The 461,373-nt window shown below is 73.2% G+C and carries 383 protein-coding genes and 2 pseudogenes (2 of these 385 cut by a window edge); 215 read left to right on the top strand and 170 right to left on the bottom strand.

Going from position 1 to position 461,373, the window contains the following annotated elements; translation table 11 throughout:
- On the bottom strand, nt 1-1,317 hold the 5' portion of the coding sequence (locus tag ACQP2P_RS24975; RefSeq protein ID WP_433604565.1) for a cation:dicarboxylate symporter family transporter. 69 nt of this gene lie to the left of the window's left edge; 1,317 of the gene's 1,386 nt are visible here — the first part of the coding sequence; its start codon is at nt 1,315-1,317; its stop codon lies beyond the left edge, outside the window.
- Between the two features lie 54 nt (nt 1,318-1,371).
- On the opposite strand from ACQP2P_RS24975, the gene ACQP2P_RS24970 reads away from it, so the two are divergent.
- Genes ACQP2P_RS24970 through ACQP2P_RS24960 form a run of 3 tightly spaced genes read left to right on the top strand, consistent with a single transcriptional unit; the run spans nt 1,372 to nt 3,958 of the window.
- Nucleotides 1,372-2,961 carry a sensor histidine kinase gene (locus ACQP2P_RS24970; RefSeq protein ID WP_433604563.1) on the top strand — a complete coding sequence of 530 codons (1,590 nt, stop codon included), beginning with the start codon at nt 1,372-1,374 and terminating at the stop codon, nt 2,959-2,961.
- Nucleotides 2,958-3,635 carry a response regulator gene (locus ACQP2P_RS24965; protein ID WP_433604561.1) on the top strand — a complete coding sequence of 226 codons (678 nt, stop codon included), beginning with the start codon at nt 2,958-2,960 and terminating at the stop codon, nt 3,633-3,635. Before ACQP2P_RS24970 ends, ACQP2P_RS24965 begins: the two co-directional genes overlap by 4 nt.
- Nucleotides 3,623-3,958 carry a TraR/DksA family transcriptional regulator gene (locus ACQP2P_RS24960; protein WP_433604559.1) on the top strand — a complete coding sequence of 112 codons (336 nt, stop codon included), beginning with the start codon at nt 3,623-3,625 and terminating at the stop codon, nt 3,956-3,958. The genes ACQP2P_RS24965 and ACQP2P_RS24960 overlap by 13 nt, the downstream gene beginning before the upstream one ends.
- Before the next feature lie 75 nt (nt 3,959-4,033).
- Here ACQP2P_RS24960 and ACQP2P_RS24955 read toward each other — a convergent pair whose 3' ends face one another.
- Nucleotides 4,034-4,423, bottom strand: a complete 390-nt coding sequence (locus tag ACQP2P_RS24955; RefSeq protein ID WP_433604557.1) for a hypothetical protein — start codon at nt 4,421-4,423, stop codon at nt 4,034-4,036.
- A 117-nt stretch (nt 4,424-4,540) separates the two neighbouring features.
- On the opposite strand from ACQP2P_RS24955, the gene ACQP2P_RS24950 reads away from it, so the two are divergent.
- Nucleotides 4,541-5,557, top strand: a complete 1,017-nt coding sequence (locus tag ACQP2P_RS24950; protein ID WP_433604555.1) for a polysaccharide deacetylase family protein — start codon at nt 4,541-4,543, stop codon at nt 5,555-5,557.
- Between the two features lie 126 nt (nt 5,558-5,683).
- Here ACQP2P_RS24950 and ACQP2P_RS24945 read toward each other — a convergent pair whose 3' ends face one another.
- From ACQP2P_RS24945 to ACQP2P_RS24930, 4 genes are all read right to left on the bottom strand, one after another.
- Nucleotides 5,684-7,027, bottom strand: a complete 1,344-nt coding sequence (locus tag ACQP2P_RS24945; RefSeq protein ID WP_433604553.1) for an IS701 family transposase — start codon at nt 7,025-7,027, stop codon at nt 5,684-5,686.
- A gap of 65 nt (nt 7,028-7,092) precedes the next feature.
- Nucleotides 7,093-8,070, bottom strand: coding sequence for an ABC transporter substrate-binding protein (locus ACQP2P_RS24940; RefSeq protein ID WP_433604551.1), 978 nt, complete (start codon nt 8,068-8,070; stop codon nt 7,093-7,095).
- 14 nt (nt 8,071-8,084) lie between these two features.
- A complete protein-coding gene (locus tag ACQP2P_RS24935; RefSeq protein WP_433604549.1) occupies nt 8,085-8,840 on the bottom strand; it encodes an amino acid ABC transporter ATP-binding protein in 756 nt (251 codons plus the stop codon).
- Complete coding sequence (locus tag ACQP2P_RS24930) at nt 8,840-9,730, bottom strand: amino acid ABC transporter permease (RefSeq protein ID WP_433604547.1); 891 nt, start codon at nt 9,728-9,730, stop codon at nt 8,840-8,842. Before ACQP2P_RS24930 ends, ACQP2P_RS24935 begins: the two co-directional genes overlap by 1 nt.
- Nucleotides 9,731-10,083: 353 nt before the next feature.
- Here ACQP2P_RS24930 and ACQP2P_RS24925 point away from each other — a divergent pair, with 353 nt between their 5' ends.
- From ACQP2P_RS24925 to ACQP2P_RS24910, 4 genes are all read left to right on the top strand, one after another.
- Nucleotides 10,084-10,272 (top strand): DUF3072 domain-containing protein, encoded by a 189-nt coding sequence (locus ACQP2P_RS24925; RefSeq protein WP_433604545.1) that lies wholly within the window; start codon nt 10,084-10,086, stop codon nt 10,270-10,272.
- Between the two features lie 225 nt (nt 10,273-10,497).
- Nucleotides 10,498-12,591, top strand: a complete 2,094-nt coding sequence (locus tag ACQP2P_RS24920; protein WP_433604543.1) for a PQQ-dependent sugar dehydrogenase — start codon at nt 10,498-10,500, stop codon at nt 12,589-12,591.
- Nucleotides 12,592-12,701: 110 nt separating this feature from the next.
- Nucleotides 12,702-12,986 carry a CATRA system-associated protein gene (locus tag ACQP2P_RS24915; protein ID WP_433604541.1) on the top strand — a complete coding sequence of 95 codons (285 nt, stop codon included), beginning with the start codon at nt 12,702-12,704 and terminating at the stop codon, nt 12,984-12,986.
- Between the two features lie 74 nt (nt 12,987-13,060).
- On the top strand, nt 13,061-14,452 hold the full coding sequence (locus ACQP2P_RS24910; RefSeq protein WP_433604539.1) for a M36 family metallopeptidase: 1,392 nt from the start codon (nt 13,061-13,063) through the stop codon (nt 14,450-14,452).
- A 75-nt stretch (nt 14,453-14,527) separates the two neighbouring features.
- Here the strand turns inward: ACQP2P_RS24910 and ACQP2P_RS24905 are convergent, their stop codons facing one another.
- Entirely contained in the window at nt 14,528-15,910 is a 1,383-nt protein-coding gene (locus tag ACQP2P_RS24905; RefSeq protein ID WP_433604537.1) for a short-chain fatty acyl-CoA regulator family protein, read from the bottom strand.
- A gap of 152 nt (nt 15,911-16,062) precedes the next feature.
- Between ACQP2P_RS24905 and aceA the strand changes: the two genes are divergently transcribed.
- From aceA to ACQP2P_RS24880, 5 genes are all read left to right on the top strand, one after another.
- Complete coding sequence (gene aceA / locus ACQP2P_RS24900; protein WP_433604535.1) at nt 16,063-17,331, top strand: isocitrate lyase; 1,269 nt, start codon at nt 16,063-16,065, stop codon at nt 17,329-17,331.
- Nucleotides 17,328-18,899, top strand: a complete 1,572-nt coding sequence (aceB, locus tag ACQP2P_RS24895) for a malate synthase A (RefSeq protein WP_433604533.1) — start codon at nt 17,328-17,330, stop codon at nt 18,897-18,899. The genes aceA and aceB overlap by 4 nt, the downstream gene beginning before the upstream one ends.
- 120 nt (nt 18,900-19,019) lie before the next feature.
- On the top strand, nt 19,020-20,684 hold the full coding sequence (locus tag ACQP2P_RS24890) for an ABC transporter transmembrane domain-containing protein (protein WP_433604531.1): 1,665 nt from the start codon (nt 19,020-19,022) through the stop codon (nt 20,682-20,684).
- On the top strand, nt 20,681-22,393 hold the full coding sequence (locus tag ACQP2P_RS24885; protein WP_433604529.1) for an ABC transporter ATP-binding protein: 1,713 nt from the start codon (nt 20,681-20,683) through the stop codon (nt 22,391-22,393). The genes ACQP2P_RS24890 and ACQP2P_RS24885 overlap by 4 nt, the downstream gene beginning before the upstream one ends.
- A gap of 370 nt (nt 22,394-22,763) precedes the next feature.
- Entirely contained in the window at nt 22,764-24,161 is a 1,398-nt protein-coding gene (locus ACQP2P_RS24880) for a carbohydrate-binding protein (protein WP_433619249.1), read from the top strand.
- A 61-nt stretch (nt 24,162-24,222) separates the two neighbouring features.
- Here the strand turns inward: ACQP2P_RS24880 and ACQP2P_RS24875 are convergent, their stop codons facing one another.
- The 3 genes from ACQP2P_RS24875 to ACQP2P_RS24865 all read right to left on the bottom strand — a co-directional run bounded on the left by ACQP2P_RS24875 (nt 24,223) and on the right by ACQP2P_RS24865 (nt 27,817).
- Complete coding sequence (locus ACQP2P_RS24875; protein ID WP_433604527.1) at nt 24,223-24,708, bottom strand: hypothetical protein; 486 nt, start codon at nt 24,706-24,708, stop codon at nt 24,223-24,225.
- An 84-nt stretch (nt 24,709-24,792) separates the two neighbouring features.
- The gene (locus ACQP2P_RS24870; RefSeq protein ID WP_433604525.1) at nt 24,793-27,237 is read right to left on the bottom strand and encodes an AAA family ATPase; all 2,445 of its coding nucleotides are present in this window, start codon (nt 27,235-27,237) and stop codon (nt 24,793-24,795) included.
- A gap of 4 nt (nt 27,238-27,241) precedes the next feature.
- Entirely contained in the window at nt 27,242-27,817 is a 576-nt protein-coding gene (locus ACQP2P_RS24865) for a carboxymuconolactone decarboxylase family protein (RefSeq protein WP_433604523.1), read from the bottom strand.
- Nucleotides 27,818-27,944: 127 nt separating this feature from the next.
- Here ACQP2P_RS24865 and ACQP2P_RS24860 point away from each other — a divergent pair, with 127 nt between their 5' ends.
- From ACQP2P_RS24860 to ACQP2P_RS24850, 3 genes are all read left to right on the top strand, one after another.
- The gene (locus ACQP2P_RS24860) at nt 27,945-28,523 is read left to right on the top strand and encodes an adenylate kinase (RefSeq protein WP_433604521.1); all 579 of its coding nucleotides are present in this window, start codon (nt 27,945-27,947) and stop codon (nt 28,521-28,523) included.
- Nucleotides 28,524-28,625: 102 nt separating this feature from the next.
- The gene (locus ACQP2P_RS24855) at nt 28,626-28,991 is read left to right on the top strand and encodes a VOC family protein (protein WP_433604519.1); all 366 of its coding nucleotides are present in this window, start codon (nt 28,626-28,628) and stop codon (nt 28,989-28,991) included.
- Nucleotides 28,988-29,356: a Gfo/Idh/MocA family protein gene (locus tag ACQP2P_RS24850; protein WP_433604517.1), complete on the top strand. Its 369-nt coding sequence runs from the start codon at nt 28,988-28,990 to the stop codon at nt 29,354-29,356. Before ACQP2P_RS24855 ends, ACQP2P_RS24850 begins: the two co-directional genes overlap by 4 nt.
- Here ACQP2P_RS24850 and ACQP2P_RS24845 read toward each other — a convergent pair.
- From ACQP2P_RS24845 to ACQP2P_RS24835, 3 genes are all read right to left on the bottom strand, one after another.
- A complete protein-coding gene (locus ACQP2P_RS24845) occupies nt 29,353-29,532 on the bottom strand; it encodes a hypothetical protein (RefSeq protein WP_433604515.1) in 180 nt (59 codons plus the stop codon). The two genes, ACQP2P_RS24850 and ACQP2P_RS24845, sit on opposite strands and share 4 nt — an antisense overlap.
- A gap of 4 nt (nt 29,533-29,536) precedes the next feature.
- Nucleotides 29,537-30,508 (bottom strand): helix-turn-helix transcriptional regulator, encoded by a 972-nt coding sequence (locus ACQP2P_RS24840; protein ID WP_433604513.1) that lies wholly within the window; start codon nt 30,506-30,508, stop codon nt 29,537-29,539.
- Between the two features lie 87 nt (nt 30,509-30,595).
- A complete protein-coding gene (locus ACQP2P_RS24835; protein ID WP_433604511.1) occupies nt 30,596-30,895 on the bottom strand; it encodes a hypothetical protein in 300 nt (99 codons plus the stop codon).
- Between ACQP2P_RS24835 and ACQP2P_RS24830 the strand changes: the two genes are divergently transcribed.
- Nucleotides 30,884-31,420, top strand: a complete 537-nt coding sequence (locus ACQP2P_RS24830; protein WP_433604509.1) for a DNA-3-methyladenine glycosylase family protein — start codon at nt 30,884-30,886, stop codon at nt 31,418-31,420. The two genes, ACQP2P_RS24835 and ACQP2P_RS24830, sit on opposite strands and share 12 nt — an antisense overlap.
- A gap of 99 nt (nt 31,421-31,519) precedes the next feature.
- On the opposite strand, the gene ACQP2P_RS24825 is transcribed toward ACQP2P_RS24830, so the two are convergent.
- Both ACQP2P_RS24825 and ACQP2P_RS24820 read right to left on the bottom strand, forming a co-directional pair.
- Nucleotides 31,520-32,377, bottom strand: a complete 858-nt coding sequence (locus ACQP2P_RS24825; protein WP_433604507.1) for a flagellin — start codon at nt 32,375-32,377, stop codon at nt 31,520-31,522.
- A gap of 129 nt (nt 32,378-32,506) precedes the next feature.
- Nucleotides 32,507-33,565 carry a serine hydrolase domain-containing protein gene (locus ACQP2P_RS24820; RefSeq protein ID WP_433604505.1) on the bottom strand — a complete coding sequence of 353 codons (1,059 nt, stop codon included), beginning with the start codon at nt 33,563-33,565 and terminating at the stop codon, nt 32,507-32,509.
- A gap of 157 nt (nt 33,566-33,722) precedes the next feature.
- Between ACQP2P_RS24820 and ACQP2P_RS24815 the strand changes: the two genes are divergently transcribed.
- Nucleotides 33,723-34,241 carry a GNAT family N-acetyltransferase gene (locus ACQP2P_RS24815; protein WP_433604503.1) on the top strand — a complete coding sequence of 173 codons (519 nt, stop codon included), beginning with the start codon at nt 33,723-33,725 and terminating at the stop codon, nt 34,239-34,241.
- Between the two features lie 33 nt (nt 34,242-34,274).
- Here the strand turns inward: ACQP2P_RS24815 and ACQP2P_RS24810 are convergent, their stop codons facing one another.
- Together ACQP2P_RS24810 and ACQP2P_RS24805 are read right to left on the bottom strand one after the other, a co-directional pair.
- Entirely contained in the window at nt 34,275-35,048 is a 774-nt protein-coding gene (locus ACQP2P_RS24810; protein WP_433604501.1) for an NAD(P)H-binding protein, read from the bottom strand.
- A 174-nt stretch (nt 35,049-35,222) separates the two neighbouring features.
- Nucleotides 35,223-35,993 carry an EcsC family protein gene (locus ACQP2P_RS24805; protein ID WP_433604499.1) on the bottom strand — a complete coding sequence of 257 codons (771 nt, stop codon included), beginning with the start codon at nt 35,991-35,993 and terminating at the stop codon, nt 35,223-35,225.
- Nucleotides 35,994-36,264: 271 nt separating this feature from the next.
- Between ACQP2P_RS24805 and ACQP2P_RS24800 the strand changes: the two genes are divergently transcribed.
- The gene (locus tag ACQP2P_RS24800) at nt 36,265-37,071 is read left to right on the top strand and encodes an SAM-dependent methyltransferase (RefSeq protein ID WP_433604497.1); all 807 of its coding nucleotides are present in this window, start codon (nt 36,265-36,267) and stop codon (nt 37,069-37,071) included.
- Between the two features lie 12 nt (nt 37,072-37,083).
- Here the strand turns inward: ACQP2P_RS24800 and ACQP2P_RS24795 are convergent, their stop codons facing one another.
- Nucleotides 37,084-37,668, bottom strand: coding sequence for a TetR/AcrR family transcriptional regulator (locus ACQP2P_RS24795; RefSeq protein ID WP_433604495.1), 585 nt, complete (start codon nt 37,666-37,668; stop codon nt 37,084-37,086).
- Between the two features lie 72 nt (nt 37,669-37,740).
- Nucleotides 37,741-38,451 carry a hypothetical protein gene (locus ACQP2P_RS24790; RefSeq protein ID WP_433604493.1) on the bottom strand — a complete coding sequence of 237 codons (711 nt, stop codon included), beginning with the start codon at nt 38,449-38,451 and terminating at the stop codon, nt 37,741-37,743.
- Nucleotides 38,452-39,060: 609 nt separating this feature from the next.
- On the opposite strand from ACQP2P_RS24790, the gene ACQP2P_RS24785 reads away from it, so the two are divergent.
- Nucleotides 39,061-40,350, top strand: a complete 1,290-nt coding sequence (locus ACQP2P_RS24785; protein ID WP_433604491.1) for a M20/M25/M40 family metallo-hydrolase — start codon at nt 39,061-39,063, stop codon at nt 40,348-40,350.
- A 163-nt stretch (nt 40,351-40,513) separates the two neighbouring features.
- Here the strand turns inward: ACQP2P_RS24785 and ACQP2P_RS24780 are convergent, their stop codons facing one another.
- A complete protein-coding gene (locus ACQP2P_RS24780; RefSeq protein WP_433604489.1) occupies nt 40,514-41,200 on the bottom strand; it encodes an FhaA domain-containing protein in 687 nt (228 codons plus the stop codon).
- Between the two features lie 426 nt (nt 41,201-41,626).
- Here ACQP2P_RS24780 and ACQP2P_RS24775 point away from each other — a divergent pair, with 426 nt between their 5' ends.
- From ACQP2P_RS24775 to ACQP2P_RS24730, 10 genes are all read left to right on the top strand, one after another.
- On the top strand, nt 41,627-42,787 hold the full coding sequence (locus ACQP2P_RS24775; protein ID WP_433604487.1) for an LCP family protein: 1,161 nt from the start codon (nt 41,627-41,629) through the stop codon (nt 42,785-42,787).
- A gap of 153 nt (nt 42,788-42,940) precedes the next feature.
- Nucleotides 42,941-44,086: an ROK family transcriptional regulator gene (locus ACQP2P_RS24770; RefSeq protein WP_433604485.1), complete on the top strand. Its 1,146-nt coding sequence runs from the start codon at nt 42,941-42,943 to the stop codon at nt 44,084-44,086.
- Between the two features lie 31 nt (nt 44,087-44,117).
- Nucleotides 44,118-44,879, top strand: coding sequence for an ABC transporter permease (locus tag ACQP2P_RS24765; protein ID WP_433604483.1), 762 nt, complete (start codon nt 44,118-44,120; stop codon nt 44,877-44,879).
- The gene (locus ACQP2P_RS24760) at nt 44,876-45,649 is read left to right on the top strand and encodes an ABC transporter ATP-binding protein (RefSeq protein ID WP_433604481.1); all 774 of its coding nucleotides are present in this window, start codon (nt 44,876-44,878) and stop codon (nt 45,647-45,649) included. The genes ACQP2P_RS24765 and ACQP2P_RS24760 overlap by 4 nt, the downstream gene beginning before the upstream one ends.
- Complete coding sequence (locus tag ACQP2P_RS24755; protein ID WP_433604478.1) at nt 45,646-46,632, top strand: aliphatic sulfonate ABC transporter substrate-binding protein; 987 nt, start codon at nt 45,646-45,648, stop codon at nt 46,630-46,632. Before ACQP2P_RS24760 ends, ACQP2P_RS24755 begins: the two co-directional genes overlap by 4 nt.
- Before the next feature lie 26 nt (nt 46,633-46,658).
- Nucleotides 46,659-48,116 (top strand): sulfatase-like hydrolase/transferase, encoded by a 1,458-nt coding sequence (locus ACQP2P_RS24750; protein WP_433604476.1) that lies wholly within the window; start codon nt 46,659-46,661, stop codon nt 48,114-48,116.
- A 1-nt stretch (nt 48,117) separates the two neighbouring features.
- A complete protein-coding gene (locus ACQP2P_RS24745) occupies nt 48,118-49,515 on the top strand; it encodes a sulfatase family protein (protein WP_433604474.1) in 1,398 nt (465 codons plus the stop codon).
- A 2-nt stretch (nt 49,516-49,517) separates the two neighbouring features.
- Complete coding sequence (locus ACQP2P_RS24740; RefSeq protein ID WP_433604472.1) at nt 49,518-50,462, top strand: formylglycine-generating enzyme family protein; 945 nt, start codon at nt 49,518-49,520, stop codon at nt 50,460-50,462.
- 8 nt (nt 50,463-50,470) lie between these two features.
- A complete protein-coding gene (locus ACQP2P_RS24735) occupies nt 50,471-51,061 on the top strand; it encodes an HIT family protein (protein WP_433604470.1) in 591 nt (196 codons plus the stop codon).
- 242 nt (nt 51,062-51,303) lie between these two features.
- The gene (locus ACQP2P_RS24730; protein ID WP_433604468.1) at nt 51,304-52,344 is read left to right on the top strand and encodes a LacI family DNA-binding transcriptional regulator; all 1,041 of its coding nucleotides are present in this window, start codon (nt 51,304-51,306) and stop codon (nt 52,342-52,344) included.
- Nucleotides 52,345-52,502: 158 nt separating this feature from the next.
- On the opposite strand, the gene ACQP2P_RS24725 is transcribed toward ACQP2P_RS24730, so the two are convergent.
- A complete protein-coding gene (locus ACQP2P_RS24725) occupies nt 52,503-53,510 on the bottom strand; it encodes a LacI family DNA-binding transcriptional regulator (RefSeq protein ID WP_433619247.1) in 1,008 nt (335 codons plus the stop codon).
- A gap of 306 nt (nt 53,511-53,816) precedes the next feature.
- Between ACQP2P_RS24725 and ACQP2P_RS24720 the strand changes: the two genes are divergently transcribed.
- Genes ACQP2P_RS24720 through araA form a run of 7 tightly spaced genes read left to right on the top strand, consistent with a single transcriptional unit; the run spans nt 53,817 to nt 62,124 of the window.
- Nucleotides 53,817-54,812 (top strand): ABC transporter substrate-binding protein, encoded by a 996-nt coding sequence (locus ACQP2P_RS24720; RefSeq protein WP_433604466.1) that lies wholly within the window; start codon nt 53,817-53,819, stop codon nt 54,810-54,812.
- A 21-nt stretch (nt 54,813-54,833) separates the two neighbouring features.
- Nucleotides 54,834-56,339 (top strand): sugar ABC transporter ATP-binding protein, encoded by a 1,506-nt coding sequence (locus tag ACQP2P_RS24715; protein WP_433604464.1) that lies wholly within the window; start codon nt 54,834-54,836, stop codon nt 56,337-56,339.
- Entirely contained in the window at nt 56,336-57,373 is a 1,038-nt protein-coding gene (locus ACQP2P_RS24710; protein WP_433604461.1) for an ABC transporter permease, read from the top strand. Before ACQP2P_RS24715 ends, ACQP2P_RS24710 begins: the two co-directional genes overlap by 4 nt.
- On the top strand, nt 57,370-58,374 hold the full coding sequence (gene yjfF / locus ACQP2P_RS24705; protein WP_433604459.1) for a galactofuranose ABC transporter, permease protein YjfF: 1,005 nt from the start codon (nt 57,370-57,372) through the stop codon (nt 58,372-58,374). The genes ACQP2P_RS24710 and yjfF overlap by 4 nt, the downstream gene beginning before the upstream one ends.
- Nucleotides 58,371-59,984 (top strand): ribulokinase, encoded by a 1,614-nt coding sequence (locus ACQP2P_RS24700; protein WP_433604457.1) that lies wholly within the window; start codon nt 58,371-58,373, stop codon nt 59,982-59,984. The genes yjfF and ACQP2P_RS24700 overlap by 4 nt, the downstream gene beginning before the upstream one ends.
- Entirely contained in the window at nt 59,981-60,646 is a 666-nt protein-coding gene (locus tag ACQP2P_RS24695; RefSeq protein ID WP_433604455.1) for an L-ribulose-5-phosphate 4-epimerase, read from the top strand. Before ACQP2P_RS24700 ends, ACQP2P_RS24695 begins: the two co-directional genes overlap by 4 nt.
- The gene (araA, locus tag ACQP2P_RS24690) at nt 60,643-62,124 is read left to right on the top strand and encodes an L-arabinose isomerase (protein ID WP_433604453.1); all 1,482 of its coding nucleotides are present in this window, start codon (nt 60,643-60,645) and stop codon (nt 62,122-62,124) included. The genes ACQP2P_RS24695 and araA overlap by 4 nt, the downstream gene beginning before the upstream one ends.
- A gap of 604 nt (nt 62,125-62,728) precedes the next feature.
- Here araA and ACQP2P_RS24685 read toward each other — a convergent pair.
- Both ACQP2P_RS24685 and ACQP2P_RS24680 read right to left on the bottom strand, forming a co-directional pair.
- On the bottom strand, nt 62,729-63,259 hold the full coding sequence (locus ACQP2P_RS24685; RefSeq protein WP_433604451.1) for a hypothetical protein: 531 nt from the start codon (nt 63,257-63,259) through the stop codon (nt 62,729-62,731).
- Between the two features lie 1,052 nt (nt 63,260-64,311).
- The gene (locus tag ACQP2P_RS24680) at nt 64,312-66,672 is read right to left on the bottom strand and encodes a hypothetical protein (RefSeq protein WP_433604449.1); all 2,361 of its coding nucleotides are present in this window, start codon (nt 66,670-66,672) and stop codon (nt 64,312-64,314) included.
- A gap of 50 nt (nt 66,673-66,722) precedes the next feature.
- Between ACQP2P_RS24680 and ACQP2P_RS24675 the strand changes: the two genes are divergently transcribed.
- The 4 genes from ACQP2P_RS24675 to ACQP2P_RS24660 all read left to right on the top strand — a co-directional run bounded on the left by ACQP2P_RS24675 (nt 66,723) and on the right by ACQP2P_RS24660 (nt 70,081).
- A complete protein-coding gene (locus ACQP2P_RS24675) occupies nt 66,723-67,109 on the top strand; it encodes a VOC family protein (protein WP_433604447.1) in 387 nt (128 codons plus the stop codon).
- Between the two features lie 1,060 nt (nt 67,110-68,169).
- A complete protein-coding gene (locus ACQP2P_RS24670; RefSeq protein ID WP_433604445.1) occupies nt 68,170-69,000 on the top strand; it encodes an alpha/beta hydrolase in 831 nt (276 codons plus the stop codon).
- A gap of 35 nt (nt 69,001-69,035) precedes the next feature.
- Nucleotides 69,036-69,392: a tetratricopeptide repeat protein gene (locus tag ACQP2P_RS24665; protein WP_350619296.1), complete on the top strand. Its 357-nt coding sequence runs from the start codon at nt 69,036-69,038 to the stop codon at nt 69,390-69,392.
- An 89-nt stretch (nt 69,393-69,481) separates the two neighbouring features.
- Nucleotides 69,482-70,081 carry a hypothetical protein gene (locus ACQP2P_RS24660; RefSeq protein WP_433604443.1) on the top strand — a complete coding sequence of 200 codons (600 nt, stop codon included), beginning with the start codon at nt 69,482-69,484 and terminating at the stop codon, nt 70,079-70,081.
- 558 nt (nt 70,082-70,639) lie between these two features.
- On the opposite strand, the gene ACQP2P_RS24655 is transcribed toward ACQP2P_RS24660, so the two are convergent.
- Nucleotides 70,640-71,821, bottom strand: coding sequence for a cytochrome P450 family protein (locus ACQP2P_RS24655; RefSeq protein WP_433604441.1), 1,182 nt, complete (start codon nt 71,819-71,821; stop codon nt 70,640-70,642).
- 66 nt (nt 71,822-71,887) lie between these two features.
- Between ACQP2P_RS24655 and ACQP2P_RS24650 the strand changes: the two genes are divergently transcribed.
- Together ACQP2P_RS24650 and ACQP2P_RS24645 are read left to right on the top strand one after the other, a co-directional pair.
- On the top strand, nt 71,888-72,286 hold the full coding sequence (locus ACQP2P_RS24650; RefSeq protein WP_433604439.1) for an SRPBCC family protein: 399 nt from the start codon (nt 71,888-71,890) through the stop codon (nt 72,284-72,286).
- A 266-nt stretch (nt 72,287-72,552) separates the two neighbouring features.
- The gene (locus tag ACQP2P_RS24645) at nt 72,553-73,200 is read left to right on the top strand and encodes a hemerythrin domain-containing protein (protein ID WP_433604437.1); all 648 of its coding nucleotides are present in this window, start codon (nt 72,553-72,555) and stop codon (nt 73,198-73,200) included.
- Nucleotides 73,201-73,572: 372 nt separating this feature from the next.
- On the opposite strand, the gene ACQP2P_RS24640 is transcribed toward ACQP2P_RS24645, so the two are convergent.
- The 5 genes from ACQP2P_RS24640 to ACQP2P_RS24620 all read right to left on the bottom strand — a co-directional run bounded on the left by ACQP2P_RS24640 (nt 73,573) and on the right by ACQP2P_RS24620 (nt 84,186).
- Nucleotides 73,573-77,565: a BTAD domain-containing putative transcriptional regulator gene (locus ACQP2P_RS24640; RefSeq protein WP_433604435.1), complete on the bottom strand. Its 3,993-nt coding sequence runs from the start codon at nt 77,563-77,565 to the stop codon at nt 73,573-73,575.
- A 776-nt stretch (nt 77,566-78,341) separates the two neighbouring features.
- Nucleotides 78,342-79,280, bottom strand: a complete 939-nt coding sequence (locus ACQP2P_RS24635; protein ID WP_433604433.1) for a ribose-phosphate diphosphokinase — start codon at nt 79,278-79,280, stop codon at nt 78,342-78,344.
- Nucleotides 79,281-79,309: 29 nt separating this feature from the next.
- Nucleotides 79,310-80,608: a glutamate-cysteine ligase family protein gene (locus tag ACQP2P_RS24630; RefSeq protein WP_433604431.1), complete on the bottom strand. Its 1,299-nt coding sequence runs from the start codon at nt 80,606-80,608 to the stop codon at nt 79,310-79,312.
- 1,519 nt (nt 80,609-82,127) lie between these two features.
- On the bottom strand, nt 82,128-82,508 hold the full coding sequence (locus ACQP2P_RS24625) for a CAP domain-containing protein (protein ID WP_433619245.1): 381 nt from the start codon (nt 82,506-82,508) through the stop codon (nt 82,128-82,130).
- 538 nt (nt 82,509-83,046) lie between these two features.
- Nucleotides 83,047-84,186: a hypothetical protein gene (locus tag ACQP2P_RS24620; RefSeq protein WP_433604429.1), complete on the bottom strand. Its 1,140-nt coding sequence runs from the start codon at nt 84,184-84,186 to the stop codon at nt 83,047-83,049.
- Between the two features lie 11 nt (nt 84,187-84,197).
- Here ACQP2P_RS24620 and ACQP2P_RS24615 point away from each other — a divergent pair, with 11 nt between their 5' ends.
- The 6 genes from ACQP2P_RS24615 (at nt 84,198) to ACQP2P_RS24590 (ending at nt 88,703) form a co-directional block, all read left to right on the top strand.
- Complete coding sequence (locus ACQP2P_RS24615) at nt 84,198-84,614, top strand: hypothetical protein (RefSeq protein ID WP_433604427.1); 417 nt, start codon at nt 84,198-84,200, stop codon at nt 84,612-84,614.
- A 284-nt stretch (nt 84,615-84,898) separates the two neighbouring features.
- Entirely contained in the window at nt 84,899-85,348 is a 450-nt protein-coding gene (locus ACQP2P_RS24610; protein ID WP_433604425.1) for a hypothetical protein, read from the top strand.
- A gap of 875 nt (nt 85,349-86,223) precedes the next feature.
- Nucleotides 86,224-86,562, top strand: a complete 339-nt coding sequence (locus ACQP2P_RS24605) for a hypothetical protein (RefSeq protein WP_433604423.1) — start codon at nt 86,224-86,226, stop codon at nt 86,560-86,562.
- A 67-nt stretch (nt 86,563-86,629) separates the two neighbouring features.
- Nucleotides 86,630-87,385 (top strand): PP2C family protein-serine/threonine phosphatase, encoded by a 756-nt coding sequence (locus ACQP2P_RS24600; protein WP_433604421.1) that lies wholly within the window; start codon nt 86,630-86,632, stop codon nt 87,383-87,385.
- A gap of 105 nt (nt 87,386-87,490) precedes the next feature.
- Complete coding sequence (locus ACQP2P_RS24595) at nt 87,491-88,411, top strand: helix-turn-helix domain-containing protein (protein WP_433604419.1); 921 nt, start codon at nt 87,491-87,493, stop codon at nt 88,409-88,411.
- 130 nt (nt 88,412-88,541) lie between these two features.
- Nucleotides 88,542-88,703, top strand: coding sequence for a DUF397 domain-containing protein (locus tag ACQP2P_RS24590; protein WP_433604417.1), 162 nt, complete (start codon nt 88,542-88,544; stop codon nt 88,701-88,703).
- A gap of 3 nt (nt 88,704-88,706) precedes the next feature.
- Here the strand turns inward: ACQP2P_RS24590 and ACQP2P_RS24585 are convergent, their stop codons facing one another.
- On the bottom strand, nt 88,707-89,279 hold the full coding sequence (locus tag ACQP2P_RS24585; RefSeq protein ID WP_433604415.1) for a TetR/AcrR family transcriptional regulator: 573 nt from the start codon (nt 89,277-89,279) through the stop codon (nt 88,707-88,709).
- Nucleotides 89,280-89,367: 88 nt separating this feature from the next.
- Between ACQP2P_RS24585 and ACQP2P_RS24580 the strand changes: the two genes are divergently transcribed.
- The 3 genes from ACQP2P_RS24580 to ACQP2P_RS24570 all read left to right on the top strand — a co-directional run bounded on the left by ACQP2P_RS24580 (nt 89,368) and on the right by ACQP2P_RS24570 (nt 94,393).
- A complete protein-coding gene (locus ACQP2P_RS24580; protein WP_433604413.1) occupies nt 89,368-90,549 on the top strand; it encodes an FAD-dependent monooxygenase in 1,182 nt (393 codons plus the stop codon).
- Between the two features lie 345 nt (nt 90,550-90,894).
- Entirely contained in the window at nt 90,895-93,237 is a 2,343-nt protein-coding gene (gene lon, locus ACQP2P_RS24575) for an endopeptidase La (RefSeq protein ID WP_433604411.1), read from the top strand.
- 73 nt (nt 93,238-93,310) lie between these two features.
- The gene (locus ACQP2P_RS24570; protein ID WP_433604409.1) at nt 93,311-94,393 is read left to right on the top strand and encodes a DNA glycosylase AlkZ-like family protein; all 1,083 of its coding nucleotides are present in this window, start codon (nt 93,311-93,313) and stop codon (nt 94,391-94,393) included.
- Here the strand turns inward: ACQP2P_RS24570 and nth are convergent.
- From nth to ACQP2P_RS24555, 3 genes are all read right to left on the bottom strand, one after another.
- Complete coding sequence (gene nth, locus ACQP2P_RS24565) at nt 94,386-95,084, bottom strand: endonuclease III (protein WP_433604407.1); 699 nt, start codon at nt 95,082-95,084, stop codon at nt 94,386-94,388. The two genes, ACQP2P_RS24570 and nth, sit on opposite strands and share 8 nt — an antisense overlap.
- Before the next feature lie 68 nt (nt 95,085-95,152).
- On the bottom strand, nt 95,153-96,142 hold the full coding sequence (locus ACQP2P_RS24560) for a malate dehydrogenase (RefSeq protein WP_433089628.1): 990 nt from the start codon (nt 96,140-96,142) through the stop codon (nt 95,153-95,155).
- A gap of 70 nt (nt 96,143-96,212) precedes the next feature.
- A complete protein-coding gene (locus ACQP2P_RS24555) occupies nt 96,213-97,001 on the bottom strand; it encodes a class I SAM-dependent methyltransferase (protein ID WP_433604405.1) in 789 nt (262 codons plus the stop codon).
- A gap of 35 nt (nt 97,002-97,036) precedes the next feature.
- Between ACQP2P_RS24555 and ACQP2P_RS24550 the strand changes: the two genes are divergently transcribed.
- The 20 genes from ACQP2P_RS24550 to ACQP2P_RS24455 all read left to right on the top strand — a co-directional run bounded on the left by ACQP2P_RS24550 (nt 97,037) and on the right by ACQP2P_RS24455 (nt 117,880).
- Entirely contained in the window at nt 97,037-97,282 is a 246-nt protein-coding gene (locus ACQP2P_RS24550; RefSeq protein WP_433604403.1) for a hypothetical protein, read from the top strand.
- Nucleotides 97,283-97,571: 289 nt separating this feature from the next.
- Nucleotides 97,572-98,426, top strand: coding sequence for an STAS domain-containing protein (locus ACQP2P_RS24545; protein ID WP_433604401.1), 855 nt, complete (start codon nt 97,572-97,574; stop codon nt 98,424-98,426).
- Nucleotides 98,426-98,827, top strand: coding sequence for an STAS domain-containing protein (locus ACQP2P_RS24540; protein ID WP_433604399.1), 402 nt, complete (start codon nt 98,426-98,428; stop codon nt 98,825-98,827). Before ACQP2P_RS24545 ends, ACQP2P_RS24540 begins: the two co-directional genes overlap by 1 nt.
- A complete protein-coding gene (locus ACQP2P_RS24535; RefSeq protein ID WP_433604397.1) occupies nt 98,820-99,239 on the top strand; it encodes an anti-sigma regulatory factor in 420 nt (139 codons plus the stop codon). The genes ACQP2P_RS24540 and ACQP2P_RS24535 overlap by 8 nt, the downstream gene beginning before the upstream one ends.
- Complete coding sequence (locus ACQP2P_RS24530; RefSeq protein ID WP_433604395.1) at nt 99,236-100,273, top strand: ATP-binding protein; 1,038 nt, start codon at nt 99,236-99,238, stop codon at nt 100,271-100,273. The genes ACQP2P_RS24535 and ACQP2P_RS24530 overlap by 4 nt, the downstream gene beginning before the upstream one ends.
- Complete coding sequence (locus ACQP2P_RS24525) at nt 100,270-101,973, top strand: ATP-binding response regulator (RefSeq protein WP_433604393.1); 1,704 nt, start codon at nt 100,270-100,272, stop codon at nt 101,971-101,973. Before ACQP2P_RS24530 ends, ACQP2P_RS24525 begins: the two co-directional genes overlap by 4 nt.
- Nucleotides 101,970-103,547, top strand: a complete 1,578-nt coding sequence (locus tag ACQP2P_RS24520) for a SpoIIE family protein phosphatase (RefSeq protein ID WP_433604391.1) — start codon at nt 101,970-101,972, stop codon at nt 103,545-103,547. Before ACQP2P_RS24525 ends, ACQP2P_RS24520 begins: the two co-directional genes overlap by 4 nt.
- A gap of 66 nt (nt 103,548-103,613) precedes the next feature.
- On the top strand, nt 103,614-103,874 hold the full coding sequence (locus ACQP2P_RS24515) for a Prokaryotic metallothionein (RefSeq protein ID WP_433089646.1): 261 nt from the start codon (nt 103,614-103,616) through the stop codon (nt 103,872-103,874).
- A gap of 92 nt (nt 103,875-103,966) precedes the next feature.
- Nucleotides 103,967-104,728 carry a polyphosphate--glucose phosphotransferase gene (ppgK, locus tag ACQP2P_RS24510; RefSeq protein WP_433604388.1) on the top strand — a complete coding sequence of 254 codons (762 nt, stop codon included), beginning with the start codon at nt 103,967-103,969 and terminating at the stop codon, nt 104,726-104,728.
- A 146-nt stretch (nt 104,729-104,874) separates the two neighbouring features.
- Nucleotides 104,875-106,377, top strand: coding sequence for a serine/threonine-protein kinase (locus tag ACQP2P_RS24505; protein ID WP_433604386.1), 1,503 nt, complete (start codon nt 104,875-104,877; stop codon nt 106,375-106,377).
- Nucleotides 106,378-106,808: 431 nt separating this feature from the next.
- Nucleotides 106,809-107,828 carry a LacI family DNA-binding transcriptional regulator gene (locus tag ACQP2P_RS24500; protein ID WP_433604384.1) on the top strand — a complete coding sequence of 340 codons (1,020 nt, stop codon included), beginning with the start codon at nt 106,809-106,811 and terminating at the stop codon, nt 107,826-107,828.
- Between the two features lie 143 nt (nt 107,829-107,971).
- Nucleotides 107,972-109,624, top strand: coding sequence for an ABC transporter substrate-binding protein (locus ACQP2P_RS24495; RefSeq protein ID WP_433619243.1), 1,653 nt, complete (start codon nt 107,972-107,974; stop codon nt 109,622-109,624).
- 99 nt (nt 109,625-109,723) lie between these two features.
- Nucleotides 109,724-110,848 (top strand): ABC transporter ATP-binding protein, encoded by a 1,125-nt coding sequence (locus ACQP2P_RS24490; RefSeq protein WP_433604382.1) that lies wholly within the window; start codon nt 109,724-109,726, stop codon nt 110,846-110,848.
- Entirely contained in the window at nt 110,845-111,825 is a 981-nt protein-coding gene (locus tag ACQP2P_RS24485; RefSeq protein ID WP_433604380.1) for an ABC transporter permease, read from the top strand. The genes ACQP2P_RS24490 and ACQP2P_RS24485 overlap by 4 nt, the downstream gene beginning before the upstream one ends.
- A gap of 1 nt (nt 111,826) precedes the next feature.
- Nucleotides 111,827-112,870, top strand: a complete 1,044-nt coding sequence (locus ACQP2P_RS24480; protein WP_433604378.1) for an ABC transporter permease — start codon at nt 111,827-111,829, stop codon at nt 112,868-112,870.
- A complete protein-coding gene (locus ACQP2P_RS24475; protein ID WP_433604376.1) occupies nt 112,867-113,880 on the top strand; it encodes an ABC transporter ATP-binding protein in 1,014 nt (337 codons plus the stop codon). The genes ACQP2P_RS24480 and ACQP2P_RS24475 overlap by 4 nt, the downstream gene beginning before the upstream one ends.
- A gap of 47 nt (nt 113,881-113,927) precedes the next feature.
- Nucleotides 113,928-115,322 (top strand): GH1 family beta-glucosidase, encoded by a 1,395-nt coding sequence (locus tag ACQP2P_RS24470; protein WP_433604374.1) that lies wholly within the window; start codon nt 113,928-113,930, stop codon nt 115,320-115,322.
- A 40-nt stretch (nt 115,323-115,362) separates the two neighbouring features.
- On the top strand, nt 115,363-116,553 hold the full coding sequence (gene dinB / locus ACQP2P_RS24465; protein ID WP_433604372.1) for a DNA polymerase IV: 1,191 nt from the start codon (nt 115,363-115,365) through the stop codon (nt 116,551-116,553).
- Between the two features lie 15 nt (nt 116,554-116,568).
- Nucleotides 116,569-116,886, top strand: a complete 318-nt coding sequence (locus tag ACQP2P_RS24460; RefSeq protein ID WP_433604370.1) for a hypothetical protein — start codon at nt 116,569-116,571, stop codon at nt 116,884-116,886.
- A gap of 58 nt (nt 116,887-116,944) precedes the next feature.
- Nucleotides 116,945-117,880: a phosphotransferase gene (locus tag ACQP2P_RS24455; RefSeq protein WP_433604368.1), complete on the top strand. Its 936-nt coding sequence runs from the start codon at nt 116,945-116,947 to the stop codon at nt 117,878-117,880.
- A gap of 186 nt (nt 117,881-118,066) precedes the next feature.
- Here the strand turns inward: ACQP2P_RS24455 and ACQP2P_RS24450 are convergent, their stop codons facing one another.
- Together ACQP2P_RS24450 and ACQP2P_RS24445 are read right to left on the bottom strand one after the other, a co-directional pair.
- Nucleotides 118,067-118,489, bottom strand: a complete 423-nt coding sequence (locus tag ACQP2P_RS24450) for a hypothetical protein (protein ID WP_433604365.1) — start codon at nt 118,487-118,489, stop codon at nt 118,067-118,069.
- Nucleotides 118,490-118,540: 51 nt separating this feature from the next.
- A complete protein-coding gene (locus ACQP2P_RS24445; protein WP_433619241.1) occupies nt 118,541-119,911 on the bottom strand; it encodes a KamA family radical SAM protein in 1,371 nt (456 codons plus the stop codon).
- Nucleotides 119,912-120,121: 210 nt separating this feature from the next.
- Between ACQP2P_RS24445 and ACQP2P_RS24440 the strand changes: the two genes are divergently transcribed.
- The 18 genes from ACQP2P_RS24440 (at nt 120,122) to ACQP2P_RS24355 (ending at nt 136,438) form a co-directional block, all read left to right on the top strand.
- Entirely contained in the window at nt 120,122-121,309 is a 1,188-nt protein-coding gene (locus tag ACQP2P_RS24440) for a nitrate- and nitrite sensing domain-containing protein (RefSeq protein ID WP_433604363.1), read from the top strand.
- A gap of 3 nt (nt 121,310-121,312) precedes the next feature.
- Nucleotides 121,313-122,371, top strand: coding sequence for a sensor histidine kinase (locus tag ACQP2P_RS24435; RefSeq protein WP_433604362.1), 1,059 nt, complete (start codon nt 121,313-121,315; stop codon nt 122,369-122,371).
- Entirely contained in the window at nt 122,368-122,775 is a 408-nt protein-coding gene (locus tag ACQP2P_RS24430) for a roadblock/LC7 domain-containing protein (RefSeq protein WP_433604360.1), read from the top strand. The genes ACQP2P_RS24435 and ACQP2P_RS24430 overlap by 4 nt, the downstream gene beginning before the upstream one ends.
- Nucleotides 122,768-123,163, top strand: coding sequence for a DUF742 domain-containing protein (locus ACQP2P_RS24425; protein ID WP_433604358.1), 396 nt, complete (start codon nt 122,768-122,770; stop codon nt 123,161-123,163). Before ACQP2P_RS24430 ends, ACQP2P_RS24425 begins: the two co-directional genes overlap by 8 nt.
- A complete protein-coding gene (locus ACQP2P_RS24420) occupies nt 123,144-123,707 on the top strand; it encodes a GTP-binding protein (RefSeq protein WP_433604356.1) in 564 nt (187 codons plus the stop codon). The genes ACQP2P_RS24425 and ACQP2P_RS24420 overlap by 20 nt, the downstream gene beginning before the upstream one ends.
- A gap of 67 nt (nt 123,708-123,774) precedes the next feature.
- On the top strand, nt 123,775-124,785 hold the full coding sequence (locus ACQP2P_RS24415) for an L-erythro-3,5-diaminohexanoate dehydrogenase (RefSeq protein WP_433604354.1): 1,011 nt from the start codon (nt 123,775-123,777) through the stop codon (nt 124,783-124,785).
- A complete protein-coding gene (locus tag ACQP2P_RS24410) occupies nt 124,782-126,287 on the top strand; it encodes an amidohydrolase (protein WP_433604352.1) in 1,506 nt (501 codons plus the stop codon). The genes ACQP2P_RS24415 and ACQP2P_RS24410 overlap by 4 nt, the downstream gene beginning before the upstream one ends.
- 16 nt (nt 126,288-126,303) lie before the next feature.
- Nucleotides 126,304-127,848 carry a lysine 5,6-aminomutase subunit alpha TIM-barrel domain-containing protein gene (locus ACQP2P_RS24405; protein ID WP_433604350.1) on the top strand — a complete coding sequence of 515 codons (1,545 nt, stop codon included), beginning with the start codon at nt 126,304-126,306 and terminating at the stop codon, nt 127,846-127,848.
- Entirely contained in the window at nt 127,848-128,579 is a 732-nt protein-coding gene (locus ACQP2P_RS24400) for an OAM dimerization domain-containing protein (protein WP_433604348.1), read from the top strand. Before ACQP2P_RS24405 ends, ACQP2P_RS24400 begins: the two co-directional genes overlap by 1 nt.
- Complete coding sequence (locus ACQP2P_RS24395; RefSeq protein WP_433604346.1) at nt 128,579-128,959, top strand: hotdog domain-containing protein; 381 nt, start codon at nt 128,579-128,581, stop codon at nt 128,957-128,959. The genes ACQP2P_RS24400 and ACQP2P_RS24395 overlap by 1 nt, the downstream gene beginning before the upstream one ends.
- Nucleotides 128,956-130,152, top strand: coding sequence for a glutamate mutase L (locus ACQP2P_RS24390; protein ID WP_433604344.1), 1,197 nt, complete (start codon nt 128,956-128,958; stop codon nt 130,150-130,152). Before ACQP2P_RS24395 ends, ACQP2P_RS24390 begins: the two co-directional genes overlap by 4 nt.
- A 628-nt stretch (nt 130,153-130,780) precedes the next feature.
- On the top strand, nt 130,781-132,442 hold the full coding sequence (lnt, locus tag ACQP2P_RS24385) for an apolipoprotein N-acyltransferase (RefSeq protein WP_433604342.1): 1,662 nt from the start codon (nt 130,781-130,783) through the stop codon (nt 132,440-132,442).
- On the top strand, nt 132,439-133,242 hold the full coding sequence (locus ACQP2P_RS24380) for a polyprenol monophosphomannose synthase (RefSeq protein ID WP_433089681.1): 804 nt from the start codon (nt 132,439-132,441) through the stop codon (nt 133,240-133,242). The genes lnt and ACQP2P_RS24380 overlap by 4 nt, the downstream gene beginning before the upstream one ends.
- A gap of 16 nt (nt 133,243-133,258) precedes the next feature.
- On the top strand, nt 133,259-133,768 hold the full coding sequence (locus ACQP2P_RS24375; protein WP_433604340.1) for an FxsA family protein: 510 nt from the start codon (nt 133,259-133,261) through the stop codon (nt 133,766-133,768).
- Nucleotides 133,765-134,394 carry a uridine kinase gene (locus tag ACQP2P_RS24370; protein ID WP_433604338.1) on the top strand — a complete coding sequence of 210 codons (630 nt, stop codon included), beginning with the start codon at nt 133,765-133,767 and terminating at the stop codon, nt 134,392-134,394. The genes ACQP2P_RS24375 and ACQP2P_RS24370 overlap by 4 nt, the downstream gene beginning before the upstream one ends.
- Before the next feature lie 65 nt (nt 134,395-134,459).
- Nucleotides 134,460-135,017, top strand: a complete 558-nt coding sequence (locus tag ACQP2P_RS24365; protein WP_433604336.1) for a hypothetical protein — start codon at nt 134,460-134,462, stop codon at nt 135,015-135,017.
- A 229-nt stretch (nt 135,018-135,246) separates the two neighbouring features.
- Entirely contained in the window at nt 135,247-135,909 is a 663-nt protein-coding gene (locus tag ACQP2P_RS24360) for a GNAT family N-acetyltransferase (protein WP_433604334.1), read from the top strand.
- 151 nt (nt 135,910-136,060) lie between these two features.
- Nucleotides 136,061-136,438: a hypothetical protein gene (locus tag ACQP2P_RS24355; RefSeq protein ID WP_433604332.1), complete on the top strand. Its 378-nt coding sequence runs from the start codon at nt 136,061-136,063 to the stop codon at nt 136,436-136,438.
- Nucleotides 136,439-136,564: 126 nt separating this feature from the next.
- On the opposite strand, the gene ACQP2P_RS24350 is transcribed toward ACQP2P_RS24355, so the two are convergent.
- Both ACQP2P_RS24350 and ACQP2P_RS24345 read right to left on the bottom strand, forming a co-directional pair.
- Nucleotides 136,565-137,125: a DUF1062 domain-containing protein gene (locus ACQP2P_RS24350; protein WP_433604330.1), complete on the bottom strand. Its 561-nt coding sequence runs from the start codon at nt 137,123-137,125 to the stop codon at nt 136,565-136,567.
- A 512-nt stretch (nt 137,126-137,637) separates the two neighbouring features.
- Entirely contained in the window at nt 137,638-139,080 is a 1,443-nt protein-coding gene (locus tag ACQP2P_RS24345) for an MFS transporter (RefSeq protein WP_433604328.1), read from the bottom strand.
- Between the two features lie 65 nt (nt 139,081-139,145).
- On the opposite strand from ACQP2P_RS24345, the gene ACQP2P_RS24340 reads away from it, so the two are divergent.
- Nucleotides 139,146-139,490 (top strand): STAS domain-containing protein, encoded by a 345-nt coding sequence (locus tag ACQP2P_RS24340; RefSeq protein ID WP_433604326.1) that lies wholly within the window; start codon nt 139,146-139,148, stop codon nt 139,488-139,490.
- Between the two features lie 458 nt (nt 139,491-139,948).
- On the opposite strand, the gene ACQP2P_RS24335 is transcribed toward ACQP2P_RS24340, so the two are convergent.
- The 3 genes from ACQP2P_RS24335 to ACQP2P_RS24325 all read right to left on the bottom strand — a co-directional run bounded on the left by ACQP2P_RS24335 (nt 139,949) and on the right by ACQP2P_RS24325 (nt 143,010).
- A complete protein-coding gene (locus ACQP2P_RS24335; RefSeq protein ID WP_433604324.1) occupies nt 139,949-140,944 on the bottom strand; it encodes a pentapeptide repeat-containing protein in 996 nt (331 codons plus the stop codon).
- 269 nt (nt 140,945-141,213) lie between these two features.
- Nucleotides 141,214-141,558: an RNA polymerase-binding protein RbpA gene (locus ACQP2P_RS24330; RefSeq protein ID WP_223092257.1), complete on the bottom strand. Its 345-nt coding sequence runs from the start codon at nt 141,556-141,558 to the stop codon at nt 141,214-141,216.
- A 237-nt stretch (nt 141,559-141,795) separates the two neighbouring features.
- Nucleotides 141,796-143,010 carry a hypothetical protein gene (locus ACQP2P_RS24325; protein ID WP_433604321.1) on the bottom strand — a complete coding sequence of 405 codons (1,215 nt, stop codon included), beginning with the start codon at nt 143,008-143,010 and terminating at the stop codon, nt 141,796-141,798.
- 765 nt (nt 143,011-143,775) lie between these two features.
- Between ACQP2P_RS24325 and ACQP2P_RS24320 the strand changes: the two genes are divergently transcribed.
- Nucleotides 143,776-144,213: an endonuclease domain-containing protein gene (locus tag ACQP2P_RS24320; RefSeq protein WP_433604319.1), complete on the top strand. Its 438-nt coding sequence runs from the start codon at nt 143,776-143,778 to the stop codon at nt 144,211-144,213.
- A 385-nt stretch (nt 144,214-144,598) separates the two neighbouring features.
- Here the strand turns inward: ACQP2P_RS24320 and ACQP2P_RS24315 are convergent, their stop codons facing one another.
- The 5 genes from ACQP2P_RS24315 to ACQP2P_RS24295 form a co-directional block, all read right to left on the bottom strand.
- The gene (locus ACQP2P_RS24315) at nt 144,599-146,401 is read right to left on the bottom strand and encodes a hypothetical protein (protein ID WP_433604317.1); all 1,803 of its coding nucleotides are present in this window, start codon (nt 146,399-146,401) and stop codon (nt 144,599-144,601) included.
- Nucleotides 146,398-147,624, bottom strand: coding sequence for a CaiB/BaiF CoA transferase family protein (locus ACQP2P_RS24310; protein ID WP_433604315.1), 1,227 nt, complete (start codon nt 147,622-147,624; stop codon nt 146,398-146,400). Before ACQP2P_RS24310 ends, ACQP2P_RS24315 begins: the two co-directional genes overlap by 4 nt.
- A gap of 20 nt (nt 147,625-147,644) precedes the next feature.
- Nucleotides 147,645-147,833: a hypothetical protein gene (locus tag ACQP2P_RS24305; RefSeq protein ID WP_433604313.1), complete on the bottom strand. Its 189-nt coding sequence runs from the start codon at nt 147,831-147,833 to the stop codon at nt 147,645-147,647.
- 396 nt (nt 147,834-148,229) lie between these two features.
- Nucleotides 148,230-149,879, bottom strand: a complete 1,650-nt coding sequence (locus ACQP2P_RS24300) for a cation:proton antiporter (RefSeq protein ID WP_433604311.1) — start codon at nt 149,877-149,879, stop codon at nt 148,230-148,232.
- A gap of 24 nt (nt 149,880-149,903) precedes the next feature.
- On the bottom strand, nt 149,904-150,749 hold the full coding sequence (locus tag ACQP2P_RS24295) for an SDR family oxidoreductase (protein WP_433604309.1): 846 nt from the start codon (nt 150,747-150,749) through the stop codon (nt 149,904-149,906).
- A gap of 78 nt (nt 150,750-150,827) precedes the next feature.
- Here ACQP2P_RS24295 and ACQP2P_RS24290 point away from each other — a divergent pair, with 78 nt between their 5' ends.
- Nucleotides 150,828-151,946, top strand: coding sequence for an acyltransferase family protein (locus tag ACQP2P_RS24290; protein ID WP_433604307.1), 1,119 nt, complete (start codon nt 150,828-150,830; stop codon nt 151,944-151,946).
- A gap of 10 nt (nt 151,947-151,956) precedes the next feature.
- On the opposite strand, the gene ACQP2P_RS24285 is transcribed toward ACQP2P_RS24290, so the two are convergent.
- Nucleotides 151,957-152,622 carry a winged helix-turn-helix transcriptional regulator gene (locus tag ACQP2P_RS24285; RefSeq protein ID WP_433604305.1) on the bottom strand — a complete coding sequence of 222 codons (666 nt, stop codon included), beginning with the start codon at nt 152,620-152,622 and terminating at the stop codon, nt 151,957-151,959.
- A 120-nt stretch (nt 152,623-152,742) separates the two neighbouring features.
- Between ACQP2P_RS24285 and ACQP2P_RS24280 the strand changes: the two genes are divergently transcribed.
- From ACQP2P_RS24280 to ACQP2P_RS24265, 4 genes are all read left to right on the top strand, one after another.
- Nucleotides 152,743-153,546, top strand: a complete 804-nt coding sequence (locus ACQP2P_RS24280) for a class I SAM-dependent methyltransferase (protein WP_433604303.1) — start codon at nt 152,743-152,745, stop codon at nt 153,544-153,546.
- 602 nt (nt 153,547-154,148) lie between these two features.
- Nucleotides 154,149-155,360, top strand: coding sequence for an acetyl-CoA C-acetyltransferase (locus tag ACQP2P_RS24275; protein WP_433604300.1), 1,212 nt, complete (start codon nt 154,149-154,151; stop codon nt 155,358-155,360).
- A 65-nt stretch (nt 155,361-155,425) separates the two neighbouring features.
- Nucleotides 155,426-157,477, top strand: coding sequence for a 3-hydroxyacyl-CoA dehydrogenase NAD-binding domain-containing protein (locus ACQP2P_RS24270; RefSeq protein ID WP_433619239.1), 2,052 nt, complete (start codon nt 155,426-155,428; stop codon nt 157,475-157,477).
- 122 nt (nt 157,478-157,599) lie between these two features.
- Nucleotides 157,600-157,764 (top strand): hypothetical protein, encoded by a 165-nt coding sequence (locus ACQP2P_RS24265; protein WP_433604298.1) that lies wholly within the window; start codon nt 157,600-157,602, stop codon nt 157,762-157,764.
- A gap of 45 nt (nt 157,765-157,809) precedes the next feature.
- Here ACQP2P_RS24265 and ACQP2P_RS24260 read toward each other — a convergent pair whose 3' ends face one another.
- From ACQP2P_RS24260 to ACQP2P_RS24240, 5 genes are all read right to left on the bottom strand, one after another.
- Nucleotides 157,810-158,403 carry a TetR/AcrR family transcriptional regulator gene (locus ACQP2P_RS24260; protein ID WP_433604296.1) on the bottom strand — a complete coding sequence of 198 codons (594 nt, stop codon included), beginning with the start codon at nt 158,401-158,403 and terminating at the stop codon, nt 157,810-157,812.
- A 244-nt stretch (nt 158,404-158,647) separates the two neighbouring features.
- Nucleotides 158,648-158,968, bottom strand: coding sequence for a DMT family transporter (locus tag ACQP2P_RS24255; RefSeq protein ID WP_433604294.1), 321 nt, complete (start codon nt 158,966-158,968; stop codon nt 158,648-158,650).
- 275 nt (nt 158,969-159,243) lie between these two features.
- Complete coding sequence (locus ACQP2P_RS24250; RefSeq protein WP_433604292.1) at nt 159,244-161,202, bottom strand: hypothetical protein; 1,959 nt, start codon at nt 161,200-161,202, stop codon at nt 159,244-159,246.
- Between the two features lie 542 nt (nt 161,203-161,744).
- Nucleotides 161,745-163,337, bottom strand: coding sequence for an MFS transporter (locus ACQP2P_RS24245; protein ID WP_433604290.1), 1,593 nt, complete (start codon nt 163,335-163,337; stop codon nt 161,745-161,747).
- Nucleotides 163,338-163,708: 371 nt separating this feature from the next.
- Nucleotides 163,709-164,173, bottom strand: coding sequence for a MarR family winged helix-turn-helix transcriptional regulator (locus ACQP2P_RS24240; protein ID WP_433604288.1), 465 nt, complete (start codon nt 164,171-164,173; stop codon nt 163,709-163,711).
- A gap of 481 nt (nt 164,174-164,654) precedes the next feature.
- On the opposite strand from ACQP2P_RS24240, the gene ACQP2P_RS24235 reads away from it, so the two are divergent.
- From ACQP2P_RS24235 to ACQP2P_RS24225, 3 genes are all read left to right on the top strand, one after another.
- Nucleotides 164,655-166,994, top strand: a complete 2,340-nt coding sequence (locus ACQP2P_RS24235; RefSeq protein WP_433604286.1) for a HelD family protein — start codon at nt 164,655-164,657, stop codon at nt 166,992-166,994.
- A gap of 416 nt (nt 166,995-167,410) precedes the next feature.
- Nucleotides 167,411-168,046: a class I SAM-dependent methyltransferase gene (locus ACQP2P_RS24230; RefSeq protein ID WP_433604284.1), complete on the top strand. Its 636-nt coding sequence runs from the start codon at nt 167,411-167,413 to the stop codon at nt 168,044-168,046.
- Nucleotides 168,047-168,048: 2 nt separating this feature from the next.
- A complete protein-coding gene (locus ACQP2P_RS24225) occupies nt 168,049-169,014 on the top strand; it encodes a tyrosine-type recombinase/integrase (protein WP_433089733.1) in 966 nt (321 codons plus the stop codon).
- A gap of 908 nt (nt 169,015-169,922) precedes the next feature.
- Here the strand turns inward: ACQP2P_RS24225 and ACQP2P_RS24220 are convergent.
- Nucleotides 169,923-171,608, bottom strand: a complete 1,686-nt coding sequence (locus tag ACQP2P_RS24220; RefSeq protein WP_433604281.1) for an acyl-CoA dehydrogenase family protein — start codon at nt 171,606-171,608, stop codon at nt 169,923-169,925.
- A 65-nt stretch (nt 171,609-171,673) separates the two neighbouring features.
- Here ACQP2P_RS24220 and ACQP2P_RS24215 point away from each other — a divergent pair, with 65 nt between their 5' ends.
- The gene (locus ACQP2P_RS24215; protein WP_433604279.1) at nt 171,674-172,858 is read left to right on the top strand and encodes a winged helix DNA-binding domain-containing protein; all 1,185 of its coding nucleotides are present in this window, start codon (nt 171,674-171,676) and stop codon (nt 172,856-172,858) included.
- Complete coding sequence (locus ACQP2P_RS24210; RefSeq protein WP_433604277.1) at nt 172,855-173,796, top strand: endonuclease/exonuclease/phosphatase family protein; 942 nt, start codon at nt 172,855-172,857, stop codon at nt 173,794-173,796. The genes ACQP2P_RS24215 and ACQP2P_RS24210 overlap by 4 nt, the downstream gene beginning before the upstream one ends.
- Here ACQP2P_RS24210 and ACQP2P_RS24205 read toward each other — a convergent pair.
- The 9 genes from ACQP2P_RS24205 to ACQP2P_RS24165 all read right to left on the bottom strand — a co-directional run bounded on the left by ACQP2P_RS24205 (nt 173,776) and on the right by ACQP2P_RS24165 (nt 184,969).
- Nucleotides 173,776-174,690 (bottom strand): RNA polymerase sigma-70 factor, encoded by a 915-nt coding sequence (locus tag ACQP2P_RS24205; RefSeq protein WP_433604275.1) that lies wholly within the window; start codon nt 174,688-174,690, stop codon nt 173,776-173,778. The genes ACQP2P_RS24210 and ACQP2P_RS24205 overlap by 21 nt on opposite strands.
- Before the next feature lies 1 nt (nt 174,691).
- Entirely contained in the window at nt 174,692-175,054 is a 363-nt protein-coding gene (locus tag ACQP2P_RS24200) for a DoxX family protein (RefSeq protein ID WP_433604273.1), read from the bottom strand.
- 23 nt (nt 175,055-175,077) lie between these two features.
- The gene (locus ACQP2P_RS24195) at nt 175,078-177,060 is read right to left on the bottom strand and encodes a hypothetical protein (RefSeq protein ID WP_433604271.1); all 1,983 of its coding nucleotides are present in this window, start codon (nt 177,058-177,060) and stop codon (nt 175,078-175,080) included.
- The gene (locus tag ACQP2P_RS24190) at nt 177,057-178,208 is read right to left on the bottom strand and encodes a purine phosphorylase (RefSeq protein WP_433604269.1); all 1,152 of its coding nucleotides are present in this window, start codon (nt 178,206-178,208) and stop codon (nt 177,057-177,059) included. The genes ACQP2P_RS24195 and ACQP2P_RS24190 overlap by 4 nt, the downstream gene beginning before the upstream one ends.
- Nucleotides 178,205-178,927: an NUDIX hydrolase gene (locus ACQP2P_RS24185; protein WP_433604267.1), complete on the bottom strand. Its 723-nt coding sequence runs from the start codon at nt 178,925-178,927 to the stop codon at nt 178,205-178,207. Before ACQP2P_RS24185 ends, ACQP2P_RS24190 begins: the two co-directional genes overlap by 4 nt.
- A 121-nt stretch (nt 178,928-179,048) precedes the next feature.
- Nucleotides 179,049-179,750 carry a thymidine kinase gene (locus ACQP2P_RS24180; RefSeq protein ID WP_433604265.1) on the bottom strand — a complete coding sequence of 234 codons (702 nt, stop codon included), beginning with the start codon at nt 179,748-179,750 and terminating at the stop codon, nt 179,049-179,051.
- Between the two features lie 11 nt (nt 179,751-179,761).
- Nucleotides 179,762-182,764 (bottom strand): AfsR/SARP family transcriptional regulator, encoded by a 3,003-nt coding sequence (locus ACQP2P_RS24175; RefSeq protein WP_433604263.1) that lies wholly within the window; start codon nt 182,762-182,764, stop codon nt 179,762-179,764.
- Nucleotides 182,765-182,819: 55 nt separating this feature from the next.
- The gene (locus ACQP2P_RS24170) at nt 182,820-184,217 is read right to left on the bottom strand and encodes an MFS transporter (protein ID WP_433619237.1); all 1,398 of its coding nucleotides are present in this window, start codon (nt 184,215-184,217) and stop codon (nt 182,820-182,822) included.
- The gene (locus ACQP2P_RS24165) at nt 184,208-184,969 is read right to left on the bottom strand and encodes a glycerophosphodiester phosphodiesterase family protein (protein ID WP_433604260.1); all 762 of its coding nucleotides are present in this window, start codon (nt 184,967-184,969) and stop codon (nt 184,208-184,210) included. Before ACQP2P_RS24165 ends, ACQP2P_RS24170 begins: the two co-directional genes overlap by 10 nt.
- Before the next feature lie 104 nt (nt 184,970-185,073).
- Between ACQP2P_RS24165 and ACQP2P_RS24160 the strand changes: the two genes are divergently transcribed.
- Nucleotides 185,074-186,561, top strand: a complete 1,488-nt coding sequence (locus tag ACQP2P_RS24160) for an Hsp70 family protein (protein WP_433604258.1) — start codon at nt 185,074-185,076, stop codon at nt 186,559-186,561.
- 69 nt (nt 186,562-186,630) lie between these two features.
- On the opposite strand, the gene ACQP2P_RS24155 is transcribed toward ACQP2P_RS24160, so the two are convergent.
- The 4 genes from ACQP2P_RS24155 to ACQP2P_RS24140 form a co-directional block, all read right to left on the bottom strand.
- On the bottom strand, nt 186,631-187,386 hold the full coding sequence (locus tag ACQP2P_RS24155; protein ID WP_433604256.1) for a hypothetical protein: 756 nt from the start codon (nt 187,384-187,386) through the stop codon (nt 186,631-186,633).
- Nucleotides 187,387-187,397: 11 nt separating this feature from the next.
- The gene (locus tag ACQP2P_RS24150) at nt 187,398-189,317 is read right to left on the bottom strand and encodes a dynamin family protein (RefSeq protein ID WP_433604254.1); all 1,920 of its coding nucleotides are present in this window, start codon (nt 189,315-189,317) and stop codon (nt 187,398-187,400) included.
- Entirely contained in the window at nt 189,314-190,159 is an 846-nt protein-coding gene (locus tag ACQP2P_RS24145; RefSeq protein ID WP_433604252.1) for a nucleotide exchange factor GrpE, read from the bottom strand. Before ACQP2P_RS24145 ends, ACQP2P_RS24150 begins: the two co-directional genes overlap by 4 nt.
- A gap of 64 nt (nt 190,160-190,223) precedes the next feature.
- Nucleotides 190,224-191,738 carry a dynamin family protein gene (locus ACQP2P_RS24140; RefSeq protein ID WP_433072826.1) on the bottom strand — a complete coding sequence of 505 codons (1,515 nt, stop codon included), beginning with the start codon at nt 191,736-191,738 and terminating at the stop codon, nt 190,224-190,226.
- A 227-nt stretch (nt 191,739-191,965) separates the two neighbouring features.
- Here ACQP2P_RS24140 and ACQP2P_RS24135 point away from each other — a divergent pair, with 227 nt between their 5' ends.
- A complete protein-coding gene (locus ACQP2P_RS24135; protein WP_433604250.1) occupies nt 191,966-194,491 on the top strand; it encodes a helix-turn-helix transcriptional regulator in 2,526 nt (841 codons plus the stop codon).
- A gap of 152 nt (nt 194,492-194,643) precedes the next feature.
- On the top strand, nt 194,644-195,195 hold the full coding sequence (locus ACQP2P_RS24130) for a LuxR family transcriptional regulator (protein WP_433604248.1): 552 nt from the start codon (nt 194,644-194,646) through the stop codon (nt 195,193-195,195).
- A 28-nt stretch (nt 195,196-195,223) separates the two neighbouring features.
- Here ACQP2P_RS24130 and ACQP2P_RS24125 read toward each other — a convergent pair whose 3' ends face one another.
- From ACQP2P_RS24125 to ACQP2P_RS24090, 8 genes are all read right to left on the bottom strand, one after another.
- Nucleotides 195,224-196,363: an RNA polymerase sigma factor gene (locus tag ACQP2P_RS24125; RefSeq protein WP_433604246.1), complete on the bottom strand. Its 1,140-nt coding sequence runs from the start codon at nt 196,361-196,363 to the stop codon at nt 195,224-195,226.
- A 45-nt stretch (nt 196,364-196,408) separates the two neighbouring features.
- On the bottom strand, nt 196,409-196,819 hold the full coding sequence (locus ACQP2P_RS24120; RefSeq protein ID WP_433604244.1) for a YciI family protein: 411 nt from the start codon (nt 196,817-196,819) through the stop codon (nt 196,409-196,411).
- Nucleotides 196,820-196,956: 137 nt separating this feature from the next.
- Entirely contained in the window at nt 196,957-197,739 is a 783-nt protein-coding gene (locus ACQP2P_RS24115) for a lysophospholipid acyltransferase family protein (RefSeq protein WP_433619235.1), read from the bottom strand.
- A 395-nt stretch (nt 197,740-198,134) separates the two neighbouring features.
- A complete protein-coding gene (locus ACQP2P_RS24110; protein ID WP_433604242.1) occupies nt 198,135-198,920 on the bottom strand; it encodes a hypothetical protein in 786 nt (261 codons plus the stop codon).
- Between the two features lie 107 nt (nt 198,921-199,027).
- Nucleotides 199,028-199,429, bottom strand: coding sequence for a hypothetical protein (locus ACQP2P_RS24105; protein WP_433604240.1), 402 nt, complete (start codon nt 199,427-199,429; stop codon nt 199,028-199,030).
- A complete protein-coding gene (locus tag ACQP2P_RS24100; protein WP_433072842.1) occupies nt 199,426-199,689 on the bottom strand; it encodes a ribbon-helix-helix domain-containing protein in 264 nt (87 codons plus the stop codon). The genes ACQP2P_RS24105 and ACQP2P_RS24100 overlap by 4 nt, the downstream gene beginning before the upstream one ends.
- A gap of 249 nt (nt 199,690-199,938) precedes the next feature.
- Entirely contained in the window at nt 199,939-200,292 is a 354-nt protein-coding gene (locus tag ACQP2P_RS24095) for a nuclear transport factor 2 family protein (RefSeq protein WP_433072844.1), read from the bottom strand.
- Nucleotides 200,293-200,441: 149 nt separating this feature from the next.
- On the bottom strand, nt 200,442-200,807 hold the full coding sequence (locus ACQP2P_RS24090; protein ID WP_433604235.1) for a hypothetical protein: 366 nt from the start codon (nt 200,805-200,807) through the stop codon (nt 200,442-200,444).
- Nucleotides 200,808-200,960: 153 nt separating this feature from the next.
- Between ACQP2P_RS24090 and ACQP2P_RS24085 the strand changes: the two genes are divergently transcribed.
- Both ACQP2P_RS24085 and def read left to right on the top strand, forming a co-directional pair.
- Nucleotides 200,961-202,358, top strand: coding sequence for an IucA/IucC family protein (locus ACQP2P_RS24085; RefSeq protein WP_433604233.1), 1,398 nt, complete (start codon nt 200,961-200,963; stop codon nt 202,356-202,358).
- A 34-nt stretch (nt 202,359-202,392) separates the two neighbouring features.
- On the top strand, nt 202,393-202,890 hold the full coding sequence (gene def / locus ACQP2P_RS24080) for a peptide deformylase (RefSeq protein ID WP_433604231.1): 498 nt from the start codon (nt 202,393-202,395) through the stop codon (nt 202,888-202,890).
- Here def and ACQP2P_RS24075 read toward each other — a convergent pair.
- Nucleotides 202,862-203,974, bottom strand: a complete 1,113-nt coding sequence (locus tag ACQP2P_RS24075) for a type III PLP-dependent enzyme (RefSeq protein WP_433604229.1) — start codon at nt 203,972-203,974, stop codon at nt 202,862-202,864. The genes def and ACQP2P_RS24075 overlap by 29 nt on opposite strands.
- Nucleotides 203,975-204,021: 47 nt before the next feature.
- On the opposite strand from ACQP2P_RS24075, the gene ACQP2P_RS24070 reads away from it, so the two are divergent.
- From ACQP2P_RS24070 to ACQP2P_RS24050, 5 genes are all read left to right on the top strand, one after another.
- The gene (locus tag ACQP2P_RS24070; protein ID WP_433604227.1) at nt 204,022-205,227 is read left to right on the top strand and encodes a hypothetical protein; all 1,206 of its coding nucleotides are present in this window, start codon (nt 204,022-204,024) and stop codon (nt 205,225-205,227) included.
- A gap of 703 nt (nt 205,228-205,930) precedes the next feature.
- The gene (locus ACQP2P_RS24065) at nt 205,931-209,485 is read left to right on the top strand and encodes an SNF2-related protein (protein WP_433604225.1); all 3,555 of its coding nucleotides are present in this window, start codon (nt 205,931-205,933) and stop codon (nt 209,483-209,485) included.
- Between the two features lie 103 nt (nt 209,486-209,588).
- Nucleotides 209,589-210,254 carry a hypothetical protein gene (locus tag ACQP2P_RS24060; RefSeq protein WP_433604223.1) on the top strand — a complete coding sequence of 222 codons (666 nt, stop codon included), beginning with the start codon at nt 209,589-209,591 and terminating at the stop codon, nt 210,252-210,254.
- A gap of 141 nt (nt 210,255-210,395) precedes the next feature.
- Entirely contained in the window at nt 210,396-211,880 is a 1,485-nt protein-coding gene (ahcY, locus tag ACQP2P_RS24055; protein WP_433604221.1) for an adenosylhomocysteinase, read from the top strand.
- 491 nt (nt 211,881-212,371) lie between these two features.
- On the top strand, nt 212,372-212,911 hold the full coding sequence (locus ACQP2P_RS24050; RefSeq protein WP_433604219.1) for a dihydrofolate reductase family protein: 540 nt from the start codon (nt 212,372-212,374) through the stop codon (nt 212,909-212,911).
- A gap of 90 nt (nt 212,912-213,001) precedes the next feature.
- On the opposite strand, the gene ACQP2P_RS24045 is transcribed toward ACQP2P_RS24050, so the two are convergent.
- Nucleotides 213,002-213,493 carry an ATP-binding protein gene (locus ACQP2P_RS24045; RefSeq protein WP_433604217.1) on the bottom strand — a complete coding sequence of 164 codons (492 nt, stop codon included), beginning with the start codon at nt 213,491-213,493 and terminating at the stop codon, nt 213,002-213,004.
- Between the two features lie 160 nt (nt 213,494-213,653).
- Between ACQP2P_RS24045 and ACQP2P_RS24040 the strand changes: the two genes are divergently transcribed.
- Nucleotides 213,654-214,286, top strand: coding sequence for a DUF1275 family protein (locus ACQP2P_RS24040; RefSeq protein ID WP_433604215.1), 633 nt, complete (start codon nt 213,654-213,656; stop codon nt 214,284-214,286).
- 49 nt (nt 214,287-214,335) lie between these two features.
- Nucleotides 214,336-215,205 carry an NAD(+)/NADH kinase gene (locus ACQP2P_RS24035; RefSeq protein WP_433604213.1) on the top strand — a complete coding sequence of 290 codons (870 nt, stop codon included), beginning with the start codon at nt 214,336-214,338 and terminating at the stop codon, nt 215,203-215,205.
- Here the strand turns inward: ACQP2P_RS24035 and ACQP2P_RS24030 are convergent.
- Entirely contained in the window at nt 215,202-215,471 is a 270-nt protein-coding gene (locus ACQP2P_RS24030) for a UBP-type zinc finger domain-containing protein (RefSeq protein ID WP_433619233.1), read from the bottom strand. The genes ACQP2P_RS24035 and ACQP2P_RS24030 overlap by 4 nt on opposite strands.
- An 88-nt stretch (nt 215,472-215,559) precedes the next feature.
- On the opposite strand from ACQP2P_RS24030, the gene ACQP2P_RS24025 reads away from it, so the two are divergent.
- From ACQP2P_RS24025 to ACQP2P_RS24010, 4 genes are all read left to right on the top strand, one after another.
- Entirely contained in the window at nt 215,560-217,221 is a 1,662-nt protein-coding gene (locus ACQP2P_RS24025; RefSeq protein ID WP_433604211.1) for an FAD-dependent oxidoreductase, read from the top strand.
- Nucleotides 217,218-218,651, top strand: a complete 1,434-nt coding sequence (locus ACQP2P_RS24020; protein ID WP_433604209.1) for an ATP-binding protein — start codon at nt 217,218-217,220, stop codon at nt 218,649-218,651. Before ACQP2P_RS24025 ends, ACQP2P_RS24020 begins: the two co-directional genes overlap by 4 nt.
- A gap of 243 nt (nt 218,652-218,894) precedes the next feature.
- A complete protein-coding gene (locus tag ACQP2P_RS24015; protein ID WP_433604207.1) occupies nt 218,895-224,381 on the top strand; it encodes a carboxyl transferase domain-containing protein in 5,487 nt (1,828 codons plus the stop codon).
- A 92-nt stretch (nt 224,382-224,473) separates the two neighbouring features.
- Entirely contained in the window at nt 224,474-225,517 is a 1,044-nt protein-coding gene (locus ACQP2P_RS24010) for a DUF4037 domain-containing protein (RefSeq protein WP_433604205.1), read from the top strand.
- A gap of 92 nt (nt 225,518-225,609) precedes the next feature.
- On the opposite strand, the gene ACQP2P_RS24005 is transcribed toward ACQP2P_RS24010, so the two are convergent.
- Nucleotides 225,610-226,527: a L,D-transpeptidase family protein gene (locus ACQP2P_RS24005; protein ID WP_433604203.1), complete on the bottom strand. Its 918-nt coding sequence runs from the start codon at nt 226,525-226,527 to the stop codon at nt 225,610-225,612.
- An 18-nt stretch (nt 226,528-226,545) separates the two neighbouring features.
- Between ACQP2P_RS24005 and ACQP2P_RS24000 the strand changes: the two genes are divergently transcribed.
- From ACQP2P_RS24000 to ACQP2P_RS23975, 6 genes are all read left to right on the top strand, one after another.
- Nucleotides 226,546-227,298 carry a M15 family metallopeptidase gene (locus ACQP2P_RS24000; protein ID WP_433604201.1) on the top strand — a complete coding sequence of 251 codons (753 nt, stop codon included), beginning with the start codon at nt 226,546-226,548 and terminating at the stop codon, nt 227,296-227,298.
- Nucleotides 227,299-227,365: 67 nt separating this feature from the next.
- Entirely contained in the window at nt 227,366-228,898 is a 1,533-nt protein-coding gene (locus tag ACQP2P_RS23995; protein ID WP_433604199.1) for a PQQ-binding-like beta-propeller repeat protein, read from the top strand.
- 99 nt (nt 228,899-228,997) lie between these two features.
- On the top strand, nt 228,998-230,086 hold the full coding sequence (locus tag ACQP2P_RS23990; RefSeq protein WP_433604197.1) for a sugar ABC transporter substrate-binding protein: 1,089 nt from the start codon (nt 228,998-229,000) through the stop codon (nt 230,084-230,086).
- A 41-nt stretch (nt 230,087-230,127) separates the two neighbouring features.
- Complete coding sequence (locus tag ACQP2P_RS23985) at nt 230,128-230,901, top strand: ATP-binding cassette domain-containing protein (RefSeq protein WP_433604195.1); 774 nt, start codon at nt 230,128-230,130, stop codon at nt 230,899-230,901.
- Nucleotides 230,898-232,157, top strand: coding sequence for a sugar ABC transporter permease (locus tag ACQP2P_RS23980; RefSeq protein WP_433604193.1), 1,260 nt, complete (start codon nt 230,898-230,900; stop codon nt 232,155-232,157). The genes ACQP2P_RS23985 and ACQP2P_RS23980 overlap by 4 nt, the downstream gene beginning before the upstream one ends.
- Nucleotides 232,158-232,218: 61 nt before the next feature.
- The gene (locus tag ACQP2P_RS23975) at nt 232,219-233,421 is read left to right on the top strand and encodes an ROK family protein (RefSeq protein ID WP_433604190.1); all 1,203 of its coding nucleotides are present in this window, start codon (nt 232,219-232,221) and stop codon (nt 233,419-233,421) included.
- On the opposite strand, the gene ACQP2P_RS23970 is transcribed toward ACQP2P_RS23975, so the two are convergent.
- The 3 genes from ACQP2P_RS23970 to ACQP2P_RS23960 form a co-directional block, all read right to left on the bottom strand.
- Entirely contained in the window at nt 233,418-234,668 is a 1,251-nt protein-coding gene (locus tag ACQP2P_RS23970; protein ID WP_433604188.1) for an MFS transporter, read from the bottom strand. The genes ACQP2P_RS23975 and ACQP2P_RS23970 overlap by 4 nt on opposite strands.
- A complete protein-coding gene (locus tag ACQP2P_RS23965) occupies nt 234,668-235,960 on the bottom strand; it encodes a type III PLP-dependent enzyme (protein ID WP_433604186.1) in 1,293 nt (430 codons plus the stop codon). Before ACQP2P_RS23965 ends, ACQP2P_RS23970 begins: the two co-directional genes overlap by 1 nt.
- 282 nt (nt 235,961-236,242) lie before the next feature.
- Nucleotides 236,243-238,891, bottom strand: a complete 2,649-nt coding sequence (locus ACQP2P_RS23960) for a putative bifunctional diguanylate cyclase/phosphodiesterase (protein WP_433604184.1) — start codon at nt 238,889-238,891, stop codon at nt 236,243-236,245.
- 667 nt (nt 238,892-239,558) lie between these two features.
- Between ACQP2P_RS23960 and ACQP2P_RS23955 the strand changes: the two genes are divergently transcribed.
- The gene (locus ACQP2P_RS23955; protein WP_433604182.1) at nt 239,559-243,533 is read left to right on the top strand and encodes a fibronectin type III domain-containing protein; all 3,975 of its coding nucleotides are present in this window, start codon (nt 239,559-239,561) and stop codon (nt 243,531-243,533) included.
- A 304-nt stretch (nt 243,534-243,837) separates the two neighbouring features.
- On the opposite strand, the gene ACQP2P_RS23950 is transcribed toward ACQP2P_RS23955, so the two are convergent.
- From ACQP2P_RS23950 to ACQP2P_RS23935, 4 genes are all read right to left on the bottom strand, one after another.
- A complete protein-coding gene (locus ACQP2P_RS23950) occupies nt 243,838-244,062 on the bottom strand; it encodes a hypothetical protein (protein ID WP_433604180.1) in 225 nt (74 codons plus the stop codon).
- A gap of 261 nt (nt 244,063-244,323) precedes the next feature.
- Nucleotides 244,324-244,683, bottom strand: a complete 360-nt coding sequence (locus ACQP2P_RS23945) for a histone-like nucleoid-structuring protein Lsr2 (protein ID WP_433604178.1) — start codon at nt 244,681-244,683, stop codon at nt 244,324-244,326.
- A gap of 575 nt (nt 244,684-245,258) precedes the next feature.
- The gene (locus ACQP2P_RS23940) at nt 245,259-246,194 is read right to left on the bottom strand and encodes an acyl-ACP desaturase (RefSeq protein WP_433604176.1); all 936 of its coding nucleotides are present in this window, start codon (nt 246,192-246,194) and stop codon (nt 245,259-245,261) included.
- A complete protein-coding gene (locus ACQP2P_RS23935) occupies nt 246,191-246,916 on the bottom strand; it encodes a lysophospholipid acyltransferase family protein (protein WP_433604174.1) in 726 nt (241 codons plus the stop codon). The genes ACQP2P_RS23940 and ACQP2P_RS23935 overlap by 4 nt, the downstream gene beginning before the upstream one ends.
- Nucleotides 246,917-247,075: 159 nt before the next feature.
- Here ACQP2P_RS23935 and ACQP2P_RS23930 point away from each other — a divergent pair, with 159 nt between their 5' ends.
- From ACQP2P_RS23930 to ACQP2P_RS23920, 3 genes are all read left to right on the top strand, one after another.
- Nucleotides 247,076-248,149: an AI-2E family transporter gene (locus ACQP2P_RS23930; protein ID WP_433619231.1), complete on the top strand. Its 1,074-nt coding sequence runs from the start codon at nt 247,076-247,078 to the stop codon at nt 248,147-248,149.
- A gap of 36 nt (nt 248,150-248,185) precedes the next feature.
- A complete protein-coding gene (locus tag ACQP2P_RS23925) occupies nt 248,186-248,524 on the top strand; it encodes a hypothetical protein (protein ID WP_433604172.1) in 339 nt (112 codons plus the stop codon).
- 281 nt (nt 248,525-248,805) lie between these two features.
- The gene (locus tag ACQP2P_RS23920) at nt 248,806-249,441 is read left to right on the top strand and encodes a nucleotidyl transferase AbiEii/AbiGii toxin family protein (RefSeq protein WP_433604170.1); all 636 of its coding nucleotides are present in this window, start codon (nt 248,806-248,808) and stop codon (nt 249,439-249,441) included.
- Between the two features lie 277 nt (nt 249,442-249,718).
- On the opposite strand, the gene ACQP2P_RS23915 is transcribed toward ACQP2P_RS23920, so the two are convergent.
- From ACQP2P_RS23915 to ACQP2P_RS23900, 4 genes are all read right to left on the bottom strand, one after another.
- Nucleotides 249,719-249,979, bottom strand: a complete 261-nt coding sequence (locus tag ACQP2P_RS23915; RefSeq protein WP_433072914.1) for a hypothetical protein — start codon at nt 249,977-249,979, stop codon at nt 249,719-249,721.
- A 304-nt stretch (nt 249,980-250,283) separates the two neighbouring features.
- Nucleotides 250,284-251,663 (bottom strand): ATP-grasp domain-containing protein, encoded by a 1,380-nt coding sequence (locus ACQP2P_RS23910; RefSeq protein WP_433604168.1) that lies wholly within the window; start codon nt 251,661-251,663, stop codon nt 250,284-250,286.
- Between the two features lie 520 nt (nt 251,664-252,183).
- Nucleotides 252,184-252,840, bottom strand: a complete 657-nt coding sequence (locus tag ACQP2P_RS23905; protein WP_433604166.1) for an alpha/beta hydrolase — start codon at nt 252,838-252,840, stop codon at nt 252,184-252,186.
- A 466-nt stretch (nt 252,841-253,306) separates the two neighbouring features.
- Complete coding sequence (locus tag ACQP2P_RS23900; RefSeq protein ID WP_433604164.1) at nt 253,307-253,549, bottom strand: PspC domain-containing protein; 243 nt, start codon at nt 253,547-253,549, stop codon at nt 253,307-253,309.
- 309 nt (nt 253,550-253,858) lie between these two features.
- Here ACQP2P_RS23900 and ACQP2P_RS23895 point away from each other — a divergent pair, with 309 nt between their 5' ends.
- Nucleotides 253,859-254,389: a general stress protein gene (locus ACQP2P_RS23895; protein ID WP_433604162.1), complete on the top strand. Its 531-nt coding sequence runs from the start codon at nt 253,859-253,861 to the stop codon at nt 254,387-254,389.
- A gap of 329 nt (nt 254,390-254,718) precedes the next feature.
- Here ACQP2P_RS23895 and ACQP2P_RS23890 read toward each other — a convergent pair whose 3' ends face one another.
- On the bottom strand, nt 254,719-256,707 hold the full coding sequence (locus ACQP2P_RS23890) for an MDR family MFS transporter (protein WP_433604160.1): 1,989 nt from the start codon (nt 256,705-256,707) through the stop codon (nt 254,719-254,721).
- A gap of 161 nt (nt 256,708-256,868) precedes the next feature.
- Here ACQP2P_RS23890 and ACQP2P_RS23885 point away from each other — a divergent pair, with 161 nt between their 5' ends.
- The 4 genes from ACQP2P_RS23885 (at nt 256,869) to ACQP2P_RS23870 (ending at nt 261,508) form a co-directional block, all read left to right on the top strand.
- Nucleotides 256,869-258,506, top strand: a complete 1,638-nt coding sequence (locus tag ACQP2P_RS23885) for an ABC-F family ATP-binding cassette domain-containing protein (RefSeq protein ID WP_433604158.1) — start codon at nt 256,869-256,871, stop codon at nt 258,504-258,506.
- Nucleotides 258,503-258,886 (top strand): pyridoxamine 5'-phosphate oxidase family protein, encoded by a 384-nt coding sequence (locus ACQP2P_RS23880; RefSeq protein WP_433604156.1) that lies wholly within the window; start codon nt 258,503-258,505, stop codon nt 258,884-258,886. Before ACQP2P_RS23885 ends, ACQP2P_RS23880 begins: the two co-directional genes overlap by 4 nt.
- A gap of 11 nt (nt 258,887-258,897) precedes the next feature.
- A complete protein-coding gene (locus tag ACQP2P_RS23875) occupies nt 258,898-259,407 on the top strand; it encodes an NUDIX hydrolase (RefSeq protein ID WP_433604154.1) in 510 nt (169 codons plus the stop codon).
- Between the two features lie 280 nt (nt 259,408-259,687).
- Nucleotides 259,688-261,508 (top strand): tetratricopeptide repeat protein, encoded by a 1,821-nt coding sequence (locus ACQP2P_RS23870; protein ID WP_433604152.1) that lies wholly within the window; start codon nt 259,688-259,690, stop codon nt 261,506-261,508.
- Between the two features lie 48 nt (nt 261,509-261,556).
- Here ACQP2P_RS23870 and ACQP2P_RS23865 read toward each other — a convergent pair whose 3' ends face one another.
- The 4 genes from ACQP2P_RS23865 to ACQP2P_RS23850 all read right to left on the bottom strand — a co-directional run bounded on the left by ACQP2P_RS23865 (nt 261,557) and on the right by ACQP2P_RS23850 (nt 267,105).
- The gene (locus tag ACQP2P_RS23865) at nt 261,557-261,712 is read right to left on the bottom strand and encodes a DUF6131 family protein (RefSeq protein WP_223092164.1); all 156 of its coding nucleotides are present in this window, start codon (nt 261,710-261,712) and stop codon (nt 261,557-261,559) included.
- A gap of 80 nt (nt 261,713-261,792) precedes the next feature.
- Entirely contained in the window at nt 261,793-263,745 is a 1,953-nt protein-coding gene (locus tag ACQP2P_RS23860; protein WP_433604149.1) for a vWA domain-containing protein, read from the bottom strand.
- A 2-nt stretch (nt 263,746-263,747) separates the two neighbouring features.
- Nucleotides 263,748-265,157 (bottom strand): sigma 54-interacting transcriptional regulator, encoded by a 1,410-nt coding sequence (locus ACQP2P_RS23855; protein ID WP_433604147.1) that lies wholly within the window; start codon nt 265,155-265,157, stop codon nt 263,748-263,750.
- Between the two features lie 136 nt (nt 265,158-265,293).
- Nucleotides 265,294-267,105: an MFS transporter gene (locus ACQP2P_RS23850; protein WP_433604145.1), complete on the bottom strand. Its 1,812-nt coding sequence runs from the start codon at nt 267,103-267,105 to the stop codon at nt 265,294-265,296.
- 495 nt (nt 267,106-267,600) lie between these two features.
- On the opposite strand from ACQP2P_RS23850, the gene ACQP2P_RS23845 reads away from it, so the two are divergent.
- The gene (locus tag ACQP2P_RS23845; protein ID WP_433604143.1) at nt 267,601-268,356 is read left to right on the top strand and encodes a hypothetical protein; all 756 of its coding nucleotides are present in this window, start codon (nt 267,601-267,603) and stop codon (nt 268,354-268,356) included.
- A 458-nt stretch (nt 268,357-268,814) separates the two neighbouring features.
- Here ACQP2P_RS23845 and ACQP2P_RS23840 read toward each other — a convergent pair whose 3' ends face one another.
- Nucleotides 268,815-269,369, bottom strand: a complete 555-nt coding sequence (locus tag ACQP2P_RS23840; protein WP_433604141.1) for a hypothetical protein — start codon at nt 269,367-269,369, stop codon at nt 268,815-268,817.
- A gap of 65 nt (nt 269,370-269,434) precedes the next feature.
- On the opposite strand from ACQP2P_RS23840, the gene ACQP2P_RS23835 reads away from it, so the two are divergent.
- Both ACQP2P_RS23835 and ACQP2P_RS23830 read left to right on the top strand, forming a co-directional pair.
- The gene (locus ACQP2P_RS23835) at nt 269,435-269,809 is read left to right on the top strand and encodes an FKBP-type peptidyl-prolyl cis-trans isomerase (RefSeq protein ID WP_433604139.1); all 375 of its coding nucleotides are present in this window, start codon (nt 269,435-269,437) and stop codon (nt 269,807-269,809) included.
- 821 nt (nt 269,810-270,630) lie between these two features.
- Nucleotides 270,631-271,290 (top strand): adenylate kinase, encoded by a 660-nt coding sequence (locus tag ACQP2P_RS23830; protein WP_433604137.1) that lies wholly within the window; start codon nt 270,631-270,633, stop codon nt 271,288-271,290.
- Nucleotides 271,291-271,363: 73 nt separating this feature from the next.
- Here the strand turns inward: ACQP2P_RS23830 and pgm are convergent, their stop codons facing one another.
- The gene (gene pgm, locus ACQP2P_RS23825) at nt 271,364-272,995 is read right to left on the bottom strand and encodes a phosphoglucomutase (alpha-D-glucose-1,6-bisphosphate-dependent) (protein ID WP_433604135.1); all 1,632 of its coding nucleotides are present in this window, start codon (nt 272,993-272,995) and stop codon (nt 271,364-271,366) included.
- A 60-nt stretch (nt 272,996-273,055) separates the two neighbouring features.
- On the opposite strand from pgm, the gene ACQP2P_RS23820 reads away from it, so the two are divergent.
- Complete coding sequence (locus ACQP2P_RS23820) at nt 273,056-273,571, top strand: DinB family protein (protein WP_433604133.1); 516 nt, start codon at nt 273,056-273,058, stop codon at nt 273,569-273,571.
- 169 nt (nt 273,572-273,740) lie between these two features.
- Here the strand turns inward: ACQP2P_RS23820 and ACQP2P_RS23815 are convergent, their stop codons facing one another.
- Nucleotides 273,741-274,175: an SPW repeat protein gene (locus tag ACQP2P_RS23815; protein ID WP_433604131.1), complete on the bottom strand. Its 435-nt coding sequence runs from the start codon at nt 274,173-274,175 to the stop codon at nt 273,741-273,743.
- A gap of 358 nt (nt 274,176-274,533) precedes the next feature.
- Between ACQP2P_RS23815 and ACQP2P_RS23810 the strand changes: the two genes are divergently transcribed.
- The 3 genes from ACQP2P_RS23810 to ACQP2P_RS23800 all read left to right on the top strand — a co-directional run bounded on the left by ACQP2P_RS23810 (nt 274,534) and on the right by ACQP2P_RS23800 (nt 278,210).
- Entirely contained in the window at nt 274,534-277,467 is a 2,934-nt protein-coding gene (locus ACQP2P_RS23810; RefSeq protein WP_433604129.1) for a glycoside hydrolase family 48 protein, read from the top strand.
- A gap of 93 nt (nt 277,468-277,560) precedes the next feature.
- On the top strand, nt 277,561-277,872 hold the full coding sequence (locus tag ACQP2P_RS23805) for a hypothetical protein (RefSeq protein ID WP_433604127.1): 312 nt from the start codon (nt 277,561-277,563) through the stop codon (nt 277,870-277,872).
- Nucleotides 277,869-278,210 (top strand): MmcQ/YjbR family DNA-binding protein, encoded by a 342-nt coding sequence (locus ACQP2P_RS23800; RefSeq protein WP_433604125.1) that lies wholly within the window; start codon nt 277,869-277,871, stop codon nt 278,208-278,210. Before ACQP2P_RS23805 ends, ACQP2P_RS23800 begins: the two co-directional genes overlap by 4 nt.
- 29 nt (nt 278,211-278,239) lie before the next feature.
- Here the strand turns inward: ACQP2P_RS23800 and ACQP2P_RS23795 are convergent, their stop codons facing one another.
- A complete protein-coding gene (locus tag ACQP2P_RS23795; RefSeq protein ID WP_433604123.1) occupies nt 278,240-279,364 on the bottom strand; it encodes a PQQ-binding-like beta-propeller repeat protein in 1,125 nt (374 codons plus the stop codon).
- A 90-nt stretch (nt 279,365-279,454) separates the two neighbouring features.
- On the opposite strand from ACQP2P_RS23795, the gene ACQP2P_RS23790 reads away from it, so the two are divergent.
- The 3 genes from ACQP2P_RS23790 to ACQP2P_RS23780 all read left to right on the top strand — a co-directional run bounded on the left by ACQP2P_RS23790 (nt 279,455) and on the right by ACQP2P_RS23780 (nt 281,953).
- Nucleotides 279,455-279,811: a YciI family protein gene (locus ACQP2P_RS23790; RefSeq protein ID WP_433604121.1), complete on the top strand. Its 357-nt coding sequence runs from the start codon at nt 279,455-279,457 to the stop codon at nt 279,809-279,811.
- 60 nt (nt 279,812-279,871) lie between these two features.
- Entirely contained in the window at nt 279,872-281,080 is a 1,209-nt protein-coding gene (locus ACQP2P_RS23785) for an RNA polymerase sigma factor (RefSeq protein WP_433604119.1), read from the top strand.
- A 63-nt stretch (nt 281,081-281,143) separates the two neighbouring features.
- Complete coding sequence (locus tag ACQP2P_RS23780) at nt 281,144-281,953, top strand: polysaccharide deacetylase family protein (protein WP_433619229.1); 810 nt, start codon at nt 281,144-281,146, stop codon at nt 281,951-281,953.
- A gap of 33 nt (nt 281,954-281,986) precedes the next feature.
- On the opposite strand, the gene ptsP is transcribed toward ACQP2P_RS23780, so the two are convergent.
- The 9 genes from ptsP to ACQP2P_RS23735 are packed head-to-tail and all read right to left on the bottom strand — an operon-like array spanning nt 281,987 to nt 288,905.
- Nucleotides 281,987-283,627, bottom strand: a complete 1,641-nt coding sequence (ptsP, locus tag ACQP2P_RS23775; protein WP_433604117.1) for a phosphoenolpyruvate--protein phosphotransferase — start codon at nt 283,625-283,627, stop codon at nt 281,987-281,989.
- The gene (locus ACQP2P_RS23770; protein ID WP_433604115.1) at nt 283,620-283,898 is read right to left on the bottom strand and encodes an HPr family phosphocarrier protein; all 279 of its coding nucleotides are present in this window, start codon (nt 283,896-283,898) and stop codon (nt 283,620-283,622) included. The genes ptsP and ACQP2P_RS23770 overlap by 8 nt, the downstream gene beginning before the upstream one ends.
- Before the next feature lie 10 nt (nt 283,899-283,908).
- Nucleotides 283,909-284,949, bottom strand: coding sequence for a zinc-dependent dehydrogenase (locus tag ACQP2P_RS23765; protein WP_433604114.1), 1,041 nt, complete (start codon nt 284,947-284,949; stop codon nt 283,909-283,911).
- Nucleotides 284,946-285,380, bottom strand: a complete 435-nt coding sequence (locus tag ACQP2P_RS23760; protein ID WP_433604113.1) for a PTS sugar transporter subunit IIA — start codon at nt 285,378-285,380, stop codon at nt 284,946-284,948. The genes ACQP2P_RS23765 and ACQP2P_RS23760 overlap by 4 nt, the downstream gene beginning before the upstream one ends.
- Nucleotides 285,373-285,681, bottom strand: coding sequence for a PTS lactose transporter subunit IIB (locus ACQP2P_RS23755; protein ID WP_433604112.1), 309 nt, complete (start codon nt 285,679-285,681; stop codon nt 285,373-285,375). Before ACQP2P_RS23755 ends, ACQP2P_RS23760 begins: the two co-directional genes overlap by 8 nt.
- A gap of 3 nt (nt 285,682-285,684) precedes the next feature.
- Nucleotides 285,685-286,827: a mannitol-specific PTS transporter subunit IIC gene (gene mtlA / locus ACQP2P_RS23750; protein ID WP_433604111.1), complete on the bottom strand. Its 1,143-nt coding sequence runs from the start codon at nt 286,825-286,827 to the stop codon at nt 285,685-285,687.
- 12 nt (nt 286,828-286,839) lie between these two features.
- Entirely contained in the window at nt 286,840-287,790 is a 951-nt protein-coding gene (gene pfkB, locus ACQP2P_RS23745) for a 1-phosphofructokinase (RefSeq protein ID WP_433604110.1), read from the bottom strand.
- Nucleotides 287,787-288,548 carry a DeoR/GlpR family DNA-binding transcription regulator gene (locus ACQP2P_RS23740; RefSeq protein ID WP_433604109.1) on the bottom strand — a complete coding sequence of 254 codons (762 nt, stop codon included), beginning with the start codon at nt 288,546-288,548 and terminating at the stop codon, nt 287,787-287,789. Before ACQP2P_RS23740 ends, pfkB begins: the two co-directional genes overlap by 4 nt.
- A gap of 9 nt (nt 288,549-288,557) precedes the next feature.
- Entirely contained in the window at nt 288,558-288,905 is a 348-nt protein-coding gene (locus tag ACQP2P_RS23735; RefSeq protein ID WP_433604108.1) for a hypothetical protein, read from the bottom strand.
- 139 nt (nt 288,906-289,044) lie between these two features.
- On the opposite strand from ACQP2P_RS23735, the gene ACQP2P_RS23730 reads away from it, so the two are divergent.
- The 5 genes and pseudogenes from ACQP2P_RS23730 (at nt 289,045) to ACQP2P_RS23710 (ending at nt 291,623) form a co-directional block, all read left to right on the top strand.
- Nucleotides 289,045-289,563: a hypothetical protein gene (locus ACQP2P_RS23730; protein WP_433604107.1), complete on the top strand. Its 519-nt coding sequence runs from the start codon at nt 289,045-289,047 to the stop codon at nt 289,561-289,563.
- A 472-nt stretch (nt 289,564-290,035) separates the two neighbouring features.
- Nucleotides 290,036-290,158, top strand: a pseudogene (locus ACQP2P_RS23725) (histidine kinase); the annotation flags it as partial.
- Nucleotides 290,159-290,327: 169 nt separating this feature from the next.
- On the top strand, nt 290,328-290,795 hold the full coding sequence (locus ACQP2P_RS23720) for a LuxR C-terminal-related transcriptional regulator (protein WP_433604106.1): 468 nt from the start codon (nt 290,328-290,330) through the stop codon (nt 290,793-290,795).
- Nucleotides 290,796-290,820: 25 nt separating this feature from the next.
- Nucleotides 290,821-291,144, top strand: a complete 324-nt coding sequence (locus ACQP2P_RS23715; RefSeq protein ID WP_433604105.1) for an ArsR/SmtB family transcription factor — start codon at nt 290,821-290,823, stop codon at nt 291,142-291,144.
- The gene (locus ACQP2P_RS23710) at nt 291,141-291,623 is read left to right on the top strand and encodes an SRPBCC domain-containing protein (RefSeq protein ID WP_433604104.1); all 483 of its coding nucleotides are present in this window, start codon (nt 291,141-291,143) and stop codon (nt 291,621-291,623) included. The genes ACQP2P_RS23715 and ACQP2P_RS23710 overlap by 4 nt, the downstream gene beginning before the upstream one ends.
- Nucleotides 291,624-291,636: 13 nt before the next feature.
- Here ACQP2P_RS23710 and ACQP2P_RS23705 read toward each other — a convergent pair whose 3' ends face one another.
- Complete coding sequence (locus tag ACQP2P_RS23705; RefSeq protein WP_433604103.1) at nt 291,637-293,244, bottom strand: methyl-accepting chemotaxis protein; 1,608 nt, start codon at nt 293,242-293,244, stop codon at nt 291,637-291,639.
- Nucleotides 293,245-293,381: 137 nt separating this feature from the next.
- On the opposite strand from ACQP2P_RS23705, the gene ACQP2P_RS23700 reads away from it, so the two are divergent.
- On the top strand, nt 293,382-296,525 hold the full coding sequence (locus ACQP2P_RS23700; protein WP_433604102.1) for a glycosyl hydrolase family 95 catalytic domain-containing protein: 3,144 nt from the start codon (nt 293,382-293,384) through the stop codon (nt 296,523-296,525).
- A 65-nt stretch (nt 296,526-296,590) separates the two neighbouring features.
- Here ACQP2P_RS23700 and ACQP2P_RS23695 read toward each other — a convergent pair whose 3' ends face one another.
- Nucleotides 296,591-298,162, bottom strand: a complete 1,572-nt coding sequence (locus tag ACQP2P_RS23695; protein ID WP_433604101.1) for a putative Ig domain-containing protein — start codon at nt 298,160-298,162, stop codon at nt 296,591-296,593.
- Nucleotides 298,163-298,291: 129 nt separating this feature from the next.
- Complete coding sequence (locus ACQP2P_RS23690) at nt 298,292-298,975, bottom strand: RraA family protein (RefSeq protein WP_433604100.1); 684 nt, start codon at nt 298,973-298,975, stop codon at nt 298,292-298,294.
- Nucleotides 298,976-299,375: 400 nt separating this feature from the next.
- Between ACQP2P_RS23690 and ACQP2P_RS23685 the strand changes: the two genes are divergently transcribed.
- Entirely contained in the window at nt 299,376-302,705 is a 3,330-nt protein-coding gene (locus ACQP2P_RS23685; protein WP_433604099.1) for a glycoside hydrolase family 3 C-terminal domain-containing protein, read from the top strand.
- Between the two features lie 107 nt (nt 302,706-302,812).
- On the opposite strand, the gene ACQP2P_RS23680 is transcribed toward ACQP2P_RS23685, so the two are convergent.
- A complete protein-coding gene (locus tag ACQP2P_RS23680; protein ID WP_433604098.1) occupies nt 302,813-303,373 on the bottom strand; it encodes a cysteine hydrolase family protein in 561 nt (186 codons plus the stop codon).
- 124 nt (nt 303,374-303,497) lie between these two features.
- Nucleotides 303,498-303,935 carry a MarR family winged helix-turn-helix transcriptional regulator gene (locus ACQP2P_RS23675; protein WP_433604097.1) on the bottom strand — a complete coding sequence of 146 codons (438 nt, stop codon included), beginning with the start codon at nt 303,933-303,935 and terminating at the stop codon, nt 303,498-303,500.
- Nucleotides 303,936-304,234: 299 nt separating this feature from the next.
- On the opposite strand from ACQP2P_RS23675, the gene ACQP2P_RS23670 reads away from it, so the two are divergent.
- Nucleotides 304,235-305,683: an MFS transporter gene (locus tag ACQP2P_RS23670; RefSeq protein ID WP_433604096.1), complete on the top strand. Its 1,449-nt coding sequence runs from the start codon at nt 304,235-304,237 to the stop codon at nt 305,681-305,683.
- Between the two features lie 16 nt (nt 305,684-305,699).
- Here ACQP2P_RS23670 and ACQP2P_RS23665 read toward each other — a convergent pair whose 3' ends face one another.
- The 4 genes from ACQP2P_RS23665 to ACQP2P_RS23650 are packed head-to-tail and all read right to left on the bottom strand — an operon-like array spanning nt 305,700 to nt 310,957.
- Nucleotides 305,700-307,397 (bottom strand): glycoside hydrolase family 13 protein, encoded by a 1,698-nt coding sequence (locus ACQP2P_RS23665; RefSeq protein ID WP_433604095.1) that lies wholly within the window; start codon nt 307,395-307,397, stop codon nt 305,700-305,702.
- Nucleotides 307,394-308,239, bottom strand: a complete 846-nt coding sequence (locus tag ACQP2P_RS23660; protein WP_433604094.1) for a sugar ABC transporter permease — start codon at nt 308,237-308,239, stop codon at nt 307,394-307,396. The genes ACQP2P_RS23665 and ACQP2P_RS23660 overlap by 4 nt, the downstream gene beginning before the upstream one ends.
- On the bottom strand, nt 308,236-309,720 hold the full coding sequence (locus ACQP2P_RS23655; RefSeq protein WP_433604093.1) for an ABC transporter permease subunit: 1,485 nt from the start codon (nt 309,718-309,720) through the stop codon (nt 308,236-308,238). The genes ACQP2P_RS23660 and ACQP2P_RS23655 overlap by 4 nt, the downstream gene beginning before the upstream one ends.
- Before the next feature lies 1 nt (nt 309,721).
- Complete coding sequence (locus tag ACQP2P_RS23650) at nt 309,722-310,957, bottom strand: sugar ABC transporter substrate-binding protein (RefSeq protein ID WP_433619227.1); 1,236 nt, start codon at nt 310,955-310,957, stop codon at nt 309,722-309,724.
- 204 nt (nt 310,958-311,161) lie between these two features.
- Between ACQP2P_RS23650 and ACQP2P_RS23645 the strand changes: the two genes are divergently transcribed.
- The 3 genes from ACQP2P_RS23645 to ACQP2P_RS23635 all read left to right on the top strand — a co-directional run bounded on the left by ACQP2P_RS23645 (nt 311,162) and on the right by ACQP2P_RS23635 (nt 316,360).
- Complete coding sequence (locus ACQP2P_RS23645; RefSeq protein WP_433619225.1) at nt 311,162-312,169, top strand: LacI family DNA-binding transcriptional regulator; 1,008 nt, start codon at nt 311,162-311,164, stop codon at nt 312,167-312,169.
- Nucleotides 312,170-312,555: 386 nt separating this feature from the next.
- Nucleotides 312,556-314,109: a glycoside hydrolase family 13 protein gene (locus ACQP2P_RS23640; protein WP_433604092.1), complete on the top strand. Its 1,554-nt coding sequence runs from the start codon at nt 312,556-312,558 to the stop codon at nt 314,107-314,109.
- A gap of 154 nt (nt 314,110-314,263) precedes the next feature.
- Nucleotides 314,264-316,360 (top strand): carbohydrate-binding module family 20 domain-containing protein, encoded by a 2,097-nt coding sequence (locus ACQP2P_RS23635; protein WP_433604091.1) that lies wholly within the window; start codon nt 314,264-314,266, stop codon nt 316,358-316,360.
- 314 nt (nt 316,361-316,674) lie between these two features.
- Here the strand turns inward: ACQP2P_RS23635 and ACQP2P_RS23630 are convergent, their stop codons facing one another.
- Complete coding sequence (locus ACQP2P_RS23630; RefSeq protein WP_433604090.1) at nt 316,675-317,169, bottom strand: MarR family winged helix-turn-helix transcriptional regulator; 495 nt, start codon at nt 317,167-317,169, stop codon at nt 316,675-316,677.
- A gap of 378 nt (nt 317,170-317,547) precedes the next feature.
- Between ACQP2P_RS23630 and ACQP2P_RS23625 the strand changes: the two genes are divergently transcribed.
- From ACQP2P_RS23625 to ACQP2P_RS23610, 4 genes are all read left to right on the top strand, one after another.
- Nucleotides 317,548-318,336 (top strand): tetratricopeptide repeat protein, encoded by a 789-nt coding sequence (locus ACQP2P_RS23625; protein WP_433604089.1) that lies wholly within the window; start codon nt 317,548-317,550, stop codon nt 318,334-318,336.
- Between the two features lie 231 nt (nt 318,337-318,567).
- Complete coding sequence (locus tag ACQP2P_RS23620) at nt 318,568-319,221, top strand: hypothetical protein (RefSeq protein WP_433604088.1); 654 nt, start codon at nt 318,568-318,570, stop codon at nt 319,219-319,221.
- 10 nt (nt 319,222-319,231) lie between these two features.
- Complete coding sequence (locus tag ACQP2P_RS23615; protein ID WP_433604087.1) at nt 319,232-321,160, top strand: GAF domain-containing sensor histidine kinase; 1,929 nt, start codon at nt 319,232-319,234, stop codon at nt 321,158-321,160.
- Nucleotides 321,157-321,807, top strand: coding sequence for a response regulator (locus tag ACQP2P_RS23610; protein ID WP_433604086.1), 651 nt, complete (start codon nt 321,157-321,159; stop codon nt 321,805-321,807). Before ACQP2P_RS23615 ends, ACQP2P_RS23610 begins: the two co-directional genes overlap by 4 nt.
- Before the next feature lie 12 nt (nt 321,808-321,819).
- Here the strand turns inward: ACQP2P_RS23610 and ACQP2P_RS23605 are convergent, their stop codons facing one another.
- Nucleotides 321,820-322,440: a GNAT family N-acetyltransferase gene (locus ACQP2P_RS23605; protein WP_433604085.1), complete on the bottom strand. Its 621-nt coding sequence runs from the start codon at nt 322,438-322,440 to the stop codon at nt 321,820-321,822.
- A gap of 162 nt (nt 322,441-322,602) precedes the next feature.
- Here ACQP2P_RS23605 and ACQP2P_RS23600 point away from each other — a divergent pair, with 162 nt between their 5' ends.
- Together ACQP2P_RS23600 and ACQP2P_RS23595 are read left to right on the top strand one after the other, a co-directional pair.
- The gene (locus ACQP2P_RS23600) at nt 322,603-322,932 is read left to right on the top strand and encodes a nuclear transport factor 2 family protein (protein ID WP_433604084.1); all 330 of its coding nucleotides are present in this window, start codon (nt 322,603-322,605) and stop codon (nt 322,930-322,932) included.
- 112 nt (nt 322,933-323,044) lie between these two features.
- Nucleotides 323,045-323,464, top strand: a complete 420-nt coding sequence (locus ACQP2P_RS23595) for a DUF1810 domain-containing protein (RefSeq protein WP_433604083.1) — start codon at nt 323,045-323,047, stop codon at nt 323,462-323,464.
- A 67-nt stretch (nt 323,465-323,531) separates the two neighbouring features.
- Here the strand turns inward: ACQP2P_RS23595 and ACQP2P_RS23590 are convergent, their stop codons facing one another.
- Complete coding sequence (locus ACQP2P_RS23590) at nt 323,532-324,185, bottom strand: lysophospholipid acyltransferase family protein (protein WP_433604082.1); 654 nt, start codon at nt 324,183-324,185, stop codon at nt 323,532-323,534.
- Between the two features lie 115 nt (nt 324,186-324,300).
- Entirely contained in the window at nt 324,301-324,903 is a 603-nt protein-coding gene (locus ACQP2P_RS23585; protein ID WP_433604081.1) for a TetR/AcrR family transcriptional regulator, read from the bottom strand.
- 717 nt (nt 324,904-325,620) lie between these two features.
- Here ACQP2P_RS23585 and ACQP2P_RS23580 point away from each other — a divergent pair.
- The 4 genes from ACQP2P_RS23580 to ACQP2P_RS23565 all read left to right on the top strand — a co-directional run bounded on the left by ACQP2P_RS23580 (nt 325,621) and on the right by ACQP2P_RS23565 (nt 328,737).
- Nucleotides 325,621-326,091: a DUF427 domain-containing protein gene (locus tag ACQP2P_RS23580; RefSeq protein ID WP_433604080.1), complete on the top strand. Its 471-nt coding sequence runs from the start codon at nt 325,621-325,623 to the stop codon at nt 326,089-326,091.
- A 706-nt stretch (nt 326,092-326,797) separates the two neighbouring features.
- Nucleotides 326,798-327,211: a TetR/AcrR family transcriptional regulator gene (locus tag ACQP2P_RS23575; protein WP_433604079.1), complete on the top strand. Its 414-nt coding sequence runs from the start codon at nt 326,798-326,800 to the stop codon at nt 327,209-327,211.
- A gap of 15 nt (nt 327,212-327,226) precedes the next feature.
- Complete coding sequence (locus ACQP2P_RS23570; RefSeq protein WP_433604078.1) at nt 327,227-327,568, top strand: hypothetical protein; 342 nt, start codon at nt 327,227-327,229, stop codon at nt 327,566-327,568.
- Nucleotides 327,569-327,678: 110 nt separating this feature from the next.
- Nucleotides 327,679-328,737 carry an IS630 family transposase gene (locus ACQP2P_RS23565; RefSeq protein WP_433604077.1) on the top strand — a complete coding sequence of 353 codons (1,059 nt, stop codon included), beginning with the start codon at nt 327,679-327,681 and terminating at the stop codon, nt 328,735-328,737.
- Nucleotides 328,738-328,748: 11 nt separating this feature from the next.
- Here ACQP2P_RS23565 and ACQP2P_RS23560 read toward each other — a convergent pair.
- Nucleotides 328,749-329,983, bottom strand: a protein-coding gene (locus tag ACQP2P_RS23560) for an IS3 family transposase (protein WP_433604076.1) whose coding sequence is annotated in 2 segments (ribosomal slippage) — nt 328,749-329,704 and nt 329,704-329,983 — 1,236 coding nt in all. Because the reading frame shifts where the segments join, the coding sequence is not laid out codon by codon here.
- Between the two features lie 103 nt (nt 329,984-330,086).
- Nucleotides 330,087-330,878 (bottom strand): expansin EXLX1 family cellulose-binding protein, encoded by a 792-nt coding sequence (locus ACQP2P_RS23555; RefSeq protein ID WP_433604075.1) that lies wholly within the window; start codon nt 330,876-330,878, stop codon nt 330,087-330,089.
- Between the two features lie 33 nt (nt 330,879-330,911).
- Here ACQP2P_RS23555 and ACQP2P_RS23550 point away from each other — a divergent pair, with 33 nt between their 5' ends.
- Both ACQP2P_RS23550 and ACQP2P_RS23545 read left to right on the top strand, forming a co-directional pair.
- Nucleotides 330,912-331,622, top strand: coding sequence for an HD domain-containing protein (locus ACQP2P_RS23550; RefSeq protein ID WP_433604074.1), 711 nt, complete (start codon nt 330,912-330,914; stop codon nt 331,620-331,622).
- A 19-nt stretch (nt 331,623-331,641) separates the two neighbouring features.
- Nucleotides 331,642-331,956 carry a hypothetical protein gene (locus tag ACQP2P_RS23545; RefSeq protein WP_433604073.1) on the top strand — a complete coding sequence of 105 codons (315 nt, stop codon included), beginning with the start codon at nt 331,642-331,644 and terminating at the stop codon, nt 331,954-331,956.
- Between the two features lie 69 nt (nt 331,957-332,025).
- Here ACQP2P_RS23545 and ACQP2P_RS23540 read toward each other — a convergent pair whose 3' ends face one another.
- Nucleotides 332,026-333,615: a HEAT repeat domain-containing protein gene (locus ACQP2P_RS23540; protein ID WP_433604072.1), complete on the bottom strand. Its 1,590-nt coding sequence runs from the start codon at nt 333,613-333,615 to the stop codon at nt 332,026-332,028.
- A 19-nt stretch (nt 333,616-333,634) separates the two neighbouring features.
- Between ACQP2P_RS23540 and ACQP2P_RS23535 the strand changes: the two genes are divergently transcribed.
- Nucleotides 333,635-333,913, top strand: a complete 279-nt coding sequence (locus ACQP2P_RS23535) for an SCO0607 family lipoprotein (RefSeq protein ID WP_433604071.1) — start codon at nt 333,635-333,637, stop codon at nt 333,911-333,913.
- Here ACQP2P_RS23535 and ACQP2P_RS23530 read toward each other — a convergent pair.
- The 4 genes from ACQP2P_RS23530 to ACQP2P_RS23515 all read right to left on the bottom strand — a co-directional run bounded on the left by ACQP2P_RS23530 (nt 333,910) and on the right by ACQP2P_RS23515 (nt 339,848).
- Nucleotides 333,910-336,051, bottom strand: coding sequence for a DUF4132 domain-containing protein (locus tag ACQP2P_RS23530; RefSeq protein ID WP_433604070.1), 2,142 nt, complete (start codon nt 336,049-336,051; stop codon nt 333,910-333,912). The genes ACQP2P_RS23535 and ACQP2P_RS23530 overlap by 4 nt on opposite strands.
- Complete coding sequence (locus tag ACQP2P_RS23525; protein WP_433604069.1) at nt 336,048-336,698, bottom strand: hypothetical protein; 651 nt, start codon at nt 336,696-336,698, stop codon at nt 336,048-336,050. Before ACQP2P_RS23525 ends, ACQP2P_RS23530 begins: the two co-directional genes overlap by 4 nt.
- A gap of 11 nt (nt 336,699-336,709) precedes the next feature.
- Entirely contained in the window at nt 336,710-339,079 is a 2,370-nt protein-coding gene (locus ACQP2P_RS23520) for an FtsX-like permease family protein (protein WP_433604068.1), read from the bottom strand.
- Between the two features lie 82 nt (nt 339,080-339,161).
- Nucleotides 339,162-339,848, bottom strand: coding sequence for an ABC transporter ATP-binding protein (locus tag ACQP2P_RS23515; RefSeq protein WP_433604067.1), 687 nt, complete (start codon nt 339,846-339,848; stop codon nt 339,162-339,164).
- A 152-nt stretch (nt 339,849-340,000) separates the two neighbouring features.
- Here ACQP2P_RS23515 and ACQP2P_RS23510 point away from each other — a divergent pair, with 152 nt between their 5' ends.
- Both ACQP2P_RS23510 and ACQP2P_RS23505 read left to right on the top strand, forming a co-directional pair.
- On the top strand, nt 340,001-341,275 hold the full coding sequence (locus ACQP2P_RS23510; protein ID WP_433604066.1) for a sensor histidine kinase: 1,275 nt from the start codon (nt 340,001-340,003) through the stop codon (nt 341,273-341,275).
- Complete coding sequence (locus ACQP2P_RS23505) at nt 341,272-341,958, top strand: response regulator (RefSeq protein ID WP_433604065.1); 687 nt, start codon at nt 341,272-341,274, stop codon at nt 341,956-341,958. The genes ACQP2P_RS23510 and ACQP2P_RS23505 overlap by 4 nt, the downstream gene beginning before the upstream one ends.
- A gap of 21 nt (nt 341,959-341,979) precedes the next feature.
- Here the strand turns inward: ACQP2P_RS23505 and ACQP2P_RS23500 are convergent, their stop codons facing one another.
- Nucleotides 341,980-342,705, bottom strand: a complete 726-nt coding sequence (locus tag ACQP2P_RS23500) for a laminin G domain-containing protein (protein WP_433604064.1) — start codon at nt 342,703-342,705, stop codon at nt 341,980-341,982.
- A 99-nt stretch (nt 342,706-342,804) separates the two neighbouring features.
- On the opposite strand from ACQP2P_RS23500, the gene ACQP2P_RS23495 reads away from it, so the two are divergent.
- Both ACQP2P_RS23495 and map read left to right on the top strand, forming a co-directional pair.
- Complete coding sequence (locus tag ACQP2P_RS23495; protein WP_433604063.1) at nt 342,805-343,611, top strand: alpha/beta fold hydrolase; 807 nt, start codon at nt 342,805-342,807, stop codon at nt 343,609-343,611.
- A 43-nt stretch (nt 343,612-343,654) separates the two neighbouring features.
- Nucleotides 343,655-344,425: a type I methionyl aminopeptidase gene (map, locus tag ACQP2P_RS23490; protein ID WP_433604062.1), complete on the top strand. Its 771-nt coding sequence runs from the start codon at nt 343,655-343,657 to the stop codon at nt 344,423-344,425.
- 180 nt (nt 344,426-344,605) lie between these two features.
- Here map and ACQP2P_RS23485 read toward each other — a convergent pair whose 3' ends face one another.
- Nucleotides 344,606-344,995 carry a VOC family protein gene (locus ACQP2P_RS23485; RefSeq protein WP_433619223.1) on the bottom strand — a complete coding sequence of 130 codons (390 nt, stop codon included), beginning with the start codon at nt 344,993-344,995 and terminating at the stop codon, nt 344,606-344,608.
- 62 nt (nt 344,996-345,057) lie between these two features.
- On the opposite strand from ACQP2P_RS23485, the gene ACQP2P_RS23480 reads away from it, so the two are divergent.
- Nucleotides 345,058-345,495 (top strand): VOC family protein, encoded by a 438-nt coding sequence (locus ACQP2P_RS23480; protein ID WP_433604061.1) that lies wholly within the window; start codon nt 345,058-345,060, stop codon nt 345,493-345,495.
- A 183-nt stretch (nt 345,496-345,678) separates the two neighbouring features.
- Here ACQP2P_RS23480 and ACQP2P_RS23475 read toward each other — a convergent pair whose 3' ends face one another.
- The 4 genes from ACQP2P_RS23475 to ACQP2P_RS23460 form a co-directional block, all read right to left on the bottom strand.
- Nucleotides 345,679-347,976, bottom strand: coding sequence for a glycoside hydrolase family 3 N-terminal domain-containing protein (locus ACQP2P_RS23475; RefSeq protein ID WP_433604060.1), 2,298 nt, complete (start codon nt 347,974-347,976; stop codon nt 345,679-345,681).
- Nucleotides 347,977-348,247: 271 nt separating this feature from the next.
- Nucleotides 348,248-348,976, bottom strand: a complete 729-nt coding sequence (locus tag ACQP2P_RS23470; RefSeq protein WP_433604059.1) for an ABC transporter permease — start codon at nt 348,974-348,976, stop codon at nt 348,248-348,250.
- Nucleotides 348,973-350,574, bottom strand: a complete 1,602-nt coding sequence (locus ACQP2P_RS23465; protein WP_433604058.1) for an ABC transporter permease subunit — start codon at nt 350,572-350,574, stop codon at nt 348,973-348,975. Before ACQP2P_RS23465 ends, ACQP2P_RS23470 begins: the two co-directional genes overlap by 4 nt.
- Nucleotides 350,571-351,503, bottom strand: coding sequence for an ATP-binding cassette domain-containing protein (locus ACQP2P_RS23460; protein WP_433604057.1), 933 nt, complete (start codon nt 351,501-351,503; stop codon nt 350,571-350,573). The genes ACQP2P_RS23465 and ACQP2P_RS23460 overlap by 4 nt, the downstream gene beginning before the upstream one ends.
- A gap of 86 nt (nt 351,504-351,589) precedes the next feature.
- On the opposite strand from ACQP2P_RS23460, the gene ACQP2P_RS23455 reads away from it, so the two are divergent.
- Nucleotides 351,590-352,252 (top strand): response regulator transcription factor, encoded by a 663-nt coding sequence (locus ACQP2P_RS23455; RefSeq protein ID WP_433604056.1) that lies wholly within the window; start codon nt 351,590-351,592, stop codon nt 352,250-352,252.
- A gap of 20 nt (nt 352,253-352,272) precedes the next feature.
- Nucleotides 352,273-353,364, top strand: a complete 1,092-nt coding sequence (locus ACQP2P_RS23450; RefSeq protein WP_433604055.1) for a sensor histidine kinase — start codon at nt 352,273-352,275, stop codon at nt 353,362-353,364.
- An 87-nt stretch (nt 353,365-353,451) separates the two neighbouring features.
- On the opposite strand, the gene ACQP2P_RS23445 is transcribed toward ACQP2P_RS23450, so the two are convergent.
- Together ACQP2P_RS23445 and ACQP2P_RS23440 are read right to left on the bottom strand one after the other, a co-directional pair.
- Complete coding sequence (locus ACQP2P_RS23445) at nt 353,452-355,728, bottom strand: ATP-binding cassette domain-containing protein (RefSeq protein ID WP_433604054.1); 2,277 nt, start codon at nt 355,726-355,728, stop codon at nt 353,452-353,454.
- A 9-nt stretch (nt 355,729-355,737) separates the two neighbouring features.
- Nucleotides 355,738-356,487, bottom strand: coding sequence for an aminoglycoside adenylyltransferase domain-containing protein (locus tag ACQP2P_RS23440; RefSeq protein ID WP_433604053.1), 750 nt, complete (start codon nt 356,485-356,487; stop codon nt 355,738-355,740).
- A 358-nt stretch (nt 356,488-356,845) separates the two neighbouring features.
- Here ACQP2P_RS23440 and ACQP2P_RS23435 point away from each other — a divergent pair, with 358 nt between their 5' ends.
- Complete coding sequence (locus ACQP2P_RS23435) at nt 356,846-357,436, top strand: TetR/AcrR family transcriptional regulator (protein WP_433604052.1); 591 nt, start codon at nt 356,846-356,848, stop codon at nt 357,434-357,436.
- Between the two features lie 25 nt (nt 357,437-357,461).
- Here ACQP2P_RS23435 and ACQP2P_RS23430 read toward each other — a convergent pair whose 3' ends face one another.
- Entirely contained in the window at nt 357,462-358,778 is a 1,317-nt protein-coding gene (locus tag ACQP2P_RS23430) for a pectate lyase family protein (protein WP_433604051.1), read from the bottom strand.
- Nucleotides 358,779-358,932: 154 nt separating this feature from the next.
- Here ACQP2P_RS23430 and ACQP2P_RS23425 point away from each other — a divergent pair, with 154 nt between their 5' ends.
- The 3 genes from ACQP2P_RS23425 (at nt 358,933) to ACQP2P_RS23415 (ending at nt 361,738) form a co-directional block, all read left to right on the top strand.
- On the top strand, nt 358,933-360,180 hold the full coding sequence (locus ACQP2P_RS23425) for an MFS transporter (protein ID WP_433604050.1): 1,248 nt from the start codon (nt 358,933-358,935) through the stop codon (nt 360,178-360,180).
- 189 nt (nt 360,181-360,369) lie between these two features.
- Nucleotides 360,370-361,272 (top strand): OmpA/MotB family protein, encoded by a 903-nt coding sequence (locus tag ACQP2P_RS23420; protein ID WP_433604049.1) that lies wholly within the window; start codon nt 360,370-360,372, stop codon nt 361,270-361,272.
- Nucleotides 361,273-361,282: 10 nt separating this feature from the next.
- A complete protein-coding gene (locus ACQP2P_RS23415) occupies nt 361,283-361,738 on the top strand; it encodes a flagellar basal body-associated FliL family protein (protein WP_433604048.1) in 456 nt (151 codons plus the stop codon).
- Nucleotides 361,739-361,790: 52 nt separating this feature from the next.
- On the opposite strand, the gene ACQP2P_RS23410 is transcribed toward ACQP2P_RS23415, so the two are convergent.
- From ACQP2P_RS23410 to ACQP2P_RS23385, 6 genes are all read right to left on the bottom strand, one after another.
- A complete protein-coding gene (locus ACQP2P_RS23410; protein ID WP_433604047.1) occupies nt 361,791-363,404 on the bottom strand; it encodes a glycosyltransferase family 39 protein in 1,614 nt (537 codons plus the stop codon).
- Nucleotides 363,394-364,806: a glycosyltransferase family 2 protein gene (locus tag ACQP2P_RS23405; RefSeq protein ID WP_433604046.1), complete on the bottom strand. Its 1,413-nt coding sequence runs from the start codon at nt 364,804-364,806 to the stop codon at nt 363,394-363,396. The genes ACQP2P_RS23410 and ACQP2P_RS23405 overlap by 11 nt, the downstream gene beginning before the upstream one ends.
- Nucleotides 364,807-364,911: 105 nt before the next feature.
- Complete coding sequence (locus ACQP2P_RS23400; RefSeq protein ID WP_433604045.1) at nt 364,912-366,981, bottom strand: GtrA family protein; 2,070 nt, start codon at nt 366,979-366,981, stop codon at nt 364,912-364,914.
- Complete coding sequence (locus ACQP2P_RS23395) at nt 366,978-370,874, bottom strand: PA14 domain-containing protein (RefSeq protein WP_433619221.1); 3,897 nt, start codon at nt 370,872-370,874, stop codon at nt 366,978-366,980. The genes ACQP2P_RS23400 and ACQP2P_RS23395 overlap by 4 nt, the downstream gene beginning before the upstream one ends.
- A 349-nt stretch (nt 370,875-371,223) precedes the next feature.
- Complete coding sequence (locus tag ACQP2P_RS23390; RefSeq protein ID WP_433604044.1) at nt 371,224-373,101, bottom strand: ricin-type beta-trefoil lectin domain protein; 1,878 nt, start codon at nt 373,099-373,101, stop codon at nt 371,224-371,226.
- A gap of 71 nt (nt 373,102-373,172) precedes the next feature.
- Complete coding sequence (locus tag ACQP2P_RS23385; protein ID WP_433604043.1) at nt 373,173-373,463, bottom strand: hypothetical protein; 291 nt, start codon at nt 373,461-373,463, stop codon at nt 373,173-373,175.
- Nucleotides 373,464-374,065: 602 nt separating this feature from the next.
- Between ACQP2P_RS23385 and ACQP2P_RS23380 the strand changes: the two genes are divergently transcribed.
- A complete protein-coding gene (locus ACQP2P_RS23380; RefSeq protein WP_433604042.1) occupies nt 374,066-375,679 on the top strand; it encodes a methyl-accepting chemotaxis protein in 1,614 nt (537 codons plus the stop codon).
- Between the two features lie 213 nt (nt 375,680-375,892).
- On the opposite strand, the pseudogene ACQP2P_RS23375 reads toward ACQP2P_RS23380, so the two are convergent.
- Nucleotides 375,893-376,315, bottom strand: a pseudogene (locus ACQP2P_RS23375) (hypothetical protein); the annotation flags it as partial.
- Between ACQP2P_RS23375 and ACQP2P_RS23370 the strand changes: the two are divergent.
- Nucleotides 376,284-378,218, top strand: coding sequence for an elongation factor G (locus ACQP2P_RS23370; RefSeq protein WP_433604041.1), 1,935 nt, complete (start codon nt 376,284-376,286; stop codon nt 378,216-378,218). The pseudogene ACQP2P_RS23375 and the gene ACQP2P_RS23370 overlap by 32 nt on opposite strands.
- 104 nt (nt 378,219-378,322) lie before the next feature.
- On the opposite strand, the gene ACQP2P_RS23365 is transcribed toward ACQP2P_RS23370, so the two are convergent.
- From ACQP2P_RS23365 to phzG, 4 genes are all read right to left on the bottom strand, one after another.
- The gene (locus tag ACQP2P_RS23365) at nt 378,323-378,538 is read right to left on the bottom strand and encodes a hypothetical protein (RefSeq protein ID WP_433604040.1); all 216 of its coding nucleotides are present in this window, start codon (nt 378,536-378,538) and stop codon (nt 378,323-378,325) included.
- Nucleotides 378,539-378,548: 10 nt separating this feature from the next.
- A complete protein-coding gene (locus ACQP2P_RS23360; RefSeq protein WP_433604039.1) occupies nt 378,549-379,361 on the bottom strand; it encodes an SAM-dependent methyltransferase in 813 nt (270 codons plus the stop codon).
- A gap of 129 nt (nt 379,362-379,490) precedes the next feature.
- Nucleotides 379,491-381,905, bottom strand: a complete 2,415-nt coding sequence (locus ACQP2P_RS23355) for a SpoIIE family protein phosphatase (RefSeq protein WP_433604038.1) — start codon at nt 381,903-381,905, stop codon at nt 379,491-379,493.
- Between the two features lie 78 nt (nt 381,906-381,983).
- The gene (gene phzG, locus ACQP2P_RS23350; RefSeq protein WP_433604037.1) at nt 381,984-382,589 is read right to left on the bottom strand and encodes a phenazine biosynthesis FMN-dependent oxidase PhzG; all 606 of its coding nucleotides are present in this window, start codon (nt 382,587-382,589) and stop codon (nt 381,984-381,986) included.
- Nucleotides 382,590-382,701: 112 nt separating this feature from the next.
- Here phzG and katG point away from each other — a divergent pair, with 112 nt between their 5' ends.
- Both katG and ACQP2P_RS23340 read left to right on the top strand, forming a co-directional pair.
- Nucleotides 382,702-384,903: a catalase/peroxidase HPI gene (katG, locus tag ACQP2P_RS23345; RefSeq protein WP_433604036.1), complete on the top strand. Its 2,202-nt coding sequence runs from the start codon at nt 382,702-382,704 to the stop codon at nt 384,901-384,903.
- A gap of 79 nt (nt 384,904-384,982) precedes the next feature.
- Nucleotides 384,983-385,387 (top strand): nitroreductase family deazaflavin-dependent oxidoreductase, encoded by a 405-nt coding sequence (locus ACQP2P_RS23340; RefSeq protein ID WP_433604035.1) that lies wholly within the window; start codon nt 384,983-384,985, stop codon nt 385,385-385,387.
- 91 nt (nt 385,388-385,478) lie between these two features.
- On the opposite strand, the gene ACQP2P_RS23335 is transcribed toward ACQP2P_RS23340, so the two are convergent.
- Nucleotides 385,479-386,591 (bottom strand): hypothetical protein, encoded by a 1,113-nt coding sequence (locus tag ACQP2P_RS23335; RefSeq protein WP_433604034.1) that lies wholly within the window; start codon nt 386,589-386,591, stop codon nt 385,479-385,481.
- A gap of 86 nt (nt 386,592-386,677) precedes the next feature.
- The gene (locus ACQP2P_RS23330; RefSeq protein WP_433604033.1) at nt 386,678-386,899 is read right to left on the bottom strand and encodes a hypothetical protein; all 222 of its coding nucleotides are present in this window, start codon (nt 386,897-386,899) and stop codon (nt 386,678-386,680) included.
- A 106-nt stretch (nt 386,900-387,005) separates the two neighbouring features.
- On the opposite strand from ACQP2P_RS23330, the gene ACQP2P_RS23325 reads away from it, so the two are divergent.
- Both ACQP2P_RS23325 and ACQP2P_RS23320 read left to right on the top strand, forming a co-directional pair.
- The gene (locus tag ACQP2P_RS23325; RefSeq protein ID WP_433604032.1) at nt 387,006-389,837 is read left to right on the top strand and encodes a GH92 family glycosyl hydrolase; all 2,832 of its coding nucleotides are present in this window, start codon (nt 387,006-387,008) and stop codon (nt 389,835-389,837) included.
- Nucleotides 389,838-389,912: 75 nt separating this feature from the next.
- Nucleotides 389,913-390,794 carry an alpha/beta fold hydrolase gene (locus ACQP2P_RS23320; protein ID WP_433604031.1) on the top strand — a complete coding sequence of 294 codons (882 nt, stop codon included), beginning with the start codon at nt 389,913-389,915 and terminating at the stop codon, nt 390,792-390,794.
- On the opposite strand, the gene ACQP2P_RS23315 is transcribed toward ACQP2P_RS23320, so the two are convergent.
- Entirely contained in the window at nt 390,752-392,065 is a 1,314-nt protein-coding gene (locus ACQP2P_RS23315; protein ID WP_433604030.1) for an MFS transporter, read from the bottom strand. The two genes, ACQP2P_RS23320 and ACQP2P_RS23315, sit on opposite strands and share 43 nt — an antisense overlap.
- A 44-nt stretch (nt 392,066-392,109) precedes the next feature.
- Between ACQP2P_RS23315 and ACQP2P_RS23310 the strand changes: the two genes are divergently transcribed.
- From ACQP2P_RS23310 to ACQP2P_RS23300, 3 genes are read left to right on the top strand one after another with little or no spacing between them, the layout of a single operon-like run.
- Nucleotides 392,110-392,760, top strand: a complete 651-nt coding sequence (locus ACQP2P_RS23310) for a TetR/AcrR family transcriptional regulator (protein ID WP_433604029.1) — start codon at nt 392,110-392,112, stop codon at nt 392,758-392,760.
- Between the two features lie 33 nt (nt 392,761-392,793).
- Nucleotides 392,794-394,098: a flavin-containing monooxygenase gene (locus ACQP2P_RS23305; RefSeq protein ID WP_433604028.1), complete on the top strand. Its 1,305-nt coding sequence runs from the start codon at nt 392,794-392,796 to the stop codon at nt 394,096-394,098.
- Nucleotides 394,089-394,904, top strand: a complete 816-nt coding sequence (locus ACQP2P_RS23300; RefSeq protein WP_433604027.1) for an SDR family NAD(P)-dependent oxidoreductase — start codon at nt 394,089-394,091, stop codon at nt 394,902-394,904. The genes ACQP2P_RS23305 and ACQP2P_RS23300 overlap by 10 nt, the downstream gene beginning before the upstream one ends.
- A 12-nt stretch (nt 394,905-394,916) precedes the next feature.
- Here the strand turns inward: ACQP2P_RS23300 and ACQP2P_RS23295 are convergent, their stop codons facing one another.
- The 3 genes from ACQP2P_RS23295 to ACQP2P_RS23285 form a co-directional block, all read right to left on the bottom strand.
- Nucleotides 394,917-395,207 (bottom strand): hypothetical protein, encoded by a 291-nt coding sequence (locus ACQP2P_RS23295; RefSeq protein WP_433604026.1) that lies wholly within the window; start codon nt 395,205-395,207, stop codon nt 394,917-394,919.
- The gene (locus ACQP2P_RS23290; protein ID WP_433604025.1) at nt 395,207-395,509 is read right to left on the bottom strand and encodes a DUF1905 domain-containing protein; all 303 of its coding nucleotides are present in this window, start codon (nt 395,507-395,509) and stop codon (nt 395,207-395,209) included. The genes ACQP2P_RS23295 and ACQP2P_RS23290 overlap by 1 nt, the downstream gene beginning before the upstream one ends.
- A 362-nt stretch (nt 395,510-395,871) precedes the next feature.
- Nucleotides 395,872-396,252, bottom strand: a complete 381-nt coding sequence (locus ACQP2P_RS23285) for a MarR family winged helix-turn-helix transcriptional regulator (protein ID WP_433604024.1) — start codon at nt 396,250-396,252, stop codon at nt 395,872-395,874.
- 83 nt (nt 396,253-396,335) lie between these two features.
- Here ACQP2P_RS23285 and ACQP2P_RS23280 point away from each other — a divergent pair, with 83 nt between their 5' ends.
- The 4 genes from ACQP2P_RS23280 (at nt 396,336) to ACQP2P_RS23265 (ending at nt 399,910) form a co-directional block, all read left to right on the top strand.
- Nucleotides 396,336-396,758 carry a MarR family winged helix-turn-helix transcriptional regulator gene (locus tag ACQP2P_RS23280; RefSeq protein ID WP_433604023.1) on the top strand — a complete coding sequence of 141 codons (423 nt, stop codon included), beginning with the start codon at nt 396,336-396,338 and terminating at the stop codon, nt 396,756-396,758.
- A 108-nt stretch (nt 396,759-396,866) separates the two neighbouring features.
- Entirely contained in the window at nt 396,867-398,063 is a 1,197-nt protein-coding gene (locus tag ACQP2P_RS23275; protein WP_433604022.1) for an acyltransferase family protein, read from the top strand.
- A gap of 63 nt (nt 398,064-398,126) precedes the next feature.
- Nucleotides 398,127-398,648: a SigE family RNA polymerase sigma factor gene (locus tag ACQP2P_RS23270; RefSeq protein ID WP_433604021.1), complete on the top strand. Its 522-nt coding sequence runs from the start codon at nt 398,127-398,129 to the stop codon at nt 398,646-398,648.
- Entirely contained in the window at nt 398,645-399,910 is a 1,266-nt protein-coding gene (locus tag ACQP2P_RS23265; protein ID WP_433604020.1) for a hypothetical protein, read from the top strand. Before ACQP2P_RS23270 ends, ACQP2P_RS23265 begins: the two co-directional genes overlap by 4 nt.
- A 1-nt stretch (nt 399,911) precedes the next feature.
- Here the strand turns inward: ACQP2P_RS23265 and ACQP2P_RS23260 are convergent, their stop codons facing one another.
- The gene (locus ACQP2P_RS23260; RefSeq protein WP_433604019.1) at nt 399,912-402,161 is read right to left on the bottom strand and encodes a S8 family serine peptidase; all 2,250 of its coding nucleotides are present in this window, start codon (nt 402,159-402,161) and stop codon (nt 399,912-399,914) included.
- A gap of 113 nt (nt 402,162-402,274) precedes the next feature.
- Between ACQP2P_RS23260 and ACQP2P_RS23255 the strand changes: the two genes are divergently transcribed.
- Genes ACQP2P_RS23255 through ACQP2P_RS23245 form a run of 3 tightly spaced genes read left to right on the top strand, consistent with a single transcriptional unit; the run spans nt 402,275 to nt 404,882 of the window.
- Nucleotides 402,275-402,664, top strand: a complete 390-nt coding sequence (locus ACQP2P_RS23255) for an NADPH-dependent FMN reductase (protein WP_433604018.1) — start codon at nt 402,275-402,277, stop codon at nt 402,662-402,664.
- A complete protein-coding gene (locus ACQP2P_RS23250; RefSeq protein ID WP_433604017.1) occupies nt 402,661-403,758 on the top strand; it encodes an AAA family ATPase in 1,098 nt (365 codons plus the stop codon). Before ACQP2P_RS23255 ends, ACQP2P_RS23250 begins: the two co-directional genes overlap by 4 nt.
- 29 nt (nt 403,759-403,787) lie before the next feature.
- Complete coding sequence (locus ACQP2P_RS23245) at nt 403,788-404,882, top strand: cytochrome P450 (RefSeq protein WP_433604016.1); 1,095 nt, start codon at nt 403,788-403,790, stop codon at nt 404,880-404,882.
- Here ACQP2P_RS23245 and ACQP2P_RS23240 read toward each other — a convergent pair.
- Entirely contained in the window at nt 404,852-405,655 is an 804-nt protein-coding gene (locus tag ACQP2P_RS23240) for an SGNH/GDSL hydrolase family protein (RefSeq protein WP_433604015.1), read from the bottom strand. The two genes, ACQP2P_RS23245 and ACQP2P_RS23240, sit on opposite strands and share 31 nt — an antisense overlap.
- A 195-nt stretch (nt 405,656-405,850) precedes the next feature.
- Between ACQP2P_RS23240 and ACQP2P_RS23235 the strand changes: the two genes are divergently transcribed.
- Nucleotides 405,851-406,438: a hypothetical protein gene (locus tag ACQP2P_RS23235; RefSeq protein ID WP_433604014.1), complete on the top strand. Its 588-nt coding sequence runs from the start codon at nt 405,851-405,853 to the stop codon at nt 406,436-406,438.
- 105 nt (nt 406,439-406,543) lie between these two features.
- On the opposite strand, the gene ACQP2P_RS23230 is transcribed toward ACQP2P_RS23235, so the two are convergent.
- Nucleotides 406,544-406,864 carry a PadR family transcriptional regulator gene (locus ACQP2P_RS23230; protein WP_433604013.1) on the bottom strand — a complete coding sequence of 107 codons (321 nt, stop codon included), beginning with the start codon at nt 406,862-406,864 and terminating at the stop codon, nt 406,544-406,546.
- Between ACQP2P_RS23230 and ACQP2P_RS23225 the strand changes: the two genes are divergently transcribed.
- A complete protein-coding gene (locus tag ACQP2P_RS23225) occupies nt 406,863-406,988 on the top strand; it encodes a hypothetical protein (RefSeq protein WP_433604012.1) in 126 nt (41 codons plus the stop codon). The genes ACQP2P_RS23230 and ACQP2P_RS23225 overlap by 2 nt on opposite strands.
- Nucleotides 406,989-407,142: 154 nt before the next feature.
- Here the strand turns inward: ACQP2P_RS23225 and ACQP2P_RS23220 are convergent, their stop codons facing one another.
- Complete coding sequence (locus ACQP2P_RS23220) at nt 407,143-407,520, bottom strand: winged helix-turn-helix transcriptional regulator (protein ID WP_433604011.1); 378 nt, start codon at nt 407,518-407,520, stop codon at nt 407,143-407,145.
- Between the two features lie 107 nt (nt 407,521-407,627).
- Between ACQP2P_RS23220 and ACQP2P_RS23215 the strand changes: the two genes are divergently transcribed.
- On the top strand, nt 407,628-407,993 hold the full coding sequence (locus ACQP2P_RS23215) for a DoxX family protein (protein WP_433604010.1): 366 nt from the start codon (nt 407,628-407,630) through the stop codon (nt 407,991-407,993).
- A 38-nt stretch (nt 407,994-408,031) separates the two neighbouring features.
- Here ACQP2P_RS23215 and ACQP2P_RS23210 read toward each other — a convergent pair whose 3' ends face one another.
- On the bottom strand, nt 408,032-409,150 hold the full coding sequence (locus tag ACQP2P_RS23210) for a M48 family metalloprotease (RefSeq protein WP_433604009.1): 1,119 nt from the start codon (nt 409,148-409,150) through the stop codon (nt 408,032-408,034).
- A 107-nt stretch (nt 409,151-409,257) separates the two neighbouring features.
- On the opposite strand from ACQP2P_RS23210, the gene ACQP2P_RS23205 reads away from it, so the two are divergent.
- A complete protein-coding gene (locus ACQP2P_RS23205) occupies nt 409,258-410,178 on the top strand; it encodes a TerC family protein (protein ID WP_433604008.1) in 921 nt (306 codons plus the stop codon).
- Here ACQP2P_RS23205 and ACQP2P_RS23200 read toward each other — a convergent pair.
- Complete coding sequence (locus ACQP2P_RS23200; RefSeq protein WP_433604007.1) at nt 410,144-411,025, bottom strand: LLM class flavin-dependent oxidoreductase; 882 nt, start codon at nt 411,023-411,025, stop codon at nt 410,144-410,146. The genes ACQP2P_RS23205 and ACQP2P_RS23200 overlap by 35 nt on opposite strands.
- Before the next feature lie 158 nt (nt 411,026-411,183).
- A complete protein-coding gene (locus ACQP2P_RS23195) occupies nt 411,184-414,009 on the bottom strand; it encodes a tetratricopeptide repeat protein (protein WP_433604006.1) in 2,826 nt (941 codons plus the stop codon).
- Nucleotides 414,010-414,031: 22 nt separating this feature from the next.
- Between ACQP2P_RS23195 and ACQP2P_RS23190 the strand changes: the two genes are divergently transcribed.
- The 4 genes from ACQP2P_RS23190 to ACQP2P_RS23175 all read left to right on the top strand — a co-directional run bounded on the left by ACQP2P_RS23190 (nt 414,032) and on the right by ACQP2P_RS23175 (nt 417,437).
- Complete coding sequence (locus ACQP2P_RS23190; RefSeq protein ID WP_433604005.1) at nt 414,032-415,060, top strand: DNA glycosylase AlkZ-like family protein; 1,029 nt, start codon at nt 414,032-414,034, stop codon at nt 415,058-415,060.
- Between the two features lie 179 nt (nt 415,061-415,239).
- A complete protein-coding gene (locus tag ACQP2P_RS23185) occupies nt 415,240-415,791 on the top strand; it encodes a hypothetical protein (protein ID WP_433604004.1) in 552 nt (183 codons plus the stop codon).
- Nucleotides 415,792-415,888: 97 nt separating this feature from the next.
- Complete coding sequence (locus ACQP2P_RS23180) at nt 415,889-416,863, top strand: aldo/keto reductase (protein WP_433604003.1); 975 nt, start codon at nt 415,889-415,891, stop codon at nt 416,861-416,863.
- Between the two features lie 10 nt (nt 416,864-416,873).
- Complete coding sequence (locus ACQP2P_RS23175; RefSeq protein ID WP_433604002.1) at nt 416,874-417,437, top strand: TetR family transcriptional regulator; 564 nt, start codon at nt 416,874-416,876, stop codon at nt 417,435-417,437.
- 36 nt (nt 417,438-417,473) lie between these two features.
- Here the strand turns inward: ACQP2P_RS23175 and ACQP2P_RS23170 are convergent, their stop codons facing one another.
- The 3 genes from ACQP2P_RS23170 to ACQP2P_RS23160 all read right to left on the bottom strand — a co-directional run bounded on the left by ACQP2P_RS23170 (nt 417,474) and on the right by ACQP2P_RS23160 (nt 420,361).
- A complete protein-coding gene (locus ACQP2P_RS23170; RefSeq protein WP_433604001.1) occupies nt 417,474-417,869 on the bottom strand; it encodes a (R)-mandelonitrile lyase in 396 nt (131 codons plus the stop codon).
- An 11-nt stretch (nt 417,870-417,880) separates the two neighbouring features.
- Nucleotides 417,881-418,750 carry a zinc-binding dehydrogenase gene (locus ACQP2P_RS23165; RefSeq protein ID WP_433604000.1) on the bottom strand — a complete coding sequence of 290 codons (870 nt, stop codon included), beginning with the start codon at nt 418,748-418,750 and terminating at the stop codon, nt 417,881-417,883.
- A gap of 198 nt (nt 418,751-418,948) precedes the next feature.
- Nucleotides 418,949-420,361, bottom strand: coding sequence for an NAD(P)/FAD-dependent oxidoreductase (locus ACQP2P_RS23160; RefSeq protein WP_433603999.1), 1,413 nt, complete (start codon nt 420,359-420,361; stop codon nt 418,949-418,951).
- Nucleotides 420,362-420,484: 123 nt separating this feature from the next.
- Here ACQP2P_RS23160 and ACQP2P_RS23155 point away from each other — a divergent pair, with 123 nt between their 5' ends.
- Complete coding sequence (locus ACQP2P_RS23155) at nt 420,485-421,150, top strand: TetR/AcrR family transcriptional regulator (protein WP_433603998.1); 666 nt, start codon at nt 420,485-420,487, stop codon at nt 421,148-421,150.
- Nucleotides 421,151-421,200: 50 nt separating this feature from the next.
- Here the strand turns inward: ACQP2P_RS23155 and ACQP2P_RS23150 are convergent, their stop codons facing one another.
- The 3 genes from ACQP2P_RS23150 to ACQP2P_RS23140 form a co-directional block, all read right to left on the bottom strand.
- The gene (locus tag ACQP2P_RS23150; RefSeq protein ID WP_433603997.1) at nt 421,201-422,382 is read right to left on the bottom strand and encodes a low temperature requirement protein A; all 1,182 of its coding nucleotides are present in this window, start codon (nt 422,380-422,382) and stop codon (nt 421,201-421,203) included.
- Between the two features lie 122 nt (nt 422,383-422,504).
- Nucleotides 422,505-428,822, bottom strand: coding sequence for an RHS repeat-associated core domain-containing protein (locus ACQP2P_RS23145; protein WP_433603996.1), 6,318 nt, complete (start codon nt 428,820-428,822; stop codon nt 422,505-422,507).
- A gap of 14 nt (nt 428,823-428,836) precedes the next feature.
- Nucleotides 428,837-432,253, bottom strand: a complete 3,417-nt coding sequence (locus tag ACQP2P_RS23140) for a LamG-like jellyroll fold domain-containing protein (RefSeq protein WP_433603995.1) — start codon at nt 432,251-432,253, stop codon at nt 428,837-428,839.
- A gap of 128 nt (nt 432,254-432,381) precedes the next feature.
- Between ACQP2P_RS23140 and ACQP2P_RS23135 the strand changes: the two genes are divergently transcribed.
- Entirely contained in the window at nt 432,382-433,686 is a 1,305-nt protein-coding gene (locus ACQP2P_RS23135; protein WP_433603994.1) for a hypothetical protein, read from the top strand.
- On the opposite strand, the gene ACQP2P_RS23130 is transcribed toward ACQP2P_RS23135, so the two are convergent.
- A complete protein-coding gene (locus ACQP2P_RS23130; protein WP_433603993.1) occupies nt 433,655-434,422 on the bottom strand; it encodes an ATP-binding protein in 768 nt (255 codons plus the stop codon). The two genes, ACQP2P_RS23135 and ACQP2P_RS23130, sit on opposite strands and share 32 nt — an antisense overlap.
- 218 nt (nt 434,423-434,640) lie before the next feature.
- Here ACQP2P_RS23130 and ACQP2P_RS23125 point away from each other — a divergent pair, with 218 nt between their 5' ends.
- The 4 genes from ACQP2P_RS23125 to ACQP2P_RS23110 are packed head-to-tail and all read left to right on the top strand — an operon-like array spanning nt 434,641 to nt 441,067.
- On the top strand, nt 434,641-435,147 hold the full coding sequence (locus tag ACQP2P_RS23125) for a sigma-70 family RNA polymerase sigma factor (protein ID WP_433603992.1): 507 nt from the start codon (nt 434,641-434,643) through the stop codon (nt 435,145-435,147).
- Between the two features lie 8 nt (nt 435,148-435,155).
- On the top strand, nt 435,156-436,280 hold the full coding sequence (locus ACQP2P_RS23120) for a hypothetical protein (RefSeq protein ID WP_433603991.1): 1,125 nt from the start codon (nt 435,156-435,158) through the stop codon (nt 436,278-436,280).
- Nucleotides 436,277-440,743, top strand: coding sequence for an FtsK/SpoIIIE domain-containing protein (locus tag ACQP2P_RS23115; protein WP_433603990.1), 4,467 nt, complete (start codon nt 436,277-436,279; stop codon nt 440,741-440,743). Before ACQP2P_RS23120 ends, ACQP2P_RS23115 begins: the two co-directional genes overlap by 4 nt.
- A gap of 51 nt (nt 440,744-440,794) precedes the next feature.
- Nucleotides 440,795-441,067 (top strand): hypothetical protein, encoded by a 273-nt coding sequence (locus ACQP2P_RS23110; protein WP_433603989.1) that lies wholly within the window; start codon nt 440,795-440,797, stop codon nt 441,065-441,067.
- Nucleotides 441,068-441,094: 27 nt separating this feature from the next.
- On the opposite strand, the gene ACQP2P_RS23105 is transcribed toward ACQP2P_RS23110, so the two are convergent.
- Complete coding sequence (locus tag ACQP2P_RS23105; RefSeq protein ID WP_433603988.1) at nt 441,095-442,243, bottom strand: epoxide hydrolase family protein; 1,149 nt, start codon at nt 442,241-442,243, stop codon at nt 441,095-441,097.
- A gap of 98 nt (nt 442,244-442,341) precedes the next feature.
- Between ACQP2P_RS23105 and ACQP2P_RS23100 the strand changes: the two genes are divergently transcribed.
- Nucleotides 442,342-444,486 carry an ArnT family glycosyltransferase gene (locus tag ACQP2P_RS23100; protein WP_433603987.1) on the top strand — a complete coding sequence of 715 codons (2,145 nt, stop codon included), beginning with the start codon at nt 442,342-442,344 and terminating at the stop codon, nt 444,484-444,486.
- Nucleotides 444,487-444,494: 8 nt separating this feature from the next.
- Here the strand turns inward: ACQP2P_RS23100 and ACQP2P_RS23095 are convergent, their stop codons facing one another.
- The gene (locus ACQP2P_RS23095) at nt 444,495-445,070 is read right to left on the bottom strand and encodes a TetR/AcrR family transcriptional regulator (RefSeq protein WP_433603986.1); all 576 of its coding nucleotides are present in this window, start codon (nt 445,068-445,070) and stop codon (nt 444,495-444,497) included.
- An 80-nt stretch (nt 445,071-445,150) separates the two neighbouring features.
- On the opposite strand from ACQP2P_RS23095, the gene ACQP2P_RS23090 reads away from it, so the two are divergent.
- A complete protein-coding gene (locus ACQP2P_RS23090) occupies nt 445,151-446,641 on the top strand; it encodes an MDR family MFS transporter (protein WP_433603985.1) in 1,491 nt (496 codons plus the stop codon).
- Nucleotides 446,560-447,666 (top strand): FAD-dependent oxidoreductase, encoded by a 1,107-nt coding sequence (locus ACQP2P_RS23085; RefSeq protein WP_433603984.1) that lies wholly within the window; start codon nt 446,560-446,562, stop codon nt 447,664-447,666. The genes ACQP2P_RS23090 and ACQP2P_RS23085 overlap by 82 nt, the downstream gene beginning before the upstream one ends.
- 36 nt (nt 447,667-447,702) lie before the next feature.
- Here ACQP2P_RS23085 and ACQP2P_RS23080 read toward each other — a convergent pair whose 3' ends face one another.
- Nucleotides 447,703-448,008, bottom strand: coding sequence for a WXG100 family type VII secretion target (locus ACQP2P_RS23080; RefSeq protein WP_350617783.1), 306 nt, complete (start codon nt 448,006-448,008; stop codon nt 447,703-447,705).
- Between the two features lie 20 nt (nt 448,009-448,028).
- Nucleotides 448,029-448,907 carry a hypothetical protein gene (locus ACQP2P_RS23075; protein WP_433603983.1) on the bottom strand — a complete coding sequence of 293 codons (879 nt, stop codon included), beginning with the start codon at nt 448,905-448,907 and terminating at the stop codon, nt 448,029-448,031.
- A gap of 459 nt (nt 448,908-449,366) precedes the next feature.
- On the opposite strand from ACQP2P_RS23075, the gene ACQP2P_RS23070 reads away from it, so the two are divergent.
- From ACQP2P_RS23070 to ACQP2P_RS23055, 4 genes are all read left to right on the top strand, one after another.
- Entirely contained in the window at nt 449,367-456,464 is a 7,098-nt protein-coding gene (locus ACQP2P_RS23070) for a hypothetical protein (protein ID WP_433603982.1), read from the top strand.
- Nucleotides 456,461-458,836, top strand: a complete 2,376-nt coding sequence (locus tag ACQP2P_RS23065; RefSeq protein WP_433603981.1) for a right-handed parallel beta-helix repeat-containing protein — start codon at nt 456,461-456,463, stop codon at nt 458,834-458,836. The genes ACQP2P_RS23070 and ACQP2P_RS23065 overlap by 4 nt, the downstream gene beginning before the upstream one ends.
- Nucleotides 458,823-459,620, top strand: a complete 798-nt coding sequence (locus tag ACQP2P_RS23060) for a ricin-type beta-trefoil lectin domain protein (RefSeq protein WP_433603980.1) — start codon at nt 458,823-458,825, stop codon at nt 459,618-459,620. Before ACQP2P_RS23065 ends, ACQP2P_RS23060 begins: the two co-directional genes overlap by 14 nt.
- 116 nt (nt 459,621-459,736) lie before the next feature.
- Nucleotides 459,737-461,373 carry the beginning of a ricin-type beta-trefoil lectin domain protein gene (locus tag ACQP2P_RS23055; protein WP_433603979.1) on the top strand. 1,846 nt of this gene lie beyond the right edge of the window, so the window shows 1,637 of its 3,483 coding nt (coding positions 1-1,637); the start codon lies at nt 459,737-459,739; its stop codon lies beyond the right edge, outside the window.

Here is a 461,373-nt window from a genome sequence, read left to right as displayed (position 1 = left end):
GTGGTCGTCGACCATGGTGCGCTCGTCGAACGGCAGGCGGCCCGCCAGGACCTCGTCGCAGCGGGCGCGGTCGAAGTCGTGCGTCCACCGGCCGATCAGGATCGTGGCCACCGCGTTGCCCGCGAAGTTCGTCAGGGCCCGCGCCTCCGACATGAAGCGGTCGATGCCCACGATCAGGCCCACGCCGTCGACGAGCTCGGGGCGGTGCGCCTGCAGGCCGCCCGCGAGGGTCGACAGGCCGGCACCCGTCACGCCCGCGGCGCCCTTCGACGCGATGATCATGAAGAGCAGGAGGGAGATCTGCTGGGGGATGCTCAGCGGCCGGCCGAGCGCGTCGGCGATGAACAGCGACGCCATGGTCAGGTAGATCGCGGTGCCGTCGAGGTTGAAGGAGTAGCCGGTCGGCACGGTCAGGCCGACGACCGTGCGCGAGACGCCGGCGTGCTCCATCTTGGCGATGAGCCGCGGCAGCGCGGACTCCGACGACGAGGTGCCCAGGATGAGCAGGAACTCCCGCGCGAGGTACTTCAGCAGCAGCAGGATGTTCACCCCGGCCACCGCGCGCAGGATGACGCCGAGCACCACGAACACGAAGATCGCGCAGGTCAGGTAGAAGCCGGCCATGATCTGCAGCAGGCTCTCGATGGCGCTCCAGCCGCCGGCCCCGACGACCGCCGCGATGGCGCCGAACGCGCCGATCGGCGCCAGCCACATGATCATGGCGAGGACGCGGAAGACGAGCTTCTGCAGGTGACCGATGCCGGCCAGGATCTTCTGGCCCGACTCGCCGATCGCGTGCAGGGCGAAGCCGGTCAGCAGCGCCACGAGCAGCGCCTGCAGCACCTGGCCCGAGGTCAGCGACGAGAAGAAGCTGGTCGGGATGACGCCGAGCAGGAAGTCGGTCGTCGAGCCGGAGCCGCTCTGCGCCTGCTTCTCCGCGGCCGCCTTCGCCGCCGCGGTCAGGTGCAGGTTCGCGCCGGGCTGCAGGATGTTGCCCACGACGAGGCCGATCGCGAGCGCCACGGTCGACATGACCAGGAAGTAGCCCAGGGCCAGGCCGCCGACCCGGCCGACCCGGGCCAGCCGGCGCACCGAGCCGATGCCGAGCACGATCGTGCAGAAGATGATCGGGCTGATCATCATCCGGATGAGGCTGACGAAGCCGGTGCCGAGGGGCTTCATCTTCAGCGCCGCCTCGGGCGCGAGGAGGCCGAACGCGGCGCCGGCGACGACCGCGACGATCACGGCCAGATACAGCAGATGGGTTCGGTCGCGCCGCCGGGCGGGGGCGGCCGCGGTGGTGTCTGGGGGCGTCATACCGCGAGCATGGGAGCCGAAGTGACCGGGGTCACCATTAAGTACATTGCGTACATGTCCCCGCGCCGTTGGAGCCTCGCCCGTCAGCTGCTCGGCCTCCAGCTGACCGTCATCACCGTGCTCGTCGCCGGCACCCTCGGCGGCGCGTACGTGCAGGCCGAACGGGCCAGCCTCGACGCCGCCCGGCAGAAGGTCCTCGGCATCGCGTGGAGCGTCGCCGACTCGCCCGCCGTGCGCGACGGGCTCGCGGCCCCTGACCCGACCGCCGTCCTGCTGCCGCTGGCCGACCAGCTCAACCGCGACGCCGAGACCGACTTCGTGGTCATCATGACGACGGGCGGCATCCGGTACACCCATCCGGACCGCCGCCAGATCGGCGGGCACTTCCTCGGCACCATCGACCCCGCGGCCCAGGGCCGCCCCCTCACCGAGACCTACACGGGCACGCTCGGCCCGTCGATGCGGGCCGTCGTCCCGGTGCGCGCCGCGGACCGGATCGCCGGGCTGGTCTCGGTCGGCATCCGGCTCACCTCGGTCGCCCGCCAGGTCCGCGGCCGCATCCCGTCGCTGCTCGTGACCGCCGCGCTGGCGATGCTGCTCGCCGGGGCCGGCTCCTGGCTGGTGAGCCGGTGGCTGCGCCGGCAGACCCACGACCTCGGGCCGGCGGAGCTGGCGCGGATGTACGAGTTCTACGACGCCGTCCTGCACGCCGTGCGCGAGGGCCTGCTCCTGCTCGACCGGCACGGCCGCCTGCTGCTCGCCAACGACGAGGCCCGGCGACTGCTCGCGCTCGGCGAGGACGCGCTGGGCCGGCCGATCGGCGCGGCCGGGCTGCCCGCCGCGCTCGGCGGTGCGCTGGCCGAGGGCCGGGCCCGCACCGACGAGCTCCACCTGGCCGGCGACCGGGTGCTCGTCATCAACCAGGCGCCCGCGAGCACCGCCGGCGCCGGCGCGCCGCTCGGCACCGTGGTGACCCTGCGCGACCACACCGACCTGCAGGCGCTCACCGGCGAGCTCGACTCGGTGCGCGGCTTCGCCGAGTCGCTGCGCGCCCAGGCTCACGAGGCCGCGAACCGCCTGCACACCATGCTCTCCCTCATCGAGCTGGGCCGCACCGGGGAGGCGATCGAGTTCGCCGCCAACGAGCTCGCGGTCGCGCAGCGGCTCACCGACCGGGTGGTGGGGGCCGTGCGCGAGCCGGTGCTGGCGGCGCTGCTGCTCGCCAAGGCCGCGCAGGCCGCCGAGCGCGGCGTGGACCTCGAGGTCGCGGCCGATGCGGAGGTACCTGAGTCAGCCCTGCCACCCGGCGACCTCGTGACGATCGTGGGCAACCTGCTCGACAACGCCATCGACGCCGCCGTCGCCGCCCCGCCCCCGCGCCGGGTCGAGTTCGCCGCGCTGCACCGCGACGGCACGCTGGTGCTGCGCGTGGCCGACAGCGGCCCCGGCCTCGACCCCGCCGACGTCACCCACGCCTTCGAGCGCGGCTGGTCGACGAAGCCCGCGGCCGGAGCGCTCATGGGCCGCGGCCTCGGCCTGGCCCTCGCCGGGCAGGCGGTGCACCGCCACGGCGGCGGCATCGACGTGGACGGGGCCGCGTTCACCGTCCGGCTGCCGATGCGCACCGCGGCGGTCGCGCCGTGATCCGGGTGCTCGTGGTCGAGGACGAGCCCATCGCGGCCGATGCCCACGTGATGTACGTCGAGCGCGTCCCCGGCTTCGCGGTGGCGGCCCGGGCCGCGACGGCCGCGGAGGCGCTGCGCGTGCTCGTGAAGGAGCGGGTGGACCTGGTCCTGCTGGACATGAACCTTCCGGACATGCACGGGATGGACCTGGTGCGCGCGATGCGGGCGGGCGGCCACCCCGCCGACGTGATGGCCGTGACCTCGGCCCGGGACCTGGACGTCGTGCGCGCCGCGGTGTCGCAGGGGATCGTGCACTACCTGCTCAAGCCGTTCGCCTTCGCCGCGCTGCGGGAGAAGCTGGAGCGGTACCGGCAGTACCGGACCCAGATCGCGCGCACGGAGTCCGTCGCGGACCAGGGCGAGGTCGACGGGCTGCTGCAGACCCTGCACGGCCAGTCCCCGAACCACCTGCCGAAGGGCATGAGCCCCGAGTCGCTGGCGGCCGTCGCGGACCTGATCCGCACGGCGTCCGGCGGCCTCTCCTCCGCCGAGGTGGCCCGGTCGCTGCAGGCCTCACGGGTCACCGCGCGGCGGTATCTTGAATATCTGGCCGAGCGCGGCGCCGCGGCCCGCCACCTGCGCTACGGCACCGGCGCGGGCCGCCCGGAGGTGGAGTACCGATGGATACCGTGATGCGCGAGGAGCTGCGGCACCGCCGGGACGCGGCCGCGGCCGAGATCGTCGCGCTCGAGGCCGACCTGCGCGCCGTGTTCGAGGCGTCCCGCGAGTCCAACGCCGACGACGAGCACGACCCCGAGGGCAGCACCATCGCCTACGAGCGCGCCCAGCTCACCGCGGTCCTGGACGCCACCCGCCGGCGCCTCGCCGACCTCGACGACGCCCTGGCTCGCCTGGACGCGGGCACCTACGGCGTCTGCGAGCGCTGCGGCCGCCCGATCCCGCCCGAGCGCCTGCTGGCCCGCCCGGCCGCCCGCACCTGCGTCGCCTGCGCCTGAACACGCAGCACGGCCGGTCACCCCTCCACAGGAGACCGGCCGTGCTGCTGCTGCGGGGTCGTCACGCCGGGGCGGTCAGTTCGCGGCCTCGAGCTCGGCGTTGCTGCCGCTGAACGTCGTGGCGCCGGCGAAGCCGGAGGCGAAGCGCTCCTTGAGCGCGTCGAACCCGGCGAACTGGGCCTGGTGCGAGGACTCGGAGCCCTCGGCGGCGAAGACGTGGTCGTCGACGGACGCGTCGTGGGAGTAGTTGGTGTAGTCGTCCGACTCGTAGTGCACGGCGCCGGGGGCGTCGTACTCGACGTGGTGGCCCTGCGAGAAGGCGGTGGACTCGGCCGCGGAGTGGCCCTGCTCGTACACGCCGAACTGGCTGCTGAAGTCGGCCTCGGAACCCGCGGCCTGGTGCATCTGGTCCAGCTCGCCGCTCTCCTGGCCGGCCTCGTACTGCCCGTAGTCGACGTCGCTCATGTCTCTATCTCCCTGCTGCGGAATGTTCGTGTCGCTGTTGAGAAGAACGTTAGGGCGCCCCGGAACGCGTCAAATCCCGGAAACGTGCCACCCGCCGGCGCACCTAGACTGCTTCGCATGGTGTTCGCCGGAGTTGCCTGGACCGCCGACGGGTACGAGATCGAGGTGGCCGGCGAGGACGGCCGGACGCTCGCGCGGCTGCGGGCGCGGACCCCGGGCGAGGTCGTCGCGGCGCTGCTGGCCGTCGGGCGCGACGTCGCCGTGGTCTTCGACAGCACCAACGGCACCGTCGAGGGGGGACTGCTGGGCGCCGGTTTCCAGGTGTACCGCGCCGACCCGGCCCAGCTGCCCGGGCGCCCCGCGTTCGGCTCGGTCACCGCGGCCGCGCTCGCCGACGCCGGCCGCCGGTCCGCGGCCGGCCTCGCGCGCATCGCGCCCGGCGGCGGGGCGATCGACGGGCGCGGCGAGGAGTACAGCCGCGGCATCGCGGCCAGCGCGGCGGCCGAGGCGGCGCTGGCCCGCTCGGGAAGGTTCCTCGCGCACGGGGCCCGGGACCGGCCGCAGATCGCGCTCACGTTCGACGACGGGCCCTGCCCGCCGTACACCCGCGGGGTCCTCGACGTCCTCGAGCGCTACGACGTGCGCGCCACGTTCTTCTGCGTCGGGTTGCACGCCGCCGCGCACCCGGACGAGGTGGCCCGCACCGTCGACAGTGGACACCTCGTGGCCAACCACTCGTGGTCGCACCCGTTCCTGCCCGACCTCTCGCGGCCCGAGCTCGCCGGGCAGGTCGAGCGGACGAGCGAGGCGCTGGCGCGGGCGGGCGCGGCGGCCTCGGCGTACTTCCGGCCGCCGTACGGCTCCCGCACGCCCGAGGTGCTCGGCTGGCTCGCCGCGCAGGGGTCGGTGGTCACGCTGTGGGACGTGGAGTCCAGCGACTGGGCGTGCCCGGGGGCGGACGCGATCGCCCGCCGGACCCTCGACAGGGCCACGGCGGGCTCGATCGTCCTGCTGCACGACGGGGGCGGCGACCGCTCCCAGACCGTGGAGGCGCTGCCGGCCATCATCGAGTCACTGCTGAGCGACGGCTACGACCTGGTCACCGTCGACCGCATCGCCCAGGCCCGGTGCTAGTAGGGCTTTGTTAGGTTTGTCGATGTCTGTTGCGGCGTAACGGTTTGAGCTTTTGGTGGCAGGTGGGGCATGCGCCGGTCCAGGTTGCGAGCAGGAGTTGCAGCTCGTGGATGACCTTGTAGAGGGTCAGGCCGGCGCATCCGCTTTTGGGTCGAGTCGCAGTGTGGTGATGAACAGGTGCGCGGCGGTGACGAGGGTGACGTGGCGGTGCCAGCCGGTGAAGGAGCGGCCTTCGAAGTGGTCGAGGCCGAGGCTGGTTTTGAGTTCGCGGTAGTCGTGTTCGATCCGCCAGCGGATCTTTGCGTGGCGGATCAGGCCGGCGGCTGGGGTGTCGGCGTCCTGGCTGGACAGCCAGTAGGTGGCGGGTTCGTCCTCGGTGTCGGGCCATTCGGCGATCAGCCACCGTTCGGGCAGGGTGCCGTCGGGGTCGCGGGTGATGCGGTGCCCGGCCGGACGGACCCGTAGGAACACGAATTGTGAGGTGAGGGTGCCTTTGCTGCCTTCGCGCCAGGAGACGGTGATCGCCGCGGCGCGGCCGGTGTCCTGGACGTGCTGGGCGAGGCTGATCGCATCGTCGGGGTAGTCCGGGCGGGTGCGGGTCGGTGGGCGGCCCCGTCCGGACCAAGTGCGTGGCACGGGTGTTGCGTCGGCGGGGTGGGCGAGGGTTTCGCCTTTGACCTGGACGCTGTAGGAGATGCCGCGTTCGTCGAGGGCGGCCCGGAACGGGCCGCTGTCGCCGTAGCCGGAGTCCGCGGCCACCAATGGTGGCCGCAGCCCGTGCTCGGCGAGCCCGTCGAGCATTTCGATCGCCAGCATCCACTTCGGACGGTGACCCTCATCGTCCGGGATCGCGGACTTGCGGCGCCGTTGCCGCGCCGCCTCGGTCACCGCCTCGACATCGACCTCAACGGCAGCGGGCGCGGCCGGCACGGCGGCCCGCGGGGCGTTCTTCAACGTCTTACGCCGTTTGGCTTTGGCGGCTTGCACCGCTGCCGGTCCGGCTTTGGTCACGTCCCACGACTCGGGCAGGAACAACCGCCAATCGAGGGGGCACGACGCCGTATCGGTGACCGCGTGGACACTCACCCCGATCTGACAGTTGGCGACCTTCCCCAGCGTGCCGGAGTACTGCCGGGCCACCCCTGGCGAGCCGGCACCGTCCTTCGGGAACCCGGTGTCGTCGATCGCCCACGCGGCCGGCTCGATCAGCTCGACCGCCCGGGCGGCCAGCCGCGCCCGCACCGCCGCCGTGTCCCAGGTCGAGGTCGTCACGAACTGCTGCAACCCCTGATGATCCACCCCCAGCCGTGCCGCCATCGGCTGCATCGACTTACGCCGCCCGTCCAGCAACAACCCACGCAGATACGTCTCACCCTTCGCCCGCTGATCCGACCGAGACAAAGACGCGAACACGTCGGCCGCGAACGCCTCAAGGCGTTGCCGCACAAGCGAAAGCTCATCAGGGGTCACCAAAACATGAAACTACCCGCACCCGCCCAGCGACCCCACGACACGCCGAACCTAACAAAGCCCTACTAGGCGTCGGACTTCGGCAGGCCCGGCGGGTTCACCAGCGAGGTCGGCACGGCCTCGGTCTCGAGGTTGTACGCGGCGAGCCACTGCTGGTACTGGCCGTTCTGGATCAGGTAGTTGATGGCGTCGGCCACGGCCTTGATGAGCCCGTTGTCCTTCTTGGTGGTCGCGGCGATCAGCCCCTGCAGCGACTCGCCCGCGCCCGAGTAGACCCCGGCGTTGCGCACGGCGTCGGCGGTGCCCTGGGTCTGGGTGATCTGGAAGGCGATGCTGGGGTTCGGGCCGAAGTACGCGTCGATCTGCCCGGACACGAGGGCCTTGAACGTGCTCGGCGTGTCGGCGAAGTACTTGATGTCGAGCGTCTTGCCCGCGGCCTTGAGCTTGTCCTGCCAGGCGACCAGGATCTTCTCCTGGTTGGTGCCCGCGCCGACGGCGACCTTGAGCCCGGCGAGCTTCGTGTAGTCCTTGCCGAAGGTCCAGGTGTTGCTCGCCTTCACCGCGAAGCCGAGGTTGTCCTGGCGGTAGGAGGCGAAGTCGTACTTCTCCTTGCGCTGCTCGGTGTCGGTGATGTTCGAGAAGCCGACCTCGTTGCGGCCCGAGTCGATGCCGACGAACAGATTGTCCCAGGTGTCGTTGTTGAACTCGGGCTTCAGGCCGAGCACGGCGGCGACGAGACGGCCGAGGTCGGGCTCGGCGCCGGTGACGGTCTTGTCGTCGTCGCCGACGAGGGCCAGCGGCGGGAAGCCGGTGGGCAGGGCGCCGATGCCGATCGTGAGCTTGCCGTCGGCCTTGATCGCATCCGGTACCTCGTCGGCGATGTTCTGCTGCTTGGCGACCTTGAGCTCGGCGGGCTTCCCGATGCCCTTCGCCTGCGCCCCGATGCTCACCGTGCCCGGGTTCTGCCCGTCGGACTCGGCCTGGGCCCCGGTGCCGCAGCCGGCCAGCAGGACCAGGGACAGTAACGCTGCCGCGCGCTTCATGGCTCTCCTTGGGGTTACAGCACTTTGGCGAGGAACTCGCGAGTGCGGGACTGTTGGGGGTTGGCGAGCACCTCGGCCGGCGGCCCCTGCTCGACGATCACGCCCTCGTCGATGAAGACGACGGTGTCGGCGACCTCGCGGGCGAAGCCGATCTCGTGGGTGACGATGACGAGCGTGGTGCCGGCCTCGGCCAGCCGCCGGATCACCGACAGCACCTCGCCCACGAGCTCGGGGTCGAGCGCGGACGTGGGCTCGTCGAACAGCAGCAGGCTCGGCTCCAGCGCCAGGGCCCGGGCGATCGCGACGCGCTGCTGCTGGCCGCCGGACAGCTGCCTCGGGTAGGCGTCGCCGCGGTCGCCGAGCCCGACCTGGGCCAGCAGCCCGATCGCCCGCTCCTGCGCCCGGGGCTTGTTGTGGGCCACGAGCGGCTCGGCGACGTTGTCGCGGGCGGTCAGGTTCGGGAACAGGTTGAAGCTCTGGGCCACGAAGCCGATCCGGGTGCGCTGGCGCCGTACCGCCCGCTCGGGAAGCTCGTGCAGGTGCGTGCCGCGGACCTCGACCCCGATGAGCTCGCCGTGCACGGCGACGTAGCCGAGGTCGGGCCGCTCGAGGTGGTTGATGGTGCGCAGCAGCGTCGACTTGCCCGAGCCCGACGGCCCCAGGATCGCGACCGTCTCGCCGGGGCGGACGGTCAGGTCGACGCCCTTGAGCACCTCCCGCGGCCCGAACGACTTGTGCACGTTGCGGATCTCCAGCGCCGGCCCGGCCATCAGAACCCCCTCCGCGCGGTGCCCCGGGCGAAGTACCGCTCGACGTAGTGCTGCACGACGGACAGGGCGGCGGTCATGACGAGGTACCAGGCCGCGCCGACGATGAGGATCGGCACCAGCGACTCGGGGTGGCGCGACTCCAGCACGAAGACCGCGCCGAACAGGTCCAGCAGCGACACGTAGTACACCAGCGAGCTGGCCTTGATCAGGCCGATCAGCTGGTTGCCGTACGCCGGGACGATCGAGCGCAGCGCCTGGGGGAGCACGATCCGGCGCAGCTGCCGCGCCTTGGACAGCCCGAGCGCGGTGGCCGCCTCGATCTGGCCGTGCTCGACGGACAGGATGCCGCCGCGGATGACCTCGGCCGCGTAGGCCGCCTCGTTCAGGCTCAGCGCGATGACGCCGATGGCCAGCGGGGTCAGGCTGCTCGTCTGCACCTCGGCGAAGACGGGGCCCCAGGGGATGCCGACGCCGAGGCGGGGGTAGAAGTACGAGAAGTTGAAGGTGATGATCAGCAGCAGGGGCAGCGGCAGGGCGCGGAAGAACCACACATAGGCCCAGGCCAGCCCGCCGAGGAGCGGGTTGCTCGACAGCCGCCCGAGCGCGACGACCACGCCGAGCAGCAGCCCGAAGACCGCGCTGAGCCCGACGACCTGCAGCGTGACCACGACGCCGTCGAGGATCGACTCGCGGGTGAAGAACGACCAGAACTTGGGCCACTCGTAGTGCTCGTTGGTGAACACGCCCACGACGAACTGGGCGAGCACGACCAGCACGGCGGCGCTGACGGCCCACCGCCACGGCCGCAGCCGCGGGGTGACCCGGCGCTGGGCCAGGATCGGGTCGAATCGGTCCTTCGGGGGCGACGGCAGGGTTGCGGTCTCGCTCATGCGAGTGCTCCATCCGGGTACGGCCGGGTTGCTGGAGAGTGCGACGGGGGGCGACGGCGCAGGGCCGGTCGCGGGAGGCGTCAGGCCGAACGGTGAGCGCGACACTGCGCGGCGTTCATGGCATCGCCCCTTCGTCGACGCGGACGCCGTGGTCGCATCCGCTTACCGGGCAACTTAAGGAGCGCGGTGCTAACTTGTCAATCCCTATCGGAAAACTAGTATTTAGGACGGCGGGCCATCGCGCGGGCGGCGGTCCATGGTGGACGGGTCAGCAGGCGGGCGCGGTGCCACCGGTCCATGATTCACGCTCGCGGCGGCGGGTATGCAACAGGTGTTCGAGAAGGAGGAGTATCGTGACCGACCGCAACCCCGAGAAGGACCCGGCGGACTGGGTGACCGGCGACGAGCCGATGACCGGCCCGCAGGAGTCCTACCTGCACACCCTCGCCCGCGAGGCGGGCGAGAACGTGCCGGAGGACCTGACCAAGGCCGAGGCGTCGGAGCTGATCGACGAGCTGCGGCAGGAGACCGGCCGCGGCTGACCCCCGCGCCGCCCTGCCGTGGCGGCCGCTTTAACGCCGCGTTTGCAGATCCTTATTTCTCGTCCCCGCGGTTGACATGCGGGGATCGTGCAACTTCGATGGTGTCTGTCCGGATGCGTGGGGCGGTCCGCCAGCCGCTCCCACGCCCGGGCTTACTCGCAGCGTTGCGCGCCCGGTGCGCAGGGTGCCGCGGCTTGGTCGCGGTCGGGGTTGGCTGGAGGCCTGATGCGACCTGCTTCGCGTTCGTGGCGCGACCGTGCCGGGGTGCGGTCCGGCCGGCGGCGGCTGGCTGTCGGAGGTGCGGCGCTGCTCGTCGCGGTCGGCGGGGTCACGGCCGCCGTGCTCGTCCCCGCGCAGGCGGCGGCCGGCGGCACCATCGTCGGTGCCGGCTCCGGGCGCTGCCTCGACGTGGTCGGGCAGAGTCACGCCGACAAGACCGGCGTCAACATCTACGACTGCAAAGGGCAGGACAACCAGGCGTGGACGTTCACGGCGGCGGGGGAGCTGCGCGTGTACGCCTCCCCGAAGTGCCTCGACGTCGAGGGGCAGGACACCACCTCGCCGGCGAGGCTGCAGATCTACACGTGCAACGGCGGCGCCAACCAGCGGTGGCGCATCAACGCCGACGGGAGCATCGTCGGCGTGCAGTCGGGGCTGTGCCTCGACGTCGACGGGGCGGGGACCGCGAACAGCACGCCGGTGAACCTCTGGACCTGTAACGGGCAGAGTAATCAGCAGTGGCGGACGAGCCTGGGCTCCGGGGACACGCAGGCGCCGACTGTCCCGGGGAATCCGCGGGTCAGCGGCCTGGTGTGCGACGCCGTCACGTTCTCGTGGGACGCGGCGAGCGACAACGTCGGGGTCGCGTTCTACGACGTGTACCACGACGGGCAGCTCATGAAGTCGGTACCGGGGACGACCCTGTCGACCGGGCTGACCGTCGTCGCCGGGGTCACCTGGGGGCTCTACGTCAACGCGCGGGACGCCGCCGGGAACGTCTCGCAGGCGAGCACGACGGTGCCCGTCACGCCGCCGCAGTGCCAGCCCGACTCGCAGGCGCCGACGGCTCCCGGGAGCCTCACGGCGACCGCGAGCGGCACGTCGGTCAGCCTGGCGTGGGCGGCGGCCTCGGACAATGTTGGCGTGCGGGCGTACGACATCTATCGCGACAACGCGAAGGTCGCCACGGTCACGGGCGCCACCGCGACGACGTTCATCGACAGCGCGCTGGCACCGAGCACGACCTACCGGTACTACGTCGTGGCCCGCGACGCCCAGGCCAACGTCTCGCCGCACAGCAACACGGCGACCGTCACCACCGGCGCGAGCTGCGGCAGCCCGGTGTGCGCGGTGACGCAGGTCGGCACCGACAGCGACATCCCGTGGGGGCTGGTCACGCTGCCCGACGGCAGCATCCTCTACACGCGGCGCGACGCCCACGACATCGTCAAGCTCAACCCGGCGACGGGCGCGAAGACCGCTGTGGGCGCGGTCCCGAACGTCGAGAACACCGACGGCGAGGGCGGGCTGCTCGGCTTGGCGATCGCGAGCACCTTCGCGACCGACCACTGGCTCTACATCATGCATACCTCGCCGACCGACAACCGCATCGTGCGCATCCAGCTCGACGGCGACCGGCTCGGCACCGAGCAGGTGCTGCTCAGCGGCATCCTGCGCAACAAGTTCCACGACGGCGGGCGGCTGCGCTTCGGGCCCGACGGCAAGCTCTACGCGGCCACCGGTGACGCGCAGAACGGCGACAACGCGCAGAACACCGGCAGCCTCAACGGCAAGGTCCTGCGGCTCAACCCGGACGGGTCGGTGCCGTCGGACAACCCGTTCGGCAACTACGTGTGGAGCTACGGTCACCGCAACCCGCAGGGTCTCGCGTTCGACTCGCAGGGCCGGCTCTGGGAGCAGGAGTTCGGCAACTCGATCATGGACGAGACGAACCTGATCACGCGGGGCGGCAACTACGGCTGGCCCGCCTGCGAGGGGACGTCGGGGACCTGCGGCACCGCCGGGTACATCGCGCCGAAGCGGACGTACCCGACGGCCGAGGGCTCCTGCTCCGGGCTGACCGTCGTGCGCGACGTCGTCTACATCGCGTGCGAGCGCGGGACCAGGCTCTACCGCGCCCCGATCGGCGGCACCGGGCTGCAGACGCCGCAGGTGTACTTCAACGGCACCTACGGCCGCCTGCGCACCGTCGAACCCGCTCCGGACGGCGGCCTCTGGCTGACCACGTCCAACCTCGGCGACAAGGACAGCATCCCGAACAACAGCGACGAGAAGCTCTTCCACGTGCAGCTCGGCTGACCCGCGGGCGACGATGGGCGGGCGGCGGCCGGAAGGGTAGGCTCTGATCATCGTCACCGACCCGTTCCAGCGCCTGTGTCCCGCCGCGGTGATCTTCCCGGCGGGCCGCGTTGGCTGAGCGGACGCCCCGCGGGATCGTGGACACGCTCGCGGACGCGCAACGGTGGCGGCTGCCCGCCGCCGCGTGGATTCTGCTCGACGGGCTCGCCGCCCGCGTCGACCGGGCGCTGCGCGACGACGATCCGGCCGCGCTGCGGGATGCCCACCAGCGCCTCGAACTGCTGCGGCCCGGCTCGACGCCTTCGATCGGCGGCCACGGTACGTCGCTGTGCCCGCCCGCCCTCGCGGAGAAGATCGACACGCTCATCCGCCGCGTGCGCGCCGGCATTTCCTGACCCCTCGTCGACCCCCTCGCAAGACATCAGCACATGCGGATGTGTTCTAGGGTCGCGTCATGATGCGACGACGCGTGAATCGATGGCTGGCGGCCACGGCCTCCGGCGCGCTCCTGGTCACCGCCGCGGGCACTGCGGCGCACGCGGCGCCGCCGCCGGTGCCGGACGGGCTGCGGCCGGTGCAGGTGCGCCAGTCGCTGCTCGGCACGCACACGTGGTACCAGCAGCTCTACCACGGCCTGCCCGTCCTCGGCGGCTTCTTCGCCACGCACACCGACTCGGCGACCGGCGAGGTCACGGTGCAGGACGGCCGGCTCGAGGTCCGGGGCCTGGCGAGCGAGACGCCCGGCGTCGCCGCCGACCACGCCCGCGCCTCGGTGGCCGGGCGCACCGGCGGCCAGGCGGCGCGCTCCGAGCTGGTCGTGGTGCCGGGCGCCCCCGCGAAGCTCGCGTGGGTCGTGGTGACCCGCACGGGGCACGGCTCCGTGCGCACGGTGCTCGACGCCGGCAACGGGGCCCAGCTGGAGGAGAAGAACCTGGTCAAGGAGGCCTCCGGCACCGGCACGGTGTTCGCCCCGAACCCGGTCGCGGCGCTGCAGAACGAGAACCTCACCGACCGCGACGACGCCGACTACCCGGCCCTGCGCGCGGCGTACACGACCGTGACCCTGGACCATCTCGACGGCCGCGGTACCACGCTGCAGGGGTCGTACGCGAACAACATCAGCGACGGCGCGGTCCGCTCGGCCCGGCGCACGTTCGCCTACAACCGCTCCCAGCCCGGCTTCGAGCAGGTGATGGGGTACTACAGCATCACCTCCGCGCAGGAGTACCTCCACACGCTCGGCTTCGGCGACGTGAACAACGAGCCGCAGGACTACTCGACGACCGGGCTGAGCGACGACAACTCCTTCTACGACCCGGACACCGACGGCATCACGTTCGGCACCGGCGGGGTCGACGACGCCGAGGACGAGGAGGTGATCTGGCACGAGTACGGCCACGCCATCCAGGACGACCAGGTGCCCGGCTTCGGCGAGGCGATCGAGGCCGGCTCCATCGGCGAGGGCTTCGGCGACTACTGGGCGTTCACGATGTCGCAGGCGACGAGCCCCGACACCCGCCGCACGCCGCTGGCCTGCATCGCGGACTGGGACTCGACCGCGTACACCGACGACACCCCGCACTGCCTGCGCCGGGTCGACGGCACCAAGATGTACCCGGCCGACCTCGAGGGCGAGGTCCACGCCGACGGCGAGATCTGGTCGCGGGCGCTGTTCGACGTCAACACCGCGCTCGGCCGCACCCGCGCGAACCGGGTGATCATCGAGGCCCACTTCGGCTTCGACCCGAACACCACGATGCCGGCCGCGGCGCGGCAGACGGTCAAGACCGCGAAGGCGCTCTACGGCCAGGCGGCCGCGGACAAGGTGCGGGCCGCCTTCCACGCCCGCGGCATCCTCTGACCGCTCGGGTCAGGACCTGGCGGCGGGGGCATTCCGGCCGCCGTCGCCAGGTCGCCACCTGGTCCCGGCGTGCGCTCAGCGGCCCTTGAGCGGGTAGGGCACGAACGTGCTGCGGTTCTCGTCGAGGTCCAGGTGCCGGCTGATCGGCGGCGCGGCCCGCTGGGGGCACGTCGCGCGCTCGCAGGTCTTGCAGCCGGGGCCGATCGGCATCGCGGCGGCGGCGTCGGTCAGGTCCATGCCGGTGGAGTAGACCAGCCGCGAGGCGTGCCGGATCTCGCAGCCCAGGCCGATCGCGTAGACCTTGCCCGGCTGGCCGTAGCCGCCGTGGTGGCGCGTGATGGTGCGGGCGATCCACAGGTACCGCTGGCCGTCCGGCATCGCCGCGATCTGCACCACCGCGCGGCCCGGGGAGCTGAACGCCTCGTACACGTTCCACAGTGGACATGTCCCGCCGGTGCGTGAGAACGGGAAGCCCGTCGCGGACTGGCGCTTGGACATGTTGCCGGCGCGGTCGACGCGCACGAAGGAGAACGGCACGCCGCGGGCGCGGGGGCGCTGCAGGGTGCTCAGCCGGTGGCAGACGGTCTCCCAGCCCATCGCGAAGTGCTCGGTCAGCAGGTCGATGTCGTAGCGGCGGGTCTCGGCGGCGGCCAGGAACTGCTCGTACGGCAGGATCAGCGCCGCCGCGAAGTAGTTGGCGAGCCCGACGCGCGTGAGGATCTGCGTCTGCACGTCCTCGAAGTGCTCCTCCTCGACGATCTCGTCGATGACGTCCGCGTACTCCATGAGCGCCAGGTGCGCCGCCATCCGCATCGCCTCCTGCCCGGCCCGCAGCGCGCTGGTGAGGTGCAGGGTCTGGGTCTGCGGCCGGTACCGGTGCAGGTCCCCCTCGAGCGAGTCGTCGCGCACGATGCGCACCCCGTGCCGCTGCGCCAGGCGGTCCCGCAGCGCCGGGCGCACCTCGCCGCGGCGCAGCCCCATCCGCGCGGCGAGCGCCTCGGCGGCCTCGTCCAGCTGCGGCACGTAGTTCTGGCGGCGGTAGAAGAACTCGGTGACCTGGTCGTGCGGGCTGCGCCCGAGCTGTCCCCGGTCGCCGACGAGCTCGGTGAGCTGGTCGGAGACCTGGCGGTACCGCCGATGCAGGTCGATGATCGCCTCGGCCAGCTCCGGCAGGCGGGTGGCCAGCTCGCTGAGGTCGGCGATGCTCCCGGTGCCGGCGAGCGCCTCGCGCAGGCCGGCCACGAGCTGCGGGGTGTCGTGCGGCGCGAACACGGCCGGGTCGACGCCGAACAGCTCCGTGGCGCGGATGAGCACCGGGGCGGTCAGCGGCCGCACGTCGTGCTCGATCTGGTTGAGGTAGCTCGGCGAGATGGCCAGGTGCCGGGCGAGGTCGGTCTGGCTCAGCCCGTGCTCCTCACGCAGCCGCCGCAGCCGCGCGCCCGCGAACACCTTTGCCATCCTCAAGAAATAGCACCAATGTCAAATTGTGATTTCGCAACTTGGCAAAGTCGCCCGGAAACTTGGCAAGACTTGGCTTTTTCCGCCCCTCGACCGGCCCGTTCGCCCCGTGTGACCGTGGGCGGAGAAGCACCGAACGAGGGAGTGGAATCATGAGTGACGCCGTTGAGCGGTTGCGACAGGAATGGGACACCGACCCCCGCTGGCACGGCGTGCGGCGCGACTACGACGCGGCGGACGTGGTGCGGCTGCGGGGCGCGATTCAGGAGGAGCACACCCTCGCCAGACGCGGCTCCGAGCGGCTCTGGCAGCTGCTGCACGACGAGGACTACATCCACGCCCTCGGCGCGCTGACCGGCAACCAGGCCGTGCAGATGGTCCGGGCCGGTCTCAAGGCCATCTACCTCTCCGGCTGGCAGGTCGCGGCCGACGCCAACCTCTCCGGGCACACCTACCCGGACCAGAGCCTCTACCCGGCCAACTCGGTCCCGGCGGTCGTGCGGCGGATCAACAACGCGCTGCTGCGCGCCGCCCAGATCACCACCGCCGAGGGTGATGCGGAGACTGAGTGGCTCGCCCCGATCGTCGCGGACGCGGAGGCCGGCTTCGGCGGGGTGCTCAACGCGTACGAGCTGATGACCGGCATGATCGTCGCGGGCGCGGCCGGCGTGCACTGGGAGGACCAGCTCGCGTCCGAGAAGAAGTGCGGCCACCTCGGGGGCAAGGTCCTCATCCCGACCGGGCAGCACATCCGCACCCTGCAGGCCGCGCGGCTGGCCGCCGACGTCGCCGGGGTGCCGACGCTGATCGTGGCGCGCACCGACGCGCAGGCCGCGACGCTGCTCACCACCGACATCGACGAGCGCGACCAGCCGTTCGTCACCGGCGAGCGGACCGCCGAGGGCTTCTACCGGTGCCGCAACGGCGTGGACGCGTGCATCGCGCGAGGGATCGCCTACGCGCCGTACAGCGACCTGCTCTGGATGGAGACCAGCACCCCGGACCTCGAGGTCGCGCGGCGCTTCGCCGAGGCCGTCAAGCGCGAGCACCCGGACCAGATGCTGGCGTACAACTGCTCGCCGTCGTTCAACTGGCGCAAGCACCTCGACGACGCCACGATCGCGAAGTTCCAGCGCGAGCTCGGCCACATGGGGTACAAGTTCCAGTTCATCACCCTCGCCGGCTTCCACGCCCTGAACTACTCGATGTTCGACCTGGCGCGGGGGTACGCCAACGAGGGCATGACGGCCTACGTGGCGCTGCAGGAGCGCGAGTTCGCCGCGGAGGCGCACGGCTACACGGCGGTCAAGCACCAGCGCGAGGTGGGCACGGGCTACTTCGACCTGATCAGCACCGTGCTCAACCCCAAGGGCGAGACCACGGCGCTGCACGGATCGACGGAACAGGAGCAGTTCGCATGAGGTACAAGATCAATGGCGCGCTCGCCGATCGCTATGACGAGGTGCTCACCCCGGACGCGCTGAATTTCCTCGTCGCCCTCGACGACCGCTTCGCCGCCCGCCGGGTCGCGCTGCTGGACACCCGCCGCGCCCGTCGGGCCCGCTTCGCCGCCGGCCAGCTGCCGGACTTCCGGCCCGACACCGCGCGCATCCGCCAGGACGACACGTGGCGGGTCGCGCCGCCGGCCCCCGGGCTCGAGGACCGCCGGGTCGAGATCACCGGGCCGCCCGAGCGCAAGATGACGGTCAACGCGCTGAACTGCGGGGCCAAGGTGTGGCTGGCCGACTTCGAGGACGCGACCGCACCGACCTGGGACAACGTCATCGGCGGGCAGCTCAACCTCATGGACGCGCTGGACCGCAACCTCGACTTCACCGACGAGCGCGGCAAGCGGTACGCGCTCGGCGACGAGATCGCCACCATCGTGGTCCGGCCCCGCGGCTGGCACCTGGTCGAGAAGTGGATCGTCGTCGACGGCCGCCCGATCTCCGCCAGCCTCGTGGACTTCGGGTTGTACCTGTACCACTGCGCCGGGCGCCAGCTCGACGCCGGTTCGGGGCCGTACTTCTACCTGCCCAAGCTCGAGGACCATCGCGAGGCGCGGCTGTGGAACGACGTGTTCGTGTTCGCGCAGGAGTACCTCGGCCTGCCCCGCGGCACCATCCGCGCCACGACGCTCATCGAGACCATCACCGCCGCGTTCGAGATGGACGAGATCCTCTACGAGCTGCGCGAGCACTCGGCCGGCCTGAACGCGGGCCGGTGGGACTACATCTTCAGCATCATCAAGAACTTCGGCCAGTGGTCGGACTTCGTCCTGCCCGACCGCGCCGAGGTCACGATGACGGTGCCGTTCATGCGGGCGTACACCGAGCTGCTCGTGCGCACCTGCCACCGGCGCGGCGCCCACGCCATCGGCGGCATGGCCGCGTTCATCCCGAGCCGCGACGAGGCGGTCAACGCGACCGCGACCGCGAAGGTGCGCGCCGACAAGCAGCGCGAGGCGGCCGACGGGTTCGACGGCTCCTGGGTGGCGCACCCGGGCCTCGTCGACGTGTGCCGCGCGGCCTTCGAGCAGCCCGACCAGCTCTCGGTGCTCCGCGAGGACGTCGAGGTGACCGCCACCGACCTGCTCGCCGTCGATAAGACGCCGGGCCAGGTCACGGCGGCCGGGCTGCGCTCGAACATCTCCGTGGCGCTGCGGTACATCGACGCCTGGCTCGGCGGCACGGGCGCGGTGGCACTGTCGAACCTCATGGAGGACGCGGCCACCGCCGAGATCGCCCGCTGCCAGGTGTGGCAGTGGCTGCATCACCACACCCCGCTGGCCGGCGGCGGCACGGTGACCGAGGAGACGGTGCGGGCACTGCTCGCCGAGGAGCTGGCCGCGCTCGTCGAGGGACGCAGCGGAGCCGAGCTCGAACGCGCCCTGGCCGCGGCCGGGATCGTGGAGCGGGCGGCGCTCGACGAGCACCTGCCGCCGTTCTTCACCACGGACGCGTACGCCCACCTGGCCCCGTCGGCGTAGCACCGGGGGGCTGTCCCGCGCCCCGGCCGACGAGGCCGGGGCCACCCCGTCCGTGGACATCGGCAAGAGGGCCGGCCCGCGGGTCCCCGCGCGGGGCGCCGCATCGGCGATGATGAACGGATGCGGACACGGGGGCCCGGGTGGTATCTGGGGTGGCTGGTAGGGCGGCAGAAGCGGCGGATCGCGCTCGGCGCGGTGTGGAGCACGCTGTGGATGCTCAGCCTCGCGATCACGCCGTACCTGCTCTCCCAGGCGGTCGACCGCGGCCTGCGCCCACGGCAGGCCGGCCCGCTGCTCGCCTGGGCCGGCGCGATCTTCGCGGTGGGCGTGGCGAACGCGGTGCTCGGCATCCTGCGCCACCGGACCATGACCAACATCCGGCTGGACGGCGCGTTGCGCACGGCGGACGCGGTCATGGCGCACGGGGTGGCGCTCGGGGCCGCGCTGCCCCGCCGGATCACCGCGGGCGAGGTCGTCACCATCGGCATCGGGGACGTGTGGCTCGTCGCGCGGGCGCTGACCGTGACCGGGCCGGGCGTGGGTGCCGTCGTCGCCTATGCGGTCGTGATGACGCTGCTCGTGCGGGTGTCCGGGATGATCGCGCTGGTGGTGGCGGCCGGGGTGGTCGTGCTCGCGCTGGTGCTCGGGCCGCTGCTGCGCCGGCTCAACACCGCCGGCGGCGAGTACCGCGAGCGGCAGGGGCGCCTGGCCACGCGGCTGGTCGACGTGCTCGGCGGCCTGCGCATCCTCAACGGGCTCGGCGGCAAGGACGCCCACCTGCGCCGGTACGCCGCGCAGTCCGACGCCGTCCGGGCCGAGGGCTACCGGATGGGCGGCGCGCTGAGCTGGATCTCCGCGCTCGGCGACGGCCTGCCGACGATCTTCCTGGCCGCGGTGACGTGGCTGGCGGCGCGGCTGACGGTCCGCGGCGAGCTCACCGTCGGCGAGCTGGTCGCAGTCTACGGCTACGTGGCGATCCTCGTCGTGCCGACCTGGATGCTGATCTTCAGCGCGGGTGACGTCAGCCGCGGGGTGATCGCCGCCCGGCGGATCATCGCGTTCCTGCGGCTGCCCGTCGAGGAGCCGGGCGACGGCACCGCCCCGGGGGGCCCGGCCGTCCTGCGCGACCCGGAGTCCGGCGTGGTCGCCGAGCCCGGGCGCCTCACCATGCTGGCCTCGGCCCGTCCCCACGACGCGGCCGCGATCATCGACCGGCTCGGCCGGTACGCGCCGACCGCCGCCTCCTGGGGCTCCTACCGCATCGCCGAGGTCGCGAAACCGGCGGTACGCGAGCGGATCCTGGTCGCCGACCACGACGCGGACCTCTTCGCCGGGACGTTGCGGGACGTGGTCGCGGGCTGCACCGGGGCCGGCGACGACGCGATCCGCCGGGCGATCGGCGCCGCGGTCGCGACCGACATCGCCGGGCTGGACCACCTCGTCGAGCGCGACGGCCGCAACCTCTCCGGCGGCCAGCGGCAGCGGGTCCGGCTGGCCCGGGCGCTCGCCGCCGACCCGGAGATGCTGCTCGCGACCGACCCCACCTCGGCGGTGGACGCGCACACCGAGGCGGCGGTCGCCGAGCGGCTGGCCGCGGCCCGCGCCGGCCGCGGCACCCTGCTGTCCACCACGTCGCCGGTGCTGCTGGACCGGGCCGACGTCGTGCTCTACCTCGTCGACGGCCGCGTGGCCGCCTCCGGCACGCACCGCGAGCTGCTGGAGCGCGAGCCCGGGTACCGCGACCTGGTGAACCGGACCTTCGCCGCGGCCCCGGAGGCGTCGTGAGCGCCCCGGTGCTGCCGATCGCCGACGCTCGCCGGGTCGCCCGGGCCGCCGGGCGCCTGATCGCCGCCGACCGGTGGGCCGCCGCCGGCATCCTCCTGCTCAACGTCCTGGCCGCGGTGGCCGCCCTCGGCGCGCCGTACCTGCTGGGCCGGATCGTCGACGCGGTCACCGGGCCGGGCGCCGCGGCCCGCATCGACCTGCTGGCCGGCGCCGTCGTGCTGTGCGCCCTGGCCCAGACGGTGCTCGCCCGGACGGCGCTGCTGCTCGGGTACCGCTTCGGCGAGCGCACCGCGGCCCGCATCCGGGTCGGCTTCCTGAGCCGCGCGCTGAGCCTGCCCGCCTCGGTGGTCGAGCGGGTGCCGCCCGGGGACCTGGCCGCCCGTGGCACGACCGACGTGGACGCGGTGGCCGGCACGCTGCGCGACGTGCTGCCGGGCGTGTTCGTCGCCGGCGTGCAGGCGCTGTTCCTGGTCGGGGCGGTGCTCGTGCTCGACCCGCTGCTCGGCGTGGCCGGTCTTCTCGGGCTCTCCGGCATCGTGGTCACCGGCCGCTGGTACCTGCGCCGGGCTCGCGGCGCCTACCTGGAGGAGGGGGCCGCGAACTCGGAGCTGGCGGAGGAGCTGGCCGCGACCACCGCCGGGGCCCGCACGATCGAGGCGTTCCGCCTGCACCGGTCCCGGCTGGCGGTGGGCCGGGCCGCGATCGCCCGGACCAGGCGCAGCCGGCTGGCCACCCTGCGCCTGCGCTCGGTGTACTTCCCGGCCGCCGAGGGCTCCTACAACATCCCGGTCGTCCTGGTGCTGCTGATCGGCGGGCTGCTCCAGCGCGACGGCCGTGTCACGCTCGGCACGGTCGTCGCGGCCACCCTGTACCTGCGCCAGCTGATCGGGCCGATGGACACCATCCTGATCTGGCTGGAGCAGCTGCAGAGCAGCGGCGCGTCGTTCGCCCGGGTCGAAGGGCTGGCCGCCGTGCCCGCCGAACCGGCGACGGCCGCGGCCGCCCCGGACGGCGACCGGATCGAGGTGCGCGGCGTCAGCTACGCGTACCCCGGCGGCCCGGACGTGCTGCACGACGTGGATCTCACGGTCCAGCCCGGCGAGCGGCTGGCGATCGTCGGCCTCTCGGGGGCCGGCAAGTCCACCCTGGGCCGGCTGCTGGCCGGCGTGGATCGTCCCCGCACCGGCACGGTCACCGTCGGCGGGGTCGCGGTCGCCGACCTGCCGCCGGACCTGCTGCGCCGGCAGGTCGTGCTGGTGACGCAGGAGCACCACGTCTTCCGCGAGACGGTCCGGGACAACCTGATCGTGCCGGCGCCGGACGAGCGGCTGGCCGCGGCGCTGCGCACGGTCGGCGCGGACTGGGCCGACGACCTGGACGCCGACCTCGGCGAGCACCCGCCGACGGGTGCCCAGGCGCAGCAGCTGGCCCTCGCGCGGGTGCTGCTCGCCGACCCGCACACGGTGATCCTGGACGAGGCGACCGCGCTGCTCGACCCGCGCGCGGCCCGGGCGGCGGAGCGGGCACTGGCCGCGGTGCTGCACCAGCGCACGGTGATCGCCATCGCCCACCGCCTGCAGACGGCGCACGACGCGGACCGCATCGCGGTCATGGACGGCGGCCGGATCATCGAGGTGGGCACCCACGACGAGCTGATCACGCACGACGGCCCGTACGCGAGGCTCTGGCGGCAGTGGCACGGCGGGTGACGGCGGCCCGGGTGCCGGTGTGGCTGCTCGGCGTCGACGGGGTGATCAACGTGCGCGGTGCCTCGCGCGGGGGCGGTGTTCGACGAGCTGACCGGGGGCGGCGGCCTGCTGATCCGGCCGCACCCTCGCCGCGGTCCGCGGCCCCGGGACCTCGACCGCATCGAGGCGTTCGCGCGTGCGAGGAGGGCGCGGCGCCGCCGGGACGCGGCATCCGCGGCTCCCGACTCTTACATTTAATAATGTTAACTGCTAGCGTTCCTCACCATCGATCCATCGATGGTGAGGAGCTCCATTGAGAACTCGACGTCGTAGATTGGCCCTGGCAGGGGGCGCGGCACTGACCATCGCGGCAACCCTCTTCCTCGTGCCCATGCTCCACGCGGAGGCCGCCAGCACCGCCGCCCTGGCCGCGTGTACCGCCCCGAACTGGGCCGAGGGCAACACGTACACCGTCGGCACCCAGGTGACGTACCAGGGCCACACGTACCAGGCCCTGCAGACGCACACCGCCTACCCGGGCACCGGCTGGAACCCCGCCGCGACGCCGTCGCTGTGGAAGGACCTCGGCGCCTGCGGCGGCGGCCCGACCACGCCCCCGCCCACCACGCCGTCGGGCGTGCCGTCCGCCCCGGGCAACCTGCGGATCACGGCCACGACCAACACCAGCCTCGCGCTGGCGTGGAACGCCTCCACCGGCACCGTGACCGGGTACCGCGTCTACGAGGGCACCACGGTGAAGGCCACGGTCACCGGGACCAGCACCACGGTCTCGGGCCTGGCGGCGGGCTCGACGCACACGTACACGGTGAAGGCGTACAACGCCCAGGGCGAGTCCGGGGCGTCGAACAGCGTCACCGGCACCACGACCGGCGGCACCACCACCCCGGGCGGCGGCACCGCGGCACCGTACCTCTACATGGGCTGGGGCGACCCGCCGAACCCGCAGACCGTCCAGTCGGCGACCGGCATCAAGTGGTTCACGATGGCGTTCGTGCTGTCCAGCGGCGGCTGCACCCCGGCCTGGGACGGCAGCCGGCCGCTCACCGGCGGCGTGGACCAGACCGCGATCAACCAGATCCGCGCCGGCGGCGGCGACGTCGTCCCCTCGTTCGGCGGCTGGTCCGGCAACAAGCTGGGCCCGAACTGCTCCACCCCGCAGGCCCTGGCCGGCGCCTACCAGACCGTGATCAACGCGTACGGCCTCAAGGCGATCGACATCGACATCGAGAACACCGACGAGTTCGAGAACGACACGGTGCGCAACCGGATCGTCGACGCGCTCAAGATCGTCAAGCAGAACAACCCGAGCCTGAAGGTCATCGTCACCTTCGGCACGGCGACGACCGGCCCCGGCTACTACGCGCAGCAGCTCATCAGCCGCGCCGCGTCGACGGGCGCCAACATCGACGTCTTCACGATCATGCCGTTCGACTTCGGCGGCGGCGCGAACATGTACCAGAGCACGGTGAGCGCCTCCGAGGGCCTCAAGACCATGCTCAAGTCGGCCTTCGGCTGGGACGACGCCACCGCCTACAAGCACATGGGCATCTCCGGCATGAACGGCCTGTCCGACCAGCAGGAGAACACCACCCCCGCGCAGTGGCAGCAGATCCGCGACTACGCGCAGAACAACCACCTCGCCCGCCTGGCCTTCTGGTCGGTCAACCGCGACCGGCCGTGCCCGGGTGGCGGCGTCGTGTCGAACTGCTCGGGCATCTCGCAGAACACCTGGCAGTTCACCCAGATCACGGCCACCTTCACCGGCTGAGATCCCACCCGGGGGGCCGGCGCCGCGGCGCCGGCCCCCCGGCCCGGTGCGCCCGGGCGGCTCAGCCGTCGCCGGCGCTCAGGGTCCAGGGCTTGGCCAGCACGCCGCCCCGGGACCGGATGTCCTCGGCCAGGCGGCGCTGCGTCGCGCCGTGCACGCCCGGGGCGTCGGCCGCCTCGAGCTCGTGGCCCTCGCAGCGGTACCAGCGGGGCCCTTGCAGGTCCGCGTAGTCGACGCGGAGCGCGACCAGGCCCTGGTCCGTGGTGAGCAGGACGGTCACGCTGCCGTCCCGGTCGCCCCACGCGTCGGCGCCGTGGTCGAGGACCTCGCACCGGCTGATCCGGCCGTAGGGGGAGAGCGGGCCGACGAGAGTCCTGCCCGGCTCGGCGCCGCAGATGCCGTCGCTCGCCTCGTGGACGGCGCTCAGGTGCATCACGTAGCGCACGCCGGTGAGCACCAGGCCCAGCGCCGCGACCGGCGTGAACAGGACCAGCAGGATCAGCGCGGCCGAGCCGACCGGCGTTGTCCGGCGTTCGCGGACGAACATGGACGCAGCCTAGCGCCGCCATGGACGCGGGGAACCTGACCAGGGCCGCCGGCACCGTGCGGGCGGCCTTGACACGAGGGGGCGTCAGGGCTGGGCGTCGAGCAGCCCGCGGCGGCGGGCGACCGTCGCGGCGTCGGTGCGCGAGTTCACGCCGAGCTTCGACAGGATGTTCGTGACGTGCACGCCTGCCGTCTTGACGGCGATGGACAGCGCCTCGGCGATCTGCCGGTTCGTCCGGCGCTCGGCCATGAGCCGCAGCACCTCCAGCTCGCGGTCGGTGAGCCGGGCGGCCCCGGGCTCCAGCCGGCCGCTCTTCTGCAGCGCCGCGGCCTGCTCGGCGAGGGGCCGGGCACCGAGCCGGTGCACGATCGCGGCGGCCTCGCGGGCCCAGGCGACCGCGGTGGACTTGTCGCGCGCGGCGCGCCCGGCCCGCACGAGGGTCTGGGCGACCCGATACGGCTGGCCGGCGGCCCGCCAGGCGGCGATCGCCTCGTCCCACCGGCGGGCGACGGTCAGGCTCGCGGCGCGCTGAGCCGGCCCGTTGACCGGCAGCCGCTGGGCGTAGCGGCGGTCCGGCTCGGGCTGGGCCAGCAGCAGGGACCAGGCGAGCGCGGGGTGGGCGGGGATCTGCCGGTCGTCCAGCGGCGCGTCCTGGCCGAGCAGGACGCGCAGCTCCCACAGCGGGATCAGGAACTGCCGCCCCGTGTAGCGCTCACCCAGCAGGTCCTCGGCGGTGCGCGCGGCGTGCTCGGCGCGCTCGCGGTCGCCCTCGAGCGCGTCGAGGCGGCCGACGGCGATGGTGAGCACCGCGCGGTACAGCTGCGGCGGCGACGACGCGAGGGCCGCCTCGGCGACCGCCCGGGCCCGCGGCCACTCGCCGAGCGAGGTGAGCGACGCCGTGAGCGCGGCGGCGAGCATGGCCCCGCGCAGCGCCCGGGATCCGGTGCGCCGGGCGGTCGCCAGCCCGGCCTCGGCCACCTCGGCGGCGGCCCGGGACTCGCCGGCGGCCTCGAGCGCGCTGGCCTCCACGACCCGGCCGAGCAGTTCGGTGTCGTCGTCGCCGGCCTCGCGGGCGAGCCCGATCGCCTCCCGGGCCCGGCTCACCGCGATGCGGGAGCCGCTGGTCCCCGGGTCGGCGCCCGGGCCGGGGTCGCTCGCCTCGGCCGCGAGGGTGACGAGGGCGAGGGCGCGCACGGCCGGGTCGCGGTCGTGCGCGGCCTCCTCGGCGAGGGCCTGGGCCTCGGGGGAGCGGCCCAGCGCCTCCAGCCGGCTCGCGAGCGTCGCCCGGATGCGGTGGTTGCGGGGCTGCTGGGCCAGGGCGGCGCGCAGGTCCTCGATGCCGTCGCCGCCGCCGCGCTCCCGCAGGTGGCTGCGCGTCTCGAGCAGCGGCGCGATGCGGGCCGGGTCGCGGGTGTCGGCCAGCGCCTCGGCGGTCAGCGCCAGCCCGCGGTCGAGGGCGCCGGGGTGCAGGGCGGCGGCGTGCAGCGCGGCGACGGCGGCGGCCATGAGCACGGCCACCCGGTCGGTGCGGGTGCGGAACTCGGGGTCGAAGACCTGGCCCCAGGTGGCCGCGACCCGTTCGAGCATGCGCAGGCGGCCCGCGTGCGCGGAGCGGGCCACGGCCGCGGCCCGCCAGGCGGCGTCGAAGGCCCGGTCCACGTCGCCGGCCGCGTGCCAGTGCTCGGCGAGCTCGACGAGCGCGGCGTCGGCCGGGCGGAAGCCGAGCGAGGCGGTGATCGCGTCGGCGGCGAGGCGGTGCAGCCGGGCGCGTTCGGCCGGGCGCAGGTCCTCGTACACGGCCTCGCGGACGAGCTCGTGCCGGAACCGGTACTCGCCCTCGAGCAGCCCGGCCTCGACGGCGGGGCGCAGGCGCTCGCCGGGCGCGCCGACGATGCGCTGCAGCAGGGCCGGGTCGGCGGCGCGGCCGAGGACGGCGGCGACCCGGACGGCGGCGCGGCTCTGCGGCGGCAGCGCGCGGAACGGGGCCAGCAGCGGCTCGGCGAGCAGCCGCAGCGGATTGCCGGCGGCCCGCCGGACCCGGTCGGGGTCGGGGTGGCCCAGCAGCGCCGCGGCGTCGTCGTCGGCGAGCGGGCCGAGCCGGATGCGCTCGGCGCCGGGCACGTCGTCGGCGGGGCCGCCGTACGTGGCGATCACCAGCACCCGGGGCCGGCTCAGCGCCGCGGCCAGGTAGGCCAGCAGCTCCCGGCTCGCCTGGTCGGCGCGGTCGAGGTCCTCGAGCACGAGCACCACCGGCGCGGCCGCCTCGATCCGCGCCAGCGCGGCCGCCCGCGACGGCTCGACGTCGCCGAGCGCGGCCAGCAGCGGCGCGTAGGGCTGGGCGTCGCCGCCGAGCACGGGGGCCTCGCCGACCAGGACGGTCGCGTCGGCGGTCGCGGCGAAGGCGGTCACGAGCGCGGACTTGCCGATGCCCGCCTCGCCCTCGACGAGGACGACCCCGGGCCGGGCCCCGGCGGCCTGCCAGGCCTCGTTCAGCAGGGCCAGTTCGCGATCGCGACCGATGAGATGCACCCCATCAATCTAAAGACCCCGTCAGGGCGCGCCGCAGGTCGGGCTCCAGGGCGGTCTCGTAGGCCGGATCGGGCCGCGCCCCGACCGCCGCGATCACGGTGCTGAAGAAGCAGCGCGCGGCCGCGGTCAGGGCCACGTCGAGGATCTCCGGGTCGCTGAGGCCGTGTCCGCGCAGCACCTCGACCTCCGCGGCGGTGATGCCGTTCGGGTCGCCCGCGACCCGCTCGGCGAAGTCCATCACCGCGGCGTCGGCCGGCGACAGGCCCGCCGTGGCGTGATCGCCGGCGATCCGGGTCACCGTCTCGGCGTCGTAGAAGTGCTCGCGCAGGACGGCGCCGTGGGCGAGGCTGCAGTACCGCGAGCCGAGCCGCCGGGCCGCCGCGAGGGTGGCCAGCTCGTAGCGGCGCAGGTCCATCGTGGACTTGATCGCCCCGTTGAGCGCGGCCCACGCCGCGACGGCGGACGGGCGCCACGCCAGGGCGCGGGTGTAGTTGGCGACGTAGCCGAGCCGGTGGCGGTCGGCGGCGTAGAGGAGCTCGACGTCCGGGTCGGACTCGGGCGGGTCGGCGAGGTAGGACATGCCGGGCACGCTAGGGCGCGCCGCGGCGCCCGCGCATGGGTGAAGCTGCCCATGTTGGCTACTCCGGCGACGCACGGCGCGGCGTCGCCGCGTCGCTGCGAGCCCTGACGTGCGTTAGGGTCGGCGCGTGCGGGTGTTGATGGTGGCGCCGCCGGGCGCGGGCAAGGGCACGCAGGGCGCCGTGATCGCGGAGCACTTCCACATCCCGCGCGTCGCTGTCGGCGATCTGCTGCGCCGCAACGTTGCCGAGGGCAACGACCTCGGCCGGCGGGTCGAGCCGCTGCTCGGCCGGGGCGAGCTGGTCCCCGACGAGATCGTCCTCGAGCTGCTGCGCCAGGGGCTCGAGCAGGCCCGGTCGGCGGGCGGCGGCTACGTCCTCGACGGCATCCCGCGCACGATGGAGCAGGCGCTGGCGGCGTACCGCGTGGCCCGCTCCCTCGGCATGACCGCCGACGTCGCCCTGCACCTGCGCGCGGACGACGACGAGCTGATGCGCCGCCTGCTGAAGCGGGCCGCGGTCGAGCACCGCGCGGACGACACCGAGCCCGTGATCCGCCAGCGCCTCAAGCTCTACCGCGAGGTCACGGCGCCGGTCCTGACCTTCTACGAGCGGCGCGGCATCCTGCTCGAGGTCGACGCGACGCGCTCGGTCGAGGCCGTGAGCGCCGACGTGCTCGCGGCCCTGCGGGCCCGCGCCGGAGCCTGAAGCCGCCGTCGCGGTGGGCTACGCCGCCAACGAGGTGCCCGGCCCCGGCTGCTCGCCGCGCTCGCGGCGGCCGGCCGTCCGGGCGCGTGTGATACTGCGCGCATGAGGCTGGTGCAGATCGCGCAGCGGGCCGAGGATCTCGGGCGGGCCACCCGGTGGTACGCCGAACTGCTCGGAGCCCGGCCGGTCGCCGTGTTCGACCCGCCCGGGATGGTCTTCTTCGAGGTGGGCGGCACGCGGCTGCTCCTCGATCGCAACGCCCCCGCGGCCCTGCTCTACCTCGCCGTCGACGACATCGAGGGCACCGCGGCCCGGCTGCGCGACGCCGGCGCCACCGTGCGCTCCGAGCCGCACCTCATCTTCACCCACGCCGACGACACCCTCGGGCCGGCCGGCGCCGAGGAGTGGCACGCATTCGTCGAGGACAGCGAGGGCAACCTCGTGGGCCTGGTCGAGCAGCGGCGGTGAGCCGGCCGCTGCGCGTCGGGATCCTCGGCGCGCCAGGCGCGCTGGTGAAACCGGCCCGCGAGGTTCCCCTGGTGAAGGTCGCCGCCGTCGCCGCCCGCGACCGGGCCCGCGCCGAGGCGTTCGCGCCGCGGCATCGCATCGGCACCGTGCACGCGGGCTACGCCGAGCTCGTCGCCGACCCCGGCCTCGACGCCGTCCACATCCCGCTGCCCAACGGCCGGCACCACGAGTGGACGCTCGCCGCGCTCGCCGCCGGCAAGCACGTGCTGTGCGAGAAACCGCTGACCGCGAACGGCGCCGAGGCCCGTGCGGTCGCCGACGCCGCCGACGGGTCGGGGCTCGTGGTGATGGAGGCGCTGAGCTAGCGGCGGGCGCCGCGCAGGAGCAGCACCAGGCCCACCACGGCGACGATCGGGCCGATCACCGCCCACCGCGTCGAGCCGCTCATCGAGCTGCCGCCCAGCACGCCGAGCCCCTGCAGCGTCCACACGATCCCGGCCAGCAGTGCGAGCACGCCCACGACGACGAAGACCCAGCGCATGCGCTCAGCCTGCTCCACCATCGCCGCCGGCACAATGGGCGTCATCGTCCGGTAAGGAATACAGGGCCGCGACGGCGAGGGCCGCCTCGCGCAGCGCCGCGCGCAGCGGTGCGGGCGAGCGCACCTCCAGCCGGGCGCCCAGACCGAGCAGACTGCCGACCGCGTGCTCGACCCCGTGGAACGACAGCTCCAGGCGCGTGCCGGAGCCGCCGGTCAGGTGCCGGGCCAGCACCCGGCGCGCGAGGGCGGCCGCGGCCGGGTGCGCCTCGGCGACGACGTGCAGGTCCCGCGGGCGGGACTCGACGCCGCAGCGCAGCGCGGCCCACGTCCCGGGCAGGTCGAAGCCGTCGGGGCGGTCGGCCGGCTCGGGGCGCACGGTGCAGGACTCGACGCGGGCGACGCGCAGCAGGGCGGGCTCGGCGGTCACCAGATACCAGACGCCGGCCTTGGCCACCAGGCCCGCCGGGTCGACCGTGCGGCGGGTCCGGTCGCCCTCGCTGTCGCGGTACACCACCTCGATCCGGCGTCCCCGCAGCAGCGCCTCGTGGATGGCCGGCAGGTGCGGGACCGGCTCGCCGGAGCGCATCCACGGGTCGACGTCGACGAGGACATGGCTGCGGCCGTCGGCCAGCCCGCCGCGCAGCGCCCCGCCGCCGGCCCCGGTCAGCTTCTCCAGCGCGGTGTCGAGGGCGTCGCCCAGTCCCAGGTCGCCGGCGAGACGCGCCTGCCCGACGGCCAGGCCCGCGCCCTCGGCCCGGCTCAGGTGCGCCAGGCCCGCCCGGTAGGTGTCCAGGAGCCGGATGCCGCCGTTGCGCCCGCGCTCGGTGTAGACGGGGATGCCCGCGCCGCTGAGCGCCTCGACGTCACGCAGCACCGTGCGGACCGAGACGCCGAGGCGTTCGGCCAGGTCGGGGGCGGCCGCGCCGGGCCGCGCCTGCAGGAGCAGGACGAGCGAGAGGAGGCGGTCGCCGCGCATGATCACACGGTACCGCCGAAAACATGACAACACGTGTCCTGTTTCGGGCCGCAGGATGGGCGGCATGCACACACGCATCACGGGGCCCTACGACATGGCCCGGCAACAGGAGTTCTTCGGCGGCTGGGTGCGCCCCGCCGACGACCCGCGCTCGATCCTCATGGCGTTCCCGGTCGAGGGCTGGGCGGACTCGGCCGCGGTGCTGCTGCGCCAGGACGGCGACGCGGTCACCGGCGAGGTGGCCGGCCCGGCCGGGGCCTGGGAGCAGGCGCTGGCCACGCTCTCGCTCGACGAGGACGGCGGGGCTGGGCCGCGGTCGGCGAGCGCGACCCGGTCATCGGCGCGCTGCAGCGCGAGCACGCGTACCTGCGGCCGGTGCTGTTCCACTCGCCGTACGAGGCGGCCTGCGCGTTCGTCATCGGCCACCGGATTCGCGTCACCCGGCAGCGGGCCATCCGCGCCCGCATCGCCCGCGAGCACGGGCCGGCGATCGAGGCCGGCGGCCGGGTCGTGCACGCGTTTCCGGCGCCGCAGGTGCTGCGCGGCCTGGCCGAGCTGCCGGGCGTGGACGCGGAGAAAGTGGCGCGGCTGCATGGGATCGCCGACGCCGCGCTCGACGGGCGCCTCGACCGCGCCCGGCTGCGGGCCATGCCGCTCGCCGAGGCCTACGCGGACGTGAAGCGGCTGCGGGGGATCGGCGACTTCTTCGCCACCGGGATCGTGCTGCGCGGGGCCGGGCGCGCCGACGCCGTCCCCGCCGAGGGGTTCACCAGGTCCGGGATCCGGCGGCTGTACGGCCTGAGCCACGAGCCCACCGACGCCGAGATGCTCCGGATCGCCGAACCGTGGCGGCCCTACCGCATGTGGTGCTCGGTGCTCGTGCACGCGAGCGAGCGCCGCGCACAGTCGTGAAGCTGGACGATGCTCAGCAGCGGCCAGGGCTTCGTCCTTGCAAGACCGCGGCGGGGAGCGGACGCCGCTGTCCGCTCCCCGCCGCCTACCCGCGCAGGGTCAGCGCAGCAGGGACAGCACGTTCTGGGGTGCCTGGTTGGCCTGGGCCAGCATGCTGGTGCCGGCCTGGGTCAGGATCTGCGAGCGGGTGTACGACACCATCTCCTGCGCCATGTCGGTGTCACGGATACGCGACTCCGACGCGGACAGGTTCTCGACCGCCACGTTGATGTTGTTGATGGTGTGCTCGAACCGGTTCTGGTAGGCACCGAGCGTCGCCCGGGCGGTCGAGACGCCCTTGATCGCGGTGTCGATCGCGGCGATCGCGGCGGTGCCGGACGTGGTGAGGTCCAGCGACGCCACGCCGAGCCCCGCGGAGTCGAACCCGGTCACGCCGGTGACGCTGCCGAACGCGGCGGTGCCGAGGTCGACGGCGATCTGGTCGGACGACGAGCCGTTCGCGCCGACCTGGAAGGTGCCGGTGTAGGAGCTGCTGCTGTCCAGCAGCTTCTGGCCACCGAACGCCGTGGTCGAGGCGATGCGGTCCAGCTCCTGGCCCAGCTGCGAGAACTCGGTCTGCGCGGCGGCCCGCGCGTCGGAGTCCTGCGAACCGGTGGAGGAGGCCTGCACCGACAGGTCACGCATGCGCTGCAGGATCGAGTGGGTCTCGGTCAGCGCACCTTCAGCGGTCTGCACGACGGAGATGCCGTCCTGGGCGTTGCGCACGGCGACCTTGAGGCCGCCGATCTGCGAGCGCAGGCCCTCCGAGATCGACAGGCCGGCCGCGTCGTCCGCGGCCCGGTTGATCCGGTAGCCCGACGACAGCTTCTCCAGCGACTTGCTCATCTGGGTGTCGGTGACCGACAGGTTCCGGTACGCGTTCTGCGCGGCGATGTTGTTGTTGATGCGAAGACCCATGGTGTCCTCCTTGGATCGGGTCAGGGCCGGTGGCCGTCCTTGGCCGCCGTTGCCAGTGCCATCGCCCGCCCGGCGCCCGGGCTGAGGAATCGGCGGCGGAACTGCCCGATCGGATGACAGGACCGCGGGTCAGCCGAGCGCTGCGGGCCGGTCCAGGACGTCCTGCACGAGTCGCAGCGCCCGCGCGTCCATGGCCGCCCGGAGCCCCGGGTCGGCCGGGGTCGTGGTGCGGTACAGCACGACGCACCGCGACCCGTCGTCGTTCACGCCGTTGCAGGAGGCGGTGCCCGGCGCGGCCCCCGGGTGCGCCCAGAAGCCGCCCGAGCGGGACGGCACCCGGAAGACTCCCAGCCCGAACCCGAGGCCGGGGAGCACCTGCTGATACGTCTGCGCCGGCACGACCCGGTCCAGCTCGGCGAGCCAGTCCGGGCCGAGCAGCTCGCCGCGGCGCAGCGCGCACCAGAACCGGGTCAGGTCGGCGGTGCTGCTCACCAGGCCCCCGGCCGCGTCCAGGGCGGTCGGGTTCAGCTCGGTGACGTCGACCAGCGGGCCGCCGGGCCACTGCTGCTGGTAGGCGCGGGCGGAGGAGCGCGGCAGCGACGGGTGGTCGTACGGGTAGTAGGTGTCGCGCAGCCCGAGCGGCCGGGCGATGTGGTTGCGCACCTGCTCGGCCCAGGAGCGCCCGGTGACCGCCCGCACCACGAGACCGGCCAGGACGTAGTTCGTGTTGGAGTACGACCACCCCTCGGTCCGCGGCCCCCGGCTCAACGCGACGAGCTCCTCGGGGTCGCGGTGCGCGAACCGGGGGCCGCCCGCGAGCGCGCCGAGGTAGTCGGGCCGGCCGCTGGTGTGCCGCAGCAGGTCCCGCACGGTGGTGGCCGCGTCCAGGCCCAGGCCGGGCAGGTGCGAGGCGACGGCGTCGTCGAGCGACAGGCGACCCTCGGCGGCGAGCCGCAGGACGACCACGGACGTGAACGTCGCCGTCGCGCAGCCGATCCGGAACCGCCCCGCGGCCGGCATGAACGATGTCCCGTCGTAGTTGGCCCAGGCCCGCGCGGACACGTCCCGCCCGGCGTCGTGCACCTGCCCCTGCGCCCCCGTGGCGCCGAGCCGGCAGAGGTCGTCGAGCGCGTCGCGCAGCAGCTCGTGCAGCTCGTGCCGTTCGGCGACGGCGATGGTCTCCCGCATGCCACCAGCCTGAACCGCGGCGGCACCCGAAGCGATCCCGCCACCATGTCGCACGAAGGTAGGGCTAGCCGTACCTCCAGCGCCTCGATCCGCGTGAGCGTGACTGCAGCTCGTACCCCACCGGGTGACGGTTCCGGGCGACGGACCATGATGGGGTGTGACCTTTCGCGTAGCCGACGCCGCCGACGTGCCCGTGATCGTCGCGCTCGTGCAGTCCGCGTACCGCGGCGACGCCAGCCGCGCCGGCTGGACCACCGAGGCCGACCTGCTCGACGGGCAGCGCACCGACCCGGCCATGGTCGCGGCCGCGATCGCCGAGCCGGACAGCGTCGTGCTGCTCAACCTGGACGGCGACGCCGTCGTGGCCTGCGGGCAGCTGGAGCGGCGGGACGGCTACGCCTACTTCGGCATGTTCGCCGTGGACCCGGCCCGCCAGCGCGGCGGCTTCGGCGCGGCCCTGCTGGCCGAGGCCGAGCGCCACGCCCGCGACGCCTGGGACGCGGCGGAGGTGCGCATGACGGTGATCGTGCAGCGCGACGAGCTCATCGCCTGGTACGAGCGGCGCGGGTACGCCCGGACGGGGGAGATCAGCCCGTTCCCCTACGGCGACGAGCGCTTCGGCGTGCCCCGCCGCCCCGACCTCGCCTTCGAGACCCTCGTCAAGAAGGTGGCGTGAGCCTGTTCGCCGGGCGCATGGGGCCGCCGGACCTCATCGTGTGGCGGCCCTGAGCACCTCGGCGATGCCGGTCGGCGCGCGGCCGAGCAGCGACTCCAGGTCGCCGGTCTGCCGCTCCAGGCGGCCCGCCTTCGCCAGGCCGTGCAGGTACGCCATCGGGCCGGGCGGGGGCTCCTCGCGGTACGCCACGCCGAGCAGGCGCGCCAGCTGCGGGTAGGTCCACAGTGGACCGGTGAGGTCGTAGGCCCGGCCCTCGTGGCCGCCGGTGGTCAGCACGGCCGCGGCGGCCGCCGCCAGGTCGGCGCGGGTCGCGGTGTTCAGGCCGCGGCCGCCGGTGCCGCTCGTCAGCTCGGGAAGCGCCGGCAGGCCCGGGTGGACGAAGGCCTCGGTGTAGAAGGGGTTGCGCAGCATCGTGTACGGCCCGCCGCGCTCGCGGACCGCGGCCTCCGTCGCGTGGTGCGCCTCGGTGACGCCCGGGCCGGGCTCGTCGGCGCCGAGGAAGCTCGTGTACGCCAGCAGCCCGACGCCGGAGGCGGCGTCGATCGCGTTGCGGTGCTGGGCCAGCCGGCGCGCCGGGTCGAGCTCGGGGGAGGAGATGAGCAGCAGCCGGTCGACGCCCTCGAAGGCGCGCCGCAGCGACCCCGGCTCGTCGTAGTCGCCGTGGCGGGCCTCGACCCCGTCGACCCGCCCGGGGTCGCGCACGACGGCGACGACCCGCGACGGCGGGACCCGCCGGAGGAGTTCCGCCAGCACCAGCCGGCCCAGTGCGCCCGTCGCGCCGGTCACTGCGATCAAGTCCGTAGCCACCCGCCAAGATTCACACGGCCGTCAACGCGTTTTCGCGCCGGCCGCCCGGCCGCTGCCGCTTCTGCCGGTGCCGGCGCGATCGTGCTGGTCGGCGGGTTCACGCGCGCGTCAGCGAACCTTCCGATGCCCCGCCCAGGGGCTCCGGGGCCCGGAGCGGAACGGATTCGGGGCGGATCAGCGCGCGGGCGGGAGCTGGCGCGGCGGGTGATGGGCCATGTGCGGATGGGTGAGCATGGGCGGTCGGCGGTACATGGTGATCGCCCGGCCACCGAGCGCACGCGTCGCGTTGCCGTTGGTGACGCCGCCGAGGATGATCCCGAGCCCCGGAATGACCTTGGCCGCCATCTTCTTCACCGCTCGCACGCCCGCCATCTGCGCGAGCTTGAGCCCGAGGCGCATGAGCACCTTGCGCATCTCGGGACGGTCGGCGGGCAGCAGGGCGTCGACACTTTCCCGCCCTCGCGCGACGGCGAGCGCGGTGCGGGCCGTCTGCGTGTACTTGTGGATGCCCTGCAGCACCAGGAGGTCCACGGCCCGGTCGGGGTGCGCGGGATCGACGCCGTAGTTGGCGGCGAGCATGAGCACCATCCGCGCCTGCGTCCAGGCCAGCACGCCGACGTCGAGGAGGGTGCCCGCGACCGGCACGGCGCCGCCGACCGCCCCGGAGAGCCGCGACTGGTTCACGTACCGGTAGATGATCATGTCCGCGAGCGCGTCGGCGGGGGCGCCCGGGTTCTGGCCTTTGAGCTTCGCCAGCTCGACGGTCATCCTGGGGCCGAGCCTGGTGACCGCTTCGAGGGCGAGGTGCTCGGGCGCGTACTCCGGGTCCGCCTTCATCTTCGCCCAAAGCCCCGGCGGCGGCCCCTCGACCTTCGGTGCGCCCGGGTCGCCGCGCCCCTCGCTGCCGGCGTCGGCCTCGGCCGCCGGGTCGGATGCGACCGGCACTGCGGAAACCGGCACCCCGGCAGTCGGCACTGCGGAAACCGGCACCCCGGCAGTCGGCACTGCGGAGATCGGCGCTTCGGGAGTCGGCTTGTCGGCGGTCGGCGTCGGCCCGTCGGCCGCGGGTTGCGCCGGGGGAGTCGGGCCCGCGGCGGGTGCCGTGAAGGATGGCTCGGTCACCCGCCCAACGGTAATCACCACGTGCCACGTCACGGAGTCGGGTTCCCGATCGCCACAAGACCGTGACATGTGCAACGGCCGGTACGCTGATCGCGTGAGCCTGCCGGAGTGGGCGCCCGAGGGCGTCGATGTGACGGTTCCCAATGCCGCCCGGGTGTACGACTACGGCTTGGGCGGCTACCACAACTTCGCCGTCGACCGCGAATTCGCCGAGCAGCTCATCTCGGCCTGGCCCGGCATCCTGCAGGTCGCGCACACGAACCGGGCATACCTGGGCCGCGTCGTGCGCTGGCTCGCGGCGCAGGGCGTGCGGCAGTTCCTCGACATCGGCTCCGGCATCCCCACGCGGGGCAACGTCCACGAGGTCGTGCAGGCGATCGATCCCGACGCCAGGGTGGTCTACGTCGATGTCGACGACGTCGCCGTCTCGCACGGCCAGGCGATCCTGGCGGGCAACCCGCACGCCGCGGCCATCGGCGGCGACCTGCGCCACCCGGCGGGCATCCTCGGCCACGAGCGGGTCCGCGCCCTCATCGACTTCGACCGCCCGGTGGCGGTGCTGCTGGTCGCGGTCCTGCACTTCCTCAGCGACGAGGACGACCCGCCGAAGCTGGTGCGCGAGCTCACCACGGCGCTCGTCCCCGGCAGCTACGTCGCCGTCTCGCACTTCACCGCCGTCGACGATCTCGGGCGCGAGCACGAGGAGGTGACGAAGCTGTACGACCGCACGCCCACCTCGGTGCGCACCCGCGATCCCAAGCAGGTGGCGGGTATCCTGGCCGGCCTCGAGCTGGTCGAGCCGGGAGTGGTGCCGATCACGAGCTGGCACCCCGACCCGCAGGAGCCGGCGGAGCACGAGCAGCGCTCGGTGCTTGGGGCGGTCGGCCGCAAGCCCGAGTAGGCCCGCATCCGGTCAGCGCTCGGCACCGGGCTGCGCAACCAGGCGTACCAGCGTGTCGACGAGCTCATCGGCATCGGTCTGCCACTTCTGCGCCGTGAGGTGCCCGGCGAGCTCCAGCCCCGCGATCCCGTGCGCGCTGGTGAGCAGCAATGCACCGTAGCGCCGGGCGTCCGGTTCCCCCACGATGGCCGCGACGATCCCCAGGAACTCGTCCTGGCTGCGCGAGGCCGCCCGCAGGACCGCTTCCGGGTTGCTGGATGGCCGGGTGAACATGAGTTGGTACAGGTGCGGCTGCTGCCGGCCGATGCCGAGCATGGCCAGGAGCGCCCCGCGGAGCCGCTCGGACGCGGACAGGCCGGAATCCGCGCGCAGGGCCTGAAACCGGTCGCCGACGCGCTCCCAGCTCTCGGTCGCGATCGCCGCGAGCAGGCTCTCCTTGTCCGGGAAGTGCCGGTACGGCGCTCCCCGCGAGACCCCCGCCCGAGCGCCGACCTCACGGAGCGTGACCGCCTCGGGGCCGCCGACGTCGAGCAGCTCGGCGGCCGCGTCCAGGAGGGCGCGACGGGTGGCGGCAGCGGACTCCACGCGGCTGATCACGTGCCCCAGCATACAGTTGACAGCGTCATCCGAGTTTGCCGCCGCGTCGCCCGGCCGGCCCCGCGGTCTGTGTCAGGTGGTCTTCGTGGGGCGCGGGTTCGCCGGGCGCTGACCGTTCCCGCCATTGCCCTGACGCAACAGGCTCACGTCGGTGACCTCCGTGGCCGTGGCAGTGCCGCCGGAGACGGTGCCGACCACGGTGACGGTGGCACCGGTCTTCACGTCGGCAATCGCGGCCGCGCCGTTGTTGACCTTCGTGGACTCGCCGACCACGAACGTCGAGGAGAAGCCGTCCTCGCTCTTTGCCGTGATCGAGGTGGCACTCACCGCCGTGACGGTGCCCGTCTGGAGGCGCTCGGTGACGTACTGTCCGTTGCTCCCCCTCACCACGAAGTCCCCGTGCAGCGCACCACCGAGCGTGGTCATCCCGCCACGGCCGAACCCGCCGCCCTGTGCGCCGATGCCGCCCTGGTTGCCCCGCGGACCCTGGCCGTTCTGGCCGTTCTGACTGCCCGGACCGCCCGGGAGGCCCTGGCCGCCGCCGCCGGGGAAGCCCTGGCCGCCCGGTCCCTGGCTCTGCGTGGCGTTGTCGTCACTCGCGGCCTGCGCCACGGCCACCCCGCCGCCGATCACGATGACGGCGGAGACGGCGGCCACGATGCCCAGCTTGAGCCGCGACGAACGCTGCGGGGCCGCCGAGGAACCCACGCCGGCGGCCGCCGGGCCGAACGGCGCACCCGAGGCCCAGGCCGGCGCCGCCACGAAGCCGGGCGGGCCGGACACCGGCTGTGAGGGTGCCCCCTCGGCCCAGACGGGAGTCGCGGCGGGAGCTGGCTGGCCGGCCGCCGGTTGCGTCGCCGCACCGGCGGCAATCGGCTCAGCCGGGGCGGCCGGGGGCTGTGCCGGGGCTGGGTGAGCAGGTGTCGTAGCGGGCTGTGCGGGGTCCGCTACGGACCAGGTCGGGGCCGTCGCGGGCAGGAGCGGCGACTGTGGTGCCGCCGGGGTCCCGTCCGGTGCCGGGCCGGCGGCGGAAGCAGGCGCCGGGCCAGCGGCGGGAGTAGGAGCCGGGCCCGTGGTGGCGGGAGCGGGTGCCGGGCCGGTGGTGGCGGGAGTAGGAGCCGGGCCCGTGGTGGCGCGAGCGGGTGCCGGGCCACTGGCGGGAGCGGGTGCCGGGCCGGTGGCGGGAGCTGGTGCCGCGTCAGTGGCGGCGGGAGCGGGTGCCGGGCCGGCGGCGGGCGGAGAAGCCTGGTCGTCGTGGGCTGAGCTCATCGCGCTAACTCCTGCGGAGAAGTCGGACCTGTGCTGACGACCGTGCGCGCCGGAGCTGGCACCGCACTCCCACCCGCCTGGCAGGTAACTGTGAATTCACAATTCGCTACTACCGTTGTGATCATGAGTGAGGTCGTGGAGCTGGCGCGGGCATTGGTGCGGTACGACACCACGAACACCAGCGACGATGGAGCCAGCGGGAACGAGCGGGCCGCGGCGGAGTTCGTGGCCGAGCGCCTCGCCGACGCCGGTTTCCAGCCGGTGTACCTCGAGGCGGCGCCCAAGCGCGGCAACGTCGTCGTGCGCCTGCCCGGTGCCGACCCGCAGCGCGGCGCGCTGCTCGTGCACGGCCACCTCGACGTGGTCCCGGCCGACGCGTCCGAGTGGTCCGTGCCGCCCTTCGCGGGCGAGATCCGCGACGGCTACCTGTGGGGACGCGGCGCGATCGACATGAAGCACATGGTGGCCATGGCGCTGTCGGTCGCGCGGAAGTTCAAGCGTGACAACGTGGTACCGCCCCGTGACATCGTGTTCGCGTTCGTGGCCGACGAGGAGGCGGGCGGCCGGCAGGGCGCGGGCTTCCTCGTCGATCAGCACCGCGAGCTCTTCGACGGTGTCACCGAGGCGGTCAGCGAGGTCGGCGGCTTCTCGTACACCGTGCGCGACGACGTGCGCGCCTACCTCGTCGAGACCGCGGAGAAGGGCGTCATGTGGCTGCGGCTCAAGGTCCGCGGCACGCCCGGGCACGGCTCGATGCTGCACACGGACAACCCCGTGGCGAAGCTGACCACGGCCCTGGCCCGCCTCGAGGCGCACGAGTTCCCGACGGTCCTGCACCCGGCCGTGCGGGAGTTCCTCTCCGGGGTGAGCGAGCTGACCGGCGTACCCTTCGACGCCGACGACCCGCAGTCCGCGATCGCCCGCCTCGGCTCGCTGTCACGCATGATCGGTGCCACGCTGCGTGACACCGCGAACACGACGATGCTCAAGGCCGGGTACAAGGCCAACGTCGTGCCGTCGATCGCCGAGGCCACGGTGGACGGCCGGATGCTGCCCGGCCGCGAGCGCGAGTTCGAGCGCGAGCTGGCCGCGGTCCTCGGCCCCGACGTGGAGATGGACTGGGACCTGCTGCCCCCGGTCGAGACCACGTTCGACGGCCGGCTCGTCGACGCGATGGCGGCCGCGATCGAGGCCGAGGATCCGGGCGCGCGCCTGCTGCCGTACATGCTCTCGGCCGGCACCGACGCCAAGTCCTTCCAGCGCCTGGGCATCCGCCACTTCGGCTTCGCCCCGCTGCGCCTGCCGCCGGACCTGGACTTCACCGCGCTGTTCCACGGCATCGACGAGCGCGTGCCGCTGGACGGCCTCGAGTTCGGCGAACGCGTCCTGGAGCGCCTGCTGCGCACCTGCTGACTGAGGTCGGTGGGGCGGCGGGCACGCTCCCTGACCAAAGCGGCGGGCACGCTCCCTGACCAAAGCGGCCGGTCGGGCTCACGCACGGACATCGCGCGTGGGTGTGTCGCCGTTCGGGCGAATCGGCGGACGCGGCCGCTCGGCCGCATCCGCCGTCGTCGCGTCAGACCCGGAACGACAGCCGTGTCGTGCCGATGACGATCTCGTCGCCCGGATGCAGGATGACCGTCGTGTCCACGCGGCGGCCGTTGACGATCGAGCCGTTGGCCGAGCCGAGGTCGGTGAAGACCGCGCGGTGGCCGTCGTACTCCACGCGCGCGTGCTGCCGCGAAGCGCCCACGTCGGCTAGGCGCAACGACGCCTGCTCGCCGCGGCCGATGATCGTCGCGCCCTGCGCGAGCGGGTAGTTCTGGCCGTCCTCGGTCACGAGCCGTACGCCGTGGCCCTCACCCGGAGCGACCTCGCCGCCGGTGTAGACCTGCGCGCTCACGCGGAACAGGCCGGTGTCGAGGTCGTCACCGCGGGTGATCTCGACCACGATGTCGCCGTAGACGGCCCAGCCCTGCTCCCCGACGTACTCGGCCTGTGACTGCGCGAGCTCCTGCGCCAGGGCCGCCGCGAACGGCGCGAGCCGCGTGTGGTCGGCGGGCGCGAGGGCGATGAGGTACCGGTTGGGAACGAGGATCCGCCCGCCCGTCATCTGGGTCTGGTTGGTGTTGGCCTCGCCCTGCATCGCGTTGAGGATCTCGACCGGGTGCACGACGCCCTTGAAGACCTTGGCGAAGGTGCCTTCCACCATGCCTTCCAGCCGCTTCTCGAACCGCTGCAGCGCGCCCAACTCGTCCCCCATTCAACGTGACCGGCAGCAACTGTGTATCACGCCGGTGGTATCGACGCAGCCGCGAGGACGACGTGCCCCGGACCCGTGACGGAGATCATTGCGCGGACCTGCGCGATGGCTGGCCAGCACCGGCCCCGGCGACTCATGGCAGCGCGCCGCCGGGCGAGATGGTGCCGCGCACGGTGACACCAGGCGTCGATACGAGCCTGGTCGAACCGCCACGACGCGGGGCAGCGGCGGTAGCGCGAAGGGCACTGGTCGCGAAGACCGGGCGCACGCCGCGGACCCGGGGCCGGCGGAGCGGCCGGAATTCTGAGAAACGGCTGAAACTGCAACCAACCGCTGTCCTGAATCCGTCTTCAGGGACGAAACACGGTCGCACACTTCGGGGGGATATTGTGACCCGCCGAGGGACACCTGGTGCCGGGGAGTGGTATGGCGAAGAAGCGTGGGAAGAAGGACCCGTTGTGGGCGCGGTTGTCCCTGGTCGGAGGGGCAGTCCTGCTGCTGCTCAGCGGAGGTTCCCTCGTCGGTGGCAATCTGTTGCTCAATCACTACAGCGACCAGATCACCCACGAGGGCGGCCTCGGTGAAGCGGCCTCGGGCGCGACCATCGACGGGCCGATCAACCTGCTCCTCGTCGGCATCGACGAGCGGGTGAACCAGGAGGCGATGGGCGCGCGGGCCGACTCGATCATCGTCGCCCACGTGCCGGCCTCGCACGACGCGGTCTATCTGATGTCGATTCCCCGGGACACCAAGGCGGCGATCCCGGCGAACAAGAAGACCAAGTACAACGGCGGCACCGACAAGATCAATGCCGCGTTCCAGTTCGGCTACCAGAACGGCGGCGGGCGCGACGGCGGGCTGGCGCTGCTGGCCGAGACGGTGAGCGCGATGGCCGGCGGGGGACTGAAGTTCAACGGCGCCGCGATCGTGAACTTCGACGGGTTCTCGGGGCTGGTGAAGGCCCTGGACGGCGTCTACATGTGCGTCGATGAGAAGACCACGTCGATCCACACCGGGTGGAACACCAAGACCGGGGCCGAGGGCGTGCCGTACAACTTCAACGCCGACGGCATCCCGACGAGCCTGAAGCCGAACATGCGCCCGATGATCTACGAGGTCGGCTGCCGGGACTTCGCCGCGTGGGAGGCGCTGGACTACGTGCGCCAGCGCGACAAGCTCGCCAACGGCGACGGTGACTACGGCCGCCAGCGCCACCAGCAGCAGTTCATCAAGGCCATGGTGAAGAAGGCGATGAGCGCCGGCGTGCTGGCCAACCCGATCAAGGTCAACGAGGTGCTGAACTCGGTCGGCAAGGCGGTGTCGTTCTACAACAACGACGTCTCGCTCGCCGACTGGATCTTCACGCTCAAGGGCATCAACCCCGACGGCATGATGACCCTGCGCACGAACAACGGGCAGTTCAAGACCGAGATCATCAACGGGCAGTCCTTCGAGGTCCTCGACCAGACGGCGATGGACCTGCTCAAGGCCTACGGCAGCGACAGCGTCGGCCCGTTCGTCGCGGCCCATCCGGAGATGGTCGCCAACGACGCGGCCACCCCCGCCGCGGCGCCCTCGAACAAGTAGCCACACCAGGGCGGCCCCGCTCCCGGCCAGGGATGCGGGGCCGCCGCCGTGTTTGCGGACGGGGCTCAAATCCGGTAATACCTATCTCATTAGCAGAGAATAATTCTGTCGGACTGTTGACGGAAAAATTCGCCGACGCCTACCGTGTCTTCCGTGTCCGTTCAGGGAGTCCATGCGCTGGTCAGGCGCGCGCACGAGGCCCGCGTCCTGCGCGTGCTGCGTGAGCACGGTGCCCTGAGCCGCGGCCAGATCGCCACCAAGGTCGGCCTGTCGCGCACCACGCTGTCGGAGATCACCGGCGACCTGCTCTCCCGCGGGGCCGTGGTCGTCGTCGACACCGACGCGGCCAAGCGGGCCGGCTCCGGCCGCCCGGCGGAGCTGCTCACCCTCGACCCGAGCTCGGGGCAGTTCCTCGGCGTGGACCTCGGCCACACCCGGGTCCGCATCGCCGTCGCCGACGCCGCGCACGACATCATCGCGGCCGGGCACGCCGCCTACCCGGCCGAGTCGGGCTGGCAGGAGCGCCTCGCCGCCGCGTTCGCGCTCATCGACCGGGTCGCGGCCCGCACCGGGGTGAGCTTCCGGGCGCTGCAGGGCGTCGGCGTCGGGGTGGCCGGCCCCCGGGCCGCCGCGCCCGAGCTCGCGCAGCCGTTCGGGGAGCGGTTCGCCGCGCCCGTGGTCGTCGACAACAACACGCGCTTCGCGGGGCTGGCCGAGGCCATGACCGACGGGCCCGACGTGCACGACGTGCTGTACGTCCGCCTCTCCGACGGCATCGGCGGCGGCCTCGTCGTCGGCGGGCGGCTCGTCGCCGGCGCGGACGGGGTGGCCGGCGAGTTCGGCCACGTCACCGCGCAGCCCGGCGGCGACCCCTGCCGGTGCGGCAAGCGGGGCTGCCTGGAGACGGTCGCGTCCATCCCGGCGGTCCTGCGCAGCTGCACCCGCCGCGGCGTCCCGGTGGCCACCATCGACGAGTTCGAGGCGGCCCTCGGCCGCGGCGACACGGTCGCGGCCGCCGTGCTCGACGAGGCCGCCGCCGCGGTCGGGCGGGTCGTGGCCATCGCCGCGCTCGTGCTCGACCCGGCGCAGGTCGTCATCGGCGGCCGCCTGCCGCAGAGCGCGCCCGCGTTCGTCCGCCGCGTCGAGGAGATCCTCGCCGGCGAGCTGTGTCCCGTCGGCGGCGCCCGGCCCGCGGTCCGGGCCGCCCGCCTCGGCGACGACGACGGCGCACTCGGCGCCATCGCCGCCCTGTTCCGCCAGTCGCCGCTCCTGGACGGCTACCCCGAGCCCGTCCACTGAGGCGTCGACCACCCCCGCCGCAAGGAGTCAGATGAGCGTGCCCAAAACACGAAAACCCACGCTGCTCGCGTTGAACGTGGCCTCGGCCCTGGCCGGCCTCGGCGTGTGGTGGATCTGGTCGGTGACGGCGCAGAACGTGCCGACCCCGGTCGAGGTCGCCCGGCGCATGGGCGAGCTCTTCGCCGACGGCACCCTCGAGGCCGACATCCTCGCCAGCCTCCAGCGCGTGCTGATCGGCTTCGCGCTCGGCTGCGCGGTGGCGATCCCGGTCGGCTTCCTCATGGGGTGGTACGCCGTCGCCCGAGCCGTGTTCGAGCCGTGGGTGCAGTTCTTCCGCACGGTACCGCCGCTGGCGCTGATCCCGCTCGTCGTGGTGCTGCTGGGCATCGGCGAGGAGCCGAAGATCTTCGTCATCTACGTGGCCGCGTTCCTGTCCTGTGTCATCGCGACCTTCCAGGGCGTCGTCGACGTGGACCGGACCCTGCTCAACGCGGCCCGGGTGCTGGGCGCGCCGACCCGGACCATCTTCGCCCGGGTGGTCGTGCCGGCGTCCATGCCGTACATCCTCGTCGGCATGCGCGTCGGGCTCGGCTCGGCGTGGGGCACCCTCGTCGCCGCCGAGCTGGTCGCCGCGCAGGAGGGCCTCGGATACCGGATGCAGAACGCCCAGATCTACGTCGACCGGCCCACCATCTTCGCCGCGCTCATCTGCATCGGCATCCTCGGCCTGCTCATGGACCGGGTGCTGCTGCTGGTGGAGCGGCGGGCCACGTCCTGGCAGGAGCGCCGATGAGCAAGGACATCGCGATCCGCGGGGTCGCCAAGACCTTCCCGCACAAGGACGGCCGGTTCACCGCGCTCGACGACGTCTCGCTGGACATCGGCGCCAGTGAGTTCGTCGCGATCGTCGGGCCGTCCGGCTGCGGCAAGAGCACGCTGCTCAACATCGTCGCCGGGCTGGAGCAGCCCACCAGCGGCGAGGCGCGGGTCGGTGGCGACGTGGTCACCGGCCCCGGGCCCGACCGCGGCGTCATCTTCCAGCAGTTCGCGCTCTTCCCGTGGCTCACCGTGCGCAAGAACGTCGAGTTCGGGCTGCGCACCGCGGGCGTGCCGAAGGCGCAGCGGCGGGCCCGGGCCGAGCACTTCATCGAGCTCGTCGGGCTCAGCCGGTTCGCCGACGCGCTGCCCAAGACGCTCTCGGGCGGCATGAAGCAGCGCTGCGCCATCGCCCGCGCCTACGCCGTCGACCCGCAGATCCTGCTCATGGACGAGCCGTTCGGCGCGCTGGACTCCCTCACCCGGGTCCGGCTGCAGGAGCAGCTGCTGCAGACGTGGAGCCAGGACCAGCGCACCGTCATGTTCATCACCCACGACGTCGACGAGGCCGTGTTCCTCGCCAACCGCGTCGTGGTCATGGCCGCCAACCCGGGCCGGATCGTCGAGATCGTCGACGTGGACCTGCCCTATCCGCGCACCGAGGACGTCCGCCTCGGTGCGCAGTTCGCCGCGTTGCGCAACCGCGTGTGGAGCGCGGTACACCATCAGGAAGGAACCCCCGCATGACCTCCCGCCGCGCACTCCTGGGCCTGCTCGCCGGCAGCGCCGTGGCCACCTTGGCCGGCTGTGGCAACGACGATTCGAGCACCAGTGGCACCGCCAAGATCACCTTCGGGTACATCGGCGACTACAACGGCAGCAGCCTGCCCGCCATCGCCAACAAGCTCAAGCTCTGGCAGCAGCACGGCCTCGACGCCACGCTGAAGGTCTTCACCACCGGCCCGGTGCAGATCCAGGCGATGCAGACCGGGGACCTCGACTTCGGGTACATCGGCCCGGGCGCCTTCTGGCTCCCGGCGTCCGGCCAGGCGAAGATCATCGCGATCAACACCCTCGGCGGCGCCGACCGGGTCATCGCCCAGCCCGGCATCACCTCCATCGAGCAGCTGCGCGGCAAGAAGGTCGGCGTGCCCGAGGGCACCTCCGGCGACATGATCCTCACCCTCGCCCTGCAGGCCGCGGGCCTGACGAACAAGGACGTCCAGCGCACCCCGATGGACGCGGCCACCCTCACCTCCGCCTTCGCCTCCAAGCAGATCGACGGGGCCGGCTTCTGGTACCCGGCGATCGCCGCCATCAAGAAGACCGTGCCGAACCTGGTCGAGCTGGCCGACGACGACACGTTCAAGGACAAGGTGCAGTTCCCCAACGCCTACATCGCCGGGAACAAGGCCGTCTCCGACAAGCCCGACGTCGTCAAGAAGGTGACCCAGGTGCTGCGCGAGGCCAGCGACTACCGGGTGCAGCACCCGGACGAGGCCGTCGCGGCCGTCGCGGAGCTGACCAAGCAGCCCGCCGACGCGGTCAAGGCCGACGCGGCGCTGAGCAAGGCGATGAGCACCCAGGAGCTGGACCAGCAGACCGCCGACGGCACCGTCGCGAAGTGGCTCACCGGGATGGGCGACTTCTTCGTCAGCGCCGGCAAGCTCAAGGAGAAGGTCGACCCGAAGACGTACTACCTGGGCGAGCAGTGGACGGCCGCGAAGTGAGCTCCCCCCGCAACATCCTGTTCCTCATGACCGACCAGCACCGGGTGGACACGCTCGGCGCCTACGGCAACCCGCTCGCGCGGACCCCGGTGCTGGACGAGCTCGCCCGGACGGGAACCCGGTTCGACCGGTGGTACACCCCGACCGCCATCTGCACCCCGGCGCGGGCGAGCCTGCTCACCGGCCAGGCCCCGTTCCGCCACAAGCTGCTGGCCAACCAGGAGCGCAACGTCGGCTACAGCGAGGACCTGCCCGACGGCACGTGGACGTTCCCGCAGGCGCTGCGCTCGCGCGGGTACAACTGCGGGCTCGTCGGCAAGTGGCACGCCGGCACCGCGAAGACCCCCGCGGACTACGGCCTGGACGGCGTGCACCTCCCGGGCTGGCACAACCCCGTCGACCACCCGGACTACCTCGCCTACCTCGCCGAGCGGGGGCTGCCGCCGTACGAGATCAGCGACCGCATCCGCGGCACCCTGCCCAACGGCCAGCCGGGGAACCTGCTCGCCGCGCGGCTGCACCAGCCGGTCGAGGCCACCTTCGAGCACTATCTGGCCACGCGGACGATCGAGATGCTGCGGTCGTACGCCGAGCAGGGCGCCCCGTTCTTCCTCGCGCTGCACTTCTTCGGGCCGCACCTGCCCTACATCGTGCCCGACGCCTACTTCGACCTGGTCGACCCGTCCACTGTGGAGCTGCCGCGCTCGGTCGCCGAGACGTTCCACGGCAAGCCGCCGGTGCAGCGCAACTACAGCGCCCACTGGACGTTCGACACCATGCCGATCGAGGTGACCCGCAAGCTCATCGCCGTCTACTGGGGCTATGTCACGCTCATCGACGAACAGCTCGGCCGGGTCCTCGCGGCCCTGGCCGAGCTCGGGCTCACCGACGACACCTCGGTGTTCTTCACCTGCGACCACGGCGAGTTCACCGGCGCCCACCGCCTGCACGACAAGGGCCCGGCGATGTACGAGGACATCTACCGCACCCCGGGACTCATCCGGGTCCCGGGTGCCCCGGCCGGCCAGGTCCGCCGCGAGTTCGTCAGCCTCACCGACTGCACCGCGACCATCATGGAGCTGGCCGGCATCCCCGCCGAGGAGCCGGTCGACTCCCGCTCCCTGCTGCCGCTGGTGCGCGGCGAGGAGCCGGACTGGCAGCCCGACGTGGTCGCCGAGTTCCACGGGCACCACTTCCCCTACCCGCAGCGCATGCTGCGCACCGACCGCTACAAGCTGATCGTGAACCCGGACTCGACCAACGAGCTCTACGACCTGCAGCTGGACCGGGACGAGCTGCTCAACGTCTACGAGCTGCCCGAGCACGCGGCGCTGCGCTCGGCCCTGCTGCGGCGGCTGTACTCGCTGCTGCGCGCCCGCGGCGACAACTTCCACCACTGGATGGCCTCGATGTACGACGTCGGCGACCTGACCTACGACCCGACGCTGAGCGGGCTGGACGAGTCCACCTACGCCGGGACCTGACGTGCGGCCCGACATCGTCATGATCCTCACCGACGACCACGCCGCGCACGCGATCTCCGCGTACGGCTCGGTCGTCAACACCACGCCGCGCATCGACGAGATCGCCCGGCTCGGCTGGCGCTTCGAGCACTGCTTCGCCACCAACGCGCTGTGCTCGCCGAGCCGGGCGTCGATCCTCACCGGCACCTACAGCCACGTCAACGGCGTCACCACGCTCGTGACCCCGATCGACGCGAGCCAGCCGACGTTCGTGCGGCTGCTCAAGGAGGCGGGTTACCGCACGGCGATGGTCGGCAAGTGGCACATGGGCGACGGGCCGGGCCACGACCCCGAGCACTTCGACTACTGGGACGTGTTCATCGAGCAGGGGGAGTACCACAACCCGCGGCTGCTGTCCCGCGACGGGCTGCGCACCGTCGAGGGCTACGCCACCGACATCGTCACCGACCTGGCGCTGGACTGGATGTCCACGGTGGACGGGCCCGTGTGCGTGCTCATCTACCACAAGGCGCCGCACCGCCCGTGGGAGCCGCCGGGCGCGGTCGCCGCGGAACCGGTGGCCGTGCCGGCGACCTTCTTCGACGACTACGCCACGCGCTCGTCGTCGGCGCGGCGGGCCGCGATGCGCATCGCCGAGCACCTCAGCCGCGAGGACCTCAAGGCCGACCCGCCGCCCGGGCTGTCCTACGAGGACGAGGCGCTGTGGAAGTACCAACGCTTCATGGCGGACTATCTCGCCTGCGTCGCGTCCGTGGACGCCAACGTCGGACGGGTCGTCGACTGGCTGCGCGAGCGCGGGCGGTTCGCCGACACGCTGCTCATGTACGCCTCCGACCAGGGCTTCTTCCTGGGTGAGCACGGCTGGTTCGACAAGCGGTTCATGTACGAGGAGTCCCTGCGGATGCCGCTGGTGCTGTCCTACCCGCGCCGGTTGGCCGCCGGCGGGGTCTTCGGCGACATCGTGACCAACGTGGACTGGGCGCAGACGATCCTGGACGCGGCCGGCGTCGGGCACCACCCGCGGATGCAGGGCCGCAGCTTCTGGCCGGACCTGCTCGGCAGCCCCGCGGCGCCCCCGGCGAGCGGGATGTACTACCGCTACTGGGAGCACGACGACGTGTTCCACAAGGCCCCCGCGCACTACGGCTACCGCACCGCCACGCACAAGCTCATCTACTTCTACAACGACGGGCTCGGGCTGCCCGGCACCGGGGCGTTCACCTATCCGCCGGAGTGGGAGCTGTACGACCTCGTCGCCGACCCTTCGGAGACGAACAACGTGTACCACGACCCCGCCTACCGGGCCGTGCGCGAGGAGCTGACCGCGGCCATGTGGCGCGAGCAGGCCCGCCTCGGCGACGCCCCGCACCCGAGCCAGCCGCGCCCGGCGGGGGTGTGACGATGTCGTCGTCGTGCTGCCAGCCGCCCGGCCCCGCCCGCGGGTCGCTGCCGGACGCGGTGCCCGGCGGCGGTGCGCCAGGCGGCGGTGTGCACGGCGTTGGTGTGCACGGGATCGAGCAGGTGCCGGTGCCCGCGCAGACGTTCGCGATGGGCGACGCGCACGGCGACGGCGTGCGGCCCGACGGCGAGACCCCGGTGCACCCGGTGGAGCTGGACGCGTTCAGCATCGACGCGACCGCCGTGACCGTGGCCGACTTCGCGCGGTTCGTGGCCGCGACCGGCTACCGCACCGAGGCCGAGACGTTCGGCTACTCGGCCGTGTTCCACCTGTTCGTCGCGGCCGGCGAGGACGACGTCCTGGGCCGGCCGCCGCAGACGCCGTGGTGGCTGGGCGTGCGCGGGGCCGACTGGGCGCACCCGTTCGGCCCGCGGTCCACTGTGGAGGGTGCCGAGGACCACCCGGTCGTGCACGTGTCGTGGAACGACGCCCGGGCCTACTGCGCGTGGACCGGGCGCCGGCTGCCGAGCGAGGCCGAGTGGGAGTGCGCGGCCCGCGGCGGCCTGGAGGGGCTGCGCTACCCGTGGGGCGACACCGCCGACGCGGGCCGGTGCAACATCTGGCAGGGCACGTTCCCGGCGGTGAACACCGCCGAGGACGGGTTCGCGGCCACGTCCCCGGTGCGCACCTACACCCCGAACGCCTACGGGCTGTGGCAGCCGGTCGGCAACGTGTGGGAATGGTGCGCCGACTGGTTCGATCCCGGCTACTACGCCCGCTCCCCGCGCCACGACCCGCGGGGACCCGAGCAGGGCACGGCCCGGGTGCTGCGCGGCGGCTCCTACCTGTGCCACGACTCCTACTGCAACCGGTACCGCAACGCCGCCCGCTCCTCGAACACCCCCGACTCGTCCATGGGCAACGCGGGGTTCCGCACGGTGGCATGATCTCGGGCATGGCCGATCGATTCCTCACGCACCTGCCCATCGGTGAACCGCCCGTGCCGTTCGACGGCGGCATGCCCGGCTGGGAGATCTTCCCGTTCGAGGGGGAGCTGCGGGTCAAGACCCTCGACCCGCCGGTCGTGCCCGAGCCGCCCCGCGACGGCGAGGACGGCCCCGAAACCTGCTTCATCTGCAAGGATCCGCTGGCCCAGACGATCTGGTCGGACGAGCACTGGGTGCTGCGGCACACCGCCGAGCCCAGCGCCGTCCCGGTCGTGGTCCTGCTCTGCCCGCGCGAGCACTACGACTTCGTCGAGCTGCCCGCCGGCCTCGCCGCCGAGCTCGTCCCGCTCCAGCAGCGCATCGAGCGGGCCATCCACGCCCTCGGCGGCGTCGCCCGCGTGCACATCGAGAAGGTCGGCGACGGGGCCCGGCACCTGCACTGGTGGTTCATCGCCCGTCCCGAGGGCCTCACCCAGCTGCGCGGCTCCTGCCTGGTGATGTGGGACGACGTGCTGCCCAAGCAGCCGGTGGAGCAGTGGCGCACGGTCCTGCGCGAGCTCGCGACGCACCTGGCCGAGGGTGGCGGCACGGTCCACTGAGGACGTGGGGCCCGACGACGTCGACGGGCGCCCGCTCGGTGCCTGCAACCTTCCCCGGCGAACGCTTTTTCGGTGCTGGGAGCGTTACCGGCCCCGTGTTGGTTTTCGTGCCGTTCCGGTGGGTGGTGTGCAAAGGCGCGGGGCCGCATCAACCGAACGGGCAAACCCGTGACCGGCGCCACGCCGAGGGTGTCACACAGGCATATCGTGGCAGCGCTAACATCAACATCGGGGGGAGGGACATGCGCGCAACCAGCCACAACCGGGCCGCCGTGATGAACGACGTGGCGCGGCTCGCGGGCGTCTCACATCAGACGGTGTCCCGCGTCCTCAACGACCATCCGAGCGTCAGTCCGGCCACCCGGGAACGGGTGCTCGAGGCCGTGCGGCAGCTCAACTACCGCCCGAACGCGATGGCTCGCGGCCTAGCCGGGCGCCGCTCCCGGGTCGTCGGTGTCGTCTCGTTCGACACCATCCTCTACGGCCCCGCCTCGACCCTGCTCGGCATCGAGCACGCCGCCCGGACCGCCGGATACGGCGTCAGCATCGTGACCCTCGAACGCGTCGACCACGCCGGCATGGTGTCCGCGCTCAACGCGCTCGCCGACCAGTCGGTGGCCGGGGTCGTGGTCATCGCGCCGCAGACCGCCGCGGCCGCCGCCCTGCACAACATGCCGCTGGGCATGGCCGCCGTCGCCGTGGAGTCCGCGGTCGGCGGCGGGGTGCCGGCGATCTCCGTGGACCAGGTGACCGGGGCCCGGATGGCCGTGCGGCACCTGCTCGAGCTCGGCCACGAGAAGGTCTGGCACCTGTCCGGCCCGCGGGACTGGCTCGAGACCCACGGCCGCATCGAGGGCTGGCGCACGACCCTCGAGGAGGCGGGCCTGGCGGCGCCGCCCCTGATGACCGGCGACTGGAGCGCGCGGTCCGGATACACCGCGGGCCTGGAGCTCGCGTCCCGCGACGACGTGACCGCGGTCTTCGCCGGCAACGACCAGATGGCGCTGGGCCTGATGCGGGCGTTCCACGAGCGCGGGATCCGCGTCCCCGACGACGTAAGCATCGTGGGCTTCGACGACATCCCCGAGGCCGAGTTCCTCTCCCCGCCGCTGACCACGATCCGCCAGGACTTCGACGAGGTCGGCCGGCGCTGCATCGCCGCGCTGCTGCGCGTGATCGAGGCCGACCTGCCGGAGGGCCCGGACCGCCCGTCCCCGGACCCGAGGGTGGCGCCGACCCTGATCGTCCGGGCCAGCACCGCGCCACCGCGAGCCGGACGGTAACCGGACACTCGCACACCGTGACTCGGACCGAGATCGGTTAGGTCGCATGGTGTACGGTGAATCAAGCGGAACGCCACCGGAGCCGCGGTTGCGCCATCGTCTCACGGCGCCGCACTGCTCGTTCGGCGGCGCGTCGGTCTCATGGCGTCGCGTTGGTCTCATAGCGGCGCGCGTTGGTCTCGCGGCGCCGCGTTGGCCGAGGCCCGCACCACGAGATGCGGTGAAAGGTACACGGGCCCGGGGTTCGCGACCGCCGCCCCGGCCAGCTGCGCCACGAGCAGCTCGACGCTGCGCCGGCCCAGCTCCGCGAAGTCCTGGTGGATCGTGGTCAGCGGCGGCAGGAAGAACCCCGACTCGGGCGTGTCGTCGAAGCCGACCACGCTCACCCGGGCCGGCACGGACCGCCCGGCCTCGTGGAACGCCCGCAGCACCCCCAGCGCGATGTGATCGTTGCCGCAGAACACCGCGGTCACCCGGGCGTCCGCGGCCAGGCGCTGCCCCCGCAGATACCCCGACCGCGCGCTCCAGTCGCCCGGCTCGATCGGCGGCACCGGCGCCCCCGCCGCGTGCAGGGTCTGCCGCCACCCGTCGATACGGTCCCGCGCCTCGGGCCAGTCCGCCGGCCCCGGCACGTGGTGCACGGTCTCGTGCCCGAGCTCGAGCAGATGGCTCGTCGCCAGGCACGCGCCGCGCACGTTGTCCACGCGCAGCATCGGCACGAACCCGTCGTCCGCGCCGCCCACCCCCACCGCCGGCGTCCCCGCCGGCACCTGCGTCAACGCGTCGGCGACCGAGTTCTTCGGCGCGATCGCGATGATGCCCTCCACCGCCTGCGCGCACAGCTGCTCGACCGCGTCGAGCACCGCATGGCGCTCCAGCGAGCGCACGGTCGCGATGCTCACGTAGTACCCGGCCTCGCGCGCGGCCTTCTCGATGCCGTAGATCATCGACGCCGGGCCGGCCAGCGTGGTCTCGAAGCCGATCAGGCCGATCGTGCGCGAGCGGGACGTGACCAGCGTGCGCGCGGCCAGGTTGCGGCGGTAGTTGAGCACCCGCACGGCGTCCAGCACCCGCTGCCGCGTCGCCGCGCTCACGTTCGGCAGGTCGTTCAGCACCCGCGACACGGTCTGATGCGACACGCCCGCCAGCCGGGCCACGTCACGCATGCCGACCCTGCGCAACGGCGGCTCGACCGCGTCCACGTCCGGCCCCAGGTGAGAGTGCGCGACGGGGCCGGGCCGGCCACGGTCCGGCCCGATGACAGCTGCAGCCACGGAGTGTCTCCTTCCGGCAACATCTCGGCCGCCGCTACTTGACGCCCGGGATGAGAACGCTAACACTCTCGAAATACAACCGCGACGGCCAATGCAATAGGGCCGCACGCGGCCTCAGGTCACCGCCAAACACCCCTGGCGTGTGGCCATCTGCCTGTAGATGTGAACGTTCACGCTATCTCCGAAGGGACAGACGCAGTGCTGAAGAGATGGTCCGCCGCCGTGGTCGGTGGTGTGCTCCTGCTCGGCGCGCTCGGTGCGTGCGGCGGGGAGAAGAGCGACGATGCCGGCAGCGGCACCGCGCCCAAGGGCGACAAGAAGATCGTGATGGGCTTCGCGCAGGTCGGCGCCGAGAGCGGGTGGCGCACGGCGAACACCAAGTCGATCCAGGAAGCCGCCGCGGCCGCCGGCATCGACCTGAAGTTCTCCGACGCGCAGCAGAAGCAGGAGAACCAGATCAAGGCCATCCGCAGCTACATCGCGCAGAAGGTCGACGTCATCGCGTTCTCGCCGGTCGTCGAGTCCGGCTGGGACACGGTGCTCAAGGAGGCCAAGGACGCGAAGATCCCGGTCATCCTGACCGACCGCGCGGTGGACTCCAAGGACACCTCGCTCTACAAGACCTTCCTCGGCTCGGACTTCGTCGTCGAGGGCAAGAAGGCCGGCGACTGGCTGGTCAAGGAGTACCAGGGCAAGACCGACCCGGTGAACATCGTCGAGCTGCAGGGCACGACGGGCTCGGCCCCGGCCAACGACCGCAAGGCGGGCTTCGCCGACGCGATCAAGGCGGCCCCGAACATGAAGATCATCGCGTCGCAGACCGGTGACTTCACGCGGGCCAAGGGCAAGGAGGTCATGGAGGCGTTCCTCAAGGCCAACCCGAAGATCGACGTGCTGTACGCCCACAACGACGACATGGCCCTGGGCGCCATCGAGGCGATCGAGGCGGCCGGCAAGAAGCCCGGCACCGACATCAAGATCATCTCGGTCGACGCGGTGAAGGACGGCATGACCGCCCTGGCCGCCGGGAAGATCAACCACATCGTCGAGTGCTCCCCGCTGCTCGGCCCTCAGCTGATGGACCTCGCCAAGAAGGTCGTCAAGGGCGAGACCGTCGAGCCGCGCATCCTCACGGTGGAGACCGAGTTCACGCCGGAGCAGGCCAAGGCCGCCCTCCCCGACCGCAAGTACTGACCGAAGAGCGCTGACTGAACCATGCTGACCATGACCGGCATCACCAAGCAGTTCCCGGGTGTCATGGCCCTGCAGGACGTGGACTTCCGCCTGTTGCCAGGCGAGGTCCACGCCCTCATGGGCGAGAACGGCGCCGGGAAGTCCACCCTGATCAAGGTGCTCACGGGGGTCTACAGCAACGACGCGGGCGAGATCGTCCTCGACGGCACCCCGGTGAGCTTCACCGGGCCGCTGCAGGCCACCCAGGCCGGCATCAGCACGGTCTACCAGGAGGTCAACCTCTGCCCCAACCTCTCGGTCGCCGAGAACATCTTCATCGGCCGGGAGCCCCGCACCTTCGGCCACATCCGCTGGGGCACCATGCGCAGGCGGGCGACCGACCTGCTGCACCGCCTCGAGCTCGACATCGACGTCTCGGCGCCGCTGTCCGAGTTCTCGCTCGCGGTGCAGCAGATGGTCGCCATCGCCCGCGCCATCGACGTCGAGGCCAAGGTCCTCGTGCTGGACGAGCCCACCTCCAGCCTCGACGCCGGCGAGGTCAACCAGCTGTTCCGCGTCATGCGCCAGCTCAAGGGCGAGGGCATGGCGATCGTGTTCGTGTCGCACTTCCTCGACCAGGTCTACGAGATCTGCGACCGGATGACGATCCTGCGCAACGGGCGGCTGGTCGGCGAGCACGTCGTGGCCGACCTGCCCCAGCTCGAGCTCGTCAGCCTCATGATCGGCAAGGACCTGGCCATCCTCGAGCGCCTCGAGGACCAGCCCAAGCGCCGCCTCGACAACGCCGAGCCGGTCGTCGCGGCCGAGCACCTGGGCCGGGCCGGGGCCATCGCGCCCTTCAACCTGACCATCCACAAGGGAGAGGTCGTCGGGCTCGCCGGGCTGCTCGGCTCCGGGCGCACCGAGGCCGCGCGGCTGTTCTTCGGCGCCGACCGGGCCGACAGCGGCACGCTCACCATCGACGGCAAGCCGGTCGCCATGCACGGGCCGCGCACCGCGATGCAGCACGACATCGCGTTCTGCTCCGAGAACCGGCGCACCGAGGGCCTGGTCGAGGAGCTGTCCGTCCGCGAGAACATCGTCCTGGCCCTGCAGGCCGCGCGCGGCTGGTCCCGCCCGCTGTCCAAGCAGCGCAAGGACGAGCTCGTGGACAAGTACGTCAAGGCCCTCGACATCCGCCCGGCCAACCCCGACCTGCCCGTGCGGAACCTCAGCGGCGGCAACCAGCAGAAGGTCCTGCTGGCCCGCTGGCTCATCACCGAACCGCGGCTGCTCATCCTCGACGAGCCCACCCGCGGCATCGACGTCGGCGCCAAGACCGAGATCCAGCGCCTGGTCACCGAGCTCTCCGACGGGGGCATGGCGGTGCTGTTCATCTCGGCCGAGCTCGAGGAGGTGCTCCGCCTGAGCCACAAGATCGCGGTCCTGCGCGACCGGAAGGTGGTGGCGGAGCTGCCCAACACCGACGACGTCGACACCGACCGCCTGATGGCCGCCATCGCCGAAGGAGGAGGTGGTACCGCATGAAGCGCTTCACCTGGCCGCTCGCCGTGCTCGTCGTGCTGCTCGTCACGAACGTCATCCACACGCACACGTTCTTCAACGTCGAGCTGCGGGGCGGCCACCTGTACGGCAGCCTCATCGACATCCTGCGCTCCTCCGCCCCGCTGGCCCTGGTCGCGCTCGGCATGACCCTCGTCATCGCCACCGGCGGCATCGACCTGTCCGTCGGTGCCGTCGTGGCCATCGCCGGCGCCATCGCGTGCCTGCGCATCAGCGACCTCGGCGACCAGGGCAGCGTCGCGGGGGTGCTCGCCGCCGTCGGCGTCGCGATCGCGCTCGCGCTGGTGCTCGGGGTGTGGAACGGGTTCCTGGTCGCGACCATCGGCATCCAGCCGATCATCGCCACCCTGATCCTCATGGTCGCCGGGCGCGGCCTCGCCCAGCTCATCACCGACGGGCAGATCATCACCGTCAACAGCGGGCCGTACAAGATGATCGGCGCCGGCTACTGGCTCGCCCTGCCGCTGTGCGTGCTCATCGCCGCCGCGGTCATCGCCCTGGCCGCGGTGCTCGTGCGCCGCTCCGCGCTCGGCATGCTGCTGGAGGCGGTCGGCGGCAACGCCGAGGCGTCCCGGCTGGCCGGCATCAAGTCGCGCTGGCTGATCCTCGGCGTCTACGTCTTCGCCGCGGTCTGCGCCGCCGTCGCCGGCCTGATGATCAGCTCCAACGTGTCCAGCGCCGACGGCAACAACGCCGGCCTGCTCATCGAGCTCGACGCCATCCTCGCCGTGGTCATCGGCGGCACGTCGCTGTCCGGCGGCCGGTTCTCCATCGCCGGCACGGTCCTCGGCGCCGTCATCATCAAGACCCTCGACATCACCATCTACACCATCGGCGTGCCGCCCGAGGTGACGCTGCTGTTCAAGGCGATCGTCGTCATCGTGCTGTGCCTGGCGCAGTCGCCGAAGTTCCGCACGGTGTTCAAGGCCGGGTACCGGCGCCGCCGTTCGGTCCCGGTCGCGGCGCGGGCCGAGGAGAAGGTGCAGGTGCGCGCATGACCACTGTGGACACCCCCGGACGCTCGGTCGGCCGGGTCGCGGGCAACTGGCTGCGCAAACCGGTGATGGCGACGGCGATCCTGCTGTGCGTCATGTACGGCGCGGGCGTGGTGCGCTACGACGGCTTCGACGACACCCAGATCGTGCTGAACGTCTTCATCGACAACGCGTTCCTGCTCGTGGTCGCGGTCGGCATGACCTTCGTGATCCTCACCGGCGGCATCGACCTGTCCGTCGGCGCGGTCGTCGCCCTCACCACGATGATCGCCGCGTCGCTGCTGGAGAAGGGCGTCAACCCCGGCCTCGTGATCCTGGTCGTGCTCGCCGTCGGCGGCATCATCGGCCTCGGCATGGGTGCGATCATCCACTTCTTCGACATCCAGCCGTTCATCGCGACCCTGGCCGGCATGTTCCTGGCCCGCGGCACCTGCTACGTGATCAGCACCGACTCGATCCCGATCACGAACGAGTGGTGGAACACCATCGCCTCGGACAAGCTGCGCTTCGGCGGCTTCCACATCGGCTGGAGCGTCGTCGTCTCCGCGCTGGTGGTCGCGGTCGCCGCCTACGTGCTGGCCTACACCCGCTTCGGGCGCAACGTCTACGCCCTCGGCGGCAACCAGCAGTCGGCCCTGCTCATGGGCCTGCCCGTCGGGCGCACCCGGATCGGCGTCTACACCATCAGCGGGCTGTGCTCCGCCCTCGGCGGGGTGCTGCTCACCTTCTACACCCCGTCCGGCTACGGCCTCAACGCGCTGGGCATGGAGCTCGACGCGATCGCGGCGGTCGTCATCGGCGGCACGGTGCTCACCGGCGGCTCCGGGTTCGTGCTCGGCACGGTGCTCGGCGTCGGCGTCCTCGGACTCATCCAGACCATCATCACGTTCCAGGGCACCCTCAGCTCCTGGTGGACCAAGATCGTCATCGGCGCGCTGCTCTTCGTCTTCATCGTGCTGCAGCGGACGGTGACCAGGAAACAGAGCGCGCGGAGAACCAGATGACCCAATACGTAGTCGGCGTCGACTTCGGCACCCTGTCCGGACGCGCCCTCGTGGTCCGGGCGGACGACGGGGCCGAGGTCGCCACGGCCGTCCACGAGTACCGGCACGGCGCCGTGGAGCGCACGCTGCCGGCGACCGGGGACCCCCTCCCTCCACATTGGGCACTGCAGATGCCGTCGGACTGGGTCGACGTGCTGCGCACCGCCGTCCCGCAGGCGGTCGCCGAGGCCGGCATCGACCCCGCCGACGTCGTCGGCATCGCGACCGACTTCACCGCGTGCACCTTCCTGCCCACGCTCGCCGACGGCACCCCGCTGTGCGAGCTGCTGCCGGCCGAGCGCCACGCCTACCCGAAGCTGTGGAAGCACCACGCGGCGCAGGGCCAGGCCGACCGGATCAACGCGCTCGCCCACGAGCGCGGCGAGCCGTGGATCGGCCGGTACGGCGGCAAGCTCTCCTCGGAATGGCAGCTGGCCAAGGCGCTGCAGACGCTGGAGGAGGCGCCGGAGGTCTACGCGCGCGCCGAGCGGTTCATCGAGGCCACGGACTGGATCGTCTGGCAGCTCGCCGGGGTCGAGACGCGCAACGCCGGCCTGGCCGGGTACAAGGGCGTCCTGCAGGACGGCGCCTACCCGTCGAAGGCGTTCCTCGAGGCGCTGCACCCCGCGTTCGGCGACTGGGTGTCCAAGGTGGACGGTCCGCTCGCCCCGATCGGCGGGCGGGCCGGCTCGCTCACCGAGCAGGCCGCGGCCTGGACAGGGCTGCCGGCCGGCATCGCGGTCGCCGTGGGCAACGTCGACGCCCACGTGACGGCGCCGGCCGCCAAGGCCGTCGAGCCCGGCCGGCTCGTCGCCATCATGGGCACCTCGACCTGCCACGTGATGAGCGGCGCGGAGCTCGCCGACGTGCCCGGCATGTGCGGCGTCGTGCAGGACGGCATCATCCCCGGCCTGTGGGGCTACGAGGCCGGCCAGTCCGGCGTCGGCGACATTTTCGGGTGGTACGTCGAGACGCTCCTCGGTGGCGCCCTCACCCACGAGCAGCTCACCGACCGCGCCGCCGCCCAGCGCCCCGGCGAGCACGGGCTCGTGGCCCTCGACTGGCACAACGGCAACCGTTCGGTCCTCGTCGACCACGGCCTGTCCGGGGTCATCGTCGGCCAGACGCTGCACACCCGGCCCGAGGACATCTACCGGGCGCTGGTCGAGGCCACCGCCTTCGGCACGCGAACGATCGTCATGGCGCTGGAGGCGGCCGGGGTCCCGGTGACCGAGTTCATCGCCGCCGGCGGGCTGCTCAAGAACCGTTTTCTCATGCAGGTGTACTCCGACGTGCTGCGCCGACCGATCTCCGTCATCGGCTCGGAGCAGGGCCCGGCGCTCGGCTCCGCCCTGCACGCCGCCGTCGCCGCGGGCGTCTACCCGGACATCCGGGCCGCGGCCGAGGCGATGGGCAAGGTCGAGCGGGACGTGTACGTGCCCGACGAGGCCGCCGCCGACGTCTACGACCGGCTCTACGCCGAGTATCTGGCTCTGCACGACTACTTCGGAAGGGGAACCAACGACGTGCTGCACCGGCTGCGGACGCTGCGGGAAGAGGTCGCCCGGTGAGCACCGTCGACACGCTGCGGGCGGAGGTATGCGCCCTGCACGCCGAGCTCACCCGCTGGGGCCTGGTCACGTGGACCGCGGGCAACGTCTCGGCCCGCGTGCCGGGGGAGGACCTGCTCGTCATCAAGCCCTCCGGCGTCTCCTACGACGAGCTGACCCCGGCCACCATGGTCGTGTGTGACCTCAAGGGCAAGCTGGTCGACGGCGAGCACTCGCCGTCGTCGGACACCGAGGCGCACGCCTACGTCTACCGCAACATGCCCGAGGTCGGGGGAGTGGTGCACACCCACAGCCCCTACGCGACCGCCTGGGCCGCCCGCGGCGAGCCGATCCCGTGCTCCATCACCGCGATGGGCGACGAGTTCGGCGGCGACATCCCGGTCGGGCCGTTCGCGCTCATCGGCTCCGACGCCATCGGCCGCGGCATCGTCGAGACGCTGCAGGGGCACCGCTCGCCGGCGGTCCTGATGCGCCAGCACGGGCCGTTCACCATCGGCAGAACCGCCAAGGCCGCCGTCAAGGCGGCCGTCATGTGCGAGGACGTGGCCCGCACCATGCACTTCGCCCGGCAGCTCGGGGAGGTCGACCGGCTGCCCGCGCACGCCGTGGACTCCCTGTACGACCGCTACCAGAACGTATACGGCCAGAAAGGCGCACGATGACGCACGAGATTTGGTTCCTCACCGGCAGCCAGGGACTCTACGGACCGGAGACCCTGCAGCAGGTGGCGTCGCAGTCGCGCCAGATCGCCGCGGCCCTGGACGAGTCGCCGGCCATCGGCCCGCGGGTGGTGTGGAAGCCGGTGCTCACCTCGGCCGGCGACATCCTGCGGGTGTGCCTGGAGGCCGGCACCGACCCGAACGTGGTCGGCGTCGTCGCGTGGATGCACACGTTCTCCCCGGCGAAGATGTGGATCGCCGGCCTCGACGCGCTGCGCACCCCGCTGCTGCACCTGCACACGCAGGCCAACGTCGCGCTGCCCTGGGCCGAGATCGACATGGACTTCATGAACCTCAACCAGGCCGCCCACGGCGACCGTGAGTTCGGGTACATCCAGTCCCGCCTCGGCGTCGCCCGCAAGACCGTGGCCGGGCACGTGTCCGACCCGCGCGTGGCCCAGCGCATCGGGGCCTGGGCCCGCGCCGCGACCGGCTACGCCGAGATGCGCTCGCTCAAGCTCGTCCGCTTCGGCGACAACATGCGCGACGTGGCCGTGACCGAGGGCGACAAGGTCGAGGCCCAGCTGCGCTTCGGCGTCTCCGTGAACACCTACGGCGTCAACGACCTCGTCGCGGCGGTCGACGCCACCCTGGACGCCGACGTGGACCGGCTCGTGAAGGAGTACGCCGACACCTACCGCGTCGCCGCCGCCCTGCTCGGCGACCGCGCGGACGCGCTGCGCTACGCCGCCCGCATCGAGCTGGGCCTGCGCGCGTTCCTCGAGGCCGGCGGATACAAGGCCTTCACGACGAACTTCGAGGACCTCGGCGGCCTGCGGCAGCTGCCGGGCCTGGCCGTGCAGCGCCTGATGGCCGACGGCTACGGCTTCGGCGGCGAGGGCGACTGGAAGACCTCCGTGCTCGTGCGCACCCTCAAGGCGATGGCCCCCGGCGGCGGGACGTCGTTCATGGAGGACTACACGTACGACCTCACGCCCGGCAACGAGGTCATCCTCGGCGCGCACATGCTCGAGGTGTGCCCGTCGATCGCCGCGGACACCCCGTCGTGCGAGATCCACCCGCTCGGCATCGGCGGCCGCGAGGACCCGGTCCGCCTCGTCTTCGACGCCGCCGCCGGCCCCGCGGTCGTGCTCGGCCTCGCCGACCTGGGCGAACGGTTCCGCCTGGTGGCCAACGAGATCGAGGTCGTCCCGCCCTCGGCGCCGCTGCCGAAGCTGCCGGTCGCCCGCGCGGTGTGGAAGCCGGCTCCCGACCTGGCGACGTCGGCGGAGTCGTGGCTGACGGCGGGCGGCCCGCACCACACGGTGCTGTCGCAGGCGGTCGGGGTGGAGGAGCTGCACGACCTCGCGGAGATGGTCGGCACGGAGCTGCTGGTGATCGACGGGGACACCACGCCGCGGCAGTTCGCCAAGGAGGTCCGGTGGAACGCGGCGTACTACCGGTTGGCTCGCGGCTTCTGAGCGGCGGTCTTCGAGCCCGGGCTTCCCGCCACTTCCCGGATTCGGCTGACGGGTGGCGGCTTGTTCCTGGCTAGTCCCTGTGTCGCCGGCGTGGTTGGTTGGTGGCTTGGCGGCCCGGTGTCGCCGGCGTGGTTGGTTTGTGGCTTGGCGGCCCGGTGTCGCCGGCGTGGTTGGTTTGTGGCTTGGCGGCCCGGTGTCGCCGGCGTGGTTGGTTTGTGGCTTGGCGGCCCGGTGTCGCCGGCGTGGTTGGTTTGTGGCTTGGCGGCCCGGTGTCGCCGGCGTGGTTGGTTTGTGGCTTGGCGGCCCGGTGTCGCCGGCGTGGTTGGTTTGTGGCTTGGCGGCCCTGTGCCGCCGGGGTGGTTGGTTTGGGGCTCGGCGGCCCTATGTGGCCCGGCGGCGCATCCGGTCGCCGGGCCCCGTCCGGTGGGCGGATGCGCCGACCTCCTCGGCCGTCCGCAGCCGACGGTCCCTCCGGCCGGCGGCCCCGTCGGCACTGCGCGCGTTCTGCGCGTCCCGTTCGGGCGTGTCAGCCGCGGCCGGACGCTTGGTGCAGCCGCCGGCCCCCTGCGTTGCCGGCCACGCCCGCACCGTCCGCGCTCGCCACCTAACCGTCAGTGCGGCGCATCGCCTGCCGGGCCGCGTTCAGGTGCCGCGCCTTCGCGGTCACCGCGTGCTGACGACGGGGCGTGCCCTTGATCCGCACTCCGTCATACGTCATGAAGAACGACCACGCGACGATGAGCACGAGCGGGGCGCCGATCGTGCCCAGGAACAGCAGCCAGCCCGGAGGCCCCTCCAAGCTTGAGGGGACGGACTCGTCACGGACGGGCGCATTGACGAAATACACCACCGTGGCGATGAACGCGGCAAGCGCCGCGACCGCGACGACCGCCGCGAGCGCCCGGACCAGCATGCGCCGCCCGACGCTGGCGACGGTGAGCGGCAACTTCTCGCCGCACGCCCCGCACTTCTGCTCGGCCTCGATGCTGCCACGGGGCGGCCGGCGCACCTTGATCGGGAACGCGTGGAAGCGGGTCAGCCTGTAGCGGCCTCGCACGAGATTGCCGCCGTACTCCCGGTCGACGACGTGCACGAGCGCCGAGCGCTGCGGAAAACCGGGCTTCTGCCCTGACATGCTGCCGAATCGTACCCGCGAGTGGCTAGTAGGCGATACAGGACAGCGGGCCCCCGACCTCCGTGTTCCGCTCGTGCACGGTCCCGCCCTGGCGCTCGTGACCGCCTCCTCGGCTGCGGCGTCGCCGAGGCGGTGCGCATCGGGCTGGAGGCCGCCGGGGGCAAGCTGATGCCACCCGGGACTGAACCGCAACACACCGCGCGGCTCGCACGAACCGTCTGCACTCGTTGTGGCCGCGCGTGGTCGACGGCCGATCGCAAGCACCTGGCCGCCGCGTTCGAGGCTGCCGACGTCGACTATGCGCATGGATTGGCCTCGTACCGGCTGCCGAGGAACAGTTGCCGCTCTCCGTGGTCGCCGTTCCGCGACGACGAAGCTCCTCGACCGCCTCTACGACGGCCCGCCGTTTCGCGACGGCTGCGGTTGCGCGACGGCCCGCCGTTCCGGGAGGGCCGTGGCTTTCGCGAGCGCCGTGGTTTCGCGACGGCCGCCGTTCCGCCAGGGCCGCGGCTTCGTGAGGGCCGCGGTTTCGCGACGGCCGCCGTTCCGCGAGGGCCGCGGTTTCGCGACGGCCGCGATTTCGCGCCAGCCCCGTCTGCCATGCGACGTCGGTGCCGCGCTGTTTGCTATGCGACGTCCCGGTGCGGTGCCGTCCGTCATGGCCACGGTTCCACCACGACCGCGATCTGCCGCAGACGGCCGCCGCCCGCCACTCATTGGTCGCACCCGTTGCTCGCAGTCACCGCGGCACTGTCGGTCGCCCTCCGTAGCCGCGGTCACCGCGCCACCATTGTCGCCACCCGTTACCCGCGATCACCGCGTCACCATTGGCCGCCGCCCGTTACCCGCAGTCACCGCGCCGCCGTCGGGCTTCACCCGTTGCCGCAGCCCTCCGGCGTCCGCAGGCACCCGTCGTGGCCACCGTCGGCCTGCGCCGTCACGGAGCGGAGTCGAGGCCCGAATTATCGTCGGGTGATTGCAGGTAATCGGTAATCCAGTAATTCGCCAATCCGGCCGCCGGCGTACGACCCAGTGAGAGGACCGGCCCGCGGCTACTCGTCGCCCATCTCGGCGACCTCGGTGATCCAGGTCCGGGCCGCGGTCGGCAGCTGCGACGCGCCCTTCGCGTACGTGGCGATACCCGTCATCAGCCCCGGCCACAGCGACCCCCGCCACCGCCCGCCGAACGGCTGCAGCAGTACCAGCCGGCGACCGTTCCACCAGCCGTGCGTCTCGGTGCCGGCGGCACCACGCACAGTCACGTGCGTGTCGGGGAAGTCGCGCAGGAGGTCGAGCACGAGCAGCGTGGTACGCCGCGGGTCCTTCGACGTGTCCACGAGCACGCCGCCCGCGTCGGAGCGCTGGACGGTACCGACCGACTCCGGAATCGCATCGACCGCGTCATCGAACGCAGAGCGCACGAGCAGCTCCCCGGCGTCGGCGGCGATGCCCTCCGCGCTGAACTCCGTGCCGAGCACGTCGCCCGCAAGCCCGGCGGCGTAGCGCGCGACGAGCTCGGCCGGCGGGTCGGAGTCGAGCCGCACCTGCGCGCGCAACTCCTCGAATCCGCCGAGCGGTGACAGCAGGTGACCGTGATGTACCGCTGCGATGCCCACCGTCGCGAGTGCCGCCTGCTCGCCCGCGAACGCCTCGTCGTCGGCGGCGATGAGCGAGTCCAGCCCGGCCGCCACGAGCGGAGTCCAGTCCTGCGGCGCGGGCCACAGCCCGGCGGCGGCGAGCACGAGCACGATCCGGAACGCGGCCAGCCGCGGCGGCAACGGCCAGCCCGCGGCGGCCCCGCCGAGCCGCAGCACCTGCTGCCGCAGGCGCTCGATCTGCCCGGAGTCCATGCCCATGACCGCGATCGCGAGCTCGTCGGCGGCGTCCACGGCCGCCCGTCCGAACGCGAAGTCGAGCAGCGCCGGGCCGACGATGGCGCGCAGCCGCTCCTCCTCGGCGGCGCGACGCTCGGCCGCGGGCACCCCGTGGCGCGGGGTGCGGCCGGACGCGAGCTGCGCGACCGCGGCGAAGAGCGCCTCGAGGTCCGCGGCGTCACCGAACACGTTCGCCAAGTCCCGCATCTCCAGCGGCGACGGGTGCGTGTAGCGGGTCACGGCCACGGCCACGTCGCTGACCACGGCGGTCCCGAGCTGCGTGCCGTCCGCGGCGCCAACCTGCGCCGACCGGCCCGCGAGCCGAGCGCCCTCCGCCATGTACGTGTGCAGCCGCCCCTCCGCCCCCGTCCACGGCAGCTTCACCGACGTCTCACCGGCGGTGACCACCAGCCCGTCGGGCGCCGTCGAACCGGCCGCGACCAGGCTCGCCTCGACCCGATCGGCGTGCACACGCAGCGCAAGCACCCGCGCCGCGGCGGGCGGGACCGATTCGGGCGTGCGCACAGCGAGCGATGCATCACTGATAGCGACATCGCGTGTCTCCCGCTCGTCCAGCAGCGACTCGGTCACCTCCAGCAGCAGCGCGAGCTCGCAGTTGCCGCCCGGGTCGGCCGCCGTCACCAGCAGGGACTCCGGCGTGCACTCCAGGCCACCGGTGACGAGCACGCCGGTATCGCCGGTCCACCACTCGACAACCCCGGCGCCGCGGTACCGCCCGTCCGTCGTCGTCTGCAGCAGCACCTCGCCGGTCTCGTCGAAGCCGCCGACCTCGTCGAGCGCGGCGGTCAGCCCCGAAATGTCGCACCGCACGCCGGACGGCACCAGCAGGCGCACCTGCAACGCGCGCACCGCGCGGGCGATCTCGCCGAACGCGCGCCCGGCCGGGTCGAACGCGTTCGCCGCGATGCCGAGCCGGTCCGCGCCCGCGGCGAACGGCAGCTGCTCCACGATCGGCACCTGGTCGTTGGCGAGCAGCAGCGGCTCGTCGGCCTCCGCGGCGTGCGGCCGGGCCGTGAGCAGCGCCGCGACCGCCTCGAGGCGCTCCACCCCGACGGGCTCGATCCACAGCAGGCCGGGCAGGCGCCGCAGCCAGTCCGCGAGATCCGTGATCAGCGTCGGTACCGTCGCGCCGTCCGCCACCAGATGCGTCCACACCTCCGCATCGCGCCCCCAGCCGCCGGGCGTGGCGTCGCCGGAGCCGATCGACACGGTGGCCGCGCTCGGTGACGCCGCGATGATGATCCGGGCACGGAATGTGCCCCCGGAGCGGCACACCACGGGGACGGGCAGCACCTCGCGTACCGCCGCCACTCCGTCACCCACCGTGGCCCCCGCGCCCGCGTCGAACAGCACGGTGGTCCGGGCGCCGGCCGCTCGCGCCTGCCGCAGGCAGGCCTCGGCGAAGTCGAGATCCGCCGAGCTGGTCAGCACGAGCACTTCCTCGGCGCCGCTCAGCAGCGGCGCGGGCGTCTGCGGGCTGTCGGCCGAGGCCGTCCACGCCGGGCCAGCTGTCAGCAACCTTCGGCTCCCTTCGGCGGCAACACCGCTGTCACATATACCTTGACGCAATGACCGTCCGCATCAGGCACATCACGATCGACTGCGCCGACCCGTACCGCTTGTCTCTCTTCTGGAGCGCGGTCACCGGATATCAGGAGGCTCCGAACGATCCCAATCTGCCCACGCATGATCAGGCGCTCATCCTCGCCCCGGACGGCTCTGCCGGCCTGCTGTTCATTCGCGTCCCCGAGCCCAAGAGCGTCAAGAACCGCATCCACTTCGATGTGCAGCCGCTGGACGCGAGCCGCGACGAGGAGGTGGAGCGCGTGCTTGCCCTGGGCGCCTCTCAAGTCGACGATTTCAGACGTCCAGACGGTACCGGCTGGGTCACGCTCGCTGATCCTGAGGGCAACGAGTTCTGCATCGAGCGCTCGGCTGCTGAGCGCGCGGAGTAGCGCTTCAGTCACTCCTGGCTCACGTACCCGTCGCCATACTCTCAAGGCGCTCCCCGGTCACTGCGGGTGACCGGCGCGTCGCCCGAGACGGCGCCGGTCCTGGACCAGGGTGCCGCTCCGCTCTGGGTGCGATTGGTGGCAGGCGGCCGGTGGTGTGGAGCTGGCTCGTGCTCCGCACGGGTAGCCACCGGCTCGCGCTCCACACCGGTAGTCACCCGATCGTGCGCACTTGTAGTCGGTGACTCGGCCGAACGTGGCCGGCGGCGTGCATACGGCACGGCAGTGTGCACGCTGCACGACAGTGTGTATGCGGCACGCAGTGTGCACGGTGCACGGCAGCGTCACGCTCCACGACAGTGTGCACGCTGCACGACAGTGTGCACGCTGCACAGTGTGCACACTGTTGGCGGCCAGTGACGCGTCGTGAGCTTTGGTGTGCGAGGCGATTGACGGTGCGCGGGTGGCTGCATGTGTTCGGACGTCGCCCACCGTGGTCGCAAAGCGACCGGAGAACGGGCCGTGGCCGCGAGCCGCCATGGCCAGCATTCCCTGGCACCCAAGCGGCGACGGCAGGCGGCGACGTGCCTGGCCCGCTCGCTGCCGACCGCCCAGCCGACGCCGAGGTCATCTTCTTGGCCGAGGCCACCTCAGCACCAGGCTGGGCCAGCGCGGTAGCAGGCCGCGGCCAGCGCGGCAGCACGCCGGCGCCACCGCTGCAACAGACGGTGGCCAGCGCGGCAGCAGGCCGGGGCCACCGCAGCAGCAGACCGTGGCCAACGCGGCGGCAGGCCGGCGTCGCCGCAGCAGCAGACCGTGGCCAGCGCGGCGGTAGGCCGGCGCCGCCGCAGCAGTGGACCGTGACCGGCGCGGCAGCAGGCCGAGGCCGGCGAAGGCGGCCGCGAGCTCGTGAGAAGGGACCCGGCGCGGCTGCCCGGCGACTCACGGTGACGACAGCCACGAGCCGCGACGCCCAGGCGAACCCCAAGCGCACGGTGACCACTCGGCCACGACATAGCGCCGCGTGCTTGCGATGCGCGCACGAGCGGCGGACCATGCTGCCATGCAGCGGGAAGAACTCGCCCTCACCGGCGGTGGCGGCGTCCGGATCGTGTACGACGCGTGGCAGCCCGAGGCCGGCGCGACCGGAGTCGTGGTGCTCGCCCACGGGATGGGGGAGCACGCACGCCGGTACGACCACGTCGTGGAGCGGCTCGGGGACCTCGGCCTCGCCGTGTACGCGCCCGATCACCGTGGGCACGGACGCTCCGAGGGCAAGCGGCTGCTGGCGCGGAGTATCAGCGAGTACACACGAGATCTGCATGTGCTCTTCAACGAGGTGCGGGGCCGCCATCCCGGGCAGGTGCCGTTCCTGATCGGGCACAGCATGGGTGCCATGATCGCGCTCGCGTACGCGCTGGACCACCAGGCTGACCTGCGCGGATTGGTGCTGTCCGGCACGCCCGTGCTACCGGGCAAGGGCATTGCGAAGCCCGCCATCGCGGTCGCGAAGGTCCTCGGCCGCATCGCGCCCGGCACGCCGGTGCAGACGCTGCCCTCGAAGCTGATCTCGAAGGACCCGGCGGTGGTCGCGAAGTACGACGCGGACCCGCTCGTGCACCACGGCAAGGTCCCGGCCGGCCTCGGCGGCGCGATGCTCACGCAGATGGCCGTCTTCCAGCGCCGCCTGCCCGAGCTGACGCTGCCCACGCTCGTGCTGCACGGCTCCGAGGACGGCCTGGTCGACGCCGAGTCGAGCCGCCTGATCGCCGAGCGTGCGGGCGCGGACGACCTGACGCTACACCTCTACGAGGGCCTGCACCACGAGGTCTACAACGAGCCCGAGCGGGATCGCGTGCTCAATGACCTGATCGGGTGGCTCCGAGCCCATTGAGGAAGGTTTCGTACCTCCCGTGCGTTGACGGTGCCATGAACGACATGATCGCCGAGTACCGCAGGGGAGTCCTCTACTTCGACGCCGGTGACCCCATCGAGGCCGCCAAGATCCTGTCCACCGTGCTGGACGAGGAGCCGGGCAACGCCGAGGTGCGGCTGTGGCTGGCCCGCGCCTACTTCGCGTCCGCGCAGCTCAACCGGGCTGAGACGCATCTGCGCGCGCTGGTCGACCGCGATCCGACGGACCACTACGCGTGCCACCTGCTGGGCCGCACCCTGGAGCGGCAGAGCCGCCCGCGTGAGGCACTGCCGTTCCTGCGCCTGGCCGCCGCGATGTCCTCGGTTCCCGACTATTCGGCAGCGGTACAGCGGGTAGCCGGCACGATCTGACGCGTAGCCCCCGGAGTTTGACCAGCTCGAACACGTGCGGCCAACCCGGGGGCAGCGCCGGGCCCGTTGATCGCCTACGGTGCTCACTCGTGAGGCACTATCCGTGGCGCTCGTTGCTCAAGGGCATCTGGCGGACGCTCGTCGCCCTCGTCGTGACGACGGCACTCGTCATCCTCGCCGGCATCCTGGCCGGCGGCCCGAGCTTCAAACTGCTCGCGGCCGGCCTGTTCCTGGCACTGTTCGCGGCCGTGCCCGGATACCTGCTCTACCGCGCCGGCGCCCCCGACCACACGGCCGGCAACCGCGTCGTGATGCTCCTGGCACTCATCGCCGCCTCGGTCCTGGGCGCCGTACTCGTCCTGCCCGTCTACATGTCCCGCGAGGGCGTCCCCACCGACGCCCAGGTCACGCAGGTCGTACGAGCCGTGAGCAGCGTGTCGGAGAAGCGCTTCCCGGCCTACCAGGTCACGGACCGTGCAACGGGCGAGAACCTGGGCCGCCTGCGGTTCCTGGACACCGAGCCGAAGGTCGGCGACACCGTACGTGTTCGCAAAGACCCCCACGGCTGGTTCAACGTCACGGTGGCCGACCCGACCGGCCGCTTCACCAAGCTGGCCGCCCTGATCGTCGCCGTCCTGGGCCTGGCCGCGCTCCTCCTGGGCGCGGGCGGCCACATGCCGGAGGACTGACCCGCCGGTTCCCGACACCATCGGCCCGTTGCTCTTGTTTCCGCCCGGGCGCCAGTCACCGACGGGCACAAGTCGCCGTCGGCCTGGTCCGTTCCTCGTGTTCTGCCCGGGAGGCTGTCGCCGGCGGAGCGCGAGTCGCCGTCGGCCTGGCCCGTTGCTCTTGTCCTGCCCGGGTGGCAATCACCACGGAGCGTGAGTCGCCTTCGGCCTGGCCCGTTGCTCTTGTATCCGCCCGGGCGGCTGCCGCCGACGGGAGCGCGAGTCGCCGTCGGCCTGGGCACCTAGCTCTCGTTTCCGCCCGGGCGGCAATCACCGACGAGCGCGAGTCGCCGTCGGCCTGGCCTGTCGCCGTTGTTCCCGCCGAGGCGGCAACCACCGACTTCGACGCCGCGACCTCCTGAGCGCAAGCCGCCACCGAGCCCGGCCCGGCCCGTCACGACCGTTCCGGGCTCAGGGGCCCTCGTTCCGCATCCCCACCATCACCTGGCGCAGTCAGCTGGCCGTTCGTTCTCGGCGGCGGCCGTGGTGCCCTCGTCGTGGCGCCTTGGTTGCGGTCAGTCAGAGCGTCACCGGCAGCGCGGCCGGCCCGTGGATCAGAATGCCCGTCCGCCACACCACCTCCCGCGGCGGCACCGCCAGCCGCATCCCCGGAAACGCCGCGAGCAGATCGGTGAACGCGATCTGCGCCTCCAGCCGGGCGAGCGGCGCCCCGAGGCAGTAGTGAATCCCATGCCCGAACGCCAGATGCTGGTTGTCCCCGCGGTCGAGCACGAACTCGCCCGGCTCCGGAAATCGCTCTGGGTCACGGTCCGCGGCAAGCAGTGAGATCGCCACCATCGATCCGGCCGGAATTGTGACGCCACCATACGTGACCGGTTCGGTCGCGGTCCGTGTCGTAGCCGTCTCGACGGGGCTCTCCAGGCGCAGGAACTCCTCCACCGCCGCCGGCACGAGCGAGGGATCCTCCCGCAGCCGCCGGTGCGCCTCCGGATGCGTCAGCAGCGTGTGCATCCCGTTGCTGATCAGGTTCATCGTCGTCTCGTGCCCGGCGAGCAGCAGCAGGAACGCCATCGACGTGAGCTCGTCCTCGTTGAGCCGGTCGCCCTCGTCGCGAGTCGCGATCAGCCCACTGAGCAGGTCACCCGCCGGAGCCGCCCGCTTACGCTCGATGAGCCCCAGGAGGTACCCGAGGAACGCGGCCGCCGCCTCGGGCACACCCGGCCCGCCGGCCGATGCCGAGACGAGCACCGAGGTCCACCGCCGGAAGTCGGCCTGATCCTCGATCGGCACCCCGAGCAGTTCACAGATGACCTGAATCGGCAGGTGCACCGCGTAATCCTCGACCAGCTCCGCGTCGTCGCGGCCCCGCAGCGCCTCGATCAACGCCGCGCTCAACTCTCCGACACGAGGCCGCAACTCCTCGATGCGCCGAGCCGTGAAGGCCTTCGACACCAGCCGCCGCAACCGAGTGTGATCGGGCGGATCGTACGCGAGCAGGTGCTTGGTCAACGGCGTGCTCGTCGATGCCCTGAGCTGCCGCGCGTTGTCCCCGGCCCCCTGGCGCTTCGACAGCCGCGGGTCGGTCAGCGCCGCCTTGCAGTCCGCGTACCGCGTGACGAGCCAGACCTCGATCCCGTTCGGCAACATCACCGGGTGCACGGGCGCTTCCTGGCGCAGCTGCGCGTACACGGGATGGGGGTTGTTCCAGAATTCCTGCGTGAACTGCACCGGCGTCGTCACACATCAACGGTAACCAATCAACGTCGCGGCCGGGAGTTACCGACCCGATCGTGGCAGGATGGGCGGATGGCGAGCGAGTCGAAACACATCAGCGTCCACATCGCGCGCTCGCCCGCCGAGGTCTACGAATACGCCAAGAATCCGGCCCACCTGCCGCAATGGGCGCCGGGCCTGTGCAGCGCCGTCGAGCGCGAGGGCGGTCGCTGGTTCGCGGTGTCGGGCGACAGCCGCGTCGAACTGACCTTCGCCGCCGACAACCCGTTCGGCGTGCTCGACCACGACGTCCATCTCCCGACCGGCGAGGTCTTCCGCAACCCGGTCCGCGTGGTCCCGCACGACGACGGCAGCGAACTCACCTTCACGCTGCGCCGCCGGCCCGACATGTCCGACGCCGACTTCGCCCGCGACGGCGCCCTGGTCCTGGCCGACCTGGAAGCCCTGAAGCAAATCGTCGAGTCGCGCTGAGCGCACTCCAGCCGCATCTCAAGCCACGCGGTTCGCCACTGATGCGGGTCAATTGCCGCGTTGACCGCGGTTGGAAAGCACCACGGGCGGGATGGGCGCCGCTGTTGTCAGGATCATCATCAAGACCGTCCCCGACTACGACCTGATGCGGCCGGACGCCCTGAGCGCGGCGCAAGTCGTGCCAAGCTGATCGCCGCCGAGCGTGCGAGACACCCACCAAGCCGCCATTAAGTGATCGCCAACCGTTGTGCCGTGTGCTGTACGGCATGAAGCAATCCGCGCCCAATCTCCTCGGCATCACCATCAACCACCGCTCGATGCGCGGCGACGCCCGCCGTTTCGCCGACGTCACGCGCGGCATCGCGGAAGGCCGGGTTCCCGCGACTCCCGCTCGCGCCAAGGCTATCCACCAGTACCTGACCACGCTCTGCAACGGCATCCACCACCATCACCAGGCGGAGGACGACATCCTGTGGCCGGTGCTGCAGGCCACCGCCGGCGCCGAGATCGACCTCGCTGAGCTCACCGACGACCACGCCCAGCTCGACCCGCTGCTCGACCGCATCCGCACACAGTCCGCTGCCCTCGCCGCGACGCCCGGTGACCGTGACACCGCCGCACGGCTGGCGGACTCACTGGCCACGCTGCGTGACCTCCTCGACGAGCACATCGAGGACGAGGAGCGCACGATCTTCCCGGTCATCCGCCGGTACGTCTCCGGCGAGCAGTGGCAGCGAGTCGAGGCCGGCGTCCGCAAGGGCGGCAAGATCGGCTTCGAGCTGCCGCGCATCGAGCGCTACGCCACCGCCGAGGAACTCGCCGAGCTTCTGCGCGAGGCCGGCCCGGTCCTGCGCCTGATCCTGGCGACCGTCCGCCCCGGCTTCCTCCGCCGCGAGAAGGCGATCTTCGGCTGACGCTCCCGCGGTCGCATTGCCCTTGCGGCCGTATCGCTCTCGGGGTCGCATCGCCCTCGCGGTCGCATTGCCCTTGGGGTCGCATCGCCCTCGCGGCCGTATTGCCCTCGGGGTCGCATCGCCCTCGCGGCCGTATTGCCCTCGGGGTCGTATTGCCCTCGCGGTCGCACCGCCCTCGCGGTCGCATCGCTCTCGTGGCCGCATCGCTCTCGTGGCCGCATCGCCCCTTCGGCCGCACCGCCCCGCGTGACACGAACGACACCGTCCGGCCGCCGACCAGGAGAAAGCCAACGGCCTCCGAGGCTTTCTCCGCAGCGGCCGGCCCCGGCCCCTCCACCACCACGCTCCGGTGCACCGAGGGTTTCGACCGCGTCACATCCAGGGCGTCGCGCCGGTGCGAGCGGCCAGCTCCTTCGCGGCCTCGAAGTGCGCATCCGCGGGCCGGCCGAGCGCGACCGCGAGTTTGCCGAGCACGAGATCGACCGGCGGCCCGGGCACCGTCCCGCTGGCCAGACCCACGAACTGCCCGGCCCACGGCAGCAACTGCGCGTAGCACTCAGCAGCCACCGCGACGTCACCGAGCGCGGCCGCATTCTCCCCGCGCAGCCCCATCATGGCCAGCCAGTAGTAGTCCTCCCGCACCGGGGTGTCCGGCCTCCACACCGCCCGTGCCTCGTCGAGCCGCCCGGCGTCGACGTACGCGCGGGCAATGAACTCCCCGGCCTCGGACTCCGCAGTGGACAACGTCCGTAGTGGCTCGAGCACAGGCAGGTACGTGTGCCCGAGCCCCTGCGACAGCCGGACGAAGAACACGCCGATGATGCTGACCAGGTACGCGTTCGGCTGCCCGGCCGCCTCGATCCGCTCCCCGAGCTCGGTGTAGATCCGCTCCGCGGTCGCGTGGTCCCCGGCGAACACGGCCCGGATCGCGCCGAGGATCGCCATCACGGAGAGTGTCACGCCCAGCTGGCCGGCCGTCGACTTCTCGAGCGCGCGGTCAAGGTGTTCCTGCGCGAGCCGGAGATCGTTGCGCTCCAGCGCCGCCTGGTACAGCACGTGATGCGCCTGCGCCTGGAACCCGAGCAGCCCGGCCTGCTCCGCGACCGCGAGCAGTTCCGCCCCGACCGCGGGGAGCTCATGCCGCCGCTGCGGATTGAGCACCGCGAAGTACCGTGCGTTCAGTGCCTGGCACAACACCAGAGCGTCACCTTCGCTCCTGGCGATGCGCAACGCCTCCGCGCTGGCCTCGTCGCACCGGTCGACCTCGTCGCCCTCGAGCTCGTACACCAGCGTCACGAGGATCCGCGCGCGCAGCCCGGCGGGAAGGTCGTCGCGGGCGAGGGTCCGTTCGAGCAGCTCGACGAGCGGCCGGTCGATGGCCCGGGCAACGCGGATCGACCACGCGACGGGCGCGTCGAACGCCGCGAGCGCCCGTGCGAGCGGCTCGACGTTCGCAACCGCGGCCAACGCCCGCACGAACGACTCCGACTCGCCGAGGTCGGCCGATGACCGTGCGTGCTGGCCCGGATCGCCGACGGTGTTCCAGCGTTGCGCAGCCGCCTCCGCGGCGGCCGGCCCATCGGCCGGAGAAACGGCTTCGCTACCGGCCCGTCCACGCCGGTAACCCCCACTGCGCCCGGCAGCCAGGTCCCCGGTTCCACTGCGCCCGGCAGCCAAATGCCCAATTCCACCGCGCCCGGCGCCCGGATCGGCGGCCCCACCGAGCCCGGCGCCCGGATCGATGGACCTACCGAGCCCGGCACCCGCAGTTGCGCCCCCGCCACCGCCCCCGCCGGTCAAGCCGGCGACGCCGCGAGGTTCGATGCCCGTCACCGCGGCCGCCGCCAGCACCGCGTCCCATCGCACCGTGCGGGCCCCGATCGCATCGCCGGAGTTCGCACGCGCGGACGTCAGCCCGCACAACAGATCCAGGCGCAGCGACGCGGTGTCGGCGCCCTGGTCGCCCGGCCCCGGCCGCTGCAGCCCGAGGGCATCCAGCGCCGCCGCGTACAACTGCGCCGCCTCGCGATGCGCGAAGTACGCCGCCGCCTGCCGCGCCGCCGCCGACCCGTGCCGGGCGGCGCGCACCGCCGAGGCCGGGGTCGCCGCGGCGAGCGCGTGGTGGCCGAGCGCCGCGACGTCGCCGGGGTTGGTCCGCTCCAGCACATTCAGTACGCGCTCGTGCAACCGTCGGCGACGAAGCTGTGGCATGTCGTCGTAGAGCACATCCCGTAGCAGTGCGTGACCGAAGCGGACACGGCCGGGCGAGGGCTCCTCCAGCAGCCCGGCCAGCACTCCCGCCTCGAGGCCGTCGAGCACGGCGTCCTCGTCCTCGGTGAACGCCTCCGACAGCACGTCGATGTCGACGTCACGCCCGAGGATCGAGGCATGCCGCAGTACCGTCTGCGCCGCCGCCGGCAGCCGCGCCAGCCGTCGCCGGAGAACGTGCCCGATGCCGGCCGGAATCGCCCACACCGCGCTGCCCGCGCCCTCCGCGGAGATCAGCCGTGCCGTCTCCGCCAGGAACAGCGGGTTCCCACCGGTGCGCTCGTGCACGACCGCCGCGACCTCGGCATCAACCGGCGCGCCGAGATGCCCGGCCAGCACCCGCGCCGCGGCGTCCGCCCCGAGCCCGCCGAGCAGCAGCTCCATCGACCGCGGGCCGGCCAGCGCGGCGCGGGCGGCCCCGAGCTGCGGATGGTCTTCGCCGGTGCGGAACGTGGCGACGATGAGCACGGAGCGTCCCGCGAGGGCGACGGCGACGTGCCGCAACACCTGCAGCGTCTCACCATCGGCGCGGTGTACGTCGTCGAGCACGACGAGCAACGCACCGCCGGTCCCGAGCCGCTCGCCGACGGCCTGTGCGAGTTGGAACTGATCCGCTGCGGCGCGTACGCCCGGCCTCGTCGCGCCCGCGAACCGGCCCGCCCCGGAGGACCCGTCGGACGGCGACGTCGATCGCAACGCGTCCGGGGGGACGCTGCCGCGCGGCGACGGTGAGCGACGGGACTGGGCGCCGTCACCGTGTGCCGGGGTGGCGGTGGGCCGGCCCGCACTCGTTGGCCCGCCCGGCAGCGAGGCGGGGCGGAACGGGTCCGCCGCGGTGCCTCCGGCCGGCTCCGGCGAGCGACTGGACCGGGCCGCGCCGGCGCGCCCCTCCGGGAGCGGTGAGAGCCGTTCGTCGCCCATCGCGCCCTGAGCGTCCGACTCCCAGCCGGCGAGTACCTCGGTCCAGGCCCAGGCCGGCGGCGCCCCGTCGACCTCGGGGCAGCGACCCCAGGCGACCTGCCAGCCACGCGCCGCCATCGTCGCCGAGAACGTCCGGACCAGCGTGGACTTCCCGGCGCCCGCCTCCCCGCCGACCCACACGATCCGCAGGCCGTCGCGCTGCACCGCCTCCGCGGCCGCGCCGAGGGCCGCGAGCTCCGCGTCGCGTCCGACGGCCTCGGTGCCCTGCGGCGACTCGGGCGTCTGGCCGTGGACGGCGACGGCGTCCTCGCGCCCGCCGGGATCGCTCCGCGTGGCCGACGGCTCGCGCTCAGCGTCGATCGTGACGTCCGGCCGGCGATCCGCGGCGGGCGCGGACGGCGGTGGCGGAGCGTCGGCGGACAGGTGCTCCGCGTGTGCGAGGACGTCCGCTTCGAGGGCGCGAAGAGCCGGGCCAGGGTCGACGCCCAGCTCGTCGGCGAGGCGGTCGCGGGCCTGCCGCAGCACGGCGAGGGCCTCGGCCTGCCGTCCCGCCCGGTACAGCGCGGTGGCCAGCACATGCACGGCCTCCTCGCGCAGCGGGTGCTCCTGTACGTGCCGGTCGAGTTCCGGCACGACGAGGGCCGCCCGCCCGAGCCGCAGGGCGACGCGCCCGGCCGCCTCCACGCAGGCGAGGCGCAGCTCCTCGAGGCGGGCCGCCTCGGGGGTCGCCCAGCTCTCGTCGGCGAACTCGGCGTACGCGGGACCGGCCCACGCGTCGAGCGCCGCCCGCAGCAGCCGGTCCGCCTCCCGCGGGTCGGACTCGCTCAGCTCGCTCCCGCGTCGCAGGAGCGACTCGAACCGCCACGCGTCGACCTGCTCGTCCGGCAACCGCAGCGCGTACCCGGGCGCCATCGACACCACGACCGTCGCCGGTGTGCGCGGGGCGCGTCCGGGTTCGAGCGCGCGGCGGAGGTTCGAGACGTACACCTGCAGGGCCGCGAGCGCCTTCGGCGGCGGCTCGCCCTGCCACAGGTCGTCGATGAAGCGGTCCGTCGGCACGACGTGTCCGCCCGCGGCCGCGAGCCGGGCCAGCACCGCCCGCTGCCGCGGCCCGCCCGCGTCGGCCGGGCTGCCGCCGACCTCGATCCGCAGCGGCCCCAGCACGTCGACGCGCACGGTCAGTGTCCGGTTACTCCCCGCCGCGCGACCGGAAGCCGCGGCCGATCCGTCAAAGCGGTCACCGCCGCGCGCCGCATCAATCACGGAACGTCACGAACATCGGAGCTCACTTACCGTCGGCGCCAGAAACAGGTATCTCCCGGCATCCGATCATGGTCCCACCGTGCGGACAACCGATCTGCGGAGATCGGACACCCGCTTTGCCCCGGCGCGCGCAGATCCGGCTCGCCCAGCGGTGCGCAAGTGTCCGGTGTGGCAACCCGAAGCGCGCGATCCGTGACGCGGCGTGACGCGGCGTGACGCGGCTCGCGCACCGGACTCGGAGAACACGGTGCGTGCGTGCCGGAGTGCGGCTGGAACGGAGCGTGCACGCCGGAATGTGGACGAAACCGGAGCGTGCCTGTGCCGGGGAGGCGGAGAAGCCCGGACTCCCTGCGGAGGCCGAGCCCGGCAACGCCTCGGGCCGCGAAGTGCCATGCACGGCACGATCACCCGTTGGTGCCGGTCGGCGTTCACCCGTCCGTGTTCCAGGTGATGCGGCGCCGGGCGGGCGCAGCGACATGACCGACCCGGGGAGAGCGGCGCGGCCTGGCAGCACGGCGAACCGGCGGACCGGCCGCGAGGCTCAGCCGAACGGACCTGACCGCCCGGGGAGCAGCGCGAATCGGTGGAGCGAACCGACCCCCGGGGAGCAGCGCGAATCGGTGGAGCGAACCGACCCCCGGGGAGCAGCGCGAATCAGTGGAACGAACTGCCCGCCCCGGGAGCGCGGCTCAGTGGAACAGCGAACTGACGGACTCGCCGTTGTGGATGCGGCGCATCGCCTCGGCCATCGCCGGCGCGATCGACAGCACGCGGAGCTTCGGGACCCATTTGTCCTTCGGCAGTGGGACGCTGTTGGTGCACACGATCTCCAGGACGTCCTCCTGGGCCTGCAGGCGTTGCAGAGCGTCAGCGGTGAAGAGACCGTGCGTACACGCCACCCGGATGCTCGCCACGCCCCGCTCGCGCAGCCGGTCGATGAGCTCGAACACCGTGCTGCCGCGGGCGATCTCGTCGTCCAGGACGATCACGTCGCGGCCCTCGATGTCGCCGATCACGGTGCTGATGACCACGCGATCGTCGGAGAAGCGTTGCTTGGCGCCGGCTGCAACCGGTACCGACAACATGCGCGCGAATGCCGAAGCGGGCTTCGCGTTGCCCAGGTCCGGTGACACGACGACGGCGTTGGACAGGTCGTGGCCGCGGAAGTGGCCGGCCAGCTCGCGCAGCGCGTGCAGGTGGTCGACCGGGACCGAGAAGAAGCCGTGGACCTGGGGCGAGTGCAACGTCAGCGTGAGCACGCGGCTCGCACCGGCGGCCGTGAGCAGGTCGGCGACCAGGCGCCCGCCGATCGAGATGCGCGGTTCATCCTTTTTGTCGGATCGGGCGTACGCGTAGTGCGACATGACCACCGTGGTCCGCGCGGCCGACGCGCCGCGTGCGGCGTCCAGCATGAGCAGCAGTTCGACGAGGTGCTCCTGCACCGGCGGCACCAGCGGCTGGATCAGGAACACGTCCCGCTCGCGGCAGTTGGCCCGCAGTTGTACCTCAAGACAGTCATTGGCGAAACGATCTACCCGAACGGGCAGCAGCGGCACCTCGAGCTGCGCGCAGATCTCCTCCGCGAGCTCGGGATGCGCGCTGCCACTGAACACGGCGATGTCGCGCACGAGCGGGACTCCTCGAAGCCGGGGCGTGGTCACCCCGTTGATACCACACCCATTCGGCGTGCTCGCTGCTGCGGCGCATCGTCTGCCGGGCAGCGTCCTCGCAGAACGTAACGGTCGACGAACTGGGCCACGGCGTCACGCACCGGAAGCGGCGCGCCACTGCGGGCGAGCACCGATTGGGCCGCCGTGAAACATGCGAGCGCGGCGGCCGCCGTCGCCGGGTCGGCGAGGCCGTCGCGGGCGGCGGCGAGCCAGTCGCGGTGCCGGCGCAGCGGCGAGCGCAGGTGCTCGGTGGCGTCGGCCGCGGCCTGCGAACCCTCCGGATCGTCGAGGAGCGCGGTGACCACGGCCGCGGGCACCACCCAGTCGTCCCCGGCCTGCTGATCGATCATCCGCAACTCCAGGTAGCCGCGCGGTCGCACCGGCGGTACCAGGGTGCCGAGGTGGCGCTCCAGGTCGGTGAGCGTCACGGGGCGTGGGCCGTGCCCGCGCAGCCAGTCACGCATGGTCAGCCCGTTGGGCACGTGCCAGCGCTCGCCCGGCCCGGCGGCCGGGTCGTCGTCGGCCGGCGCGACCATCGCGACCTTCGCGGCGAGCGCGTAGCGGGCCCAGGCCTTGCGCGGGTCGTCGGTGCGCCGCGGCGCGCGGGTGCGGCTGGCGTCGGTGCCGAATCGCAGGGCCTGGCGGTAGGAGGCCCAGCGGCGCCCGGCGCGGGTGACGTGCGGGGAGTTCGCGAAGGCCGCCATCATGACCGGGCCGATCGCGTCCGCGAGCCACCAGCGCCGCGCGAAGTGCGACCAGTCGTCGGTTTCGGCGCCCGATCCATCGGTACCGGCGTCAAGGCACACCTGGATCGAAGCGGAATTGGTCATCACGGTGCGTCCCCGGGGGCCCGAGCGGTCGTGGTACTCGGCCAGCGCCACATAGCGTGGATGATCCGTCACCAACCGCGGCCGGCGCACCGTGTCGAGGCCGGTCCCGTCAAGGTGCAGCCCCTGCTCGGCCAGCGTCGCCCGGACCAGCGCCAGGTCGCCCGCGAGCGCGCTGAGGCACTCCGTCAGCGACGCGCCAACCGCGCTGGACAGCTCCAGCTGGCCGCCCGGCTCGACCGTCACCGCGCTGCCGCCCGGCAGCGGGTTGCCCAGATGCGCCACCAGCCCGAGCAGCCGGGCCGGCGCCGGGCGATGCAGCGGCCGACGCGGATCACGCACGCAGTACTCGAGCTCCACCCCCACGCGCCCGACCGGACCGACCCGGAACCCGGCGGCGGCGACGTACGCGGAGGCGGTCGTCTCGGTGAGGAGGATGGCGGATGTCGTGTCGTTCACGGCGGCCTCCCGGAAGAAGGGTGCGTGCTACCCAGGGTGGTGTTACGGATGAGGTAAGTGATCGTTCAGGTGCGACCAGCCAGGCGGCGGGGCGTCGCACATGGGAAGGCGGTGCGGCGGTGCATCTTGGTAAGTGGCGGGGTGTTACGCGCGAAGCGGGCGGGTTGGAGCGGTAAAGCGGTGGTCGGTGCAGGGTGCGGCGGCGAACCCGGCCGGCGGCGGGGTGCCGGGCGAGGTGCATTCAATTAGGGGGTCATTCGGGCGTTCTGTCCAGCGCTCGAGGGCAACGTGCGATGAACTCTGGATGGGAAGCCGCTGGAAGTCGGCAAGATCTGCGGTCCTCGCCCCCGGCCGCGCCAGATCTTGCACCGACCGCGATTTCGTGTCAACCGCGCGCCGTTGATCGATGTTCATCGGTGTAGAAGAATCGATTTCCGGGCGGCCCGTGAAAGCGTTTTCTCTGGTACCGCCGCTGCGCATCCCGGTCGCCGGACCGGCCGGAATTCACGACAGCTGAATTTCTCGGGTGACGTATTTGGATGCATTCCAGAACAACATTTCCGCGAGCATTGCGGAGCGTATCGACTCCGGCACTTCAGGCGTTCGCGTCTCCTCTGCCGCGCCCACCTTGCACGCCCGTGCCGTCCGTGATGGTCCGGTCGCACGGCGCGTCCTCGGCGGCTTGCCTTGTGTCGTGGGTCTGGATCGCGGACGGTCCTCGGTTGTGTATCGCGGCGCGGCGCGCGCCGGACCCCGGTGTGTCGTGCTCCCGGATCGCAGACAGTCCTCGAACGGCGTCTCACGGTCGCGGTGCCGTGCGGTGTGCGCTGACCGCCGCGAGTGGTGGGTGTGCTGGGCCGCCCGCACCGGGGCGACGAAGCCATCTGGCGACCGCGCGGTCGAGGGGCGCGCTTGGGCTGACTTGAGCCCGCCCGGTCTGAGCTCCGATTCGTCCGGGTCCCTGGTGTGACTTGTCCGGCTCCAGCACGACCTCGCCGCCGTCGGTTCCTGGTCCGACTCATTCGCATCGCGATCGCCAGGCCGGCCACATGGTCCCCGGTCGGCGGTGACTGAGCTCGCGGTCGGGCGTGTTGGCGCCATCGGGTGGCGGCTCCTTGATGAGCACTACCGCCCGGGCACCCTCGCCGTGGAGGCGGCCCGCACCGGCTGGGTACCGCCCGACGTGCGGCACGTCCCGGCGGCTGCGGCTGGCCGGCTGGCCGGGATTGTGTGGCCGCCGCCCCGGTGCGACCGTCCAGCGGTGTCGAACGCGTCAGCGTCCTACGGCGCCGAATGCGCCAGCGTCCGACATCTGGCCGACCGCGCGGCCAGGTTCATCACATCATGTAGTAGTCAACAAACTACTGATCGTGTTGAGAATGTGGGCGACCGGCAATTCGCCGACGTGTTCAGCCGGTACTTCCCTCACTACATCCGGCCGACACATTCCCGTTCCCGGAAATTTCGCCCGTCGCCCGGCCCCGAGGGTGGTGTCCCTCCGGGGCCGGGCCCGTGGGCACTACCAGGGACTGGCGAAATCCTGGGTCCAGAAGGGCACGCCGCGGGAGTTGTAGACCACGGCGACGCCGACGTTACGGAACCGGCAGTTGAGGATGTTGGCCCGGTGGCCGGGGCTGTTCATCCACGCGTTCATGACGGCCCGTGCGTCCCGCTGGCCCCAGGCGATGTTCTCGCCGTAGGAGGACCAGCGGTACCCGGCGGCCCTCACCCGGCTGCCGGGTGAGCCGCCACCGGGCGACCCGTGCGAGAAGTAGCCACGTCCGGCCATGTCCCGCGAGTGCGACCACGCGGCGGAACTCAGGCGTGGGCTCGAGGTCACCGGCCCGCAACCGGCCCGTGCGCGAACGCTGTTGGTCAGGGCGATGACTCCACGAGCCATACCGTAGTCACCGGCGAACGCCGGCCCGGCTTGGACCGACGCACCCGCCGCGACCGCACCCGCGACGAGCGTCATGGCGACACCCTTCCGGAATCCCATCTCACCTCCACGAAGTAGGGCAGATGGCCTGAAAGTAAGCAGGATTCGACTTTCCGTACCGAGTCTTGGTGAAATGCCGCGTTCGCACTTTTGGTGCGCTAAGGAGCGCTTGGCGGACGCCCTGCCGCGGCTCCGGATTTCACTCGTCAGGGTGACGCGCCGGCTACGACAGGTAGCCCTAACTTCGGCCGACTGCCGCGGCCGCCGCAAGCACCATCGGTGGTGGCGACGTTGCCGACGGTTAGGGTCGAGGCGGCGAACAGTCGGCGTCCGGGGCGCGCCGGCGTTGGATAGCCGGGCGGCGTCAGCGATGGAAGGAACCTCCGTCCCGCACCGGGTCCGGCTGGCCGTCAGGTCACGATGCGCTCCGGGACGCGGCGGCATCGGGGGAGTCGGGCGGGCGTCGGCGGTAGTTGAGGCCGCCGTTCCGGCAACGTGGTCAGCCGACGGCGGCGGTCACGATGCGCTCCGGGGCCACGCCGGCATCGCGAAGCCGGGCGGCGTCCGCGGCGGTCGAGGCCGCCGTCCCGGCGACGAACGCGGTGTATTCGGACCAGTCGCGGCCGTCGCCGGTGAAGTGGTCGCGGATGACGTGGGTGCCGGGCGGGGCGAGGTCGGCCAGGCGGTACACGTCGCGTTCGATCGGCGTCGGCCAGTGCACGACCACTTCGCGCTCGGTGCTGGCCGGTGCGGCGCAGCGTAGCGCGATCAAGGTGGCTCGGATCGGGGCGATGGCGTCACGGTCGGCGATCAGGAGCAGCGGACGGTGATCGTCCAGCGGTGCCGGGTCGCCGACGGGGAGGTGCAAGGTGACGCGGTCGCCGGGGGTGGTGCGCTCCACCAGGTCGGCGCCTACGGGATCGTCGCGGTGGAGCGGGATGTGCAGCTCGACGGTGCGGTCCGTGTTCGGCAGGTTGCCCACCCAGCACTCGCGCCGACGGCCGGGGAGGCGGCGGACCTCGGCCACGGCGCGTGTGCCGGGTGGACACGGGTACGGCAGATAGGTCCGCAGTCGCAGCACCGCGAGGTCGGCGCGCAGGCGGTCGTGACTGGTCACGACGGCGCTCCAGCGGACCGGTTCGTGGGCCGCGCCGGTCGCGCCGCCGGCCGTCCAGCGGGCGGCGAGTCGTCCGGCGTCGCGCAGGGCCGCCTCTTCGTCGGCGCGGAGTGCAGGGGCGGGCGGGTTGGCGCGCAGGGCGTCGATGAGCAGGATCGCCAGGGCCTCGAGGCGCTGGGGCGGTACGCCGAGGGCGGTGATCGCGGGGCCCAGGTCGGCGCAGCGGGCGGCCACCACGCCGGGGTTGCCGAGGTTGTCGACCAGCCAGGTCACCGCCTCGCGGACCGTTTCGCGGCGAGCCGCGGGGTCGGTCGGCAGGAGGGCGTGCAGGTCGTCGAGGGCGTGCCGTTCGCTCGGTGCCGCCAGGCCGCCGATGGATTCCCAGGTGCGGGTCGGCCGGCCGCCGCGGACCAGGGTGAGTGGCGAGTCGACTCGTGGCGGGGCCGGCGGTCGATCGCCGGTGTCGGTGGGCTGGGTGGGTGTTCGGTCCGTAGTGCCGATGCCTACCCAGGGTGCCGACAACCGTGACAGGCGTGGATTGGCTGTCTCAGGAACAATCGGTGTCGATGCGGGCGCGGAGGGTGACGGATCAAGCCGGGTGTCGGGGGTTGAGGTCGGATCGGTGGTGGTTGCTGGGGCTGGCGGCGCTGGAGGTGGTGGTGGAGGTGATGGCGGTCGTGAGGCGGATGGTGGCTGCGGCGTGGACGGGAGTGGCTGAGCCGGCGCGGAAGGTGGCTGTGAGGTTGGCGAAGGTGGCTGCTGCGGGGATGACGGCGGCTCCGGCTCCGTCGGCGGAGGCGGCGGGAGTGGTGACGGTGGAGAAGTGGTGGGTGCAAGGGGAGAGGGTGGCACAGCGGCCGGCGGGAACAGTGGTGGTGGGGAAACGGCGAGTGGCGGTGGTGGCGGTGGGGAAGTGGCCGGTGGCAACGGTGGTCGTGAGGAAGCGGTGAGTGGCGGTGGTGGTGCGGGGGAAGTGGCCGGTGGGAGTGGCGACAGTGGGGAAGCGTTCGGTGACTGTGGGGTGAGTGGGGGAGGGGGTGGCGTTGGGAGAGTTGGGCACTGGCGCGGGTTGCGTTGCGGTGTCGTCAGTCTCGCCAGGATTTGGGTCAACGCCGCATCCATCGCCTGGTTTGAGCGGTCCAGGAGGTCGGTCAGGACGTGTTGGAGCATTGCCGCACCGGTGGGAGTTCCGGTGCGGAAGCCGTCTGTGGAGGCCGGAGGACGGGAGGCGGCGGTGGAAGTCGACGCGGCGGCCGAGGTGGAGGCGGCGGTCGGGGCCGAGGTGCGACCCGGGGTGGCTGCAGAGCCGGCAGCGGAAGACGGCACCCCAGCGGAAGACGGGACCCCAGCGGAAGACGGGACCCCAGCGGAAGACGCGACCCCGGTGGAAGACGAGCCGGCGGCCGAAGATGGCCGAGTGGTGGAAGGTGGGACAGCGGCAGATGGCGCGCCGGCCGCCGAGGATGGGCCGGCGGAAGCAGACCAGCCGGCCGCCGTAGGCGGGCCGGCGGAAGCAGACGGGCCCGCCGCTGCAGGTGGGCCGGCAGCAGCAGACAGACCCGTGGTGGCCGAGGACCGGGCCGTGGAGGGGCCGGGCGCGCTCGAAGAGCCTCCGGTGATCGAACGGGCCGGGCCTGGCGAGCCGGGCGGGCCTGCCGTCGGGCCGATCATGGTCACCCTCTGAGTCTGCGACGCTGTGATCTTCGGCGACGAAGGAAGACGAGAGAAGGCGAGAGAAAGGGCGCAACCCGGCCGGTGTCCCAGCGCAGAGGCCGCAGCGCCGTCCGAAGTCGCGCGTGTCGGCGTGCGGCGAACAGCGGCACCTGGTCGTCCACGCCCGTCCTGGTGCCGAAGCGGGTGAGCGCTCGCGTAGTCCCCAGCCGGGAGTGCCGCCCGCAGAGCGTCCTGCGTCGCCGTTCGTGCCGGTCGCTCGCACAGCGGCGTCGGGGCCGCGATCTCCCGCCGGACCACGTCCGCCGCGCCCAGCAGCGCCGCCGCGTGCCCGGGTCCGCGGACCGGAGGCGGCACTCGGCCAAGGCCTCCAGGGCGCTCGCCGTCCGCCAGCGGTCGCCCACCCGCCGGTGGATGGCCAGGCTCGCGTGCAGCCGCTCGGCGGCCGGCGCCAGACGGTCCTAGATCGACCCGCGCCAGCAGGTCCTGGGCGAGGCGCACGAGCATCAGCGGTACATCGGCCACGGAAGCGGCATCGAGGGCTTCCAGTGGCGTGTCGAAGCCGCTCAGGTCCGGGCGGCGGGCCACGCCGAGCGCGCCGAGCACGAAGCCCGCCGGGTCGCGGCTGTCCATCGTGGACAGATCCACGAACCGCACCGGGCCGGGCGCGGCGGCCGCCACGGCGATCGCGAGGCGGGTCTTGCCGCTGCCGGCCGGGCCGGCGAGGGTCAGCAGGCGGCCGTCCGCGCCGAGCAGACGGGTGGCGAGCCGCACCTGGGCATCCCGCCCGACCGGCGAGGTGAGCGGGGCCGGAAGGCTGGCCGCCGGATCCGGCCGGAGACTGTAGCGTTGCGGGTATGAAGATCGCGATCGCTTCCTGAGGGCGCCGTGGCGTTTCTGGTGGAGATGCCCGACGGCGGGTACCTCGAGGTCGAGGAGCGCGACGGCGTCGCCCCCGAGGACGAGCGGGTCGTCGGGGTGCTCGCCGCCTCGCCGCTGGAGGGCACCGGGCTCATCACGTTCGGTGCCGTCGTGCGGGCTGGGCTCAGCGAGTCGGAGCAGGACGAATTCGCCGACTGGCTCTACGACCGCGTCGTGATGTTCGCCGAGCTCGGCGGGGAGATCGACGGATGGTCACCGCGGGAGGACGGTACGTGGGAGATCCGCGCATTGTCCCCGCTGGGCGATCCTCCGGACGCGCTGCCCGGCAGCGACGAACGTCACTGATCCGCGCTGAACGGAGGATGAACACCGGGCCACCCGGACGGCGTGGCACCGATTACGCTGGCGGTCGATGGCGATGACGATCGAGGTCCAGGGCGCGGGGCGGCAGCTCAGCGTCGGGGCCGCCACCGACGTCGGCCGGCGGTATCCGGCCAACTTCGACGTGCTGCACGCCGCCGAGCTGCAGCGCCGTCCGGGGTTGTGCGCGGTCGTCGCCGACGGGATGGGCGCCGGCGAGGGCAGCCGCACCGCCGGGCGCATGGCCGTCGACATCTTCACCGCGGCCGTGCAGCAGCACCGCGGCCCGTTCGAGCCGACGCCGCTGTTCGCCGCCATCGCCGAGGCGCAGCGCCGTGTCCGCGCCGCCGGGCAGGAGCTGCGCGAGCTCACCGGGTGCACGCTCACCGCCCTCGTCGCCGACGCGACGGGCGCGTGGGTCACGCAGATCGGGGACAGCCGGGTGTACCGGCTGCGCGGCGGCCTGCTCGAACTGCTCACGGTCGATCACACCGCGGCGTGGCTCGGGGCCGTGCACGGCTGGTATCCGGCCGACTCCCCGCAGGCGGCCGCCGCGCGCTATCAGCTGCACCGGTTCATCGGCCACCCCGGGCTGCCCGAGCCCGACGTGCTGAGCGTGACCATGTTCCCCGGCGACGTGTACTGCCTGTGCACCGACGGGATCGCGGAGCAGGTGCCGTACCAGGTCATGGAACGCACCCTCGGCTCCGGGCAGTCCCCGGACGTGATGGCCTCGGCCCTGGTGGCCGCGTCCCTGGAGGCGGGCGGGCGGGACAACGCCACGACGGTCGTGGTGAAGGTCGCCTGAGCTGTTGCGGGCCGGTCGCTTCCTCGCGGTGCGGCGTGCGGCTAGAGTGGCGTGCGGGTTGATCTGCATATGGCGGATCGGATAGAGCCACTCGGAAGGATCGCGATGTCCGACGGACCGGACCCGGCGCTGGCGCGGCGGCGGCTCATGCTGACGCTGCGCGGCTTCCGCAGCGGCGCGGGCGCCACCCAGACCGAGGTCGCGGCCGACATGGAGTGGTCGCAGTCGAAGGTCGTGCGGGTCGAGAACGGCGAGGTCGGCATCTCGGCCACGGATCTGCGGGCGCTGCTGTCGTTCTACGGCGTGACCGACCACGACACGATCGACGAGCTGCTGAGGCTGGCCCGGGCCGCGCGCAAGCAGCCGTTCGCGCCGTTCGCCGACGTGCTGTCCGGCGACTTCAAGCGCTACCTGGGCTACGAGGCCGCGGCGCAGACCGTCTACCACTTCGAGCTCAGCGTCATCCCGGGCCTGCTGCAGACCGCGGCGTACACGCGCGCCGTCATCCAGATGTACAACCCGGACGAGCCGGAGCCGCGCCGCCGCAAGCGCGAGGAGCTCAAGGCCAAGCGCCAGGAGCTGCTCGACCGCGACGAGCGCCCCGAGCTGTGGTTCATCCTCGACGAGGGCGCGCTGCGCCGGCTCGTCGGCGCCGAGGCGGGCTCGCCCGCGCTGATGCTGGAGCAGCTCGACCACATCGTCGCGCTCGCCGAGCGCCCGCGCTGCCATGTGCAGGTCGTGCGCTTCGACGCCGGTGCGCACCCGGGCATGGCCGGGCCGTTCGCGGTGCTCGAGTTCGCGGACTCCTCCGACGAGCGGATTCTCTACCTCGAGAACGCCAACGGCGACGTGACCATCCGCGACGCGACCGAGCTGACGGCGCGGTACCTCGACGTGTTCCGTGAGCTGCAGGACCGGGCCACGGCGCCGGGCAAGCTCCGCGACGTGATGTCGGAGATCAAGGCCGCGCTCGTCGCGGACGCCGAGGCCGCGCTCGTCGCGGACGCCGAGGCCGCGCGGCACTGACTCAGCCTTTCGGGCCACCCATTCCGGGTCCGGGCGCTTCTACGATGAACCAGGCCATCGAGAGTGGTCGTTGGATTCGTCGGGCGGACGGGGGAACGTGGTGGACGAGCGGGTGAGGAGCCGTGGCTGGATGCGCAGTTCCGCGAGCATCAACGGCAACTGTGTCGAGTTCGCGCAGGACGGCCGGGAGGTGCTGGTGCGGGACTCGAAGGCGCCCGGCGGGGTGCTGCTGCGCTTCTCGGGCGAGGCGTGGAACCGGTTCGTGCGGGCCGTGGCCGCGGGCGTCCTGTAGGCGTCACAGGCTCCCGGCGACGACGCGCATCGCCGCCGTCAGGTCCTGGGCGGTGGGGGCGTCGTCCTCGTCGATGAGCACCTGGGTCAGGACCCCGCTGATGAGGGCCTGGTAGAACGACCCGACCTGGGCGGCGCGGGCCGGCTCGGCCTCGGGGTCGATGCCGTGGAACACCTGCGCCCAGAGGCCGCGGGCGTCGCGCATGCCCTCGACGAGCAGCCGCCGGACCTCCTCGGACCGGTCCATCTCCAGGAATGCGTCGAATGTCGCCATCATCAGCGGGCGGTGCTGCTTGACGCTGTCGATCATGTACTCCCAGTATCGCTCGAAGCGCTCCGCGCCGGTGAGCCCGTCGGCGTCGGCCGACATCACCGCCTGGGCCAGTGACATGCCCCAGTTCTCGACCGCTCGCTCGAGGGCCGCCGTCATCAGCTTCGCCATGCCGCCGTAGTGGTAGCCGATCGAGCCGAGGTTGGTCCCGGACGCCTCGACGACGTCGCGCGCGGTGGTCCGGGCGTAGCCCTTCTCGTAGATGCAGCGAACCGCGCCCTCGAGCAGGTCCTCGCGATGTCCCATGGCCGTGATCATACTGGACACCCGTGCTATACATCCGTGCTACACGCACGTTCTATACAACCGTGTAGAACGCGTGTATGGTCTCCCCATGGACATCCTCATCTCAGGGGCCAGCGTCGCGGGGCCCGCCCTGGCGTTGTGGCTGCAGCGATACGGCCACGACGTGACCGTCGTGGAGAAGGCACCGGCGCTGCGGGGCGGCGGCTACGCGGTCGACTTCCGCGGACCGGTGCACCTGCGGACCCTGCAACGCATGGGCCTGCGCGACGCCCTCGAGGCGCGCGCCACGCACATGGGCGACATCGCGATCGTGGACGCCACCGGGCAGCGGGTCGCGGCGCTGCCCGCCTCGGTGTTCAGTGGCGACCTGGAAGTGCTGCGCGGCGACCTCGCCGAGGTGTTGTACTGCGCGACCCGCGACCGGGTGCGATACCGCTTCGGCGACCAGATCACCGCGATCGAGCAGGACGAGCACGGGGTCGAGGTGGCCTTCGGCAGCGGGGCGGCGGAGCGTTTCGACCTGGTGGTGGGGTGCGACGGGGTGCACTCCGGGGTGCGGCGGCTCGTGTTCGGCGACGATCCGGCGCACCGCCGCCCGCTCGGGGTCTACGGCGGCGTCTTCACCATGCCGGGCACGATGGGCCTGCGGCGCAGCGGGGTCATGTACAACGAGCCCGGCCGCGCCATCACGGTGACGTCCCCGCACGGTGACCAGATCGTGTCGATGAGCTTCTACGAGCCCGGGCTCGAGTTCGACCACCGCGACGTGGACGGGCAGCGGCGGATCGTGGCCGAGCGGTTCGCCGGCGCCGGGTGGCGGACGGCGGAGCTGCTCCAGGCGATGGGGCGCGCCGAGGACTTCTGGTTCGACTCCACCACCCAGATCCACCTGGACCGCTGGTCACGGGGGCGGGTCGTGCTGCTCGGCGACGCCGGCTATGCGGGCGGGCCCGGCGGCAACGGCACCGGCCTGGCCGTCGTCGGTGCGCACGTGCTCGCGGGCGAGCTGGACCGGGCGCGGGGCGAGCACGGGGTGGCGCTGCGCCGGTATGAGGAGCTGATGCGGCCCTATGTGGCGACGTGCCAGCGGCAGAGCGGCGGGAGTCCCGACTTCCTGGTGCCGACGAGCTGGAAGAAGATCGCGCAGCGGAACCGGTTCTTCAGGGCGATGCGGTATGTCCCGGTGGCGCCCCGCCTCGTCCGGCACTTCGCGACGAAGACGGCCACGGCGTTCGACCTGCCCGACTACGACCTGCCGGCGCTCGTCTGACCGGCACCCGAGGGCTTGCCGGCGAAGGGCGGCTCGACGGTCGCGTCGCCGGCCGTGAGCGAGCCCTTTGTGAGTGGCGTGACGGAGAAGCGCACCGTGCTGCCGGCGCCGCGCCGGGGCCTTGGTGGCGGCCGGGATCGTGGTCGTCGCGGTGCGTCGGTGACCGCGGCGCTCCGCCGCACCCCGGCGAACGCCGGACCGGGCGGGCCGGGCGCCGGTCAGGCCGGGCGCCGGTCAGGCCGATCCGAGTGGCCTGGCTCACACGCAAGGTGCTCGCGGGAACAAGGGGCACCGTTTGTAACTTAAGCCTGACACGCTCAACCTACTGATGGCAGGTGTGTCCTGATGGCAACGCTCCCTGTTCTTCCGCTCAACGACGACGTCCTGCTCCCGGGCATGGTCATTCCCGTGACGCTCGACGCCTCCACGCAGGCTGCCGTCGACGCGGCTCGGGCCGGCGGCGACCAGCGGGTCCTCGCGGTGCCGCGGGTCGACGGCGCATACGGTTCGCACGGCGTCATCGCCGTGCTCGAGAAGGTCGGGCGGCTGCCCAGCGGCGAGCCCGCGGCCGTGATCCGCGGCGTGGACCGCGCGCGGATCGGCGCGGGAGTGCCCGGGCCCGGGGCGGCGCTGTGGGTCGAGGCGACGCTCGCCAGCGAGCCGGCGCCGGCCGGGAAGGCGCGGGAGCTGGCCCGCGAGTACAAGGCGCTGGTCATCGGCGTGCTGCAGGAGCGCGGCGCGTGGCAGGTCATCGACACCGTCGAGAAGATCACCGACCTGTCCGAGCTCGCCGACTCCGCCGGCTACGCGCCGTGGCTGACGCTCGCCCAGAAGGTCCAGCTGCTGGAGGCGCCCGACGTCACCGCGCGGCTGGAGCTGCTGGTGGAGTGGGCCCGGGCGCACGCGGCCGAGCAGCAGGTCAACGAGAAGATCAACCACGACGTGCGCGAGGGGCTGGAGAAGACGCAGCGCGAGTTCCTGCTGCGCCAGCAGCTCGCCGCGATCCGCAAGGAGCTCGGCGAGGACGAGCCCGACGGCTCCGCCGACTACCGGGCCCGGGTCGAGGCCGCCGAGCTGCCCGAGAAGGTGAAGGAGGCCGCGCTGCGCGAGGTCGGCCGGCTCGAGCGGGCCAGCGACCAGTCGCCCGAGGCGGGCTGGATCCGTACCTGGCTCGACACGGTGCTGGAGATGCCGTGGAACGAGCGGACCGAGGACAACACCGACCTCGCAGCCGCGCGGGCGGTGCTCGACGCCGACCACGCCGGCCTGGCGGACGTGAAGGACCGGATCCTCGAATACCTCGCGGTGCGCAACCGCCGCGCCGAGAAGAACCTGCAGGTCGTCGGCGGCCGCGGCTCCGGCGCGGTGCTGGCCCTCGCGGGCCCTCCCGGGGTCGGCAAGACCAGCCTCGGCGAGTCCGTCGCCCGGGCGCTGGGCCGCAAGTTCGTGCGGGTGTCGCTCGGCGGCGTGCGCGACGAGGCCGAGATCCGCGGGCACCGGCGCACCTACGTCGGCGCGCTGCCGGGCCGCATCGTGCGCGCCCTGCGCGAGGCCGGCTCGATGAACCCGGTCGTGCTGCTCGACGAGGTCGACAAGCTGGCCGCCGGCTACGCCGGCGACCCGGCCGCGGCCCTGCTCGAGGTGCTCGACCCGGCGCAGAACCACACCTTCCGCGACCACTACCTCGAGGTCGACCTCGACCTGTCCGACGTGCTCTTCCTGGCCACGGCGAACGTGGTCGAGACCATCCCCGGCCCGCTGCTGGACCGCATGGAGCTGGTGGCGCTGGACGGGTACACCGAGCAGGAGAAGGTCGCCATCGCCCGCGACCACCTGCTGCCCCGGCAGCTGGAGCGGGCCGGGCTCGAGGCCGCGGACTTCACGATCACCGACGAGGCGCTCGGCCGCATCGCCGGCGAGCACACCCGCGAGGCCGGCGTCCGCCAGCTCGAGCGGGCGCTCGCGAAGATCCTGCGCAAGGTCGCCGTCGCGCTCGCGACCGACCCGGCGCCGGTGCGGGTGGGGGTCGACGAGGTCGCGACCTACCTGGGCCGGGCCCGGTTCACGCCCGAGTCCGCCGAGCGCACCGCCGTGCCCGGCGTGGCGACCGGCCTGGCGGTGACCGGGGCGGGCGGCGACGTGCTGTTCATCGAGGCGACCTCGATGGAGGGCGAGCCCGGCCTGACCCTGACCGGCCAGCTCGGCGACGTGATGAAGGAGTCGGCGCACATCGCGCTGTCCTACCTGCGCTCCAACGGCCGCCGGCTCGGCATCGACCCGAACCAGCTCGCCGGCCGGCGCATCCACCTGCACGTCCCGGCCGGGGCGGTGCCGAAGGACGGGCCGAGCGCGGGCATCACCATGGTCACGGCGCTGGCGTCGCTGGCCACGGGGCGGCCGGTGCGCCCGGAGTTCGGGATGACCGGCGAGGTCACGCTGGCCGGCCGGGTCCTGCCCATCGGCGGGGTGAAGCAGAAGCTGCTCGCCGCGCACCGGGCCGGGCTGACCGAGGTCATCATCCCGAAGCGCAACGAGCCCGACCTGGACGACCTGCCCGAGGAGGTGCGCGGCCAGCTGACCGTGCACGCCCTGGCCGACGTCGCCGACGTGCTGGCGCTGGCCCTGCGGCCGGCGCCGGAGGACAGCGACGGCCCGGCGGTCCCGGACTTCGTGCCCGCGGCCGTCTGACCGCTCACCTGACCGGCCCGACACGGCGCCGTGCCCGAAGGGGCGCGGCGCCGTGTCGCGTACGGTGACGGGCGTGACGACCTCGTGCACCTGGGACGCCGTGCTCACGTGGCGCAGCCGGCAGCAGTGGCTGCACCGCCCCGCCGAGGCCGCCGACCCCGTCGCCGTCGTCGAGCGCCTCGCCGGCGTCCAGGCGCAGGTCACGTCCGCGGCCGAGCAGGCCGTCGCCGCCCGCCGGCCCGAGCCCGGGTCCGGCGGCGAGGACGTGCGGGCCGCGGTGCGCGAGCGGCGGCTCGTGAAGACGTGGGCGGCCCGGGGCACCCTGCACCTGCTCGAGGCGCGCCAGGCCCCGGCCCACCTGGCGCTCATCGGGGCCGCCCGGACCTGGGAGCAGGGCTCGTGGCAGAAGACCTTCGTGACCCTCGCCCAGATGGAGAAGCTGGCCGCCGCCGCGCACGAGGCCCTGGACGGCCGGGTGCTCACCCGGGAGGAGCTGACCACCGCGGTCGTCGAGCACGCCGGCGACCCGGACCTGGCCGAGCATCTCGCGTCCGGCTGGGGCACGGTCCTCAAGCCCCTCGCCTGGCAGGGCGTGCTCGTCCACGGCCCGAGCGCCGAGGACCGGCGGGTCACCTTCACCCGGCCGGACACGTTCGTGCCGGGCTGGACCGGGCTGCCCGATCCGGCCGAGGCGGCCCGGGTCCTCATCCCGGCGTACCTGGGCGCCTACGGCCCCGCGTCGGCGGTGACCTTCGACCAGTGGCTGTGCCGCGGCGCGTCCCGCAAGGCGGCGCTGCGGCAGTGGTTCGCGGGCCTGCTGGCCGACGGCGTGCTCGCCGAGGTCGACGTCGAGGGGGAGCGGCTCTTCGCCCGGGCCGGGGACCTCGAGGCGCTGGCCGGTGCGGCGGACTTCGACGCCGTACGGCTCCTGCCGGCCTTCGACCAGTTCGTCCTCGGCCCCGGCACCGCCGACCCCCGGGTGGTCCCGCCGGAGCACCGCGCGAAGGTGAGCCGGGCCGGGGGCTGGATCTCCCCGGTGGTCGCCTACCGCGGCCGGGTCGCGGGCGTCTGGGACGGCGCCGAGGTCACCCTGTTCGACGAGCGCGTCCCGAAGGACGGCATCGAGGCCGAGCAGCGGCGGCTGAAGCTCATTTGAGCAGGGCCCGGGCCTTCTCGGGGTCCTGCTCGCCCAGCGCCGACGACGGGCACTCGCGGGCCAGCGGGCACGCCCCGCACGCGGGCTTGCGCGCGTGGCAGGTGCGCCGCCCGTGCAGGATCAGCAGCTGGTTGACCGTCACCCAGTCCTTCTTGTCGAACCGGGCCTGGATCGCCGCCTCCGCCGCGTCCACGTCCTTCTCGGGGCACCACCCGAGCCGGTGCGCCACGCGGCTCACGTGCGTGTCGACCGAGATCGCCGGCACCCCGAAGGCGTTGCCCAGCACCATGTTCGCGGTCTTGCGCCCGACCCACGGCAGCGCGATGAGCTCCTCGAGCGTCTCCGGGACCGCCCCGCCGTGCCGCTCGACCAGGGTCGCGGCGAGTTTGATGACGTTGCGGGTCTTCTGCCGGTAGTACCCGACGGGGACGAGGATCCGCTCCATCTCCTCCTGCTCGGCGCCGGCCAGGTCGGTCGCGGCCGGGTAGCGCTCGAACAGCACGGGGGTGACGGCGTTGACGCGCTCGTCGAGGGTCTGCGCGGCCAGGGTGGCCGCGACCAGCAGCTGCAGCGGCGAGTCGAAGTCGAGCTCGAGGCGGTGGTCCGGGTAGCGGGCGAGCAGCAGCTTGAGGACGCGCCGCGCGCGGCGGGTCTCCGCGATCGGCAGGGCCGACGGCGCCGGGGAAGTCACCGCCGAAGCCTACTGCGCAGAGCACGGTGGGGACGGCCCCGCAGGACCGTCCCCACCCGAAGCGGTGCTCAGATGAGGCCGAGGCGCTCGACGGCCTGGCGCTCCTCGTCCAGCTCCGCCACCGACGCGTCGATGCGGGCGCGGGAGAAGTCGTCGATCTCCAGGCCCTGCACGATCTCCCACTTGCCGCCGGAGGAGGTGACCGGGAAGGAGGAGATGAGGCCGGCGGGCACGCCGTAGGAGCCGTCGGAGACGATGGCGGCCGACGTCCAGTCGCCCTCGGGGGTGCCGTTCACCCAGTCGTAGACGTGGTCGATCGCGGCGGAGGCGGCGGAGGCGGCCGAGGACGCGCCACGGACCTCGATGATCTCGGCGCCGCGCTTGGCCACCCGCGGGATGAACTCGTTCTCGAGCCACTGCTGGTCGCCGACGGCCTCGGCGGCGTTGCGGCCGGAGACCTCGGCGTGCACCAGGTCCGGGTACTGCGTCGCGGAGTGGTTGCCCCAGATGGTGACCTTGCGGATCTCGGTGACCGGCACCGACAGCTTGCGCGACAGCTGGGAGATCGCCCGGTTGTGGTCGAGGCGGGTCATCGCGGTGAAGCGCTCGGCCGGCACGTCCGGGGCGTGGCGCTGGGCGATGAGGGCGTTGGTGTTGGCCGGGTTGCCCACGACGAGGACCTTGATGTCGTCGGCGGCGCCGGCGTTGATCGCCTCGCCCTGCGGCTTGAAGATGCCGCCGTTGGCCTCGAGCAGGTCGCCGCGCTCCATGCCCTTCGTGCGCGGGCGGGCGCCGACGAGCAGGGCGACGCTGGCGCCGGAGAAGGCGGCCTTCGGGTCGTCGAACACGTCGACGCCGGCGAGCAGCGGGAACGCGCCGTCCTCGAGCTCCAGGGCCGTGCCCTCGGCGGCGCGTACGGCCTGCGGGATCTCCAGCAGGCGCAGCTTGACGCGGGTGTTCGCGCCGAGCAGCTGCCCGGAGGCGATGCGGAACAGCAGCGCGTAGCCGATCTGGCCGGCCGCACCGGTCACGGTGACGTTGACGGGCGAATCGCTCATGAGAAGTCTCCTGGCAGCAACGGCGGGTGTGCTTCTGTGCCAAAACTATCCCCGCCGCCGAATCGGGCGTTCACCTTCCGTCCACTCCGTGTGGCTTACGGCACTCGATCAGGTACCGCGTCGTCGTCGCGACGAAGGAGCCCTCGCGTCCGATCAGCTCGTGCATGGCCTCCAGGCGGCGGCGGTACCGCGCGATCGTGAAGCCCGGCACGATCCAGATCACCTTGCGCAGGTAGACCGCGACCGCCGCGACATCGAGGAACTCCAGGCGCAGCGTCGCCGTGCGCACGTCCACGACCTCGAGGCCCGCCGCCTCGGCGCCGGCCCGGGCCCGCTCGACGCTGCGGCCGTCGCCGACCGGCTGCGGGCCCATCATGAAGTCGGTGAGCGCGGCCGCGGTGCCGACGCCGACGTGCTGGGCGAAGTAGGTGCCGCCGGGCGCGAGCACGCGCCCGAGCCCGGCCCAGCCCACGACGGTCGGGTGCCGGCTGCTCACCAGGTCGAACGCGCCGGCCGGGAAGGGTAGCGGCGCGTCGTCGGCGACCTGCGCGACGGTCGCGCCGAACGGGGCGAGCGCGGCCCGGGCCAGCGCGGCGTTGGGCGGCCACGACTCGGTGGCGGCGACCGTGGCGGGGCCGGCGCCGGCGGCGTGGGCGGCGCCGAGCGCCTCGGCGAAGACCTCGCCGCCGCCGGTCTGCACGTCCAGGGCCGCGGTCGCGGTGTGCAGGCGCTCGCCGAGGCGGCGGGCGTAGCCCCACGGCGGCCGCTGCTCGGTGGCGCGCCCGGTGAACCACGCGAAGTCCCACCCGTCGACGGGCGCCGCTTCGGCCTCGTCGAGCAGGTTGTCGAGGCTGGTCACGGTTGCACCCTCCGTTGCCGGGGCATCACCCAGGCATGACGATCATTGCGCAGAACGCCCCGCTGTGGCTGGCGACCATGGCGGAGAACGAGGTCCAGGCCGGCCGGGTGATCGGCTGGCAGACCGACCACGTGCAGCCGGTGCCGCTGGTGGCGTGGACGGACGAGACCGGCCAGCTGCACCGGGTCGGGCACCCCGTCACCCCGGTGGTGTGGCTGGGCGACACCCGCGGCGAGGCGATCGAGTCTGCCCAGCGCGAGACGCGGCTCGCAACCCTATAACGTCTTACCACCTAGGTTCCTAGGATGCTCAACGGAGTGTGACGGCGGCGCGGACCGTCATCAGGGTCGCGCCGCCACCGGGGAGCGGCCCCTGCAGAGCTACCGCGACGTCCGCCGTGGTGCGGACCGTTACTCCCGTGGCCTCACCCTCCGCGGTGGGGCGCGGTCGCGGCCGGGCCCCACCGCGCCAAAACGTTGTCTTATGACAAACAGGTGCCGCGTTCGCCCGGGTGAGCGGCGGGCGGTACCGTCCTTTCCGAATCACGAAACGTGTAGAGGGAGTGGACGGGTGAAGGTGAACGCCGAGGCCAGGCAGCGGCTCAGTGCGCTCCTGCGGTCGCACGAGGACGAGATCCAGCGGCGCTGGGCGCAGATCGCCGCGCGCACGCTGCGGGGCCGCCTCACCGACGCCGAGTTGCAGCGGCAGGTTCGCGAGGTGTACGCGGCGCTGCTGGCCGCCCTCGAGGGAACCGGCGACGGTGACCTGACCGGGTCCGGCGGCGGAGAGACCCGCGGGGCGCTCGCCGACCTCTCACGCTCGTGGGCGCGGCAGGGCTTCACGCCGACCGAGACGGCGAACCTGGTGTTCACCGTCAAGGAGGTCATGCTCGGGCTGTCCGAGTCCGCCGACGCCGATCAGGTGCCGGCCGACTTCCTCGTGCTGTCGCGGCTCGTCGACGAGATGGGCCTGTACACGTTCGAGACCTACGCGAAGGCCCGCGAGGAGATCATCGCCGACCAGACCGAGCAGCTGCTGGAGCTGTCCACGCCGGTGGTGAAGCTGTGGGAGGGCGTGGTCGCGGTGCCGCTGGTCGGCACGCTGGACTCGGCCCGCGCCCAGGTGGTGATGGAGAAGCTGCTGCAGACCCTCGTCGACACCGGCTCCGCCTACGCGATCGTCGACATCACCGGCGTCCCGGCCGTGGACACCCAGGTGGCGCAGCACATCCTCAAGACCGTGGTGGCCGCGCGGCTCATGGGCGCGGAGTGCATCATCTCGGGCATCCGGCCCCAGATCGCCCAGACGGTCGTCGCGCTCGGCATCGAGTTCGGCGACATCGCGACCAAGTCCACGCTCGCCGACGCGCTCGTGCACGCGCTGCGGGCCAGCGGCGTCGAGTTCTCCAAGCGCAAGGCGAGCTGATGGACCGGGTACCCGTTCTGAAGATCGGCGACATCCTGCTCGTGTCGATCCAGATCGACCTCGACGACCAGTCCGCCATGCAGCTGCAGGAGGACCTGTCCGACCGGATCGTGGAGACCGGGGCGCACGGGGTGGTCATCGACATCTCGGCGCTGGAGATCGTCGACTCGTTCATCGGCCGGATGCTGTCCACGATCGCGGCGGTGTCGCGGGTCCTCGACGCCGAGACGGTGGTCGTCGGGATGCGTCCCGCGGTGGCGATCACGCTGGTGGAGCTGGGCCTGTCGCTCAACGGCGTCCGGACCGCCCTCAACGTCGACAAGGCGCTGGAGATCCTGGCCGCCTCGAAGCACATCCAAGGTGTCGGCGTGCTCACGGGGGTCGAGGACGACGGTGCCTGACTTCGCCCCGGGTCAGGAGCCGCTGCGGCTGAACATCGGCGACGACAAGGACGTCGTGCGGGTCCGGCAGGCGGTGCGCGTCGCCGCGGTGGAGGCGAAGCTGCCGCTGGTCGACCAGACGAAGCTGGTGACCGCGGCCAGCGAGCTCGCCCGCAACACGCTCATCCACGGCGGCGGGGGACACGCGGTGATCGCCGGGGTGCACAACGGCCGGCGGGCCGGGGTGCGGGCCGAGTTCGTGGACTCCGGGCCCGGCATCGCCGACCTCGGGCTGGCGTTCACCGACGGGTACACCACCGGCAACGGCATGGGGCTGGGCCTTTCGGGGTCGCGGCGGCTGGTGGACGAGTTCGAGATCGACTCGACGCCGGGCAGCGGCACGCGCATCACGGTCACGAAGTGGGCTCGGTGACGACCGTCACGGCACCGCCGACGGTCGAGGAGCTGGGCTGGGTCGCGGTCGACGACCCCGGGGCGGCCGGCGTCGCCCGCCGGGTCGCCACCGACTGCGCGCACCGGCTCGGCTTCGGTGAACAGCGCGCCGGTGAGGTGGCGATCGTCGCCGCCGAGCTGGCCTCGAACCTGCACCGGCACGCCGACGGCGGTGCGCTGTCGGTGCGCTGCCTGCGCCGCGGGGAGATCGGCGGCATCGAACTCGTCGCGGTCGACTCGGGGCCGGGCATGCGGGACCTGCCGTTCAGCTCGGCGGACGGGCATTCGACGGCGGGGACGCTCGGGATCGGTCTCGGCGCCGTCCAGCGGCTGTCGGACTCGGCGAGCGGCTACTCGCTGCCGGGCCGGGGCACGGTCCTCGCGGCGCAGCTGTGGCCGGGGGAGAAGCGGCGGCCGGTGCGCTCGCCGGTCGCGGGGATGTCCCGGCCGATCACCCGCGAGAAGGTGTGCGGGGACCGGTACGCGGCCCGGGCGAGCGGCGACGGGGGGCTGCTGGTGCTGGTCGCCGACGGCCTCGGGCACGGCTCGCTGGCGGCGGCGGCCTCGGCGGCGGTCGCCGACGGGTTCCTGGGCTCGTCGCTGGAGGCGCCGGGGGCGATCGTGGAGCACCTGCACCGCACGGTGTCGCACACGCGCGGTGCGGCGGTGTCGGTGGCGCGGATCGCGGGCGGTTCGGTGGTGTTCGCGGGGCTGGGCAACGTCGCGGGGACGATCGCGTTTCCGGATGGGGACCGGCGGGGCATGGTGAGCATGCCCGGCATCGTCGGGCACCAGTCGCGGGGTGTCCGCGAGTTCACCTATGAGCTGCCGCCGGAGGGGGTCGTGGTCATGCACTCCGACGGCGTCTCCGATCGGTGGAGCCTGCGGGACTACCCGGGCCTGTCGCGGCAGGATCCGCTGCTCGTAGCGGCGACGCTGCTGCGCGACGCGGGGGTGCGCCGGGACGACGCGTGCGTGGCCGTGGCCCGCGACGCGGCCGGTGAGCCGGCGTGACCGGCGACGGGACGCCCATCCTGCGGATGGTGCTCGCGGGCGAGCAGGACGTGTTCGTGCTGCGCCAGCGCGGCCGGGAGGTGGCCGCCGCGCTGGGCCTGGAGTACCAGGACCAGGTGCGCGTGGCGACCGCGCTGAGCGAGATCGGCCGGGATGCGCTCGGCGCCGAGGTGACGTTCTCGACAACCGCCGGACCCCGCCCTCACCTGGTCATTGTTGTGTCGTCAGCGGCCGTGGGTAACCAGGCTCTCGAGGGAGTCCGGGCGGCCGGGCGGCTGATGGATGAGGTGCGGGTGGAGGACGAACGGATCGTGTTGTCGCGGCGGCTGCCCGCGCAGGTCGACCCCGAGCGGATCGAGCAGGCGCGCGACGAGCTGGCGGCCAGCACTGCGACGACGGCGCTGGACGAGCTGAGCGTGCAGAACCGCCAGCTGGTCACGGCGCTGGAGCAGGTCCAGGCCCACCGCGACGAGCTGCTGCATCTCAACGCGGAGCTGGAGGAGACGAACAAGGGCGTCATGGCCCTCTACACGCAGCTGTCGGAGGAGCTCGAGCAGACCAACCAGGGTGTGGTCGCGCTCTACGCGGAGCTGGACGAGCGCTCGGCGCAGCTGCGGGAGGCCAACGAGGCCAAGAGCCGGTTCCTGGCCAACGTGTCGCACGAGCTGCGGGCGCCCGTGACGGCGATCATCGGGCTGACGCGGCTGCTGCTGGACCCGCGTTCGGAGCCGCTGACGTCGGAGCAGACGCACCAGCTGGAGCTGGTGCAGGGCTCGGCGGCGGATCTGCTGGCGCGGGTCAACGACCTGCTGGACCTGGCCAAGGCGGAGTCGGGGCGGATCGAGCCGAGCTGGGGGCCGGTCGACCTGGCGGCGGTGTTCGGGCAGCTGCGCGGGACGCTGCGGCCCCTGGCCCGCCCGGAGGTGCGGCTGGAGGTCGACGAGCCGCCGGCGGCCGGGCTGATCTCCGACGAGCTGCTGCTGACGCAGATCCTGCGCAACCTGCTCACCAACGCGCTGAAGTTCACCGACCGGGGGACGGTCGGGATGGGGGCGTGGGTCGACGCGGACCGGTTGTACATCGCGGTCGCCGACACCGGGATCGGGATTCCGTTCGCGGAGCAGGCGCGGGTGTTCGAGGAGTTCCATCAGGTGCGCGGGGCGCGGCAGGCGGGCGGGACGGGGCTCGGGCTGCCGTACGCGCGGCGCCTGGCGGCGCTGCTGGGCGGGGCGCTGACGATGGTGAGCGAGCCGGGGGAGGGCAGCACGTTCACGCTGTCGCTGCCGCTGCGCCCGGCGGTGCCGGGGGACGCGCCGGACGAGGGGCCCCTGCCGCAGGTCGAGCGGGCCCTGGTGGTCGACGACGATCCGGCGGCCCGGCACCTGCTGCGCCAGCTGCTGGCCGGGATCGCCGACGAGGTGCACGAGGCCGCCGACGTGCGCTCGGGGCTGGCGATCGCGGTCCGGGAGCGCCCGTCGGTGATCTTCCTGGACCTGCGGATGCCGGGTGGTGACGGCACGGTGCTGCTGGGCGATCTGGCGGGGCTGCCGGACGTCGCCGGCATTCCGGTGTTCGTGGTGACCGCGGCCGACGTGACCGACTTCGCGCCGCAGGAACTGGCCCATGCCCGCTCGGTGCTGACGAAGGAGCAGCTGACCCGCCGTGCGGTCGTCGACCTGGTCGCGGGCCTGCGTCCGTGACCCCGGCGCGGGCCGCCGACATTCTCGTCGTCGATGACAGCCCGTCGAAGCGGTACGTGATCACCAGCTGGCTGCGGCGGGAGGGGCATCGGGTGACCGAGGCCGCGACCGGCGAGGAGGCGCTGGCGCTGCTGCACGGCGGGGGCGCGGCCGTGGAGCTGGTGGTGCTCGACGTGCGGCTGCCGGACATCGACGGGTTCGAGGTCGCGGAGCGGATCAAGGACGATCCGCGCACGACGGCGGTGCCGGTGATCCACATCTCGGCGACCGCGGTGCACGCGGTGGACCGGACCGAGGGGCTGATCCGGGGCGCCGACGCGTATCTGGCGGAGCCGATCGACCCGGACGAGCTGCTGGCGACGGTGGGGGCGCTGCTGCGGTACTCCCGCGCCCGCCACCGCGCCGAGCGCCTGGCCGGGCGGCTGACGCGCCTGGTGGAGACGACGGCGGCGATCAACGCGGCCACGAGCCTGCCGGAGCTGCTGCGCCTGGCCGCGGTCGGGGCGTCGCGGGTCTTCGACGGGGCGGCGGCGGTCGCCGCGGCGTCGCCCGAGACCGGGGCCCTCGGGGTGCAGGTGGACGCGGCCGGGGCGGTGCCGGTGGTGCGGGGCGCGCACCGGGAGCAGTTCGAGGCCGACCCGCTGGAGGGTGCGGCCGGGGCGGCGCTGTTCGGGCAGGAGGGCGGGCCGTGGTGGGACGGGCCGGTGTTCCGGGTCGTGGCGCGGGCCAAGGCGGGGCGGGAGCCGCTGCACATCGCGGTGCCGGCCGAGGGGTTCACCGACGACGACCACGACGTGCTGCGCCAGCTGGGGCAGGCGATCGCGCTGGCGGTGGAGGCGCTGCGCTCCTACGACGAGGAGCGGCGCACGGCGCTGACGCTGCAGCGCAGCATGCTGCCGGCGTCGCTGCCGCCGGTGCCGGGCTACGACATCGCGGTGCGCTACCGGCCGGCGAGCGACCACGTGTACGTGGGCGGCGACTTCTACGAGATCGTGGCCGTGGAGGGGCACATCGTCGCGGCCATCGGTGACGTGGCGGGGCACTCGCTGCGGGCGGCGACGATCATGGCGGAGGTGCGGCACGCGCTGCGGGCGTATCTCGCCGAGGATCACGCGCCGGGGCTGACGCTGGAGCGGCTGAACCGGATGATGCTGCGGTTCCTGCCGGAGGAGATCGTGACGATGTGCCTGCTGCGCATCGAGCTCGCGTCCGGGGAGATCCGGCTGGCCAACGCCGGGCATCCGCCGCCGCTGCGGGTCGCGGCCGGGCGGGTGACGCCGGTGGAGGGGCGGGTGGCGCTGCTGGGCGTGCCGACCGTGCACGACGCGGAGACGGTGTTCACGCTCGAGCCGGGCGAGTCGCTGGTGATGGTGACGGACGGGCTGATCGAGCGGCGGGGCTCGACGTTCAACGAGGGGCTGGAGCGGCTGCAGCAGGCGCTGGCGCAGGGTCTGGGTGCCGACGGCGGCGACGGCGATCTCGAGGCGGTCTGCGACGAGCTGCTGCTCGGCCTCGGCGACGAGTCCGACGACGACCAGGCGATGCTGGTGATCCGCCGGGGGATTTGCCCCTGATCCGGTTGCGGCGGGCGCGGCGGGCGGTGACGCTGACCGTGACGGCTTGCGACGGGGGGATGTGCCATGGCGGTCTGTGTGACGTGCGGCAATGACTATTACATGACGTTCGAGGTGCGGACGGTCGGCGGGGGGTCGTACACGTTCGACTCGTTCGAGTGCGCGATCCAGAAGCTGGCGCCGGTGTGTGAGCACTGCGGGACGCGGATCGTCGGGCACGGCGCGGAGGTGTCCGGGAAGTTCTACTGCTGCGCGCACTGTGCGCGCACGGCCGACGCGTCGGCCGGTTTCGAGCTGCGCGACGCGGTGGGGGCCTACCCCGGCTGATCTCGTTGCCCCGGTGATCTTCGCCCGCGCGCGACATGATTGGGTGACCCGCAGGCAATGTGCGGAGCCCTCGTGCGCGTGAAGGAGCAGCTGTGGTCGTCCTGGGAATCGACATCGGCGGATCGGGCATCAAGGGGGCTCCGGTCGACCTGGCCACCGGGGCGTTCACGAGCGACCGGGTCCGGATCGAGACGCCGCAGCCGGCCGACGTCCCGAGCGTGGTGAAGACGGTCGCGACGGTCGCGGGCTCGTTCGAGGCCGCCCAGAGCATCGGGATCACGTTCCCGGCGGTCGTGCAGCACGGGGTGACCAAGACGGCGGCGAACGTGGACCGGTCGTGGGTCGACGCGCCCGCCGAGCAGCTGTTCTCGGAGGCGCTGGGCCGGCCGGTGACGGTGCTCAACGACGCCGACGCGGCCGGGGTGGCCGAGGTGGAGTACGGGGCGGGCCGCGGTGTGCCCGGTCTGGTCGTGATGGTCACGTTCGGCACCGGGATCGGCACGGCGCTGTTCATCGACGGCACCCTGGTGCCGAACACGGAGTTCGGGCACCTGCAGATGAGCGGGCTGCACCTGCACGGCGGCGACGCGGAGGACTACGCGTCGGACCGCATCCGCGAGCAGGATGGTCTCGGCTGGCCGGAGTTCGCCGAGCGGGTGCAGACCTACCTGCGGCACCTGCACGCCCTGCTGTGGCCGGATCTGATCATCGTCGGCGGCGGGGTGAGCAAGAAGGCCGAGAAGTGGCTGCACCTGGTCGACGTGCCGACGCGGGTGGTGCCGGCGGCGCTGCAGAACAACGCGGGCATCGCGGGCGCGGCGCTGCTGGCGGCCCGCAACGCCGGGATCGCCTGATCGTCGGCGCGCCGGACGGTCCCCGCGGAGGTCGCCTCCGCGGGGACCGTCCGCTGTGCGGCCCCGGACCGGCCCGGCTGACCGAATTGTCGGCCGAGGGCGGGTTGGTGGCGGCTCGGGTGCGCGGGTGAGGCACCATTGCTGGCATGGGTGACTCGCCCGCGCCGCTGCGTGCCGAGGACCCGGCCTCGGTCGGGTCCTACCGGCTGCGCGGCCTGCTGGGCGTCGGCGGGATGGGCACCGTCTACCTGGCCGAGGGGGCCGACGGGCGGAAGGTCGCGCTCAAGGTCATCAACGCGGCGTTCTACCACGATCCGATGTTCCGGCACCGCTTCGCCGCCGAGGCCGCGGCCGCCTCGCGGGTCGCCGGGTTCTGCACGGCCAGGGTGCTCGACGTGGCGCTGGACGGGCCGGTGCCGCACATCGTGACCGAATACGTGCAGGGGCCGTCGCTGCACGACTACGCCACCGTGCACGGGCCGCTCGCGGGGCAGGTGGAGGCCGTCGCCGTCGGGGTGGCGGCCGCGCTGACCGCCATCCACGCCGTCGGGCTCGTGCACGCCGACCTGAGCCCGCGCAACGTGCTGCTCTCCCCGTTCGGGCCGAAGGTCATCGACTTCGGGGTGGCGCGGCTGCTCGGGCACGGCGCGGCGCACCAGCCGAACTTCGGCACGCCGGGCTGGCTGGCGCCGGAGCAGGAGCGCGGGTGGCCGCCGAGCCAGGCCAGCGACGTGTACGCGTGGGGCCTGCTCGTCGCCTGGGCCGGCACGGGCACCATGCCGCAGGCCGGCTCCGAGCCCGCGCTGCCCGGGCTGGACGCGTCGCTGGCCACGATGGTGCGCCGCGCGCTGCGCGCGGATCCCGCCGCGCGGCCCACCGCCCGGCAGGTGCTGCTCGCGCTGGTCGGGCAGGACGATCCGGCCGCGGCGCAGGTGGCCGCGACGGTGCGCGCGTCCGGCTCGGCGCGGCCCGCGCCGGCGGCCATGTTCGTGCAGGGCGCCGCGGCGGTGCACCGGCCCACGCAGCAGCTGCGCACAGGGACGCGCCGGCTCGCGCCGCCGCTGCCCCCGCCCCCGGCGCCGCCGCGCCGGCGGCCGCGCCGGGCCGGGCGGGCCGTCGCGACCGGGATCGGGCTCGTGGCGCTGCTGGGGTGCCTGCTCGGCGGGCTCAAGCTGGCCGAGTCGGCCGGGAAGGGCGGGGCGGGCGCCCAGGCCGGCGCGCCCACGACGTCCCCGACGCCGTCGCCCTCGCCGACGCCGAAGCGCAGCCCGGTCGCGTCCGACGGCCGGATGCGGTTCACCCTGGCCGGGTTCGCGTGCGGCAAGAAGGAGCTCGGGGACTGGCCGCTGACCCGCAAGCCCGGCGGGCAGTACTGCCTGGCCGACCTCAAGGTCGAGAACACCGGCGACAGCAAGGGCCGCATCTGGGTCGGCAACCAGAAGCTGCGCGACAGCGGCAAGGAGTACGGCCCCGACGAGTTCTCGTGGGTGTACTACGACAAGTCCCGGCCGCTGTTCGGCGAGATCGGCCCCGGGGACTCGGTCACCGGCACGCTCGTGTTCGACGTGCCCGACGGGCTGACGTTCACCGAGCTGCGGGTGCGCTCGGGGCTCGTGGGCGGCGACAGCAGCGCGATCAAGCTGCGCTGAGCCGACCGGCCCGCGGGCCGGCCGCGACGCAGCGTGCGCGGACGCGCAGCGTCGTGCGCCGTGACCAACGGCGGACGGTGAGGCCACGGGAGTAACGGTCCGGACCCTCGCGGACGTCGCGGTAGCGCTGAGAAATCTGCCCTCGGAAACGGCCCCGGCGGTGGGGAGCAGACCGTGAGAGCGCTCCATGGGAGCGGTTCCGAGCGGATCGTGCCGGGATTGCCGGCGAGTCCGCGTTCGCATCGACGGTGGTCCCGAGCAAACACCATGGAAAGCCGCTTGGCAAGGGTTGCCGCAACGTTAAGTTTCGTTACCACCGTGTTATTGACACCACTGTCCGCGATCGGATTTAGTGTGCCGGAACCGGTTGCGGAACCGGTTCCAGAACACGCTCTCTTGCCAGAAAGCGCTCTCACCGGAAGGATCGCGGCGTGCCGATCACCATCGCCGATGTGGCGGCGCGAGCGGGGGTCAGCAAGACCACCGTCTCGCGTGTGCTCAACGGCAAAGGAGAGGTCGACGAGGCGACCGCGGCACGGGTACGCACGGTCATCGACGAGCTGGGCTACGTGCCCAGCGCGCGGGCGGTCAACCTGGCCCGGGGGCACACCCGGGTGATCGGGATGCTCGTCCCCTCGCTGACGTGGCCGTGGATGGGTGAGGTCGTGCAGGGCGCGGTCGACGTCGTGGAGTCGGAGGGATACGGGTTGCTGCTGTTCACGTGCAACCGCGGCGCCGAGTCCATGCGCCAGTTCTCCGCGCAGGTCTCCGGCAAGTCGTTCGACGGCCTGCTGGCCATCGAGCCCGAGGGCACCCTGGACTACCTCGCCGACCTGTATGCGGGCGGCCTGCCGGTGGTCCTCATCGACGACCGCGGCGACAAGCCGCTCATGCCGTCGGTGGCCACCACCAACCGGGCCGGCGGCTCGCTCGCCGCCCGGCACCTCGTCGAGATCGGCCGGCGACGCCCCCTCGTCATCACCGGCTCCGAGAAGTTCGGCTGCACGCAGGACCGGCTCGGCGGCTTCGCGGACGTCTTCGCCGCGGCCGGCGCGCCCATCGACCCCCGCCTCGTCGTCGAGGGGGACTTCACCTACGAGTGCGGCATCGTGTCGGTCCAGCGGGCCCTCGCCGAGGGCATCGACTTCGACGCGGTGTTCGCGCACAACGACCTGTCGGCCTCCGGCGCCCTCCAGGCGCTGCGGCTGGCGGGCAAGGCGGTGCCGCAGGACGTCTCCCTCGTCGGGTTCGACGACATCCTGCACGCGTCCCACACCGAGCCGCCGCTGACCACCGTCCGCCAGCCCATGCGCCAGATGGGCGAGATGGCGGCCCGCCGGCTCATCGCGCATTTCGACGGCACGCCGCTCACGGCCGAGCCGAACATCCTGTCCACCACGCTCGTCGTGCGCGGCTCGACCGTCGCGGCGCAGCCCGAGCGCACCACCTGACGCCTCAACGCTCCACGGGCGGCGCCGACCCGAACCGCACGGCGCCGTCGTCATACCGCGAAATGTTCCTGTCCGCCCCACCTGTCGATCCAGGTACCAAAGGAGACACCCCCGTGTTGACCAGACGCTCCGTACTGCTCGGCATGGCCGGTCTGCTGGCCACGTCGACCACCTTGGCCGCGTGCGGCGATTCGCCGAACGACAACAAGGGCGGCGGTGCCAAGACGACGGTCCTGACCGTCGGCATGCCCAACGGCCCGCTGACCGAGAACGAGAACCCGTTCCTGACCACCTCGGCCGGGGCCAAGGACGGCTACCGCTGGGTGATCTACGAGCCGCTGATGATGTGGAACCCGGTCAAGCCGGCCGACCCGATGAAGGCGTGGCTGGCCACCAAGGCGGAGTGGAACAAGGACTACACCTCGGTCGTGCTGAACATCCGTGACAACGCCACCTGGTCCGACGGCCAGAAGCTCACGGCCGACGACGTCGTGTTCACCTACAAGCTGGTGCGCGACAACGAGGCCCTCAACTCCGGTGGTGTGCCGATCGCGGACGCGACCGCCAGCGGCTCCGACGTGACCATCACGTTCAAGTCGTCGCAGTACGTCAGCCAGCAGAAGGCGATCGCCCAGATCCCGATCGTGCCCAAGCACATCTGGGAGAAGGTGGCCGACCCGAAGACCGAGGCCAACAAGAACCCGATCGGCTCCGGGCCGTACACGCTGAAGTCCTTCACCCCGCAGACCACGACCCTCGTGGCCCGTGACAAGGGCTACTGGCAGACGCTGCCGCAGGTCAAGGAGCTGCGGTACACGTCCTACAACGACAACAACGCGCAGACCACGGCCCTGGCCAACGGCGAGTGCGAGTGGAGCTTCGTCTTCATCCCCAACGTGAAGACGGTCTTCATCGACAAGGACGCGGCCAGCCACAAGATCTGGGCCCCGCCGGTCCTGGGCATCCACGGCCTCTACATCAACACCACCAAGGCGCCGTTCGACGACCCGAAGCTGCGCGTCGCGATGGGCATGGTCATCAACCGCGACGACATCTTCAACACCGCCGAGGCCGGCTACTTCCACCCGCTGGTCAAGAGCGTGACGGGTCTGCCGTCGCCCGCCGGTGACGCCTACATCTCCGACGAGTACAAGGGCAAGGACTACAAGGTCGACGTCGAGGGCGCCAAGGCGCTGCTCGCGAGCGCCGGCTACAAGCTCGAGGGCACCACGCTGAAGGACAAGACCGGCAAGCCGGTCACCCTGACGCTCACCGACCCGGCCGGTTGGTCGGACTACCAGACGTCGCTGGAGATCGTGAAGGCCAACCTGGCCCAGATCGGCATCGCGGCCACGATCGACAAGGCCAACCAGGACGCCTGGTTCAAGAACATCGAGGCCGGCCAGTTCGACGCGGCGTTCCGCTGGACCGACGGTGGCTCGACCCCGTACGACATCTACCGCACGGTGATGGACGGCGACCAGCTCAAGCCGATCGGCACCGCGTCCCCGGCCGCGAACTTCGGCCGCTTCAACAGCCCGGAGGCGACGGCCGCGCTGCGTGCCTACGCCGCCGCCACCGACGACGCGGCCCGCAAGACCGCGCTCGCCACGCTGCAGAAGATCTTCGTCGAGCAGGCCCCGATGATCCCGGTCGGTGCCGACAACATCGGCGCGGCGTACAGCGCCAAGAACTGGACGGGCTGGCCGGACGACGCCAACCCGTACGGTGCCGCGCAGCCGACCCAGGCCAACGCCCTGGACGTCATCCTGCACCTCAAGCCGGCCGGCTCCTGACGACCGGATCGTACTGACACCGCTCCCCGGGCGGCCCTTGCGCGGGTCGCCCGGGGAGCGGTATCCCATGACGAACACCCCGAGACAGGATCGACGGCAATGACGTTGAGCGAGAGCCCGGCGGCGCCGGTCGGCGAGGTGGTGCTGGAGGCCGAGGGCCTGACCAAGCATTTCCCCGTCCGGCGGAAGCTGAGCGACATCATCACCGGCAAGCGGGCGGTCGTCCACGCCGTGGACGACGTGTCCCTCACCCTGCGCCGAGGCAGGGTCACCGCACTGGTCGGCGAGTCCGGCTCCGGCAAGTCCACGGTCGCCCGGCTGTTCGCGCAGCTCTACCCGCGCACCGGCGGCGACCTCCGCCTGCACGGGCAGACGACCCGGGTGCACGGCGGGCGCCGGTTCCGCGAGTACGTCAGCCGCGTGCAGCTGATCTTCCAGGACCCGTTCGGCTCGCTCAACCCGGTGCACACGGTGCGCTACCACCTCACCCGGGCGCTGAAGATCCACGGCAACGCGGGCAAGACCCCCGAGGAGCTCGAGGCGGCCCTCGCCGCGCTGCTGACCCGCGTGTCGCTGACCCCGCCCGAGCGCTACGTCGACAAGTTCCCCCACGAGCTCTCCGGCGGCCAGCGCCAGCGCGTCGCGATCGCCCGCGCCCTGGGCGCCGACCCGGAGGCCCTGCTCGCCGACGAGCCGGTGTCGATGCTCGACGTGTCGATCCGCCTCGGCATCCTGAACCTCCTGCGCGACCTCAAGGAGCGGCTGAACCTCGCCATCCTCTACATCACGCACGACATCGCCTCGGCGCGGTACTTCGCCGACGAGACGATGGTGATGTACGCCGGGCGCATGGTCGAGGGCGGCGACAGCGAGTCGGTCACGCAGAACCCCGCGCACCCGTACACGCGCCTGCTCATCGACTCCGCCCCGGACCCGGACCGCATCGCCGGCGTGGCCGACGCGGCCGCCGAGGACCGCGGCAACGGCGAGCCGCCCAGCCTGATCCGGCCCCCGGCCGGCTGCCGGTTCCACCCGCGCTGCCCGCACGCGATGCAGCGCTGCACCGTCGAGCTCCCGCCCCGTCTCGAGGTCGGTGAGCCCGGGCACTGGGCCGCCTGCTGGCTCTACGACGCGGACACCGTCGCCAAGGAGGGCGTCGGCTCGGCCGCCGATCCGTCGATCCCCACGCCGCCGGCGCATCACCAGCCGGAGGAGGCACGATGAAATTCCTGCTGCAACGCCTCGCCTTCTACCTGTTCACGGCCTGGGCCGCGATCACCATCAACTTCTTCATCCCGCGGATGATCCCGGGCGACCCGATCAGCTCGTTCCTGGCCCGCAACCAGGGCGCGGTGTCGTCGGACTCGATCCACTCCCTCGAGGTGCTCTTCGGGCTCGACAAGCAGCAGAGCCTGTGGCAGCAGTACCTCGACTACTGGGGCCAGCTGTTCCACGGCGACCTCGGCCTGTCGTTCACGTTCTTCCCCTCGACGGTCAGCGAGGTCATCAGCTCGAGCCTGCCGTGGACGATCGGCCTCGTCGGCATCACCACGATCCTGAGCTTCCTCATCGGCACGACGCTGGGCATCGGCGCCGGCTGGCGGCGGGGGACCTGGATCGACGGGCTGCTGCCGGCCACGACGTTCCTGTCGTCCATCCCGTACTTCTGGCTCGGCCTGGTGTTCATCGCGCTGTTCACCGGCAACGGCAGCTACTTCCCGTCCTCCGGCGGCTACACGCCCGGCCTGGTGCCCTACTGGGACGGCACGTTCATCGGCTCGGCGATCAACCACAGCGTCCTGCCGGCGTGCACGATCCTGCTGTCGTCGATGAGCGGCTGGATCCTCGGCATGCGCAACATGATGGTGACGGTGTCGGCGGAGGACTACATCACCGTCGCCCACGCCAAGGGCCTCTCCGAGCGGCGGGTCGCGTTCAGCTACGCCGCCCGCAACGCGCTGCTGCCCAACATCTCGGCGTTCGCGCTGTCGCTGGGCTTCATCGTCGGCGGCACCCTGCTGGTGGAGATCGTCTTCTCCTACCCGGGCGTGGGCTTCCAGCTCTTCCAGGCCGTCGGCGCGCACGACTACCCGCTGATGCAGGGCATCTTCCTGGTCATCACCATCTCGGTGCTGCTGGCCAACCTGCTCGCGGACGTGGCCTACACGCTGCTCGACCCGCGCACCCGAAAGGCAGGCTGAGATGACCGTCACCCCCTCGAGCATCGAGCAGGTCATCCCCGTGCAGGGCGCCATGGCCCAGCCCGACGCCGCGCCGAGCGGCAAGAAGGCCAAGCGCAAGCGGTTCCGGTTCATCGCCAACGGCAAGGCCGCGACCGGCCTGGTGATCCTCGCCATCTACGTGCTGTTCGCGATCATCGGCCCGTGGGTCGCCCCGTACGACCCGGACAAGATCACCTCGGACGCGATCCAGGCGCCGTCGGCCGCGCACTGGTTCGGCACCACGCACCTCGGCCAGGACATCTTCAGCCAGATCCTGGCCGGCACCCGCAGCGTCGTGTTCGTCGGCGCGGTCGCCGGGATCGTCGCCACGATCCTGTCGATCCTCGTCGGCGTCACCGCCGGCTACCTCGGCGGCCTCGCCGACGAGATCCTCTCGGTCCTGTCCAACGTCTTCCTGGTCATCCCCGGCCTGCTGCTGGTCATCATCATCTGCACCTCGCTGCCGAAGGTGAACGACCTGACCGTCGCGCTCGTGATCGGCCTGACCAGCTGGTCGTGGGGTTCCCGCGTCCTACGGGCCCAGACGCTGTCGCTGCGCCGGCGCGACTACGTCGACGCCGCCCGGGCCACCGGCGAGAAGACCTGGCGGATCATCTTCTTCGAGATCCTGCCCAACCTGACCGCGATCATCGCCTCCGGCTTCGTCGGCACCGTCATCTTCGCGGTGCTCTCGGAGATCACGCTCGCATTCATCGGCATCTCCTCGGTGTCGTCGTGGAACTGGGGCACCATCCTGTTCTGGGCCCAGGGCCAGCAGGCCCTCGCCCAGGGCGCCTGGTGGTGGTTCGTCCCCGCGGGCCTCGCCATCGCCATCCTGGGCACCGCGCTGAGCCTGGTGAACTTCGGCATCGACGAGTTCGTCAGCCCGCGGCTGCGCACCTCGGGCGCGGGCAACAACAAGGGCCCGAACGGCGAGAAGGTCCGGATGCAGGTCGGCTTCACGCCCGTGCTGCGCCCGGTCGAGCCGCCGGCGAAGATCGAGATGGACGGTGCCAAGCGATGACCCAGGTCCTCACCCGGCCGCTGCTGGAGATCAAGAACCTCAACGTCGACTACGGCCTCGGCACCGACGCGGTCCGCGCGGTCCGCGACGTCGACCTCACCATCCACCGCGGCGAGGTCGTCGGCCTCGCCGGGGAGAGTGGCAGCGGCAAGTCGACCCTGGCCTACGGCGTGACCCGGCTGCTGCCCCCGCCCGGCGTGGTCTCCGGCGGCACCGTGATCTACCACCCGGAGCGGGGCGAGCCGTACGACGTGCTCAGCCTCAGCCACAAGGAGCTGCGCAAGTACCGCTGGGCCGAGACGTCGATCGTGTTCCAGGGCGCGATGAACTCGCTCAACCCGGTGCACAAGATCGACGTGCAGATGATGGACGCGATCAAGGCCCACGAGCCGGGGCTGTCCAAGGCCGCGCGGCTGGAGCGGGCCAAGGAGATGCTGCGGCTCGTCGGCATCGCCGAGGACCGCCTCGACGCCTACCCGCACCAGCTCTCCGGCGGCATGCGCCAGCGCGTCATGATCGGCATGGCGCTCGCGCTGCAGCCGCAGCTGGTCATCATGGACGAGCCGACGACCGCCCTCGACGTGGTCATGCAGCGGCAGATCCTCGGCCAGCTCGTCGAGCTGCGCGAGCGGCTGGGCTTCTCGGTGCTGTTCATCACCCACGACCTGTCGCTGCTGGTCGAGTTCAGCGACCGGATCGCCATCATGTACGGCGGGCGGATCGTCGAGGAGGCGCCGTCCGCGGACATCTACCGGGAGCCGCTGCACCCGTACAGCGGCGGCCTGCTGCGCTCGTTCCCCGCCCTGCGCGGCGAGCGGCGCGAGCTGGCCGGGATTCCCGGCTCCCCGCCCGACCTGCGCGGTATGCCCAGCGGCTGCGCGTTCCACCCGCGCTGCCCGAAGCGCTTCGAGCCGTGCGACACGGTGATTCCCGTCCTGGGCAAGCCCGACGACCACGTCGGACCGGCCCGCACGGTGGCCTGCCACCTGCACCCGGTCACCGCCGGGTAGCAGCAGGCCGACCGACACCAACCAAGCTGAACAACCCCAGGAGAACCATGGACACGACCGCAGCGCCCCTCGATCGAGCCAACCCGATCGCCACGCTTCCGCCCTCGTTCCGCTGGGGCGTGGCGACCTCGGCCTACCAGATCGAGGGCGCGGTCGACGAGGGCGGGCGCACCCGGTCCATCTGGGACACGTTCTGCGAGGTGCCCGACGCGGTCGCCAAGGGCGACACCGGCGAGGTCGCCTGCGACCACTACCACCGGATGCCGCAGGACGTGGCGCTCATCCGCGACCTGGGCGTCGACCTGTACCGCTTCTCCGTGGCCTGGCCGCGCGTGCAGCCGCGCGGCCGGGGCCCGGTGAACCCCGAGGGCATCGGCTTCTACGACCGGCTCACCGACGAGCTGCTGGCCAACGGCGTCGAGCCGTGGATCACCCTGTACCACTGGGACCTGCCCCAGGAGCTCGAGGACGCGGGCGGCTGGCCCAACCGCGACACCGCGTACCGCTTCGCCGACTACAGCATGATGGTCTTCGACGCGCTGCAGGACCGGATCACCACCTGGACGACGCTCAACGAGCCGTGGTGCTCGGCGATGCTCGGCTACGCCTACGGCGACCACGCCCCGGGCCGGCGGGACTTCGCGGCGGCCATGTCGGCGGTCCACCACCTGCTGCTCGGCCACGGCCTCGCGACCCAGCGCATGCGGGAGGCCTCCGACGGCCGCCACCAGTTCGGGATCACCCTGAACATGGGCGTCTCGACGCCGCAGACGGACTCCGAGGCCGACCGGGACGCGGCCCGCCGCGCCGACGCCCTCGGCACCCGCATCTACCTCGACCCGCTCGTGCACGGCCGCTACCCGGCCGACCTCGTCGAGGACCTGGCCCAGCGCGGGATCACCCTGCCGGTCCAGGACGGCGACCTCGAGGCCATCAAGGCCCCGCTGGACGTGCTCGGCGTGAACTACTACTTCTCCGAGACCCTCTCCGGCGTCGACGAGGACGGCAACGCCACCGACGTCGACGGGCTGCCGGTGCGGCGGGTCATCCCGACCGGCCGGCCGATCACCGCGATGGGCTGGGAGATCGTCCCCGAGGGCTTCACCCAGCTGCTCGTGCGGCTCTACACCGACTACCGGCTGCCGATCTACGTGACCGAGAACGGCTCCGCGTTCGACGACGAGCCGGACGAGACCGGGTTCGTCGACGACGCCGACCGTGTCGCCTACTTCGACTCGCACATCGGCGCCGTCGCGCTCGCGCGGCAGCAGGGGGCCGACATCCGCGGGTACTTCGCGTGGTCGCTCATGGACAACTTCGAGTGGGCGTACGGCTACGACAAGCGGTTCGGGATCGTCCGCGTCGACTACGACACCCAGCAGCGCACGCCGAAGCGGTCGGCGCACTGGTACCGCGACATGATCAAGGCCCTGCGCGCCTGACGTATTCCCTGGTAGCCCCGTCCTGTGCGAACATGTGTTCGTGTCGGACGGGGCTACGATCCTGCACGCCGATCTCGACGCCTTCTACGCGTCCGTCGAGCAGCGTGACGACCCCCGCCTGCGCGGCCGCCCGGTGATCGTCGGCGGCGGGGTCGTCCTCGCGTGCAGCTACGAGGCGAAGCGCCGCGGCGTGCGCACCGCGATGGGCGGCCGGCAGGCCCGCGCCCTGTGCCCCGAGGCGATCGTGGTGCCGCCGCGGATGCACGCGTACTCGGCCGCGTCCAAGGACGTCTTCGCGATCTTCCGCGACACCACCCCGGTCGTCGAGGGCCTGTCGATCGACGAGGCCTTCCTGGACGTCTCGGGCCTGTTCCGCATCGCCGGCGCCCCGCTCGGGATCGCCGCGCGGCTGCGGCAACGGGTGCGCGCCGAGGTCGGGCTCGCCATCACCGTCGGCGTCGCCCGCACGAAGTTCCTGGCCAAGGTGGCCAGCGGCGTCGCCAAGCCCGACGGGCTGCTGCTGGTGCCGCCCGCGGACGAGCTCACCTTCCTGCACCGGCTGCCCGTGCAGCGGCTGTGGGGCGTCGGCACGGTCACCGCGGCCAAGCTGCACGCCCACCGCGTGACGACCGTCGGGCAGGTCGCCCGCCTCGGCGAGGCCACCCTCGTGTCGATGCTCGGCGAGGGCCAGGGCCGGCACCTGCACGCCCTGGCGCACAACCGGGACCCGCGCCCGGTCGTGACGGGCCGCCGGCGGCGCTCGATCGGCGCGCAGCGGGCCCTGGGCCGCGGCCCCCACCCGCACGCGTTCCAGCAGGCGGTCCTGGCCGAGCTCACGGACCGGGTGACGCGGCGGATGCGCGCGGCCGGCCGGTCGGGCCGCACCGTGGTGCTGCGCCTGCGCTTCGCCGACTTCACGCGGGTGACGCGCTCGCGCACCCTGCCGCGCCCGACGTCGCACACGCAGACGATCCTGGACGCGGTCCTGCGCCTGCACGCCGCGGCGGTCTCCGACATCGCCAACCGGGGCCTGACGCTGGTCGGCATCGCCGTGTCGAACCTGGACGGCGACGGCGCGTCGCAGCTCGAGCTGCCCTTCGACGTGTCCTCGGGCGACTCCCTGGATTCCGCGCTGGACCAGGTCCGCGACCGCTTCGGCTCGGCCTCGGTGACCCGCGCGTCGCTGCTCGGCCGCCGCCAGGGCCCCACGGTGCCGCTGCTGCCGGACTGAGCGAGGATCGTGCGCATGGCCACGCGCGTCCTCGCGATCTTCCCCGAGATGGACACCACGGCGCGGCGGCCCTGCTGGTCGAGCGGGCGCGAGCAGGTGCGCCGGCTCCACGAGTCCGTCTACGAGCGGGCTCTGGCCGGCGTGGCGCGGCCGTCGTCGTTCGTGCCGCACATGACCATCGGCCGCAGCGCCGGTTTCGGGAAGGCGGCCGAGCTGGCATTGCCGCTCGCCGGCCGGGCTCAGGCGCTGACCGTCTACCGCCGCGACGAGGACGGGCGGCGCGTGCGGGAACTGGAGCTGCCACTCGGCCCTTCCCTGCCGCGGTCCGGCTGAGCACACCTGCGGGGCAAAGCGGGTGCGTCGGCGATCTGCCGGCTCTAGGTTGCGTGGGATGGATCTCGCACGTCTCGGCACGCCGATCGGTCCGATGGTCCGGGTCCACGGCGGCTACGCCAACCGGATGTACCGGCTCGACACCGACCAGGGGTCGTTCGCGGTGAAGGAGCTGAACCTCCTGGATCGCCGCCGGCCCTACCGCGCCGCGGACGTGTTCGGGTTCGAGCGGGCCGCCTTCGCCGCCGGCATCCCGATGCCGGAGCCGATCGCGGCCGACGGCCGGACGCTCGTGCACCGGTGGGTCGAGGGCGAGCGGGTGCCCGAGGCGCCGGTGCCGGAGGCGTACGCGTTCGAGGTCGGCGAGATCCTCGCGCGCATCCACGCGCTCGACGTCGCGTGGACCGACGTCCCGGCCGAGGAACCGCCGTCATGGGACTGGCCCGAGCTCGCCGAGCGGGCGACGGCGACCGGTCAGCCCTGGGCCGGCGAGCTCGCCTCCCGGGTCGGGACGTTCCTCGCGATCGCCCGCTTCGTCGAGGCGTGCGAGCGCCCGGGTCCCGCCGTGGTGACGCACCGGGACATCCAGCCGTGGAACCTGCTCTCCCGTGCGGGCCGGCCGGTGGTGCTCGACTGGGAGCTCTCGGGGGTGCTCGACCTCTCCGGCGAGCTCGGCTCGACGGCGCTGAGTCTCGCGAAGGGGCCCGGCTTCGACGACGTGCGGCCCGCCGTCTTCCGCTCGGTCCTCGACGGCTACGTCGCCGGGGGCGCAGCGCTGCCGCCGTGGGGGCCGAGCTGGTTCGTGTATCTGGTCGGCGGCTGGCTGGGGCACACGAGGTGGAACATCCTGCGCTGCCTCGCCGGTGTCGAGGCCGGCACCGGCCCCGACCTCGCGCTGTCGCATGAGGCCGTGCGCGGCGGCGTGCGCGGACTGCCCGTCCTCTTCGGTCGGCTGCCGCAGCTGCAGCAGCTGCTCGGCCCTCCGCAGCACTGATCCTAGTGTCCTAGGACGCGCTACGCGCGTGGCGGCAGCGGTGGTCCGGCCGTCGTGGCCTGCGAAGATACGCTATTCCTAGCATCCTAGGACGGCTTACACGACGTGGCTACGCCACGTCCGAAAAGCAATACCTAGCCGCTACGCGGCTGACTTAGGTTTTTGCGTTTCGCGCCGCCGGCTGCCTCAGCTGGTGGCGGGCTCGGGGCCGGCCGATCGCTTGACCTGGCCCTGGCAGGCGACGACGGCGTCGAGGTGCCAGCCGAGGGTCTTGTCGGCGCGGAAGGTGAGCACGGCGACGGTCTGGGCCTTGGCGTCGAAGCCGATGTCGACGCGGTCGTCGCTGTCGAAGAGGCGGCGTTTGCCGGCGACGAGGCCGGGGTTGCGCGCGTTGGCCCAGGCCTCGGCGAGCTGGTCGGGGGTGCGGGTCTCGCGGGCGGTGGGCGCGGCGGTGGCCTGGGCGCCGGCGATCTGGGTGCCGCGGGCGCAGTGCAGCTGGGCGGCGGGGTCGAAGCGGGCGGCGTCGCGGTTGCCGGCCCAGTTGACGTAGGTGACGAGCGCCGCGGCGGCGAGGGCGATGCCGAGCAGGCGCAGGATGGTGCGGCGCACGGTTCCAGCGTGCGCCGCGGGGCGTGTCTTCGGTGCGGGTTTCGGGGAAGGTCAGGTGGTGTGTTCCTTGCGCCACCAGTCGGCGCCGGTGGCGGGGAGGGTGTCGATGGGGTCGTAGTACGGGTAGGTGCGGTCGAGCTGGGTGGCGTCGTCCTCGATGCTGGTGCGGTAGTTCTTGGTCCAGTAGCTGATGCCGCGTTCGCGGTCGTATTCGGTGACCATGTGGACCCAGCGTTTGCCGACGTAGGGGACGTCGCAGACGATGCGGGGGGTGGCGTATCCGGGCAGGTAGCCCATGATGTCGTGCTGGAGTTGCTGGGCCTGCCAGACGGCGACGCGCCAGTGTTCGGCGTTGGGGATCATGTCGCACATGTAGAAGTAGTAGGGCAGGATGCCGGCCTCGCCTTGCAGGGCGAAGCAGAGGTCGAGGAGGTCTTCGGCGGTGGCGTTGACGCCGCGGAGCAGGACGCCCTGGTTGCGCACGTCGCGTACGCCGACCTCGAGGGCGGTGTGGGCGGCGCGGGCGACGAGGGGGGTGAGGGATTGGGCGTGGTTGACGTGGGTGTGGATGGCGAGGTTGACGCCGCGGCGGGCGGCGGTGCGGGCGACGCGTTCGAGGCCTTCGACGACGGTGGGTTGCAGCCAGTGCTGGGGGAGGCCGGCGAGGGCTTTGGTGGCGAGGCGGATGTCGCGGATGGTGTCGATGGCGAGCAGGTGCATGAGGAACGTTTCGAGTTGGTGCCAGGGGAGGTTGGCGACGTCTCCGCCGGAGACGACGACGTCGCGGACGCCGGGGTGGGTGCGCAGGTAGTCGAGGATGGCGGTGTGGCGGTCGGCGGGTTTGCTGGCGAGTTTGAGTTTGGTGACGGTGGGGGTGTTGTTGCCGACGAGGTCCATGCGGGTGCAGTGGCCGCAGTATTGGGGGCAGGTGGGGAGGAGCTCGGCGAGGACTTTGGTGGGGTAGCGGTGGGTGAGGCCTTCGGCGACCCACATGTCGTGTTCGTGGAGGGAGTCGCGGGTGGCGTAGGGGTGTGAGGGGAAGTCGGGGTGGCGGTCGGTGGCGATGGGGAGCATGTAGCGGCGGATGGGGTCGTTGCGGAGGGTGTCGTCGGTGGGGGGTGTGCCGGGGCTCATCGTGTTGATCATTTGGGGTGGGATGAGCATGGACATGGTGGCGTGGTTGGTCTGGTCGGTGGCGAGGTCGTCGTAGAAGGTGTCGGTGACGGTGTCGCCGAGGACGGCCTTGAGCTGGGGGATGGTTTTGACGCAGTGGGCGCGTTGCCATTGGGCGTTTTCCCATTGGTCGCGGGTGACGTCGTGCCAGCCGGGGTAGCGGCGCCAGTCGGGTTCGGTGAGTGCGTGGCGCTGGTAGGCGTATGGCTGCACGGTCCGACTCCTCAAGGTTTTGTGTCTTGAGGGCAGATTAGCGGGAAATTCTTCGGCAAGCGATCCCCTGGGTGGAAGGTTTCTTGTCTGTCCGCTGGTTGGGCGAGATTGCGGTCCCGTGGCCCGACGTCGGCGCGGGCCGCGGTGCATCGGTTGGCGACTCGAGGCGTGGCACCCTGCCCGCACCTGTTGCGCACCCGAGGTCCGATGAACAGTCGCTGGTCCGTCCGAGCCAAGATCACCGCGATGATGACCGTGCCGCTGGTCATGCTGGCGGGGTTGTGGCTGTTCGCGGTGAGTATCACGCTGCCGTCGGCGCTGGATCTGCGCGGTGCGTCGACGATCGCCGACCGGGTCGGTGAGCCGGCCGAGGCGATGGTGGCGGCGTTGCAGTCGGAGCGGCAGCTGACCGGGGCGTTTCTGGCGTCGGGGCGCCGGTCGGGGCAGGCGGTGATGGTGCAGGCGCGGCAGCGGACCGACGAGGCGGTGGCGGCGTTGCGGCGGCTGTCGTCGTCGAAGGCGGCGCAGGACGCGGCGTCGGCGGAGCTGCGGGCGGCGCTGGGGGCGGTGCACCAGGTGCTGGGGTCGCTGGCGGGGATCCGGGCGGGGGTGGACGGCGGTGGTGAGCCCGACGCCGCGCGCAACGGGTTCTCGCTGATCGTGAACACGACGTACGGGGTGTTCCAGGCGGCGTCGAACCATCAGGACGCGGGGGTGGCGGCCGAGGCGCGCGGGGTGTTCGTGTTGTCGATGGTGCGGGAGTTGCTGTCGGAGGAGGACGCGCTGGTCGGTGACTTCACGACGGAGGGTGATTTCACGGTGGCGGACCATGCGCGGGTCGCGAGTCTGGTGGGGCAGTCGCGGCTGTTGCTGCCGTATGCGGCGTCGCAGTTGCGGGCGCCGGAGCAGGTGCGGTACCAGCAGGTGCTGGGCGGTAGCGCGGCGTTGCGGACTCTGCAGAACCTGAAGAACCAGCTGCTGGGTACGGTGCCGGGCGCGGCGCCGGGGATTGATCTGGGGCAGTGGCGGGCGGCGTTCGATCCGGTGAACTCGGCGCTGGCGGCGTTCCGGTCGCAGGTGCAGCGGGTCAACGTGCGGCATGCGTCGGACGCGTCGGACCGGATCGTGTTGCAGCTGGTCGGTGCGGGTGTGGTGGGTCTGCTGGCGGTGGCGGCGTCGGTGGTGCTGTCGGTGCGGATCGGCCGGTCGGTCGCGCGGCGGCTGGATGGGCTGGCGGTGGCGGCGCGGGAGCTGGCGGAGACGCGGCTGCCGGCGGTGGTGTCGCGGCTGCGGCGGGGTGACGCGGTGGATGCGGCGGTGGAGGCGCCGCCGTTGCGGCTCGGTGTGGACGAGATCGGGCAGGTGGCGGAGGCGTTCAACTCGGTGCAGCGCACGGCGGTGGCGTCGGCGGTCGAGAAGGCGTCGGTGCGGTAGGGCATGAACGAGGTGTTCCTGAACATCGCGCGGCGGTCGCAGACGCTGCTGCACCGGCAGTTGGCGCTGCTGGACGGGATGGAGCGGCGTACGCATGAGCCGGATGACCTGGCGGATCTGTTCCGGGTCGACCATCTGGCGCCGCGGATGCGGCGGCATGCGGAGGATCTGGTGATTCTGGCGGGGTCGACGCCGGGGCGGGGGTGGCGTCATCCGGTGCCGGTGATCGATGTGGTGCGGGGTGCGGTGTCGGAGGTGGAGGACTACGCGCGGGTGCAGGCGGTGTCGGTCGGTGCGGGGGCGGTGGCGGGCCGGGCGGTCGGTGACGTGATGCATCTGCTGGCGGAGCTGCTGGAGAACGCGACGTCGTATTCGCCGCCGCATACGCGGGTGCAGGTGGCGGGGCAGCTGGTGCCGAACGGGTTCGTGGTGGAGATCGAGGACCGGGGGCTCGGGATGGGTGTGGAGGCGTTGGAGGAGGCGAATCGGCGGCTGGCGCAGCCGCCGCAGTTCGATCCGGGTAACAGTGCGCGGCTGGGGTTGTTCGTGGTGGCGCAGCTGGCGGCGCGGCATGGGGTGCGGGTGGTGCTGCGGTCGTCGCCGTATGGCGGGGTGACGGCGGTGGTGTTGGTGCCGGCGGATCTGGTGGTGGCGGCGGAGCCGGTGGAGGCGTTGGCGGCGGAGCCGTTCGTGCCGGGGCCGCCGCGGCCGGCGTTGTCGGTGGTCGCGGCGGCCGAGCCGGTGTTCGAGCCGGTGGCTGGTTCGGTGGTCGAGCCGGTGCCGCCGTTGCGGCCGGCGGGGCGTCAGGCGGTACCGGTGCCGGAGGCGGTGGCGCCGGCGGACGGTGCGGCGGCGAGGACGGCGGGTGGGTTGCCGAAGCGGGTCCGGCAGCGGTCGCTGGCGCCGCAGTTGCAGTCGGAGGAGACGGTGGTCATGCCGGCGGGGCAGGTCGGGGCGGTGCTGGGGCGGACGCCGGAGCAGTTGCGGCGGATGATGTCGTCGTTGCAGGCGGGTACGGCCCGGGGGCGGCACGAGGCCCGTGGTGCGGGGGAGCGGTCGTGAGCGGGGCCGGGGCGAGCCTGCACTGGTTGCTGGATGACCTGGTGGATCGGGTGCCGTCGGTGCAGCGGTCGGTGGTGCTGTCGGTGGACGGGCTGATGATCGGGGCGTCGAGGGGGTTGTCGCGGGAGGATGCGGAGCATCTGTCGGCGGTGGCGGCCGGGTTGCAGAGTCTGGCGCGGGGTGCGGGGCGGCATTTCGGCGGTGGTGCGGTGCGGCAGACGATCATCGAGATGGAGTCGGCGTTTCTGTTCGTGACGGCGGCGGGTCGTGGTGCGTGCCTGGCGGTGCTGGCGGGTGCGGATGCGGATATCGGGTTGGTCGCGTATGAGATGGCGATGCTGGTGCAGCGGGTCGGGCAGAGCCTGACGGCGTCGGCGCGGGGTGTGGAGGGCGGGCATGGGTGAGCCGCCGGGCCGGCACGCGTGGGGGTATGAGTGGGCGGATCGTGAGGCGGGGCCGGTGGTGCGTCCGTATGCGATGACGGGCGGGCGGGTGGTGCCGGCGTCGGACCGGTTCGATGTCGTCGCCATGGTGGTGGCGGCCGGTGCGGTGGCCAGGGATGCCGGGTTCGGGCTGCAGCCGGAGCATCGGGCGATTCTGGCGTGGTGCCGGGAGCCGGTGGCGGTGGCGGAGCTGGCGTCGCATCTGGATCTGGCGCTCGGGGTGGTGCGGGTGCTGCTGGGGGATCTGCTGTCGCAGGGGTTGATCGAGTTGTATGAGCCGCGGCTGGCGGGCGGGTTGCCGAGTGCGGGGTTGTTGAGGGCGGTGATCCATGGACTCCGGGCGCTCTGAGCGGGCGGTGCCGACGGCGGTCAAGATTCTGGTCGCGGGTGGGTTCGGGGCCGGGAAGACGACGCTGGTGGGGGCGGTGAGTGAGATCCGGCCGTTGCAGACGGAGGAGTCGCTGACGTCGGCCGGGGTGGGGACGGATGACGTGACGGGGGTGGAGGGTAAGTCGACGACGACGGTGGCGATGGATTTCGGGCGGATCACGATCGGGTCGCAGGTCGTGGTGTATCTGTTCGGGACGCCTGGTCAGGATCGGTTCTGGTTCTTGTGGGACGAGCTGGCGGTGGGTGCGGTGGTGCTGGCGGATACGCGGCGGCTGGCGGACTGTTTCGCGTCGATCGACTATTTCGAGCGGCGGGGGACGCCGTTCGTGGTGGCGGTGAACTGTTTCGATGATGCGGTGTCGTATGCGGAGGGGGAGGTGCGGGAGGCGTTGGATCTGGATGGGCGGGTGCCGTTGTTGTTGTGTGATGCGCGGGACCGGGGGTCGGCGAAGGCGGTGTTGATCGGGTTGGTGGAGCATGTCCTGTCACTGACCCGCGCTTGAAAGATATCCTGTAGTCGCGTTACTGTGCCGGAAAATCTTCGGTCGACGGTGGGGCGGTGCGGGAAGAATGAGTTCGCCGATCGGGTTGCATCGCGTGGTCGCGCCGGCCGGGGTGCTGCCGCAGGCGGCGGAGCGCCTCGACGCGTCGGCGGCGGTCGGCGCCGACGAGGTGCGGGTGCGGGTCGAGCGGCTCAACCTCGACGCGGCCTCCTACCGGCAGCTCGCCGACGCCCACGACGGTGACGGCGACGCGATCCGGGCCGCGGTGGCGGGGATCATCGCGGCGCGGGGCAAGATGCACAACCCGGTCACCGGCTCCGGTGGCATGCTCATCGGCACCGTCGACGCGGTCGGCCCCGGCTCGCCGCTCGGCCTGGCCGTCGGCGACCGGGTCGCGACCCTGGTCTCGCTGACCCTCACCCCGCTCGCCGTCACCGACGGGCTGCGCCGCTGGGACGGGCTCAGCGAGCAGGTGCCGTGCGACGGCCACGCGATCCTGTTCGCCCGGTCGGTCGCCGCGGTCCTGCCCGGCGACCTCGAGCCGGAGCTGGCCCTGGCGGTCCTCGACGTGTGCGGGGCGCCGGCCCTCGTCAGACGGCACCTGCGCGGCACGGTGCTGGTCCTCGGCGCGGCCGGGAAGTCCGGCAGCCTGGCCCTGGCCGCGGCCCGCGGGCACCACACCGTCGGGGTCGTGCGCGACGAGCGGGAACGTGCCCTGCTGCAGCGCGCGGGCCTGGCGACGGAGGTCGTCGTCGCCGACGCCCGCGACGCCGTCACGCTCAGCGGCCTCGTGCAGGCGGACCTGACGGTCGTGTGCGTCGACGTGCCCGGCTGCGAGCACGCCGCGGTCCTGGCGACGAAGCCCGGCGGGACGGTCATCTTCTTCTCGATGGCGACGTCGTTCCCGGCGGCGGCGCTCGGCGCGGAGGGGCTCGCGGCGGATGTGACGATGCTCATCGGCAACGGATACGTGCCCGGCCACGCCGAGTACGCCATCGGTCTGCTGCGTGACGACCCGGGCGTCCGGGCGGTCTTCGAGGCGCGGCTCGCGCCGCGGTTGGCAGACTGGGCGGCATGAGAACCCTCTACCGCGGTGGACGCGTCCACACCCCGGCCGATCCGTCCGCGACCGCGCTGCTCACCGACGGTGACCGCATCGCCTGGCTCGGCCCGGACGCCGACGCCCCGGCCGGCGCGGACCGGGTCGTGGATCTCGCCGGGGCCCTGGTGACGCCGGCGTTCGTGGACGCGCACGTGCACACCACCGCGACCGGTCTCACGCTGCAGGGCCTCGACCTGGCCGGGGCGCGTTCGGCGCGTGACGTGCTCGACGCCGTCGCCGCGCACGCCGCGACCCTGCCCGCGGACGCGGTCGTGATCGGGCACGGGTGGGACGAGTCCGGGTGGGCCGACCAGCGCACCCCGTCCGCGGGTGAGCTCGACCGGGCCGGGGACGGGCGGGCCGTGTACCTGTCGCGGACGTGTGTGCACGCGGCGCTCGTCTCGACCGCGCTGCTGACCGCGGAGGCGAAGGCCGCGGCCGGGTACGACGACGGGGGCTGGCTGCGCCGCGACGCCCACCACGTCGTGCGGGAGGCCGCGTACGCGTCGATCACCGCGGCGCAGACCCACGCCGCGCAGGAGGCGGCGCTGCGGCATGCGGCGTCGCTGGGGATCGCCGCCGTCCACGAGTGCGGCGGGCCGGGCACGTCCGGCGAGGCCGACTTCACCGCCGCGCTCGGGCACGGCCCGGCGTTCCCGCGGGTGTTCGGGCTGTGGGGCGAGGCCGGTGCGGCGGCGAAGGCGCGGGAGCTCGGGGCGCGGGGCGCCGCCGGGGACCTGTACGCCGACGGTGCCCTCGGTGCCCGCACCGCGCACCTGCACGAGGCGTACCTCGACGACGGTGCCGGCGGGTGCGGGCACGGGTATCTCAGCGCCGAGCAGGTCGGTGAGCATCTCGTCGGGTGTGCCGTGCACGGGGTGCAGGGCGGCTTCCACGCGATCGGCGACGCGGCGATCGGCACGGTGCTGGCCGGGTTCGGGTATGCGGCGGCGCGGGTGGGTGTCGAGCGGCTGCGGGCCGGGCGGCACCGCATCGAGCATGCGGAGCTGCTGGACAAGGCGGCGATCGCGAAGTTCGTCGAGTACGGCATCGTCGCGTCGGTGCAGCCGGCGTTCGACCGGTTGTGGGGCGGCGAGACCGGCATGTACGCGCAGCGGATCGGGGCGGTGCGGTCCCTGGCGGCGAACCCGATCGGGTCGATGGCCGGGGTCGGGGTGCTGCTGGCGTTCGGGTCGGACAGCCCGGTGACGCCGCTGGACCCGTGGGGGTCGTGCCGGGCGGCGATGCGCCACCACAACCCGGTGCAGCGGATCGGGGCGAAGGCGGCGTTCGCGGCGCACACCCGCGGCGGGTGGCGGGCCGTCGGCGTCGACGACGAGGGTGTCCTGAACCCGGGCGGGACGGCGACGTTCACGGTGTGGGACACGACGAAGACCCTGACCGGGGTGCTGACCGGCGACGACACGCCCGCGGCCCGTACGACGGTGCTGGCCGGCACCGGCATCTGGACGACCTGAGCGGAAGGAGACGGCGGTGGCTGGGAAACTCGGCCTCGACCCGGCGGTGGTCGCCCGGGCGCGGGCGCTGGCGGCTGAGGCCGGGCGGCCCGTCGTGGAGCTCGCCCGGACCCACACGACCGCCGCCGTGGAGCGTGCCACGCTGCGGCTGGCCGGGGTCGTGGGTGCCGACCCCGACGGCATTCCGTGGGTGAACCGGCTCGTCGACGCGGTCGCCGCGGACATCGGTCTCGGGCACGGGGTGCTGGGGCCGGTGTTCGACGCGCTCATCAGCGACGGGCACGCCGACGTGACGCTGCTGGCGCAGAAGGCCGCGGCCGGCAGTGTCCGGTTCACGGTGCCCGCGACGCGGCGGGCCCGCCGCCCGGCGACGGCCGCGGTCCGGCGGGGGATCGCCCGGATCGACCGGCGCCGCCGGGAACGGGAACGGCTCGTCGCCCGGCTCGGTGACCCGCCCCGCCGGCCGTGGATCTACCTGATCGTCGCGACCGGCGACATCTACGAGGACATCCCGCAGGCGCAGGCGGCGGCCCGGGCCGGCGCGGACGTGATCGCGGTGATCCGCTCGACGGGGCAGTCGCTGCTGGACTATGTGCCGGAGGGCGCGACCCGGGAGGGGTTCGCGGGGACGTACGCGACGCAGGAGAACTTCCGGCTCATGCGCGCCGCCCTCGACGAGACGTCGCGGGAGGTGGGCCGGTACGTGCGGCTCACGAACTACGCGTCGGGGCTGTGCATGCCGGAGATCGCCGCGCTGGCCGGGCTCGAGCGGCTCGACATGATGCTCAACGACTCGATGTACGGGATCCTGTTCCGGGACATCAACCCGGTCCGCACGTTCGTGGACCAGCGGTTCTCGCGGCAGATCCACGCCCGGGCCGGGATCGTCATCAACACCGGCGAGGACAACTACCTGACGACCGCCGACGCCGTCGACGCCGCGCACACCGTCACGGTGTCGCAGCTGCTCAACGAGTACTTCGCGCGGGAGGCCGGGCTGCAGACGTGGCAGCTGGGGCTCGGGCACGCGTTCGAGATCAACCCGGATCTGCCGGAGTCGTTCCGGCTGGAGCTCGCCCACGCCCTGCTGGCGCGGGAGCTGTTCCCGGGGGCGCCGCTGAAGTGGATGCCGCCGACGCGGCACATGACCGGTGACGTGTTCCGGGGGAATCTGCTCGACGGGTTCTTCAACCTCGCCGGGGCGCTGACCGGGCAGGGGATTCTGCTGGTGGGGATGATGACGGAGGCGGTCGTGACGCCGTGGCTGTCGGACCGGGACATCGCGCTGCAGAACGTCCACTACGTGCTGCGCGCCGCCGGGAACCTCCACGAGGACTTCGTTCCCGGCCCGTTCATGCAACAGCGGGCGGCGACGGTACTGGCCGAAGCCGTCGAGCTGCTGGAGCGCATCGGCGGGCAGGGGCTGCTCGACGCGATCGGCGAGGGCACGTTCGGGATCATGCGCCGGCCCGCCGACCGGGGCAAGGGCCTCGACGGGGTCGCCCGGCGGGCCGAGGACTACTGGAACCCCACCGAAGCGCTGCTCACCGGGAGGCCGTGATGCACGAGGTCGTCCGCCCGTACGGTGACACCACCGGCGACGGGATGATCCAGGTGTCGTTCACGCTGCCGCTGCCGGCCGGCAAACGCGGCGAGGGGGCCGCGCTGCAGCTGGCGGGGAAGATGGGTGTCGACCCGGCGATGGTCGTGCACGCCCGGCCGATCGGGGAGCAGCACACGTTCTTCGTCGTCTACGGGCGGGTCAACCATCTCGTCGAGCCGGGGAAGGTCGTCGTCGCCGAACGCGACTATCCGCTGCTGTCGCCGAAGGACGTCAACGCCGCCGTCCGGGCCCGGCTGCGGCGCAAGCTCGTCGTCGTCGGGGCGTGCATCGGCACCGACGCGCACACCGTCGGCATCGACGCGATCCTGAACCTGAAGGGCATCGCCGGGGAGAAGGGCCTGGAGTACTACCGGGAGCTGCGGGTCGTGAACCTCGGCGCGCAGGTGCCGGTGCCGGACCTCGTCGCGGCGGCCGTGGCGGAGCAGGCCGACGCGGTCCTGGTGTCGCAGGTCGTCACCCAGCGCGACGCCCACCTGCACAACGTCCGGGCGATGTCCGCCGCGTTCCGGGAGGCGTTCCCGGCGGCGCGGCGGCCGCTGCTCGTCGCCGGCGGCCCGAGGTTCGACGAGCTGGCCACCGCCGAGCTCGGCGTCGACCGGATCTTCGGCCGCGGGACCACGCCCCGCGAGGTCGCCTCGTACCTCGCCCACACGATCCGGAGCCGCTGATGGACACCCTCGCCGGGACGACCGTGGTGCACCGCCGGTATGTGCCGTATGCGCACGCCCACTACGGCGGGAACCTCGTCGACGGCGCCTACAGTCTCGGCCTGTTCGGTGACGCCGCGACGGAGCTGTGCATCCGCACCGACGGTGACGAGGGCCTGTTCGCCGGGTACGAGGCGGTGACGTTCCACGCGCCGGTCCGCGCCGGTGACGTCGTGGAGGTGACGGCGACCGTGACCCGGCAGGGCAACCGGTCCCGGACGGTCGCGTTCACCTGCCACGTCACGTGCCGGGCCGACCCGGGGCGGGGCCCGTCGGCGGCGGCGGTCCTCGACCCGCCGATCCTGGCGGTGTCGGCGACCGGGACCGTCGTCGTCCCGTGAGGGTCGCGTGCGTCGACGTCGGGTCCACGGACACGAAACTCGCCGTCGTCGACACCCGGACCGGGGCGCTGGTGTGCAGCGCGACGCATCCGACGACCCTCGGCGGTGACGTCCTCGACGGCGTCGACGCACTCCTGGCGGGGGCGGGGCCGGTCGGGCACGTGTACTGCTGCTCGTCGGCGGGTGGCGGGCTGCGGCTCGGGGTCGTCGGGTTCGAGGCGCTGGTGTCGGCGGACGCCGCGTACCGGGTCGCGTTGTCGGCCGGGGCGCGGGTCGTGCACACCACGACGGGGCTGCTGACGGCCGGGGACGTGCGGGCGTTGCGGGCGTCGCGGCCCGACGTGCTGCTGCTGTGCGGCGGGACCGACGGTGGGGACGCCGACACGGTCGTGGGCAACGCGCGGCGGCTCGCGGGGTCCCGGTGGCGGGTGCCGGTCGTCGTGGCCGGGAACGCCGAGGCCCAGCCGGAGGTGATGGCGCTGCTGGCCGGGCGGCCGGCCGTCGCGGCCGGGAACGTGCTGCCGCGGATCGGGGTGACGGCCCCGGACTCGGCCCGGGCCGCGATCCGGGACCTGTTCATCCGGCACGTCATCGGCGGGAAACGGCTCTCCCGGGGGCCCCGGTTCGGGCGGCTCGTGTCGGCGGCGACCCCGGACGCGGTCCTCACCGGCGTCGGGGTCCTGGCCCGGGCCGCCGGCGGTGATCTGCTCGTCGTGGACGTGGGCGGGGCGACCACCGACGTGTATTCGGCGCTGGAGCCCGGTGAGGCGCCCCAGGACGCGGTTGCCGGGGTGTCGTGGCATCTGCGGACCGTCGAGGGTGATCTGGGCGTGCGGTGGAACGTGGACGGCATCCGGGCGGCGGCCGCCCGGGAGCGGCTGCCCGCCGGCGACGGCCCGCTGGAGCTGGCGGCGGCGGCCGTGACGATCGCGGTGCGGCGTCACTCGCGGGCGGGACGCGACCTGCGACACGTGTCGACGGTCGTGGCGTCCGGTGGCGTGTTCCGGCATGCTGAACCCGGTGCCGCTGTGGCGGCCCTCGCCCCGGCGCTGCACGACCATGCCGGCGGCTGGGCGCTGCCGCGCGCGCCCCGCACGAGGGTCGACACCACCTACGTCCTGGCCGCCGCCGGGCTGATCGCCGCCGACCACCCCGACGCGGCCCTCACCCTCTGTTCCGGCCTCGCACGGTGATCGCCCGGCGACAGCCGGTCAGCGTCCGGGTGAACGGGCACCGACACGCCAACACGACACGCCGCCCGGGTGAAATCCATCCGCCGGGGCGGTTGACAGCGCCCCCGAGCGTGCGCGTACCGTCTTTGCGTCCTACTTCGGGAAGGATGACCGCGGTTCGCTACTCTGCAACGCCCGGCAGGCCGGACGTCCACGTCAACCGACGAGACGACCCCGGGCCCGGCGGGCGGGGGTCGGCGGGGGCCGCGAACGGGCATCCACCGGTGTCAGGGCAGGGGGGTCACGCGACCAGTAGACAACGGCACGCGCACGGGCAGCCAGCTTCGTGCCGAGCCGGAACGAAGGCCGCGCACGAACGTCACTGCCGCACCGGCCGGACACAGGGCCTGGGAGCGCGGGGCGCGACAACTACGGTCGCGCCCCCATTTCAGTTCGCGTCCAGGCAGCCGCAGGGTCCGCGGCCCGGCGTCACCGCCTCCGGGCCCGGATCGACCGGCCTGGTCGGTCCGGGCCCGCAGCCGCGGCCCGGACCCGCCCGCCGCAGGGGCCCCCGACCCCGCGATTGCACGTTCGGGCGACTTACCCCGCATAATGGGCGCCGCAAGCACGACGTTCGGACGACCCGGGGATGGCGCAGGTGACGTTGGTCGAACCAGATGCGGCCGCCGCGCCCTCGGCACCCGACGCGCCACGGCCCGGGCCCGGCCCCGCCCTGCCGACGTGGGCGGCGCTGCTCGCCGCCGCCGCCGCCGGCGGGGCCATGCTCGTCGCGTTCCCGCCGTACGGGCTGTGGTGGGCCGCGCCCGCCGCCGTCGCGCTGCTCGCGATCGCCGTGCACGGTCGGCGGCTGCGCGGCGGGTTCTGGCTCGGCACCGTCACCGGGGCCCTGTTCTTCACCCCGCTGCTGTCGTGGACGAACCTGCACACCGGCATGGTCCCGTGGCTGCTGCTGTCGGTGCTCGAGACGCTGTATCTCGGGCTCGTCGGCGCCGCCGGGGCCTGGATCAGCCCGCTGCTGCGCCGCCGCGGCGGGTGGGCGTGGCCCGTCGCCGTCGGCGCGCTGTGGGTGGCGCAGGAGGCGCTGCGGGACCGGACCCCGTTCGGCGGGTTCCCGTGGGGGCGGCTCGCGTTCAGCCAGGACACGTCGCCGCTGCTGCGTCTCGCCGCGGCCGGCGGGGCGCCGCTGGTGTCGTTCGCCGTCGCGCTCATCGGCGGGCTCGGCGCCTACGCGGTCCTGCGCGGCGTCAGCGCCGGGACCGACGCCCGGCGGGCCGTGGCACCCCTGGCCGCGGTCGTGGCCGGGCTGGCGGTGGCCGGGGCCGCCGCGGCGGTACCACTGGCAAACCCCGGCGGCGAAACCGTCTACGTGGCCGTGGTGCAGGGCAACGTGCCCCGGCTCGGGCTCGACTTCAACGCCCAGCGGCGGGCGGTCCTCGACAACCACGTGCGGGCCACGATCGCCCTCGGCGACGCGGTGAAGGCCGGCGCCCGGCGGCCCGACCTCGTCGTGTGGCCCGAGAACGCCAGCGACATCGACCCGCTGCGCCAGCGCGACGCCGGGCTGCTCATCGACCAGGCCGCGAACGCCGTCGGCGCGCCGATCCTCGTCGGGGCCGTGCTCTACAGCCCCGAGACCGGGGTCGAGAACGCCGGGCTCGTGTTCAACCCGGGCCGCGGCCCCGGCGACCCCGTCCAGCAGTACGTCAAACGCCACCCGGTGCCGTTCGCCGAGACGATCCCGCTGCGCGGCATCGCGCGGATGGTGTCGAAGGAGGTCGACCGGGTCACCGACATGACGGCGGGCACGAAACCCGGCGTCCTGACCGTCGGGCCGGCCACCGTCGGGGACGTCATCTGCTTCGAGGTCGCCTACGACGGGCTCGTCCGCGACACCGTCACCGGCGGCGGGCAGATCCTCGCCGTGCAGACGAACAACGCCACGTTCAACGAGTCCGAGGCGCGTCAGCAGCTGGCCATGGTGCGGCTGCGGGCCGTCGAGCACGGCCGTGACGCGCTCATGGCCTCCACCGTCGGCATCTCCGCGTTCGCGAGCCACACCGGCACCACCAGCGGCGAAACCGAGTTCGACAAGCCGGCGGTCATCCTCGCCGAGCTGCACCTGGGCACAGAACGTACGCTTGCAACAAGGCTGGGAGCGATCCCCGAATATGTGATCGCCGCCCTCGCCACGGCACTGCTCGCCGCCGCCCGGACCGGGCGGAGGCGCCGCACCACGGTTACCGACATCACCCACCACACTGCCGCGCCAGGCATCAAGGAGGACCTGTGAGCACACCCGACCGAGGCGTGAACCAATACCCCGGAGTCGGCAGGGTCCTCGTCATCATCCCCACCTACAACGAGGCCGACAACATCCGGATCATCGTCGACCGGGTCCGTAAGGCCACCCCGGCCGTCGACATCCTCATCGCCGACGACAACAGCCCCGACGGCACCGGCGACATCGCCGACGAGCTCGCCGCCGCCGACCCGGCCGTGCACGTCATGCACCGCGCCGGGAAGCAGGGCCTCGGCGCCGCGTACATCGCCGGGTTCACCTGGGGCACCGAACGCGGCTACGACGCCGTCGTGGAGATGGACGCCGACGGCTCCCACGCCCCCGAGGAACTGCCGAAGCTCCTCGACGCGCTCGCCGACAACGACGTGGTCCTCGGGTCGCGGTACGTCAAGGGCGGCAAGACCGTCAACTGGCCGTTCCACCGGCAGGCGATCTCCCGCACCGGCAACGTGTACGTGCGGATGGCGCTCGGCATGCACCTGCGCGACGCGACCGGCGGCTACCGGGCGTACCGGACCCCGGTCCTGGGCAAGATCGAGCTGGACACGATCGCGTCGCACGGGTACTGCTTCCAGGTCGACCTGGCGTGGCGCTCCGTCAAGGACGGGTTCCGGGTCGCCGAGGTGCCGATCACGTTCACCGAGCGTGAACGGGGCCAGTCGAAGATGAGCTCCTCCATCGTTCGTGAGGCACTGTGGAAGGTGACCGTATGGGGCACCGCCGCACGCTGGAACGCGCTCAAGCGGGCCGTCGCCGGCAACGGGCCGGCCAAGGACGGCCAGGGGCGCTGAGGAGGAGACGACACTGATGCGAGGGCTCGGCTGGGCGGCAATCGGCGCGTTCCTGATGGTGATCGCCGAGATCACCGTGTTCGTGCTGGTCGCTCAGGCGATCGGCTGGGGCCTGGCCATCGTCATCGGCGTGGCCACCATGATCCTCGGGTTCATGCTGGTCAAACGCGAGGGGGTCCGCGCCTGGCGGCGGTTCCGGGCCACCCTCGCCGACGGCCGCCCCGCCGGCGGTGAGGTCTCCGACGGCCTCACCGGCCTCATCGGCGCGCTGCTGCTCATCGTGCCCGGGTTCATCACCGACGCCGCCGGGCTGCTGCTGCTCCTGCCGCCGGTCCGCGCGTTCACCGGCCGGCAGGTCCGCCGCGTCGCCGAACGCCGCATCTCACCCGCCGCGGCCGGGGACCTGTTCGGCCCGCGGGTCGTGCGCGCCGAACGCGGCCCCGTCACCACCCCCGCCTCCGGCGACACCCCGAGCATCACCGGCGACGTCGTCGAGGGCGAGATCGTCGACCCGCCGGCCCGGTGAAGGCCTCCCCGGTCACCGTCGCCGCCCTCGCCGCCGACCTCGCCGAACGGGCCCGCGCCACCGCCGGGACGCACCCGGCCCGGGTCGCCGTCGACGGGGCACCCACCGCCGGGACCGCCGAACTCGCCGAGGCTGCTGCGGGGGTACTGCACGATGCCGGCGTCTTCGCCCTGCACGTGCCCGCCGGAGGATTCCTGCGCGCGGCGTCGCTGCGCCTCGAACGGGGCCGGACGAACCCCGACGCCTACTACGAGGACTGGCTCGACCTGCGCGCCCTCACCCGCGAGGTGCTGACCCCCGCCGGGCCCGGCGGCACCGGCCGGGTCCTGCCGTCGCTGCGGGACCCGGTGCTGGACCGGGCCACCCGCGCCGCCTACACCGAGGTCCCGCCGCACGGGGTCGTGATCGTGTCCGGGGTGTTCCTCCTCGGCGCCGGCCTCGACTTCGACATCGCCGTACACCTCATGCAGAGCGACGCCGCCCTCACCCGGCGGCTGCCCGCCGACCTGGCGTGGACGCTGCCCGCGTACGGGCGCTACCGGGACGAGGTCATGCCCGAATACCAGGCCGACATCGTCGTACGCGCCGACGACCCCGCCCACCCGGCGCTCGTGACCACCCTCTGAGCTGCGGGTTCGGCTCTGCGCGGACGGGGCTGGCGGCGGCGTGATCAGCGGCTACCGTCGGAGGCGTGAAGACGTTCTGGCTGGACCGCGACCATGAGCGGTACGAGCGCCTGGTCGCTTCCGCCCCGAACGCGTTCGCCTACAGCCTCGGCGACATCGCCCCCGTCACGTTCGCGTGCACCGCGTGGACGTTCGCCACCCCGCCGATCCTCGACCCCGGCTACGTGCGCTGGCACCGGCGCGTGCTGTCCGCGACCTGCGGCCGCAACCCGTTCGACGGCGGGCTCACCGCCCGGGTCGAGCTCGTCTCGCCGCTGCCCGCCGAGCTGACCACCACCCGGGCGTGGTGGCGGGACCGGGGGTGGCGCGGCTGGCCCGAGCTGTTCGGGCAGTTCGTGCAGCCCACCGACCGGGACCTGAGCCGCTATCCGCACGTGCGCACCACCCTGCTCATCGAGGCGCCGCTGCCGCTCGAGGGGCTGCCGGAGACCCCGGACGCGGACGCCGCGCCGCAGGACGTGGTCGCCGCGGCCGCGCGGGCCGTGACCGTGCTCGTGCGGGACCTGTCGGAGCTGGTCGGACCTGTCGTGCAGCAGCTCGACACGGACCGCGCCGTCACCTGAGCCGGCGGCGAGACCCGCCCTGGTCCGCGACCTGCCGTTACCCTGTCCAGGTCCGCGACTACCGGAGGCCGCTCCGGACCGCGCTGTCACCCCGCCCTGGTCCGCGACCTGCCGGACCTCGACGCCACCTCGTCACGGACCGGGCGTCATCTGAGGGCGCGACGCCGGGCTCTTCGCCGAGCGGAATCCCTCTTGCCCTTTCGCGGGTGAATTGGGAAGGTTCATTCCCGTGGAAGTACGCCCACTGACACCCGGCGAATGGCGACTCAAACGGGACCTGCGGCTCAGCGCCCTCAAGGACAGCCCCCACGCCTTCGCCAGCACCTGGGCCCGCGAGGCCAAACGCGGCGAGGCCGACTGGCGCACCTGGCCCGCGGGCGGCGCCTTCTTCACCGCCTTCGGCCCCCTCCCACCTTCCCGGCCCCGCGTCTCACCGCAACCGTTCCCCGCCGCCCGCCACGCCCCGCCGGCCCGCGATGCGCCGCTCGGCAACGGCGGCGGCCGGCACAACCCGTCGGCGTGCGTGGTGCCGCTCGGCATCGCCGGGGCCTGGGTGGCCGCCGCCGACCCGGCCACCACCCATCTGATCAGCATGTGGGTCGTGCCCGCCGCCCGAGGCCACGGCATCGCCGCCCACCTCGCCGACGCCGTCACCACCTGGGCCCGCGACCACGGCCACGACACCGTCGAACTCGAACTCGCCTGCGGCAACACCGCCGCCATGAACGCCTACCTGCGGTGCGGCTTCACCCCGACCGGACGCGAGCCCTTCACCGCCGGCGGGACCGTCCTGACCCGCGCCGTCCGCCGAACCCCGCCCGGCACCGTGCGCGCACAGCGTGACGGAGCCCTGCACCGTCCTGACCCGACCGGCCGGGCGCTTCGCCCCTGACACCCTTCACCGCCGACACCCCGCACACTCAGCGTGATGATCTGACTACATGGCGCTCAGTCTTTGGCTGAACGGACGATGCGTTTCGCCAGATTTACGGCTGTTCGCTACATAGTGTGATCGCGTCATCACGACACGAGGGGGAGTCAAGATGCGAAACGCACAGCGAATCCTGGCCCTGGGCGCCATGACCCTGACCGCCGGCGCGGTCCTCGGCATGACCGCCACGGCCGCCAGCGCGTCCACCGAGGCCGGCAGCCAGGCCACCGCCGCGCAGCCGGGCCCGCACGACCACAGCGGCGACCGCAACGGCAATGGCGACTGGAACGGCAATGGCAACGGCCGCCGCGACCACGTCCGGACCTGGATCGCCGGCCGCTACAACACCAAGAAGACCTGCCAGTTCTTCGCGTGGGTCGGCGAGCGGCAGGGCCGGTTCGACGACGGCACCTGCGTCCCCGCCTTCAACGGCCGCCGCGGCTCCTGGCTGCTCATCGCCAAGGACTACGGCCGCCACGGCCACCGGTAGGACGAGTTCGGCAGCGTACGGGCGGCCCCCCAGCCGGAGGCCGCCCGTACGCCACGTCCGCGGCGCCAGGAACGGACCACGCCCCGACGAGCGCCGGGCACATGGCCTGTCACGGCGGTGCCGTGATCAGTCCCCGGCCAGCACCGTGAACGCGAACCCGGCGCACGTCGTGCGGCGCAGCGGAATCTCACACTTGACCCGCCGCAGCACCGCGCCACGGCTGATGCCGAGCCCGCGCGCGATGAGCCGCTCCGGCCGCACCGGCACCGGATCGTCGAAGACGACCGCGACCCGGACCGGCCACTCGAGGCCGGGCATCACCGGCGCGGCGTCCAACTCCCAGGCATCCGACCAGTCGAGGGCGCACCGGTTGCGCCGCAGGAGCAGCGGATCCAGCAGCGTGACCGCCACGAGGCCGGGATCATTGACGTGGTACCCGTGCAACTGCGCCGGATCGAGCGAGCTGACCGGCGCCCGCTCGTGCACCGTGAGCTTGCTCGTCCGATCACACGACACACAGCGGACCAGCAGCCACACGTCGAGGAGCTTGCCGTTGGCGTTGACCCGGAACCGCCCCGCACCGGTCGTGGCCGACTCCGATCGGCAGTCGACGCACCGCAGACGCAGCAGCGGCAGCCGGATCCGGCGAACGACCCAGGGCAGCACGATATGCGGTTGTGAAGACATTGAGGATCTCCCTCAAGACCTGACCCGAGGCCGATTCGGCGCGGCCCCAAACGCTGTACGACCAGGCGCGCGAGGGCAGCCCGGCAACACCGACGAAGACGTCGGCTATCAGAGCGCGCAGAGGGTGTCAGGCCTCAAGGGCAGGCGGCGTCACGCGGTTTCGTCCTTCTGTCTTCACGGCAACGGACCGCAGCCAGGCTATGGGAACCAGCGCGGATGCCTCAAACGGTTTCCGCCGTCCGCGCTGCCCCGGCCGCAGCAGGTGGCCGCCGCCCCGTCCGGATCGCTCCGGCCTTCCGCCCGTCCCCGTCTGCTGAGGCGGCTTCCGATCACCGGCGGCGCTCCGCACGCACCCGCCTCGCCGATCGCCGTTGGTCCCGTCACCGGCCCCGCCACCGCTCGCGCGGCGCGACGTATGCATCCCGACTGGCCGATTGCCGTCGGTCCGTTCCCGGCACCGCTCACCGCTGCTCTTCTCGCCTGCCCGGCCCGCACCGCAGCGGTGCCGCTTCTCACGGCTCGAGCCCGGGCCCGCAGCCACCCACAGCACCGGCGTGCGAGCGCCGCCGCCAGGCCAGCAACCCCACTCCCAGCGCGGCCGCCACCAGCTGCGTCCCGCCGAGCCCCACCACCAACACCCACAACGGCCACCCACTGAGCCCCGCGAACACCGCCGCCCCGACCGCCGCCGCCGTCAGCTTCACCCCGGACCCCAGCGTGAACACCTGCGTACGCGCCCGAGCCGGCGCCTCATTCGACCGCACCTGCAACACCGACGTGAACAACGGCCCGTCAAACAGCCCCACCACCGCGAACAGCGCCACGACCCCGGCCCAGCCCGGCACCAGCGGCACCGCGGCGAGCCCGACCCCGGTCACCACCAGGCAGACGAACACGACCCGGTGCGGCGCCACCCGAAGCGGCCACCGAGCCATCAGCAACGACCCGGCCAGCGCCCCGACCCCGATCGCCGTCATCAGCAGCCCACCACCGGCCGGATGCCCATGCGCCACACCGAGCAACACCGCGATCGACGCCATCATCCCGTGCCCGAACGTCGCGACACAGGTAGCGGCGGTGACGGCGAGCAACGGCGGCGAGACGACAATCGCCCGGAACCCGGCCCGCAGATCCTCGGCAAACGACCTCCGCGTCTCTCCGCCACCTCCGGCAGCTGACGACCCCGGCGGCGTCTCCCCGCCGCCTCCGGCAGCTGACCACCCCGGCGTCTCCCCGCCACCTCCGGCAACTGGCGCGTGAAGGCCATCGCTTCCAGCGGCCGCCAGCGCGTCAACCTCGCCCTGCACCGGACCGGACGCGTTCTCAGCTCCGGAAACGCCCGCCAACGCCACCGCGGTAACCGCCGGTTCGGCGCTGCGTCCCGGTTCGGCACCCCCGGCCACCACCGGCAGCGACCGCACCGTCAGCAACAACCCCGCCGCACACAGACACGCCGCCGCGATCACCACCGCCGCGGCCGGCACCCCCACCGACACCGCGAGAGCCGCGCCCGCCGCCGGCCCGAAGATGTCCGCCACGTTGTACGTCGCCGCATCCAGCCCACGAAACCGCGACCGATTCGCCGGCGCGACCACGTCATCGAGCCGACTCGAAAGCCCCCCGAAGATCATCGAACCGCAGCAGCCCGCAACAAACGCCAGCGCCAGCACAACCGGCTGCGGCGCGTGACCGATCAACGACAGGATGCCGCCGACGGCCGAACCGAACCCGGCGACAAACCCCGCATGCACCAGCCGCGGATGCCGAGCACGGTCGGTGACCAGACCGACGAACGGCCCGGCGAGCAGATGCGGCACCAGCAACACGGCGAGCACCAGCGAACCCTGCGCCGGGCCACCGAACTGGCGGACCGACGCCAGCACGACCACCACGCCGGCCCCGGCGTCCGCGGTACGGGCCAGGGCAGCGGCGATCAGCAGCCGGGCCGCGCTCACCGGCCGTCACCCGATCGGGTGCCCGCCATGCTGCGGAACGTAGCGAACCCAGGCAGGATTTGGTCATGCATATTGCAGTGACCAACCGTGATGGCGACATCGCCCTGATGAGCATCCACGGCGCGATCGACATCAACACCGCCCCCGCACTCCGCGACAGCATGCACCAGCTCCTCGACGCCGGCCACACACGGATCGTGGTCGACCTCGCGGGCGTCGACTTCTGCGACTCGATCGGCCTCGGCACCTTCGCGTACGCGCGCAATCACTGCGCCGCCGCCGGAGGCTTCCTGCGCTTAGCCGCCCCGTCGCCGTTCCTCGCCCGCCTGTTACACACGGTCGGCCTGACGGGCCCGATCCCCGTGCACGCCACCGTCACCGAGGCACTCCAGCCCGCCCCCGCCGCGTAACCATCGGCCGGACCGGACGCCGCGCCACGCGAGCACACAGCATCGGCGGCCAGGGCCAGCACCCGGACCGGACTCCCAGCCGGCCTCGCCCCGCCACAACCCCCAGGGGTTGGTCCACATGTCGCCGTCGTCGTTTGTGACCATGGTGATGTGCCCGGCGACGTTCTCGCTGCAGCCGGTGTTCGCCAGGATACGGAACGCGCAGACCAGGGCCGCTTCACGCGGCGCCCTCTCACGTCGAGCTCCCTTCCCGGCTCACCGGGAAGCTCGGCGTGCGGCATGTTCCCAGCTGCGGCCCGCACGACCGGCCAGGTGACATCCCGCAGGGGGCCCGCCACCGGCAGCCGCCGCCGACCTGGCAGCCACAGGCCTGCCGCCGGCGACCCGCGACGGCCGCAACGAAACCGCCAGCGGCGCGGACGGCTCCCGCTGACTGATGCGGAACGCGGCCACCGGGGTCATGCGCCGCTCGGCCAGTGCGCCGGCCGAGCAAGCCGCGCAGGCACCTTCGTCGAGGCGTCCCCGACGGCCGCGTCCAGCTGCGACTGCATCAGAAACAAGGTGCCACTCAGATCGGCCCCGGACAGGTTCGCACCACGCAGGTCCGCCCCGATCACATCGGCGTTGCCCAGATCCGCGCCCCGCAGGTCGGCCCCGATGAGCAGCGCCCCACGCAGATCGGCGTCGCGCAGATCGGCACCGCGCAACTTCGCCCCGATCAACTGCCGCCCAAGCACCGGCGTCGCCCGCCGCCCCGGCGAACCGGCGCGCCGCCCCCGGCGATCACGACCATCACGACTCACCGCCGACCTGCCCGCGCCGGCAGCGCTGGCCGCCGCCCCGTCCGGGTCACGCTCACGGCCGCCACCGCGCCCGGCAGGCTTCCCGGCCTTCCCTGATCCCTGCTCACGCCGGCCAGCGCCATGCCCGGCGCCGGCGCCGGCACCGTGTTCCCGTGCGAGCCGACTCGCCTCCCGCAGCAGCGGCGCGATCCGCTCCCGGTGACGCTCCGCCACCTCCGGCGTCAGCTCCTCAGCGGCGTCACGCAGTGACCGGGTCGACGACAGTGCGTCATCCAACTCGTCGGCCAGGGGCGCGGCGCGGGGGAGCGAGCGGGCTTCGGTGAGGTACCACAGCAGCTCATGCAGCACCCGGACCGCAGCGAACACCTCGAACATCCGCGGCGCCGACGCCGGATCGGCCCGCCAGTCACGGCCCGCCGCGACGACCTGCGCGACATGCTGCCCGGCACCGAAGCAGTCGTAGACCGTACAGCCGGTGAACCCGCGATCCCGCAGCCGCGTGTGGATCCCGCACCGGAAGTCCTCGCCCAGGTTCGGGCACGCGTGCCCGGCCGGCTTGTCGATCGCGAAGTCGGACGAGCGGGAGAACGCCGGGGCGACACAGCACAGGCCGAAACACTTGGAACAATCGGCTCGTAGCTCTGGGTTCATGGTCCCTTCCTGTCCCGCCCGACGGTACCGCGCACACGGACCGCCACAACATCATGACGGCTGCCCGGGCAGCCACGGGAACCGCACCCGCCAGCCGAGCGGCACGACGGATTGCCGCCCGGCCCGCGCGGGACGTGACGGCTGCCGGAAACCCAGGCCCAGCGCGGAAACCTCGGGTGACGCCGAGATCACCGGCGCGCGGATCCCGGCTGGAGACGGCGAAAAGCCCCGGCCGACCCGGCCGGGGCTTTCGACAACGATCGAAGCTGTTACGCGGAACGACCGCGGCGCAGACGAACCTCTTCGAGACGCTCGTTGAGGATGTCCTCGAGCTCGGCGATGGTGCGCCGCTCAAGCAGCATGTCCCAGTGCGTGCGCGGCGGCTTGGCCTTCTTCTGCTCGGGCTCGCTGCCGTCGACCAGCCGCGCCACGCTGCCGTCGAACTTGCACTCCCAGGTCATCGGGACCTCGGCGTCGACAGCGAACGGAACCTCGAACTGGTGCCCCTTCGCGCAAAGGTATTCACGGGTCTGACGCGGAGCCAGCTCGGTGTTGCGGTCGGACTCGTAGCTGACGGCTCCGAGACGGCTGCCGCGCAGCATGCGCTCGCCCATGGTTGGTCTTCCCCTTCGAATCGTGTTGCGCTTCGCTGTAACCAACGACGCCACGTGGTCTGACGATTCCCACCGCGGGCGGGCAGATTACACGACCCTCCCGGCGCTGCGGTAGGTTCGTCGCCGGGTCGGTACCCTGATTTTACGTTGGGTTTCAATGATCGACCACATCGGCCGTTTTGCCGGCGCGCCTCACCGTTTGTAGTTTCGGCAGGTCACCCGCGTGGTTGACGCTTCTCACCCGCCGACCGGCGGCGTACCCCCCGACACCGTCAGCCGGGTGAGCGCCGCCGTGAGCTGTGTCACCTGGTCACGCAGGTTATCCGCCCAGGCGTGCGCCCGGTCCGCCTCCGCCCGCAGGCGGACCAGTTCCTCACGTGCGGAGATCAATGCCGCCTCCGCCCCGGCCGCCCGGGCGCCCTCCGCATCCAGGCGCCGCTGCAGACGCCCCTCCGTGTCCGCACCCTCACGCAACGCACGCTCCACGGCCGTGTGCGCCACATCACGCTCGCGCAACGCGTTGCCGGCCAGGTCACGGGCCGCGTCACGCTCCCGGTAGGCCTCCGCCCGCAGGGCTGCTTCCGTCGCCGCCTCCCGGCGCGCCGCATCCCGCTCCGCGCCGAGCGTGTCGGCCACCTCCCGGTACTGCGCGATCGACCGCTCCGCCGCCTCCCGCGCCGCCGCGACCAGCTCCTCCGCCGACTCCTGCGCCTCCGTGACCCTCCGATCACCATCCGCACGCGCCTCGGCGATCGAACGCTCGGCGGCGGCCCGCACGTCGGCGACGGTCCGCTCCATCACCGCCCGTGCCTCGGCCACGGTGGCCTCCGCGGCCGCGTGCGCCTCCGCCATCGCCTGCTCGGCCGCCGCCTTCAGCTCCGCCGCCCGGGCCTCCGCGGCCGCGCGAACCTCGGCGACCTGCCGCGCCGCCTCCTCCTGCGCCGCGGCGACCTTCGCGTCCGCCGCCGCCGAGACCCGGCGTCCGTGCTCCTCGGCCTCCTCGGCGACCCGCCGGGCCCGAGCTTCCGAGGCGTCAAGCCGCTGTTGTACCTCCGCGACGCGCGCCATCCCCTCACCGCGCGCGAACTCGGTCTCGTCCTCCGCGGCCTGCCGCTGCGCCTGGGCCTCGAGCAGCTCGCCGTGCTTGGCCATCGCGAGCTCATGCGCCTCATCGGCCTCGGCCCGGTACCGCGCCGCCTCATGCCGCGCCTCCTGCAGGGCCGCCCGCGCCCGCCGGGTCTCCTCCCGGGCGTCGTCGCGCTCGGCGTGCGCCGCGACCAGGCCGGCCGCCGCCTCCGCGCGAGCCTCGGCGACCTGCCGCTCGATCCCGGACGTCGACACCTCCGCATGCAGCGCCTCGACGAGGTCGCTGAGCGCCTGATCGAGCCGCTCCGCGATCTCGAACGCCCGGGCGACCTGCCCCGTCAGCCCCGGCGACGTCCGTTGCCGCATCCGCGCATTGCGTGCGTTGCGCTGACATTCGCCGTCGTTGTCCCGGCAGTACCGGAACGGCCGCCCGGCCGCGGAACGCTGGGGGACCGGCCGCCCGCAGTACGCACACGGCCGATCGTCGCCGCCGTGATCCTCGACAACCCACTCACGGCCGGCGTCACCATTGGCGTCGACGCGCACATCGATCCGAGACTCAGTCACCGGCACAGCGTAGGCGACAGTTTCGCCGCAGCTCAGCCAGGCGCGCCGAATTACCGAATTGCTATTACCGGTAATTCAATAATCCCAGGACAGCGGCCCGAAGAAGGCCTAGGAGCCCTCGGCGGGGCATACACCATAATGACGGTTATGTGCGACGTGAGATTGCCAGTCTGGTGTACGGGCAACGACAGACCCCGTCGCCCGGCGACGATCTGCGGCGTCGAATCGCGATCCGCGAACGCCTCGGCACGTCGATGAGCCGAGGCCCGGTCCGGCACCGGTCTGAATGGCTTGGGATCAACGCCGAGCAAACCCGCGAGCAGTCCGGCTCCCCGGCACGGCACCAACGCGACCGCGCCCGCGCCCGGGGCGTCGGCCTGTACGGGATGTCCGCGCAGGGCCGCAGGGACGGCCGCGGAATCTGCGGACCGCCGCACCGTACTGGTAGCCGAGCGACCGGCAGCCCGATGCCGATGCCGTCCCGCGCACACGCGGACGAAGTGACGGCGTGCGGCCGCCGGGCCCGCGTACGAATATGGTCCGGTCCAATCGACCTTCTGGCGGGTGACCGTGACGAAAGAGTGCCGAACCTGCGGCGAGACCAAACCCGTGACCGAGTTCTACAAGAACCCGTCAACGGTCCGCGCCGGCGGCTACCGGCCCGACTGCCGGACCTGCACCCTGAGCGCACGACGCCGCAGATACGCGGAGACCGGCGGCGCCGAAGCCCACCGCCAGGTCCTGCGCGCCGAACACGGCATCCGGCCCGAGGACTACGCCGCCAAACTCGCGGAACAGGACGGTCTGTGCGCGCTCTGCGAGACCGTCGAGGTCGCGACGTACAAGGGCCGGCCGCGGCGCCTGACAGTCGACCGGGATCACCGGACCGGCATCGTGCGAGGACTGCTCTGCCAGCGCTGCAATCTCCTCGTCAACGCGATCGAACAGAACCCTGCCCTCGTCGACCGCGCAACGGCCTACCTGCAGGGCAACCGGTCGTAAGGGGCCTTCCACGCCTCCAGGGTCACCGGCAACGTCCGGCGTTCCGGTCGGAGGTGCAGCAGGTCGACGCCCGGCCCGCGTGGACGCACCCGGCACATCCCGAACGCGCGGCCCGCGTGGACGCGCCCGGCCCGCGTGGACGCGCCCGCACGTCCCGAACACGCGGCACGCATGGACGCCCGGTATGCGTCGGACGGCTGGCCAGGACGTCTGCGCGCGCAGAGTGCCGCCGAAGGCGAAGATGGCCGGCAAGCCCCGCACCGACGGTGCTGTCGAGCCTGGTGACGGCGCTCGGCGCCGATGGGGACCACGGTCGCCACGAACGCGCTGCGCACCGTCGAGGGCTGTGGGACCTCGGCGCCGCACCGTCGACCGCCGCTGCGCGTCAGCAGGTGGGCGTGAAGTCCTCGAGCAGGTTCTTGTCGTACACGAAAATCACGTACAGGTCGAAGTCCTTGCGCTCAACCGGCGGCCCGTACTGGGTCACGACGTCATCGGGCGTGCCGTAGAACGGGCGCTGCTTCTCCAGCAGCACGAACCGGGCATCGTGTCTGGCCGGGTCGAACATGTCCGTATGCGTCTGCCAGCACATGCCGAGCAGCTCACCGTCACCGCTCAGCGTCGGCACCACCGTCACCTGGCGGCCGGTACCGACGGTGATGTTGTTCGACACCCAGTAGGAACCGAGGCCGTAGCGCAGGCCGCGGCTCCGCAGCCAGTCCGCCGCCTCCTGGCCCTCGACCGGCGCCGCGCGCGGCGGAACGTAACCGGCGAGCCCGGCGAGCAGCACCGCCAGGACCGCGGCGGACAGTGACTGGGCCGCGACGCGGAGCCGGGCGCGCAGCGGCGCCGGAGACGGGGTGCGCAGCCAGCGGGTCGTCACGCGCGCGGCGAGCACCGCAGCCATCGGCAGGACCGGTACGACCTCGCGGGTCGCCATCAGGTCGCTCGGCAGCGTCGACACGATCTCGGCAGCGACATCGCAGACGATGGCGGCGGCGAGGATCGCGTCGACGCGGTCGGCGGTGCCGCGCAGCGCCGCGGCCGCGGTGACCAGCACGGCGACGATCGCGAGGAGCAGGCCCGGGAGCCGTACCACCTGCAGCGTCGTCTCGACCCAGGGCGACTGGATGCCGGGGCGGACGGTGCCGAACAGGATGCCGATCATCCGGGTGACGGTGTGGGCACGGTCCGGCCATGCCTCCAACGGCGAGAACTCGATCGGCGGTTTCGGGGCGCGGAAGCCGCCGAGCTGCTCGATCAGCCACAGGACGCCGTGGGACAGGATGATCGACGCGATGCCGGCCGCGGCCAGCCGGGCGTCGGGCCCGCGGGCCGAGCGGGCGAGCAGGGCACGGTAGGCGCAGACGACGATCAGCGGGGCCGCGCCGACGAACGTGATGAGGGGGTCACCCATCGCGCCCCAGGCGAGGACGATCGCGACGGCGAACGGCAGCCACGGACGGTCACGGGCCCGGTCGATCAGGAGCCAGGCGATGAGGAGCGGGACGGCGGAGCCGGTGTGGTTCGGCGACGAGAGCAAGGTCTGGTAGCTGTAGCCGGGGGCGGGCAGCACCACGATCGCGACGGCGATCGCGACGGCCAGCCAGCCACCGCCGACCAGTGCGCCTTTGAGCCGGGCGAGCGGCGGCACGGGATCCCCGTCCGCGGTGGCGCGGCCGGATGGGTCCGATGACGACGCGGTGGCGGTGGGCGACGTGGTTGCCGGGCCGGGGGAGTCGTGGGCCGTGGACGACGTGGCCGGCTCATCGGGATGGGCGGTGCCCGGTGCGGTGGGGGTTGCCGAGCGTGAGCGTGATGGTGCGGATCGGAGCGCCGCGGAAATGAATGCGTTGGGCTTGGCGGCGACTCCGGAGTGTGCGAGCCAGGCGGCGAAGCAGACGACCAGGGTCCAGGACAGGGCGGCGGCGATGTGGATCTGGTCCGTGGTCACGCCGGTGACGAGCTGGATCAGGCCGTACTGGATGAGCTCCGTGGGATAGAACGACACATCGGACAGGGTCCAGCCGCGCAGCAGCAGGTTGCCGTGGAACAGATCCCAGGCCTGGAGGGCGTTGCTCGCGCCGTCGCTGTTGACGGTGACGGCGCGTGACATCCGCAGGTACGCCAGGAACAGTACGAACGCGGGAACGACCAGGATCACGGGCCACCAGCGGCGCAGCGTCACGCGACGCCCCAGTCGGCGAGCACCTCGGCGGTGTGCTGGCCGGGCAGCGGAGGAGCGGACGGTAGCGCGGTGGTCGCCGACCGGGGCGCCGTGGTCGCCTGCGGTGACGCGTCAGCCGTCGCCGGCGGTGGCATGGCAGCTGTCGGCGACGGTCGCCTGGCAGCGGTCGCCGGCGGTGGCGTGATGGTCGCGGGCGAGGCCGGCCAGGGAATGAAGCGCGGGGCCGCGGCCGGCTGGGTGACGCCGTCCGCCGTGACGAACGTGCCGCGGGCGGCCAGGTGCGAGTCCTGCGGGGCCTCGGTCAGTGACAGGACCGGCGCCACGCAGGCGTCGGTGCCGTCGAAGACCGCCGCCCACTCGTCACGGGTCTTCTCGGCGAACGCGTTCGTCAGGCGGGTCCGCAGCTCCGGCCAGCGCGCCACGTCGAACTGGTCCGGGGCGTCCGTCAGGTTCAGGCGGGCGACGAGGTCGGCGAAGAACTGGGGCTCCAGGGCGCCCACGGCGACATACCGATCGTCAGCGGTCCTGTACACGTCGTAGAACGGAGCGCCGGTGTCGAGCAGGTTCACGCCGCGGTGGTCGCTCCACAGACCGGCCGACAACAGACTGTGCAGGATCAGGCTCAGGTGGGCGGCGCCGTCGACGATCGCCGCGTCGACGACCTGGCCACGGCCCGTCGCCTCGGCCGAGCGCAGGCCGGCGAGAATGCCGACGACGAGGTACAGGGCGCCGCCGCCGTAGTCGCCGAGCAGGTTCACGGGCACCTGCGGCGGGCCGCCGGCGCGGCCGATGGCGTGCAGGGCGCCGGACCGTGCCAGGTACGTGATGTCGTGCCCGGCCGACGAGGCGAGCGGTCCCTCCTGGCCCCAGCCGGTCATCCGGCCGTACACGAGCGAAGGCCTGCGGGCGAGCACCTGGTCGGGGCCGACCCCGAGCCGCTCGGCAACCCCGGGCCGGAAGCCCTCGATGAGCACGTGGGCACGCTCAGTGAGAGACAGGACGAGCTCGACGCCCTCGGGTGTCTTCAGGTCCGCGGCTACCGACCGTTTCCCACGGTTGGTGAGGTCGCCGGCGGGCGGCGGGGCGATCGGCGAGGCGGGGCCGGGACGGTCGACGCGCACCACGTCGGCGCCGAGGTCGGCCAGCAGCATCGCGGCGAACGGGCCAGGGCCGATTCCAGCCAGTTCCACGACGCGCACACCGCGCAGCGGTCCTTCGCTCATGCGAGGAAGGTACCGGTCGATCACTCGGCGCGTGCGAACGGCACGGGTGCGTCGTAGCCCCGCATCGGACCCGTCCCGCGGATGGCGGGTGCTCGCCCGGCGCATGCGGCCGGGGTCAGATGCCCGGTCAGCGCGAGGACCTGACCGCCGACCTCCGCCTCGCCCTCGGCGCCGATGCGGCAGCCCTCGTCGGTGAGGGAGGCGAGCACGGCCCGGCCGTCGTACGGCGAGGGTGCGCGCCGGACCAGCCCGCGCTTCTCGGCCCGGCACAGCCGGCACTGCTCACCGATCGTGACGATCGGGCCACAGCGCTCGACTGGGTGCAGATCGGCTCCGTCGCCGGGCCCGTCATCACCCCTGCCGTCCTACCTGCTCCGCGCGGCCAACGTCGCGATCATGGACAGGGGACAGGGGACAGGGGTCGGTGTCCACGCGGAACATCGTCGCCGCCGAACTGCCGGCGCTCGCCGCCGGCACGTTCGCGATGAACCCGGTCACCGTCGCGCTCGCCGACGTGACCGAGGCCTGGACCGCCGCCGCCGAACCGGGCCGGCGGGTCGTGCTCGTTCCCTGGACCGCCCTCGTGTGCGGCTTCGGCGCCGCGATCAAGGCCGACGGAGGCCCGCAGCCCGCGCGGATCCGGCGGGACCCGGAGCGTGCTCGCCCTCCCGCCGCGCCAGATGCGTCTCGGCGGCCTGATGCAGGTCGATGTCGTGGACCAGCGCCCTCGCGGTGTCGTCGTCGAGCTCCCCGCGCGTCACGGCGTTCACCACCACGGTCCGCTGCGCGTCGAAGTCCTCCGTGCTCGGCGCCTTACCCGGCGTGACCGCCGTCCAGATGAGCGCCTCACCCCGCTCCAGCAACGCCTTCGCACGGTCGCGCTCACCGTGTGTGTCGATCTTCAGGCGGCGGACCAGGGCCCGGATCGTGGTGCCCTGGATGAGCAGCGTGCCGAGCGTGACGAACAGGGCGATCGCCTGGATCGCGTCGCGGCCCGGGAACTCCTCGCCGTTGTGCAGCATCGGCGGGACCGCCGCGGCCGCCGCGAGGGTCAGAATGCCTCGCATGCCCGTCCAGCCGACGATCCACGACTCGCGGGGCGTCGGCGCGCCGAGCGGGCCCTGCCACTCGCCCGACGACTGCTGCCGCCGGCGACGACCCTGCATCCGGGCCTGCACACGCCGCGTGACCTTCTCGCGGAACCGGGCATCGGTCTCCATCCGGCGCACGAACGCACGGTGGCGCAGGTCCCACCACCGGAACATCACCCACACCGCGGCGAGCCGGAACGCGATGACCGTCACCAGGAGTACCGCGCTGGCTACCAGGGTGATCGTCAGGCCCGGCTTCGCCGAGGCGTGCGCGAGATCGGAGATGACGAACCGCAGCTGCAGGCCGATGTAGGCGAACACGAAGGTCTCGAGCAGGAAGTCCAGCACCGGCCAGACCGCGTCCTCCTGCAGGCGGGTGCGATGCGCGCCGGGGTACTGGTGCTGCGGGTCCAGGGTCGTGTTCGCGCTGAACAGGAACGCGCAGCACACGACGGCGAGGATGCCCGAGGCGTGGATCTGCTCCGCGGTCAGGAACGCGGCGAACGGCAGCAGCAGCGCCAGCGACGTCTCCAGCACCGTGTGGTGCAGCCGCGGCCGCAGCCACAGGGCGATCGCCGCGAACACCGCGCCGATGATCAGGCCGGTCACCGCCGTGTACGCGAACAGCCCGAACGCGTTGTCGAACAGCGTCTCCTCGGCCCCGGCCGCGGCCGCCGCCAGCCCGAACAGCGTCAACGCCGTAGCGTCGTTGACCAGTGACTCGCCGGTGAGGATCGCCGACACCCGCCGCGGCAGGCCCAGCTCGTCACCGTGCGAGACGGTCGTGATCGTGTCCGGCGGGGCGAGCACCGCCCCGAGCAGGAACGCCGCCGGCAGCCCGAGCACCGGCATCAACCAGTTCCCGACCAGCCCGACGACCCCCGCCGTCAGCACCACCAGCGTCACGCCCAACGTCAGGATCGGCCGCAGGTTCTGCGTGAACCCGGAGAACGACGCGTTGCGGGTCGCGGAGTACAGCAGCGGCGGCACGACCACTGCGAGGATGAGCTCGCTGTCCAGTTCCAGCCGCGGTACCCCGGGCAGGAACGACGCCGCCGCGGCCAGCATGACCACGACCAGCCCCGGCTGCACCCCCCTGCGGTGCGCGAACGCGGATACCGCGATGCCGCCGAGGATGATGAGCAGCAACTGGACACCGTTCACGAGGAATCACCCTAATGGGGTAGGTCAGCCGGTGCGCATGAACTCGTGTGCGCCACGTAACCGGGTGTGCAGGAGCTTCACCGCCAGGCCGGTGTCGAGCCGGATGTCACCGGGGCGTCCCGAGCTGCTCGCGCCACGCAGTGTGTCCACGCCGAGCCCGTCGCGTTCGGCGACGAGGACGCCCAGGTCGTACCGGCTGACCGCATCGGCCCCGGCGACGTGGATGATCCCGTGGAAGTCGCCGGCGCCGATCTCCAGCAGCGCGTCGGCGAGATCGTCGACGTGCACCGGCTTGCGGATCTCGTCGGTGAACAGCGCGCCGTCGACCCGGCCCGCGATCAGGTCGTACGTGAGCTGCTCGTGGCCGCCGTTGCCGTAGCCGACGATCAGCGACGTGCGCACGACCGCGGCCCCGGGCGCGATGGCCCGCACCGCCGTCTCGGCCGCCGCCTTCGCCGCGCCGTACGGGTAGATCGGGTCCGGCCGGTCCGCCTCCGTGTACTCACGCCCGGCGCGGCCCGAAAAGATCGCGTCGCTGGACACGTGCACCAGCCGGACCCGGTCGCCGCAGGCCAGGGCCACGTTCGCGGCACCGTCGGCGTTCGTCACCCAGTCGTTGCGGTCGCGCCCGGCCGCCGTGTGGACCACCAGGTCCGGCTCGACGGCGTCGACGACGTCACGGACCGCGTCCCGGTCGCGGATGTCGAGCCGGATCGGGCTGATCGCGGGGTCGGCGCCGCCGCGCACCGCGTCGATCCAGGGCCGCACATGGGTGCCGAGCACGGTGTGACCCGCGGCGACGGCGAGCGCCGCCACCCGTTGCCCCAGGGAGCCCGTCGCTCCGGTGATCAGGATTCGCGCCATGGGCATCAGTAGTACCGCAGAGGTACACGTGAATCGCTCCGTGGCGTGACGTGACCGGACGTGTCGCGCTCCTACCGTCCCGCCATGACAACCGCACGTGACCGCGCCGTCGACGCTCTGCGCGCCGTCGCCATCCTCGGCGTGGTGCTCGGCCACTGGCTGGTCACCGCCCTCGTCGTCGACGACGGCACGGTCCGGGTCGCCAGCCCCCTGCGCGCCGTCCCGGCCCTCGCCCCGGCGTCGTGGCTGTTCCAGACCCTGGCGCTGTTCTTCTTCGTCGGCGGGCTCGTCGCCACCCGGCGCGCCGGCGGTGCGCACCCCGGGCACCGGGCGTGGCTGTCCGCGCGCCTGCGGCGGCTGTTCCGGCCCGTCCTCGTGCTCATCGCCGTCTGGAGCGTCATCGTGATCGCGGCGACACTGTGGGGGTACGTCGAGCCGGACGGGCTCGCCGCCGCGCTGCGCTCACACACGGTGCTCAAGCTGGTCGCGTCGCCGCTGTGGTTCCTGCTCGTGTTCGCCGCGCTCACCATGGCCAAGCCGATCGTCGGGCGGCTCCACCCGGCGTGGCCGCTCGCCGTGGTGGTCCTCGTCGACCTCGGGCGGTTCGGGCTCGCCGCGCCGGCCTGGACCGGCTGGATCAACCTCGCGGCCGGGTGGCTGGTGCCGTTCTGCCTCGGCGCGGCCTGGTCCCGCGGCGCGTTCCGGTCCCGCTCGAGCGCGTGGGCGATGATGGCCGGCGGCCTCGCGGCGACGGTCGTGCTGGTGCGCTGGTTCGGCTACCCCGTGTCGATGGTCGGCGTACCGGGGCAGGGGATCTCCAACCTGAACCCGCCCACGCTCGCGGCCGTCACGTTCGGTATCGCCCAGTGCGGCCTGGCGCTCCTGGTGATGCCGATGCTGCGCCGGGTCATGCTGCGCGAGCGGCCGTGGCGGGCCGTGACCGCGGTGAACCGCTCCGCGATGACACTCTTCCTGTGGCACCAGACGTCGCTGCTGGCCGTGTCGCTGCTCGTGCCCGGACCGCTCGCCGGGCTGCACACCGCGCCGACGGGGCCGTCGTGGCTGGCCGACCGCGTGGTGTGGCTGCCGGTGTTCGCGCTCGTCCTGCTGGCCTGCCGAGCCCTGTTCCACCGGTACGAGCAGCAGCCCCCGGCACCGACGGTGACACCATCACAACCCACGGCACCGGCGCCGAGCCGGTGACGACCCGGGTTCAGCGGGCGCGGACCGTGCCCGTCCAGGCATGCAGGGCGAACCAGGCCGGCAGCGCGCGGCGCAGGTGCTCCGGCCCGAGGACACGCAGGCCGCCGTCGCGCTGGGCGTGCTGCCAGGACACGTCGCCGCGCCAGACCTCGGTCAGGCGGCGAAGCGAGCCGTGCACCGTCACCGAGACCTCGTAACCGGGATCGGCGTCGCACACGTCGGCCTCTCGGGCGGCGATCACCATCCACCAGGACCGCATCGCGCCCGGCACGTCCGTGAACTCGAAGCGCACCACCGACCGGCCGTCCGGAACAGCGTCGTGGTCGACCTGCCGGTGCATGTCCCACAGCAGCAGCTTCGGGTCCAGGTCCGCGTCGCCGAGCTCGCCGACCCAGCGCACGCCCCACACCGCGATCGCCTGCACGATCGGGGCCAGCTCGAGGCCGGCGGCCGTCAGCACGTACCGGCCGTCGACATTGCGGATCAGCCCCGCCACGGTCAGCGTGTGCAGCCGCTTCGACAGCAGCGCCGGGGACATCCGCGGCAGGCCGCGACGCAGGTCGTTGAAGCGGTCACTGCCCGCCATCAGCTCGCGCAGCACCAGCATCGTCCAGCGCTCGTCGAGCAGCTCCATCGCCTTCGCCACCGGGCAGAACTGGTAGTAGCCCGCACCCATGACCCGCAGCGTAGGGCCGCGGTCGCCGGCCGTCAGGGTTTTGTCTCGAAGGTGTCGCAGCGGGTGGTGATACAGATCTAGTACTAGTTCGCCCACTCGGCGTCGACCTAGCGTGCGCTCATGACCACGCCACTGAAGGACAAGCACCGTGCGATCTGGGCCTCCGGCGACTACGCGGCCGTGGCCGCCGACATCATCGCGAGCCTCGGGCCGATCCTCGTCGAGGCCTGCGGCATCGGGCCGGGGCAGCGAGTGCTCGACGTCGCCGCCGGCACCGGCAACGCCGCCATCCCCGCCGCCCTCACCGGCGCCGAGGTCACCGCCAGCGACCTCACGCCACGGCTGCTCGAGATCGGGCAGCGGCTCGCCGGCGAGCAGGGCGCCAAGCTGACCTGGACCGAGGCCGACGCCGAGGCGTTGCCGTTCGGTGACGCCGAGTACGACCACGTGATCTCCTGCGTCGGGGTCATGTTCGCGCCGTTCCACCAGGCGGCCGCCGACGAACTCGTCCGGGTCTGCCGGCCAGGCGGGACGATCGGGCTGATCAGCTGGACGCCGGCCGGGTTCGTCGGGCAGCTGTTCGGGGCGATGAAGCCGTTCGCGGCCCCGCCGCCACCCGGCGCGCAGCCGGCGCCACTGTGGGGTGATGAGGCCCATGTCCGGGCGCTGCTCGGCGATCGAGTCGAATCCGTGCGGGCGCAGACACGCACGGTGCGCGTCGAGCGCTTCGCGGAGCCGGACGGATTCCGCGAGTACTTCAAGCGCAACTACGGCCCGACGCTCGCCGTCTACCGGCTCCACGCCGAGGACCCGGCGCGCACCGCCGAGATCGACGCGGCGCTGGACGAGCTCGCGGCCCGGTTCCGGGCGCCCGACGGGTCGATGGAGTGGGAGTACCTGCTGCTCACGGCCTGCCGAGTGTGACGCGGCCGCGTCGCTCGGCAAGGCATCAAGCAGATGGCTCGGGTCCGCGTCGGTTGCCGACCGTCGCTCCCGCCAGACAAATGGGCGGTCCCGAGGGCCTTCGGCCAGAGGGGACCGCCCAGCCAGGTCCGCGTTGGCAAGGGCAGATACCACCGCGTGCCCGACGTCAAGGGCAAGGGCAACCACGCTTCGGGAAAAGCGGCGGGCCGTGTCCGGTCGCCGCCTGCGGTCGAGCCGACTCGGCTGACCGGCCTCGGCCGTAGGCGGTGATGACGCCGTCGGCTCGCCCGGTCGGTTCGCCCGGTCGGCTCGCCCCTCCCGGCTCGCCCCGCCGGTTCGCCCTCCGCCACGTTGACGGAGAACGCGTTGCACGGGCTTGGGCGACGGGGCGGTTACTCGCCGCACATGTGCTGCGGCACGTCCACGCCGCAGCCGGGCTGCGGCTCACACGAAACTGCCCCGCGCCGATCCCGGTGAACGTCGACGGGTTGAGCACGGCCATCCCCCACGTACGGGGGTGACGATCAAGTCGCGGATGGTTGATGGTGCCCGTGCCGGGATGCCCTGGTGCCTGGCGGGCACCGTTAGTTACTCTTCGGTAGGTGAGCACTGAGGCTTTCGTTTTCGATGCCATCCGCACGCCTCGTGGCCGGGGGAAGAAGAACGGCTCGCTGCATGGCGTCAAACCCATCTCGCTGGTCGTCGGGTTGATCGACGAGCTGCGCCGGCGCAATCCCGGGCTCGATCCCGAGCGGATCGACGACGTCGTGCTGGGCGTCGTCTCGCCCGTCGGCGACCAGGGATCCGACATCGCCCGCATCGCCGCGATCGCCGCCGGGCTCGGGGAGACCGCGGCCGGCGTCCAGCTCAACCGGTTCTGCGCCTCGGGGCTCGAGGCGGTGAACATCGCGGCCCAGAAGGTGCGCGCGGGCTGGGAGGACGTCGTCCTCGCCGGCGGCGTCGAGTCCATGTCCCGCGTAGCGATGGGCTCCGACGGCGGCGCGTGGGCGATGGACCCGGAGACCAACCTGACCACCGGTTTCGTGCCGCAGGGCATCGGCGCCGACCTCATCGCGACCATGGACGGCTACACCCGCGAAGACGTCGATGCCTACGCTCTGGAGTCGCAGACTCGCGCTGCGAAGGCGTGGGCGGGCGGCTACTTCACCCGCTCCGTGGTGCCGGTGCGTGACCGCAACGGACTCGTCGTGCTCGACCGCGACGAGCACATCCGCGAGTCGTCGATGGACGGGCTCGGCGCGCTGCCCGCGTCGTTCGCCAACATCGGTGAGCTGGGCGGGTTCGACGCCGTGGCGCTGCAGAAGTACCACTGGGTCGAGCGCATCGACCACGTGCACACCGCCGGCAACTCGTCCGGGATCGTGGACGGAGCGTCATTGGTGCTGGTCGGCAGCGAGGCCGCCGGCCGTGAGTACGGCCTCACCCCGCGGGCGCGGATCGTCTCGGCGGCGGTCAGCGGCGCCGACCCGCTCATCATGCTCACCGGCCCCGCCCCGGCCAGCCGCAAGGCCCTCGCCAAGGCCGGGCTGACCGTCGACGACATCGCCCTGGTCGAGATGAACGAGGCGTTCGCCGCCGTCGTGCTGCACTTCGCCAAGGACATGGGCTTCGCGCTGGACCAGGTCAACGTCAACGGCGGCGCGATCGCGATGGGTCACCCACTCGGTGCGACGGGCGGCATGCTGCTCGGCACGCTCGTCGACGAGCTCGAGCGCCGCGGTGAGCGTTACGGACTGGCCACGATGTGTGTCGGTGGCGGCATGGGCATCGCGACGATCGTCGAGCGACTGTGAACCGGGGGAGCGACGTGGAGATCATCCGTTACGAGCGCGGCGAGGACGGCGTCGTCCTGCTCACCATGGACGACCCGGCCCGATCCGCCAACACCATGAACGCCGCGTTCACCGAGGCGTTCACCGCCGTGGTCGACCGGCTGTACGCCGAGCAGGCCGACATCACCGGCGTCATCCTGACCTCGGCGAAGAAGACCTGGTTCGCGGGCGGCGACCTCGATCTGCTCGGCAGCCTCGGCCCCGACCAGGCGGCCGAGATCATGGCGTCGACCACGCACCTCAAGCAGCTGCTGCGCCGGCTCGAGACGCTCGGCCGGCCGGTCGTCGCGGCGATCAACGGCTCCGCGCTCGGCGGCGGCCTGGAGCTGGCCCTCGCCTGCCACCACCGCATCGTCGCCGACGATCCCCGGGTCGAGATCGGGTTCCCGGAGGTGACGCTCGGCCTGCTGCCCGGCGCCGGCGGCGTGGTCCGCACGGTGCGGATGCTCGGCGTGACCGAGGCGCTCATGCAGGTACTGCTGAAGGGACAGCGGCACCGTCCGGCCAAGGCGCTCGAGGTCGGGCTCGTGCACGAGGTGGTGCCGGCCGACGCCCTCGTCGACCGGGCCCGGGCGTGGATCGCCGAGAACCCGCACGCCGCGCAGCCGTGGGACGTCCCCGGATACAAGATTCCAGGCGGTACACCCAGTAACCCCAAGTTCGCCGCGAACCTTCCGGCCTTCCCCGCCACGCTCCGTAAAGAACTCAAGGGCGCTCCGTATCCGGCCCCGCGCAGCATCCTCTGCGCCGCCGTCGAGGGCACCCAGGTCGACCTCGACACCGCGTTCGTCATCGAAGGCCGGTACTTCGTCGAACTCGCCACCGGCCAGATCGCGAAGAACATGATCAAGGCGCTCTTCTTCGACCTGCAGGCCGCGAACTCGCGCGGTGCCGGGAACATCACGTTCCGCAAGGTCGCCGTGCTCGGGGCCGGCATGATGGGCGCCGCGATCGCCTACGTGTGCGCGAAGTCGGGCCTCGACGTGGTGCTCAAGGACGTCACGCTGGAGGCCGCGCAGAAGGGCAAGTCGTACGCCGAGAGCCGCCGCCACGACCAGGCGCTCCTGGACCGGATCACCCCGACCGCGGACGTCGCCGACCTCGCCGGCGCCGACCTGGTCATCGAGGCCGTGTTCGAGGACCCGGGCCTCAAGCACAAGGTGTTCGCCGAGATCGAGGACGTCGTCGCGCCCGACGCGCTGCTGTGTTCCAACACCTCGACGCTGCCGATCTCCCTGCTCGCCGAGGGTGTCCGCCGCCGCGCCGACTTCATCGGCCTGCACTTCTTCTCGCCGGTCGACAAGATGCCGCTCGTCGAGGTCATCCGCGGCGCCGAAACGTCCGACGCGGCTCTGGACAAGGCCCTGGCAGTCGTACGGCTCCTGAAGAAGACGCCCATCGTGGTCAACGACAGCCGCGGCTTCTTCACCAGCCGGGTCATCGGCACGTTCACGATGGAGGGCCTGCGCATGCTCGCCGAGGGCGTGCCGGCCCCCTCGATCGAACAGGCCAGTCTGCAGGCCGGATATCCGGCACCGGTACTGCAGCTGATGGACGAGCTCACCCTCACCCTGCCACAGAAGATCCGCAACGCGACCGCCGCCGCGACCAGAGCCGCCGGCGGCACCTGGACGCCGAGCCCCGCCGACGAGCTCATCGGCCGGATGGTGGACGAGTTCGGCCGGCCGGGCCGCTCGGGCGGGGCGGGCTTCTACGAGTACACGGACGGTAAGCGAACCGGTCTGTGGCCCGGCCTGCGGGAGCACTTCTCGGCCGGCTCCGCGGCCGTGCCCTTCGCCGACATGCAGGAGCGGATGCTGTTCGCCGAGGCTCTCGAGACCGTCAAATGCCTGGACGAGGGCGTGCTGACCTCGGTGGCCGACGCCAACGTGGGCTCCATCCTCGGCATCGGCTTCCCGGCGTGGACGGGCGGGGTGCTGCAGTACATCAACCAGTACGACGGCGGCCTGCCCGGCTTCATCGCCCGCGCGGAAGAGCTGGCCGAGCGGTACGGCGAGCGCTTCACCCCGCCGCCGCTGCTGCGGGCCAAGGCCGCGGACGGCTCGACCTTCGTGTGACCGACGGGTCCGGGGCGTCCACACTTCGACGCCCCGGACCCACCGGCCGGCTTTGGACGACGGTGCACGCGCCGCCGCCCCCGCGGGGATTCCGGGCATGACGCACCCGCCCGTATCGTGGCGTGACGGGAATGTACGAGGAGTACAAGGAGATTCCCGCGGCGCTGCTCGCCCGGCTGCTCGAGCGACCCCGGGACAGCGCCTGGGTCGACGGTCTGCTGTTCGAGGAGAGCCTCTGGAGCGCGGCCGTGGGCGGTCCTTCGGCGCGACCGTCGCCGGGTGCCTGATCGGTCGCCGCGTCCCGGGCCGCCGCTGTCGGACGCCTTCCGAGCTCAGCGGATGCCGTCGCGTTCCGGGTCGCCCCGGCCGGATACCTCCGGAGCTGAGCGGATCAGGTCGCGGATCGCCGCCGCCAGGCCCTCGGGCTCGATCGCCTCGCCGGTGACCACGGCCTGCAGCATCGCCCCGTCGACCAGCGCGCTGATCGCCCGCGCGGCGGTATCCCCGGTCCGCGGCGCCAGCATCGCGTGCACCCCGTCGAGCCACGCCCGCGCCAATGGCCGCAACGCCGGCACGCGGGCCGCCGCGAGATACAGCTCGTACTCGAGCAGCGCCTTCGGCTGATCCGCCACGTACGCGGCGACCAGCCGGCTCAGCGCCCCCGCCGGATCGTCCGGCTCCCGCTCGATGGCCGCCCGCCAGTCCGCGAGATCTGCGGCAACCGAGTCGCTGACCAGCGTGAGCCCGGCCGCGATCAGGTCCGGGAGGGTGGGGAAGTAGTACGTCGTGGCCCCCAGCGGCACCCCGGCGCGGCTCGCCACCATCCGATGCGTGGTCTTGCCGACCCCGACCTCGGCCACCACTTCGACGACGGCCGCGGCGAGCGCTCGCTTCCGCCCCTCGGGGTCCCGCCGCGCGTTCACCACGTCCGCTCCCTCGTCGCCTTCGGGTGTTACCACCGTGCCGTACACGCCGCGGCTCCGATCCCCTACCACCGTGCCGTGCCCGCCGCGGCTCCGACCGGACGCCGGCCGCATTCTCCGCAGTGGTTGGATCGAATCGGTCGAGCGAGCCGGCCCGGGTCCGGGGCACCACCGCTCGTGTGCGCGGGATCAGCCGGGCCACCCGGGGTCCTGTACCGGCTCGATTTGACCACGAGGCTCGGCGCGGTCAGTGCGCCCCGCCGAGGTTCAGCACCACAACGCCCGCGATCACCAGCCCGACGCCGAGCACCTTCAGCAGGCTGAGCGGCTCCCCGAGGAACATCGCCCCGATCGCCACGATGGCCGCCGTCCCGAGCCCGGACCACATCGCGTACGCCACCCCGACCGGCACCACCTTCACCGACTGGGCCATGAACAGGAATGCCAGCGTGTAGGCGACGAGCACGCCCAGCGTCGGCCACAGCTTCGTGAACCCCTCGGTGGTCTTGAGCAAGCTGGTCCCGGCGACCTCGACGGCGATGGCCAGGCCCAGCATCACGTACGCCACGGAAACCTCCCCAGATCACGTGGACTTGTACGATCGTACTAGTTTGCGGGAGGCCCCTGCGAGGCTCGCGAGTCGCGACGCCGGCCGCGCGGGTGGGCGTTTGCGGCGACCGCATCCGCTCCGGTCCGCCGCGGCACTCGCCGGTCCGCTGCGGCACTCGCCGGTCCGCCGCGGCACTCGCGGGCGGGAGGTGGCGATTACCGAATAACCGCATTACCGGTAATCGCAATGCCGGTAATTCGATCCCAGTTACTGAGCGTAGAACTGCTTGCTCGTCAGGCCGGCCCGGAGCCGCTCGAGTCACCCGCTTGCGAGCGCCTCGACGACTTTGCCGCTTTCGCCGCCTTGGTCGTCCGGCCCGAGGAGCCCGACCCTCTGGATTGTGCAGGAGCCGGCGCCGTCGTAGGGGGCGCGGTCGGGATCGACGCAGGCTGACCTGCATCCGGCTGCTTCGCCTCCGGCGACCCCGGCTTCGAGCCACTGGCTCCAGTGCTGCCCGATGCCTGGCCATCGGCCGGAACGCCCGGTGACGTCGCATCGGCGGACGTGGACTCGTCGCCCTTCGGTACGCTACCGCCGGTCACCGCCCCGGCCTCGGCCGCGGAGGTCGTTGCGGTGGCCGAGACGTCCGCCGCCCCTGTGCCCGCCGGAGCCGCCGCCGTGGTCAGCGGCCCGGTCCTGGTGGCTGAGGCCGCCGAAGTGTCCGGGTGCGGCCGGGCGGCCGCACCCGCCCCGGCGGCCGCGTCGGCGTTCGGCGCGGTCTCGGTCGGCGAGCCGGCCTGAGTGGCCGAGACCGCCGAGGTAGTCGGGGTCTGCGAGCCGGCCGGCGGCGCTGCTTCCGGTTGCGCGGCCCCACCACTGGCTGACACGACTCCACCACTCGCTGACATGGACCCGGCCTCGGTGCCGGCCGACACCGTGGAGCCGGTCGCCACCGCAGGGTTGGCCGGGCTCTCGGTGTCGACCGTGGCCACCGCGCCTTCGGCACCAACGACACCGCCGCTCACCAGCAGCGCACGTCGTCGCCGCCGCGAACGGATCACCGCGAACACCCCGACGGCGATCATCAGCACACCCAGCATCCCGATGCCGATCACGATCCGGGTGATGTCCTGCAGCGTCAGGCTCTGCAGAAACGACCGATCCACGGGCTTGGGTGCCTGCGCCTGCACGGTCGGTGCCGCAGACGGTGCAGGCGCCGGGGCATACGGTGTGTACCGCAGTATCGAGCTCGCCTTCGGCTGATCCGACGTGGTCACGAACTCGGTGCCGTCACGCGTGTAGGTGATGCCTTCACCCTGCGGCTCGCTCGGCAGTGGCGTGATCCGCGGCGCCGACCCGCCCGTGATCGCATCGACCACGTTACCGTCCGTGACGTCGAACTCGTACGCGTCGGCCATCGTGCGCACCACCGCACGCTTGCCGTCCGGGCTCAGTGCCGCACCGGTCACGACCGAGGTGCCCAGGATGCCGTACGGGTTCGTCGTCCCCGTCGCCTGCGGCCGGAACGAGCCGGCCCGCGTCAGCGGCGCCGGATTGGCGTTGTTGGCCGGCAGCGGCTGCGTGAGCGTGTACACCTCGCCGACCGGGTCCTTCGTGATGATCACCGGGCGGCCCTCACCGTCGATGATCAGCGCCTCCGCGTCGCGGGCCTTCCCGTCGGGGTACGCCAGGCGGTGAATGACCGGCGTGTTCTGCCCCGGTGCGAGGCTCCACAGCGCGATCGACGAGCGCCGGTTCCCGGAGCCGCCCGTCAGCGTGGTGTTGTCGCCGATGTCCGCGACCCACAGCGTCCCGTCCTTCGCGACCGCGAGGTCCTCCGGGTCGAAGGCGCTGCTGGGGTACCCCACACTGCGCGTCACCGCACATTGCTCGTTCAGGAAGAAGATCTTCTCCCGCGACCGCTCCACGTTGCTGTCGTTGATGACCGCGTAACCGTCCGCGGTCGCCACGATCCCCGAAATCTCGGTCAGCTGCGGGTCGCTCATCGTGCACACATAGCTACCCGGAATGGACGGGCCGAGGTTCCGGTTCGCGGAGCCCGACGCGCTCGGCCCGGGGCTGGGCGCCTTCTGCAGGACCGGCGATCCGAACGCCGCCGCCGGACTCCCGAGCGCCACCACCGCCGGCGCGACCACCAACAACACGGACGCCCCGATAGCGCCCCCGACCCGCTGCAGCATGCGCGACAGTGTCGCAGACACGCCTGAGAAACCGGCCACAGCCCGCCCCAAATCCGATCATGCCCACCCGGTCCGCCACTCCCCGGCGACGGACCGGCCGACGTCAGTCCTGAGAGAGACGAGTCGCGACACCCGGACGTTGCAGTCCGAGCCCGAGGCATTCACCGTAGTCGTGGCATCGCCCGCCGTTGACGTCCCCGTCCATGCGCCACGCAACGAGACGCCATCAGCGGAGCGCGACGCTCCGACTACCGGTGCTCGATGCAAGGCCGTCGAGGCGGCCGCGGCGGGTGAACCGGGCCGGCCGCGGTGGGCGAGCCGGGTGAGGCGGTGAGCGAGCTGGGCCTCGCCCACTCCTCGACCTCGGCCTTGACGGCCGACGCAGAGCGCGGAACGGCAAAGATTGGCCGCGGTGGGCGAGCCGGGGGTGAGGCGGTGGGCGAGCTGGGCCGGCCGCGGTGGGCGAGCTGCGCCAGCCAAGGTGGGCGAGCTGGGCAGGCGGTGGGTGAACGGCCCGGCCGCGGTGGGCCGATTTCGCTCACTCCGCCAACTTGGCTCGCTCCGCCGGCATGGCAAGCAGCGGCCGAAGTGGGTCAGATCGCAGCCGGAGCGGACGCGGCTGAGGTGGCCGCCGCGTCGGTCGGTAGCTTCGACGACACCGCCGTCCCAGTCGGTCGCCCCGAAGATGCGGCCGTGCCAGGCAACGGCTCCGACGACAACGCCGTCTCAGTCGGTCGCTCCGAAGATTCGGCCGTGGCAGACGGCGGCTCCGACGACGACGCCGCCGCGCCGGTCGATAGACGCGATGGCGCCGCCGGGGGAGTCGAACGCAGCAGGAGCGCCGCACCCGCGATCGACGCCGCCAGCAGGATCGCGCCAATGGTGAAGGCAAGCCGGTAACCGTCAGTGAGCGCGACCGGCTCCGTGCCGCCCTCGCGCAGGTGGGCGTCGGTGCGTGACGCGGCCACAGTGGACAGTCCGGCCACCCCGATCGCCATGCCCAGCTGCTGGGTCGTGTTGAACAGCCCCGATGCCAGGCCCGCGTCGTCCGGGCGCGCGCCCGACATGCCCAGCCCCGTGATGGCCGGCAGCACCAGGCCCCCGCCCGCGATGAGCAGCATGACGGGCAGGAGATCCGTCGCGTACCGGGCCTCGACCGGCAGTCTCGTCAGCCACCCGAGCGCCGCGGTGAGCAGGACCAGGCCGGCGATGAGGATCGTGCGCTCGCCGTAACGGTGGATGAGACGCGCCGACACGCCCAGTGACACGGTGGCGATGGCGAGCGCGGCCGGCAGCATCGCCAGGCCCGTCTGCAGCGCCGAGTAGTGCAGCACCCGCTGCATGTACAGGGCGATCAGGATCTGGAACGAGAACATCGCGCCGATCATCAGGATCTGCAGCGCGTTCGCGCCGGCGACCTGGCGTGAGCGCAGCACGCGCAGCGGCATCAGCGGCGTTCGCGCCCGGGCCTGGCGCAGCACGAACGCGGCCAGCAGGACGGCGGCGGCGCCGGCGGTGAGCGGACGGTTACCGCTGGTCTGTACCACGGCGTAGATGCCGGTCATCAGGCCCGCCGTCACCAGGAGTGCACCGAGCACATCCGCTCCGGCGCGCAGGCCGAGGCCGCGGTCGTCCGGCAGGTACGGCACGGCGAGCGCGAGCGTCGCCACGCCGATCGGCACGTTGATGAGGAAGATCCAGTGCCAGCTCAGGGCGTCGGTGAGCACGCCGCCGAGGACCTGCCCCAGGGACGCTCCGGCCGCGCCGGTGAACGAGAACACGCCGATCGCGCGCGCCCGTTCGCGCTGCCCGGGGAACAGGGTCACGAGGATGCCGAGGCTGACGGCGCTGGCCATCGCGCTGCCGACGCCCTGCAGGAATCGGGCCGCGATCAGCATCTCGGGGCCGGTGGCCAGGCCGGCGAGCACGGAGGCGGCGACGAAGACGACGGTTCCGGCGAGCAGGACCCGCTTGCGTCCGAGCAGGTCACCGAGCCGGCCGGCGAGCAGCAGCAGACTGCCGAACGCGATCAGGTACGCGTTGATCACCCACGTCAGGCCCTCGGGCGTCAGGCCGAGGTCGCGCTGCATGACGGGCATCGCGACCGTGACGATGCTCCCGTCGAGGATGACCATGAGCATGCCGGTCGCGAGCACGGCGAGCGCGAGCCATCGATTCTGTCTCATAAGCCCGACCGTAGCAGATCGTCTGCAACAGAACTATCTTCGAGTGGACGAATCCTGAGGGTGACGCCGCGATGGATCACACTTCGGCCGGCGGGCCTGACCGGCAAGGAAAGTGAGAGACGCGGCCGCGATCGACGACGACACTGCGCCGCGTCGCGCCGGGGTGCCCGGCCGGCGGGGCGAGCGCGACCTGGCAGCGGCCACCGCCATGCCGGCACCGAGGTCCTCCAAGGCCACCAGCCCACCGGCGGCGAAGCCCGGCGACAAGCGGCGTCAAGCTCCACGCGCCCCGAGCGAGTTCGGCAACCGTCTTCACGGCGCTCGAGATCCCCCTGTGACCGCAACGGCCGTCGCGGCCCGTGAGCAGCATGTCACTGACGAGCGCGGCGTACGCCCTGCGCCTCGACCGGCGTCGCCAGGTGACCCTGCGTCAACCGGGTCAGTGCCCGCACCAGCACCGCCCGCTCGTCCTCCGGCAGCGCGTCCAGCACCGCGGCGTGCACCGAGTCCGCGATCTGCTGGCTGCGGGCCGCCATCTCCGCACCCTCCGGCGTGACCGCGATGATCCGGGCGCGCCGGTCGGTGCTCGAGGGCCGGCGCTGGGCGTACCCGGCCTTCTCGAGCGCGTCGACGGTCACCACCATGGTCGTCTTGTCCATCCCGCCGATCTCGGCCAGCTGGATCTGGGTGCGCTCCTCACCCAGTGCATGCGTGAGCACGCAGTGCATCCGCGGCGTCAGGCCGATCTCCGCGAGTGCCGCCGTCATCCGGGTGCGCAGCACGTGACTGGTGTGATCCAGCAGGAACGACAGGTCGGGCGTGAGCGTGGCGGCCATGCCACCAGCATAGATACCCGGGTGACGGTACCTGTTCCGGTCGATGCCCCGGCCAGCGCCCACGTCAGAGGGTGCGGGGATGCTCACTGTCGGGTACCGGCTCGGGATCGAGAGCGCGGACGCTGCCGTTCGACGGATGCCCGATCCACGCGGCGCGAGCGGTCCGAGCGGTCCGAGCCGCATCCGAAGCGCCGCATCGACGACGGCATGGCGCCACTCGGTGACGGTGAGTATCCGGTCACGCACCCGATCACCGCGGGCCCGCCGCCGGAGGCCAGGGCGCGGGCGCGGTCCTGCTGCTCGCGACCGCCGTGCGCAGCGCCGCCGGACCTGGCGTGACCGCCGGCGAGCGCTACCTTGGGCGGGGCGGGCCCGACGGTTCGCACGGGGGGCCGCCGGGACGCTAAAGTAGAGCGTTCGGGCAAGAAAAAAGACGCCACCAGGGCGTCGATTGCTACATGTTAGCCGACTGGAGAGCGGATTGTCAAACCCATCCGACACAGCCGACATCGTCGAGGAGCAGGGGCGTCTGGACACGCTCTACGGGCACCTCGACCGCCTGCGTGAGGAGGCGTCGGGGCAGCTGACGAGGACGTTGCTGCAGACCGGGGGCACGCCCGCGGACCGTTCGCACCGCGACTCGCAGACGGCGCTCTACTCGGACCGGATCGCGCAGTACAGCGCGGTCGAGAACGGGCTGTGCTTCGGGCGGCTCGACTTCGCCGGGGACGAGGTCCGGTACATCGGCCGGATCGGGATCTTCGACGAGGAGAACGACTACGAGCCGCTGCTGATCGACTGGCGGGCCCCGGCGTCGCGGCCGTTCTACCTGGCCACCGCGGCCGCGCCGGACGGGGTGCGCCGCCGCCGGCACATCCGCACCGCGGGGCGGACCGTGACCGGGCTCGACGACGAGGTGCTGGACCTCAACGAGGCCCACGCCACCGGCCGCGGCGCGCACGACGGGGTGACCGGCGAGGCGGCGCTGCTGTCCGCGCTCACCGCATCCCGTACGGGCCGCATGCGCGACATCGTCGAGACCATCCAGGCCGAGCAGGACCACGTCATCCGGGCCGACCTGGGCGGTGTCCTCGTCGTGCAGGGCGGCCCCGGCACCGGCAAGACGGCCGTCGCGCTGCACCGCGCCGCCTACCTGCTCTACACGCACCGCCAGATGCTCTCCTCGCGGGTCGTGCTCATCGTCGGGCCCAACGCGACCTTCCTGCGGTACATCTCCCAGGTTCTGCCGTCGCTGGCGGAGACCGGCGTGCTGCTGGGCACCATGGGCGACCTGTTCCCGGGCGTCGTCGCCGACCGGGAGGAGCCGGCCGACGTCGCCGCGATCAAGGGCCGGGCGGAGATGGCCGAGGTGCTGGCCGAGGCGGTGCGGGACCGGCAGCGGGTGCCGTCCGAGCCGATCACGCTGCACCTGGACCTGCTCGACGGCGGCGAGGTCGTGCTGGAGCCGGCCGTGATCGAGGACGCCCGCGAGCGCGCCCGCCGCTCCGGCAAGCTGCACAACCTCGCCCGCCCGACCTTCGACACCGAGATCATCCACGCGTTGTCGCTGCTGGTGGCGGACACGATCGGCATCGACCCGTACGCCGACGATCCGCTCGGCGGCGACGACGCCCCGGGCGACCCTCAGCTGCTCGACGAGGCCGACCTCGCCGAGATCCGCCGCGAGCTGCGCGGCGAGGCCGAGGTGCTGGGTGCCCTGGACTGGCTGTGGCCGATCCTCACCCCGCAGCAGCTGCTCGCCGGGCTGTTCGCGTCCGACAAGCGCCTGGCCGCGGCCGGGGCCGACCCCCGGCTCAAGCGCGCCCCGCGGGAGGGGTGGACGCCGGCCGACGTACCGCTGCTGGACGAGGCCGCCGAGCTGCTCGGCGAGGACGAGACCGTCCTGGAGATCCTGGCCGAGCGGCGGCGACGGCAGCAGATCGCCTACGCCGAGGGGGCCCTGGAGATCGCGTTCGGGTCGCGGTCGATCGACGTCGAGGACGAGGACGACCCCGAACTGCTCTCCGTCACCGACCTGCTCGAGGCCGACCGGCTCGCCGAGCGGCAGGACGAGGGCGAGGCGCTCACCCCGGCCGAGCGGGCCGCCGCCGACCGCAAGTGGGCGTTCGGGCACGTGATCGTCGACGAGGCCCAGGAGCTGTCGGCGATGGCGTGGCGGCTGCTCATGCGCCGCTGCCCGAGCCGCTCGATGACCGTCGTCGGCGACGTCGCCCAGACCGGCGACCTCGGCGGCGCGTCGGCGTGGGGCGACGCGCTCACCCCGTACGTCGGGGACCGCTGGCGGCTGCGCGAGCTCACCGTCAACTACCGCACGCCCGCCGAGATCATGTCGGTCGCCGCGCTGGTCCTCGCCGGGATCGACCCGGACCTCGAACCGCCGCGGTCGGTCCGTCAGGCCGGCGTCGAGCCGTGGGTGCGCGGCGTCGGCGAGTCCCGCCTCGGCGACGCGCTCGCCGAGGCGGTCGAGCAGGAGGCCGAGGCCGCCGGCGAGGGCCGCCTGGGGGTCATCCTGCCCGGAGGGATCTTCGATGATCTGGTACCGCATGTGCGAAAGGCAGCCCCCGACGCCGCCCTCGGCGAGGAGCCGGACCTCACCACCCGGGTCGTCGTGCTGACCGTCAAGCAGGCGAAGGGCCTCGAGTTCGACGGCGTCATCGTGGTGGACCCGGAGCGGATCGTGGAGGAGTCGCCGCGCGGCGCCAACGACCTCTACGTGGCCCTGACCCGCGCGACGCAGCGGCTCGGGATCCTGCACCCGGGTTCGCTGCCGGACTCGCTGCACGCGGTCATCGGCATGTGATCGGGGAGGGGGAAGTCGGGAGCGTGATGGGTCGGACTCCAGCACGCTCACCGAACCGAGAGGAGCCTAGCAACCGCTGCGCCGCCCTCTCACCGGAGGTGGCAGGTCATCGGCGGACGCCGGGAAGTGGCCGGATTCGTTCACCGGCCGTCCCCGGCGCCGCCGAGGTTCTCCGGTGCGGGTGGGGGCGCCATGCCCGCCGGTCCACCACGCTCCCGGATCGGTGGAGACTCAGGCGTCGTCCTTGCGGCGCCAGGAGTCGACGTACAGCGCGATGAGGACCAGCACGACCACCGCGAGGCCGAGTATGATCCAGACGAATACGGCATCGCCCCCCATGCGGTGACGGTACCGGGACAACCCCCCGCGGGGCGTCGCACGCACGAGTGACAGCGGGCTTGATACGGTCCGCTGCGATGACCGCGCAATTCGTGCTCGACAACACCACCCTCGGCCCGGTGCCGCTCACCCCCGAGATCCGGCTCCGGCTCGCCGACGAGGCGATTGAGCTGTGGGAACGGACCGAAAGTGATCAGGGCGCGCAGATGCCCCCGCCCTTCTGGGCGTTCGCGTGGGCCGGCGGGCAGGCGCTCGCGCGGTACGTCCTGGACCACCCGGACCTGCTCGCCGGCCGCAGCGTGCTCGACCTCGCGGCCGGCTCGGGGCTGGTCGCCATCGCGGCGATGAAGGCCGGCGCGGCGAGCGTCACCGCGGTCGAGATCGACGAGCTCGCGGTCGCCGCGATCGGGATCAACGCCGAGGCCAACGGGGTCGCCGTCACCCCACTGCTCGCCGACGTGCTCGAGCGCAACCCCGACGCCGAGGTGGTCCTCGCCGGGGACGTGTTCTACAGCCGCGAGATGACCCGCCGCATGCTGGACTACCTGCGCCGGGCGGCCCGCGGCGGGGCGACGGTCCTCGTCGGCGACCCCGGCCGCGCCTACCTGCCGCGCGAGCACCTGACGCTGCTGGCCGAGTACGACGTGCCGGTCCCGCAGACCCTCGAAGACGCCCCGGTCAAGCGCACCACCGTGTGGTCGGTCAACCCGTAGCCATGACGATCCCCGAGCGCCGCACCCCGCCCGGCCTGCCCGCCCCCGCCGACGGGTCCGCGGACTTCACCGAGGCCTGGCTGGCCAACCGGCGCCTGTCCGCGCACACCCGGGCCGCCTACCGCCGCGACGTCCACCAGTTCCTCGCCTGGTGCGCCGGGCGCGGCCTGGACCCGTTGCGCGCCTCGTTCCTGCACGTCAACGCGTACGCCCGCGACCTGGAGACCACCGTCGACGGCCGCACCGGCCGCGTGATGGCCCCGGCGAGCGTGGCCCGGAAGCTGTCGGCGCTGTCGAGCTGGTACGCGTTCCTGCTGCGGCTCGAGGCGGTCGCGGCCAACCCGGTCGGCGGCGCGGACCGGCCCCGGGTGAACCGCGACGTGTCCGCGACCGTCGGGCTGGCCGCGGCCGAGGTCGACGCGATGCTCGCCGCCGCCGACCGCCTCGACGGCCCGACCGCCGCCCGCGACCGGGCCATCCTCGCCCTGCTCGCCGACCTCGGCCTGCGCGTCGGCGAGGTCGTGGCCCTGGACGTCGAGGACCTCGGCGCCGAGCGCGGCCACCGCACCGTGCGCTTCACCGGCAAGGGCGGCAAGGCGCGGCGCCGGGCGCTGACGCCGGGGGTCATCCGCGCCATCGACGACTACCTACCGCAACGCGGCGACGCCCCAGGGCCACTGTTCGCCACCGCGACCGGCGGCCGCGTCGACCGTCACGCAGTGTTCCGCCTCGTGCGCCGCCTCGCCCGGGACGCGGCGGTGCCCGCCTGGGAGCGCCTGAGCCCGCACTCGCTGCGGCACGCGTTCGCGACGACGGCCCGCGACGAGGGCGTGCCCCTGGAGGACGTGCAGGACGCGATGGGCCACGCCGACCCGCGCACGACCCGCCGCTACGACCGGGACCGCTACAACCTCGACCGCGACCCGGCCCACACGCTCGCCGCCGCCCGCGCGAGGCGAAGAACGTAGAGCAGCTTGCTCGGGCCCGCGTCACCTGCGGACCGTCGCTCCCGCCAGGGACCCCGCTGGGGCCCAGCATTCGCCGGCCCGAGCGGGGCGACGTCCGCGGTGGCAAGAACGGACCACGCCCGACGAGGCGGGACAGTCCCCGGCCCCGCGCCCGGACCGGCGATCGCGGCCGCGCGGCGGCACTCTGCGTCGGCGCCGGTATCGGGACCGGCGACCAGGCCTGGCCGGCCCCCACGCCGCGCTCGTGACCACGGTCGGCCCCGGCCCGGCCACGCCGCGCTCGTAGCCACGGTCGGCCACGGCCGGGAACGCGGCATCGGGATCGCGACCAGGCCTGGCCGGTCCCCCAACGCCGCGCTCCTGGCCACGGTCGGCCACGGCCGGGAACGCGGCATCAACCGGGAACGCGGCATCGACCGCGCCATGAGCAACGCCGCCCTGAGCGTCGGTGCACTTCCTCGCCACCGCGCCGCCCGACACCGACACCGAAGGCTCCTGGCCGCCGTACGCCGACACCGGACGCCCCCTGGCCGCCGCCTGCCGTCGCCGATCGCCCGTCGCCCGGCAGCCGTCGTCACCCGTCACCCGCCGTGGTCTCGCCGGTGGCGCTGCGGCAGCGCCGGCGAGCCCGGGGGTAGGCCGTCGCCGCCCATCGCACACCGTCGCCGTCCGCCGGTGCCGACGGTCGCGGCCGCGCACGTGGTCCGCCGGGCCGCGGTGAGCGCGTCGACGACGACCACGGGCAGCGCCGGCCGCGCCGGCCGGACCAGGAGGGCGAGGTGTCCTTGCTCTTGCCACCGCGGACCCGGCTGGGCGGTCCCCTCCGGCCGAAGGCCCTCGGGACCGCCCATTTGTCTGGCGGGAGCGACGGTCTGTGACTGACACGGACCCGAGCAAAGCACCCGCTCTTACGCCACGTTGAGCAACTGTTCGAATCCGGCGTGCAGATCCGCCGAGATGTCCGCGTTGCCCAGGCGCCGCAGAATCCACAGCGACGCCAGCAGCGCCGGCCCCTCGTCGCCGTGCTCGGCCGCCCACGCGGCGTGCTCGAGCAGCAGGGCGGCGGTCAGCGCGTGCCCGAGCCGCAGCGCCAGCTCCCGCGCCCCGGCCACCACCCGCGGGTCGCGGGGGTCGGCCGCGGCGGTCGCGAGGTCCGCGGCGAGCCGGGCCGTCGCGGCGGCGAGCGCCTCGGCCACGCCCGGTAGCCGGTGGGTGGCGGCATCCGCGGCCGCGGTCAGTCGATACAGCAGCGGCTTGGCGCCGTCACCCGACGTGAGGGCTCGCAGCACGTCGACGGAGAGCACGTTCGTGGTCCCCTCCCAGATCGGCAGCACCTGGGCGTCGCGCAGCAGCCGCGGGATGCCGGTGTCCTCGACGTACCCGGCCCCGCCGAAGCACTCCAGGTATTCGCTGGCCGAGGCGACCGCGAGCCGCCCGGTCGTGAGCTTCGCCAGGGGGGCCGCCAGCCGCAGCTCGGCCGCCGCCGCGGCGTCGCCGTGCTCGGCCCGGCCCAGCAGCGCGAACGAGTGCGCGGCCAGCGCGAACGCCCCGGCCGCGTCGACCGCCAGGCCGCCGAGCGTGGCCCGGTGCAGCGGGTTGGCGGCCAGGACCCCACCGGCGACGGTCCGCTGCGAGGCGTAGGCGAGCGCGTACTCCAGGCCACGGCGCATCCCGCCCGCCGCCGCGGCCGCGTTGTGCAGCCGCGTGACCACGACCAGCGTCATCATCGCGGCCAGGCCCGGCTGTCCCGGGTCGGTCAGCGGATGGGCGGCGACCCCGTCGAGGCGGACCTCGCCGGTCGGGACCGCGCGCGTGCCGAGCTTGTCCTTGAGCCGCAGCACCTGCAGCCCGGGCGCGGGGGAGCGGCCGTCGGCGCCGTAGCGCGGCACCAGGAACGGCACCAGGCTCCTGCTGCCGGGCCCGGCGCCCTCGGGCCGGGCAAGCGCGACCGCCATCGCCGAGTCGATCGCCGAGCAGAACCACTTGTCGCCGGTCAGCGCCCAGCCGCCGGCGCCGTCGGGGCGCGCGGTGGTGCTCGAGCGCGCGATGTCGGAGCCGCCCTGCGACTCGGTCATCCACTGCCCCGACGTGACCGCGACCGCCGGATCGGTCGAGACCAGCCGCGCCAGCCACTCGCCCTGGGCGCCGGTCTGCGTGAGCAGCGCCGCGGCCCCGTCGGCCATCGCGACCGGGCACGAGAACGTCGCCGACTCCGGCCCCCACACGTGCAGCAGCGCCTGCTGCACGACCCGTGCCCCCGGGCCCCACGTGTCGCGGGCCTCGGGGAGGTACGGCAGCGCGACCACGGCGTGACGCGCCGCCGCCGCCCGCTGCGCCTGCCAGCCGGCCGAGGTGTCGACCCGCTCGATCCGCTCGCCCCACCCGTCGAAGCGGGTCAGCGTCGGCGGGTGCGTCTCGGCGTCGTGGTGCGCGGCGCGCAGCGGCCCGAGCACCTCCGCGGACAGGTCCGCCAGGCGCTGCTTCACGGCCGCGTGCCCGTCCTCGCCCAGCAGCCGGTCCAGCCAGCTGCGCAGTTGCGGGTCGGTAGTGTAAGGGTCACGCAGCGTCGGCCCGGTCTGCACGAATCGCGTCATGGCTGACACGTTACCGTCCGGTACGGTCGCGCTCTCGTTGCGTGGGAGCCGCGATACTGGTACGCGTGACCCTCCGCATCGACACAGCCCAGCGCCGCGCCCGCCTCGCCGTGCGGCACGGGCTCGCCGGGCCGGTACCGCCGGGGAAAACCCCTGAGGACGTCGCCGCCGAACTCGTCGCGCTGCACGCCACCGACCCGGCGACCGTCCACCTGTCCGTCGCGGCGCGCCTGCACCGGCCCCTCGTCGCGACCGTGGAGGACGCCCTGTACGAGCGGCGCACGCTGCTGCGGATGCTCGGCATGCGCCGCACGATGTTCGTGGTGCCCTCCGGCTTCGCCGCCGTCGTCCAGGCCGCCGCGACCCGGGCGGTCGCGGCCGAGCAGCGGCGGCTGCTCGTGAAGCACCTGACCGAGGCCGGGGTCGGCGACGCGGCCTGGCTCGACGACGTCGCCGAGTCCACGTTCGAGGCCCTGCGCCGCCGCGGCAGCGCGACCGCGGCCCAGCTCGCCGCCGACGAGCCGAGACTGCGCAGCCTGCTGGTGTTCCCGCAGGGCAACCAGTACGTGACCAGCCGGGTCCTGTTCCTGCTCGCCGCCGACGGCCGGATCGTGCGCGGCCGGCCCCTCGGCACGTGGATCAGCAGCCAGTACGCGTGGTCCTGCCTGCCGGACTGGCTCCCCGAGCCGATGGCCGACCTGGACCCGGCCGAGGCCCGCACCGAGCTCGCCCGGGCGTGGCTGGCGCGCTTCGGCCCCGGTACAGCCGCCGACCTCAAGTGGTGGACGGGCTGGACGATGACGCACACCCGTGCGGCCCTGCGTGCGCTGGAGGCCGTCGCGGTCGAGCTCGACGGCGGCGAGACCGGCTATGTCCTGCCCACCGACACCGCCCCGGTCGACGACCCCGGCCCCTGGGTGGCGCTGCTGCCCGGACTGGACCCGACGGTCATGGGATTCCAGGAGCGGCAGTGGTACCTCGGCCCGCACGCGCCGGCCGTGTTCGACCGCACCGGCAACGCCGGCCCGACGATCTGGTCGGACGGCCGCATCGTCGGCGGCTGGGCGCAACAGCCGACGGGCCGCATCGCGTGGGAGCTGATCGAGGAGGTCCCCGCGTCCGTGCGCAAGGCCGTCACCCGGGCCGCGAGCGAACTCGAAGGCTGGCTGGGCGACGCCCGGGTGACTCCCCGGTTCCGGGCCCCGCTCGAGCGGAAACTCGCGGACCCCGCCGGTACGGTCGTCGCATGACGGTGATCTGCTGGGCGCTCGCCGGACTGGCGAGCGCCTACACGGTGGTGCGCGCGCTGGGAGCCGAACGCGGCACCCCGCTGGTGCAGTTGATCACGTACACCCCGTACGCCGCCGTGGGCGCCCTGCTCCTGGGCTCGCTGGCGCTCGTCGCCCCGGTGCCCGGGCTGATCCTGGCGGGCTGCGGGGTCGTGCTCGCCGCCCTGGTCGCGCCGCGCCTGGTGCCGCGCCGCCGGCCGGTCGAGGGCGTGCGGCTGCGGGTGATGTGCGCGAACCTGCTGTACGGCCGCAACGCCACCCCGGCGTTCGTCGACCAGCTGAAGATCGACGACATCGACGTCCTCGCGGTGCAGGAGCTCACCGCGGACGGCCTGGCCGCGCTCCACGACGCCGGCATCGACGCCCTGCTGCCGCACCGCGTCGTGGCCCCCGCCCCGGGCGGCGGCGGCTCGGGCCTGTTCAGCCGCCACCCGATCACCGGCCCGCAGACGAGAACCCTCGAGGCGATCGCGATGTGGCAGACGGCCGCGACGGTCCACGTGCCCGGCGCCGGCCCGGTCCTGATCGAGTCCGCGCACCCCTACCCGCCGCGGCTGGGCCGGGTCGGCATCTGGCGCGACCAGATCGCGGCCCAGGCGACCCCGTCCGCGGACGAACCGCCGCGCGTCCTGCTGGGCGACTTCAACGCCACCCTCGACCACGCGGTGCTGCGCGGCCTCCTGCGCGCCGGCTACCGCGACGCGGCCGCCGAGCGCGGGCGGGGCCTGACGCCGACGTGGCCCTTGCGCACCGAGACCCTGCCGTTCTGGACCCCGCCGATCACCCTGGACCACGTGCTGGTCGACGAGCGCATCGGCGTGCGCGAGTTCGGCTCCCGGCCCGCGGGCGAGAGCGACCACCGCCCGGTCGTCGCCGAGCTAGTCCTCCCGCCGGCGTAGCCGCCGGGTCAGGGCCCACGCGTCCGCGACCGGCCCGAGGTGCGTGAGCTTGTCCGGGTTGATCACGACGCGGATGGTCCGCACGCGGCCGTCGAGGACGTCGAGCGCCATCGTGTGCAGGACCCGCCCGTCCCGGTCACGCGCGACGGCACCCGGATCGCCGTTGACCTCGCACGGCTCGAGGGTGATCGCCGCGCGCGCCATCCGCGGGAAGACGGTGGCCAGCAGCCGGGCCACGTGCTCGGCGCCCGCGACCGGCCGGGTCAGCTGCGGGGCCTTGCCGCCGCCGTCGCCGACCACGGCGACATCGGCGGCGAGCAGCGACTGCAGCCCGGCCACGTCCCCGACCCGCAGCGCGGAGAAGAACCGGGCCGCGAGGGCGGCCCGCTCGCCGCGATCGGCGGTGAACCGGGGCCGCCCCTCGGCCATGTGCCGCCGCGCGCGCACCACGAGCTGCCGGCACGCCGCCTCCGACCGGCCGACGGCCGCGGCCACCTCGGGGAAGCCGAAATCGAACACCTCCCGCAGCACGAACACGGCCCGCTCGAGCGGGCTGAGCCGTTCGAGCAGCAGCAGCGCCGCCGTGGACAACGAGTCCGCGAGCTCGGCGGCGCGCTGCGGGTCCTCGTACGGGTCGGTCAGCAACGGCTCGGGCAACCATGGCCCGGCGTACGTCTCCCGCCGCACCCGAGCCGAGCGCAGCACGTCGATCGCGATGCGGGTCACCGTCGTGGCCAGGAACGCCTTGACGTCACGTGGTCGGGTCGGCGTCGCGGCGTACCGCAGCCAGGCCTCCTGCACCGCGTCCTCGGCCTCGCCCACGCTGCCGAGCACGCGGTACGCGATCGAGAACAGCAGCCCGCGCAGCCCCTCGAACTCCTCGGCCCGATCCACGTCAGCCGACCTGCGCCCACACCACGAACGCGGCCAGCCCGAGATACACGAAGTTGAGCCCGGCGAGCCCGACCTCGCCCCGCCGCCCGTGCGTGACCGCCGCTCCCACCATGAGCACCATCCAACACCCGGCGGTGACCGCCGGGAGCACGAAGTACCCGGCCACGGCGCACAGCTCGAGCACGCCGAGCGTGCGCACGAACCACCCCGGCGCCGCGCCGGTCCACCCGGCCCCGTGCATCGAGGCGAGCTTCGCCTTGGGCACGAACGTCTTGGTGACGCCACCGGTGAGCGCCACGAACGCGAGGATCCACTGCACGATGTTCATGCCCTCGTGACGAGGCAGCCGCCCCGCCGGTGACATCGCCGTCACGGTGATTGCGGGGCTCAGCCGATCAGGTCGTGGACGATGGCGGTGACCTCCGCAAGGCGGCTGTCGGCCCGGCGGCGCTGGTGGCGAATCCACTGCTTGCCCTCGGCGGCGACGCCCTCCAGCACGTTGAGCGTGTGCGGGAGGCCCGAGGCGTCCATGGCGACCGCCGACAACGTCCAGGGATCCTCGCCCGGCTGCAGCGACTCGTCGCTCGCCTCGGTCACCGCGACCCGGATGGGCTCGCCGTTGACGAGGGTGAGTTCGAAGGTCTGCTGCGCCCTGGCCAGACCGTCGATGCGAACCGCGGCGACTGCGTCGAACCGGTAGTTGAGCCGCTGGGTCCGTGCGGATGTGCCGTGGACGAAGTCGAGGTCGATGTCGACCTGCCGCACGCCGTCGTCGGTCAGCAGGAACAACAGCAGCCGGTAGCGGGTGTACCGCCACGGGCCGCCGGTCACTCGGGCTCGCCGGTAGGAGCGGCCCGGCGCCTCGATGAAGGCGTGCGCGATCACCTGGCTGGGCCGCAGCCGGTACTGCCGCATCGTCTCGTCCACGAGGACCTTCCGATCACACTCCAGCCATGCGGCGACCTGGGCGTCGGATGGCCGCCGGGAGAGCCTCAACTGCCAGCGCTCGTACGCCGCCCACCGGGCCGCGAGTTCCGACTGCTGCTCCTGCGCATCGGCCCGCGCCCGCCGGAACTCGCCGGCGATCCGGAACCCGGCCCCCGGACCGGCGGCCGCGCACAGGATCGCGAGCAGGACCGACAGCGACCCGGTCACCGGGGCCGCGACCACGGCGGCCGGCGCGACCGTGAGGCCGGCAATGACGGCACCCACCAGTCCCGCGACGCACACCGCCCTGGTCAGCGGGGCCGGCCGCAGCGTCGCACGGTAGGCCGTCAGGGTGCCGTTCTCCCATCGGCGCCGGACGTCGCCGACGAGGTACCGGATCAGCCAGGCGATCCGGTCGGCCTTCACCGGCTGCTCGCGGTAGATCTCGACCAGCTCGTCGCGCAGCTGCCGGCGGATCCCGGCGGTCGCCTCCTCCCAGTCGGATCGGGTGGCGCCGCGGGGCACGTACCGGCTGAAGTACCGGTCGAAGGCGCGATCGACGCTGCGGGTGAAGCTGTTGCCGGCCTCACGGGGCTCGCGGGGGCGCGGCGGCTGGCGCAGCGCGGCGTCCTTGGCGCGTCGCCGGGTCGTGTGGAAGTGCCAGTCGGCGCCGGCGTACAGCGCCGCCGCGGCCGACACGACGAACACCACGAGGGCGAGCAGCGCCACGACGTCGCCGCTGCGCACCGCCTGCCGCCCGATCGTGCCGACTGCGACCGCCAGGCCGACGGAGCAGGCACCGGCACGGATCCAGTCGCCGGGCGCGGGGGCCGCTGGGCGGGGTGGACGCGCGCGTGGCGGCGCCGGTTTCGGCTGGAAGAAGGTCCAGGCACGGCCCTCGCGATCACGGGCCATCCGCTCGTCGGTGGCCCGCTGGACCGAGCGGTGCCACAGCTGGTCCTCCAGGGGGCCCTCGAGCAGCAGGCTGAGGTGGTCGAGAATCTTGTTGCGCTGTGCCGGTCCGAGGCTGTCCAGCTCCTTGACCACGAGGTCGGTCGCCGCGGCGCCGATCGAGTCGAGCAGGCGCAGGAGGGCCCGCAGCCCGGCCGTCCACTCGTCGGAGCCGCCCAGGTGGGGGATGCCTTCGCAGATCGCGGCGAGGCGGGTGAGCTCCTCGGGGCCGAGCTGGCGCAGCGTGCGCCCGCTGAGCAGGGCGAGCAGCCGGTGGAAGCGCACCTCATCGGTCTCGTACCCGCGGGTGATCGCCGCCTCGATGTGTTGGAGGGCCTGGGCGGGGATGCGGGCGTCGAGGTACCAGACGCCCTTGCGGAACCAGTTCTCGGCCGGCGCGTCCGGTGCGAGTTGATAGACGGTGATGTCGCCGTGCACCACCTCCGCCTGGACGCCGACGGTCGCGTCATCCTGGGCGATGTTCGCGGTCATGTGAGGCTCCGGACCGCGGCGATGAGCGCGGCCACCCCGGCGGCGAGCTCGGCGACCTCAGCCACCAGTCCGCCGAGGCGCCGCAGCGTGACGAGTAGGGTGCTGCGGCTGTCGGGGTTGTGATCGTGGACGCACTCGCCGGCGATCTTGAGTTCGGCCTCGGCCGCGGCGTGGGTGGGGCCGTCGAGTCGGCCGTCGTGGAAGGCCTGCAGGACGCGCTGGCGCAGTCCAGCGATCCCTGCCGCGAGATCGGCGGCGGGCGCGGGGGCTGCGCTGATGGTGATGCCGCCGTACACCTGGCCGGCCTGCACGCCGACGCGCGCGTTCCCGGTGGCGATGTTGGTGTTGGTCGTCTCCATGCCCGGGTGCTCCGTTCGGTGGTTGGTCGAGGTCGGTCCGGCGGCCCGGTCGGCGATGAGCTCCGCGGCGAGCGCCGTGGCGAACGCGGCGGCGTGGGTGGCGGCGCGGGGCTGCCACGACTGCCCATCCGAGGTCGTCTTCGTGCCGTCGGCGCGGTCGCTAATGCCGCGCACGACGACGACCGGCAGGGAGCCGTTGAGGTGGCCGGCCTGCGCCACGCCTGCGGCTTCCATCTCGATCGCGAGTGCGTCGTTGTAGTGCTGACGGACCCAGCGGGCCTGTTCGGAGACCGCCGAGTCGTGCACGATCTCGCCCGCGGCGATGGGGCCGAAGTGCACGGCCGGGACGGGGCCGGCAGGCAGGCCGGTCGCCCATCCGCCGGTGCGGATCAGGTGCTGCGCGATCTGGCCGGCGCCGTGCGGGACCTCCCAGGCGCGCGGGCGGGCCTTGAGTCCGTCGTCTTCACTGGTCCCGCCGTGGTAGGCGTAGATCTGCGATCCGACGACGACGTCGCCGAGGCGGATGCTCGGCCACAGCCCGCCCGCGACGCCAGCGAAGAGCACCGCGATCGGGTCGAACGCGGTCACGGCCCGTTCGGCGAGGACCGCGGCCGGATGGTTTCCCTTGCCGACGAGGCCGAGCGCGACGCGACCGCCGCCGTGCAGCCGGCCGATCTCGAAGCGTGTTCCTGCCGAGTGCCGGTGGACCCGCGGGTTGTCGAGCCGCGCCCGGACCGCGTCGTACTCGAGGTTCATCGCAGTGAGCACGACGACCAGGTCGGCGCTCATGCCCGGACCGCCGTCGCGGCCGGCCGGATGATCGGGGGATGGAGCCGGGAGCGGGGTCCGGGGCGGAACAGCCGGGCCGGGCGGCCGACGCCGGCGCTGCGCATCGGGCCGGCCGGGACGATGAACCCGTCGGCCCCCTGGACCTTGCGGTAGAAGTTGCGGCCGTCGAGCCGTACGTCCCACACCGCCTCGTACACCTCCTGCAGCTCGGCGATCGTGAACGTCGGGCCGCAGAACGCGGTGGCCAGTGCGGTGTGCTCCAGCTTCCCGCGGGCGCGTTCGACGCCGTCGCCGATGATCTGGCGATGGTCGAACGCCACCGGTGCGGCGCCGCCGAGGATGCGGTCGACCGGTGCCCAGGACGCGCCCGAGGCGTCAGTGCCGGCGGTCGGTTCGGGCAGGCGCGGGGCGATCGCCAGGTAGGCGACGGACACGACCCGGCCCCGCGGGTCCCGGCCGGGCGTCGCGTACACCCCGAGCTGCTCGAGGTGCAGCCGCTGCGCGTCGAGGTCGGCCTCCTCGCGCAGCTCGCGCCGCGCGGCCGGCAGCAGGTCCTCCTGGTCGTGGGCGAGGAAGCCGCCCGGCAGGGCCATTGCGCCGCGGTGGGGTTCGATGCCGCGCTCGACGAGCAGCACGCTGAGCCGGGTGCCGTGCAGGGTCAGGATGACCAGGTCCACCGCGAGCAGGACGGCCGGCGGCCGCCAATCATCGTGAGGCATGGATGGACCGTAGCCTTACTGTCAATCCGACGTAAAGTCCGTCGACTCCGCTTTCGCACGATGCGCGAAAGCGCCGCTACGGTCGGCCACGAGACGGCGATGGAAACGGTGGGGGCCGGCCTCACACCAGGCGGAGCTGGCCTCCGGCGCGGGCGGCCGGGCCCAGGTCGCCCGCGCGGTGGTGGCGCCGGCACAGCACCTGGTAGTGCACGTCCGCGGCCACCACGTCGTCGGCCGTGGTGTCGCCGATCACCACCTGGTCGCCCTCGCGGGCGATGGCCCCGTCCACGACCCGGGCGTTGAGGGTGCCGCTGCGCCCGCACCAGCACAGGACCTCGACCTGGACCTTCGTCACCTCGTCGGCCAGCTCGAACAGGCGCTGCGCGGCCGGGAACAGGCACGTGCGGAAGTCGGTGGCGAGGCCGAACGCGTACACGTCGACGTCCGAGTTGTCGACCAGGTCCGCCAGCTGCTCGATCTGCTCGACGGTGTAGAAGCTCGCCTCGTCGCAGATGAGGTAGTCGACGCGGATGCCGCGGGCCCAGCGGTCGCGGACCAGGGTGCGCAGGTCCAGCCCGGCCACGTCGACGGCGTCCTTGCCCAGGCCGATGCGCGTGGACAGCCGGCCCGGGCCCGCCCGGTCGATGGTCGTGAGGACCATGCCGTGGCGGCCCTGCCGGGCGTGGTTGTAGTCCATCTGCAGCGCGAGGGTGGATTTGCCGCAGTCCATCGGGCCGTAGAAGAACTTCAGCCGGCCCCCGCGTCGTGTGCGGGAGTCACCAGCGGCGAAACAGACGGTCGGGTCGGCGTCGGTTGGCGTCACGGCGCAGAAGCCTACTGGTTCGCCTTCTCGTCGATGTCCCGTAGGAGGGCCGCCACCTCGGCGTGTTCGGTGACACCCATCGCCTCGTACAGCTCCGCCGCCGTCTGCAGCCGCTGCCGCGACAGCCGCGGGTCGCTCGTGCACAGGCCGAGGCCGTGGTAGGCGCGGGCCTGCTCGTAGCGGTACCCGGCCCGCATCGCCCGCTCCAGGGCCCGCGCGTACTCGGCCTTGGCCTCGTCGAGCCGGCCCACCGCCAGCAGCCCGGCGCCGTGGTTGCTCGCGGCCAGGCAGGCGATGTGCGGGTCGAGGTGCGCCGAGTCGCGGGCGGCCAGCGCCAGCAGCTCCAGCGCCTCCTCGGTGCGGCCCAGCGCGACGAGACTCACCCCCAGGTAGCTGCGCGCCTCGCAGATCACCGCCATCCCCAGCTCCGGCAGGATCCGCTTGACGGTCCAGCGCAGCAGCAGCTCGGCGAGGTGGTGCTGGCCGAGCGCCTGGCGGATCACGGCGAGCTCGATGGCGCCGTTGAACGCCAGCTGCGCGTTGGAGGCCCGCCCGGCGGCCAGGGTCCGGCGGGCGGCGGTGAGCGCCTCGCCGGTGCGCCCGCGCAGCCGCAGGATCGTGGTGAGCGTCGTCCACTGCCCGCCGTAGACGATCACCTCGGCCGGGTAGATCGCCTGCAGCGAGTGCTCCAGCAGCTCGAGGGACTCGGTGAGGCGGCCGGCGAACTGGTAGACGGCGGCGAGGTTGGAACGCGCCCGGGCGCCCCATGTCGGGTGTTCGGCGATGAGCAGCAGGTGCCGGGCCGCGTTGTTCTGGTCGCCCTCGCGGGCGTAGGCCGACGCGAGATAGTTGTGGGTCATCGCGATCAGGCCGTCGTCGGCGAGGGCCTCGGCCGCGGCCAGGGCCCGGCGGTGCAGGTCGATGGAGACGTCGTTCATCGAGTTGCGGAAGAGGTACCCCCACATCGCCCTCGGCAGCAGGCACGTGTGCCGGTGCCGGCCGAGCCGGTCGGCGAGCTGGGTGACCGCGATCAGGTTCCCGATCTCCAGGTCGAGCCAGCGGCGGGTGCTGGCGAGGTCGGCGAAGCGGGGCACCCACGGGTGCACCTCGCCGACGTCGATCGCGCCGCGGGCCCGTCCGCCCTCCCAGGACCGGGTCGCCGCGGCCGCCCCCTGCAGGTAGAAGTCGAGCATCCGGTCGGTGGCCGCGTCCCGTTCGGGGTCCTCGGCGGCCAGCTGCGCGGCGTACTCCCGCAGCAGGTCGTGCAGCCGGAACCGGCCGGCGACGGGCTCGATGAGCAGGTGGGCGTCGACGAGCCGGCCCAGCAGCTCGTCGGCGTCGCGGATCGGCAGGTCGGCCAGGGCCGCGGCGGCCCGCACCGCGAACTCGCCCGACGGGTGCAGGCCCGTGAGCCGGAACAGCCGGGCGGCGGCGGCGTCGAGGGCGCGGTACGACAGCTCGAACGCGGCGTGCGGGGACCGCCCGTCGACGGTGAGGTCGATCGGGGCCGGGTTGGCCTGCCGGAGCCGGTCGGCGAGGTCGGCGACGCTCCACGACGGCCGGTGCGCGAGCCGGGCCGCGGCCAGCCGCAGCGCCAGCGGCAGCCCGCCGCAGAGCCGCACGACGTCGGCGACGGCCCGCGGGTCCTCCTCGGCCCGCCCGCCGATGACGGTCGTCACGAACCGGACCGCGTCGCCGTCGTCGAGCACGTCGAGGGAGACGCTGTGCGCGCCGTCGAGCCCGCCGAGGCGCCGCCGGCTCGTGATGAGCACGAGGCTCGCCGACGCGCCGGGCAGCAGCGGGGTGACCTGGGCCGGGTCGGCGGCGTTGTCGAGCACGACGAGGATCCGGCGCTGGGCGAGCTCGCTGCGCCACCGGGCGACCCGCTCGTCGGGGTCGGCGGGGATGCGCTCCGGGTCGAGGCCGAGGTGGCGCAGCAGCAGCCCGACCGCGTCGTGCGGGGCCAGCGGCGGGCGCTCGCCGTGCGCGCGCAGGTCGACGAAGAGCCGCCCGTCGGGGTAGCGGTCGGCGACGAGGTGCGCGACGTGCACGGCGAGGCTGGTCTTGCCGACGCCGGCCATCCCGTCGACGGTGAGCACCACGGGCACGTCGTCGCGGCCGGGCCGGGCGGCGCGCACCAGCCGGTCGACGAGGTCGTCGCGGCCGGAGAAGTCGGCGATGTCGCGGGGGAGCGTCCACGGGGTCGGCACGGGCAGGGCGCGGGGCGCCTGAGTGGCCGTGCGCTCGCTGGGCGCCATCCCGAGCAGGGCGGGCGGGCGTTGCTTGACGGCGGGTGGGGGTTGCAGCAGCCCCCGGTACAACTCCTGCAACGCCGCGCTCGGGGCGAGCCCCAGCTGCTCGTCGAGGGCCTCGGCGAGGCGCAGGTAGACCGCGATCGCGTCGGCGGTGCGCCCGACGCGGGCCAGGGCGCTCATGAGCTGCCCGTGCAGGCGCTCCCGCAGCGGGTGCTGCTCGGCGAGCCCGGTCAGCTGGCTGATCAGCTCGGCCTGCAGCCCCAGCTGCAGCTCGACGTCGAGGCAGTCCTCCAGCGCGCTGTTGTGCCGCTCCTCGAGGGCGACGGCGGCGGCCTGGACGCCGGGGCTGTCGACGCCGGCGAGGGCCGGGCCGCGCCACAGGTCGAGGGCGTCGCGCAGGTGTTTGCGGGCGGCCTGCAGCTCCCCGGCGGCCATCGCGGCCCGCCCGTCGGCGACGAGCTGGGCGAAGACGAGCGTGTCGAGCTCGTCGGGCTCGACGACGGCCCGGTAGCCGGCGGTGTCGGTCTGGATCGCGCCGGGCAGCTGCCGGCGCAGCCGGGACACGCAGGTGTGCAGCTGGGCGCGGGCGGTGGCGGGGGCGGCGTCGCCCCAGACGGCATCGACGAGCCGGGGCAGCGTGACGACCCGGTTCGGCTGCAGCAGCAGCATGACCAGCAGGACCCGGTCGCGGGTCGCGGAGATCTCCAGCCGCCGGCCGGCGACCTCGACCTCCAGCGGACCGAGCAGCCGGTAACGCACGACCGAACAGTAACGCAGGGTGTCACGTACACGACACCCGCCAGTCAGGAGCCCGTCAGAGCTTGGCCGGCGGCGTGTTGCCGGAGGCGACGATCGCGCGGCGGATCGGCACGAACAGCAGCACCACGAACCCGGCGACGAAGAACACCACGAGCGCGATGATCGCGACGCGGTAGCTGCGGGTCAGGTCGTAGGCGAGGCCGAACGCGAGCGGGCCGAGCCAGCTGGTGCCCTTGTCGGAGATCTCGTAGATGCCGAAGTACTCGCCCTCCTTGCCTTTCGGGATCAGCTGCGAGAACAGCGACCGCGACAGGGCCTGGCTGCCGCCGAGGACGAGGCCGATCCCGCCGCCGAGGATGACGAACGGCACCGCCTGCCCGGCCGGCAGGAAGAACGCCACGACGATGACGACGGTCCACAGCACCAGGCTGACCAGGATCGTCTTCCACGCGCCGATGGCCTTGGCGAGCCGGCCCAGCAGCAGCGCCCCGGCGAAGGCCAGGAACTGCACCATGAGGATCGTGGGCACCAGGACGCCGTCGGAGAGCTTGAGCTCCTCGGTGCCGTACTGGCTGGCCAGCGAGATGACGGTCTGGATGCCGTCGTTGTAGATGAGGTACGCGACGAGGAAGAACAGCGTGAGCGGGTACGCCCGCAGCCCCTTGAGCGTGCCCCACAGCTGCTTGAAGCCGTCGGTGAGCGGGTTGCCGCGCACGGCGCCGAGGTGCTCGTCGGCGACGGGCCGGTTGCGCAGGGCCAGCAGCGGGATCGTGGTGAAGCCGGCCCACCAGACGCCGGCGGAGACGATGCTGTACCGCGCCACCTCCCCGGTCGTCATGCCGAGGTCGGCCTTGAACAGGACCGCGATGACGTTGAGCAGCAGCAGGGTGCCGCCGCCGAGGTAGCCCCACGCCCAGCCGAAGCTGGAGACCTTGTCCCGCTCCTGCTCGTCGGCGATCTGGGGCAGGAACGAGTTGTAGACGACGACGGAGGCGCCGAAGGTGATGTTCGCCAGCAGGAACAGCCCGGCGCCGAGCAGGTACCGGTCGCCGGTGAGGAACAGCATCGCGGCCGTGGCCGCGGCGCCGATGTACGCGAACAGCGCCAGGAGCTGCTTCTTGCGCGGCGACCGGTCGGCGATCGCGCCCACGACCGGCAGGACGAACACGGTCAGCAGCACCGACAGCGACACCGTGTACGGAAACAGGGAGCCGGGGGCGATCGCGATGCCCAGGGGGTGGATCGCGGCGTCGTCCGGGCAGCCGGCGTCGGGGCACTTCGCCGCGGTCTCGGCGATGGCGGTCAGGTAGGGGCCGAGGAAGACGGTCACGACCGTGGTCTGGAACGCGGAGTTGGCCCAGTCGTAGAAGTACCAGCCGACCCGTTCACGGCGGGAGCTGAGCTCCACAGTGGACCCGCCGGTGGAACCGTCCTGGACCCGCGTCACGGCCAGATGCCTCGCTTCACGTAGACGTCACGCAACACCTCGATGTGATCGGTCATGATGCCATCTACGCCGAGGTCGAGGAAGTGGGCGATTTCCGCCGGGTCGTCGATGGTCCACAGGTGCACCCGCAGTCCCACGCGGTGGCAGTAGTCCACGAACTTGCCGGTGGCCAGGGTGATGCGGCCGTACCGCGGCGGGATCTGCACCGCCACGACGCTCTCGGCCGGGGTGTAGCGGCGGCCGACCTGGTAGGCGGCGAACAGCCCGGCGACCTCGCGCATGCCCATGGAGGTCGCGACGGCCGGCCCGGCCAGCCGGCGGATGCGGCGCAGCCGGGCGGACGAGAACGACGCCAGCAGCACCCGCTCGTGGGCCTTGAGCCGCTCCACGACCTCCAGCGTCGGGTGTACCGCCTGCTCGGTCTTGGTGTCGATGTTGAACCGGATGTCCGGGTAGGCGTCGAGGACCTCGTCGAGGCGGGGCACCGCGGCGGCGCCGCCGACGCGTTCGCTGCGCAGGTCCGTCCACCGTAAGTCGATCATCCGACCCGGACGTCCCAGGAGCCGCTCGAGCGTGTCATCGTGGAACACGACCGCGACCCCGTCGGCGGTGGCGTGCGTGTCGGTCTCGATATAGCGGTATCCGAGCTCGACGGCACGGGCGAACGCCGCTGTCGTGTTCTCGTCACCGGCTGCTGCCCCGCCACGGTGGGCGAAGCCCAGCGGTCCTGGGGCGTCGAGGTAGGGCACCTGCTTCACGCGGCCAGTATGCAGCGGTCTTCGGTCAACTTTGCGCAACGGCGGGTTACGGCAGGCTTGACGGCCGACGCAGAGCGCGCAACGGCAAAGGTAGGGTGACGCACATGCGCGTGCTCGGCATCGACTTCGGCACGTCGAACACGGTCGCGATGGTCCGCACGCCCGACGCGCGGATGCGACCGCTGCTGTTCGACGGTTCCCCCTTGCTGCCCTCTGCCCTGTACTTCAACACCGACGGGAAGGTCCTGGTCGGGCGGGACGCCGAGCGGAACGCCCGGCTCGACCCGGCCCGGTTCGAGCCGAACCCGAAGCGGCGCATCGACGACGGCGAGGTGTTCATCGGCGACCACCCGATGCCCGTGCCGCGGCTGTTCGCACACGTGTTGTCGCAGGTGAACGAGGAGGCCCGCCGGCAACTGGGCGCGGCCCCGGACGAGGTGCGCCTCACGCACCCGGCCCGGTGGGGCGAGCGGCGCCGGTCGCTGCTGCTGGAGGCGACCCGGATCGCCGGGCTGGGCACCCCGGCCCGGCCCGCGCGGCTGATCGCCGAGCCGGTCGGCGCGGCGTCGTACTTCACCGCCGTGCTCGGCTCGGCCGTGCCGGTCGGGCGCAGCCTGGCCATCTACGACCTCGGCGGCGGCACGTTCGACGCGACCGTGGTCCGCCGCACCCAGTCCGGGTTCGAGGTCCTCGCCGAGGACGGTCTCGCCGACGTCGGCGGCCTCGACTTCGACCACGCGATCGTCGAGCACCTCGGCAAGACGTACTCCGAGAGCCACGCCGCGAAGTGGGCGGCGCTGGCCAACCCGACCGACGCCTCGGACCGGCGGCTGCGGCGGATGCTCTACGAGGACGTGCGCGGCGCGAAGGAGATGCTGTCGCGGACCGCGTCCACCGACATCCACCTCCCGTCGATGGAGATCGACGCGCACCTGACCCGCGAGGAGCTCGAGACCCTCGTCAAGCCCTACCTGGAGCGCACGGTGGCGTGCCTGCGCCGGGCGATCGACTCGGCGCGGCTGCAGCCGAAGGACCTCGTCGGCATCTTCCTCGTCGGCGGCTCGTCGCGCATCCCGCTCGCGGCGCACCTCATCCACACCGAGCTCGGTGTGGCCCCGACGACCCTGGAGCAGCCGGAGACGGTCGTGGTCGAGGGGGCGCTGTGCATCGGCGCCGCGGTGCCGCCGGTCGGCACCTCGGGCACCCCGCGCACCATCACCCCGCCGCCGCCGCAGCAGCGGCCGATGCCGCAGCACACGCCGGTGTCGAGCGTGCCGGTCTCCCCGGCGGTCCGTCAGCCGGTGGTGCCGCAGGTGCAGCAGCGGCCGCCGGTCACCGCGCCGCCCGTGGTGCAGCGCCCGCCGGTGCAGCAGCCCGTGGCCCCGCAGCCGGTGTTCCGGCCCCAGCCGCAGCCGGTCGTGCAGCAGCCCGTCGTCCCGGCGCGCCCGGGGCCGTTCCCGCCGCAGGCCGCCCGGCCGGCCCCGGCGCAGCAGGACGAGGCGACCGAGCGCAACTGGATCGCCGTGATCGTGGTGGTCCTGATCCTGGTCGCGATCCTGTTCGTGATCCTGCTCTGGACCGCGCTCGGCTAGGGTCCGGCAACCACAACGCGGCATCGGTACCTTCCGCAGGTACCGATGCCGCGTTGGTGTCTGCGGGTGCTACTGCGGGGCCCAGTAGGTCGCGAGGCTGCTCGTGGCCGGGTCCTCGGAGCCCAGCAGCATGCTCCACGGGTCGGTGCCGGGCGGGACGTCGAGGTGGGCGTAGTCGGCCAGCCCCGCGGGCTCGGCCGGGCCGTGGTGCTCCACGGCCGGGTCGAACGCCGCGGACAGGTTGTGGTCGGGTCCGCCGAGCACGTCGGCGTCGGTCCACGGGAAGCCGTCGACGGGCTCGGGCGGGTCCTGCAGGTGCAGCTCCTCGGGGAACTGCACCTCGTGCCAGGCCGGGTCGTCGGCGGACGCGTCGACGTCGGGGTCGGCGCCGAACGCGGTCTCGTGCTGGTCGTGGCCCGTGTCGTGCTGGTCGCCGTAGTCGGGCTGCCCGTCGCTGAGGTGCGCCGGCGCGGCGTCCTCGGCCTGGACCTCCGCCTGGGTCTCGGCCTGGACCTCGTCGTGGCCGCCGAGGTCGTCGTGGCCCTCGTTGCCGTCGTGGCCGCCGTGGGCGTCGTGCAGCGACTCGTCGTACTCGGCCGTCGCGTGCTCGGTGCCGAGCGGCTCCTCGAGGTCGGAGCCGTCGCCGAGGTGATGGCCGGGCCCGCTCAGGTCGTGCTCGTCCCCGCCATAGCCGGCGTGGCCGGCGTCGAACCCGGCGCCGTAGTCCTCGGAGAAGTCGCCGTGCAGGTCGTGCCCGGCGTCCCCGCCCAGGTCAGCGGTGTCGGCGGAGTCGTCGCCGTCCGACCATTCCCAGTGCCCGTCCATCGGTCAGCCCCCTACGCCTCGGCGGCCTCGGCGCTCGCATCGGCCGGCCCGGCGGGCGTGAGCGCGCGGATGCGCACCAGCACCTCGTCGACCTGCTTGATGCGGGCACGGAGCCCTTCCCGTTCGGTGTTCAGCGCGGCCTTGCGCTTGGCGCGCTCGGCCTTGTCCTCGGCCAGCGACTTGTCGATGTTCGCGATGTGGGCGTCGAGCTGCTTGAGCCGCCGCTCGATCGCCTCGTCGAGGGCGAGGGTCAGCGCGTACTGCAGGTCGGTGAACCGGTTCATGATCTCGTCCGACAGGGCGGCGCGGGCCTCGCCGAGGACCTCCCGCAGCCAGGTGCGGGCCTGGACCTTGTCGGCCATGCTCTTGCGCTTGAAGATCATGTAGGCGCCGGCGGCGAGGCCGAGGCCGACACCGACGACGGGCAGCACGAGCCCGGCCCCGGCCAGGCCGATCGCGCCGAGCGCGCTGGCGCCGCCGATCATGCCGGGCACGCGGGCGGCCATCATCGCCATGCCGGCCGAGGACATGACGACCATCGCGCCCTCGCCGGACTGCTCGCGGCGCGGCTTGGTGCCCAGGGCGTGCCGCAGCCGCGCGTTGAGCCCGCGCAGCACGTGCTGCAGCTCGTTGGGGTGGAACACCTGCGCCAGGACGCGCTCGCCGACCTTGCGGAAGCGGAACTCGAGGTCGTGCGAGAGCCGGACGCTCAGCGCGTACAGCGCCTTGTCCACCTCGGCGGGCAGCTCCTGCATGTCGCCGCGGCCGCCCTTGTCGATCTTCTCCATGAACTGTTCCTGCAGCTGCGTGATGTAGTTGCGCAGCCGCGAGGTGGCCTCGACGCGGGCCCGCTGGGTCTCCGTGGACAGCGCCAGGGACCACTGCCGCGACTCGGTGCGCTTGCGGGTGGCGACCTGCGCGCGCTCCTCCTTGGCCCGTTCGAAGTCGGCCGGGTCCGGGTCGGTGGCCTTCATCCGGTCGCCCAGCTCCTGGTCGAAGCGGATGTACTCCGAGCGGATGCTGCGCAGCACGTTGGCCTGCTGCAGCAGGTGGCCCTTGGAGGCCAGGTCGATCAGGGCGTGCTGGAGCTCGGCGATGCGCGACTCGCGGATCAGCTCGCCCTGGGCCTCCTTGGGCATCTGCATCGCCAGCTCGGCCAGCCGCGCCGACACCGGATACCACGGCGCGGAGGCGAACCGGGGCGCGTGGGTCTGCAGCTGCCCCTTGTTGTCGTCGAGGATCTTGCGCCAGCCGGGGTAGGCGTCGACCTTCGTCAGCGCGAACAGCACGAAGTTGACCTTCTTGCTGGCCTCGATGAGGAAGTTCATCTCCGGCTTGGAGAACGGGCTGGAGGAGTCCACGACGAACAGCAGCGCCGTGGCCTTCTCGACCGCGTCCATGGCGACCTCGGCGTGCATCGAGTCGAGGCCGCCGGTGCCGGGCGTGTCGATGAGCGTCAGATACTGCAGCAGCGGCGCGGAGTGCTGGATCTCGATGCGCCGCGGCGGGCGCATCCCGTCGGGCAGCCGGCCCATCACCGTGCCCCAGTCGCGCAGGTCGCCCAGGCCGATCGGCACCGGGTCCTCGCGGCCGGGGATGTAGGCGCGGGCGCCGTGCTGCGCGTTGTGCATGAACTCGAGGTAGGACGCGGTGGCCACGGCGGCGTCGACCGGGGACAGGTTCGGCACGCCGATGAGCATGTTCGTCAGCGAGCTCTTGCCGCGCTTGGTCTCGCCGACCACGACGATCTTCGGCCGCTGCACGTCGCGGCGGCGCTCGGTGTCGATGTCGGCGGCCGCGTCCGGGTCGATCTTGCGCAGGTAGGCGAGGCTGCCCTCGACGCCGGCCTTGAGCAGCTTGCCCAGCGCCGCGGTCTGGTCGGCGGGCTTCTTCGGCGCCGCGCCGGCGGGTGCGTTGGGAGTCTGGGTCATCGTGGCTGCTCTCTGCGCGGCTGCTGCGTGGTGTGCTGACTGGGCTGCGGGACGGTCGGGTGCGCCCCGGTCGGGCCGCCGGCCGAGGTGGCGCGCCCGACCGTCGGGTGGGCTCCGGTGGCGCCGCCGGCGCTGCGGCCCGACTGGTACACGGTGACGATCGGGGCCCGCAGGACGCGCCCGTCGCGGTCGACGTAGCCGGGGACCTCGACGCCGGAGATCTGCCCGCTGAGGTTCGGGTCGTTGGTCGGGGTGGTGCCGCCGGCCTCGTGGTGGGCCGGGTCGAACCGCACCCCGGTCGGCTCCAGGACGGTGACGCCGGCCTCGTGCAGCGCGGCGCCGAGCCGGTCGCCGAGGGCCTTGCTGGTGACCCGGTCCCGCACGTAGATGGTGGCCTGCACCAGCGCCCGCCGGTCGGCTTCGGACTGCCCGCCGCCGCGGCCGGGCGGGGCCGACACCGGGGCGGTGGCCCCGCCGGAGCCCCGGGAGGACAGCAGGAGCAGCAGGAGCAGGGCCGCGCCGACGAACAGGGTGCCGGCGAAGGCGACGAGGGCCGGCTTCAGGCCGAACGTCTCCTGCGCGGTGCACGCCTGCGTGGTGATGGACTGGGCCTGCTGCGTCTTGCCGTCGGGCTGCTGCGGGGTGCCGCCGCCGCCCTTGATCGCGTCGCCGACCGCGTCGCTGACCGCGCCTCCGCCCTCGGCTTTCTGCGGGGCGGCGGCGCCGAAGGTCTGGGCGGGGCAGTTCGGCGCGCCGCCGACCAGGCCGGTCGCCGCGCCGGTGAGCACCGCGATGACGAGCGCCACGGCGACCGCGAGCAGGCGCAGGCTGTTGGAGGACATCTTCGGCTCCTGGGGGTGGGGGCCTCGGCTATTGGCCGTGCTGACCATAGTGCTGTTCCCGTGATTATCGGACATTTGCCCCTCCGCCGCGGATGCGCTGGGAGAGCAGGTAGAAGCCGCGGTGCGCGACGAGCGCGACCCGGGACTGCGACGGGCTCGCGCCGGCCACGGCGTAGGCGCGCCAGCGGGTGGCGGCGTCCAGCGCGGCGCGGACCATCGAGTCGCGGTCGGCCTGGGGCAGGTTCAGGATCCAGCTCGGGTCGTTGGACAGCGCGAGGCGGGTCAGCTCGCCCTCCATCTGGTCGGGCAGGTCGACCGCGCCGGTGGTGACGAGCTGGGCGACCTCCAGCAGCCGCAGCCGGTGCGACTCGGGCTGCTGCAGCACCCGCTCGATCGCGTCGCGCAGCAGCTCCCGGTCGTGGGGGCGCTCGGCGTGGCTGGCGATCTTCTCGAGGCTCGACAGCGCCCACCCGGCCTTGATGGCGTCGGTGCGCCACCGGAACGCGTGGTCGAGGGTCTGGCGCAGCCGCGGGAACCCGGAGGCCTGGAACAGCATCCGCACGAGCTCGCCGGTGGCCAGGGTCGGCTTGGCGACCAGCTGGGCGATGGCGAAGCTGATGCCGTAGAGGTCCAGCAGGCGCAGGAGCCGCTCGCGGGACTCGCGGGTGACCGGGCACTCGCGGGTCGTGAACAGGTCGACGGAGGCCAGCAGCACGGTCCGCTCGCCCTGGGGGAGCGCGGCGAGCTGGCGCAGGGCCTCGCAGTCGGCGGCGGTGAGCCGGCCGGCCTCGGTGGTCTCGGCGAGGAGGCCTACGACCGGCACGACATCGGAGACGACCCGGCGCAGGACCTTCGACTGGTCGTTGGCCAGCGGCGCGACGATCGGCCAGGGGTCCTGCCCGCCGCCGGCGAGCTTGTCGACCTTGTTGAACAGCCCGAGGGAGTTGATCGGGTTGCTCGACAGGCGCGCGGAGATGGACCGGAACGCCTCCAGGGCCTGCACGTCGTCCTCGCGGACCGACTGCGTGAACACGTAGATGATGGCCTCGGCACCGGACAGCGCCCCGGCGGAGTCGGAGTCCAGGTCGTCGTCGATCGGGGCCTCGGAGAACAGGAACCGGCGCGCCTGGTCCGACACGGACGTGTTGGCGCTGGACAGGCCGGGCGTGTCCACGACGGTCAGGTCGCGCAGGTGGTCGCTGGTGAGCGTGACGTCGACGTAGGCGACCTCGTGGCGGGCGACGCCGAGCCGCTGGGGGATCATGCCGGCCTCGTCGAGCGGGAGGCTGACCCGGGCGCCGTTGCGCTTGACCACGTCGACGCGGTCGGAGGTGCCGTAGCGGAACTGCGTGACGATGCGCGTGCACTCGCCGACCTCGGTCGGCGCGACCCGCCGGCCGATGAGCGCGTTGACGAGCGTGGACTTGCCGGACTTGAGGCGGCCGGCGATCGCGACCCGCAGCGGCTCGCCCAGCCGCCGGCGCACGTCGACCACCTGGGCCTGGGCGGCGCCGCCGAGGCGGTTGCCGACCTCGGCGCACAGGTCGCCGACGCGGGAGCTCAGGGGTCCTGGAGCCACGGTGTCAGCTCCGCTTCGACGTCGGGCACAGACTGATCACCGACTGCGCGAGGCCGGTGGGTTCAGCCACAATGCCGACGTACCCTCGGGTGTCCAAGGGGTGGACCTCGCTCATTATTCGCTCCTGGGTGCAATCAGTACCGTCATGTCACGCACGTACGGCACACACATTACGAATATCCTGCGCGCGCAGGATCCCATGTTCGTGCCAGGAATGGAGGCTTCCCGTGCCTGAGGCACCGACTGATGAGCCCGTCGCCGGCCCGGCGGTGGCGTCGGCGGTCGTGGGCCGGGCGAGCGTTCCTGCCGTGTGGCCGCCCGCCGAGCTGATCGCCGCGGCGGTGGAAGCCCTGCGTAATCCGGGTCTCGTGGTCATCTCGGGCACGGCCGGCACGGGCCGCACCGGGGTCCTCAAGCGTCTCGGGGAGTCCTTCCGCGGGCCGGTGTTCAGCGGCGGCGCCCTGGCGATGCTGCGTGGCGTGCCGGCCCTGCCGCTGTCCCGGGCCGTGCGGGTGCGACTCCCGTCACACGAGGCGCCGCTGCTCGCCGAGGCCGTCCGCTCCCGCGTCCGTCACGGTCTGCTACTGCTCGACGACCTCCAGTGGGCGGATCCGCTCACGATGGCCGCCCTCCCGGCCATCGCGGAGCACTGTCGGATTGTTGTCACACTCCGGACACCGCACCGGCTGCCGGGCGATGCCGAGCGGGCCCTGCGCGCCGCGGCCGCCCGGTCCGGCGCCTGGCTGCCGATGCCGCCGATGCCCGCCGACGCCGCGGCCGCGCTCGTGCGCCAGCTCGCCCCGTCCGCCTCGGCCGCGGTCGTCACCGACCTCGTCCGCCGCGCCGGCGGCGTGCCCCTCGCCGTGGTGGCCCTGGCCAAGCACGTCGCGCAGGGCGGCACCCCGCGCGACGCCGGCGACGGGCTCGACAAGGGCCTCGCCTACACCGTCGCCGGAGCCCTCGCCGACCTCACCCGCCCCGCCCGCACCGCGATGGCCGCCCTGGGCCTGCTCGGCCGCCCGGTCACCGCGACCGTCCTCGGCGAAGGCCTCACCGAGCTGGTCGAGACCGGTCTCGTCGAGCTGACCGAGGGGGTCGCCGCGCCCGTCTCGCCCTACACCGCCGAGGTCGCCGCCGGTCTGCTCTCCGCCGAGGAGCGCGCCGCCGTCCACCGGCGCCTCGCCACGCTCGTCCCGCCCCGCGAGGCGGCCCGCCACCTCGCCGCGGCCGGCGCCGGGCCCGAGGCCTACCAGGTCGCCGTCACCGCGGCCGCGGCCGCGGAGTCCTCCGGCGACCGGGCCGAGCTGCTGCTGCTCGCCTGCGACCTGCCCGGCGTGCGGGCCGAGCCCGAGGTCCGTATCGCCGCCGCCCGCGCCGCGCTCGCCGCCGGCCGGCCCGGCTCCTGCCTGCGCGTCATCGACCCGGCCACCACCGACCCGGTCGCGGCCGTGCTGCGCGGCGAGGCGCTGCTGCAGCAGGGCAGTCCCGTGCCCGCCGCCGCGGCCGTCGCCGCCGTCGCCGACGACGCGCCGGCCGAGGTCGTCGGCGGCCGGGACCGCATCCGGCTGCTGTCCATGCTCACCACCGACCCGGGCGGCGCCGTGGCCCGGGCCGAGGAGCTGCTGAAGGTCCACGGCGAGGCGCCCACGCACCCGGGCCTGCGCGCGGCGATCGCGGCCGTGCGCGCCGGGACCCGCCAGCCCGGCTGGGAATACGGGCTCGCGTCCGCGGCCTCCGCCGCCGGGCAGGCCGGTGACGCCCTCGCCGCCCGCTGGTCCGCGTGGCTGCTCGTGGAGACCCTCACCGCCGACGCCCGCCTCGCCGAGGCCTCCCAGGCCGCCGCGGCCGCGGCCGCCGCCTGCGCCGGGGACCTCGCCTACAGCTGGCAGACCCGGTTCCTGGCCGCCCAGCTGTGGTGCGACGCCCTGCGCGGCGACGGCATCGACGAGGTCGTGCGCCGGGCCGGGGACCTCGCCGACCGGACCCTGCCCGCCCTGGCCCGCGGCTACGCCGTCGCCGCCGCGAGCCTCGCCGAGGCCGACGGCGGCCTGCTCGCCCCGGCCCGGGCCCGGCTCGAGTCGCTGCAGAACCGGCCCGCCTCCGCCGGCCCCGTCCTGGACTGGGTCACCCGCGAGGCGGCCTGGCTCGACGGCCGCCCCGACCAGGCGTTCGAGCCCGCCGACGCGGCCGTGTCCACGCCGCTGGTCGACGGGCTGCGGCGCATCACCGCCCGCTGGGCCGCCTACGACGCCGGGACCTCGTTCACCGGCGCCGACGACACCATGCCCCTCGCGCCGGTGCGGGTGACCCTGGAGGCGTGGAAGGCCCCGGTGCGCTTCGCCGAGGCCGCGGCCGCCTGGCACGAGCTGGCCCGCCGCGAGGAGGTCCGGTGCCTGCTGGCCCAGGGGCTGCTCGAGGAGGGCGCCGAGCTGGCCGTGCCGCCCCTGCTCGAGGCCGAACGCCTGGCCGAGGAGGCCGGGCTCGTCGTGCTGCTCGGCCGGGCCCGCCGGGCGCTGCGGCGGCACTCGATCCGCCGCGACACGCGCGGCCGCCGGGCCGGCGACGACCTCACCGACCGCGAGCGGGACGTGCTGCGGCTCGTGGCCAACGGGGAGCCGACGCGCCGGATCGCCGGGCAGCTGGGCATCTCCCGCGAGACCGTGGAGACGCACATCCGCTCGGGGATGCGCAAGCTCGGCGCCAAGACCCGCACCGAGGCCGCGGCGCTGGCCATCGAGGAGCTCGCCCCGTGAGCCCCGGTGCACGCCGGTGCCCGCACGGCCCGTCCGGGCGGGCACGCCGCACCGCCCCGCCATCGAGGGGCATGGATGAGTAACGCGATGGTCTTGTGCGAGACGGCCCCCGCACCGCATGGTGGGCGCATGTCTTGTCCTGTGGGCCGCTGATGGCGGGAGATCCGGCACTCGCACCGCGGTACGTCGTGGCGACCGGCGCCGACGCCACCACCGTGCTGCGCAGACTCGCCCGGGCGGGCTGGACCACCCGCGAGGGCTTCGCCCTGACCGACCAGGCCTGGGACGTGTCCGACGCGCGCCTGGCACTCTTCGGCCGGGTCGCCGACGCCGACACCGCCGAGCTCGCCCTGCTCGCCGCCGCCCGCGGCGCGGGAATCGTCGCGGTCGCCGACACCGCGGCCGAGATCGGCCGGGCGCTGCTCGCCGACCTGGGCCGCATCGGCCCGGTCACCACCGACCCCGACGCCGAGCTCGGCACCGGCCCCGCCGGCGAGGCCGGGGGACCGGTCCTCGCCCCGGAGCAACGCGCCCTGCTCGAACGGCTCGCCGGCGGCGAGACGATCGCGGCCGCGGCGGCGGCCGAGTTCCTGTCGCTGCGCACCGCGAACCGGCGCATCGCCGAGGCCCGCGAGGTCCTGGGCGTGCGCACCACCCGCGAGGCCGTCCTCGCCTACCTGCGCATGCGCCGCGAGGGCGCCTGAGCCGGCCCTGAGCCGCCGGGCCGAGGGTCTAGCCCTGCCGGACCCGGGCCGCCTCCCGGGTCAGGTGGTCCCGCTCGGGCACGCTCGTCGCCTCCTTCGCCGCCGCGGCGTACAGCTGCGCGGCGAGCCCGCGGTCGCCGGCGCGCTCGTGGAGGTACGCCTGCACGGCCTTGAACCTCGGCAGGCCCGCGTCGAGCCCGCCGAGCGCCGCCAGCCCCGCCCGCGCACCATCCGCCTCGCCGACCGCCACCGCCCGGTTGAGCCGCACGACGGGGCTGTCGCCGGTGAGCCGCAGCAGCTCGTCGTACCACTCGACGATCTGCACCCAGTCCGTCTCCGCCGCGCTGCGGGCGTCGGCGTGCAGCGCGGCGATCGCGGCCTGCGCCTGATACTCGCCCAGCCGGTCCGTGGCCAGGGCCGCCTGCAGCACCGCCACCCCCTCGGCGATCAGCCCCGTGTCCCACCGCGACCGGTCCTGCCCGGCCAGCGGCACCAGCCGCCCGCCGGGCCCCGTCCGCGAGGCCCGCCGGGCGTGGTGCAGCAGCATCAGCGCGAGCAGCCCGGCCACCTCCGGCTCCGCGGCCAGCGCCGCGAGCTGACGGGTCAGCCGGATCGCCTCCGCCGCCAGGTCGACGTCGCCGCCGTACCCCTCGTTGAACACCAGGTACAACACGCGCAGCACCGTGCCCAGGTCGCCGGGGCGGTCCAGCGGCAGCCCGGCGAGCCGCCGCTTCGCCCGGCTGATCCGCTGCGCCATCGTCGCCTCCGGCACCAGGTACGCGGCCGCGATCTGCCGGGTCGTCAGCCCGCCGACGGCCCGCAGCGTCAACGCCACGGCCGCGGCGGCGGGCAGCACCGGGTTCGCGCACAGGAAGTACAGCCGCAGCGTGTCGTCGGTGCCCGGGACCGGCCCGGCGGGCGGCTCCGCGTCGACGGCCACCTCCCGGCCCCGCCGCGCCGCCTCGGACCGCGCCGCGTCGAGGAACCGGTGCCAAGCCACGGTGACGAGCCACGCCTTCGGGTCCCGGGGCGGGTCGCCCGGCCACGTGGCCAGCGCCCGGATGAGCGCCTCCTGCACCGCGTCCTCGGCGGAGGCGAAGTCGGCGCCGCGCCGCACGAGCACCCCGATGACCGCCGGCACCAGCTCGCGCAGCACAGCCTCGTCCACGACGCCCGTCCTCTCCGTCACGCGCCGGCGAAGCCCGGCGTCCGCTCAGCCGGTGGTTGACGGGCCGAAGCCGGACAGCACCGGGCGCACCTCGAGCCACTCGTGCAGCGGCCTGCCGCCGGGCCCGGGCGACGCCGAGAGCTCCCCGGCCACCTCGACCGCCCGCTCCCACGACTCCACGTCGATCATCATCCAGCCGGCGATGAGGTCCTTCGTCTCCGCGAACGGACCGTCGGTGACCGGCGGCCTGCCCTCCCCGTCGTAGCGCACGAACGCACCCCCGGGCTGCAGCGCCTGCCCGTCGACGAACTCACCGGACTCCTGCAGCCGGTTCGCGAGGCCGACCATGTACTGCACGTGCGCGTCGACCTCCTCGGGCGTCCACCGGTCCATCGGCGCGTAGTCCACCACCCGCTCCGGGCCGCCACGGTAGTGCTTGAGCAGCAGATACTTCATGTCTGTCGTTCCCTTTCGCTCGTCGGACACCCCGGGGACGCAGCCGGCACCAGGTTCTCGACATCCGGACCGGCTTTGCTCCGGCTTTTTTTTTGCTCCGGTGTTCTGCTCCGGGTTCTTGCCCGGACGGTGTCGCTTCAGCCGATCGAGCGGGGGCCGGCGGGCCGGTGCCGCCGCTGCAGGGTCAGGGGCCGCACCGGATCGACGTAGCGGGGCAGCCGCGGCTCGTCGGCCCGCAGCGGCCGCAGCTCGCCGGTGATCGCGTCGATGATCCGGTCGGTGGCGCGCTGGGCCGCTCCGGGCGTGGCCGGGTCGATCCCGGACAGGTCGACGACCGCGCCGAAGTGCACCCGCACGACCGGCCGGCGCAGCAGCGCTCGTGCCAGGGCCCGGACGGTCGGGCCGAACCCGCCCCACGCCGCGACCTCGTGGGCCCCCCACTGCGCGACGGCGACGACCGGCGCCCCGGTCGCGAGCGCCACCCGGGCCAGCCCCGTCTTCCCGCGCTCCGGCCACATCCCGGGGTCGAGGGTGATGCGGCCCTCCGGGTATCCGAGCACGTGCGACCCGGCGGCGAGCGCCCGCGTCACGTCGTCGACGGCGGCGGCGACGTTCGCCTGGCGCCGGTTGATGCGGATGTGCCCGCACGCGCGCATCACCGACCCGACGACCGGCGCCCGGAACAGCCCGCCGGTGGCCATCAGCCGCGGCGCGATCCCGGCGGCGCCGCACGCGGCGGTGACCGCGACGGGGTCGAACGGCCCGATGTGGTTCACGGCGAGGATGACCGGCCCGCCGCGCAGCCCGGCCGGCAGCCCGCCGGTGACCCGCAGCCGCGCCACGGGCGCGACGACGATCCGGGCGAGGACGAGCAGCACACGCCACAGCCGCGGCACCCGCCACGGCTCGGCCGGCTCCACCGGTGCCACCGGACCCGGCGTGACGGGCGCGTCGCCCCGCACGGCGTGCGCGTCCACCGCGGCGGTGCGCCGACCGGCCTCGTCCGGGGCCGCGGACGCCGGCTCCACCAGTGAGGTCGCGGATTCGGCGGGTGCAGCTGGCTCCGCGTCGCTCACGTGCTCGTGTCCGTTCCTGCCGCAGGTGGTTGCTTCGATCCGGACACGGTAGCGCCGTGCCCGGCCGGCGCAACCGTCCCGTCGGCAGATGTGCACTTCGACCCGGGACTCCCGGCCCCGGCCGTGCCGCCGCGACCCACACCTGCGGCGGCACCGCGGGACGCACCGGGCGCCGCCGCAGGCCCGTGCGGGCCGCCCGGCCGGGGACCCGGGAGCGGGCCGCGGACCCGGGGCGGTGGCTACTCGGCCTCGCGCAGCTCCGCCAGCCGCGCCTCGATCTCCGCCAGCTCCGCCCGCAGCCGCTCCGCCTGCGTCTCGGCCTCCGCCCGGGCCGCCGACACGATCTCCTCGACCGCCTCGTGCACCCCCGGCACGTCCAGCATCGCGACCATCTTCAGCGCCTCGCCGGCCTTGATGACGTAGGGCTTGGCGAGGGCCTTCGCGCCCTGGTTCGCCGCGACCGTCCACTCGCCGTCGGCGTAGGCCAGGGTCACCGTCAGCCCGGGCGCCGGCTTCGGCTTCGGGGCGGTCTTCTTCGCGGCCGGCTTCCCGGGCGTGTGCTTCGCCCCCGAACCCGGCGAGTCGGACGAGTCGGCGCTCAAGGCCGGGGACGCCGCGGCTGCGGGCGGGGCGGGAGCCGGGTCGGCGGCCGGCGCGGGCGCCGGGGCACCGGGGGAGACCGGCGCCTCGGCCGGGGCGGGGGAGTCGGCTACGGAAGGGGCTGGCACGGGGCTCTCCTCACGAGGTGCGGGAACGGCGGGGGCGCGTTTGGCCGGTGGGGCCTTCGGCGCGATCGCCAGGTCGGTGGGGGAGAAGGGCAGCTCGTCGCGGCCGAACCGGACCACGACCCACTCGTCGGACAGCTCCGGGTCGGTCAGCGCGACGACCTGGCCCAGCTGCCCGGCGATCTGCCCGGCCTGCTCGGTGAACACGACCTTCGGTTTCCGGCCGGCCGCGAGGGTGTCCCGGATCTGCTCCAGATCCACCGTCGACAAGCCCGTGACCGCGGTCCGCGCGGCAACCATCGCACCCTCCCCAACCCGTCTATCGAACATGTGTCGGAACAGTCATACCAGCCGCCTATGACATTTTCCGAGCGCGACACACCGTACGACAGCGTCGGCGGCGCCCGTCAGGGGAGTTCGTCGATCTCCGCCTGCGGGTCGAGGGTGCGCAGGACGTCGGCGCGGTCCGTCACGATCGCCCAGCCCGGCCGCGCCTGGGCCCGGCGGACCACGTGCGCGGCCGCGACCGTCGCCGGTCCGCCCTCGCCGGCGAGCAGCGCGCCGGAGTCGACCGCGTCCGCCGCGGTGAGCGCGTCCACGACGACCACGGGCAGCGCCAGCAGGACCTTCAGCACGTCGTAGTCCTTCGGCGACGTCTGCGCCCACGCCTCGGCCAGCGCCGCCGCCGGCACCGCCAGCACGACACCCTGGTCGACGGCGTGCCACACGATCGCCGAGCTGTACGGCTTGCCGGCCACGAACCCGAGGATCGCGGAACTGTCCAGGATCCGCCCTCCGACCGCGGTCACGACACCGTCCCGCCCGTGGGCGCCACCCCCAGCACCTCACGCGCCCAGGCGTGGTGCTCCGGGTCCATCCGCACGCCCCGCTGCGCGTACAGCTCGTTGAGTGTCAGCAGCGCCCGGTCCCGGGCCAGCCGGTCGCGCACCGCCTCGGCGACATACGCCGACACCGACTCGGCACCCCCGGCGTCCACGAACCGCCGCACGGCCGCGGCGTCATCGGCGGGCATGGTCACCGTCACCCGCTCTTTGCGCACCTCACGCATACGCACAGGGTATCGCCCGCATACGCCGATCACCTAGCGTGTCATCACCCGCAAGGGTGGGCTCTCGCGCTCACCTGCGCGCCTCGGGCCCGGACGCCCGAGGTTCCGCGACCGTCCGTGACGAATCCGGCGCCCTTGACCACGGCGGACGGTGAGGCCACGGGAGTAACGGTCCGGACCACGGCGGACGCCGCGGTAGCGCTCGATATTGGATGTTCGATAATGCACATTATGTCAACCAACCGGGGCTCAGATCGCCGGGCGGTAGAAGAACGTCCGGCGGCGGGCGATGCGCCCGGCACGGAACTCGTACCAGTCCGCGAAGATCTCGTTCAGCGGCACACCCGCGTGGGACATGCCGTCGAAGCGGCCCCAGCAGAACCCCTGCCCGTCCACGGACAGGCACCGGTCCACCTGGTGACGGCCCGCGGAGACGATGCACCGCCGCCGGTAGAAGCCGACGAACGCCTCGGCGCCCTCGATCGGCGGGCAGCCGGGCCGGTGGTAGACGACGTCGTCGGTGACCATCTCGGACAGGCCCGCCCAGTCACGTCGGTCGATGACGGTGAGCAGGTTGGCAATCAGCGCCGGCGCGTCGCCCATGCCTCCATCACACGGCGCCGCCCCCGGCGGGTCAACGCCCTGCCGGACGATGTTTCGACCCGGAAACGGGACCGTAACCGGCCGCCGCCGGGCGCAGACTGGTGTGCGGGATGCGCCGGCCGTCGGCGTGCCGGCGCATCCGTCCGCGCTCAGACGGTGACGTCGACGTGGTGGCCGTCGTCGGCGGTCCTTGCCTCGGCGACCTGCGGGCCGGGCTCGGCGGCGGTACGGGACGCGGCGAACGCCATGATGAACGACCACGGCGGCACGGCGGCGGATGCGTTCGTCACGGCACCCGTCGGCGAGAGGTGGTAGCCGGTGGCGCCGGCGATGGCGGCGCGGTCACCCGGCGTGAGCTTGCTCAGCACCTGCTGTGAGGCGGGCAGTCCACCCTTCGGCGGCGGCGCGGGCGCCTCCACGGCGGCGTTCGTCGCCGCGCCCGGCACCGGTTTCGGTGGTGCCGGCGGTTGGGTGCCGGCCGGTGTGCCGGCCGTCAGCTGTCTGATCTCCATCATGGCCTCCCGAAGCGTCCGTGCTCCAAGCTGATCCTCGCGTATATCACAGCATTTCCGCAGGTGAACCGGCAGCCGGGTGGTCGGCGCGGACAGTTGGAGCCGAACGGATGACGCGATTCCCAGGCGCCGCAGCGGCCTCTCTAGACTCGGCGGGTGGATGCACCTGACGTCGCCGGGACGGCCGCGGCGCTGCGCGAGCACCGGCCGTCGCTCGTCGCCGCGTTCCTGGCCGCGGTACCGCCGGCCCGAGCCGGAGTCCTCACCCGCCTCTGGGGCGCGCTGTGGCGCGAGCAGGTGGTCGACCCGCGGCGCCTCGGCGGTCCTCCCCCGCCGCTGTTCGGCCCGCCGGTCGCTTCGGTGGTCGTCGACGGCCGGGCGTTCGACGATCCGGGCGTGCTGGCCGAGGCGCTGCACCTGGCCCCCGGGTTCCGGCGGGAGCTGGACAACAGCGTCGCGAACCTGGCCCTGGCGATGACCGCTCCCCCGAGCCCGTTCGGCGGCCTGACCGGCGCCGAGCAGTCCATCGTGGACGGTCACCCGCTGCATCCCTGCTGCCGCACCCGGATCGGGCTGTCGACGCTCGACGTCCTCGCCTACGCCCCGGAGCACCATCCGGACGTGCGGCTGCGGGTGGTGCAGACGGACCCGGCGCGGTGGCGGACCGCGGGTGTGCCGGTGCCGCCGCGGTTCCCGGTCCATCCGTGGCAGCTGCCCCGCGCGCTCGCGTCGGGCCTGGTGCGTGACACCGGTGTCGACGTCCCGGCGCGGCCGCTGATGTCGCTGCGGACCCTGGACGTGGGCACGGGCCATGTGAAGACGGCGGTCGAGGTGCAGATGACCAGCGCGGTGCGGACCCTGTCGGCGGCGGCGATCCACAACGGCCCGCTGGTCTCGGACCTGCTCGCCGCCCTCGACCCCGGCATCGTGGTCCTGCGGGAGGTGTCCGCCGGGACGGTCCTCGACGACGCCGGGCGGCCGCAGCGGGCGCTCGGCGCGGTGTGGCGCGACGCCCCGCCGCCGGACGCGGACGTGCTGCCCCTGGCGCTGCTCCCCCACCGCCCCGGCCTGCTGACGCCCGCGTTCTTCCGCGACCTCGTCGGGCTGCTGCTGCCGCCGCTGCTGTGGCTGCTCGAGCGCGGGGTGGGCCTGGAGGCGCACGGCCAGAACACCCTCGTGGAGGTCGCCGGGGGCCGGCCGGTGCGGGTGTACTACCGCGACCTCGGCGGCATCCACGTGCACCCGGGGCGTCTGGCCCGGGCCGGGCACGCGATGCCGCCGCTGGTCGGGGCGCTGCCGACGGCCGATGCGGGGGCGCTGCGCACGAAGGTCCTCGCGTCGGCGTTCGCGACGGTGCTGTCGAGCCTGGTGGCGGCGCTCGGCGACGAGGGGCTGTGGGGGCACGTCGCCGACGTCGCCGGGCGCTGCGTGTCGGCGGAAGACCGCCCGGCGGTGCTGAGGCAGCCGTGGCCGTTGAAGGCGACGACGGCGATGCGCCTGGCCGCGGACCCGCTCGAGGACCGGTGGTGCCCGGTCCCGAACCCGCTGCGGTGAGTCCGCGCCGCGGCCCCGGGCTAGGCTGTCGCGGGTGACGACGCGACCGATCCGGCTGCTGGGCGACCCGGTGCTGCGCTCCCCCGCCGCGCCGGTGACCGCCTTCGACGCCGAGCTGGCGGCGCTGGTCCGGGACCTGTTCGACACCCTCGACGCGCGGCCGGGCCGGGCCGGGGTCGCGGCGCCGCAGATCGGGGTGCCGGCGCGGGTCTTCGTCTACGGCACCGGGGCCGGCCGCGGGCACATCGTGAATCCGCAGGTCACCGCTAGTTCCGGGACCCAGGTCGGTGACGAGGGCTGCCTGTCGATCCCGGGTCTGGCGTTTCCGGCGGTACGGCCGGCCGCGGTCACCGTCGAGGGTTTCGACGAGCACGGCGACCCGGTGACCGTGGCCGGGACGGGGTTCCTCGCGCGGGCGCTGCGGCACGAGTGCGACCACCTCGACGGGGTGCTGTACATCGACACGCTCACCGGCGACGCCCGCCGGCAGGCGCTGCGGGCGGTCAGGGCGGCGTTTCGCCCAGGGTCGTGAACCGGGGCGGGTCGAGGCGCAGGAAGTCGTGGTGGGCGACCTCCCAGCCGTAGGCGCCGGTGCCGGCGAACAGCAGCACGTCCCCGGCCCGCAGCCGCCGCACGGGTTCGTCGCGGGCGAGGACGTCGCGGGGGTTGCACTGCTCCCCCGCGACCGTGACGCGCGTGTCGGTCGCCTCGGGCCGCGGCCACGGGTAGGGCCAGGTGTCGACGGGCAGGATCGTGAAGGGGTGGCTGTACCCCCACGACGCCGGCAGCCGGAAGTGGTGGGTGCCGCCTTTCACGACCGCGAACCAGGTGCCGTGGCTGGCCTTGACGTCGATGACCTCGGCCGCGTACCAGCCGGCGGGCGCGGCCACGAACCGGCCGGGTTCCACGACGAGCGTGAACCCGTCCGGGACCGTGATGTCCCGCAGTTCGCGCAGGTCGAAGACGCGCCGGCCGGTGACGTCGACCCCGAAGCCGCCGCCGGCGTTGACGACGGGCCCGATGCCGCGCTCCCGCGCCCAGGCGAGACAGTCGCGCAGGAAACCGGCGTGGGCCTTCGCGTCGAGGTTGTTCGACACCGCGTGCAGGTGCACGCCGCGCACGTCGTGGTGGCGGGCGAGGCGCAGCGCTTCGCCGAGGTCGGCTTCGGCGAGCCCGAACTGGGTCGGCTCGCCGGACATGCGGTGCGAGCCGGGCAGGGCCGGATGGGTGCGGTTGACCCGCAGGCAGATGGCGGCGCGGCCGGGGATGCGGCGCAGCTCGTGGAGGCTCTCGACGTTGATGACGGCGCCGGTCTCGACGGCCCGGCGCAGCAGGGCGTCGGGTTTCGCGGGCCCGCTGAGGATCAGGTCCGCGCCGGTGGCCGCGGCGGTTTCGAGCTCGCCGGCGGAGGCGACCTCGATCGCGTCGGCCGCGGCGGCCGCGGCGGCGACGACGTCCGGGTGGCCGTTGGCTTTCATGGCGTACGCGATGCGGGTCCCGGCCGGGAGGGCCGCTCGCAGGGCGTGGATGCGGTCGCGGATGACGGCGGGGTCGTAGACGTAGGCGGGCAGCGGCCCTCCGAGCGCGGCCTCGATCACACGTGGGCTGGGTGACACCGCACTCCGTTCGGCTCCGCCCGGGGCGGCGCAGTAGGCTCACGCCGATGCGCCTCATCGACGTCCGCGACCCGATCGCGTTGTGGCAGTACGCGGAACGGTATCTCGGCGTCGGGACCCGCACGTACAGCCCCTACGCCGCGGACCTGGACATCGCCGACGAGTACCATCCGCAGCGCGGCACGGCGACGTTCGGCCTCCCGACGTTCCGGGTTCCGTCGCCGCTGGGCGTCTACCGCGCGGCCGCGATCGACTCCGGCCTGTCGGCGCTGTACCACGACGGTGACACGCTGCTGCTGCCGGTGCACCCGAACGCCCTGGACAGTCCCGACCTCGCGGGCGGTGCGGCGCTGCGGGCGCTCGAGCCGGGCCCGCAGCTGACCGCGGTGCCGTCGGCGAACGCCCGCACCGTCTTCGTCACGGCCCACGACGGCCGCCCGGTGACCCCGCACTTCGTGAAGCTGCACTATCCGCGGCGCCTGTCGCGGTTCACCCGCCGCCTGCGCCGACCGGTGATCGAGCTGCAGCTGTGGGTCTCCGACGAGCTGCGCCGGGCCGGCACGCCGGTCCTGCCGGAGATCGGCGGCGGCTGGTTCGACCCAGGATTGGGCGACGAGGCGTGGGGCTTCCTGGTCCGCACGGCCCTGCTCGGCGGGGCCCCGCGGTGCACGGTGCCGCTGTTCGCCCTCTACGGCGCCGACCTGCACGCCCCGGCCGACCCGACGCTGCTGGAGCAGCTGGTCGAGGCGTTCGCGGAGCCGCCGGAGCAGTTCGTGGCGCAGCGGATCGTCGCCCCGATGGTGCGCATGTGGTCGCAGACGGCCCGCCGCACCGGCTGCCCGCTGGAGACCCACGGCCAGAACACCCTGTTCGCGTTCGACCTGCGGGAGCGCCGGACCGCGATCCTGTACCGCGACTGCGCCATCTACGTCGACAGTGCCCTGCGCGCCTCGGCGGGCCTGCCGCCGGACCTGCCCCCGGCGAACGTCATCCCGCGTGACGTCCCGCTGGCCGCGGACGAGGTGTTCTCGCTGACGTACGACAGTTTCATGGGCCACCACGCCCTGTCCTACGTGGCGGCGCTGGCCGAGTCCCGCTGGGCGGTGCCGCCCGCGGTGCTGCACGCCGCCGCGAGGGCGGCGTTCACCGCGCCGGACCTGCTGCCGGAGACGGTCTTCTACTACGACAACGTCCTGTACGACAACGGCGACTGGAAGCTCGTCGACACCGGCGAGCGCCCCGACTGGCGCTGACCGCGCCGGCTCCCCGTCCCGGCCGGCGGCAGCGGCATGCCCGAGGTGCCGGCTGACCGTTGCGGGGACGGCCACCAGCGCGTTCTTCGCCGCCGCCCGGCGGCCTCGGCGGTCCCTTCGCCTGGTCCGGCAGCGGGCCTGCTGGACGTTGCCGCCCGCCCGGGCTCGAGCGGCGGGCCTGACGAGCCCGGGCAGGCGGCACGAACGCGACGAATGCCACCGAAGCGGGGCGAAACGCCCCATCCGGGGCCGCGGGCGCGACGCGTCCGGCTCGGCGCCGGGGTCCGCGGCGGGGGCGGCGGGGCGCGTTAGGGTCGTACCGGTGATCGTCGTGCACGGCCTGGTGCTGCCGGACGGAACCCTCGCCTGCTGGGCCGAGTCCCCGGACGCCGCCCTGCACCCATCGCCATCCACGCCGCCACCCACGCCAACAGCCACGCCCGCCCGCACGTCACCGCCCCCGTCTGCGGTCGGCCCCGCCGCCACCTGCGGCGCGATCTCGCCGACGCCACCTGCGGCGGCCGGGGCCACGGCGCCCGTCAGCGCCGGAGCACACGGCTCATCCGCCACCGCGTCCGCCCCGACCGCAGCGGCCAGGTCAGCGGCGGCGTCGACCGGGCCGGCGCGTTCGGCGCCCGGCTCCGCCACCGGCGGGCTCCCGGGCCCGGCGCAGACCGCCGGCCCACCGTCCCCAGCGGCCGGGATGGCGCCGCCGACCGGCAACGCCGCCGCGACCGGCGCACTGGCGGCCGGCGCGTCGACGGCCGGCGCCCCAGCGACCGACGCGCCTTCCGTCGACGCGCCGACGGCCGGGCCCCGTCCTGCCGCCTTCCGGGCCGCCGGGGCGCCACTGGCCGCTACCGAGACGCCTACGCCCCGGCCGCCCGCGCCGCCGTCCCTGGCCGCCGTGCCCGTCACCGGCGGCGGCCGCCACGGTCACCGCAGCACTGACCTGGCGGAGGCCACCGCGTCCGCGCCGGATGCGTCCGTCACCGGCCCGGCGCCGGATTCGCCGCCGCCGCCGGCCGCGAACGGGTGCACGGCCGACCCCGGGGGCCCGGCCGTGCACCCGTTCGCGGTCCTCCCGCCGCTGCCCGGCACCGTCGCGACCGCCGATCTCCTCCTCCCGTCGACCCCGCACCATCCGGCGCCGTCCCCGGAGCTGGTGGCGCACCTGCCGGCGCGGCGCCGCCCGGCCGCCCGCCGCCACACCGTGTGGACCGTCCCGATCGTCGTCCTTCCCCCGGGCAGCGACCCGGATCTGCTGCTGTCGGCCGTCTCCGGCGTGGCCCCGGGCGCGTCGATCGGCGCCCTCACCGACCTGGTCGTCTTCGCCACGGACCTGACCGGCCGTGGCCGGTTCCTGCCCGCCCTGACGACCGAGCCGGCCCCGGGCGGCGGCCGGGGCCCGGCGGCGAGGTGGCGCCCGGCCCTGTGGGGCGCCGACGCGGCCACGTTCGACGCGCTGTGCCGCGCGATGCCCGGCGTCGCCGCGTCGGCGTTGGACCCGGCCCGGCACCGGTTCCGTCTCGCGGTGGACCGGCCGGCGTGGTCGCCGGGGGACGCGGCCCGCGCCGCCCTGGACGCGGCCGTCGACCACCTGGTCCGGTCCCGGTTGCGCGGGGAGCCGCTGCTCGGCGACGAGGAGCCCCGCCACGACACCGCGGTCCGCGCCTGGCTCGCGGCGCTCACGACCTCCGACGCCCGCTTGCGCACCACCACCGTCGCCGCCGCCTCCGCGGAGCGGGCGGCTGTCGCGGGGAACGGCGGGGGCGGTTTCGCGGCCCAGGCCCGCGCGCAGGCACGGGCGGTCGCGGCGGCCGCCGCCCGGGGCCTGCCGGTCCCGGAACCCGCCGCCGCCGAACCCGAACCCGAACCTGGGCCGGGGCCGGGGGTGGGGGTGGGGGCGGTCATGGCGGACGGGCCCGAGGTCGCCCGGCTGCGGGAGCTCCTCGAGCGGTGGTCGGACAGCGGCCGCCCCGCACCGGTGCGGACCTGTTTCCGCCTGTCCTACGTCGAGGCCGGCGACGATGACGACGACCTCGCCCCGGACCCCGCCGGCGCCGAACGGCCCGCGGGGACGCCGGGACGGTTCGACGAGGACGGCGGGTCGTGGCTGGTCGAGTTCCTGCTGCAGCCGGCGGCGGAGCCGGGGCTGCTCGTGCCGGCGCGGGACGTGTGGCACGACGGGGCGTCGCCGCTGTTCAGGTGGGTCGACTATCCGCAGGACGTGCTGCTGGAGGATCTGGGCCGGGCGAGCCGGCTGTGGCCGGACCTCGACGAGGCGCTGTGGGGGCCGCGGCCGGAGTCGCTGCGGCTGGACACGATCGGCGCGCACCGGTTCCTGACGTTCGCGTCGCTGCTGCACGACGCCGGGTTCGGGGTGCTGCTGCCGGCGCAGTGGCAGCGGCGGCAGGAGCTGGGGCTGACGCTGTCGGTGCGGACGCGGCAGCCGGCGGCGCCGGTGCTGCGCGACACCACGACGAACCGGGCCGCGATCGTGGGGTTCCGGTGGGGGCTCGCGATCGGCGACGAGTTCCTGTCCGAGGCCGACCTGGCGGAGCTGGCCCGGGCGAAGGTGCCGCTGGTGCGGCTGCGGGGCCGGTGGGTGCACCTGGACCGGGAGCGGCTGCGGGCGGGGCTGGCGTTCCTGCGCCGCGGCGGCCGTGGGGAGATGACCGCCGGTGAGGCGATGCGCCTGACCCGGCTGGTCCCGGACGCGGACCTGCCGCTGCCGGTGACCGGCGTCGACGGTGAGGGCTGGCTCGCGGACCTGCTCACCGGCCGGGCCCCGGAGCGTCTCGAGCTGCTCGACCCGCCGCCGGGCCTGACCGCGCAGCTGCGCCCGTATCAGCGGCGGGGCCTGTCGTGGCTGGCGTTCCTGGACGCGGTCGGCGTCGGGGCGCTCCTCGCCGACGACATGGGCCTGGGCAAGACGGTCCAGGTCCTGGCCCTGGAGGCGCATCTGCGGGCGCAGGGGCCGCGGCCGCCGACGCTGATCGTGTGCCCGCTGTCGGTGCTGGGCAACTGGCGGCGGGAGATCGAGCGGTTCACGCCGCACCTGACGGTCCGGGTCCATCACGGCGCCGCCCGCCGCGCCGGCTCCGGCCCGGACGGCGCCGACCTGGTGCTGACCACGTATCAGGTCGCGACCCGCGACGCCGACACGCTCGCCGCGGTCGCGTGGGACCGGGTCGTGCTCGACGAGGCCCAGCACGTGAAGAACGCGGCCGGGGTGACGGCCCGGGCGGTGCGGCGGTTCCCGGCCCGGCACCGGGTGGCGCTGACCGGTACGCCGGTGGAGAACCGGCTCACGGAGCTGTGGTCGATCGCGGACTTCCTCAACCCGGGCCTGCTCGGCGAGGCGTCGCTGTTCCGGGCCCGGTACTCGGTTCCGGTCGAACGGTGGGGCGACGAGGACGCGGCCCGGCGGCTGCGGCGGGTGACCCGGCCGTTCCTGCTGCGGCGGGTGAAGACGGACCGGGCGGTGATCGCGGACCTGCCGGAGAAGTTCGAGCGGCGCCAGTGGTGCAACCTGACCCTGGAGCAGGCGACGCTCTACAAGGCGGTCATCGACGAGCTGTTCGTGAAGCTGCGGGAGGGCCGGGCCGGGTCGCGGCGCAAAGGTCTGGTGCTCTCGGCGATGACGAAGCTCAAGCAGGTGTGCAACCATCCGGCGCATCTGCTGGGCGACGGGACGCCGCTGCCGGGCCGCTCGGGCAAGCTCGCCCGGCTTGAGGAGATCCTGGCCGCGGCGACCGAGGCCGGGGACCGGGCGCTGGTGTTCACCCAGTTCGCGAAGTTCGGGCAGCTCCTCGCCCCGCATCTGGCGCAGCGGCTGGGCACGGGGGTGGAGTTTCTGCACGGCGGCACACCCCAAGGATCCCGCGACCGGATGGTGGAACGGTTCCAGTCCGGGCCGGGCCCGGGGGTGCTGCTGGTGTCGCTGAAGGCGGGCGGGACCGGCCTGAACCTGACCGCGGCGAACCATGTCGTGCACGTGGACCGGTGGTGGAACCCGGCCGCGGAGGCGCAGGCGACGGACCGGGCGTTCCGCATCGGGCAGCGCCGCGACGTGCAGGTCCACACGTTCGTGTGCATCGGCACGATCGAGGAGCGGGTCGAGGAGATCATGGCGGGCAAGCGGGACCTGGCCGGGGTCGCGGTCGGCTCCGGTGAGGGCTGGCTCACCGGCCTGTCGACGAACGACCTGCTCGACCTGATGTCCCTCGCGCCGGAGGCGGTCGCGGATGTCTGACACGCGCTGGTCCCACCAGTTCCTGACCATGCTCGAATCCTTGCGGATGGGTACGACGTTTTCGGCCGGGCGTCGCTACGCCCGCGCCGGGCAGGTACGCTCCGTGACGATCTCGACGAGTATCGTGACGGCGCTGGTCGTCGACGAGGACGGTGAGACGTACCGGGCCCGGATCGGCGTGCAGGCGTACTCCGCCGCCGACTGGGCCCGCATCGAACGCGCCCTGGCCGGGGAGGCGATCCACGCCGCGAAGCTCCTCGCCGGGCACCTGCCGGACAACCTCGAGCAGCTCCTGGCCGGGTTCGGGCTGTCGCTGTTCCCGCAGTCGCTGTCCGAGATCGTCCTGGACTGCTCGTGCCCCGGCTGGCAGAAGCCGTGCCGGCACCTGACCGCCGCCTGCTACGTGCTGGCCGGGGAGTTCGACGCCGACCCGTTCGCGATCCTCGCCTGGCGGGGCCGCGGCCGCGACGAGCTGCTCGAGGCGCTGCGCGGGCACCGGGTCTCCGCCCTGGCCCACATCGCCGGCCGCCAGGAAGCCCCGCCGGATGATCAACCCCGCAGCGGTACCTTCTGGGAAGCCGGCCCCCGTCTCACCCCACCCGCACCGGCCGTCCCGGGTGCGGTGCGCCGCGGCGACGCGATCCTCGAGCAGCTCGACGCGCTGCCGCTGACCGTCGGCCGGTTCGACGTCACCGACGTGCTGCGTGCCGCCTATCACACCGCCACCCGCGGCGAGCCGGGGTTGCCGGACCGCCGCCGCGGCCGGTAGCGTCGGACACAGCTGCGAGCAATCGCCGCGGTCAGGGCCGAGAGGCGCTGCGACGGACCCATGAGCGTCCGCCACGCTCGGCCACACCTGACTTCCCTTGACCACAAGGGCGCCTCCTGTCACCGGGAGGTGACCTCAGGTATGTCCGGAACCCAGCACCCCTACCTGCAGCAGCGCGGCGGCCTCGACTTCGCCGTCGCCGACCTGTCCCTCGCCGACGCCGGCCGCACCCAGATCCGGCTCGCCGAGCACGAGATGCCCGGCCTCATGGCCACCCGCGCCGAATACGCCGCCGCCCAGCCGCTGCGCGGCGCCCGCATCGCCGGCAGCCTGCACATGACCGTGCAGACCGCGGTCCTCATCGAGACCCTCGTCGCGCTCGGCGCCGAGGTCCGCTGGGTGTCGTGCAACATCTTCTCCACCCAGGACGAGGCCGCCGCCGCGGTCGTCGTCGGCCCCACCGGCACCCCCGACGCTCCCGCCGGCACCCCCGTGTTCGCCTGGAAGGGCGAGACGCTGCAGGAGTACTGGTGGTGCACCGACCAGCTGTTCCAGTTCACCGGCGACGGCGGGCAGATCGCCGGACCGAACATGATCGTCGACGACGGCGGCGACGCGACCCTGCTCGTGCACAAGGGCGCCGAGTTCGAGACCCGCGGCGCGGTGCCGGCGGCGACCGAAGGCGACGACCACGAGTACACCATCATCCTCGACACCCTCCGGGCGAGCCTCGCACGCGACCCGCAGCGCTTCACCCGCATCGCGGCCGCCGTCCGCGGCGTCACCGAGGAGACCACCAACGGCGTCAAGCGCCTCTACAAACTCGCCGACACCGGTGAACTGCTCTTCCCGGCGATCAACGTCAACGACTCGGTCACGAAGTCGAAGTTCGACAACACGTACGGCATCCGCCACTCGCTGCTCGACGGGCTCAACCGGGCCACGGACGTGATGCTGGCCGGGAAGCTCGCCGTCGTCTGCGGCTACGGCGACGTCGGCAAGGGCGCCGCGGAGGCGTTGCGCGGCCAGGGCGCCCGGGTCGTCGTCACCGAGATCGACCCGATCTGCGCCCTGCAGGCGGCGATGCACGGCCTGCCCGTCGTGCGCCTCGACGACGTCATCGACACCGCCGACGTCATCATCACCGCGACCGGGAACAAGGGCATCATCACCGCCGCGCAGCTCGGCCGGCTCAAGCACAACGCGATCGTCGGCAACGTCGGGCACTTCGACAACGAGATCGACATGGCCGGCCTCGCCCAGCTGCCCGGCATCGTCAAGCGCGAGATCAAGCCGCAGGTCCACGAGTGGGTCCGCGCCGACGGCCGTTCGATCATCGTGCTGTCCGAGGGGCGGCTGCTCAACCTCGGCAACGCCACCGGCCACCCGAGCTTCGTCATGTCGAACTCGTTCACGAACCAGACGATCGCCCAGATCGAGCTGTTCACGAAGCCCGACGCCTACGAGCGGCAGGTCTACCGCCTGCCCAAGCACCTCGACGAGAAGGTCGCCGCGCTGCACCTGGACGCGCTGGGCGTGCGCCTGACGGAGCTGACGAAGGAGCAGGCCGAGTACATCGGCGTCGACGTCGCCGGCCCCTACAAGCCGGAGCATTACCGCTACTGACGTGCACGCCGGGGTTGCGGCCGCTTCGGCACCGCAACCCCGGCATGATGCCGTGCCCAGCCCGTTTCGTGCTCGCGCCGTGCTCGACGGCCACCGCGACCAGCAGGTCGACGGCGAAGCGCTCGCCGGGGACGCCGCCGTCGACGATGGCGGCGGTTCCGGCATGGCGCGGGGCCTCGTCGTCGTCGGGCACGGGCGGCGGCAGGGCCGTGCGAGCTCCGCCGCTCGTCGCCGCTTCGCAAACCGTGCCGGCGCCGCATGCCGGCGGCCCCGGTGCGGTGTGGCGGCCGCCGCCTGCCCAGCCTCGCCGCGCACCCGCGCGTAGTCCTCCACCTCTTCCCGCGGCCGCGGCGCTTCCGCGGCCACCCGCACGGGCCGGCAGCGCAGGGCCGGGCGCGGGAAGGCGAAGACCGCGGGAGCGCCGATGAATCGGCCGCCCGAGCGTCGTCTCATCAGCGACGATCCCGGATGACGAAAGGCGGCAACCACCCATGGCCATCATGCTGTACTCCGCGTCGATGTCCCTCGACGGCTTCATCACCGGCCCCGGCGGCGACATGAGCTGGCTCACCCCGCACATCGCCCCGAACCCGCTGGTCGACGACCTCATCCCCCGCATCGGCGCCCTGATCGTCGGCAACCGCACGTTCGGCGGTGACGACCCCCACCGCGGCACCGACCGGGCCGGGAAGCCGTTCGGCGGCGGCTGGGACGGCCCGCAGTATGTCGTCACGCACCACCCCCGCCCGCACGGCGACGGCATCACGTTCGTCCCCGACGTCGAAACGGCCGTGCGCGAGGCGAAGGCCGCCGCCGGCGACGGCTACGTCAACATCCTCGGCGCCGACGTCGCCCGCCAGTGCCTGGCCCTCGGCGAGCTCGACGAGATCCTCGCGATCACCGTCCCGGTCCTGCTCGGCGACGGCACCCGGCTCTTCGCCGCCACCGGTACGCCCCCGGTCCAGCTCGAGCTGCTCCGCGTCACCCACACCGAGCGGGCGATCAACACCTGGATGCGGATCATCACATAACGGCAATCCGGCACCACTGTGCCGCCACACCGGCCGGTCCAGCACCGGCCGGTGCCGGCGCACCACCCCACGACGCCGTGACAGCCGGGGTCAGTGGCGCTGCCACACCTGGGCGGCGGCGGTCCACCGCAGCGTCGTCACCGCCTGCAGCACGAGCCCACCCGCCAGCGCCGGCGTCAGATACAGCTCGTCGGCGAGGGACCGGATGATGTGCAGCCCCCGCCCGTGCTCGTCCAGGACCGGATCGACGTCACCGGGCCGCGGCGCGGGCAGCACCGCGGCGGCGTCCGCGGGAGCGGCCACCGGCAGCGACAGCCGCGACGGATCCACGACCGCCCCCGCGTTGATCACATGGATGACGCACCGCTCAGCCGTCACCTCGATCGTGATCTCATAGTCGTCGATCCGCAGCGCGTGCTCGATGACGTTCGCGCACGCCTCCGTCAGGATCAGCCCGATGTCGTCACGGCACGACGGCTCCACACCCAGCGTCTGCAGGGCCTGGTCCAGCAGCCGCCGCACCACCGGCACCGTCGCGGCGTCCCGGGGCAGGTGCAGCGCCAGCCGTAACGCGATCGACACACGACCCCCTCGCGACGACAACCAAGCCGGACGACAACCAGGCCACCAGTACCGTCACCGTACCCGCAACCCCCACCCCATCATGTTTGCCGACCAGCAACGTGACGAGCCACCCGGGGTAGGTGAGGGACGGACCCACCAGCCGGGGAAGCGACACCCGGTGCGCCGAACCGTGTGGATCCTCGCCCTGGCCGCCGGCTACGTAGACGGCCTGACCCTGCTCTACCTCGGCGGCGTCTTCGCCGGCGTCCCCACCGGCAACCTCCTGCTCACCGGCATCACCGCCGCCACCGACCCCCACCACCTCACCGAGACCACCACCCGCGCCGCCCTCGCCGTCGCCGTCTACGCCACCACCGTCACCGCCGCCCGCAACCAGCCACCCGGCCGCTGCCTCGTCGCCGAACTCGCCGCCCTCTGCACCCTCACCGGCGGCTGGGTCGCCACCCACCACGACCCCCACGGCCCCGCCCAACTCCCCCTCCTCACCCTCGCCGCGATCGCCCTGGCCCTGCACGCCGCCGCCCACCGCGACACCGACACCCCCACCGGCCACCTCACCGGCCCCCTCCTGCGCGCCGCCAAAGGCCGCCTCCGCGACACCGCACCCCTCACCGCCATACCCGCCGGCGCGGCCGCCGCCGCCCTCCTGCTCGACCACACCCCCTGGCTCGGCCCCCTCCCCGCCGTCGCCCTCGTCGCCGCCGCCGTCGTCATCCAGGCCATCCCACCCCGCCGCCCCACCAACCGCACCCGGACCACCCACCAGCCCCAGCCCGCCCACACCCCGTAACGCCCGCCACACCGGCGCAGACCGCACCCCACCCCGTACAGTTGCAGCAATGGGGATGGTGCACACCGTCGGACTCGTCCTGCATCCACGCCGCGACTCCAAACCGGCCATCGACGCCGTCATCGACTGGGCCCGCAGCCGCGACGCCACCGTCCTCGGCCTGCCCGACGAAGTCGGCCGCATCGACTGCTCCGCCGTCCCCGTCACCCCCGACGAACTCGTCAGCCGCGCCTCCCTCGTCGTCAGCCTCGGCGGCGACGGCACCATGCTGCGCAGCATGCGCCTGCTCTCCGGCAAACCCACCCCGGTCCTCGGCGTCAACCTCGGCCGCCTCGGCTTCCTCGCCGAAGTCTCCGTCGAAGAACTCCCCGAAGCCCTCTCCGCCATCGACGCCCACAAGTTCACCGTCGAACCCCGCATGGCCGTGCGCACCACCCTGCCCGACGGCACCGACGTCACCGCCTTCAACGACATCGCCCTCGTCCGCACCCCCGGCCACGGCCTCGCCGCCGTCGCCATCTCCATGCAGGGCTACCCGTTCGTCCGCTACGCCGCCGACGCCCTCATCGTCGCCACATCCACCGGCTCCACCGCCTACAGCTTCTCCGCCGGCGGCCCCATCGTCTCCCCCACCGTCGAAGGCATCCTCGTCGTCCCCGCCGCCGCCCACTCCGCGTTCAACCGCGCCCTCGTCCTGTCCCCCAGCGAAGACCTCGACCTCGAACTGCTCCCCACCAGCGGCCGCCTCGCCGTCGAAGTCGACGGCGAACTCCTCGGCGAACTCAACCCCGGCGACACCCTCACCGTCTGCGCCGCCCCCGCCGCCGCGAAGGTGGTGCGCCTCGGCTACACCACCTTCTACGAACGCGCCCGCCGCAAACTCCAGGTCAACGGCAGCCTCGAGGTCGAACTGCCCTAGGAATGCGACCGGGACGGCAACCCCGCCACCCCGACGACCGCCTCATCGGCATAACACCACGCCCACTCCTCACCGGGCTCGAACGACTGCACCAGCGGATGCCCCGACGAGCGGAAATGCGCCGTCGCATGCTTCGACGGCGACGAATCACAACACCCCACATGCCCGCACGTCAGGCACAACCGCAGATGCACCCAACGACCACCCACCGCCAGGCAGTCCTCACACCCGTCCGCCGACGGCTCCACCGGCGGCGACGCCACCATCTCCACATGCGCGCAACCACTCTGCATCGCACCACCGTAGCCCGCACCACACTCGTCGCGACGACCCACGCGTGGTTGGATTGACCGCATGGCCAAGCCAGCGATCTTGACCGTCGACGACGACCCCGCCGTCTCCCGCGCCGTCGCCCGCGACCTGCGCCGCCAATACGGCGAGGACTACCGCATCGTGCGCGCCGACAGCGGCCGCGAAGCCCTCGACACCCTCAAGGAACTCAAACTCCGGGGCGAACAGGTCGCCGTCCTGCTGGCCGACTACCGCATGCCCGAAATGAACGGCCTGCAGTTCCTCGAGGCCGCCATGGACCTCTTCCCCCGCGCCCGCCGCGTCCTGCTCACCGCCTACGCCGACACCGACGCCGCCATCCAGGCCATCAACATCGTCGACCTCGACCACTACCTCCTCAAACCCTGGCACCCGCCCGAGGAGAAGCTCTACCCCGTCATCGACGCCATGCTCGACGCCTGGAAAGCCGCCCCCGACCGCCCCAGCGCCGACGTCAAGATCATCGGCCACCGGTGGAGCGCCCCCAGCTTCACAGTCCGCGACTTCCTCGCCCGCAACATGATCAGCTACCGCTGGTACACCACCGACGACACCGAAGGCCAACGCCTCCTCACCGCCGCCGGCCTCACCCCCGACGACGTCCCCCTCGTCATCACCACCGAAGGCAAAACCCTCGTCAACCCCACCGAAGCCGAACTCGCCACCCACGTCGGCCTCACCACCACCCCCGCCGGCGACTTCTACGACCTCATCGTCGTCGGCGGCGGCCCCGCCGGCCTCGGCGCCGCCGTCTACGGCGCCAGCGAAGGCCTCCGCACCGTCCTGCTCGAAGAACGCGCCACCGGCGGCCAAGCCGGCCAATCCAGCCGCATCGAAAACTACCTCGGCTTCCCCGACGGCGTCTCCGGCGCCCAGCTCACCGACCGCGCCCGCCGCCAAGCCGTCAAATTCGGCGCCGAACTCCTCACCGCCTGCCGCGTCACCCGCCTCGAAACCCACGGCAACACCCGCATCCTGCACTTCGAAGACGGCACCACCATCGCCTCCCACGCCGTCATCCTCGCCACCGGCGTCTCCTACCGCCGCCTCACCGCCCCCGGCCTCGCCGACCTCCACGGCCGCGGCGTCTACTACGGCAGCGCCGCCACCGAAGCCCCCTCCTGCACCGACCAGGACGTCTACATCGTCGGCGGCGCCAACAGCGCCGGCCAGGCCGCCATGTTCTTCTCCCGCTACGCCCGCCGCGTCCACCTCGTCATCCGCGCCGCCAACCTCAACGCCTCCATGTCCCAATACCTCATCGACCAGATCGACGCCGTCGAACACATCCAGGTCCACCCCTGCACCGAAATCGCCGCCGCCCACGGCGACGAACACCTCGAACGCCTCGAACTGCGCCCCGTCGACGGCGGCCCCGGCCGCACCGTCGACGCCTCCTGGCTGTTCATCTTCATCGGCGCCGAACCCCGCACCGACTGGCTCGACGGCACCATCCAGCGCGACCACCGCGGCTTCGTCCTCACCGGACCCGACCTCCTCACCGGCGACGAACCCCCACCCGGCTGGCTCCTGCCCCGCGACCCCTACCACCTCGAATCCAGCATCCCCGGCGTCTTCGCCGCCGGGGACGTGCGCGCCGACTCCGTCAAACGCGTCGCCTCCGCCGTCGGCGAAGGCGCCATGGCCGTCTCGCTCGTCCACCGGTACCTCCTGGAGTCCCAATGACCGCCACCGGCCGCCGCCTCACCACCGACGAGCTGCGCACCCTCTTCCTCTTCGAGGCCCTCGACGACGACCAGCTCGACTGGCTCGCCACCCGCGGCTGGGCCGTCACCCACCCCAGCGGCGACGCCATCTACCGCGAAGGCGAACCCGCCACCTGCTTCGTCGTGCTGCTCTCCGGCACCGTCTCCCTCAGCCGCAACATCCGCGGCGACGACGTCGAACTCTCCCGCACCGACCACATCGGCGTCTACGGCGGCGCCACCCAGGCCTACCTCGGCGACCAGGTCCCCCAGCTCTACAACAACACCATGCACGCCATCACCGACGCCGAGGTCTACGAACTGCCCGCCGCCGAGTTCGGCCCCGTCGTGCGCCACTGGTTCCCCATGGCCATGCACCTGCTCGAAGGCCTCTTCTTCGGCATGCGCAACAGCAACAACGCCGTCGCCGAACGCGAACGCCTCCTCGCCCTGGGCTCCCTGTCCGCCGGCCTCACCCACGAGCTCAACAACCCCGCCGCCGCCGCCGTACGCGCCACCGCCGTCCTGCGCGACAAGGTCGCCGGCATGCGCCACAAACTCGCCATGATCGCCGACGGCCGCCTCGACGGCGAACGCCTCCACGGCCTCGTCGAACTCCAGGAAACCGCCGTCAAGAAGGCCCAGAACACCCCCAAACGCTCCGCCCTGGAGATCTCCGACGCCGAGGACACCGTCGGCGACTGGCTCGACGAGCACCAGGTCCCCGGCGCCTGGGACCTCGCCCCCACCCTCGTCGCCGGCGGCGTCGACGTGCCCTGGCTCGAGGACGTCGCCTCCTGCATCGGCGACATCGACCTCGAACCCGCCGTGCGCTGGCTCGCCTACACCATCGAGACCGAACTGCTCATGGGCGAGATCGACGACGCCGTCGGCCGCATCTCCGGCCTCGTCTCCGCCGCCAAGCAGTACTCCCAGCTCGACCGCGGCCCCTTCCAGGTCGTCGACGTCCACGAACTGCTCGACGCCACCCTCATCATGCTCAACGCCAAGATCCCCCAAGGCATCCGCGTCGTGACGAGCTACGACCGGACCCTGCCGGCCATCCCCGCGTACGCCGCCGAGCTCAACCAGGTCTGGACGAACCTCATCGACAACGGCGTCTCCGCGATGCACGGCTCCGGGACGCTGACGATCACCACGAGCCTCGACCCGACCGGCGACTGCCTCACCGTCGACATCGCCGACACCGGCACCGGCATCCCGCCCGAGGTCCGCCCGCGCATCTTCGAGCCGTTCTTCACCACCAAGCCCGTCGGTGAGGGCACCGGCCTCGGCCTCGACATCTCCTACCGCATCGTCGTCAAGAAGCACCACGGCGACATCCGGGTCACCTCCGAGCCGGGCGACACCCACTTCACCGTCGTGCTGCCCCTGCGCGAGACCGCCTGATCGGTTGGAGCAGGTCGGCGCGTAGCGCCGATCCTTCTTGGTTTGGGCGTGCCGTCAGGCACGCTCCCTAACGCGTCCTAGGATGCTAGGAATCGACCAAGGCCTTCCCGGCAATAAACGTTGTAGGAACCCCACAACGACAGGGGCCTAGGATGCGAGACAGCCGCATTGGTGTACTCGGCGGTAATCAAGCAGGGTGTAGATCGTCGCGGCACATAGCGGGGAAACCAGGAGGCTCAGCCGGTGTTCAGTCGTATCGCCATCGTCAACCGCGGAGAGGCCGCCATGCGGCTCATCCACGCCGTGCGTGACCTGTCCGCGGAAACGGGCACACGGATCGAGACGGTCGCCCTCTACACCGACGTCGACCGCACCGCGACCTTCGTGCGCGAGGCCGACCTCGCCTACCCCCTCGGGCCCGCCGCCGCCCGCCCCTACCTCAACCACGCCCTGCTCGAACGCGCCCTGCTCGACACCGAAGCCGACGCCGCCTGGGTCGGCTGGGGCTTCGTCGCCGAAGACCCCGCCTTCGCCGAGCTCTGCGACCGCATCGGCGTCACCTTCATCGGCCCCAGCGCCGACGCCATGCGCAAACTCGGCGACAAGATCGGCGCCAAGCTCATCGCCGAAGAGGTCGGCGTCCCCGTCGCCCCCTGGAGCCGCGGCGAGGTCGCCACCCTCGACGACGCCCTGCGCGCCGGCGAGCAGATCGGCTACCCGCTCATGCTCAAGGCCACCGCCGGCGGCGGCGGCCGCGGCATCCGCAAGGTCGAGAGCGGCGACGAGCTCGCCGACGCCTACGAGCGCACCAGCGCCGAGGCCCTGCGCGCGTTCGGCTCCGGCGTCGTCTTCCTCGAACGCCTCGTCACCGGCGCCCGCCACGTCGAAGTCCAGGTCATCGCCGACGGCCAGGGCACCGCCTGGGCCCTCGGCGTGCGCGACTGCTCCGTGCAGCGGCGCAACCAGAAGATCATCGAGGAGTCCGCGTCACCGGTCCTCGGCCCCGAACAGACCGCCGAGCTCAAGGCAGCCGCCGAACGCCTCGCCCTCGCCGTCGGCTACCGCGGCGCCGGCACCGTCGAGTTCCTCTACCACCCCGTCGACAAGATCTTCGCGTTCCTCGAGGTCAACACCCGCCTGCAGGTCGAACACCCGATCACCGAGATCACCACCGGCACCGACCTCGTCAAACTGCAGATCCACGTCGCCTCCGGCGGCAAGCTCGACGGCGAACGCCCCGCCGAGACCGGCCACGCCGTCGAGGCCCGCCTCAACGCCGAAGACCCCGACCGCGACTTCGCCCCCGCCCCCGGCCGCATCTCCCGCCTCGTCCTGCCCGCCGGCCCCGGCATCCGCGTCGACAGCGGCGTCAGCGAGGGCGACAGCATCCCGTCGGACTTCGACTCCATGATCGCCAAGATCATCGCCTACGGCCGGGACCGCGACGAAGCCCTCGGCCGGCTCCGCCGCGCCATGGCCGAAACCACCGTCATCATCGACGGCGGCGCCACCAACAAGAGCTTCGTCATCGACCTGCTCGACCAGCCCGAAGTCATCGACGCCACCGCCGACACCGGCTGGATCGACCGCGTCCGCGCCGAAGGCCGCCTCGTCAACCACCGCCACTCCGCCATCGCCCTGGCCGCCGCCGCCATCGAGGCCTACCAGGACGAGGAGCAGATCTCCCGCGGCCGCCTCCTCACCACCGCCCACGGCGGGCGCCCCCAGGTCCAGCACGAGTCCGGCCGCCCCCTCGACCTCAAACTCCGCGGCGTCGGCTACCGCGTCGCCGTCGCCCGCGTCGGCCCCACCCGCTACCGCGTCGGCATCGCCGCCGGCGGCGACCCCCACCCCGCCGACGTCGAAATCGAACGCTTCGACGCCCACCGCGGCCAGATCACCGTCAACGGCCGCCGCTTCCGCCTCGTCTCCGCCACCCACGGCCCCATCCACCTCGTCGAGGTCAACGGCGTCACCCACCGCATCAGCCGCGACGAAGGCGGCGTCGTGCGCTCACCCGCACCCGCCCTCGTCGTGGCCACCCCCCTCGCCGTCGGCGACGAGGTCGAAGCCGGCGCCCCCATCCTCGTGCTCGAGAGCATGAAGATGGAGACCGCCCTGCGCGCCCCGTTCCGCGCCCGCGTCCGCGAACTGCCCGTCACCGTCGGCAGCCAGGTCGAGACCGGCGCCCCCCTCATGCGCCTCGAACCCCTCGCCGACGACACCGGCGACCCGGCCACCGGCAGCCCCGCCGCCGAAGCCGTCGACATCGACCTGCCCCCCGAGGACACCGCCACCACCGCCGCCGAACGCGTCGCACGCGGCCTGCAGGACCTGCGCGCCCTCCTGCTCGGCTTCGACACCGACCCCCACGACCGCGGCCGCACCCTCACCCACTACCTCACCGCCCGCGCCGAAGCCGGCGACCGGCCCCTGCCCGGCGAGGTCGAACTCATCACCGTCTTCGCCGACCTCGCCGAACTCACCCGCAACACCCCCGGCGGCGAACTCGGCGGCGAACCCAACAGCGCCGTGCACTCCCCCCGCGAATACTTCCACCGCTACCTCGGCAGCCTCGACGTCGACCGCGCCGGCGTCCCCGCCGCGTTCCAGGCCCGCCTCACCAAGGTCCTCGCCCACTACGGCGTCGACACCCTCGACCGCACCGCCGAACTCGAGGCCGCCGTCTTCCGCATCTTCCTCGCCCAGCAACGCACCGCCACCGACGTCGCCGTCGTCTCCGAACTGCTCCGCCAGTGGCTCGCCGGCCCCCAGCCCGCCGAACCCCTCGCCGAACGCGCCGGCCTCACCCTCGAACACCTCATCGAAGCCACCCAGGTCCGCTTCCCGGCCGTCTCCGACCTCGCCCGCGGCATCGTCTTCCGCTGGTTCGCCCAGCCCCTCCTGCGCCGCAACCGCGCCGAGGTCTACGTCAACGTCCGCTCCGCCCTGCGCTACCTCGACCGCAACCCCGGCGCCCCCGACCGCGCCGAACGCATCCAGACCATGGTCGCCTCCGCCGAACCCCTCGTCCGGCTCATCGGCCAGCGCATCGGCCGCCCCGGCCGCGACCACGCCCCCCTCCTCGAAGTCCTCACCCGCCGCTACTACGGCAACCGCGGCCTGTCCAACGTCACCAGCCTCGACACCCCCGGCGGCCGCTTCGTCACCGCCGAGCACACCGGCCGCACCGGCAACCACACCCGCGTCGTCACCACCGCCGTCGACATCGCCACCCTCCCCGCCGCCCTCGACACCGTCGCCGCCCTCGCCGGCGACGGCCCCGGCCTCGTCGCCGACCTCTACGTCGCCTGGGACGACCAGCCCGACGCCACCACCATCGGGGACAACCTCGGCGACCTGCTCACCCAGCACCCCCAGCCCAGCGGCGTGCGGCGCATCACCATCACCGTCGCCGGCACCACCGGCGCCGTCATGCACCACCACTTCACGTTCCGCCCCGACGGCGGCACCTTCACCGAAGACCGCCTCATCCGCGGCCTGCACCCCCAGATCGCCAACCGCCTCCAGCTCTACCGGCTCCGCGAGTTCGACCTCACCCGGCTGCCCTCCGCCGACGAGGAGATCTACCTGTTCAAAGCCGTCGCCAAGACCAACCCCGCCGACGAACGCCTCATCGCCATGGGCCAGGTCCGCGACCTCACCCCGCTGCGCGAGGCCGACGGCCGCCTCGTCGCCCTGCCCGCCCTGGAGAACATCACCACCGGCTGCCTCGACGCGATCCGCAACATCCAGGCCCAACGGCCCCAGAACAAGCGGTTCGACACCAACCGGATCATGATGTACGTCTGGCCCGCCACCGAGCTCACCCAGGACGAGATCGAAACCCTCGTCCAGCGGCTCCTGCCCACCACCGCCGGAGCCGGACTCGAAGAGGTCCAGTTCCTCGCCCGCCAGCGCAACGCCGCCGGCGAGCTCTCCGAGGTCGCCGTCCGCATCACCCTCGACCCCGGCCACGGCGCCAGCCTCTCCGTCGACAAACCGTCCACGGAACCGCTCCAGCCCCTCGACGACTACCGGCAGAAGGTCCTGCGCGCCGCCCGGCGCGGCAACGTGTACCCCTACGAGCTCACCGGCCTGCTCGCCGGCCCCGGCGGCACCTTCACCGAGCACGACCTCGACGCCGGCGGCACCCTCGTCCCCGTCCAGCGCCCCAAGGGCCGCAACAGCGCCGCCATCATCGCCGGCGTCGTCACCACCCCCACCCCGCGCCACCCCGAAGGCGTCACCCGCGTCGTGCTCCTCGGCGACCCCACCAAGGCCCTCGGCGCCCTCTCCGAACCCGAGTGCAGCCGCGTCATCGCCGCCCTCGACCTCGCCGAACGCCTCCAAGTCCCGCTCGAATGGTTCGCCCTGTCCGCCGGCGCCCGCATCTCCATGTCCTCCGGCACCGAGAACATGGACTGGGTCGCCGCCGCACTCAAGCGCATCGTCACCTTCACCCAGGCCGGCGGCGAGATCAACATCGTCGTCACCGGCATCAACGTCGGCGCCCAGCCCTACTGGAACGCCGAGGCGACCATGCTCATGCACACCAAGGGCATCCTCGTCATGACCCCCGACTCGGCCATGGTCCTCACCGGCAAACAGGCCCTCGACTTCTCCGGCGGCGTCTCCGCCGAGGACAACTACGGCATCGGCGGCTACGACCGCATCATGGGCCCCAACGGCCAGGCCCAGTACTGGGCCCCGACCCTCGCCGGCGCCCGCGACGTCCTCATGGCCCACTACGACCACACCTACATCGTCCCCGGCGAGCCCGGCCCCCGCCGCGCCCCCACCTCCGACCCCGCCGACCGCGACGTCTCCCCGTTCCCCCACACCGTCGCCGGCAGCGACTTCACCACCGTCGGGCAGATCTTCTCCGCGGCCCACAACCCCGACCGCAAGAAGGCCTTCGACATCCGCACCGTCATGCGCGCCGTCACCGACCAGGACCACCCGGCCCTGGAACGCTGGGCCGGCATGGCCGACGCCGACACCGCCGTCGTCCAGGACGCCCGCCTCGGCGGCTGGCCCGTCTGCCTCGTCGGCATCGAGTCCCGCTCCGTGCCCCGCACCGGCTTCCCGCCCACCGACGGCCCCGACACCTACACCGCCGGCACCCTCTTCCCCCGCTCCTCCAAGAAGGTCGCCCGCGCCATCAACGCCGCCTCCGGCAACCGGCCCCTCGTCGTCCTCGCGAACCTGTCCGGCTTCGACGGCTCACCCGAGTCGATGCGCAAGCTCCAGCTCGAGTACGGCGCCGAAATCGGCCGCGCCATCGTCAACTTCGACGGCCCGATCGTCTTCTGCGTCATCTCCCGCTACCACGGCGGCGCCTTCGTCGTCTTCTCCAAGGCCCTCAACCCCAACATGACCGTCCTGGCCCTCGAAGGCTCCTTCGCCTCCGTCCTCGGCGGCGCCCCCGCCGCCGCCGTCGTCTTCGCCGGCGACGTGTCCAACCGCACCAGCAACGACCCCCGCGTCACCGGCCTGCAGGCCCAGGTCGCCGCGGCCACCGGCGTCGAACGCGCCGCCCTCAACGCCCGCCTCGCCGAGGTCCAGGCCGCCGTCCGCGCCGAACACCTCGGCGCCGTCGCCGCCGAGTTCGACCGCGTCCACAGCATCCAGCGGGCCGTCGAGGTCGGCTCCGTCGACGCCATCATCAGCCCCGCCGAACTGCGCCCCCGCATCATCGAGGCCATCGAGCACGGCCTCAAGCGCTGACACCACACGATCGCAGGGCCGCCCCCGGTGCCGGGGGCGGCCCTGCGAATTCGCGTTGAACGGGCGGGCGAACCCCCATAGCGTGACCCCTCGTGCCGCCCGCCTTCATCCCCGGCCTCCAACTGTGCCGAGCCTTCTACGAGCACGGCGTGCGCCCCCTCCTCGCCGGCATCCCGCACGCCGCCGCCCGCATCGGCCCCGGCTCCGAGGTCCTCGGCCTGGACACCGAACGCTCCACCGACCACGACTGGGGCCCGCGGCTGCAGCTCTTCGTCGACCTCGAACGCGTCGAGGCCGCCGCGCTCGCCGCCACCCTCAGCACCCGGCTCCCCAAGGACGTCCACGGCTGGCCCACCAGCTTCGAACCGCCCGGCGACCGCGTCCGCGTCATGACCCCCACCACCGGCCCCGTCCACCACCGCGTCGACATCACCGACGTCGCCACCTGGTCCCGGCAGCACCTCGGCACCGACGCCCGCCGCCCCCTCACCGACGCCGACTGGCTCGCCACCCCCACCCAGCTGCTCGCCGAGGCCACCGCCGGCGCCGTCTACCACGACGACACCGGCGAGCTCACCGCCCTGCGGGCCAACCTCGCCTGGTACCCGCGGCACCTGTGGAAGCACGTCCTCGCCGCCCAGTGGACGCGCATCGCCCAGGAGGAGGCCTTCGTCGGGCGCACCGCCGAGCAGGGCGACGAGCTCGGCAGCCGGATCGTCGCCGCCCGCCTGGCCCGCGACGTCATGCGCCTGTGCCTGCTCCTGGCCCGCCGCTACCCGCCCTACAGCAAATGGCTCGGCACCGCCTTCACCGCCCTGCCCGGCATCGCCCCCATCGCCGGCGCCCTGGGCCGGGCCCTCGACGCGCGCGAGGCCGGGCCGCGCCAGGACGCCCTCTGCGACGCGTACGAGCTCGCCGGCGCGTGGCAGAACCGCCTCGCCCTGGCGCCCGAGGTCGACGCGACCCGCCGCCCGTACTACGACCGCCCATACCCCGTCATCGCCGCCGAACGGTTCGCCGAGGCCCTCGCCGGCCCGCGGATCGGCGCGATCGACCAGTACGTCGACTGCACCGACGTCCTCGGCCGCCCGCAGCTGACCAGAGACCTGGCGGCAGCGGTGGACCCTGCCGCGTAGCGGCCAAGAACAGGCGTGGCTTCAGCCACGCTCGCTATGGCGTCCTAGGACGCTAGGATGAGCGGGTGCCGGGTCAGGACCGGCCGAGCCGGTCAGTAGCGGCCGAGCCAGGCGGTCGGGGCCATCACGATGCGCGGGTTCGCCGCGGGGTCGAGCCAGCGCAGCACCGTCAGCAGGTCGCCCTGGGGCAGGCTCACGCAGCCGAGCGTGCTGTTGCCGTTGGACTGGTGCAGGAAGATGCCGCTGCCGCGCCCTGGGGTCGCCGGCATGTTGTACCGGATCACCGCGAAGTACGTGTACTGCGGGCTCGTCCGCCACAGCGCCTCGCTCGGCCCGCCCGGGTCCGGGCCGTGGCTGAACGTGTTGTAGCCCGGCGAGTCGCTGTTCTCGTCCCACCAGTCGTCGGCGACGAGCTGGTGGTAGCCGTACCGCACGCCGGGGTTCGCCGCGATGCCGTACATGGTCGCGTCGATGGCGAACACGCCCGCCGGCGTCGTCCGGTCGCCCTCGCGCTTGCTGTCGCTGAACCCCTTGCCGCCCAGGCGCGCCGGCACCGGGCCGAACGTGGAGCGCCAGGCGCCGCCGGACTTCGCGTACGCCTGCAGGGTCCCCGTCGTGGCCGACGGGCTCTGCGACTGCACGATGACGACCTGGGTCGTGTTCGCGGGCAGCGTGCGCAGCCGCGCGGCGTCGTTGGCGGCGTCGTCCTCGCGGCCGCGGGTGCGGGCGGGCCCGGCGGTGGCCGGGTGCGCCGCGGCCGTGGTGGGTGCCGGGGCGCCCGTCGAGGCCGGGGCACCGGCGGGCGGTGACACGCCGGGCGGCGGGCCCGGCGACTCCACACCGGCGGGCGCCGCACCGGCGGACGCGGGGCGGCCGGGCTGCGGCGTGGCCCTGCCGGACGCGGCAGCGGAGGCCTCACCACCGGCGGCGCCACAGCCCGCCGTCAGCAGCAGCGGCAGGCACATCGCGAGGATGACCCGCGCGCGGCGTCGGGGCTGGTGGACCGGCACGCCCATAGTATCTACCGCATGGGCGCAAGGTTCCGGACAATTCCGGCGACACGCCGGGCCGGGCGATGGCTGGCGGCGGCCTGCCTCGCGGCCGTCGCCGCCGGATGCTCCGCCCCGCCCGGCGCCGCCCCGGCCTCCGCCGCGGCGCCGAGCGCGACGGCGGCGGTGTCGCCCGGCACGGGCGGTACACCCTCGGCATCCGCGGCCGCGGCGGACTTCGTCGAACCGCTTCCCGCCGCGGTGCGCCAGGCCATGACCGGGGTCTCCTGGCGGCCCGGGTGCCCCGTGGGCCTCGACGACCTGCGGCTCGTGCACGTGTCCTACGTGGACTTCGACGGCACCCCGCAGGCGGGGCAGATCATCGTGCACAAGACCGTCGCCGACGCGGCCCTGCGCGTGTTCCAGCGGCTGCGGGCGGCCGGGTTCCCGATCCGCAGCATGAACCTCGTCGACCGGTACGGCGGATCCGACGACGAATCGATGGCGGCCGACAACACCTCGGGCTTCAACTGCCGCAACGTGCCCGGCACCACCCACTGGTCCAACCACGCCTACGGCCGGGCGATCGACGTCAACACCGTCGAGAACCCGTACCTGCCGACGGGCAGGATCATGCCGCCCGCCGGGAAGGCGTTCCTGGACCGGGGCAACGTGCGGCCGGGCATGATCGTGGCCGGGGACGCGACCGTGCGGGCGTTTCGCGCCGAGGGGTTCACCTGGGGCGGCGCCTGGCGCTCCGGCACCGACTACCAGCACTTCGAGAAGGCCTGAGCCGCGCCGCAGATCCGTTTCACGTCACATTGGGGCGTGCGCTGATCACCCGCACCATACTGTCGGCATGGAACAGCGGATGGGCGTGTTCCGGCTGCTGATCGCCGGCATGCTGGTGCTGATCGTCGGTGGCGTCGCGACCACCGCGTGGGCGCTGCGCCGGGCCGAGCCGCGCCCCGAGCCCGGCGCCGGGGGCACCGCGCGCCCGTCCGCCGCCCCGCCGTCGCCGTCGGGCTCGCCCGCCCCGCCGCCGTTCACCGGCTGGTCCGACCCGGCGCTGGTCGGCCTGCCGCAGGGCACGAAGGTCCCGGGCCTGCTCACCTTCCGCGGCAACCCGACCCGCACCTACTACGGCCAGGGGCCGGTGCCCCGCACGACCCCGGCCCAGCGCTGGCAGTTCCCCCGCAGCGGCGGCCTGTGCGCGATGTCGTCGGACAAGGGCGAGACCCGCGAGTGGTGCGGCACCGGCTGGACCGGCCAGCCCGCCGTGTTCGAGCGCGACGGCCGGACCTGGGTGGTGTTCGGCGCCTACGACCGCAGCATCCACTTCCTCGACGCGGCCACCGGCGAGCGGATCCTGCCCGACTTCAAGACCGGCGACATCATCAAGGGCAGTGTCACCGTCGACCCCGACGGCTACCCGCTGGTCTACTCCGGCTCCCGCGACGGCTTCTACCGGGTCATCGCCACCGACCGCGCCACGCCGACCGAGCTGTGGAAGCTCGCCGCCGACGCGGTGAAGCCGACGCTGTGGAACGACGACTGGGACGGCGCCGGGCTCGTCATCGACGACTACCTGCTCGAGGGCGGCGAGAACAGCCAGTTCCACGTCGTGAAGCTCAACCGCGGCTACGGCCCCGACGGCAAGGTGACCGTCGCGCCGCAGCTCGTGTGGCACACGCCCGGCTGGGACGAGCAGGAGCTCAAGGACGCCGGCGACACCAACGTGTCCATCGAGAACTCCGTGGCCGTCTACCGCGACACGGTGTACTTCGCCAACTCCGGCGGCCTCGTGCAGGGCTGGGACCTGTCCGGGCTCAAGGCGGGCCGGGAGCCGGCCCGCACCTTCCGCTTCTGGACCGGCGACGACACCGACGCGTCGATCGTCGTGGACGCCGACGGGTTCCTCTACGTCGGCTCGGAGTACGAGAAGGGCAATGCCCGCAGCAAGGAGGTCGGGCAGATGCTCAAGCTCGACCCGGCCAGGCCCGGCAACCCGGTCGTCTGGGCGGTCAAGGACACCGGGAAGCGCCCCGGCGGCGTCTGGGGCACGCCCGCGCTGCACCGCGACATCGCGATCTACGACACGGCCGGCGGCGACGTGCTCGGCCTGGACCGGGCCACCGGCGCCGTGCGGTGGCGCATCCACCTGCCCGGCGGCGAGACCTGGCAGTCGCCCGTGGTCGTGGACGATACGCTGGTGATCGGCGACTGCACCGGGGTCATGCACGCCTACGACGTGTCCGACACGTATGCGGAGCCCAAGCCGCTGTGGGAGTCCAAGATCGGCGGGTGCATCGAGTCGACGCCCGCGGTCTGGAAGGGTTCACTGTATTTCGGCACCCGCGCCGGAGCGGTGCACGCCCTCGCGGCCGGGTAGCGCACAATGATTGCGCAATTGTTACGGGCCGCGACTGGTCACGGTGAACGGCACGCCATACGTTGCCCGACACACCAATCAGCCGAAAGGACCCGAGCAATGCGCAGAGGGATCCTGTCCCTGCTGGCCGTCGCCGCGCTGGCCGTGAGCGGGACGGCCGCCTGCACCGCGGACGTGTCCGGCACCGGCGGGAAGGGCGACAGGCCGCGCATCGGGGTCATCCTGCCCGACAGCAAGTCCTCGGCGCGGTGGGAGACCGCCGACCGCAAGTACCTGGCCGCCGCGTTCAAGGCCGCCGGCGTCGACTACGAGATCCAGAACGCGCAGAACGACAAGAGCGCCTTCACGACCCTGGCCGAGCAGATGATGACCCAGGGCGTCGACGTGCTCATGATCGTGAACCTGGACTCCGGCACCGGCAAGGCCGTGCTGGACAAGGCCCGCAACGCCGGGGTGGCCACGATCGACTACGACCGCATGACGCTGGGCGGGTCGGCGCGGTACTACGTGTCGTTCGACAACACCGCCGTCGGCACCCTGCAGGGCCAGGGCCTGGTGCGCTGCCTCGAGGCGGCGAAGGCCACCCGGCCGGTCATCGCCGAGCTCAACGGCTCCCAGACCGACAACAACTCGACGCTGTTCAAGGAGGGCTACGACGCCGTGCTCGCGCCGAAGTTCGCCTCGGGCGACTACCTCAAGGGCCCCGACCAGTGGATCGAGGAGTGGGACAACACCCGCGCCGGGACCACGTTCGAGCAGATGATGACCGCCCAGCCGAACATCGGCGGGGTCATCGCGGCCAACGACGGCGTGGCCAACGCGGCCATCAACGTGCTCAAGAAGCAGGGCCTCAACGGCCACATCCCGGTCACCGGGCAGGACGCCACCGCGCAGGGCCTGCAGAACATCCTCAACGGCGACCAGTGCATGACGGTCTACAAGGACGTGCGCCGGGAGGCGGCCGCGGCCGCGAAACTGGCGATCGCCCTGGCCAAGGGTGAGACGGGGGTCACCACGACGAAGGTGTACGACCGGGTCGGCAAGCGTGACGTCGACGCGATCCTGCTCGACCCCAAGGCGATCACCAGGGACAACGTCCGGGACGTGATCGACGACGGCTACGTGCCGGCGGCGGACGTGTGCACGCCGGACTTCGCCGCGAAATGCGCCGCGGCGGGTATCAAGTAAGGTACCGGTCTCACCTGGGGAGCGCCGTTTGAGGGAGCACTGTGACCGAAACACCCCTGCTGGAGATCCGGGGGCTCAGCAAGAGCTTCGGACCCGTCCAGGTGCTGCGTGACGTGGACTTCCAGGTGTACGCCGGGCAGGTCACCGCCCTCGTCGGCGACAACGGCGCCGGCAAGTCGACGCTGGTCAAGTGCGTCGGCGGGATCTACTCGGCCGACGCCGGGGAGTACCTGTACGAGGGCCGCCCGGTCTCGGTGCACGGCCCCCGCGACGCCGCCGCGCTCGGGGTCGAGATCGTCTACCAGGACCTGGCCCTGTGCGACAACCTCGACATCGTGCAGAACATGTTCCTCGGCCGGGAGATCCGCCGCGGTCTCGTGCTGGACGACATCACCATGGAGCAGCGGGCCGCCGAGACGCTCGCGAGCCTGTCGGTGCGCACGGTGGCGTCGGTCCGCCAGCCGGTGTCCAGCCTCTCCGGCGGGCAGCGGCAGACGGTCGCGATCGCCAAGGCCGTGCTGTGGAACAACCGGATCGTCATCCTCGACGAGCCCAACGCGGCCCTCGGCGTGGCCCAGACCGCGCAGGTCCTCGAGCTCGTGCGCCGGCTGGCCGACAACGGCCTCGCGGTCGTGCTCATCTCGCACAACATGAACGACGTGTTCGCGGTCGCCGACCGGATCGCGGCGCTCTACCTGGGGCAGATGGCGGCCCAGGTCCGGGCCACCGACGTCACCCACTCCCAGGTCGTCGAGCTCATCACCACCGGCCGCAGCGGCGAGCTGGGCCTGCGCGGGCAAGGAGCGACGGTATGAGCGTGTCGATGCTCGACGCCCAGGAGCGCACCGGCGAGCACCCGTCGTCCGGGCTCGGCGCCTACACCCGCGACTACCTCGCGCGGGTGCGGGGCGGGAACATGGGGGCGCTGCCGGCGGTGCTCGGGCTGCTGGCGCTCGTCGTGGCCTTCTCCGTGGCCCGGCCCGAGTTCGTGACCGCCGGGAACCTCGCGAACCTGCTGCACCAGGGCGCCGCGGTCACCGTCATCGCGATGGGGCTCGTCTTCGTGCTCCTGCTGGGCGAGATCGACCTGTCCGCCGGGTTCGCCTCCGGGGTGTGCGCCTCGGTGCTCGCGGTGCTGCTCACGAACTTCGGGCTGCCGTGGTACGTCGCGGTGGCCGGCGCGATCGCGACCGGCGCGGCGATCGGGCTGGTGATCGGGCTGCTCGTGGCCAAGCTGGGCATCCCGTCGTTCGTGGTGACCCTGGCCGCGTTCCTGGCCTTCCAGGGCGCCGTGCTGCTGCTCATGAAGGGCGGCACGATCGTCGCCGTCGACGACCCGACGATCAAGAAGATCAACTTCGACGGGCGGTTCACGCCGCTGCAGGGCTGGGTGCTCTACGGCGTCACCATCGCCGGGATGCTCGCGCTGCACCTCTGGCGGCGCTACAGCCGCGTCCGGCACGGCCTCGCCGCCGACCCCCACGCGGTGATCGCGCTGCGGGTGGTGACCGTGGCCGTCCTGCTCGGCGCCGCGGTGTGGACGCTGAACCTGGAGCGCTCGAAGAACGACGCCATCTCCCAGCGGGGCGTGCCGATGGTCGTCGCGATCCTGGGGCTGCTGCTGTGGCTGTGCACGTTCGTGCTGAACCGCACCGCGTTCGGCCGGCACGTGTACGCCGTCGGCGGCAACCGGGAGGCGTCGCGGCGGGCCGGCATCCACGTGGACGCGATCCGCATCGCCGTGTTCGTGATCTGCTCGACGATGGCCGCCGTCGGCGGGATCGTGGCCGCGTCCCGGGACGCCTCGGTCAACCCGAACACCGGCGGCAGCAACGTGCTGCTCTACGCCGTCGGCGCCGCGGTCATCGGCGGCACGAGCCTGTTCGGCGGCAAGGGGCGGGTACTCAACGCGGTGCTCGGCGGGGCGGTCGTGGCGGTCATCGAGAACGGGATGGGCCTCATGGAGTACAGCCCCGGCACGAAGTACGTCGTGACCGGCGTGGTGCTGCTGCTCGCCGCCGGGATCGACGCGGTCACCCGCCGGCGGGGGGCCTCGGCGGGACTGCGCTGACCGGCCGCCGTCGATCGGCCACTAGTCTGCATACCGCGACCCCGACCGAAGAAAGCCGAGCATGCGCGTTGGCCCCAGCCAGGAGGAGATCCGGCGGAGCAACCTCGGAGCGCTCCTGCGCTCCGTGCACCTCCACGGCGCGATGTCCCGCGCCGACCTCACGGCGAGCCTGGGCCTCAACCGCAGCACGATCGGCGCGCTGACCGCGGACCTCGCGGCGGCCGGTCTCGTCAGTGAAGGGGTGCCGCGGGAGCAGCGGGGCCGGGCCGGCCGCCCGTCGCTCGTGGTGCGGCCGGAGTCCGAGAAGGTGTACGTCTTCGCCTTCGCCGTCGAGGTCGACCGCATCGTCGCCGCCCGCGTCGGCCTCGGCGGCGCCGTCCTGGACCGCTTCGAGGCCGCCCGGCCGCGCGGCGAGCACGACGCCGCCACCGCCGTCGCGCCCATCGCCGACTTCGTGCGCAAGATGCGGCACACCGCCCCGGCCGGCGCCCGGCTCATCGGCAGCGGCGCGGCGGTCTCGGCCATGGTGCGCCGCGACGACGGGTTCGTCCGGCTCGGCCCGCAGCTCGGCTGGGCGGACCAGCCCCTCGGCGAGGCCCTGCGCGGGCTGGTCGGCGACGGCCGGGCGGTCGCGGTGCGCAACAACGCCGACCTGGCCGCCCTGGCCGAGCACACCCGCGGCGCGGCGGCGGGCTGCGACAACCTCGTGTACCTCTACGGCGACGCGGGCATCGGCGGCGGCATCATCGCGGCCGGGCGCCCGGTGACCGGCCACGGCGGCTACGGCGGCGAGGTCGGCCACATGGTCGTGAACCCCAACGGCAAGGCGTGCAGCTGCGGCTCCCGGGGCTGCTGGGAGACCGAGATCGGCGAGCACGCCCTGCTCGCGGCGGCCGGGCGCAGCGCGACGGCGGGGCGCGAGGGCATCCTGACGGTGGTCGACGCGGCCTCCCGCGGCGACAACACGGCGCAGGCGGCCATGCGCCAGGTCGGCGACTGGCTCGGCTTCGGCGTGGCGAACCTGGTGAACATCTTCAACCCGGAGATGGTGATCTTCGGCGGCACCCTGCGCGAGGTGTACCTGGCCTCGGCCGCGCAGGTGCGCTCGCGCCTGAACCGCAACGGGCTGCCGGCGTGCCGGGAGCACGTGCGGCTGCGCACGCCGCAGCTGGGCCAGGACGCGGCGCTGATCGGCGCGGCGGAGCTGGCCTTCGAGCCGCTCTTCGCCGACCCCCTCTTCGCCGACCCGCTGGAGTCCGCCTAGCCGTTGGCCGCGGCGACGCGCTCCCTCGTGCGGGAGCGGGCCAGCGCGGCGAGGGAGACCAGGGCGAGCACGGCGGCAGCGGTACCGGCGACCGTCCCCACCGCCGGGGCCGCGATCAGGGCCGGCAGGGTCCGCACCGCGATCGCGCTGCCCAGGGCCCGCGTCGAGGCGCTCCAGGCCAGGACCGTCGTCACCGTGCCGGGGCGGGCGGCCTGGGCCAGGCGCGCGTCCATGCCGCCCTCGAACGCGGTCATGCTCAGCCCGGACAGGAACTGGGCCAGGAACAGCCCGGCCAGGTGGGCCGGGGCGAGCAGCCAGCCGACCAGCATCCCGACGCCCCACAGGGGCCAGACCACGGCCGCGGGCAGGCGCAGGCGGCCGACGCGGTCCACGGCCCACGACGACAGCAGGCAGCCGGCGCTGAACGCGGCCGCCGCCCCGGCGACGGCGTGCTGGCCGTGCAGCTCGGTCGCCAGGGCCACGGACAGCAGGGTCGGGCCCGCGGACAGCAGCATGAGGCCGCCGCCGGCCGCGAGGACCGGCAGCGGGACGCGCACGCCGCGGGCCTCGGTCTCGGCGCGGCGCCGCTCGACCCGGGTCGCGTGGGCGGCCGGGGCCGGCGGGGTGACCAGCCGGGCGGTGCGGGCGCGGCGGGCGGTGAGCATCGTCGGCAGGAGGCTGAGGCCGTACACCGCGAAGACGGCGGCCAGCGACCACCGGTGCATCGGCAGCAGCGCGGCGACACCCGCCCCGGCCGCCTCGACCGCGGCGATCGACAGGGCGTAGCGGGTCATCGCCCGGGGCCGCGCGTCGACGGCGGCGACCTCGGCGCGCATGGCGGCGAAGCCCGCGAACGCGGCCACGTGCATCACCGTCACGCCCACCGCGACGAGGGCCGGGTTCGCGCCCGCGAGCAGCGCGGCGAGCAGCCCGATGCGCAGGACGGCCTCGGTGCAGCCGGCGAGCAGCAGCAGCGTGCGGCCGTGCAGGTGCCGGGCCAGCCAGCCGGTGATCGGGGCCGACAGCACGACGCCGAGCAGCATCGCCGAGCTGAACAGGGCGGCCATGGGCAGGCCGCCGCGCTCGGTCGCGACGAGGGTGAACAGGGTCCAGCCCAGCGACAGGCCGAACGAGTCGACGACGCCGGAGACGAGCAGCTCGCGCAGCCGCCCGGCGCGGCGCCGGCCGCCCGTGAGCTCGGCGCGGTGGCGCGACCGGTGCGCGGCGGCCGCATCGGTCGCGGCCATCAGGCCGGGTCCGCCGGGGCCTCGGGGGCGGTGGCGGCGGGGTGGGCGCGGCCGGTCTGCGCGGGTCCCGGGTGCGGGGTGCGCTGGACCGGCCCGTGCGTCGCGGCCGGGCCGCCGACGAAGACCGGCTCCGGCGGGGCGAAGCCGTTGAAGTGACTCGCGTAGCTCAGTGTGTAGGCGCCCGCGGAGCCGATGTACAGCCGGTCGCCGACCTCGATCGTCGAGGGCAGGTGCACGCCGTGGAACATGGTGTCGGAGCTGTCGCACGACGGGCCCGTCACCGTGAAGGGCAGGTGCGCCACCAGCGTGTGGTCGGCGCGCGACGTCCACAGCGGGAAGCGCCACCGCTGCGCGGTCTGCTGGGTCTCCATCATGCCGTTGTAGGCGCCCACGTCGACGTACAGCCAGTGCTCCCCCGCCCGCACCTCGCGGCCCAGGACCGTGGTGACCATGACGGCGCTCTCGGCGACCAGGTGGCGGCCGGGCTCGGCGGCGAGCAGGGCCGGGCGGTAGGGCAGCAGCTCCGCGAGCGCCGCGTTGATCGTGGCGGCGATCTGGTCCAGGGGCGCGACGCGCTCGACGTAGCGGGACGGGAAGCCGCCGCCGAGGTCGAGCATCTCCAGGTGGACGCCGTCGCGCTCCAGGGCCGCCATGAGCCGGCCGGCGGTGGCGATCGCCTGGCGCCACGCGCTCGTGGTGGCGCACTGGGAGCCGACGTGGAAGGTGATGCCGTACGGCCGCAGACCCAGCTCCCGGGCCAGCAGCATGAGCGCGCGGGCCTCGTGGGCCTCGGCGCCGAACTTGCGCGACAGCGGGAAGAGGCTGGTCGAGTCGTCGACGCGCAGCCGGATGTAGACGGCGGCGCCGGGCGCGTGCTGGGCGAGCTTGCGCAGCTCGCCCTCGCCGTCGAAGCTGAACCGCCACAGCCCGGCGCGGCGGGCCTCGGCGATCGCGTGCGGGGGCTTGACCGGGTTGCTGTAGAGCACCTCGGCGGGGTCGACGCCGATCTCCTGCAGCAGGCGCAGCTCGCCGATGGAGGCGACCTCGAAGCCGGAGCCGAGCGCGGCCAGGGTGCCCAGCACGTCCTCGGCGGCGTTGCACTTCATCGCGTAGAAGGTGCTCACACCCGGGATGGCGGCGGTGAACGCGCTGTAGCGGGCCGCCACCGTCGACAGGTCCACGGCCAGCAGCGGCGTCGGCGCGTCGATCGCGGCGAGCGCCCGCGGGCCGAGCGCGACGGGCCAGTGCTCGGGCAGGTCGAGGCGGTCCTGGTCGGCGAGGGCGGCCGTCATCGAAGCGAGCTCCTAACGCTGGGCTGGCGGGCGGGTCTGCAACCAGATTCGGGGCCGTGCGGAGCGCCCGGGGTTCGTCGTCGGTTGCCGGACGGTCGCTTCGGCTCGCCGCCGGCGCGGCGAGCGCGGCGCGGCGTGTCCGGTGCGCCCTTCGGTGCCGGTCCGGGTCGAGCGCCGGTCCTTGCCCCGCGGACCTGACAGAGAGGCCGGCCACGGCCGAACGGTGCCTGGCGGGAGCGACGGTCCGGCGGTGACGCGGCCCGAGCCATGGGCTTGTGGCGTTTATGCGGCCGCGGCCGCCTTGTCCGGCAGCAGCAGACCGGCCTGCGCGGCGGGCAGGGGGCGCGAGAAGTAGTAGCCCTGGGCCAGGTCGCAGCCCATCCCGCGCAGCGCGAGGAACTGCGCGGGCTCCTCGATCCCCTCGGCCACCGTCGACATGCCCAGGCTCTGGCCGAGCTGGACGATCGTGCGGGCCAGGGCCGCGTCGGGGGTGGTGCCGCTGAGGCGCTCCACGAACGAGCGGTCGATCTTGAGCGTGTCGACCGGGAAGCGGCGCAGGTACGCCAGCGAGGAGTAGCCGGTGCCGAAGTCGTCGATCGCGAGGCGTACGCCGATGTCCTTGAGGCTCAGCAGGACCGCCAGGTTCTCCTCGGTGTCGGTCATCAGCACGCTCTCGGTCATCTCCAGGCACAGGCGTTCGGCCGGCAGGCCCGTCGTGGCCAGGACCTGCGCGACGATCTCGGGCAGGTCGGGCTGGTCGAACTGGACGCCGGAGACGTTCACGGCCATCGTCAGCTCGCGCGCCGGGTCGGCCGCGCCCCACGCGACCGCCTGCCGGCTCGCCTCGGCCAGGACCCACTGCCCGAGCGGGCGGATGAGGCCGGTGGACTCGGCGAGCGGGATGAAGTCGATCGGGCTGATCATGCCGCGGGCCGGGTGCCGCCAGCGCACGAGCGCCTCGAAGCCGACGATGGTGCCGGTGCGCAGCTCGATCGTGGGCTGGTAGTGCAGCTCGAGCTCGTCGCCGTTCTCCAGGGCGCGCCGCAGGTCGGCGGCGAGCTGCAGGCGCTCGACGAGGCCGGTGTGCATCTGCGGGTCGTAGCGCGCGAACTGGCCCGAGCCCGCGGATTTCGCACGGTACATCGCGAGGTCGGCGTTGCGCATGAGCTGGTCGGCGTCGCGGGCGTCGGGGCCGGTCAGCGCGATGCCGATGCTGCCCTGGACGTGGATCTCCTGGTTCTCGATGACGAACGGCTCGTCGAGCGCGGCGATGATCCGGTTCGCGAGCTCGTCGGCGTCCTCGGGCGCGGCCACGGCGTCGATGAGCACGGCGAACTCGTCGCCGCCGAAGCGGGCCACGGTGTCGCCGTCGCGCACCGCCTCGCCGAGGCGCATCGCGACCTGCATGAGCAGCACGTCGCCGGCGGCGTGGCCGAGGCTGTCGTTGACCTCCTTGAAGCCGTCGAGGTCCAGGAAGAGGATGGCGACGTCCTCGCGGCGGCGCAGGGCGACCTCGAGGCGGTCCTTGAACAGGGCGCGGTTCGCGAGCTTCGTCAGGCCGTCGTGGAAGGCCTCGTGCACGAGCTGGTCCTCGAGCTCCTTGCGCTCGCTGATGTCGCGCGAGTTCAGCACGATGCCGCGCACGCTTGGGTCCTCGAGCAGGTTCGTCAGGGTCACCTCGGCGAGGCAGCGGTGGCCGTCGGCGTGCAGCATCGGCATTTCGACGACCCGCGTGGCGTAGGCGGTGCCGGAGATGGCCTCGATCGCGGCCACCAGCACCGGCGCCGCCTCCGTGAGCATGCGCTCGGTCAGCCTGATCCCGGAGAAGTACGACGGGTCGTGGCCGAACACGCGGCTGATGGACTCACTCTGGTACGTCACCACGCCCTCGGCGTCGATGACCGTCACGACGTCGGAGCTGTGCTGCACCAGGGCCTCGAAGCGCTGCTCGCTCGCGCGCAGCTCCGCGGTGCGCTCCTCGACCCGCGCCTCGAGCCCGCGGGTCAGCGAGCGGTTCTCCAGCAGCGTGAGCAGCTGCCGGCCCACGATGAGCAGGATGATCGCCGAGCGGCTCCAGGACACGAACATGTCGTGCGTGCCGTGGCGCAGGACCTCGAAGACGCTCGTGACCAGGGAGCCGAGCACCGCCAGATACGGCAGCATCACGCCGAGCGGCTGGGTCAGCGCGTGCTCGTCCTGCTCGGTGTGCGCGGGTTCGGGCCGCCGTGCCGCGAGGAAGATCAGCGCGAAGCCGCTGAACCAGCCCAGGTCGAGCACGTTGCCGCTGCCGTAGGTGTCCAGCAGCGTCAGGTACGCGTACCCCGAGTCCGAGACGGTGAACGCGGCCAGCCCGGCCCCGACCAGCGGCAGCGACAACGGCCGCCGCCCGCCCCGCCGCAGCCGCGCGACGGTGAACAGCACGATGGTGAGCACGACGACGTCGCCGCCCGGGTACCACAGCGTGACCAGCAGCCCGAGCCGGCTGTCCGCCCCCTGCCGCACCAGCGGCCCCAGGATGAGCACCCACGTGATGAGCAGCAGCGACACGGCGATCATGAGCCCGTCGAGGATGCTGCGCGCCTGCTGGGCGAGGCTCTGTCGGCTCGCCGGGAGCAGCAGGAGCCCGGCCGCGGTGAGCGGCATCATCCAGAAGTACCCGGCGTCGGCGAGCGACGGGAACGGGACGTCCTGGCCGAGAACGGTCTCGTACCAGATGCAGAACGCCTGCCCAACACCCCACGACACCGACCCGGCCCCGGCCAGCGCCCAGGCCCAGCGCACCCGGCGACTGCCGTGCCCGCGGTTCTCCCGCCAGGCCCGCACGAGACAGGCCGCCCCCGAGGCCAGGGCCGCGAGGAAGAGCGCGATGTTGGAGACGTTCTGCCCGACGAGGCTTCCCCCGGCACCCGTGACGAAGACAGCGAACAGCACGGCGGTGACTGCGGCAGCGGTACCGCACAGCACGGCGTACCCGCGCGTGGGCGCAGCGGCCCGGAGCAGGCTGTTCGCCCAGCTCGCCATCGTGCGCCCCCCGATCCTGTGCACCTGCGTTCGTGTCGCGTGCCGCACTGATCGGGTCGGAGCTGGGCGAACTGAGCGGCCTACCCGGCAGGCAACCGTCCCGCACCCGTCCCCTGCCGCCCGCGGCGTCACGCGTGGTGTCGTGGACGGCCCTCGGGCCGGGCTCTTCTCGCTCCCCTCGCTCGTGGCTCTGTCCACACCTCGCTCACGCCTCACTCCTCTCCTCTGTGCCCTTCGCTTCTCTCCCTGTTCCTCTCGCTCCTCCTCACTCGTCATCTCGTCTCGGCGGCCGGCGGCCCATTCGTCCTCGTCCTGCCGCCGCCGGAGGACGCAGTTCCCCACCGCGCCTGAGGTCAGCCGCCCCCGTCCTGTCGCCCCATTGCCGGCCTGATGACCCGGTTCGGGGCTTTCGGGCACCGCCGCCCCGTCCCGGCACTTCCCCGCCCTCCTGGTTCTCCGGGCGCGGAATCAGCATTCGGAGGATCTTCACAGTGCGTGATGACTAGATTGCGAGACGTGTTCGCGTTCGTTGGCCGCGTTCGGGTTTGGGCGCGGTCGCTCTGAAACGGGGTACGGGATGGCTGCGCAGTCCAGGTTGAAGCCGAGGCCCAAACGCCGGCTGAGGGTCACCCGCCGGTCGGTGCGGGCGGGTCTGGCCGCATTGACGGCCGGCGTCGTCGTATTCGGCAGCACGGCGGGCCCCGCGTTCGCGGCAATGGCCAACGGAAGCGGCCAGAACGCAACCGGCTCGGGCACAGCGGGTGACGCGTCAGCGACCCACGGCGCCGACTCCCCCGGCGCCGCCTCTCACCGAGGTGCATCGACAGCGAGGAAGTCCTCGACCACGGGCCAGTCATCGCCGGGCAGCTCCTCCGGAACCCGCCGGGCGACCGGGGCATCGTCTTCGGGCACGGCGAGTTCCAACGGCACGGCAGGCTCCAACGGCACGGCGGGCTCCAACGGCACGACCGGCTCGCACGGCGCCCCGGTCGAGCGGCCGGACTATGTCGCCGACGACGCCCGGTCCATCACCTCGAGCGAGGGCGGCTCGACAACCGCGAAGCGCACCTCGTCCGCGCACACCGCCTCGAGCGACACCACCCGCTGCAAGATCGAAGACACGCAGCGCAACAAGCAGAACACCGGCAGCCAGACAGCCCGAACGAATACCGAGTGCGCGAACGCCACCACGGACGGCAACTCCGGCGGCTGGGGGCAGCAGGGCGACAAGGACACGAACGGCGGCTGGGGCCGGCAGGTCGACTCGTCCTCGAGCAACGGGCACACGGGTAACGCCACTACGGGCAACACCGCCGCGGGCAACGGCGCTTCGGGCAACGCCGCCGCAGGTAACGGCACTTCGAGCAACGCCGCCGCAGGTAATAGCACTTCGGGCAACGCCGCCGCGGGTAACGGCACCTCGGGCAACGGCGCTTCGAACAACAGCGCTTCGGGCAACGGCGCTTCGAACAACAGCGCTTCGGGCAACGGCGCTTCGAACAACAGCGCTTCGGGCAACGGCGCTTCGAACAACAGCGCTTCGGGCAACGGCGCTTCGAACAACAGCGCTTCGGGCAACGGCGCTTCGAACAACAGCGCTTCGGGCAACGGCGCTTCGAACAACAGCGCTTCGGGCAACGGCGCTTCGAGCGGCACAGGGGCGCACAACGCCGGAGCCGCTGACCGCGCGTCCGGCAACGGCGGGATCGCCGGCAACGCGTCCGGCAACGCCGGCGCCCGGAACGGCACCGCGTCGGGCAACAACGGCACCGCGGGGAGCGGCACCGGGGGGAACGGCGCCGCGGGCGCTGCCATGGCCGGTAACGGCGGGGCAGCCAACGGTTCGTCCACTGCGGGCGGAACGGCCGCCTACGGTGCCAGCACAGCGGGTAACGGCTCGTACACGGACTATGTGCCCGACGGGTCCACCGGCGCTGCGGGCGCCAATGGCACGGACGGCACCGCCGGGGCGAACGGCGCTCGCGGCACCAGCGGGACCGGTGCGGCAGTCGGCATCAACGGCGCCGGCGCGGCGAATGGTGCCGCGGCGCAGGTCCCGCAGGACCAGCAGGCCCAGGCCCAGGCCGAGGCCCACGCCGAGGCCCAGGCCCGGGCGCGCGCCCAGGCTCAGGCCCGCGCGTGGGCACAGGCGCGGGCGCAGGCCGCCGCGAACGGACGGCCGTACGCGGACACGAACAGTGACGCTCTCGGCACCGACAAGCGCGGTGCCGGACGGGACGGTGACGCGCTCCGGGCGATACCCAGCGTCATCGCGGGCCTGCTCGCGGCGACCGGCGGTGACGGCGCGGCCGGCGAGACCCTCGACGCACTCGGGCGCGGCGCCGGAGCCGGCCGCGACACGGACCGGCTCACGACCGGCGACCGGTCCGGGGACACCGACCAGCGCGGGTATGCGAGCCGGTCCGGGGATACCGACCAGCCCGGGTATGCGAGCCGGCCCGGGGATACCGACCAGCCCGGGGGTTCGAACCGGCCCGCGAACGCCGTCGGCGGCGCCGCGCCGAGTGGGCCTGGCAGCGGCGTGTACGTGCCCGGCGTTTCCGCGCCCGGTTTCGGAGCCCGGATCGAGGCCATCCCCGCGCCACCCTCCGGCGTGCACGTCGAGCCGCTCGGGTCCGGCATCAGGGTCACCTGGACGCACTCGGGCGAGAACGTCAATCACTATCTGGCGACCGCGTACGACTCGAGCGGTAACGCCGTCGGCAACTGCACCAGCAACGATCCGGGCCTGACGACCTGTGACATCGTCAACGGCATCCAGTCGGGCGGGTCGTACACGGCGGGTGTCCTCGCGTACGGCTCGGCGGACGCGAGCGAACCGTCCAGCGAGGTCACCTCGGGCAGCACAGTCACGGTCGGGCCGCCCGCGGCGCCGAGCGGGGTCCACGCCGTGGGTGTGTCGCCGACGTCGCTGGCCGTGTCGTGGACGGCGTCGTCCTCGGCGAGCAGCGCGATCGACCACTACGTGGTGGTGTCGGACCAGGACGCCTCGAAGGGTTGCGTCACCACCAACGGGAGCACGCTGCACTGCCTGGTCGACACGCTCAGCGCCGACACGGCCTACAGCTTCAAGGTGACGGCGGTGGGGTCGGACCAGAGCGGCGACTCGGAACCGAGCGCGTCCTCGGATCCGGTCACGCCGGGCGCGCCCGACGCGCCGACGAACGTGATGGCCGTGCAGAGCGGGGCCAACACGCTGCGAGTCAGCTGGACGGCGCCGGCGCAGACGCGGGCCGGCGTGGCGAAGTACGTGGCGGTGGCGGTCGAGGACGCGGGCATGACCTGCGACACCCACGACGGCGGCAGCACCTCGTGCGACATCGGCAACCTGACGCCGGGCGGCACCGGGTACACCTTCCGCGTCCAGGCCAAGGGCATCAACTCCAGCGGCGACTCCGCCTGGTCCGCGGCCTCACCGGCGACCGTGGTGGCCGAGCCGCCGGCCGCGCCGACGGGCGTGACCGTGACGCCGGGTGACGGCTCGCTGCTGGTGCAGTGGACGGCTCCGGTGAACCAGGGCTCGGGCATCGACAGTTACACGGTGTGGACGGCTGAGGACCACACGCTCACGTGCGGGCCGGTCGACAACACCCAGCATCAGTGCACGATCACGGGCCTGACCAATGGCACGCCGTACACGGTGCAGGTCGCGGCGGTCGGCAGCGGCAACTCCGGCACCTCGGACTGGGCGTCGGCCACGGCGGCGACCCCCAGCAAGGCCCCGGACGTCCCGGGCAGCGTGACGGCGACGGCGAAGGCGGAGTCGATCTGGGTGAGCTGGACGCCGGGCGACCCGGGTTCGGGCGTCGCGAAGTTCCGGGCGACGGCCACCGCGCACGGTGACACGAAGGCCTGCGAGGCCGCGGCGAACGCGACCGGCTGCCTGATCACCGGGCTGACGGCGGGCACCGAGTACAGCGTCACCGTGCAGGCCCTCGGCCAGTACGGCCGCGACTCCCAGTGGGCGCCCGTGACCGCCGCGACCCCGACGTCCATGACGCTGCCGGCCGACGTGCCGCCGAGCGCCGGGCACGTGGACAGTTCCAGCGGCACCGACGTCGCCCCGGGCGAGTCGATCACGCTGAGCGGCACCGGGTACGCGCCGCACACGACGATCACCGTGGTGATTTACTCGGCGCCGCAGACAATGGCCACGACGACGACCGACGGCAGCGGCGCGTTCAGCGTCTCGGTGACGGTCCCGGCCGGGTACGCGGGTTCGCACACGCTGGTCGCCTCGGGCGTGGACAGCACGGGTACTCCGCGCTACCTCACGCTGGGCGTCGACGTCACCGAGCACGCGGGCGGCGAGCCGGCCCACCCGGCCGCGCCGATCGGTCACGACGGGACGACGGACGGTCATGCGAGCGCGAGCGACACCATCGGAAGCCTCGCCGTGACGGGCGATCCGATCGCCAGCATCGCAATGTTCGGCCTGTGCCTGCTGCTGGCCGGCCTCGCGTTCGTGACACTGTCGCGGCTGCGGTTCGCGGTCGACGCGTCGGCGGGCGGCACGGACCGGACTGCGTAACCGGGCGGCACGGACCGGACCGCGTAACCGGGCGGCACGGACCGGACCACGTAACCGGGCGGCACGGACCGGACCACGTAACCGGGCGGCACGGACCGGACCACGCAACCGGGCGGCACGGACCGGATCGCGCAGGCCGGAAGAGACAACACCACAAGCCGGACGGCAGCACACCGCGCGGCGCTCCGGGCGCTGCGGCCGCAACCAGCTCCACGCGGCCGCAGCGCTCTTGTGCAGGCGGTGGGCGATTCGGAAATCTGGGCGGTTCGCGCGGGAGTCGTCACCGCCCAGCACAGTGCGCGCATCAGACCACGATGCGCGACGCGGCGGTGGCGCTCAGTGGCCGTTGCTCGAGTCGCGGGAGGACGCGCAGGCGAGGACTGGGCGTGAACAGGCGAGCACGTGATGCGACGCCGACGACGACCGCGACGACAGTGGCAGCGACGACGACAGCCACACCGGCAACAGCGGCAAGCGACAGCGACGTCAAGGACGGCAGCGACAGCGACGACGGCAGCCACACCGGCAACAGCGGCAAGCGACACCGGCAACAGCGGCAACAGCGGCAAGCGACAGCGACGTCAACGACGGCAGCGATAGCGACGACGGAAGCGACTGCGACGACGGCAGCGACGTCAGCGACAGAGCGACAGCGACGACGGCAGACACACCGGCAGAGACACGGGCAGCGGCGACGGCAGCAACGACGACAGCGGTACCGGCAGCGACGGAGACCGAGCAGACAGAGGCCGAGCGGACAGAGGGGGCGCCCGTGCTGGGCGCCCCCAGTTCAGCTTCCCGCTTCGGCGTGGAACCGTTCGACGATGTCGGCGCGAATCCGGCCGCGATCGGAGACCTCGAGCCCTTTACTCTGCGCCCACTCACGGATCGCCCGGTTCTGCTCCCGCTCCGCGCGGGCCGACAGCACCGGCCGGCCGCCGCGCCCGCGCACCGGCACGGGAGCCGCCGGCGCCCGGCCGAGCTTGGTCGCGGCCGTGACGAAGGGCGCGAGAGCGTCGCGCAGTTCGGCAGCGTTCTTCGCCGACAGATCGATGGTGTATTGCACGCCGTCGAGGCCGAAGCTGAGGCTCTCGTCGGCGAGGCCGCCGTCGAGGTCGTCGATCAGCTCATGTATCACGCGTCTGGCCATGGCGTTGCTGCCCTCCGAGAAGAATACGGGGAGTGAAATCCCGTGGCCCGCACCGCGCCGTCAGAGCCGGTGAAATCGGTCAGACGGGCAGTGAGAGGCACGGAACGGTCGTCGCAGCCTACTGCAACGCTCACGGAAGGCAACCGGCGCCCTCGATGGCCGCACCCCGCATGACGAGCCGCGCGACCACGGCGAGCACCAATCCGATCGACGCAACGTGACGGTCCCCACATCGACGGCCGGCCGTCGAGGCAGTGACCGAACGCGACGGCGCCACCACGCGGCGCATGGTCGCGCCAGCCCACGCAGCGTGACCGGCGACAGCAAAGACGGCGTCACGGCCGGGCTCAGCACACCCCCGACGGAACACGTCAGCCAGCAGCCGCCACTTCACCTCCGCGCCGGCAACCGCCGCAGGCGACGGCCACCACGCACCGGAAACCACGCGCAACACCACTGCGCGAAACAAAAAGTGCCAAAAGGACAATTCCGCGCCAAGAGACGGCGGCCCCCTGCACGCCAAGGGCTCGCTCGCCGCGCCATGCGGCGCGGCGAGCGAGCCCGGCGACGACCGATCAGACGGCGGCGGCCCGTGCCCGCTGCGCCTCGCGCCGCTCGACGAACCGCGCGGCCTGCGTATCCAGGTCGGTCATGAACTTCACGAGCTCGTCCCGAGCCGCGGCACCGTCCCCGGAGAGATCCCGGTCGAACGCGCGCACCTGCCGCAGCACCGGCGTGAGCACATCGTCGTGGTGCAGCCGCAGGTCGTAGATGCCGGCCTTCGCGATCTGCACGGACTTGCGCCCGAAGTTCTCGATCGTGTGCCCGGGCATCTGGAACGACGTCGCCACCCTGGTCAGCGCCCGCATCGTGGTGTTGGGCGCGAGGTCGAACGCCGCCTGGAGCAGGTTGCGGTAGAAGATCATGTGCAGGTTCTCGTCGGCGGCGACCCGGGCGAGGAGCTGCTCGCACACCGGGTCGCCGGAGACCGTGCCGGTGTTGCGGTGCGACACGCGGGTCGCGAGCTCCTGGAACGAGACGTAGGCGACGGATTCGATCAGCCCGTCGTACGAGTTGTGGAAGCCGCCCTCCATGTGCGTCATCCGCGCCCGCTCCAGCTCGACCGGGTCGACCGCACGCGTAGCAAGCAGGTAGTCACGGATCGCGATGCCGTGCCGGCCCTCCTCGGCGGTCCATCGGTGCACCCAGGTCCCCCACGCTCCGTCACGGCCGAACACCGTGGCGATCTCGTGGTGGTAGCTGGGCAGGTTGTCCTCGGTGAGCAGGTTGACGACGAGGGAGATGCGGGCGACCTCGGACAGCTTCGACTGCCCCGGCTCCCACGCCTCGCCGCCGAGCACACCGTCGAAGTTGCTGCCCTCGCTCCACGGCACGTACTCGTGCGGGAACCACTCCTTGGCCGTGGCCAGGTGGCGGTTGAGGTTGGCCTCGACGACGGGTTCGAGCTCGCGCAGCAGCACGAGCAGGTCGGTGGGTTCGGCCGGGGTCACTGGGCCTCCGATTCGTAGACGGCAGGAAGGGGTGCGGTCCCGCCCAGATGCGCGGGGAGCCACCAGGTGTCATCGGGGCCGTCGGGCTGCTGCGGGTACGACCGCTGCGCCTTTTCGAGCATCGACGTCATCCGCGCCCGCAGTTCAGCGGTCACGGCGTCTTGATTGTCGCGCCGTTGGGGGCGAAGGGGCTCACCCATGATGATGCTGATCGCGACGCCACGCTTCGTGAGGTTACGGGGCTGCCCCTTGGTCCAGAAGCGCTGGGTGCCCCAGAGCACCATCGGCACGAGCGGGGTGCCGGTGGACGCGGCGAGCCGGGCGGCGCCGCTCTTCAGGTCCTTGATCATGAACGACTGGCTGATCGTCGCCTCAGGGAACACGCCGACGACCTCGCCCCCCTTGAGCGCGGTGAGGGCGGCCTTGTACGAGGCCATGCCGGCGTCGCGGTCGACCGGGATGTGGTGCATGCCGCGCATGAGCGGGCCGCCGATGGGGTGCCGGAAGATCGAGTCCTTGGCCATGAACCGCACCAGGCGCCTGTTCTTGCGGGCGCCCAGGCCGCAGAAGATGAAGTCGAGGTACGAGATGTGGTTGCAGGCGATCACGGCGCCCCCGGTCGCGGGCACGTGCTCCTCGCCCTCGATCGTGATCTTCATGTTGAGCGCGCGGAACATCGTCCGCGCGAACCCGATCACCGGGGGGTACACCACATCAGCCATGCACTAACGCTAGCGGTCATGGTGTGCGCACACCCGGTACCCTGCCTCAAGACCATCTGACTTCCCAGGGAGTTCACAGTGCAGGACGAGGTGCTGGAGCCCGCCGCGCCCGCAGAGCGAACCGACGACGGCGCGGAACAGGACGCGCCCGGCGTCGAGGTGGAGGTCGTGGTCGTCGAGGAGCCGTCGCGCTTCGGCAAGCCAGGGCCGCCGATGCGCCGCTCGCCGCTGGTCATCGGATTCACCGCCGGGCTCGGCCTGCTGCTGGCCTACAGCGCCTACCTCGCGGCCCAGAACGTCCGCTCGATCCTCGTCCTCATCTTCATCGCGATGTTCCTGGCCATCGGTTTGAACCCCGCAGTCGTACGGCTGGTGCAGTGGGGCGTACCCCGCGGGCTCGCGGTCGCCGCGGTCGGCATCGGCGCGATGCTGGTGCTGTGCGGCGGCATCGTGGCGCTCATTCCGCCGCTGGTGCAGCAGAGCAACGACCTGGTCGAGAACCTGCCCCACTACATCGACAATCTGCAGCGCAACGACCAGCTGAACAAGCTCAACGACGACTACCAGCTGCTCGATCAGCTCAAGAGCGTCGCCACCGCCGGAAACGTCACGAAGGCACTGGGCGGGGTCTGGGGCGGGGTCCAGGTCGCGTTCTCGGCGGTCTTCAACATCTTGACGGTCATCATTCTCACGCTGTACTTCATGGCCGCCTTCGACCGCCTGAAGGAGGGCGGCTACAAGCTCGTCCCCGCGACCCGCCGCGAGCGCGTGCGGCTGCTCGGCGACGAGATCCTGGCCAAGGTGGGCGCCTACCTGGGCGGCGCGCTGGCGATCGCGGTGGTCGCGGGGATCTCGTCGTTCGTGTTCCTGCTCATTCTCGGGATCGCCTATCCGTACGCCCTCGCCGTCCTCGTCGCCATCACCGACCTCATCCCGCAGATCGGTGCGACGCTCGGCGCGGTCGTGGTCTGCGTCGTCGGGTTCGCGACCTCGCTGCAGGCCGGCATCGCGTGCGTCATCTTCTTCGTCGTCTACCAGCAGGTCGAGAATTACCTCATCTATCCCACGGTGATGCGCCGCGCCGTGAAGGTCTCCGACCTCGCCGCCATCATTTCGGTCCTCGTCGGCGTGGCCCTCATGGGCGTGGTCGGCGCGCTCATCGCCATTCCCGTCGTCGCCGCGATTCAGCTCATCTTCCGCGAGGTCGTCATTCCGCGGCAGAACGCGCGCTGATGTTCTGAGAATGCGGAATACAGGTACACTTCGGCCATGCACGACGAGCCGGCCCGCGGACCCCTGGCCTATCTGGCCCGCCCGCACCGCCCTGCGCTCGTCGCCCGCACCCTCGATGAGCTGCGCGGACCCGTGCGCGGCATCGTCGAACTGCCGCAGCGGCTCATGTGGAACCCGCAGCGCGCGTTCGACCTCGACAACCACGACCTGCTGCTGTGGATGTACGAGAACGTCCTGCGCGAGGCGATCCGCCACGACGAGCTGCGCCGCTTCCTCAACAAGAAGCTCCTGGTGCGGGTCTGGCCGGAGCTGAACCTGCCCCAGGGCGTGCGCCACGCGTGGGAGGCCCGCCACGCGGCCCTGCGCAGCCGGTGACGTCGTCGCAACGCCCGCGTTCGTCGGCCTCTACCGGCGGCGGTGCATCGTCTCCGCCGGCCGTCACGGGCGATCCCGGCCGCCATGCTGTCGGTGACGTAGCCGTGACGGCGCGACCGGCGCCGTCACCGGCACGCGCGGAGGGTTGTGCGCCCCAGGCCCGCCCGTCCGCCGGCCTCGGCCTCCCGCAGGCTTGCGCTCCAATGCGCCCCGCACCCTCGCCATCACACCCGGTATCCGCGACCGCCTCGCCCGGCATCGCCGGCATCCGGTGACGCCAGGTGATCCCCTTCTACACCGATGTGGCCCGAGTCGCCCTGGCCGTAGCCGAGCGGCACGGCTTCGTCCTGGGCGGCGGCTTCGCCTGGCTCATGAACGGCCTGGTCGAACGCCCGACCGAGGACGTCGACCTCTTCACCGACACCGACGGCGCGGCCGGGGCGGCCGCCGACGCGGTCTGCGCGGCCCTGCGCGAGGCCGGGTACACCGTCCACGAGGAGGAGGCCGACGACCTGCTGGAGCTGTTCGCCGGCTTCGACCAGCGGGAGTTCACGGTGGGTGACGGCACGCAGACGGTACGGCTGACCCTCTCCCGCCTGGACCGCCAGCACAGCCCTGTGATGATGGACGTCGGCCCGGTGATGCACCTGGACGACCTGATCGCCACGAAGGTCGCGGCGCTGATCAACCGCCGCGAGGTACGCGACTACATCGACGTCGCGGCGGCGATGGAGCGCTACTCGGTGGGCCGGCTGCTCGAATTGGCCCGCCGCCAGGACCCGGCCCTCGAGTTCGCCGACGTGGTCGCCGCGGGCCGCTACCTGGACCGCCTCGACGACGGGCGGTTCGCGTTCTACGGCTTGGACGAGCAGCGCATCGCCGCCCTGCGCCTCCGTCTGCGCGACTGGCCCCGCTGACCAGCACTCCCGCACGAACCGCGCACCGCCGCACGAACCACGCCGCTCCACGGCCCCCGGCACCACGTCAGGCGCGCCTCGCCGTCTTGCACCACCTGCGCTGCTCACACGCCTCGCCAACCCGCACCAACGGCAACCCGACCGGCCCTCTGAGCGGCCCTCTGAGCGGCGCTTCCGCACCTGCCTCGCCGCCCTGCGCCACCCGGCCGCGCGACTGGCCCGAATAACCGGCCCCGCCATCCGAACGCTGACGTGTTCTGATCACCTCACGGAGCGCTCAACGCGCAGCGGCCGTAGCCATCACGTGCGCGAAACCGCGCAGCGTCCGGTCAACCTGACGGGTCGCAGCCTGCCCGGTGGTGGTGAGGTACGCGGACCCCGTCACCTCCATCCGCTCCCGCCCATTGCTCCCCAGCACCCGGGTGATCAGCACCTTGCCGACCCCGTCAACCTGCATCACGACCGGATGAGCCCGGTGCTCGCCGAGGTTGCAACGGTGACCCCTGGCGCACCAGGCCGGGTGCTCGTACGGACCCATGCACGACTTCCTTCACAGCGATCAAAAACGATTGACACTCCCGACGGTACGCACGCCTACCAGGACGAACTACGGATTGTGACGCGCACGACCACAGCGTCACCGGTTCGAGCGAAGGATCCTCGTGAACCGCGTCACGCGCCCTTCGGCATCACACGGCGACCGCTACCGTGGCCGGCTGCCGCGCCACCGCTGATCGATGAGGCGACGAACGCAGGCGGCGAACCGACCTGTCCCCTACCTTGGGCACGACGAGCTCGGGGGCGAAGACGACCTCCTGATGCAACCAGTCACACGCGAGGCGTCAACTCGGCCCGTTCTCGTGCCGCCACTGTCCGACGAGGCCGCGGAAGTGAGCGATGAAGCGCTCGTGCTCGTGCTCCGGATAGGTCGCGCGGACGGTGCTCACCAGGAGGTCGTCGAACTCCGCGGAGGCGACCCACTCCGCGACGAGCCCGGGGACGTGCCGCAGGGTGGTGTCGCAGAACTCGCGGTAGCGGTCGACGTCGAAGTACTCGTCGGCGAGCGCCCGGTAGCCGCGCAGCTTCTCGCGGTAGTCCGGCGTGTTGTCGCCGATCTCGAAATAGCGCGCCGAGTCCATGTCCAGCCGCGGACGCCGGCCGGTCACCACGCAGAACGCCGACCAGCGCAGCAGCGCCGTCATCGCCCACGGAAAGTAGTAGTGCAGGCTCGTCAGCGCGACATCCGGGCAGGCGTTGGCGTAGTCGATCGGATACACCACACCGTCACGAACCAGGCACTCGCAGGAGTTGAACTCCCAGCGGAAGAACGCGTTGACGAGCCGCGAGATCGTCACGACCTCGTCTCCCACCTCGTCGGTGAGGAACCCGTGCGCGACCTCGTACCGCTCGTGCATCGGCAGCGAGGGCCGGAACTTCATGACCATCGTCTCGGGGCCGACCGACAGCGACCGCGTGAACACGTCGTAGTGCTCGACCGACTGCTGCAGGTGCATGAGCCGCTCGCCCGACTGGTCGTAGGCGGCGTGCAACTGTTCGCTGTCGGCAACACGGGACACCCCGACCCAGGCGCCGCCGTCGTACGGCTTCATGAACAGCGGGTACCCGAGCCGCTCGGCCACGGCGTCGAGGTCGAACGGGCGGTTGTAGCGCTCGGCGGTGTACGCCCACTTCGCGTGGTCGACCGGGTTCTTGTAGGGCACGAGCACCGTCTCGGGCACGTGCAGCCCGAGCCGCATCATGGCGCAGTAGGCGGCGTGCTTTTCCATGGACTGGAACGTGAACGGGCTGTTGAGCAGGTACACGTCGTCCATGAGCGCGATCTTCTTGAGCCACTCGCGAGGGTGGTAATACCAGTACGCGAGCCGGTCGATGACCAGCTGATGCGCCGGACGGTCACGAAGACTGAACGGTTCGATGGTCACCCGCTCGGTCCGCAGCCGATGCCGGCTCCCATCACCAGCCGTGATTGTCCCGAGCCGCCCGGCAAGCGTCTCGTACGCTCGCGGCCAGTCCTGCTCCGTCCCGAGCAGCAGCCCGACGAGATGCTCCCGCACTCCCGCCCCGCCGCTCTCCCCCGCCGCCATCGCATCGACCCCGCGCTGCCGCGGGACGCCGCCACCCGACCACACGCCGGCCGGTGCATCACCTTCGGCCGGGGTCGCGACGCCGGCACTCGCCGTGGCCGCGGCAGGAACCGGCATGCCGTCGTGCGCGGCAGGCGCACTCCCCGACACCGCGGCAGGAACTGGCATTTCGCCGCGCCCGGCAGACGCACTCCCCAACACCGCAGCGGCAACCGGCACCCCGCCGCGCCCGGCAGGCGCCGCAAGGGACAGCGTGGCGTCGAGCCGAAGCGACGCGGAGGCATCCGCCGTCGTCGCCTGGCGCCATGACGGAGGGTCGATCAGGTCGCCGGCCGCCGGTGGCGATGCCGGTCCGGCCGCCACTGGTGGCGCCGACTGCGGGTCGGCCGCCGCACGCGAAGCGGGGTCCACCAGCTCAGATCGGAACGGTGCCGCGAGCGGGTCAGGCGTCGCCGGCGATGCCGAGCCCGCCAAGTCCGACCGCAACGATGCCGCGAGCTGGCCGGCCGCCATCGGCGACGGGGCCACTGGTGGGCCGGCCGGTGCTGAGCGGGTCGGCGCCGCTCGCAACGGGGCCGCCGGCGCGTCAGCCGCTGCTGGGCCGGTCTGCGCCGCCTTCCAAGGCGCCTCGAGGGAGTCAGCCGCTGCCGTTGGCGCCGGGCGCAGCGATGCCGAGGTGGTGACGGTGGGTTCCGGAGTGGTCATCGTTGACCTCCCGCAAGAGGCGGTGCAGGTGGGGATCGAGTGCGTCACGCCAGGTGGTCATCGAGTGACCGCCCGGCACCTCGAGCAGTGGCACCCCGAGGCGGGTGGCCATCGCCCGGTTGTTGAGCAGGTTCTCCTCGTCCCGACCGCACGTCAAGACGACGCGGCATCCGACGGGGCGGGCGCTCTGGACGAAGGCGAGGATGCGGCGAAACCACGGAAAGCCCGACTCCTGCGGGTCGAGCTCGGCGGTGAAGTAGCTCCCGGACTGCAGGAACAGCCCGGCGAAGCTGCCGGGACAGTGCATCTCGGCGTGCAGAAGGGCGAGCGCGCCCAGGCTCGCGCCGAGAGCGACGACCGGGCCCGGGGGCAACTTCGGTAACACATCGTGGACGAGGGCGGCGGCGTAGGCGGGATTCGCCGAGTACCACTCGCTGCGACTGCCCGGCGACAGCAGCGCGACGTGTTCGTGGGGGAACCGGGTGGTGAGGCCGGCGACTCGCTCGAACTCCGGGCCATCGTGCACCACCAGCACCATGCCGCTCGCCGGACGTGCCGACGGCGCCACGATCCGCGACTGGATCGTCACGCACGAGTCACGGGCCACTCACGCACCATAGGACAGGTGATCGCTCGGCGCAGGGCTGGCGGCCAAGTCACGCACCGCCCGGCAGGCGATCGCTCGGCGCGGGCACGGGCGGCACGGGCAAATTCACGCATTGCAGAGCCGGGCACGCAGGGCGAGGCGGGCGCCCTCACCATACGCAGCGTCACGGGCAAGTCTCGCGCAGTGCACGTCACGTGATAGTCCGGCGCCAGGCATGCCGCGCCGACCGGGCTGGACTCAGAGCCGGCGGCTACGCCACGGAGCCGGGGACGGGTCCCCGGAGCCAGCAGATGCGCCACGGAGCCGGGAACGGGTCCGCGGAGCCAGCGGATACGCCACGGAGCCGGGAACGCGTGGGGAGGGAGCGTGGAGCGGCCGGCGAAGGTTGGGGAGTTGGGGAGGCGTCCAGCGCGGGAGCCGAGGAAGACCAGGAGGGAGTCCCCGGAACTCACGCGCCGAACGGCAGGTGATTGTTCGGTGCTGGACTCACGGGCGACGGCGGCGCCTCGGGCATGACGAGCCACAGGATCGGGTACGCCAGGACGGCGACGCCGCCGGTCAGCAGGATGGACAACAAGAACACGGCGCGGACCATCGTGGCGTCGGTGCCCAGGTACTCGGCGATGCCGCCCAGCACGCCGGCGACGGTCCGGTCGGATCGCGATCGGCGAAGCGGCTTGATTTCGGTCATGTCTGCAAGGTTGCCCGCCGAAGTGCCCCGACGACCTCCGGTGACGCCCGGAGGTACCCCTGAGTCCTCACCCCGACGGTGTCACGGCGTGCCGGGATCGTCACTCGTTGGCCACCCCTGGCGCTGGTCACCGCGGCGGGACCACCAGATCGTGCCGGTCCGGCATCAGCCACAGGGCCAGCCTCGGCGCGCACGCTTGGTGAGCGGGTGTCGACGGAGGGGAAGGATCGATGCCGGGCTGATGACCAGGCACGCAATTCGTTGTTGCGTACCGGGCGGGACGTCCCGGACATCTCTACCCTGGCCCGCATGACGACCCCTCCGCTGGAAGAGCCACCCGCTCCCTCCCCCGAGCCCGATCCGAACATCGGCGAGCTCGTCGAGCTCGAGCGCAGCACCGTGACCGTCGCCCGGTACGCGGACTATGCCGGTGCGCAGCAAGCCGTCGACTACCTGTCCGACAACGGGTTCCCGGTGGAGCGGACCGCGATCATCGGGACCGATCTGCGACTCGTCGAGAACGTGCTCGGGCGGCTCACCGTCGGCCGGGCCGCGCTGGCCGGCGTCGCCAGTGGGGCCTGGTTCGGGCTCTTCGTCGGCATCCTGTTCACGCTGTTCAGCAACTCGAGCTGGATCGGCGTGCTGCTCACGACGATCCTGGTCGGCGCGCTGTGGGGTGGCGTGTTCGGGGCCATCGCGCATGCGCTCACCGGCGGGCGGCGGGACTTCACGTCGCGCAGTTCTCTGCAGGCCGGGCAGTACGCGGTGACGGTCGAGGCCGAGTTCGCCGACGAGGCCCGCGTGCTCATCACCCGGCAGAACTGGCGCGCCGCGAACTGACCCACCGCATCCATGAGGCTGCGCGTCGTGTCGGCGCGCAGCCTGGACCAGTAGGCCGCGGCACAGAGAAGGTCGGAGCGCGCCGCCCAGAAGGTCGTAGGCAGAAGCCGGAGGAACGATCCGCGCCACGGCCGTCCGGTAGTGCAAGGCGGGTGGCCAGCTCACCCGGTGCCAGTCCGTCGTCGGACCGGAGCACCTCCAGGAGCGGCATGTGGAGCCGGCTGCCGAGGTCACACCCCGCACGGCATCCTAGGATACTAGGTTATGGGGGTGGCGAAGACTGCGCGGCGGCTTCCGGCAAGGAGGCCGCCGCGCAGTGGAGCGTTGGCTCAGCGTGCGTGACGCGGTGGGACGTCCGACGGGGCCGCCTCGCCCTCCGCCTCGTGGGCGCCGCCGCTCTCCAGGGCGTGCGTCGGCGCGTGGTCGCCCGAGGCCGCTACGGCCGCGGACTCATGAGCACCCCCGCCGTCCGAGGATTCCGCGCCCAGGACCGCCGCCGCCATGCCGCCGTTCGGTGACCCGGAGCCGCCGTTGGGTGACCCGGGCTGGGTCGCGCCGGCCGGGCTGAAGGCCTCGGCGGACGCCGAACCGGACGAGGCGGACGCCGTGCCAGAGGAGGCGGACCCCGAACCGGAGAAGGCGGACCCCGAACCGGAGGAGGACGAGGGCGGGCCGGACGCGGCGGCGTCCTCCGCGGCGCGCTGCTGGGCGGCCGACATGTTGCGCAGCGGGATCTCCGGCAGGAACAGGATGACGATCAGGCCGGCGACCATGATGCCCGCGGCCACCATGAACACGACGCTCATCGAGTCCGAGAAGCCGACCTTGAACGGGTGCGACAGGGCGGCGTCGAGCTTCTCCAGGAACGACGTGTCGTTGAAGCTGCTCGCCGAGCCCGACGTCGCGGTGTTCTGGATCTTCTGCAGCTGATCCGGATGGGCGCGGACCGCCTGCTGGAAGGCCGGGGTCGACTGGGCGTCGATGAAGGCGCCCTTGATCTTGTCCGGCAGGAGGCTGAAGAGCACCGACAGGAAGACCGCGGCGCCCAGGGTGCCGCCCATGGAGCGGAAGAACGTCACCGTCGACGTGGCGACGCCGATCTCGCGCGGGTTGGCCGCGTTCTGCACGGCGGTGATGACGGGCTGCATGTTGCCGCCGAGGCCGAGGCCCATCAGGGCCATGATGAGCATCGTGCGCCACAGCGGCGTGTCCGCGCCGATGCGCGAGAACAGCGCCAGCGCGGCGAGCATGAGCACGGAGCCGACGATCGGGAAGATGCGGTAGCGGCCGGTGCGGGCGATGGTCTGGCCGGAGACGATCGAGCCGGTCATGATGCCGAGCACGAGCGGCAGCAGCATCAGGCCGGCCTCGGTCGGGGTGGCGCCCTTCACGATCTGCAGGTACAGCGGCAGCGTGAGCAGACCGCCGAACATCGCCATGCCGAGGATGAAGCTCCCGGTCGAGGCGACCGAGAACGTGCGGCCCCGGAACAGCCGCAGCGGCAGCAGCGCCTCGTCCTTGTAGAAGGTCTCGGCGACGATGAACAGCACCAGGCCGACGAGGCCCACGCCGTAGCACAGCAGCGAGCGGCCGGAGCCCCAGCCCCACTCCCGGCCCTGCTCGGCGACGGTCAGCAGCGGCACCAGACCGATGATCAGCGCGACGGCGCCGGGCCAGTCGATGCGGTGGTCCTGGCGGCGGTGCGGGATGTGCAGCACGCGCATGACGACGATGAACGCGGCCAGGGCGATGGGCACGTTGATGTAGAAGATCCAGCGCCAGCCGGTGATGCCGACGATGTTGTCGGCGCCGGCGAAGAAGCCGCCGAGCACCGGGCCCAGCACGCTGGAGGTGCCGAAGACGGCGAGGAAGTAGCCCTGGTACTTCGCCCGCTCGCGGGGCGGCACCACGTCGCCGATGATGGCGAAGGCGAGCGAGAACAGACCGCCGGCGCCGATACCCTGCACGGCCCGGAATGCGGCCAGTTGGTAAATCGACGTCGCGATGCCGCACAGCACCGAGCCGACGATGAAGATGCCGATGGAGAAGAGAATGAACGGCTTGCGGCCGTAGATGTCGGACAGCTTCCCGTACAGCGGCGTGGAGATCGTCGAGGTGATGAGGAACGCCGTCGTGGCCCACGCCTGCAGCGAGAAGCCGCCCAGGTCGTCGGCGATCGTCCGCATGGCGGTCGACACGATGGTCTGGTCCAGCGCGGCCAGGAACATCGCCATCATGAGACCGACCAGAATCGTGACGATCTGGCGATGGGTCAGGGCGGTGTCTTCCCCCGCGGCCGCTGGTGCTGTTGCGCTCAAGGCGTCTCTCCTGTTAGAGCAAGCCGTTTCGATCCGATCGCGTTTCAGAATTCACGCTACTCCTCGGTTGCCGCAGGGGCGCGGCGACCTCCCCGAATGCGCAAGGGACACTGATACACCGGGAAGACACCGGGCGGCACGACGACGGAGGACGAACGAGCGTGGCAGCAACGCTGGTGGTCAAGGACCTCGCGGCCGGGCACGGCGACAAGGCGCTGTTCAGCGGGCTGGACCTGGTCGTCGCCCCCGGCGACGTGATCGGCCTGGTCGGCGTCAACGGGGCCGGCAAGTCGACGCTGCTGCGCACGGTGGCCGGGCTGCTCCCCCTGGAGCACGGCAACGTCCAGCTCAGCCCGCCGACGGCCACCATCGGGTACCTCCCCCAGGAGCCCGATCGCCATCCGGGTGAGTCGCTGCGCGCGTTCCTGGCCCGCCGCACCGGCGTCGCCGAGGCGCAGGCCCGCATGGACGCCGCGGCCGAGGCGCTCGGCGGCGACGAGCGGGCGGCCGAGGAGTACAGCATCGCCCTGGAACGATGGCTGGCGCTGGGCGGGGCGGACCTGGACGAGCGGGCCGGGGCGATCGCCGCCGACCTCGGGCTCGACGTCGACCTCGACCTGGAGATGACGGCGCTGTCCGGCGGTCAGGCGGCCCGGGCGAACCTCGCCAGCCTGCTGCTGTCGCGCTATGACGTCCTGCTGTGCGACGAGCCGACGAACGACCTGGACCTGGACGGGCTGCAGCGCCTCGAGACGTTCATGCGGTCGCAGAAGAACAAGAGCGTCGTGGTCGTCAGCCACGACCGGGAGTTCCTGACCCGCACCGCCACCGCGATCCTCGAGCTCGACCTGCACCAGCAGCTGGTGCGCTTCTACGGCGGCGGCTACGCGGCCTACCTCGAGGAGCGCGAGATCGCGCGGCGGCACGCGCGGGAGCAGTACGACGACTATGCCGAGCAGAAGTCCGACCTCGAGGCGCGCGCCCGCATGCAGCGCGCCTGGATGGAGAAGGGCGTCAAGAACGCCCGCCGCAAGCAGCCCGACAACGACAAGATCGGCAAGTCGAAGCGGATCGAGTCGACGGAGAAGCAGGCGGCCAAGGCGCGGCAGACCGAGCGGCTCATCGAGCGTCTGGAGGTCGTCGAGGAGCCCCGCAAGGAGTGGCAGCTGCGGATGGAGATCGCCGCGGCGCCGCGGGCCGGAGCGGTGGTCGCGACGCTTTCCCAGGCTGTCGTACGGCGAGGAGCCTTCACCCTCGGCCCCGTCGACCTGCAGATCGACTGGGCGGACCGGGTCGCGATCACCGGCGCCAACGGCTCCGGGAAGACCACGCTGCTCGGCGCGCTGCTGGGCCGGATCGCGCTGGCGGAGGGCCGGGCGCACCTCGGCCCCGGCGTCGTCGTCGGCGAGGTGGATCAGGCGCGGCGGATGTTCGAGGGCGAGGACTCCCTGCTGGACGCGTTTCGTCAGGCCGTACCGGAGCAGCATCCCGCGGATGTGCGGACCCTGCTGGCCAAGTTCGGCCTGCGGGCCGACCACGTGCTGCGCCCGGCCGCCAGCCTCTCCCCCGGCGAGCGGACCCGGGCCGCGCTCGCGCTGCTGCAGGGGCGGGGCGTGAACCTGCTGGTCCTCGACGAGCCGTCCAACCACCTGGACCTGCCCGCGATCGAGCAGCTGGAGTCGGCGCTGGACCACTACCCGGGCACGCTGCTGCTGGTGACGCACGACCGGCAGATGCTGGAGGCGGTGCACACGAACCGGCACATCCGCGTCGAGGACGGCAAGGTGACGGCGTCGTGAGCGAGCTGGCCGGCTTCTGGACCGAGCGCCACCTGTGCACCGCCACGACCGTCCGCCGGGACGGCACGCTGCACACCGTGCCGGTCGGGGCGACGTACGACCCGGAGACGGGCATCGCGCGCATCATCACGTCCGGCCGGTCGCAGAAGGTCCGCAACGTCGGGCACAACCCCCGGATCTCGATCTGCCAGGTCGACGGGCGTCGCTGGAGCACGCTGGAGGGCGAGGCGGTGATCAGCCGCAGCCCGCAGGACGTCCTCGACGCCGAGCAGCGCTACGCGCGCCGGTACAGGCAGCCGCGCGAGAACCCCGAGCGCGTCGTGATCATCGTCACGGTCACGCGGGTCCTGGGCACCTACCGCCCGGACCGGCTGCGCTAGGGTCCCCGCCCATGGGGATGTCTGCATATTTGCGTGGCCTGCGCAAGCACGTCGGGCACGAGCTCGTGCTCCTGCCCGGCGTGTCGGCCGTCGTGTTCAACGATGCCGGGGAGCTGCTGCTCGGGCGGCGCAGCGACACCGGGACGTGGTCGCTGCTGGCCGGGATGGTCGACCCCGGCGAGCAGCCGGCCGACGCGATCGTGCGCGAGGTGCGCGAGGAGGCCGGGATCGAGGTCGCGGTCGAGCGGATCGCGGGTGTGGCGATGCACCCGGTCACGTATCCCAACGGGGACCAGTGCGACTACCTCAACGTGTGGTTCCGCTGCCGGCACGTGTCCGGGCAGGCGCGGGTCAACGACGAGGAGTCGCTGGACATGCGATGGTTCCGGCCGGACGCGCTGCCGCCGATGGAGGCGTTCGCGCGGCTGCGGATCGAGCAGACGCTGCGGGACGAGCCCGGGGCCTGGTTCCTCGCCCCGGGCTCGTCGCATCCCGCGATCGCGCCCCGCAACGCCGTGTGAAAGGCGATGCCCCAGGTCCAGCTGGGGCCGCCGGTGGCGCCGATCACGGTCGCGGCCACGGCCGGGCCGGGGCGGCGCGCCGCCCCGGCCCGGGGATGCTCACCCGGGCGCGCGGAGGCCCTTTGGTGCACCCTCGCCGGCGCGACCGTCGCCGGGCGGCCCGCGACGGTCCCGCGGCCCTGGCGGGCCTGCTCGCGGCCATGACCGCGAACGTCGACGAGCGCAATCGGGCAGACCGGGCGGGTAACCGAAACCGGGCGCAACGCAATACGCTCCAGGCGTGACCGACGAGCAGCGCGACGACCCCACCGCGCAGGCCCACGGCGAGCTGTCCCTGGCCCGGATCGCGCTCGCCGACGGCGACCTCGAGCACGCGGCCGGTCACGTCGCCGGGGCGATCGCCTGGGCCCCCGGGCTGCCCGAGGTCCACGAACTGCTCGCCGCCATCGCCGCCCGGGCCGGCGACGAGGGCGCGATCGCGCTGTTCCCGGTCGAGCAGCCCGCGTTCATCGGCGCCGTGGTCGCCCGTGCGCACCTGCAGGGCCGGCACGACCCGATGGGCGGGCTGCGGATGCTCGCCCAGGCCACCCGGTTCGAACCCGCGCAGCCGTGGGCCGACGTGAGCTGGGTGCGGGCCCTGGAGCCGCGCCGGCTCGACCCCGACGACCTCGCCCGGCTCCTCGTCGCGGTGATGCCCGGCCTTGGCGACCCGGCCCAGCCGGAGGTGGCCCGGGCCAACGAGGTGTATCTGGACCTGGCCCGCCGCGCCTGCGCCGCGCACCCGGGCAGCGCGCTGCTGCACGGCGCCGCGGCCGGGCTGGGCCGCCGGTTCACCGCGCTGGTGCCGGGCGCGCTGGCCGAGGCGGTGCGGTGGGGAGCCCATGGGCACCGGATCCGGCCCGACAAGCTCACCGCGGTGTGGTACGCCTACGCCCTCAAGGCCGACGGGCGCCTCGAGGCGGCCCTGCAGGTGATGCGGCAGGCGTGGCAGGCCCAGCCGGACGAGGTCGACCTGTGCGCCGACATGGCGAACTGGCTCGCCGAGGCCGGTCGCCTCGACGAGGCCCTGGCGCTGCTCGACGCCGCGATCCGGCGCGCACCGGACTACGACTGCGCGGTGCACACCGCGGCCCGGCTGCGCTTCCAGCGCGACGCCGACGTGCGCCACCTCGTGGGCCTGGTCGACTTCATGCGCGAGCACCCCGTCACCAGCCACGAGCACAGCGACCTCGACGGCGCCTGCCGCGGCCGGTCCTGGCTGGGGATGGTCGACGGTCCCGCCGAGTCCGTCATCAACCTGCTGCACCAGATCCCGCGGGACGACCGGGCGATGGCCGGCACCGCGACCCTCTCGGCCCTCGAGGTGCCCAGCGCGCTGCGGGTGGTGCACCGGGAGCTGCCCGGCCTGCGGCTCACGATCGAGGGGCAGCCGCCGCCGGACATGGTGGCGCCGCAGCGGCCCGGGGGGCGGGTGCTGTGGGAGTACACGGGGCTGGTCGCCTCACCCGCCGTACCGCCGCCGCAGCCCCGCTCGCTCGAGCTGCTGCAGGGTGTCGTCTGGCCGTTCTGGCCCAACCCGGTGGCCGCCTACGACCACGCGCTGCCGCTGGGCCAGCTGCCCGCCGCCGAGCTCGTCGCGCTGCTCGTGCACCCGCCGGCCGCGACCGACCGGCGGCTTCCGGACGGGGTGTGGGAGCGGGCGGCGCAGGCGTACTGCTGCCTCGGCCTGCTGCACTGCGAGGAGCTGCGCGCCGGCGCCGAGCCCGGCGACACCGCCCGGTCGCGGGAGCTGCTGACCGCGATCGCCTACGGCCTCGAGGACTGGATCACCGAGTCGGCGCTCTTCGCGCTCGTCGTGGCCGCGTGGCTGGATCCGGTCTGCCGCCCGGAGGTCCGCGACACGGTCGGCCGCCGCTTCCTCGCCGCGGTGCAGCAGTCCCGGACGCGGGTCGTGACGATCCGCGAGTCCCTCGCCGCGCTCGTGCTGGCCACGCCTGACATGGTGCCGGAGCTCTCGGCCCTGGCCCGCGACCTGCTCAGCGACGACGCGCCGCCGCCGTCGCCGCCGGCGAGGAAGCGGCGCTGGTTCGGCCGCCGATGACACGAAGAGGGCCGGCGCAGCGCCGGCCCTCTTCGTCACGAATGCCCGTTACCAATAGTGCCGGCGGCCGGCGATCGGACGGCCCACCGCACCGAGAATCCACAGCACCGCGCCGACGATGAGCAGCACGATCCCGATCGTCTCGATGATGCCGACGTGCAGGAACAGCCCGACGAGGAACAGGATGAGACCTAGGACGATCATTTTGTCAGCTCCCGGGAGGAGTGGGGGTACCGATCTACGTTGATTTGATTACCCCCACGACCCCGGTCGCCAAACACGAATCACCCGCGACGCCCTCGGCGGGCGCGAATGTAGTCGGAAACGACATACCGCCCGAGGTCGTCGGCGTCGGGCGTGAAGACCCGCCCGCCGTTGCGCCGGGCCACGGCGTCGACGAAGCGGCGCAGGCCCGGGTCCTCGCCCAGCATGAAGAGGTTCAGCACCGCCCCGTACCTCGTGAGGAGGTCGACCTCGTGCACGGTCGCGCGGACCGTGTCGCGGGTGGAGGGCCACATGAAGTACGAGGTGCCGTCCTCGAGCAGATGCGCGGTCGGCTCGCCGTCGGTCACGACGAGCACGACCGGGTCCGAGGCCGGGTGCCGGCGCAGGTGCCGCGCGGCCAGCTTGAGCGCGTGCTGCAGGTTGGTGCCCTGCACCATGTCGGGCTCGACGGCGGCCAGCTGCTCCTGGGAGAGCGTCGATGCGTAGCGCCCGAAGCCGATGATCTGCAGCGCGTCCTGCGGGAACCGGGTCGCCACCAGGTGCGACAGGGCCAGGGCGGCCTGCTTCATCGGGCCCCACCGGCCGTCGGCCATCATCGAGAACGACAGGTCGACGCAGAGCGCCACGGCGGCCGACACCCGCCGCTCGGTCTCGGCGATCTCGAAGTCCTCGACGTCCAGGCCGATCGGCAGGGTCGCCGCGCCGCCCGAGGCCTGCCGGCGCACGGCGTTGCCGATCGTGCGCACGACGTCCAGGGCCTGCTCGTCGCCGTACTGCCACCGCCGGGACGCCCCGGTGAGCTCTCCGGCGGCGCCGGCGTCGCGCAGGTCGTGCTGGCCCTGACGCCCGGCGTGCAGCTGCCCGAAGACGGTCCGCAGCGCGGTGCCGCCCAGCCGCCGCAGCGCCTTCGGGCTCAGCGTCAGCCCCTCGGCGCCCCGGGTCACCCAGCCCTGCCGGCGCAGCTGCTGCTCCAGCTCCCGCAGCCGCCGCACGTCGTCGGCGGCGGCCCGGCCGAGCTGACGCTCGACCGCCTCGACGTCCACGTCGTCCAGCGTCGCGCCGGGGTGCTCCTGGCCGAGCTGGTCGAGCAGGTCGTCGAGGTCGCCGATCTCCTCGAGGGCCCCGGCGGCGTCGCCGTAGCCGAGGTCGTGCTCGCCGCGGACCCGCTCGCCGCGGCCCCAGTTGAGGTTGGGCCGCAGCGCCCGGAGGTTGTCGGTGAGCTCGGCGAACTGCCCGGCCATGTCGCCGAGCGACTGGGACATGAGGTCCTGCAGCTCGGCGCGCTGCTGCGGGCTCAGCGAGCGCATCAGCCGCTCCCCCGCCGCCGCCCGCCGGGCCAGGGCGTCGACCAGCTCGTCGACGTTGGCCGGCTTCTCCGGGAAGAAGTCGCCGTGGCGGTTCATGAACTCGGCGAACGCGTCGTCGGTGTTCTCGCCGCGGGCGTGCTTGGCCAGCAGCGCGTTGAGGTCCTGGAGCATCTCGCGCATCGCCGCCTGCGCCTGCGGGTCGCGCAGCGCCTGCTGCATGCCCTGGAAGCGCTGCTCGACGACCTCCTGGCGGAGCTGGTCGAGGATCTGGTCGTAGAGCTGCCGGGCCTCGGGGGACGTCCAGCTGTACTCGCTCAGCTCGGACACCGCTCTGGCCGTGGAGCGCGGCAGCGCGTCCAGCTGCGCCTCGGCGAAGCGGGCGTCGTCGGTGTCGAGCCGGGCGAGGGCGTCGCGCTCCTCCGCGAGGGCCTGGTCGAGCAGCTGCTGGGCCCGGGTCACGGCCCCGTCGAGCTGGCCCCGGCGCATGGCCTCGCGGCGCATCCGGCGGGCCCGGGCGAGCAGGTCGTCGAGGCCCCGCCCGTCCTGGGGACCGCGGCGCAGCAGGTTGCGCAGGGCGTCGCGCAGGCTGCCGCCCTCCAGCACCTCCTGGCCGACCTGGTCGACGGCGGCCCGCACGTCGTAGGGCGGGGCGAGCGGGTCCGGCCCGCCGCGCCACGCCCCGTAGCGGAACCTGTTGTGGCGCAAGATCAGCCTCCGTAGACGGTGCGGCCGTCGTCGGTGAGGTCCTTCGACAGCCGGCGGGTCAGGTGCAGCCCCTCCAGCGCGAACTCGACGCCGGCGGCGGCCTCGCCGCGGCTGGGCGCGTCGCCGAGCCCGAGCCGGTCGAGCACCTTGGCCAGCCCCGGCACGGTGCCGACCTGCCGCAGGATGTCGTCGGCGCCGGCGAGGTCGCCGGTCTCGATGACCGCGCCCTCGGCGACGAGGTCGGTGAAGCCGGACAGGTCGAGGCCCGCGAGCCGGGAACGGAAGGTGTCCGCGGTCGCCGTCCGCAGCAGGTGCGCCAGGATCTCGATCTCCCGGCCCTCCTCGCCGCTGTCGAACTCGACCTTGCCGCGCAGGGTCGACGTCACCGACTCGGTGTCGCCGATGCGGGCGACGGGCGCGTCCTCGCGCAGCAGCCCGGCACGGCGCAGCGCCGACGCCGAGACGGTCTCGGCGGCGGCGATGGCGAAGCGGGCGGAGACGCCGGAGCGGGCGTCGACCGACGGGGACTCGCGCACGGCCCGGGTGAAGCGGGCCAGGACCTCGATGACGTGGTCGGGGACCTGGGCGACGAGCTGGGCCTCCTGACGTACCAGATCCATCTCCAGCTCGAGGTCCAGCGGGTAGTGCGTGCGGATCTCGGCCCCGAACCGGTCCTTGAGCGGCGTGATGATGCGGCCGCGGTTGGTGTAGTCCTCGGGGTTCGCGCTCGCCACGAGCATGATGTCCAGCGGCAGCCGCAGCTGGTAGCCGCGCACCTGGATGTCGCGCTCCTCGAGCACGTTGAGCAGCGACACCTGGATCCGCTCGGCGAGGTCGGGCAGCTCGTTGACGGCGAAGATGCCCCGGTTGGTGCGCGGGACGAGTCCGAAGTGGATGGTCTCGGGGTCGCCGAGGGTGCGGCCCTGCGCGACCCGGATCGGGTCGACGTCGCCGATCAGGTCGCCGACGCTCGTGTCCGGGGTGGCGAGCTTCTCGCCGTACCGCAGCGAACGGTGCACCCAGTCCACCGGCAGCGCGTCGCCGGCCTCCGCGGCGAGCCGGCGCGAGGCGGGCGTCAAAGGCTCGAAGGGGTGCTCGTTGAGCTCCGAACCGGCGATGATCGGCGTCCACTCGTCGAGCAGGGAGATCAGGCCGCGGATGACCCGGGTCTTGCCCTGGCCGCGCTCGCCGAGGAGCACGACGTCGTGGCCGGCCAGGATGGCGCGCTCGAGCTCGGGCAGGACGGTGTCGTCGTAGCCGACGATGCCGGGGAAGCGCGGCTCGCCTGCACGCAGCCGCTCGAGGAGGTTCTCGCGGAGCTCCTCCTTCACGGTGCGGAAGCGGTGGCCGCTCGCCCGGAGCTCGCCTGCCGTGCGGGGAAGGTCCAGGGGCTGGTCTGGCGTCACTGTCACATCACCGAACCTAGCGCGCCGCACCGGGTTTGTGCGGCGTCCGGCTATCTGCGTTCTGCCTCGCGCAATGCGGCGTCCTGGTCCGCACTGTGGCCCACGGCCTCGGCCATCCCACCGGGGCCGGGCCGGGCGGTGATCAAGTCTCCGTCGTGACCTCCAGCGTCGCCGCCCCGCCGTCCGGCTCCGCGGCCGGCACCTCCGCAGCGCTGACGGGGTCCGCTGGCGGCGCCGACGTCAGCGGCGGCAGGTGGCGCAGCATCCGCAACGACACCGCGGCCAGCCCGGCCAGCACCACCGCACAGACCCCGGCCACCACGTGCAGCCCCGAGGTGGACGCGTCCCGAGCCGCGGCGAGCACCCGCTCCCCCAGCTCACCGGGCAGACTCCCGGCCGCGGCCGACGCCGCCGTCACGTTGTCCCGAACCCCGGCCGCGACGCCACCCGGCACCCCCGCGGGCACGTCGACGAGCGCCCGGTACACCGCGGTCCCGAGGCTCCCGAGCAGCGCGATCCCCAGCGCGTAGCCGAACTCCCCGCTCACCTCGTTCAACGCCCCCGCCGCGCCCGCCCGCTCCGGCGGCGCCGACCCGAGCACGATCCCGGTGGCCAGCGTGACCATCGGCCCCATCCCGAGATTGGTGACCATGAAGGCGACGATGATCGGCAGCGGCCCGGCATCGGCGGGAACGACCACCACGAGCGCGACGCCCACCGCCGACAGCAGCAGCCCGCCCGCGATGAGCCGCCCCTGCCGCACCCGCCGCGCGAGCAGCGGCGAGACCTGGAAACTGGCGGCGGTGGCGATCGCGGCGGGGAGGATCCACAGACCGGCGCTGCGCGGTGACAGTCCGTCGACGACCTGCAGGTGCTGGGTGATGAAGACCATCATGGCGCCGGTGAGCATGGTACCGATGAACATGCCGCCGAGCGCGGTGGCGAACGCCCGGTCGCGGAACAGCCGCAGATCGAGCAGCGGCTCCCGCCGCGCGGTGGGAACCGCTCCGCCTCGGGCCCGGGCAGCGCCCTCCGCACCGGCAACGTGGGCGCGTACGGCTTGCATCCGTGTGTCTTCCACGCGTGCGTCGCTCGCATCGGCATCTTCCGCACGGGCACCGGCGTCATCGCCGACGACAACGGCGCGCGAGGCGGCGGCACGGGACTGCGGGTGCCCGACGGATCTGGCGCTGCGCCGGTCGCCGGCGGCGCCGAGGGCGAGCTGCCGGCGGACGAACACGACGGCCAGGGCGATCCCGGCGAGCAGGGCCACCACCGGGAGCGGCCGCAACCCACCGCGCGCGAGCTCCTTGACGCCGTAGACGAACGGCAGGATCGCCGCCAGCGAGAGCCCGACGCTCGGCAGATCGAATCGACCCGCACCCGGGTGCCGCTGCTCGGGCAGCAGCAGCGGCCCGAGGATCAGCAGGAGCAGCATCGGCGGTACCCCGAGCAGAAACGCCGAACCCCACCAGAAATGCTGCAACAACAATCCACCGACGACCGGCCCGATGACCGCGCCGCTCATGAAGCAGACCATCCACACCCCGATGGCCAGGCCGCGGCGGCGAGGGTCCGGGAAGAGCCCGCTGATCAGGGCCAACGCGGAAGGCGCCAGGGTCGCGCCGGCGATGCCGAGGCCGGCTCGGGCCGCGATGAGCGTGAGCGGCCCGCTGCTGTACGCGGCCACGACCGACGCCGCCCCGAACGCCGCCGCGCCGAGCAGGAGCAGCCGCCGCCGCCCGATCCGATCACCGAGCGTCCCCATGGTGATCATGAACCCGGACAGGAGGAATCCGTACACGTCGAGGATCCACAGCTGCTCGGTACTGCTCGCATGCAGGTCGGCACCGATGCGCGGCATCGCCAGGAGCAGCACGAACACGTCGATCGAGACCAGGAGGGCGGGCAGGGCCAGCACGGCGAGGCCCAGCCAGGGCGAGCGCTGCATCATGCCAACCGGTCGGAGGCGCGCCGCGGGATTCGACATGGCCGCCGAAATTTCCGACCACTGTTGCCGGCATCACCGGTCTGCGCCGGCATGAGCGGCGATCGCGTCCGCGCTGGTGGTGTAGGAGGCGGTCAGCGCTGATCCTGCGAGCGCCACCATGCCACGAAGCACCGGTATGAGCGGCCGTAGCCCCGCCACACGGTCCCGCAAGCGCCACCAGGCCACCGAGCGCCGCCATGAGCGCCGAGGCACCGCCACGGTCCTACGAGCGCCGCCACGTCACCAAGCACCGCTATGAGCGGCCGAGGCACCGCCCCGCTGTCCCACGAAAGGTCTCGCCACCGTGCCGCCCGTCGACGGCGGTGCCGGCCTGGGACGTCAGGCTCCATCCAGGCCGGCGGGCCGGTTGGACCTGCCGGTCGGCGGCGTATCCGGATGAGTGTCGGGTTGTCGTCCGAGGCGGCGGGACGCGCGTGAACATGCTTAGCCTCGGCGGCCGTGAAGAGACTCCTCGCGGTCGAGCACGTACGGGCGCAGCTGCTGCTGATCTACGCGGTCGCGCCGGTGGTCGCCGCGGTCTTCTGGCTGTTCACCGGGGCGGGACCGGCCGCCAGCCTCCTGCCCGTCGCGGCGGCCGTGCTCGTCGTCTGGGGAATCGGGGCGTTCGTGGTGCTGCGGGTGATGGGGCCGCAGCGGTACGTCGAGGAGATGGCCGAGCTGGAGGCCGGCCGCGGCTGGGTCAGGTGGAGCTACGACGAGGCCCAGTGGGCGTCCGTCGTCGCGGCCGAGCGCGCCCGCCAGCAGCGGCTCAACCAGCCCACCTTCGTCGCGCTCGGTGTCGCCGGCGGCGCGGCCGTCGTGGTCGCGCTCGTGACCTGGGCGGTGTCCACGCTGTTCGCGGTCCTCGCCCTCCTGGTGCTCGTCGGCGCCGCCACGTGGCTGGTGCTGTGGCTCGGCGGCGGCGGGCCGGCGGCGCGGCGCGCCCGCGCGGGAGAGGTGCTGATCGGGCGGCTCGGGGTGCTGCGGCGCCCGGGCACGTATGCGGCGTTCGCGCCCACCGGGGCGCTGACCGGCGTGGAGCTGGTGGGCACGGCGCCGATGCGGATCGTGTTCACCGCCACGCGGTTGGCGCCGTCGCCGTGGGCCCACTGGATTCGGGAGCAGATGGCCGACGTCGTCGTGCCGGCCGGGCGGGTGGACGAGGCGCGGGCGCTCGTGGAGCGGTTCCACCGGGAGGTGCTCAGCCGACGGTAGGGCCGTGCTGCACGGGCCCGTCGAGGGCGGCCAGGACCTGACCTCAGCCGGACCGGGACTGAGCTTCGGGGTGGCCGAGGCGTGTGTGGTGCCGCTCGGCATCGCCGGGGCCTGGGTGGCCGCCGCCGACCCGGCCACCACCCATCCGGGTCGGACGGACGCGAATGTCCTGAGCAGCCGAGCGCCGCAACGGTGGGGTCCACAACGTGCTGATGGTCGATGGAGACGACTTGGTACGCGATCATCGGGACGCCGTCATGGTGGCGGGCAGGCGAGGGAGCGAGGAAGTCCGTGTCCTGGCTGTTCATCGTGGGTAGCGATTCGTGGCGCATTATTGCATTACCGTTTATTGGTAATCCGCTAATTCGAGGACCGTCGCTCTGCGTAGTCGAAAGGCCCAGGCGCGCCGGAACAGCGTGCGCGCCCGGGCCGGCAAGCAACCCTGCCCGCCATCATCGTCAATCCTGAAAGCGCACGTCCAGCCACGACGTGAAGCCGTGCCAGGTGGCGGTCGGGTCGTGTCGCCGGTAGTACTCCCCCGCCGCCTCACTGCCCAACCGAACCACCGCCCCGACCGCACACGCGATCACCGCCGTCACCGTGATGCCCTGCTGCGCCGAGTACCACATGGGGAGCAGCGGCTGCAGATGCTCCAATTGCTGCTGGTTGTCCGGCAGCAGCACCGCGTCGGGGCTGTAGACGACTCCGAGCAGCAGCGAGACGGTCACGAGCAGCAATGCCCAGCGCACGATAGCGCGCGTGTACGGAGTCCGCCTCGGCACCGCCATCGCCGTGCCCGACAGCAGCGTCCCCAGGCCCGTGGCCAGGATCGTCGCGCCGGTCAGGTGCACGTAGACGGCCTCGATCACCATGGCTTCGATGCGCGTCCACGGGCCCAGGGCGTCGACCAGGCCGCCGTATCGCAGCAGCAGGAACCCGGCCGCCGCGGCCTGGCCGAGTTCCAGCGCGGCGCACGCCGCCACCAGCCGGAAAGCCACCCGCACGGGATGCACACGCCGACGGTACGACGGGATAGGGCAGGATGGAGCCGACGTTTCGTAACGAAGGAGTCAAGCGCATGACCCTGAGCAAGCCTGAAGTGACGCTGCCGGATGGTCCGCCGCCCGCCGATCTGGTCATCGAGGACATCACCGTGGGTGATGGGCCGGAGGCCGTGGCCGGTCAGCAGGTGAGTGTCCACTATGTCGGTGTGTCGCTGTCGACCGGCAAGGAGTTCGACGCCTCCTGGAACCGCGGGGGTGCCTTCGAGTTCGGCCTCGGTCGCGGTCAGGTCATCACCGGCTGGGACCGTGGCGTGGCCGGCATGCGCGTCGGCGGACGTCGCAAGCTCGTCATCCCGCCGCACCTGGGCTATGGCGACCGCGGCGCGGCCGGCGTGATCAAGCCCGGCGAGACGCTGGTGTTCGTCGTGGACCTGCTCGGCACCAAGTAGCCGGGCGCCGCTCGGCACCATGTAGCCAGGCCCTGCTTGGCACCAAGTGAGCCGGCCCTCATCGGCGGCAACTGAGCCGGGCCCTCCTCGGCACTGAGCGAGCCGGGCCGAATTGCCCGGCGAACTGGACAAAACGGGCAAAAACGCCAAACCTGGCAACGGCGCCGCACAAGTCGCCCAGCGAGGACGCCAAGCGGACAAGCCGAGCGGACAAGCCGCCGGGCAACGACGCCACACCAGTCGCCCAGCGAGGACGCCAAGCGGACAAGCCGCCGGGCAACGACGCCACACCAGTCGCCCGGCGAGGACGCCAAGCGGACAAGCCGAGCGGATAAGCCGAGCGGACAAGCAAGGCGAATCAGCCGAGCGAAGTGGCGAGGCGACCGAGCCAGGTGCGGCGGCGAGGCGAATGCGCCGAGCGAAGTGGCCAGGCGAGTGAACCGGCGAGGGCGCCGAGGAAGTCGCCACCCACGGAGCCGGGGAAAACGCCGGCCAACGGCGTCGAATCAGCGCCAACGCAAAGCCACCGGCCAGGCAACAATCGCCGGAAGCGGTGCGAACACCACGCCGAACCCGCCCGACCCCGGCCGATCGACACCCACGGGCGAAAGCCCGTGGGCCGGCCCGAACCACGCGAGCCGCGAGAACACCAGGCAGCCAACGCGTGCAGCGGCGAGCGCATTCCCGGCTGGCGGGACAAATTTCCCACAGCCGGGCATGCGGAAATTCACAGCCGTCCCACAGCACACACCGCAGATCGAGATGCGAAGCTAGACCATCGGCGGCGGGCCGATGAGCGGGGCATACGAAGGGGTGTGCAGATGACGATGCAGTCGGCGGCACCGCGGTCGAAGCGGATCCTCATGGTGGGAGCACCGGGCGCCGGAAAGGGCACGCAGGCCAGCGCGATCGCGAAGCAGTTCGGGATCACGCACATCGCCAGCGGTGATCTGCTGCGCAAACACATCGCGGACGGCACGACCATCGGCAAGACCGTCGAGGACATCGTCAACAAGGGCGAGCTGGTCCCCGACGCCGTCATCATGGACATGCTGCGCAAGCCGGTGATGGCCGCGAGCGAGACCGGCGGCTACGTGCTCGACGGGTTCCCGCGCACGGTCGAGCAGGCCGAGGCCGCGTACCGCACCGCCGGCTCCCTCGGCGTCGGCGTCCAGATCGCCGTGCACCTCGAGGTGCCCGAGGAGGAGCTCATCCGCCGCCTGCTCGAGCGGGCCCGCGGCGCCGACGACACCGAGGACGTGATCCGGCACCGGATCAAGGTCTACGAGGAGAAGACCCGCCCGCTGCTGGAGTACTACTCCTCCCGCGAGCTGCTCATCCAGGTCAATGGCGCCCGCCCGGTCTCCGAGGTGACCTGGTCGATCATCGTGCAGCTCCAGCGCGCCCTGAAGCGCCCCAACAAGCACACGAGCGGCATCGCGCACAAGAGCCAGGCCACCGCCGACAGGGCGGTGGCCTGACCGCCAGGGCCGCGAAGATCACGCACACAAGTCAGGCCACCACCGGCCGGGCGGTGGCCTGACCACAGGTGTTTTACGAGGCCAGCGCCGCGGACACCACGCCCTGCGCCTCAGACTGGATCTCGGCGAGATGCTCGGGGCCCTTGAAGGACTCCGCGTACACCTTGTAGACGTCCTCGGTGCCGGACGGGCGGGCCGCGAACCAGCCGGACTCCGTGACGACCTTCAGGCCGCCGATGGCGGCTCCGTTGCCCGGGGCCGCCGTCAGCTTCGCGGTGATCGGCTCGCCGGCGAGCGACGTGGCCGTGACCTGCGACGGCGACAGCTTCCCGAGCACCGCCTTCTCCTCGCGCGAGGACGCGACGTCGAGCCGCGCGTACGCCGGCTCCCCGTGCCGCGCCACCAGGTCCCGGTAGTGCTCCGACGGCGTGCGCGACGTGCGCGCCAGGATCTCCGAGGCCAGCAGGCACAGCAGGATGCCGTCCTTGTCGGTGGTCCACACCGACCCGTCGCGCCGCAGGAACGACGCCCCCGCGCTCTCCTCGCCGCCGAACGCGACCGAGCCGTCCAGCAGCCCGGGCACGAACCACTTGAAGCCGACGGGCACCTCGAGCAGGGTCCGCCCGAGATCCGCGGCCACCCGGTCGATCATCGAGGACGACACCAGGGTCTTGCCGATCGCCGCGCTCGACGGCCAGCCCGAACGGTTGCGGTACAGATAATCGATCGCGACCGCGAGGAAGTGGTTGGGGTTCATGAGCCCCGCGTCGGGCGTGACGATCCCGTGACGGTCCGCGTCCGCGTCGTTGCCGGTGGCGACCTGATACTCGCCGCGCCGCCCGATGAGCGAGGCCATCGCGTTCGGTGACGAGCAGTCCATCCGGATCTTGCCGTCCCAGTCGAGCGTCATGAACCCGAACGCCGGGTCGACCACGGGGTTGACGACGGTCAGGTCGAGCTTGTAGCGCTCCCCGATGTACGCCCAGTAGGCGACGCTCGCCCCGCCGAGCGGATCGGCGCCGATGCGCACCCCGGACGCGGCGATCGCGTCGAGGTCGATGACGGAGCCGAGGTCATCGGCGTAGGAGGCGAGGAAGTCGTACCGCTGGGTCGTCTCCGCCGCCAGCGCCCGCGCGTAGGTGACGCGCCCGACCCCGGCCAGGCCGCCGCGCAGCAGCTCGTTCGCGCGGTCCTGGATCCACTTGGTGACGTCGGTGTCGGCCGGCCCTCCGTTGGGCGGGTTGTACTTGAAGCCGCCGTCCTCGGGCGGGTTGTGCGACGGGGTGACCACGACGCCGTCGGCGCCCCGGTGGCGGTTCGTGAGGATCGCGTGCGACACCGCGGGCGTGGGCGTGAACCCGTCCCGGCTGTCGATCAGCACCGTGACCCCGTTGGCAGCGAACACCTCCAGCGCGCTGACGGTCGCGGGTTCGGACAGCGCGTGGGTGTCGCGACCCAGGAAGAGCGGGCCACGGTACCCCTGGGCAGCCCGATAGTCGCAGATCGCCTGGCTGGTGGCGACGATGTGGTCCTCGTTGAACGAGCCGCGCAGGCTCGAACCGCGGTGACCGGAGGTGCCGAACGCGACCTGCTGGGCGGGGTCGGCCGGATCGGGGTGGACGGCGTAGTAGCTGGTGATGAGCCGCGGCACGTCGACGAGGTCGGAGGGCTGCGCCGGCTGCCCTGCACGGGGATGGACGGACATAGGCCATACGTTGCCACGAGCCGTCCGGCCGCACACGCCAGACCCGCCTAAGATCGCGGCATGACCTGGATCGCGCCCGACCCGCCGCCGTTCGGCGGTTCACTCGTCGCCGACGAGCGGACCCTCCTCGAGGGTTGGCTCGACTGGCAGCGCGCCGTGCTCGTCGGCAAGTGCACGGGGCTGACCGGCGCCGAGCTCGCCGAGCCGGCCGTGCCGCCCTCGACGATGTCGCTGCTGGGGCTCGTGCGCCACCTCACCGACGTCGAGCGGGAATGGTTCCACGCCCGCTTCCACGGGCGCCCGATCCAGTACACCTATCGCCGCCCGGACGCGAAGGACGCCGCGTTCGACGAGGTCGATCCGGCCCACGCCGAGCGGGACTACACCCGGCTGATCGACGAGTGGCGCTCCTCGCGGGCGTCGGTGGCCGGCAACCGGCTCGACGACGCGTTCGAGGACGACCAGCGCGGGCCGATGTCGCTGCGGGCGGTGTACCTGCACCTCATTCAGGAGTACGCGCGCCACAACGGCCACGCGGACCTGCTGCGCCAGCGCATCGACGGCGAGACCGGCTGAGCGAGCCGGGCGAGACCGCCCGAGCGAGGCCGGGCGAGGCCGGGCGAGACCGCCCGGGCGGGATCGGGCACCGCCCGGGCAGAGCCGTGCGAGACCCGGGCACGGCCCTGCGCGGGCAGCGCCCGATGCCGGCCGGGCCCGCGGCGGGCGGGCCCAGCCGGGCCGTCCGTCATCCCTTCCGGCGGGTCATCATCCCCGGCCGCATCGCGGCCAGCCCGAGCAGGGCCGTGATCACGCCGACGATGACGTTGCTCACGATCGTGCCGCCCGTGGCGTAGCCGCGCTGGATCACCCACGGCGTGACGATCGTCCACACGCCGAGCACCACCGGCACCCAGGCCAGGCCGTGCGAGCGGCCGTAGGCGACGGCGAAGCTGTACGCGAGGCCGGCGATCGCGAGCCCGCAGATGAAGTTGTTGACGGACAGGTTCGCCTCGAAGGGCGAGAACCCCACCACCCACGGTGACACCGCGAGGTAGAGCCCCGCGAGCATCAGGGCACCGTCGGTCACGCGCGCGGCGGGTGTCTCCGACACCTGGTCGTAGTGGGCGCGCAACCCGGCGATATCCGGATGCCCTTCGAGGTCTGCGATGGGTCGGACCATGACGACCCCCTTCCGGTCGGATGAGGGAGGACTAACCCGAAACCTGTGGAACTAACACCGCCGGGCGGCCGAACTATCAGCGGACCGGACGCGGCGGGGCGGCGCTGCAGACGCCCTGCTCCGCCGCGTCCGGCTGGTTTCGCGTGGGAGCCGCGAGTGGGGGTTCGGCATCACCTCCATGGTGGTCGATGGGTGCGGTGACCGTAGCGCCGCTTGTCCCGGGAGCGCTCCCATGCCAGAATCCTCGTCACCTCGCGGATGGGAGCCGCCGGGGCACTGCCAGCAATGCCGTTGCCACCCAACGCCATTGCGTTTCGCGGTGCCCGCCCCCCGGTTCGTAACTTTCACGAGGAGCGAGATGTCCACACCCCAACGCGCGCCGAAACGCCGGCTCCGCGCGTTGGCCGTCGGCGCGCTGATCGCCGGCAGCTTTATTGCCCTGCCGGCCGGCACCGCCCATGCCGCGACCGGCTGCTCGGTGGTGTACACCGTGCGCAGCCAGTGGCCCACCGGCTTCACCGGCGACCTGGTCGTCACCAACCTGGGTGACGCCCTGACGAGCTGGAACGTCAGCTGGACCTACGCCGGCAACCAGACGCTCACGCAGAGCTGGAACGGCGACTTCACCCAGTCCGGCAAGAACGTGACCATCAAGAACGCCGCCTGGAACGGCAACCTGCCCTCGGGCGGGACGGTCAACCCCGGATTCAACGCCAGCTACAGCGGCACGAACACGAACCCGACGAGCTTCTCGCTCAACGGCACCCCGTGCACCGGCCCGAACACCGCCCCGACCGTGTCGCTGACCGCCCCGGCGGCCAACACGCGCTACTCGGCCCCGGCCTCGATCGCGATGACCGCCTCGGCCACCGACCCGGACACGGGCGACTCGATCGCGAAGGTCGAGTTCTACCACGACGGCCTGCTGCTGGGCACCGACACCACCGCCCCGTTCACCTACACCTGGACCGGCGTGCCGGCCCAGACGGCGGCGTACAGCCTGCAGGCGAAGGCCTACGACAGCAAGGGCGCGGTGGGCACCTCCACCGCGGTGCCGGTCTACGTCGACCCGGTCACCGGGCCGTCGATCGTCGCGACGCCCACCACGCTGACGGTGCCCGAGGGCGGCTCCACCCCGCTGTCGGTCAAGCTCAACCAGGCCCCCACGTCGAACGTGACGGTCGCGGTCGCCCGCACCGGGGACACCGACATCACCGTCGCGCCCGCGTCGCTGACGTTCACCACCGCGAACTGGAACACCGCGCAGACGGTGACCGTCTCGGCGGCGCAGGACGCGGACTCGGCCAACGGCACGGCGACGCTCACCCTCAGCGCCGGCGGCTGGCAGCCGGCCACCGTCAGCGCGATCGAGAGCGACGACGACGTGGCCGGCGGCGTGTACGTGCAGCGCTTCCTGGAGCAGTACAACAAGATCCACGGCAACGGGTACTTCTCCTCGGAGGGCGTGCCCTACCACGCGATCGAGACGCTCGTCGTCGAGGCGCCCGACTGGGGCCACGAGACGACCTCCGAGGCGTTCAGCTTCTGGATCTGGATGGAGGCGCAGTACGGCCGGGTGAAGGGTGACTGGGCCCCGTTCAACAAGGCCTGGGACACGATGGAGAAGTACATCATCCCGACCCACGCCAACCAGACGACCGGCGGCTACAACCCCAGCGACCCGGCCGACTACGCGCCGGAGGCCGACCAGCCCAGCCTGTACCCGCAGCAGGGTGGCCACCTCGACTCGTCCGTCAAGGTCGGCGTCGACCCGCTGTACAACGAGCTCGTCTCGACGTACGGCAACTCCGACGTGTACGGCATGCACTGGATCGAGGACGTCGACAACGTCTACGGCTACAGCTCCTGCACGCCGGTGGCCGGCTCGAAGGTGTCGTTCATCAACACCTACCAGCGCGGCCCGCAGGAGTCGGTGTGGGAGACCGTCGCCCACCCGTCCTGCGAGACGTTCGCCTACGGCGCCAAGCAGAACGGCGGCTACCTGCCGCTGTTCATCGACGGCACCCCGGCGAAGCAGTGGCGCTACACCGACGCCCCCGACGCCGACGCCCGCGCGGTCGAGGCGGCCTACTGGGCGCTGCAGTGGGCCACGGCCCAGAACAAGCAGGCCGACGTGGCCGCGACCGTCGCCAAGGCGGCGAAGATGGGTGACTACCTGCGCTACGCGATGTACGACAAGTACTTCAAGAAGCCGGGCTGCACCTCGGTCAACTGCGCGGCCGGCACCGGCAAGGACTCGGCGGCCTACCTGCTGTCGTGGTACTACGCCTGGGGCGGCGACGCGGGCGGCCAGTGGGCGTGGCGCATCGGCTCCAGCCACAACCACCAGGGCTACCAGAACCCGCTCGCGGCGTGGGCGCTGTCCAACGTCTCGGCGCTGACCCCGAAGTCCCCGACCGCGAAGGCGGACTGGCAGACGAGCCTCGGCCGTCAGCTGGAGTTCTACCAGTGGCTGCAGTCGTCCGAGGGCGCCTTCGCCGGCGGTGCGACGAACAGCTGGGGCGGCAGCTACTCGGCCCCGCCGGCCGGCACGCCGACGTTCTACGGCATGGCCTACGACGCGCAGCCGGTGTACCACGACCCGCCGTCGAACCAGTGGTTCGGCTTCCAGGCCTGGTCGATCGAGCGCGTGGCGGAGTACTACTACGCGACCGGCGACGCCAAGGCCAAGACCATGCTCGACAAGTGGGTCAGCTGGGCGATCGCGAACACCACGTTCTCCTCGAACGGCGACTTCCAGATCCCGGACACCCTGTCCTGGACCGGCGCCCCGGCCACCTGGAACCCCTCGAGCCCGGCCGCGAACACCAACCTGCACGTGTCGGTCGTGAGCAAGGGCACCGACGTCGGCGTGGCCGCCGCGTACGCGCGGCTGCTGACCTACTACGGCGCCAAGGCGAACGACACCTCGGCGAAGACGACGGCCAAGAAGCTGCTGGACGGCATCTGGCTGCACACCGACGCGCAGGGTGTCGGCATCCCGGAGACCCGGACCGACTACAACCGCTTCGACGACGTGTGGTCCTCGTCCAACCAGCAGGGCCTCTACATCCCGCCGGGCTACAGCGGCGTCATGCCCAACGGTGACGTGATCGCCCCCGGCAAGTCCTTCCTGGACATCCGCTCCTTCTACAAGAACGACCCGAACTGGCCGGCCGTGCAGTCGTACCTCAACGGCGGCCCGGCCCCGACGTTCACGTTCCACCGGTTCTGGGCCCAGTCCGACATCGCCATGGCGATGGCCGACTACGGCCTGCTGATCGGCTCCTGATCGAAGGGCGCCCCGCCACCCGGCGGGGCGCCCCCCTTCGACGCGCCGGAGAACGCCGGCACGGCCGCCGCGTTCGCGCACGTCCGCGACGATATGCTGGCGACGCTCGCCGGCCCGGCGCGGACCGCGCCGCGGCTGCCCGGCGGGCCGGTGGACGCCGTGCCCGTCTCGCGGTCGGTGTCCGTCGCCGGCAGCGTGGAGGTGCTCGTGCACACCTGGGACCCGGCCCGTGCCGCCGGCGGCGACGAGACCCCCGGCCCGGCGCAGGCCGCCCCCGTGCACGCCGCGGCCGAGCCGTTCGCGGCCGGGCTGCTCGCCACCGGCGCCTTCGGCCCGCCGTTGCCGCCGCCCGCCGGCGCGGACGCGCGGACGAGGGTGCGCAGCTTCCCGGGCCGGCGCGGGTGACCCGGGACGAGCTGCTCGCGCACTGCCTGGCCAAGCCCGGCGCCTGGGAAGACCAGCCGTGGGACGGCGACGTGGTGGCGAAGGTCGGGCCCAGGATCTTCGCGTTCGTCGGCTCGCAGTCCGTCGGGGTCAAGTGCGCGCCGAGCCGTGAGGCGGCCGACGAGTGGCTGCACCGGTACCCCGGCGACGCCTCCGTCATGGCCTACATCGGCCGCTCCGGCTGGAACACGCTGCGCCTCGGCGGCGCCATCGCCGACGAGGAGATCCTCGAGGCCGTCGACGAGTCCTACCGCTGGGTCGTGTCGAAGCTGCCGAAGAAGGACCGCCCCGCGCCGTGAGCACGGTGAGGACCGCGAGCGCCGTGAGCTCAGAGGTCGTAGGCGCTGAGCGTGCTCCCGGCGGCCACGCACAGCCGCGAGCCCGACCCGGCGAGCCTGAACGCGTTCGGCTCGTCGAGCTGCGTGTCGCGCCGCCCGGTGACCGGGTCGACGATCGCCACCCCGTCCGTCGTCGCCACGAACACCCGGTCGCCGGCGGCGATGATGTCGGCGAAGTCCCAGTCGAAGCTCCACCGCTCGGCCCCGCCGTCCGGGTCGAGGCCGGTCAGCGTGCCGTTCTCGTGCACCGCGACGATCCCGCGCCCGGTCAGCAGCGGCGCGCCGTCGGCCAGGAAGCCGCCCGGGGCGTCGTACTGCCAGCGCACCTGCCCCGACGCGGCGTCGAAGGCGTGCACGGACTCGTTGCGGTACAGGTAGTCGTCGTCGACGTAGCGCATCCCGAGCGCCACCACGAGCGGCCCGAGCACCACCGGGCGCCCGAACACGTGCCCCTCGGGCGCCGCCACGCCCCACTTGCGCGCCCCGGTCGCCGCGTCGTGGGCGGCCAGCTCGCGCGCGGCGGCGAAGATCGTGCCGCCCGCGGCGAGCAGGTCGAACGGGCCGTCGCCGGCCTGGACCGGCTGCCGCCACGCGTCCGCCGCGCCCGAGAAGCCGAGCAGGCCGCGGCCGGTGCCGTCAGAGCCGTCGGCGACCGTGACGACGGCGCCCCGCTCGGTCAGGACCAGGTCGCCGACGTACCCGGCGAACGCCCGCTGCCAGCGTTGCGTGCCGTCGCCGAGGGCCGCCACGCGCACCTGGCCGGCGCCGCCCTCCTGGGTGCGCAGCGCGAACGCGTCCCCGGCGGCCCGGATCGGCGCGTCCCCGGCCCGGCTGGTCTGCACCGTGTTGCGGCCGAGGTCCTGCTGCCACCGCACCGCCCCGTCGCCGGCCCCGTAGGCGGTCAGCGTCCGGCCCAGGGCGAGCAGCGTGTCGCCGGCGAGCAGCAGCGCGTCGGGCTCGTCGGGCAGCGGCACCCGCCAGCGCCGCCCGGCCGGCACGGCCCCGGGCGCGGCCGGCCCGTCGTCGTCGCGGAAGCCGTACCACGTCACGGCACCCCCGACCGCGAGCGCTGCGGCCCCGGCGGTCGCGGCCCGCAGGAAGGTGCGGCGGTTCATCGGGCGATCGTACGGCCGCCCGCGCGTCGAATCCGCGCCGCCCCGTTCGTCGTCTCCATGACCGCAACCGTTCGAGATGGGATGCCGACCATGGCGAAGTACCTCCTGCTGATCTACGGCGACGAGCAGCGCTGGGACGCCGAGACCGCCGCGGAGCGCGCGGCGAAGGACGCCGGCCACCGCGCGTTCGCCGCCGCGGCCGGCCCGGGCCTGATCAGCGGCCACGAGCTGGAGACGACCGCGACCGCGACGTCGCTGCGCGCCACCACCGGTGCGCGGCCCACGCCGACGGACGGGCCGTTCCTGGAGACGAAGGAGGCCATCGGCGGCTTCTACGTCATCGAGGCCCCCGACCTCGACGCGGCGCTGAGCCTCGCGTCGCGGCTGCCGGAGCTGGCGTCCGGGCACGGCGGGGTGGAGATCCGCCCGATCGTGGACCATGGGTGACGGTCGCCGAGGCCATCGTGGACCATGGGTGACGGTCGCCGAGGCCATCGTGGACCACGGGTGACGGTCGCCGAGGCCGTGGAGCGGGCCCACCGTGAGCAGTGGGCCCGCGTCCTGGCCGCCACCGTCCGGCTCACCCGCGACCTCGACCTCGCCGAGGAGTGCGTCCAGGACGCGTACGCCCGGGCGCTGCACACCTGGCCCGAGGCCGGCGTGCCCGAGCGGCCCGGCGCCTGGCTGACCACCGTCGCGCGCAACCGCGCCCTGGACCGGCTGCGCCGCGAGTCGCACCTGCGCCGGATGCTGCCGCTGCTCGTCACCGACGAGATCGCCCCGCCCGCCGACGACCGGCTCGGCCTGGTGCTCATGTGCTGCCACCCGGCCCTGTCCCGCGACGCCCAGGTCGCCCTCACGCTGCGGCTGGTCGGCGGGCTGTCCACGGCCGAGGTCGCGCGGGCGTACCTGGTGCCGGAGCCGGCCATGGCCGCCCGGATCACCCGCGCCAAGCGCAAGATCGCCGCGGCCCGGATCCCGTTGCGCGTCCCCGGCCCCGCGCAGCTGCCGGAGCGGGTCGCGGCCGCCTGCGAGGTCGTCCACCTCGTCTACACCACCGGGCACACCGCCCCCGGCGGCCCCGGGCTGCAGCGCGCCGACCTGGCCGACGGGGCGCTGGCGATCGCGCGGATGCTGCGCCTGCTGCTGCCCCGCGACGCCGAGGTGGCCGGCCTGCTCGCGCTGCTGCTGCTCCTCGACGCCCGCCGGGACGCCCGCACCGGCGCCGACGGGCGGATGCTGCTGCTGGCCGAGCAGGACCGCACGCGATGGGACGCCGGCCGCATCGCCGAGGGCACCGCGCTGCTCGGCGAGGCCCTGCTCCGGTCGCCGAGCCGGTGGGCCGTGCAGGCCGCGATCGCCGCGGTCCACGCGGAGTCCCCGAGCTGGGAGGCGACCGACTGGCCGGAGATCTGCGGGCTGTACGACGTGCTGCTCACCCTGTGGCCCTCGCCCGTCGTGCGGCTCAACCGGGCCGTCGCGCTCGGCTTCCGCGACGGGCCCGCGGCCGGGCTCGCCGCGCTGGAGCCGCTGCTCGCCGAGCCCGCCCTCGCCGGGTACGGCTACCTCGCCGCCGCCCGCGCGGACTTCCTGCGCCGGCTCGGCCGCACCGCCGACGCGGCCCTGGCCTACGAGGAGGCGATCGCGCTCACCGCGAACGACGTCGAGCGCGCATTTCTGACTCGGCGCCTCGCCGGGCTGGCAAGCAACGGATAATCGTCGCGAAACGTCTGGTGCAGTGCACGGTGCACCAACCCCGACGGAGGAGCCTTGACGAGCATGTCCCGCCGCCGCCTGATCGGCGCCGGCCTGGCCGCGGTGGCGACGGGCCTGCTCGCCCGCGATGCCGTCGCCCCGCACCGGACGCCCGCGAGCATGGCGACGGCGCCGCCGCCGGGTCTGCGCCCGCCACCGGCGAAGCCGTCGCCCTCCCCCAGCCCGTCGCCGAGCCTGGCGCCGCTGAGCCGTCCGGTCTACACCCTCAAGGAGTTCCGCCAGGTCGTCCCCGGCCCCGACTTCCCGCCCGACGCCGTGGCCCTCACCATCGACGACGGCCCCCATCCGGCCTGGACGCCCGAGGTGCTGCGGCTGCTCGATCGCTACCACGTGCCGGCCACGTTCTGCCTCATCGGCAACCAGATCCTCGGCCACGAGGCGGTCGCCCGCAGCGTCGTCGCGGCCGGGCACCACGTCGCCAACCACACGTGGAGCCACCCGGCCCAGCTGTCCACCATGGCGCCCGAGCACGTGCAGCAGGAGCTCGACCGCGCCCAGGAGAAGATCCACGACGCCACGGGGCACACGCCCACGATCTTCCGCGCGCCCGGCGGCACCTGCTCCCCGGCCGTGTTCGGCGCCGCGGCGAAGCGCGGGATGATCCCGGTCAACTGGGATCGCGACCCCCGCGACTGGACCAAGCCGGGCACGTCGGCGATCACGAACAAGCTGCTCGCGGCGACCGCGGGCGACATCCTGCTGTGCCACGACGGCGGCGGCGACCGCTCCCAGACGTGCGCCGCGCTGCGCACCGTGATCCCGGCGCTGCAGGCCCGCGGCCTGCAGTTCGTCCTGCTGGGCGCCCAGCCCTGAAGGGTGGGGCCGGGCGCCCAGGGCACCCCGGGTTCAGCTGGAGGCGCGGCGGACGGCGGCGCGGGCCGCCTCGGGCGTGTCGGCGGCCAGCGCGGCCTTGGCGATCTGCCGGCACTCCTCGAGCGTGTGCGCGGCCAGGGACTCGCGCACGGCCGGGATGCTGCGCGGGGCCATCGACAGGCTGGAGATGCCCAGCCCGGTGAGGACCAGCGCGAAGTCCGGGTCGGCCGCGGACTCCCCGCACACGCCGACCGGCTTGCCGGCCTCGAGGCCCGCCGTCGCGCAGGCGGCGATGAGCGCGATCAGCGCCGGCTGCCACGGGTCGAGCAGCTCCGCGAGGTCACCGGCCATCCGGTCGGCGGCGAAGGTGTACTGACTCAGATCGTTCGTCCCGAGGCTCAGGAAGTCCACGCCGCGCAGGATCGCCGGGGCCCGCAGCGCGGCCGCCGGCACCTCGATCATCACGCCGGCGGTGGGCAGGCCGTGCGCGCGGCACGCCTCGGCGAACGCCGCGGCCTCGGCGGCGGTCGCGACCATCGGCGCCATCACCCACACCTCGGCGCTGTTCGCGGCCGCGGCGGTGGCGATCGCGGCGAGCTGGGTGGCGAGCACCTCCGGCGAGCGGCGGGCCACGCGCAGGCCGCGCACGCCCAGGGCCGGGTTCGGCTCGTCGGCCATGCGCAGGAACGGCAGGGGCTTGTCGGCGCCGGCGTCCAGGGTGCGCACCACGACCTTCTTGCCGGGCAGGGCCGCGAACACCGCGGAGTACGCCGCCACCTGCTCCTGCTCCGAGGGCGCGTCGGCGCGGTCGAGGTACAGCAGCTCCGTGCGGAACAGCCCCACCCCCTCGGCGTCGCTCGTCAGGTCGCGGGCGGAGCCGACGTTGCCCAGCAGCGCGACCGGGTGCCCGTCGGCGGTGCGGCCCGGGCCCTGCGCGGCGGCGCGGCGGGTGCGCAGCTCGGCGGCCGCGGCGTTGACGGCCGCCGCGTCCGCCTCCGACACGCCCACCGTCACGGTGCCCGACGCGCCGTCGAGCGCGACGAGCGTCCGGTCGGCCACGTCGGTGATGCCCGTGCAGCGCACCGCGGCCGGGATGCCCAGGGCGCGGGCCAGGATCGCGGTGTGGCTGGTCGGGCCGCCCTCGGCGGTGACCAGGCCGAGCACCACCGCCGGGTCCAGGCCCGCGGTGTCGGCCGGGGCCAGGTCCCGCGCGACGAGGATGAACGGGTGCCCCGGCGACGGGATGCCCGGCATCGGCAGCCCCAGGCAGGCGGCGACGAGCCGGTCACGCAGGTCGTCGAGGTCGCTGATGCGCTCGGCGAGGTAGCCGCCGGCCGCCTCGAACGCCGCCCGGTGCTCGGCCAGGGCCGCGGCGAGGGCGTGCGGGGCGGGTGAGCCGGCGTCGACCGCCGCGTCGGCCGCGTCGGTCAGCATCTCGTCGGTGGCCATGAGCACCTGGGCCCGCAGCACCTCGGCGACGGTGTCCTCGGCCGCGGCGTCGGCGCGGCGGCGCAGCTCCGCCGCGACCGCCTCGACCGCGGCGCGCACCCGCGCCTTCTCCGCCCCGGCGTCGGCGACGGGCGTCGGGGCGGGCAGGGCCGGTGGGGGCGCCAGGTGCAGCACCGGGCCGGCCGCGCGGCCCGGGCTCACCCCGATCCCCGCCAGCTCAGGCATCGGGGGCGTCCAGGTCGCGGGCGAGCAGCTCGGCCAGCGCGTCCAGGGCGGCCTCGGCCCCGTCGCCGCTGGCCTCGAGGGTCACTTCCGTGCCCTGCTTGGCGCCGAGGGACAGCACCCCCAGCATGCTACGGGCCGGGACCGGCTTCCTGGCCCCGTTGGTGCTGATGGTCACGGGCACGGGTTGCTTCGCCGCGGCGGCGACGAACAGGGCGGCGGGGCGGGCGTGCAGGCCGCTGGCCGAGCCGACGACGACGGTCCGGGTGGGCACGACTTGCCTCCTAAGGTTCGACGGTCACCTTGATCGCCTCGCCGCGGGCGACGATGCCGAAGGCGTCGAGCGCGTCCTGCAGCGGCAGCCGGTGGGTGATGAGGTCGGCGACGGGGACGGCGCCCTCGGCGATGAGCCGCAGCGCCTCCTTGTTGTGCTGGGGGCTGGAGCCGTTCGCGCCGACGATGGTCAGCTCGCGGTAGTGCACGAGGTTGGAGTCGAGCGCGATGACCGGCTTGTCCTTGGGCAGCCCGCCGAAGAAGCTGATCCGGCCCTGCCGCGCGGCCATCTGCACCGCCTGCTCCTGGGCCGCGCCGGCCGCGGCGGCGGTGATGACGACGTCGGCCCCCCGCCCCTCGGTCAGCTTCAGCACCGCGTCCACGACGTCGGTCTCCGAGCCGCATATGGCGGCGTCGGGGTGCACGAGGTTCGCGGCGAGGTCGAGCCGCTCGCGGTTGAGGTCGACCAGGAACACGCGGGCGGCGCCGCGGGCCCGGGCCAGGCGCACGTGCAGGCAGCCGATCGGGCCGGAGCCCATGACCACCACGTCGTCGCCCTCGCCGACGCCGGCCAGGTTCTGCCCGTTGAGCACGCAGGCGAGGGGCTCGGCGACGGAGGCCTCGGCGAAGCTCAGCCCGTCGGGGATGCGGTTGAGCCCGTCGACGGCGAGCACGTTCGGCGGCACGATCATGTACTGCGCGAAGCCGCCGTCGAAGTGGTAGCCCATCGACACCTGGTTGGGGCAGACCGTCATGCGGCCCCGCCGGCACTCGGCGCACTGCCCGCACGGGATCGCGGCGATGACCTGGACCCGGTCGCCGGGCGCCCATCCGCTGACGTCCGCGCCGACCTCGACGACCTCACCGGCTATCTCGTGGCCCATGACCCGCGGCGGCACGATGTGGTGATGGCCGAAGTTCAAGATCTTGACGTCGGTACCGCACGTCGAGCACGCCCGGACCCGGATCTTCACGTCGCCGGGGCCGGTCGGCGGCTCGGGTGCGTCCTCGATGCGGACGTCGCCGGGGGCGTGGAACCGTACAACTCTCACGATCGCTCCAAAACAAGCAGGTCGAGCACTTCGTCGGCACTGGTCGCGGCGCGCAGCCGGGCCGCCTGGTCGGGGTCCATCAGGATCTCGGCGAGCGCGGCGAGGATGTCCACGTGACCGTCGCCGGCGGCGGCGATCGCGACGCACACGCGCACGTCCTCGCCGCCCCAGTCGACGCCGTCGGGGAACGCGAGCACCGCGAGGGCGTCGCGCACGACGGTCTCCTTGCTGTTGAGCGTGCCGTGCGGGATCGCGACGCCCTCGCCGATGTACGTGGAGACGCTCTGCTCGCGCTCGAGCATCGCCTCGACGTACGCCGGGCCGACCGCCCCGATCTCGGCCAGCACGGCGCCGCAGCGGCGGATGGCCTCGTCCCGCGATCCGGCCCGCTCGCCGAGCCGGATCGCGTCACGGGCGAGCAGGTCACCCACTGAGTTCACCGCCGCGCTGCACCACCTGCACGACCTTCGTGACGGCGGGGTCGCCGATGAACACCTGGAACGGGATGATGACCTTGTCGGGGGCGCTCACCCGGGCCCGGGCCGCGAGGCCCCTGTGGCACAGCACGACGTCGGCGTCGGCCGGGATCGAGTTGACCGGGGTGTGCTCGACGGTCACCTGGTGCTTGGCGAGCTGGCGCTTGAGCGTGCTGGCCAGCATCACGCTGCTGCCCATGCCCGCGTCGCACGCGACGACGACCTTCTTGATGTCGCTTCCGTTGATGCTCGGCATGCCTCAGGCCTCCTGGCGGGACAGCTTGGCCGCGGCGTGCTCGGCCTCGTCCGGGTTGACGACGGTCTCCTCGTCCGGCCCGAGGGCCACGTCCTCGGCGGGTTCGTTGCGGCCGAAGCCCAGCAGCAGCGACGCGACCGCGAAGGTGACCGCGGCGGCGACGAGGATGCCGAGGAGCACGACGAAGTAGCCGCCCTTGGGGGTCACCGCCATGTAGGCGAAGATGCTGCCCGGCGACGGGGTCGCGACCAGGCCGGCGCCCGTGAGCATGAAGGTCCCGACGCCCGCGGCGCCACCGCAGATCATGGCGAGGATCAGCTTCGGCTTCATGAGCACGTACGGGAAGTAGATCTCGTGGATGCCGCCGAGGAACTGCACGATGATCGCGGCCGGCACGCTGGGGCGCAGGTTGCGCGGGCCGAACAGGAAGAACGCGAGCAGCAGGCCGAGGCCCGGGCCGGGGTTCGACTCGATCATGAACAGGATCGACTTGCCCTTCTCGGCCGCCTCGGCGACGCCCAGCGGACCGAACACGCCGTGGTTGATGGCGTTGTTGAGGAAGAGCACCTTGGCCGGCTCGACCACGACGGAGGTCAGCGGCAGCAGGTCGTGCCCGACGAGCCAGTCGGCGCCCTTGCCGGCCTGCTTGGTCAGCCACTCGACGACCGGGCCGATGCCGTAGAGGCCGCCGATCGCCATCGCGCCGCCGATGATGCCGGCGCTGAAGTTGTCGACCAGCATCTCGAACCCGGGCCGGATGCGGTTCTCGACGAGGGAGTCCCAGAGCTTCAGCACGTAGGCGGTGAGCGGGCCGATCATCATCGCGCCGAGGAACATCGGCACGTCGGCGCCGATCACGATGCCCATGGTGGCGACCGCACCCACGACGGCACCGCGCTGGCCGTGCACCAGCCGGCCGCCGGTGTAGCCGATGAGCAGCGGCAGCAGGATCGTGATCATCGGGCCGACGAGCTGCGCGATGTGCGCGTTGGGGATCCAGCCGGTGGGGATGAACAGCGCGGTGATGAGACCCCAGGCGATGAAGGCGCCGATGTTCGGCATGACCATCGCGGCGAGGTAGCCGCCGACGCGTTGCACGGAGGCTCGGAATCCCGAGCCGGTGACCTCAGGTGTGTAGCTCGACACGGGGTGACTCCTTCAGGAGGACGGACCGGAGAGCAATGGGCGGAGCTCGTCCGGCCGGGGGTGAATGGTGACGTTGTGGCGGATCAGGTCGGCGGGGCCGGGCATCCTGCTGCCGGGCAGGCTGACCGCGGCCGCGCCCCAGGCGAGGCCCTCGGCGAGGGCGGCGGCTCCGCGGGCGCCGCCGGCGAGGAACCCGGCCAGCAGGGCGTCGCCGGCGCCGACGGTGCTGCGCGGCCGGGCGACCGGGCAGGTGCCGGAGACGACCCCGTCCGCGTCGACGAGGACGGCCCCGTCGGCGCCGAGGCTGGCCAGCACGGTCTGCGCGCCCCAGTCGCGCAGCCGCTGGGCCGCGGCGACGACGTCCCCGAGGTCGGCCAGCGGGGCGCCCACGACCTCGGCGAGCTCGTCCCGGTTGGGCTTGAGCAGCGTGGCCCCGGCCGTAGCCGCCTCGCGCAGGGCCGGCCCGCTGGTGTCCACGGCGACCCGGATGCCGGCCCCGCGCAGGCGCCGGCACAGCTGGGCGTAGGCGTCGGCGGGCAGCCCGGGCGGCACGCTGCCGCACAGCACCACCCAGTCCGCGGAGCCGGCCCGGGCCAGCACGCGGTCGGTGATCTCGTCGAACTCGGCCCGGACGAGCTGCGGGCCGGGCTCGTTGACCTTCGTCACGGTGCCGTCGGGCTCGGCGAGCGTGACGTTGGAGCGCGTGCGGCCCGCGATCGGCACCGCGAGGACCTCGACGCCCTCGGCCTTGAGCAGCCGGACGAGCTGGCCGCCCTCGTCGCCGCCGCACGGCAGCACCGCGACCGACGGCACCCCGTTGGCCAGCAGCGCCCTCGACACGTTGACGCCCTTGCCGCCCGGGTCGAGGTGGGCCGCGGTGGCCCGGATGACCTCGCCCCGCGCGAGCCGGCCCACGTCCATGGCCCGGTCGAGGCTGGGGTTGAGCGTGACCGTGACGATCATGCCCGCACCACCCGCACGCCCGTGGCCTCGATGTCGCCCACGAGGTCGGCGTCGGCGCGGCTGTCGGTGACGAACAGGTCGACGTCCGCGAGCTCGCCGAACCGGGCGAGGTAGTCGTTGCCGAGCTTGGTGTGATCGGCCAGCAGCACGGTGCGGCGGGCGGCCCGGATCATCGCCCGCTTGACCGCGGCCTCGGCCGGGTCGGGGGTGGTCAGCCCGCGCTCGACCGACACGCCGTTGGTGCCCAGGAACGCGACGTCGACGTAGAGGTCCGCGAGGGGCCGCAGCGACCAGTCGTCGACGGTGGCGAGGGTCTTGCCGCGCAGCCGGCCCCCGAGCAGCAGCACGTTGAGGTTGGTGCGGGTGCCCAGCGCGGTGGCGATGACCGGCGAGTTGACCACGACGGTCAGCTCCCGGTCGGTGGGCAGCAGGTTGGCGAGCTTGACGGTCGTGGTGCCGGCGTCCAGGATGATGGCCCCGTCCTCGGGGACCTCGGCGAGCGCGAGCTTGGCGATGCGCTCCTTCTCCTCCACGAGCACGGCGTCCCGGGTGGCGAGGGCCGGCTCGAAGCCGATGCGCTCGACGGGGATCGCCCCGCCGTGCACCCGGCGCAGCACACCGGCCCGTTCGAGCGTGGTGAGATCGCGGCGGATGGTCTCCGACGTGACGTTGAGCTCGTCGGCCAGCCCGGCCACCTCGACCCGCCCCTGCTCGCGGGCGATGCGCACGATGGCCTGCTGCCGCTCCTCGGCGTACATGATGTGGTTTCACCGCCGTTTCGATTTGCTTGTGTTTTGTTTACGCCCGTTTATGTGGGCAGTCAAGAGTTGAACCACAGAAACCCACACCGGCCGGCCCAGCAGCCACACCACCAGCGCGAACGCCACGAACTGCGCCATGCCCCGCAGCGCCTCCGTCCGCCGCCGGTCCCCGATCCACCAGCGCGCCACCTGCGGCAGCACCACGGCGACGACCCCGGCGACGAGCGCCTTGCCGAACCGGCACGCGAGCCCGGCCGCGAGCAACACCCGGAACGCGATCTCACACCCGACGATCCAAGCGATCAGCAGGCCGTCGAGCCTTCCGCCCGAATGCGCCGGCCGCGTCGGCGCCACTGAGGGTTCGCCTGCATCCTTGGTCGCACTCCGCTTGCCCGGCGCCCTGTACGAACGGAGGAATGCACAGCCGCTGATGCGGTCCTACGCTTCTCGCCGTCCAGCTTCGGCGATCACACGGGGGGGGGGGGTAACAGACATGGCCGGCAAGCAAGTCAATCGGCTCGCCGGGCTCGCGGCGCTCGTGGCCGTGGCCGACGCCGTCATCACGGTCCTCGGGCGGCAGACGTTCCTCGCCAACGCGGCGCAGTACGGGTGGGCCGTCGTCGACGATGCGCCGTTCGACGGGATCAGGCAGCGGTTCGTGTTCTGCGTCGCGGTCGCCGTGCTGGCCGCCGTCGTCGGCGTCGGCGCGGTGTTCCTGGTGAACCGGGCTCGGCCCGGGGCGCGGCTCGCGGTCGTCTACTCCCTGCCCGCCTGCTTCGTCCTCGACCTGTTCACCGTCGTCTACAGCCCCGGCAACGTCGGGCAGAACACCAACGGCGAGTCGGCGGCCGAGCACGCCGAGGCCGCCGCCGCGTTCGACCGGCTGTTCCCGCTCTGGTTCACCGGCGGGCACGCCGTCGCGGTCGTCGCCCTCGGGGTCATCGCGCTGCGGCTCGTGCTCGTGCTGCGCAAACCGGAGCACCGCGACTTCTACGAGTTCGCGGCGGCGTAGCCCGTACATCCTTTGTCGCATTTCCGCCGAGGCCCCCGGTGATGGTGCAATCGGGGGATGCAGGGGCGCACGGTCGACCGGATCCGCTGGCCGGCAGCGGATTCGCGGCCGGGTCGCTCATGTACGTCACCGGCCAGTACCAGGCCCACGTCGACGCCCGGTGGCGCTTCGCCCCGCTCGCCGTGTGCTGCGGCGCCCTGCTGCTGCACCGCACCGCGCCGGTCGCGGCCGTGGCCGTCGGCACCGCGGCCGTGGCCGCCGACATCGCGATCGGCCCGTCGCTCGCGACGCCGCATCCACGTGCACCACCACCGCGACCAGGCCGACATCGCGATCGGCCCGTCGCTCGCGATGCCGCATCCAGGTGCGCCACCACCGCGACCAGGCCGCCGTCGCGCGCCGGTCGGCCGAGCAGGTCACGCGGCCGGCCGAGGCCGACCGGGCCAACGCGGTCGCGGCCGAGCGGGCCGGGATGGCCCGCGAGCTGCACGACGTGATCGCCAACCACCTCAGCGCCGTGGCCATCCACGCTACCGCGGCGCTCTCCACGGACCTCGGGCCGGCCGGCACCCGCGAGGCGCTCACCGTCATCCGGGAGAACAGCGTGCGGGGCCTGGCCGGGATGCGCCGGACGGTCGGCTTCCTGCGCGACGCGCAGGCCCTGCCGGACACCGCGCCCGGCGGGCTCGCGGCCCTGGACGATCTCGTCGCGCGCCGGGCTGCCGGTCCGCCTCGAGGTGCGCGAGGCGACCGGGGACGTGCCGGTGAGCGTCGACCTGGCCGCGTACCCGGCGCACGTGACCCGGGAACCGCACGCGGTCGGCATCCGGGTCACCTGCGGCCTGCCCGAGGACCGGACGACCGGGGAGGGCGCCGGGCTCATCGAGGACGCCTCCGCCGACGAGCTGGTCGAGGCCGTGCGGACCGTCGCGCGCGGCGAGGGCGTCGTGGCCCCGGCGGTCACCCGGCGCGTGCTCGCCGCGTTCGCGGGCCCGGGCGCCCGCGCCGAGACGGCCCCCGCCCCCGTGCCGCTGGGCCTGCTCACCGCCCGCGAGCGCGAGGTGCTCGAGCGCCTCGGCGCGGGCCTGTCCAACGCGACCATCGCCGCGCGGCTCGGGATCGCCGAGGCCACCACGAAGACGCACGTCTCGCGCATCCTGGCCAAGCTGGGGCTGCAGAGCCGGATGCGGGCCGCGATCGCGGCGCGCCAGGTGAGATCGCTTGACACGTGACCAATCAGTCACATAAGTTCGAGGCGTGGACGACGACGATCGCGTCTTCAAGGCCCTCGCCGACCCCACGCGGCGCTTCCTGCTCGACCTGCTCTTCGCGCGCGACGGGCGCACGCTCACGCAGCTCGAGTCCGAGCTGGAGATGACCCGCTTCGGGGTGATGAAGCACCTGAAGGTCCTGCACGAGGCGAACCTCGTGGTGACCCGGCGCCAGGGCCGGGAGAAGCTGCACTTCCTCAACGCGGTGCCCATCCGGCAGATCCACGACCGCTGGATCGACAAGTACACCAGCGATCACGCCCGGGCCCTGCTCGACCTGCAACGACATCTGGAGGACGACGAGTCATGAGCGGCACCCAGGTCTACAAGGTTTACATCAAGGCCGAGGCGAAGAAGGTGTGGGAGGCGATCACGTCCCCCGAGTGGAGCGCGCGCTACGGCTACCGCGGCCCCGTCGAGATGGACCTGCGCCCCGGCGGCGCGGTCGTCGGCCGGTCGAACCCCGGCATGCTCGCCATGGGCGCGCCCGAGATCGGCGTCGACGGCGAGGTGGTCGAGGTCGATCCGCCGCACCGGCTGGTGCAGACCTTCCGCATGCTCATGGACCCGGGCATCGCGGCGGAGGGGTTCACGCGGCTGACCTACGAGCTCAAGGAGGGCAACGACGGCGTCACCGCGCTGACCGTGACCCACGAGCTCGGCGACGCGCCGAACATGGGCCGCCTCATGGCCGGCGAGTTCGAGGAGATGGGCGCCGGCGGCGGCTGGGCCTGGGTGCTCATCGACCTCAAGTCGCTGCTCGAGACCGGCAAGGCCCTGGCCGGCTAGACGGCCTGGCGGGCTAGAACCGGAACCGCCCGACGAGGCCCCTCAGATCGGACGAGACGAGGGCCAGGCTTCCCGCCGTGGAGCCGACGCCGGCAACGGTCACCGTCGTGGCCCGCGTGGCGTCGGCGACCGCGGCGACCGAGCGCGAGGCCTCGTCACTGCTGACCGCGACGCCGGTGATCGTGCGGCTCATGTCCGACGTCGTCGCGCTCTGCTGCTCGATCGCCGAGGCGATGGTCACCTGCAGCTCGTTGATCCGCCCGATCACCTCGGCGATCCGGTCGATCGACTCGGCCGCGCCCGCGGTGTCGTGCTGGATGGCGCCGATGCGGGCCGAGATGTCCTCGGTGGCCCGGGCCGTCTCGGCCGCGAGGTCCTTGACCTCCCCGGCGACGACGGCGAACCCGCGGCCGCTCTCCCCCGCCCGGGCCGCCTCGATGCTCGCGTTCAGCGCGAGCAGGTTCGTCTGGCGGGCGATGCCGCCGATGATCGCGGCCATCTCGCCGATCTGCCGGCTCGACGCCCCGAGCTGGTTCATCGTCGCCGTCACCGTCTCGGCCAGGCCGTGCGCGGCGACGGCGACCGCGGCCGCCTCCTGCGCGCTGGCCGAGATGGCGGAGATCGACTGCCCCATCTGCTCGGCGCCCGCCGCGAACGTCTGCACGCTGCGGGAGATCTCGCCGGTGGCGGTGGTGGCCGCGGCGGCCCGGTCGGCCGAGGACTCGGCGCTGACCGCCAGCTCGGCCGAGACCCCGGACAGTTCGCCGGAGTGGGTGGCCACGACCCGCGCGCGGTCGTCGACCGAGCGCATGGCGTCGGCGAGCCCGGCCACGAAGCGGTTGAACGACGCGGCAACCGCGGCGAGCTCGTCGCGGCCGTCCTCCTCGAGCCGGGCGGTCAGGTCGCCGTCGCCGTCGGCGATGTCGGTGAGCCGCGCGTCCAGCGCCCGCAGCGGCCGGGCGATGCTCGCGACGACCACCAGCGCGACGGCGGCCGCGACGAGCAGCCCGGCGACGCCGGTGATCCACACGGTGCGGCGGCCGTTCTCGGCGGTGCGCTGGGCCCCGGCGGCGACCGCGAGACCGCGGCCGGTGACGTCGGTCGCCAGCTGGCTGGTCGCCTGGGCCATCGTGTTGAAGGCGTCGATGGAGTCGCCGGAGGCCAGCTCGTCGGCGGTCGCCTTGGACTCGGCCGAGCCCTGGCGGTACAACCCGATCATGCGCGTGTCGATGTCCATGAAGGTGCCGAAGGCGGCCGCGGCCCGCTGCAGGAGGGTGCGCTCGCCGGCGGTGAGCGCCGAGCCGGTGAGCTCCGCGAAGTCGGCGCGCAGGGCGGCGGAGGAGTCGAGGAACTCTTTGCGCTGCCCGACGGTGTCGTCGAGCGCGCCGGGCACGCCGCGGGAGAAGTCGAAGGCGTAGCCGGTCTGCCAGCCGGCGATGTCGGCGGCGCGGAACTTCGCCTCCATGGCCAGCCGCGACACCCGCATGAGCCCGCTGGCCTCGGCGCTGGCGGAGCGCTGCTGGCCGAAGCCGGACGCGGCGGTGCCGAGCAGCACCCCGGAGACCAGCACGCCGATGACGGCGAGCAGCAGGATGCGTGTGGTGATCCGCCAGCGGCGCATGTCCGCTCCTCACAAATTCGCCGGGGTGCGCATGCCATCGGGGTCATCGGCGAGCGCGGGAACTTCTTGAGGTTTGCCCGCGCTCGTCCGATCTCTGCGACACTGAGGACCGGCAGAACGCCCGAAGGAGCAGCACCGTGGGCAAGACCCGCCGACTCCCCCGCCTCGCGGCCGTCACCGCGCTCCTGGGCTCACTCGTCGCCGTCGTGCACGCCGGCCCCGCCGGTGCCGCGACCACCGGCGAGGCGTTCAACCCCGGCACCGGCGTGCTCGACGTGGACTACGCCGGCTACCTGTCCCGGCACGACGTCGTCTACAACAGCCCGCAGACCGACCCGCTGCACGGCCTGACCGTCGGCAACGGCCGGACGGGCGCCATGGTGTGGAACGGCAACGGCCTCACCATGCAGGTGTCCAACGTGGACGCCTCCGAGCAGTCCGCCTACGCGGCCGGGCTCGTGAACCTCAACACGAACCCGGGCCTCGACACCGGCTACACGACCTTCCAGCAGCGGCTGTCGCTCTACGACGGCACGCTCACCACGAAGTACGACAGCAACCGCACGCTCACCGTGCTCGGCGTGCCCGGCTCCGAGGTGATGGGCATCCACGTCGAGGACGCGCGCACCGGCCTGGGCACCACGACGCTCGAGCTGAGCATGTGGGACCCGGCGACGGTGACCAACAGCGCCGACGTGCCCGACCTGGGCACCTGGCAGCAGATCGACACCTTCGCCGACGCGAGCGCCGCCGGGTTCAGCCGGGGCCGCGACGACCCCGGCGGCTTCGGCTACACCCTCGCGGCCACGGTGGAGGGCGCGGCCTACACCACCCAGGTGACCGGCGGCCGCCAGGTGCGCCTGACCATCACGCCGACCGCGAGCTACACGATCTGGTTCACGGTCGCGAGCCGCGTCAACGCCCCGAACCGGGACCCGGTCGCGCAGGCCCGCAGCCAGCTCACCGCGGCCAGGAGCGCCGGCTACCTGACCACGCTGAACACCTACCGCGCCTTCTGGCACGCGTTCTGGGCGAAGTCGTTCGTGCAGTACGGCGGCGCGGCCGGCACCGGGGACTACCTCGAGAACGTCTACTACCTCGCGACCTACATGATCGCCGCGGGCGGCTACGGCACCTACCCGTTCCACGCCTCCAACGGCGTCTTCCGCGCGACGCAGGACGCCACGAAGTGGAGCAACGGCTACTGGTACGGCACCCAGCGCGACATCTACAACTCGCTGCTCGCCTCCAACCACGTCGAGCTCTTCGCCACCGGGAACCGGCTCTACAGCCGCAACGCCGCGGCGCTGCAGGCCTACACCCGGACCCGCTACGCGATCGACGGGCTGTGGACGCCCGAGACGATGGGCTGGGACGGCAACGCGCGCGGCACCGTCGGCTCGGACTACACCGGCGACATCTACTCGACGGGCGCCGAGGCCGCGTACAACATGTACCTGCAGTACCGCTACACCGACGACACGAGCTACCTGCGCGACACGGCGTACCCGTTCATCCGCGAGGTCGTGCGGTTCTACCGGGCGAAGCTCTCGCGGGACCCGGCGACCGGCCGTTACGTCATGGCGTCGTCGAACGCGCGCGAGACCTACTGGGACGTCAGGAACGCGATCACCGACCTGGCCGCCGTCCGGCGGATCTTCCCGATCGCCCTCGCGGTGAGCACCCAGCTCGGGCTCGACGCCGGCCTGCGCGCCGGCTGGCAGGACGTGCTGAGCAACCTCGAGCCGTACAAGGTGAGCGACGGCGCCTGGCTGCCGCACGACCCGCCGGCGGTGCGGCCGCACAACGACGAGAACGTGACGCCGGAGCTCATCTGGCCGTACGACCTCACCGGCATCGGGGCGAGCGACTACACCACGGCGCTGGCCGCCTGGACCACCCGGCCGAACCCCTACGGCGACGTGACGGCGAACGACGCCGTGCAGGCCGCGCGGCTGGGCCTGGGCGATCAGGCGCTGGCGGGCATGAAGCTGATGCTGCAGCGGTACCAGAACTACCCCAACGGCATGACGAGCGACACCAACGGCGGCTTCGCGTACCTCGGCGTGCACCTGGCCGCGACGAACGAGTCGCTGCTGCAGTCCTACGACGACCGGATCCGCGTGTTCCCGGCCGCGCCCGCCGGCGCGAGCTTCACCGGGAGGTTCACGCTGCTGGCCGAGGACGGGTTCCTCGTGAGCTCGGAGCGGGAGGCCGGCGAGACGAAGTACGTCGGGCTCAAGAGCCTCTCCGGCAAGCCGGCCCGGGTGGTGAACCCGTGGGGCACCCAGGAGATCCGGGTCCGCCGCGCCGCCGACGACGCGGTGCTGACCATGAGCACGGCCGGCGAGGTCACCTTCGCCACCGCCGCGAACACCGTCTACATCGTCGAGCGGACCGCCCGGCCGCTGACGTCCTACACCCACACGCAGCTGACCGGCACCGCCAACACCGGCGTCAAGACGCTCGCCGGCACCGCCTCCACGCTCGGCACGCCCGGCGCCGCAGAGCCCGCGCTCGTCAACGACACCGCGCTGACCTACGACGCGAACTGGCACCGGACCACCGACCGCGGCTACGGGGACTACAACGACGACACGCACCACAGCACCACCGTGGGCGCGACCGCGAGCTACACGTTCACGGGCACCGGCGTGCAGCTGCTGTCCGAGCGCTTCGGCGACATGGGCAGCCTGGACGTGTACGTCGACAACGTCCTGCAGGCCACCGTGAACCTCGGCGCGCCGGGCGCCCGGCAGGTCCAGCAGGCCGTCTACACCAGGTCCGGCCTGACCAACGGCACCCACACGATCCGGATCGTCAACCGGACCACGTCGGCCGGGATGGTCGACGCGCTGCGGATCACCACGGGCACGGCCCCGCCCCCGGCCGGCTCGGCGCTGCGGGCGCGGGTGAACACGCGCTACGTCACCGCCGGCGCCGGCGGCACGAGCCCCCTCGTCGCCACCGGCACCGCCGTCGGTACCGCCGAGCAGTTCGACGTCGTCGACCTGGGCGGCGGCCTGATCGCGCTGAGGGCCCGCGTCAACGGCCAGTTCGTGTGCGCCGAGAACGCCGGGGCCAACCCGCTCGTCGCCGACCGCGCGCAGGCCGGGTCGTGGGAGACGTTCCGGCTCATCCGCAACGCCGACCGCTCCGTGAGCCTGCAGGCGACGGTGAACGGGCGGTACGTGACGGCGGAGAGCGCGGGCGCGGCGCCGCTCATCGCCAACCGCGACGCGATCGGGCCGTGGGAGAAGTTCGACCTGACCACCGCGTGACGACGAGGATCCGGCCCGGGGCCGGGAAGGGTGGGACCGGTCCGGGCCGGTCCCACCCGGTCTCGTCAGCTGACGGTGACGGCCGCGTCGTCGATGACGAAGGACGTCTGCAGCGAGGAGTCCTCGGTGCCGCTCCACTTGAGCGTGACGCTCTGCCCCGCGAACGCGTTGAGGCTGTACGACTTCTGCACGTACCCGGTCGCCTTGTTCAGGTTCGACAGGGTGGCCAGGGTGGTGGAGCCCGCGGTGACGGTCAGCTTGTCGTAGGCCGTCGTGGTCGTGGTCTCCGCGGAGTCGATGTGCACCCAGAACGTCAGCGTCGCCGAGCAGCCGGCCGGGATGGTCACCGACTGCGAGATGCTCTCGGTGTGCGTGGAGCCGTACCCGAGCAGCCACGCGCTGTAGGTCCCGCCGTGCGCGGCCTGGCCCTGCGAGGACCACTGCCCGATCGCGCCGGTCGTGCCCGTCCAGCCCGTCGCGCCCGACTCGAAGCCCGGGTTCGTGAGCTTCTGGCCGCTGCAGGTGCCGCCGCCCCCGCCGCTGACCGTCCACGTGAAGCTCGCGCTGCCCGTGGCGCCGGTGGTGTCGCGGGCGGTCACGGTGCTCGTGGTGGTCTGGGCGGTCGTCGGGGTGCCGGAGATGAGCCCGGTGCTCGCGTTGATGCTCAGGCCCGCGGGCAGCCCGGTCGCCGAGTAGGTCAGCGTCTGGCCCGACGCCGAGTCCGTCGCGGTGATCTGCAGCGACTTCGCGGTGCCGACCGTCGCGGTCTGCGCGCCCGGGTTGGCCACGGTGACCGTGTTGCCCGGCGCGCTCGCCCCGGTGAGCAGGCAGCCCGGGACCGTGAGGTCGATGGCGCGCGAGGCGTTCAGGCAGGTGGTGAACCAGTACGTCTGCTCGCCGTAGGACTGTCCCTGGTGGACGGTCACGTTGCCGTTCGCGTCGACCTCGCACGGGTTGTTGAGCGTGCAGCTCTGCCCGTCGTCGTTGCCGGTGTTGTTGATGCCGATGACGGCCCGGTCCGACGTGCGCACGATCGGCGAGCCCGAGGTGCCGTGGGTGGTCTGGCAGCCGGTGTTGTACCGGATCGAGTCGTGCCACGTCCACGTGTCCTCGCGCAGCGTGGGCACGAACCCGTTGATGGTGCAGGTCCAGACCTGCTTCCAGTAGCTCGACGGGATGGTCATCGCGGTGCCGTCGGCCGGGCGGGTGGCGGCCACGGTGAGCGCGGTGGTGTTGTTGTACTTCGACTTGATCTGCGCGAACGTGTCGGTGAGCTGGTACAGCGACACGTCCGTGCCGGTCATGGTGCCGTAGATGAGCTTGTCGGCCTTCACCGTGCCCAGCGCCGCGCCGCTGTCGCTCAGCAGCGTCCCGGAGCGCGTGCTGGCGCGGTTCGTGTAGACCTGGCCCGCAGGGATGAACCCGTTCTCGTAGCAGTGCCCGTTGGTGAGCAGCATCGCCCGGTCGGAGTCGACCGACTGCGGCCACCGCACCAGCGAGCCCGAGCAGTTGTTCAGCGCGATCGTCGAGCCCAGGCCGGTGACCGCGAGCGCCTGGGCAGGCGCCGGGCCGGCGACGACGCTCGCGGCGACGGCGAGGATGGCCGCGCCGACTGCGAGTGTCCGTCTCTTGCGCATGGGGGATCCCTTCGTCGGGGTACGCGCGGCGGTCGTGGGCTACGCGTAGCCGCCCGTCAATGTGATTCGCACCCTCACATTGACGAACTTCCCCGTCAACGACGGTGGACCCTATGCCTGGCCCTGCGTCTACTCCTCGATGGCCCCACCGACCCGGCGCAGGTGCTGCCGGAAGGTGTACCGGGGATCGCCCGACCGCCGCGCGACGTACTCCTCGAACCGGGTCTGCTCCCGCAGGGTCTCGCCGGCGCGGATCCTCGAGGCCTGCTCCCGCTCGGTGTCCCGGATGCCGCGAGCGTGGCGCAGGACCTCCTCGGCCCGGTCGGCCGCCACGAACACGACCCCGTCGGCGTCGGCCAGGACCAGGTCGGCCGCGGTGACGACGTGGGGCCCGAAGCGGGCGGACGAGAGGCGCTCGGACTCGCGGACGCTCAGCGGGCCCAGCGGGAGAGCGCCGTAGCTGAACACCGGCCGGCCGATCTCCAGCAGCTCGGCGGTGTCGCGGTGCAGGCCCCAGACGACCAGGCCCGCGACTCCGGCCGCGGCGGCCTCGAGCACGGTCAGGTCGCCGACGCAGGCCTCGTCGGTGCGTCCGCCGTTGTCCACGACGAGCACGTCGCCCGGCTCGGCCGCACCGAAGGCCTCGAGGAAGACGTCGACGCTGCCGTGGTGGCGGGCGGGCAGCACCCGTCCGGCCAGGCGCGTCCCGGCAATGACGGGCCTGATGCCGGCGGGCGCGACCCGCGGGGCGATGCCGGCGCGCACACACGCGTCGGCGACGAGCGGGGTGGTGAGATCCGTGAAGTCGTCCACCGCGTCATCATGGCCCGGCGCGGGGGCCGCCCGCCCGATCCAATTCGGCGCGGGTGGTTCTGGTGGGCTGCGGTGCCTACTGCGGCAGCAGCGCGGCGAGCCGTCCGCGTCGGGTGGCGTCTTTCGATCTGGCGCCGCCGGTGACGCGCCGGCGCACGTTGCGTCACAGATTGCCGACACTGGGCCAGTCGCCATCCGGCCGGCCAGCCGATGCCCCGGTGACGCTGGGTCGCCCGGTGTGATCATACTGCGATGACGCACATGCGAGTTCGACGGATCGACGCTGGTCACACGCGGTTCGGAAATCGAGACTCTTGACAGTCCCGGCACCGCGCGCAAGGCTCGGAGAGCGCTCTCTCAGGCGCCTTGCGGTCACCGCCATGACCCCGATCGGAGCATCATGCCGTCACTTCGCCGTGCCCTGCTCGCCGCGGCCCTCGCCGCCGCGCTGACCGGCGGGCTCGTCGCCGGGGTCCGCGCCGCCGAGGCCGCCGACCAGCCCTGGCGCGACGCCACGCAGACCCCCGCGCAGCGCGCCGACGAGCTGCTCGCCGCCATGACCCAGGCCGAGAAGCTCACGATGCTGCACGGCGGGGCGGCCTGCGGCTTCGCCGGGTGCGTCGATGCCAACACCCGGCTCGGCATCCCGCAGATCCGGCTGCAGGACGGCCCGGTCGGCGCCGGCGACGGGTTCACCGGCGTCACCCAGCTGCCGGCCCCGGTCGCCTCCGCCGCGACCTGGGACACCGCCCTGGCCCGCCGCTACGGCGAGGTCCTCGGCGCCGAGCAGTGGGGCAAGGGCACGAACGTGGTGCTCGCCCCGACCGTCAACATCGTGCGCGACCCGCGCTGGGGCCGGGCCTTCGAGTCGTTCGGCGAGGACCCGTACCTGGCCGGGCAGATCGGCGCCGCGGACATCCAGGGCATCCAGAGCCAGGGCCCGATGGCCCAGGTCAAGCACTACGCGGCGTACAACCAGGAGACCAACCGCAACACGCTGTCCGACAACGCGATCGTGGCCGCGCGCACCCAGCGCGAGATCTACCTGCCCGCCTTCGAGGCCGCCGTCCAGCAGGGCCAGGCCGACTCGGCGATGTGCTCGTACTCCGCCGTGAACGGGGCCTTCGCCTGCGAGAACGGGCCGCTGCAGCAGGACGTGCTCAAGCGGGACCTCGGCTTCACGGGCTTCATCACCTCGGACTGGGGCGCCACCCACTCGACCGTCGCCTCGGCGAACAACGGGCTCGACATGGAGATGCCCGGCAGCCAGTACTTCGGCGCCGCGCTCACCACGGCGGTGCGCAACGGCCAGGTGTCCCAGGCGACCATCGACGAGCACGTGCGGCGCATCCTGCTGCCGATGTTCCGCCGCGGGCTGTTCGACCGGGCGCAGACGGTCGACACGGCCGCGGTCGTGACCACGCCCGCCCACGCCGACGTCGCGCGTCAGGTCGCGCGCGACGGTGCGGTGCTGCTGAAGAACGCCGGCAACACGCTGCCCCTGGCCAGCGGCTCGACGGTCGCGGTGATCGGGCCGGGCGGCGGCACCCGCGCGATGGTCCAGGGCGGCGGCAGCGCCGCGGTCAACGCGCCCTACGTGGTCACGCCCTACGACGCCATCCACGCCCGCAACGCCTCCGCCGTCTACGCGCCCGGCATCCCGGCCGCCGACGGCGCGCTGCCCCCGGTCCCGGCCGGCGCGTTCACCGGGCTCACGGCGGCGTACTCCAACAGCCCCGATCTGTCCGGCCCCGCGGTGCTCACCCGGGCCGAGAGCGCGATCGACAAGGTGTGGGGCGGCGCCTCCCCGGCGCCGGGGGTCAACGCGACGAACTGGTCGGCGCGGTACACCGCCACCCTCCACCCGGCCGTGAGCGGTACGTACCAGTTCTCCCTGACCAGCGACGACGGCAGCCGGCTGCTCGTGAACGGCCAGCAGGTCATCGACAACTGGTTCAACCAGGGCAGCACGACCCGCACCGGCTCGGTCACGCTGAGCGCCGGGCAGAGCGTGAGCATCGAGGTCGACTACTTCCAGGGCGGCGGCGCGAGCAACCTCACCCTGGGCTGGTCGGTGCCCGGCCAGTCGGTGCACGACCAGGCGATCGCGGCCGCCCGCGGCGCCGGCACCGCCCTCGTCTTCGTCGACAACTTCGAGTCCGAGGGCTCCGACCTGCCCGGCATCGACCTCTCCGCGGCCCAGAACCAGCTCGTCGCCGACGTGGCCGCGGTCAACCCGAACACCGTGGTCGTGGTCAACAGCGGCTCGGCGGTCGCGATGCCCTGGGTGAACAGCGTGAAGGCCGTCGTCGAGGCGTGGTACCCGGGCCAGGAGGACGGCAACGCGCTCGCGGCCCTGCTCTACGGCGACGCGAACTTCACCGGCCGCCTGCCGGTCACGTTCCCAGCGCGGCTGGCCGACGTGCCCGCGAACACCACGGCGCAGTGGCCGGGGCAGGGCGGGCAGGTGCAGTACTCCGAAGGGCTCAAGGTCGGCTACCGCTGGTACGACGCCCAGAACGTGACCCCGCTCTTCCCGTTCGGTCACGGGCTGTCGTACACCACCTTCACCTACAGCAACCTGACCGTCGGCACCCCGGACGCGAGCGGTCGCGTGACGGTCGCATTCGACGTCACCAACACCGGCACGCGCGCCGGGTCGGAGGTGCCGCAGGTGTACGTCGGGCAGCCCGCGAGCACCGGCGAGCCTCCGAAGAACCTGCGCGGCTTCGCCAAGGTCGCGCTGGCCGCGGGCCAGACCCAGCGCGTGACGGTGACCCTGGACGCGCGCAGCTTCCAGACGTGGGGCACCGCGTGGACCACGTCCGCCGGGACGCACCAGGTCTACGTCGGCGCCTCGTCCCGGGACATCCGCCTGACCGGCCACGTGACCATCGGCGGCACCCCGGTCGTATACACCCCGCTTCCGAGGACCGCGTGGACGGTGACGGCGTCCTCCACCGCGGGCGCCGACGTGCCGGCCCGGGTCCTGGACGGCGACACCGCGACGCGCTGGTCGACCGGCGCCCCGATGGCGAACGGCCAGTGGCTCCAGGCCGACCTGGGCTCGGCCCAGACCTTCGACCGCCTGCGCATGGACTCGGCCGGCAGCACGAACGACTACGCCCGCGGCTACCAGATCCAGACCTCCGCGGACGGCGTCACGTGGAGTGCCCCGATCGCCACGGGCACCGGCACCTCGGCCCAGGTGACGGCCGGCTTCAACCCGGTGACGGCCCGCTACGTCAGGATCGTGCAGACGGGCACGTCGACGAGCTGGTGGTCGGTGGCGGAGCTGAACCTGGACACGTCCGGCACCGTTGCCCCGGCCGCGGGCGTGCTGCCGCGAACCGGCTGGACGGCGACGGCCTCGGCGACGGGCGACACCGACGTGCCGGCCCGGGTCCTGGACGGCGACACCGCGACGCGCTGGTCGACGGGCACGCCGATGGCGAACGGCCAGTGGCTGCAGCTGGACCTGGGCGCGGCGCGGACGTTCAGGGAGCTGCGCATGGACTCGGCCGGCAGCGGGGCCGACTACGCGCGCGGCTACCAGATCCTGGTCTCGGCGGACGGGACCACGTGGGGTTCACCGATCGCGACGGGCACGGGGACGGGCGCCCTGGTGACGGCCACGTTCGCGGCGCAGAACGCGCGGTATGTGCGGATCGTGCAGACGGGCACGTCGACGAGCTGGTGGTCGGTCGCGGAGCTCAACCTGTACTCGTGAGCACGGCGGGCCGGCCTTCCGCAAGCGCCGGCCCGCCCGCCGTTGGCCCACGTGCCGCTCGGTCGGTTCGCACCGCGGCCGGGCGATCGGCTCCCCCACCCCGGCCTTCAGAGGGACGCGATCCACTCGTCGGTCGTGGTGACCATGGCCTGGCGGGGGAAGACCTTCTCGGTCAGGACACGGTGGGTCTCTTCGTCGGGGTCGGCGCAGGCGTCGGACAGGACGGTCAGCGCGTAGTCCAGGTCCGCGGCCTGGCGCAGGGTCGACAACACCACGCCGCTGGTCGAGATGCCGGCCAGGATCAGGGCGTTCGCGCCGGCCCCGCGGAGCAGCACGTCCAGGTCGCTGCCGCTGAAGGCGCTCACCCGGCGCTTGACGATCACCGGCTCGTCCGGCCGGGCCGGCAGGTCGGCGTGCAGCTGGGTCGCGGGGTGGTCCTGGGTCATGGTGTCGCCGGCCTGGCTGATGGCGCCGAACGTCCGGTTCGTCGCCGACGCCTCGGGGTAGCCGGGGCGGAAGGCGACGCGGACGTACATGACGGGGATGCCGGCGCCGCGGGCGGCCTCGATCGCGCGCCGCACGGCCGCGAGGGCGGGGCCGCCGCCGGCGCGGTCGACGATGCCCTGCTGGAAGTCCATGGCGAGCAGCACGGGACGGATCTCGGACATGCGGATTGCCTCTCTGCGACGTGTACGGACGAACAAGGAGACGCCGCGCTTCGCGCGAGTCTCTGCGCGAACGAACAAACAGACGCTGCGCGGACGAACAGACAGACGCTGCGCGGACGAGCGGTCAGTCGGCGGCCTCACCCAGCCGGGCCAGCAGGGTCAGGGCCTCGTTGATGGTGGCCAGCTCCGGCTCGGTGAAGCGGCGGTCCATCTCCTGCGCGAGCCACGCGTTGCGGCCCTGCTTGTCGGCGAGGGCCCGGGCCCGGCCGGCCTCGCTGAGCGTGATGATGTGCCGCCGGCCGTCCTCGGGATCGGGCGAGCGCTCGATGAGGCCGAGTTCGTCGAGGGCGTTGAGGGTCCCGGTCATCGACTGCGGGCGGACACCCTCAGCCAGGGCCAGGACCGTGGTCGAGGATGCGCCGTCGCGGTGCAGGCGCGCCACCACCGCCGCCTGCGACGGGGTCAGGCCGCCGGAGGGCACCTGACGCAGCCGGGTCCGCAGCCGCCGGACCAGCTCGACCAGGTCACGGGCGGCCGCCGCCGCCCCGGGCGATCGCTCCACCGACGCAACCCCCTCCCTCGATGCCGATCCCAGCGGACCGGCCGGAACAGATCGGACGACTACGTAGGGAGCCTACACAGTTTGCCTGCGCATCGCGAACCGCGCGAGCGCCACCCCGGCGGGGCGAGCCGGGGCGGTAGTCGAGAGAGGACCCGAGCACAGCACCGGCGGGCGACAGGAGCGCTCGCCACGAAGGTCGACGCCGCGGGCGAGGTGCGGGCCGGCGGGTTCCGTCGTGCGATCCGCGTCACGCGGGCGAAACGATTTGCCCGGAGGCTTGCCTCCGGTAATGTGGAGGCATGCCTCAAGTTTCCCAGTCCTCGTACCGGCTGACGTTCGGCGTCCTCGCCGCGTCCACGGCGGCGTTCTCGATGTTGCAGTCGCTGGTCAGCCCCGTGCTGCCGGTCATGCAGCGCGATCTGCACACGTCGGCGGGCACCGTGACGTGGGTGCTGACCGCCTGGCTGCTCGCCGCGTCCGTGGCCACGCCGCTCATGGGCCGCATCGGCGACATGATCGGCAAGGAGCGCACGCTGCTGGCCGCGCTCGCCGCCATCGCGGTCGGGTGCCTGCTCGCCGCCCTCGCGCCCAACATCGGCGTCCTCATCGTGGCCCGCGTGATCCAGGGGCTCGGCGGGGCGCTCTTCCCGCTGTCGTTCGGCATCATCCGCGACGAGTTCCCGCCGGCCCGGGTCGTGTCCGCGGTCGGCGCGATGTCGGCCGTGATCGCGCTCGGCGGCGGGCTCGGGATCATCCTCGCCGGGCCGGTCGTGGCCGCGCTGAACTGGCGCTGGCTGTTCTGGATCCCGCTCGGCGTCGTCGTGGTCACCGGGCTGCTGGCCTGGCGGTTCGTGCCGCCGTCGCCGTCGCGCTCCAGCGGGCGCGTGAACTGGCTCGCCGCCGTGCTGCTCTCGGCGTGGCTGGTGGCGCTGCTGCTGCCGCTGAGCAAGGGCAACGCGTGGGGCTGGTCGTCGCCGCTGACCGTCGGCCTGCTCGCGGCGGCCGCGCTGCTGGCCGCCGGGTGGGTCGCGGTCGAGACGCGCTCGGGCAACCCGCTCATCGACATGCGCATGATGCGCCTGCCCGCCGTGTGGACCACGAACGTCGTGGCGCTGCTGTTCGGCGCCGGCATGTTCGGCGTCTACGCGTTCCTGCCCCAGTTCATGCAGATCCCGTCCTCGACCGGCTACGGCTTCGGCGCCACGGTCGGCCAGGCGGGCCTGCTGATGGTGCCGATGCTGGCCACGATGGCGGTCGCGGGCATGCTCAGCGGCCCCATGGCCGGCTGGTTCGGCAGCCGCGCGCAGGTCATCGCCGGCTCCCTGCTGGCCACCGCGGCCGGCGCCGCGTTCGCCTTCGCCCACACCCACCCGTGGGAGGTGGCCACCGCCGGCGCGGTCTTCGGCATCGGCATCGGTCTCGCGTACGCCTCCATGACCTCCCTCATCGTGCACAGCGTCCCGCTCGCCCAGACGGGCGCGGCCAGCGGCATGAACGCCAACATCCGCACCATCGGCGCCTCGATCGGCACCGCGGTGGTCAGCTCCATCGTCACCGCCGACCTGCGCGCCGACGGCCTGCCGACGGAGTCCGCCTACACCGCGGCGTTCGTCGCCCTCGCCCTGGCCGCGGCCCTCTCGGTCGCCGTGGCGCTGCTCATCCCCCGCCACCGGCCCGGGTCGCCGGCGCGGGAGCAGCGCGACCACTTCGAGGCGGAGGAGCCCGAGCTCACCCCGGTGCGCGGCTGAGCGGCCACGGCACCGGCTACGCGGGGACCGACCAGATCTGCAGGGTCGGTCCCTCGCCGGGCAGGGAGCCGGTCCACGCCGCGCCGCCGTAGAGGTTCGCCGCCTCCGGGACGCCGTCGAGCACGACGCCGGCTCCCGGCGCGCGCCGGGCCAGGATCAGCAGGCGCTCGTCGTGGGTCTCGCGCCAGAAGGCGATCGCGTCCGCGTCCACGTGGGCGAAGCGCAGGCCACCCCCGCGCAGGGCCGGGTGCTTGCGGCGCAGGGCGAGCAGCCGGCCGTACCAGGGCAGCGCCGAAACGCCGGTGCGCCACGGCATCGGGGTGCGCGAGCGCTCGCCGTTGGTGCCGGTCAGGCCGAACTCGTCGCCCGCGAAGATCATCGGCACGCCGGGCAGGGTGGCGAGCAGGCCGGTCGCGACCTCGTGCAGCGCGGGCGAGCCCACGACCGTGCGGATGCGGGCCGTGTCGTGGCTGCCGAGCAGGTTCCACGAGTGGGTCCACGAGCGCCAGGACATCGTCGCCATCATGGCCCGCATCGTGGCGACGAACGCGTGGCCGTCGCGGCTGGGGACGGGGCCGGGCACGCCGAGGAAATTCGGCAGGTCCAGCGCCGGGGCGCGCAGCCAGGTCCACAGTGGACGGGTGAAGCCGGCGTAGTTCATCGTGCCCTGCCACCCGCCCGCGTCGAGGTCACCGCCGGCGCCGTGGGCGTGCTCGGCGACCAGCAGGGCGTCCGGGCGGGCGCCCCGGACCGCCTCCGCGATCAGCCGGGAGACCTCGAGGGTCAGGTCGTCCGCGGCGCGCCGGCCGGTCATGTTGGCCACGTCGACGCGCCAGCCGTCGAGGTACCGCAGCCACCGCCGCACGATCGAGTCCGGATCGGTCACGAACCGCTCGCGCAGCCGGGCCGAGTGCCAGTTGAGCTTCGGCAGCGACGGCACCCCGAGCCACGACTCGTAGCCGCCGCCGGGGCTCGTGTAATACAGGTCGGGCTGGTCGAACCACGGGTGCTCGACGCCGGTGTGGTTCGTCGTGAGGTCGCCGACGAGCCGCATGCCCCGGGTGTGCAGGGCGTCGGCGAGCCGGCGCAGGGCCCGGTCCCCGCCCAGCAGCGGGTCGACGCGGTCGAAGGCGACGGCGTCGTAGCGGTGGTTCGAGCGGGCCGGGAAGAACGGCGTGAGGTAGACGGTGTCGGCACCGAGGTCCTGGATGTGGTCCAGGCGCCGGGCGATGCCGTCGAGGTCGCCGCCGTAGTACTCCCTCGAGTGCCCGCACACCGGCTCGTCCCACTCGCGGCGCTGCGCCCAGCCGGGGGTGGCCGGGGTCGTGGCCGAGCGGGCGAAGCGGTCCGGGAAGATCTGGTACACGATGGCCTCGCGCGTCCACGGCGCCGGGCCCGGGTGCGCGACGAGCCGGAAGTCGGTGTCGTCGGGCACGTCGTGGCCGAAGCGGCCGAGGACGGTGTACCAGTCCCCGTCGACGAGGAACCGGTAGCGCGTGACGGGGTTGCGCACCAGCACCGAGGCCCGCCACCACAGCTCGTCGCCGCGCCGCTCACCGGCGGCGGCGGTGAACCTCGGCTCACCGTCCTCGATGGATCGCACATGCACCGAGCGCACGCCCGGGGACGTGCGCAGCAGCACGTCCACATTGGAGCCGAGCCGCGGGTTCTGGTCCGGCACGTACAGGGCGGACCCGTCGTGGTGGACGATCATCCCTTCACCGCCCCGGTGGTGAGGCCCGACACGATGTACCGCTGCAGCACCTGAAAGACCACGACCGTGGGCACCGCGGTGAGCAGCGAGCCGGCGCAGAACATCCCGAAGTTGGCGTTGCGCTGCTCGGCCACGAGGCCGTAGAGCCCGACGGCGAGCGTCTTGGCGTCGTCGGAGTGCAGGAAGACGTTGGCCAGCAGCACCTCGTTGATGGTGCCGATGAACCCGAGCAGCCCGGTGACCGCGAGGATCGGCGCGACCAGCGGCAGCGTGACCCGGAAGAAGATCTGGGCGTGGCTGGCGCCGTCGATGACCGCGGACTCGTCGAGCTCCTTGGGCACGGTGTCCAGGAAGCCCTTCATGAGCCAGGTGTTCACGCCGAGGGCGCCGCCGAGGTACAGCAGCATCAGCCCCCACGGCCGGTCGAGCCCGATCGCCGGGTAGTAGTCGCCGAGCGCGGCGAAGATGAGGTAGATGGTCACGACCGAGAGGAACTGCGGGAACATCTGGATCAGCAGCAGGGAGACGAGCCCGACCCGGCGGCCCGTGAACCGCATCCGGGAGAACGCGTAGGCGGCCAGCATGGACAGGAACACGCCCACCGCGGCGGCGATCCCGGCGATGAGGATCGAGTTGAGGTACCAGTGCGGGAACGCGGTCTTCGAGAACAGGTCCCCGAAGTTGCCCAGCCCCGCGGCGCTCGGGATGAGCTGCGTCGAGCTCAGCGAGCCCACCGGGTTGAGGGCGGCGGAGACGACGAAGACGATCGGGAACAGCGAGAAGGCGACGGCGAGGAGCCCGGCCGCGTGCCGCCAGCCGGTCGTGCGGGCCCAGGCGATCACGAGTAGACCTCCTCCTGCTTGCGGCTGCGACGGAAGCCGACGACCGAGATGACGGCCACGATGGCGAAGATGTACACCGAGATCGCCGCCGCGAAGCCGAGCTGCGCGCCGGAGCCGCCGAACGCGAGCCGGTACGTGTAGGTGATGAGCAGGTCGGTCGCGCCGATGCTCGAGTTGCCGGCCTCGAACGGCGCGCCCTCGGTGGTCAGGTAGATCGCGTTGAAGTTGTTGAAGTTGAACGCGAACGACGAGATGAGCAGCGGGGTGAGCGCGACGAGCAGCAGCGGCAGCGTGACCCGGCGGAAGCGCTGCAGCGGGGTGGCCCCGTCGATCGAGGCCGCCTCCGACATCTCCCGCGGGATGGCCTGCAGCGCGCCGGTGGCGACGAGGAACATGTACGGGTACCCGAGCCACAGCTGCACCAGGATCACGGCCAGCCGCGCGGTCCACGGGGTGCCGAACCAGTCCACGTGCAGGCCGGTGAGCCGGTTGATGAGCCCGAAGTCCTGGTTGAACAGGTCCCGCCAGACGAGCAGCATCGCGAACGAGGGCATCGCGTAGGGCAGCACGAGCAGCACGCGGTACCAGCTGCGCCCCCGCATCTTCGCGTTGAGCGCGAGCGCGCAGGCGAGCCCGAGCGCGAACGTCGCCAGCACCGATCCGAGCGCGAACCCCAGGTTCCACACGAGGGTCTTCAGGAACGGGCCCGCGATCCGCGAGTCGGTGACGACCCGCGCGAAGTTGGTGAGCCCGACGTCGACCTTCCAGCCCTGGGCCAGGTGCTCGCCGTCGTCGGCGACGAACGAGCCGGTGTCCCCGTCGGCCCTCCAGCGCTTGCCGGTGCCGCGGTCGGTGATGCAGTCGCAGCCGGCGTCGTAGTAGCGGGTGGCCTGGCCGGTGTAGGCGCGGGTGAGCCCGGAGGCCCGGATCGCCCCGCCGTCCGTGGGCACGGTGAACGCGAGGATCTCGTCGTTGCGCTGGGTGGCCTGGCCGAGGTCGAGCAGCTGGTAGCCGTCCACCGCGGTGATCCGCCCGGCCGAGACGGTCGCGTTCTGCAGGGTCCTCAGGCCGGAGGCGTCGCCCACGTAGGTCTTGCCGTCGGCCGACAGCAGCAGGAACTTGAGTCCGCCGTCGTCGAGCGCGACCGACAGCGCGTACTCGACCGACCCCGGCACCTGCCGCACGGAGGCGCTCTGGATCGCCGTGACCGCCTCCTGCTTGCTGCCCCGGTGCCCGTCGCCGTAGTTGGTGAACGCGGTGGCGACGGTGTAGAGCACCGGGACGACCTGGAACGCCAGGAGGAACAGCACGCCAGGGACGAGGTACTTCGCCGGGACGGCCCGCGGCGACAGGTAGATCGCGAAGATCATGCCGGTCACGACGACGAGCACCGCGAGCCATCCCCACGCACGGGCCTCGGCCAGCGGGAAGGCGGCGTACACCGCCAGCGCCAGGCAGAGCCCGAGGACTGGAATCTTCACGCTACTTGCTGATCGCATCGGCGATGGTCTTGGCGGCACCGGCCAGAGTGGACGGTACGTCCGCGCCGCCGATGATCGCCGACTCCGCCTTGCCGAACGGGTCCCACACCGCGGCCATGGCCGGGATGGCGGGCAGCACGGCGCCGCCCTTGCCCGCGGCGAGCCACTTCTCGATGTCGGGGTCGCTGCCCTTGACCTGGTCCATCGCGGCGTTCAGGGCCGGCGGGCGGGGGTTGGCCTGGTACAGCGCGACCTGCAGCTCCGGCTTGGTCAGGTAGTTCGTGATGAACTCGTTGGCCAGGGCCTTGCTCTTGCCTTTGCTGGCCACGTAGAACGCCTGCACGCCGACGAACGGCTGCGCGGCCTTGCCGCCGGCGAACCCGGGCACCGGGGTGATGTCGTACTTGACGCCGGCCTTCTTGATGTCGGCGACCGCCCACGGGCCCGAGATCAGGAACGGGGCCTTGCCGCCGGTGAACGTCGGGATCGCGTTGTCGCTGTTGACCGAGCGGGTCAGGGCGCCGGAGCCCTTCTCGCCGAGCGCGGCGATCTTCTTGAACGCCTCCACCGACGCGGGCTTGTCCACGCCGAGGTCCGCCGGGTCGTAGTCGCCGTTGGGCTTGGTCCCGAAGAGGTAGCCGCCGGCCGAGGCGAAGAGCGGGTAGACGTGGTACGCGTCGCCGTTCTGCCCCACCTGCAGCGACAGGATGTTGGAGACCTTGCCCGAGTCCTTGAGCGCCTTGCCGGCCGCGACGAGGTCCTCGATGCTGCCCGGCGCGTTGGGGACCAGGTCCGTGTTGCGGATGAGGGCGAGGTTCTCGATGGCGTACGGCACCCCGTAGACCTGCCCGTTGAAGGTCACGGCCTTCATCGCCACGTCGGCGAACCCGGACTTCTGCGAGTCCGACAGCTGGATCGGGTCGATGGTGCCGTTCTGCACCAGGTTGCCGATCCAGTCGTGGGCGCCCACGACGATGTCCGGGCCCTTGCCGGACTGCGCGGCGGTGACGAAGTTGGTCTGCAGGTCCTTGGAGACCGCCTGGACCTGCACGTCCACGTGGTTGGCCTGCCCGAACTGCTCCGCGAACGGCTTGAGGGCGGCGGCCCGCTGGTCGTCGGCCCAGATGGTGAGCGTGGCGGTGGGCGCGGTGGAGGAGCTCTCGGGGGTCTTCGACGACGAGCAGGCGGTGAGCGTCAACGCCGCGAGGGCGAGCACGGCGGCGGCGCGCAGCGGAATGCGCATGGATGCTCCTGTTCAGGGTGGAGCACACGCACGCCGGTCGAAGGCGTGCGTGTAGCCAGGGAATGGTGCACGGCGTCGGTACAGGGGTGTCGATCGACTGCCGGTGGCGCAGACCGTAGCAAGGACTTGCATCGAATGAAAGGCCTTCCAAGCGACTTTCAATTTCGGCGCGCAGCCGCTTACTCTCGTCGCATGGCCATGGACGCTCCACGAGCTCGCCTCGCCGACATCGCCAAGCAGGCGGAGGTCAGCGAGGCCACCGTCTCGCGGGTGCTCAACGACCGCCCCGGGGTCAGCGCCGACACCCGGCACGCCGTGCTCACCGCGCTCGACGTGCTCGGTTACGAGCGACCCGAACGACTCCGCAAGCGCAGCGCCGGCCTCGTCGGCCTGGTGACGCCCGAGCTGGAGAACCCGATCTTCCCGCTGTTCGCGCAGGTCATCGAGTCCGCGCTGTCCCGGCACGGGTTCACGCCCGTGCTGTGCACGCAGACGCCCGGTGGCGTGACCGAGGACGAGTACATCGAGATGCTGCTCGACCGCGCGGTCGCCGGCATCATCTTCGTCTCCGGGCTGCACGCGGACACGACGGCGGACCACGACCGGTACCGCAAGCTCATCGACCGCCCGCTGCCCATCGTCATGATCACCGGGCACGTCCCGGGGCTCGAGGCGCCGTGCATCTCGTGCGACGACGCCCGCGCCAGCGAGCTGGCGGTCGATCACCTGGCCTCGCTCGGCCATACCCGCATCGGCTTCATCTCCGGCCCCGAGCGCTTCACCCCGGTGCAGCGCAAGATCCTCGGGTACCGCGAGGCGATGCGCCGCCACGGCCTGCGCGACGAGATCGAGCTCTCGCTCTTCGGCGTCGAGGGCGGCGCGGCGGCGGCCGGGAGGCTGCTCGAGCGCGGCGTGAGCGGGCTCGTGTGCGGCTCCGACCTCATGGCGCTGGGCGCCGTGCGGGCGGCGCGCTCGCGGGGGCTGTCGGTGCCCGGGGACGTGTCGGTGGTCGGCTACGACGACTCGCCGCTGATCGCGTTCACCGATCCGCCGCTGACCACGCTGCGCCAGCCCGTGCTCGCGATGTCGAACGCGGCCGCGCAGTCGCTCATCGACGCGATCAACGGGCAGCCCTCGCCGCACTCGGAGTTCCTGTTCGCGCCGGAGCTGGTCGTGCGCAACTCGACGGGCATCGCCCCTCGCTGAGCGTCTCGTCCCCGTTCTCGCGTTCTCCGGTGGTACCCGGCGCAGGCTGGCGGGCCGCGCCGCGCTTTGCAGCACCTCCCGTCGCCGCCGGGCCTCAGGGCCCGCGCTGCACACTCTGCCGCACGGCTCCCCGGCCGCCGCGGTGCGCTGCACGCTCTGCCGCACGGCTCCCCGGCCACCGCGGTGCGCTGCACACTCTGCCGCACGGCTCCCCGGCCACCGCGGTGCGCTGCACACTCTGCCGCGCGGCTCCCCGGCCGTCGCGGTGCGCTTCACGCTCTGCCGCGCGTGGCCTGCCGAATGTCCCGCGCGGAGTCTTCGCGCCCTCGCCGGCCTCCCCCATTGGCCGCGCGTGGCCGCACCCCACGCCTCACGAAGGGACCCCGATGTCCGATATTTCGGATGTGCCGCAGCAAGCGTGGTGGCGCACCGCCGTCATCTACGAGGTCTACGTCCGCAGCTTCGCCGACGGCGACGGCGACGGCGTCGGCGACCTCGCCGGCCTGCGCGAACGCCTGCCCCACCTGCGCGACCTGGGCGTCGACGCGATCTGGCTGACCCCGTTCTTCCGCTCCCCCATGGTCGACGGCGGCTACGACGTGTCCGACTACCGGGACGTCGACCCGAGCCTCGGCAGCCTCGCCGACTTCGACGCCATGCTCGCCGCCGCGCACGCCCTGGACCTGCGGGTGATCATCGACGTCGTCCCCAACCACACCTCCAGCCAACACGCTTGGTTCACGCAAGCCCTGCAAGAACTTCCAGGCGGACCGGCCCGTGCGCGCTACCACTTCCACCCCGCGACCACGGACGGCGAGCCCCCGAACGACTGGGAGTCCGTCTTCGGCGGCCCGGCGTGGACACGCACGGCCGACGGCGAGTGGTACCTGCACCTGTTCGACCCGGCGCAGCCGGACCTGAACTGGGACAACCCCGACGTGCGGGTCGAGTTCGAGGGCGTGCTGCGCTTCTGGCTCGACCGCGGCGTCGACGGCTTCCGCATCGACGTGGCGCACGGGATGGTGAAGGCCGCCGGGTACCCCGCGGCCGGCCTCACCGGGCAGATCGGGCTGCTCGGGCGGCGGGTGCTGCCGTACTTCGACCAGGACGGCGTGCACGAGATCCACAAGGCCTGGCGCAAGATCCTGGACTCGTACCCCGGGCAGCGCATGGCCGTCGCCGAGGCGTGGGCGTCGACGCCGCAGCGCCTCGCCCGGTACACGGCCCCCGACGAGCTGCACCAGGCGTTCAACTTCGAGTTCCTGCAGGCCGACTGGGGCGATCCGGCGGCGGTGCGGGCGAGCATCGACTCGTGCCTGCACGCGGCCGGGTCCGTGGGCGCGCCGGCGACGTGGGTGCTGTCGAACCACGACGTGCGCCGGCACGTGACCCGGCTCGGCTCCCTCGAGCGGGCCAACGCCGCCGCGCTGCTCATGCTGGCGTTGCCGGGTTCGGCGTACCTCTACCAGGGCGACGAGCTCGGCCTGCCCGAGGTGCTCGACCTGCCCGCGGACGCCCGCCAGGACCCGGTCTGGTTCCGGTCCGGCGGCACCGATCCCGGCCGCGACGGCTGCCGTGTGCCGCTGCCGTGGGAGTCGGAGGCGCCCGCGTACGGGTTCTCGGCCACCGGCGCCTCCTGGCTGCCGCAGCCGCCGGCGTGGGCCGCTCTGGCCCGGGACCGGTCGTCCACCGTGGACCTGTACCGGGCCGCGCTCGCCCTGCGCCGCCGGCTGACCGGCCCGCTGCGCTGGCACGAGAGCCCCGACGGGGTGCTGGACTTCGCCCGCGACGGCTTCCGGTGCATCGTGAACCTCTCGCCGGAGCCGGTCGCGCTGCCGGACGGCGCCGAGGTCGCGCTGGCCAGCCGACCCATCGACGGAAGTACCGTTCCGGCCGACGCGACCGTGTGGATCTTTGCAAGAACTGCCAGATCTTCCTGATCGTTTCTCCAGTCCAAGGGCCTTGCCGGAACTGCTCGCGGGCAATTTCTGCAAGGTCCTTGACAGGGAGTTTCAACGGGGCTGAAGCTCAGCGTCAATCGATCCGGCCGCCACCGGGTCGCACTCCGCTTTCCGCCGATCCGGAGGACCCCCCGTGCGCACACCCCGCCTCACACGAACCCTGGCCGCAATCGGCGGCCTGATGCTCGGCGCGGCCCTGACGGTGCCGCTGTTCACCGGCGGCCGCCAGGCCGAGGCCGCCGCCGGCACCAACGACGTGATCGCGAACCTGTGGCTGTGGCCGTGGAACTCGATCGCGACCGAGTGCACGAACGTGCTCGGCCCGGCCGGGTACGGCGCGGTGCAGGTCGCCCCGCCCGAGGACTCGATCAGCGTCGCCGGCCACCCGTGGTGGGACATCTACCAGCCCGCCGCCTACGACCTCAACGGCCGCATGGGCACCCGGGCGCAGTTCCAGAGCATGGTGAACGCCTGCCACAACGCGGGCGTCAAGGTGTACGTCGATGCCGTCATCAACCACATGACCGGCGCCGGGCAGTCCAACAACACCGCCTACGGGCCCGCGTCGTTCACGAACAACTACAGCTACCCCAGCGCCGGCTACAGCTCGGCGGACTTCCACTTCTACCCGGCCGACTGCCCGCAGCCGGACAACCAGATCCACGACTACAACAACCCGACCGAGGTCTGGAACTGCCAGCTCGTCGGCCTGTCGGACCTCAAGACCGGCACCGACTACGTACGCACGAAGATCGCGGGCTACCTCAACGACCTCATCTCGCTCGGCGTCGACGGCTTCCGCGTGGACGCGGCCAAGCACATGGCGCAGGCCGACCTGTCGGCCATCAAGGGCAAGCTGACGAACCAGAATGTGTACTGGGCGCAGGAGGTCATCCCCGGCGGAACCGGCAACCTGGCGCCGTCCGCCTACGAGGGCATCGGCGGGGTGCTCGAGTTCACCTACGCCACCAGCCTCAAGGCCCAGTTCAACGGCAGCATCGCCAACCTGCAGACCTTCGGGCCGAGCTGGGGCCTGGAGCCCAGCGCCAAGTCCACCGTCTTCGTGTCCAACCACGACACCGAGCGCAACGGCTCGACACTGAACTACAAGGCGGGCGCCACCGACACCCTCGCGAACGTGTTCATGCTCGCGTGGAACTTCGGCACGCCGAACGTGATGAGCTCGTTCACCTTCTCGGACAACGACGCCTCGCCGCCGGCCGACGGCAACGGGTACGTCACGCCGGTCACGTGCGGCAGCGGCTGGCAGTGCCAGCACCGGCAGCGCGCGATCAGGAACATGGTGGGCTTCCACAACGCGACGCGGGCCGACTCGACGGTGGGCAACTGGTGGTCGGACGGGGCGAACGCGATCGCGTTCTCCCGCGGTACCAATGGCTGGATCGCCATCAACAACGGCAGCGGCGCGGTGGGGTCGCGCACGTTCAGCACCGGGCTGCCGGCGGGCGTCTACTGCGACGTGATCCACGGCGACTACAACCCGTCGGCGTCGACCTGCTCGGGCCCGACGGTCACGGTGAACGGCAGCGGCCAGGCCACCGTCGGCGTCGCGGCGAAGGACGCGGTCGCGATCCACGCGGGAGCGCGGGTCACCGGCGGCTCCACGGCCTCGCCCAGCCCCACGGCCAGCGGCGTTTCCTTCACGGTCTCCGGCGCGCCGGCGGGCAACCCGGTGTACCTCGTCGGCTCGATCGCCCAGCTCGGCTCGTGGAACACCGCGAACGCGATCCCGATGACGGCCGGCGGCGCGAACTGGACCACGACGGTGACGCTGCCGGCCGGGGCCGCGATCGAGTACAAGTTCATCACCAGGACCAGTTCGGGCACGGTCACCTGGGAGCCGGGCAGCAACCACACGTACACGGTGCCCGCCGGCGGCACCGGCACCATCACCACGAGCTGGAACGGCTCCTCGACGACGACCCCGGCGGTGACGTTCAACGCGAACGTGACCACGACGTTCGGCCAGAACGTGTTCGTCGTCGGCTCGATCCCGGCGCTGGGCTCGTGGAACACCGCGAGCGCGATCGCCCTGTCGTCGGCGAACTACCCGATCTGGTCGGCGACGGTGGCGATGCCGGCGAACACCGCGGTGGAGTACAAGTTCATCAAGAAGAACACGGACGGCTCGATCACGTGGGAGAGCGGCGCGAACCGCACCCTGAACACGGGGACGGCGCCGCAGACGGTCAACGCCACCTGGAAGTAGTGATCTCGTCCACTGTGGACGGCACTCGGGGCTCTCTCCCCCGGCGCGCCGTCCACAGTGGGCGCCCAGGTCGCGTTCGGCCGCCGCGCCCGCCGTCACCGCGATCCGCGCAAGCTCGCACAGGCACGACCGCCCATTCGCCCACGGTCCCCTGTCCGGCCGCCGTCACCATCCGCGCAAGCTCGCACAGGCACGACCGGCCATTCGCTCACGGTCGCCTGTCCGGCCGCCGCACCAGCCGCCGTCACCATCCGCGCAAGCTCGCGCAGCACGACCGGCCATTCGCTCACCGGGTGGCCCGCCGGAGCCGGAGTTCAGGCCTCCCCCTCGGCCGCGAGCACCATCTTGCGCAACAGGTTCGCGAGGTTCTTCCGCTCTCGTGCGGTCAACCCCGCCAGCAGTGTCCGCTCGCCGTTGCCTTCCCCGCCGATGTGCCGCATGAGCGTGTCGTTGCCGGCATCGGTGAGCCTGACGTGCACCCGCCGCCGGTCCCGCGCGTCGGCTTCCCGCACGATCCAGCCCGCGTCCTCGATCGCCGCGAGCCGGGCCGACAACGCCCCGCGGGTCAGCCCGAGCAGGTCGGCGAGCTGCGACGGACTGGCGGTGTAGGGCGGCCCGTTTCTTCGCAGCATCAGCAGCACCTTGAACTGCCAGTGCTGCAGCCCGCCCTCGGCAAGCACGTCGCGCCGCAGCTGCGTCTGATACCGCGCGAGGATGGCGAGCCGCGCGAAAATCGCCTCGGCGACGGGGTCGACGTGCTCGAGCTCCCGGGCCCAGACATCCACATGCCGATCGGCGGTGTCCTCCACGCCGCTCACGGTAGCTGCCGCCGGGCCGGTCCTCGCGCACCCGCTCACCGCGCTGCCGCACGGCTGCCCATCCGCGCAGCACTTACCCGCGCACCACTCATCCGCTCGCACGCCCGCTCACGGCCGCTGCCCATTCGTGCACGATGCCCCGCACGCTGCGCACCCGCGCACCGCCACACCCACGCACTGCACATTCGCGCAGCCGCGGAGCACATACTGCGCATTCGCGCACCGCCACACCTGCGCACTGCACATTCACGCATCGCGCGGGTGGCCACTGTGCGTTCGCGCAAGTGCGAACGCACCGTGGCCGCCGTCGTCGCGCTCGGCGAAGTAGTTTTCTTGTGGATAGTTTTTTCGGTTACTACCGTCGCCGGCATGACAGCAACCGCAACCGTCTCCGTCGACGAACTCCTCGCGGCCGCGCGGGGGCTGGCCCTCGCCGCGCGGTGGGAGCAGGCCACGGGGCTGCTCGACGCCGCAGCCGCCGGGCTGCCGGACTCCCCCACCCGCGCCGTGCTGGCGTTGGCGGCGGCCGAGATTGCCGTGGACTCGGCTTGGTACAGCGGCCACGACAACGGCGCCGATCGGCTGTCGGAGGTGGACGAGGACGCGCTGGACGGCAACGGACGGTGGGACCTGGGGTTTGCGCGGCTGCGGTACGAGTACCGTGGCAAACTTCGCCGGCCCGATCCGGATCTGCGCGACCGGGCCGAGCGGTTCGCCGCCACGGCGCCGGACGCGCGCCGGCGCGGGTGGGCGCAGCACTACCTCGGGCTCATCTACGACAACGTCCTCGAGGACCGCGCGGCCGCGCCCGCGCACTACGAGCGCGCCCTGGCCGGCGCCGCGGACGACGACCTGCTGCGCCGCGAAGCCCTGCGGCACCTCGGCGACCACGCCCACGAGGCCGGCGACCACGCCGGGGCCCGGGAGCGCTGGCAGGAGGCGGCGGCCCTGGGCGCCCGCGCCGGGCTGGTGGCGGGCACCCTGTCCCAACAGGTCCTGCTCGCGGTGCTCGCCCGCGACACCGGTGACGAGCCCGGCGCGGTCGCCTTGGCCACGGAGGTACACCGCTGGGCCGAGGCCATCGGCGCCGCCCGTATCGCCGAGCTGACCAGCGGCTTCCTGCGCGGCATCGACCCGACCCAGCCACCACCCGCGTGACACCGCCTCGGCCTGTTCCTTCCGGGGCCGGCCGGCGCCGCACCGCGCGGACCGGTCGACGTGACGCCGCCGGACGGCCCCTGCGGCGGGCGCTGCCGCCGGAACCGGCCCGGGCGGAGGGCCTCACGCCATGGGTCCCCGGGCGGCCCGTCGCCGCCGGGACAATGTTCCCGGCGGACCGGGACTCGGCGGCGGTCCGGGGCGGGTCGCGACGGCGGGAGCATCCCCGGCATGACTACTTCGAACCATCGCGGCTGGGCCGCGGCCGGGGCCCTGGGCGGGCTCGCCGGGTTCGCCGGGCTCTTCGCCGGCAGCAACCTCACCGCGAACGTCGGTGACAGGATCAGGGACAACGCGCTCGTCGTCGAGGCCATCGCCGGACAGCGCGCATACGTATGGTCCACGCAGGTCGTCTGCTTCGTCGCCGCGGCGCTGCTCATCGTGTTCGCGGCCGGGCTGCGGCGGCATCTCGGGGCGCAGGAGCCGGCCGGGAGCCTCGTGCCGGGCGTCGCGGCGGCCGGGGTCGGGATCGTGGCCGTGCTGCTGCTCGTCGGCGGCGGCATCTGCACCGAGCTGTACTGGGCCCTCGGCGATCCCGGGCGCTGGGACCCCGACACCATCGCCGCGCTCGTCGAGGTCTACAACACCCTGCCGTGGCTGTGGTCGGGCGCGGGCATCGCGGCCGCGGCGGTGGCGGTCGGCGGGTTCCGGCACGGGTCGGCCTCCCGGTGGCTCGCGGCGATCAGCGCGCTCGCGGCCGTGCTCGTGCTCGCCACCCAGGCGTTCCCGGCGCAGTACGGCTCGCTGTTCCCCGGCGCGGCCTGGGTGCTCGTGGCCGGGATCGGATTCATGACAACCAGCCGCGCACCCGCGCCGGTCGGCTAGTGTGCGGGCGGTGAGGGCGGCGGCTTGGCCGCTGGGCGGGCTGAGCCTCGTCCTGGCCGTGGTGGGTGGATGGCTCGCCGTGCGCAACGGTGCGCCGGCCGGCGAGGTCACGTACCTGCCGGCGGTCGTCGCCTGCGCGGTCGTCGGGGCGCTGATCGTGGCGCGGCGGCCCGGGAACCGGGTCGGGCCGCTGCTGCTGCTCAGCGGTGGGTCGTTCGCGCTGCTGGAGTGCTGCGGGCAGCTGGCCGTGGCGACCGGCAGCGCGGCGCTGGCCTGGCCGCAGACGTGGCTGTGGGTGCCGGCCAATCTCGGGCTCGCGCTCGTGCCGGCGTACTACCCGGACCGGCGGCCGCCGCGCTGGGCGGTCGGCGTCGTGGCCGGCCTGGCGGGGCTGGCCGCGGTGACCGCCGCGCTGCGGCCGGGGGTCAACGACCAGGTGCGGCCGCACGCGCCGGCCAACCCGCTCGGGGTCGGCGGGGTGAGCGGCGTGGCGTCCGTCGCCGAGACGGCGTTCACGGTGGCCATCGCGCTGGCGTTCGTGGCCGGGGCGGCGACCGTGGCCTGGCGCATGCGGCAGTCCGGCGAAGGCCCGGGGCGGCAGCAGGCGCGCTGGCTGGGGTACACCTGCGCGATCGTGGCCATCGTCATCCTGGTGCGGCTCGTGACCGGGCTCAGCGACGCGCGGCCGGATCGGGTGTGGCCGGTCGAGGGCACGGCCTGGGACGTCGTCGCCGGGCTCGCGATCGCGCTCGTGCCGGCGGGCATCGGCGTGGCGATCCTGCGCCACCGGCTCTTCGACATCGACCTGCTCATCAGCCGTACCGCGGTGTTCGTCACGCTGTCCGCGGCCGTCGCCGGCGCCTATGTGCTGGTCGTCGGGGCGCTCGGGGCCTCGTCGGTGCTCGCGGCCGTGGCCGGGGCGCTGGTCTTCGGCGCCCTGCGCCAGTGGGTGCAGCGCCGGGTCAATCTGCTGGTGTACGGCGAGCGCGACGACCCGTACACCGTCCTCGCGCGCCTCGGCGAGCGGCTGGCCGCGGTGCCGGACCCGGGCGCGATCCTGGCCACCAGCACGTCGACGGTGCGGGAGGCGCTGCAGCTGTCGTACGTCGGGATCGAGGTCGACGCCGGCCCGCTCTACGAGCTCGGGACCCGCCCGGCCGACCCGGTGACGCTGCCCCTCGTGGCCGGCGGGGAGCCCGTCGGGGCGCTGCGGCTCGGGCCGCGGCCGGGCGAGGCGGCGCTCGGGCCGCGGGACCTGCGGCTGCTGGCCGACCTGGCCCGGCACATCGGGGTCGCGGTGCAGGCGGTGCGGTACTCCGCGGCGCTGCAGCGCTCCCGCGAGCAGCTCGTCATCGCCCGCGAGGAGGAGCGCCGGCGGCTGCGCCGCGATCTGCACGACGGGCTCGGGCCGACGCTGGCCGGCCTGACCATGCGCGCGGAGGCGGCCCAGGAGGTCGGGCCCGAGCAGGCGCGCAGGCTGCTGGAGGAGATCGTGTCCGACGCGCAGACCGCGGTCGCCGACGTGCGGCGGCTCGTGGACGGGCTGCGGCCGCCCGCGCTGGACACGCTCGGGCTGGCCGGGGCGCTGCGGGCGCACCTCGGGCAGCAGCCGGCGGGCAGCCCGCGAGTGCGCCTGGACGCGCCGGCGGGGCTGGACGGGCTGCCGGCGGCGACCGAGGTGGCGGCGTACCGGATCGCGGTCGAGGCCCTCGCGAACGCGCGGCGGCACGCCGGGGCGAAAACGGTACAGCTGCGGCTTGTTCTGGACGAGGATCGGCTCAGCGTGGTGGTGAGCGACGACGGGCACGCGACGACGGTGGCGCGGGAGGGCGGGGTGGGCATGCACTCGATGCGGGAGCGGGCCGCGGAGCTCGGCGGCGAGCTGGTCGTCGAGTCGGGCGTGGGCGGCACACGCGTCACGGCGAGGCTGCCCCGATGACCGGCGCGGTACGCGTCCTGGTGGTCGACGATCACGAGCAGTTCCGGGCCGGGCTGCGGGCGCTGCTGGCCACCAGCCCCGAGGTCGAGGTGTGCGGTGAGGCCGCCAGCGGCGAGGAGGCCCTGACCGCGCTGCCCCGGCTGCAGCCCGACGTGGTGCTGCTCGACCTGGTGATGCCCGGCATGGGCGGGATCGCCGCGACCGAGCGCATCACGGCCGCCATGCCGCACGTGCGGGTGCTGGTGCTGAGCATGGCCGACGACGACGACTCGGTCTTCGCCGCCGTGCGCGCCGGCGCCCGCGGCTACGTGCTCAAGGGCGCCCGGCGCACGGAGATCATCCGCTCGATCCGGGTGGTCGCCGACGGCGAGGCGATCTTCGGGCCGGCGATCGCGACCCGGCTCATGGGGTTCTTCGCGGGCCTGGACCGCACGGCGCCCGACCCGTTCCCCGAGCTGACGCAGCGGGAGCGGCAGATCCTGGCCCACATCGCCCGGCATCTGACCAACCCGCAGATCGCCGAGCGGCTGGGCGTGAGCCAGAAGACCGTGCGCAACCACGTGTCGAACATCTTCACGAAGCTGCAGGTCGCGGATCGGGCTCAAGCGATCGTGCTCGCCCGCGACGCGGGGCTGACCGGCGAATGACGATCGCCGGGATCACCGCCGCGGCCCGGTCCGTCGATCGCGACCCGGTCCGCCCGCACGCCACGCCGCGACCTGCGCTTCCACCCGCTCCAGCTCAGGGTCGCGCAGACCGACCGTGTCAGTGGTCCAGAACGCCTCGGGGTAGATCAGCCGGCCGACCATCCACGGCTGGTACGACGACAGCAGCGCCACCTGGAACCCCGGGTCCGGGATGCGCGCCGAGGGCCGGTCGAACCCGAGGGCGGAGGCGAAGCTGAACCCGCGGCGGCCGTAGTAGTCGGGGCTGCCTTCCAGGAACACAGCCGGCGCACCACGATCCTCGGCGGTCTCCAGCGCCGCCGTGACCAACGCGGTGCCGACGCCGCGGCGCTGCAGGTCGGGACGGACCGACAGCGGGGAGAGCACCATCACCTCGACCAGCTCGCGTCGGGCGTCCACCCAGGCGCGGGAGAGACCGACGTGCCCGGCCAGCTCCTCGCCGGCAACAGCGACCAGGCTCGCCCGGGTTGCGCCGCCGGCCTGCAGCGCTCGCATCATCTGCACGACGCGCCCGTCCGGTGGCTCGCCGAACGCCGCCGAGACGACCGCCTCGACCGCCGGTGCTTCGGCCGGCAGCACCTCACGGATCTCCATGGCGCGACCCTAGTGCCGGTGCCCGGCCGGCGCACCGCCGTTTCCCATCAGCGGGCGGCATACCGCAGCGTCGATGCAAACGCGGTCGGGAGATTCCCCGCCAGGCGCTGCGATCTCGTGAGCGCTCGTGACAGCGATCGATGACGGTGGTACATCTTCGGCATGACAGAGCGCGTGCTGACCCAGTGCCGGCTGTTCAACGAGGGCGTCCGCACCGGCGACTGGGCCGGCTACCTGGACCGCTTCGGCGACACCGCGACGCTGCGCATCGAGGGCGACCCGGCAAGCCCGTACGTGGGCCGCGACGCGATCGCGGCGGCCTACTCCGCCGCCCCGCCCGACGACACCCTCAGCGTGACCTCGGTCGACTCGACCGGCGACGAGGACGTGGCCCGGGTCGCCTGGTCCGCGGGCGGCGCCGGGACGCTGCGCGTGCGCTGGTCGGCGGGCCGGATCGCCGAGCTGACCGCCAAGTTCGACGCACCGGCCTGAGCGGCCGCGCCGAGGCTCCGCGGCCGCTCCCGGTTCCCGCACTCGGGCACCGCCGGAGCCTCGCCGTCCCGGGCTCCCTGCGCCACCCGGCCGACCCGATTACGCTAGGTTCATGGAGGATCCATACCAGCTGTCCCGGTTCGTCGACGCCCAGGAGCACGCGTACGACCACGCCATCGGCGAACTCAAGGACGGCAACAAGCGCAGCCACTGGATGTGGTTCATCTTCCCGCAGATCCAGGGCCTCGGCCGCAGCTCGATGGCGCAGCGGTACGCGATCACCTCCCTCGACGAGGCAAGGGCGTACCTGCAGCACCCGATTCTCGGCCCGCGCCTGCTCGAATGCGCCGACGCGCTGCTCGGCGACGGCGAGCACACCGCCGTGGGCATCTTCGGCGAGATCGACGCCATGAAGCTGCGCTCGTCGATGACGCTGTTCGCACACGCCGACCCCGCCGAGAGCCGTTTCGCCCGGGTGCTGGACCGTTACTTCTCCGGCGCCGAGGACGCGGAGACCGTCCGCCGCCTGTAGCCGGCCGCAGATGACCGGCGCCCAGGTTCGCTCCGGGTAGCCCCTTCGTTTCGGGAGGCGCGGGGCCTCAGACCTGGCCGAGGCGGAGCAGCGGAGCGTAGGCCGGCACGTACTCCTGCCCGCTGAGCTGCCCGATACGACCGATCACCTCGTCCGTGGCGGTCCGCGGCGTCCCGTCGGCGACATCGATCGGGGCGCCGAAGCGGAACACGATCCGAGCGCCCGGCACCCGACGCGGCCAGCGAGCGTCGATCGGCTGCACGACGTCGGTGCCGGTCACGCCGAACGGCACGATCGGCACCCCGGCCTGGCGGGCGAGGCGAACGGCGCCGGTACGCCCCCGGTACAGGCGGCCGTCCGGCGACCGGGTGCCCTCGGGGAACACCGCGACCAGCCCGCCCGCGCGCAGCACGGGCACCGCGGCGTCGAACGCGGTGAGCACCGCCCGCCCACCGGCCCGCTCGACCGGGATCGCCCCGAGCCCGCGAACGAGCACGCCGGCGAGCCGACGACCGCGGAAATACTCGGCCTTCGCCCAGAAGGCGATGTGCCGCGGTACCACGGCGCCGAGAAACAGCTGGTCGGCGACGCTCAGGTGATTGCCGGCCAGGATCGCACCGCCGGCCGGGATGTGGTGCAGACCGTGCACCTCGGGCCGCCACCCGATGCGCAGCGCTCGGCCGACTGTGGCGCGGGTCAGGACGTACAACGGCGGCGTCACCGCGCACCCCCGGCATACGCGTCAAGAGCGGCGTCAACCAGCACCGCGACGTCGTCCTGCCCTGTGCGGAGCGCTCGGCCGGCTGTCTCGCGAGTCAGAACGTACAACAGCGGCGTCACCGCGCACCCCCGGCATGCGCGTCAAGAGCGGCGTCAACCAGCACGGCGATGTCGTCCTGCCCGGTGGCGAGGGGAAGGCTGCCCCATAGCCACAGCTGCACGATGCCGTGCAGGTTGGCCCACAGCGCACCCGCCGCCGTCGTCGCGTCAGCCCGCGGTTCGCGCCCTGCTGCGGCCGGTGCGGTGCCGTCGCTGGACACCGAGGTCAGCAGACTCGCCAAGGTCTCGAACAGCGGTAGGCTCGTCTCCCGCAGGCCGAGGTGGTCCGAACGGAGCAGGTCGTGACGGAACATCAGCTCGTACATGCCTCGGTGCTCCTGGGCGAACCCCACGTACGCGTGTGCGAGGCCGCCGAGACGATCGCGGGGCGTACCCGTCCCGGGGACCGCGCGAAGCCGGGTGGCCAGGTCGGCGAAGCCCTGCCGGGCGATCGCGGAGAGCAACTCCACGTGCGTCGGGAAGTGCCGTCGCGGTGCGCCGTGGGACACTCCGGCCCGCCGGGCGATCTCACGCAACGATACGGCCGCCGAGCCCTCCTGCGCCACCAGCTCGACCCCGGCCCGCACCAGGCGTTCACGAAGGCCCTCGTCGTCATGCATAGACAGTGTCTACACCACGTCGGTAGACACCGTCTACCCCGGGCGGCGCTCGGGGCGCGGGGCGCAGTCCGCGGCCGACGAACACGCCCTGTAATTGGCTGCGAATTACCGGTTTTGCGATTACCGGTAATTCGATAATCCAGTAATTCGCCTCACCCGCAGCGACCTTGAAGGCCTCCGGCGCCACTACGGGAACGACGAGGACGGCGGCGACAGTGGCCGGTGACGGCGACCATGGATCGCGTCGGCCGCCGCGACCGGCGACGGGTGACCGGTGACAGCGGACGGTGACCGGTGGGCGACTGCCACCGGCGACCGGCGACCGGTGGGCCAATGCGACCGGCGACCTGTGGGCGAACGCAACCGGCAACCGGCATCCGGCATCCGGCGACCGGCGACCGGCGACCGGCGACCGGCGACTGGCGATAGCGGAACGGCGGCCAGTGGGCGACGGCGACCGGCGATAGCCGAACGGCCTGCTCCCGGGCGAGCGCGGCCCAGTCGTCGGAGCCGATGAAGACCACGTCGGCGAGCCCGGGGCGCACCTCGGTGACCATCGCCGGCCAGTGGGCGACGGCGATGGCGACGGCGAAGACAGCAAGGCAGCGGCGTGCGCAATCGCAAGGCGGTCGAGGCTGGGCGAGCACCGCAGGACGGCAGGACGGACAGCGCATGGCGAGCACGGCGGTAACGCGGTCGCGGTGACAGACTGGATCCATGGAGCGAGCCACCGAGTCCGTGTGGGATTACCCGCGCCCGCCGCGGGCTGAGCGCATCTCGCGGCGCATTGCGGCTCGTCATGCCGGCGCGGTGGTATTCGACTCGACCGACGCCGTGCGTGTTCTCGAGACCTCGCATCCGCCCGTCTACTACATCCCGCCCGCCGACATCCAGGGCGCCCTCAGTCCGTCGCGCCGCCGTACGATCTGTGAGTTCAAGGGCGTTGCCGGATATTGGGACCTCGCCGTCGGCGGGATCACGGTGCCGGACGTGGCGTGGTCGTATGAGCGGCCGAGTCCCGGATTCGAGATCCTCGCGGGCTATCTGGCGTTCTACCCGGGGCTGCTTGACGAGTGCACCGTCGACGGTGAGCGCGTCACGCCGCAACCCGGGGACTTCTACGGCGGCTGGCTGACGTCTGACATCACCGGGCCGATCAAGGGTGGTCCCGGCACGCTCGGCTGGTAGCGGACCGTAGCGGTGACGGCCGGCGAATGCGGTGCGTGCTCGGATCGCGGCGAGAACCCGGCCAGGGTCTGGATCAGGCACAGAAACACGAACCGGCAGACGAGCAACAGCCTCAGCATGAGCAGCAGGCCCAGCACGAGCAACAGCCCCAGCATGAGCAGCAGGCCCACGAGCAGCGGGCCTAGCACGAGCAGCGGGCCTAGCACGAGCAGGCGGTCAGGGCGAGCAGCGGCCGGTACCCGGTGATCGAGCGAGTGCAGCAGCGGCGAGCACCGCGACACGCCCCGGCCGGTCCCGTTGGATCTGGGCAGCTCGTCGGTTACCGGACGGGGCGTATCGCGGCGCTGCAGAAGAGATCGCCAACCCATCCTGACGTGGCGCTGCAATGCCCCTGATGCCCGCGCCAGCGGCGGGGGCCGAAATCCGACCCATGCCACAGGTGGCGACAAAACCGGCGTGGATGGGCAAGGGCGACGTCCCGGTGCGCGCGGACGAGCGACAGAAGGACGAAGTACCAGCGGCAGAGGGCGAACCCAGCGAGCCAGCGGCAGAAGGACGAGCACAGCGAGCCAGCCATGGAAAGCAGGAGCCGGCGGACCAGCGGCAGAAGGCACGAGCCGCCGGCCGCGACCACCCCTCCCAACAGAGCCGAATTTGGGAACGATCGTTCTTGACTGATCGTTCCGCAACGCTGTAGCCTCGGAGTATGGGAAGACCGCGAGGGTTTGACGAGGAAGCGGTTACCCGCCAGGCGGTGGCGTTGTTCTCCGCGCGGGCCTACGACGGCCTGTCCGTCGACGACCTCGTCACCGGGCTCGGCGTCCACCGCAACAGCCTCTACAAGACGTTCGGCAGCAAGCGAGGCCTCTACCTCACCGCGCTGCGCTGGTACCTGCGGCACGAGTTCGAGCCGGCCCTGAGCACCGACGCGGAGCGACTGCACGAGAACGACAAGCTCGACCTGCTGCTCATGGCCGCGGCCGAGCAGGCGCCGCACGATCGGGAGGTCGGCCGGCTCGTCGGCCGGGCCCTCGAGCGTCTCGACGACGCGCTCGGGCCGGATGCGGCCAACCAACTTCTGGGCCTGCGCCTGCGGGCCCGCATCGACACCGGGGAGTAGAACACCATGGCCACCGTGACCGTCGACAACGGGACCCTCGTCGTGGAGATCGAAGGGCTCGACAAGCTCTGGGCCCTCAAGAGCCGGCTCGCGATCCCGCTCGCCAACGTGCGCGGCGCCACCGCCGACCCGGGCATCGCCCGTGAGCCCAAGGGTATTCGCGCGCCCGGTGCGCACATCCCCAATGTCGTCACCGCGGGCACCTTCCACCTCGACGGGGAGAAGGTGTTCTGGGACGTGCACGACCCGCGCAAGGCCGTGGTCATCGAGCTCGCCGACGAGCGGTACGCGCGGCTCGTCATCGAGGTCGAGGACCCCCGTGCCGTGGTCGCGCTGGTCGAGCACTCGATCCGCTGACACCCCACCGGCGCCGCGACGGTGCCGGGCGCGGACGGCGAAGCGGCATCACTACACGACTAGTGTGCCGCGCCACAAGTTCGCCTTATAAATAGGTGTAGGGTGATGGGATGCCGAGGACCGGGCGTCCCACCCCGCCGCTGGTGTTGTCCGACGAGGAGCGCGCGACGTTGGTCCGCTGGTCGCGGCGGGCGAAGTCGGCGCAGGTCCTGGCGATGCGGGCGAAGATCATTCTGGCGTGCGCCGAGGGCACGTCGAACACTGATGTGGCCACGGCTTTGGGTGTGCATCTGTCCACTGTGGGCAAGTGGCGGCGGCGGTTCCTGGCCGAGCGTCTGGACGGGCTGATCGACGAGCAGCGGCCGGGCCGGCCGCCGTCGATCAGCCTGGACCGGGTGGAAGAGGTGGTGGTGGCCACCCTGGAACAGACGCCGCGCAACGCTACCCACTGGTCGCGCACGTCGATGGCGCAGCGGTCGGGGCTGTCGAAGTCCACGATCGGACGGATCTGGCGGGACTTCGGGCTGAAACCGCACCGGGCGGACACGTTCAAACTGTCGACCGACCCGCTGTTCATCGAGAAGGTCGTTGACGTGGTCGGGCTCTATCACAACCCACCGGAACGGGCGGTGGTGCTCTGCGTTGACGAGAAGTCCCAGATCCAAGCGTTGGACCGTTCACAGCCGGTGCTGCCGATGATGCCGGGCATGCCCGAGCGGCGTACCCACGACTACGCCCGTAACGGGATCACCAGCCTGTTCGCCGCGTTCAACGTGGCTGACGGCACTGTGATCAGCCAGCTGCACCGCCAGCACCGTGCCGCCGAGTTCCAGAAGTTCCTGGTCGCGATCGACAAGACCGTGCCGGCGGAACTGGATGTGCATCTGATCTGCGACAACTACGGCACCCATAAGACCCCGGCCATCCGGGCCTGGCTAGCCCGGCACCCCCGCTTCCACATGCACTTCACCCCGACCGGCTCGTCCTGGATCAACCAGGTCGAACGCTGGTTCGGGTTCCTCAGCGAGCAGAAGATCCGCCGCGGCGTCCACAAGAGCGTCCAAGCCCTGGAAGCGGACATCCGGGCGTGGATCGCTGACTGGAACAGCAACCCACGCCCGTTCATCTGGACCAAGACCGCCGAGGAGATTGTCAAGCCCCGGGTTTGATGGACAGTTGGTTAGCTGGTTTTCAGGGGTGCGGTGACCGGCTGGGTCATCGCATGTAGTGCCTCGTACTCGGCGGGCGGGACGTGGCCGAGCCCGCCATGAAGCCGTCGGTTGTTATACCAGTCGATGTACTCGACGGTGGCCATCTCCAGGTCGTCGAGCCCGCGCCACGGACCCTTGTTGCGCACGAGTTCGGCCTTGTACAGCGAGTTGAACGCCTCGGCCATGGCGTTGTCGTAGGAGTCGCCTTTCGAGCCGACCGAGGCGACGGCGCCGGCCTCGGCGAGCCGCTGGCTGTAGCGAATCGCGCGATATTGCACGCCGCGGTCGGAGTGATGGACAAGTTCATGCAGGTCAGCGCCTTGATGTTGGCGGCGCCAGATCGCCATTTTCAGCGCGTCCAACGCCAGGTCGGTATAGAGGCTGGTGGCGACCTGCCAGCCGACGATCATGCGGGAGTACACGTCCAGGACGAACGCGGCGTAGACCCAGCCGATGCTGGTGCGGACGTAGGTCAGGTCCGCGACCCACAGCTGGTTCGGATGCGCTGCGGTGAAGACGCGGTTGACCAGGTCACGAGGCCGGTCAGTTTCGGCGGCCGGGCGGGTTGTGCGCGGTGCTTTGTCGCGCAGCAGCCCGCGCAGCCCGGCGTCGTGCATCAGCCGTTCGACCGTGCACCGGGCCACCTCGACGCCACGGCGGTGCAGCTCGTGCCAGATCTTGCGGGCGCCGTAGACGCCGTAGTTCTCTGCGTGGATCTGCTTGATCAGCACGGTCAGCTCCTCGTCGCGCCGGGACCGGGCGCTGACAGGGCGGGTCTTGGCGGCGTAGTAGGTCGACGGTGCGATCTGTGCCGGCGTGCCTTCAAGCGCCTGCAGGACCGGCTGGACACCGTGCTGTTCCTTCTGGGAGTCGACGAAGCCGACCTTCATCGCGACGGACGGTCCAGCTCCGCCGCGAAGAAACTCGCCGCGGACTTCAGGATCTGGTTCGCCCGCCGCAGTTCACGAACCTCCCGCTCCAAAGCGGCGAGGCGTTCCGCGTCGCTGCTGGTGGTGCCCGGACGGTCCCCGGCATCGGTCTCGGCCTTCTTCACCCAGGTGCGCAACGCCTCCGGATGGACCCCGAGCTGATCAGCGATCCGACGGATCGCCCCGACCGCGGACACCGGATCCCGACGGGCCTCGACCGCCAGCCGGGTCGCCCGCTCACGCAACGCATCGTCGTACTTCTTCGGTGCCGGCACAGCAGCATCATCTCCCAGGTTTCGATGTCTCCATCAAACCCGGGGCGGAACAGATCCTGGAGTCACTCGCCCGATTTTGTAGGCGAATTTCTGACGCAGGACACTAGCACGGCACCGGCGGCGCGGTCGTTCCCAGCTCGGCCGGAATCAGGGACACAGTGGGCGCGGCCGACGGCGGCGAAGACGGAGCCGGCGAGGCGGACGGCGACGGGCCGCCGTACAGCGCCTGCGTGGTCTGCTGGAAGTCGCTCTGACCGAGGGCCAGGCCGGACACCAGCGCCTGATGGCCGTACACATCGGAAATCCGCAGCGACACCGTGCCATCGAGACCGGACGGGCCCGTCCAGGTGTTGTCCTCGCCGTGGCGCAGGGCGAGGAACGAGTCGCCCTGCTGCAGCTCCACAGTGGACAGCGGATTGCCGTGGTTGTCGACGACCACGCTCAGCGACGAGTAGCCCTTGCCGCCCTTCACCTTCACCCGCAGCGGGCCCACCTGCGGGTCGCGCACGGTGGTGTAGGAGACCGGGATGACCCCGGCGCTGAGCGCCCCGATCTTCGCGAACGAGGCCTTGCCGAGGTCGATCTTCCCGGCCGGGCAGCCGGGGCACAGGTCCACCACCTGCACGCGGGTGGTGCCGTTCGGGCCGGTGACGTCGAGCAGGGTGCCGCAGCCCTTCCCCCCGGCGTACTCGGCCCGCCCCACCGCCGCATAGGCCCCGTCCGCGGGGGTGCCGAGGTTGCACATGCCGTTGCGGCCGGCGGTGTAGTACGACGCGGAGCCGCCTGCCGCGCACGCGGCGCTGCCACCGACCTGGGTCACGAGCACGACGGCCACCACGGAGGCGATGACGACGGTGGCTGCGGGCACGATCCAGCGAAGGTGACGGCGGTTCACGTCCGGGATCGTACAGTCTGGTATTTCATATTCATGAGTTTCCCGTCGTACCTCGGCACCATGCCGATGCACGCGATCACGGAGATCTATGGCGAGCCGGGGCTGCGGGAGCGGTACCGTCTCGAGATCGAGCGCTTCGCCCCGCCCGAGCGCGACCGGCTCGCCGCGGCTCTGGACCTCGCCGGTGAACTGCACCGCGACGACCGGCGGGTGCGGGAGCCGTACGTGAACCACCTGCTGCGCGTCGCGATCCGGATCATGCACCACTACGCGGTGTCCGACGTGGACGTGATCGCCGCGGCCGTGCTGCACGACACCGTCGAGGACCACCCCGCGGAGCTGGCCGGCCACCCGGGCGCGACGGCCGGGCAGGCGCTCGCGGTCCTCGCCGGCCGGTTCGGTGACCGGGTCGCCGGGCTCGTCGCGGCGGTCACCAACCCCGAGTACGACCCGTCATCCGACAAGCACGAGCAGTACCGCGAGCACGTCAGGGCCAGCCTCGAGCGGGACCCGTGGGCGCGGGTCATCAAGGTCTCCGACTTCACCGACAACGGCGTCGGTGTGATCCACACCACGGGGCCGAAGGTCGAGCGTTCGGCGGCGAAGTATCGCCCCCTGGTGCCGGTGCTGCGCGAACTCGTGGGGCGGCCCGACACACCGCTGACACGACTCGTGAAGGAACACATCTTCCGTCAGCTGGACCTCGCGGAGGAGCGGTTCGCGGCCATTCTTGACCGGCCGTGAATGTGCGAAGGTATGCACTGTGACAATGGTGGAACTCGCGGTCGGCTGGATGGCCTCGCACCTGTTCGACCGGGGCCGGGCGCAGGAGGCCGCGCCCGCGATCGAGGAGCAGCTGCGCGGGCTGGCCGGGCTCGTGCGGGCGAAGCTCGAGGACGACCCGGCGCTGCTCACGCTGGAGCGCGAGTCCGCGTCGTCGCCGACGCCGACCGCCGGCACCCGGCGGCGCGTCATCCAGGCGCTCGAGGACGCCGTCTGGACCGATCCGCACTTCGGCGAGGCGCTCGCCGCGACGGTGCAGCGCCTCACCCCGTTCATGCCCCGCCCGGCTGACTGACCGAGCCGGCGAACAACGCCCCGACCACAGCAACGTCCAAGCTGGATCGTCCCCTGTGGACGCCGCGGGTCAGTGGTAGCCGGTGCTGCGCCGGCCCTCGGCGGCCGTCACCGCGAGATCCAGCAGCCAGTCGCTCGGATCGTCCTGCGGCGGCGGAGTCGTCGGATGGGCGGCGCGCAGGGCCTCGAGGTACCACGTCTCGTCGGCCGGGCGCATGAGCAGCCGCAGCCAGGCCACGTTCCGGGCGCGCCGGCACTCCTCGATCGACAGCACCGAGCGCAGCGCCTCGATCGAGTCCTCGCCGGGCAGCACCAGCCGCTGGATCGGCGCGGCCGGCGGCGGCTCGGCCCCGGCCGCGAGCAGCCGGGCGGTCAGCACGTGCGCGACCCGGGTGAGATCCAGGGCCCGGCGCGCCGCGGTGGTCGGGCCGCGGACCGGGTCGGGCGTGGCGTACGCGGGGTCGGCGAGGGCCGCGGCGTAGGCGGCGTGCTCCCCCGCGGTCAGGACGCGCTCGGGATCCAGCGACGTCCACGCCTGGACGCACTCCTCGACCTCGGGCGGGCCGATCGGCACCGGGCGGCCGGGATCGTCGAGCCAGTCGCGCAGGGTGGTGGAGCCGAGCGCGTCGGCGGCCTGCCGCAGGATCGCGCGCAGCAGCCGGACGTCGCCGGTGAACCGGGCCGCGGTGGCGGCGCGCCGGCGGGCGTTGAGCAGCGCGCCGAGCGTGCGGCGATCGTCGTCGAAGTTGGCGTACCGATGCAGGCGCTCGATGAGCGGGCGCAGCTCCGGTGCCTCCTCGAGCAGGCCGCGGTAGCGCAGCAGCGCCCCCAGCACGTCCTCGTCGGGCTCGGCCAGCACCCGCAGCCCGATCGCCGCCCCCGCGACCGGGTCGGTGGCGTCGCGCAGCGCCTCGGCGGCCGCCCGCCGGACCGGCACGCCGGGGTCGCCGAGCAGCCCGGCGATGGCCCGCACGGCCTGCGGGTCGCGGCGGCGGTGCGCGAGGCAGGCCACGAGCGCGGCCCGCACGCCGGGGTCGGGCTCGGACCGGGCGGCCGCGGCGAACGGCTCGACGCCCGTGGTGGTGAACCGCAGCAGCGTCGCGGCCTCGGCGCGCACGCGCGGATCGGGGTCGATGCGCATGAGCCGCAGGCAGACGGCGTCGTCGCGCAGGTGCGCCGGGACCTGCAGGCCCTCCAGGCGCAGCAGCGGCGACGGGTCGCCCAGCAGCCTGGCCGCGAAGGCGGCGGTGCGGTTGATCGACAGCACGGCCCGGGCCGCCCGCAGCCGGACCCGGGGCTGCTCGTGGTGCTCGAGGCGCTGGCGCAGCGGCTCGTAGCGGGGGCCGAGGTAGTACAGCAGGGTGGCGACGCGGTCGTCGTCGCAGCCGAGGTCCTCGGCGGCGAACGCGATCCGCGGGTCGATGCCGCCCCGGCGCGCGAGGATCTCGCCGAGGGCGACCGCGGCCGCGTCGCCGACGTGCTCGTAGGTCTCGCCGAGCCCGCCGGCGACCCGCACCTCGGCCGTGTCGCGCAGCGCCACCTCGAGCAGCGGCTCGACCAGCCGGGGGTCACCGGTGCCGGCGGCCGTGCGCGCCGCGTCGAGCCGCACCACGGCGTTCGGATCGTGCAGCGCGTCGCGCAGCCGGTCATTCAGCGCCATCGTGGTACACCATAGTGGGATGCCGCAGGTCCGCATCCGCTCCGCCGCGACCGTGATGATCCTCGCCCTCCTGCCCGTCACCGGCTGCGACATGCGCGAGCGGGTCTGCCGGTCGCAGGAGTATCCGGTGAAGGCGGTCGGGAATCGGACAGGCGCCGCGTGCGTGCCCGAGGACCAGCAGCCGCCGGCCGGATACGTGCGCTACCCGGCCGGGCAGGAGCCGGTGTACGTCGACGACGAGTGGTACCGCTACTGGCAGACCAAGGTCGTGGACGAGCACGGCACGGTCGTGTCCTAGCGTCCGGCCGCGTAGAGCTCCACCAGCAGCTCCGACAGCGCGGCCGGGTCGGCGGCGCCGAGCGGGATGCGCCGCGCGCGCTGCCAATGGTCCGACCACGCGTCGTCGACCCAGATCTCGGCGATCCGCTGCTCGTCGGGCACGGTGGCGCCCCACGACGTCGGCACGCCCGGGTCCAGCTCGACCACCAGCCGCAGCTCGCCGGGCAGCCCGCGCGAGAGCTGGGTGTGGCGGCGCGCACCGTGGTCGTTGCTGTGCCACGACCCGTCCGCCAGCGCCGAGATCCGGCTCGACGGCACCGGTCCGAGCCCGCCGGGCAGGCTGGTCTGCGCGCGCTGCCGCTCGGTCAGCGTCATGACGGGCCGGTTCAGCTGCGGGAACGGCTGCATGATCTCGTAGTCGGCGAAGAGGTGGGCCCAGTCGCCCAGCGCCGCGCCGAGCTCCGCCGGGTGCACGATGCCGAGCTCGGCGTGGTCGTCGACGGTCGCGGTCCGGTCGTCGAGGTCCGCGAAGCTGCCGTCCTCGGCGATCCGCAGCGCCCGCAGCAGCCGGCGGCCGGGGCCGTACTGCGCCCACAGCAGCCGCCGCGCGAGCGGGCCCAGGATCGGGTGCGCCAGCAGCACGGCCGGCAGGTCCCGGGCCGGCCGGAGCCGGTGCTCGAGCATGTCGCGCTCGAGGCGGGCGATCTGCACGGCCGCGGTCGCGCGCACCTCCTTCTTCAGGCGCTGGAACCGCTCGTACGCCTCCGGGTTCGTGTCCTTGACCCCCGGCTTGGGCGGCTTCGCGAGCCGGCGCCCGTCGGTGTCGACGGCGAGGAGGGTCAGGTGCTCGTCGGCGACCACCGTGAACGCGCGCCGCCCGTAGTCCAGCGTCATCGCGGTCTCCAGCCCGTGAGTCACCGTCAGCCGGTCCGCCAGCTGCGTCCGGGACAGCCCGCGCCGGGCCGCGGCCTGGGTCAGGTAGGCCACGGCCCGCTCGTTCATCGGGCCGCCCGACATCACGTGCTCGATCGCGAGCGCGTGGCGCAGCGACTCGTCGGTGCCCACGGTGGCCAGCACCGCGTGGCCGTCGATCGCCCGCAGGTACCGGCTCTTCGCCGGCCACGACCGCACCAGCGGCGCCAGCTCGGCCCAGGTCGCGGCGTCGCCGACGTGCGCCTGCGCCAGGATCGCCCACGCGTGCGACGCCGGCATCCCGGCCGCCAGCCACGCCTGCAGCAGCGCCCGCCCGAACGCCGCCAGGCTCCCCCGGTCACAGCCCGCGATCAGCCGCTCCAGCTCCGGGTCGGCCGGGGCCACCATCGGCTGCGCGGCCGCCGACCCCTCGACGACGAGCGGCACCGCGACGCCGGGCGGGGCGGGGTCGCCCGGCGCCGGCTCCGGCGGCTCGGCCAGGCGCGAGCGGGTCAGCGCGCCGACCAGCCGGGCGGCCTCCTGCGGCGGCAGCGGCGTGCCCGCCGCCGAGCGGACCGGCGGCAGCAGCTCCGGCCGTGCCCACGCCGGCGGCTTCGCCCGGGCGAGCGGCGCCGGGCCGGCGGCGAGGAGGGCCGGGACCGCGGCGAGCGCGGCCGTCCCGAGCTCGCCGGCGATCTTGACGACGAGCGGCTCGTGCCCGGCCGCGGCGAGGTACCGCAGCGCGTCCTCGGCGTTCTGCCGGGCCTTGCCCGGGCGCCCGGCCGCGGCCGGGATCAGGGCCCGGGCCGCGGCCTCGGGGTGCCGCTCCAGCCACAGCCGGGCCCACAGCCGCGCCGACCCGAGGTGCCGCAGCCAGCCCGCGACCAGGGCGGCCGGCTCCGGCCCCCGCAACGGCAGCATCAGCAGGCCCAGCGCGTCGGGGCTGGTGCCGGCCAGCCCGGCGGCGAACGTCAGCGCGTCCAGCTCGAAGCGCGCGACCGCGACCCGCCCCACGTCGATGCGCTGGCGCAGCCGCAGGTAGGACTCCTTGCCGATCAGCGCCCGGGCCGAGGCGTCGGGGCCCTTCGCGATCAGCCAGGCCACCTGCGGCATGGTCAGGCTGCCGAGCGTGTTCGCCCCGGTGGCGGCCCGGTCCCAGCCGGGCTCCTCCAGCCCGTGGTCCAGCGCCGCGGCCCGCGCCAGCCACGCCTGCCGCTCCCCGGCGAGCCACGCCATGACGGTCATCGCGCCGGGCCCAGCCGGGCGGCCAGCTTGCGCAGGTGCTGCTCGACCTGGGCGCGGTCGTAGCCGCGCGCCACGACCACCAGGTCCGGCTCGTCGAGGGCCGCCCGGGCCGCGGCGCGCTCGGCCGGGTCGCCGTCGAGCAGGGCGTCCTGGGCGCGGCGCACGAGCCGGTCGATGCGGCCGGGCTCGTAGCCGCGCAGCACCGTGGTGAAGCCCGGCGCCTCGCCGCGGCGGGCGATGCGGTTGTCGAAGCGGGCCCCGGCGTGCCGGTCGAGGGCGGCGGCGATGTCGGCCTGCGACTGGCGCACGTCCAGCAGCTTGAGCACGGCGCGCCCGCCGGGCTCGAGGATCAGGTGCGGGCCGGAGGTCGCGGGCGGCACGGGCTCGTCCAGGACCACCTTGTCGATCGCGGACCAGGGGACGAGGCCGTCGCGCGTGGTGATGCCGTCGGCGCCGATGGCGAAGCGGAACGGGCGGAGCTCGTCGCGGACCAGCGCCGCGCCGAGGACGAGCGCGGCGAGCCCGCCGATCGCGAGGATCAGGCGGGCGCCGCTGCCGGAGCCCCAGGCGCAGGCCAGGGCGAGCAGGCCGAACACGACGACGAGAAGAGCAAAGCCGAGGGGCCGGCGTCTGCGCTGCAACTCCACGCCCGGGAACCTTACTCGGTGCGCAGCGCTCGCGCGGTGCTGGTGCGGGCCGCCCAGCCCGCCGGGAGCAGGGCGCCGGCCAGGGCGATGACGAGGCCGCCGAACGCCAGCGGGGTGAGGACGCTCAGGGAGTACACCTCGATGATGTGCTGCGGGAAGCGCGTCCCGGCGGCCGTGGCCATCCGCGGCAGGACCCAGTCGTGCAGCGCGATCCCGGCCGGCACCCCCACGATGCCTGCGACGAGGCCGATCCCGGCGACGGAGGTGAGCACCATCGCCACGCTCTGCCGCGGCCCCATCCCGAGCGCCTTGAACACGCCCAGCTCGTGCACCCGCTCCCGGGTGTCCAGCACCACCGTGTTGAGCACGCCGAGGCCGGCCACGGCGACGAGCATCAGGGTGAGCGTCCCGGCGAGGGTGTCCATGGCCACCACGGTCTCGCTGATCTCGGCCACGTTCACCTCGGCGTGGCCGTTGTCGCCCAGGGCGGCCTCGAGCCCCTTGGTGTACTGCGCCAGATCCGTTCCGTGCTGCACCAGGATCTCGAAGCGCTTCCCGCCCCGCGTGCCCGGCAGGTCCAGCGCGTCGAACGTGCGCGCGTCGGCGATGAGCCGGCGCCCGTCCGAGCTGAGGTCGAGGGCCTCGCCGACGATCGTGACCGTCGTGGACCGGCCGCCGGCGCTCACCGTCAGCGTGTCGCCGACCTTGACCCCGGCCGCGGCGAGGAACGCGCTGGGCACGACCACCTCGCCGGGGGCGGCGAACCAGCGGCCCGCGATCATTTCGTAGGAGGCCCAGGAGGCGTCGCCCTCGAACTCGACGATCTCGGTGGTGCCGGTGAGCCCGGCGACGGTCGCCTCGGCGTACCAGCTCGCGAAGTACCTGCCGGTGCCCGGCTGGGCCCGGATCGCCGCCTCGATCGCGGCCGGGTCCGGCTCCCCGGCCGGCCCGGACTCCGCCTCGCCGGGCGTGGGCGGGCGTCCGGCGTAGACCTCGACGTCGCCGGCCGTGCGCTTGTTCAGCGCGGTCTGCACCGCGCCGACGGACATCGCGAGCCCGGTCCCGAAGGTCACGCCGAGCGCGCCCAGGGCGACCGCCGCGGCGATCGTCGCCGAGCGGCCGGGGCGGGTGAACGGGTTGGCCAGGCCCAGGCTCACCGGGCGGGGCAGCGGCAGCCGGCCCAGCACGTGCCGCGCGAGCCGCCCGCGGCCCAGCGACGGGGTGCGGCCGACCGCGAGGGCGTCGACCGTGCGCAGCCGCCCGGCCCGCAGCGCCGGCACGAACGCGGTGAGCGCGACCGCGGCCAGGGCCGCGAGCGGGACGGCCACGGACACCCACCAGTCGACGGTGTGCACGCCGGTGCCGAACGCCTCGCCCTCGTCGTCGAGGATCGGCACCGCCGCGAGGTTGCCCAGCGGCACGCCGATGAGCGCGCCGATCGCGGCCGGGATGAGCGCCTGCATGACGTAGGCGCGCACGACCCGGGCCGGGCTGTAGCCCAGCGCCTTGAGGATGCCGATGCGCCGGGTGGCCGAGCCGACCGCGCCGCTGACCACGATGCCGATGATGAGCACCGACATCACCAGGCCGAGCACGCCGAACGCGGTCACGAACGGGGCGAAGGTGGCGGCCACCTTCTCGGTGTCGAACTTGACCGTCAGGTAGGAGGCGGCGCCCTGCATCGCGCCGTCGGGCACGGTGGCGGCGATCGCCTTCCTCCCGGCGGTGATGTCGGCGTCGGTGGCCGACTTCGCGAGGCGGTACGACATCTGGAACCCGCCCTTGCCGGCCGGCGTCATCGCGGTGACCGTCGCCGGGAGTGCCCACGCGGCGCCGGTCCGGCCGACCGAGCGGGCCAGCCCGACGATGGTCAGCGTCGGGGCGCCCGGGGCGTCGTCGTAGCGCAGCTGGTCGCCGACGGAGAACGGCGCCTCGGCGCCGGCCCAGACGATCTCGCCGGGGCCGGTGGCGTAGCGGCCGGCGGTGAGCTCGAGGCGGTCGAGGCCGGTGCCGGGATCGGGGCGCCCCACGATGGTGGCCGAGGGCAGCGTGATCCCCGCCGGGAGGTGCTGGGCGCTCCGGACGAGCGTCGGGGCGAGCTCGACGGTCGGGAAGGGCCCGCCGGCCTCGGTCACCCCGGCCGCCTGCCGCGTGGCGGCGAGCTGGCCGGCGGTCACCTTGGCCGCGTCGAACTGAGCGGTGAGGTGGGCGCCGTGCTGGCGCTGGAACGCCTCGGCGAACGGCGCCGAGGCGGCCACGAGCAGCCCGACGGCGAGGACGGACGCGGTCACCGCGAGCAGCGTCGTGAGCGCCATGACGACGGTCTGCACGCGGCGCCGGCCGACTCCGGAGCGCACCACGCGGCCCAGACCCCCGCTCATGCCGTCACCTCCGCAAGCTCCGGCGCCGGCATGAGGGGACTGTGTCCATGATGAGCGGCCCCTCCGCTTCGCTCCGGACCGCTCATGCCGCCACCCCCGTGGCGAGCCGGCCGTCGACGAGCGAGATGGTCCGGGTGGCGCAGGCCTCGGCCAGCGCGAGGTCGTGGGTGACGAGCAGCAGGGTCTGGCCGTCGCGGTTGAGCTCGGTGAGCAGCCGGCGCACCTCCTGCCCGGAGGCGGTGTCCAGGGCTCCGGTGGGCTCGTCGGCCAGCAGCAGCGGCGGCCGGTTCATGAGCGCCCGGGCGACCGCGACCCGCTGCCGCTCGCCGCCGGAGAGCCGGCCCGGGAAGGCCTTCGCGTGGCGGGCGACGCCGAGGTACTCCAGCAGCTCCTGCGCGCGCTTGAGCGCCGGGCCCCGGCCGGTGCCGGACAGCTGGGCGGGCAGCAGGACGTTGTCGAGCACGGTGAGGTCGTCGAGCAGGTTGAAGAACTGGAAGACCATGCCGATGCGGGTGCGGCGGTACTGCGCCGAGGCCGCCTCCGACAGCCGGTCGACCCGCACCCCGTCCACGCTCACCGCGCCGCTCGTCGGCCGGTCCAGCCCCGCGATGAGGTTGAGCAGCGTCGACTTGCCGCTGCCGGAGGGCCCCAGCACCGCGAGGGCCTCCCCGCGCCGCACCCGCAGGCTGAGCCCGTCCAGGGCGGCGGTCCCGCCCTCGTACTGCTTCGTCACATCGTCGAACGCGATGAGCACACCTGATTCGGTCATGCCGCGAACGCTAGGGCGGCACCGGGCACGGCCACGTCGGCCGCCGTGCGGGTTTCGGGTCGGCATCAGGGCGTACGGCCGCCGGCGTCATCATTGCGATGTACGCACCGGTCCCGACGCGCTGCGGCCCGACCGTGGGCCAGACTGGGCGGGTGGACCTCCGGCAACTGTCTCGACGCGGATGGCGGGCCGCGGTGGCCTGGCTGCGGGTGGTCACCCCGGGTCAGACCCGCCTGACGCCCTGGGCCTGGGCCGCCGACATCATCCTCGCGCTGGTGCTCGCCGCCGGCGCGGTCAACGGCGCCGCCGAACCCCTCCACCAGGATCGACCGGGCCCGATCATCGTGTACGGCCCGTTCGACCGGGTCCCGCAGCCGCCCGACGCGCCCGCGTTCCCGCCCCCGCCGCCGGACCAGCAGCCGGCCGGGGCGCTGCTGATCGTGGCCGCGCTCACCGCCCTGCCGCTGGCCACCCGGCGCCGCTGGCCGCTCGCGTCGTTCCTGGTCATCGCCGTGTGCGCGTTCCGGGTGTTCCGGATGGACGCCGATCCCACGTGGAGCGTGGCCGCGGCCCTCGTCGCCGCCTACAGCGCCCCGATGTACTCCCGCTACCGCAACCTCGCCCTGGCCAGCGTCGTGGTCGCGGGCGCGCTCGCCGTCAGCAACCTGCGGGAGAACCTGCCGGACGTGCCGCAGGGCCTGGTCCTGTTCCTGATGCTCGCCTCGGTCGGGCTGGCCGCGAACGCCCTGCACACCTGGCGGGTGCGGGCCCGCACCGCCGAACGCGAGCAGGAGGTCGCGGCCCGGCTCGCGGTGGAGCGCGAACGGGCCCGGCTCGCCCGCGAGCTGCACGACATCGTCACGCACAACGTGAGCGTGATGGTCGTGCAGGCCGGCGCGGCCCGCAAGGTCATGGACGCGCGGCCGGACCAGGCGAAGGAGGCGCTGCTGGCGGTCGAGTCCGGGGGCCGGGCCGCGCTCACCGAGCTGCGGCAGGTCATCGGCCTGCTCACCATCGACGCCGACGGCGAGGACCTCGCCCCGCAGCCGGGCCTGGAGCAGCTGGAGACCCTGGTCGCCCGGGTGCGCGAGACCGGGGTGCCGGTCACCCTCGCCGTCGCCGCGCCCGGCGTGCCGCCCGGGGTCGGGCTGGCCGCGTACCGGGTCGTGCAGGAGGCGCTCACCAACGCGGTCAGGCACGCGGCCGGCGCCGGGGTCGACGTCGTCGTGACGGCCGACGGGCGGACGCTGCGCGTCGACGTGGCCGACACCGGGGGCGAGCCGGTGCCGGGGGCCGCCGGCAGCGGGCGCGGCCTGGCCGGGCTGCGCGAACGCCTCGCCGTCCACGGCGGTACGCTCACCGCCGCCCCGCGCCCGACGGGCGGGTTCCGGGTCGTGGCCGAGATTCCGCTGGGGGCTTCCTCGTGACGGCACCGCTGCGCGTGGTCATCGCGGACGATCAGGCGCTGGTGCGCACCGGGTTCCGGATGATCCTCACCGCCGACGGCATCGACGTGGTCGCCGAGGCCGCCGACGGGGCCGAGGCGGTCGAGGCGGTCCGGCGCACCCGGCCCGACGTGGTGCTCATGGACGTGCGGATGCCCGCGATGGACGGCCTCGAGGCGACCCGGCGCATCCTCGGGGGCGAGCCCGCCGCCGCGCCCCGGGTCGTCATCCTCACCACGTTCGACCTGGACCGGTACGTGTACGCGGCCCTGTCCGCCGGCGCGTCCGGGTTCCTGCTCAAGGACGTGAGCCCCGAGCAGCTCGTGGCGGCCGTGCGCCTGGTGCGGGCCGGGGACGCGCTGCTCGCCCCGGCGATCACGCGGCGGCTCATCGAGCGGTACGCGGCCCGCGACGCGCGCACCGCGACCCTGCACCGCGACCTGTCGGCGCTGACGCCGCGCGAGATCGAGGTGCTGACGCTGCTGGCCCGCGGGCTGAGCAACGCCGAGCTGGCCGGGAGCCTGTTCCTGTCGGACGCCACGGTGAAGACGCACGTGGCCCGGATCCTGTCCAAGCTCGGGCTGCGCGACCGGGCCCAGGCGATCGTGGTGGCCTACGAGACCGGGCTCGTCACGCCGGGAACTTCGGGGCCGGTGGGCGGCTGAGGGTTCTGCCGATGCCGAGGTTCAACGCGCCTCGAGCTGTACGTAGTCGAGGTCACCCGCGTAGTAGTCGCAGCCGACGTCGACCTGGTCGCAGCTCGTCTTGCCGCCGATCGACAGCGGCCAGCCGTTGGCGATGAAGCCGGTCCAGCCGGGCTTGCGCGCCTCGGTGCGCCCGTCGACGACCAGCGCCAGCCCGTCCCGGGTGCGCTCGCAGCGCACGGTGTGCCAGTCCCCGTCGTTGAGCCGGGTCTTCGAGGAGACGATCAGCGAGCCGTGGTCGCCGCGGAACAGGCACTGCGCGATGCCGCTGGGGATCTGCAGCTTGAAGTTCCCGCCCTCGACGGTGGCCTGGCCCTTCTGCACGATGTTGCCGAAGTGGTACTGCGTGCGCAGCCGGACGGTCACCGCGAAGTCCCGGTTGCCGGGGTTGAGCTCGGCCGCGCTGGTCACGGTCGCCAGGTGGCGCGGGTGGGTCGGCGGGGTGTCGGGCTCGAGGCGGGTGAAGCGGTAGCCGGTCGCGCCCCGCACCGCGACGCCCGTCTGCACCTCGGAGCCGACGGTGCCGTCGAGGGCGTGGCCGGAGCTGTCGGCCATCGTGCGCGCGCCCGGGCCCTCGTTCAGGTCGTAGCGGGCCACGACGTGCCCCGCGGGGCCCTCGGTGACGGCGCCGGCCCCGGCGGCGGTGGCCACGAGGGTCGCCGCGGTGGTGAAGGTGACGGCGACGGCGTACCGCCCTCGACTGCGCATGGAGTCCCCCGCTCGATCGTGATGCGGTTCATCCTAATTGCCCGAAACATCCGCTGATGCGGACATTGAGCGAGTCGCGCGATGCCCGATCATGGAGGCGTGCGACGCATCGAGCTCCACCGTGATGACGTGACGCTGTCCGGCCTCGTCGGCGGCGATCCCGGCGCCCCGCCGGTCCTGCTGCTGCACGGCCTGGCCGGCTCGGCCGAGGAGCTGCGCCCGACGGCCGCGGCCCTGGTTGCGGCGTGCCGCGTCGTCGTGCTCGACCAGCGCGGCCACGGCCACAGCACCCGCCGCCCCGCGGACCTGTCCCGCCGCGCCTTCGTCGCCGACGCCGCCGCGGCCGTCGAGCAGCTCTGCGGCGGCGGCCCGGTCGCCGTGGCCGGGCAGTCGATGGGCGGGCACACGGCGATGCTGCTGGCGGCGTGGTACCCGCACCTCGTCGGCGGCCTCGTGATGCTGGAGGCGGGCGTGGGCGGCGCGGAGCCGGGCGACGACTACCCGGCGCGCCTGGGCCGCTGGTTCGCCGCGTGGCCGGTGCCGTTCGCCTCGCGTGCGGCGGCGGTGGAGCACCTCGGCGCCACGCCGACGGCGCACGCGTGGGCCGCGGACCTCGCCGAGGGCGAGGACGGCCTGCGCCCCCGGTTCGACGCCGACGTGATGGAGGCGGCGATCGCGCCGGTCGCGGCCGTGGCACGCTGGGACGAGTGGCGCTCGATCACGGCCCCGACGCTGCTGGTCCGCGGCGAGCGCGGCACCTGCCCGCCGGCCGGGGACGAGCGCATGCGCGAGCTGCGGCCGGAGGTGGGCTACGCGGTGATCGAGGGCGCGGGCCACGACGCCCACCTGGACCAGCCCGCCGCGTGGCTGACCCTGCTCCGGGGCGCACTCGGCGGCATGGTATAAAAATACCAGTACAGAAATACCGCACCGGGAGAGGGAAACTGTCGTGATCGAGCTCAAGTCCGCCGAGGAGATCGGCCGGATGGCGGTGACCGGCCAGTTCGTCGGCGAGCTGCTCGCCGAGCTGCGCGGTGTCGCCGCGGTCGGCGTCAACCTGATGGACATCGAGCACCACGCCCGCCGCCGGATCAAGGAGCGCGGCGCCGAGTCCTGCTACTGGGACTACGCCCCCTCGTTCGGCCGCGGCCCGTTCCGCAACGTGCTGTGCCTGTCGGTGAACGACGCGGTGCTGCACGGGCTGCCGCACGACTACGTCCTGCGCGACGGCGACCTGCTCAGCATCGACATGGCGGTCGGCATCGACGGCTGGGTGGCCGACTCCGCGCTCTCGTGCATCGTCGGCACCCCCGACCCGGCCGACGAGAGGCTCATCGAGGCCACCGAGGTCGCGCTGGAGGCGGCGATCAAGGCGGCCCAGCCCGGCGGCCGGCTCGGCGACATCTCCGCCGCGATCGGCGAGGTCGCCCACGGCTACGGCTACCGCGTCAACAACGAGTTCGGCGGCCACGGCATCGGCCGGACCATGCACGAGGCCCCGCACGTGGCGAACAACGGCCGCGCCAAGCGGGGCATGAAGCTCGAGCCGGGCCTGACGATCGCCATCGAGCCGTGGCTGTGCCGGTCGACGGACCGGATCAAGTACGACGACGACGGCTGGACGATCCGCTCGGCCGACGGCTCCCGCACCGCCCACTCCGAGCACACCGTGGCCATCACCGCCTCGGGCGCCCAGGTCCTGACCCGCCGGCCGGCCTGAGACGGGCCGGGCTTCCGGCGCGGCACCCCCGCCGACCGCAACGACGGCCGGCCCACGAACGGCGGCGCCCGGTCGACGGTCAGCTACCCGGCGGCGGGCGCGTGGGGCCCCGTCCGGCGCTGGGCGCGATCACCGCTGTCGTGAGGTTCGGGCGCTCCGGCTCCCCGCCGGAGCGCCCGTTCACTTCTGGGCCGCGATCTGGATCAGGTTGCCGCAGGTGTCGTCGAACACCGCAGTGGTCACCGGCCCCATGTCGGTCGGCGGCTGGGTGAACACCACGCCGGCGGCGACCAGCCGGTCGTACTCGGCCTGGACGTCCTCGACCGCGAAGGACGTCCAGGGGATCCCGTCGTTGACGAGGGCCTCGCGGAACGGCGCGACGGCCGGGTGCCCGGAGGGCTCGAGGACGAGCTCGACCCCGTCGGGCTGGTCGGCGGAGACGACGGTGAGCCAGCTGACGCCGTCGCCCATGGGGATGTCGGTCTTCTTCACGAAGCCGAGGATCTCGGTGTAGAAGCGCAGGGCCGCGGCCTGGTCGGTCACGAACACGCTCGCCAGGTTGATTCGGATCGTCACCCCGACAGCATAGGCAAGTCGCGGCTTGCCTATCAAGCCCGGCACACTTCCGATGCATGACGACACCGTTCACACTGACGTTCGACTGCGCCGCGCCGGGCGCGCTGGCCGCCTTCTGGTGCGAGGCCCTCGGCTACGTCCCGGCCGCCCCGCCCGCCGGGTTCGACAGCTGGGAGCAGTGGCTGATCCGCTTCGAGGTGCCCGAGGACGAGTGGGACGACGGCGCCGCGATCGAGGACCCGAGCGGCGCCGGCCCGCGAATCTCGTTCCTGAAGGTGCCGGAGCCCAAGCGCGCGAAGAACCGCATCCACGTCGACGTGCAGGTCGGCGGCGGCCGGGCGACCCCGTGGGAGGAGCGCTGGCCGAAGGTCCGCGCCAAGGCCGACCGGCTGATCGCGGCCGGCGCGACCGAGCAGGCCGTGTTCGACCTCGAGGGCCGCCCCGACCACGTCGTGCTCCTCGACCCGGAGGGCAACGAGTTCTGCGTCGTGTGAACGTCATCCGCCCGAAGCCCTTCCGGTAGACGCCCGCCACTGCCGGGTCGGGGTCGGGTCCGTGACGATCACTCGCCGGGCCTGCCGGGCAAGGACCGCACCGGCTGGGCGACGGCGGTGCCGCTGACCCGGCTGGGCGGGCCGAGCGTCCACGAACCGCGAGCGACGACCCGGCCCACGCTCCTACGAGACGGTGCAGGCGGCGCCGTTCAGGGTGAAGGACGCCGGGCGCGGGTTCGCGCCGGTGTACGCGTTGAAGCCGGCCGAAAGCGACGCGCCCGGGGCCAGGGTGCCGTTCCACGCCTCGCTCTTCGCGGTCACCGCCGCGCCCGACTGCGTCCACGTCGCCGACCAGCCCTGGGACACCTTCTGGTTGCCCGGGAAGGTGAAGCCCAGCGTCCAGCCGTTGATCGTGGTGCTGCCCGTGTTCTTCACCGACACGGTGCCGGTGAAGCCGCCGCCCCAGTCGTTCACCGAGTACGTCACGGCGCACGCGGCCGGCGGCGGTGTGGTCGGCGGTGTGGTCGGCGGCGGTGTGGTCGTGGCCGGCGGTGTGGTCACCGTCGCCGCGGCCGAGGCCGGGCCCGTGCGGCCCGCCGAGTCGACCGCCACCACGGTGTAGGACGTCGTCGTGTTCGGGGCCAGGCCGGTCAGCTGGTACGACGTCGACGCGACCGTCGCCAGCAGCATGTCGGCACGGTAGACGCGGTAGGACACCGCGGCCGTGCCCGTCGCGGGGGCGGTCCAGGTCAGGGTGGCCGAGGTGCTGGTCACGGCCGAGACCGCGGGGGTGCCCGGCTGTCCCGGCCCGCTCGGCGGGGGCGTCGTGGCATAGGTCAGGCCGTAGCCGTAGGCGAACAGCGGGGTCTTGCCGTCGCCGTCGTTGATCGGCTCCTGCGACGCGGACCGCATCCACGTCATCGGCAGCCTGCCCGTCGGCGCGTAGTCGCCGAAGAGCAGGCTGGCCACGCCGGCGCCCTCGGTGCCGGGCAGCCACGCGGCGAGCAGGCCGCTCCAGTCCGGCAGCTGCGCGGCGATGTCCAGCGGGCGGCCGGAGACCAGCACGACCACCACGGGCACGCCGGAGGCCTTGAGCGTGTCGAGGGTCGCGAGGTCGGTCGAGTCGAGGCCGAGCGAGTTCGGGCGGTCGCCCTGGCCCTCGGCGTAGGGCGTCTCCCCGATCACCGCGACGGCGACGTTGTAGCTGCGGTCGATGCCGGAGCCCGACGCGTTGTACGTCACCGTCGCCGACGACCCGGCCGAGGCGCGGATGCCCTGCAGGATCGTGGTGCCCGGCGTCGTGTTGCCGGACGCGCCCTGCCAGCTGACGGTCCAGCCGCCGCTCTGCAGCCCGATGTTGTCGGCGCTCTTGCCGGCCACGAAGATCTTGCCACTCCTGGCCAGCGGCAGCACCCCGGTGTTCTTGAGCAGCACCTGCGACTCGCGCACGGCCTGCCGGGCGACGCCGCGGTGCGCGGTGCCGCCGACAGTGCCGGTCAGCGTCCGGTCGGCGAACGGGTGCTCGAAGAGCCCGAACTCCAACTTCTTCGTGAGGATCCGGCGCACCGCGTCGTCGATGCGGGCCGTGGTGACCCGCCCCGCCTGGACCTCGCCGCGCAGCACGTCGATGAACTGCTTCCACGCGCTCGTCACCATCACCATGTCGATGCCCGCGTTGACCGCCCGGCGGACCTCGGAGGCGGTGAAGCCCTCGCCGCCCTCGATCTGGTCGATGCCGTTCCAGTCGGACACGACGAACCCGTCGAAGCCCAGCTCGCCCTTCAGCATGCCGTTGAGCAGGTAGTCGTCGCCGTGCAGCTTCTGTCCGTTGCACGAGGAGAAGGAGACCATCACCGAGGCGACGTGCCGGCGGATCGCCTCCTGGAACGGGGGCAGGTGCACGGCCCGCAGCTCCGCCTCGGAGATCTGGGTGTCGCCCTGGTCGACGCCGCCGGTGGTGCCGCCGTCGCCGACGTAGTGCTTGGCCGTGGCGAGCACCCCGCCGGACTGGTATCCGTCGATGATCGTCGCCATCGACACGGGCAGCTCGGGCTTCTCGGCGAACGACTCGTAGGTGCGGCCCCAGCGGTCGTTGCGCGCCACGCACAGGCAGGGCGAGAACGTCCAGTGCACGCCGGTGCCCTTGACCTCCTCCGCGGTGGCCCGGCCGACCTGCTGGGCCAGGGCGGGGTCGCGGGTGGCGCCGAGGCCGACGTTGTGCGGGAAGATCGTGGCGCCGACGACGTTGTTGTGCCCGTGCACCGCGTCGGAGCCGTAGAGGATCGGGATCTTCAGCGGGGTGGCGAGGGCGCCGCGCTGGAAGGTGTCGGTCATGTCGGCCCAGGCGCTTGCGGTGTTCGGCGAGGGTGCGGAGCCGCCGCCGGAGAGGATCGAGCCGAGCCGGTAGCCGGTGACGTCGGCGGCGGTCGCGGAGCCGCGCTCGGCCTGGGTCATCTGCCCGAGCTTCTCGTCGAGGCTCATCCGCGCCATCAGGTCCGCGACCCGCTACGCGACGGGCAGGCTCGGGTCGAGGTAGGGCTCGGCGGCCGCGGCCGGCAGCACGCCGACGAGCGTGGCGGCGGCGACCGCGGCGGCGAGGGCGGCGATGACGGCTGGGCGGCGCACGCCCCGGACAGTAGGCCGGGGGTACGACAGTTTCCGCCGGTCGATCGGCCGAGCCCTGAACGCACAGCTCAGGACGATGGTGACGGTGTAACGTTCAGCGACCCCCGGCGAGACGGCGAGGCGGGGCCTACGCATCGCGGCGCACCAGGAGCAGCCAGCCGAGCAGCAGTGCGCCCAGCGCCCACAGCCCGAGCACCCCGAGCCCGGCCCAGGGCCCGATCGGCAGCGCCGCCAGGTCCTTCGTGGCCTGCACGGCGGCGCCGGCGGTCCCCGGGCCGAGCTGGTCGAGCCGCCGCGACCACGTCTTGTCGGTGACCGCGCGGGCGACGATCGGCCACGCGTACAGCAGCGCCAGCACGATCCCGGCCGCCCCCGCCGGGCTGCGCACCGCCGCGGCCAGGCCGAGCGCGAGCAGCGCGACGAGCTCGAGGTACAGCACCGACCCGAGCACCGGCCGCCACACGAACGCGTGCGCGGGCAGCAGCGCCCGGCCCGCGAGCACGGACCCGGCGACGCCCGCGACCGCCGCGGCCGAGCTGGTCGCGAGCAGCACCAGCGCCTTGGCCGCCAGCAGCCGGGTGCGCCCGGGCACGGCGGCGAGACTGACCCGCATCATGCCGGTGGTGTACTCGTTGCCGATCACCAGCGCCGCCAGGATCGCGACCACGGCCTGCCCGAGCTGGACCCCCGTCAGCGAGACCTTCGCCAGATCGGCGGTGCACCCGGCCCGGCACGACACGGCCGCCGCCGCGAGCGCGCTCAGCGCGATCGTGGCCGCCGCGACCCCCACCAGCAGCCACCAGCTGCCCGGCGACGTGCGCAGCTTGGTCCACTCGGCGTGCAGGGCGGTCCTCATGCGTCCCTCCGCCGCAGCCGGTACCCCGCGCCGCCCAGCACCACCGCGACCCACACGACGAGCACGGCCAGGCCACCCCACGCCGGCAGCGGGAAGTACCCGTCCGCGGGCGAGTAGACGTTGTCGACCTGGGCCCAGCGCGGCTCGCTCTGCTGCAGCGCGAACGCCGCGGCCGGGGTCACCCGCAGCAGCCAGTCGCTCGCGCGCAGCGGCAGCACCGTGACCGACAGCAGATAGGGCAGCACGATCACGACGATCGAGACGGTGACCGCGGTGACGCCCTTGCGCAGCAGCGCCCCGAACCCGGCCGCGAGCGCCGCGCACAGGGCCAGCAGCAGCGCGGTGCCGGCCACGACCCGCGCCTGGGTCGCCGCCGGGGCGTAGGCGACCGCCGCCCCGTTGCCGCGCAGCACCCCCGGCCCGAAGGCGACCACGACCGCGGCCGCGGCCAGCCCGAGCCCGAACACGGCCCCGCCCAGCACGAGGGCCTTGGCGGTGAGCAGGTGCAGCCGTCGCGGGGCGGCGGCGAGCGAGGTGCGGATCAGGCCGCGGCGGTACTCCCCCGCGACGAACACGGCCCCGACCACCACGACGAACATCAGCCCGGGGAAGGTCCCGGCGAGCGTCTGGCTGATCGTCACGCTGCCCCCGGCCGCGCCCGAGACGGCGGGCGCGATGTCCCCGGAGCCGGTCACCGTCCAGCCGTCCGCGGTCGGCGCGGCGCCCGTCCGCGGCCCGTCCGAACGTGCCCGCGCGCCGTCCGGCGCACCCGCTCCGCCGGGCGCACCCGCTCCGCCGGGCGCGCCGGTTCCGCCGGGCGCGCCGGTTCCGCCGGGCGCGCCGGTTCCGGCCGGCTCCGGCGCCCCGCCGCCCGGGCCTTCCCAGTCCGCCGAGAAGGTGCCGGTCGTCGCCGGATGCTCGAACGTGCCGGTGGCGGTGCTCGGCGCGCCGGAGACGCCGGAGAGCACGACGGACTCGTTGACCTGCTCGGAATACTGCGGCGAGGTCGCGAACATCCCGGCCGTGACGGTCGCCGGCAGTCCGGGCAGCCGGGCCGAGCCGACCGCCACCCACGCCGTGCCGTCGGCGGACCGCTCGGCCGTGACGGTGTCACCGGCGCGGGTCAGGCGCAGCCACACCGGCTGCGGCCTGACCCGCGCGCCCGCGTCGACGCCCTCGTCGTGCACGTAGTTCCACTGCAGCCGCACCCCGTGCTCGCCGGTCAGCATCACCGCCGCGTACGCGGAGCCGGCCGCCGTCCCGTCCTTGATCATCAGGCCGGCCTTGGCCCACGGTGCGAGCCCGTCGCGGGTGTTCGCGCCGTCGAACGTCGGCAGCCGCCCGGTGAGGTCCGCGACCCGGGCGGTGATGCTGCCGTCGCCGGTGAGGGTGCGGTGGACGTAGGTGAACTGGTCGGCGACCGCCTGCCCTTCGGGCCCGTGCGCCGGGGTGCAGTCGGACACATCGCAGGAGCCGGCGCGGCTGGGCGTGAGGCCGAGCGCGAGGATGACCGCGGCCCCGGCGAGCAGGCCGAGCACCCAGCCGCGCACGGTGCGCAGCTTCGTCCATTCGGCGTGCAGGAGGCGTGCGAAGGTCATCGCGCCTCCCCGGGGGCCGCGGCGCGGAACTCGACGGCGTCGCGGGTCAGGCCGAGGTAGGCGTCCTCGAGCGTGGCGCGGTGCGGGGAGACCTCGGAGAACGGCACGCCCGCCGCGCTCAGCCGCGCGATGACCTCCTCGGCGGCCACGCCGGTGACCGTGAGGGTGCCGTCGCCGTCGGGCAGGACGGATTCGGCGTGCTCGCGCAGCACACCCGAGGCCCGGTCGATCGCGGAGGAGCGCACGACGATCCTGCCGTTGGCGGCCCCGGCCAGCAGCTCGGCCACGCCCGCGTCGGCGATGACGCGCCCGCGGCCGACCACGACCACGTGGTCCGCGACCCCCTGCAGCTCGCTCATGAGGTGGCTGGAGACGAGCACCGCCCGGCCCTCGCCGGCCAGGTCGCGCAGGAACGTGCGCATCCAGATGATGCCCTCGGGGTCCATCCCGTTGAACGGCTCGTCGAGCATCAGCGCGGGCGGGTCGCCGAGCAGCGACGCGGCGATCCCGAGCCGCTGGCGCATGCCGAGGCTGAAGCCGCCCGCCCGACGCCGCCCGACGCCGCCGAGCCCGGCCAGCTCCAGCACCTCGTCGGCGCGGCGGCCCGGCAGGCCCTGCGAGTGGGCGAGCCACAGCAGATGGTTGCGGGCGGTCCGGCCCGGCTGCAGCGCCGCGGCGTCCAGCAGCGAGCCGAGGTGGCACAGGGGCCGGGCGAGGCCACGATACGGCCGCCCGCCGACGAGCGCGCGCCCCGCCTCGGCCGCGTCGAGCCCGAGGATCACGCGCATGGTGGTCGACTTCCCGGCCCCGTTCGGCCCGACGAACCCGGTGACGCGCCCGGGCCGCACGGTGAACGTCATGCCGTCGAGGGCCAGGGCCGGGCCGAACCGCTTGCGCAGCCCTTCGACGGTGATGGTGGCGTCATGCATGGCTCCGGTTCTACGCGGCGGGCGGTGACGGCCCGGTGTCATCGGGTGTCACCGCGCTGACACCGGCGGCCTGGCATCGTGGACGCATGCGCGTGCTCGTCGTGGAGGACTTCGAGATCCTGGCCCGGACCATCGGCGCCGGCCTGCGCCGCGAGGGCCTGGCCGTGGACGTGGTCCTCGACGGGGCCGAGGCGCTGGAGAAGCTGGCGGTGACGCGGTATGACGTCGTCGTCCTCGACCGCGACCTGCCCGGCGTCCCCGGCGACACGGTGTGCCGGCGCATCGTCGAGCGCCATCAGGCCAGCCGGGTGCTCATGCTGACCGCTGCGGGCACCGTCCGCGACCGGGTCGAGGGCCTCGGCCTCGGCGCCGACGACTACCTGCCCAAGCCGTTCGACTTCGACGAGCTCGTGGCCCGCGTCCGCGCCCTCGCCCGCCGCCCGACCATGGCCCTGCCGCCGGTGCTGACCGTCGGCGACCTGACCCTGGACCCGGCCCGGCACGCCGCCACCCGCGACGGGCGGCGGCTGGAGCTGAGCCCGAAGGAGTTCGGCGTGCTGGAGTGCCTGATGGCCGCCGGCGGCCGCCCGGTCTCCGCCGAGGAGCTGCTCGAGCGGGTCTGGGACGAGGCGGCGGACCCGTTCACGACCGCGGTGAAGACGACGGTCCGGCGGCTGCGGGGGCGTCTGGGCGACCCGCCCGTCATCCACACCGTGCGCGAGGCCGGCTACCGGGTCGGCCCGGCATGAGGTGGCGCATGGAGTGGCTCATGGAGTGGCTGATGCACTGGCTCACGAACCGGCGCACGCATTGGCGCTGGACGGTCCGCCGCCAGCTGACGTTCCTCTACGCGGGCCCCTTCCTGGTGTCCGGCTTCGTGCTCCTGCTCATCCCGCTGCTCGGCTCGAAGGTGTCGGTGCCCGCCGGCGACGGTCCGGCTCCGCTGAGCGGCATCGAACCGGAGCAGACGGGCCCGTTCGTCAAGCTCGTGGTGTTCTCGATGTTCTCCATGCTGGTCATCGCGATCGTCCTGGGCTGGCAGATCTCGGGCCTGTTCCTGCGCCCGCTGCGACTCATGATCGACACGGCCCGGGACATCTCCGCCACGAACCTGCATCGCCGGCTCGGCGAGATGGGCCGTAGCGACGAGTTCGCCGAGCTGGCCGGGACCCTCGACGATCTGTTCGCCCGCCTCGAGGCGTCCTTCGCGGCCCAGCGCCGGTTCGTCGCGAACGCCTCGCACGAGCTGCGCACGCCGCTGACGGCCCAGCGTGCCCTGCTCCAGGTGACCCTCGCCGATCCCGAGGCCTCCCCCGCCGACCTGCGCGCGGCCGCCCGCGAGGTGCTGGCGCTGGGCGAGAGCCAGGCGAGGCTGATCGACTCGCTGCTGACCCTGGCGACGGGCGAGCAGGGCGTGGAGCACGCGCTGCCGCTGGACCTGGCCGACGTGGCCCGCCGCGTCCTGGCCGACCGCCCGTTCGAGGGTCTGACGCTGGACGCGAGCCTGGGCGCGGCCCCGGCGACGGGCGCCGCGGACCTGGTGGAGAGCCTGGTCGCGAACCTCGTCGACAACGCCGTGAAGCACAACGTGCCGGGCGGCACGGTGACGGTCACGACCGGCGTGACCGGGGGCCGCGCGAGGCTGAGCGTGCAGAACACCGGCGCCGTCGTGCCGGAGGACGAGCTGGACCGTCTCTTCCAGCCGTTCCAGCGCCTCGGCGTCCAGCGCGTCCGCACCACGAAGGACGGCTACGGCCTCGGGCTGGCCATCGTCCGCGCCATCGCGACCGCGCACCACGCCGACCTGACCGCGACCGCACCACCCGGCGGCGGCCTGCTCGTGACCGTCACGTTCCCCTGATTCGACCGCGACGGCGATGGGCCGCCGGCGCTCCGGGCCGGGAACGCGGCGACGGCGCTCACGCCAGCGTCACGGACGCGGCGGCGCTCACGCCAGCGTCACGTATGCGGCCAGGTGCTCGCCCGTGAGCGTGGAGCGGGCCTTCACGAGGTCCGCGGGGGTGCCCTCGAAGACGACCGTGCCGCCGTCGTGGCCCGCGCCGGGGCCGATGTCGATGATCCAGTCGGCCGAGGCCATCACGGCCAGGTGGTGCTCGATGACGATCACCGACTTGCCGGCGTCGACGAGGCGGTTGAGCAGGCCCAGCAGCTGCTCCACGTCGGCGAGGTGCAGGCCGGTGGTCGGCTCGTCGAGGACGTACACGCCGCCCTTCTCGGCCATGTGGATCGCGAGCTTCAGGCGCTGGCGCTCGCCGCCGGAGAGGGTGGTCAGGGGCTGGCCGAGGCTGAGGTAGCCGAGGCCGACGTCGGCGAGGCGGGACAGGATCGTGTGCGCCGCCGGGATGCGCGACTCGCCCGCCGCGAAGAACTCGTGCGCCTCCGTCACCGGCATCGCGAGGACCTCGGCGATGTTGCGGCCGCCGAGGCGGTACTCCAGCACCGACGCCTGGAAGCGCTTGCCCTCGCACTCCTCGCAGATCGTGGCGACGCCGGCCATCATCGCCAGGTCGGTGTAGATGACGCCGTTGCCGTTGCAGTTCGGGCAGGCGCCCTCCGAGTTCGCGCTGAACAGGGCCGGCTTCACCCCGCCCGCTTTCGCGAAGGCCTTGCGGATCGGGTCGAGCAGGCCGGTGTACGTCGCCGGGTTGCTGCGCCGCGAGCCGCGGATCGCGCTCTGGTCGACGGAGACGACGCCGGCGCTCTTCGGGACGGAGCCGTGGATGAGCGAGCTCTTGCCGGAGCCGGCCACGCCGGTGACGACCACGAGCACGCCCAGCGGGATGTCCACGTCCACGTCGCGAAGGTTGTGGGTGTTCGCGCCCCGCACTTGCAGGAAACCGGAAGGCTTGCGGAACTGCGGCCGCAGTCCGGCTCGATAGTCCAGGTGACGGCCGGTCAGGGTACCGCTGCGGCGCAGTCCTTCGACGGTGCCCTCGAAGCACACCGTGCCGCCGGAGCCGCCCGCGCCGGGGCCGAGGTCGACGACGTGGTCGGCGATCGCGATCGTCTCCGGCTTGTGCTCGACCACGAGCACGGTGTTGCCCTTGTCGCGCAGGCGCTGGAGCAGGCCGTTCATGCGCTGGATGTCGTGCGGGTGCAGGCCGACGGTCGGCTCGTCGAAGATGTACGACACGTCCGTGAGCGACGACCCGAGGTGCCGGATCATCTTCGTGCGCTGGGCCTCGCCGCCGGACAGGGTGCCCGACGGCCGGTCGAGGGAGAGGTACCCGAGCCCGATCTCCACGAACGAGTCCAGCGTCCGCTGGAGCGTGCCCAGCAGCGGCGCGACCGAGCGGTCCTCGATGCCGCGCACCCACTCGGCCAGGTCGCTGATCTGCATCGCGCACGCGTCGGCGATGTTCACCCCGCCGATGCGCGAGGCGAGCGCGGCCTGGTTGAGCCGGGTGCCGCCGCACTCGGGGCAGGCGGTGAAGGTGACCGCCCGGTCCACGAAGGCGCGCAGGTGCGGCTGGAGGGCCTCCTTGTCCTTCTGCAGAAAGGCCTTCTGCACGCGGGGCACGAGCCCCTCGTACGTCATGTTGATGCTCTCGACCTTGACCTTCACCGGCTCCTTGTAGAGGAAGTCGTGGCGCTCCTGCTCGGTGTAGTCCTTGATCGGCTTGTCGGCGTCGACGAAGCCGGATGCGGCGAAGATGCGCACCAGCCAGCCGTCGACGGTGTAGCCGGGGACCGTGATCGCCCCCTCGGCGAGCGACTTGTTCTTGTCGAACAGCTCGTCGAGGTCGATGTCGGTCACGGTGCCCATGCCCTCGCAGCGGGGGCAGGCCCCGGCCGGCACGTTGAAGCTGTAGTGGAACGCCGGCCCGGCGCTCGGCTCGCCCAGCCGGCTGAACACGATCCGCAGCATGGCGTTGGCGTCGGTCGCGGTGCCCACGGTGGAGCGGGAGTTCGCGCCCATCCGCTCCTGGTCGACGATGATGGCCGTGGTCAGCCCCTCGAGGAGGTCGACGTCGGGCCGCGCGAGGCTCGGCATGAAGCCCTGCACGAACGCGCTGTACGTCTCGTTGATGAGCCGCTGCGACTCCGCCGCGATGGTGCCGAAGACGAGCGAGCTCTTGCCGGAACCCGACACGCCGGTGAACACCGTGAGCCGGCGCTTGGGGATCTCGACGCTGACGTTCTTCAGGTTGTTCTCGCGGGCCCCGTGGACCTGGATGAGGTCATGACTGTCGGCGACATGCACCGAGCCACCCTAACCGGGCGCGCCGACGATGGCATGCACCTTCTGCAGGAACGACGCGGCCGCGGCCCGGTCGACGATCCGGCCGGCCTCGCGGCTCTCGGCGTGGCTGGCGAGCGCGGCGCGGATCACCGGGGCCTCGGCCGGCAGGTGCTCGGCGGCCCACGCGGCGGCGGCGCGCTTGGGTGACCAGGTGTGCTCGGCGTGGTACCGCAGCGCCCGGCAACCGTTGAGCACCGCGTTGTCGCCGTGGTCGGTGAGGCCGGCGAGCTGCGCGGCGACCGACTCGGCGACGACCGGCAGGAGCACGCGTGGGCGCACCCGGGTCACGAGGTCGGGGAAGGGCGGGCCGATGAGCGCGCGGCGCTGCTGGCGGACCATGTCGCGGTCGATCGGGTACCAGAAGCTGAGCCCGTCGCCGGGTCCGGTCTCGGCCTTCGGCAGCAGCTGCGCGCCGGTGTTCAGGTTGAGCGCGAATCCGGCCTCGGTGGAGAGCCCGGCCAGGGTGGCCCGGTCGTACAGGACGAACTCGAGGCCGGCGGCGGGGCACGGCAGCCGCTCGTGGTCCAGCGCGGCGACGACGGCCGCGATCTCGGCCGGTGCCGGGCGCTCGGCGACGGCCAGCAGGTCGACGTCGCTGCGGCCGGGGACGTAGGCGTCGAAGGCGAGCGAGCCGGCCGGGTAGACCCCGACGAGCCGCCCGCGGAAGATGCCCTGGAGGCGGCCGACGACCGCGCCGAGATATCCGTCGAGTGTGCTCACCGCTCATTTGTAACGCTTGCGGGCCACCGGGCCCGCGGGTGGGCCGGGTCGGGGAATGCCCGACCTCGGCCACCGCCTGAGCAGAGGTTACTTCTTCTTCTTGTTCTTCTTGTCCTTCTTCGACTTCTTGGACTTCTTCGCCATGTGAACCACCTCCTGGGGCGCGGTAACGACATAGACACTACGACCAGACCGGCGGTGAATAAAGGGTTTCACGAGGACTTCAGAAGAACCTCAGGTGGAGGATTTTCGTCCACATTGGACTTTTCAACGGCGAGGCGTTGCCGTCGTACCGCACATTGCAGCACCACCAGCTGCCCATCCATATTCGATACACTGATCGTGAAGTGAGGTGAGCATGACTGCACCGAATACGGTGAGAAATTACTACGCGCCCCGTCGCGTGGCGCAGGCCGCACGCACGCGGGAAGCGATCGCGGCCGCGGCGGAGCGCCTCTTCGCCCGGCACGGCTACGCCGGCACGACCATCGCGGCCGTCGCGGAGGAGGCCGGGGTCACGCCGAAGTCGGTCTACGCGCTCGCCGACAAGCCGGGTCTGCTGCTGCTCGCGGTGCGCCGGAGCGAGGCGGCGCCGGGGCCGGAGGACATCGCGGGCGCGCTGCTGCGGCGGTATCCTCTTGAGCGGGCCTTCGAGGAGGCGGCGCACACCGAGCCGGTGCTGCGCGAGGCGTGGCGGCGGCACGAGCGGGCCCGCCGCGCGCGGCTCAAGACGCTCGTGCGCGAGGCCGCGGACGCCGGGCGGCTGCGGCCCGGGCTGACGGTGGGACGGGCCACGGACACGCTCTGGGCGCTGGTCACGTGGCATACCGTGGCGCTGCTGGTGGAGCAGCGCGGCTGGGGCCGGGCCAAGCTCGCCGTCTGGCTCGGCCAGCTCATCGAGACGACACTGGGCGGGCCGGCCGCGACCGCGGCCGGCCCGCCCGGATGAGCACGGCTGAGCACTGGAGCGCGGCTCAGCCCGGCAACTTCCCCGTGCCCGCGTCCCTGGTGACCAGCCCCGGCACGCTCGCCGCCGGGTCCAGGCCCGCGCGCAGGGCCGGGGTCCAGCCGGCGTCGGTCGCGATGTCCGGGTCGAACGCCGCGTTGTACTCGTCGAGCAGGTTCACCGCGACGACCGGGCCGGTGCCGACCCGGGCCAGGGTGCCCCTCTCCGTCATCCGCGTGCCGCCCCAGTTGTAGACGAACGCGTTGAGCGGGGTGTCGGCGCTGCGCAGCACGAAGTTGTTCTCGGCGTACACCTGGGACTGCACCCCGACGCCGATCGCGTAGACGAAGGTGTCCTCGTCGGTCGCGTAGTAGTAGTTGTTGTAGACGTCCACCTGCCCGAAGCGCACCCGCGGCGCCCGCTGGCCGACGTCCGCGAACCGGTTGTGGTGCAGCGAGACGCGCAGCTTGCCCACGTCGGCGCCCGGGGTGTTCGTCGAGCCGATCAGCATCGTCTTGTCGTGCTCGAACAGGTTGTTGTACGACACCGTCACGTAGTCGGAGCCCTTGATGATGTCCGCCGCGCCGTCGTGCACCTGGTAGGGCCGGCCGAGGTGGATCGGCTGGTTGACGTCCTGGTTGGCGCCGTCGGTGAACGAGTTGTGGTCGAGCCACACGTTCGTCGCGCCGCTGAGCGTCACGCTGTCGTAGAGGGAGTTCCAGTTGCCGGTGTCACCGTCGGTCGGCGACCAGGCCGGGAAGCAGTCGTAGGCGTCCTCGAAGGCCACGTTGCGGATGATCACATTGTTGACGTTGGTGAGCAGCAGGTTGCCGCCCTTGATCCGGGCATTGCGCAGCCCGTAGATCGTCGTGTTCGCCCCGACCTCGATCTTGACCTTGAGGCCCTGGTTCTTCGCCGAGCGGGCCCGGGCGTCCTCCAGCGGGCCGGTCGGCGCCACCCGGCCCCAGGTCGCCGGGGCGTACGCGGTGAGGAACGCCTGCAGGTCGTACTCCGGGTCGGCGTAGTCGGCGCAGCCGCGCCCCTCGTTCGCGTCGATCGTGGCCGCGACCAGCACGATCTTCGGCGTGCTGCCCGCCACCGCCGCGGCGAGCTCGTCGCGGGTGCGCACCACGAACACGTGCGCGTCGTCGGCGGCCGAGCCGCCCGTGGTGCCGGCGCCCGCCGAGCCCCAGCCGTCGCCCGCGGCCAGCACGGCGCGCGCCTGGGCGGGCACTGCCGGGGTCTTCGCCTGCCCGGCGCTCGCCTGCGCGGCGACGACCACCCCGGCTGCGACCAGCCCGGCCACCGTGGCGGCGGTGAGAGCGGCCCGGATACCTACGTGCATGCAGTCCTCCCGGATTCAGGAAAGCGCATTCCTGGGATCACGGTGGCACCGGCACCACGGCGAGTCAACGCGTGGCGTGTGCAGGTTTGTTGCAGTGGTCACTTCCGGCGGCCGCGGGTGGGGCCGCCGGTAAGGAGCATTAGAGGGTTACCCCATGACCGCCGCCGCCCCGGCCGCCCGCCGGTTCGCCGCCCTGCGCAACCGCGACTGCCGCCCGTACCTCTTCGGTGCCGCGCTGTCGATGATGGCCGACAACGTGGAGCACGTGATCACGTACTGGGTGCTGTGGCAGAAGTTCCACTCCGAGGCGCTCGCGGGCTTCCAGGTCATCAGCCACTGGGTGCCGTTCCTGCTGTTCTCGGTGTGGTTCGGCGGGCTCGCCGACCGCTTCGACTGCCGCCGGGTCATCCAGGCCGCCCAGGTGCTGTTCATGCTCGTCTCCCTGCTGTGGGGCATCCTGTTCATCACCGGCACGCTGCAGATCTGGCACGCCTGTGTCCTGCTGGTGCTGCACGGCATGGCCGGCTCCCTCTGGGGCCCGGGCGAGCAGCTGATGCTCCACGACTTCGTCGGCGACGAGGAACTCGTCTCGGCGGTCCGGCTCAACGCGACCTTCCGCAGCCTCGGCGTGCTGTTCGGCCCGGCGGTCGGCTCGGGGCTGCTGCTCTGGCTCGGCCCGAAGGCGGGCATCCTCACGAACATCGCGTTCTACCTGCCGCTGACGCTGTTCCTGTTCCGCACCAGATTCACCGGCCACACCCGCCACGGCCGCCCCGCGACCCAGCGCGTCGGCCTGCTGGACACCGTGAAGGTCCTGCGCAAGGTGGCGGGCGACCACACCCTCATCAGCATGATCATCCTGGCCGGCCTGGCGTCGTTCTTCGTCGGCACCGCGCTGCAGGCGACGATGCCGAACTTCGCCGAGGACCTGAGCCCGGGCAGCACGGACGTGTACGGCATCCTGCTCTTCGCCGCCGGCGCGGGCGGGGTGGTCGGCGGCCTGCTGCTCGAGGCGACGGGCTGGCTGCGCCCGACGGTCCGCGCGGCCGTGGTGACGACGATGGTGTACGGCCTGAGCAGCCTCCTCTTCGCGGTCGCCGGCAACCTGTGGCTGGGCGTGGTCCTGCTCTTCGTCGGCGGCGTGGCCAACCTGGCGTCGATGTCGATCGGCCAGACGGTGACGCAGCTGCTGGCGCCGCCGGCCGAGCGCGGGAGGGTCATCGGCGTCTACAACGTGGCGTCGGCGGGGCTGCGCGCGGGCAGCGGCGTGACGGTGGGCGTGCTGGGCCAGGCGATCGGCGTGCACTGGTCGCTGGGGCTGAGCTCGGCGGCCCTGTGCGTGGGCACGGGGCTCGCGGCGCTCTACACCCGCCACGGCCACCGGGTACCCGCGATCGAGTAGTCGTTCCGCGCGCCATGTCGGGCGCTGCGCGCCACGACATAGCGGATGTTTCGCCTGACGGGGCATTTGCCAGGATTCCGCGGGAACCGGCGTGCACCCACACGGCACCGCCCCGCCACTCTTCTGTCGGGCGACCGGTCCGATGTCATCCCCGACGGCGTTACAACGACCTGAGGGGGGGCCGCCGCGATGAGTGGTGGTGGACACGCGGCGAAGGCCGGCGCGCACGCCAAGCACAAGAAGGGCGGCCACGACGAGGAGGAGCACGAGAACCACGAGCGGTGGCTGGTCTCCTACGCCGACATGATGACCCTGCTCATGGTGCTGTTCATCGTGCTGTTCGCGATCTCCCAGGTCGACCAGAAGAAGTTCGCCGAGCTCAAGAACGGCCTCGCGGTCGGCTTCGGCAACCCCTCCGTCGCCTTCGACGGCGGCGAGGCCAGCCTCATGGAGTCCTCCGACTCCAACAGCCCCATGGACCTCTCCTCCGGCATCGGCGGCACCACCTCCGACGCCACCGCCGTCCAAGAGGCCGTCCAGGCCAAGGAGCGCTCCAACGCCTCCAAACGCCAGGCCGCCGCCGCGGCCGAGATCAAGAACTACGACAAGATCAAAGCCGACATCACCGCGGAACTGACCAAACACGGCCTCCAGGACCAGGTCAAGTACTCCATCGACGAACGCGGCCTCATCGTCACCATCGTCACCACCGGCATCGTCTTCAACGGCAACGAGGCCACCCTGCTCACCGCCGGCCAGCAGATCATCGACGGCATCGGCCCCGCCATCGCCGCCCTGCCCAACACGATCGAAGTCGACGGCCACACCAACCAACTCACCGGCGGCACCGGCACCTACCCCTCCGGCTGGGAACTGTCCTCCGCCCGCGCCGCCGCCGTCGTGCGCACCCTCCACACCGACGCCGGCATCGCCGACAACCGCCTGCAAGCCACCGGCTTCGCCGACACCAAACCCCTCTACCCCACCACCGACCCACGCGCCGAAACCCTCAACCGCCGCGTCGAGGTCATCGTCCTGTCCAACCTACCGGCCGACACCCGGGCGCTGCTGCCCTCGGCTGCAACGAACTGAGGAGCGCGTCATGGCCAAGGACGAGAAGGCCACCGAGGAGACCCCCGGCAAGGGCGGGAAGAAGAAGCTCATCATGATCGTGGCGATCGCCCTGGTCGCACTGATCGGCGGCGGCGTCGGCGGCTACATGATGTTCGCCCCGAAGAAGGCCACGGCCGAGCCGGCCCCGACCCCCGGCGTCGTCTCCGTGCTCGACGCGATCACGATCAACCTGGCCGACGGGCACTACCTGAAACTCAAGATGACCCTGCAGGCCACCACCGACGCCGCCGAGGCCCCCGACGGCTCCAAGGCCCTCGACATCGCGATCAGCCTGTACAGCGGCCGCAAGATGGACGAGCTGATGTCGAACGCGGAGCGCGACCGGACGAAGAAGGAGCTCGTCGAGAAGGTCGTGAAGGCCTACACGGTGGACAAGAAGAAGGAGGTCATGGACATCTACTTCACGACCTTCGTGATCCAGTAGGACCCGTGCGGGGTTGCCCGGTCCGGGACTGCCGAGCCCGGGCCGGCCGCGCTCAGCGGACGGGGATCAGGGTGAACAGCGTCCGGCCCTGGTCGTCGGGCCAGGATTGGGTGCCGTCCGCGGTCGCGTCGAGCCGCGGGTATGCGGCACGGACCGCGTCCGCGGGGCCGTTGCCGGACACGAGAAGGTAGCGCACGTGGTGGCGCTTCGGGTCGGCCAGGATCTCGGCGAAGTCGCGGTCTGAGTTGATGACGAACTGCCGCGGCTTCCGGCTGGCCAGGATGATCGCGTAGGAGTAGGCGGAGTCGGTCAGGACGGCGCCGTCGGGCAGGTCCAGCGCGTCGATCGCGGCGCCGATGTGCAGGTTCAGCCCGGCCAGGTACCGCGTGCGCCGGGCCCCGTCGGCGTTGAGGAACGCCGACTCCTCCCGGGCCAGCCTGGGGTCGGTGAGCGTGTGGACCGTGACCGGCACCGCCGCCGCGGCCGCGAGCAGCCCCGCGGTCAGCGCCAGGACGCGTGGAGCACGCCGGGGCGGCGGTGCGGATCGCGCGGGCGGCGAGGTCAGCAGGATCGCGACCAGCAGCACCAGCAGCGGCACCACGGTGATCTGGAACCGCAGCCAGCCGAAGGAGCTGCCCATGAGGAAGGCGAGGTTGTCGAAGAGCAGCACCGAGCCGAGCACCGCGAGCGGCGCCAGCGACCGGGCGTCGCGGCGGCGGACGGCCACGACCGCGACCACGAGCAGGACCAGCGGGACGAGCGGCTGCAGTCCGAGCATCTGCTGCAGCGCATAGCCGAGCCGGTCGCCGAGGGCCGAGCCGGTCATCGAGTCGATGTCGGCGCGGCTCGCCGCGACCTGGGCGGCGTTGCCGTACTCCGAGGAGAACGTCGGGAACCACTGGTGGTCGACGATCTTGCAGCAGGCCGCCCACAGCCCGACCGCCAGCATGGGCGGGAGGATCGCCAGCATGGCGTCGGTGAGCGCCAGGCCGCCGCTGCGCGTGCGCCACCAGCTCACGACGAGCACCGCGACGGGTGCCGCCAAGGCCGGCGCGAGCGCCTCGTAGCGCGAGGCGTACGCCAGCGCGAGGGCGGCGCCGAGCGAGACGAGCCGCTCGGGCCGGTCTTCGGCGAACCATCGCAGCAGGCTGCGGGTGGCGAGCAGGAGCGTGCACAGGAACAGCGCTTCGCTCATGCCGTTGCCGGCGTACAGCAGCACCATCGGGTGCAGGCCCAGCAGCGCGGTCAGCGTCAGCCGGCTGGCCCGGCCGAGCCCCAGGCGGCGCGTGATGTCGTGGCAGATGGCGACCGAAGTCGCCGCGAACAGCGCCGAGCACACCCCGGCGACCAGGCCGTCCATGGTCAGCGTCGGCACCAGCGAGGCGAGCGGCAGCAGGGGCAGCAGCACCAGCGACGGCAACGGGTTCCACACGGCCCCGACCGCCGCGAGGTGCGGGTCGCGGCTGAACATCGTGTAGTACCCGTTCGCCGACCGGCTGATCGCGTCCTGGGGCACGAGGTGCCGGCTCGACAACCACCATGCCACGGCGATGTAGACCGCCAGCGCCGCGGCGAACACGACCCGGCTCTCGGTGACGCGGGGCCGCCGTCGCCGGGGCCGGGGAGCCGGGGCGATCTCCTCGCGCCGGCGCAGGTCACTCGCCATCGGCGGGCGTCCTGGACAGGTGCAGCCCGTGCGTGGTCTTCTCCCAGTACGACGGTCTGAGCAGCAACTGCAGTCCGGCCTTGGCGGCGGCGATGCTCATCATCACCCAGTACGCCGGCGAGATCAGCGCGGACCACAGCAGGTTCGGCCGGTTCATCTGCCGTGCGACCAGCACGTTCAGATAGATGACGGTGATGTTGCCCAGCACCATGCACAGCAGGCCGAGGTAGTACACCGGAGCGACGAACAGCTGCTGGATGATCGCGGGGCGGGCCACCATCCACAGGATCGTCATCGCCCAGAACACGGGGTTGAGCATCGCGGTCAGCGGTGTGCCGCCGACGAAGACGTTGAGGCACAACAGGCCACGCCAGCCCAGCTGCCGCCAGGTTTCCCGGGGCGAGCGCATGTGGACCAGCCAGGTCATGAGATACCCCTTGTACCAGCGGCTGCGCTGCTTGACCCAGTTGATGAAGTCGGAGTTGGCCTCCTCCAACGTCACGGTGTGCAGCACACCGACCTGGTGGCCCAGGCGGGCCAGCCGCATGCCGAGGTCGGCGTCCTCGGTCACGTTGAACGGGTCCCAGGCGCCGAGCGTGCGCAGCGCCTCGGCGCGGAAATGGTTGCTGGTGCCGCCGAGCGGGATCGGCATCCTGAGCGCGACCAGTCCGGGCAGCAGGGACCGGAACCAGCAGGCGTATTCGAGCGTGAACCAGCGGGTGATCCGGTTCTGGTTGGGGTTGAAATAGCCGAGCTCGGCCTGCAGGCAGGTGTACGCCGGGCCGAGGCGGGCCAGCGCGACCGCGGCCCGGCGCAGCTGGAGCGGCTCCGGCCGGTCCTCGGCGTCGAAGATGGTGACCAGTCCCCCGCGGGCCAGCTGCAGACCGTAGTTGCACGCCTTGGGCTTCGTCTGGGGCTGCGATTCCGGCACGATCACCACCTGGACGTGCGAGTCCGGTGGCAGCTGCGCGCGAGCGGCCGCGATCGTCGTCTCGTCGGCCGCCTCCAGCAGCAGTTTCACGTCGAGCTTGGCGACCGGGTACTCCAGGCCGGCGAGGTGCTCCATCAACAGATGGATCACCTCGGGTTCCCGGTACGCGGGCACGAGCACGGTGTAGACGGGCAGTTCGTCGTCGGGCACCGCCCGGGCCTCCTCGTCGCTGACCCAGACCCGGTGCTCCTGCCGCCCGGCGGCCCAGACGAGCGCGATCCGGAAGGCGATGGCGCCGCCGTACACCAGGATGATGCAGCCGATGATGACCTGGAGCGCGGCGATCGGCGCCCACACCAACGCCGCGACCACGATCGACGCGCTCAGACCGAGCGCCACCTTCTGGGCCCGGCTCAGCACCACGTGCGCGGACAGGGCCGGCCACAGCTTGCGCAGCCCGTGGATGCTCACCGCCAGATGGTTCGCCTCACTCGCTGAAGGCGTGCTCAGCGTGCGACTCGTCGCCGTCACCGGTGCGGTCCCTTCCATACGGTTACGGTGCGTGTGGTCATGGCCCTAGCTGATCGCCGACAGCAACGGCGATCCGGGGAACCCCAGGGCCAGCGCGACCACGGTGAGCGCGGCCAGAGCCAGCCGGCCCCTCGGCACATAGTGCACGCCGTCGGCGCGAGGCATCGCCACATCGCGCAACCATGCGAAGGTGAAACCGGCGACCGTCAGGGTCAGCGCAAGGTCCGACATCGCCGGCGGGCGGCGGTCGAGCAGCCCGGCCAGGGCACCGACGAGCGCCACCGCGGCGACGGCGATCAGGGCCTGCACCAGCAGCCGGCGGCTCAGGCCGTAACAGCTCAGCCCGGCCAGCATCAGGCACAGCACCGCGCTGAGCGCTGGCGCGCCGCCGACCGGCCCGAGCAGCCGCGCGAGTCCGGCCGGTGCGGCCTCGTTCGCGGCGAGCAGCGGCAGCACCAGCGCCCACCGGAGCCTGGCGGCGGTGCGGGTGCCGAGCAGCAGCACGGTCGCGCCCGCGAGGTAGCACACCATGGCGAGCGTCGCCCAGGTCGCCAGCCCGATCGAGGACTTCTCCGCCGAGGCCTCCAGCCCGAGTTCGAGGGCGCCCACGCCGGGCTTGGCCGGCGTCAGGCCGGCCAGGGTCACCGCGGCCACCAGCAGGACCGTGGCGATCAGCCCGTCGACCTGCCGGTCGTGCACCTTCGGCTCGGCCGGCGACGGCGCCAGCCGCTCTGCGAGGAATACCCCCGCCGCCGCGAGCGGGACGAGCAGCGAGACGTGCTGGCCGTGGGCGAATCCGCGCCAGACGGCGAGCGCGGCGGCCGGGAAGGCGGCCAGGGTCAGCAGCAGCACGAGGACGATCCGGGTCTGCACCGACCGCCGCCCGGTGACCGCGACCCGGCGGATCGCACCCGCGACCGCGCCGTCCCGCTCGCCGTACACCCACCGGCTGGTCGCCACGTACCGCAGGAGGAACACCACGCCGATGCCGATCGCGTTGGCGATCAGCAGGTGCAGGCCGAGGCCCTGCACGAGACCGGCGAGGACCGCCAGGTGCACCGGCGCGAGGCAGGTGTTGATCAGCCAGAAGCGGCCGAACCGGCGGTGCACCTGCCGCTCGGAGGCCGGCATGACGAAGCGGTCGACGGCGAAGAAGTTCCAGGTGATCGCCGCCTGGGTGGACAGGACCGCGGCCAGCAGGTACGGCAGGTGCAGCAGGCCGCTGAGGGCCCACAGCACCGCCGAGTTGACCAGGACGCCGGTGGCGCCGGCGCCGGCGAACGCCAGGGCCCGCCCGAAGCCCGGCCCCGGCCGGACGGCTGCGCTCAGCCGCAGCCCGGCCAGGTGACGGCCGAACCGGAGTCCCTCCCGCGCCGATGCCTTGCTGGCGCCGGCCTCGCGCGCCTCGAACGTGTACGGCACCTCGCGGACCCGGTCGATGCGCGCCCGGACCAGGATCTCGAGCAGGATCTTGTAGCCGACCGGCCGCAGGTCGACGTGCCTGACCGCGTCGCAGCGCACCGCGAAGAAGCCGCTCATCGGGTCGGAGACCGCCGCCAGGCGGCGCGGGAAGGCGAGTTTCGCGACGGCCCCCGCGGCCCGGGACGCCAGGCGCCGGAACCGTCCGTCGAGGCCGCGGGCGGCGCCGTCCCCGGTGTACCGGCTGGCGACGACCACGTCGACCGGCCGGCCGTCGGCGGTGGAGCCGGCCCGGGCGGCGGCCATGATCGCTCCCAGCACCTCCGGCGGGTGCTGCAGGTCACCGTCCATGACGATGGCCCAGGGCGCGCGGGCGCCGGCGATGCCGGCGGACACGGCGCCGCCGAGGCCACCGGCGCGCGCCCCTTCGGGCCGGTGCAGCAGCCGCACGTCGGGGCCGGGCTCGCCCATCGCCGAGCGGACGGCCTCGGGCGTGTCGTCGTCGCTGTCGTCGACGAACACCACCTCGGCCCGGACCTCGCCGAGCGCCGAGCGCAGCCGGTCGAGCAGCGGTCCGACGTTGCGCGCCTCGTTGCGGGTGGGAATCACGATCGTGAACTCGGGCCGGGCGGTGAGCACGACCGTCGCAGCATCGTCCGGCCCGGCATCGGCCGGGCTGCCGTTCGTCGTGGTCACAGGCGTGTCTGGCGGTAGGAGACGGACGCGGTCACGAATGCCTCGTAGTACTCGATGACGATGGTGTGCTGGCCGGCGGTGAGCGTGACGTCGGCGGTGTACGTGGTCGGGCTCTGGTCGACCCATCCGTTGATCTTGACGGCGCCGTCGACCAGCACCCGTATGCCGTCGTCGGCGGTGACGGTGAGCCGGTAGGTGCCGGCGGCGAGACTCTCGGTCTTCGTCCAGCGCGCCGAGAACCCGTCGACCGGGATCCCGGGTGCCGGGGAGCCCTCGCCCCAGTTGAACGCGACCACATCGTCGTTGCGGGTCAGCGCCGGCGTGCCGGACAGTGTCGGGTTGGCGAAGTACTCGCCCTTGAACTGGGCCGGTGGGGTGGCCGGGCCGTCGGTCTGGCGGTAGCTGAGCCGGGCGACCGCGCCGACGAACGCCTCGTAGTACTCCAGCACGATCGTATGGGTCCCCTCGGCGAGGGCGAGGGTGACCGTGTGCGGCTGCGGGCCCTGGTCGACCCAGCGGTCCAGCACCAGTGCCCCGTCGACGTAGAGCCGCGCACCGTCGTCGCTGACCACCGTGAACTCGTAGGTGCCGGCGGCGGTCCGGGTCGTCTTCGTCCAGCGGGCCGAGAACTGGTCGGCCGGGATCGCCGGGTCCGGCGAGCCGGTACCCCAGTCGAAGTCGAGGACGTCGTCGAGCCGGGTCACGGCCGCGACGCCGCTGAGGGTCGGGTTCGCGAAGTACTCGGCATGCCAGGGATCGTCCGGCGTGACCGCACCGATCCGGGTGTACGCGAAGGACACCTGGGCGCCGACCTCGTGCTCGTAGTACTCGACGCGGATCGTGTGGGTGCCGCCGAGGAGGACCTTGTCGACCGAGTAGGGCGCGTTCTGGTCCTGCCAGCGGTCCAGGATCAGCGTGTTGTCGACATAGACGCGGATGCCGTCGTCGCTGACGCCGCTGAATCGGTAGACGCCGTCGGCGAGCGTGTCGGTCTTGGTCCACCGGGCGACGAAGTTGTCCGCGTTGATCGGCGCGCCGGGCGAGCCGGCGCCCCAGTCGAACGCGATCGTCCGGTCGGTGCGGGTCAGGTCGGCCGCGCGGTCCGGGATCGCCGGCGTCGTGCTGTTCCAGAACTGCGCGGTGTACGACGCGGGGTCCGGCGGGTCGCCGACCTTGGCGTACACCAGCCGGATCCGCGCGTCACCGGCGTTCTCGTAGTAGTCCAGCACGACGTCGTGCGGCCCGCCGTCGAGCGTCACCTGCGCCCGGAACTCGGTCGGTGGATGGTCGGTCCACTGGTCGATCACCCGCACGCCGTCCACGGAGAGCCGTACCCCGTCGTCCGCGGTCGCGGTGAAGGTGTAGACGCCGGGTTCCAGCAGGACGGTCCGCTTCCAGCGCGCGGCGAAGTGGTCGGGGGCGATGGCCGGGTCGGGAGAGCCGGCGGCCCAGTCGTGGCTGAGGTCGTCCTCGCTGCGGCTCAGCGCGGCCGGGCCGCTCGGGATGGTCGGTGAGCTGCCGGTGCCGGGTGTGTTCCAGTACTGCGCGGCCCACGCCTGGTTGGGCTGGTCCGGCGTGCTGTCCCAGAACAGTTTCGCGACCGCCGCCGCTCCGCCGTCGTAGAACTCCATCCTGATGGCGTGGTCGCCGGCCGTGAGGTCGGCGGAGTAGTCGTGTGCGGTGCCGGCCTGGTCGTGCCACTCGTCGATGACCAGCTTGTCGTCGATGAACAACCGGACGCCGTCGTCGGTGACGGTGGTGAACTTGTAACGCCCGGCCGCGAAGTACTGCGACTTGGTCCAGCGGGCCGAGAACTGGTCGGGCGTGACGCCCGGGCCGGGCTCGTCCGGCCAGACGAAGTCGATGAGCGGGTCCTGCCTCGTGAGGGCCGGGGTGCCGGTCAGCGTGGTGTTCGAGAAGTACTGTGCGGCGAAGGTGCCCGACGGCGCATAGTTGGCCGTGTACGTGGTGTCGGCGTCCGGTGTGGTGATCACGTGCCGGACCGTCTTGCCGTCGGACCAGCTCACGAAGTGGTAGACGGTGCCGTCGGCGGCCTGCACCAGGGGCTGCGCGGCGAGCTCCCGCTGGAACCCGCGGACGCCCTGGACGATGTACGGCGTGGTGATCGGGATGCCGTCGAGGTCCAGCCCGAGGCCGGGCGGCGAGGTCTGGAAGGTCAAGGTGGACTTGAGCGGGTTGATCCGGACCGACTTCGTGTCGGACAGCCCGTTGGTGTCGGTGGCCGTCACGAGGATCTCGTACCAGGTGTCGGCCGACGGCTCGCCGGTCCGCGGGATGGTGAAGGAGCCGACCCGGCCGGTCAGCGGCCCGAGAAACGGGTGGAAGTGGGTGCCGTGGTGCAGCCGCACCTCGGTCTTGATGCTGGCGTCGTTGAGGTCGAAGCCGGCCGCGTCGTTGGCGAAGGCGTTGTAGGTGATGGTGTCGCCGGCGCGGTACGTCGAGCCGTCGGCCGGCACCGCGACCCGCAGGGTCGGCGGCACACCGACCTGCACCACGAGCGGGACCGCGGTCGAGGAGTGCCCCTGCCCGTCGGACACGGTGAGGCTGACCTGGTAGACGCCGACGGTGTCGAAGACCTTCGTCGGGTTCGCCTCGCCGCTGCTGGTGCCGTCGCCGAACGACCACTGGTACGTCAGCGGGTCGCCGTCCGGGTCGCTGCTGCCCGCGCTGGAGAAGTGCACGGTCAGCGGGTTGGTCCCCTTGACCACGTCGGCGCCGGCGTTGGCGGTCGGCTGCTGGTTGCCGGTGTCGTAGCCGATCCGGTACAGCCGGCCCGGGAAGTACGTCAGGTAGTACAGCGAGCCGTCCGGCGCCTCCTTCAGGTCGACCACCGCGCCGGCGGCCGCGTCGAAGTCGTGCACGGCGGTGACCTTGCCGGCACCGTCGAGATCGGCGCGCTTGATGAAGCCCTTGGCGTAGTCGCCGAAGAAGAGGCTGCCCCGGTACTCGGGCGGGAACATCGTGCCGCGGTACACCGGCCCGCCGGTGACGGCGGCGCTCTGCCCGTCGTGCGCATAGGTGTAGATCGGGTCGGTGAAGCCGGCACAGTTGCTGGTGCAGGCGCCTTCGTGCAGCGGCCAGCCGTAGTTGCCGCCCTTGACGATGTGGTTGACCTCCTCCCACGAGAAGTCGCCGACGTCGCCGCCGTACAGCTCACCGGTGGCCCGGTCGAACTGGAACCGCCAGGGGTTGCGGAATCCGTAGGCCCAGATCGCGCCGAGCTTGCCGGGCTGGCCGTAGAACGGGTTGTCCGCCGGAATGGACCCGTCCTTGTTGATCCGCAGGATCTTGCCGTGCGGGTTGCTCAGATCCTGCGCATTCGGCGGGTATCCATTGTCGCCGACGGCGAAGTACAGCTTGCCGTCGGGCCCGAACCGGATACTGCCGCCGACGTGCAATTCCTGCGACGGTGACTGCGTCTGGAAGACCAGAAACGGCCCCTGCGTGCCGACATCGGTGGAAGCGTCGAAGCGGACCAGCCGATTGAGCAGGTCCAGACCGGTGTAATAGAAATACACATAGAAGTTGTCGACGCCGAATCCGGGGTCGAAGGCGACACCGATGAGGCCCCGGTCGCCCGAGCCGACGGACGGCAGCTCCGCGAACGGCTGGGCCAGCAACTGCCCATTCTTGAAGATCTTGATCTTGCCGGTGCGCTCGAGGATGAAGATCCGGCCGTCGGGCGCGATCTCGAAGCCCGACGGCCCGTCGAGACCGGACCCGGCCACGAGCGAGGTCTGGAACCCGGCCGGTGGCGCCGCGCGCAGCGGCTCGGCCGGCACGCTCACGGCGACGGTGGCGGCAAGAACGGCCACCACCAGCGCCACGGCGCGCACGACCGCATGCCGGCGCCGGCGGGACTTGACCATCATCACGCTCGCGCTCCCCTCCAGGGCAGATGTCTGGCCGTTCGTCGAATCCGGGAAGCACACTCAAAAATGGCGCGAAAGGGCCGGCCAAAGCGATTGGCGAGTGTGTTTGGAAGGCAATCCGGCGTCGCACGGACGACCGACGATGCGGCGATTACGCGAACCGATCGTAACCGACGCAATGCTTGGCATGACACCTTGGAGCGACAGACGACGAGGGTGGGATTAGCACAACGGGACAATCACCCGGAACCCGAGGTTTACCGGGTGGCACATGCTACGAGTCATCACCCCGGCGCAGCACCAGCATCGACAGCGCCTCGGCGCCGACGCCGAGGCGCTGCCGAGGTGCTTACGGCAGGGTCCACTGCTGGTTGGCCGCCCCGGTGCAGGACCAGATCTGCAGCTGGGTCCCGTCCGCGGAGCTCGGCCCGGTCGCGTCGAGGCACTTGCCGAGCGCGACGAGGCTGCCGTTCGCCCCGGCCGACCACTGCTGCGCGGCCGTGCCGTTGCAGTCGTACAGCTGCACCTTCGTCCCGTTCGCCGAGCTCGCCGCGGCCACGTCCAGGCACTTGCCGAGCGCGCGCACGGTGCCGTCCGTGCCGATCGTCCACTGCTGGGCGCCGGTCCCGTTGCAGGTGTAGAGCTGGATCTTCGCACCGTTCGCCGAGCTCGCCCCGGCGACGTCGACGCACTTGCCGCCGTACCCGGTGATCTGCCCGGTCCGGGTGGTCGGGGTGCCGCTGTCGGCGCCCGCCCACAGGTAGGTGCCGACGGTCTTCGCGGGCAGGGTGCTCGCGACCTGCTGGGCGCCGACGCGCAGGGTGAACGCCTGGCTGCCCGCGGTCTGGTTGACCACGACGGTGACCAGGGTGCCGTCGGGGTTGCGGAACGCCACGTCGGTCACGCCGCCGGTGGAGCCGTAGCCGGTCGACACCCGCTGGGCGCCGGGCCGCACGAACTTCGAGAACTGGGCGACCATGTTGTAGTCGGGCAGCGCCCAGAACGTGTCGCGGTTCGTGGTGCTCTGCACGAGCATCGTCGGGTCGGGCGAGCCGGACCAGCGCTCGGGCGAGCGGTTCTGGTCGAGCATGCTGACCCAGCCCTCGTACAGGGTGGCGGAGTTGCGGAAGTACTGCACGATCCGGTCGGCGCCCGCGGTACCCCAGACGGAACGCTCGGTCATGAGCACGTCCTTGTCCGGGTAGCTCGCCTTGACCGTGGCCATCGCCGAGGGGTCGCCGGCGTAGTCGTGGAAGGCGATGCCGTCCACCGAGCCGTAGGCGTCGCTGTGCGCGGAGGCGCTGCCGAGGACCCCGGCCGCATACGAGACGCCCTCGCTGAAGTTGTGGTCGAAGGCCCAGATCTTGACGGTACCGAGGGAGGCCGACGACAGCTCCGTGCGCAGCGCCTTCGCCAGCTGCCGCTCCTGGTCCGCGCTCACGAGCATGCCCGGATAGTCGGCCGGCGAGAACAGCGGCTCGTTCTGCAGCGTGAGCGCGTAGATCGGGATGCCCTGCGCGGCGTACGCCTGGACCGCCCGCCGGTAGTAGGTGGCGAGCGTCGGGATGGCGGTGCTGTTGAGGCTGCCGCCGATGATGGCGTTGCTGGTCTTCATCCACGGCGGCGCCGACCACGCGCTCGCGAAGATCTTGAGGTTCGGGTTGATCGCGAGGGCCTGCTTGAGCGTGGCGATGATGTTGGAGTCGATGTCGCGCTGGATGGAGAACCGCGACAGCGACGGGTCGGCGGCCCCGTCGTCGTAGGTGTAGAAGTCGTGCGAGGTGAAGTCGCTGGTGCCGAAGGTGATGCGGGCGACGTTGAAGCCGGCGCCGGTGGCGGGGTCGACGAGCGCGCGCAGCGCCTTGTCGCGGCCGGTCGCGCTCATGCGCGACAGGTTGTAGATGGTCGACTCCTCGAGGGAGGAGCCGACACCCAGGATGCTCTGGTACCGCGTGTTCGTGTCGGCGGTGATGGTGGCGCTCCCGGTCGCGGCGGTGATCGGGAGGTCGCTCTGGCGGGACAGCTGATACGGGGTGCCGGCGAGGCCGGTGGCGGGGCTGGTGTACCAGTTGCCGTTCTTCGGCTCGTAGCCCGCGGTGCGGGACTCGGAGCTCCAGTAGACCTGCACGCTGGTGGCCGCGGCGGATGCGGGCACCTGGGCGTAGGTGAGCACGGCGGCCGCGGTGGCCGCCACGAGCAGTGCAGACAGTGGCCGGGTTGGGACCATGTGCACGCCTCCTTAACTTCAAGACTTGTATTAAGCCCCGGTCAAATAAGACTGTCAATGTTCCTAACAGATCACGCGCCCGGCCCGAAGCCGAAGTTCGTCTTGATGCCGCAGCGCCGGCTCGCGTGCTCGCGGGTGCCGCCGCTGGTCGACACCTGCGCCAGCTCCGGCACGTCCCGGCGCGCGGCGAGCATCCGCAGCAGGAAGGAGGTCTCGCCGAGCGTCGGCTCGCCGAGCGCGAACCGCGGGTGTCTCGCGGCGTCCACGATGCCGGCCGACACCCCCTGCCGGGCCAGGATCGCCGCCACCGTACTGCCGCCGATGCCACTGCCGAGCACCATCACTGCAACGTGCGTGGTCATACCAGCCCCCTCAGAGCATGAGCCGTCCCGCACGGCCCCGGTGGAAGATGAGCGGCTCGCCGGATCCCAGCCGCAGCTCGTCGACCTCGGCCACGACCAGCCAGTGGTCGCGCCGTCGTGCTCGGCCCGCACCACGCAGCCGATCCAGGCAATGGCCTCGGGCAGCTCCGGGCGCCCCTCGCGACCGGCGCGCACCGCCGGAGGCATCGCCCGGGTCCGCGACGCCTACAAGATCTTCGGGCCGCGCACCGTCCCGGTCCAGGACGGCGAGGTCAGCGTCAAGCAGGACGCCGCCGAACTCGGTATCCCCGCCGACCGCCGTCTACAACTGGCTGCGCGTCGGGCAGGGACCCCGCCCGGCGCGGCCCGGGCGGACGCTGGTGCATCTCCCCTGGGACCCCGCCACTCGGGATCTACCGGCAGAAGGTCGCCGGTTCCTTGCGGCTCCACCAGGTCCCGCCGGATCCCATGGCGGGCTGATCGCTCGGCGCGGCTGCTGCATCCACAATCTCCGGAACGGTTAAGAACGGCGCCCGGCGTGCCGAAATGGGCGGTGAACGGGCGGCTCCGCATTGCCCGCCTGAGATACCGGAGGGGCTGCGGTGCGGCAAGTGGTGCCTGTTTCGACGGCGCGGTTGCGGTTGACCATCGCCCGCAAGATCATCTTCTTGACAGTGATGTCCATGGTGATGCTCGCCGTGCTCGGTGTCAACGCGGCCTCCGCAGCCTCCCAGCTGCGTCAGCTGGCCACCCAACAGGCCGCATTGGGCACGGCAAACGCAACCCTGACCGACCTGGACCAGCAGCAGTCGAACCAGACGATCGCCCTCTACCGGTCCCTGCTGGCCGACACCGCCGCGGAACAAGCCATAGCCGTGAAGCTGCAGCAAGCTGCCGTCGATGCGGCCAGCACCGACATGGCCCGGATCGCCGCCTTGGACCTGCCAACGGCAGCGAAAGCCCAGTTGGCCGAGTTGTTCAGGAGCTACCAGCAGTACCTGGACGCGCAGAAGACGGCGTTCGCCGCTGCTGACGCCGCCGATGCGGCCAGCGCCGCCGGCAAGAAGGTCATCACTGACGATGACGCCCGAAGCGCGGAGCTTCAGCAGAAGATCAGTGACATGCGCAGCGAACTCGATGCGCTGGTTAAGCAAGCCGGCACGGCCACGGAGAGCAAGGCCCGGTCGGTGCTGATCACCGTGATCGTGGTCCTGCTGGTCGCCGTCGGGGTGCTCGCCACGATCGGGTATGTGCTGGTCCGCGGCGTGCGGCGGTCGTTGTCCGGGCTGCGCGACCGGATGAGCGAGATCGCCGATGGCGACGGCGACCTGACCGCCCGGCTCGACGACACCGCCGCCGACGAGACCGGTGAGGTCGCCCGCGCCGCGAACCGGTTCATCGCCCGCGTGCAGGATCTGGTGCGGCAGATGGCCGGCGCCGCCGAAACCCTGGACACCTCCGTGCAATCGCTGACCACCATGACGAACCAGATGGCCGGCGCCGCCACCGGCACCAGCAACCAAGCCGCCGGAGTATCGAACGCGGCCGACGACGTCTCCCGCAACGTGTCGGCGATGTCGGCCGGCAGCGAACAGATGGGCGCCTCGATCAGGGAAATCTCGGTCAACGCCGCCGAAGCCGCCTCGGTCGCCGGCAACGCGGTCGGCATCGCCGCGACCGCCCGGCAGACCGTCAGCGAACTGGTCACCGCCAGCGCCGAAATCGACGCCGTGGTCAAACTGATCACCGCGATCGCCGAGCAGACCAACCTGCTCGCATTGAACGCCACTATCGAGGCCGCCCGCGCTGGCGAGGCCGGCAAAGGATTCGCGGTCGTCGCCTCCGAGGTCAAAGACCTCGCCCAGGAGACCGCCAAAGCCACCGACGACATCACCGGCCGGGTCGCCGCGATCCAGACCGGGACCACCGCCGCGGTCGACGCCATCTCCACCATCGGCGACATCGTCGGCCGGATCAGCGACTTCTCCACCACCATCGCCTCCGCCGTCGAGGAACAAACCGCAACCACCAGCGAGATGTACCGCAGCGTCAGCGAAGCCGCCGACAACGCCAGCCAGATCGCCGCCAACATCACCGGCGTGGCCGGCAGCGCGGCCAGCATCTCCGACGCCGCGGGACACGCCGCCCAGACCACCCACACCGTCGCCGGAGTCGTCACCGACCTCAAAACCGCCGTCGGCCGGTTCCGCTACTGAGCCCCATCCGGGGACACGGCACATGTCCGCCACCCGCCGCACCGAACTGACCGACCGGCGGGGGTACGACACGACGGCGGGCCGGCGCGCGACGCAGCGCATGAGCACCGCCACGGCGTCGGCGACGCTGACTTTCAGCGGCGTGGCCGGCCCCTTGGCCATCTTCGTGTCGACGAAGCCGAACCGCGCCGCGGTCACCGCCACCCCGCGCGGGCGCAGCGCCTGGCCGAGGCCGAGCAGGTTGGAGGTCAGGCCGGCCTTCGACGCCGCGTACCCGCGCGCGGCCGGCGAGATGAGCACGTCGGAGAGGCTGGACAGGCCGATGAGGTGGCCGGTGCCGCGCGCCAGGAGTCCGCACGGGATATCCGCTTGCCCCGCGGCGCTAGGGTTGACGTAGTCAGCTTCGAGTGTGGAGGGAGACCGCCGTGCAGTACCGCACCGTTGTCGTCGTCCCCCGCGCACTGCACGAGGTGATCCGCGTGTCTTCGTCGCTCCTGGTGCCCGCTCGCGCGGCGGCACCGGGTCGTCCCGCCCTGGGCTGAAACCGCCCGGCGGGGCGCAATCGCGCTGTCTGAGTCCACGAGACGAGCCCAGAGGGGCAACAGTGCGCAACGAACTGCGACGCGTCCGCAACATCGGCATCCTGGCCCACGTGGACGCGGGGAAGACCACGACCACCGAACGGATCCTCTTCGCCACCGGCGCGACGTACAAGCAGGGCGAGGTCCACGACGGCACCACCGTCACCGACTTCGACCAGCAGGAGCGCAACCGCGGCATCACCATCTTCGCGGCCGCCGTGAGCGTCGACTGGGACGGTCACCGGATCAACCTCATCGACACGCCCGGCCACGTCGACTTCGCCGACGAGGTCGAGCGGTCGCTGCGCGTGCTCGACGGCGCGGTCGCCGTCTTCGACGGCGTCGCCGGCGTGGAGCCGCAGAGCGAGTCGGTGTGGCGGCAGGCGGACCGCTACGGCGTGCCGAGGATCGCGTTCGTGAACAAGCTCGACCGGGCGGGTGCCGACCTCGGGGCCGCGGTCGCCTCGATCCGCGACCGGCTCGGGGTCACGCCGCTGGTGGTGCAGGCCCCGATCGGTGCCGAGGGAGGCTTCGCGGGCGTCGCCGACCTGACGGGCCCCTCGGGCCTGCCGCAGCGGGCCCAGCTGGTCGAGCAGGTCGCCGAGCTGCACGCGGGGGCGCTGGAGGAGTACGTCGAGACCGGCGACCTGAGCCCGGACACGCTGCGCCGGGCGCTGCGCGAGATCACCCTCGCCGGCGCCGGGGTCGTGGTGCTGTGCGGCTCCGCGTACCGGGACAAGGGCATCACCGAGCTGCTCGACGCGGTGGTCGCGTACCTGCCCTCGCCGCTGGACACCGCGGCCCCGGCCGATCCCGGGGCGCCGTTCGCGGCGCTGGTGTTCAAGGTGCACGCGGCGACGACCGGGCGGTACGCGTACGCCCGCGTCTACGCCGGCACCCTGCCCAAGGGCACCGACGTGCTGCTGTCCACCGCGGGGCGGCACGAGCGCGTCTCGCGCGTCCTGCACGTCCAGGCGGACCGGTACACCGACGTCGACCGGGCGGTCGCGGGCGACATCGTCGCGCTCGTCGGGCTGAAGCACGCCCGCGTGGGCGAGACGCTGTGCGACCCGGCGCACCCGGTGGTCCTCGAGCCGCCGAGCCGGGCCGCACCCGTCGTCTCGGTCGCGGTCGAGGCCCGCAGCCGCGCCGACACCGGCCGGCTGGCGACCGCGCTGGCCCGGCTGGTCGAGGAGGACCCGTCGCTGGTCGTGCGGGTCGACGCCGAGACCGGCCAGACGCTGCTCAGCGGGCTGGGCGAGCTGCACCTGGAGGTGGCGGTGGAGAAGATGCGCCTGGCGAACCACGGGCTGCCGATCGCGGTCGGTCGGCCCCAGGTCGCCTACCGCGAGACGCTGGTGCGGGGCGTGACCGGGTTCTACCACCGCCTGGTCAAGCAGGACGGCGGCGCGGGCCTCTACGCCCACGTGGCCATCGACGTGTCCCCCGTGGACGGTGAGGAGTTCGTGTTCGAGTCCACTGTGGTCGGTGGGCACGTGGCGAAGGAGTACGTGCGGGCGGTCGAGGCCGGCTGCCGCGACGCGCTCGCGGCCGGCCCGGTCGCGGGCTACCCGGTCACGGGCGTCAAGGTCACGCTCACCGACGGCCGGATGCACGACCACGACTCCAGCGACCTGGCCTTCCGGCTCGCCGGCCGGGAGGCGCTGCGGCTCGCCCTGCGCGAGTCGCAGATGGTGCTGCTGGAGCCGGTGGCCGAGGTGACGGTGACGGTGCCCGAGGACATGGTCGGCGGCGTGCTCGGCGACCTGCTGGCCCGGCGGGGCCAGGTCGGCGGCACGGCCGTCCGGGGCGCGACGGTCGTGGTGACGGCGACGGTGCCGCTGGCCGAGCTGTTCGGCTACGCCACGCGGCTGCGCAGCCGGACCCAGGGCCGGGGCGTGTTCACCACGCGCCCCGCCGGTTACGCGCCCGCGCCCTCGGGTGTGTCCGTGCGGTGACCGTGCGGGCCACGGGCGTCTCTCACGCACGACCGTCGACGGTCGACGGGAGGCGCCCGTGCTGCTCGCCGGGCGGCGCCACGCCGAGCTGCGCGGCTGAACCGTCAGCCGCGCCCGACGGCGTTGCGGGGCAGGTGGATCTTGCCCTCCGAGTCGACCTTCTCGTCGAACGGCATGGCCGGGTCGTCGGCCTCGCCGCCGAGGCTCGGGACCGTCACGCCCCGCGCCGAGCCGTTGGCCTTGTCCTCTTCGTCGATGCGGGACGCCCCGTCGCCTCCCGGCGTGCCGGTCGTGCCCATCGTGGCGTGCTCATCCTTCATGGGGTATCGGTTACCCAGTCGTCCTGCGCCCAACCGCACCCCAGACGGCCACCTCGTCGAAGGTCGGCCGCGGCCCGGGCTCGCCCTCGGCGCGCCACTCGGCCACCGACACGATCCCGGGCTCCAGCAGGTCGAGGCCCTCGAGGAACCGCGCGAACTCGGCCCGGTCGCGCAGCTTGCCCGGCCCGTGCCGGCCCGCCTGGATCTGCGCCGCCAGCTCGGGGGCGAGCCCGTCGGTCGTGGCGTGCGACATGACCAGGAAGCTCCCGGGCGCGAGCGCGCCGAGCAGCCGCTCGACGATCCCGTAGGGCTCGTCGGTGTCGGGCAGGAAGTGCACGACCGCCACGAGGATGAGCGCCACGGGCCGGCTCAGGTCGATGGTGGCCTTGAGCGCGGGGTCGCCGAGGATCCGCTCGGGGTCGCGCAGGTCGGCGTCGACGTAGGCGGTCGCCCCCTCCGGCGCGCTGGTCAGCAGGGCCCGCGCGTGGGCGAGCACGATCGGGTCGTTGTCGACGTAGACGACCCGCGCGTCGGCCGCGACGCCCTGCGCGACCTCGTGCACGTTCGGGCTGGTCGGGATGCCGGTGCCGATGTCGAGGAACTGCCGGATGCCGTGCTCGGCGGCGAGCACCCGCACGACCCGCCGCATGAACGCCCGGTTCTCGACCACGGCCGTGCGGATCGCCGGGAACGCCGCGGCGATCGCGTCACCGGACTCCCGGTCGGCGGCGAAGTTGTCCTTGCCGCCGAGCCAGTAGTCGTACCGCCGCGCGGGATGCGCCACGGTGGTGTCCACCCGCTCGATCCACTCCGAACCCGCCACCGCAGTCTCCGTCCGTGTCGACCCCGTGCGGCACGAATGATAGTCCTGTGACGCCGGCCGATGTCCGCGGCGCACGCACGCGGGCGGCCCGGCTACGCACAGTACTCGTCGCGGGCGCAGGAGCAGTCCTCACCGGCCGTGGCGCGCGACCTCGAACCAGACCTCCTTGCCGCCGGCCGGGATCGACGAGGTGCCCCAGGCCGCCGCGACCGACGCGACGATGAGCAGCCCGCGCCCGTTCTCGCTGTCGGCGCCGGCCGGGCGCGGGCTGGGCAGCCGCTCGCTGCGGTCGGCGACGGTGACCCGCAGCCGCTCGGCGCCGAGCTCGAGGCGGACCAGGACGGCCCCGACGGTGTGCTGGATGGCGTTGGTGATGACCTCGTCGAGCAGGAGCAGGGTGTCGTCGGCGATGCGGCGCTCGCCCCACGCGGTGAGCACGTCGGCGGCGAAGCGCCGGGCGGCCGAGGCGCTGACGGCGTCGCCGCGGAAGCGCCGCTGAGCCGCCGGCGGCCGTTCGGCCTCCGGGCGCGGGTCCACGGCCAGGCAGACCACGGCGACGTCGTCGGTGCGCGGGCGCGGGCCGACGCCGGAGGTCAGGACGTGGTCGAGCATCGCGCCCGGGTCGTCCGAGGGGGCGCAGCCGACGGCGCTGCGCAGGTCGGCGAGGCCGTCGTCGATGTCGTAGCGCCGGTCCTCGACCAGCCCGTCGGTGTAGAGCAGCAGGTTGGCCCCGCCGGGCACCAGGAACGTCGTCTCGCTGAACACGACCGTGGCGCTGACGCCCAGCGGCGGCCCGGAGCGCAGCGCCAGGATGCGGGCCTCGCCGCCGGCCCGCATGACGGGTGGCGGATGGCCGGCCAGCACGGCGGTCGCGGTCCCCTCGCCCAGGTGCAGCTCGAGGTAGCAGCAGGTGGCGACGGCGTCGGGCTGCAGGTCCAGCAGCAGCCGGTTGACCCGCTGCATGACCACGGACGGGCTGTGCCGCTCGGCCGCGTACGCCCGCAGCGCGTTGCGGACCTGGCCCATGACCGCGGCGGCGGTGGCGTTGTGCCCGACGACGTCGCCGATGACGACCGCGACCACGTCGTGGCCGAGCGGGATTACGTCGTACCAGTCGCCGCCCACGTCGGCGCCGTGGGTCCACGGGAGGTACCGCGCGGCGTGCCGCAGCCCCGGCACCTGCGGCAGCTCCGCGGGCAGCAGGGCCCGCTGCAGCTCCCCGGCGATGGACAGCTGCGCCTCGAACAGCAGCGCCCGCTGCATCGCCTGCGCGCACACGCCGGCGAACGCGGCGAGGTTGGCCCGCTCCCCCTCGTCGAACTCGCGCGGGCTGCCGTAGCCGACGACCAGGGTGCCGAGCACGTCGCCGGCCGCGGCCAGGGGCAGGAACGCCCACGCCTGCCGCCCGCCGCTGGGGATCGGGGCCGCGTCGCCGGACTGGGCCGCGACGAACTCGTCCAGGCTGCTCAGGTAGCGAGCCTGCCCGGTGCGCGCGACCTCGGTCGCCGGATACGGATGCCGCAGCGGTACCGCCCGCAGACGCGCCACCACCTGCGGCTCGTAGCCGGCGTGGTACTGCAGCGCCAGGTGGTCGTCGCGGCGCAGCAGCACCGCCAGCCCCTGTCCGCCGGCCGAGGGCCGCAGCACGGCGCCGATCGCCGCGTACACGTCCGCGGCCGTGCTCGCGGCGACGAGCGCCGCGGTGACCGCCTGCAGCGCGGCGTTGCGCCCGGCGGCCCGGCGGGCCGCGGCCATGCTCTGCTCGAGCCGCTCCTGCTGCCCGACGAGCGTGCTGACGTCACGGAACGAGACCGCCACGCCGTCGGCCCCGGCGGGCGCGGCGCTGAGCTGCCAAACCTGGCCGAGATCGTCGTAGCGCAGCTGCGCCTGCCACGGCCGGCCCGTCTCGGCGACCTCGCGCCAGCGGTCGAGCAGGTCCCGGGCGGGCCCGGCGGGCGGGACGAGCTCGCTCCAGTGCCGCCCGATCGTCTCCTGCACCGAGCGGCCGGTCAGCGCGGCGCCGGGCCGGTTGACGTACTCGCACACGAAGTCGCGCACCGCCCCGGACTCGTCGCGCACGGCGCGCAGGAGCGCGAACCCGTCGAAGGCGGCGTCGAGCACCTCGTACAGCCGCGTCCCGCCCGCGGACTGCGGCCCCAGCGTGACCGTCCGCAGATCCACGAACCGGGCGGCGATCCCGTCGCCGCTGGGCCCGACCCACAGCTCGAAGTGCCCGGCGACGGTGGGGCGGTCGTGGTACACGGTGCGGGCGACGGGCTCGCGGGACTCGACGACCTTGCGGTACAGCAGGATCGTGCTGTCGTTGACGGTGTCGCCCCACAGGTCCCGCAACCGCCGGCCGACGAGCTGCGCGCGGGGCCGCCCGAGGTACCGCGCCCCGGCGTCGTTGAGGTGCACGAGCTCGAAATCCACGATGTCCCCGCCGCCGTCGCGCACCGCGCGGGCGAACGCCCACCCCTGCGGATCGGCTTCGAGCATCGCGAGCACGTCGGCGGAGGGCAGCACGTCCGTCCCGTCGACCATGCGCCCATCATGGCGAACCCGCCGCGCGGAAGCCAGCCACGCCCCGGCGCGAGGCGGTGGCCCGTGGTGCCCGGACCGTCAGGGCTGGAGGCGCACCGAGGTCCAGCCCGCCGGGGTCCGGTCGTAGCGCAGCCGGCGGTGCAGCCGGTCGGCGCTGTCGTGCCAGAACTCGACGGCCGCGGGCTCGATGCGGTAGCCGTCCCAGGTGTCCGGCCGGGCGGCCGGGCCGGCCGCGCCCAGCTCGGCGGCCCGGGCCCGCAGCGCCGCCTCGTCGAGCATCGGCTCGCTCTGGCGGGAGGCGGCCGCCATCGCCCGCGCGAGCGGCGCCCGCTCGGCGAAGAGCGCGTCGGCCTCGGCGGCGGGCAGCCGGTGGACCGGGCCGGCGACGTGGACCTGCTGGAGGGTCTCGCGCCAGAAGAACGTCGCCGCGGCGTACGGGCGGACGGCCAGGTCGCGGCCCTTGCGGCTCACGGTGTGCGTGCCGAACACGAGCCCGTCGTCGCGGATGTGCTGCACGAGCACCGTGCGGCTGGAGGGCGTGCCGTGGGCGTCGGCGGTGGCCAGGGCGACCGCGTTCGCCAGCCCGGCCCCCCGCTCGACGGCCGCGCCGAGCCAGGCCCGCAGCAGCGCGACGGGGTCGTCCGGCGGGTCCTCGAACTCGGGGAGCTCCAGGTCGGTGGGCACGCCTTCACGGTACCGTTCGCCGGGTTCGGCGCGCCCCGCCGGGCGGGTGACGGTAGGCTGGTCTGCGACTCAGACTTGATTGATTCCAGAAATCGTGGGAAGAAGAAGCGACGTGTCTGACAACAAGGACGTGACCGCCAGCACCAGCGAGAGCGAGAACCCGGCCATCCCGGCCCCGACCGCCAAGGCTTCGAGCCGGCCGCGGACCAACCGGGACTGGTGGCCCAACCAGCTCGACCTCTCCGTGCTGCACCGGCACTCGGCGCGCGCCAACCCGATGGACGGCGACTTCGACTACCGCCGCGAGTTCGCGAAGCTCGACGTCGAGGCGCTCAAGCGCGACCTCACCGAGCTGATGACGAACTCGCAGGAGTGGTGGCCGGCCGACTACGGCCACTACGGGCCGCTGTTCATCCGCATGAGCTGGCACGCGGCCGGCACCTACCGCACCGCCGACGGCCGGGGCGGCGGCGGCAGCGGCGCCCAGCGGTTCGCGCCGCTCAACAGCTGGCCGGACAACGCCAGCCTCGACAAGGCGCGCCGGCTGCTGTGGCCGGTCAAGGAGAAGTACGGCCAGAAGATCTCGTGGGCCGACCTGCTCGTCTTCGCCGGGAACGTGGCCTACGAGTCGATGGGCTTCAAAACCTTCGGCTTCGGCTTCGGCCGCGAGGACATCTGGGAGCCCGAGGAGATCTTCTGGGGGCCGGAGGACACCTGGCTCGGCGACGAGCGCTACAGCGGCGAGCGCGACCTCGCCGAGCCGCTCGGCGCGGTGCAGATGGGCCTCATCTACGTCAACCCGGAGGGGCCGGCCGGCGTGCCGGACGCGCTGGCCTCCGCGCGGGACATCCGCGAGACGTTCGGCCGGATGGCGATGAACGACGAGGAGACCGTCGCGCTCATCGTCGGCGGGCACACCGTCGGCAAGGCGCACGGCGCGCACGACCCGGCGCACCTGGGCCCGGAGCCCGAGGGCGCGCCGATCGAGCAGCAGGGCCTCGGCTGGAAGAACCCGTCCGGCACCGGCAAGGGCGCCGACGCGATCACCAGCGGCCTCGAGGGCGCCTGGACGAACGCGCCGACCCGGTGGGACAACGGCTTCCTCGACAACCTGTTCAACTACGACTGGGAGCTGACCACCAGCCCGGCCGGGGCCAAGCAGTGGACCCCGAAGGGCGGCGCGGGCCAGGACACCGTGCCCGACGCGCACGACCCGTCCCGGCGCCACGCCCCGATGATGCTCACCTCCGACCTCGCGCTGCGCTTCGACCCCATCTACGGGCCGATCGCCAAGCGCTTCCACGAGCACCCGGAGGAGCTCGCCGAGGCGTTCGCGAAGGCCTGGTACAAGCTGCTGCACCGCGACATGGGGCCGGTCTCGCGCTACCTCGGGCCGTGGATCCCCGAGCCGCAGCTGTGGCAGGACCCGGTGCCGGCCGCGACCGGCACGCTCAGCGCGGACGACATCGCCGCGCTCAAGGCCCGCCTGCTCGACTCCGGCCTGTCCACCACCCAGCTCATCGCGACCGCGTGGGCGGCGGCGGCGAGCTTCCGCGGCACGGACAAGCGCGGCGGCGCCAACGGGGCCCGGCTGCGCCTCGCGCCCCAGAAGGACTGGGCGGTCAACGAGCCGGATCAGCTCGCGACGGTACTGCCGGTGCTCGAACGCATCCAGGCAGAGTCCGTGTCCGAGTCCAGGCCCGTCTCCCTGGCCGACCTCATCGTCCTGGGCGGCTGCGCGGCCGTCGAGCAGGCGGCGCGGGACGCGGGCCACGACATCACCGTGCCGTTCACCCCGGGCCGCACCGACGCGACGGCGGAGCAGACCGACGTCGAGTCCTTCAAGGTGCTCGAGCCGCGCGCCGACGGCTTCCGCAACTGGGTGCGCCCCGGTGAGAAGCTGCCGCCGGAGGTCCTGCTCGTCGACCGTGCGTTCATGCTGAACCTGAGCGCGCCCGAGATGACCGTGCTCGTCGGCGGCCTCCGCTCGCTCGGCATCAACCACGGCGGCACCGCGCACGGTGTGCTCACCGACCGGCCGGGCACGCTGAGCAACGACTTCTTCACCAACCTGCTGCGCGCGGGCACCGAGTGGTCGGCGTCGAAGTCGGACGAGAACGTCTACGAGGGCCGGGCCGCCGACGGCACCGTCACCTGGACCGCGACCGCCGTCGACCTCGTCTTCGGCTCGCACTCCCAGCTGCGCGCGATCGCCGAGGTCTACGCGAGCGCCGACGCGAAGGACAAGTTCGTCCGCGACTTCGTGAAGGCGTGGGACAAGGTGATGAACCTGGACCGCTTCGACGTGGCGTGATCCGCACGAGGGGTGAGCGGCACCGGCCGGTGCCGCTCACCCCTCGCCGCGCGCAGGGCGATCGTGTTCTGATGGATGCGTGAGCGACTGGAACACGCAGATCATCGAGGAGTTCCGCGCCAACGGCGGTAAGGTCGGCGGACGGTTCGAGGGCGGCACGCTGCTGCTCATCCACCACCGCGGCGCCCGGACCGGCACGGAACGCGTCAACCCCGTGGCCTACCTGCCCGACGGCGATCGCATGGTGATCGTCGCCTCGGCGGCCGGCGCGGACAAGAACCCCGACTGGTACCACAACCTCAAGGCCAATCCCGACACCACCGCCGAGGTCGGCACCGAGACCGTCGACGTGCACGCCGAGGAGATCCTGGGCGAGGACTACACGGCGACGTGGGAGCGGCTCGTGGCCCGGATGCCCGGCTTCGACGACTACAGGAAGAAGACGACGCGGCGCATTCCGCTGTTCGCCCTGACCCGCATCTGATCGACGCGGCGGCCGGGGCCCGCGTCCCGGACCCCGGCCGCCTTCGCGCTGGAATGCCCATCACGGCCCGAGGACCGCCGGGCGTTGACGCTCAGGCGACGTAGGCGGGTGTGCTCGTCGCGCTGGTGAACATCTTCGGCTCGCCGACGTACCGGATCCGCCAGGAGCCGGCCGCGGGCTGGTCGAACTCCTGCGAGAACGGCCGGGTGGGGTTGCCGGGCAGGTCGATGGTCGCGACGGTGTGCCAGTTGCCGGTGCCGGTCTTCGAGTACTGGATGTCGACCGACGCGCCGGCCGGGCTGCCGCCGGCGAACTCCAGCTGCCCCTGCACGTACACCTTGCCGTTGTCGGTGTCGCGGACCGCCAGGACATTGGTGACGGTCACCCGGCTGACGACGGTGACCGTGGTCTGCGTGGTCGTGTTCGTCGTGATGAACGGATCGGGGCTGTACGCGCCGGCCCGCAGGGTGCCGGTGCTCCCCGGCTGGATGCTGAGGCTGTAGTTCCCGGCCGCGTCCGTCGTGGCCCGGCCGAGGATCCCGACGCAGGTGGTCGGGTACAGGCAGGACGCGACCACCACGGATGTGTTCGCCCAGGGCTGCCAGCCGGTCGGCGACTTCCACGACAGGTTCCCGCTCACCGCGATCGGGTCGCCGTGGATGACCGTCCGGCGGTCGAGGCGCATCGTCAGCCTCGTCGGCGCCTGCTTGATGAGCGGCGCGGGGGTCTGTGCGAAGGCCTGCGCGTAGTACGGCCGCGCGGGGTCGTCGCCGGTGTAGACGCTCGCGTCGTCGTACTGGTCCTGGACCTGCGTGGTGAAGGCGAACCTTCCGTCGGCGCCGGACATCGTCTCGGGGATGTCGCCGTCCCCGGTCATCAGCTCGACGGGGAAGGCGCCGACGGGGGCGATCGCCTGCGTGCCCGGCCAGCGGCCCATCAGCCGGCCCGAGACCTTCATGTCGCGGTGTCCGTAGGTGACGGAGCCGGTGGCGGCGACGTTGTCGAAGTACATCTGGACCGAGTAGGTCAGGTATCCGGCGGCGGGCAGCGTCACGTGCCCGCCGGCCTGGTCGGTGATCTCCACGTCCAGTTGGCAGGAGCACAGGTCGGGCAGCGTGATCTCGCCCGACCGCCAGATGCCGTCGGTGACGTCGCCGCTGTCCAGGCTGAAGTCGGTGACGTCGGCGAGGCGCAACAAGACCATCCCGCCGGCTCGTGCCAGCGGGCAGCGTGGGCCGGCGGGCCGAACCCACGCCGGAGAGCGGCTGAATCTAGCACCGACGAGGATCGTTACGCCGACCCGTTTCGGGCACCGATGCAGGCGTCCCGCCTGTGATGACGGCGGTCCCGGCGCGGGGTGGGCGTCGCGTGACCGCCGCCGTCAGCAGCGGGCCCGGCCCAGCTCGCGATCGATGTGCCGCTGCCGCGCATCGCGAAGCTTCCGGTAGTCACGCCGGTATCGGCAAGCTGCAAATTTTTACAAAACTTGCCCTTGTCATCGATCACGGGCATTGTTAGCTTCCTTTAGGGATCGACGAAGGTCGTTGACCCGTTCCCGCGCCGCGCTCCCGCCGGAGCCCCGCGGCGGCGCAGCCATCCCTCCAGGAGGCGTATTTCCGTGCGTCCACAAGCCCTTCGGCGTGCCCTGACGGCCTCGGCGGCACTCGCCGTGGTCGTCAGCGCCGTCCAGCTCAGCGCCATACCCGGCGCGAGTGCCGCGGTGGCCGATCCCGCCGCCACCGTCGACACGCTCATCGGATCCGCCAACTCCGGTGAGACCTTCCCCGGGGCCGACACGCCCTTCGGCATGGTGCAGTGGAGCCCCGAGAACACCCGCGGCGACCAGACCCGCACCCCGCAGCCGGGCGGCTACGACTACAACGTCACCCGCACGCGCGGGTTCAGCCTCACGCACATGTCGGGCACGGGCTGCGCCGGTGGATCCGGGGACATTCCCATGCTGCCGTACCCCGGCACGGTGAGCTCGTCGCCCTCCTCGGACACCACCGACGCGACGTACGCGAGCGGCTTCCAGCACGCGAACGAGACCGGCACCGCGGGGTACTACCGCGTCGGGCTGGACTCGGGCGTCAACGTGGAGCTGTCGGCCACCACCCGCACGGGCGCGGGCCGGTTCACGTATCCGACCGGCAAGACCGCCTCCCTGCTGGTGCGCACCTCGAACTCCGAGGTCGGCTCCAGCGCCGCGACGACCACGGTGGACAGCGCCAACCGGGTCATCAGCGGGTCGGTGACGAGCGGGAACTTCTGCGGCTACATCAACACCGAGGACCGGCGCAGCTACTACACGCTGTACTTCTACGCCGCCTTCGACAAGCCCTTCGCGAGCACCGGCACCTGGCAGGACGGCACGCTGTCGCCCGGGTCCACGAGCTCGAGCGGCGGCACCACCTACGGCACCGCCGGCTGGCCGCCCGCGGGCAAGGGCTCCGGCGCGTACGTCTCCTTCGACACCAGCTCCGGCCAGGCGGTCGGGGTCCGGGTCGGCATCTCCTACGTCAGCGCGGCCAACGCCAAGGCCAACCTCGACGCCGAGAACCCGGCCGGCACGACGTTCGACACCGTGCGGACCCGGGCCCACGACGCCTGGAACGCGGAGCTGAACCGGGTCGCCGTCACCGGCGGCACGAGCGCGCAGCAGACCACGTTCTCCACCGCGCTGTACCACTCCCTGCTGCACCCCAACGTGTTCAGCGACGCCAACGGGCAGTACCGCGGGATGGACCAGGCCGTGCACACGGTCTCCGGGGCGCAGCACGCGCAGTACGCGAACTTCTCCGGCTGGGACGTCTACCGCGACCAGGTCCAGCTCGTCACCCTCCTGCGGCCCGACATCGGCGCGGACATCGCCCAGTCGCTGCTCAACCAGGCGAACCAGAACAACGGCGTCTGGGACCGCTGGACACACAACCAGGGCGGCACGCACGTGATGACCGGCGATCCCGGCCACGCGGCCGTGGCGAGCATCTACGCCTTCGGCGGCACCACGTTCGACGCCGCGGGCTCGCTCAGCTCGATGGTGCACGCCGCGACGACCGTGACCGCCGCGGACCTGAGCCGCACCGGCTGGAACGTGATGGTGGTCGGCGAGCGGCCGTCGCTGGACAAGTACCTGTCCATCGGCTATGTGCCGTCGGACGGCAACGCGTGGGGCGGTGCGGGGGAAACCCTCGAGGACGTCTCCGCCGACTTCGGCATCGCGCAGCTGGCCGGGCGCCTCGGCGACACCGCCGACGCCGCGGCCTTCCTCGACCGCGCGCAGCACTGGAAGAACGTGTTCAACCCCGCGACCGGCTACATCCAGCAGCGCAACTCCGCCGGGGCCTGGCAGTCGTTCGACCCGGCGAGCTCGGACGGGTTCGCGGAGGGCAGCGCGGCGCAGTACACCTGGATGGTCCCCTTCAACGTGAACGGCCTGTTCGCCCGGATGGGCGGTGCGGGGCCGGCCGCGTCGCGCCTGGACGCGTTCTTCCACAACAGCGACGGCAGCTGGGCGCTGTCCAACGCCGGCGGCACCAAGTCGGACCTGAGCAACGAGCCGTCGATCGGCACGCCGTGGCTCTACGACTTCGCCGGCCAGCCGTACAAGACGCAGCAGACCGTCCGCCAGGTCGTGAACACGCTGTGGTCCAGCGCGCCGGGCGGCATTCCGGGCCAGGACGACCTCGGCGCGATGTCGTCGTGGTACGTCTTCGCGGCCATGGGCGTCTACCCGCTCACCCCCGGCCGCGGTGAGCTGCTGCTGGGCAGCCCGCTGTTCAGCCAGGTCGTGATCCACCGCGGCAACGGCGCCGTCATCACCATCAACGGCACCGGCGCCGCCACGAACGCGCCCTACATCCAGAGCGCGAAGCTCAACGGGGCCACGACCACCAGACCGTGGCTGCCGGAGAGCCTGCTCGCGGCCGGCGGTACCGTCGAGCTGACCCTCGGCACGACCGCGAACACCTCGTGGGGCAGCGCCGCCGCCGACGCGCCGCCGTCGTTCGACCCGGCCCCGCCGGCCTCGTCGAACCTGGCCCTGAACAAGCCCGCCACCGCGGACTCGTCCTGCAACGCCGGCGAGGGCGCGGCCAAGGCGGACAACGGCAGCGTCTCGGGCGGCACCGGCGACAAGTGGTGCTCGACGGGCGCCTCGAAGTGGTGGCGGGTCGATCTCGGCGCCGCGGCCACGGTCAGGACGATCACCGTCCGGCACGCCGGGGCCGGCGGGGAGCCGGCGTCGTGGAACACCAGGGACTACGACGTGCAGGCGTCCAGCGACGGCACGACGTGGACGACGGTCGTGTCGGCCCGCGGGAACACCGCGAGCGTCACGAACCACGCGGTCGAGGTCTCGGCACGGTACCTCAGGCTCAACGTCATCACCGCGGAGCAGTCGGGCACCGGCGGCGCCGCGCGGATCTACGAGTTCGAGGCGTACGGCTGACGAACGGGTGCGCGACGGCCGGGACGTGACCGCTCTCTCAGCCACCGAACGGTGAGGCTGTCCTAACCTATTCGCGTGGCGGAGCATTCGTACGGCGAGAGCGGCTGGGCCGGAACCGGAGACGGACGGCGGCTGCACTACATGACCCGCGGCGAGGGCGAGACGACCGTCGTGTTCGCCTCCGGCATGGGCCTGTCCCGCTCCGTCTGGGGCCTCGTGCAGCCGCTCGTCGCCGCCCGGACCCGCGCCGTCGTCTACGACCGGGCCGGCACCGGGCGCAGCGACGACGACCCCGAGCCGCTCACGCTCGGCCGGATGGCCGCGGACCTCGACGCGCTGCTGCGGGCGCTCGGCGACGGCCCGTTCGTCCTGGTCGGGCACAGCTGGGGCGGCCCGCTCGTGCGCGCCGCGGCCGCGGCCGAGCCGGACCGCGTCCGCGGGCTCGTGCTGGTCGACCCGACGGACGAGCGGTGCGAGCTGTACTTCGCCAGGGCCGCCCGCCGCCGCTTCGCGCTCACGCGCCGGCTCGTCGCGGCGATGGCGCGCACGGGGCTGTACCGTCCGATGGCCGCGCGCCCGGGGATGGTCCAGCCGCCGGACGTGGCGGCCGAGCACCGGGCCGAGGACTTCACGGTGCGCGCGGCGCGGACGATGGCGGCCGAGCTGAAGTGCCTGCTCGAGGATCTCGGGCCGCTGCGGGCCGAGCCGCCGAGCCTGGGCGACCTGCCGGTGACGGTCATCTCCGGCACGGCCCCGGCCCGGTTCGACCGCGGGGTGCGGGCGGCCGTGACCGACGCCCACCGCCGCACGGCCGACGCCCTGCCGAACGGGCGGCTGGTCCCGGCCCAGGCGTCGGGGCACCTGGTCATGTTCACCGAGCCGGAGCTCATCGCGGCCGAGGCCCTGCGCCTGGTTTACACCGCTGCCCGGGTTGAGGCCGAGGCGTCGAGGCGGTAGCGGCGCTGGAGCACGATCGCGGCGAGCATCAGCGCCGCCGGGACGGCACCGAAGCCGAGCCGGATCCAGGTGACCGCCGAGGCCGGCTGGGCCGTCGCGTCCGCCCCCGCGACGAAGCCGCCGAGGGCCAGGCACGCGGCGTAGACGTACGGCCCGAGCGCCCCGCCGAGCGAGTCCGCCGCGGTCCACACGCCCGTGTAGCTGCCCGCGCTCTGCGGGCGCCCCGAGGCGGCCACGACGTCGGGCAGCATCGAGAACGGCAGCAGCTGCAGCGCGGCGAACGCGACCCCGAGCACGGCCACCGCGGCCACGAGCACCGCCACGCCCGCGGCGGCGCCGGCCGCGAGCACGGCGCACCCGGCGACGAAGACGGCCTGGGCGAGCAGCAGGCCCCGCTGCTTGCCCCAGCGGCGCGCGAGCGCGACCCAGGCCGGGGTCGCGAGCAGGGCTGGGGCCAGGAACGCGGCGACGAGGACCGTGGTGAGCCGGGGGCGGCCGAGCTCGTACTCGGTGTAGTAGGGCACCGCGGCGAGCACCAGGTGCGAGGTGGTCGACATGGCCAGGTAGGAGGCGGCGAGCGGGCGGAACTGGCGGTCCCGCAGCGCCGCGAGCAGCGCGGGGCCGGACCGCGGGCGCTCCAGCGGGGCCGCGGCGGCGAGCCGGCCCACGCCCGCGACGCCGGCCAGCATCGCGGCGAGCATGAGCCCGCCGAGGACGAGGGCCATGGTGGCGTAGCCGGCCCGGGTCGGGTCCTCGCGCCCGGCGAGCAGCGGGGCGGCGAGGCCGCTGGCGAGGATGCCGACGGTCAGCACCACCATGCGGAAGCCCATGAGGCGGGTGCGCTCGTGGTAGCCGATCGCGAGGTCGGCCGGGGTGGACAGGTAGGGCACCTGGTAGGCGGCGAACAGCAGGTTGCCCGCGACGAAGGCGACCGCGACCCAGCCGGCCGCGGCGGGGCCGGAGAGCCCGGCCGGCACCGCGAACAGCGCCGCGAACGGCAGGACCAGCGCGCAGCCGGCCAGCAGCAGGCGGCGTCGGCTGCCGTGGCGGGCCAGGCCGGCGTCGGAGACGGTGCCCACCCACGGGTGCAGCACCACGTCGGCGATCTTCGGCACGAGCAGGGCGGTGCCGGCCAGCAGCGGGGCCACGGCGAGGACGTCGGTGAGGAAGTACAGCAGCAACAGCCCCGGCACCGTGATCCAGATGCCCATGCCGAAGGAGCCGGTCGCGAACGCGGCCAGGCCGCCTCGGGGTAGCCGCCTGCCGTCCATCCCGCCCCCCAGGTTATCCAACGGTTGATGGATACTAGGCGACGATGGAGCCTCAGCACACCCCCCGCCGCGGACCGGGCCGCCCCCGGCGCGACGAGCGCGCCGCGACCCGCGAGTCGATCCTGCGGGTGGCGGTGGGCCTGTTCGCCCGGCACGGGTTCGCCGCGGTGAGCCTGCGCCAGGTCGCCGAGGCGGCCGGCGTCGACGTGGCCACCGTGCACCACCACACCGGCGGGAAGGCGGCACTGTACGAGGCCTGCTTCGGGCTCGTGCACGACGCCGAGCGGGCCGCGCTCGGCCCGGTGCTCGCCGACGCGCGCCTGGCGCTGCCGGGCGGGGCAGACGCCGTGCTGCCGGTGCTGCACCGCCTGGTCGACACGTTCGTGGACTTCCTGGAGGCGCACCCGGAGAACACCGGGCTGTGGCTGCGGCGCTGGCTCGACCCGGCCGGGCACGAGGGGCTCGACGAGCGCTACTCGGCGCCGCTGTACGCCCAGGTCGCCGACCTGCTCACGGCGGCCGACGCGGCCGGCGTCCTGCACGAGCCCGACCCGCACACGGCGGTGCGCAGCCTCATCTGGGCCCTGCACGCGCACGCCGTGCACGTGCTGCACGAGGGCCCGGACCCGGACCGGCAGCGCGCGGCGCGCACGTTCGCGCATCGATGGCTGCGGCGGATGTACGGCACGGCTTGACCGCCGCCGACGTCTCGGCGCATTATCCATCACGTGTTGGATAAACCGGTCGTCGTCATCGGCGCGGGCCCGGCCGGCCTGGCCACGGTGAAGGCGCTGCGCGACCGGGACGTCCCCGTCGTGTGCCTCGACGCCGGCGAGCGCCCGGGCGGCCTGTGGGTGTTCGGCGCACCCGGCTCGTCGGCCTACCGCACGCTGCACCTCAACACCAGCCGCACCCGCACCGAGTTCGCCGACTTCCCGATGCCCGCCGACTGGCCCGACTACCCGGACCACGAGCACGTCGCCGGCTACCTCGCCGCCTACACCGACGCGTTCGGCCTGGCCGAGGACATCCGCCACGGCGAGACCGTGACCGCGGTGACCCGGGTCGCCGACGGCTCCTGGACCGTCTCCACCGCGACCGGGACCTGGCAGACCCCGGCCGTCGTCGTCGCCACCGGCCACAACGCGGTGCCCCGGCCGCCCGAGCCGATGTACCCGGGCCCGTTCGGCGGCGAGTCCCTGCACAGCCACGACTACCGCGGGCCGGAGCAGCTCGCCGGGCGCCGGGTGCTCGTGGTCGGCGGCGGGAACTCGGCCATGGACATCGCCGTCGACGCCTCGCACGTGGCCGTCTCGACCCTGCTGTCGCTGCGCCGCGGGGTCTGGATCGTGCCGAAGTACCTGCTCAGCCGGCCCGCCGACACGCTCAACGGCGCGCTGGCCCGCAGGCTGCCGTGGCGGCTGCGGCAGCGGGTCAGCGAGCGGCTGCTGCGCCTCGCGGTCGGGCCGCCGCAGCGCTACGGCCTGCCGGCGCCGGCGCACGGTTTCCTGCAGGACCACCCGACCCTGTCCGACGGCCTGCTCCCCCGGATCACGCACGGGGAGATCGGCGTGCGGCCCGGCATCGAGCGCCTCGACGGCGACGCGGTGTGCTTCACCGACGGCCGCCGCGACCCCGTCGACCTCATCGTGTGGTGCACCGGCTACCGGGTCGACCTGCCGTTGCTCGACCCCGCCCTGCTGGGCCCGGGGGCCGACCGCCTGCCGCTGTACCGCCGCATCTTCCACCTCGACGCGCCCGGCCTGTTCTTCGTGGGCCTCATGCAGTCCACCGGCGCCGCGCTGCCCGTGGTCGAGGCGCAGGCCCGGCTGGTCGGCGCCTTCCTGGCCGGGCGGTATGCCCTCCCGCCGCCGGCCGTGCAGCGCGCGGACTGCGACCGACACCTGCGCGCGGCGACGCGGCGCTGGGGCTCGCGGCGGCCCGCCATGCGCGTCGACTTCGACGTGTACCTCGCCGAGGCCGCCGCCGAGCTGCGGCGCCGATCCACGGAAGGGGACGTGCGATGGCGCTGACGCTGCACGGCCGCCGGGTCCTGATCACGGGCGCCTCCGGCACGTTCGGCCGGGCCCTCACCGAGCGCCTGCTGGCCTCGGGCGCGCAGGTCGTCGGCCTGGACCTCGTGCCCTCCATCACGAGCCCGGCCCCGATGCTGCGCTGCGACCTGACCTGCGACGCCGAGGTGCCGCCGGCCGTCGAGCACGCGGTGGACCTCCTCGGCGGCCTGGACCTGCTCATCAACAACGCGGGCGTGGGCGGCCCGGCCCCGGCCGAGCTGCCCCCGGGCGAGGAGGTCCGCCGCCAGCTGGAGGTGAACCTGCTCGCCGCCTGGCGCACGAGCGCGGCGGCGATCCCGGCCCTGGAGCGCGCCCGCGGCCGGGTCGTGTTCGTGGCGAGCCGGATGGCCGTGCTGCCGCTGCCCCTGGCCGCCGCCTACGGCGTGAGCAAGCGCGCCCTCGCCGCCTACGCCGACGCGCTGCGCCTCGAGGTCGGCTCGCACATCGGCGTCAGCGTGGTGTACCCGAGCATGGTCGCCTCCCCGATCCACGACGCCACGGCGCGGGCCGGCCTGTCCCTGGAGGGCGTCTCGCGCCACGAGCCGGTCGCGGGCGTCGTGGCCGCGATCCTGCACGCGGCGACCGCGAAGCGCCCGCCCCGCGACGTGGCCACGACCCCGCGCGGCCGCGTCGAGATGGCGATCGCCCGGCACCTGCCGTCGCTGGCCGCCGCGATGGTCACCCGCACCGTGCGGGCCCGCCTGGCCGCCGGGGACCTCGACGCCGCCGAGCTGGCGTCCGGCATGCGCCGCCGCGCCCGCTGAGCCGCCCGGCCGCTAGTGCAGGGCGGCGGCGACGAGCACGGTCAGCAGGCCCGCCGCCCACAGCAGCAGCGTCCGGCCGGCCAGGCGCCGCTGGCGCTCGCGCGCCCGGGCCCGCAGGAGCGGCACGGCGACGACGCAGGACCCCACCAGCACGGCCGAGCCCGCGAGCCACACGACCCGGGCGGCGCCGAGATACAGGTGAGCGGCGCCGGACAGCAGGGCGATCCACGTCGTGGCGAACGTCAGCCAGGCCGGTGCGCGGCGGACCTCGCGCCACGGGTCACGGCCGTAGTCGCCGGACACTAGGGCGCGTCGAGCAGCTCGACGCTCACCGCGGCCGTGTCGCCGAGCCCCAGGCCCTGGGCGGTGCGCACGGCGCGCTTGAGCGGCAGCACGTACGGGCCGTCGCCCGAGGGAAAGATGGACGTCCTCCACGCCGTGGTGCCGATCCGCGCCCGCACGCGCACCGAGCCGAAGCCGCGCCGCGTGCCGGCGGTCAGCTCGCGGATCTCCTCCGAGGGCTCGACCGGCAGGCTCACGAAGACCCAGGAGTCGCCGCGGCGGGCGTCCCACTCCCACAGCTCGGCCTCGAACTCGACGATCATGGGCTCAGCATCACACATCCGCGGCCGCGCAACCATGCCGTGAGGGCCGGGCCCGCCAGCACCTCGCCGCCGACCGCCGCCGCGCCCGACACGCGGCCCACCGCGCCGTTCAGGGCGGCGCCGTCGAGGCGGACGCCGGCCAGGCGCAGCGGGGCGTCGCGCAGGTCGAGATGTCGGCCGGCGCCTGCACGTCCCAGCCCTGGCCCGCCGCGTCGACGAGCTTGCCCAGGTCGCGCTCCGACGCGGGGCCGCCGGCGGACTCGACGGGAGCCTCGAGGGCGCGCTGGACGTCAGCGGCACCGGAACGTCAGCGGCACCGGAACGTCAGCGGCGCCAGAGACCTCCGGCAGCCCGTCACGGGCTCAGCCCGGCAGCAGGGCGTTCGCGCGGGTCAGCACCGTGTCGAGCACCCGGCCGGCGACGGCGAGGTCGGCCTCGGGCAGGTCGCCCCAGAGCCGGTGGGTGACGTCGAGGACGGCCGCGCGGACCTCGCGGAACACGTCGTGGCCGCGCTCGGTCGCCGCACCGGCGGCGTCGACCAGGCCACGCTCGGCGAGCTGCGCCACCAGCCGGTCGGCCGCGGCCTCGTCGACGTGCAGGGCGCCGGGGATCGAGCCGCCGCGGATGGTCAGGGTCAGCGCGACCCACTGCCGCTCGGTCAGGCCGGGGCCGGCCAGGAGCCGCTCGAGGATCGCGTTGAGCGCCTTCTCGGTGCGGCCGATCAGCTGCGTGCCGAAGTCCATGGGAACCCCTCCAATAATCGTTAGTGCGCCTAACGCAGACGCTAGACCGTTAGTCGCACTAACACAAGTGGTAGAGTGCGGCGGTGAGACGGCTGAGCTCCCTGCCGACCCGGCTGCTGTCGCTGGCCGCGATGCAGTCCGACCGGCGGGTCACCGAGGGCCTGGCGACGGCGGACGCGCGCAAGTGGCACTTCGCCGTGCTCGCCACGCTGGACGAGTCCGGCCCGGCCAGTCAGGCCCAGCTCAGCGAGCGCACCGGCATCTTCCGCAGCGACATCGTCGCGGTCGTCAACGAGCTGGCGCAGCGCGGGCAGGTCGAGCGGGCGCCGAACCCGGCCGACCGCCGGCAGAACGTCATCACGCTCACCCCCCGCGGCCGCCGGCAGCTGGCGACCCTGCACGGCCTGCTGGCCGAGGCCGAGGACGACGTCCTGGCCCCGCTGAGCCCGGCCGAGCGGGCCGAGCTCGTCCGGTTACTGACCGCGATCGTCCGGCCGCACGACTAGCATCCACGCCCGGCAAGGGGCGGCGGCGTCCACGTCCGGGGTCGGCGGGTCGGCCAGGTCTCGGCGAAGCGCCCGCGGGCGCGCCGGCCGGCGGCCACCATGTCGTCTGTGACGTTGCCTGCCGGTCGTGATCGCTATCTGGACGTGCTGCGCGCCGTGGCGATCGCCCGGGTCGTGGTGTTCCACATGTTCAGCGTGGTGTGGCTCAGCTGGGCCTTCCCGGCGATGGGGCTCATGTTCGCCCTGGGCGGATCCCTCATGGCCGCGTCGCTGCAGCGCTCGGCGGTGCGGGCGGTGACCGGCCGGGTCCGGCGGCTGCTGCCCGCGCTGTGGGTGCTGGCGGCGGTCGTGGTGCCCGTGATGCTCTGGCACGGCTGGACGACGGCCGACCCGAACGGCCGCGACCTGCGGCTGCTGGTGTTCTGGCTCGTGCCCCTCGCCGACCCGCCCGGCAGCGCCTGGGCCGGTGACGCGACCGTGGTGCTGTGGTACCTGGTGACGTACCTGTGGCTGGTCCTGCTCTCGCCCCTGGCGTGGCGGCTGTTCCGCCGGCTGCCGGTCGTCGCGACGGTGCTGCCGCTGGCGGTGCTGGCCGCCACCCAGCTGGCGCCCGGGCACGCGGGCCTGGACCTGCTCGGCTGGCGGGCCGGGGCGGTGGTGGTCGACGTGGCCACCTTCGGGTCGTGCTGGATGGCGGGGTTCGCCCACCGCACCGGCGCGCTGCGCCGCCTGCACCCGGCGGCGCTGGCCGCACTGGCCGGCGGCTGCATCACGGCCGGTGCCGCCTGGGCGTTCACCCACCCGCCCGAGGACGGCGCCGGCAACCTCAACGACATCCCGCTCGCCCAGGGGCTCTACTCCCTCGGCTTCGCGATCCTGCTGCTGCGGGCCGCGCCGGCGATGCGATGGCTGCGGCGGGTCCCGCTGCTGGACCGCGCGGTCACGCTGCTCAACGCCCGGGCGGTGACCATCTACCTCTGGCACAACATCGCCATCGCGCTGTGCTTCTGGGTCGGTGACCGGCTGCACGTGTGGCAGCTCGGGCCCGCCACCGAGCCGGGGTACTTCGCCGTGGCCCTCGTCCTGCTCTGCGTGCCAGTGCTGGTGCTGGGGCCGGTGGAGGACCTCGCCGCGCGCCGCCGCCCGGCGCTGCTGCCGGCCCAGCGCACCGCCGCCGCCGCCGACCGTGCCCCCGCCCACGTCCCCGCCCACGCCGCGGCGCCGGGCCGGGAAGCGATGGCGCGGCGGCCGAGCGTGCCCACCGGCCCGCCGGGCGTCGGCGACAATCGGCCGCGGAGGTGCTAAACCCCGCCGGCCGCCGCGCGCGTCTACTGGGCGGACATCGCCCACGGAGGGGAGACGGCGCGGGTGCGGGTCGACGATGAGCGGGAGTACGTCGAGTACGTGCGGGCCCACCTGCCCAGGCCGCACCGCGTCGCGGTGCTGGTGCTCGGGGACCGCGACCGCGCCGAGGACGCGGTGCAGAACGCGCTGACGACGCTCTACAGGCGCTGGTCCAAGCGGGGTGAGGTGGCCAGCCTCGACGCGTACGTGCACTCGATGGTCGTGCGCGCCTGCCTGTCGGATCAGCGGCGCCCCTGGGCGAGGGTGTTCCTGCGCGGGTCGCCGCCGGACCGGGAGGTCGACGCGGCCACGGGGGCGGTCGACGACCGGCTCGCGGTGCGCCAGGCGCTGCGCCGGCTGCCCGAGCGGCAGCGGCTCGTCGTGGCGCTGCGGTTCCTGTGCGACATGTCGGTTGCCGACGTCGCGCAGGTGCTCGGCCGCTCCGAGGGCACGATCAAGGCGCAGACGTCGGTGGCGCTGCGCACGCTGCGGGAACTGTTCGAGGCGTCGTCGCGCGCCGAGCTGCCGGCGAGGAGGTCAGCGTGAGCCCCGAGGAAGTGCTGCGGTCGTACGCCGGGCAGGACGTCACCCCGACCCGGATGAGCGCCGACGACGTCCTCGACGCCGCGAAGGCCCGCATCCGCCGGGGCCGGACCCGGGTGGCCGTAGTCGCCGGGGTCGCCGCGCTGCTCGTGCTGGCGGGCGTGGCGTTCGCGCTGCCGTCGCGCCGGCCGGATCGCGGTCTGCCGGCCGTACCACCGTCGGGCAACCCGTCGGTGAGCGGCTCGGCCCGGGCCTGGCCGCCCGCGGTCACGACGCCCGGGGCGCCCCTGTCGTGCACGGCGCAGGCGCTGCCGGAGATGGCCGGCACCACGCCCGACGGCCGCGTGCTGCGGGCCATCGACCCGAGCGGGCGATGGATCGTCGGCAACTCGAAGATCGGCCTGCTGGTCTGGCACGACGGCCAGGTCAGCAACCCGCCCGCGGCCCGGAACTTCGTGCCGGCCGCCGTCGACGCGCAGGGCACCATCGGCGGCTACGAGAACCTCGCCGACCACCGCAGGGTCGCGGCGCTCTTCCAGGGCGGCCGGGTCGTGCGGCTGCCGCTGCCGAACGACGCCGTCTCCAGCGAGGTGACGGACCTCGACGCCCACGGCAACCTGCTCGGCACCGCCGAGCTCGACGGCCACCAGGGGACGATCCCGGTGCTGTGGCCGGGCGCGAAAGGCCCGGTGCCGCTGGTCACGCCGCCGCGGCTGCGGTGGGAGTTCCCCGACGTGCCGCGCCCGAGCGGCATCAACGGCGACGGTGTCATGGTCGGCCACGTGTACCTGCCGCCGGCCGCCGACGGGGGTCGCACACCGGCGGCCTACCGCTGGAACCTCGACGGCGGGGGCGCGCTGCTCGACGCGCCGACCGGGGAGCCGAGGCTGATCGCGGGCGACTGGGTCGTCGGAGCCGGCTATGTCGGGGCGGACCTGGGGCTGCGCGGACACCGGCTGCCGGCCGACTACGGGCAGAGCGGCCGGCCGAGCGTGCGCTGGAACATGCGCACGGGCACGGCCGACGCGATGGGCCCGTTCACGGCCTTGGCGCTCAGCGAGAACGGGCGGGCCGTCGGCGTGCGCGACACGAAGGACTATCAGCCGGCCGTGTGGAGCGACGGCACCGTCACGCCGCTGCCGCTGCCCGGCGCGGCCGCCGGGTTCATGTACTACGCCGACATCTCCGCGGACGGCCGGACGGTCGTGGCCACCGTGCGCGACGGTGACCACGGCCCGTACGCGATCGTCAGGTGGGCCTGCTGAGTCAGGCCGTGATGTCGACGTAGTCCGACCAGCCGCCGGCGTAGTACTTGTAGTACCCGTGCCCGTCCTGGGCCAGGGTGTACACCTCGGTGGTGCCGAACCGCGGGTTGTACAGCACCGACGGGCTGCCCGCGGTGGCGCCGCCGAGGTTGTTCCACCCTGACCAGCCGCCGAGGTAGTACACGTACTGCAGCTGGTTCGACGGCGTGTGGACGTAGACCTCGGTGGTGCCCGAGGACCGGTTGTAGACCACGCCCGGGTCCTGGTCCAGGGTGCCGCCGAGGCCGGTCCAGCCGCTCCAGCCGCCGAGGTAGTAGACGTAGGACAGCTGGTTGCCCGACGTGCGCAGGTACACCTCGGTCGTGCCGTACTTCGGGTTGTAGAGCACCGCCGGCGTGCCCTGCACCGAGCCGCCCAGGCCCGTCCACCCCGACCAGCCGCCGAGGTAGTAGACGTAGGCCAGGCCACCGCCGGTCACCGCGTACGCCTCCGTGGTGCCGAACTTCGGGTTGTAGAGCACCCCGGGATCGCCGGTGAGCGCCCCGCCCAGGTCCGTCCAGCCCGACCAGCCGCCGGCGTAGTACACGTAGGCCAGCGAGTTCGCCGACGTGCGGGCGTACACCTCGGTCGTGCCGTACGTCGGGTTGTAGATGACCGCCGGATTCCCCGCGAGGGAGCCGCCGAGGTCGATCCACGGCGACCAGCCGCCGGAGAAGTAGCGGTAGCCGAGATGGTTGTTCGACAGCCGCGCGTAGACCTCGGTCGTGCCGAACCTCGGGTTGTAGAGCACCGCGGGGTCGCCGGTGATCGGGCCGCCGAGATCGGTCCACGACGACCAGTCGCCGGACCAGTACGCGTACATGAGGTGGTCGCTGTTGTCGGAGCGCGCGTAGACCTCGGTCGTGCCGTAGCGCGGGTTGTAGAGGTTCTGCAGCTTCCCGACCGGCCGCGACGGCTCGCCCTGGCGCACGTAGAGCAGCCGGTTCGGGGTGGCCGCGGCGTAGTGGGCGGGCACCGCCGCCATCCGCAGCGCGCCGACCGTCGAGTCCTGGACCAGCGCGTTGCGCACCTGCGCCGGGGTGTACGCGGGGTGCGCCTGCAGGATGAGCGCGGCCGCGCCGACCACGTACGCCGCCGCCATCGAGCTGCCGCTCATGGTCTTCAGGGCCACGTCCGAGTCCTTGCCGATCCCGGGCACGTCCTCGCCGGGTGCGTAGATGTCGACGCACGGGCCGTAGTTGGCGTAGAAGTCGGGGTCGTCGTAGTACGTCGAGGAGGACACGACGATCGCCTCGGTGACCCCGGTCGGCGAGAAGGAGCAGGCGTCGTCGCCGTAGTCGTTGAAGTCCCCGGCCGGGATCACCCAGGTCAGACCGGACGCGATCGAGCGGCGCACGGCCGCGTCGATGATGACGGTCTTGCCGTAGAGCCCGTCCAGCTCCACGACGGCCGGGCGCTGGGCGGAGGCGGTGACCCAGTCGACGCCGGCCACGACCTCGGAGACGTAGCCGCGGCCGCTGCAGTCGAACACCCGCACGGCGACCGGCTTGGCCAGCTTGGCGACGCCGTACGTGGTGCCGGCGACGGCCCCGGCGGACCAGGTGCCGTAGCCCTCGCAGTCGTTGGCGTCGGCCGGGTCGTTGCTGTTGTCGACGTTGGCGGGGGTGTCGTTCGGGTTCTTGACCCGGTCCACGAAGTTGCGGCCGTAGGTGGCCCGGCCGCCGAGGTCGTTGTGGCTGATGCGGATGCCGCCGTCGATCAGGTACGTGCTGACGTCCGGCCCGGCGTTCGGGTAGTCGAAGGACCCGTCGATGCTGCGCTCATGGTGGTCGATGCGGTCGAGGGCCCACGTCGGCCCGCTCTGCGTGCCGCGCGGCCGCACGTCGGGGCGGGTCGAGCGCCGCGTCAGCACGTTGCGCTCGACGCGCTCGACCTCGGGGGCGGCGGCGAGCTGCCGCGCGCGGGCCTCGTCGAGGCCGTCGACGGCGAAGCCCTTGACGGCGCTGCTGTACCGCTCGTGCACCGTCCCGCCGAAGCGCTGGGCGAGCGCCGTGGCGCGCTGGGCCACGAGGTCCGCGGGGTTCCCGGCGCTCTGGGCGCCCGCGGCGTCCTTGAGCATGACGACGTAGCCGTGCGCCTCCGCCGACGGGTCGCCGTGGACGATCCCCTCGGCCGCGGCCGCGTTCGCCGACGCGCCGATCCCGCCCGCGGCCACCAGCACCGCCGCGAGGACGCCGAGCCTGCCCACCATCGCCATCACCTCATGCCACTATATGACTACTCTGCGTGACAGTAGCAGAGCGCCGGCGGTACCACCCTCACGGCGGTCTGGATGCGCCCGCCGGGACCGGCGACGGTGGCGGCATGGCCGATCTCGCCGGCGTGGAGCGGCCGCTCGGGCTGCCGGCGGTGCCGCCGAAGTACGCCGGCGAGCAGTACCCGCGCCCGGCCGGGATGGCCCCGCTGACGGCCGCGCTCGAGCGGGCCGACGCCTTCATGATCGTGACGCCCGAGTACAACCACAGCTACCCGGCCGCCCCGAAGGCCGCGATCGACGGGCACTTCACCCACCGGACCGCGAAGCCGGGTCGCGTTCGTGAGCTACGGCGAACCCCTCGACGCCGAGGCGGCCGGCTGCGCCAGGACGCTGCTCGACCAGCTCGCCCGGTGGTCGGGCGCCCTGCGCACGGCCCGCGCCGCGGCACCCTACCCGGCCTGACTCCCCGGTCGATCCCTCGTATCCTGCGAGGGTGACCGTCGCCGGGAGCCCGTCACCGATCGCGTGGTACGGCGGGAGCTTCGTGTACTACGACGAGCCCGAGCCGGGGCCGACCGAGGAGGAGCTCGACGCCGCCGCCGCGCTCGCCCGCGAGCGGCGCCGGGCCGGGTTCACCCCGGAGAGCTTCGGCCCCGAGCCCGGGCCGCGCTCGCGCACCGGCGTCGTGCTGGGCCGGTTCCTGCCGGTGCACGAGGGCCATCGGTACCTCGTCGAGTTCGCCCGCGCCCACGCCGAGCGCGTGCACCTCTTCGCGCGGGTCGCGCCCGACGACCCGATCCCGTGGCCGGTGCGCCGGGAGTGGATGCGCGAACTGTTCCCGGACCTGCCCCTCACCGCGATCGGCGGCGAGCAGGACGAGTGGGTGCCGCGCATCCTGGCCGAGGTTCGCCCCGACTACCTGTTCAGCGCCGAGCCCTGGGGCCCCGGGTTCGCGGCGCGGCTCGGGGCCCGGTTCGTCGGCGTCGACCGCCTGGCCGTCCCGGTCTCCGGCACGGCGGTGCGCAACGGGCCGTGGGACTACGAGCGCTACCTGCCGCCGCCCGTCAAGGCCTGGTACACCCGCCGCGTCTGCCTCATCGGCGCCGAGTCGACCGGCAAGACGACCCTGGCCCGCGACCTCGCGCGGCAGTTCGACACCGTGTGGCTGCCCGAGCGCCTGCGCGGCCTGGACCCCGGCTTCGGCCCCGCCGACCTCGCCCTCGCCGCGCACGGGCAGCGCGCCGCCGAGGAGGCGCTGGCCCGCCGGGCCCGGGTCGCGCTGTTCTGCGACACGGACCTGCTCTCCGCCCGGCTGTGGAGCGAGCGGCTGTTCGGGGCCGCGCCGCCCTGGCTGGCCGAGGCGGCAGAGCGGCAGACGCAGCATCTGTACCTCCTGTGCGCTGCGGACCTGCCGTACGCGGGCGACGAGCGGCACAACACCCCCGCCGAGCGCCGCGACTTCCACGCCGCCGCCGAGCGCGAGCTGATCCGCCTGGGCCGCCCGTACGTGGTGCTCGAAGGCGACTTCCCCGCGCGCTACGCGAAGGCTGTGGAGGCGGTGCGCGACCTGCTGGCCCCGCGCCGGGCATGACCCGGGCCCCGACGACCTGGGACCGGAGCGTGACCCGGGGACCGGGCCTGACCTGGGACCCGCGGCTGCGCCGGTTCGTGCTGACCGGTTACGCCGAGGTGGCCGCGGTGCTGCGGGACCCGGTCACGTTCTCCTCGGCCGTGGCCCCGCCGGTCCCCGCCGCCGACCGGGACCTGCTCGCCGGCTTCGCCGCCTGGTCCGCGCGCTGGCTGTTCTTCCTGGACCCGCCGGATCACACGGCACGGCGGGCGCCGGTCGCCCGTGCCCTGGCCCCGAGCGCGATCGCGCCCCTGGCCGGGCCCGTCGCCGCGCTGGCCCGGCGACTGCTGGCGGACCTGCCCGGCCCCTCGTTCGACGCCCTCGCGGACTTCGCGCACCCGCTGGCGGCCCGGGTCGTCGCCGGCCTGCTGTGCGCGCCGGGCGAGGCGACGGAGGCGTTCCTGGCCCGCGCCCGGACGCTGGAGCGCGCGGACGCGGACGCCCACGACCCCGGCGCCCGCCGGGCCGGCCTGCGGGCGATCGCCGGGCTGACCCCGGCGTCGTTCTCGCCCACGGCGCCGATCCCGTCGGCGCTGCGGGCGGCCTGGGGCGAGTCCGACCCGCACGTGCCCGCGCACAGCGCGATGCTGCTGTTCGCCGGCGTCGAGACGACCCAGAACCTGATCGTGAACACCCTGCACGCGATGCTGAGCACCGGCTCGTGGCCGGCCCCGGCCGCCGCCGCGGTGGAGGAGGGCGCGCGGTTCGCCCCGCCGGTCCTGGGCGTCCTGCGCCGCACGACCCGCGCGGTCGAGCTGGCCGGCCGCACGCTGCCGGCGGGCGCCGACCTGGTGGCCATGACGGCCGCGGCGAACCGCGACCCCGCGCGCTTCGCGGAGCCGGACCGCTTCGACCCGGACCGCAGCCCGAACCCGCACCTGTCCTTCGGCCTGGGCCGGCACTACTGCCCCGGCGCCGAGCTGAGCCGCCAGACCGCGCGCGCGGCGCTGGCGGCCCTGCTCGACGCCTTCCCGAGGCTGGAGCTCACCGAGCCCGACCCGCCGTGGCGGGACCACGACCCGATCGTCCACGCCCCGAAGCGGCTGCTGGTCGCTCAGCCGGCCGCGGAGCGGAACACCGGGTAGTAGCCGCCCGACTGGCCGGCGGCCGTCGGGTGGTACGAGACGGTGAGGTTGACGTAGTTGAGCGCGTGCAGCCACTTGTCCCCGTAGCTGCACAGCTGGTGCCCGACGAACGCGGAGCGCACGTCGGCGAACGTGAAGCCGGCCGCGGCGGCCGCCGTCTTCGTGGTGTCGTCGAGCAGGTTGATGCCCTCGTTGATCTTCGCCCGGGAGTTCGCGCTGAGCCCGACGCAGATCGTGCCGAGCTGGTAGAACACCGGGTATCCGACGACCACGACCCGCGCCGAGGGGGCCTTGGCCCTGATCGCCTTGTAGACGTTGCCGAGCTTGCCGGGCAGCTCGGTGCGGACCTTGGTCTCCGCGGCCGACACGGCGGCGACGCAGTCCGCCTCGCCCTGCAGCACGCAGGTGGTCATGATGCTGGTGAAGCCGACGTCGTTGCCGCCGATGGTGACGCTCACGAGGGTGGTGCTCGACGTCAGCGACGACACCTGGCTGTTGATGACGTCGGCGGTGGTCGCGCCCGAGCAGGCGACCGACTTGTAGGCCGCGGGCTTGACGTTGGCGTTGTAGAGGGCGGGGTAGGCGTTGGTACTGCGCTGGCAGGAGCCGCTCTCGGCGGTGTAGCTGTCGGCCCCGACGCCGGAGGCGTAGGAGTCGCCCAGGGCGACGTACCGGTCGGTCGCGGCCGCATTGGCGGGCGCCGCGAGGGCGAGCACGACGCCGAACCCGGCGGCCGCGCTGAGGACGATGGAAACGAGACGGGGTCTCCGCACTTCGTACTCCCAGGGGAATGAGGAGCGTAGTCCGGAGATTGATATCAAGCTATCTATGTCCGCGTGAAGATCGTCTTTCGCCAATCGATCAAACGCACAAAAGCCGCGAAGCCCCGCTCACCGCCCCCGACCGGCGCGTCGTCGACCTGGAGCTTCCGGGCACGGTCCCGCCCCGCCGCGATGGAGAATGGTGGGGTGATCTGGTGGATCGGCGGAGCACCGTGCTCCGGCAAGTCGACGGTCGCGGGGCTGCTCGCCCGCGCGCGGGCCCTGCCGCTCTACTCGTGCGACGACGCGTTCGAGCGCCACGGCGGCCCCACCTTCGACAAGGTCCGGGCGATGAGCGTCGGCGAACGGCTCGCGCAGCCCGTCGAGGTGCAGGTCGAGGACGTCTTCCGGCTCGGCCGCGAGGAGTTCCCGGCCATCCTCGCCGACCTGCCCGAGACCGGGATCGCCGAGGGCGCGGCCCTGCTGCCGGAGCTGCTCGACGCGCACGGCGTGCCGCGCGACCGGGCCGTGTTCGTCGTGCCGACCGAGGAGTTCCTGCGGCGGCAGTACCGTCGCCGGGCGTGGGCCCGCGAGCTCGTCGCGGGGACCGCGGACCCCGAGGGCGCGTTCGACCGGTGGATGGAGCGCGACGCGACGTTCGCCCGGCTCGTCGCCGACCAGGCGCGCGACCTCGGCTACCCGGTCGTCACCGTCGACGGGTCCGAGGGGGTCGAGGACATCGCGGCGGCCGTCAGCGTGCTGTTCGACTGGCGGCGCGAATCCGCGCGGCCGTGACGCAGCCGGCCAGCACCGGGAGCATCCCCGGACCGGGGTTCAGGGCGTCCGCGACGTCCCGCCCTCGGCCGCGATCGCCGAGCAGCAGCACCGCGAGGCGGCGGGTCACCACGCCGGCCTCGGCTCGCCCGCCGGGCCGGCGGCGTCGCCGAGCTGGGCGCGCAGCGCCGCGAGCGCCTGGCGGGCCTGCGCCACGCCCTGCGCGGTGAGCCGGTAGAGCCGCCGCGCGGGACGGCCGGCCGCGGCCGGCTCGACGGCCTCCCAGCGCCGCTCCAGCCAGCCGGCCTCGGTGAGCCGCGTGAGGATCGGATACAGCGTCCCGCTGGCCAGCCCCGCGGCCCGCATGAGCTCGAGGCCGTAGTGATCGTCCTCGGGCGCGGCGAGCAGGGCCGCCAGCACTCGCGCCGTCGGCACGGTGATGCGCATGGACGTGACGATATCGCCGCTCTACATAGGGGCCGGCGTGCCCCGGCCCGCGCCCGGCGCGACCCCGCTCGGCTGGGCGCGGCACTTCGCCCGGGACGCGACCATCGCCCTGCTCAGCGTCTGACGACCCGCGCGACCGCCACCACCCCGCCGCACGGTGCTCGCCGCGGCCGCGCCCGCGCCCGCCGACGTGGTGCGCTCCGCCGTCTCCGTGGTCGGCGACGACAGCGAGGTCGGCGAGGCCGACCGCACCGCCGCCCTCGGGCAGCGGCGCCGGGTCAGCCGGACCGGTGCTCGTAGGCGGCGCGGCTGGCCTCGATCTGCGGGACGTGCTGCATCGCCCAGCCCGCGAGCGCGAGGGCCGGCGGCAGCAGGCTGCGTCCCATGGCGGTCAGCGTGTACTCCACCCGCGGCGGCACCTCCGCGTGCACCACGCGCGTGACCAGCCCGTCGCGCTCCAGGTGGCGCAGGGTCAGCGTGAGCATGCGCTGGGAGATGCCCGGGATCTGCCGGTGCAGGTCGGTGAAGCGCAGCGTGTCCTGGTCGAGGGTCGCCACCACGAGCAGCGTCCACTTGTTGCAGACGTGGTCCAGGATGGCGCGGATCGCGCGGCCGCCGTCGCCGCGGATCATGCACGGGTGGAAGTACTCGTCCACGACAGCTCCTTGTGCCTCACGCACACGCGTGTGCCTTTTGTACGCCCTCCGACAGTGACGCATCATGAGGTCCCTTACAAACAGGAACCATCCTGGTGGAGGCCGTCATGGAGCTCGCATACTGGATCGTCGGCGGTCTGCTGGCGCTGTTCTACCTGTACGCCGGCGGCAAGAAGGCCGTCCAGAGCAAGGAGCGGCTCCGGCCGATGATGGGCTGGGTCGACACCATCCCGATGCCGCTCGTGCGCGCCATCGGCGCGCTGGAGGTCGCCGGCGCGCTCGGGCTGATCCTGCCGCCGCTGACCGGGATCGCGCCGGGGCTCGCGGTCGCCGCGGCGGCCGGGCTGGTGCTGATCCAGGTCGGCGGCATCGTGACGCACGTGTCCCGCGGCGAGGCCCGCCTGATCGGGCTCAACATCGGGCTGCTGGTCGCCGCGGGCGTGGCCGTCTGGCTCGGGACGGTCTGGCTGTAGCCGTCACGCGTGCGGCCCGGTGCGGCCCGGGGGCCGAGTCAGAGCAGCTTGAGGGTGCGGGCCGAACGCGCACTGGCCTCGGCCAGCTCCGCGTCGATGCGCTCGTTGCGGTCCGGCGGCACGACGAGCGCGGCCGGCTCGCCGCCCAGCGCCTCCATGGCCCGCGACCGCAGGCCGTTCGGCGGGTGCGAGTCGAACAGCGAGACCCGCTCCAGCGACGCCTCCCGCCGCGCCGGCAGGTTGGGCCCGACCTCGACGAGCAGCTTGGCGATCGACTCCGGCCATTGCGCGAGGGGCCGCCCGGCGCGCGCGTTGCGCTTGATGAGCATCAGGACGCTGTCGCTCAGCAGCAGCACGTCGAACAGTTCTGCCGCCGCGACCCGCCCGGCCACGGTCGCGGCGAGCCGGTCCGCGCGGTATTCGGCCCGCTGCCCGTCGCGCACCGCGAGCAGCGCCATGCCGAGCCGCAACGGCAGGATCGCGGCCCGCAGCACGCCGGTCACGAGCGCCATCACGATCCGCGTGGCGAACGAGGCCGTACCCATGCGCACCGGCACGAGCCACGCGTCGACCCGCTGCAGCGCGACGACCGCCGGCGCCACCAGCAGGCCGCGGCGCGGGTCGCCGTTGACGAAGTGCCCGAGCTCGTGGCCGAGCAGGGCGACCCGCTGCTGGGCCGAGAGCGCGTTCCACAGCGGCAGCCCGATCACCAGCACGGGCCGGTGGCGCAGCCCGGCCGCGGTTGCGCTCGCGTTGAACACGTCCTCCTCGACGTAGACGGCGGGCACCGGGGCGCCCAGGACCGCCGCCACCTCACCGACCAGCCGGTGCAGCTCGGGGGCGGCGGCCGGGGTGACCTCGGTCGCGTACTTCGGCACCCGTCCGAACCGCGGCCGCAGCTCCACCGCCATGGCGATCAGCACCACCCCCGGCACGAGGCCGAAGCCGGGGAACGACAGGCTGCTCAGCCACAGGCCGAGGGCCAGGATCGCGGCGATCAGCGCGTACAGCACCAGGCTCATGACGGTGAGCAGCGCCGACGCCGCGGTGCCGCCCGGGCGGCCGGCGAGCTGCGCCTCGAACGCGCTACGGCTGTGCCGCAGGGCCAGGCGGTGCGACGAGCGGCCGATCCAACGCCACAGGCGATCCGGAGTCACGGCGTCGAATCATGCCCTATGCGCCGCGGAAGCGGCAGAGCACGCCGGCGGGAGTTCGGCGAGCGCATACCGGCCTCGGCCGACCCCGCGCTGTAAGGTGGTCGGTCGTGACCGTCTCCGCCTGGGTCTGGGCCGCGACGCTGGCCGGCGTGGGCGGGATGCTGCTGATCGATCTCGCCATCGTCGGCCGGCGGCCCCATGAGCCGTCGATGCGGGAGTCGGCCGTGTGGGTCAGCGCCTATGTCCTGCTCGCCCTGCTCTTCGGACTGTTCGTGCTGTCGATGTGGGGGCGCGACGCGGGCGGAGCGTTCTACGCGGGCTGGCTGACGGAGTACAGCCTGTCGGCCGACAACCTCATCGTCTTCGTGATCATCATCGGCCGGTTCCGGGTGCCGCGGGAGCAGCAGCAGCGCGTGCTCATGGTCGGCATCGTGCTCGCGCTCGTGCTGCGCGGCGCGTTCATCGCCGCCGGGGCGGCCGCGATCAGCCGCTTCTCGTGGGTGTTCTACATCTTCAGCCTGTTTCTGGTCTACACCGCGGTGAAGATGGCCACCCAGGGCGAGCCCGACGGCGACGGGTTCCGCGAGAACCCCCTGGTGCGCTGGTCACGCCGGCTCATCGGGCCGTCCGTCGTGGTGCTCATCGCGATCGGCACGACCGACCTGATCTTCGCGCTCGACTCCATCCCCGCCGTGTTCGGGCTCACCGCCGAGCCCTACCTGGTCTTCACCGCCAACGTGTTCGCCCTGATGGGGCTGCGGCAGCTGTACTTCCTGGTCGGCGGCCTCCTCGACCGTCTCGTCTACCTGTCGCTGGGCCTGGCGGTGGTCCTGGGCTTCATCGGCGTGAAGCTGTTCCTCGAGGCGCTCGCGGACAACTCCCTGCCCTTCGTCAACGGCGGCGACCCGGTGCGGTGGGCGCCGCACATCGGCATCCCGCCCTCCCTCGGCGTCATCATCGGCACCCTGACCGTCACCACGGTCGCCTCGCTGGTCAAGTCGCGGCGGGACGCGCGGCCAAGCCGGTGAGGAGCTCGTCGGCGACCCACCGGGCCACGCCGGCCGGGTAGGGCGCGGGCGGGCTGAGGATGATGTGACCGAACCCGGCCGCGACGGCCGCCGCGATCGCCTCGCGGGTGGGCTCGGGCCGCTCGTAGGACTCGACGGGCAGGTGCATCGAGCGCGTGATCTCGGCCGGGTCGCGGCCGATCTCGGCGCAGTACTCGTCCAGCATCGCGCTGCGCCGCACGCAGTCGGCGAGGTCGCCGCCGGGGATGTTCCAGATGTCGGCGTGCTTGGCGACCTGCCGCAGCGTCGCCCTGGCCCGGCCGCCGACGAGGATCGGCGGGTGCGGCCGCTGCACGGGCTTGGGGTTGCCGAACGCGCCCGTGAGGTGGACGTGGCGCCCGGCGAAGTCGAACGGCTCGTGCTCGGTCCACAGGCGACGGATGACCGTGCAGGCCTCGTCGAGCCGCTCGGTGGCGTCGGCGGCGCCGAGGTACGGCAGCCCGTTGCCGTCGTACTCGCGCCGCGCGAGCGGATGGCCGGGCCGCGACCCGACCCCGATGCCGAAGTCGAGCCGCCCGCCGGACACGATGTCGACGGTGGCGGCGATCTTCGCGAGCATCGCGGGCGGCCGGAACCGGTTGCTGGTGACGAGCAGCCCGAGGCGCAGCCGGCCGGTCTGGGCGGCGAGCGCCGAGAGCAGCGTCCAGCCCTCGAAGATCGGCCCGGCGGGATCGCCCCCGATCGGCATGAGGTGATCGAACAGCCAGGCGTGCTCGATCTGCTCCACCGCGTCGGCTTCCCGCCAGACGCGCACGATGTCGGCGTACTCGACCTGCATGGGCGCGGTCATGATCCCGAAGCTCACCACGGGCGGCCTCCCTCGACGCATACGGAACCCGGTTCCGTTCACCATACGGAACCGGGTTCCGGTTGCCAAGCCCGGCCTTGAGCGTTTCTTGAGCGGGTCTTAGGGGCGGGCGGCGATGATCGTCGGCAACGGGGGAACCGGCGTACGCGTACGCCGGTTCAGGAGGTCAGGTTCTGTACGGCGGCGGCAACCCGCTCGGCGTCGGGCAGTGCGAGGTCCTTGTAGATGGCCAGGGCGTGCCGCCAGTGGCGCACGGCCTGGTCGTGGTCGCCCGCGGCCGAGGACAGCGCGGCCAGGCCGTCGTGCGCGACGGCCTGCTCGTGCCGGTCACCGAGGCCGCGGGCCAGGTCCAGGGCCTCGGCGTGGCTCGCGCGGGCCGTGTCGGCGTCGCCGGCGGCCCGGGCCGCGGCGCCCAGGCCGTTGAGCACCTCGATGCTCAGGGGCTGCTCGCCGATGGCGCGGCACACGGCCAGGGCCTGACGGTGATGCTCGACGGCCTCGGCGAACCGTCCGAGCTCGCGCAGGGCCAGGCCCAGGTTGTTGAGCGCGTCGGCCTCGCCGGCTCGTTCGCCGACGGAACGGTACAGCCGCAGCGCCTGCGCGTGGCAGTCGAGGGACTCGCCGGGCCGGCCGAGCCGCTGGTGGCTGATGCCGAGGTTGTTCAGCACGTCGGCCTCGCCGCTCGGGTCGCCCTCGGCGCGCATGAGGTCCAGGGCGGCCAGGTGGGCGGCGACCGAGGCGTCGAGCTCGCCGGCCATGCGGTGCCCGACGCCGAAGTAGGTGAGCTGGACCGCCTCGCCGTAGCGGTCGCCCGTCTCGCGGAACAGGTCCAGGGCGGCCTGGTGGTGCTCCCGCGCGGCCAGGTAGTCGCCGAGCCGCCACACCACGACGCCGAGGCGGCTGCAGGCCCAGCCCTCGCCGCGGCGGTCGCCGGCGGCGCGGTACAGCCGCAGCGCCTCCCGATGATGCCGCTCCGCCTCCTCGAACTCGCCGGCCCGGCGCAGCGCCACGCCCACGTTGTCCAGCGCGGCGGCCTCGGCGGCGGTGTCGCCCGCGGCCCGGGCCGCGTCCCGCGCCGCCGTGTGCACGATGCGCGCGTCGGCGGCGTGGTCGCGGTCGAGGTAGCGCTGCAGCAGCCCGGCCAGTGCGATCGCCGGCCCGGGGCGCCCCGCGGCGGCCACCGCCACGAGGTTCGCGCGTTCGAGGTCGAGCCAGGCGCGCCCGGCGCCGAACAGGTCCTCGGTCGCGGTGCGGGCACCCTCGACGTAGTGCCCGAAGAGGCGGTCCAGGGCCGGTTCGCGCTCGTCGGCGGGCACGAGCTCGGCGGCGAAGGCGTGCAGGAGGTCGTGGAAGGCGTACCGCCCCGGGACCGTCTCGGCGAGCAGGTTCGCGGCGACGAGCTCCCGCAGCGCGGCTCCGGCTGGGTGCCCGGCCAGCGCCGCGGCCGCGGCCGTGGCGATGTCGGCGCCGGGGTTGAGCCCGAGCAGCCGGAACAGGCGCGCGGCGGCCGGGTCGAGCCGGTCGTACGACCACCGGAACACGCTGCGCACGTCCGCGCCGGGCTCGCCGACGCTCAGCGCGTCCAGCCCCTCGGCGCCGAGCGACACCGCGAGGTCCTCCAGCGAGGACCGGGCCGCCCGTGCCGAGACGATCGCCAGCGCGAGCGGCAGCCCGGCGCAGCGGCGCACGATCACGTCGGCGGCGGCGCGCTCGCGCTCGACCCGGTCGGCGCCGAGCCGGCGGGCCAGCAGCGCCCGGCCCTCGGCGGCGTCGAGCGGGTCGAGGTGCACGAGGTCGGCGCCCTCGACGGCGACGAGCCCGGCGAGGCCGTGGCGGCTGGTGACGATCGCGAGGCACCCCGGCGAGCTGGGCAGCAGCGGGCGCACGTGCTCGGCGTCGCGGGCGTTGTCGAGCAGCACGAGCATGCTGCGGTCGGCGAGCAGGGTGCGGTAGAGCGCCGACTGCGCGTCGAGGCCGGCGGGCACGCGGCCGGCCGGCACGCCCAGCGCGGTCAGGAAGCCGTCGAGCGCGGCCTCGGCCGGCAGCGGGGCGCCGCTGGGGTGGAAGCCGCGCAGGTTGACGTACAGCTGCCCGTCCGGGAACCGGGCCCGCACGCGGTGCGCCCAGTGCACGGCGAGGGTCGTCTTGCCCACGCCCGCGGTGCCCGAGAGCGCGACGACGGCGCCGTCCTGCGCCCCGAGCTCGTCCAGCCGCGCGAGGACGTCGGCCCGTCCGGCGAACCGGCGCGCGCCGGCGGGCAACTGGGCGGGCTGCTGCGTGGGCAGGAGCAGGCGGCGGTGCACCTCCCGCGGCTGCGGGGCGGGCGGCTGCGCGGGCAGGAGCAGGCGGCGGTACACCTCCTGCAGCTCCGGCCCCGGGTCGACCCCGAGCTCGTCGGCGAGGCGGTCCCGCACGGTCCCGTAGTGGGCCAGCGCCTCCGCGCCCCGCCCCGCGGCGTGCAGGGCCCGCAGCAGCGCCGCGGCGAGCGGCTCGACCAGCGGGTACTCGGCCGCGAGCGCGCCCAGGGCGTCCAGGTCGGCGCCGGTGCGCGCCCAGGCGACGGCGGCGTCGACGCGGCGGCGGTGCCAGGCCGCGCGCACCGAGTCGGCCCACTCCCCCGCCACGTCCTCGAGCGGCTGGCCGCGCCACAGCGCGAGCGCCTCGCCGGGCCGCCCGGCGCGGGCCAGCTCGGCGAACCGGTGCAGGTCCACGGCGTGCGGGGCGACCTCGGCGACGTACCCGCCGGCCCGGTGCCCGATCGGCACGGGCAGGCGGCGCAGCTGGGAGACGTACACCTGAATCGCGTGCCGGGCCCGCGCCGGCGGCCGGTCGCCCCAGACCCGCTCGACCAGCGAGTCGGCGGGCACCACCCGGCCGGCGTCGACGAGCAGGGCCGCGAGCAGTGCCCGCTGCCGCGGCTGGCCGGGGTCGAGCGGCCGCCCCCCGGCCGTGAGCGCGATCGGGCCGAGCAGGCGGATCTCCACCCGGCTACCGTAACGTAGGCCCGTGATAACGCTCTCCCGCGCCGACGCCCGCCGTCTCGCGGTGCGCGCCCAGCTGCTCGGGGCCGAGCGTCCGACCGGGTTGTCCGACACCGTGCGCGCGCTGTGGGAGCTGCAGAACGACCCGGCGTCGTACGTCGCCCGCAGCGCCGATCTCGTGCTGTGGAGCCGCCTCGGCTCGTCATACGACCCGCAGTGGCTCCGCGACGCGCTCGAGGAGCAGGCGCTCATCGAGCTGCAGGGGATGATCCTGGTGCCCGAGGACGTCGCGCTGTTCCGCGCGGAGATGGACGCCTGGCCGGTGCACGACTGGCAGGAGGGGCTGAGCGTCTGGGTGGAGGCGAACACCGGCTGCCGGCTCGACATCCTGGCCCGGCTGCGCGCCGACGGCCCGCTGCCGGCGCGGGCGCTGCCGGACACCTGCGTGGTGCGGTGGCGCTCGTCCGGCTGGAACAACAACCGCAACGTGAACCGGATGCTGGACGCGCTCATCCAGCGCGGCGAGGTGGCCGTGGCCGGGCCGCGCCTGTACGACCTCGCGGAGCGGGTGTACCCGGACGTGGAGGTCCCGTCGCTGCAGGAGGCGCGGCACGAGCGCGACGTGCGCCGGCTGCGCTCGCTCGGCATCGCCCGCGGCGGTTCGGCGGGCGAGCCGGCCGTCGTCGACGGGGTCAGGGGCGAGTGGCGCGTGGACCCGGCGGTGCTGGATTCCCGATTTTCCGGTCGTACCGCCCTGCTCTCGCCCCTGGACCGCCTGGTCTATGACCGCAGGCGCATGACCGAGCTGTTCGAGTTCGACTACCAGCTGGAGATGTTCAAGCCGGCCGCGAAGCGCCGCTTCGGCTACTGGGCGCTGCCGATCCTGCACGGCGACCGGCTCGTCGGCAAGCTCGACGCGGCCGCCGACCACCGCGCCGGGGTCCTGCGGGTGGACGCGGTGCACGAGGACGCGCCGTTCCCCAAGCGCCTGGCCGCTGCGGTGCGGGCCGAGATCGCGGACCTCGCGGCGTGGCTGCGGCTCGACCTGGCCTGAACCGCGGGCGCGCCGCCCTGGCCCCGGGTGTGCGCCGGCATGGACCTCGCGGCGCGCGCGGGTCACGTCCGGCCTTTCGCACGCTCGCGGGCACGCGGCGGTGCCGGCACCGGGGCCGGCGGGTGTGGATCAGCTCTCACCAGCCCTCGCCGGGCGCCGCGACCAGGCATGATCTGGCGGTGAGCGCCGCATCCGAGGGACTGGTCGAGATCGTGTCCGGGGACCTGCGCGTGGCCGTGGCAGCGGCGCCGCCGGCGATGCTGGGGCTGTACCGCCGCCACGCCGAGCTCGTCGAGGACTTCCCCGGCGACGAGGCGGACGGGTTCGTCTTCGCCGCGGTCGGGGACGGCACGCACGACTGGCCCGCGCTCGTGGTCACGCAGCGGTACTCCCCCGCCGGGCCCGGCTTCCCGCCCGGCGTGCTGCTGGTGCCGAAGCGGCGGCAGGTCTTCGTCGGCGCCGGGACGCGGCTGCTCGCGTACGAGGCGCGCTCGGGCGCCTGGCGGCGGCAGTGGCAGGACGAGGCCGCGCTCGGCTTCTGGCAGTGGCGGCGGCACGGGCGCGTGGCCCTGATGTCGGCCGAGCTGGAGCTGGGCGCGTGGACGACCGACGGCGAGAAGCTGTGGTCCGCGCCGGTGCAGCCGCCGTGGTCCTACCGCGTCGACGCCGGTGAGGTCGTCCTCGACGTGATGGGCGAGGTCCGCACGTTCGGCCTCACGACCGGCCCCTGACGGCGCGGACCGGCGCCGGGTCGTGTACCGATCGCCCGGCCGGGCGTTCAGATTACAAAATTTGAAATCTGTAACCCGCGCCGGTAGCGTCGGCCGCATGCAGATGCGGCGACTCGGCACCCAGGGCCCCCTCGTGCCCGCGATCGGCCTCGGCTGCGGCCCGATGTCCCAGGGCACGCCGGACGACGACGCGAGCGTGGCCACCGTCCGCGCGGCGATCGACGCGGGGATCGCGCTCATCGACACCGCCGACTTCTACGGCAACGGCCACAACGAGGACCTGCTGCGCCGGGCCCTGCGCGCCGGCGACCGCGAGCGGGTGGTGCTCAGCGACAAGTTCGGCGGCCTGCGCGACCCGGCCGGCCGGTTCATCGGCCTCGACGCGCGCCCCGTGCACGTCAAGAGCGCGCTCGGCTACTCGCTGCGGCGCCTCGGGACCGAGTACATCGACATCTACCGCCCGGCCCGGCTCGACCCCGCGGTGCCGATCGAGGACACGGTGGGCGCGATCGCCGAGATGATCGAGGCCGGCTGGGTGCGCCACGTCGGCCTGTCCGAGGTCGGCGCCGAGACCATCCGCCGCGCCCACGCGGTGCACCCGGTCGCCGACGTCCAGATCGAGTACTCCCTCTTCGCCCGCGGCCCCGAGCGCGCCATCCTCGACACGTGCCGCGAGCTGGGCATCGGCGTCACCGCCTACGGCGTGCTCGCGCACGGGCTGCTGACCGGGGCGTACCGCGGCGACTCGGGCGAGACCGGCCACCTGCCCTGGTTCGGCGCCGACAACCTGGCCGCGAACCTGGCGCTCGTGCAGCGGCTGCGCCCGATCGCCGACGACCTCGGCGTGTCGATCGCGCAGCTGGCCGTCGCGTGGGTGCTGTCGCGCGGCGAGTCCATCGTGGCCCTCGTCGGCGCCAGCCGCCCGTCCCGCGTCGGCCCCGCCGTGGCCGCGGCCGCGCTGGAGCTCGACCGCTCGCGGCTCGACGCCATCGAGGCCGCGGTGCCGCCCGGATCCGTCTCCGGCACCCGGTACGCGGCACCGCTCATGGCGATGCTGGACAGCGAGCGCTAAGGTCGCTCGCGTGCTGGACGCCGAGACGATCATGCTGGCCACCGAGGACGTCCTGCGCCGCCACGGCCCGGCGAAGGCGACCGTCGTCGACGTGGCCCGGGCGCTCGGCGTCAGCCACGCGGCGGTGTACCGCCACTTCCCGTCGAAGGCGGCCTTGCGCGAGGCGGTGACCCGGCGCTTCGTGGGACGCTCCCTGCCCGCCCTGGCCGCGATCGCCGGCGACGCGGCCCTCGCCCCGCCGCAGCGCCTGCGGGCGTGGCTGTCGGAGATGTTCGCCTCGAAGCTCGCCCTGGCCGGCTCCGACCCCGAGCTGTTCGCGACCTACCGGGTGCTGGCCGCGGAGCACAACGCGGTCGCGTCCGAACACGTCGCGGCGCTGCTCGAACAGCTCGAGTCGATGGTCGCGGCCGGCTTCGCGTCGGGCGACTTCACCGGCACCGACGCGGCGGCCGCGGCCCGGACGGTCTTCTGGGCCTCCGCCGCGTTCCACCACCCCGCCCTCGCCGCCGAGTGGAGCGGCCGCGAGGACGCCTTCGCCGACGTCTGCACCCTCATCGTCAACGGCCTGCGCTGAGCCCCGCCGGACCGCTGCCACCGGGCCGTGCGGGGTTCAGACCGCGCCGTACTGCTCGTCGGTGACGTGTTCGAGCCATTCGACGACCTGCCCGTCCCGCACGCCGGTGAGCGCCAGGTGCGTCATCGGGCCGTCCGGGCCGGCGCCGTGCCAGTGCTTGACGCCCGGCGGGCACCACACCACGTCCCCGGCCCGGAACTGCTCGACCGGACCGCCCCACTGCTGGGTGCGGCCCACGCCGTCGGTGACGACGAGGCGCTGCCCGCCCGGGTGGACGTGCCAGGCGGTCCGGGCGCCCGGGGAGAAGGTCACGGCCCCACCGGTGTACGGCGCGGCGTCCTGCGCCCCGAAGAGCGGCTGGATCCGCACCTCGCCGGTGAAGGACTCGGCGGGGCCCGGGGCAGACGGCTGCGATCCACTGCGAGTGATCATGTTCTGCTCCTTCACGGCTGCAACAGCACCTTGATCGCCCGGCGCTCGTCCATGGCACGGTACCCCTCGGGGGCCTGGTCGAGCGGCAGCGTGAGGTCGAACACCCGGGCCGGGTCGATGGCCCGTTCGATGATCAGGTCGATCAGCTCGGGCAGGAAGCGGCGCACCGGGGCCGGGCCGCCGTGCAGGTGGACGTGGGAGAAGAACAGCTCCGAGCCGGGCAGGGCGACGTCGTGGGCGACGCCGACGTAGCCGACGTGCCCGCCGGGGCGGGTCGCGCGGATCGCCTGCATCATGGACTCCTGGGTGCCGACCGCCTCGATGACCGAGTGCGCGCCGAGGCCGCCGGTGAGGTCCTTGATCCGGGCGACGCCCTCGTCGCCGCGCTCGGTGACGACGTCCGTGGCGCCGTAGGCGCGGGCGATCTGCTGCCGGTCGGCGTGCCGGCTCATGGCGATGATCCGCTCGGCGCCGAGCTGCCGCGCCGCGAGCACGCCGAGCAGGCCCACGGCGCCGTCCCCGACGACCGCGACGGTCTTGCCCGGCTCGACCTGGGCGGCCACGGCGGCGAACCAGCCGGTGCCGAGGACGTCCGACGCGGCGAGCAGGCCGGGGATCAGGTCGTCGGCGGGGAGGTCCGGGGTGGCGACGAGGGTGCCGTCGGCGAGCGGGACCCGCAGGTACTGCGCCTGCGCGCCGAGCCCGCCGATGCCGACCCTGTGCACACACGAGCTCTGGTAGCCGGCCCGGCAGATCTCGCACGTGTTGTCCGAGGAGCCGCAGACGCAGCTGGCGGAGAGCCGGATGATCGCGTCGGCCGGCTCGGCGATCCGGGGATCCTCGCGCTGCTCGACGCGGACGTCACGGGGCGCGTACAGCATGGCTCCTCGCACGGCGGTGGTTCCTTCCGGTTCGGTGCAGCGGTGGCCGCGGCCTGTCTCGACGGCCACGACACCCAGCCGGCCCGGTCCGGCGACTACCTCGTCTCCCGCCGGGCAAACTCACCCCCGCTCCCGATCGCCGGGCGAGCCTGCGACGCGTCCGTCAGCCGGGCCCTGCTGACGGGCCCTGCTGACGGATCAGCTGTCGAAGCCGAAGCCGATCCGGTCCATGGCGCGCAGCCACAGGTTGCGCCGCCCGCCGTTGGCGTCGGCGTTGATCATCGCCTGCCGGGTCAGCTGGACCCCGGCCCAGCGCACCGGCTCGGGCGGGAACGGCAGCGGCCGCTCGCGCACCATCCGGGTGCGGGTGCGCGCGGTCGAGTCCCCGGCCAGCAGGTCGAGCATCACCTCGGCCCCGAAGCGGGTGGCGCCGACCCCGAGCCCGGTGAACCCGGCCGCGTACGCGACCCGCCCCCGGCGCGCGGTGCCGAAGAACGCCGAGAACCGCGTGCACGTGTCGATCGCCCCGCCCCAGGCGTGCGTGAACTTCAACCCGTCCAGCTGCGGGAACGCCTCGAAGAACTGCGCGGCGAGCTTGTTGTAGGTGGCCGGGCGGTGCTCGTAGGAGGGGCGGACCTTGCCGCCGAAGTGGTACACGGCGTCGTAGCCGCCCCAGAGGATCCGGTGGTCGCGGGTCTGGCGGAAGTAGTGGAACTGGTGGCCGGCGCCGGACATGCCCTGCCGGCGGTGCCAGCGGATCGCGTCGCGCTGCTCGGCCGTGAGCGGCTCGGTGACCAGCGCGTAGTCGTACACCGGCACCACGTAGGGTCGAGTGCGGCGCAGCAGCGAGGGGAACACGTTCGTGCCCAGCGCGACCTTGCCGGCCCGCAGCCGGGCCGGGCCGCCGGCGCCGTCGGTGTGCAGCACGATCCCGGCGCGGCCGCCGGTCAGGCGGGTGACCCGGGTGCCCTCGAACACGCGCACGCCGAGCCGCTCGCACGCCACGGCCAGGCCCCACGCGAGGCGGGCCGGGTGCAGCAGGGCGGTGCCGTCGTGATCCCACAGGCCCGCGAGGAAGGCCGGCGAGTCGATCTCCTCGCGCAGGGCCCCGGCGTCGAGGAAGTCCACGTCGGCACCGAGCGCGCGGGCCGCCTCGGCGTGCCCGCGCAGCTGCGCCACGTGGTGGGGCGCGGTGGCCACGTCGAGCCCGCCGGTTCGTTCGAAGTCACAGCGGATGTCGTACCGCGTGAGCGCCGCCTCGATCGCCGCCAGGTTCTCGGCCCCGAGCCGCTCCAGCTCGCCCAGCTCGTCCGGCCAGCGCCGCAGCCCGTTGCCGAGGCCGTGGGTGAGGCTCGCCTGGCAGAACCCGCCGTTGCGGCCGGACGCGGCGTGCCCGATCCGGTCGCCCTCGACCAGCACGACGTCGAGGCCGGGGTCGCGCTCCTTCGCGATCAGCGCGGTCCACAGCCCGCTGTAGCCGCCGCCGACCACGGCCAGGTCGCATGAGAGCTCGCCGGTCAGCGGGGCCCGCGCGCTCGGGCGACCGGGGTCGTCGAGCCAGTACGGGGTGAGCTGGACGTCGGCGAGCGCGGTATGGACGGGTATGGACATGCGTTCAATCATCACCGTTGTCAGCGTCGTAGTCAACGGCGTTGACAACACAGTTGGCAGTGAAGTTTCCGACTCGGCCCTAAGATTGGCTGTCGAGCTTTTCACTCTGTTCGGGAGCACCGTTTGCGAACTCGCGCCGCGCTGACGCCGGAGCTGATCATCGACGCGGCCAGCCGCCTGGCCGCTACGGCCGGCGCCGACGCGCTCACCGTCCGCCGCCTGGGCAAGGAGCTCGGCGCCGACCCGACGGCCATCTACCGCCACTTCCGCGACAAGGACGAGATCATCCTCGAGGTCGCGGACCGGCTCGTCGCCGCGACGGTCGAGGCGCTGCCGGGCGACCTGCCCTGGCGCCCGCGCCTCGAGTGGCTGGCCCGCCAGACCGTGCGCACCTTCGTCGCCCACCCCGCGATCGCCCCGATCGTGGCCCTGCGCACGACCCGCCGCCCGGGTGAGTTCCGCACCGTGGAGGCGGTGCTGGGCGCCCTGCGCGAGGCGGGCCTGACGGACGAGCAGGCGGCCTTCCAGCACCTCGTCTACTCGGAGACCATCTTCTCCTACGCCGCGATGTGCAGCGCCTACGCCGCGCTGGACGAGCTGAGCCGGCAGGGCGACGAGGCCGCGTGGTCGCACGAGTACCGCTCGCTGCCGCCGGCCCGCTACCCGAACATCGCCGCCGCCACGCAGTACCTGGCCGAGATCGACGACGACATGGTCCTGGACGGCATCGTGCGGGCCCTGCTCGACCGCGTCGAGGCCCTCGCCGCCGCCGGTGGAGATGTCGTGTAGGAATCCCGCCCGGCCGCCGCGGCGGCGCCACGGCGGCCGGGCGTGCGCGGCTACGTCTCGGCGGTCTGCAGGCGACCGCGGCGCTGGCGGCGGATGCCGGCGAGCACCGTCGCCACCACGACGCCCCCGGTGAGCGCGATCGCCACCGCCGGCCTCAGCCCGTCGACCAGCCCGTCGGCGAGCCCGGCCGCGGCGACGGCCAGGATCGCCGCGCCCGGCCACGGCCAGGCCGCGCGCCAGCGGCCCGAGGTGCCCGCGACCACGCCCGCCGTGCCCGCGAGGAACAGCGCCATCCCGCCGTGCAACGCCCAGACCGCGCCGGCGGGCAGGTCGCGCGCGGGGTGCACGATGTACTGCTCCACGCCGACCGCGAACAGCGCCAGGCCGAGCGTGAGCGGGAGGTGGCCGTAGATGTACGCGTCGGGCACCCAGCTGTCCTGCTCGTCGCCCTCGGCCTCGAGCCGGCGCTTCCCGGCGGCGCCGCCGAGGTCGAAGTAGTTCCACCAGGCGGCGGCGACGGCCACGAACGCAACCGCGGCCACCGCGATCGGGCCGGCCGTCCAGTGGGTGTCGCGCACGCCCGTGGCCACCGACATGATGGACTCGCCTAGCACGAGCATGACGAAGAGCCCGAAGCGCTCGGGGAGATGCTCGACGTGCAGGGGCACCCCGCCGCCGAAGCGGGTGGCGAGCACCGGCGCGGCCGCCTCGGCCAGGAGCCCGAGCGTCCAGAGCACCTCGCGGGCAGGGCCGTCGACGGGCAGGGAGACCGCCCAGAGCAGCGCGCCCGCGCCGACGCCGGCGAGGTAGAGGCGGATGGTGTCCCGGGCGTCGGTGACGTGCCGGTAGGCGCGGGCGTAGAGGCCGAACAGCAGCAGCCGGGTGGCGAGGTAGCAGGCGGCGAACGTGACCGCGTCGCCGACGCTCGCCGCCATGCCGACGACCGCGGCCGCGCTGGCGAGCTTGGCGAGCCGGTAGACGACGTCGTTGGTGTCGAAGCGGTTGGCGTACAGCGTGACGGTCACCCACGACCACCAGGTGACCGCGAACAGCCCGGCGAACGCCGCCGCGCCCCGCCAGGTGAGGTCCTCGGCCAGCCCGCTCGCGAGCTCGGCGACCACGAGCAGGTAGGCGAGGTCGAAGAACAGCTCGAGCCGCGACGCGGAGCGCTCCCCCTCCACGCGCAGCTCGGGCGGGCGTACGAGCGGGGCGCAACGTTGATCGTCAACCATCTCCCCGGCATGCCCCGATGCGCGGCCGGCTACGCACGAGCGGCGCGAAAAGGGCCGCGGCCGCCCAGGGGGGGTGGGCGGCCGCGGTGTCTCGGATCAGCGGTCGTGGGCGGGCGCCCCGCTCAGTTCTGGCCGATCTGGTGACTGCGGGTGCTCGTCACGCCGCCGTTGACCCCGAGGCCGAGCGACCCCGACCCGCCGAACACGGGCCGGCCGGTCTTGGCGTCGATGCCCACGGTGACGCAGCCGCTCCAGGCGGCGCCGGCGCAGTAGGCCCAGCCCTGGTCCTTCATCTGCTCCATCGGCTCGGCGTTCCAGCCGACGGTGACGGAGGAGCCGAGGGACAGCTTCGGCATCGTGCTGCCCCCGACGAAGACGCCGCCCTGGTCGGTGATGGTCAGCGAGATGCAGCCGCCGATGCAGACGTTCACCGACATGTAGAACTCGCCGTGGTTGCGGTGGGACTGTTTGCGGTACGTCCACGCGTCGCCCGGCGTCGTCTCGGTCTGACCGGCGTAGAGCGCGATCTCGGCCGCGACGGCGTGCTCCGGCAGGACGTTGATGTGGGCCGGCGGCCGCTTGTACCGCGTGCACCACGTCTCGTCGCCCTTGGACGTGCACGTGTTCTCGTAGGCCTTGGCGCCGCGGGCGACCTGGGCGTCGTGCGAGCTCTTGCCGGACTTGAGCCGCTCGGCCGCGTCGAAGCCCTCGTCGCAGGCCGCGGGCGAGCTGAAGCCCGAGTTGAAGCCGCGGCACACCGCCCGCGGGTTGCCGCCGTGGCGCACGCCGCCCGGGTCGAGGCAGGGGAAGGTGCAGAACAGCGGCGGCTTCGGCGGGTCGATGCCGTGCACGACGAACGGGCCGTAGACGCGCGGCTTGCGCGGCGGGATGTAGTGCTGATACGGCGGGGTCGGCTTGCGCCGCGGCGGGATGTAGTGCTGGTACACCGGCGGCGGGGTGCGGCGGTAGTGCTGGATGGCGTGCACGACCGCCTTCACCACCCGGGCCACGGCCCGGCCGATCGCGGCCCAGATCCCGCCGCCCTTGGCCTTCCTGCCGTCCGGGTCGCTCAGGGTCACCGGTGACGCGCTGGCGTAGTTGTAGCCCTGCAGCGCCTGCGCGTCGTCGCCGTCCATGACCGGGTCGAGGCTCACGAACCGGCCGGTCACCTGGTCGTACTCGCGCGCGCCGAGATGCAGCAGGCCCGAGCCGTCCCTGGTGCCGTTCACGAGGCCCTTGTCGGTGACCCAGGCCGCGGTGGCGCCGCGCTGCGCCCCGAACGGGGTGAGCCAGCGCCGCACGACCGCCTGGGTGGCCGCGTCGACCTCGATCGTGCCGGTGCCCTGCTGGTCGTCGACCTGCCAGGTCAGCCCGCCGGTCGTGCTCCGCACGGCGACGACCCGGCCGGCGTGGGTCAGGTAGCGCGTCGCCGTGGCCTTGCCGCCGGCGAAGCGCACCTCCTGCCCGGGCAGGCTCAGCGTGGTGCCGGACGGCTCGTGCTTGACGAGCCGGTTGCCGGCCGCGTCGTAGACGTAGGTGGCCGTGCCGGCGTCGTCGCTGCTGCTGGCCAGGGTGCCGTCGGCGTTCCAGGTCAGCGTCTGCGTCGCGCCGCTGACGCCGTTGGCCGGGCGGGTCAGCGTGTTGCCGGTCTTGTCGTAGGTGTAGGCGGCGGTGCCCACGCCGGCGGTCGTCATCGAGCGCAGCGTGTGCGGCTGGCTGCTGCCGGCCGCCGGGTAGCCGTACGTCCGCGCCACGCTCGTGCCCGTCGTGCGCTCGGTCGAGGCGGACCGGTTGCCGACGGCGTCATAGGCGTAGGAGTTCCAGTACGGGGCGGGCCCGCCCAGCGCCGCCTGGCTGCGGGCCGCGGCGCAGTCGCCGCTCGCCGGGGTCCACGCCTCGGCGAGCCGCTGGGCGAAGTCGTAGCCGAAGCACTGGTGGTCACCGGTGACGAGCTCCCGCTCCCCCAGCACGTTGCCGGAGGCGTCGTAGTCGAGCCGGACGTCGGCGACCTCGGACGGGCCGGTCTCCTTCGTGGTGTGGATGCGGCTGAGCCGGCGGGTGCCGAGCTCGTAGTCGTAGGCGGTGTCCAGCCACGGCCCGGTGTCGTTGCGCCGGGCGATCATCGACAGCTCGCCGTAGCGGGTGTACTGGGTGGCGTTGACCACGAAGACGTCGTCGCCGGTGCTGGACAGGTTCGTCTTGAGCGTGTCGAGCTGCCCGAGGGTGTTGTACCCGACCGTGAGCTTCTCCCTGGGCAGGCCCCCGGCGGCGGGCATGGTGGTCGACAGGTCCGCGCCGCCGGCGGTGTAGGCGAAGGTGTACGAGTACAGCCCGGAGAGCCCCGTCTCGCCGGACGGGATGCTGATCGTCTCGCCGGTGGGCTTGTAGAGGTCGTTCATGCCGTCGATGCGCGTGGTGTAGGCCGCGCCGCCGGCGTAGCTGGTCGAGCTGAGCTGCTGGCCCTTGACGGTGAGCGTGCCGACGGTCAGCGGGATCGAGTCGTAGGCCCACTCGGCCTGCAGCGGCCCGGTCGCGCTGTCGGCCCGCACGCTCGTCTTGCGGCCCAGGGCGTCGTAGCCGAAGGCCTGCACCTTGCCGTCGGCGTTCTTGCTCGTGAGCAGGTCACCGACGTCGTTGTAGGTGCTGGAGCTCTCGCCGCTGTCCGGGTCGGTCTTGGCGGTGATGTGCCCGGCGAAGTCGTAGGTGTAGGTCCACGCGTTGCCGGCGTTGTCGTCCTGCTCGACGAGGTGGTTCTTGCGGTCGTAGCGGTACGTCAGGTCGGTCACGTCGGAGCCGCCGAGCGCGGTGTGGTACTCCCGCCGCCGCACCGTGCGCCCCTGGGCGTCGACGTAGGTCGAGGTCGGCATGGCGCCCGCGGGCGGCACGACGTCGGTGCGGTCGCCGCCGTAGGTCGTGGTGGTGTGCCACTGCTCGACGTTCTTGCTCAGGAACGTGGACGTGCGGACCCGCCCGGCCCCGTCGTAGGCGGTGACGGTCTGGCTCGGCACCTGGGCGTCGTCGAGGTGCTTGACCAGCGTCGGGGCGGTGAGGTTCAGCCCGCCGTCCACGATGTAGGAGCCGTTGCGCTTGTACTGCCGCCCGGCGCTGTCGTAGAAGGTGTCGGTGACGATCCGCCCGCCCTGCGCGGTGCCCTCCGTCGTCTGGGTCTGCCGGGCCCGGCCCTGCCCGTCGAGGAAGGCCGCGCTGCTGCGGTAGCCGGTCCCGTTGCTGTCGAGCTGGTTGGAGATGGTGACGCTGCCGGACTTGCGCACGAAGTAGGCGAACGTGACGCTCGCCGTCTGGCTGGACGTGCGGTTGGGCAGCCAGACCGCGGTGCTGCGGCCCATGGCGTCGAAGGTCTGCCGCGTCGACTTGCCGTTCGGGTCCACCACCGCGGTCTGCTCGCCCCAGGCCGGGTCGAACGTCGTGGTGGTCGTCCAGCCCTGCTGGGTGACCTGCGACGTCGCGGTCAGCGGGCCGCCGGAGGCCGGCGTGTAGGTGGTCGTCGTGGTGTTGCCGCGCACGTCGGTCGCGGTGAGCACGCGGCCGTAGGCGTCGTAGGTCGCCTTGGACTCGGTCTTGTACGTCGACGGGTAGCCGATGAGCTCGTCGGTCTGGGTCACCAGGCCCTTGCTGGGCGCGGCCCCGCGAGCCCCGCCGTCGTAGAGGGTGTAGGTGTCGGAGACGACGTCGGCCTCGGTGAGCCCGGCGCCCTGGGCCTTGGCGCAGTCGACGGCGTAGTGCCGCTCGCGGCTGACCCCGTCCATGATCCAGGCGGTGCCGTTGCGGGCGTAGTCGGTGATCGTGCAGCTCTGGTCGTCGGTGACGGCGTCGTCGCCGAGGTCCTCGTGCCGGATCGCCATGCCGTAGGTGTCGAAGACGGTGTTCGTGGTGGTGCTGCGCCAGCCGCGCCCGCCGTCGAGCAGGGTCCGGTTGCGCTCCTGGGTCACGGCGACGAACCGGGCCTCGGCCGTGACGCCGTCGATGGTGCGGGTCGCGGTCGGCGGGTCGGAGCGCCACGGGACGTTGACCTGGGCCGCGATCTCCCCGCCGGTCAGGTCCTGGTAGACGCGCTGCTCGCGGACGAGCCCGGCGTAGGAGTCGCTGTCGGTGACCGCCGGGGCGCCGCCGGTCGCGGGCAGCGACACGGAGCGGGTGGCGGTGCCGGTGCCGAGCTTGTCGCCGTCCATGCCGCGGAAGTACGTGGTCTCGGTCCGGGTCGCCTCGGCGCCCGTGCCGGTGATGGTGCGCACGAGGTCGTAGCCGCGCCACACCGACCAGGTCTTGGTCTTGTCGTTGACCAGCCCGTCGTCGTCGGTGTAGCGCCAGGCCGGCGCGTTGGGGTACTCGTAGCTGGTCACGGCCGGCACCGAGCGCTCGTCGGACGGCAGCGCGTTGTCCTGCTGGGTCACCCGGCTCACCACGTACTTGTGGAAGAAGTCCAGCGTCAGCGCGCTCGCGCCCTCGGGGGTCCAGTAGACCGGGAAGCACCGCAGGGTGTTGTTCCACAGCGCGTTCTTGTCGGGCACGCGGGAGCCGGCGACGCAGTCCGCGTCGGCGTAGGTGACGTTGATCGTCCCGCCGCCCTCGGTCTCCACGGTGCTGATCCGCCACCAGTTCATCGCCGGCGCGAAGTCGGTCGCGTCGACCCGGTTCGGCTTCTGCACCCCGACGAAGTGCACGTCGGGGACGGTGACCGCGGTCCGGGTGCCGTCGGTGGTCCCGGCCAGGCCGGTGTGGCTGATCCCGTCGAGCCACAGCCCGGCGCGGGTGGTGTCGCCCGGGTCCGGGAACGTGTGCTTGAACGTCCACCGGTCGACGGGCTTGCCGCCCACCTTGGTCGTGAGGGTGCCCAGGCGCTTGGTGCTCCAGAACGTCGGGCTGCCGACGTAGCAGGGGCTGGCCGTGCACTGCATCTTCCACGGCGTGTCCGGCCAGTTGGTCGCGTCGTGGGTGCCGCAGCTCGTGGTCACGCACCGGTCGGCCTCGCCGAGGTCGACCTGCGTCGGGGCGGTGCCGTAGGCGGTGTCGGAGCGGGTGCCGTAGTCGATGCGGTCCAGCCAGCCGCCGCGCACGTAGCCGGCCAGGGTGGTGCTGGATCCGGCCTTCGCGTAGGAGTTCTTCTCGGTCTGGTACCAGTACGACATCGTGTTGCCGCTGGGGTCCACGACGTAGTCGAGGTTCCAGCGCCACGCCCGGTCGCAGGCGGAGGCCGCGAACGTGGCGGCGTGGCACGGCTCGCCCGCGTTGTTGCCGAAGACGGGGACGGTCCACACCGAGTTGGTGCTCGCCCGGCCCGCCGCCCACCCGGGCAGCTGGTTGCGGCCGAACCAGTACTGGGTGCCGTCGGTCTCGGTGACGACCCACCACTGGCCGTCCTGGTCGCCGTTGACCGCCTTCTCGGTGCCGGACTTGAGCTCGATCCGCGCGCCGTCCTCGGAGCGGCCGTGCCACTTGCCGTCGCCGCCCTTGAGCAGCTCGGTGGACTGGCCGTTGAGGTGCAGCACGGCGTTGTCGGTCTTCCAGCACAGGTCGCCGGTCTTGGTGGTGTTGTTGGCGCCGTTGCCCATGTCGCTCTCGCAGGGCACGTACTTGCGCTCGATGGCGCCGGTGGACATCTCGAAGCCCTCGCCCAGCCACGAGGGCTGGTTGTTCGAGGCGGCCATCGAGCCGTCGAGAGAGCCGGAGGAGTACGACAGGCCCAGCTCCGGCACGGGGCCGTTGAGCGCCGGGGGCATCCGCAGCGGGTACTGCCACGTGAAGTCCCCGGCGCTGTTGCCCGCCTCCCAGGTGGAGCTGGCCTTGAGCGGGGTCGCGGTGTAGTCGCCCGCGGGGCCCTTGGGCTCCTCGACCACGGCCAGGGTCGCGGCGGCGGAGACGTCGGCGCCGACGGTGCGGTGGGCCACGTCGTTCGCCGCGGGCAGCGGCTTCGCGGTGCAGGCGGACGTCAGCGGGGTACACCCGGACAGCTCCACGAGGCCGAGCGAGGACGCCGCGCCGCCGCCGTAGCCGCCCTCGAAGTCGCGATAGTCGACCTCGACGTGGACGCTCGCCCCGGCCTCGCCGCCGAGCCGCACGACGACACCGTCGACGCCGGCGGCGCCCGTCGCGGCCCGGTCGAGCACCGTGACCGGCAGGTCGCCGGCCGCGAGCGCGCCGACGGCGCGGACGTAGACGGGCAGCGTCCCGGCCCGGGCGCGGTCGCGGCCGAGGCGCACGGTCGCGGCCCCCGCCGGCCACCGCGGCGCCCTGGCCGCGAACGGCGTGCCGGTGCTCGTCGCCGGGGGCGGGTCGTAGCGCATCGGCTCGCCGGGCAGCGCGGCCTCGGGCCGGACCCGCGGGTGCCCGGCGTCCGGGCGGGTGCCGTGATCGGCGGCGGCCAGCGGGAGCAGCGCCAGCACGAGGGCGCCGATCCCGATCCGCTTGGCTGTGCAGCTCATGGCGAGTCCCTTCCTCATCCGGCGTACAGGACGGCGACCTGGGCGGCCGGCATGGCCCCCTGGTAGGCGCGGACGTCGTCGATGGCGCCGGTGAAGAAGTCGCCGGTGCCGAAGCGCTGCCGCCCGATGTCGAACACGCCGTTGGAGGCCCACATGCGCCCGGCGATGGAGCCGTTGAGCGCCCCGTTGACGTAGATCTTGAAGTTGCCGGCGGCCGCGTCGTACACGCCGGCCAGGTGCGTCCACACGCCGACGGCGGCGTTGGCGGTGGAGCGGGCCGAGTAGTACGACGGGGTGCCGACGTCGACGGTCGGGACGAAGAACTGCCACTTGGCGGTGGCGGTGTCGTAGCGCAGGAAGATGGCGCCGCGGGCGGTGCCGCCCTGGCCGAGCACCTCCTCGTAGGCCGCGGTGCTGTCCAGGCGGACCCAGGCGGCGACGGTGTAGGACTGGTCGCTGCGCAGCACCGGCCCGGCGGTCGTCGCCGCGACCGTCGCGCCGTCGCCCTGCAGCGCCGAGAACGCCGCGCTGTCGCGGTCCTCGACGTAGAACGCGGAGGCGGTCGGGGTGGCGGTGCGCTGCCACGGCGAGGAGTCGGTGCCGTCGCCGTCCAGCGCCCACCGGCCGACGAGGTCGGCGGCGAGCGGCGCGATCTCCCCCGGGCTCAGCACGCGGTTCCACAGCCGCAGGTCGGCCAGGCCGCCCTTCCACTTCTTCTCGAACGTCGGGCTGTCGTTCCAGAAGTCGCCGGCGAGCTGCAGCGACGTGGAGGCGAACGCGGCCGGCTGGGCGGTGGAGCCCTCGAGGACGCCGTTGACGTAGAGGTACACCTGCTTGGCACCGGCGTCGTAGACCGCGGTGAGGTTCGTCCACGCCCCGGCCTGGATGCTGGAGGTGCTGAACGTGTTGACGTGCGTGGGCGCGACGGTGTCGGACTGCGGCATCGCGAAGCGCCACTTGTTGGTGGAGGCGCGGCCGAGCAGGAACGCGCTGGAGTGCGTCGCCGGCGCGCTGAGCACGCTGCGGTAGTCGGCGGTGTCGCCGTCGCTGCGTGCCCAGACCGAGACGGTGAAGCTGGTGGAGGTGTCGAGCACGGGCGCGTTGACGGTGGCGACGTCGTCGGTGCCGTCGAACGTCACGGTCGCCGGGGCCGCCTTGCCCGGCCCGGGCTGGAACCGGCCGGCGACGCCGGTCGCCGGGCCGCCCGCGGGCACGGCCGCCGGGGCGCTGCCGGCGCTGTCGGCGAAGGCCGCGTCGTCGAGCTTGTAGGCGGCGTCCTCGGGGGTGGCCGAGCCGAGGTTGAACGCGTACTCGTTGACCGGGCTGATGTGCCCGGCCGCGTCGAGGCTGACCACGTAGAGGCGGCTGAGCCCGCCCGAGGTCGGGTCGGCGGGCGCCGGGGGCGGCGGGGTGACGGCCAGCGTGGCGCTCGCGCCCGCGGCGACGCTCACCTGGGTGGTGGGCGGATCGGCCCAGCCGTAGCGGTAGGCGGTCACGTCGCTCACGCCGGACGCGGTGAACGTGAACGGGGCGGTGCGGCCGACGGCGCCGTACACCTGGTTGAGGTCGCTGCCGTAGACCGGCGAGGAGACGCCGGGCGCCACCGCGGGTCCGATGAGGTCGACGGTGAACTCGCACCAGCCGGTCGGGGCGGAAACGTCGCTGCCGGAGCTGGTGCCGTAGGTCCACGGGTCGGCGGTCTTCGCCCGCCACCGGTAGATGCCGCCCTGCACCAGGCCGCTCTTGATCTGCACCGAGCCGGTGCCGCCGTTGTGCAGGCTGTTCATCTGCCCGGAGCCGAGCGCCGACCAGGTGCCGGCGGTGCTGCTGTCCTGCTGCCACTCGAACACGGCCTGCAGGTCGGTCTCGGTGTCCGGGTCGGTGACCACCGCGCGCAGGGTCGGCGTCGCGGTGGACAGCACCGGCCGGCCCGAGCCGGTGGTGCAGCCGCGCCCGTCGGTGCTGGCGCTGGTCGGCGTCGCCGGCGGCGAGTTGTAGTCGGCCGTGATCTTCGTGTCGGCGAGCTTGAACTTCTTCCACCGCTCGGCGGTCGTCTCCCCGGCGCCGCCCGAGCGCGCGGTGAGCGTGAACGCGACCTCGCTCGCGCTGTTGCCCGCGGCGGTGCTGATCGCCGAGGTCATGCCGCCGCCGATCTCGAACGGCTTGTCCGGCTGCGGGTCGTCCGAGCAGCCGGCCCCGGTGCTGGGCTTGTGGGCGTGCCCGGAGAACTCGCCCATGAGGCCGCCGAGCGCCGGGCCGCTCCAGGTGAGCTTCCCGGATCCGGCGCTGGCCACCTGGTACAGGCTGAAGGGCGTGCTGCCGCAGCTCCACGAGTGCGCGATGGTGGAGTGGAACCGGGCGGCGAAGATCCGCTTCTTGGCCAGCCCGCTCACGTCGAAGGTGAAGTAGGAGCGGTAGGTGGCCCCGCTCGACGGGGACTTGCCGACCCGGACCTCGCTGTCGTTGTTCTCGTTGGCGCTGTTGGCGTAGGCCCAGCGCTTCTCGCCCTTGGAGTAGCTCGGGTCGATGTAGACGGGGTACTGCGTGTCGGCCGCGGTGAGCAGCCCCAGGTCCGGCTGCAGCACCAGGGCGCCGCCGTCGATGGCGCTGGCCGCGACCGACCTGCGGGTCAGGTCGCCTGGCGCCTTGGCGGTGGCCGCGGCGCCGGCGTCCCACATGAACGCCTGGCTGCCGGTGGCGGCCACGGTGCCGGTGCGGGAGAGGAACTGCAGCTCGCCCTCGGCCGAGACGCGGCCGGTCAGGTCGGTGCCGCCGAGGCCGAGCCGGATCGAGCGCAGCGCGGGGTTCTGGGCCGCGGCCCGGTTCTTGACCACGAGCACGTGGCAGAAGCCGTCCTCGGTCGCCCGCACGGCCAGGTCGACGCCCGGCAGCACCTCGGCGTAGGTGGCGGTGTCGCCGGCCACCGTGGGCGCCGGCAGCGCCGCCGGCCAGGTCAGCGCCAGCCGCTCGCCGTTGAGCAGCATCGTCGCGAACGGGCCGGTGCCGCCGGTGGAGAAGGCCACGTTGGCGGCGGACAGGACCGGCCGCAGCCGCCCGTTCGTCATGCGCAGGGTCGGGTCCTGGGCGGCCCAGGTGCCGTCGCCGCGGCGGACGCGGGTCGGGACCGCCGACTCCTCGAAGTGCATGCTGCCGTCGGGCTGCGCGAGCCAGGTCTGGGTCTCGGTGGCCCGCTCGGTGACCTCGACCGCGCGCCCCTGCGCCCTGGCCTTCGCGGCGGCCCGGGCGTCGGCGGCGGCCAGCTGGGCGGCGCTGAGCGGGTGCTGGGCGGCCGCGCCGCTCGCGGCCGTCGCGTCGGTGGCCGGCGGTTCGGCCCGGGCCGCGGGCGGGGCGGCGAGCGCGGCCGCGAGCGCGACGAGCGCGGTGGATGCGGCCGCGAGGCGGCGCAACGGGAGCCGGGTCAAGGCGTTCACGCGCGGAACGCTACGGGTCGATGTTTCGATACCGCCATGGCTCGATCCGTCACCGTCCGTACGGGATCGTTTGGACTTCGCGCCGTCGCCGCGGAGCCGTACGATGCCGGACGAACGGGGGTTCGGACATGACGATCGCGTTCCCGGCGGGGCCGCCGGACCCGGCGCGGGCCCACAGCCTCGACGACCTGGTGGGGTGTCTGCGCGGGCTCAAGCTGTGGGCCGGCGACCCGTCGTTCGAGACCATCACGCGCCGCATCAACACCCGCTGGCGGGCGGCCGGGCGGCCGGCGGACGAGCTGGCCCGGCGCGGCACGGTGGTCGACTGCTTCAAGGTCGGGCGCCGCCGGGTCAACGCCGAGCTGATGGTCGCCGTCGTCCAGGCGCTGCACGACTACCCCGACTACCTGACCCGCTGGCGGCAGGCCCTGCGCGACGGCCGCGTCGGCGCCGGGGCGGCGGCGCGGGTCCGGGTGCTCGACCGGCTGCCGGACGACCTCGCGGGCTTCGCCGGCCGCCGGGACGAGCTGGACCGCCTCGCCGAGCCCCGCGCGGTCGTCACCGTCATCACCGGCATGCCCGGCGTCGGCAAGACCGCGCTGGCCGTGCGCGCCGGGCACCGCCTCGCCGCCGACGGCCGCTTCGACGTCACGCTCTTCGCGGACCTGCGCGGCTTCCACCCGACGCTGCCGCCGGTCGAGCCCGTCCAGCTCCACGGCGAGCTCCGGCGCCGGCTGGCCGACCGGCGGGCGCTGCTCGTGCTCGACGACGCGGCGTCGCTACGGCAGGTGCACCCGCTCCTGCCGACCGCGCCGGGCTCACTGACGCTGGTCACCTCGCGCCGCCGCCTCGACGCCCCCGTCGTCGAGCTGGAGCCGCTCCCGGCCGAGGAGGCGCAGCGGCTGCTGGCCCGGGCGGTGCCCGGCGTGCCGGTCGGCGCCGACCCGGCCGCCCACCGCCGGATCGCCCGCTGCTGCGGCCACCTGCCGCTCGCCCTGGCCCTCGCGGCCGGGCAGATCGCGGGCCGGGCCGGCTGGACGGTCACCGATCACGCCGACCGGCTCGAGGAGGGCGAGGCGCGTCTCGCGCTCGACGAGGGCATCGAGACGGCGCTGCATCCGTCGTACCGCACGCTGCCGCCCCAGTCCCAGGCGCTGCTGCGCCGGCTGGCGCTGCACCCCGGCCCCGAGTTCGGCCCCGACGCCGCCGCGGCGCTGCTCGGCACCGACCCGGGCAGCGCCGCGCGGCACCTGCGGCGGCTGGCCGCCGAGCACCTCGTCCAGCGGCGCCCGCACGACCGGTTCGCGCTGCACGTGCTGGTGCGGGCGTACGCGGCGCGCCGCGGGCACGACGAGGACCGCCCCGCCGACCGGGCCCTGGCCCGGCAGCGGCTCTACGAGCTCACGGGGCCAGGCCCCCGGGAATGCGGATGACGGCCCAGACGGTCTTGCCGCGCCCGTCGGTCGCCGAGCCCCACGCGGTGGCGTTGCGGTCCACGACGTGCAGGCCGTCGCCGGGCGGGTCGGCCAGGGCCGGATCGGTGCGCCCGGCCGGCAGCAGCCGGGCCGGCGCGTCCGGGCGGCGGTCGCGCACGGCCAGGTGCAGGTAGCTGCCGCGCAGGCTGACGGTGACGGTCACCTCGGTGCCCGCGTGGGTCGCGGCGTTGTGCACGAGCTCGAAGACGACCCGGCTCGCGGGCGCGGCGAGCGCCGGGAGGGACCAGGCCCGGCAGGCGTCGTGGACGAGCAGCCGGGCGCGGCTCGGGGCGTGCCCGTCCGGCGGCAGCACCACCGTGAACCAGTTCGGCGGCGGCGGGCCGGCCAGCGCCGCGGCCTCGGCGGCGGCGCGGTCGGCGAAGAGGTGCAGGGCGCGGCGCCAGAACGGGGTGTCGAGCTGCGCCCGCAGGGCCCCGCCGGCGGGGGTGATGAAGAGCAGGAAGACGCCGTAGTACTCGCGTGCGCTCGTGGCCGCCGCCTGCAGCAGCGACGCCGCCGTGCCCGTCTGGTCCTCGAAGCCGGTGAGGTCGACGATCACCGCGCGCGGGCAGGCGACCAGGGCCTTGCCGATCCACATGCGAAGATCCTGCTTGCGGTGGCTTTCGAGCGGGCCGGTGACGGTGATCCAGATGAGCTCGCGGTCGAGCTCGTGCACGGTCTCGGCGGTGATCATCACGGCAGGGTGCCACAGGAGGTGCGTCCCGCGCACGATCTCGGGGCGCGTTCACCCGTCCGGGGGTCTGCGTTCCCGCGATGATCATGTCAACGGTCACGCAAGCATCGACGTCAATGACTTGTCGTGGCTGGGTGGCCGCCAGGTCACGCGGTGTTCATCTTCCGTCAGCCGAGAACAGGGACATTCCACTCGGCAACGCGCGGAAGGAACCTCGTTTGAGCACCGTCGAGCGTCCCTGTCTCGGCCACGAACTGCAGCGGCAGCGGGCCGCCCTGCACCGGTACGTCACGTCGCTCGTCGCGGCGGACCCGCACCACGTCGAGGACATCGTCCAGGAGACGCTGCTGCGGGCCTGGCAGGACGCGGACCGGCTGGACCACGACGACCGCCCGATCCGGATGTGGCTGTTCCGCACCGCGCGCAACCTCGTCATCGACGCGTGGCGCAAGCGCCGGGCGGTGCCCGTGGGGCTGGCCACCGAGCTCGTCGCCGACCAGCCCGACGTCGTCAACGTCGCCGACACCGTCTGCGACCGGGTGGTCCTGCTCGACGGGCTGCGCCGGCTGCCGGCCGCCCAGCGCGAGATCCTCGTGCACGTCCACCTGCTCGGCCGGGCCGGCGAGGACGTGGCCGCCGGGCTGGGCATCCCGCCGGGCACCGTGAAGAGCCGCACCCACAACGCCGTCCGCGCCCTGCGCGCCGTCCTGGACCAGGCTGCATGATCGATTTCTTGTCGCGGAACCGGGGGCCCATCAGTCTGCTCATCGGCGGGCTGGGGCTGTTCATCCTCGCGCTCGTGCTGGCCTCCCGCGCGGTCCGGCGCGCCGGGGGCTGGAAGGCCGTGCTGCGGCAGGGGCGACGCGAGGTCGCGCTCACCGGTGCGGCGCTCGTCCGGCCGGTCCGGGTCTGGCTGCGGTACCGCCGAAACCTCCGCCGCCTGACCAGAGCCCTCGCCGACCCCTCGGCCCGCGACACCGTCCGGCGGGCGCTGCGGGCCGCGGCCACCGGCCCGGCCCAGCCCTACGCCGTGCTCGTCGGCCCGGCGGCCGCGGGCGTCCTGCTCGCCGGCCGCGACCCGGGCACTCCCCCGCCGCCGTTCACCGCCGACGAGCACGACCCGCGGCTGTGGTGGGCCGACCTCGCCGACCTCGCCGGGCTGGACGGCGAGGGAGCCGGCGAGCCGGTCGCCCTCGGCATCGCCCGGCGCGACCTCGTCGCCTACCTCGACCTGCACACCGGCCCGCCCCTGACCGCCGGCGCCGGCGACCCCCGCACGGCCCGGGCCCTGATCCAGGCGATGGCCGCCCAGCTCGACCGCGCCCGCCCGGGCCGGGTCCAGGTCACCGCCGGCGTCCATCCGCGCTTCCCGGGCGCCGCCCCCACCCCGGACACGATGTTCGTCGTGTGCCCGGAGCCGCCGGACGAGCCCGTCGGGCGGGGCGTGCGCGTGCTGGCCGTCAAGGGCGCCCACGGCCACGCCCGGCTCATCACCACCGAGCGCGGCGGCCGCGTCCGCATCGCCGGCGTGCCCCTCGACGTCGACACGGCGGCCCTGCCCAAGGCCGTCGCCCGCCTGCTGCGCGCGGCGCCCCCGGCCCCGCCCCCTGCACCGCCCCCGCTGCTGCCGCCGGCGGTGCCGCTGGTGGAGCGGCCCGGCGAGTTCGCGGAGTTCGCGGAGTTCGCGGAGTTCGCGGAGTTCGCGGAGGAGCCCGCCGCGGTCACCGGAGTGTCCGCGCACCAGCCGGCCGCGGCGGTCACCGCCGTGTCCGCGCACCAACCGACCACAGTGGACGAGTTCGCCGAGCCCGCGTTCGACGACGCGGCCGTCGGGCGGCGCTCCGGGGGAACCGCATGAAGCTCATGCTCACCGCGTACGACGCCGACGAGCGCGCCGCCCGCGACCACGTCGTCGAGGTGCCCGACGGCGCCACGGTGCGGGGCCTCGCCGAGGCCGTCGAGGGCCCGGTCGCCGCGGCCGGTCGCCGTGTTTTCCTCGACCGCGAGCGCCTGGAGCCCGAGGCCCCCGTGCGCGGCAGCGGCATCCGCCCGGGCAGCACCATCGGCCTGGGCGCCCCGGCCCCGGCCGCGACCGGCGGCCGCACCGACCTGACCCGCGGCGGTCCGTTGCTCGCCGAGGTCCACCTCGTCTCCGGGCCGGGTGCGGGCGCCACCTGGCTGCTCGGCGCGGGCAGCCACGAGATCGGCGCGGGCGAGCGGTGCGCGATCCGCGTCGAGGGCCCGGACGCGCCGCCCGGCGGGCTGTGGGTGACCGTCGCGCCGGACGGCACGGCGAACTGGCACATGAGCCGGCTCGACGACGGCGTGCGGCCCGCCGACGTGACCCCGCCGCCGGACCCGCACCCGGTCACCGGCCTGCCCACGGCCCAGCGCCGCGGCCGCGGCGGGCCGGGCGGGCGCTGGGCCGACGGCGCCGACCTGTGCGTGGGGCCGGCCCTGCTGCGGCTGAGCGCGCCGGTGGAGCCCGACGCGGCCGTGACCGCCTCGGCCGACGGCTTCGGGCTGGACTACAACCGGCCGCCGCGCATCGCCCCGCACCTGGACGCCGAGCGCGTCCGGCTGCCGGTCCCGCCGGGCCGCACGCCCCGCCAGCCGTTCCCGATGCTGCTCCTGCTCGCCCCGATCGTGCTGGGCCTGGTGCTCGTCGGCGTCTTCCACTCGTACTTCTACCTCGTCTTCATCCTGTTCACGCCGGTCATGGCGATCACGAACTGGATGGTCGGCCGGCGCACGAACCGCAAGCAGCACCAGGAGCAGCAGCAGCGGTACACCGAACGGATGCGCAGCCTCGCGGTCGAGATCGACGCGGCGGTGCGCCGGGAGCGGGAGGTGCGCTGCGTCACCGGCCCCGACCCGGCCACGGTCGGGCTCATCGCGACCGGCCCCGGCGCCCGGCTCTGGGAGCGGCGCCGCCGCGACCCGGACCACCTGCTGCTGCGGCTCGGCACCGTGGACGTGCCGTCGGTGAAGGAGATCGACGACCCGGCCCGCGACGAGAACCACCGCACGGTGCGCTGGACGATCCGGGACGTGCCCGTCGGGCTGGAGCTGCCGGAGTGCGGGGTCCTCGGCGTGGTCGGCGCGGCCGAGCCGGTGCAGGCGCTCACCCGCTGGTTCGTGGCCCAGTCCGCGGTGCTGCACAGCCCGCGCGACCTGCGCATGGTCGTGCTCACCAGCCCGGAGCGGGCCGAGGGCTGGGGCTGGGTACGGTGGCTGCCGCACCTGCGCCCCGGTGGCGTGCACGGTCCCCACGCGGCCATCGGCAACGACCCGGAGAGCATCGCCAACCGCGTCGCCGAACTCGTCGCCCAGGTGCAGGCCCGGCAGCGGGTGCTCGGCTCGTCCATGGGCCGGGCCATGTTCACCGACCCGGACCTGCTCGTCGTCGTGGACGGCGCGCGGGCGCTGCGCGACGTGCCCGGCATGGTGCAGATCCTCGCCGACGGCCCCCGGGTGCGGATCTTCAGCGTCTGCCTCGACGAGCAGGAGCGGCTGCTGCCGGAGGAGTGCGGGGCGGTCGTGGTCGCGAAGGCCGACACGCTCACGCTGCGGCGGACCGGCACCGCACCGCTCAAGGACATCCGCGCGGACCTCGTGCCCGTCGCCTGGTGCGACCGGCTGGCCCGGGCCCTGACGCCGCTGCGGGACGTGAGCCCCGAGCACGACGCCGGGCTGCCGCGCGAGGTGCGGCTGCTGGACCTGCTCGACCAGGAGCCCCCGGACGCGGAGGCGCTGCTGGAGCGCTGGCGGCGCCGGCCCGCGTCGACGACGTTCGTGCTCGGCAGCGGCTACGACGGCCCGCTCAGCCTCGACCTGGTCCGCGACGGCCCGCACGGCCTGGTCGCGGGCACCACCGGCTCCGGCAAGTCGGAGCTGCTGCAGTCGTTCGTCGCCTCGCTCGCCGCGACCAACCGGCCCGACGAGCTCACCTTCGTGCTCGTGGACTACAAGGGCGGCAGCGCCTTCCGGGAGTGCGCGCAGCTGCCGCACACGCTGGGCATGGTGACCGACCTCGACGCGCACCTGGTGCAGCGGGCGATGGACTCCCTCGGCGCCGAGCTGCGCCGCCGCGAGCGGATCCTGGCCGCGGCCGAGGCGAAGGACCTGCCCGCCTACCGGGCCAAGCGCGCCACCGACCCGTCCCTGGCCCGGCTGCCGCGGCTGCTGCTCGTCATCGACGAGTTCGCGACCCTGGTGCGGGAGCTGCCGGACTTCGTGCCGGGGCTGATCAGCATCGCGCAGCGGGGCCGGTCGCTGGGCATCCACCTGATCCTGGCCACCCAGCGCCCGGCCGGCGCGGTGACCCCGGACATCAAGGCCAACACCAACCTGCGCATCGCGCTGCGGGTGACCGACACGGTGGAGAGCCAGGACATCATCGACACCGGCGAGGCCGTGCACATCTCGCCGGGGACGCCGGGCCGGGCGCTCATCCGCGCCGGGCACCGCAGCGCCGTGCCGTTCCAGGCGGCCTGGGTCGGCGCCGAGCGGCCCGGCCTGCTCGACGAGGCGCCGGTGCAGCAGTACGAGCCCGTCCGCACCGCGGAACTGTCCTGGCAGCGGCTGGGCCGGCCGGTCGAGCTGGTCGCCGAGGACGTCGACCCGCTGCTGCCCGGGCCGGTCGTGCCCACGGACCTGCAGGCCCTCGTCGAGGCGATCCGCGCGGCCGCCGAGCGCCTCGAGGACTTCGTCGCCCAGCCGAGCCCGTGGCTGCCCGCGCTCGAGGACGCGGTGCTGCTGGAGGAGCTGCCGGCGGTACCGACGCCGAAAGACCGGCACGCGAGCGTCCCGGCGCCCATCCCCTATGCGCTGGAGGACGTGCCCGCGCTGCAGCAGCGGCGGGTGGCCACGGTCGACCTGGCCACCTTCGGGCACCTCTACGTCGTCGGCGCGCCCCGCTCGGGCCGCACCCAGGTCCTGCGCACCATCGCGGCCTCGGCGGCGCGCAAGGCGGCGGTCGCCGACGTGCACATGTACGGCATCGACGCCGCCGGCGGCGGCCTCGCGGCCCTGGAGACGCTCCCGCACTGCGGCGCCGTGGTGTCCCGGCACGACATGGAGCGCCTGGAGCGGCTCCTGCGCCGGCTCGGCCGCGAGCTGACCGAGCGCCAGGAGCGCAGCGCCAACGCCAACGCGGCCGGGATCGTCGAGCTGCGCCGTCGCCTGCCCGAGGCCGAGCGGCCCGCGCACATCCTGCTCTTCGTCGACGGCTGGGACGCCCTCGCCCCGATCCTCGACGAGCACGACCAGGGCCGGCTGCTCACCGACATCACCCGGCTCGTGCGCGAGGGCGCCGCGGCCGGCATCCACGTCATCGCCACCTCGGAGCGGGCCCTGCTCGGCGGCCGCCTGGCCGCGCACAACGACCACAAGCTGCTGCTGCGCCAGGCCGACCGCAACGACTACCAGCTCGTCGGCATCCTGCCCAGCAAGGTGCCCGGCACGATCGTGCCCGGCCGCGGCTGGCACGTGCTGAGCCGCACCGAGACCCAGGTGGCCCTGCTCGACGCCGACGACAGCGGCCAGGCCCAGGCCGAGGCCATCCGCCGCATCGGCGCCCGGCTGCCCGCCACCACCCCGGCGGCGCGCCCGTTCCCGGTCGCGGCGCTGCCGGGACGGGTCGACTTCACCGGCGCGTACGAGCTCGTCCCCGACGACCGGCGCCGCCCGATGCAGGCCCTGCTCGGCGTCGGCGGCGACGAGGGCGGCGCGGTCGTGGTGGACCTGACGGCGACGTCGGCGTTCTTCGTCGGCGGCCCGGCCGGCTCGGGCCGCAGCAACGCGCTGGCCGCGATCGCCGTGTCGCTGCTGACCGGCGGCACCGGCCTCGTGGTGCTGACCCCGCGCGACTCGCCGCTGCGGGCCCTGGGCCGCCAGCCGCGGGTGCGCCTGTTCGACGATCCCGACCCGGCGCCCGACGCGGTCGCCGCGGCCCTGGACGAGCTCGGCGGCCCGGTCGTCGTCCTGGTCGACGACGCCGACCTGCTCACCGCGCCCGCCGCGGACAAGGTGCTGCGGGACGTGGCCGCGGGCGGGCGCGACCGGGGCCGCGCGGTGGTCTACGCGGGCGCGGCCGACGCGCTGTCGATCGCGCTCGGCAGCTGGCTGACCGCGGCCCGCCGCTCGCGCCGCGGCCTGCTGCTCACCCCACGCTCGATCACCGAGGGCGACGCGATCGGGGCACGGCTGGTGAGCAGCCAGGTGCGCATGGCCGCCCCGCCGGGCCGCGGCTTCACCGGCGGCCCGGGCGGCGCCGCGATCGCGGTGCAGATCCCCCTGACCATGCTCCGCGAGGACTGAGCACCGGTTCACCGACGCTGTAGCCTCCAGACGCACGACGCAGACGGAGGCATGATGAGCGCCGAAGGCGTGGGTGCGCAGATGCCGACGCACGTGACGCTGGACGGCATCGCCGCGATGGCTGCCGCTGACGAACAGCACCGTTACGAGCTGAGCCCAGAGGGCGTTCTGTCCGTCCTGCCGCTGGCGGATCCCGATCACGCACTGCTCGCGTCCCGGATGTTCGCCTGGTTCCTCGCCAACGGCTACGGCCCGCAGCAGGTGGTCACCGACTGCGGCATCGACAGCTCCCCGGCGGCGCCCAGCCCCTCACTTGGCTGCTGAGCACCGCACCCGACATCTCCTGATCGGTCAGGCGCGGGTGCGGTAGGGGCGGAAGAAGTCGCGCAGCTCCCGGGCGTAGGACTCGGGCTGCTCGAACGGCGCGAAGTGGCCGCCGCGGGCCGGTTCGGTCACGTAGGTCACGTTCGCGATGCGGTCCAGCCAGGCGCGGGGCGGGCGGACGAGGTCGCCCGGGAAGAGCGAGAAGCCGGACGGCACCTCGACCCGGCGGGCGTGCTGCCCGGGCGGGATGGCGCCGTTCACGCCGTACATCCGCATCGCCGAGCCGATCGTGCCGGTCAGCCAGTAGATGGTCACGTTGGTGAGGATCTCGTCCCTGGTGTAGACGCTCTCGAGGTCGCCGCCGCAGTCGCTCCAGGAGCGCAGCTTCTCCACGATCCAGGCGGCCAGCCCGGCCGGGGAGTCGTTGAGCGCGGCGGCGGCCGTCTGCGGCTTGGTGCGGTGCATGGCCGCGTAGGCGCCCTCGGCCGCGCCCCAGGCCGCGGCGGCGTCGAGGAACGCGCGCTCCTCGGGCGCCAGCTCGGCCCGGTCGCCGGTGAAGACGGGCAGTCCGGCGTCCATCCGGTGCACGGCGACGACCCGCCCGGGGTGGTCGAGCGCGAGGTACCGGCTCACCCCGCTGCCGATGTCGCCGCCCGCCGCGCCGAAGCGCTCGTAGCCGAGCCGGCTCATGAGCTCGGCCCAGAGCCCCGCGACCGCGATCGTGTCGGGCGGGGGGCCCGTGGGCCGGTCGGAGTAGCCGTAGCCGGGCATGTCCGGCACGATCACGTCGAACGCGTCGGCCGGGTCCGCCCCGTGGGCGCCGGGGTCGACCAGCAGCGGGATCACCTTGGTGTACCGCCAGAAGGAGTCCGGCCACCCGTGGCACAGCAGCAGCGGGAGCGCGTCGCGGCGGCCGGCCGCGCGGGCGTGCACGAGGTGGATGCCGCGGCCGCCGACCCTGGCCCGGAAGCGGGGCAGCCGGTTGAGCGCGGCCTCCTGGGCGGGCCAGTCGAAGCCGTCGGCCCAGTACTCGACCAGCTCGCGCAGGTACGCGACGTCGACGCCCAGCCCCCAGCCGGCGTCCTCGGGCGCGTCGGGCCAGCGGGTCGCCCGCAGCCGGGTGCGCAGGTCCTGCAGCGCCTCGGGCGAGGCGCGCGCGGTGAACGGTTCGACCATGACACCACACCGTACTCGGCCCGGGACTCCGAGCCCGTTTTGAGGATGTTCGGGCAGACTCCGACGCGGATCATCCCGACATATGCCATGGAGAGCCCGTGACGTCTGCATTGCGGTTCTGGCGCTCCCCCGAGGGCCAGCCCGGCTGGGCCCGGCCCGCCCTGCTGGCGGTGGCCGCCCTCGCCGCCGTGCTCTACGCCTGGCGCATCCGTGACAGCGGCTTCGCGCTGTTCTACTCGGTCGCGGCCAAGAGCATGTCGGTGAGCTGGAAGGCGTTCTTCTACGGCGCCCTGGACCCGGGCGCGACCGTCACCGTCGATAAACTGGCCGGCTCTTTCGCGCCACAGGCGATCTCGGCGCGGATCTTCGGCTACCACGCCTGGTCCCTGACCCTCCCGCAGGTGGTGGAGGGCGTGGTCGCGGTGCTGGTGATGTACCGCGTCGCTCGCCGCCTCGCCGGCCCGGCGGCCGGGCTGCTCGCCGCGGGACTGTTCGGGCTCACCCCCGTCGTCGCCTCGATGTTCGGTCACCCGATGGAGGACGGGCTGCTCACCATGGCCCTGGTGCTCGCGGCCGACGCGTTCCAGCGGGCGCTGCTGGAGGGGCGGCTGCGCTCGCTGCTGCTGTCGGGCGTGTGGATCGGCGTCGGCTTCCAGGCCAAGATGATGCAGGCGTGGCTGGTGCTGCCCGCGATGGCGCTGACCTACCTGGTCGCCGCGCCCGGCCCGTGGCGCCGCCGGCTCGGCCACCTCGGCGCGGCCGGGGCGGTGATGCTGGCCGTGTCACTGTCCTGGGTGGCGCTCTACGAGCTCACCCCGGACGCGTGGCGCCCCTACGTCGACGGCAGCACGAACAACAGCGCGCTCGCGATGGTGTTCGGGTACAACGGCTTCGACCGCTTCGGCCTGCACGTGCCGGGCGCGGTCGAGTCGATGTTCACCGGCGGCGCGAACGCCGGCGGCCCGGGCGGCGGGTTCGCGCCGCCGGCCGGGCGGGGCCCGGGCGGGCAGCAGGGGTTCGCCAAGCTCTTCGGGCAGCGGTACGGCACCCAGATCGGCTGGCTCTACCCGCTCGCCGTGCTCGGGCTGGTGGCCGGGCTCGTCGCCCGCGGCCGGGCCCCGCGCACCGATCCCGAGCGCGCCGGCCTGCTGTTCTGGGGCCTGTGGCTCGCCACGGTGGCCGCGGTGTTCAGCGCCATCATGATCCCGCACACCGCGTACATGGCCTCGCTCGCGCCGCCCCTGGCCGCGTTGTCGGCGTCGGCCCTGGTTCGCGGGTGGCGCGGCCTGCGCGACCGGCCGGCGCCGGGCGCGGCACCGCCGGAGTCCGCCGCGGCGCCGCCCGGGTGGCGGGGGCGCACCGCGGCGGGGCTGCTCCCGGTGCTCGTCGTGGCCGGGGTGGCGTGGGCGGTGTACCTCAGCCTCCGCTTCCCCGGCTTCCTGCCCTGGCTGCCGTGGACGATCGCGGCCGCCGCGCTCCTCGCCCTGCCGGTGCTGGTCGCCGCCGCGGTGCCGCGGGCACCCCGGCCGCGCCGGGCCGTGCTGCGCGCCGCGATGGTGCTGGCGATCGCCGCGACGGTGGCCGCCCCGAGCGCCTGGGCCGCGTCGGTCCTGGACCCGCGCTACGGCGGCAGCGCCTTCGACGCCTCGGCCGGCCCGGTCGGCGGCGGCTTCGGCGACCGGCGCGGCGCCGGACCACCCGAGGGCCGGCCGGGCACACCGGGCGGCGGCTTCCCGGCCGGCGCCATGCCCGGCGGTGGCTTTCCCGGTGGTGGCTTCCCCGGCGGCGAGGCGCCCGACGTCCGGCGGTTGGTCGCGCGGGGCGGGCCCGGGGGCGGCTTCGGCGGCGGCCCGTTCGGGGAGACGAGCGGGACGCTCACGGCCGACCAGCGCCGCCTCGACGACTACCTGGTCGCGCACCGCGACGGCGCGCGGTACCTGGCCGCGACCACCTCGTGGAGCGCGGCCGCCCCGTACATCATGGCGACCGGCCGGCCCTACCTGCCGATGGGCGGCTTCAGCGGCAGCGTCCCGAACCCGACCCTCGCCGGCGTCCAGCGGCTCGTCGCGCGCGGCGAGCTGCACTACGTGCTGCTGCCCGGGGCCGGCGAGGGGGGTTTCGGGTTCCGGCCCGGCCGGACGGGCGGCACGACGAGCGCGATCGCGGACTGGGTGCGGGCGGCCTGCGCCGCGGTCCCGGACGACGTCGGCGTCGGCGACCAGGAGCTGTACCGCTGCGGATGACCGGCCCCTCAGGCCGGGCGCCAGCCGCCGGCCAGGATGCCGAAGACGGTCTCGACGGCCGCCTCCGGGTCGGGGCGGCCGCGGGTGATGGCCGGGATCTGCAGCATGAACCGGGCGAGGGTCGCGCTGGCCACGTCGCCGGCCGGCGCGCCGCACGCCTCGGCGATGGCGGCGGCCAGGCTGTCCGTGTGCCGGGACCACATGCGCTCGGCGTAGTCTCGCAGCGCCGGCGTCGAGTCCACGAGGGCGGTGAAGGCGGCCAGCCGCGGGTCGTCGGCCAGCGGCAGCCAGTGGTCGCGCGCGTATCCGCGCAGCGCCTCGATCACGTCCGTCCCGGCGGGCCGGTCCCGGACCGCGGCGACGAGGCGGGCCTCGCGGTCCTCGTCCATGTCGAACACCAGCGCTTCCTTGCTCGGGAAGTGCTTGAACAGCGTGGTGGTCGAGACGTCCGCGGCGTCGGCGATGTCGCGGATGCTCACCTGGTCGTAGCCGTGCTCCAGGAACAGCCGCAGGGCCGCGTCGGCGATGGACTGCCGGGTCGCGGCTTTTTTGCGTTCGCGCCGTCCGGGCGGGGCTTCGGTCATACGCCGATCGTACCCGAGGGTGGCATCAGGCACTAAGTTGACTCGTTGCACTTTTGAACTCAGTCTGCTTTTCTTGAGTCATGCGAGTCGTGCGGAAGGTGAACGTCCGGTGGGTCCTGCTCGGCGTGATGCTGGCGATGCTGCTGGCCATGCTCGACAACATGGTCGTGGGCACCGCGATGCCCACGATCGTCGGCGACCTCGGCGGGCTCGCCCACATCTCCTGGGTCGTGACGGCGTACACGCTCACGACCGCGATCTCCACGCCCGTCTGGGGCAAGCTCGGCGACCTCTACGGCCGCAAGCACGTGTTCCTGGCCGCGATCGCGCTCTTCCTGGCCGGCTCGGGCCTCGCCGGGGCCGCGCACTCGATGGGGCAGCTCATCGGGTTCCGCGCGTTGCAGGGGATCGGGGCCGGCGGGCTCGGCGCCGGGGCCTTCGCGCTCATCGGGGCGCTCGTGCCGCCGCGGGAGCGGGGGCGGTACCAGGGCATGACCGCCTCGGTGATGGCGATCGGCACGATCGGCGGCCCGCTGCTGGGCGGCCTGGTCACCGAGCACCTCGGCTGGCGCTGGGCGTTCTACCTCAACCTGCCGCTCGGCGTGCTGGCCCTGGTGTGGTGCGCGGTGCTGCTGCACGTGCCCGTCACGCGCGTGAAGGCCCGCATCGACTGGCTCGGCATCACCCTGCTCACCGTGGCGATCGGCAGCCTCGTGCTCGCCGCGACCTGGGCCGGGGGCACGTACTCCTGGGGCTCGTGGCCGATCCTGGCGCTCGCGGCCGGCTGCGCCCTGGCCACCGCCGCGTTCGTGGTGTCCCAGCGCCGGGTGGCCGAGCCGGTGCTGCCGCCGCGGGTGTTCACCGGGCACCGCAACTTCCCGCCGGCCCTCGTGATCGTCACCGCGGCCGGGGTCGTGATGTTCGGGTGCTCGCTGTACCTGCCGCTGTTCCAGCAGTCCGTCCAGCACGCCTCCGCGGCGAACTCGGGCCTGCTCCTGCTGCCGCTGATGATCCCGGTCGTCGTGGTGTCGCAGCTCGCGGGGCGGTACATGACGCGCACCGGGAGGTACAAACTCTTCCCCTTGCTCGGCGCGGGGTTCCTGATCGCGGGCACGGGCCTGCTGGCCACCATGACCGAGCACACCTCGCGGGCCACGACCGGTGTCTTCATGGCGCTGATCGGCGCCGGCCTCGGCTGCACCATGCAGATGGCGACCACGATCGCCCAGAACAGCGTCGAACCGCGGGACCTCGGGGCCGCCTCGGCCGCCACGAACCTGTTCCGCACGCTCGGCGGCTCCGTCGGCGTGGCCGTCTTCGGCACCCTGTTCACCAACGCGGTCGCCGGGCACGTCGCCGACCCGGCCGGCATCGCCACCGGCGTCCGGCACATCTTCCTTGTCACGCTCTTCGTGTGCGTCGCCGGCCTGATCGCCGCCGCCCGCATCGAGGAGGTCCCGCTTCGCAGCGTCCAGAATGGAGCCAAGTCATGGCCAGCATCACGATCATCGGCGCCGGCCCCGGCGGCCTCACCTGCGCCCGCATCCTCCAGCGCCACGGAGTCCCGGTGACGGTCTACGACCGCGACCCGAGCCCCGACGCCCGCGACCAGGGCGGCACCCTCGACCTGCGCGCCGAGGACGGCCAGCTCGCGCTGCGCGAGGCCGGCCTGCACGAGGAGTTCCTGACGCTGGCCCGGCCCGAGGGGCAGGAGATGCGCCAGTACGACGCCCGGGGCGAGCTGCTCTTCCACGCCGTCCCCGAGGCCGGCGAGCTGGTCAAGCCCGAGATCGACCGCGGCCAGCTGCGCGACCTGCTCCTGGACTCCCTCGAGCCCGGCACCGTGCGCTGGGGGCGGGCGCTGGAGTCCGTCGGCGGCTCGGGCGAGCTGCGCTTCGCCGACGGCACGACCGTCGAGACCGATCTCGTCGTCGGGGCCGACGGCGCCTTCTCCCGGGTGCGGCCCGCCGTTTCGGATGCGGTACCGCAGTACAGCGGCGTCACCTTCCTGGAGGCCTGGTTCTCCGACGTGCGGGAGCGCCACCCCGACCTCGTCGAGCTCGTCGGCGGGGGCAGCGCGGCCGCGGCCGACGGCGACCGGGGCCTGTTCGCCCAGCGCAACAGCGGCGGGCACATCCGGGTGTACGTCATCCAGCGCGCGCCCGTCGACTGGATCGCCGCGAGCGGCCTGACGATCGCCGACACCGAGGGCATCCGGGCCCGGCTGCTGGAGTCCTACGCGGCCTGGTCGCCGCGGCTGCGGCGGATGCTGACCGACAACGACGGGCCGTACGTGGACCGCCCGATCTTCGCCCTGCCCGTCCCGCACGCGTGGACGCACAACCCGGCCGTGACCCTGCTCGGCGACGCGGCCCACGTCATGCCGCCGCTCGGCGTCGGCGTCAACCTGGCCATGCTCGACGGCTGCGAGCTGGCCCTGGCGCTCGCGCACCACGCGAGCGTCGGCGAGGCCGTGCGCGCCTACGAGGCGACGATGCTCCCGCGCTCGGCGCAGATGCAGAAGGTGACCGAGGGCGGCGCCGAGTTCCTGCTCTCGGCCGAGGTACCGGACTTCGGCTACGGCGAGCAGTCGTGACCCGGAGCCGCCCCCGTCGCGGCGTCGGCCGCCGGCTCAGCTGCCGGCGGAGCGGATCTTCCCGGCCATGTCCGTGTCCATCTCCTCCATCGAGGTGCGGATGTCGCGGAACTGCTTCGCGAAGTCGTTGATGCCCTTCATCGCCGCGAGCAGCGACGTGTTGAACTTCTCGTAGGACTCCTTCATCGCCGGGCTGGACTGCTGGAACACCAGGCCGTCCTCGAGCAGGTTCGACACGTCGCTGCGCAGCGACTCCAGCATCGGCAGGATGTCGCGGACCGCGCCGTCGAGGCGGGTCGACGTCGCCTCGATCTTCTCGTAGTCGAGGGAGATGTTGGGCATTTGCTCGGCTCCAATTCCGGTCAGTACATCGGCGTCGGGTAGTAGGTGTCGTCCTCGGGACTGGTCTTGCTGGTCTCGTCCCACTTCGCGTAGCGGTCGGGGCGCGAGTACTCGGTCACGGTGCCGTCCGGCTCGCTGACGGTCATCGTGCCGCCGCCGTTCGGGTTCAGCGCGATCACGGTGTGCGTGGTCTTGCCGTCCTGGTCGGTGGTGTCGGTCGTCGACGAGCCGTTGTCGCCGGTCGTGGTCACCGAGTGCGTCTTGCTGCCGTCGCTGAAGACGGTGTCCGTGGTGTAGTTCTTGCCACCGTCGCTGTACGTGGTCGTGGAGGTGTACTTCTGGTCGCCGTTGACGACCGTCGTCTCCTCCTTGATGACGTTGTTGTGCTCGTCCAGCGTCAGGTGCGTGTGCACGGAGCCGGTCGCGGTGTTGATCGTCATGTCGGTGGGCGGCGGGCCGGGGTCGGTCGCCGAGCAGAAGTCCGGCATCTTGCCGTCGGGCCCGGGAACGCAGTCGCCGCGATGGCCCTGCAGGTAGTCCCACTCGGCCTTCTTGTCCTTCCACCGGTCGAGGTCGAGGGTGGAGCCCATCATGCCCATGCCGTCGGCGATCTGGGCGTCGACGTCGAAGTAGCCGTCCGCCACGGCCCCGAAGATGTCCCCGAGCTCGCGCAGGTCGTCCTCGGCCTTGCTCATCGGGTGCTGGGCGCGCCGGTACAGGCTGCGGAAGCTCTCGGCGAGCGTCTCGTTGCCGAAGACGCTGTCGCTGTCGCCGTACTCGATGCTGCCCACCTGCGAGAAGACGGTGTCCCCGAGCCGCGGCCCGATCCGGTCGGCCAGGTCGTGGAGGTCCTTGCGGGCCTGGTGCAGCAGTCCGTAGTCGATCGCGAAGTCGGGCACGGCACGCTCCTGACCGGTCCCCCGCCGACCGGGGTCCCGCCACGACCACGTGCGAACCCCGCTCCCGGTTCACCGCCCGCCCGCTCCGCCCCGGTCCGGGCGGTGCCGCACTCGGTAAACCGCCGCGGGCGGGGAAGGGGATCACACGGGAGAAGGCCGAGCGCTGCGGGCGTGCCGCGTCATGGGCGCCGCGCCCGGCGGCTTCGAGGGATCGCGGGCCAAGGGGCCTGCAGCCGCGCACCCGGCATCGGCGGCCCGGCCCGGATCCTCGTCCGGCCCGACGGGTACGTCGCCGCGGTCGCCCACGGGGCCTGGCGGAACGCGCTCGCCGGGGCCGCTGCCCGCATGGCGACGCCCGGGCCGTGATTTCCCCGGCGCGGGCGTGAACCGGAGCGGCCCCTCGATCGTGGTCGAGGCGAGGCCGGACAACCCGGGAGCACATGCGAAGGAGGCGAGGCCGTGGCTCGCCCGACCGACTGGGACAAGGTCGGCCTCGGATCGGACCCGACGCCGGGCGACCCGGGCCGCATCGACGAGGTCATCGCGTCCATCCGCGACCTCGGGCAGGTCGCGCGCGACGTCGACGACGGGCTGGCCGCGGTGCTCGAGACCGCCGGGCCCAACGCGTTCGTCGGGCAGACCGCCGACGCGCTGCGGGAGAAGATCTCGGACCGGCTCCGCGGGTTCGTGCAGAGCCTCGCCGAGGCGTTCGAGTGGTCGGTGACGGCGCTCACGACGTACAACTCGACCCTGCGCGATCAGCAGTGGCGCGCCGACAACGCGCTCAGCCAGGCGCGCAACCTCGCCGAGGACGACCCGAGCCGGCAGGGGTTCACCGACACCGCCAGGAACGCGGGCACCGCCGTGTCCGACGCCGCGACCACCGCCTCGAACAAGATCGTCGACGCCTACGAGCACATCAAGCAGCCCGTCTCCGGCTGCGAGGAGTTCTGGGAGATCTTCAAGTGGCTCGCGATCGCGCTGATCCTGCCCGCCCTCGTGTTCGGCGGGCCGATCGCGCTCGTCGCGCTCGGCGTCAACATGGTGCTGTTCATCAAGACGGCGGTCGACTTCGCGCAGGGTAAGGCCTCGGCGCTGGAGTTCTTCCTGTCGGCGCTGGGCATCCTGGCCCCGACCACGCGGGCGGTGCCGATCTTCCAGCTCATCAAGACCGGCGCGCAGTTGGCCTGGAACGGGCTCAAGGCCGGCGCGTTCGCGGTGTTCAAGTTCTTCGGCAACACCTTCAAGGGCATCATCTCGCACCCGTTCGTGCTGTTCCCGGGCCTGCACGACATGGTCGCGCTGAGCGGCAGCTGGGTGAAGGGCGCCGGGCTGTGGGTGCAGGCCGGGATCAAGGACCTGCCCTCGTTCATGGCCACGACCCTGGGCAAGGGCGGCCTGATCGTCGTCAACGGCGTCAAGGGCATCGGCAACGTCGTGGCAGGGATCCCCGGGTTCCTGGCCAAGTTCGGCAGCTCGACGTGGACGTTCCTGCAGCGCGAGTTCGGCGGCAACAGGTGGCTGCGGCTGTTCCTGCCGGCCGAGGCCGACGAGCTGCACCTGGGCGTGTGGCAGGCGACGAAGCTCGCGGTGTGGGACCGCGGCGTGCTCGGCAAGCACATCTTCGGGCTGCCGAAGCCGCACCCGGTGCTGCCCGAGCGCGGGGTCGACCTCCCGTCGATCAAGCTCGCCGAGGTGCGGGCCGGAGACCTGGCCGTGCCGCCGCGCCTGCAGATGCCGAAGCTGACCGGCTTCGGCGGGCTCGGTCACCTCGGCATGAACCCGCCGAGCATGCACATCCCGACCTCGTTCGGCGACTCGCTGCACTTCAGCGGGGACGCGGTGCGCAACCTCGACGCGCTGCTGCTCTCGCCGATGGACACGATCTCGAAGGTGCGGGTCGAGGCCTGGGCCGAGCGGGCGGTGAACCCGGTCCTGGCCAACGTGGACCACATCACCGGGATTTCCTCGGCGGTACACCTGCAGCCCCCGACGGTCGCCCACCTGGCCGGCGGCACCGCGATCTCCAGCACGGTCCACGCCCTCGACCTGCCCGGCCTGCACCTCACCCCGCCGGCCCACACCGCCGGCACGAGCACCCTGCACGCGCTGGACCTGCCGGGCCTGCACCTCAACGCCACGGCCAACGGCGCGACCACCCTGCACGCCCTCGACCTGCCCAGCGTGCACGTCAACCAGCTCGTCAACGGCGCGAACCACCTCAACCCGCCGCACCTGCAGGCCCCGCACCTGGACGTGCCGGGCCTGGGCAACGTCGGCGCCCTGCACACGGGCGCCGTCCCGCCGGCCCCGGTGCACGCGATCGACGCCCTCGGCTCGGCCGCGGTCTCCCCGCCGTCCCTGCACCTCATGAACGGCGCCCCGACGTCGGCCCTCAACGGCGCCGGCGGCCGCATCGCCGACCACACCAGCCTGGCCATCAACGCCCAGCACGTGTCCATGGACCTCGGCTCGGTGACCCGCCACCTGGACACCCCGGCGGTCCACGTCGAGGCGCCCGCGGTCAACGCGATCGTCACGCCTGCGGCGGTGACCCACGTGGCCTCGACGGCACCGCCCGCACCGGTCACCCACCTGGCGACGACGACCCCGCCGGCTCCCGTCACCCACCTGGTCAACACGCCGACGATCACCCACACGGTCGACACCACGGCCCACATCGCGGCGACTCCCCCGCCGGTCCACGTCAACCTGGCCCCCGTCGAGCACACGCCGGCGGTCCAGGCTCCGGCCGTGCACACGGCGAACACCGTCTCCACCGTCCGCACGGCCGACGTGGCCACCGTCCACACCGGCAACGTCGCTCCCGCGCACGTGGCCGGGGCGCCGAAGGTGGACGACCTCGTCGTGGCCGCGCCCGTCACCGCCGGCCCGAAGACCGCGGAACGCACCCCCACCGTCGTCAACCCGGCCCACAACGCCGGCACCGGCGTCCAGACCGGGGCCACCCTCGACCCGATCGGCGCGACCGCCGTCGCCGGCCTGGTGCAGACCCAGCTCGGCGGGCGCCTGGCGCGGGCCGAGACCGGCCTGGACAACGCGATCCACTCGGCCGGCAGCCCCGGCAAGACGGTCAGCCTGCCGGGCGGCGGCATCGAGGGCGCCTGGCGCCGCGACAGCGACCGCATCGGCGAGCTGTTCGGCGGCGCCGACGACCCGCTGCGGGCGAAGAAGATCGAGACCTGGGCCGCGTACACCCGCGCCCGCAACGAGCTCGGCCGGGTCGAGCAGACCTGGAACGACATCATGGACCGCCCCGGCGGCTCCTCCCGCGGCCCGACGGCGGTGGAGGTGCGGGCCGAGCGCACGTACGCGGCCGCCATCACCCGCGTCGACCGGATCGCCCGCGACCTGAAGACCCTCGGCATCGACCCGGTGACGATGGACCTGCGCATCGCCGAGATCACCGCGGAGTCGGTCAGGGCCCGGCCCCGCCTCCTCGGCGGCGGCCAGCCGTTCTCCAAGATGGCCCCGGAGCCGTTCGACCCGCACGTGCCGATGCGCGACGTGCACGGCTCGGCGTCGGACCTGCGCATCGAGATCCACACGGTCGGCAACGTCGAGTCGCTGCGGGTCGTCGACGCCGGCGGAGTGGGGCGGCCGGAGTACGTGGCGGTCGCCCACGGCGACGGGGGCTTCCAGGTCACCGACATGATCCGGGGCGAGGAGTTCCGCCGGTTCGACGACGTCGGCAACCTGCTCGCGACCGGCCGCCCGGTCCAGGGCCACGCGGGCTGGTCGCACGTCACCCCGACGGGCGCCCAGCCGCACCTCGAGGTCCCCGCCGGCTTCCAGGCCAACCCCCACGCGGGCGGCGGGTTCCAGGTCGACAACCTCACCAACCCCGGCCACTTCGAGCGGTTCGACATCAACGGCACCCTCACCCACACCGGCCGCCCCGTCCAGGGCCACGCCGGCTGGTCGCACGTCACCCCGACGGGCGCCCAGCCACACCTCGAAGTCCCCGCCGGTTTCCGGTCGAATCCCCACGCCGGCGGGTTCCAGGTCGACAACCTCACCGACGTCGCGCACTTCGAGCGGTTCGACATCAACGGCACCCTCACCCACACCGGCCGCCCCGTCCAGAACCACGCCGGCTGGTCCCACGTCACCCCCCACGGCGGCGGCCAGCCACACCTCGAAGTCCCCGCAGGCTTCCAAGCCAACCCCCACGCCGGCGGCGGGTTCCAGGTCGACAACCTCACCAACCCCGGCCACTTCGAACGCTTCGACATCAACGGCACCCTCACCCACACCGGCCGCCCGATCCAGGGGCACCCCGGCTGGTCCCACGTCACGCCACAGGGTGGCGGGGAGCCGTACCTCGAGGTGCCGGCCGGTTTCCGGTCGAATCCCCACGCCGGCGGGTTCCAGGTCGACAACCTCACCAACGTCGCGCACTTCGAACGCTTCGACATCAACGGCACCCTCACGCACGTCGGGGTCCGGGCCGACAACCTCGCCGGCAACGTCGAGCATCTCCTCGTCAACCCGGTCGGTGGCGGCTGGCACGCCGAGCACGCGGTCACCGGGGCGCAGATCCCGCACCTGCGGGTGCAGCGGCTGGCCGGCAACGACTTCCGGGTCACCGACACGCGCGGGCTGCACAACGGGGAGTACCGCGTCCACAACCCCGACGGCGCGGTCACCGCGCAGTCGTTCAACGTGCTGCGCGACGGGCGGCCGACCGTCCGGCAGTTCGTCGCCGACGTGCCGAACGGGACCTGGCGGCTGCACGAGAACGGGGCGCCGGTGGTCAATCCGGGGCCGTTCCAGCGCGGCACGGCCGACTTCGCCGGTGCCGTCAACGGCCGCGTGAAGCTGCTCACCGACACCGGGGCGGAGATGTTCCACCGCCGGCCGGTGCCGGGCGCGAACCAGACCCTCGACGTGTTCCGCACCGTCGGCAATGACCTGCGCGGCGGGCAGCGGCCCCAGTGGGCCAAGTTCGACCAGACCGGGACGCTCGTCGACCACGGCGTGCGGCGCTTCGACAACTCGGCGGTGTCGTGGCGGGACGTGAGCCACACCGGCACCCCGTCGCACGCGATCCGGCAGAGCCTCGGCGGCGGCGAGGTCATCGCGACCCGCGACGCGCTCGGCCAGTGGCGCTGGACGCGGGTCGACCAGCACGGCGCGGAACTCGGCAGCGGCGTGCGGACCGTCGAGCGCGACGGCGGGTGGACCGACCGGATGGCGCCCGGGGCCGGGGGCGCGCCGGGGGCGATCGCGCAGCGGCAGCACGGGCCGTGGCACGGGCCGGACAGCGCGGGGATGTACAAGGAGTACGACCTCGCGGGCGGGGCCCCGGCGGCGACGTGGAAGTCGCAGTCGCCGCACGGCAAGGACGCCGGGAAGCTGCAGAACCTGCCGAACGGCTCGACGCTGGAGACGGCCCGCTGGTCCGAGCAGCGCCCGCCGCACTGGGCGCGCCGGTTCCTCGCGGGCATCCCGGGCGGCGTGTTCCGGCTGCACGAGAACCAGTTCCTGCGCACCGACACGAAGTTCCAGGTGTTCACGTGGACGCGCATGGACCCGGGCGCCGTGCGCACCGACGGGTTCCGGTTCGTGTCGATGAGCGAGGCCGCGTACGACGTCGGGCGGGACGGGCGCTTCGTGCGGTACACCGGCAAGCTGGAGCACGGCAACACGCTCACCGTCGGGCACGACGTCGTCCCGCTCCCGGCCGGAGCGGCCCGCAATCCGTTGCACGTCCCGTGGTCCGAGGGGGCCGGCAACCTCAGCGGCTACCGGGTGTCCTTCGGCCGCGGCGTCCACGCGGACGGCCGGGTGTGGGAGGACCGCTTCGTCACGGCCGGCGACTGGTACGCCTTCAACAACGACTACCGGGTCGCCCGGGCCGGCTACGCGGACGGCTCGATCCGGGAGTTCCAGCGCCCGCCGGCCGCGGGTGCGGCGGGCGGCGGGTTCGCGTCGCGGATCGACGCGTTCGAGGGTGTGGGCCGGCCGTGGGTGCAGCGCGACATCCACGGTGTCGTGGTCGGCCGCTGCGACGAGTTCCCCACGATGGCCCCCGGCGGCGGGACCGTGCACGTGGAGGCGACGGGCGGGGCGACGACGCGGCGCTGGACGTGGACCGACGGCACGAACAGCGGCACCCGCGACTGGGGCCGCAACTTCAACGGCCCGCACACCACGTTCGACGACTCGTTCCGCGACTTCCAGCGGGTCAACGGCGTCGACGTGCTGGTGCGGGAGCGGCGGATGCTCGACGGCGGCGCGTACGTCGACGCGTGGCGGGTCGACAACGCGGCGGGCGGCCACACCTGGCACTGGCACCGGGTGGACCGCCACGGCAACGTCACCGCGCCGCTCGGGGCCGGCCGCGAGTGGTGGAACGGCCGGGCCTGGCACGCGGAGTGGTCGCCGGGCGCCACGAGGTTCCGGGACCTGACCGGCCCGACCCTGGTCCGTGACGTTCCCGCCGCGGATGTGCTGAGGGTGCGCGAGTACCGGGGCGGCGACCTCGGCGTGTGGAAGGAGTTCGACATGGGAGCCGTCGTCCGGGAGCGCAAGCCGCTGCCCGGGGTCGGCTTCATCGAGAAGGACGCGTGGCGGGGGCAGTGGCGGCAGTACGACGCGGCCGGCACCATCGTGGCCAGGCGCGACGACGCCGGCTGGGTGCACGTGCCCGGCCTCGGGCGCGGCCTCGACCTCGCCGGGCGGGAGCTGGACTACCGCGGCTGGGCGTCGCAGGTGCGGGGCTGGAACCGGCGCATCCGCGAGAGCAACCGGATGGCCTGGGGCGGCGAGCTGCACGTCGGCAACCTCAACGAGGCGCTGTACAAGCCGTACTGGCAGCACGCCGCCCAGAAGATCGCGCTGGAGTTCGCCCAGGAGTTCCTGCTCGAGTTCGCGGCCAACCTGGTGGTCAACGCGATCGTCGACGCCATCGCGGGCAAGCAGTTCAACGGCCAGGACGCGCTCAAGGCGTTCGCGAACGCGGCCGTGGGCTCGGCGGTCAAGAGCGCCGTCGGGTCGGTGATGCACGAGAACCGGTTCGGGCCGATGCAGCGCACCGCCGACCTCAAGGCCGGCCTGGCGAACATCGACGGCGGCAAGGCCTGGTTCCGCAAACCGCTCAACCACGACAAGCACTGGAGCAACGAGTGGGCCGGGAACGAAACGGCGACCCGCTGGCGGGGCGGCACCTATGACTTCGCGTTCAACGTCCCGGTCGCCGGGCTCACCGGCTTCGTCAACGGCGCCATGAACGCCTCGGTCTTCGGCATCACCAACGCGGACGGCGACACGATCTATCTCTCTGGCGGCGCGGCCGCGTTCGACGGGCTGCTCGCGGCCGCGTCGGGCATCACCGGCGCGGTCACCACGACGATCGGCAAGACGCTGTTCAACGCGGGGCTGGGCGGGCGGGCGTTCCACCGGCAGGGCCTGGCCGAGTTCGGCTTCCAGCTGCCCTGGAAGATCGTCGAGAAGGTCGTCACCTCGGAGCTGCTCAAGGCGTTCCGGCCCAGCGTCAACCCGTGGTACTACCAGCCCGGAGGATGGCCGTGACGGTACATCTGGTGGCCCCCGGCCGCCGCGGAGCCCATCGCGACCTGGCCACGGCCCTGCGGGCGGCCGCGCCCGGTGACACCGTCGCCGTGGCCCCGGGCCGCTACGCCGAGACGCTGCGGCTGGACCGGCCGGTGACGCTGCGCCCCGAGGCCGGGGCCGGCAGCGTCGAGCTGGCCCCGGCCGGCACCGAGCCGGCCCTGACGGTGGCGGCCGCGGACTGCGCGGTGCACGGGTTCACGATCGCCGGCACCGACCCGTCCCGGCCGCTGGTGTCCGTCGTGGACAGCGGCGGGCTGGTGCTGCAGGACGTCCGCGTCCGCCAGGGGCGCGTCGAGGCCCGGGGCCCGGCCGCGCTGGCCCTCACCGGCGGGGCGATCGAGGGGGCCGCGGGCGCCGCGCTGCATCTGGTCGGGCCGGCCCGGGCCGAGGCCACCGACGTGCGCATCGGCGACGGCGCGGGGGTCGTGCTCTCCGGCGACGCGCAGTTCGCGGCGACCCGGCTGCGGCTGCACGGCACCGAGGGCTCCGCGATCCGGCTGCGCGGCACCGCCCGGCTGGCCCTCGCCGACTGCCGCATCGACCGGGCCGGGCGCACCGGGCTGCTGCTGGAGGACGCCGCGACCGCGCTGGCCGAGCAGAGCAGCATCGCCGCCGCCGGCTCCGCGGCCGTGCAGGTCAACGGGGCCGCCCGGGCGAGGCTCACCGAGTGCCGGATCACCGGCCCGGGCGCGAGCGGCCTGGTCGTCGCCGACGACGGCGAGCTCGTCGCCGAGGACTGCACCGTGCGCGACGCCGGGGCCAACGCGCTGCTCGTCACCGGCTCGGCGAAGGCCCTGCTGACCGGCTGCCACCTCGTCGGCTCCGCCTTCGGCGCGGTCCACGGCGCCGGCGCGGCCCGGCTGCGGCTGGAGCGGTGCCGGGTGGTGCGCGGGGCTGAGCACGGCGTGCACGCGGCCGACGACGCGGCCGTCGAGCTGTCCGGCTGCGACCTGTCGGACCTGGCCATGAGCGGGGTGCACGCGGCCGGCAAGGCGCGGCTGAGCGCCGACGGCTGCCGGGTCGACGGCGCCGACATCGGGCTGCGGCTTGCCTCGGCCGCGGCCGCGACCGTGCGCAACTGCACGGTGGTGCGCCCGGCCCGGGTCGGCTTCGAGGTCACCGGGGCCGGCGCGGCCACCCTGGCCGAGGTCGCGGTCCGCGACGCGGGCGCCGCCGGGATCGTCGTGGACAGCCCGGCCGAGGTGCGCATCGACGGCGCCACGGTCACCGGGGGCGGCGGCTCCGGCCTGGTGGTGTGGACGGGCGCGAAGCCGGCCGTGTCGGGGCTGCGGGTGCATGGCGTGGCCAAGAACGGGCTCTACGTCGCCGACGACGCCGGGGGCACCTACGAGGACTGCCGCATCACCGAGCCCGGCTTCACCGCCATCCACGTGGGCGAGCGCGCCACGGCGACGTTCGACGGGCGGCCGGACGCCGTGCCGCTGACCAAGGCCGCCGGCGCGCCGGAGCGGCCGGTCGCCGAGTCCGACGCGGAGCCGGTCGAGGAGAGCCTGGACGACCTGCTCGGCGAGCTCGGCGTGCTGGTCGGCCTCGACCGGGTCAAGCGCGACGTGCACACGCTGGTGAAGCTCATGCAGACGGTGCGGATGCGCCAGGAGGCCGGGCTGCCGGCGCCGCCGCTGAGCCGCCACCTCGTGTTCGCCGGCAACCCCGGCACCGGCAAGACGACCGTGGCGCGCCTCTACGGCCGGCTGCTCAAGGCGCTGGGCCTGCTGCGCCGAGGCCATCTCGTGGAGGTGGACCGCTCCGCGCTCGTCGGCGAGTACGTCGGGCACACCGGCCCGAAGACCGCCGCCGCCGTCACCCGGGCGCTCGGCGGGGTGCTGTTCATCGACGAGGCGTACTCCCTCGTCCCCCGCTTCGGCGACGACTTCGGCCACGAGGCGATCGCGACGCTCGTGAAGATGATGGAGGACCACCGCGACGACGTGGTGGTGATCGTCGCCGGCTACCCGGACGAGATGACCCGGTTCGTCGGGGCGAACCCGGGCCTCGCCTCCCGGTTCACCCGCACGCTGCACTTCGACGACTACGACACCACCCAGCTGGTGGCGATCGTCGAGCACCAGGCCGGCGAGCACCGCTACGAGCTGACCGTCCCCGCGGCGGAGGGGCTCGCCGCCTACTTCGACGCGTTGCCGCGCGGCGAGGGCTTCGGCAACGGCCGCCTCGCGCGCCAGGTGTTCCAGGAGCTGACCGAGCGGCAGGCGCAGCGCGTCGCCGAGCTCGACGGCGCCGGCCCCGACGACCTCGTGCTGCTGCGGCCCGAGGACCTGCCTTCTGTGAGGAGCGACCGTGCCCCAGTCTGAGGAATCCTTCGCGGCCGCCTACGCGCGCAAGCCCGCGACCGCGGCCCGCGGGCTGCTGCCGGACCGGCGGGTGTGGATCGCCGCCGGGGGGCTGGCGACGCTGGCGGTGCTGGTGGCGGTACCGCTGCAGCTGCGCTGGCCCTCGCCGGACCGTCCGCGGGTCGCGGACCCGCAGTATGTCTTCCCCGCGGCGGTCACCGAGTCGCAGACGTCCCCGAGCGTGGCCCCGGGCTCGCCGGCCCCTTCCGCCGCGCCCGTGCAGTCGGCCGCCGGGCAGCCCGCGGCGACCACGCAGCAGCCGAAGACGACGGGTGGCAGCCCGGCCAAGGCCGCCCCGGCGAACACGGCCGGCGCCGCGGGGGTCAAGCCGCCCGCGGCCGCCACGACCGCCGCCGCGCCGACGATCCCGGGCCGCGCGATCGTCGGCGTGCAGTCCGGGCTGTGCCTGAGCGCGAACTCGGGCAAGGACGGCGCGGCGCTGACGATCGCCCGGTGCGACGGCTCGGCGGTGCAGCACTGGGAGACCGCGCCGGACGGCACGATCCGCTCGGTCGGGCTGTGCATGGACGCCGCCTGGGCCTCGACCGACGACTACACCACGATTCAGGTGGCGAAGTGCAACGGCAACCAGGCCCAGCAGTGGCGCCTGAACGGCTCCAACGACCTGGTGGACACGCAGGCCGACAAGTGCGCGGACGTGTTCGGGGAGAACACCGCGCCGGGCAGTGCCGTGAAGCTGTGGCCGTGCAACGGCAAGAGCAACCAGAAGTGGTACTGGCGCTGAGCGCTCGGTCTCGCGGCGGCGGAGGCAACACGGGAGGGCGTTCTGTCAACATTTCCCATAACACGTATTGACAACTTTAGTTACGACGCAGTGGAGTGAGGGACAGCATCCGCTCAGTGCTGCCCTGTGAGGTATCCGTGCCCAACCGCCGCCTCCTGCCCCGAGCCGCCGCGCTCGCGCTGCTCGCCGGGGCACTCGTCCCGCTCGCGCCGGCCGCGCCCGCCCAGGCCGCCACGAACGTCGTCACCGATGGCAACGCCCGCTTCGAGGTGCTCACCCCGACCCTCATCCGCCTCGAATACGCCGGCGACGGCGCCTTCCAGGACGCGACCACGTTCAACGTGGTCAACCGGAACTTCCCGGTGCCGTCGTACACGACGACCGCCACGCCGGACGGGTACCGCGAGATCCGCACCGGCGCGCTGACCCTGCGCTACAAGCAGGGCAGCGGCGCCTTCACCGCCGCGAACACCTCCGTCGCGCTGTCCACCGGGGTGACCGCCCAGCCCGCGTTCCCCTCCTACTGCGCGTGGAACACCGCCTGCGAGGCCGAGAACGCGCTGCTCACCGGGCGCGCGACGCCCGCGTACGACCACACCGGCTACACGGGCTCGGCGTTCGCGGCCGGGATCGAGGCCACCGGCTCCGGGATCGCGGTCGACGTCAGCGGCGTGCCCGCGGCCGGCAGCTACCGGCTGCAGGTGCGCTACGCCAACGCGACCGGCGGCGACGGGCAGAGCACCACGCGCACGTTGTCGACCCGGGTCGGCACGACGGCCGGGCCGCAGCTGAGCCTGCCCGCCACCGGCAGCTGGGACACCTGGGGCACCACGTCGGCGACCGTGAGCCTGCCCGCCGGCACGAGCACCGTCACCGTGGCGCAGAACGCCTCCGACTCGGGGCACGTGAACATCGACAGCATCGCGCTGACGCCCACCGGCACCACGGCGTTCCCGGCCGCCTCCACGGCGCTGCTCACCACCGCCTACGGGGCCGGGCCGAAGGACGCCCTCGGCGGCTGGTCTCGCTCGCTGGACAACCCCAGGGTGCTCCCCGTCCCCGAGCACCCGGGCATGCTCGCGCGATCCGGCTGGTACCTGCTCGACGACTCCCGGACCGCCCTGTTCAGCGCCGCGCACGTGCTCAGCGACCGGCCCGGGCACGGCGGCCAGCCGTACCAGGACGGCTACTTCTTCGGCTACGGGCAGAACTACAAGCAGGGCCTGCGTGACCTCAACGCGCTCACCGGCGGCTCGGCGCTGCTGCCCCGGTCGGCGTACGGCGTCTGGTACTCCCGCTACTTCGCCTACAGCACCGCCGACTACCAGAACACACTGCTGCCCGCCTTCCGCGGCACGTTCACCCCGATCGACTGGCTCGTCGTCGACACCGACTGGAAGTCGCCGAGCCAGTGGAACGGCTGGAACTGGAACGCGTCGCTGTTCCCGGACCCGCAGGCCTTCCTGAACTGGACGAAGCAGCAGGGCCTCGACGTCTCGCTGAACGTCCACACGAGCATCGCGGGCAACGACCCGAAGTTCGCCGCGGCCAACAGCACCGCGGGCGGGCTGATCCCCGACGGCGGCAACTACGTCTTCGACTGGTCGAAGCCGGCGCACCTCAGCGCGTACATGAACCTGCACAAGCCGTTCGAGCAGCAGGGCGTGCGCACGTGGTGGCTGGACTACTGCACGTCGTGCGGCGCCTCGATCGCGTCGAACGCGCACGTCTCGGCCGACACCTGGATCAACCA

This window comes from Dactylosporangium sp. CA-139114 (assembly GCF_050955725.1).
Taxonomy (GTDB): domain Bacteria; phylum Actinomycetota; class Actinomycetes; order Mycobacteriales; family Micromonosporaceae; genus Dactylosporangium.
Note: the sequence above shows the minus strand (reverse complement) of the source record. Positions and strands in the feature narration are given on the sequence as shown.

Bases quoted from the DNA above. Each gene is read 5' to 3' on its own strand.
- ACQP2P_RS23520 (WP_433604068.1), bottom strand. From the start codon at position 339,079: ATGAGCGGGGGTCTGGGCCGCGTGGTGCGCTCCGGAGTCGGCCGGCGC.
- ACQP2P_RS24740 (WP_433604472.1), top strand. From the start codon at position 49,518: ATGTCGTCGTCGTGCTGCCAGCCGCCCGGCCCCGCCCGCGGGTCGCTG.
- ACQP2P_RS23610 (WP_433604086.1), top strand. From the start codon at position 321,157: ATGACCGGCGCGGTACGCGTCCTGGTGGTCGACGATCACGAGCAGTTC.
- ahcY (WP_433604221.1), top strand. From the start codon at position 210,396: ATGTCCGGAACCCAGCACCCCTACCTGCAGCAGCGCGGCGGCCTCGAC.
- ACQP2P_RS24755 (WP_433604478.1), top strand. From the start codon at position 45,646: ATGACCTCCCGCCGCGCACTCCTGGGCCTGCTCGCCGGCAGCGCCGTG.
- ACQP2P_RS24935 (WP_433604549.1), bottom strand. From the start codon at position 8,840: ATGGCCGGGCCGGCGCTGGAGATCCGCAACGTGCACAAGTCGTTCGGG.
- ACQP2P_RS24070 (WP_433604227.1), top strand. From the start codon at position 204,022: ATGCGCCTCATCGACGTCCGCGACCCGATCGCGTTGTGGCAGTACGCG.
- ACQP2P_RS24710 (WP_433604461.1), top strand. From the start codon at position 56,336: ATGAAGCGCTTCACCTGGCCGCTCGCCGTGCTCGTCGTGCTGCTCGTC.
- ACQP2P_RS23475 (WP_433604060.1), bottom strand. From the start codon at position 347,976: ATGAGCCTCGACGAGAAGCTCGGGCAGATGACCCAGGCCGAGCGCGGC.
- ACQP2P_RS23915 (WP_433072914.1), bottom strand. From the start codon at position 249,979: ATGGGTCCGTACGAGCACCCGGCCTGGTGCGCCAGGGGTCACCGTTGC.
- lon (WP_433604411.1), top strand. From the start codon at position 90,895: ATGGCAACGCTCCCTGTTCTTCCGCTCAACGACGACGTCCTGCTCCCG.
- ACQP2P_RS24560 (WP_433089628.1), bottom strand. From the start codon at position 96,142: ATGAGCGATTCGCCCGTCAACGTCACCGTGACCGGTGCGGCCGGCCAG.
- ACQP2P_RS24595 (WP_433604419.1), top strand. From the start codon at position 87,491: ATGTCCGACGGACCGGACCCGGCGCTGGCGCGGCGGCGGCTCATGCTG.
- ACQP2P_RS23585 (WP_433604081.1), bottom strand. From the start codon at position 324,903: ATGCATGACGACGAGGGCCTTCGTGAACGCCTGGTGCGGGCCGGGGTC.
- ACQP2P_RS24270 (WP_433619239.1), top strand. From the start codon at position 155,426: ATGGACGACCCGGCCCGATCCGCCAACACCATGAACGCCGCGTTCACC.
- ACQP2P_RS24090 (WP_433604235.1), bottom strand. From the start codon at position 200,807: ATGATGGAGATCAGACAGCTGACGGCCGGCACACCGGCCGGCACCCAA.
- ACQP2P_RS24455 (WP_433604368.1), top strand. From the start codon at position 116,945: ATGGATCTCGCACGTCTCGGCACGCCGATCGGTCCGATGGTCCGGGTC.
- ACQP2P_RS24760 (WP_433604481.1), top strand. From the start codon at position 44,876: ATGAGCAAGGACATCGCGATCCGCGGGGTCGCCAAGACCTTCCCGCAC.
- ACQP2P_RS23605 (WP_433604085.1), bottom strand. From the start codon at position 322,440: ATGGAGATCCGTGAGGTGCTGCCGGCCGAAGCACCGGCGGTCGAGGCG.
- ACQP2P_RS23820 (WP_433604133.1), top strand. From the start codon at position 273,056: ATGACCTGGATCGCGCCCGACCCGCCGCCGTTCGGCGGTTCACTCGTC.
- ACQP2P_RS23450 (WP_433604055.1), top strand. From the start codon at position 352,273: ATGGAGTGGCTGATGCACTGGCTCACGAACCGGCGCACGCATTGGCGC.
- ACQP2P_RS24600 (WP_433604421.1), top strand. From the start codon at position 86,630: ATGGCGATGACGATCGAGGTCCAGGGCGCGGGGCGGCAGCTCAGCGTC.
- ACQP2P_RS24880 (WP_433619249.1), top strand. From the start codon at position 22,764: ATGCTCCACGCGGAGGCCGCCAGCACCGCCGCCCTGGCCGCGTGTACC.
- ACQP2P_RS24845 (WP_433604515.1), bottom strand. From the start codon at position 29,532: ATGCGCTGGGTCTTCGTCGTCGTGGGCGTGCTCGCACTGCTGGCCGGG.
- ACQP2P_RS23705 (WP_433604103.1), bottom strand. From the start codon at position 293,244: ATGCGCCGCTGGCGGATCACCACACGCATCCTGCTGCTCGCCGTCATC.
- ACQP2P_RS24540 (WP_433604399.1), top strand. From the start codon at position 98,426: ATGGACCGGGTACCCGTTCTGAAGATCGGCGACATCCTGCTCGTGTCG.
- ACQP2P_RS24030 (WP_433619233.1), bottom strand. From the start codon at position 215,471: ATGGTGGCGTCGCCGCCGGTGGAGCCGTCGGCGGACGGGTGTGAGGAC.
- ACQP2P_RS23315 (WP_433604030.1), bottom strand. From the start codon at position 392,065: ATGGACGGCAGGCGGCTACCCCGAGGCGGCCTGGCCGCGTTCGCGACC.
- ACQP2P_RS24470 (WP_433604374.1), top strand. From the start codon at position 113,928: ATGGACACGACCGCAGCGCCCCTCGATCGAGCCAACCCGATCGCCACG.
- ACQP2P_RS23935 (WP_433604174.1), bottom strand. From the start codon at position 246,916: ATGGCTGATGTGGTGTACCCCCCGGTGATCGGGTTCGCGCGGACGATG.
- ACQP2P_RS23540 (WP_433604072.1), bottom strand. From the start codon at position 333,615: ATGGCGCTGAATGACCGGCTGCGCGACGCGCTGCACGATCCGAACGCC.
- ACQP2P_RS24670 (WP_433604445.1), top strand. From the start codon at position 68,170: ATGCAGCGGGAAGAACTCGCCCTCACCGGCGGTGGCGGCGTCCGGATC.
- ACQP2P_RS24820 (WP_433604505.1), bottom strand. From the start codon at position 33,565: ATGCGGGAGACCATCGCCGTCGCCGAACGGCACGAGCTGCACGAGCTG.
- ACQP2P_RS23255 (WP_433604018.1), top strand. From the start codon at position 402,275: ATGGCCGATCTCGCCGGCGTGGAGCGGCCGCTCGGGCTGCCGGCGGTG.
- ACQP2P_RS24590 (WP_433604417.1), top strand. From the start codon at position 88,542: ATGCGCAGTTCCGCGAGCATCAACGGCAACTGTGTCGAGTTCGCGCAG.
- ptsP (WP_433604117.1), bottom strand. From the start codon at position 283,627: ATGCCTGAGCTGGCGGGGATCGGGGTGAGCCCGGGCCGCGCGGCCGGC.
- ACQP2P_RS23595 (WP_433604083.1), top strand. From the start codon at position 323,045: ATGGAGGATCCATACCAGCTGTCCCGGTTCGTCGACGCCCAGGAGCAC.
- ACQP2P_RS23865 (WP_223092164.1), bottom strand. From the start codon at position 261,712: ATGATCGTCCTAGGTCTCATCCTGTTCCTCGTCGGGCTGTTCCTGCAC.
- ACQP2P_RS24160 (WP_433604258.1), top strand. From the start codon at position 185,074: ATGCGCGTGCTCGGCATCGACTTCGGCACGTCGAACACGGTCGCGATG.
- ACQP2P_RS23225 (WP_433604012.1), top strand. From the start codon at position 406,863: ATGGACGTGACGATATCGCCGCTCTACATAGGGGCCGGCGTGCCCCGG.
- ACQP2P_RS24435 (WP_433604362.1), top strand. From the start codon at position 121,313: ATGAACGAGGTGTTCCTGAACATCGCGCGGCGGTCGCAGACGCTGCTG.
- ACQP2P_RS24940 (WP_433604551.1), bottom strand. From the start codon at position 8,070: ATGAAGCGCGCGGCAGCGTTACTGTCCCTGGTCCTGCTGGCCGGCTGC.
- ACQP2P_RS24155 (WP_433604256.1), bottom strand. From the start codon at position 187,386: ATGGACGGGCACTGGGAATGGTCGGACGGCGACGACTCCGCCGACACC.
- ACQP2P_RS24340 (WP_433604326.1), top strand. From the start codon at position 139,146: ATGCATATTGCAGTGACCAACCGTGATGGCGACATCGCCCTGATGAGC.
- ACQP2P_RS23875 (WP_433604154.1), top strand. From the start codon at position 258,898: ATGGGGATGTCTGCATATTTGCGTGGCCTGCGCAAGCACGTCGGGCAC.
- ACQP2P_RS23780 (WP_433619229.1), top strand. From the start codon at position 281,144: ATGTCCCGCCGCCGCCTGATCGGCGCCGGCCTGGCCGCGGTGGCGACG.
- ACQP2P_RS23640 (WP_433604092.1), top strand. From the start codon at position 312,556: ATGTCCGATATTTCGGATGTGCCGCAGCAAGCGTGGTGGCGCACCGCC.
- ACQP2P_RS23515 (WP_433604067.1), bottom strand. From the start codon at position 339,848: ATGACCGAATCAGGTGTGCTCATCGCGTTCGACGATGTGACGAAGCAG.
- pgm (WP_433604135.1), bottom strand. From the start codon at position 272,995: ATGTCCGTCCATCCCCGTGCAGGGCAGCCGGCGCAGCCCTCCGACCTC.
- ACQP2P_RS23180 (WP_433604003.1), top strand. From the start codon at position 415,889: ATGCAGATGCGGCGACTCGGCACCCAGGGCCCCCTCGTGCCCGCGATC.
- ACQP2P_RS23415 (WP_433604048.1), top strand. From the start codon at position 361,283: ATGGCCAAGGACGAGAAGGCCACCGAGGAGACCCCCGGCAAGGGCGGG.
- ACQP2P_RS23160 (WP_433603999.1), bottom strand. From the start codon at position 420,361: ATGTCCATACCCGTCCATACCGCGCTCGCCGACGTCCAGCTCACCCCG.
- aceB (WP_433604533.1), top strand. From the start codon at position 17,328: ATGAGGTACAAGATCAATGGCGCGCTCGCCGATCGCTATGACGAGGTG.
- ACQP2P_RS23740 (WP_433604109.1), bottom strand. From the start codon at position 288,548: ATGTACGCCGAGGAGCGGCAGCAGGCCATCGTGCGCATCGCCCGCGAG.
- ACQP2P_RS23835 (WP_433604139.1), top strand. From the start codon at position 269,435: ATGACCCTGAGCAAGCCTGAAGTGACGCTGCCGGATGGTCCGCCGCCC.
- ACQP2P_RS24120 (WP_433604244.1), bottom strand. From the start codon at position 196,819: ATGAAGTATCTGCTGCTCAAGCACTACCGTGGCGGCCCGGAGCGGGTG.
- ACQP2P_RS24930 (WP_433604547.1), bottom strand. From the start codon at position 9,730: ATGAGCGAGACCGCAACCCTGCCGTCGCCCCCGAAGGACCGATTCGAC.
- ACQP2P_RS24395 (WP_433604346.1), top strand. From the start codon at position 128,579: ATGGACACCCTCGCCGGGACGACCGTGGTGCACCGCCGGTATGTGCCG.
- ACQP2P_RS24475 (WP_433604376.1), top strand. From the start codon at position 112,867: ATGACCCAGGTCCTCACCCGGCCGCTGCTGGAGATCAAGAACCTCAAC.
- ACQP2P_RS24855 (WP_433604519.1), top strand. From the start codon at position 28,626: ATGAGGCTGGTGCAGATCGCGCAGCGGGCCGAGGATCTCGGGCGGGCC.
- ACQP2P_RS24485 (WP_433604380.1), top strand. From the start codon at position 110,845: ATGAAATTCCTGCTGCAACGCCTCGCCTTCTACCTGTTCACGGCCTGG.
- ACQP2P_RS24645 (WP_433604437.1), top strand. From the start codon at position 72,553: ATGAAGCAATCCGCGCCCAATCTCCTCGGCATCACCATCAACCACCGC.
- ACQP2P_RS24020 (WP_433604209.1), top strand. From the start codon at position 217,218: ATGACCGCCACCGGCCGCCGCCTCACCACCGACGAGCTGCGCACCCTC.
- ACQP2P_RS23625 (WP_433604089.1), top strand. From the start codon at position 317,548: ATGACAGCAACCGCAACCGTCTCCGTCGACGAACTCCTCGCGGCCGCG.
- ACQP2P_RS24335 (WP_433604324.1), bottom strand. From the start codon at position 140,944: ATGAACCCAGAGCTACGAGCCGATTGTTCCAAGTGTTTCGGCCTGTGC.
- ACQP2P_RS24585 (WP_433604415.1), bottom strand. From the start codon at position 89,279: ATGGGACATCGCGAGGACCTGCTCGAGGGCGCGGTTCGCTGCATCTAC.
- ACQP2P_RS24775 (WP_433604487.1), top strand. From the start codon at position 41,627: ATGGCGAAGAAGCGTGGGAAGAAGGACCCGTTGTGGGCGCGGTTGTCC.
- ACQP2P_RS23600 (WP_433604084.1), top strand. From the start codon at position 322,603: ATGACAGAGCGCGTGCTGACCCAGTGCCGGCTGTTCAACGAGGGCGTC.
- ACQP2P_RS23895 (WP_433604162.1), top strand. From the start codon at position 253,859: ATGACGACCCCTCCGCTGGAAGAGCCACCCGCTCCCTCCCCCGAGCCC.
- ACQP2P_RS23620 (WP_433604088.1), top strand. From the start codon at position 318,568: ATGACTACTTCGAACCATCGCGGCTGGGCCGCGGCCGGGGCCCTGGGC.
- ACQP2P_RS23455 (WP_433604056.1), top strand. From the start codon at position 351,590: ATGCGCGTGCTCGTCGTGGAGGACTTCGAGATCCTGGCCCGGACCATC.
- ACQP2P_RS23990 (WP_433604197.1), top strand. From the start codon at position 228,998: ATGCGCAGAGGGATCCTGTCCCTGCTGGCCGTCGCCGCGCTGGCCGTG.
- ACQP2P_RS23390 (WP_433604044.1), bottom strand. From the start codon at position 373,101: ATGGTCCCAACCCGGCCACTGTCTGCACTGCTCGTGGCGGCCACCGCG.
- ACQP2P_RS24330 (WP_223092257.1), bottom strand. From the start codon at position 141,558: ATGGGCGAGCGCATGCTGCGCGGCAGCCGTCTCGGAGCCGTCAGCTAC.
- ACQP2P_RS24285 (WP_433604305.1), bottom strand. From the start codon at position 152,622: ATGGGTGCGGGCTACTACCAGTTCTGCCCGGTGGCGAAGGCGATGGAG.
- ACQP2P_RS24950 (WP_433604555.1), top strand. From the start codon at position 4,541: ATGGTGTTCGCCGGAGTTGCCTGGACCGCCGACGGGTACGAGATCGAG.
- ACQP2P_RS23435 (WP_433604052.1), top strand. From the start codon at position 356,846: ATGACTGCACCGAATACGGTGAGAAATTACTACGCGCCCCGTCGCGTG.
- ACQP2P_RS23830 (WP_433604137.1), top strand. From the start codon at position 270,631: ATGACGATGCAGTCGGCGGCACCGCGGTCGAAGCGGATCCTCATGGTG.
- ACQP2P_RS24190 (WP_433604269.1), bottom strand. From the start codon at position 178,208: ATGAGCGCCGACCTGGTCGTCGTGCTCACTGCGATGAACCTCGAGTAC.
- pfkB (WP_433604110.1), bottom strand. From the start codon at position 287,790: ATGATCGTCACGGTCACGCTCAACCCCAGCCTCGACCGGGCCATGGAC.
- ACQP2P_RS23460 (WP_433604057.1), bottom strand. From the start codon at position 351,503: ATGCATGACGCCACCATCACCGTCGAAGGGCTGCGCAAGCGGTTCGGC.
- ACQP2P_RS24350 (WP_433604330.1), bottom strand. From the start codon at position 137,125: ATGTCTTCACAACCGCATATCGTGCTGCCCTGGGTCGTTCGCCGGATC.
- ACQP2P_RS23365 (WP_433604040.1), bottom strand. From the start codon at position 378,538: ATGAAGGATGAGCACGCCACGATGGGCACGACCGGCACGCCGGGAGGC.
- ACQP2P_RS23900 (WP_433604164.1), bottom strand. From the start codon at position 253,549: ATGACCGAAATCAAGCCGCTTCGCCGATCGCGATCCGACCGGACCGTC.
- ACQP2P_RS23550 (WP_433604074.1), top strand. From the start codon at position 330,912: ATGAGTTTCCCGTCGTACCTCGGCACCATGCCGATGCACGCGATCACG.
- ACQP2P_RS24000 (WP_433604201.1), top strand. From the start codon at position 226,546: ATGGGCGCAAGGTTCCGGACAATTCCGGCGACACGCCGGGCCGGGCGA.
- ACQP2P_RS24750 (WP_433604476.1), top strand. From the start codon at position 46,659: ATGACCGACCAGCACCGGGTGGACACGCTCGGCGCCTACGGCAACCCG.
- ACQP2P_RS23850 (WP_433604145.1), bottom strand. From the start codon at position 267,105: ATGATGCAGCGCTCGCCCTGGCTGGGCCTCGCCGTGCTGGCCCTGCCC.
- araA (WP_433604453.1), top strand. From the start codon at position 60,643: ATGACGCACGAGATTTGGTTCCTCACCGGCAGCCAGGGACTCTACGGA.
- ACQP2P_RS23580 (WP_433604080.1), top strand. From the start codon at position 325,621: ATGGAGCGAGCCACCGAGTCCGTGTGGGATTACCCGCGCCCGCCGCGG.
- ACQP2P_RS23500 (WP_433604064.1), bottom strand. From the start codon at position 342,705: ATGCGCAGTCGAGGGCGGTACGCCGTCGCCGTCACCTTCACCACCGCG.
- lnt (WP_433604342.1), top strand. From the start codon at position 130,781: ATGGCGCAGGTGACGTTGGTCGAACCAGATGCGGCCGCCGCGCCCTCG.
- ACQP2P_RS23755 (WP_433604112.1), bottom strand. From the start codon at position 285,681: ATGCCGAGCATCAACGGAAGCGACATCAAGAAGGTCGTCGTCGCGTGC.
- ACQP2P_RS24295 (WP_433604309.1), bottom strand. From the start codon at position 150,749: ATGCCCATGGCGCGAATCCTGATCACCGGAGCGACGGGCTCCCTGGGG.
- ACQP2P_RS23465 (WP_433604058.1), bottom strand. From the start codon at position 350,574: ATGACCTTCGCACGCCTCCTGCACGCCGAATGGACGAAGCTGCGCACC.
- ACQP2P_RS23645 (WP_433619225.1), top strand. From the start codon at position 311,162: ATGGACGCTCCACGAGCTCGCCTCGCCGACATCGCCAAGCAGGCGGAG.
- ACQP2P_RS24905 (WP_433604537.1), bottom strand. From the start codon at position 15,910: ATGGCAAAGGTGTTCGCGGGCGCGCGGCTGCGGCGGCTGCGTGAGGAG.
- ACQP2P_RS24650 (WP_433604439.1), top strand. From the start codon at position 71,888: ATGGCGAGCGAGTCGAAACACATCAGCGTCCACATCGCGCGCTCGCCC.
- ACQP2P_RS24200 (WP_433604273.1), bottom strand. From the start codon at position 175,054: ATGTCACCGGCGGGGCGGCTGCCTCGTCACGAGGGCATGAACATCGTG.
- ACQP2P_RS23105 (WP_433603988.1), bottom strand. From the start codon at position 442,243: ATGGTCGAACCGTTCACCGCGCGCGCCTCGCCCGAGGCGCTGCAGGAC.
- ACQP2P_RS24410 (WP_433604352.1), top strand. From the start codon at position 124,782: ATGAGAACCCTCTACCGCGGTGGACGCGTCCACACCCCGGCCGATCCG.
- ACQP2P_RS24230 (WP_433604284.1), top strand. From the start codon at position 167,411: ATGACCGCGCAATTCGTGCTCGACAACACCACCCTCGGCCCGGTGCCG.
- ACQP2P_RS24185 (WP_433604267.1), bottom strand. From the start codon at position 178,927: ATGCCTCACGATGATTGGCGGCCGCCGGCCGTCCTGCTCGCGGTGGAC.
- ACQP2P_RS24960 (WP_433604559.1), top strand. From the start codon at position 3,623: ATGGATACCGTGATGCGCGAGGAGCTGCGGCACCGCCGGGACGCGGCC.
- ACQP2P_RS24580 (WP_433604413.1), top strand. From the start codon at position 89,368: ATGGACATCCTCATCTCAGGGGCCAGCGTCGCGGGGCCCGCCCTGGCG.
- ACQP2P_RS24840 (WP_433604513.1), bottom strand. From the start codon at position 30,508: ATGCGCGGCGACCGCCTCCTCTCGCTCGTCCTGCTCCTGCAGGCGCGG.
- ACQP2P_RS24420 (WP_433604356.1), top strand. From the start codon at position 123,144: ATGGACTCCGGGCGCTCTGAGCGGGCGGTGCCGACGGCGGTCAAGATT.
- ACQP2P_RS23090 (WP_433603985.1), top strand. From the start codon at position 445,151: ATGCGAGTCGTGCGGAAGGTGAACGTCCGGTGGGTCCTGCTCGGCGTG.
- ACQP2P_RS23925 (WP_433604172.1), top strand. From the start codon at position 248,186: ATGCACGACGAGCCGGCCCGCGGACCCCTGGCCTATCTGGCCCGCCCG.
- ACQP2P_RS24310 (WP_433604315.1), bottom strand. From the start codon at position 147,624: ATGAGCGAAGGACCGCTGCGCGGTGTGCGCGTCGTGGAACTGGCTGGA.
- ACQP2P_RS23480 (WP_433604061.1), top strand. From the start codon at position 345,058: ATGACGACACCGTTCACACTGACGTTCGACTGCGCCGCGCCGGGCGCG.
- ACQP2P_RS24220 (WP_433604281.1), bottom strand. From the start codon at position 171,608: ATGACGCGATTCGTGCAGACCGGGCCGACGCTGCGTGACCCTTACACT.
- ACQP2P_RS23385 (WP_433604043.1), bottom strand. From the start codon at position 373,463: ATGACCACGCACGTTGCAGTGATGGTGCTCGGCAGTGGCATCGGCGGC.
- ACQP2P_RS23085 (WP_433603984.1), top strand. From the start codon at position 446,560: ATGGCCAGCATCACGATCATCGGCGCCGGCCCCGGCGGCCTCACCTGC.
- ACQP2P_RS23300 (WP_433604027.1), top strand. From the start codon at position 394,089: ATGGCGCTGACGCTGCACGGCCGCCGGGTCCTGATCACGGGCGCCTCC.
- ACQP2P_RS23530 (WP_433604070.1), bottom strand. From the start codon at position 336,051: ATGACCGTCATGGCGTGGCTCGCCGGGGAGCGGCAGGCGTGGCTGGCG.
- ACQP2P_RS23310 (WP_433604029.1), top strand. From the start codon at position 392,110: ATGGAGCCTCAGCACACCCCCCGCCGCGGACCGGGCCGCCCCCGGCGC.
- ACQP2P_RS23425 (WP_433604050.1), top strand. From the start codon at position 358,933: ATGACCGCCGCCGCCCCGGCCGCCCGCCGGTTCGCCGCCCTGCGCAAC.
- ACQP2P_RS23795 (WP_433604123.1), bottom strand. From the start codon at position 279,364: ATGAACCGCCGCACCTTCCTGCGGGCCGCGACCGCCGGGGCCGCAGCG.
- ACQP2P_RS23575 (WP_433604079.1), top strand. From the start codon at position 326,798: ATGGGAAGACCGCGAGGGTTTGACGAGGAAGCGGTTACCCGCCAGGCG.
- ACQP2P_RS24150 (WP_433604254.1), bottom strand. From the start codon at position 189,317: ATGACCCAGACTCCCAACGCACCCGCCGGCGCGGCGCCGAAGAAGCCC.
- ACQP2P_RS24065 (WP_433604225.1), top strand. From the start codon at position 205,931: ATGGCGCCGCCGACCGGCAACGCCGCCGCGACCGGCGCACTGGCGGCC.
- ACQP2P_RS24100 (WP_433072842.1), bottom strand. From the start codon at position 199,689: ATGCGTGAGGTGCGCAAAGAGCGGGTGACGGTGACCATGCCCGCCGAT.
- ACQP2P_RS24735 (WP_433604470.1), top strand. From the start codon at position 50,471: ATGGCCGATCGATTCCTCACGCACCTGCCCATCGGTGAACCGCCCGTG.
- ACQP2P_RS24495 (WP_433619243.1), top strand. From the start codon at position 107,972: ATGGCCGGTCTGCTGGCCACGTCGACCACCTTGGCCGCGTGCGGCGAT.
- ACQP2P_RS23565 (WP_433604077.1), top strand. From the start codon at position 327,679: ATGCCGAGGACCGGGCGTCCCACCCCGCCGCTGGTGTTGTCCGACGAG.
- ACQP2P_RS24280 (WP_433604303.1), top strand. From the start codon at position 152,743: ATGACCACGCCACTGAAGGACAAGCACCGTGCGATCTGGGCCTCCGGC.
- ACQP2P_RS23995 (WP_433604199.1), top strand. From the start codon at position 227,366: ATGGAACAGCGGATGGGCGTGTTCCGGCTGCTGATCGCCGGCATGCTG.
- ACQP2P_RS24955 (WP_433604557.1), bottom strand. From the start codon at position 4,423: ATGAGCGACGTCGACTACGGGCAGTACGAGGCCGGCCAGGAGAGCGGC.
- ACQP2P_RS23335 (WP_433604034.1), bottom strand. From the start codon at position 386,591: ATGGTCTTGTTGCGCCTCGCCGACGTCACCGACTTCAGCCTGGACAGC.
- ACQP2P_RS24245 (WP_433604290.1), bottom strand. From the start codon at position 163,337: ATGAGACAGAATCGATGGCTCGCGCTCGCCGTGCTCGCGACCGGCATG.
- ACQP2P_RS24890 (WP_433604531.1), top strand. From the start codon at position 19,020: ATGCGGACACGGGGGCCCGGGTGGTATCTGGGGTGGCTGGTAGGGCGG.
- ACQP2P_RS23980 (WP_433604193.1), top strand. From the start codon at position 230,898: ATGAGCGTGTCGATGCTCGACGCCCAGGAGCGCACCGGCGAGCACCCG.
- ACQP2P_RS24730 (WP_433604468.1), top strand. From the start codon at position 51,304: ATGCGCGCAACCAGCCACAACCGGGCCGCCGTGATGAACGACGTGGCG.
- ACQP2P_RS23665 (WP_433604095.1), bottom strand. From the start codon at position 307,397: ATGATCGTCCACCACGACGGGTCCGCCCTGTACGTGCCGGACCAGAAC.
- ACQP2P_RS24550 (WP_433604403.1), top strand. From the start codon at position 97,037: ATGACGATCATTGCGCAGAACGCCCCGCTGTGGCTGGCGACCATGGCG.
- ACQP2P_RS23260 (WP_433604019.1), bottom strand. From the start codon at position 402,161: ATGGTGGGCAGGCTCGGCGTCCTCGCGGCGGTGCTGGTGGCCGCGGGC.
- ACQP2P_RS23395 (WP_433619221.1), bottom strand. From the start codon at position 370,874: ATGATGGTCAAGTCCCGCCGGCGCCGGCATGCGGTCGTGCGCGCCGTG.
- ACQP2P_RS23110 (WP_433603989.1), top strand. From the start codon at position 440,795: ATGATGAGCGCCGAAGGCGTGGGTGCGCAGATGCCGACGCACGTGACG.
- ACQP2P_RS23910 (WP_433604168.1), bottom strand. From the start codon at position 251,663: ATGCCGGTTCCTGCCGCGGCCACGGCGAGTGCCGGCGTCGCGACCCCG.
- ACQP2P_RS23975 (WP_433604190.1), top strand. From the start codon at position 232,219: ATGCGCGTTGGCCCCAGCCAGGAGGAGATCCGGCGGAGCAACCTCGGA.
- ACQP2P_RS24675 (WP_433604447.1), top strand. From the start codon at position 66,723: ATGACCGTCCGCATCAGGCACATCACGATCGACTGCGCCGACCCGTAC.
- ACQP2P_RS24515 (WP_433089646.1), top strand. From the start codon at position 103,614: ATGGCGGTCTGTGTGACGTGCGGCAATGACTATTACATGACGTTCGAG.
- ACQP2P_RS24325 (WP_433604321.1), bottom strand. From the start codon at position 143,010: ATGCGGCAACGGACGTCGCCGGGGCTGACGGGGCAGGTCGCCCGGGCG.
- ACQP2P_RS23815 (WP_433604131.1), bottom strand. From the start codon at position 274,175: ATGGTCCGACCCATCGCAGACCTCGAAGGGCATCCGGATATCGCCGGG.
- ACQP2P_RS24780 (WP_433604489.1), bottom strand. From the start codon at position 41,200: ATGGGGGACGAGTTGGGCGCGCTGCAGCGGTTCGAGAAGCGGCTGGAA.
- ACQP2P_RS23965 (WP_433604186.1), bottom strand. From the start codon at position 235,960: ATGACGGCCGCCCTCGCCGACCAGGACCGCCTCGACCTGCCCGAGCAC.
- ACQP2P_RS24505 (WP_433604386.1), top strand. From the start codon at position 104,875: ATGGGTGACTCGCCCGCGCCGCTGCGTGCCGAGGACCCGGCCTCGGTC.
- ACQP2P_RS23420 (WP_433604049.1), top strand. From the start codon at position 360,370: ATGAGTGGTGGTGGACACGCGGCGAAGGCCGGCGCGCACGCCAAGCAC.
- ACQP2P_RS23215 (WP_433604010.1), top strand. From the start codon at position 407,628: ATGGAGCTCGCATACTGGATCGTCGGCGGTCTGCTGGCGCTGTTCTAC.
- ACQP2P_RS24665 (WP_350619296.1), top strand. From the start codon at position 69,036: ATGAACGACATGATCGCCGAGTACCGCAGGGGAGTCCTCTACTTCGAC.
- ACQP2P_RS24415 (WP_433604354.1), top strand. From the start codon at position 123,775: ATGAGTTCGCCGATCGGGTTGCATCGCGTGGTCGCGCCGGCCGGGGTG.
- ACQP2P_RS23790 (WP_433604121.1), top strand. From the start codon at position 279,455: ATGGCGAAGTACCTCCTGCTGATCTACGGCGACGAGCAGCGCTGGGAC.
- ACQP2P_RS24130 (WP_433604248.1), top strand. From the start codon at position 194,644: ATGGCGGGAGATCCGGCACTCGCACCGCGGTACGTCGTGGCGACCGGC.
- ACQP2P_RS24765 (WP_433604483.1), top strand. From the start codon at position 44,118: ATGAGCGTGCCCAAAACACGAAAACCCACGCTGCTCGCGTTGAACGTG.
- ACQP2P_RS24625 (WP_433619245.1), bottom strand. From the start codon at position 82,508: ATGGCTCGTGGAGTCATCGCCCTGACCAACAGCGTTCGCGCACGGGCC.
- ACQP2P_RS23355 (WP_433604038.1), bottom strand. From the start codon at position 381,905: ATGGTCGACGGGACGGACGTGCTGCCCTCCGCCGACGTGCTCGCGATG.
- ACQP2P_RS23230 (WP_433604013.1), bottom strand. From the start codon at position 406,864: ATGCGCATCACCGTGCCGACGGCGCGAGTGCTGGCGGCCCTGCTCGCC.
- ACQP2P_RS23430 (WP_433604051.1), bottom strand. From the start codon at position 358,778: ATGCACGTAGGTATCCGGGCCGCTCTCACCGCCGCCACGGTGGCCGGG.
- ACQP2P_RS23130 (WP_433603993.1), bottom strand. From the start codon at position 434,422: ATGATCACCGCCGAGACCGTGCACGAGCTCGACCGCGAGCTCATCTGG.
- ACQP2P_RS24145 (WP_433604252.1), bottom strand. From the start codon at position 190,159: ATGTCCTCCAACAGCCTGCGCCTGCTCGCGGTCGCCGTGGCGCTCGTC.
- ACQP2P_RS24970 (WP_433604563.1), top strand. From the start codon at position 1,372: ATGTCCCCGCGCCGTTGGAGCCTCGCCCGTCAGCTGCTCGGCCTCCAG.
- ACQP2P_RS23150 (WP_433603997.1), bottom strand. From the start codon at position 422,382: ATGGTTGACGATCAACGTTGCGCCCCGCTCGTACGCCCGCCCGAGCTG.
- ACQP2P_RS24225 (WP_433089733.1), top strand. From the start codon at position 168,049: ATGACGATCCCCGAGCGCCGCACCCCGCCCGGCCTGCCCGCCCCCGCC.
- ACQP2P_RS24095 (WP_433072844.1), bottom strand. From the start codon at position 200,292: ATGGGCGACGCGCCGGCGCTGATTGCCAACCTGCTCACCGTCATCGAC.
- ACQP2P_RS24425 (WP_433604358.1), top strand. From the start codon at position 122,768: ATGGGTGAGCCGCCGGGCCGGCACGCGTGGGGGTATGAGTGGGCGGAT.
- ACQP2P_RS23680 (WP_433604098.1), bottom strand. From the start codon at position 303,373: ATGTCCGAGATCCGTCCCGTGCTGCTCGCCATGGACTTCCAGCAGGGC.
- ACQP2P_RS24195 (WP_433604271.1), bottom strand. From the start codon at position 177,060: ATGACCGCGAACATCGCCCAGGATGACGCGACCGTCGGCGTCCAGGCG.
- ACQP2P_RS24110 (WP_433604242.1), bottom strand. From the start codon at position 198,920: ATGGTTGCCGCGCGGACCGCGGTCACGGGCTTGTCGACGGTGGATCTG.
- ACQP2P_RS23695 (WP_433604101.1), bottom strand. From the start codon at position 298,162: ATGCGCAAGAGACGGACACTCGCAGTCGGCGCGGCCATCCTCGCCGTC.
- ACQP2P_RS24785 (WP_433604491.1), top strand. From the start codon at position 39,061: ATGAGTGAGGTCGTGGAGCTGGCGCGGGCATTGGTGCGGTACGACACC.
- ACQP2P_RS23805 (WP_433604127.1), top strand. From the start codon at position 277,561: ATGCTGGCGACGCTCGCCGGCCCGGCGCGGACCGCGCCGCGGCTGCCC.
- ACQP2P_RS24210 (WP_433604277.1), top strand. From the start codon at position 172,855: ATGACGGTGATCTGCTGGGCGCTCGCCGGACTGGCGAGCGCCTACACG.
- ACQP2P_RS24240 (WP_433604288.1), bottom strand. From the start codon at position 164,173: ATGGCCGCCACGCTCACGCCCGACCTGTCGTTCCTGCTGGATCACACC.
- ACQP2P_RS23115 (WP_433603990.1), top strand. From the start codon at position 436,277: ATGAAGCTCATGCTCACCGCGTACGACGCCGACGAGCGCGCCGCCCGC.
- ACQP2P_RS23410 (WP_433604047.1), bottom strand. From the start codon at position 363,404: ATGGCGAGTGACCTGCGCCGGCGCGAGGAGATCGCCCCGGCTCCCCGG.
- ACQP2P_RS24825 (WP_433604507.1), bottom strand. From the start codon at position 32,377: ATGGGTCTTCGCATCAACAACAACATCGCCGCGCAGAACGCGTACCGG.
- ACQP2P_RS24460 (WP_433604370.1), top strand. From the start codon at position 116,569: ATGGCCACGCGCGTCCTCGCGATCTTCCCCGAGATGGACACCACGGCG.
- ACQP2P_RS23080 (WP_350617783.1), bottom strand. From the start codon at position 448,008: ATGCCCAACATCTCCCTCGACTACGAGAAGATCGAGGCGACGTCGACC.
- ACQP2P_RS23810 (WP_433604129.1), top strand. From the start codon at position 274,534: ATGTCCACACCCCAACGCGCGCCGAAACGCCGGCTCCGCGCGTTGGCC.
- ACQP2P_RS24025 (WP_433604211.1), top strand. From the start codon at position 215,560: ATGGCCAAGCCAGCGATCTTGACCGTCGACGACGACCCCGCCGTCTCC.
- ACQP2P_RS24685 (WP_433604451.1), bottom strand. From the start codon at position 63,259: ATGTCAGGGCAGAAGCCCGGTTTTCCGCAGCGCTCGGCGCTCGTGCAC.
- ACQP2P_RS23285 (WP_433604024.1), bottom strand. From the start codon at position 396,252: ATGGACTTCGGCACGCAGCTGATCGGCCGCACCGAGAAGGCGCTCAAC.
- ACQP2P_RS23670 (WP_433604096.1), top strand. From the start codon at position 304,235: ATGCCTCAAGTTTCCCAGTCCTCGTACCGGCTGACGTTCGGCGTCCTC.
- ACQP2P_RS23330 (WP_433604033.1), bottom strand. From the start codon at position 386,899: ATGCCCGTGATCGATGACAAGGGCAAGTTTTGTAAAAATTTGCAGCTT.
- ACQP2P_RS23685 (WP_433604099.1), top strand. From the start codon at position 299,376: ATGCCGTCACTTCGCCGTGCCCTGCTCGCCGCGGCCCTCGCCGCCGCG.
- ACQP2P_RS24725 (WP_433619247.1), bottom strand. From the start codon at position 53,510: ATGCGTGACGTGGCCCGGCTGGCGGGCGTGTCGCATCAGACCGTGTCG.
- ACQP2P_RS24400 (WP_433604348.1), top strand. From the start codon at position 127,848: ATGCACGAGGTCGTCCGCCCGTACGGTGACACCACCGGCGACGGGATG.
- yjfF (WP_433604459.1), top strand. From the start codon at position 57,370: ATGACCACTGTGGACACCCCCGGACGCTCGGTCGGCCGGGTCGCGGGC.
- ACQP2P_RS23135 (WP_433603994.1), top strand. From the start codon at position 432,382: ATGACGATCGCGTTCCCGGCGGGGCCGCCGGACCCGGCGCGGGCCCAC.
- ACQP2P_RS24920 (WP_433604543.1), top strand. From the start codon at position 10,498: ATGCGACCTGCTTCGCGTTCGTGGCGCGACCGTGCCGGGGTGCGGTCC.
- ACQP2P_RS23095 (WP_433603986.1), bottom strand. From the start codon at position 445,070: ATGACCGAAGCCCCGCCCGGACGGCGCGAACGCAAAAAAGCCGCGACC.
- ACQP2P_RS23145 (WP_433603996.1), bottom strand. From the start codon at position 428,822: ATGAGCTGCACAGCCAAGCGGATCGGGATCGGCGCCCTCGTGCTGGCG.
- ACQP2P_RS24440 (WP_433604363.1), top strand. From the start codon at position 120,122: ATGATGACCGTGCCGCTGGTCATGCTGGCGGGGTTGTGGCTGTTCGCG.
- ACQP2P_RS23710 (WP_433604104.1), top strand. From the start codon at position 291,141: ATGAGCGGCACCCAGGTCTACAAGGTTTACATCAAGGCCGAGGCGAAG.
- ACQP2P_RS23730 (WP_433604107.1), top strand. From the start codon at position 289,045: ATGGCCGGCAAGCAAGTCAATCGGCTCGCCGGGCTCGCGGCGCTCGTG.
- ACQP2P_RS24050 (WP_433604219.1), top strand. From the start codon at position 212,372: ATGGCCATCATGCTGTACTCCGCGTCGATGTCCCTCGACGGCTTCATC.
- ACQP2P_RS24715 (WP_433604464.1), top strand. From the start codon at position 54,834: ATGCTGACCATGACCGGCATCACCAAGCAGTTCCCGGGTGTCATGGCC.
- ACQP2P_RS24700 (WP_433604457.1), top strand. From the start codon at position 58,371: ATGACCCAATACGTAGTCGGCGTCGACTTCGGCACCCTGTCCGGACGC.
- ACQP2P_RS23165 (WP_433604000.1), bottom strand. From the start codon at position 418,750: ATGCTGTACGCGCCCCGTGACGTCCGCGTCGAGCAGCGCGAGGATCCC.
- ACQP2P_RS24375 (WP_433604340.1), top strand. From the start codon at position 133,259: ATGCGAGGGCTCGGCTGGGCGGCAATCGGCGCGTTCCTGATGGTGATC.
- ACQP2P_RS23945 (WP_433604178.1), bottom strand. From the start codon at position 244,683: ATGGCCAGACGCGTGATACATGAGCTGATCGACGACCTCGACGGCGGC.
- ACQP2P_RS24290 (WP_433604307.1), top strand. From the start codon at position 150,828: ATGACAACCGCACGTGACCGCGCCGTCGACGCTCTGCGCGCCGTCGCC.
- aceA (WP_433604535.1), top strand. From the start codon at position 16,063: ATGAGTGACGCCGTTGAGCGGTTGCGACAGGAATGGGACACCGACCCC.
- ACQP2P_RS23170 (WP_433604001.1), bottom strand. From the start codon at position 417,869: ATGATCACTCGCAGTGGATCGCAGCCGTCTGCCCCGGGCCCCGCCGAG.
- ACQP2P_RS23290 (WP_433604025.1), bottom strand. From the start codon at position 395,509: ATGATCGTCGAGTTCGAGGCCGAGCTGTGGGAGTGGGACGCCCGCCGC.
- ACQP2P_RS23470 (WP_433604059.1), bottom strand. From the start codon at position 348,976: ATGAGGACCGCCCTGCACGCCGAGTGGACCAAGCTGCGCACGTCGCCG.
- ACQP2P_RS24035 (WP_433604213.1), top strand. From the start codon at position 214,336: ATGGGGATGGTGCACACCGTCGGACTCGTCCTGCATCCACGCCGCGAC.
- ACQP2P_RS24865 (WP_433604523.1), bottom strand. From the start codon at position 27,817: ATGTCCTACCTCGCCGACCCGCCCGAGTCCGACCCGGACGTCGAGCTC.
- ACQP2P_RS23970 (WP_433604188.1), bottom strand. From the start codon at position 234,668: ATGGCCGCGACCGATGCGGCCGCCGCGCACCGGTCGCGCCACCGCGCC.
- ACQP2P_RS24355 (WP_433604332.1), top strand. From the start codon at position 136,061: ATGCGAAACGCACAGCGAATCCTGGCCCTGGGCGCCATGACCCTGACC.
- ACQP2P_RS24480 (WP_433604378.1), top strand. From the start codon at position 111,827: ATGACCGTCACCCCCTCGAGCATCGAGCAGGTCATCCCCGTGCAGGGC.
- ACQP2P_RS24875 (WP_433604527.1), bottom strand. From the start codon at position 24,708: ATGTTCGTCCGCGAACGCCGGACAACGCCGGTCGGCTCGGCCGCGCTG.
- ACQP2P_RS24490 (WP_433604382.1), top strand. From the start codon at position 109,724: ATGACGTTGAGCGAGAGCCCGGCGGCGCCGGTCGGCGAGGTGGTGCTG.
- ACQP2P_RS23955 (WP_433604182.1), top strand. From the start codon at position 239,559: ATGGCTGCGCAGTCCAGGTTGAAGCCGAGGCCCAAACGCCGGCTGAGG.
- ACQP2P_RS23535 (WP_433604071.1), top strand. From the start codon at position 333,635: ATGCCGCAGGTCCGCATCCGCTCCGCCGCGACCGTGATGATCCTCGCC.